Origin of the sequence: Alcanivorax sp. 97CO-5 (assembly GCF_000524665.1) — a bacterium.
Lineage (GTDB): Bacteria > Pseudomonadota > Gammaproteobacteria > Pseudomonadales > Alcanivoracaceae > Alcanivorax > Alcanivorax borkumensis.
Genome location: NZ_KI965877.1, coordinates 230687 through 607501, shown reverse-complemented (window position 1 = coordinate 607501; position 376815 = coordinate 230687). Strand labels below are relative to the sequence as shown.

Below are 376815 nucleotides of genomic sequence, written 5' to 3'. Positions count from 1 at the left end.
GTGTCTAATGAACTGGTGGCGATTCATATAATCGAAGGTGTGAACACCTCCGCTGAGAACGTTGTTATCTGGCAAAACAAAAACGGAGGAAGCAAATTAAAAGATTTTACCTATAGGAATATAATTGGCAGAGGCGGAAGGATGTTCAAGCATTTTGTGGGCAATATTTATCTGCTTGACACCCCTCCAGACCCGACTGAATCTCAGCTAAATATAGACTTTCCAGACGATCTCTTACCAGACTTAGATGAAAATGATTTCAAACAAGATTTAACTTCAGATCAGGTTGCAAAAATAATCAGCTATAAAGAAGAAATGGCCGAACTTCTAGGAGCGGACTCATATGATTCTATTTCTAAGGAAAGCATATTTCAAAGCAGCAGCACCGCCACAATTCTTAAAGTCGCTAGAGAAATATCAAGGGCCCCGGAAGAATGGAAAAATTTGTCCTATCTGAATTCTTTGAATCCAGATGATTGGGATTACTCCCTCTATAGGCTGCTAAGGATGGTTCCGTCTGGGTGGGATGCTAAGTATACAGATATAGTTAATTTTACGAAAACAATCTCGGATGGTTGGGAACTCCCATTTCCTCAGCTTCTGGAAAATTTGAACGACCAAAATATCAGTGTCGACAGTTTTTTTGGTCTAGAGAGGAGTATCACTTATAAGCTTTCAGCTTTGCTAAATGATGTGAATGCTATACTGAAAAAAGTATCAAAAAGTACAACAGTTGATATTTCTCCCTTTATATTCAAAGTCTCACATGCATTTCTTCCCCCTGCAGTCTATCAGTTAGAAGAGTATGGTCTGCCAAGGATGATTTCCAGAAAGGTGCATGATGCTAATGTTATCGACTTTGAAAATATAGATAATGATCTGCACTGCACCATTAATAAGTTTCTAGATATTGGTCTTCAGGAAATCGTAGCTAATGTGCCTGATCTAGATAAGTTCGACATTTTCATTCTGAGCTACTTCTATGATGGAATCACACTCAAAAGGTAGGCTGAGCCAGAAAGCATACAACAAACGCATGTTGTCGGACTGGTTTTCCGCTGCGCTCCAAACCAGCCGCAAATGCGGGCGTTAAATAATCGCAGGAAGAGATTGAAATCGAGTTATTGGGCTATACCTTTTCTGTCAGTGCGTTCCTGCGCCAAACCCTAAAACCGTTCCTTTCCCAGTGGCATCAACAGCACCGCTGCGCCTATCAACGCCACTGCTGCGCCGAGCAACCCGGGCGAAAAACTCCCGCTGCTTTCCAGTAACCATGCCGTGACTACTGGCCCCAGTATCTGCCCGACGCCATAGCAGGCGGTTAATGCGCCCAGGGCGGCGCTGGCGGCGTGGGGGGCCAGTTGGCGGGCGCAGTACATGCTTAGGGCGACCACGGCGGTAAAGGTGCCGCCTACCAGCAGGCCACTGGTGACCAGCCCGGCCAGACCGGGGAGCCAGGCGGGAGCACTCACGCCTACGGCCTGCACTACCAGCGCCATCATCAAGGCATTGCGCTCGCTTGTGTGGCTGGCCAGTTTGCCCCACAGCAGGTTGGCGGGAACGGCAGCCAGGCCCACGGCAAGCCAAGTATAGAAGGCGGCGCTGTCCAGCCCAGGCAGTTGTTGTTTGGCGATTACCGGCAGGTAAGTGGTGCTGGTGATGTAGCCGAACCCGGCGAGAGAATAACTGGCAATAAGGAAGCCCAGAGCTTTGCGGTTTACCGGTACCCGGGTATGGGCATGTTCACTGGCGTGGGGCAGGGCGGGAATCACACGCAGAAACGCCATGAAGACAAGTGCCAGCGCGCCGCAGGAAAACCACATGAAGGGATAACGGCCTTGCAGGAACTCAACCAATGCTACGGTGAGGGCGGCGATGCTGATGCCCAAGCCAATGCCGGCGTAATGGATATTACCTAACCGGGCGCGCAGGTGATTGGGCAAGGCGCCAAGCACCAGGGCAGAGCCGTTGACCATGATGATGGCGCTGGCGATGCCGGCCAAGAAGCGGTTGATTGCCCAAGGAAGAAACGTCTCGCTGAGACCCATCAATAGGCTGCTAACCACACTCACCCACAGCGCGATCCAGAAGGCGCTACGTGCCCGGTGAGAGGGGACGGCCATGGCAAGCATGGCACCCAGCAGGTAACCGCCGTAGTTCACCGCCGCCAGATAGCCGCCACTCACCGCCGTTAGCGCTGTGTCAGCAATCATGCCGGGCAGGGCAGGGGTAAAGAGAAAGCGGCCAATGCCCAGGGCAATGACCAAACTGAGGGCGCCGGCCAGGGCAATGCGCAGGGCGTCGTTGTCGTGTTGGGCCATAAGGGCTCGGTCTAAATTAATGATGGATGGCTGCGGTCATGTGCCGGGCAGCCTAGCAGGTCGGCGCTTGTTGCTCTGCACCTTTCAGATGATGTTCATTATTTCTCTCAGTGATAATGGGCCTTTGGTCGCAAGCGGTGCGCATTTTTTTCACCATGCTGGCGCAAAAGCGGGTTTTGTGGGGGGTGATCGGCTATGCAGCACAACAGTGATGCATTTTGGTGAGAACGAAATGATTCACAATAGTGCTGTTTGTGCAATTTATGGGCGTGGCGATCGTTTCTGTAGACAGCATTAATCGTTAAGTTATTGAAAGTATTGTGTTTTCAAAGTTGGCACAGCAATTGCCTTAGTGGGTACATCACAGCAACAGTGTTGTGACCCAAATACTTCTTCGTGATCAATGGCGATCACGATCAGATTCGAGCAAAGGCGCTCATGGCATCCGGTCAACGATGACAGGATTCTCTGAGCGCTTTTTTTATGCCAGCGCGATAGCAGGCAAATGAGGGAAGACGGATGAAAAAGTTTATTCGCATAGCAATTACTGCACTGACGGTGGGGCTCTCGGCCAACGCCATGGCGGAAGATTCTGTGGGCTGGCCGGAAAAGGCTGATCTGAAGTTTGGCTTCATCAAGCTGACCGACATGGCGCCGCTCGCTGTGGCCTACGAGAAAGGGTTTTTTGAAGAAGAAGGTTTGTTTGTGACCTTAGAGGCCCAGGCCAACTGGAAAGTCCTGCTAGACCGGGTGATTGACGGTCAGCTGGATGGGGCGCACATGCTGGCAGGCCAGCCGCTGGGGGCGACTATTGGCTACGGCACCGAAGCGCACATTGTTACGGCGTTTAGCATGGACTTAAACGGTAATGGCATCACCGTTTCCAATGCGGTGTGGGAGGAAATGAAGAAGAGCATCCCGGTGGAGAATGGCAAACCGGTGCATCCGATCAAGGCGGATGCACTCAAGCCGGTGGTGGAAAAGTACAAAGCTGAGGGCAAGTCTTTCAACATGGGCATGGTGTTCCCGGTATCCACTCACAACTACGAGCTGCGTTACTGGCTGGCCGCCGGTGGCCTCAACCCGGGTTTCTACGCCCCACACAAGGGCGACACCAGTGGCCAGCTGCAGGCTGACGTATTGCTGTCGGTTACCCCGCCACCACAAATGCCGGCCACCTTGGAAGCGGGCACCATTTACGGTTACTGCGTGGGTGAGCCTTGGAATCAGCAAGCTGTATTCAAAGGTATCGGTGTGCCGGTAATTACTGATTACGAAATCTGGAAGAACAACCCGGAAAAAGTGTTCGGTGTGAGCAAGGGCTGGGCTGACAAGTACCCCAACACCCATATCCGTGTAGTGAAAGCGATGATTCGTGCGGCCAAATGGCTGGATGAGAACGACAATGCCAACCGCCCGGAAGCAGTGAAGATCCTGTCTCAGCCTAACTATGTGGGGGCGGATTATGACGTGATCGCCAACTCAATGACCGGGACCTTTGAATATGAGAAAGGCGATAAGCGTGAAGTGCCGGACTTCAATGTGTTCTTCCGCTACAACGCTACCTATCCATTCTACTCCGATGCCATCTGGTACCTGACGCAGATGCGTCGCTGGGGCCAAATCAGCGAATCCAAACCGGATAGCTGGTACATGGATATCGCCAAGCAAGTGTATCGCCCGGACATCTATGCCCAGGCGGCTAAGGCGCTGATTGCTGAAGGCAAGATCTCTGCGGATGAGTTTCCTGACTTCGCCACCGAAGACGGCTTTAAAGCACCGCAAAAAGGCTTTATCGACAACATCACTTACGACGGCCGCAAACCTAATGCGTACCTGAAGAAGTTTCCGATTGGTCTGAAAGAGGGCGACGCGCTTTAACAGCGTGTCTCCTTCAAGGAGAAGCAATCATGGTGACCCTGACTTTCCCAACTTGGATGGAACCCTACCGTGCGCTGGCTACCGGCAAGATGTCCGGTGAGCAGTGGCAGGCGTTGCTGCGCCAGTTGATCTGGCCGGTGATGGGCATTGCCGCCTTTCTGTTGCTCTGGCAGCTGGCGGCCCAACGTATCGACACGTCGTTGGGGCAATTCCCGGGGCCCGCGGATGTTTGGCAGCAGGCAGGGTCTCTGGTGGATGAACATCATGCGTCCCGAGCGAAGGAAGAGGCGTTTCACGAACGCCAGGAAAAATACATTGCTTCGCGTCTGCAGCAGCAGCCGGACTGGGAGCCGGTCCAACGGAATTACACGGGGGCGCCGACCTTCTTTGATCAGATTGGCACCAGCTTGATCACGGTGATGAGTGGCTTCTTGCTGGCATCATTGATTGCGATTCCTCTCGGTATCGTCATTGGTTTGAGCAGCACTGCGTATGCGGCTATGAATCCGCTGATTCAGTTGTTCAAACCGGTGTCACCGTTGGCATGGTTGCCCCTGGTCACCATGGTGGTGAGCGCGTTGTATGTGACCGACGACCCGATGGTGGCTAAGTCGTTCCTGACGTCCATGTTCACAGTGTCTCTATGTTGTCTGTGGCCAACGCTGATGAACACCTCCGTGGGGGTGACGTCTGTGAGCCAGGATCTGACCAACGTCTCTTTGGTGCTGCGGCTGAATGCGCTGAGCCATATACGCAAGATTGTACTGCCTTCTGCACTGCCAATGATGTTCACCGGTTTGCGCCTGAGCTTGGGGATCGCCTGGATGGTGCTGATCGCTGCCGAGATGCTGGCGCAGAATCCGGGGCTGGGGAAATTTGTTTGGGATGAATTTCAGAACGGTAGTTCTCAATCTCTCGGTCGAATTATGGTTGCCGTTATCGTAATTGGTCTGATCGGTTTTCTGCTGGATCGCTTAATGCTCATGCTGCAACGCGCTCTGGTGTGGGACAAATCTTCCGTACAGCGCTAAGCACAGGGAAAACGACATGAAAGCATTACTGGAACTCTCCAACGTTGGTATGAAATTCGATACGCCCAAGGGCCAGTTCGAAGCCCTGAAAGAGGTGAACCTTAAAATTGATTCCGGCGAATTTGTTTCTCTGATTGGTCACTCCGGATGTGGTAAATCCACCGTGCTCAACATTGTCGCGGGCCTGCTACAGGCCACCGATGGCGGTGTCATTCTCGACAACCATGAGGTGACCGAGCCTGGCCCGGAACGGGCCGTAGTATTCCAGAACCATTCGCTGCTGCCCTGGCTCACCTCGTTCGAAAATGTCGAGCTGGCGGTCAAGCAGGTCTTCAAAAAGACCAAGACCAAAGCGGAAATACGCGACTGGGTAGAGCACAACTTGGAACTGGTGCACATGGGGCACGCCCTGCACAAAAAGCCAGACGAAATTTCCGGGGGTATGAAACAGCGGGTGGGTATTGCCCGTGCGTTGGCCATGCAGCCCCAGGTGCTGCTCATGGATGAACCCTTTGGTGCGCTTGATGCACTGACCCGTGCTCACCTGCAGGATTCCCTGATGGAAATCCATGCTCAGCTGGGCACCACGGTGATCATGATTACCCACGATGTGGATGAGGCGGTACTGCTGTCCGATCGTATCGTCATGATGACCAATGGCCCGTCTGCCACCATTGGCGAAATTTTGGAGGTGAACGTACCGCGGCCACGAGATCGCCTGGCACTGGCAGATGACCCGACCTTTGTGCGCTGTCGTCAACAGGTGCTTCAGTTCCTGTACGAAAAGCAGCGCAAGGTGGAGCCAATGCGAAAACGCAATAGCAATAACGCTGAGGCGGCTCGCAAACAGGCTTGAAGTAAACGCATAACGATGGAATGAACCCACCTGCTTTTTTGTGCACGGAAAGCGGGAACAGGGAAGGTGCGCTCTGAATTAACCAAAAAACGATTTTAACTTTGGGAAGGTGTTGAGGAAATGATGATGAAAAATGCTGCCATTGCTGCCGGTGTCCTGCTCTCCGCGCTGGGTGTTACAGGTACCGCTAACGCCGAAGATGATGCCTTTATTACGGCTCTCAAAGGCGGTACTCCGCTGCTGAACATGCGCCTGCGCTACGAAGAAGTCGACATTGACGGTATGGCTGACGAAGGTCAGGCACTCACCCTGCGTACCCGTTTGGGCTACCAGAGTGGCAAATTTTACGGCTTCGACGTAATGGGCGAATTTGAAGATACCCGCATCGTTGGCCAGGTGGATAATTATGCCCCGGAGCAAGGTGGCTATCCGATCATTGCGGATCCGGAAGTGACTGAACTGAACCGCGCTGCCATTCGCTACACTGGTAGCGATGCGTTGGAAGGCCTGGTTGCTACCTATGGCCGTCAACGCATCATTTATGACAATGCGCGCTTTGTGGGCAATGTGGGCTGGCGCCAGGATGAGCAAACCTTCGACGGTGCCAAGCTGGACTATGGTGTCGGTGATCTGACGTTCTCCACGGCGTACCTGACTCAAGTAAATGGCATTACCCCATCGTTTGATGCCAATACCTCCCATTATCTGTTCAACGCTAGCTGGGCCGGCGCGCCAGGTGGGTCCCTAAGCGCCTATGGCTATCTGCTTGAAACAGACAATGTGACGGATTCCGATAACGATACTTTCGGCCTGCGTTATGCCGGTGCTTTTGATCTGGACTCACTCAAATTGTTGCTGACTCTGGAAGGGGCCCAGCAGGAAGTGGACGCCGGTGATACCGAGTACTACTTTGCCGAATTGGGCGCACAAATTGCTGGCGTGACAGTAAAAGTGGCACAGGAAGTGCTTGGTTCTGATGATGGCACCGTAGCGTTCCAGACGCCTCTGGCCACCAAGCATGCCTTTAATGGCTGGTCGGATCAGTTCTTGGCGACACCGGATGATGGTCTGGAAGATACCTTTGTGTCAGTGGGTGGCAAGCTGGCGGGTTTCAAGTTGCTGGCGGTATTCCATGACTTCAAGTCCAACGAAGGCAGCACTGACTACGGTACAGAAACCAATGTGCTGGTAGCGCGCCCAATCGGTAAAAACTACGTAGTAGGACTGAAGTATGCAGACTACAGCGCCGATGACTTCAAGTCTGATACCCGCAAGTACTGGGCCTGGGCAGAACTGAAATTCTGATCCCCGACCTTCCCCGTTAGATCCTCAGAAAAGGAGGTGTCAGGTGGAAGCAAAACGTTATCAGCCCCAACCCCGGGTACCTGATGCCCAGGCCGAACAGCCCGTCATCATTGTTGGCAATGGCCCGGCGGGAATACAGTGCCTGGTGGAGTTGCGCCGCCGTGGTGTGACCACACCAGTGAAGCTGTTCGGTGCAGAGCATTGGGCCCCGTATGATCGCGTTAAGCTTTCCACCTTTCTTTTCGGATCCACCGAGTTTGATGATCTCACCAACTTGCCCCCTGAACTGGATGACTCGGTAGAGCATCTGGTTGGGCGGCCCGTTACCGGGATTAATCCCGGCCGTCGCTGGGTAGAGGACAGACTCGGTCAGCGTCACCACTACAGTAGCCTGGTTCTGGCGCTGGGCAGTGACGCCCATATTCCTTCCATACCGGGCACAACCTTGTCTGGTGTGTTGCGTTTTCGCGATATGGCCGACGCCCAAGCGTTAATCGCCCGTCGCTTGCGAAGTACCCATACCGTTGTCATTGGCGGCGGTCTTCTCGGTATTGAAGCTGCCCACGGATTGTGTCGTTTCGGGACCAACGTCACCTTGATTCAGCATGCCGATCGGTTGATGAATCGCCAGCTTGATAGTGAAGCGGCCAGCATGGTGGCCAATAACCTGCGCGAAGCCGGTGTGGATATACGGCTCAATACCAGTGTCCGGCGTATTAAGGGAACGGAACGTGTGGAGTCAGTGGTGCTTGCGGATGGCAGTGAGCTGCCTTGCGACACGGTGGTCTTCGCAACGGGAATTGCTCCGCGGACAGCACTGGCCCGCAAGGCGGGGCTCAAGGTTGCTAATGGTATTCGTGTCACTGCGAGCATGCAGACCTCAGATCCGCATATTTATGCGGTGGGCGAGTGCGCCCAGTTTGAAGATCGGGTATGCGGCCTAGTGATGCCGGCACTGCAACAGGCCCGGGTCGCTGCGGGATGCCTTGCCGGCAGTGATGACAGTTATACACCGGTGGCTGATAGCACTTGGCTAAAAGTTTTGTCGTTGGAGGTATTCAGTGCCGGGCGCTTTACTGACGAAGAGCGGGGCATGGTGCATCGCAATCTTGTTTACCACGATAGCAATGCTGGCATTTATCGTGCCTTGATGTTGCGCGCCGGGCGGTTGGTGGGCGTGGTTTCCGTGGGCTCTTGGGCGGAACGTCAGAAAGTGCTCAATCGCATCGCCGATGGTCGTCGCATACAGCCTTGGGAAGTATTGCGTTTCCGCTTCACTGGTGAGCTGAATGAAGGGGGCGCCGGGCAAGTGAGCGAATGGCCGGCCGCCACCGTGATCTGTCAGTGCCGGGGGCTGTCCCGTCGCCAACTACAGGATTTCATGGCCGACGGCTGTGACGTGGCCACCCTGAAATCTGTGAGCGGCGCCGGCACGGTATGTGGTGGCTGTGAGCCGCTGCTGGATAGTTTGTGCAGTGGTGGTGCAGCTGCCGCCCGTAAGGTGCCTGGGGCCACCGCGCTAGCCATTATCTCAGCCGTTGCCGCGTTTGTTATGGCGTTGGCCTTCTGGTTGCCGTCACCGGCTCCGGCCAGCTCGGTACAGAATATTTCTCTGTTTGAACAATTTTCCCGCAACGGCTTGTGGCGACAGTGGAGCGGCTATGCCGTGTTGGCCGTTTCTGTGCTGCTGTTGCTGATGTCCTTGAAAAAACGTTTTCCGAAAGTGCCCATGGGGAGTTTTACGGGGTGGCGCATTGCCCATGCAGCACTGGCCTTGCTTGCTTTGTTAACACTGTATTGGCACACCGGTTTTTCATTGGGGGAAAACCTAAACCGCTGGCTGATGTTGAGTTTTATCGGTGCCGCCATGGTTGGCATTACTGCGGCGCTGCTAACCCGTCTGCAGGTTGCCATGAACGGAGTGGGGTGGCTGCGACAAGGCAGCACTTGGCTTCACATTCTGGTGTGCTGGCCGCTGCCGACGCTACTGATCTTTCACATCGTTTCGGCGTACTACTTCTAAAGGGCGGGTGCGGTGATGGGCAGTAAGAAACATCCTTCGGCGTTGTGGGCTATCTGGCTGTTTGGTTCGGTCGGCTTGGCCATTTGGTTGAGTCTTCAATTAGTGGATGAAGACGCAGTAAAGACCGCTTTTATCCCTGGCCCAATGACCCATGGCCATCATCAGATCGAGATGCAATGCAGTGTTTGCCATGGCCCTGGCTTCGACAGCGAAACCGTATTGCAAAATGCCTGTATTGATTGTCATGGGGAGCAATTGGAAGACGCCCAAGATTCTCATCCCAAATCCAAATTTACTGACCCTCGTAATGCCGACCGGCTGGCCAATGTGGATGCCCGGCTTTGCGTGTCCTGCCATGTGGAGCATCGTCCCGAACTTGACGTCGGCTTGGGGGTGACTCTGCCCATGGACATGTGCGGCCACTGTCATGAAGGCATTGCCGAAGATCGGCCGAGTCATGAGGGAATGGGTTTCGATACTTGTGCGAATGCGGGTTGTCATAATTTCCACGATAACCGCGCGTTGTATGAAGACTTTCTGCTTGCCCATTCCGATGAGCCTTGGCTGAAGCCGCCTGCCCGGCAACCGCCCCGTAACCTGCTTGCCAGACAGATGAAAGATGACGCTCTGCTGGCGTTGATGCGCGGCCAGGGCAAAGCGCCTGAAGGCACGCCAACCCCTGAGCACTGGGAGGGGACGGCCCATGCACAAGCGGGCGTCACCTGCACCGCTTGCCATGGTGCTGCCGGTGAGTGGGTCGATTCACCGCAGGTGCTGCAGTGCGCTACCTGCCATAAGCCGGAGTCAGAAGGGTTTCTGCAGGGCCGGCATGGCATGCGCTTGGCCCAAGGGCTGGCGCCGATGACGCCGTCGCAGTCTGTGCTCAACATGCATGTGGAGGCCAGTCATCGCGAGCTGACGTGTATCAGCTGTCACGGCGCCCATGACTTTGATACCCAGCGTGCTGCCGTGGATAGCTGTATTGGCTGCCACAATGACGAGCACAGCAACGAATACCTGCGTTCCCCTCATCATGACCTGTGGAAAAAGGAAAAGCGCGGCGAGTTGCCGCCCGGTAGCGGTGTCACCTGTGCCTCCTGCCACATGCCCCGTGAAGAGCATCGCGACGACATTTTTGTCCAGCACAACCAGAGCCTGACCATGCGCCCGGTGGAAAAGATGGTGCGCCCGGTATGCCTGCAATGCCATAGCTTGGCGTTTTCACTGGATGCCTTAGCCGATCCGCATCTGCTGGAAAACAACTTCAACGGCAAGCCCGAACACCATGTACCGTCCATCGATATGGCGGTGGACCGTGACGAGGCCCGCGACAAAAAAATAGGGCCTTACTGATTTACGCATAACGAAGTTTAAAAACCTGAGGAGGTATTACCCATGCGACACGTCATGAAACGCAAAGCCACCACCCTGATGGCCACGGCCATTTCCGCCCTGATACTCAGTGGCTGTGGAGGTGAACAAGCCGCAACGCCTGTCAGCGGGATTGAACCCAAGGTCTACACCGATTCCCTGTTCGCAGTGATGAACGCAGACCGAACCAACTACACCAAGCTGATCATCGGGCGTCTTGGTCCGGCAGGGGCGGATAGCATCAAACCCCATGAGTACTGGGAAGACCTTGAAAATGGCGCACCACTGCCAGCACAGATGTTTCGCTACGGGGCGGAGTCGGTGAGTGAGATGACCAGTGAATTCAGCTACTCGTTGCAGTCACTGTGGCCGATCAATGGGCAAAACGAACCGAAGACCGGCCTGGAGAAAGAGGGCTTGCAGTACATCGTGGATAACCCTGGTGAAAATTTTTACGGTGAAGAAAAACTGGGTGATGTGACCTACTACACCGCCGTTTATCCAGATGTGGCTGTGGCCGCGCCGTGTGTGGCTTGCCACAACAACCATAAGGATTCTCCGAAAACCGATTTCGAACTGGGCGATGTGATGGGCGGCGTGGTGATTAGGGTGCCGATGTAGGCGCTCTAAAGTTCGATCAACAACGACCCAAGTACGGGCTTAACCGATTATAGCGTCGGATGGGCGGCGCTAAAGGCCATTATCTATATTCAACGGGAGAAACATCATGACTCCGGTACAGATTGCTTTGGTACAGAACAGCTGGGACAAGGTGGATGCTATTTCCGATCAGGCTGCGAGCTTGTTTTACGATCGCCTGTTTACCAATGACCCCGCCCTGAAACCGCTCTTCAAGGGCAACATGGAAGAACAGGGCAAGAAGCTGATGACCATGATTGGTGTGGCAGTGAGAGGCTTGGACAAGCTCGATACCATCGTCCCCGCTGTTCAGAAGCTGGGCGCTCGTCACAAGGATTATGGTGTGAAACCAGCAGACTACGACACGGTGGCACAGGCCTTGCTTTGGACTTTGGGCCAGGGGCTGGGCGATGCGTTCGACAGCGACACAGAAGCCGCCTGGGTTGCCGCCTACACCATTTTGGCCACGACCATGATTGCCGCCGCGGACTATTAAGGCGCCTAGAGGGATAAGGGCCATTTTGGCACCTGGATTTGCACCACAATGGCTCGCTTTTGGGGTGCCTTATTCATGGAAAATAAAATAGACCATAAAACAATGGGTTAGAAAGAGTATGACTGGCACAACCGTTGCAGAACACTTCAATAATTCCATTTGTTCGGATGCGCCAGACATTATGGCTCTGACAATTATGCTGGTAGATGACCAGCCCCCCCGCGCGGCGATCCTCGAGCGGGCCCTCATTGATGAGGGCCACAAGATTCTGTGCCGGCTCACCAGCGCTGCCGGCCTTGCCGAGAAAGTGCGCTCCAGTAACCCGGATGTGGTGATTGTGGACATGGATGCGCCGGACCGCGATACCCTGGAAAGCATGGCGTTGGTGCAGCGTGACATGCCACGCCCCATGGTCATGTTTTGCCATCAGGACGATGAGGATCTGGTGGTTGCCGCATTGCGCGCGGGTGTTAGCGCCTACGTGGCCGGCGAAACAGACCTGACCCGGGTGCGTGGGGTAATGCGTGTGGCGACCGCGCGTTTTCGGGAATATCAGGCGTTACGTGAAGAGCTGGAAGAAACCCGTGAAGCGTTGGCCGAACGCAAAATTATCGAGCGGGCTAAAGGGCTGCTGATGCAGCGTCGTCGGCTTAACGAACAGGATGCCTACAGCACCCTGCGTCGCCAGGCCATGAACAGCGGGCAACCGTTGATTCAGGTGGCCCGATCGGTGCTCGATTATGCCGAAATGCTCAAGGCGCAAGGGTAGAAAGACTAGCGCTTAATGCCCAAAGGATAATGTTGAACAGGAGATAGCATGCGACGAGTGATGCCCTTGATGAAGGCGCGAAGCCTTATGGATATGTCGGATAAGACCGTGAGCCGCGCCCCTATTGTCGACGGCCTTCGGAGTGTGCGTCGCCAGGCGTCTGAGGTCCGGCGCCCTTCGTGCACGGAGCCGCCCCGATGAAAGTGCGTATTGGCTACATGCCGCTCACCGATAGCTTGCCCCTTGCGGTGGCTCAGGAGGGGGGATTCTTTGCCGCCGAAGGGCTGGATGTGGAATTGCAGCCGGAGTGGAGCTGGGCCAGTCTGCGGGACCGTCTGTTGGTGGGGCAACTGGATGCGGCACCCCTGTTGGCGCCCATGCTGTTGTCCACGTCACTGGGGCTGGGGTGCATCAAGAAGCCCCTGGCCACCGCCTTTTCCATGGGCCTTAACGGCAACGGAGTGACTGTATCGCCGATGTTGTTTCAGGGCTTGTGCGCCTTGTCGGAAGGTCCGACACCTAACGATATTGCTGCCGCCATGAACAAGCTGGTGGCGGCTCGGGCTTCCAGCGGTGAATCCCCTCTGGTGTTGGCCGTGGTGTTTCCTTTTTCCTGCCATGCCTATCAGTTGCGTCATTGGTTAAGTGTTGCGGGGTTGGATCCGGATCACGACGTTAAGCTGGTGGTGCTGCCCCCTTCGCAGATGGTGGACCACCTGCGAATGGGCCACATTGATGGCTTTTGTGTTGGCGAACCGTGGAATAGCTTGGCCGCCCTGACGGGTGCCGGGCATTGTATTTTGTCGGGTTATCAAATTTGGGAGAACGCGCCGGAGAAGGTATTGGCGGTCTCCAGGGACTGGGTGTCACGACATCCGGACACTCACCGGGCGGTGCTGCGGGCGCTGTATAAAGCGGCCTGCCATGCGGATGAAAACTTGGTTGAAAGTCTGTCCTTGCTGGCGCATCCGGCGTGGCTGGATGTGCCGGCAGAAATCATCGCTGCGCCGTTCAGCCAACGGTTGCCCGGTGGGCTGACAGGGCAACCGTTCCTGCCACATCATTTCCATGTATTTGCCGGTTTTCACGCTAACTTTCCTTGGCGCTCGGATGCGGCTTTTCTGCTCCAGGAAATGCAGCGTTGGCGGCAATGCTCTCTGGAGGAGGCGAAAACTTTTGCGGCCCAGTGCTATCGCACTGACTTGTTCCGCGATGCCATGAGCGACCTTACCAGCCTGCCGATCATGGACAGCAAACCGGATGAACGCCATGGTGGCCATTGGCAGTTGCCCGGTGAGCCTAAGCCGGTAGAGCTAGGGCCCGATCGGCTGCTGGGCGCCCTTGATCTAAAGGCTTAGCAGGATTGGTGATGACGGTGCGGGGAGGGGCTTGCCTGCACGTGGTTCAAAAGAACCCGTTGCAGGCAAGTTTCGGCATTTCAGGAGCAGGTCAGCGTTAGCCTGAAAGGCGTAATCGGACAGGCCAGCGCTGAACGACAGGAAAGGCTAGCTCGCCTGCCGCAACTGTTTCGCCGCATTGACCATGTTTGCCAAGGCTGCTCGGGTTTCGTCCCACTTGCGGGTTTTCAAGCCGCAGTCCGGGTTTACCCATAACCGTTCTTTAGGCAAGCGTTCGGCCGCTTTTTCCATTAGCTGTACCATCCAGGCCACGTCTGGCTCGTTGGGCGAGTGAATATCGTAAACGCCGGGGCCAATGTCATTGGGGTAGTGGAAATCTCGGAAGGCATCCAGCAGCTCCATGTTGGAGCGGGAGGTTTCGATGGTAATCACATCCGCATCCAGCGCCGCGATGGCTTCGATGATGTCGTTGAATTCCGAGTAACACATGTGGGTGTGAATCTGGGTGTCGTCATCCACGCTGACAGTGGCCAGGCGGAAACAATCCACCGCCCAGTCCAGATATTGCGTCCACTCTTCTTGGCGTAGCGGTAAGCCTTCGCGCAGAGCGGGTTCGTCAATCTGGATAACCTTGATGCCGGCCTTTTCCAGATCCTGTACTTCATCACGTAATGCTAAGGCAATCTGGCGGCAGGTGTCCGCACGGGGCTGGTCATCGCGCACGAACGACCACTGCAAAATGGTGACCGGCCCGGTGAGCATGCCTTTTACCGGCTTGTGGGTAAGAGACTGGGCGTAACGGGCCCACTCCACGGTCATGGCCTGGGGGCGCTGCACATCGCCGAAAATGATGGGGGGTTTTACGCAGCGTGAGCCATAGCTCTGCACCCAACCGAAGCGAGTAAAGGCGAAACCGTCCAGCAGTTCACCGAAGTATTCCACCATGTCATTACGTTCGGCTTCACCATGCACCAGCACATCCAGCTCCACCTCTTCCTGGTAGCGAATGCAGCGAGCAATCTCTTCCTGCATTTGTTGCTGGTATTGCGCATCGTTTAGCTTGCCGGATTTCCAGTCCCGGCGAGCGGTACGGATTTCTCGAGTCTGCGGGAAAGAGCCGATAGTGGTGGTGGGGAAAGCGGGCAACTGCAGGGCGTGTTGCTGCTGCGCAATGCGTTCGGCAAACGGGCTCACCCGGTCGCGGGAGAGCTGGCTGGCATCGGCTAGGCGCTGGGCCACGGCAGGATTATGAATCCGCGAAGATAGACCGCGAGCCTGGAGGGCAGCGCGCTGTGTTTGCAGCCCGCTATTAACGTTGCTGTCGCCACGCAGGGCACCGCCAAGCAGTGCCAGTTCTTCCAGTTTCTGTTTGGCAAAGCTCAGCCAGCTTTTCAGTTCGTTATCGAGGGTGTCTTCCTGCTCCAGATCCACCGGGCAGTGCAACAAAGAACAGGACGGCGCCAGCCAGAGCTGATCCCCCAGTTCATTGTGCAGGGCGGTGATGTTATCCAGAGCCGCGTCTAGATCGGTGCGCCAGATGTTGCGGCCGTTGATTACACCCAACGACAGCACCTTATCACCCAGACGGGGGATCACTTGGCCCAGGTCGTCATTACCACGAACCCGGTCCAGATGCAGGCCGTGCACGGGCAGTTCCAGTGCGGTGAACAGGTTGTTACCGAGCCCGCCAAAGTAGGTGGCCAGTAACAGTTTAGTCTGGCTGGCCGAGGCCAATTGGTCGTATACGCGCAGGTAGGCTCGTTGCCAGCTATCGGGTAAATCCAGAACCAGAATAGGCTCGTCGATTTGCACCCATTGAACGCCTTGGTTTGCGAAGCGTTGCAATATTTCGCGGTAAACCGGAATCAGGTTATCCAGCAACGCGAGCTTGGCATTGTCTTCGGCGCCTTCAAAGCGGTCCCCCTTACTCAGGTACAGATAAGTAAGCGGGCCGGGGATCACCGGCTTGGGGTTGTGGCCCTGCGCTTTGGCCTCTTCGACCTGCTCGAACAGGCTTTCCCGGGCAATACGGAAGGTTTGGTCGGCGGCTAGCTCCGGCACCAGGTAGTGGTAGTTGGTATCAAACCACTTGGTCATTTCGCAGGCCGCTGCCGGGGTGCCGGTGGGCGCACGTCCACGGGCCATACGGAATAAGGTGTCCAGGTTCACTGGGGCATTTGCATCTTGCTCGAAGCGTGATGGCACGACACCCAGCAGAGAGGAGAACTCCAAAATATGATCATACCAAGCGAAATCGCCCACCGGCATCAAGTCTACTCCGGCGTCGGCCTGTAAGGCCCAGTGGCGTTCACGGAGGCTTTTGCCCACGTGTTCCAATTCGCTCTGTTGCAGGTCGCCGGCCCAGTAAGCTTCCTGTGCCTGTTTCAGTTCGCGGCGGGCGCCGATGCGCGGAAAGCCCAAGTTGTGCAGGGTGGTCATGACATTATTCCTTCGCCATTGCTTGCAAGCACACTTCACGCAATACGTTGCTGTGGTGCCTTGCTTGTTTAAGGTCGAGGGTATTGTGGTGGCTATGCTTTATGAGGCAAAATCAAATATCTCACTATGAGTATGAATTTTTCTCAACAATGGAATTTGCTTGCTCCAGGCGTCTCATCGCCTGCAAGCCAGTTTTCACCTCTACAATTAGCTCAAGGAAAGGCATTCATGCTTGAACTCAGACATCTCGCTACGTTGCGTGCCATTGAGGAGGCTGGATCACTGGTGGAGGCGGCAGAGCGGCTGCACGTTACCCAGTCGGCCTTGTCTCATCAGTTGAAAGATCTTGAACATCGATTGGGTGTGGCGCTGTTGGTGAGGCGAACCCGGCCGGTGCGTTTTACCACGGCCGGGTTGCGAGTGCTGGCGCTAGCACGCGATGTGCTCCCCCGGGTGCAGCAAACAGAAAGGGAACTGAAACGCTTGGCCGCCGGCCAGACTGGGCGGCTACATATCGCCATTGAGTGCCACTCCTGTTTTCAGTGGCTAATGCCGGCCCTGGATGCGTTTCGGGAACACTGGCCTGAAGTGGAGTTGGATTTATCGGCGGCGTTCAGTTTTGCACCGTTGCCTGCGCTGGCGCGGGGAGACTTGGATATGGTGGTGAGTTCCGATCCGGTGGAAAACGATGCCGTGCTGTATGTGCCATTGTTCCGCTACGAGCTGGTGCTGGCGGTGTCACGACAATCGCCGCTGGCGGGGAAAAAGTGGATCCTCCCCGACGACATCACCGACCAAACGCTGATTACCTACCCGGTGGATCGTGAGCGACTGGATGTGTTCAGCGCCTTTTTGGGCCCGGCGGGTAAAGAACCCGCAGCCATACGCACGGCTGAGCTGACCCCCATGACAGCGCAATTAGTGGCCGCAGGTCGCGGTGTAGCCGCGTTACCAAACTGGGCACTAACGGAATATACCGAACACGATTTATTGAAAACCGTACGGCTTGGTGAAAAGGGTGTGTGGCGAACGCTTTATGCGGCAGTGCGTGTGGAGGATGAACAGACCCCCTATGTGCAGGAGTTTCTCGGCACCGCCCGGGACCTGTGTTTCAAGACGCTAAGTGGTATTAGAGCGGTGCGCTAAGTTTGCTGATCTATGCGTCAGGCGCTTAGCCCCCGTCGCGATACTGAATTTGTAAGCCTTTGAGGAAATTGCGCAGGATCTGGTCTTTGCACTCCCGGTAGTGCTTGTGGCCGGGTTTGCGAAAGAAGGCACTGAGCTCATGTTTGCTCATGCGGAAGTCGGCCAGTTCTAGTACGGCCAGCACGTCTTCGGCTTGCAATCTTAGGGCGATTTTCAGTTTCATGAAAATCATGTTGTTGGTCAGGCGGCTTTCTGGTTCTGGCTGCTGCCCTGGCTTTTTGCCGCGCAATGCGTTGATCAGGCCGTTGAGAAAAATTGCCAGAGTGCGATCGGTGCACTTTTGGAAGGCCGGGTCCTCATCTTTTTTCAGCCAGTTACTGATTTGTTCCCGGGTGACGGTTTCTCCGGCTTCAGCGAAGACGCCAATCATGCGGCTGTCGTCAAAATCGAAAATGTACCGGGTGCGGCGGAGGACATCGTTGTTGAGCATGCTGGACCTGTGGTGAGGGAAACGGAGGGCGCGACTGCCCTAGTTCAAGCCGTAATGGTACAGGGAACCGCAGGAGGGGACACGGGGGCATTATCGCTTAATCGCTAGGGGGGCGATTTTTCTGCCCGATAATGCCCGCCTTGAGGGTTTTGTTAGGCAGGCAAAGCAGCGCGTGTTGATGGAATCTTGGGGGGGGGCTGCAGGATGCTTAAGAACACAGTGCCTATGCCGCCGTTACCTGCGTCGGCGGTGCCCAGGGGGGCGTTTACCCATGGCCAGATACGGGTTTTCAGGACGGTGATCGTCAGGGGCGATGGGAGACCCCAGTGTCCCACCCGTTTCAACGATGCCTGTGCGCATGATCCTGCCCATGCTATGGGGGGCCTTCTAGCATGGGGTCGCCCCGATACTCACGGGCGACTCATGGGTGGGGCTTGTGCCAAATGTATGGGTTAAGGCTGTTTAATGATTTCCGCGTTCTTGTGCAGAAAAAATCTGCTCAATACGCTCGCTATCATGGCAGAACGTGAGCATGGAATCTTGAAAGGGGTACCGTGCCTCTTCGTCCAAATGATTTAGCCATTGGGCCAATTGTTGCTGGTAGTGAAAGTAGGGGCAGTCTTGCACCTTGCTGGCGTTTATCTCTGCAAACAGCGGTACGGTAATGTTCCGTGGTTGTTCACCGGTGGGGGGGGCGATGGTGCGCGTTTCTGCTACTGCATCGGGGTAGTCCGGGTGGCTGATTTTCCAATGAGTCGAGGCCATGTAGCTGGCGGGCATAGCCATATGAAAACCAATATGGGATTCGCCGGGTAAAGTGAACTCGCCTTTAGCATTACTGATGGCGGTGCGTGGCGTCTGCTCTGGGTCCTCGGGTAAGGTAATCGAGCGGATGGTGGCGCCGCTGATCGGTTCGCCAGTGTTGCCATCAACCACCGTGCCAGTTACCGGTTGTGCGTCCCACATACGTTGAATGGTGGGAATACAGCCGGCCAGCAACAGCATCAAGCTGACGATAATAAGCGGGCACGCGAAGGATTTTTTTAGTGATGACATAGTTACGAGGCCGTCATGATTAAGGAAGAGAGAAAGGCTTCTGTTTGTTCAGGGAAATAGCCACTGGCGAGGCCCAATAGAATGAGCCCCCACAGAACCATGCCTAGCATTATCCAGATGCCGTTGGCTAATGTTAGGCGGTTATTGCGCCGACCTTGCGTATCGTCTTGTGAAAAGTTGATAGTTTTTTGTGCTTTGAACATCACCGCCCAAGTCACGGGTATAAGCGCCAGTGAAACCAAGTCCAGTATCCCAAAGCTATCCATTCTGGCGGCGGCCCGGTCGCATACGGTGCTGATCAGGTTGGCAAGAATATACAGGGTGGCTAAGGCGAAGACCGGTAACGGTTTTGCTTTGCCTTCGTTTTCCTGATTGATGGTTTTCAACAGCGGGCCAAAGAAAAAAACGCTGAACAGGGCTCGCCATACCGGCTGTACATTCTTTCCTCGATGGTTTTTTTGGTATTGCCAGTTTTTGAAATTCCAGTAAAGGCCGTAAATACCCATAGTGGCCCAGAAAAGTAGATTGAACTTCCAGGGGGCGACCACATAGAGCGCGACCCCGGCGGCTTCAGGTTTTGCAGTTAGGATCTCGCTGGCCGGGGCTTGGTATACGTTGGATTCCATTCGCTGTTTCCGGTTTTTTGGCTAACGGTGGCGGTGGTTACGGCCAGCTTTTATAAGGTTTGGTGCTTAATGCGCTGTTGTAATAGCGCGTTTCTCCCGTAACTTCTTCCCCCAGCCAAGCCGGTTTTTCAAAGGACGTTTTTTCACTGGGGAGCTCGATTTCTGCAACGATTAAACCCTCATTATCACCGTGAAACACATCGATTTCCCAGCACAGCTCCCCTTGAGGCAATCGATAGCGGGTCTTGTCGATGACGCCGGCGCCACACAATTCGGCCAGCATCTGCTGGGCGTCAGCCAGTGGAATAGCGTATTCAAACTCACTGCGGGTCGCGCCCACGGTTTTTCCCTTGATGGTCAACCAGGCCGTGTCGCCAGTGGTGCGCACTCGCACGGTGGCGTTCTTGTCGTGGCTTAAATAACCCTGTGTTAATCGCTCTCCTGCGAGGGAGTCGGTGATGCTGAGGTCGCGAACAAGAAACTTGCGTTCAATTTCCAGTGCCATGGTCTAGTCCCAGTTGGTCAAAACTGATGTTGAATCCGAGGGCCTGAAAACCGTTGAGGATCTCGGTGGGGAGGTAAAAAGAAGGATCGTCCATGAAGAAGTATTGCGATACTCCGATGCCAAAGCGGTAGTCCGCAGGCAGGTTATTCAGAGGTACGCTGAGGCGTTGCAGCTTGAGCAGCAGCTTTTCGAAATGATCACGGTGACTAGCGTTCTGGTCTAGTTGGCTGGACACAATCCAGCGGTTCTGACGGTGCTTGGCTTCGGGGTTAGCGTCGCTGAAACTTTCTCCTTTACGCCAGTAATCGTCAGCACTTTGCCCCATTAGTACATCCAACTGGGCCGGATCGTGATCAAAATTGAAAATGGCGAAGTAGACGTGGTGCTCGCTCATTGCTTACTGGGCCGCAGGTCACGGTTACGTTCCAGTTGATCTACGGGGAAGCCTTTAGTCTTGGCCAGCTGTAACAGTGCCTGATACTGGTCATCGCCCAGCTCCGGCTGGCGCGCGAGTATCCACAGATATTTGCGGCTGGGTTCTCCTATCACCACGGTCTGGTAGTCCTTATCCAGAGCAATAATCCAGTAGTTGCCTTCGGTAATGGTGGGGATCAATTTCGATACCCAGTTATCAAAGCGCACTTTCAATTTGGCATTGCCGGTATTGGGGACAACCCGTGCCGTGCCCACGGCTTCACGGCTCTCGTCGCCTTCGCGTTGGCAGCGGTTCACTATTTTAAGGGTGCCGTCGTCATTGGCGCTGTAGGTGGCGGTGGAATCGTAGCAGCCGCGCTGAAACCATTGTGGCAAACGGGCAATTTCATACCAGGTGCCGGTATAACGTTGTAAGTCGACTTGACCCACCGTGGCCAGGGGTTTGTCGCCCCCACAGGCGCAAAGCAGCCCGCTGACGAACAAGATGGCCAGCAGGCGAGTGGTGCGGACAGTGTGAGGCATGAACATCTTTTTCTCCCATGTTAAGGCTTACAGCCTAGATCGGCTTATTAGCGTCGAGCAAGCCCGTTTTGAACTGTCGTGCTATACTGCTGCGCTGTTTTAGGGAGCCCGATTTGAGCCAGCCAGCCACCCATTCTGACGCCGAAACCGCCACCCGCTTGGTGCTTGAGCAGCTCAGCTGCGAGCGCGATGATCGGTTGTTGTTCAGTGGTTTGAGTTTCACCGCATCGGCTGGTGAAATCTGGCAGATTACCGGGGCCAACGGGGCAGGTAAGACCACGCTGTTGCGGATTCTGGTGGGGCTCCATGGCTTCTATGAGGGTGAGCGCCAGTGGTGGCAGCCTCAGTGGCAGCAGCAATTACTGTACTTGGGGCATGAGCCTGGGGTACGTGAAGAGCTAAATCCACTGGAAAATCTGCGTTACGCTTGTGCGTTAAGCCAGCAGGGGGGAGACCCCATGGCGGCGCTGGCTGCCGTGGGGCTGCAAGGTTTTGAGGAGGTGCCGGCGGCACACCTGTCTGCTGGGCAAAAGCGTCGCATTGCCTTGGCGCGTCTGTGGCTAGACCGTAAAGCCGTGTGGGTGCTCGATGAGCCCTATACTGCCATCGATCAAGATGGGGTGGCGGCGCTGGACCAGCAAATCCAGCAGGCGGCTGAAGCGGGCACCTTGGTGATTTATACCTCTCACCACCAGGTCGGCGATGGCGTGCGGCGATTACATCTGGCCCACGGGCAGGCAGAAGTGACGGAAGGGGGGCGGGTATGAGCGTGTTTCGCGCGGCGCTGTCCCGTGAGTTGCTGGTGCTGTGGCGTAGCCCGGCAGAAATCATCAATCCGTTGTTTTTCTTTGTCATGGTGATCAGCCTGTTTCCGTTGGCGATTTCCCCGAAACCGGAATTATTGGCGCTGGTGGCCCCCGGGGTGCTTTGGGTGGCCGCGTTGTTGGCGGTGATGTTATCGCTGGATGGGTTGTTCCGCCGCGACCAGGAAAGTGGTGTGTTGGAGTTGTTGCTCACAGCCCCGGTGATGGCCGTGGTGCCGGTGAGCGCCAAGCTGCTGGCTCATTGGTTACTCACTGGCTTGCCGTTGGTACTGATTTCACCGGTGCTGGCGCATATGCTGCAGCTGCCCAATGGGGTGCTGGCTACGGTGGTGCTGAGTTTATTGTTGGGCACGCCAGCACTGACCATTATTGGTGCTATTGGTGCAGCGCTTACGGTGGGGTTGAATCGGGGCGGTATTCTGTTGGCGGTGCTGGTGCTGCCCTTGTATATCCCGGTACTGATTTTTGGCGCCGGGGCGGTGAGTGCCGCTGTGGATGGCGGTGCAGTGAATGGCATTCTGGCTATTCTCGGGGCCTTGCTGGCGCTGACCATTAGCTTAGGCCCGTTGGCGGTGGCTGCCGGCCTAAAAATCAGCTCAGGGAATTAAGCGCGCCGCTATCCGACGGGAAAGCGGGCGGTATTGAAAGTAGGTGTCTGCATGGTTTGGCAAACAATAAAACGCTGGTATCACATGCTCGGTTCGCCGCGCTATTTCTACAGGTTCAGTTCTGCGCTGCTGCCATGGCTCACGCCCATTGCGTTGCTGGTGTTTACTGTGGGCATTGTCTGGGGGTTAGCGTTTGCCCCCAGTGATTATCAGCAGGGCAACAGCTACCGAATTATTTTTATTCATGTGCCGGCTTCCAGTGGTGCTCTGATGGGGTATGTGGCCATGGGCGTTGCGGGGTTGGTTGCTGTGGTGTGGCGGATGAAAATGGCCGAAGTAATGATGAAAGCCATTGCCCCTTTCGGGGCTGTGTTGGCGGCAATCTCCTTGGCCACCGGTGCACTGTGGGGGAAGCCTACCTGGGGCACCTACTGGCAGTGGGATGCTCGGATGACCTCCATGCTGATTTTACTGTTCATGTATGTGGGCGTGATTGCCCTGCAAAACGTGATCCGCGATCCTCGCCAGGCAGCCCGCGCCGCTGGCTTGCTGGCCATGGTGGGGGTGATCAATGTGGTGATCGTGAAATATTCGGTGGAATGGGTGCAGACCCTGCATCAGGGCTCGACCCTGAAGCTGTTAGGGGAATCCACGATTAACCCGGCCATGAAATATCCGCTGTTAATCAGCATGCTGGGAACTTGGCTGCTATATGCGGTCAATGTAATGGTGCGTGCGCGTACCGAAGTAGTATGGCGAGAGCGGCGCAGCAAGTGGGTGCGCAAGCTGATGAAGGATGGAGGGCAATAGCATGTATTTCGATAGCATTGCCGATTTCATCGCCATGGGAAAACACGGTTTTTATGTTTGGAGCGCCTATGGAATCAGTGCGTTTCTGATGATTGCCAGCATGCTGCTGGCGCTGCGCGGTAAGCGACAAGTGCGTCAAACGCTGGCGCGGCAATGGCGTCTTGAGGACATTGCTAAGCAACAAGCTCAAGACACGGCGCGTCGACAGCAATCCAGTAAGCAAACGCCTGAGGTAAACGATGAATCCGGTACGTAAGCAGCGTCTTTTGGTGGTACTCGCCGTTTTGGTTGGCTTGGGGGTTGCCTGTGCCCTGATGTTTTATGCGCTGCGCCAAAACATCAACCTGTTCTATACCCCTCAGCAAATTGCTGCAGGGGAGGCTCCGCTGGATGCCCAGATGCGCGTGGGCGGTTTAGTGGAACCGGGTACCGTTATCCGTAACCCGGAAACATTGGACGTGACCTTTGTGCTCACTGATGGCAAGGGACGCTTCACCGTGCACTATCAAGGGATACTGCCGGACCTGTTCCGCGAAGGGCAGGGTATTGTTGCCAACGGCACGCTGATCAGCCAGACCCGCTTTGAAGCCGAGGAAGTTCTGGCCAAGCATGATGAAACTTATATGCCACCGGAGGTACAGGATGCGCTGGAAAAAGCGGGTCATCCGGGTGCCCAAAAACCAGAAGGCAAGGCTCAGCCGCAGAGCGGGCCAGCTTACTAGCGGGTAGTCGAGAAGCCGGCTGGCGGCAGCCGGTAAATTTCTCTTGCTCAACGCCTGGTTTCGGCCCTACATTCGCCTTTATCGGACCCCGTTCGGGGGGCCACCGTTCTAGGGCTTTTCATGAGTCAGGCCATCATCCTGGTAGACGACCCCGCTGACTGGGCCGCCTACTATCCTGCCCGTCATCTACTTTCTGCCAAGGACTACCTGCAAGCGCAGCAGCCGGTGTGTACCGACAAAAAGGTGCAGGTGATCAACCTGTGCCGCAGCTATAAGTATTTGAGCCCGGGGTACTACTGTTCGTTGCTGGCGGAAGCCCGTGGTCAGCGAGTATTGCCGTCTGTGCGCACGGTGAATGACTTGAGTCGCAAAGCGCTCTATGGGCTGCACTTTGGTCAGTTCGAGGCCGCGCTGGATAAGGCGATGAAACACAAGGGCGGTAGCAATGATCATTTTAGCCTGCTGTTGTTTTTCGGTCATACCGAACAGGAAGGCCTAATTGACCTGGGCCGGCAGATTTTCGACCAGTTACCGTGCCCGTTGCTAAAGGTGGATTTCCGCCGCCGGGAACACTGGGGTATTGAGGCGCTGAAGCCGCTGACCTTGAAGCAGCTGCAAGGGGCGCAGGAGGATGCGTTTGCCCGTGCTCTTGAGCAGTTTAATGCCCGGGTGTGGCGTAATCCCCGTCGTCGTCGCAGTGATCGCTACGAGCTGGCGATGTTGGTTAACGAGGAAGAGGTTCTGCCGCCCAGCAACAAGATGGCCCTAAAGCGGTTTGTTCGTGCTGGTAGGCAACTGGGTATCAAGGTGGATCTGATCGGCCGTGACGCCTATACGCGTTTGGGTGAATACGATGGCCTGTTTATTCGTGAGACCACCGCACTGGATCATCACACATACCAGTTCGCCCGCAAGGCGGAGCAGGAAGGGATGGTGGTAATGGATGATCCCGGTTCCATCCTGCGTTGTACCAACAAGATTTATCTGGCGGAGTTGATGCAGGCCAACAATGTGCCGGTGCCTCCGACGGCGTTTGTGTTCAGTGACGATGATGCCCAGATTGACTCGCTGATTGCAGAATTGAATCTACCCATGGTGCTGAAAATTCCGGACGGCAGTTTTTCTCGGGGCATTAGTAAAGTCGCGACCCGCGAAGCGTTGACGGAGGCCTTGCGAGGTTACCTTAAGCAATCCTCTGTGGTGTTGGCCCAGGCCTTCATGTACACCGATTACGACTGGCGCATTGGGGTGCTCAATCATCGGCCGTTGTTTGCCTGCCAGTATTTTATGAGCAAGGGCCACTGGCAGATTTATCATCACCAGAGCAGCGGCAAAACCGCGTCGGGTAACAGTCGTACCCTGCCGGTGCAGGAGGTGCCCCCCAAGGTACTAAAAGCCGCCTTGAAGGCCGCTAAGCTTATGGGTAATGGCCTCTATGGGGTGGATTTGAAACAGTCCGGTGAGGAGGTGGTCGTGATTGAAGTCAACGATAACCCCAATATTGATGCCGGGGTGGAAGATGCCTGGCTAGGCGAAGACTTGTATCGGCAAGTGATGCTGGAATTTTTGCGGCGTTTGGAGGCCAAGCGAATCGGTTTGCCAATGTGAAGGGGCTGGTTGCCTGTTGATAAAGCGTAATAATGAGAGCGAGCTAGGCAGGATGGCCTGAATGACGTGGCCTCAAGTGCGCAGCAGCAGAAAGACTCTAAGGCGCTCTGTCCAAGCTCACTGGTGCGCTGCAGTATTCAAAACGTCAGAGGCCGCGTCCACTCTATGGTCGCGGCCTCTGAGCAAGGAGCCGCACGCTTTCGCGCAAGGCTATCCAGTCGCTTTACCCAAGAACTTTTTGGATGAAGCCAGACTCTTTCTCAATGGTTTGGACGAAGGGCGGCAGCGCGTGCATGCGTTTGATATGTGCGGCCAGATTGGGATAAGTGGTGGCATCCAGCTGTTCGCCAGCATGATGAAAGTTCACCATTTGGCTTGCTAGCGCAATGTCAGCCACGGTCATGTTGTCGCCCACTAGAAACTCCCGACCTTCCAGTGTCTTTTCCAGATAGACAAACAGGGGAGGGATAGTCGTGCTTAGCGCATGCTGGACTTTTTCTTCGTCACATTCTTTGCCCAGTAGGGGCATAAGTACGCGATTACGGAATACTGCAAAGGTACAGCGCATGGCAAGATCGTAATCAATAAAGCGTTCTAGCCAGATGACTTGCCCCATTTCCATGGCATCGCTTGGGTAAAGCGCCGGTTCCGGGTGGACTTTTTCCATCCAAGCGCAAATGGCGGCAGAGTCAGCCAGGAATTGACCATCTACTTCCAGTGCAGGGATACGCTTCATGGGGCTAATTTTTTCGTAGCCCTCCGGGGGGGCGTTGGGGTCGATATGAACGGATTCGAATTCGATCCCTTTCAGCGCGAGGGCGACCCGGGTTTTGCGGACGAACGGTGACAGGGCGGCCCCGTACAGCTTGATGGACATGCGTTTCTCCCGATAAATGAATATATTTTGCCAATTTGGTGGAATTGGCATGGTTGTTATAGCGCGCTTAAACAGGCTGCTCAGAGTTCTTTGCACGCTTCAGCCGATAATCTGAAGCGTTTGCTCTTATGACGCCAGCCTGCGGGTACTTTTGTTGATGTAGATGATCACACGTCATAATCCGCAAACACGACCTGATAGCACTCTTTTCACGTTAAAGTAGCAAACTCCGGTGTGGTTTATATAGGTCCAGCGCTAGGCTTCCTACTAGAGCAGCATGATTTTTTTGGGTCAATGGCGGTTAGTGAAAATTTTTTTCTTGACGATTGCCCGGCAGATACCTATTCTACGCGCCGCTTTGACGTACCACGTCAAGCCCGGGTCCCCTTCGTCTAGTGGCCCAGGACACCGCCCTTTCACGGCGGTAACAGGGGTTCGACTCCCCTAGGGGACGCCACTAATTCGCTAGTAGTTAGCTGGCAAGTAGTTAAGCGGGAATAGCTCAGTTGGTAGAGCACGACCTTGCCAAGGTCGGGGTCGCGAGTTCGAATCTCGTTTCCCGCTCCAAATAAAAAAGGGACCCAAACGGGTCCCTTTTTTTATTGGTGCTTGTGGTTGTGTCTTCATCGATTCCTTCTATGTAACCTGCGAGCTTCTTCGCTGACTTGCCCGTGTATTGCGAAATTCATTCTCATGGTTTGCTTTCGCTACGGCGCTCCGTACACTAAGGCTTCACCGAAAGTGAAGAGACTATGGCGCGCCTACACCCGCGATTGCTGGAAGCCCTCAACCTGTTGCCGCAGGACAAACCCGTTCATTTGCTGACGCGCCACTCCGTGCGTGAATTGGCCAAAAACGGTTTTGCGGACTATCGGTTGCCTCTGACGCCGGAAGGCATTGATATGGCGCGCGAATGGGGTGGGCGGTTGGCGCGCCCGGTGGATGCGTTCTTTTCGAGTCCGGTGGGGCGTTGTGTGAACACCGCTAAAGCCATGGCTGAAGGTGCTCGCAAAGCTGGGCTGCTTGAGGCGATTCCCGAGATCACCACAGATACCACTTTGGTGGAGCCGGGCTGCTATGTAGAAGACCTAAATCAGGTTGGCCCTACGTTCTTGAAAATGGGCGCGTTTAAATTCATTAATCGGCACCTGCAGCAACCCTTCGATGGCATGCTGTCGCCGGCAGAGGGACGCGCAAAGCTGGCGCGTTATCTAGGCGAGCGTGAACCGGCGCCCGGCCACCTTAATGTGCACGTGACCCATGACACCATTCTTGCTGTGCTGGTGGCGGAGCTGCACGGGCATCGGCGTATTACCGAAGACGACTGGCCCTGGATGATGGAAGGTCTGTGGCTGTGGTTCAGTGGAGGCCAACTTCACTGGGTGTGGCGTGGTGATCACGGACACCGTGCGTTGGGTAACTGACCACGCTGACAGCCTTTTTCTCCGTTTACCGATTTCTCATGAGGTGTGCCTTGTCCGCACTGACAATTCGCAATTTGACCAAAACCTATGCCAATGGCGTGCAAGCGCTTAAAGGGATTGATCTTGAGGTGAAGAAGGGCGATTTCTTTGCCTTGCTAGGCCCCAATGGCGCTGGTAAATCCACCACTATTGGCGTGATCAGCTCTCTGGTGAATAAGTCCGACGGCGATGTGAGTATTTTTGGCTACTCCCTGGATACTCAGCGCTCTCTGGCCAAGAAGCAGATCGGCGTAGTGCCTCAGGAATTCAATTTCAACCAGTTCGAGAAAGTGTTCGATATTGTGGTGACCCAGGCCGGGTTCTACGGTATTCCTGGCCCGTTGGCCCGGGAGCGGGCAGAAAAGTATTTGCGCCAACTGGGCTTGTGGGACAAGCGCGATAAGCAATCTCGTACTCTTTCGGGGGGCATGAAGCGCCGTTTAATGATTGCCCGTGCCCTGGTTCACGAGCCGGAGTTGTTGATTCTGGACGAACCCACCGCAGGTGTAGACATCGAACTGCGCCGATCTATGTGGGATTTTCTCACTAAGCTGAATGAGCAAGGTAAAACGATCATTCTGACCACGCATTACCTGGAAGAAGCGGAATCCTTGTGTCGGCATATCGCCATTATTGATCATGGTGTCATCGCCGAAAACACCGACATGAAATCTCTATTGGAACAATTGCAGGTAGAAACTTTTATTCTTGATCTGGCTCGGCCCGTTACGCAGGCCCCACAGCTGGACGGTTTTGAAGTGTCGCTGCGTGATGCCAAAACCCTGGAGGTGGCGGTGCCGAAAAGCGAAAGCCTGAATACGCTGTTTGCGGAATTGGCTAGGCAAAACTTTGAAGTAATGAGCATGCGTAATAAGGCGAACCGGTTGGAAGAATTGTTTGTTCGATTGGTTGAGCAGAACCTGCCAGGGGGGAGGGCGTCATGAATGCACGCGAGCAGTGGATTGCATTCCTCACACTGGTAACGAAAGAAATTCGTCGTTTTACCCGTATCTGGCCGCAGACTTTGTTGCCCCCTGCGATCACCATGACCCTATATTTTGTGATTTTTGGCAATCTCATCGGTAGCCGTATTGGTGACATGGGAGGCTTCGATTACATGCAATATATCGTGCCGGGCTTGATCATGATGAGTGTGATCCAGAATAGTTATGGCAATGTAGTGAGCTCGTTCTTTTCCACCAAGTTCCAGCATTCCATTGAGGAAATGTTGGTGTCGCCGATGCCGTCCCATGTGATCCTCAATGGCTATATTGTCGGCGGCATGGTGCGTGGCATGCTGGTAGGGCTAATTGTCAGCGTGTTGAGCCTCTTTTTTACCCATCTTTCCATGCAGCACATGGCTATTACGGTGACGGTGGTGGTGCTCACTGCAGCGTTGTTTGCGCTGGGGGGGTTCATCAATGCGGTTTTTGCCACTAAGTTTGATGATATATCCATTGTCCCCACCTTTATCCTAACGCCTCTGACTTACCTGGGCGGGGTGTTTTATTCCATCGATCTATTGCCCGAGTTTTGGCGTACCGTGAGCCTGGCGAACCCGATCGTGTATATGGTTAATGCTTTTCGTTATGGCGTGTTGGGCGTGAGTGATGTGAATGTGTACGCTTCATTGGCAGCAATTCTGGTGTTCGTGATCGCTTTCTATCTATTCGCACTATGGTTATTGCATCGTGGTACCGGTATTCGGCACTAACCAATTGGCTTGAATCCGGTTATCTTTAACCATTGCCGACGACCCATGGTGGGGGCTACCAAGAGGTTATCATGAGTTATCTTAAAGAAACGCCGCTGGGTCGTTCCAGTGAGTATGTTGATCAATACATGCCTTCGCTGTTGTGTCCGGTGCCGCGCTGGGACGCGCGCGAGGGCCTGGAGCTGGAAAGTGCCACACTGCCTTTTCACGGCTCGGATATTTGGAATGCCTACGAATTGTCCTGGCTCAATGAAAAGGGCAAGCCCATTGTGGCCATGTGCGAGCTGCGTGTTCCGTGCACAACCCCGAACATTGTTGAGTCCAAGTCCTTAAAGCTGTATTTGAATTCGTTTGCCAATACTCGCTTTCAAAGCCGCGATGCGGTGCGTGCTGCTATTGAGAAAGATGTGGCACAAACAGCAGGGGGCAACATTGAGGTATTACTGTTTTCGCTGCAGGAGTCGGCGGGTTTCCCTGTGTGGGAAGATCGCGGCGATTGCGTGGACAATATAGATCTGAATTTCGAGCATTACGAGTACCGGCCTGATTTGCTGTTATGCGATCAGGGCCCCGAACAAACTGGCCAGTTGTATTCTCATTTGTTGCGCAGCCATTGTCCGGTTACCGATCAGCCAGACTGGGCGACAGTGGTCGTTCGTTACACCGGTCGTGCTATCAGCCCGGCCAGCTTTTTGCGCTATGTGGTATCGCTGCGAAATCATCAGGGCTTTCACGAGCAGATTATTGAACAAATGTTTGTCGATCTGATGACGCAATGTTCGCCTCGCCACCTGACCGTTTACGGTCGTTTTACCCGGCGTGGTGGAATTGATATCAATCCGTTCCGCTCAAACAGTGAGCAGCCATTACCGAACCGTCGCACTATTCGCCAGTAAGGGAAAGTAGCGGCGGGTTTGTGGTTTTGCTGTTTACCTTCGTGTCATTGGCGTTATCTTGTTGCCGCCTTCTGTCTAGTATGGCTGGAGGTACGGTTTCTTAACGTTCTAATTCGAGTAAGTTGCCACGCGTTTCAACCTTCACTTTTAACTCAAGGCCCCAAAGGCCAGCCAAACCCAATCCACACCCCCAATAATACCGACCATCCCAGTAGTAATGTCAGGCTGTAGGGCAGCATCAGTGCAATGAGGGTGCCGATGCCCGTCTCTGGCTGATAGCGGCGAGCGAAACCCAGCACCAGCACAAAATAGGGCATCAGTGGAGTGATGATATTGGTACTGGAGTCGCCCACTCGATAGGCCGCCTGGCTGGCCTCGGGAGAAATGCCCAGTAACATCAGCATGGGAATAAAGACCGGCGCAAGGATCGACCACTTGGCCGAGGCGCTGCCGATCATCAGATTGATCAGTGCGGTGAGCACCACAAACAGTAATAACAGAACCACCTTGGGCACGGTCAGTGCACCGAGCCAGGCGGCGCCTTTCACAGCTAATAGCAGGCCCAGCTGGCTGTAGTTAAACCAGGCAACAAATTGCGCGGCGAAGAACATCAATACCAGGTAGCCGGCCATGGACGCCATGGTCACTTCCATGGCAGTGATAACCGCTCCACTGTTGCGAAACTGTCCGCTGACCCTGCCATAAACCGCACCGCAGATGCCGGCAATCAACGCCACGATGACCACCAGACCATGAATAAACGGCGAGCCCAGCACGCTGCCGGTATCCGGGTGGCGCAGTGGTGCATTGTTTGGCAATACCAGTAGCGCTAGCCCTGCCAGTAGCATTGCCAGTGTCAGGCCGGTCCACTTCATGGCGCGGGAATGGATTTGCGGCGCGTCCACTGATGCGTCAGCCACGGTATTGGCGTGGGCCAGCCGGGGTTCGGTGAGCGTGCGAGTGATTAGAGTGACCAGCCCGGTCACCAGAAAGGTGGAGGCGATGATAAACCAGTAGTTGCCGGTGGCCGCCACCGTGCGGTCCGGGTCGATGATGTGTGCCGCTTCTGTCGAGAGCCCTGCGAGCGTGGCGTCCACCGGGCCGACCAGTAAGTTCGCGCTGAAGCCGCCAGAAACTGCGGCAAAGGCGGTGGCGATACCGGCGATGGGGGGGCGGCCGGCCAGCTGAAACACCAGTCCTGCCAGCGGTATCAGCACTACGTAACCGGCGTCCACGGTCAAACTGGAGAGTACCCCGGCAAAGGCAACGGTGAATACCAGAGCGCCGCCGGAAGAGCGTCGTACTAAGCTGGCCAGACTAACGGACAGTAGGCCGGACTGCTCTGCCACGCCTAGGCCTAGCATGGCGACCAGCACCACGCCAAGAGGGGCAAAGCCGGTAAAATTACCCACGAGGGTTGTGAACAGATAACGCAGGCCGTCTGCATCCAGCAAGGAATGGGCGGTAATGGTTTCATCGGTGAGCGGGTGGGTGGCGGTCACATCCAGTGCGCCCAGCACGGCAGTAAGAGGCAGCAGTAGCAAGCAAAACCAGACAAACAACAGCGTGGGGTGGGGCAATCGATTGCCCAGTTGCTCCAGTCGAGCCAGCCAGCCATGGGTGCGGGTCATGGATGTATTTCCTTGAAGTGTATCCTCTACTGTAGCGAGTGGGTCGAATGGCGGGCAAGTAATAGCAGGCCGCAAGTTCGATACCCACGTGCCTCACGTTATATTCGAACCATGGCTTTGGCGTTGATTGGCAGCATTTAAGCTGATTTTGTAGCGGGTTACGGGGAGCAGAGAGGAATAAAAAAAGCCCCACGTTTGCGGGGCTTTTTTATATTTGGCGGTGAGGGAGGGATTCGAACCCTCGATACCTTGCGGTATACACACTTTCCAGGCGTGCTCCTTCGGCCACTCGGACACCTCACCAGATTGTCGTCAAAAGTGCACTGGGCAGCAGTTGAGGGCGCGTAGAGTACCGGAGGGCGCGGCGGGAGGCAAGCATCCCGCCGCCGGTTGTTCACTGTTTGGCTAGCGAGAGTAACAAACAGGCTTGGTCTACGGCCAGCCAGCTCACTAAGGCCACCTGTACCAGGAAGAAACCGAAACGAATTTGCACCAGCCAGTGGTTCACACCTACTAGATGGATAATGCTTTGGGCTACCCGGGCAGCGACCAGCCAAGGCAGTAATGTGGCACTCAAGTCCGTGTTGCCGATCCATAGGGCGGTGGCTACCACCACAATGATGATGCCAAGCAACTCTAGTGTATTGAGGTAGGCCCGGTGTAATCGATTCAGCGGGCAGGCTGGGTTGTAATGATAAGGGGGGAAACCGTCGGCTTTGCTTTTGCCGCTTAGCACGGCAAGGGAGCGGGCGGAAATGAGCAAGATGAGCAAGAACAGTGCCCAGCCCGCATAGGCCAGCAGAAACAGGTGAGTGGTTGTTATTGTACTTTCAGTCATCATTGAGTCCAATCCTCGCAAGATAAAGACCCTGATATTCGCAGACTCGGGCACCATTAGCACTGGTGCCGTGGGCCAAAATGCGCAAAGTTGCCTTTCCCCGGCGTTCAAGGCGCTGTTCGAATTGGCTCCGCGCTTCGTTACTGACCGTGGCGGTGATATGGATGTCGCTGTGCAAGGGAAGCAGATACTCAAGGTCGGTTTTCACCGCCACCACGTCTGCGTTAGCGCCCGCCTGGCGGGCAAGCAATGTAGTAAGTGCCCAGCCGGAGAGTGTAAGCAGAGCTGACTGGCTACCGGCAAAAAAAGTGCCTTTGTCATTATGATTAAGCGCCAGGGGGGCGGTAACGGTGAGTGTCTGCCCGTCGAATGATGTCAGTTGGAAGTCCAGATGCCGGGTGAGGGGAATGGCATCGCGAACCTGTTCTGCTAGTGCTGCCAAGTCCATCATGGCAACTCACGAATAAAATCGGCAGGGCGCTCATCGGGCAAGGATTTGAGGCTGCTCGCCGCGGTACCCAGGTACAGGTAGGCCACCACTTGGTCCTTGGGGGCAAAGCCGAGCTTTTCCTTGGCAAGGTCTGAGTTGGCCAGTGCGCCAGTGCGCCACATAGCGCCGATACCTTGTTCATAGGCTGCCAGCATCATATTTTGAACGGATGCTCCCACCGCTAACACCTGCTCCCAGACGGGAATCTTGTGTCCTTCCGTGACTTCGGCCACGGCCACGATAATAGTGGGCGCGCGTAGGGCCTTGCTGTAGGCGTTATTCTGGGTGCGGCGGTCGGCGTTCGGTTGTTGTTCTAGCAAGTGCGCCACCATGATATCGCCCAGCCGTTCACGTTGGCGGCCCTGCAGCACAATAAAGCGCCAGGGGCGTAGCAGGCCATGGTCCGGAGCGCGAATGGCGGCACGCAGCAGCATGTCGATTTGCTCATCGTTGGGGCCTGGTTCTTGAAGGCGGGGGCTTGAGACACGGGTGGTCAGGGCGGTGAGGGTGTCCATTCAGGGCTCCTGTTATAACCGCGCCATGGTAGCCCGAATTGCAGATGAGTCCCAGTTGTAGAGTGCGGATGCTTCCCGGCAGCAAGGAATCCTCGACCTTTAGTCATCCCAGTCTTTTTTCTTATAAGGTAAACCGCTAAGCTCAGCAGAAATCGCGTGAAACCGATCACATGACCTTCATCACAAAAAAGAAATCTCGCCGTCCTCAGCTGGGGCCTATGGAGCGCGCGCGCCGCCAGGCAAATTATATTCGCCTTTTGGCTTTTCTGGTGGCCGCCATGATCCTTATTGCGGGGCTAAACCTGAACCTGTTTCCTGCGCTATATATGCTGGGGGTGGCGGGGCTGCTGATTTACCCCATGTCCGCCCAGGGCCTACTTTTTTTGTTCGACAAGCAGGATCGACCCACCAAAATGGTTCATCAGCTGCTGATGCAAGCAGATGCTATGGTGATTGGCCTTGTGTGTGCTTTGCTGCATTTCTCTCTGGTGCCCGCCATGGTGCTGTTGATCATTGTTCATGCCAACGCGGTAAGTAGCGGAGGCCTCAAACCCTGGCTGATGAATATCCTGATGACCGGCGTTGGCGCTTTGCTGATGGGCTGGGTTTTGGATTTCAAGGTGCTACCACCGCAACAGACACCGGTTTTGCTGTCGGTTATCTCCATGCTCGGTTTGGGCATTTATGTCGGGGCGTCATCTGCATTTGCTCGCCTGCAGGCTCGCTATTTGCAACAGGCACAGGAGCTGGTGCGCCATCAGCAGAAACAAGCGGTGGATATGTCTCGCAAGCTGGCCAAGTATTTACCGCCCCAGGTGTGGGGTTCCATTTTTTCCGGCAAGCGCGATGCCAAGCTGGGAACCCAGCGTAAGCGGCTCACGGTATTTTTTTCTGATATTAAAGGCTTTAGTGCCATTTCCGAAGAGCTGCCATTAGCGACTCTGACTAAGATGCTCAACACTTACCTGAGCGAAATGACCCGCATTGCACTGCGCCACGGTGGCACTATCGACAAGTTCATCGGTGATGCAGTGATGGTGTTTTTCGGTGACCCGAAAAGTGCCGGAGCCCAGGAAGATGCCTACCGATGTGTATTAATGGCCATCGAGATGCAGGAGCAAATGAAATTATTACGCCAGCGCTGGGCTCACGAAGGTATTGAGCACAAGCTGGAAATCCGTATTGGTATTAACACCGGGTATGCGACGGTGGGCAACTTTGGCACCGATTCTCGTATGGACTACACCATTTTGGGCACTGATGTGAACCTGGCCAGTCGCCTAGAATCGGCTTGCCGTCCAGGTGGCGTGCTGATTTCAGAGGCGACCCAAGAACTGGTGAAGGACCGAATTCAGTGCCGCAACATGGGTGACATCCAAGTAAAAGGATTTAACCGGCCGATTCCGGTGTTTGAAGCTCTGGGAGCCAAACGGGATAGCGGAGCAAAGAACCGTTATGTGTCGGCGCAAACGGCGGGTTTTGGTATGCATATCGACCTGGAGCGCATTCGTAACTTCGACAAGAATACTATCCTGCGCACCCTGGCCCATTGCGCCACAGATCTTAAACAGGACAAGCTAGTGGAAGTGGACTATGAGTCGGAAGGCTTCAGCTTGCATGTGGAAAGCCACACCTTGAAAAAACGGGATCGTGAGAAAGTGATCGAAATGATGGGGCGTGCCGCCAAGAAAGTGCAGACAGAAGTACGAGTGTAATTCGCTACCCGCTCCCTGAGACGCTGCTTTAGGTGGGCAGGCGTCCACCTAAAGCAGCTGACCGAATGTTACTGACCAAGAATGGCGTCAGCGGCTTTTTCGGCAATCATTACAGTGGGGGCATTGGTGTTGCCGCCAATCAGGGTCGGCATGATAGAGGCATCCACTACGCGCAAGCCTTCTAGGCCGTGGACACGCAGCTCGCTATCGACTACCGCCATTTCGTCGCTACCCATCTTGCAGGTACCCACCGGGTGGTAAATGTTGTCACACTTTTGGCGGAGGAAACCGCGAATTTCTTCATCGCTCTGTACCTCTTTGCCCGGGAAGATCTCTTCGCCGCGCCAGTCGGTGAGCGCCTGTTGTGCCATGATCTTGCGAATGGCCTTCACGCCGCGGACCATGCCTTCCATGTCGTCCGGATGCTCCAGAAAACGCGGGTCGATCAGGGCTGGGGAGCGGGGGTTGCCGTCACGCAGGGTGATGTTGCCGCGGCTTTTAGGTCGCAAAATGCAGACATGGCCGGAGTAGCCATAGCCCATGCTGAAGAGCATGTTGAGGCCGTGGTTATCCAGCTTGGCAGCAGTCAGGTGCAGCTGCAGGTCAGGAATGTTTTCTTCAGGACGCGATTTGATGAAGCCACCGGCTTCTGCCACGTTAGAGGTCAGCTGACCAGTGCGGCGATAAAAGAAATTGAAGATCCCTTTTAGCCCGGTGGTCATGAGTGCGCCGGGGGCTAGGCTCAGTGTGTCCTTACGCAGGCTTTTATGGACCACTAGCGCATCGGGGTGGTCCTGCAAGTTTTCGCCAACCCCAGGCAGATCATGAACCAGCGGAATGTTGTGTTCGGCCAGTTCCGCCGCCGGGCCTACCCCGGATAGCTTTAGCACCTGTGGCGAGTTGATGGCGCCCCCGGAGAGAACCACTTCGTTGTCTGCTTTTAGGGTGCGGATCTGACCGTCGTGCTCCACTTCTACGCCGATGGCCCGTTTGCCGTCGAACAAGATGCGATTGACCAGTGCATTGGTCATGATGGTGAGGTTAGGACGATCCATTACCGGGTGCAGGTAGGCTTTGGCAACACCGCAGCGCTCGCCATCCTTCTGGTTCACCTTGTACATGCCCATGCCTTCTTGTACTTCATTGTTGAAGTCGTCGGTGGCAGGGTGCCCGGCTTGCACGCCGGCTTTAACAAAGGCGCGGCTCACCGGGTGGGTGAATCGCAGGTCGGCAATGTTTAACTTGCCACCAGTGCCATGGTAGGTGCTTTCACCCGCTTCATAATGCTCAGAGCGTTTGAAAACAGGCAGGACATCATCGTATCCCCAGCCTTTATTGCCCAGTTCCGCCCAGTGGTCATAGTCCCACTTATGGCCACGGGTATAACACATGGCATTGACGGCGGAAGAGCCGCCCAAGGTTTTCCCTCGCGGAATATAAATCTGGCGGTTATTCAAGGCTTTCTGGGGCACGGTGTAATAGCGCCAGTTCCGTGCGTTGGAGCGCATCATCATGATGATGCCCGCAGGAATCCGAATAAATAGGCTGTTATCGGCGGGGCCGGCTTCAAGGAGGCACACGCGATTATTCGGGTTTTCGGAGAGGCGGTTGGCGAGTACGCAGCCGGCGGAACCGGCGCCAACAATGATGTAATCAAACTGCATGGTATCTGCCTTGTGCTAGTGACACAGTAAACAGAGCATTCTAGGAATTCGGCGTATGAAAACGAGGTTTGTTTGTGACCGGCGAGTCCAATGTATACCACGTTGGATGGCGCTGTTTTTGGCATTAATGCCTGCTTTGGCGGTTTCGGCAGCGCCTCCGGAGTGGCGAGAAGTGGTTTTTGCCGGGCATACGGCGTATCGACAAACCACTGAGTGCTGGCAGGCCCGTGCACAGGGAACGGCCTCAGGGCTGGTGCGGGAGAAAAGCGTCGACCTTGAAAAAACGCCTTGGCTGGTCTGGCAATGGCGGGCTGAGGCTGTGGCCGCCTGGCCGGATACCAACGAGCAGCATAAAGCCGGTGATGATTTTCAGGCACGGGTGTATGTAGTGAAAAAGGGGTGGTTGCCCTGGCAAACCCGGGCGATCAATTATGTTTGGTCGCGGCAATCTGCGCCTGGCGCTCATTGGCCAAACCCATTTGCGCACCAGGCAGAAATGGTGGTGGTGCAGGGGCCAGGCGGTGCCGGAGTGGCACATATGTTTTCACGTAATGTCCAAGCGGACTTCCAGCGTTTCCATGGAATGGCGGTGACATCGGTGGATGCAGTGGCGATCATGACCGATGGCGACAATACTGGGGCCACGGTGACCAGCTGTTACCAGTTGCCGTCCTTTCGCTCCGAGATGCCTTGAATACAAATGCATTAAAGCGGAACGTCAGTTGATCATTGGCCAGGCTTGCGAACACAAACGCTAATCAGGAAACGCTCAATGTGAAAAGAGAGTTGCGGCTAGCGCGCTGCCCTGTTTATTATTTGTTCAGCGGGCTGTCTGTGATTAGGTTGTTGAGGCAAATTAATCAGAGATAATAAAGTAAAGGCGCCGCCACCGTGCTGACATACCCACACCGGCAATGCACGACCTTCCACGGGGTTTCCCGCAATAGCGTTCCTATCTCTTTTGCCTTCTGTTGCAGAATCGTCATCACCTTACGTTTATATCTGATACAGCCACACTCAATTACATTGCTGAGGTTGCCCATGACTGAACGTATTTTGCGCTTGGACAAGGCGGGGGCCCCGGTCGAATGGTTGGACTGGCAGGTCGCCGCCACCCTTTATGCTCGTGGTCTGGTCACTTGGACGCTGGGGGAAGAAATCTACCGGTTGCATGGTGGGACCAGTCGCACTACCGGTGCTCGATCACTCTTATCCCTCCACTCGATTATCGCCTGCGATGGCATTACCCACAGTTATAAGCGCCCGCCTCCACCGTTAACCAATCGGGCTCTTTTCCGTCGCGACAAGCATCTGTGCTTATATTGCGGTAAATCCTTTGCTGAAAATGCGCTTACCCGTGATCACATTGTGCCTACCTCACGTGGTGGTAAGGATCGCTGGTTGAATGTAGTGTCGGCTTGTCGGCGCTGTAATCAGCGTAAGGGTAGCCATCGACTGGACGAAATTGGCATGGAATTACTGGCCCTGCCTTATGTGCCGAATATGGCAGAGTATCTGGCGCTGATTAATAGCCACCGTATACGGGGGGACCAGATGGCCTTTCTACGTAGCCAGTTTGGTAAGGAAAGCCGGTTTTTGTAAGAAAAATGTAAAAAATAAAAAATGCTGATGGGTCCTTATTTACATTGGGGAGGCTCAATTACCATATTTCACTTCGTCTTGACGTGAATTCAGATAGACTAAAATTCTTTTTCAGATTTCTGGTCAGGGGCGTGCCCATTCGTTACGTCATTTTTTTCTTGTGTTGGTGTGTTGCGGCTACTGCCTCGGCAGTAGAGAGTAAGGCTGACGCCAAAACAGCGGCCTTTTATTATGGCCCCGATATTCCATGGGCTTCGCTGGCCGTGTTTGATTTTCCCGTGGTGGAGCCAAATCAGGCTGACACTGTGCCCCAGGCCTACCAGGGTGAACATTTCTATGCCTATGTGAGCTTGGGTGAAGTGCTGGCCCAACGTCATTATTTCTCTGGTTTAGACAAGGCCTGGTTGTTGGGGAAAAACCCGGACTGGGGGTCGTTTATTCTTGACCAGTCTTCCCCGGCGCTACGCAGCTACTTTATTGATGCCGTGATTGAGCCTCTATGGCAAAAGGGCTATCGCGGTTTTTTCCTTGATACCCTGGATAGCTATCAACTGGTCGCGGAAGACGACGCCGCCCGTGAACGTCAACAAAAAGGGTTGGCCGCGCTGATAAACGCTATTGCCGAGCGCCATCCCGAAGCCGGGTTTATTTTCAATCGCGGTTTTGAGCTGATGCCATTGATTGAGGCCCGCGTGGATGCGGTGGCGGCAGAGTCCCTCTACCAGCGTTGGTTGCCAAGCAAAGATCAATTTGCCGTGGTTCCGGAGTCGGACCGGCAATGGCTGCTGGATCAGTTTGAGCAAGTCCGTGAGCGCTATGGTGTTAGCACTATTGCCATTGATTATGCCCCCCCGCGGACCGTGACCAGGCACGTAAAATCGCTAGCGACATTGCCCGCCATAATGTGATTCCTTGGGTGACTAACCCGGCGCTGGATATGTTGGGCGTGGGAGAGCTGGAGGTCATCCCTCGCCAGGTATTGATGGTCACCGGTGGTAGTAAAGAAAGCACTTGGGAATTATCCATGGCGGTGCTCTATGGGTTAATGCCACTACAGTTTCAAGGGCTGGTACCCGATGTGCGGGTAATAGATACACCGATGCCCGCGGGAACGTTGGCGGGCCGTTATGCCGGTATTGTGGTTTGGCTAGAAGACCCGCAAGCCCGCAGCGATGAATTTGAAGACTGGTTGGCTCTACAGAAAGACAACGGCGTTCCCATTCTCATGTTGGGTTTCCCTGCAATTGACCCGAAAGGTTCCCATGCAGAGGACTTTGGATTTATCTCACGGGGCACGCCGATCAGCCCGCCCAGTATTCACTATCAGCACCCGGACATGGGGTTCGAAATTCCGCTACCGGGATTACTGGATGTATCTTCCCCGCTGGACAGTAAAGAGGCCAATCCTTGGCTTGAATTGCGTAGCGACAACCAGACACTGATTCCGGTGGCCACCACCCCGTGGGGCGGCTATGCCTTTCAGCCCTTCCCCATTCGCTCCATGATGCCCGGTATTAAAGAAGGCATGAACCGCTGGATGATCAACCCGCTCACCTTTACCCGTGAAGCGCTGAAGTTGCCGGCCATGCCGATTCCGGATGTAACAACAGAAAATGGACGTCGCTTACTGTTTGCGCATATGGATGGCGATGGCTTCCCCAGCTTGGCGGAAGTGGAGGGCTATCGCAATGAAGCCGACGCCTTGGTTTTATTAGATGAGATTCTTAAGAAATTCGATATTCCAACCACCATTTCGGTGATTGAAGGGGAGGTGTCCAGCGAGGGCCTGTACCCGAAAATGGCGCCGGAATTGCAACGCATTGCCCGCGCCATGTTTGCGCTTCCCCATGTGGAAGCGGCAACCCATACCTATTCACATCCCTTCTTCTGGTACGATGCTCAGGAAAATCCCGGTGAACTCTACGGGCCGGAAGGGCAGCTGAGATTGCCGATTCCTGATTACCGTATGGACCCGGTGCGTGAGGTGGTAGGTTCGGCAAACTATATTGAGCGCGAGCTGTTACCTCCGGGTAAGAAAACACGCATGGTGTTGTGGAGCGGAGATACCATCCCCACTCCGGAAGCGCTAAAAGCGGCCCGTGAAGGTGGCTTGCTGAACATGAATGGCAGCAATACCACCATTACTGAAAGTGCACCGACCTGGACCCTAGTCAAAGGTATTGGTGTGCCCAAAGGCGATGAGTTTCAGGTGTATGCACCTAACCAGAATGAAAATATTTACACCAATGAATGGACCGGTCCTTTTTACGGGTTTGAAAGGGTCATCGAAACCTTCAAGCTGACCGAGACTCCGCATCGTTTTAAGCCGGTGGATATCTACTACCACACCTATATTGCTAGTAAGAATGCGTCGCTGGAATCATTGCGCCGGGTATATCAGTGGGCCAGTGAGCAACCGTATTTTCCGCTCTTTGCATCGCAATACGTGCGTAAAGTGCTCGATTTCAACGATATGGTCATTGCCCGTCGTGGTGATGAATGGCTAATTCAGGGCAGCGGTGAGTTGCGTACTTTGCGCTTACCGGATGAGCTGAGCTTTCCGGCAATATCCGGGAGCGATGGGGTAGCTGGATTCCGGGAGGATAAACCGGGCCGTTATGTTCACCTCAGTGGTGGCCGCGCCCGTTGGCAGGGGCGGGTAGCATCGGATGATGCCATGCCATATCTACAGCAGGCGAACGGGCGGCTGACGGCGTTCTCTCGGAATGGGAAAAGACTGCAATTCTCCCTGAGCGCCATGGCTCCACTGGCGTTCACCTTGGCCAACGTCGAAGGCTGCACCCTGCGTCACCAAGGTAACATTATTAAACCGATTGGCCGTCACGGTCGATTTAATCGCTACAGGAGTGCGGCACGTGAGCTCAACGAGCTACGGTTACAATGTCCGCACTGAGCGGCTGCGGGTCGTTGGTTTACTCGAATTATTTGCCTTCCTGATTCTCATCGCGGTGGTGTGCTGGATGGTCTTCCCACGGGACCTATCCTCGTCGTTGCGCAGCGCTCGTCTGGATGCGGTTACGTTTAGTTATATGCAGGCATGGCTGAAGGCGAAACCCGACGACCACGAGTTACGGCTGCTGATGGCTCGCGAATTGATTCTGCAAGGCGATTTTGTGGAGGCAGATAATCAACTGAGCTATGTGGCACGTGTTAGCAATGGCCGTTATGACAGCCAGATCGCTTGGCTGGAATTACGTCGCGAATTTACCCGCCTGATGGCCATCACACCGGACAACCGTTTTGGAACCATGTTGCAGCATGGCACCCTAGCGCAGTTGCGCAGCATTGACTGGGGTGCGCTGAATAATGAAAAGCGCATGGCGTTTGCAGATATGGCCCTGGCCCTGGGGGACGTAGACCAGGCGGTACAGGCTTTCACTCGATTGGCTGACAATGCGGCTAACCCTAGCCGCTGGCATGTGAGATCAGCCAAAGTGCTGCTGGCCCATGGCCGTTACTCGGAATCGGCGGACGCCTATATTGCCGCTATGGATTCACGAGGCAATTATCAGGTGCGCAAGCGCTATTTTCTGGCTGCGCTGGATGCTCTGCAGGCAGGGAGCCTGCATCGCAAGGCCATGCGCTTGGCCGGCGCCCGTGAACGGTCGTTTTATAATGACAAAGACGTTTTGTACCGGTTAATGACCTTGGCTCAGGCTGGCGGCAATATGGCAGCGGCAGAACATTATGCGGTGTTGCTGTTAAGGCTGGCGGATATCGAGGAGCCCGGATGAAGTTCCGTCTGTTGCTTATGGTTGTTCTTGCTTCGGTATTGGCCGGCGCATGGCCAGCCCATGCGGCGGATCCAGAACCCTATGTGGAACGCTATTACGATCGCAGTTATCGGGTGTTTATGGCGTCGGGCAATTTACCCCGTGCCCGGCAAGTGATTGAAAATGCGCTCTACTGGCGTTCCGACGATGAGCGCTGGTGGCGTCGTTTGGCTGAAGTATCCCGTTGGTTGGACGACCCGGAAACCGCATTGAAGGCCTGGCGTCAGGTGGCGGAGTTGAGTAATGGCCCGCAGGCGTGGAAGCACGTACTGGAGTTAGCGCCACTGACCTATAACAACCGCCTTGCGCTGCAGGCTCACAAGGCGCTATTGAGCGCGTCCCCTTACGATGCGGGCATCATTGCCACCATCGGTCGGCAATACGAGTTGTTGGGTCAGCCTGAAGCAGGGCTGCGCTTCTTCGAACAGTGGCGTCGTAGTTATCCCAGCAAAGCGGTGCTAAGAGAAATGCAACGCCTGGCTCTGAACCAGGGGGAAGATATGCTGGCGGCGGGTTATTCCCGGGAATACATGGATCGTTTTGGTCCTGAGCCGTTGATGGCAGAACAGGCCGCAGATCTGTACTGGCTAAATGGTCAACGCGAAAAAGCGCTGTTAGACCTAAATCGTGATGCTAACCAGTTGCCTTATATACCCGCATTGTCCCGTCGTATTGCGGTGATGGCCGGGGAGTTGGGGGAGTGGGATCTGGCACTGTCCCGTTACCAGGAGCTGGTGGACAATGAAGACGATCAGACAGACGACCTGTATAACTATATAACGCTGTCCCGTTATTACCAGCCGGAGCGGCTAGCATTGCTGATGGGCCGGGCCTGGCGCAAGAACGGTGACCCGCAATTGGCACTTGGCGCATTGTACCAGCTGCAGTCTCGCGGCGATGATGCCGCCATTGATGCCTTTCTTAAGGGGCTGAGCGCGGAACAACGACAACGGCTTGAACAAACCCCGGAATTTTTGCGCTTCTATGCCAACCTGCAATTGCATCGCGGGGATGCAGACGCGGCGCAGCGGTGGCTTAATAAAGCCTTGGTTTTAAATTCCGAGGACAGAGAAACCCGCATTAGCTGGATGTGGCTGCTCATCGCCACAGGCCAAGATACCGCGCTGCAACAGGCTCTGGTGAATTGGGAAGACTCGGCTCGCAGTGACCGCCGCTATTGGAACGTGCTGGCAGCTTCACAAATGGCCTTGGGTAATGCGGAGCAGTCCCTGCGCTATGAAATTGAACTACTGAAAACTGCCCGCGATAACTGGGAGAGGCAGTGGTATTACTCCCAGGCGTTGATTGCTTCTGGGCGAAACGGGCAAGCTTGGCCGGTAATGCGCCGCCTAAAAGAGCAGCTTCCGTTTACGGTCGAACCGCAGCAACAGGCCACCTATAGGGACATGAAGTTGACCCTAAGCCTGTTATTTGATGATGGCGACACCACCCTCAAACTGGCCCAAGCGCAAATAGACGGCATGGAAGACGTGCCCGCCGCTCATGCTGAATGGCTAGCGCAGTGGGCCATTGGTCAGTCGGAACCTGGCTTGGCTCAGAGCTGGTATTTACGTAAAAAAATAGCACAGCAGGGCCCGCTTAAGGCTGGATCAGCGCTGGCCTATGCCTTGGTGCAGGGTGATCTGGATTCGGTAGCCAGAACGCGTGAGAAGTACTTGGGCCAGCTTAGCCTGTCCGAACAGCTGGAAGCCCACGTGCGGTTGGATGAACCGCGCCAGGCCGCTAATACTTTCATGGCCATTCAGGCCGGAGCGCCAGAGTTGGCAGGCAGTAATAATCTGCAGGAAAGCCTGCTGTTGCCTACGGCGCGCTCCTCCCAGTTTCATCTTGAGCAGCGCCGTTTGGGTGCGCTGGATATTCAGGACCTGCAGTTTGTTCAGTACCACCCGATCAGTGACTTCACGCAGTTGTCGGTGGAGGCTCGTCAGCGCAATTTCAGTAGTAATGACGATGAATTATTGCAGATCAGTGATGATGAGCAGCGCTTCTCGGTGGCGTTAGCCTACCAGCGCGAACGGTTCCGCAGTCGCCTGAAATTGGGACAGCGCAATCTGTTGAACAATAGTGAAACCATGGCGGACTTGGAGCTGGGGGTGAACTGGACGCAGTATTGGTCCGGTAGCCTGAATTACCAATGGCGAACGCCGGCGGATGAATCGTCCCTGTTGATTCTCGGTGCGTCACGCACGGGTAGCCAGTGGTTGTTGAATTGGAGGCCATCATCCACCTGGCAAAGCAGTGTGGATTGGGCCAACTATGACTACCATGATCTCAATGAGAGCGATCTGGGCAGTGGCAGTATCATCAATGCTCAAAGCACCTGGCGCCCCTGGTTATCACGCTTTTCCCCCGGCGTACGGGTGAGGCACACCCGTGCGGACTTCACCGCTGGCGGCGACAGCATGGCGCAAGTGCGTGCGCTGCTACCCCCGGGGGCCCAGACCTTGCCGCTACCGCAGGACTACCACGAGTCGGAAATAGTACTGTTGTTGGGCCAGCCTGATGTCCATATTCGTGCGCACCGATTACAGGGTTGGGGAGAAATTGGCTACAGCGAAAACAGTTTGTCTGGGGCGGGTTTTACCGGCCGCTTCGGGCTCGAAGGCCCTTTGATCGGGCGTGATGAATGGAAGATTTACGCGGAGCAACAGCTCAATAGCGGTGGCAGTGATGAAGACAGCTACCGCTTTGGGCTGCAATATAGAATTTATTATTAGGAGTGAATCCAATGAGAGTGAGCATTCCGCTACTGGGTACCTTGCTGCTGGCTGTCGTGCTGGCCGGTTGTACTCATGTTCGCAGCAGTCAGAATGTGGAATTGTCTGGGGAGGGCACATGGCTGGTGTTGCCCTTGGTTAACCGTACCGCGACGCCCCAGGCCGGCTTGCGGGCGGCAGCGATCGTAGAATCGGTGCTGTTTCGCCATGGCGTTAACACGGTGACCCGCTACCCGCAAAGCGATAACCAAGGAGTGTTATTCGAAGGCACATCCGCCGCCAGCCGCAAGAAAATGGATAAGTGGATTCGCTCCCAATCGGCGGATTATGTGGTTAGTGGGGTTGTACACGAATGGCGTTATAAAACTGGTGTGGACGGTGAGCCGGCGGTAGGGGTGATGATTGAAATCCGAGAACTGCCTGAGGGGCGCATTGTTTATAGCGGCACCGGCTCGCGCGCGGGCTGGGCCCGCCAGTCGCTCAGTGAAGTCGGCCAGAAAGTGATCGATAAACTGATCTCGCCGGTGGTGCAGTAATGTTGGAGCACCTCAGCAACGGTAGGCTGGCGGGGCTGTTTATGCCGCAGCCGAGAGTGCTCTGGTCGATGTGCGAAGCGATCATTCTGACCGCCCTGGCGGTTGGTTTGGGCCTCTGGTTACGTTATGACGATCCGTTGACGCTTATCGGAACTTTCCGTTGGGTGCTGCTAGTGCCTATCCTGTTGGCGCTTCGTTACGGCAGCCTGCTCGGTGTGTTTGGCATGCTGTGCTTGGTCAGTAGCTGGTTTATTCTCAGGTTTTTCGGCTTTTACCCCAGTTTGCCCTTTCCTGAATCCACCATGCTCGGTGGCTTCGTTATTATTCTGATCTGCGGCGAGTTTGCCGATATGTGGCGGGTCAAACTGATGCGCGCCGACAGTGCTTCCAGTTATGCGTTGGAGCGCCTGCAGAATCTTACGCAGCGCTATGTGTTGTTGCGTTTGTCCCATGACCGCCTGGAAGAGAATCTACTCGTTAAACCCTACACCGTGCGCGATGCGCTGGCGCGGTTGCGCGAGCTGACCTTAGATGAAAGTGACAGCATTCGGCTGCCTGCAGCGGATGATCTGGTGCATCTTCTGGCAGAGTATTGCCAGCTACAGCGTTGTGCCTTGTACCGCGTTGTTAATGGCCGGATTGATGACGAGCCGGCGGCCCTGTTGGGAGAAAATGGCCCCCTGGACCGAGATAACGAACTCCTTCAGCACGCGCTAGATCATCGGCTATTGGCCCACGTTCAGCAGCAAGGCCACGACAGCAATTACCATGGCCAATATTTGGTGGCTGCGCCTATCATCAACAGCGGTGGAGACCTCATCGGGATGATGGTGATTGAGCGCCTGCCATTCCTCTCGATCAACTATGAAAATCTGCAGTTGCTGTCTGTGCTGCTGAACTTTTATGCGGATATCGTGCACGCCGGCGATGAAGTGGATGAGATGTTGGATCGCTGGCCGACCATGCCCTTCCGTATTGCCAGCGAGCTGGCTGCCTTGGTGCGTTTGCGTGAAGGTGGCCGAGTAGATACTTCCCTGACCCTATTTGTGGCCGATGAAAGCGAGCAGGCCGGGCTAATTCTGGATGCTCTGGCGCGTGGCCTGCGTAGCCTCGACTTGGCATGGTGGATCAGCGATAGGGTACTGATGATCATGATGCCTATGACCGGGGAATCCAGTCTGGAGGGCTATGTTCTGCGTACGGAAAAATGGCTGCAAGAGGAGTACGTCTTCATGAGCCTACGCCAGGCGGGCATACAGTTCTTTTACCGGCACCTGGACCAGCGAGATTCCGAGGTGCAGATCGCCGAGTTGCTGGAGGCAGCCGGTGTCTAGCCTCAAGCTAATTATTTATGCCGTCGCTGCAGAAATCGCATCGCTAATGCTGTTGTTGAGCAAGCAGGCGGATTTATCGATTTTCTTGTTATATCTGTTATCACACGGTTTGGCTTCAGCCTTGTTATCCGTGGTGGCCTGGAGTTTATTGCCTGAACGTTTCAGAACGCCAAAAATCCTTTCCTGGGTGCTGGTTTTTTCCTTTGCGTTCTTTATCCCCGCCATGGGGTTAGTGACGATTTTGGGTGGTGTTGCGCTGGGTATCTGGCTGCCGGCATTGTTTCGGGATCTACCGTTTGGGTTGGTGGATCAGCCGTACTTTACCCCGGTGCAAGTGAATAGCACCGCGGGTTTTCGACAGATCGATCTAAAAAATTTGCTGATCTCATCAAAGGCGCCAAATGCCTTACGCGTGCAAGGCATGTTGGTGCTTAAAGATATGCCTGCCAGGGTAACCGGTAATCTGTTACGCCATTCCCTCGGCGACTCCTTTGAAGATCTGCGATTGTTGGCCTACGGGATTCTTGATCAAAAAGAAAAAGAAATTACCCGTGATATTGAGCGAGCCCTGCATTTACTGGAGCGCTCCAAAGAGTCCCGCCGTTACCGCTTGGCGCGTCGCCTGGCCGAGCTCTACTGGGAGCTCAATTATCAGAATTTGGTACGTGGTGATATTCGTACGTTAACGTTAGAGCGAGCCGGTTATTACGCGGATATGGGGCTGATGGAAAGCCCAGAAGATGCTGGGCTGTGGCTGTTACGCGGGCGTATCCAGCTCAGCCAGGAACAGATAGGCGAAGCGCACCAGTCCATGACATTTGCCCGCCGACTTGGCCTTTCTGCGGCGAAAGTGAATCCCTGGCTTGCCGAAATTGCGTTGCAGCGCCGGCAAATGTCGCTGGTACGTATGTTGATGCTGGAAATCACCGATGACAGCCAGTTTACCCAGCTGAATAAATCCGTTGAATTCTGGAGGGCCTATGAGCCTGCCACGGGCGGATAGCGCCGATATTTGTCTATTACTGGAAGGCACCTTCCCCTACGTGAGTGGTGGTGTGTCCAGCTGGGTAAACCAGATTATTCGTGGTTTTCCCGAGTACACCTTTGCCTGTTGTTTTGTAGGCAGCCGCCCGGAAGACTACGGCGAGATGAAATACGAACTGCCCGACAACGTGGTGCACCTTGAAGTGCACTACCTGCACAATTTTCAGCGGGGGGCGCAAAAACGCTCCCTCAAGGGTAATCGCAAAGCTTATGCCGATTTGCGGCGTTTTCACGACATGGTGAAAGAGGGCGTCCAGACCCGCGAACGCAGCCAATTGTTCAGCCGCATTGTGACTCATCTGGGCGAAGGCGAGGATTATTCCGAAGAGTCGTTCCTGCACAGCCGGGCCAGCTGGGATTATATCGCCGAAGCGTACCGGAACTTTAGCCGTGACCCGTCATTTGTGGATTACTTCTGGACCATCCGCATCATGCACTCGCCCATCTGGGTGCTGAACGACATTGCCGATAATTTAATTCCGGCGAAAATGTACCACACCATTTCGACCGGTTATGCCGGCTTTCTAGGGGCCATGCTAAAGCGCCGCACCAACAAGCCTTTATTGTTGTCCGAGCACGGTATTTACACCAAAGAGCGCAAAATCGATCTATTCCAGAGTGAATGGATCAGCGATAACCGTGGCTTGGTGGAAAAGAATAACTCGGAGATGGCCTATTTTCGCGAGAAATGGGTGAATTTCTTCACCGAGTTAGGGCGTGAGTGTTATCAGGCATCAGACCGGATCGTGGCTCTCTATGAACGAAACCGGGAACGGCAGATGGAAGATGGCGCCCCCCCGGACCGCACACTGAATATCCCTAATGGCATCGACTTGCCACGTATGCAGAAAGTGCGCGCCGCCCGTGGTGAAGCCATTCCCCCGGTGGCTTGCCTGATTGGCCGTGTGGTTCCCATTAAAGATGTGAAAACCTTCCTGCGTGCCATGCGTACCTTGGTCAATGTGATTCCCGAAGCGGAAGGCTGGATTGCCGGGCCGGAAGATGAAGATAAAGATTACGCCAAGGAATGCCGTGGCTTGGTGGCCAGCCTGGGGCTGGAAAAAAATGTGAAGTTTTTGGGCTTTCAGAAAATTGATGAATTGCTCCCTAAGGTGGGGGTGATCGTGCTCAGTTCCATCAGTGAGGCATTACCTTTGGTGCTGCTGGAAGGGTTTGCTGCCGGCGTGCCGGCGGTGTCCACGGATGTGGGGTCTTGCCGCCAGTTGATCGAAGGCCTTGATGAAGATGATCGTGCCTACGGTAAAGCTGGCGAGGTGGTGGGCATTGCCGACCCAGAAGCGCTGGGTAACGCCGTGGCTCAGTTATTGAAAGACAAAGACGCCTGGTTTCAAGCACAGCAGGCGGGTATTCGTCGGGTGGAAAACCTGTATACCCAGGAAATGATGTTTGGCGCTTATCGGGATTTATACCGTTCTTTGCTTGATGATTCAGGCATTGCGGCCTCGGCCAGTAATACGGAGGGCCGCCACTAATGGCAGGCATCGGTTTTGAGCTGCGCCGTCTGTTGCGTAAGGACACCTTGCTCGGGCTCATTCGTGCCTACGCCTATGCCGGAGTGATCAGCTCAGGTCCCTGGGTGTTATCGATCATCGGTATCCTGATTATCGGTATTTTCAGCCTGGGGATCGTGATACCCAATGCGGCGGTGACGCAATTTCAGGTCACGGTCACCTATTTGATTGCGGTCAGTTTGACCCTCACCGGTATTGTCCAGCTGGCGTTCACCCGTTTCTGTGCCGACCGCTCGTTTGAAAAGCGCGAAGACCTGATTCTGCCTAATTTTGGCGGCATCACCTTACTGGTGACGATCTTTGCTGGGCTACTGTCGTTGCCGGTGGCCATGTTCCTGTTTCCGGAGCAAAACATTCTTTTTCGAGTGTTGTTGATCGCCTGTTTTGTAGTGTTGTGCAATATCTGGATCGCCACGGTATTCCTGTCTGGCATGAAGCAGTACAAGGCTATTCTTCTGCTGTACGCACTCGGGTACGGGATTACGGTTGTAGCGGCGCTATTGCTGCTGTTTCTGGGACTGGAAGGGTTGTTGTTGGGCTTTCTGCTTGGGCAAGTCACCTTATTGGCAGGTATGCTGGTGCTGATCGTGCGGGGCTACCCTGCCGAGAGCGTGGTGTCGTTCGCCATGTTCAGTAAAAAATACCTGTACCCCTCCTTGATGCTGGTTGGCTTTTTCTACAACGCCGGTGTGTGGGCCGACAAGGCCATGTTCTGGTTCTACGATGGCACCGGCAGTGATGTGATCGGGCCGCTTCGGGCTTCGTTAATCTACGATATCCCGGTATTCCTGTCGTATCTGTCGCTTATTCCTGGCATGGCAGTGTTTCTGGTGCGCATGGAAACGGACTTTGTGGAGTATTACTCCAACTTCTACGATGCGGTTCGTGAAGGCGGCTCGCTGTCTTATATTGAAGATATGCGCAATCGAATGGTCTTTGTGATTCGCCAGGGGATTTTCCAAATTCTCAAGATTCAGGCTATCTCGGCGCTGGTAATTATGGTTGCCGGTGCGCAGATCTTTCATGCGCTGGGCATTTCGGAATTGTACCTGCCGTTGCTCAAAGTGCAGTTGATTGCTACCGCACTGCAGGTGGTATTCCTCGCCATCATCAACGTGTTCTGCTACCTGGATCAACGCCGCATGCTGGTGCTGCTGACCGGGTTGTTCTTCGTACTTAATGTGATTTTTACTGGAATTAGCCTGTACCTAGGCCCTCAGTTCTTCGGTTTTGGTTTCTTGCTGGCCCTGGCTGTCTGTGTGTTGCTTGGCTTGTGGTTGGTCAGCCGCAAAATGGCAGAGCTGGAATATTCCACCTTCATGCTTAATTGACTGGTGGTGTGTTGGATTACCTCTTCTCTCACGGAGAAAGAACACACTGCCTTTCAGGCTTAACGTGGTTGTTGCCGTCGGCAAGGCCGGGAAGTCGCCGTTACGAGAGTGCCCCAACGAATGGTCCATGTCTGTGGTATCTTTTCCACGTTAATCATGTTGCTAGGGGAAGGGGCTCATGCCACGTCTGGGTTTGTCGGTTTTTCATCTATTGATGTTGTGGGCGGTGCTGTTGGTGGTCGGCTGTGATGAAGCCGGAGACACCACACGCAACGAGGATAATAACGTCGCGGCCGCAGAGGGAAATAACGCAGCGCCCGCCGTCTCGCCACTGGATCAGCGCTGGCAGACCCATCTAGCGAGCCTGCCCACCGGCACCATCAGTGCCCGTGCACCGCTGATCGTGCGCTTTAACCATCCCGTAGCCAGCCCCGATCAGTTAGACAAGCCCCAGTCCGGCGTGGTCCGGCTGTTGCCGGAACGTCCGGTGACGGCGGTGTTTACCGCTGAAGATCGATTGGAAATTCGCCCCTTAGAACCTTTGCCCAGTGGTGAATCGCTGACCCTAGTGCTGTACGCACAGGGGTTGGCAAATGTGGACGACACCTTGAGCCCGGCAGAATTTTCCCTGCAGGTATTGCGCCAGCAACTGAGCTTGAGCGTGGAGTCCCTGTTACCCACCGAAGATGGCCGTGAGATGGTGTTACGCGGCAGCCTTGAGACCCGTGACCTGGCGGACCACGACAAGGTGGAGTCGGTGCTGGCCGCCAGCCAGAACGGTGATGGCTTAACCATTGTCTGGCAACATGACAGCGCCGGGCTTCGCCATGCATTTTCAGTGAGCGGCATTGTTCGTAAGCCGCAAGCCAGCGATGTGTTACTGCGCTGGGATGCGGCGCCCTTGGGGCTGAGCAACAACGGTGAACGCCACTACACCGTACCGGCGCTGAAAAACTTTGCGGTCACCAATGTGCGCGCGGTCAGTTACCCCCAACCCCACATCCAGGTGAATTTCTCTGAAGCACTGAGCGCCACCCAGAACCTGAAAGGCCTGGTTACCCTCAATGACAACAATGCCCGCGTGGAGGTAGACGGTAGCACCTTGCGCATTTACCCGCAGGAAGAGCTTGACGACGATGTGGCGTTGGTTATCGACGCCAGCTTGCGCTCGGCCAGCCAGGGGCGCCTGGCGAAGACGCTGGAAAAGAACCTGACCCTGGTGACCAACAAGCCTGGGGTTCGCTTCGTTGGCGAAGGCACTATTTTGCCCGATGGCAAGCAACTCAGTGTGCCCTTTGAAGCGGTGGGGGTGCGTTCGGTAAAAGTGCAGGCATTCCGGGTATTCGATGACAATATCGGCCGCTATTTGCAGGGCAGTGAACTGAATGAAGCGGACATGGATTCCCGCACTGGCCGCTACCTGTGGCAGAAAACCCTGAGCCTGCCGGGCACTGGCGATGGCTGGCAGCGTTATCAGCTGGACCTCACCGAGCTGATGGCCAAACACCCCAATGGCCTGGTGCATCTAACCCTGGCCATCGATGGCGACGACATCAGCTACCACTGCCCGGACGGTGCCCTGAATAAAAAGACTACCCTGCCCGACAATTACGAAGGCCCCGGGCAAGATGATGGCGGCAATGATCTCTACGAAAACTATTACATCGATGGCGGTTACCTGAGCTGGTACGAAAAAGATAACCCCTGCTCCGACAGCTACTATGAATATAACGACCTGGCCAGCAGCACCCGGGCTTTCTTGGCTTCCAACCTGGGGTTGATTGCCAAGCAAGGCCAGAACGACACCTTGCTGGTGGTGGCCACCGAGCTGGATAGCAATACGCCTGCTGAAGGCGTGGTGCTCAAAGCTTACAACTACCAACTGCAGCAAGTGGGCATGGGGCTCACCGATGCCCAAGGCATGGCCAGCCTCACCCTTGAAGGCAACGCTTATTATCTGGAGGCGGTCAAGGATCGGGATAACGGCTACCTGAAGCTGGCCCGTAACCGGGCCTTGCCCACCAACCAGTTCAACACCGGTGGCCAGCAGGTTCGTGATGGCCTAAAAGGCTTTTTCTACGGTGAAAGAGATGTGTGGCGTCCCGGTGATGCCATCCACCTCACCTTCATTCTGGAAGATCAGGACAACATGATTCCCGAGGGGCACCCGCTGACGCTGGACTGGTTCGACCCCAGAGGGAATAAGGTGAAAAGCTACACCCTGGATACACCCGTGGGTGACTTCTATGCCTTTACCTTACACACGGACGAAGATGCGCCCACCGGTAACTGGCGTGCGGTGGCGCGGCTGGGGGAGCGCTATTTTGATACCCCTATTCGGGTGGAAGCGATTAAGCCTAACCGGCTGAAGATCGAGCTGGATTTGCCCGAAACCCTGTATGCCAACGAGGCCACGGACATTGGCTTGTTTACCCAATGGCTCAATGGCGCCACCGCGGCCAATCTAGAAGCGGACATGCAGGTGCGCGTTAGTGCGCGGACCACCCGCTTCGATGGCTACGATGCTTATCACTTCGACGACCCCACCCGGAAACTGAGCAGCGAACCATTCACTGCCTTCGAGGGCAACGTGGACGGGCAGGGCAACGCTACCGTGCCGCTCACTGTGAATGTAGACCAGACCCCGGGCATGCTGCGTGCCACCCTGACCACCCGTGTGTTTGAAAACAGCGGCGATTACAGCACCCAAATTCGCAGCGTGCCGGTGTACCCGTTCAAGCACTGGGTGGGCATGCGTATTCCGCAAGGCAGTGGTTGGGGCGGTGCGTTGTCCCGCGAAGGCCAGCACGCCATTGATCTGATCAGCCTGAACAGCGATGGCAAAGCAGAGCCTAGTCGGCCCCTGGACATCAGCGTCTACCAGATCGACTGGCGCTGGTGGTGGGATCGTTCAGGCGATGACCTGAGCAACTACATTAGCGACCCCAGCACCCAGCGTGTAGCCCAGGCTCAAATCACCACCGATGGCCAAGGCCGCGCACAATGGAACCTGAACGGGGAAGACTACGACTGGGGCCGCCACCTGATCCGCATCTGTGATCGGCAAAGTGACCATTGCACCGCACAAACAGTCTATCTGGGCTGGAGCTGGGAGCAGGCCAGCGTGAGTCAGGATGCAGCTACACGGCTGTCACTCTCCGCCGATCAGGACCGCTATGCGGTAGGGGATATCGCCCATATTGAACTGCCCGCCGTGGCCAAGGGCCGTCTGCTGGTGAGCCTGGAAACCGGCTCCCGAGTGCTGGACCACTATTGGTTAGAGGCTAACGGCAAAGCACAAACATTGGATATCCCCGTCACCGCCAACATGGCCCCCAATGTGTATGTGCATGTGGTCCTGCTGCAACCGCACAGTGGCCGCAGTAACGACCGGCCCATTCGCCTTTATGGGCTGGTGCCGTTGCTGGTGGATGACCCCAATACGCGCCTCAACCCGCAACTAAGTGCCCCGCAAAAGGTGAAGCCCGAAGAGACCTTCACGGTGGAGGTGAGTGAGCAGCAGGGTAAGCCGATGACCTACACCCTGGCATTGGTGGACGAAGGTTTGCTCGGCCTCACCCATTACCAAACCCCGAATCCCCACGACAGCTTCTACCGCCGTGAAGCCTTGGGGGTGCTCACCTGGGATCTATTCGACATGGTGGTTGGCGCCTACGGTGCAGAGCTGGATCAGCTGCTGGCGCTGGGGGGCTCCGATGGCGCCGATGATGGCCGAGAAAAGCAACGCCGTCGGTTCCCGCCAGTGGTGAAATTCCTTGGCCCTTTCCCGTTAGATAGCCATGAAACCGCGCACCACGATATTACTTTGCCGCCCTATATGGGGCAGGTTCGGGCCATGGTGGTGGCCGGCGATAACGGCGCCTACGGCAAGGCAGAGCAGGATATTACCGTGACCCAGCCGCTCACCGTGCTGAGCACCTTGCCGCGGGTATTAGGCCCGGGAGAAAGTGTTGCGTTGCCGGTAACCGTGTTTGTCACCGACGACAGCCTAAAGAACGTGACCCTGACCGTGGAGGCGGACAACGATCTGTTTGAGGTGGAGCAGGGCGAGGCATCGCTCACCTTCACCGGCCCGTCCGATCAGATTGCCATGCTGAAAATCACCGCCAAACAGCAGGTGGGTATCGGCGATATCACCGTCACCGCGAAAGGGGGCGAGCACAGCACGTCGGAAACCGTGCACTTGCCAGTGCGGGCGGCCAACCCGCCCACCACCCGTGATATCCGCAAGGTGCTGGCGCCCGGTGAACTGTGGGCGCTGGGATCCCAACCTCACGGCATGGCCGGTACTAACAGCAGTACCGTGGTGGTTAGTGCCTTGCCTGCCATGGGGCTAGAGCGTCGTTTGGATTACCTGCTGCGCTACCCCCATGGCTGTATCGAACAAACCACCTCGGCGGTGTTGCCGCAGCTGTACCTGAATCAGTTGCTGCAACTGGATGAGCAACAAGCCCAGGACGTTCAAGATAACGTTGCCGCTGGCATCGAGCGGCTGCAGCGGTTCCAACTGGCCGATGGCGGTTTTAGCTACTGGCCGGGTTTGGCCAATGCCAGTGATTGGGGCACCAGTTATGCGGGCCATTTCTTGCTTGAAGCCAAGCGGCTCGGTTATGCCGTGCCGGCGGCCATGTTAGATAACTGGACCGCTTACCAGATTCGCCGAAGCCAGAGCCTGGGCGATCGCCCCTGGCAGTGGAGCGCGGAAGCTTACCGCCAATACACCCTAGCACTGGCCGGCAAGCCTCAGGTGGGCGTGATGAATCGCCTGCGCGAACGCTTGCAAATGGCCCGGGCGGATTATGCGCGCAGTGCCAGCTACCATAGTGGTCGTTGGCTGCTGGCGGCGGCATACCTGCAAATGGGGCTTAGCGACGTGGCGGCGGAACTCACCGCCACGGCGGCGTCGGGCCTGGAATACGACGGCGCTAGCTACACCTATGGCTCTCAGTTGCGTGACCAGGCTATCCGCCTCACCGTGGCCGATGCCCGTGGCGATAGCGCCAAGGCCTGGACCCTGGCAGAGGACATTGCCAGCCAGCTGGCCAGTGACAATTGGTACAGCACGCAAACCACCGCGTGGTCGCTCATGGCCATGGCCCGTTATGCCGGCAGTCAGAGTGATGAGCAGGGCTACCGGTTTACGATTCGCGAAGGCAAGCAGGCATGGCAGGAGATCGCAGCCACCTCACCGGTGTATCGCCAAACGCTGGCCGATAGCCAGCACGCCCAGGCCTTTACCGTGCGCAATGATAGCCAGCGTAAGCTGTTTGCCACCCTGAGCAATGTGGGAACGCCGCTGCCGGGTAACGAACAGGCCAGCAGTGAAGGGCTCACCCTTAGCACCCGCTTCTTTGCGGATGGCCAAGCGGTGAGCCCGCAAAAGTTGCCTCAAGGGCAGGATTTTGTGGCCGAAGTTACCATTACCAACACCGGTAACCGCACCCTGGAAAATTTGGCTCTCACCCAAATCCTTCCTTCCGGCTGGCAGATTACCAGCAGCCGGCTGGATGGCAGCGATGAGCAGCAGGAGCGTATTACCTACCAGGACCTGCGCGACGACCGGGTGATGCATTATTTCGATCTGAAACCGGGCAGCAAGCACCGCCTCACCGTGCGGGTGGCGCTCAATGCCTCCTTCGCCGGACGCTTCTACCTGCCTGCTTGGAACGTGCAAGCCATGTACGACGGCAGCCGCCAAGCGCGCAGTAAAGGGCAATGGGTTGAGGTAACGCGGGAGTAGACCGGATTACGCTGCCCTGCGATTCCATCGGCTTGCGTTTGTAGGTCGGATTACGCCTTTCAGGCTAATCCGACCTACACGGTGGGGATGTGACTTACGCTGGGTTGCGCCACCCCCTCTCGTGTCGTTCTTTCATTACGTCATGCCTTCAAAAGGGTAAAAACGCGCCACCCTTTCCGCATGAATGCCATTGTTATTCTGCCGGGCGATCTCCACTGCATCTGGACCCTGCCGGAAACGGACCATGACTTCTCAACCCGCTGGCGCTTCATCAAGGGGGGGGTCACAAAACATGGCCAAATCAGCACACCGATCTGGCAAAAGCGTTTCTGGGAACATACCCTTCGAGATGAGTATGATTTGCAAACTCACACCGATGACCTCTACTACAACCCGGTAAAGCATGGTTATGTCCTCCAGCCTGCCGATTGGCCTTACAGCAGCGTTCACCGGGACGTGGCCCGTGGCCGATATCCTGCGAACTGGGGCCGGGAATGGTCACTGCCGGAAGACGTTGGCAACGAATAATGCGCAATGTCGGATTACGCCTGTCAGGCTAATTCGACCTACTTTCCCGCTCGCAGGTCGTGTTAGGCGTAGCCGTAACCCGATACAGGGTTTTGCAACCGGCCCCCACCCGCGATGAAATTTCTGCGCCGTTCAATCCTTACCCTGCTGATTATCGCTGTGCCTATGGTGGTCGCGTTGCAGTTCTGGCCATTGCCCGAGCGGCTAACCCACACTCCGTACGCCACCCTGATGCTGGACCGCAATGATCGCTTGCTCGGGGCGCGTATTGCCGCAGATGAGCAGTGGCGCTTCGTTCCGGTGGAGGTGTTGCCGGACAAATACCGCCGCGCCTTGCTGAGTTACGAAGACAAGCGCTTCTTCGCTCACCCCGGGGTCGATCCGCTGGCGATTGCTCGGGCTGCCTGGCTCAATGCCCGTGCCGGCCGCGTGGTTAGCGGTGGCTCCACGCTGACCATGCAGCTGGCCCGGCTGCTGCGTGATGACCCGCCCAGAACACTGCCAGAGAAGGCCCGCGAGGCGCTGTTGGCGCTGCAGCTGGAATGGCACTTCAGCAAGGATGAGCTGCTAATCCAGTACGCTAGCCGGGCTCCCTTTGGGGGCAATATTGTGGGGTTACGCGCCGCCGCTTGGCGTTACTTTGGCCGGGAACCGGCGGCGTTGAGCTGGGCGGAAGCGGCGTTGTTGGCGGTGCTGCCCAATGCCCCCTCATTGATCCACCCGGGGCGAAACCGGGAACGATTACGGGCCAAGCGCAATGGGTTGCTCAATGACCTGCACGAGAGCGGAGCACTGCCGGCCAGGGACCTGCAACTGGCACTGCTGGAACCTTTGCCCGCTGCCCCCAAGGCGTTGCCCGCTAACGCCAACCACCTGCTGAACTCTCTCACCGCCAGTAGCGAACAACACCTGTTCCGCACCACTTTGGATGCAGACCTGCAGCACCGGGTGCGCGAGCTGGCGCGCCAGCATGGTCGGCGCTTAGCTGGGGAGGGCGTGCATAATGTGGCGGTGGTGGTGATTGATCACATCGAGTTGGCCACCCGCGCCTACGTGGGCAACATGACCCACGGCGATGCCCGCGAATACGGTGCCGCCGTGGATATCGCCAGTGCGCCGCGCTCCACGGGCAGCGTCCTCAAGCCCTTGTTATATGGCCTGATGCTGGACGATGGGTTGTTGCTGCCCGATACGCTGGTGCCGGATTTGCCTACCAATTATGGCGGCTTCAGCCCGGAAAATTTCGACCATGGCTACCGGGGCGCCGTCCCTGCCCATCAGGCGCTCAGTCAGTCCCTGAACATTCCCGCCGTGCGCATGCTGCGCGAATACGGGGTGGGGCGTTTCCATAACCAGCTGCAGCGCATGGGTATGACCACCCTGTTTCGTAACGCTGAAGATTACGGCCTCACCCTGGTGCTGGGTGGAGCAGAGGGGTCGCTTAACGAACTCACGGGTATTTACGCACGGCTGTTTGCTAGCGCCCGGCAGGCACCGGCTTACCCCGTGGCGGTGTTGCAATCCTCCCTTGCCAATCGAGAGCCCGGCAGGGCGGCACCCAGCCCTGTTCTTAGCCCTGGCGCTGCTTGGTTAACCCTGGATGCCCTGCGCCAGGTGGCACGGCCCGGCACCGCCCGGCAATGGCGGTTGTTCAGCTCCAGCCAAGCCATCGCCTGGAAAACCGGTACCAGCTATGGCCTGCGCGATGCCTGGGCCATCGGCAGTAATGGCCGCTACACCGTGGGCGTGTGGGCGGGCAACGGCAACGGTGAGCCGGCTCCTAGTCTGGGCGGCGCGGCCTCCGCAGCGCCGTTGATGTTGGACGTGTTCAGCCTGCTGGGGCCGGCTCGCTGGCCAGAGGCGCCCTTGGCTGATTTGAAAACCGTGCATGTGTGCAGTGACGACGGTTATCTGGCCGGGGGGCGTTGCCCCACGGTGGAGCGGCAGGCGCCGCTGCACAGCCATTTCGAAACCGTCACGCCGTACCATGTGCGGGTGCATCTGGATAGCAATGGCCAACGGGTGCATAGCCAGTGCGAGCCGGTAAGCGCCATGCGTCATCGCGATTGGTTTGTGCTGCCACCCGGTCAGGCCTGGTTCTACCAGCGCCGCCACCCGCACTACCGGCCGTTGCCCAGCTGGCGGGAGGATTGCTTAGCGGGGGCTCGGGCCATGGATAGCGAGCCGCCCATGGCGTTGATCTACCCCCATGCGGGCACCGCCATTTATATTCCGGTGGAGCTGAATGGTCGGCTGGGCCGGGCGGTGTTGCGCGCGGTGCACCAGCGCGCCGATGCCATCCTGTATTGGCACCTGGATGCCACTTACTTAGGGGAAACCCGCCATTTTCACGAATGGGCGCTCATCGCCGAGCCCGGCTGGCATACCCTCACGTTAGTGGATGATCAGGGGTTTCAGTTAAAGCAGCGCTTCAAGGTGTTGGGCAAATAAATCACCTTTATTGCCAGATTACGCTTTTTCAGGCCCTCGGAGCCCTTGGGTACATTCCAGCGATAAAACCCTATATTCACCGCGCCTTTTCTTCGCGAATCTGATAAACAAGAACTCTTCGCGCAACCAACGGGGCTACCGATGACACACCTTCACTACCACACCTGTAATTTATGCGAAGCCATGTGCGGTATCGAGGTAGAGCACAACGGAGATGACATACACGCTATCCGTGGTGACAAGGCTGACCCGTTCAGCCGTGGGCATATCTGCCCTAAGGCCGTGGCGTTGCAAGATTTGCATAACGACCCAGACCGCCTGCGCCACCCGGTGAAGCGCACCGCCGATGGCTGGGTGCCGATTAGCTGGGATGAAGCCCTGGATGAAACCGCCCAGCGGCTCCACGACATTCAGCGCGCTCACGGCAACAATGCGGTATCGCTGTACTTGGGCAACCCCACGGCACACAACCACGGTGCCCTGTTTATGTTGTTGCCGTTTACCTGGGCGCTGAATACCCGCCAGCGCTTCAGCGCCACCTCAACGGACCAGTTGCCCCATCAGCTTGCTACTTACCAGCTGTTTGGCCACCAGGCCCTGTTCCCGATTCCGGATATCGACCGTACCGATTACTTCATGATCCTTGGCGGCAACCCATTGGTTTCCAACGGTTCCATCATGACCGTCCCCGACGTGAAAAATCGCCTCAAAGCGCTGCAAAGCCGCGGGGGCAAACTGGTGGTGGTGGACCCGCGTCGTACCGAAACCGCCCAGCTGGCAAACGAGCATCATTTCGTGCGCCCGGGCACCGATGTGTACCTGCTGCTGGCGCTAGTGCAGGTGCTGTATGCGGAATTATTGGTGGCGCCGGGCCGTATCGATGGCCTGCTTGATGGCAAGCAAACCCTAGGGAAACTGGTGGCGCCCTGGACCCCGGAAAAAGTGGCTGGGGCGGTGGGCATACCCGCCGAGACTATCCGCACGCTGGCTCGCGAGATTGCTAACGCGCCCAGCGCGGCGGTGTACTCCCGCGTGGGGGTAACCACCAGCGCCCACGGCAGCCTCAGCGCCTGGCTGGTCTATGTGATTAACATCCTCACCGGCAATCTGGACCGCCAAGGGGGTGTCATGTTCACCAACCCGGCTTTTGATGTTGTTAGCATGAGTGGCCTGAGTGGCGATACCGGCAGCTTCGACGATTATCGCAGCCGGGTGAACGGCTACCCGGAGTTCGGCGGTGAATTTCCGGTCACGGCCATGGCCGATGAAATGCTGACGCCGGGGCGCGGCCAGATAAAAGCCTTTATTTCCCATGCCGGCAACCCGGTGTTGTCGTGCCCAGATGGCAACAAGCTGGATCGTGCGCTCAGTGGCCTGGATTTCATGGTCAGCATCGATCTTTACATCAATGAAACCACCCGCCATGCGGACATTATTCTGCCGCCCACCGGCCAGCTCGAACACGGCCAGTTCGACCCTATTTTTCAGGCGGTGGCGGTGCGCAATGTGGTGAAATACACGCCACCGTTGGTGCCTCGCCCGGAAGGCATGTTGCACGATTGGGAAATCCTGCTCGGGCTCACCTCACGGTTGAACCGTCTTAACGCCCGCAGTCGCCGCAACCGCTTGAAGTCCGCCGCCACAGATCGTTTTATCCGCACGCTGGGCGACCGGGGCATTATCGATTTGGGCCTGCGCCTGGGGCCCTATGGCAGTGGCGGAAAGGCCCTGGCTGAGCTGAGGGAAAAGGGCTTGCACACCCTGCCTAAAGTGGCTTGGCGTTTGCTGCGTGGCAACAGCGGTGGGCTAACGTTAAAGCGCTTGGAAGCCGCTCCCCATGGCATTGATTTAGGGCCGCTGGTGCCCATGCTGCCACAACGCCTTTACACCTCCAATCAACGGATCAATCTGGTTCCCGCCCTGTATCACCGGGCACTGCAAGGGCTGCCGGTGCCCGATGCTCCGCAAGGCAATCAGCTGCTGATGATTGGCCGCCGTCATCTGCGTAGCAATAATTCCTGGATGCACAACAGCCAACGGTTAATCAAAGGCAAAGGCCGTTTCAACGCCATGTTGCACCCTGTGGATGCAGAACGGTTGGGGGTGCAAGAGGGCGCAGATGTGCTCATTAGCGGCAGTGCCGGCAGCATAACGCTACCGGCCACCCTCAGTGACGACATCATGCCCGGTGTGGTCTGCGTGCCCCATGGTTGGGGCCATGATCGCGCGGGCGTTCAGTTGGGCATTGCCCGGAGTACAGCGGGCAGCAGCATCAACGATGTGCTGGGCACCGAGCAGGTGGAAGCGGTAACGGCCATGGCACAGCTCAATGGCATTCCCGTTACGCTGGCACCAGCATGAGAACACTGACCATAGGGCAGCGGAGGTGGCTACCCCGTTAGCCGGCGCGCGCCAGCAACAAACATCACCACAGCTGGGGTACTTTTTGCAGCTTGTTCAGGCTGTAACCGCGGGCCTTGGCGGTCTCCAGCAAGTGCTGGTAGGTGCTGGCTTCTATCTCCGGGCTGCGGGCCATAATCCACAGGTAATCGCGTTTTTCCCGGCCCACAATGGTGGCCTGGTAATCCGGGCTTACGTACAGCACCCGGAAGTCGGCCTTGAATGGCCAGAGGAACCGCATCCCCCATATCGCCGGGTTTTCTTCGCTCACAAACCCGGTGGGAGTCATGGTCTTCAGCTCACCCTCTGGGCCACCCTTACGGAAGGTAAAGGTGGTGGCAATTTCATTCGGCCCGGCCCGGCGGTACGTTTCCGTGGCGTTATAAGCGCCTTTTTCGGGAAAAGTAGGAATATTGGCAATCACATACCATTTGCCCATAAAACGGTCTAGGTCGAAGGGGGCGGCCACCTCAATGGGGGCGCGGGGCGTGCTTTGGCAGGCGTTGAGCATAATCAGGCTCACTATCAGTAGTATCGGGCGCATAAATGTCTCCATGACAGTGATGATCACGCCCTGAGGTGCAACATCGGGTGAATCCTAGTGATTGTGTAGGTCGACTTAGGTGTAGCCGTAAGCCGACAACCAAGCCCAGAATGATGAAATGTCGGATTACGCCTCTCAGGCTCTCTGTGCCCTTGGGTCAATCGGACCTACACACACCGGTTACCCTTGAAAGTCCTCCGCGCCATCACAACCCCTGTTATTAACCAACCGGAAAAGGAGACCCGCGTGAACGTTCTTATTGCAGGCGCAAACGGAAAAATTGGCCGCCGGCTGATTCCTCATTTGGCCGCCGACAACATCCACGTGACCGCCATGGTCCGCGATGCCGCCCAGGCACAGTCACTCAAAGAGCTGGGAGCCGCCGATGTGGTGGTGGCAGATTTGGAGGGCGACTGCCAGGATGCCCTGAAAGGGCAGCATACTGTCATATTCACCGCCGGTTCCGGCCCTCACAGCGGCCCGGATAAAACCATCGATGTGGACCAGAACGGTGCCATTTCACTGGTGGATCAAGCAAAAGAGCAGGGCGCCAGCCGCTTTATCATGGTCAGCTCCATGCGCGCAGATGACCCTGCCAGCGGCCCGGAAAAAATGCGCCATTACTTCGAAGCCAAAGGCAATGCAGACAATCACCTGCGCAGCAGTGGGCTAGATTATGTCATCGTCCGCCCCGGCAGCCTCACTGAGGAACCGCCGCTGGGGCACATCAGGCTGGAGAAGAAAATAAAGGGTTTCGGGGAAATCTCCCGAGAAGATGTGGCCAAGGTGCTGGCGGAAGTCACCCGAATGGAGATTCGTAACCAAGAGTTCGACGTCATCTCTGGTGATACCCCCATACGCGATGCCCTGCAAAGCCTTTAAGGCGGGCGCTTCATTCCATTGTCGGCTTAGGCTGCTACAGCCCAAAGGCCGTAAGCCGACCCTTCTGCTCTCTTCGCTTTGCCCCCCTTTCCCCTCGCTCTAGCGATAACAGGCTAACGGGCTAACGGGCTAACGGGCTAGTATCTCCTGCTAGATTGTTAGACAAAAAACGTTGCTTTTTCTAGCCGTATCCCTAGCGATCAAGGGGCCTGTGTCATTAATTCGTATTAATTACGTTGGTTTAGTATTGAAGACCATTCGCATTACGGTAAACAAACGGTAAAATGCCGCAGCTTGTCATATGGATGACAAAAAAAAGCATTAATAATTCGCCCCCATGATGTTAAACAGCTGGATAGGATGTCCGTAGTGCCGTTCTCTTTACGATCAACTCGTTGGTATTTTGCGGGCTTTGCCCTTTTGGCTGCAAGCAGCGCCCAGGCTTCTTCTCCATGGGTGTCGGCTGGTGATCTGGCTGCACGCCATCACATTGAGGTGCTGCAATCTCAAGGCTGCCTAGAGGGAGTGACGCTCAGCTGGCCGATCAGCTGGGCCGCCCTAATGAAGGGTTATCGCCTTGCCCGCCATAGCCTCCCGGAAGCGGAAACAGAACGCTGTGAAAACCAGCATGCCGCCTTCCTTGAAAAAGCCCTCCGCCAAGCCAAGCAAAGCACCCGTGGTGCTTCTATTACTTTGGGTGTGGCCAATCAAGAGCCCCTTTACACCAGCTTCGACACCCAAGTGGAAGATGAACAGACCAGCCAAGTGACACTTTATGGCATGGGTGATCGTTGGGCGGGGCGATTGGCCATCGGGTATGTGGATGGCGATCGCGACAATGAATATGTGCGCATGGATGACAGTTACCTAGCCGGTATTGTTGGCAACTGGCAGCTGGGCGTAGGCGCTATCGACCGTTGGTGGGGGCCGGGCTGGCAAAGCTCGTTGGCGCTTTCTAACAATGCCCGCCCGATACCCGGAGTGTGGCTGTCTCGGCAAATGCCGCTGGCTCCGCAAAGCCCTTGGCTCAGCTGGATAGGCCCTTGGGATTTACAGTTTATTGCCGGGCGCCAGGAACAAGACCGGGCTGTGCCCGATGCCCATGTGCTAGGTGCACGCTTTGTCTTCAAGCCGCTGGACTCGCTACAAATCGGCCTCACGCGGCTGGCTCAGTGGGGCGGGGAAGGGCGTCCGCAGAACTTTCAGGCTTTCTGGGACGCGACCATTGGCCGGGATAACGGCGAATCGTCAGGTTTCGATGATGATGACCCCAGTAATCAAATCGGGGGGGTGGATTTTCGTCTGTCGTTGAACCCCGGTGATGTGCCACTGGGGATTTATGGCCAGTTCATTGGCGAAGATGAAGCCGGTGGCCTGCCCTCCAAGCGATCGTCTCTCGCCGGTATCGATATAGTCACCGGCTGGGGAAAAGGCTCCCAGCGTTTCTTTGCTGAAGCCACCGAGACCGTGGCGGGTAGTTGGTTTGGTGATCGACGCCACGATGTTATGTACGAGCACAGCACCTACAAGACCGGTTTCCGCTACCATGGCCGTAACCTGGCCAGTACTTGGGAGGGTGACGCCAAAGTCACCACCCTGGGTGTACAGCAGTTTTTCCGTAACGATGTGACGGTCTCTCTGAGCCTTTCCCGAGCGACCCTGAATGACGGGGGGAGCACCCGCGCAGTGCTGCATATCGATGGGGACGAAATTCTTCAGGCCGCAGACGAACAAGACATCACGCTGGCCGAATTGCGCATCGGCCACCCCCTACTGGGCGGCCGGCTGAACTGGTTGCTTTCTACTACGAATGAAGCCGTAGTCACCTATGAAAAGCGGGAGCGGTTTACCGCTGGCCTTCAGTGGACCCGCGACATCAATTGGTAACAGAGTTTATGCAGGTATTTATGAATCCACTCGGTAAATTTTTGGCTGCTGGCCTGTTGGCATTATTGGCAGGCTGTACAGCAGTGCCGGGTTCCCATATTTCCACTTCGCCGGGCTGGTTTCTCGATGAAGACGAAAGCGCAGAACAGGCAGAGCCCCTGTCGGATGTGGTGCAAGTGCATGCGATCACCACCAACGTATTAAAAGCCGAGCCCCAAGCCAGCACCCAGCCAGCGCCGGTGCTGCTCGACGAACCGCAAGACTATGATTACGTGGTTGGCCTGGGGGATGTGCTGCAAATCACTGTTTGGGATCACCCTGAGTTAACCATTCCGGCGGGCTCCATGCGTAGCCCGTCAGAATCGGGTAACTGGGTGCATAACGATGGCACCATCTTTTATCCCTACGTGGGCAAAATCAAAGTGGTTGGCCTACGGGTTACCGAAATCCGCGATCTCATTGCCAAACGCATTGCCCAATACATTGAAGACCCGCAAGTGGATGTCACCATTGCCGCCTTCCGCAGCCAGCGCGTGTATGTTTCTGGTGAGGTAAAACAGCCCGGCGCTTACCCAGTCACCAACGTGCCCCTGCGCCTGCTAGATGCGGTGAATTCATCCGGTGGGCTCACGGAAATGGCCGACTGGAACAATGTGACCCTTACCCGTAACGGTAAGGAGCACACCCTGTCGCTGAAAGCCGTGTACCAGGAAGGTAATCCCGCCTATAACGTATTGCTGCGCCCCGGCGATGTAGTGCACGTGGCCCGCAACGACGATAACAAGGTGTTTGTGTTAGGCGAAGTAGGTAAGAGCCAGCCCGTGCCCATGACCCGTAACGGCCTCACCCTGGCAGAGGCCCTGTCTGCTTCCGGCGGTTACACCCAAGATACCGCCGACGCCCGTGGCATCTTCGTGATGCGCCGCGCGCCCGAGGGCAGTGAGCATTTAATTGATCTTTACCAGCTTAACGCCAAGGACGCTACAGCCCTGATTTTGGCCGATGGCTTCGAGCTGCAAAGCCGAGACATTGTTTATGTCACCGCCGCGCCGCTGGCCCGTTGGAACCGCGTAATCAAAAATATCCTGCCCACCTTCCAAACCATTTACTACGGGGCTCTGTCGGCAGACAGGGTTAGGGATTTGGACGAGTAATGTTTAACCGTATTCTGGTGGTGTGCGACGGCAATATTTGCCGCAGCCCCACCGTGGCCGCCATGCTCCGCGAGCTAAAGCCGGAAAAGACCGTGTCCTCTGCCGGCCTAGTTGGGCTGGTGGGGGAGGGTATGGACGCCACCGCCCGCGCAGTGGCGCAAGAAAACGGCTTAGAGTGTGGCGCCCATGTGGCCCGCAAGTTGAATAGCGAATTATGCCGCGATAGCGATTTAATCTTGGTCATGGAAAGCCGCCAAAAAGAACGCTTGGGCAGGGCGTTCCCCGAAGCCAGCGGTAAAACCTTCCTACTAACGCATTGGAATGGTGGCCACGACATTCCCGACCCCTTTAAGCGAGGCCGGGATGCCTTCGAAAGGATCTACCCGGCCATGCGTGAGGGCACAAAAGCCTGGGCTGCAAAGCTGTAGAGGCCCCTTTCTATGACACAACTTTCTATGGCCCAAATAAAATGGGTAGGCGCTCTGTTATTGGGTGCGAACATAGTAGACGTCTCCTCCTAAGGGAGGAGCCATGTGCTAACGTAGAAATAATGCAAAGGGTATAAGGCGAAAAGGAAAGTAAGGCCATAGGAGCGGCGATAGGATAGGGGCGACGAACAAGGCCGCAATAGAATAATAGAATCACCTCGCCAAGGCGTGAGTTCGCCGCAGCAAAGCACCTCCCAGAGGCCTCACACCCGGTAACTTGGCGCAAGAACGGAACGAGATTGCATCTTAAAATGAGTAAGAGCGGTGGTTTCACTGCAAAAAACGCCCATCGGCAACCAGACAGGCAGAGCAGAAAAAGACATGCCAAACAACGAAACAAGCACAACACGCCCGCTCCAGTCGTCATCCACTATGTCGGACGAAATTGACCTACAACGCCTGTGGGGCCTACTGGTTGACCACCGTTGGCTAATTATCAGCACGACTTTTATTGCACTGTGCTTTGGTGTGGCCTATGGGCTGTTCGCCACGCCGATTTATAAAGCGGATGCCTTGCTGCAAGTAGAAGATAAACAGGGTGGCGTGCCCGGTTTTTCCGAGCTAAATGAATTGTTCACAGAGGAATCCTCTGCCGATGCGGAAATCCAGATTATTCGCTCCCGGATGGTGCTGGGGCAAATTATTGATCAGCTGCAATTGGATATTCACGTGGCCCCAGACCGGGTACCCTTTTTGGGCGCCCTAGGCGCAGCAGACCCTGCCCCCGCATTCGTACCCCAACCCCTGTTTGCCGGCTACCGAGACAGTGAAACTTCCGTGGCGGTTAAATCTTTTCAAGTACCGGAAAATCTGGAAGGAAAAACGTTTACGCTGATCGAAGAAAACGGCTTGCCCACGCTTTATCTGGATAAGCAAAAAGTGGGCAGTGCCCCGTTGGACACCCCGATCACGAGCAAAGACAAACGGATTAGATTGGAGCTAGGAGAGTGGGAATACGGCGAAGAGCCGCTGAATCTCATACATCAAAGCCGCGCAAGTGCTGTGAGTCAGCTTCGTAGCCGCCTTTCTGTTAGTGAACAAGGAAAGTCCACAGGGATTATTGCCCTGTCCATCACTGGGAAAAATAAGGCTCGTATCCGTGCCATCCTGGATGCCATTAGCGAAACCTATCTACTTCAGAATATTAAGCGGATGTCGGCGGAAGCTGAAAACAGCCTGGACTTCTTAGACGAGCAACTTCCCGAAATTAAAGAAAAGCTCAATGGTGCCGAAGAAAAACTCAATGCCTACCGCCTAAAAAGCGAATCCGTCGACCTTTCTTTGGAAACCGAGTCCGTGCTGGAGCGGCTGGTGGCCATTGAAGGAAAAATCAATGAGCTGAAAATTAAAGAAAGCGAAATTTCAGCCCGCTTTACTCGCGAGCACCCCGCCTACCGCACCCTGGTTCAACAGCGCGCGTCTCTTAACCAGGAAAAAGAGCAACTTAACAGCCAAATTAAAGCCCTTCCAGAAACCCAGCAGGAAGTGCTGCGCCTTATGCGCGACGTGGAAGTGAATCAGGAAATCTACGTAGGCCTGCTTAACAAGGTGCAAGAATTGCGCATTATGAAGGCTGGCACTGTCGGTAGCGTGCGTATTATCGATAAGGCCTTGGTGCAACCGGCACCGGTTAAACCAAAGAAACCATTAATTGCCATTCTAGCGGCCATGCTGGGCGCCATGGGGTCTGTGGGTATTGTCTTGCTGAAAGCCGTTTTCAACCGGGGCATCGAAAGTCCGGAGCAACTGGAAGAGCAAGGCATCTCTGTGTATGCCTCTATTCCTTTGTCCGAACATCAACAGAAAGTAGATCGCATTGCCTCGTTGCAGTATCGGCGCAAACGCAAAAAAAGCAAAGAAGCCATACCGCTATTAACACTCTCGGATCCCAATGATTTGGCGGTAGAAGCGCTGCGCAGCCTGCGCACCAGTTTGCACTTCGCCATGATGGAAGCCAGCAACAAGGTGCTTATGGTGTCCGGTCCCAGTCCTGGGGTCGGCAAGTCGTTCATTTCTGCTAATTTGGCGGCGGTGCTTGCCCAAACCGGCCAGAAAGTACTGGTGGTAGATGCGGATATGCGCAAAGGTCACATGCATCGCTTTTTTGAAAATGACAGTGGCGCAGGGTTGTCAGACTATTTGTCTGGCCAGGTGGAGCAGGAGCACATTGTCTACTCCACGCAAATGGAAAATTTATCCTTTATTCCCCGTGGTCAGTTGCCCCCCAATCCGTCAGAGCTGTTGATGCATGACCGCTTTAAAACCCTAATGGAATCACTGAGCGCCCAGTACGATATCGTGCTTGTGGATACCCCTCCTATCCTTGCGGTAACCGATGCTGCGATCGTTGGTCAGTTAGCGGGCAGCAGCCTGATTGTCACTCGCTTTGGCGTGAATAGTGTTAAAGAAGTCGATATTACGCTGACTCGCTTTGCTCAGAATAATGTTGAAATAAAAGGGGCCATTCTCAATTGCATGGAGCGGCGAGCGTCAACCGAATACGGTTACTATACCTATGAGTACGGCAAGAGTAGTGAATAAAGTAAAGCTCTAAGTTTGGAGACCATGTAGAAGGGGGGGAGGGCCACGAAAATATTGAGGAGGGGGGCTCCTAGAGAACTTTTCTGCTTTGAAGTGATGGAACTGAGCAAACGGTAAAACGACTCGTTCGAAATGCGGACGTGGCGGATAGCCGCAAGGGAAATCGAACAATCAATCATCAGCACATAACGGATTGGAAAACGAAATGGAACTGAATGACATCAAATTGGCCGTAATTGGTTTGGGCTATGTTGGCCTGCCGTTGGCGGTGGAGTTTGGTAAGTACCGCGAAGTCACGGGTTTTGATATTAATCAACCCCGTATTAATGCACTTAATGCGGGGCATGATGTCACTCTTGAAGTTAGCGATGAAGAGCTGGCGAGTGCCACTCAACTGCAGTTCAGCGCAGACCCTGCAAGTCTTAATGATTGTAATGTTTATATCGTCACCGTACCGACCCCCATTGATGAACATAAACGCCCGGATCTTACGCCGCTGATTAAAGCTTCAGAAAGTATCGGCAAGACTTTAAAGAAAGGGGATGTCGTTATTTATGAATCTACGGTGTATCCCGGTGCTACGGAAGAAGACTGTGTTCCTGTCTTAGAGTCCGTTTCTGGGCTTACCTATAATAAAGATTTCTTCGCCGGTTATAGTCCCGAAAGAATTAACCCAGGTGATAAAGAGCACCGTGTGACGACTATCACCAAGGTGACGTCTGGCTCCACACCGGAAATTGCAGAGCTGGTTGATAAGCTTTATGGGTCTATCATTACTGCCGGTACTCACAAGGCGTCCAGCATTAGGGTGGCAGAAGCGGCCAAAGTGATCGAAAACACTCAGCGTGATCTGAATATCTCACTGGTCAACGAGTTGTCTATAATCTTCAACCGTTTAGGAATCGACACGGAAGAAGTGCTGCAGGCGGCGGGGACCAAGTGGAATTTTTTACCGTTTCGTCCAGGTTTAGTGGGAGGCCATTGTATTGGAGTGGATCCTTATTACCTCACCCATAAAGCACAATCGATTGGCTACCACCCTGAAGTTATCCTTGCAGGTCGACGGATCAATGATGCCATGGGCCGCCATGTTGCCAATGAGTTGGTGAAAGCCATGTTACACCGTCGAATACAGGTAAATGGTTCGCGTGTTTTGGTAATGGGGCTAACGTTTAAGGAAAACTGCCCTGATCTGCGTAATACACGGGTCGTGGATGTGGTTAAAGAGCTGCAAGAATACAACATCTCCGTAGATGTGCACGACCCTTGGATCAATCCTGTAGAGTCAGAGAATGAATACGGGATCAGTCCGGTGGCTCAGCCAGAGCAAGGAGCCTACGACGCTATCATTCTGGCGGTGGGTCACAACCAGTTCAAAGCGATGGGGGCAGACGATATCCGAGGTCTTGGTAAATCCGATCACGTTCTCTACGACCTGAAATACACGCTTCCCAAAGACCAAGTCGATCTACGCCTGTAAGAGTTCGCTCTCAAACGAACCGTAACGTAGCGGCCTCGCATTGAGAGGCAGAAACGACAAGTTCGAACAGTTTGTAGGAGCGCCGCTTGGCGCGGAAGTGACATACGAAACATGGAAGAAACATGACTACCCGCTACGAACAAGTGAAAGCTGATCTCAAGTCTAACCCAAAAACCTGGCTTATCACCGGCGTGGCCGGTTTCATCGGTTCCAACTTGCTGGAAACTCTGCTCAAACTAGATCAAACGGTAGTCGGGCTGGACAACTTTGCCACCGGTTACCAACAGAACCTGGATGAAGTCCAGCGTGTAGCATCTGCAGAGCAATGGGGCCGCTTTAGCTTCATCAAAGGAGACATTCGAAATCTGGATGACTGCAAGAAAGCAGTTTCTGGTGTCGACTACGTGCTCCATCAAGCGGCATTGGGCTCAGTGCCGCGCTCCATTGAAGACCCTATCACTACTAATCAGGCTAACATTGATGGTTTCTTGAATATGTTGGTTGCCGCCCGTGACGCTAATGTCGCCAGCTTCACCTATGCTGCATCAAGCTCAACCTACGGCGATCATCCAGATCTTCCCAAAGTGGAGAGTAAAATCGGTAAGCCACTGTCGCCATATGCAATTACTAAATATGTTAATGAGCTTTACGCTGAGGTATTCGCTCGTTCATATAGCTTTCAGACTATCGGTCTTCGTTATTTCAATGTGTTTGGTAAGAGACAAAATCCAAATGGAGCTTACGCAGCAGTAATCCCAAAATGGATTGCGGCGATGATTAAGGGGGAAGTTGTATTTATCAATGGGGACGGGGAAACAAGCCGAGACTTCTGTTTTATAGAAAATGTGATTCAGGTGAATATTCTTGCCGCAACAGCTCAGGAGGATTTTAAAAACAACGTATACAACGTTGCCCTGGGCGACAGAATTACACTCAATGATTTGTATGCTGTTATCAGTGCTGAACTAATTAGTTGTGGAGTTAATTGCGACAATTTTCTAGAGTACAAAGACTTTAGAGTTGGTGATGTTCGACATTCGATGGCAGATATAAGTAAGGCTAAGAGCATGCTGGGTTACGAGCCTGAGTTTATAGTTGTTGAAGGAATCAAGAAAGCAATGCCTTGGTATCTAAATTCGATGGGTGAATTCTGTATAAAGAAGTAGGAAGTAAGTTAAGGAGTTTAGAATGAGGGGTAGCGGTTTTTTAAGAAGAATAAGAATGTAGCATTATTTTTTGTTATATGGATGCTGCTGGCGGAATTTCAATAGGTGTGATGTATTTATTGCCGATTCTATCTCAATTTTGTCGACAAATTATGTCTATAGTGACCCTGTAATCCCTATAAAAAGATCAAGAGGCTATAATAGCGAAACATATGTTTCCAGAAGCGTGTGGGTTTGTGCCGGTTGTAGATTTTAAGCAGGAAGTTTTATTGTCGAAGGTGTTGTGTTGGCTGTCGGGGCTGTTTTAGTCAATGAGGCGATTGCTGATAGTGTTTATGGCGGTGTGCCTGCAAAGAAAATTAAAATTAGATTTTCATGTTAAACATTGGAAAGCAATTATGAAATCAGTTTTTGCGCATGATCATATTTTTATAAATGATGGGGAGTGCTTTTATAGCCGGTCTGGATTCCCTCAGTCAGTATTGCAGAGATATGCAAATGCGTTTGGCGCTGTTGATGTTATTTGCAGGTCTTCTTATCAACGGATTGTTAATGATATTGAGCCAATCCAAGATGAAAGGGTTTCTTTTTTTCCACAAAAAAATATTAGAGAAGTTAAAGGTGTTCGTTATTTCTTTTATGTCAATAAAAAAATGTCGAGGTTGATTGAAGATTCAGATGTGGTCGTTGCTAGACTGCCTAGCACCTTGGGTTTAATGGCTGCTCGTCTTGCTAGAAAGCATAATAAGGTTTGTCTTGTGGAGGTTGTCGGCAATGCATTTGAGGCATCTAAAATGCATGGATCAAAGATGGGTTTTTTTTCTGCGCCTATAGAGCACTACTTAATGGCAAAGACAGTTCTTAATGCATCAACGGTTGTTTATATAACATCAGAGTATTTGCAGAGTGTTTATCCTACAACTGGTGACTCTTATGTTTGTCCTAATGTGAAAATTTCCGCAGCAAGGATGCATGACATTAAGAACCGATTAGAACTTGCAAAATCAAAAAAAAGAAAAACGATAGGTTTGGTCGGGTCTCTGAATGTTGATTATAAAGGTCATGAGGTTGCACTTAGGGTGCTCAAGAAAATTCATCAGCAAGGGTTTGATAATGTCAAAATTGAATTGGTCGGGCCTGGAGATCCTAGTAGATGGAAAGAAATAGCCGAAGGCTTAGGTATTTCATTGAATGTGGTATTTAAGGGCTATATTTCACCAGGAGATAGAATGTACGAATGGCTCGATACAATCGACGTGCTTTTGCAGCCGAGTCTCACTGAAGGGCAAGGTAGGGCTATTATTGAAGCAATGAGTCGCGGGTGTCCTGTAGTCGCTTCAAATGTTGGCGGTATCCCAGAATTACTATCTCCTGAGTGTGTTTTTGATGCAAATGATGTTGATGGCTTCTCTAATGCGTGCTTGCGGTTGTTAAATGACCTTGAATTATGCTCATCAGTGTGTGAGCGAAATTTTTCTGAATCCCGGCGTTTTTTGCCAGAAGTAATAGAGGAAGCCAGGCGTACTGTTTTTGATGACGTCATTAGAAAAGTAGAAGGGAATAAGTTTGAATAACTTGGATTTTCTATCCAGAACCGGATACCGGCTCTTTATACTTCTAACTTCTGCAGTTGCAATTTTTGCTGTTTTTATGAGTGTTGGATTTGGAGATGAAAATTATACACTGCTTCCTCTTATGCCATTAGCTTATTTGGCTTCTGTTTTTATTGTTTCAGCTGTGGCTTGGTGGCGCGGTCCAAGCATTTTTTTAGCGGTCAGTATCGTCGTAATGTTTCTTCGATACGTCGCTTTTCCTTTTCTTGTGGTGGTGAATGGAGGTTATGAAGGTCGGTCTTGGAGTCCGCCACTATCTGAAAGTTACAATACAGCTATTATGCTTATGGTTTATGAGTTGCTGGTGGTTTCAATATTAATTTTTGTGCTAGAAAGAAAGTACTGGAATAAAAAAAGTAGAGCGCTGTTTGTCTCAGAAAAAAAAGTATTGCCTGTGTGGTTTGGTGCTGGCTTAGCTGCAGCTTCAATTTTTTTAGTTGTTTTTTTTCCTCAAGCTCTATTGTTCGTCAATTTTATTTATCCGAAAATTGTTTCGGAAGATTACTCCGTGACATCTTTGGCAATTTTTGTGGCGATGTTGCTAATGACTTCAAAAGTACTTTTGGTTGTTTTTTTTCTGAAGGCTATTAGTATGCGGAAGAATAAATCGAACTTGTATGCATGGTTGGCGCTTTTGGTTTGTTTGGTCAATATTTCAATTTTTTTTGGAACTAATAGAATCGCCGTGATACTTACGGCGGTTGCTACAATGATAATATTCATGAGGCTTTATCCTAGGGTTTCGTTAATAAAAGCAAGCTTGGTTGGGGTCGCCGTCTTTGGGCTTTTTGGTTTAATTACAAGTGAAAGGGAGTATGTGTCAAAATCTGACTCCCATTTGGTTTCAATGGCAGATCAGATACAAGGTTATACTGGAGGCATTTATAATGTTGCGATCGGCGCCGAAGTTTCCGTTCGCTACCCGGAGGCTTCAAAGTTAGAAGTCCTCATATATGATTTTTTGAGGCCGACTATGGGGCTTAATATTTTGGTTTCAGATTGGGATGTGAAGTATTCAAATATATATTTTAATGACAGGATGTGGGTTAATGTCGACCGAAGGTCTCAGATTATTCCTATGATTTCACAAGGGTATTTATTTTTGCCTTTTATTTTTGCGCCATTGCTATCTTGTTTTTTTGTTTTTATTGGTTATTATTTGATGGGTTTTTTGAGTAGTGTTGTTTTTTTAGAGGTTCACTACTTTTTGCTTTTATGTGTTATGCGGATCGGTTTTTTTTGGGGGCAAAATAGTATGAATATGATGAATTATTTGTCTATGAATCTTTTGCTGCCATTAATAATATTATTTTTATATAAGGTTTTGGTTGGGTTGGGGAGACGTGATTATGCATGAAAGACTGGGGTTTTACAGAAGAAAGGCGAAAACCTTTTTTGTTTATGTGGTTTTGTTTCACTTTGTTAAGTTGTTCTGTGATGTTTTGATTCCAAACTTTCATGTAGGAAATCTTGTTCGGGGGAAGCTCCTTGGGCTTTTTTTCAAGTCTGCGGGGCGCCGGTTATCGGTAGCTTCCGGGTGTATTTTTAATGGTGTTTGGAATCTTGAAATCGAGGATGATGTCTATATTGCTCATAATTGTTGGATTAATGCAGTTGGAGGGTTGAAAATTAAAAAGGGGAGTATTTTCTCGCCTAATGTAGTTGTTGCCACTACTGCGCATGGAAGGGAAAATGGGCGTGTTTCTTTGCGCCGATCTAATCTGAGTGCAATACTTATTGGTGAAGGGGTTTGGGTCGCCAGCAATTCTGTTATAACTAAAGGCTCTGTTTTGGGGAAGGGAGCAGTTATTTCAGCTTGTTCAGTCGTAAGGGGGGAGGTTAAGTCAGGGGGATTATACTCTGGCAATCCAGCCTGTTTTGTAAAAAAAGTCATTGACTAACTAGGGCTTCTCACTTGTCCGATTACATTTTCACAGCGTTAAAAAAAATCTCAGTTATATTGCTAGGATTGATTTCCTCTGTTCTTCTAGCCAGGTATTTAGGGCCAGAGTTGAGGGCGGAATACGCAATTGTAGTCAATGCGGCGGCTGTTATTTCTGTGGTTTTAGGGCTAGGTGTTACAGGTTCTTTTCAAAGCTATAGACGGAGCTTAGGGCGATCAGTTTCGGCTGCTCATTTTTCTTTCTCGATCATTTCATGTGTGGCTTTGACCGTTTTACTGTTAATACTTTGGCATTTTATTAAACCTTTTTATGCATTGATTATTGCTGCTTCAATCTCTCAGCTTCTTCGGATGCAATTACAGAGCTATGCGTTAATTGAAGATATAAGAGGGGCGGCGGTTTCGTCTTTTTCTGGCGGAGTGGTTGAAGTTTTATGTGTCTTTTTGTTTTGGCTGTTTTTCCCTGAAAGTGTTTTTTGGGGTGTTTTTGCTCTTTTCTTAAAGAATTTTTTCATTACCATTCTTAGTGGCTATTATATTTATAGTGCTTGTGTTGGAGGGGTGAAAAAAGAGGGTTTTTATACGTTTTTTTTAGAAGGGTCTAGGCTGTTGTTTGAAGGAGGGAAGGTTTCAATTTTTAAGTCTTTCCCTTATTTTTTGCTGACAGTTTTGATTATGATAAATTATAAGGCTGATATATTGATGTTGGCGTACTTCAATGTTGATGCTTTAATTTTGGGTGCTTTTTCGGTCGGTGTTATAATAGCTGAATACCTTTGGGTTTTTTCCGATATCTTTAAGGATGTGCAGATTAGCCGTTCATCGAGGGGGGGGGCTGCTGCTGATTCTGCCTTTTCGAGTAGGGTTGCATTGTTTGTCACTCTGGTCGTCTATATTTTTTATGCCCTATTTGGCCGTTTTTTTGTGGTTTTTTTCTTTGGCGATGAGTTTTCATCTAGTTTTGATTTTTCATTATTGGTTCTGGCCGCTAACTTTTTTATGGTTCCGTGTAAAATTCTGGGTTCCTATTTGATTTCTAGTGGTGGGATCAAGGGTTATTTGTTGGCTATGTTCATTTCTGTTTTCTTAAATGTCACTATTAATGGATGCCTTATACCTGATTATGGGGTTTATGGGGCGGTTATTTCTAGCGTCATTTCTTATTCTTTTGCCGGTTTGTGCGTTGTTTTTGTTTTTTCTTATAGGACGGGAGAGAAGCTTGCGGATGTTTTGTTTTTTAATTTGACAGATTTAAGAAATATTATTTTTCTTTTCCGGTCGAAGCTTATTCGTTAGGTCTAGTTATGTCGTCTATAGTGTTAATTGCCAGCTATCCGGATTCGATTGTTAAGTTTAGAGGGGCTCTGATATCTAATTTTATTAATGCTGGATACCAGGTCCATGTTGCTGTTCCAAAGCTTGATTCAAGCCCGGATATTGCTAAACGCCTGAATGACATTGGTGTTATTGTTCATGATATTCCTCTCCATCGCACGGGATTAAATCCATTCAAAGATTTGTATACGTTGCTGTCGCTGCGGAAACTTATCATGCATATAGAGGCGGATTGTGTGCTCGGTTATACCATAAAACCGGTGATTTACGGTTCTTTGGCAGCTTGGCTGTCCAGTGTAAAGCATCGGTTTGCACTGATTACCGGGTTGGGTTACGCCTTTACAGGGGAGGCGGAAGGGCTTCGCAAGGTACTGCGGACCGTTATTAAGCAGCTTTATCGATTTTCTCTATCTCGCAACAGTTTAGTTTTCTTCCAGAATCCGGATGATGAAGCTCTGTTCAGAGAGTTGGGGATTCTGAGGCCTTCGATTTCTTCTTGTGTGGTAAATGGTTCTGGCGTGGATGTGACAGAGTATGCCGTTTCTCCCTTACCGGAACGCCCTTCTTTTTTGCTTATAGCGCGTTTGCTGGGGGACAAGGGAGTGCGTGAGTATGCCCAGGCAGCAGCCCTGGTGAAAGCTCGCTATCCGGATGTGAGTTTCAGACTAGTGGGCTGGATTGATGACAATCCTGACGCCATTTCACAGAAAGAGCTAGATGAATGGGTAAACCTTGGCACGATTGATTTTCTGGGAAAGCTTTCAGACGTAAGGCCTGCGATTGCGGATAGCAGCGTATATGTTTTGCCTTCCTACCGTGAAGGTACGCCGCGTACCGTACTGGAAGCTATGGCTATGGGGAGGGCTGTAATTACTACTGATGCCCCGGGTTGCCGAGAGACGGTTGTAGATGGCGACAATGGTTTTCTTGTTCCTGTAAAAGATGTGCCTGCATTGGCCGACTCCATGATCAGGCTGATTGAGAATCCTGTTAAGGTTAAAACCATGGGCATTCGCTCGCGGCAGATTGCGGAAGAGAAATATGATGTGCACAAGGTGAACGCGGTCATGCTCAGGAAAATGGGTCTAGGATGAAGCGATTCATGGATGTTGTGGGTGCGTTGGCTGGCTTGCTTTTGTTGGCGCCCGTGATTGTTACGCTAGCTATTCTAGTGCGACTAAAACTGGGTAGCCCGGTGCTGTTCCGTCAGACTCGCCCAGGCATGGTTGGGGTCGCATTTCAGATGGCTAAATTTCGGACCATGACCGATAAACGAGATGAAAGAGGTGAGCTGCTGCCCGACGCTGAGCGTTTAACCGCATTTGGCCAGTTCTTGCGCTCTACCAGTTTGGATGAATTGCCTGAACTGTGGAATGTACTGAAAGGGGATATGAGCCTGGTTGGGCCTCGTCCCTTGTTGATGGAATACTTGCCGTTGTACTCCGAGCGTCAGGCTCGACGCCATGAAGTACGTCCCGGAATTACGGGTTGGGCGCAAGTAAATGGCCGTAATGCGCTCTCCTGGGATGAAAAATTTGAGCTGGATGTGTGGTATGTGGAGAACCGTACTTTGTTGCTGGATATTAAAATTATTTTTTTGACGATTTTACGGGTGATTAAACGGGATGATATAAGTCATGATGGGGAGGCCACTATGACGCGGTTTTACGGAAATGATGATGAGGCCGATAATGTCTAACACTTTAATAGGGGTATATGGTGCGAGTGGTTTCGGTCGTGAAGTGATGCCGTTAGTTGAGCGGCAGTTTAGAGGTGTTTATCCTGATGTGCGTTTTGTCTTCGTTGACGACACCCCGGCTACTGAAATGCTTAACGGCCATTCAGTATTAACCTATGCCGAGTTTCTTGCTAATACAGCAGAGACACGCAAAGTGGTTTTGGCAATAGCTAACAGTGTGATTAGAGAGAAGCTCGTTGCACGCTGTTCAAACGATGGAGTTGGTATACTTTCCGTAATCGCGGACAATGTCGTTATGCTAGATCAGGTTGATGTTGGAGAGGGGGGGATTCTTTGTCATTTTGTGCAGTTGACTTCCAATATCCGGATTGGAAAGCAATTCCACGCGAATATTTCCAGCTATATTGCACATGATTGTGTTATCGGTGACTACGTTACTTTGGCGCCTGGGGTTCGTTGTAATGGCAATGTCCATATTGAGGATCACGCTTATATTGGTACAGGAGCAATTCTTAAGCAGGGCACGCCAGACAAACCGCTCGTTATTGGAGCTGGGGCAGTCGTTGGGATGGGGGCTGTTGTGACGAAAAGCGTGCCGCCGGGTGTCACCGTAATCGGTAATCCCGCGAAGCCTTTGGTTAAAAAATGATTTGTTTGTGCATTTTTCCTTTTATTTTTTCCTTGAAGGTTACTCATGCTTAACGGCCCCTTTTCTCCTTGGCCTTCCTTTACCCAGGAAGAAGCCGATGCAGCGTCTCGTGTACTGCTTTCTAACAAAGTGAATTACTGGACTGGCCAAGAAGGCCGGGAGTTTGAGAAGAGCTTTGCGGCTTTTGCGGGCACGGATTACTCCATTGCTGTGGGCAACGGCACGTTGGCCTTGGATCTGGCCCTTAAAGGTTTGGGCGTTGGCGTTGGTGATGAAGTGGTCGTAACGCCGCGCACGTTCTTGGCGTCGGCGACAGCGGTGATTAACGCTGGGGCGACGCCGGTGTTTGTGGATGTGGACACGAATACCCAGAACATTACTCCTGAGTCGATTGCGGCGGTGATTACGCCTAAAACCCGGGCGGTGATTGCGGTGCATCTCGCCGGCTGGCCCTGTGATATGGATGGCATGATGGCGCTTGCTGACCAGTATGAATTGTTTGTGATTGAAGATTGCGCACAGGCACATGGCGCGACCTATAAAGGCAAGCCGGTGGGTGGTTTAGGTCATGTGGGGTGCTGGTCTTTCTGCCAAGACAAAATCATGTCTACTGGCGGGGAGGGAGGCATGGTCACGGTGAATGACCGTGACTTGTGGTCCAGGATGTGGAGCTTTAAAGACCACGGTAAAAGCTGGGAGGCGGTGTATGAGCGTGAGCATCCGCCTGGGTTTCGCTGGTTGCACGAGTCGGTAGGCACTAACTGGCGATTGACTGAAATGCAGTCCGCCATTGGCCGGATCCAGTTGCAGCGCATGCCGGAGTGGACCGCCGCGCGCCAGGCCAACTGCCGGGCAATCTGGGAAACTGCAGCATCACTGCCTGGTTTGCGGGTGCCTGTGGTGCCGGAAGACATCGGCCATGCTGGTTATAAATGTTATGTGTTTGTGGATGAAGCAGCGTTTAATGAGCCCGTTGCAGTTGTGCGTGACCAGATTATGAATGCCATTGTTGCAAAAGGAGTGCCGTGCTTTTCGGGTTCCTGTTCCGAGGTGTACTTGGAGAAGGCGTTTACCAGCCTTGGTTTGGGACCTGAAGAACGTTTGCCGGTAGCTAAGGCTTTGGGTGAGAGTTCCTTGATGTTTCTGGTGCACCCGACATTAACCGAGGCCGAGATTGATAAGACTTGTGAAGTGTTGCGCAAGGTGATGAGTGACGTGACTTCATAAATGTCGGCTTACTGCCTTGGGCCTCTCTGTGCCCTGGGGTAAACACGACTTACGAATGGATGTGTGTGTTTGTGATTTGTAGGTCGAATTAGCCTGCAAGGCGTAATCCCACAATTGTTGTGACAGGTAAGCGCATCAAGGATGTCGGTTACCTCTAATGCCATATGGTTGTCTGATTCCGTTCTTTGGGCTAATTCGAGCTACCGATGAGGTGAGAGCTTGATTCCCTTTTGCCGGTTCTCAGCGAGCATTGTGCTGTTTTCTTTTCTTGCTTTTCTGTTGGTGTTTCAGCTTGCCTATGCTGTGCTTCCGGTGTTGGCGGTTGCCACGGCGTTGTTGTGTTTGGTGATCTGTCGCAGCAGGGTGGGGGCTCGGCTGGCTGCTGATGATGTGGTTATGTTGTGGGTGCTGGGGCTCTTTTCTCTGGTTTGGCTTGCCGATGTTTGGCGCACTGCTTTGTGGCCTGTGGGTTCAGAAAACGTGGGGGCGTTGCTCCCACTGTGGCCATTGTTGGCGGGCGCGGTGTTGTTGGGCTGGCGCAGCAGTGTACGGCTGGTTGCTCCCGCTTGGTGGTGGGGTGTTGCCATTGGCGCATTGTTGGCCGGGGCTATTGCGGGGTATGAGCACTTTTGGCTTGGGCGCTGGCGCTCGGACAATGGGATGAATGCGATTCCGTTTGGCAACATTGCGCTGTTGCTCGGCACGTTGTGTTTGGTGCCGTTGGTGTTGTTACGGTTCCCGTTGGGGCATCGTTTTTCTACTTTACAGCGGGGGATGCTGGTTATGGGGGCCTTGGCGGGCTTGCTTGCTTCGGTGTTATCCGGCACGCGCGGCGGCTGGGTGGTATTCCCGGCGTTGGCGTTATTGGTAAGCGGGGCGGGTTTGTTGTCTTTACCCCGTGGGCGGGTGCTTGCCCTGGTGGTGATGTTGGTGGTTGCCCTGTTGGCTATGGCGTTGATGCCGCGGGCGCCGGTGTCTGACCGGTTGGGGCAGGGGGTGAATAACCTGCAGGAATATACCCAGGGCGGTACCGGCTCATCTTTGGGGGTGCGATTGGAAATGTGGCGAGCCGGCTGGGCGCTGATTCAGGTAAAGCCGTTGTTAGGCTGGGGTGAAGGGCGGCTGGAAGCTCGCCGTGATCAGTGGGTGGGCGAAGGCCGATTTAACCCCGGCATTAGCCGCTATGATCAATTACATAACGATATTGTGGATACCTTGGCCCGGCGCGGTGTGATTGGGCTGGCGACGTTGCTGGGGCTGTATTTTGTGCCTTTATTGCTGTTCTGGCGCTATTGGCGGCAGGGGATGAAGGTGGGTAGCCGCAAGGTCCAGGCTTTCGCATTGTGCGGTGCTGTGATTGTGGTGGCGTTTGTGGGCTTTGGAATGAGCCAATCCATGCTGCGAGACGCCAGGGGGCTATCTGGGTTTTTGGGCCTGCTGGTGGGCTGCTGGTGTTTGCTGAAGCAAGTAGCGGGCGATGTCGGGTTACAGCCTTCGGTCTCTCTGTGCCCTTGGGTAAACAAGACTTACGGGTCTAATTCGGCTGCCGAGCGCCTGTTTGCAACAGATTGAAAAAGACTCACCGTTGCGGGTAAAGGCCGCTGGGAAGAGGGGTTGTTTTGTCGCTTAAATGTCACGATTTAGGGTTAGTTTGTTTCGGAAATAGTGCTTTTTACCCGTTGGATATCCAGTGAAACGGCTTATAATATTCGTACCGGTTAATTTTGTGGTGCACATCACAAGCTTATGGCTAAGAGGGATCTAGCTGTGTTGGCCGGCCCTTTGGTCGCATGGACTGACCTATTATGAAAAACAAGTACTTCTACACCTCTGTGCACCGGATGGTGTCACTCCCTCGTACTGCGAAAAGAATGGTAATGCTGGGTGCCGATGCAGTCGCCGCACCGCTATTACTCTGGCTTGCCTATGGCTTGCGCCTCAATACCGCCGCCCCGGAAGTGGCTGACTTATGGTTGCTGATTGCTGCGCCGTTGATGGTGCTGCCGGTGCTATATGCGTTCGGTTTTTACCGTTCGGTTGTGCGTTACCTGGGGGCTGAAGTGGCGTGGTCTATCCTGTTTGGAGCGACCCTTTCGGTGGTGCTGCTGGCGGCGACGACTTATATGGTGTCGGGCTCCACCCCGCGTTCGGTGTTTATTATTTTCTGGGCGCTGCTAGTGCTATACCTAGGGGGCAGCCGCTTTATGATGCGCCGTTTCCTTTATAACGTGCTAGGTAAGCATACCTTGCGTGAAGCGGTGGCGGTATTCGGTGCCGGTGGGGCGGGGGCTCAGCTGGTGTCGGGGTTACTGTCTTCCGCCGAACTGCAGCCGCTGATGATTGTAGACGATGCGCCCGGCAAACAGGGGATGCTGCTTTGCGGTGTGCCGGTGGTGGGGCGGCGCGCTTTGGAAAAAGCGGTAGGGCGGGGGGCTATTCGTACGGTGTTACTGGCTCTGCCGTCTGAGAGCCGCGCCACACGGATGGCAGTGGTGCGCTGGCTGGAAACCCTGAATGTGCATGTGCAGACGGTGCCTTCGTTTGCGGATATTGCTAGCGGCAAGGCGCGGCTTGAAGAAGTCAAAGACGTGTCTATCGAAGACTTGCTGGGCCGTGACCCGGTGCCCCCCCGCGCGGATTTACTGTCGCGCTGTATTAGCGGCAAGCATGTTCTGGTGACGGGCGCGGCGGGCTCCATTGGTAGCGAACTTTGTCGCCAGATTCTTAAGTTGAACCCTTCCCGCTTGGTGTTGCTCGATCAAAGTGAATTTGGGCTGTATGCCATTGAGAAAGAATTGTGGGCAATGGCGGACAGCCTTGGTAAAAGCGTTGAAATTGAAGCGGTGCTGGGTTCAGTGGTGAACCGGGGCTTGATGGAGCGGCTTTGCAGTGACCAACGGGTGGATACGGTGTACCACGCGGCAGCGTACAAGCATGTGCCGATTGTGGAGGCTAACCCTACGGCCGGAGTGCGCAATAATATCTTGGGGACGCTGGAGGCCGCACTGGGAGCAGAAGCTGCTCATGTGAAGCACTTTATTCTTGTGTCCACGGATAAGGCGGTTCGCCCAACTAACGTGATGGGGGCCACTAAGCGTTTTGCAGAACTGGTGCTTCAGGCCTTAGCCGCTCGGGGCTCGGACACGGTGTTCTCGATGGTGCGCTTTGGCAACGTGCTCGGCTCGTCTGGTTCAGTGGTGCCCTTGTTCCGTGACCAGATTCGTAAGGGCGGCCCGGTAACGGTGACCCACCCGGATGTGATTCGCTATTTTATGACCATCCCTGAAGCGTCCCAGTTAGTGATTCAGGCGGGTGCCATGGCCCAGGGCGGCGAAGTATTCGTGTTGGATATGGGTGAGCCGGTGCGCATTGTTGACTTGGCTCGCACCATGGTGCACTTGATGGGGATGACGGTGCGTGATGAGAAAATGCCGGAGGGTGATATTGAGATTGCCTTTTCCGGCCTGCGGCCCGGTGAGAAGCTCTATGAAGAGTTATTGATTGGTGAGTGCAGCATCCGCACTGAGCATGAAATGATTATGCAGGCCCATGAGGAAAAACTGAGCTGGGACGAGGTGCATTTTGCCCTGGAGGCGTTCCGTAAGGCGTTAAGCCGTGCCGACCAGGATGCTATGCGGGCTTTACTGCGTAGTTATGTCAATGGGTATCAGCCAGAGGGGGTGGGTGCTGAGTCACCCGAGAGCCTTGCGGTACGTGAATTGCCGGCCTTTACCGGCAAAGCCGTTAGCGTTACTGAATAGTCTTTTTTTGGGGAGGTATGTCGGGCGAACCCGGCTTACCTCGTCATTCTTTGCTTCTATGCCCCTATCCTTTAGCCCTGTTTTATAGGCTAGATTAGCCGCTACGGTACTCCAGCATGATTCTGTAGGCATGCTGGGCTTTTGCTTATTCTATATTCGACTAACCTCCCCCTTTTTATATTCCGTTTGCCCTGTAAAATGCCGGTTTGGCTGTGCGATTTGCTGCGCGGCGTGGGCTTTGTCTGGTTGCTCTAATGACCCTGGAAATACTGATAACACTATTGGTTGTGTTGGCTGTGCTGTGCGCACTGGTGAGTAACCGTGTGCCTGCGGATATGACCATGATGGCGGCGCTGGTGTTGGTGATGGTAAGCGGGATTGTCTCGCCGGGGGAGGCGCTGTCTGGGTTTGCTAACCCGGGGTTGATGACCATTGCGGCACTGTACGTGGTGGCGGCTGCGCTACGGGATACCGGGGCGATTTATTGGGTGGCGCACCGGTTATTAGGGCAGCCAAAATCTGTGCTTTCCAGCCAGTTTAGGCTAATTGCGCCAGCGTCAATTCTGAGTGCTTTTCTCAATAACACCACCGTTGTGGCCATGATGATTCCTGCGGTGCAAGAGTGGGCGCAACGGTTACGGTTATCGGCGTCCAAACTGCTGTTGCCGCTGAGTTACGCGGCGATTCTCGGCGGTACTTGTACCTTAATTGGCACCAGCACCAACCTGGTTGTGGATGGTCTGGTTCAGGAAAAAGGGCTGCCGGCGTTCGGTATTTTCGATGTGGCCTGGGTGGGCATTCCTGTGCTGTTAGGGGGGGCGGCTTTCATGTTGTTAATAAGCCGTTTTTTGCTGCCCAACCGGGCGAGCATGGCATCCCAGTGGGAAGATGCCCGCGAGTACCATGTGGAAATGCTGGTGGCGAAAGGTAGCCCACTGGCGGGCCGCACGATTCAGGATGCGGGGCTGCGCAATCTTACCCACGGCTTTCTAACGGATATTCAGCGTGACGAGCGTTTGTTTACGGCAGTGGGCCCAGAAATGACCTTGCAGGAAGGGGATTTACTGGCTTTTGTTGGGGTGCCGGAGTGCGCTCGGGAATTGCAGCGTATTAATGGCTTGCAGGCTGCCCATGGTGGGGCCCACAAGTTAGGGCTCAACAACCATCAGCGACATTTAGTGGAAGTGGTGTTGAGCCCGGAATTTCCCGGCATTGGCCGTTCGGTGAAGGAAACCGGATTCCGCACCCGTTACCAGGCGGCCATTTTAAGTATTAGCCGAAATGGTAAACGGGTGCCAGGCAAGGTGGGCGAGCAGTGTTTGAAGGTGGGCGATACCCTGCTGCTGGAAACGAGCGAACAGTTTGTGGAGCAGTATCAATACCGGCGCGATTTTATGCTGGTGAGCCCGTTGAAAGATTCTACCCCACCGGATTTTCGCCGAGCGCCGCTGGCGGTGGCCGTGCTGGTGGCTATGGTGTTAGCCAATGTACTGGGGCTGGCTTCTACCCTGGAAGCCGCCATGCTGGCCGCAGGCCTGATGCTGGCGTTACGCTGTGTATCGGTAAACCGTTCGCGGATGAACGTGAGTGTGAACCTGCCGGTGCTGGTCGTCATTGGCGCTTCTTTTGCGCTGGGCAAGGCCATGGAGTCTAGCGGTGCGGCGGCGTGGATTGTGGAGCTGGCTATCCCGGATAGCGGTTTGTCGCCCTTTATGGCGCTAGTGATCGTGTATTTGCTCACTGCGATTTTCACCGAAATGATCACCAACAATGCGGCGGCGGTGCTGGTTTTTCCCATCGCCATTGGCGTGGCCGAGCAGTTGGGGGTGAGCCCTATGCCCTTTATTGTAGCGGTTATGTTTGCTGCTTCCGCCAGCTTTATGACCCCGCTGGGCTACCAAACCAACCTGATGGTTATGGGGCCGGGCGGTTACACTTTCCGCGATTACCTGAAGATAGGTTTTCCCATGAGTGTGGTGGTGGCGGTGATTAGCCTTAGCGTTATTCCGATGGTTTGGCGGTTCTAGCGAGGCTATGCCGAGGAACTATGCCGAGCAGCTTTGAGTTGAAAGTGAGACGTTCAAAGTTGAAAGGAAAAACAAAACAATATTGAGCTCCATGGAGGGAGCCAAGCAGGAGGGGCATGGTTGCTTCGGTTTGAAAATCTGGATGTATGGAAGCGCGGTACTGCGCTTTGTGTGGTGATGTGGCGGTATTTTACCGGGTTTAAGGATTTTGGCTTTCGGGCCATGGAATCGGTTACATCAACGAGGAAAAAGCCGGCCGTTGGCTTTCTGAGCTAGAGCAACACTCAAGGATGCTGGCGGCTATGATCGAGGGCATACAGCATGGCTGAGCCCGGAAGTTGAGGGTTGTCCTTCTCAACTTTTAACGTGAACGTTCAATTGAAGGAATTTTGCATGTCTGAGAAGTCTCCGTACCAGGAAAAAGCGAACGATTCCAAAGCCCACGTGGTTTGGCATGAATCAAATGTGTCCAAGGCCGACCGCGCCAAGGTTAAGGGGCAAAAGCCTAAGTGTATCTGGCTGACCGGGTTGTCTGGCTCTGGCAAATCCACGCTGGCCAATGCGTTGGAAGTGGCGCTGACCGAGAAGGGTAATCACACCTACTTGTTAGACGGTGACAATGTTCGCCATGGCTTGAACAAGAACCTGGGCATGAGCGATGAAGACCGTACCGAGAATATCCGTCGGGTGTCTGAAGTGGCTAAGTTGATGGTAGATGCGGGCTTGATTGTGGTGACGGCGTTTATCAGTCCGTTCCGTGCAGACCGTGATGCGGCCCGTGCATTGTTTGACGACGGTGAGTTTGTGGAAGTGTTTGTGGATGCGCCGCTGGAAGAGTGCGAGAAGCGCGACCCCAAAGGCCTGTACCAGAAAGCGCGCCAGGGCATCATTAAGGAATTTACCGGTATCGACAGCCCTTACGAAGCCCCGAGCAAGCCGGAGCTTGTGGTGAATACCGCTGAAAACGACATTGAAGCCTGTGTTAAGCAGCTGATCGCGGCCATTGTGTAAGGGCTAGCTGATTGCGCAGAGCGGATTAAGCATAGCCGTAATGCGGTATTCTACTGTGATCGGATTTGCCCCGGGCCAAGGAGGGCCTGCCTCGACATTGTGGAGGAGTTCACATGGAACGTTCCAATAACCTGCCTGAAGGCGGTTTTCCTCATCTTTTTCATCATGGTGCCGTGCGTGGTGTAACGGGTTCCGCCCATGAATGGGTGGCTAGCCCAGGCAGTTCTGTGCTCATCGACTGTGGGCTTTTCCAGGGCGGTGATGTTGGTCCAGCTGGGGCTAGCGCAGATGATTTGGCCATCGATTTCGATATTTCCCGGATCCAGGCCGTGGTGCTCACCCATGTGCATATTGATCATGTGGGCCGGCTGCCGTGGTTGTTGGGTGCGGGTTATGTCGGGCCGATTTACTGTAGCGGCCCATCGGCCAAGTTGCTGCCCATTGTGTTGGAAGATGCCTTTCGCTTAGGGGGGAGCCGCAAGCCGGCAGATGTGGAGCGCTTTATGGCGCGGCTGGAGGCGGCGTTAGTGCCTGTGCCGTTTGGCTATTGGCATGCCCTGGAGATGACCGATGGAACGGTGGCGGAGATTCGCTTGGGCAGGGCGGGGCATATCCTGGGCTCGGCCCATGTGTCTTGCCGATTGGCCGGTGAGCACATCACGGTGTTTTCCGGGGATTTAGGGGCCGCTGATGCGCCAATTCTGCCGGCAGCGGAGCCCCCACCGGCTGCGAATGTGTTGGTGATAGAAAGCACCTACGGGGATCGTCTTCATGAAGGGCGGGAGACGCGGCAGCAGCGCTTAGAAGATGCGTTGGTTAAGGCCTTGCGTGACAAGGGGACCTTATTGATTCCTGCGTTCAGTATTGGCCGTACCCAAGAGCTGCTTTATGAGTTGGAGGCGATTATCCACCGCCAACGGGGCGCCGCCATGCATCCGTTTCTGGACTGGGATGAGTTGCCGATAATTCTTGATTCTCCATTGGCGAGCCGGTTTACCCAGGTTTACCGGGAGCTTGAGCCTTACTGGGACGAGGAGGCCCGCGAACGCTTGCGGGCAGACCGCCGGCCGTTGGCGTTTGAGCAGCTACTAACGGTGGACAGCCACGAGGCACACATGAAAATGGTTCGTCACTTGGCTGGCACCGCAAGGCCGGCGGTGGTGATTGCCGCCAGTGGCATGTGTGCCGGTGGCCGCATTGTGAATTACCTAAAAGCGATGCTGGGCGATGCGCGCCACAATGTGCTGTTTGTGGGGTATCAAGCTGCAGGGACGCCAGGCAGGGAGATCCAGCGAAGCGAGCAGGGCAGCAGTGTGAGGCTAGAGGCAGAAACCTACCCCATTCGAGCTGCAGTAGAATCCATTAGCGGTTATTCAGCCCATGGTGATCAGCAGGATTTACTTCGGTTCGCGGCAGGAATAGCGCGGGGGCCTGAAGAAATTCGCGTGGTGCACGGCGATGAAGGCGCTAAACGTGCTCTGGTCGATAAGCTTGATGCACATTTTCGGGCCGTCGGCCAGCCAGTGAACGTTTGGATTCCACTCCAATAGCGGCTTATTGCATCCACGTTTACGGGTTTGTCGGTGCGGAGCTTCCATTCGTTTCCGTGTGAAAAGGATAGGGCCAATGGATTGGCTTCTTATCAACAATGCAACATAGTGCCTTTCAATAAGGCGGTAAGGTAAGCCTTCCACCTTTAGCCTCTTTTGGCTATGTTGGCGGTGCCTTTGTAAACTGCGGATCGTAGAATACCGCTCCGTTTGAGTTTTTGCGCGGCCAGAATATTTAGCTTAAGCGTTATTTTGTTTTGATGGATGGACGATACGGAAGCTTTTCAGCTGTTTGGGATTGAGGAAATTAATGAAAATTGCAGTGGCGGGAATGGGGTATGTCGGGTTATCCAATGCGGTGTTGCTGGCCCAGAATAACACCGTAGTGGCGCTAGATATTGATGCCATAAAGGTAGAGAAAGTTCAAAACGGAATTTCCCCGATTGAGGATGCTGAAATTCAGTCCTTTCTGACAGCGCAATCGCTGGATTTGCACGCGACAACCGATAAAAAGATGGCATTTGAAGGTGCCGATTTTGTAGTAGTGGCGACTCCCACTGACTACGACGTAAAGGCAAATTATTTCAATACGAGTAGTGTCGAGCTGGTAATTAGTGATGTGCTGGCTATTAATCCCCGCGCTACCATAATAATTAAATCGACGGTGCCGGTGGGTTATACGAAGACGCTGAGGGAACGTTTTGGTGTTGAAAATATCATCTTTTCTCCGGAGTTTTTGCGGGAAGGTAAAGCCCTGCATGATAACTTGCACCCCTCTCGAATCATTGTAGGGGCCCAGTGTGAGGCCGCTCGTATTTTTGCTGACTTGCTTGTTCAGGGGGCGGAAACCGTTGCTCCTCCTGTGATATTCACAGATTCAACCGAGGCAGAAGCGATTAAACTTTTTTCCAATACTTATTTGGCTATGCGGGTGGCCTATTTCAATGAGCTGGATAGCTATGCCGCTACCCATAACTTGAATACCCGTCAAATCATTGAGGGGGTTTGCCTTGATCCGCGGATTGGAGGGCATTACAACAATCCTTCTTTTGGTTATGGGGGGTATTGTTTGCCCAAAGATACCAAGCAGTTAGTGGCTAACTACGAGGATGTGCCGAATAACTTGATTAAGGCCATTGTGGATGCCAACCGGACACGTAAAGATTTTATAGCCGAAGATATTTTACGCCGTAACCCCGCCCGTGTGGGTATCTACCGGTTGGTGATGAAAGCTGGGTCGGACAACTTTAGGGCCTCTTCCATCCAAGGTGTTATGAAGCGGCTGAAGGCGAAAGGTATTGAAGTCGTGGTTTACGAGCCGGCACTGGTGGAGGAGGCATTTTTCAATTCGGTGGTGATTCGCGATTTTGAAACGTTTATTCAAACCTGTGATGTGATTGTTTCTAATCGTATGGTGAGTGAACTGGAAGGGGTGGCTGACAAGGTTTACACCCGTGATCTTTTTGGAAGTGATTAATCTTGGAATGCCATGCAGCGTAAAAAGCGGTCTCTTTTATTTCTTATTTTCAGTGTGACAATTTTTATTTTGGGTGCATTACTGCCAGGAGAATTAAGGGAGTCGATTAGTCAGTTGCTTCATTTGGGCAATGTGGATGCGTACGCGCATGTTTTTTTTGGCGCCTTGATTGCCTTGTTGTTGGCATGGCTTGGGGCTCCTTTTTTAATTGTTCTTATGGCCATCATTTCTCTTGGGGCCGTTATTGAAGTGGTACAGATATGGATTCCGGGGCGTTCCGCCACTTGGAGCGATATGGCCGGTAATGTGGCGGGCGCACTTATCGGATTGTTGGTGCTAAGCCTTGGGCGGTGCGTGGTTAAGAGAGGGCATAATGGTTAGAAAAGCAGTGTTACCGGTGGCGGGGTTTGGTTCGCGCATGTTGCCGGCGTCTAAGTCGATTCCGAAGGAAATGTTGCCCGTTGTGGACCGACCGGCTATTGAGTACGTGGTAAAGGAGGCCGTTCGAGCAGGGATCAAAGATATTGTATTGGTATCCCATTCTTCTAAGAGTGCGATTGAAGACTATTTTGATACCCAATTTGAGCTAGAGCATCAGCTTGAAAAGAAAGGCAAAACGGCTTTGCTGGATACGCTGCAGAATATCCTTCCGGCGGATGTAAACATTATTGCTGTGCGCCAACATCAAGCCCTGGGGCTGGGGCATGCGGTTGCCTGTGCCGCCCCGGTGATAGGCAATGAGCCTTTCGCGGTGTTGCTGCCTGATGTGTTGGTGGATTGCCAGGATATAGAAGAGGATCTGGCGGTTATGGTCCGCCGTTACCATGATACGTCTGCCGCCCAAATTATGGTGGAAGAGGTTCCCGCGCAGAGGGTTGATCAATACGGAATCGTGGCTCTGGAGGGGGATGCCCCCAAAGCTGGTGATTCTGCGGCCATGCGCGCCATTGTAGAAAAACCGCCTATTAATGAGGCTCCGTCTCGGTTATCCGTTGTGGGCCGTTATGTTCTCCCCGGTGAAATCATGGCCATTCTTGCCGAGACACAACCCGGGGCAGGTAACGAGATTCAGCTCACCGATGCGATTGCAACATTAATTAAGCAAAGCCCTGTGGAAGCTTATTCCATGCGTGGTCAGACCTTCGATTGCGGTAACAAGGTGGGCTATTTGCGCGCTATATTCCATTATGCTGCGCGACACCCAGATTTGGGCGAGCATGCCAGAGCCATGATGGCCGAAGCTAGCCAGCACTAATGTGGATGTTTTATTGGGCTCTGCAGGTACTTTGCTTGCGGGTGTCTATCGTATGAGGATAACGCGAAGGGTTTGGTGATATGCAGGTGGCTGTTTATGGCGACACGTTATGCGCCCAGGTAACGGCAACGGCGCTTGCTCAGACCGGGCATCAGGTAGCTTGGTACGTATTTGGTATAGAGGAGCATGAGCAGCTAAATCAAGAGCAACCGTTATTTAGCGAGCAAGGGCTGGACCGCTTGTATGTTGAGCAGATCAACGCGGGCCGTTTGGTTCCTTTGTTAAGAGGACAGAACGCGGTTGATCTCTCCCCCTCTGAGGTGGTGTTTCTTGCTTTGTCACCGGGCAACGAAACCTTGGCAGAGGATATTCTCGACGTTGATGTAAAGCCTGGGGGTTGTCGATTGGTGGTGAATCAGACCGTGGGGCCCGTAGGGGTGGCGGAACGATTGCGGCAATACATATTGTCTGCAGGCTATGATGCGGCTCTAGTGGCTTTGCCAGATTTGATTCAGGAGGGGAATGCTTTCCTGACCTTTACTCGTCCTGAGAGTATTTTGCTGGGGTGCTATGAACGCGAAGGCGAGGCCCTGATGCGTGAGCTGCTGCGCCCTTTCAATCGGCGTAAAGATGTTCTTCAGGTGATGAGCCTGCGGGAGGCGGAGTTCGCAAAACTCGCCATCAGCGGCATTTTGGCTACCCGAATCAGTTTTATGAATGACATGGCCGCCTTATCGGAGTCGTTGAACGTTGATATTGATGCGGTACGGGTCGCAATGGGGGCAGACTCTCGTATCGGTGAGGCTTACCTTTACCCTGGCTGTGGATTTGGCGGGCCTGGCTTGAGCAGTAATGTACTGGCTTTGCTGGATGCTCAGCAGCAGAAAGCTGCGGAGCCTGGTCTACTAGAACAGGTGTTGCATACCAATGAGCGGCAAAAAGAAGTTCTGTTTCGCAAGTTTTGGCAGTACTGCAACGGCTGTGTAAAAGGTAAGCGGGTTGCGATCTGGGGGGCGTCCTTTAAGCCGGGCACCGCCCGGGTAGAAAACGCGCCTGCCTTGAAGATTATAGAAGCGTTATGGGCGCAGGGTGTGGACGTGGCTGTGCATGATCCCAAGGCCTTGCCCGATTTAAAACGCTGGGCTGAGAAGCAAAATAGAGAACTGTTGCTGTGTGATACCCCCTACGAGGCCACCTTGGGCGCCGATGCGTTGATGCTGGTCACCGAGTGGAAACCTTATTGGAGCCCAGATTGGCAGCGTTTGAAACAAGAGATGCGGACCGGGCTTATTCTCGATGGTCGTAATATTTATGACCCTGCATTTGTTAAGGCACAGGGACTGGAATATCGTGGAATTGGACGGAGCTAGGCATGGTGCCTGAACAAAATGATCTAACCGAGAGTTCGGTCTGGCTGCAGCTTGAAAGCTTTGCCCGTGAGGAAGGCTCTTTGCATTTGCCTGATTTTTTCGTTCAAGAGCTGGGAAGGTGTGCCCATTTTTGCCTTGAGAGCGATGGCCTCTTGGTAGACTTGAGCAAGCAGAGGGTGTCGTCTCATGCCCGTGATTTATTAGTGAGTTTGGCCGATGAACGGGGCCTTGATCGTTGGCGTGAGGCGTTATTTGCCGGTGCAGAGGTGAATTGCACCGAGAACCGCAGTGCCAAGCACTGGTTGCTCCGTGATCCGTCTGATCAAGCTGCTGAGATCCATGGCCAGCTGGAGATCATGGACTCTATCGTCTCGCGCGTGTTGGAAGGTCAGTGGCGGGGTGTATTGGGCGATGCGATTACGGATGTGGTTAATGTGGGCGTTGGGGGATCTGAATTGGGGCCGTTAATGGCGGCATTCGCGCTGCATTCGACGCCCTTGGCAGAGGGAGAAGTGCGGCCCAGCCTTCATTTCGCATCGTCAATGGATGGCAGCCAGATTTCCCAGGTGCTTCAGGAACTGAACCCGCGCACGACACTGGTGCTGGTGTCGTCTAAATCCTTTACTACTGTGGATACGTTGCACAACGCCAATACGGCACGTAGCTGGATGGCCCGTGCACTGGGGCTTGAAATGGATAACGAAGCGATGCTGCGTTGCCATTTTATTGGTATTTCCGCACAACCGGACAAGATGACCGGGTGGGGGATTCCATCGACTAACCAGTTACAGTTCTGGGATTGGGTGGGCGGGCGTTATTCTTTGTGGTCTGCTATTGGTTTGCCCATTGCGCTTACCGTGGGGATGCATGGGTTTCGTGAGTTGCTGGCGGGTGCCCATGACATGGATCTCCACTTTCGCCAGCGCCCATGGCACGAGAATATCCCGGTTATGCTGGCTTTGGTGGATGTGTGGAATATCAATTTTCTGGATATCCGCGCCCGTGCAGTGCTGCCCTACGATGGCCGCTTAAAATATTTGCCTGCTTATTTAGAACAGTTAGAGATGGAGTCTAACGGGAAGAGTGTGTCGCGTAATGGCGACCCTGTGGATTACCACACCTGTCCGGTGATTTGGGGTGAGGTTGGCCCGAATGCACAGCATGCCTTTTTCCAGTTGTTGCACCAGGGTACTCAGCCGGTGGCGTGCGAGTTTTTGATGACCGCACGGCGCTATACCGAAAGCGCACATTCGGGTGCGGCGGTGGAATTGGAAGGCCAGCATGCTCTGTCTAACGCCAATTGCCTGGCTCAATCGCGTTTGTTGGCGTTTGGCGAGCAGGCTTTGGATTCAACGCTGGCTTTGCCTGCTTACAAGCGTTATCGGGGTAATCAGCCCAGCACCACTCTGGTGCTGGATGAGTTGTCGCCTAGAACCCTTGGCTCCTTGCTGGCCATGTATGAGCATAAGGTGTTTGCCCAAGCGGTGATTTGGGGAATAAATCCTTTTGATCAATGGGGCGTGGAGATGGGTAAGGTGATCGCCACCGATATGTTGGCGGTTCTGGCGGACCCTGATGGCGCCCATGAGGTGGATGATTCCTCACTGTCGTTAGCGCGCCATATCGCGTGCAAGCAAGCGACGCAATAACATTAAACACGAATGCAAATGGACAGAGCCCTCCCTTATCATGCTGTGCCAGCTGGTTGTGTGCTCTGTGCCCTACAAGGATGACATTAATGACTCACCCCATTCCCGCTTCGATTTTTCGTGCTTACGATATTCGCGGTATTTATAACGAAACGCTCACGGATGCATGGGCTTATGAAATTGGTCGGGCGATTGGGTCCGAGGTGCAAGCTCAAGGACAGACGGCCATCGCTATAGGGCGAGACGGGCGCTTGTCTGGTCCTGCTTTGTTGCTGGCCTTGAGTGAGGGTGTTCAGTCCACCGGGTGCGCAGTAGTGAATGTGGGATTGGTACCGACGCCTGTGCTGTATTTTGCAACGCATCATATTGAGGGGCTTAATTCCGGTGTGATGCTGACTGGTAGCCATAACCCGGGCAATTACAATGGTTTTAAAATTGTGATTGACGGTGTGACACTCTCGGGTGAACGCATTCAGGCGTTGCATCGCAGAATTGTAGATCAGCGCTTTGCTGAAGGGCAGGGCGAGTATCGTGAGCAGGATGTGCTGGTGGACTACCAGGCTGCGTTTTTGAGCGCCCATAGCCTAGCGCGACCTATGAAGGTGGTTGTGGATTGTGGCAATGGCATCACTGGTTTACAGGCACCGCAAGTGCTTGAGGCGTTAGGGTGTGAGGTTGTGCCGCTGTTCACTGACGTGGACGGCACCTTCCCGAATCATCACCCGGACCCGGGTGACCTCAACAATTTGCAGGATTTAATTGCTAGCGTAAAAGCAGAAAAGGCCGACCTTGGATTGGCTTTTGATGGTGATGGCGATCGGGTTGGGGTTGTTACACCTGCTGGAGAGGTGGTGTATCCGGATATTCTGCTAATGGCGCTGGCAGAGGATATGGTGAGCAGGCATCCCGGCGCAAAAGTTATTTTTGATGTGAAGTGCACAGGCTCCCTGTTCGACGTGATTAGGGACGCCGGGGGGGAGCCAGAAATGTGGCAAACCGGACACTCCCTTATCAAAGCACGCATGAAAGAAACCGATGCCCTGTTAGCAGGAGAGATGAGTGGGCATATCTTTTTTGCTGAAGATTGGTACGGCTTTGATGATGCCTTGGTGGCTGCTGCCAGGATTCTGGGTATCATCAGCCGAACAGAGGGAGGCGCGGAGGCCCTTTTCGGGCGCTACCCGGTGCTGTGCACGACCCCGGAAATCAATATCAATGTGACGGACGAGAACAAATTCCGTATCGTGGAATATCTGCAGACGAATGCGGAGTTCGGCGAAGGCGAGCGCCGCGTCATTGATGGTATCCGTATGGATTATGCCGATGGTTGGGGCCTGTGTCGGGCCTCCAATACTTCGCCGAAGTTAGTGTTGCGTTTTGAGGCAGATAACGATGAAGCCCTAGGCCGAATTCGTGACTTGTTCGAGGTTAACGTAAGCAAAGCGATGGCCGCGGTGGGTTAATTCTACGATTGGCTTGGCTGTTTAATTTCAACGGGTGGTGGCAGCTCAGGCGATAACCTTGGAACAGGATGATGAATCATGAGCAAAGTATTGGTCACCGGCGGAGCCGGTTATATCGGCTCTCACACGGTGCTGTTGCTGCTTGAAGCTGGGCGCGAGGTTGTCGTGCTTGATAACCTCACCAATAGCAGCGAGGAGAGCCTACGCCGTGTCCAAAGGTTAACTGGGCGTGAGCTGACTTTCATTAAAGGCGACATTCGCGATGCGGATTGCCTAGATCGACTTTTCGCCGACCATGATATCGATTCCGTGATCCATTTTGCTGGCCTGAAGGCGGTGGGTGAATCGGTTGAGCAGCCATTGCAATACTACGATTGCAATGTGGTAGGCACGGTGCGTTTGTTGGAAGCCATGGAGCGGGCAGGGGTGCGAACTCTGGTATTTAGCTCATCGGCAACGGTGTACGGGGACCCGGCCTCTGTGCCCATTAAGGAAAACTTTCCTCTTAGTGCGACCAATCCCTATGGTGCCAGTAAGTTGCACATTGAAGATATGCTCCGTGATCTCTACTCCAGCGATAACCGGTGGCAGGTGGCGTTACTGCGCTATTTTAATCCTGTGGGCGCCCATGAAAGTGGCGAAATAGGTGAGGACCCTAATGGTATTCCCAATAACCTCATGCCGTTTATTGCACAGGTTGCCATTGGCAAGCGAGCACAGCTGAGTGTTTTTGGTGGAGATTATGCGACGCCGGATGGCACTGGAGTGAGGGATTATATCCATGTGATGGATTTAGCCCAGGGACATTTGGCGGCACTGCAGGCTTTAGAGGGCGATCGTGGTCTGCTGACGGTGAATTTGGGAACCGGGCGAGGCTACAGTGTGCTGGAAATGATTGCGGCCTTTTCTAAGGCCAGCGGGCGAGACGTTCCCTACCAGATTGTGGAACGTCGATCGGGAGATGTGGCTACCTGTTACGCGGATCCTGCCCATGCAGAAGAAGTCATCGGGTGGAAGGCTGCCCGCGGCATTGATGATATGTGCTGTGACCACTGGCGTTGGCAGGAAAGTAATCCTGAAGGGTATGGCGAGAGATAGGGAGCTATCGCTGACTGAATGAGTGCTTTCCAAGCTTCTGTTTTACGGTTCTATATAAAGAGAGTGGGTTGGGAACATGCTCAAATCAGTTTTATATAAAAACTTCTTATCTGTAGGTGGGATGCGTCTTGCGGGGATTCCCCTGACATTGGCAACCAGTGTGTTGTTGGCCAGGCTGCTTGGACCAGAGGGATACGGTTACTACTCTTTTGCGATGGCATTGGTTCCTTTGCTTGCGATTCCTGTGTCCAGTGGTTTGCAGCAGTTTGCGACACGGCAAGTAGTTAGCTATCGGTTGGCCGAACAATTTTCTCTGGCAAGGGGACTGGTGTCTCTGGCAGGGATGTGGATATTGCTTTATTCCGTTCTTGTGTTTGTTTTTTTTCTGGTCGCTAGTCAGCTTTTTCCTGAGATCTTTGAAGAAAAAAAATGGGCTATCATGCTCATTGCCATCTTTATTATCCCCTTTATTGGTGGTAACTCAGTGCGATGTGGTATGTCCAAGGCTCTGGGGCAGCCTTTTTGGTCCGAGCTGCCACTAAGACTGATCCAACCCGCTCTGCTTCTTGGGATAGTTGTTCTGCTTTATCTCTGGGGGATTAAGGGTGCAAACTTCGCCATTTATGCTCAGCTAATAAGTTTCTCTTTGGCATTTATCATTGCAGTAATAATCTTTGTACTTGTAGCGCCTGCGGATATGCGGGAGGGCAATAGGACTTATGAAATAGGCTTCTGGGCGCGCTCTCTGATTCCATTTAGCCTTTTATCTGCGGTTACATTGCTCGGAGCGCAAATTTCCATTGTACTTCTAGGGATTCTCGGTGAACCTGAAGCCGTAGCTGGAATGAGGGTGGCTGACCGTGGTGCCGCGCTTGTGCTTCTTCCATTGACCACAGTTAACATGATTGTCGCACCGTATATTGCTCGTTATTTCAAGCAAGGTGACCGAGAAAAACTGCAAGCTACCTTAAGACTGTCTTCCAGGTTGGCACTTTTGTTTGCATTACCTGCGGCGAGTCTGTTTCTCTTTTTTGGTGAGCAGATAGTCGGCCTTGTTTTTGGTCTTGAATATATTGCGTACGCATTTTGGCCACTAGTGATTCTTTCTGCGAGCCAATTGTTCAGTGTTTTTTGTGGTTCGGTTGGCAATGTGTTGGCAATGAGTCATCAGGAAAATAGGGCCGTTACCGGTCATATTCTGGCATTGAGCGTCAATGTGATTCTGTGCTTTTTTTTGATTCCGACGTATGGTGCTGTGGGAGCTGCATTGGCTACTGGAGCAGGATTGATCGTCTGGAATCTGGTGCTGGCTTACTTCGTGATTAAACAGGTAAAGGTAAGCCCCTTTCCTATTTAGTTTTATCCTGAAGGCTGAAGGAATACGCGGAGGTTTTTTGATTATCAAATACAGGGTTGTTCACCGAGTCTCTATAAAAGAGGCGCTGGTCATTTATTCGAGATTTTTTTTTAGGAAGCTTGAAGACCTGTTTGCTAGCCCAGTGATAACTGACAAGAAAGCACTGTTGGTGGCAGGTTGTGGCCATAGTGGCACGACCCTGCTTGCTGCGAAGCTGGGCAATCATCCTAATATTTTTGCAGTGGGAAGAGAAACAGAGTTTCTTCTGCCGGATAAAAATTCGCTTGTTACGGCTTCAAAGTTGTTGTCCGAATGGGTTTATTGCGCAGAATATCTTGGCAAGGAATATGTTCTCGAAAAGACACCGAAGCATATTTATTTTATCGACCGTGCAGGGTTTATTGCGCCTAACCATAAAGTTTTGGTGACAATCAGAAACCCTTTAGACAATGTGGCATCGTTATTCAAACGTTTTGGTGACCTTGATCTGGCCATTGAGAGATGGGTTAACGATAATCACATCGTCGCTGGAATCGCAGGTTCTGGTAATGTCTATGTTGTTCGCTATGAAGACCTGACTGCGGCCCCTGAAGCGACCTTTATTTCCTTGTTTGAATTTATTGGCGACAGTTTTGATCCGTCAATACTGGAGGAAGGAAAAACGGCGTATGACTCTGCCGTGTTAAAGGGGAATATGGTGGTTCGCAGGGATCAGGTTAAGTCCAGAATCCGGGTTAATAATGGGGCTTGGCGAAAAGTTCTTGATGAAGAGCAGGCTCTTTATGTCTGGAGGCGGGTGTCGGTTGTTGCGCAAGCCCTAGGGTATCACGGCCTTGAAGATTGCTACTTTCCGACAGATGATGAGAGTAACGGGTGTTCCTGACACCCGAGATATTTGTATTATCGGGCGTTCGAAGATTGAGCGGGAACAGGAAAGTGGATTCCCAAGAAAAGGGCAAGTTTGGGAAATCGACTTCTTAATACCCCGCGCAAGGCATAATTGGCAAAGTAATAGCTTGCCATGATTGCGTTCAACTGCTCTTCATCTCGGTACAATCGCCAGTTGTACCCTGCCGTATTTCGTTTGTTGGAAGACAAAGAGTCTTGATGAACGCAGTATCGTGTTAGTGCTAAATTAATTCCGTATCCGGATGTCGTTTTCTTGAGAATTTTTAACCACAAGCCGAAGTCTTGGCGTTTGCGAAGCTCGGGCATAAAGACTTTACCTAGCTGCTCGCTGTCATATACAGCGGTCGAGCAACCAATGTAATTGGTTTTTAACAACTGGCGGTAGTGTATGATTGGCGGTACACCTACAGTGTTGATACAGGCGCCTTCTGGGTTTATGCGTGTATAGGCGGTGTACGACAGGGGCCAGCCTTGTTCTTTCATTTGGCTTATCTGAATGCTTAACTTGTCTTTGTGCCACTCATCATCGGCGTCGATGAAAGCGATGTATCGTCCTCTGGCAGAGGCAATGCCTCTGTTTCTCGCAACTGCTGCACCGCTATTTTCTTTTAGCCGTATCAGTTTGATTCTGTTATCACGATCACAAAATGCTTGAGCGTGCTGATCTGTGTCATCAGTAGATTTATCGTCGACTAATAGTAGCTCCCATGACAGAAAGTTCTGGGAGAGTACCGATTCGATAGTCCGGGCCAATGTGTGCCGGGCGTTATAGCATGGTGTGATGATTGAAACTTCAGGAATCATATTTACATCCATATCAGCGCCGTTCCATCGTGCCGTTTGCCAAGAGTCGAACTGTGATTGCCATCTCGGTTAGCCATAATCGGGTTTGAATGAGAAGAGATGAAACTTTCTGGCAGCGATTGATTTTAGGGCTGCTGATGACAAACCAGTATGCCCAAACCGGGGGTATAAAGGTTTTTACGATGAACTTTGCTCGGCGTCTCACTGGGCCTGAACGAACCTGGCCCCCCTTTACCCGCTTGAGCTTGGTGGTGAGTTCCTCCCAGCTATGGCGAGTTGGATGATCCACATTGGCTTCAGGTAAGTATACAAGAGGAATGTTTGCCCGACCTGCACGTTGACAGAACTCTGCATCACCACCTGAAAAGCGTTGGTCGTCAAAGACGCCCACTTTGTCAAATACTGTCCTGGGAATGGATAAATTGGCTGTCACCGCGTAGCCGTGTCGTGTGTAACGTTCCTGAGGTAATCCCATTGCCATGTCGTACACTTCTATCCAGTTAGGTTTCAGATTGTCAAAGCGCAGAACAGTGACTCCACCAGCAATCAGAGTGGGTTTTTTGCAGCCCAGGTGCTGGCGCCAGATGATTTCTAGCCAGTCGGGATTTGGTCGGCAATCGGCGTCAGTGAAGACCAGTAGTTCCCCTTGGGCTTGCTGAAGTGCCAGGTTGCGCGCTGCATAGGAGCCGGGTTGGTGGCACTCAAGCAGGTTTACGAAATCCGGTAGAGTGTCTGCTGCTGGCACAACATCCGAGCCGTTATCAACGATGAAGCATTCCCAGAGACTTTTCGGCAGTGTTTGTCTGGCCAAGGCAGAAAACAGAACCTTAGTGAGTTCCCAGTGCTGGTAGATGGGGATAATGACGGAAATTTTCGGGTTGCTATCGTGCATTATAGTGCCCCAAATCCTGTGGCCATGGTTTTTAATGTCCGCATTACAATCAGAAAGTCGAGTGCAGGGGATAGGTTTTTGATGTAGTAGAAGTCGTGTTCTACCTTCTCTCGTGTACTTTCAGTGTCGCTGGCGTAGCCTTGATTGACTTGGGCCCAGCCGGTGATGCCTGGCCGCACGATGTGTCGATAGCTGTAGTAAGGAACTTCTTCTTCGAATTGCTCTACAAACTCTGGCTGTTCGGGGCGTGGGCCAATCAGGCTCATTTCACCTTTCAGGATGTTCAGAAACTGTGGGAGTTCATCGATGCGCACTTTGCGGATAAATGCCCCCAGGCGGGTAATGCGGTATGCATCCTGGTCGGCAAACTGCGCCGTGCCTTCACCTTCTTCTCTAGGCCGCATTGAGCGGAACTTGTACATTCTGAAAATACGATTCCCCTTTCCGATCCTTTGCTGAACAAAAATAGCAGGGCCGGGGGAGTCGAGCTTGATCAGGAGCGCGACGATCAGGCAAAAAGGGATTAGTAGGGGAGCTACAAGCAGCGTAAGCAGTATATCCAGTGCGCGTTTGCCCGCCAGATAGACCGGTTGTGGCTGAAGATTGGCCAAGTCTATGCTTTGCAAAGTAGAAAGGTTTACTTTGCCATTGATGGTCTCTGCAACCTTGCGGGCGTTGAATACGGGTAGTCCTGCAATATTGCAATGACTCACAAAACGTATCCATTGGTCTTCAAGTTGTTCTTCCATATCGACAATTAGCCCGTCGTACCGGGTTTCCCCCATACTGGGGTTGTCCAGAAGACGGTATTCAAAACTCTTAGAAACCGGAGGAAGAATGTTGTCAATTCTCTCTGTTGGGACGCAGGCTAACTTCAAGTATCGAAAACGGCGGTTGATAAGAACCGAGATGATGCGGATTGTTAGTAGCAGGGAAAGGCCGATGATAAGTGAGGTGCGTGCATAGCCGATTCGGGTAAACAGTACCAAGGTGAACACTAAGCCGACAGCAATCAATACTGTGGCCAGGTTATAGGGGATGGCTCGCCTTCCAACAAATTTAGCGATGTTGCTGCTCAAATAGGCCGTGACTGCGTAGCAAAGCACCAGTAGGGCGAGGGTAATCCCCTGATTAGCGTTTTGAACCCAGGATTGATAGCTAAGAAATTGTGCGCCCAGGGTAATAATGGCCAATGCAATAAGGTGGCCGAATGCTGGATTCAGGAGGATTCGCTCATACCAGCGGTTGTGGCGTGATGGCGTTATGGAGATTGGGTCCTGATGCATGCTCAACTCATTTCGGGTGGGCAGTGTCAAAGCCTGTCTCCGTGTTATCGACAATTCATAGGCGAGGCTGGGAATTCTACCATGCCTGTTGGTATCCACAATTCGGTTAAGGCTTAACGGGGCTTGTGACTGGATGGCGGGCTGAGTAGAGGGCAGCAGCTGGCTGTAGAGGAGGTAACCATTGGGCAAAGAAAAAGGGCTTACCCGATGGATAAGCCCTTTTCTTATTTGGCTCCGCCTGCTGGGCTCGAACCAGCGACCCAATGATTAACAGTCATTTGCTCTACCAACTGAGCTAAGGCGGAATGTCTTGAGGCGCGTATATTAGTGACGCCTCTCGGGGTCGTCAACACCCCGGAGGCGCGTTTGTTGCTTATTTAGCCAATGCTTGCTCAATTCGGCGAATAGCGTCCTTCAGTGTGTCCATGCCAACGGCAAAAGACAGGCGCATGCAGCCAGGTGCGCCGAAGGCGGAACCGGGTACCAAGGCCACTTCGGCGGTTTCCAGTAGCAGGGTAGCCAGATCGGTGTCGGACTCCACGCTATCCATGTTGGCAATGGCGTCGGAGAAGTCCGGGAAGGCATAGAAAGTGCCGTCGCCTTTAGCGCATTTCACGCCGGGCAGGGCATCCAGTGCGTCGGTGAGATAGTCGTGACGCTCTTTAAATGCTTTAACCATCTCGTCTACGCAGCCTTGATCGCCGGCTAACGCCGCTTCCGCTGCAGCCTGGCTGATGGAGGCTGGGTTGGAGGTGGACTGGGACTGCACCTTCTTCATGGCAGCAATCAGCTTCTGCGGGCCTGCTGCGTAACCGATGCGCCAGCCCGTCATGGAGTAGGCTTTAGAGACACCGTTCATGACCACGGTGCGGTCATACAGCTCCGGGGTGGCGTTGACGATGTTTACGAAGGGTTTGCCTGTCCACAGGATATGTTCGTACATATCGTCGGTGGCGACGATGATGTTTGGGTGTTTCTTGAGTACTTCACCCAAGGCGGCGAGCTCTTCCAGGGAATAAGCCATGCCGGAGGGGTTGGATGGGCTGTTGATCACGAACAGGCGGGTTTTCGGCGTGATCGCTGCTTCCAGCTGTTCCGGGGTGATCTTGAAGCGGCTGTTCACGTCCGTTTCGATGATTTTTGGGACACCACCGGCAACCAACACCATGTCCGGGTAGCTCACCCAGTAGGGGGCCGGGATGATGGCTTCGTCGCCGTCATTCAACAGGGCCAATGCCATGTTGAAGAAGCTCTGCTTGCCACCACTGGACACCAGCACCTGGCCGGGCTCGTAGGATAGGCCATTATCGCGCTGGAATTTGTCGATAATGGCATTTTTCAGGCCGGGAGTGCCGTCCACCGGGGTGTACTTGGTTTTGCCGGCGTTGATCGCCTCAATGGCGGCCTGCTTGATATGTTCCGGGGTATCGAAATCCGGCTCACCGGCACCCAGCCCAATAATGTCTTTGCCCTGTGCGCGGAGTTCACCGGCTTTGGCGGTAATGGCAAGGGTGGGAGACGGCTTGATGCGTTGTACGCGGTCGGAAAGGCTGATATCGGACATGCACTCCTCGTTCATCTTGATAGTTGATTGGCCACGTTTTTTTAACGTACCGATCGACACAGAAAGGGGCTGGAACTTTACCGGATTCGGGTGCCAATGTCCCGTATTTCCTGATGGGGTCGCTCTTTGATCGCCATCGTGGTTGAACGATCACTCTTACAGGTGGCTGGGGGAGGTAAGCGTTTTTGTCGGAGCGGTCGTTTGGCTGCGATTGCGTCTCTATTCCCTCTCAAATCCCATTCACTGGAGCCACCGCTCCAGTGGGCAACATGGATCATCACGCATTTGATCTGCTGGCTCTGGTACACTACCCGGTGATTTTGCACGCATGACTTTTGCTGTTTTCCCGTCGTCGGGAGGGCAGTAGCCATCAGGAAGCCCAAATGTCTGAAAGCCTCTTCAAACTCCATTCCGACTACCAGCCCGCCGGTGATCAGCCCACCGCCATTGCGCAGCTGATTGAGGGTATTGATGATGGCCTAGGCCACCAGACGCTGCTGGGGGTGACCGGTTCGGGTAAGACGTTCACCATGGCAAATGTGATTGCGCAAACGGGCCGGCCCACCATCATCATGGCGCCGAACAAGACGCTGGCTGCTCAGTTGTACGGGGAGTTTCGAGAGTTTTTCCCCGAAAACGCGGTGGAGTATTTTGTTTCTTACTACGATTACTATCAGCCGGAAGCCTATGTGCCCAGCTCCGATACGTTTATCGAGAAAGATGCCTCGGTGAATGAGCAGATCGAGCAAATGCGACTGTCTGCCACCAAGGCGATATTGGAACGACCGGACACCATTATCGTGGCCACCGTGTCGGCCATTTACGGGCTGGGTGATCCCGCCAGTTACCACGCCATGGTGCTGCATTTAGTGCGCGGCGATCATATCGATCAGCGTGAGCTGTTGCGACGGTTGGCGGAGCTGCAGTACACCCGTAATGAGATGGATTTTCGCCGCGCCACTTACCGAGTGCGTGGGGATGTGATTGATATCTTCCCGGCGGAAGAGGAAAAGGAAGCGGTTCGTATTGAGCTGTTCGATGATGAGGTGGAATCCATCAGCATCTTTGATCCTCTTACCGGTGAGGTGATTCGTCGTATTAGCCGCACCACCATCTACCCCAAGAGCCATTACGTGACGCCAAGGGAAACCGTGCTCAAGGCGGTGGAGATGATTAAGGAAGAGTTGGCCGAGCGGCTGGCCGAACTTAAGGAGCAGAACAAGCTGGTGGAAGCCCAGCGGTTGGAGCAGCGCACCCGCTTTGACATTGAAATGCTGCAGGAGCTGGGTTATTGCAATGGAGTAGAAAACTACTCCCGGTTGTTTTCTGGTCGTGCCCCCGGCGATGCTCCGCCCACCCTGTTTGATTACCTGCCGGACAATGCGCTGCTGATTGCCGATGAGTCCCACGTCACCATTCCCCAGTTGGGCGCCATGTATAAGGGCGACCGCTCGCGTAAAGAAACCCTGGTAAGTTTCGGGTTCCGGTTGCCCTCTGCCATGGATAACCGGCCACTGAAGTTTGAGGAATGGGAGCTGCTGGCGCCACAAATGGTCTTTGTGTCTGCTACTCCAGGGCCCTATGAGAAGAAATACGCTGGGCAGGTGGTGGAGCAGGTGGTGCGCCCCACCGGCCTGGTGGACCCGAAAATCGAGATCCGTCCGGCGACCACTCAGGTGGATGATCTGCTCGGCGAAGCCAAGGAATGCATTGCCAAAGAGCAGCGGGTGTTGGTGACCACGCTGACCAAGCGCATGGCAGAGGATCTCACTGAATACCTGAATGAGCATGGTATTCGGGTGCGTTATCTGCATTCCGATATTGATACAGTGGAGCGAGTGGAAATTATTCGCGATCTGCGCTTGGGCAAGTTCGATGTGCTGGTGGGGATTAACTTGCTGCGTGAAGGGCTGGACATGCCAGAAGTGGCGCTGGTGGCGATTCTGGATGCGGACAAGGAGGGCTTTCTGCGCTCCGACCGGTCACTGATCCAGACCATCGGCCGGGCTGCCCGGAATGTGGATGGCCGCGCGATTCTCTATGCGGACAAGATGACCGGCTCCATGGAGCGGGCTATCGACGAGACGGATCGTCGTCGCGAGAAGCAGGAGGCCTTCAATGAGGCCAATGGCATCACCCCGCAAGGGCTGAATAAGAAGATTCGTGACATTATGGATGACAGCGGTGGCAGCCGTTTTGATCGCAAGTACAAGGGCGAAAAGAAAGTGGCCGAGTCTCCGTCGGATTATCTGGGTGCCCGCTCACCGGCGCAAGTGGCCAAGGAAATCAAAGCGCTGGAAGCGAAGATGATGGAACATGCCAAGAACCTGGAGTTCGAGGATGCCGCCGCCACCCGTGACAAGATTCACCAGCTCAGAGAGCTGGGTTTTATGCGCTAGAGATACCCGTTGTGGGTAGCCGCCAACCCTTTGTGTATTGACACCTTCACTGTTACACAATCGCCCATCTTCCCACGGTGCGAACCCGAGCCTTGGTCAGCAAAGTCCGCTTATTAAAAGCGGACCCACAGTTTAGGGCTCTACCCGATTGCCCTGCGGGCGATTCTCTTGCTGCGCAAGTTGCGTGCTTTGCAAGGGAGCGCCTACGGCGTTAATGGTTTGCTGTGAGCCGGGCGATGGGGTGCTGGGCGCCAGTTGTTCCACCCAGATTAGGGTCCCCGCGATTACGGCCACAGGCATGATGAACAGGTTCACCAGCGGGATCATGGTTAGGGCCATGACGATGGCGCCGAAGGTGAGCACTAGCCAGCGCTTTTCTTTTAGCCGTTCTAGCATCACCTCAAAGGGCACCTGGCGATTGTCGGCGCCAAAATCGATGTACTGCATGCCCAGTAACCAGCCAGACCACAAAAACCAGATGGCTGATGCCAGTACGTTGACCACCGGAATAAAGTAAATCACTAAGACTACAAACAAAATCAGCACGGCGCGCCATAGCCAATACCAGGTTTTACGCAGTTCCCGTTTGAAAGTACGCAGGATCATGGCGGGGATAGATTCGTCGTTCATGGGATGGCCGGTGATTTGGATATCCACTTTTTCTGCCAGAAAGCCCATGAAGGGCGCGGCAATCAGCTGCACACCGATGGAAAACACGCTGGCGAACAAACCAAGCAATAAAATCCACACCAACACCACTGCGGCATCGATCAGGAAGTGTAGGGCGCCATTGAGGAAACTCCAGAAGCCGGTTAGCACCCAGTCTGCCGTGGCGGCGGTGATCCAGCCTGCAATCCAACTACCGCTGAGCCAGTACAGGCCTCCGAAAACTAAAATGTTGAAGATCAGCGGGATAATTACATAGCGTCGCAGTTCTGGGCTGCGGGCCAGTTTTAAGCTGCGGGTTAGGTAGGTAATGGCATCGGCGATCTGGGACACGACTAATCCTTGGCGGTTAAAAGCAGCTACACGCTACAAGCCCCGCGCTGCAAGGTAAAGACGTGGGCGTTGTGGCTAGCCATGCTTGCAGGTCGGTGGTGGCAGCAGTAGGTGGAGCAAACGGTCTTTGGCGGCTTATTTACTTGCCTACTTGCTTGGGGCGGTGGCGCGGTGAATCGCTCATGCTGTTTATCTGCTTACCTTCTGCGCTGTTTATGTGCCTATGGATAAAATCGGAATACGGAGCGGTAGGCGATGTTTTGCACTTCTTTGCAGTGCGCTGGGGTTGGGATGCGATATAACCCGGTGTGGTGTGGTTATTGTAATCTCAGCGTCTCGGCGGATGAATTCGGGCCGGGTTGTCGCTAGACTTAGCTCTTTCATTATTGGCGCCCCTAGGGCGTTTGCCGTTGCCGGCGTAGAGACAGCAATCGTATGCGACTGAAATCAATAAAACTGGCTGGGTTTAAATCCTTTGTGGACCCTACCACCACCTATTTTCCGGAAAACCTCACCGCGGTGGTGGGGCCTAACGGGTGTGGCAAGTCCAATATTATTGACGCGGTGCGCTGGGTCATGGGGGAATCTTCCGCCAAGCACCTACGTGGTGAGTCCATGGCGGACGTGATTTTTAACGGTTCCAATGCCCGCAAACCCGTAGCCCAGGCGTCTATTGAGTTAATTTTTGATAACTCCGACGCCACCGTCACCGGTGAATACGGCAAATTCAACGAAATCTCCGTGAAACGCCAGGTCACCCGGGATGGCCAGTCCAACTATTTCCTCAACAACACCAAGTGCCGGCGTAAGGATATTGCCGATATTTTTTTAGGCACCGGTCTGGGACCGCGCAGCTACGCCATTATCGAGCAGGGCATGATTTCCCGGTTGATTGAAGCCAAGCCGGAAGAGCTGCGGGTGTATATCGAGGAAGCGGCGGGTATTTCTAAGTACAAGGCTCGCCGCCGCGAGACCGAGAACCGCATTCGCCGCACCCGCGAGAACCTAGAGCGACTGACTGATATCCGCGATGAGCTGGCACGGCAAATCGAACGCCTGAGCCGCCAGGCCAGTGCGGCGGAGAAGTACAAGCAGTATAAAGAGGAAGAGCGACTGAAAGGGGCCCAGCTCAAGGCGTTGCGCTGGAAAGGGCTGGATGTGCAGGTTAAGCAGCTGGACCATGTGATTGGCGAGTTGGACGTATCCATGGAAGCAAAAGTGGCGGAACAGCGCCACGTGGATGCGGAAGTAGAACGTTTGCGCGAGAAGCACCACGAGGTGCAGGAGCGCTTCAACGAAGTGCAGCAGCATTTTTACGCCCTGGGCGCAGAAGTGGCGCGCCTAGAGCAGAGCATCCAGCATCAGCGTGAGCGCAAGCAGCAATTGTACGAAGAGCTGGACCAAGTTCGTGCCAGCTGGAAAGAGGCGGATGCACACCTGCGCATCGACAGCGAGAAAGTGGCTGAGCTAGACGCCATTCTGGCGGAGCGTGAGCCGGAACTGGAAATGGTCTGCGAGCAACAGGAAGCCTCCAGCGAAGCGCTGGCACTGGCTGAAGAGACTATGCAGCGCTGGCAGCAGGCGTGGGAAGAATTTAACGGCAAATCCGGCGAATCCCGCCGTCAGGCGGAGGTGGAGCAGTCCCGCATTCAGCATCTGGATAAATCCCAGGAGCGTTTGCGCGATCGGATTGACCGGCTGAAAAAAGAACAGGAATCCCTGGACGCCGGCCCGCTGGCCCAGGAAATGCGCGAGCTGGAAGAGCAGGTTGAGCAATATCGCGGGCAGTCGGAAGAAAACGAACTGCGCAGCGAATCTCTGCAGGAAGAGATCAACCAGCTTCGCCGGGCTAACGGTGACCGGGGTCGCCAATTGGATGAGGCCCGCGAAAAGCTGCAAAGCCTGAAGGGCCGACGCAGCTCCTTGGAGGCTCTTCAGAAAGCGGCCATGGGGGATGATGGCGCGGTCAGCGATTGGCTCACCCGCCATGAGCTGGATGATGAACCGCGGCTGGCGGACCAGCTGCAAGTGGCCGAGGGCTGGGAAAAGGCGCTGGAAGCGGTGCTCGGCGATAGCATTCAGGCGGTGGCGGTGAGTGGTTTTGAACAGCTCAACGACTGGTTGGACGACCTGTCCCACGGCCGCCTGGCGCTGGTTAGCCCGGGGGCGGTAAAGGCCACAGCCGGTAGTAAGGCGACACTATTGCGCGACCATGTTGAAGGTCAGGCACCGGAAGGCCTGCTGGCAGGGGTCTATGTGGCCGATAATCTGGACGCGGCGCTGACCCTGCGCAGTCAGTTAGAGGCCCATGAATCCGTGGTTACCCGTGACGGTATTTGGCTGGGGCCGGATTGGCTGAAAGTGGCGAAAGAGGAAGACCAAGAAGCCGGTATCCTCGAACGCCGCCGCGAGTTGGAGGCGTTGGTCGGCGAGATTGAGACTCTTCAGGCCACCGTGGATGATCTGAAAGAGCAGCTAGAAAGCACCCGCGAGCAAATTTCCGAGCTGGAAGAAGAGCGCGAAGAGGTGCAGCGACAAGCGAGCCGAATTAACCGAGAGCTGGGTGAAATCAATGCTCAGGTGAGTGCCCGTCAGGTGCGTCTGGAGCAGATTACCATGCGCCGTGAGCGTCTCGGCCGAGAAATGGACGAGACCAACGAGCAGCTGGAGCAGGAACAGGAACAGCTGAAAGAAGCCCGGGCGGTGCTGGCCGAAGCGCTGGACGCCATGGAAACCGATAGCGGTGAGCGCGAAGCGTTGCTCACCCGTCGGGACGAATTGCGTTTGAGCCTGGATGAGTCTCGCCAGAAAGCCCGCCAAGATCGTGACCGGTCCCATCAGCTGGCTATGGAGGTGCAGGGTGCTCGCACCCAAGCGGATTCGCTGCGACAGAATTTGAGTCGCCTGGAAGCTCAGGTGCAGATGATGGCCGAGCGCAAGGCGCTGCTCGAAGAGCAGACCAACGAAGGCGACGAGCCGGGCACCGAATTACAGATGCAGCTGGAAGAAAAGCTGGAAGTGCGCCTGGAAGCCGAGCACAAGCTGGCCGAAGCTCGCCGTGAACTGGAAACCGTGGACCATGAAATGCGTAACCTGGAAGGCCAGCGCGGCCAATTCGAACGCCAGGCCCAGGAAGTGCGCAGCACCATGGAGCAGAAGCGGATGCAGTGGCAGGACCTGAGCACCCGACGGCAAACCGTGGCAGAGCAGCTGGCCGAGCAGAACTTTGACCTGGATACGGTGCTGGAGAACCTGCCGGACGAGGCGGATGAGCAGCAGTGGGCACAGGAAATGGACATGATTGGTCAGCGGATTTCTCGCCTGGGCCAGATTAACCTGGCGGCCATCGACGAATACCAGCAGCAATCCGAGCGCAAGAACTATCTGGACAGTCAGAATGACGACTTGGAAGATGCCTTGGGCACCCTGGAAAATGCCATTCGCAAGATTGATCGCGAGACCCGGGCCCGTTTCAAAGAATATTTCGATCGCATTAACCGTGGCCTGCAGGAGCTATTTCCGAAAGTTTTCGGGGGTGGCCATGCCTATTTGGAACTCACTGGCGATGACCTGCTTGATACCGGTGTTACCATTATGGCGCGGCCCCCGGGTAAGCGAAACAGCACCATTCACCTGCTCTCCGGTGGGGAAAAGGCGCTGACCGCGCTGTCGCTGGTATTCAGTATCTTCCAGCTTAATCCCGCACCGTTTTGTCTGCTTGATGAGGTTGACGCGCCGCTGGATGACGCGAATGTGGGACGTTTCTGTAACCTAGTGTCGGAAATGTCTGCAAAAGTGCAATTTATCTACATCACACATAACAAGATTGCGATGGAGATGGCTGCTACTCTGATGGGTGTCACTATGCATGAGCCAGGGGTTTCCCGTCTGGTATCAGTGGATGTGGAAGAAGCGGCCGAAATGGCGGCAATGTGAGGAGTCGGTGCCGTTGTAATAGCGGTGCTTCAGCACAAGCAAGGAAGAAGAGGCGATGGGCCTGAACTTAGAAACATTGATTGGCATTCTGGTTATTTTGATCCTGCTGATTCTCGTCGACGGTATGCGGCGGATGATTAGAGAGCGGCATGGGCGCCTGCGTATGCGCATTGACCCCCGTTACCGTGACCAACCGGAAGAAGAGGAAGACCGCGGCCATAACCCAGAGCTAATCGGCTCTGCTCGCGTGATCCGTCGTGCTATGGAAGAGGATCAAAAGGAACGCCCACCCATGGTAATGGAGCCGGATGAAGCGGCCGCAGATACCCGTACGGCTGAACAGCAAAGCCTGTTCGAAGCCGAGCAAGGATCGGCGCCTCAACCGGGGGGGGCGCCCGAGCCCCAGCCAGAGGTTGCCCCGGCCCCTAACCCGTCGGCAGTAGAGCGACAGCCAGAATCGACTCCCGAACCTCGTGAGGCGCCTCGCCAAGAGCCACGGATAGAGCCTAAGGCCGCACCGAAAACGCCCCGCGAGCCTCAGCCCGTGCTGGAAGTGATCGTGGTACACCTGATTGCCCACCGTGGTGCGCCTTTTGACGGTGGCGCTTTACTGCGCATGCTGTTGGAAGCGGGGTTGCGTTATGGTCGCATGAATATTTTCCATCGCCATGTAAGTGTGAACGGTGCCGATGATTTGCAATTTTCCATGGCCAATGCGGTTGAGCCCGGCACTTTTGATTTGGATACCATGGAGAGCAAGACGTTTGCCGGGGTGACATTCTTCCTGAAACTGCCGGGGCCTACTGATGCCAGGAGCGCATTGGACAAGATGCTGTCTATTTGCCAACGGCTGGCTTCGGAACTGGATGGTGAACTCAAAGATGAACAGCACAGCGTATTGACCCCGCAGACCATGGAACACCTACGTCAGCGCGTGCAAGAATTCGAACGGCGCCAACGGGTGCCGAGCGTGTAAAAGCAGTTGAACGTTTAACGTTGAAAAGCAAAAGCCAAGCCCTATCTTGGCGCTTTAGGGGGCGTGCAGCGTAGATTGTCGGATCTCAACGGTACTTGTATTTTTGGGTTCTTGCTGCGCCCTTGCTGAAAATCGCTGGCATGGCCTTTCCAATAACGAGGCGACAGCCCGCGTTTCAACGTTAAGCTTTACGCGTTCAACGCACCCCGCCTCTTCAATCACTAAACTCTCACTGCTGCGACCACTGTGACGAATAACAACGATCCTTCCCAGCAAGCACAATCCCTCCGTGATCAGCTTAACGACTGGTCCTACCGTTACTATGTTCAAGATGACCCGGCGGTGCCGGATGCGGAGTACGATCGGGTATTTCGCGCACTGAAAGACCTGGAAGCGCAATACCCTGATCTAGTTACCGCAGATTCGCCCACCCAGCGGGTGGGTGATGTGCCGTTGGATGCGTTTGAGCAGGTGCAGCATGAAGTGCCGATGTTGAGCCTGGACAATGCCTTCGATGATGAGGAGCTACGGGCCTTTGATAAGCGTATTCGTGAACGCTTGGATGTGAGCGAAATCATTGATTACGTGGCCGAGCCCAAGCTCGACGGGTTGGCGGTGTCGTTGCTTTATGAGAACGGTGAGTTGGTGCGGGCGGCCACCCGCGGCGATGGGCAAACCGGTGAGAATATTACCGTGAATGCCAGAACTATTCGCTCGGTGCCTCTTAAACTGCGTGGCAATGATGTGCCTAAGCGGTTGGAAGTGCGCGGTGAAGTGGTCATGCCCCACGCTGGCTTTGAGGAGCTTAATGCTCGCCAGCAAGCGGCTGGGCTAAAGCTTTTTGCTAACCCTCGTAATGCCGCGGCAGGCAGTTTGCGGCAATTGGATTCTCGCATCACTGCCAGCCGCCCGCTGGAATTTTATGCCTACTCCATGGCCCAGCTGGAAGGCTGGGAGCATCCGCCTACCCATTCGGCCATGCTTGATGCATTACGCGACTGGGGTTTACGTGTAAACCCGGAGATTCGCGTTTGTCACGGGGTAGAGGCCTTGCTGCGTTTTTATCAGGGCATCTTGGAAAAACGCGAGCATCTGGATTACGACATTGATGGTGTGGTGTACAAGGTAAACCGCTTCGACTGGCAGGATGACCTGGGCTTTGTTAGCCGGGCGCCGCGCTGGGCCATCGCCCACAAATTTCCCGCCCAGGAAGAGCTCACCGTGCTGAACGGTGTGGATTGGCAGGTAGGCCGTACCGGGGCGCTGACGCCGGTGGCGCGGTTGGAACCGGTGCACGTGGGCGGGGTGATCGTTAGCAATGCCACGCTACACAATATTGATGAAATTCAGCGCTTGGATATTCGCATTGGCGATACCGTGGTGGTGTACCGGGCCGGCGATGTGATTCCCAAGGTGGTGCGGGCACTGCCAGAGCGACGTCCGGCAAATGCACAAGGCATTACTTTGCCGTCGTCGTGCCCGGTGTGTGGTAGTGAAATTCTGCGTGGCCATGATCAAGTGGTGGCGCGCTGTACCGGCGGCTTGATCTGTGGCGCTCAACGGCGTGAAGCCATCAAGCATTTTGCCTCCCGCCGGGCCATGGATATTGATGGGCTGGGTGACAAGCTAGTGGATGCGCTGGTGGATCAGGAGCTGATTACCACTGTGGCCGATCTGTACCGCTTGAAAGCCGAGCAGGTGGCGGGCCTGGAGCGCATGGGGGAGAAATCGGCGGATAATCTTATTGCGGCGCTGGAAGCCTCTAAAACCGTGGGGCTAGGCCGCTTCCTGTTCGCGCTTGGGATCCTACAGATTGGTGAAGAAACCGCCAAGAATCTGGCTGACTGTTTTGGCGATCTGGATAGCATTCGCCATGCTCCGTTGTTGTTGTTGCTGGCGGTGCCGGATGTGGGTCTGGAAGTGGCCAAGGCCATCGGTGCTTTCTTTGCCGAAAGTGATAACGAGGCGGTGATCGACGGTTTGTTGGCGCAGGGGGTGAGCCCACAGGCCAGCGGAGTACCGTCTGCTGCCTTTGTGAACAGCCTGACATTGGCGCAATTGTTAAAGTCCGCCAAGCGATTGGGCATGAATCTTGAAGGGATTGGTGACAAGTCACTGGACATCTTGGGTAGCCATTTCCCCACGGTCGCTGAATTGAGTGCGGCGGCGGCTGAAGGGGCCGGCGCCGAACCCGAGGGCGTACGCTCCGGGGTTATGACACAGCTGGCCAAGGCGTTGGCGGAAAATGACTGGCGAGGCCGGCTGCAGGATGCGGAAAAAAAGGTTGCTGATATGGCTGCCCGTGCCCCCCAGGAAATGGAAAGTCAGCCTTTAGAAGGGCAGACCTGGGTACTGACCGGGACGCTTGAGCAGTTTACCCGGAATCAGGCTAAACAGGCCCTACAGCAGCTGGGCGCCAAAGTGGCTGGGTCGGTGTCTAAAAATACTCGCATGGTGGTGGCAGGTGCATCTGCGGGCTCCAAACTGGCGAAAGCGGAATCGTTGGGCATTGAGGTATGCGATGAAGCTGCGCTACTGTCCCTATTGAACCAGCACGGTATTGATCCGGGAGCGTTATGAAAGTCTGGCTAACCCTGCTTTTGGTAGTACTATTTCTGAGTGGCTGTGCTGCCACACCGACGCATACAGATAATGTCTGTGCGGTGTTTGATCAGCGGGGGGGCTGGTTCAATAACTGGTACAAATACGCCAAGAACACGGAAAAAGAGTACGGGGTGCCGGTGCCCGTGCTGATGGCAACGATCTACAAAGAGTCGGGCTTTAATGCTAGAGCGAAACCGCCGCGCACCAAGCTACTGGGTTTTATCCCCTGGAAACGCCCGTCGTCGGCCTATGGCTATCCTCAGGCGCTGGACGGCACTTGGAATTGGTACAAAGACGCCACCGGTCGCCGTGGCGTAAAGCGCAATGATTTCAAGGATGCGGTGCGATTTGTCGGCTGGTATCACTACCAGAGTTACAAGAAAAATGGCGTGGCCCGTAACGATACCTACAACCTTTATCTGAACTACTACGCCGGCCACGGCGGCTATGCCCGCGGCACCTGGAAAAACAACAAATGGATGAAAGGCGCCGCCCAGCGCACCGCCTCCATGGCGAACCGATATGAGCAACAAATGCAGGGCTGTGGAAGGTAATAGCGACAAGTGATGGGTTTGGAATGCTAGGAAAACTCCCTGCCTTATGACGGGGTTTGATTTGAATGGTGCTTGATTGTTACTTGTCGCGGTAAGCTAGAGTTTGTAGCTGATTTTCCCTGGGGTGTTTTTTGGATAATGAATCCATCGTTTACGGCTGCATTAAGCATTTACCGTTTGGTAATTTGCAGGAGCGTAAGACGAGTTGTTTTCAAAACCGCAAGGCCATTCGGCAATTACCGCAGGCAGACGAATGGCCGTTTCTGTGTCGGGAAATGTTTTGCGTACCCGGAGACGACTTGATGGGCGGCACCTTCCAGACTCAGGTGATTCATTTCGGTATGTCTTACCGTGCGGTGGAGTACGAGTGGGAGCACTGGATCGCTAAATTTGAATCTCTGCTCAAGAATATGTACTGGGTGAATGCGGTGGTGCACTTGGAAACTGAATTGTCCGGGTTTCATACCTTCGTGTGGGATAGTGCCGACGCATACCACGCACCCTCTGATGCGCCTTTACGGGTGCGCTGCGAATGGGCCCGAGAAGGCGTTATTTCCTGAATCTTTGCTTCAACGCTAAGGCCTGCTTGAGTGCCTGCTTGAGTGCCTGATTAGAGCCTTCCGCCTGCGCAAATAATCTTTTTCCATTTGCCATTATTTCCTCTCTTGCTGATTGCATTCTTTTTTCCTTGCTGCATAGTCAAGTGAGAAAATCATAAAAAGGTGAGGATGATGGCTCTCAATTATTCATTGCTTGATGTATTTGCTGGTGCACCATTTCAGGGCACTCAGGTGCCAGTGGTGATGTTGGATTCGGCCAACAGTAGTGATGCCAGTAAAACGGCTATTGCCGGTGAATTTCAGCAAACTGAAACCGTGTTTATCGAGCCGGGAAATGATGCTTCGCCGGTGACGGTGTTTAATAGTAAGGGTAAACAACTATTCGGTGCCCACACCATTCTGGCAGCGTCTTATGTCGCTTATGAAATGGGGCTGACAAAAGATGAAGGGGAATTTGCGTCGTTCCTGCTGAAACAAAATGAGCAGTTGATTGAGAGTTTTATTGATAAGGGCGATAGCTCGCCGGGGGCGATTCAGTTTGCGCGAGTGCTGAATCCGACAATCGACCGCTACACTCCGGAAGTTCCTCGTTTGGCGGCGGCGCTGAACATTGACGAAAAACATATTTCGTTCAGTAAGTACAAGCCGATGGTGGTGAGTGTGGACAAGCCCACGCTGATCGTGCCCTTTACTAAACCGGAACACGTACTGGCGGCGAGCCTTAACCCGGATCGCTGGTCGGATCTGTTCGGTGGTGTTTATACCTCGGAGCTTTTTCTATTCGCTCCGGGAACCATTACCGGGTTTACGGAATTTCATGGTCGGTTGCTAAACCCCTCGCTGCCCCGTGATGCGTTTCCGCCGATTGGTGCGGTGATGCCGGAGTTTATTGCCTACCTGGCAGAACAGGGCGAGACGGCGCCCGGTACCCATACCCTGTCTGTGGATCGGGGTAGCCATGAAACCCGTAAAAGCATTCTCCATGCAGAATTCGATAAGCGCCCGGGCAAAGAGGTGCGCTGCCGCATTGGCGGTAACGTGATCAAGATGGGGACGGGGTCACTGCTGTATTCGTGACCCTGAGCTTATTCGTTACCTGAACGATTTTTCAGGTAGACGATGAACGCCACGGTGGCGATGACAGTAAGAAACAGCACGAAGGCTGTGATCAGTTGGTCGAGGGTCAAATTACTGAGCATGGGGCTTCCTTGGTGTATAGGTGAAAATGTATTTTCAAATTAGCATGGTCGCTAGCGTGTTGCATGGCCAGTGACTGCCAGGCCTCTCCTGCAATGGCAGGAGGCCCGGTGTTTGGTGTTATTCAATCGCGCAGAGTGCGGCGCGGGTCTTGTCCCAGCCTAGGCAGCCATCAGTGATGGACAGGCCATGCTGAAGCGGTTTCCCTTGGCCTTGTTTACCGTCGTGGAGATGGCTTTCCAGCATGATTCCGGCGATGGCGGTTTGTCCTTGAGCTCGTTGTTGCAGCAAATTTTGTAGCACAGCAGGCTGGCGTAACGGGTCTTTACCGCTGTTGGCATGGCTGCAGTCCACGATCAGGCGTGGGTTACAGCCTTTGTTCTTGAGGGCGGCAGTAGCGCGCTGCACGTTGTTGGCATCGTAGTTGGGCCCGTCGTGGCCGCCACGCAACACCAAATGGGTATCCAGATTGCCGGCGGTTTGTAGCAGCGCGCTGTGGCCGTGTTCATCCATGCCTAAGTGGGTGTGAGGATGGATCGCCGCGCCCATGGCATCACAGGCCACGTCAATGCTGCCGTCAGTGCCATTCTTGAAACCCACAGGCAGAGCCAGGCCGCTGACCATTTCCCGGTGGATCTGGGATTCTGTGGTGCGTGCCCCGATGGCGGCCCAACTAAGCAGGTCGCCTAGGTAATCTGCAGCCATGGGGTGCAGCAGCTCGGTGGCAAGCGGCAGGCCTAACCGGGCTAAGTCCAGCAACAGGTGGCGGGACACATTCAGGCCAGTGGCGATATCATTGCTGCCATCTAGATGTGGGTCGTAGAGCATGCCTTTCCAGCCCACAGTGGTGCGGGGCTTTTCCACGTAGGCTCGCATCACAATGAAGACTTTGTCGTCCAGCTGAGCCGCGAGTTCTGCTAGACGGTGCCCGTATTCCAAGGCGGACTTAGGGTCGTGAAGTGAGCATGGCCCGGTGATTACCAGCAGACGTGAATCTTTGCCATTGAGAATATTGCGAATCGTCTGACGGTGCTGCTCAATGTGTGCGGCGAGTGCGGTATTCACCGGCAAGCGCTCACGCAGTACCGCAGGGGAGGGCAGCGGCTGGCTGCGGCGTGGGGTCGCCTGGCGCTCTTGGATTAGGCTAGCGGCGTTTTCGATATGTTGTGTGCTTACCTGTTGCATGGTGTTCCCTTATTGCGGCGGCGCGTTATCGTCGCGCGTGATTCATCGATCGCTGTTCTGTGCTGTGCAGGTTAGGCCAGCGGCTAAATCGGGTTGTCAGATCGTTCGGTTGATAGCGATACATGTTACTGGCCTCTTGGTGCTGTCTGTTGTTTGCGGCTGTATATCAGCCAATAAAAAACCCCGGGCGGGTTACCGGCCGGGGTTGGATGTGTTCGGCAGGCGTCCCTTAGCTAGCGGGCGCGCCTGAGTATCAATCAGGCGCGCGAGCGGCTAAACCAATACCCGTAATATGACGCAGCAGACACCGCCATACCGGCCATCAGGCCAGTCAGGGTGCGTGTGTTGAACTGTGCTGCGTGCATAGTTATGTCTCTTGAATGTGCTTCATTTAAGGCTAAAGAGTAGCGGTAGCTTGAGAGAGGTGCAAGAGGCTAGGCCCATGTTGCACGATAGCCGCTGACTATTTTTTATATGGCATGGTTTGCGGGCCCACAGTAATCGCTGCGCTGTAGTCCCGCCAGGGTTGAGTGGGAGGCGGTTGTCCTCGCCTCCCACTCGGTAATACTGAGTGGCGTTTGATTCAGCCCAGCTTGATGCCCTTGGCTTTGGCGACCATGGTTAGAATTTTGGTTACGTGGTCGCCACCGGTCATTATTTCGCTCGCGTTATCCATATTGCCGATTTGTTCAAAGTGGGCGGCAATACCATCCGCATTGCGCTCTTCGTCATTCAGGTAAACGCCTTCGCTTTCCATTATACGTACCATGGCGTAGCAACCAGCGCCAGCCAGCAGGATGCGATGGGTAGGGGCTTCGTTGCTTGCCAGGAACAGCACCGCCGGGGTGATTTCCTTTGGCTCCAGCATGGCCAGCACTTTAGGCGGCATCAGGTCTTCAGTCATGCGAGTGGCGGCGGTAGGAGCAATGCAGTTTATCTTGATGTTGTACTTTTCACCTTCCAAAGACAGGGTGTTCATCAGCCCGACCACTGCCAGCTTGGCGGAGCTGTAGTTGGCCTGCCCGAAGTTACCATACAGGCCGGAGGCAGAGGAGGTCATGACGATGCGGCCATAGCCCTGTTCGCGCATGATCGGCCAAACGGCCTTGCTGCAGATTTCTGAGCCGGTGAGGTGAACCGCCACGACTTTATCCCAGTCGTCCTGGGTCATCTTGACGAAGCTCTTGTCGCGAAGGATGCCCGCGTTGTTGATGAGCACATCAATGCGACCCCAGGTATCCATCACCTGTTTTACCATGGCTTCGACCTGAGCCATGTCGGAAACGTCTGCACCGTTGGCAATAGCGTCACCACCGGCAGCCTTGATTTCTGCAACCACTTGCTCGGCGGCTTCACTGGAACCACCGCTACCATCGCGAGCGCCCCCGAAATCATTCACTACCACTTTGGCGCCGAGTTTAGCCAGTTCCAACGCGTGGGATTTGCCCAGGCCATTGCCCGCGCCGGTGACGATGGCCACCTGATTATCAAAACGGATTGTCATGGGTTATCTCTCTAAATTTTTTGAGTTGAAAAGTGCAAAATTCAAAGTTGAAACGCAAGTAACGGCATTGTCGAGTGACGGGCTGTCACGCCGTGAAACAGGCACTAATGTGCGGAATGTTTCAGCTTAATAGCGCGTTCTCTTGCGATTTAAACGTTGAACGTTTAAATCGGTACTACCGCCAGGCTTAACCACTGCGCCATCAAGGCAGGCTTTTCCTGACCTTCAATTTCAACTTTGACACCGTGGCGCAGCTGCCATTCTTGGTCGGAGCGCTGCTTCACTTCCATCAAAGTGAAGGATCCTCGAATCTTACTTCCTTCGCGGACCGGGTTCATGAAGCGGACCTTGTCGAAGCCATAGTTGATGCCCATGACTTGCCCCTTGATGGTAGGCAGTACGTCCATAGCCATGGCCGATAGCATTGACAGAGACAGAAAGCCATGGGCAATGGTGGCACCAAAGGGGCTTTCCTTGGCGGCGCGCTCCGGGTCGGTATGGATCCATTGCGGGTCTTCGGTGAGTTCAGCGAAGCCATCGATGCGTTGCTGGTCGACGGTACGCCACTGGGATGTGCCAACGCTTTTGCCAATGTTCGCCTGCAGCTCTTCAAGGGTAGTTTGCTGTTTGCTCATAGTGCTTTCCCGTTGGTGGCCCGGTAAGTAGCAGCCGAGATCCACTCTCCAAAATGTCTTTTAGAAGAAGGAGTATGTGGGTGACCTAATCAGTCGTAAAGGATGAAAGGCGCCATTAAGGGCGAAAAATATGTCATGGCTTGCTGTGTGGCCAATGGTGTATCTCTGACGCTATTTTAAACATTAGAAGCAAGCGGTTTTTTAGGAAGAAATTATTAATAAACAATAGCCTAGGGTGGCCGGTGAGAGCGATTCTGATGGGCTTGCATAACACATACCGCTGAGCAGCGTGACCCGTTAACCGGCAGCTGGCGCGCTGCCTCTCCTAAACAAGCTCATCTCCTCTGGGCTTGGTTACCCCGCCGTTCTGCTCTTCGAGGCTGGCCCCAAAATATTGTGGCACTTTCGATAACAGGACATAGAACTTCAAAATTGCAGCCTCTGTGTCCTGAAGGGGGGGGGCATAATGAATGGTGTTTATTCACAGGGATGAAGAATATCAATTTCACTAACTAATGGCGCTAATCTAATCTGGTTGAATATTATTTTGAGCCGAGGATACACGCATGGCCCAGTTTTACCTTGTCCGCCACGGGCAAGCATCGTTCGGTACCGATAATTACGATCGCCTTTCCGAACTGGGTCACCAGCAAGCTCGCTGGCTGGGTGAGTATTTTGCCGAACGGGATATGGGCTTTGATGCCCTTGTGTGCGGTGATCTGGTACGGCATCGGGAAACGGGAGCCGGTATTTGTGAAGGCCTGGGTGTGGCCTTACCCGAAGACATTCAGTCCGGCCTTAACGAATTCGATTTCCAGTCACTGGTGAATGCCTACCTGGCTCAGCACCCGGACCAGGTGCCTAGCGAAGGTGCTCCGGTGGCGGCCTTTTACAAGGCCTTTTACAAGGCCTTGAAAACGGCCATGAAACACTGGCGAATGGATACGCTGACCGGCGATCTGCCGGAAAGCTGGCAGGGCTTCTCTGACCGGGTTGCTGCCGCCCGCGATCACATCCAGCAGCAGTACAACGATAAGGACCGGTTGCTGATTGTCAGCTCTGGTGGTGCCATGGCCATGTTCATCAAACATATTCTTGGCGCGTCGGATGAGGCCGTAGTGGAGCTGAATCTGCAGATTCGCAACAGTAGTGTGAGCCACGGTTTTTTTAATCAAAAGGTGGTGCGTATGGCTAGTTTTAATAACGTGCCGCATCTAGATCGCCCTGACCGTTTCGACGCGATCACTTACTACTAATTTTCGTGCTTTGTGCTCCAACCTTGTACGCGCTGCATCGCATTTAACGCAGCCACAAGACTGCAGGAGCAAACGGGTAATAGGGAGAGCGTCATGGATTTTCAGTACACAGAAAAAATGCAGACATTGATCACTCAGGTGCGTGATTTTATTAACAACGAAATCCGCCCGGCGGAAAACGTGTATTACGAGCAGCTGGCAAAGAGCCCGTGGGAAACGCCGCCGATCATGGATGAACTGAAAGAAAAGGCCCGAGCTAAAGGGTTATGGAACCTGTTTTTGCCTACAGAGTACGCAGAGTACAGCGCAGGCTTAAGTAACCTGGAGTATGCGCCGCTGGCAGAAGAAATGGGGCGCTGTCGTATTGCATCCGAAGCGTTTAACTGTGCTGCTCCGGATACTGGCAATATGGAGGTGCTGGCAAAATACGGCAACGATGCTCAGAAAGAACAGTGGTTGTTGCCGTTGTTGGAAGGCCGTATTCGTAGTGCCTTCGCCATGACCGAGCCGCAAGTGGCGTCCTCTGACGCGACTAATATCGAAACGCGTATAACGGAAGATGGCGACGATTACATCATCAACGGCCGTAAGTTTTATATCAGCGGCGCCATGCGAAAAACCTGCGAAATTATGATTGTCATGGGCAAGAGCAGCCCGGATAACCCCAACCGCCACCAGCAGCAATCCCAGATTTTGGTGCCTACCAATACCCCCGGGGTCAACATTGTTCGCCCGATGCAGGTATTTGGTTACAACGATGCACCCGAAGGCCATGCCGACGTTATTTTCGACAATGTGCGTGTGCCCAAGGCCAATATAATTCTCGGTGAAGGGCGGGGTTTCGAAATCGCTCAGGGGCGCCTGGGTCCGGGCCGGATTCACCACTGCATGCGTATGATCGGCGCGGCTCAGGAGGCGTTTGAGATGATGTGCAAGCGGGTAAACCAGCGTGAAGTGTTCGGTGCGCCCATGAGCAAGCAGGGCTCGGTGCGCGAAGATATCGCCAAATCTTACTGCGAGATTGAGCAGGCACGGTTGCTGACGCTGAAAGCCGCAGACGCCATGGATCGCTCAGGTAACAAAGACGCGAAGGATTTGATCGCTATGATCAAGGTGGTTGCGCCTAATATGGCGTTAAATGTTATCGACCGGGCGATTCAGATCCACGGTGCCGTGGGCTTGAGCCAGGATACGCCGTTGGTTCACTTCTTTAGCTACGCGCGCACTCTGCGTCTGGCCGATGGCCCGGATCAGGTGCACATGATGCAGTTGGGCCGGAACATGGCTAAACAATTCGCCTGATTTCAGGTGTGGCCCGCAGCGTCAATCGCGTTCTGGGTGTTGCTTTTTGCGCAGCAGAAAAAAGAAGAACAGTAGGAGGGCTCCATGTCCCAGATAGATACACAGAAACTGGCTGAGTATTTTGAGCAGCATATCGAGGGCTTCAAGGGTCCCATTGAAGCGGAGAAATTCGAGGGGGGGCAGTCCAACCCTACCTTCAAGATTACGGCCGCCTCTGGCTCCTATGTGCTGCGCCGTCAGCCGCCGGGCAAACTGCTCAAGTCCGCCCATGCGGTGGATCGCGAATTCCGTGTTATGGCCGCGTTGAAAGACACCGATGTACCGGTGCCCAATGTGCTGCACCTGTGCGAAGACCGTGATGTTATCGGCTCCATGTTCTATGTGATGGAGTTTTGCGAAGGACGCATTCTCTGGGATGCGGCGCTTCCCGAGGCGGGAGAGGGCGATGCCGCAAATGCGGCACGCCGCGAGATGTACTCGCAAATGAACCGGGTGCTGGCGGCCATTCACAGTGTGGACCTGGAGGCCGTAGGCCTGACTGATTACGGTAAGCCGGGCAGTTATTTTGAACGTCAACTCGACCGCTGGACCCAGCAGTACGAAGCGTCCAAATTGCAGGAAATTGCGGCCATGGATTCGCTGATCGCCTGGTTACAGACCCATCAACCAGAGGATGACGGCCAAGTGTCACTGGTGCACGGTGATTACCGCTTGGACAACTTGATGTGGCACCCGCAAAAGCCGCAAGTCATGGCGGTGCTGGATTGGGAGTTATCCACCTTGGGCCATCCACTGGCGGATCTGGCGTATCAGTGTATGGGTATGCGAATGCCTCAACGAGGCGCCAAGATGGCCGGTCTGCAAGGCAAAGACCGTACTGCGTTGGGTATTCCTACTGAAAAAGAATACGTGGCCATGTATTGCGAGCGCCGTGGTATTGCCCATATCGACAATTGGGAATTTTATCTGGCATTCAGTTTTTTCCGCCTTGCGGCCATTTGCCAGGGAGTCGCGAAAAGGGCTCAAGACGGTAATGCCTCCAGCAAGCAGGCCTCTCAAGTAGGTGCTCTGGTCGAGCCACTGGCCTCCATGGCCATGCAAATTATTAATGAAGGGGCATAAAGCCACGGCAAGCTGCAAGCGAAAAGGAAAGCCGGGCGGCAATGTGGCTACTGTGCTTTCGAATAGCCGCAGGCTATGGGGCTTGTGGCTTATGGCCTTTTTTCGGGAGAGAAATAATGAGTACCGATCTTTTTAATCTTGAGGGCAAGGTTGCTCTGGTGACCGGCGCGAGCCGGGGTATTGGCGAAGAAATTGCCCGCCTGTTGGCAGAGCAGGGCGCCCATGTGATTGTGTCCAGCCGTAAGATTGATGGCTGTCAGGTCGTTGCCGATGCCATTAAGGCAGACGGTGGCAGCGCAGAAGCTTTTGCTTGTCATGTGGGCGAGCTGGCGCAAATTGAAGCGGTGTTTTCCCATATCCGTAAGGTGCACGGAAAACTCGATATTTTGGTAAACAATGCCGCGGCTAATCCATTTTTCGGGCATATTCTTGATACCCCGGTGGACGCCTTCGATAAGACCGTGGATGTGAACTTACGTGGTTACTTCTACATGTCCGTGGAAGGGGGCAAGTTGATGCGCGAAAACGGCGGTGGCGCTATCGTCAATACTGCTTCGGTGAATGGTCTGACCCCGGGCGAAGGCCAGGGGGTGTATTCCATTTCTAAAGCTGCCGTGATCAGCATGACCAAGGCGTTTGCCAAAGAGTGTGCGCAATTCAACGTGCGAGTGAATGCGTTGCTGCCGGGGCTGACTAAAACCAAGTTCGCCGGTGCCCTGTTTGCCAACGAAGATATCTATAAACAGGCCCTGAGCCAAATCCCCATGCGTCGTCACGCGGAACCCAAAGAAATGGCCGGCACGGTCCTTTATCTAGTCTCTGATGCTGCCAGCTTCGTGACAGGTGAGTGTGTTGTGGTTGATGGCGGCTTTACGATTTAACACTCACGTTGCTATCAAACCGTTATAGGTCTTCGCTTTTAGGGGGCAAAACGCGGGTAGGGTGCTCCGGTGCTCTCGGTGCGGTGAGGCTAGGTAGATTTTTAGTGTATCTGCCTGTTTTCCGTTTTGCTGCCTTCGTTTGTGCCCAGATAAGGGAAGGCCTACAGCGGCTTTTTGTAAGCAGATGGATGCCCAAGGCGGGTCAAGAGTGTTGTTTTACCGCTTTCGGTGCAGGAGGAAGTAATGGATCCAATTCTCGATTTTACCGGCAAGACGGCGTTGATCACCGGTGCGGCCAGCGGTTTTGGCAAATTACTGGCACAAGAACTGGGTAAGCGCGGTGCCGCGCTGGTATTGGGCGATATCAATATGGATGCCCTTAACCCGTTGGCAGACACACTGGCTGAGCAGGGCGTTAAAGTTGCCGCACTGCGCTGTGACGTGTCCAGTGAGGCGGATTGTAAAGCCATGGTGGATGCGGCGCTGTCTCAGTTCGGTCACCTGGACTTGGCTGTGAACAATGCGGGTATTGCCCACGGTTTTATTCCGTTTACGCAATTGAGCGAAGAAGTGCTGGATCAGCAGATGAACGTGAACGTTAAAGGCGTGATGTTCGGCATGAAGCACCAAATCGATGCCATGAAGGTGGGCGGCGGCAGTATCGTCAACGTGAGTTCCATGGCGGGGTTAGGTGGTGCGCCTAAAATAGGGGCCTACTCGGCGGCCAAGCATGCGGTGATTGGGCTCACACGCACAGCAGCAGTGGAATATGCCAAGCGCAACATTCGCGTGAATGCGATCTGCCCGTTTTATACTCATACACCGATGCTGGATGAAGGTGAGCTAGCAAAAAACAGGGAACAGGTGCATGCCATGCTTGCCTCCGGTTGCCCAATGAAGCGACTGGGACAGCCCTCTGAGATTGTTGCAGCCATGCTCATGCTGCTGTCGCCGGCCAACAGCTATATGAGTGGCCAGGCCCTTGCTGTGGATGGTGGTGTATCCGCGTTTTGATTTGCCGTTTTGGGTTCGGCTTGTGGGCTTGTTTGAAGGTTAACGGGGGGGGGCTTTCGGCGTGTATGCGCCTTCTTTTAGGCTGGTTAGCAAGCTATGCCCCATTTGGGGCATAGTGCAGGCACTTTTGAAGGCATGTTGGTTGCCGTCGATTAAAGTGCAAAAAACGACGGCGCGCCAGCCGGAGTACCCTGAAGGCTATGTAAGCATACAGGGCGCTTTTCAACGGCTCTTTAGTGCGTTTTTTTACCTTTACCTTTGCGCTGGGTTGCCTGGGCATGTTGCTCGGTGAGCAGGCCGTTCGGTCCAAACAGTTTTTCTCGCCATTCCTCCAGTAACGCATCGGTGTCGTGCTGGGAAGGGTGGAAATCTCGTTTAAAGAAATCTAGGTACTGGGGCGTTAATTTGGTGAACAACCCTTTGCGACCGAACAAAAAGGTGAGGCCTTTCCAGTTACTTTTCAGATCAAACAGGCGACCGTCTGAGGCCAACATGCGTGCCTGGAAGGCGGCCATTACGGTGAAGAAAAGGACGGTGGTTGGGATCATAGCACCAGTACGAATGGCGTAGCTGCCGCTGACTTTCTCATAGACATCGTAGGCCACGGTTTTGTGTTCGTTTTCTTCCAGCGCATGCCATAACCACAGTTTTAACGTGGTTTCATCAATGAGTTTTTTCTGATGCTCGTCTTCACGTAGCAGCTGTTCAGCGATGATGGCAGTGTAATGTTCCAGGCACACCGTGGTGGCTAGCTGGAAAATTTTTGGGGTACGTTTTTGCATCAGGCCGATCAGTTTGCCCAGGGATTTGTCCAGCTTGTCCGTGGGGTAGCCGAATTTCATGCCCATATTGTTCCAGGCTTCATGCTCTTTACTGTGCATGGCTTCTTGGCCAATAAATCCGGCCACCTGTGCTTTCAGTGTGCTGTCGGTAATTTCTTTACGGTAATGACGCACGGAATCTACGAAGAAAGCTTCGCCTTTTGGGAACAGGGTGGACATGCTCAACCAGAACGCGCTCAGAAAGGGGTCGTTATCGTAGAAGTACCGAACGGATGTTTTGTCATCAAATTCAAAGTCGAGCCGACGGGGTGGAATATCCACGGTGGCGCCCAACGGCACTTTCTGGGCCTTCGCTTGGCCTGACTCAATGGTGGTGGATGCTGTTGTTGTCATGGTGTACTCCTGTCCCTGGCGGCAGAGTCGCCGCTGAATTCATACTGTTACATTACTCAATGTAATGAATGTTCAGGGTTAGAGTAGGTGAGGTAAATGGCATTTTCGCGCCCGGGTCGGGGCTAGAGGGCCAATCAGCCACGCTGAGCGTGCAATTGGACCCCCTCTGCGAGTGCACAAAACAAGGTTTTTGATTGTCCATTGAGGGCGAAGGCGTTAGCGGGGTAGGAACAGGGATTTGGTTTCCAGAAACTCTTCAAAGCCGAAGCGGCCCCATTCCCGGCCAATCCCGGATTGTTTGTAGCCACCGAAGGCGGCTTGTATATCCGGGCCCGCTCCATTGATATGGACATTGCCAGTGCGCAGGCGAGCGGCGATCTGTCGGGCTTGGGAATCGTCCCCGAACACATAACCGGAAAGGCCGTAGTCGGAATCGTTGGCGATGTCGACGGCGTTCTCGAGAGTGTCGTAGGGAATCATCACCAGCACGGGACCAAAGATTTCCTCTCGGGCAATGGTCATCTGGTTGTTTACTTCACTGAACACGGTGGGGCGGGCGAAGTAGCCTTTGTCGATACCCTCGGGCTTACCGGTGCCGCCGGCTACTAATTTGGCGCCTTCTTGTTGGCCTTTCTCGATCATGGTTTGTACCCGTTGGTACTGACGGCGGTTGGCGATTGGACCCATTACGGTCGCGTCATCGGAGGGATCGCCAACCACTATGGCGTCGCAGACTTGAGCGGCAATCTGTTCGGCTTGCGCTAGTTGATCCTCCGGTACCAGCATCCGTGACGGCGCATTACAGCTCTGCCCTGTGTTGGCCATCATTGCCCGCACCCCGTGGGTGACGGACTGTTCTAGGTCACAGCCTGGCAGCAAGATATTGGCGGACTTACCGCCCAGCTCCAGAGACACGCGTTTAATGGTGCTGGCCGCTTCCCGGCTCACGGATTCCCCCGCTCGGGTGGAGCCGGTAAGGGATACCACATCAATGCGAGGGTCACTGGATAGCAATGGCCCCACGGCGGCACCGTCGCCATAGACCATATTGAAAACCCCGGCGGGGAGATCCGCTTCATCAATAATCTGTGTGAGCAGGTTGGCTGACAGCGGGGCAAATTCACTGGGCTTGAGCACCATGGTGCAGCCTGCGGCCATGGCCGGAGCGACCTTGCACATGATCTGGTTCATGGGCCAGTTCCACGGTGTAATCAAGGCGCACACTCCTGCGGCTTCACGGCGAATTAGCGACTGGCCGACGGCTTCTTCGAAAGGGAACTCCCGCGCTATGGCTAGGGCGGTCTTCAGATGGGCAAGCCCCATAGGGGCCTGCACCTTGCTCGCCAAAGTGATCGGTGCGCCCATTTCCTGGCTAATCGCTTCCGCCATTTGGGGTAGATGAGCCTGGTAAGCTTCCAGTATTTTTTCCATGTACCCCAGCCGCTTTTCCAGCGGCAGGGCGGACCAAGAGGGGAAAGCTTGGTGGGCGGCGGCGATGGCTGCATCAATATCCGCGGCTTGGGCCAATGGCAGGGTGGCAATCTGTTCTTCATTCGCAGGGTTGATAACGGCGTGGGTAGTGGCTTCCTCTGTGGGAGAGACCCAACGGCCGTTAATGTAGAACTGCTGCAACGTGTCCATGGAGAGGTCCTTTTGTTGGTCTTCCATTGAGTATGGAAGGTCAACACTACAATAGTGGCATGTAATTTTAAAAAACGGTGTTGGTTCTTCCCTGCGGAATTTGGGCCTCGCCTGAAAGAGGTGGTGTGGCAAGTGGATAAGATGATGCGAGGCCGCAGCTGAAAATGGGCATGCGGTTGGTGTGCTAGCGTCAGCGAAACAGAAAATGAACATGAGACTAGGAGTGAAGCTCTGCGTGCTGAGAGACTTTCCCGGGGCGATGCCGATGCCTGATTGTATGTGGGCTGCTCTCTGTAGAGGTGGCTTCATGCGGTGTGCTGAGCACGCGGCTGATCCTCGGCGAAGACATCTACGTTGACGTAGGAATAGTTTTTTTGCGCGTTATTGCTCCTAGGTTTGCGCCCCGAGGGGCGCGTTGTCAAAACGGCTAATCATTCAGCGCAATTGCCGCAGCAGCGACGGCCTACGGTGCCGCCATCAGCTTGCGTTGTTGGCCAGATTAGTCACATGGCGGTGTCATCTTCTGGCACAACGGTTGCTTCTGAGCTGCGTTAGCGGCTGGCCACATGGGTGGGCTGTTGCGCATCCCAGCCACCACCCAAGGCGCGGTAAAGCTCGGTTTCGTTGGTCAACTGCTGCAGTTTTAGCGTCACTAGCTGTTGGCGGGCCGAGAGCAGAGTGCGTTGGGCGTCCAACACCGCAAGGTAATCATCTGCGCCTTGTTCGTAGCGTTGCTGTGACAACGTCAGGGACTGCTCAGTGGCGGTGACTAGTGCCTGTTGAGCCTGCTGTTGGCGAGCCAGAGTGTCGCGGGCTTGCAGCGCATTAGCGACTTCCTGAAAGGCGGTTTGTATGGCTTTCTCGTAGCTGGCCACGGCTTGATCTTGACGAACTTCGGCTAGATCCAGATTGGCCCTGTTACGGCCCCCGGAGAAAATGGGTAGGGAAATACTGGGGATGAATGACCAAGCTTTGGAGCCGCTGTCGAACAGGCCGGACAGTTCGCTACTCATGGTGCCATAGGCGCCGGTGAGTTGAATGCTTGGGAAGAAGGCGGCTCGGGCGGCACCAATATTGGCATTGGCGGCCCGCAGCTGATGCTCGGCTTGTTGTACGTCCGGTCGCTGGGTGAGTAGTGCTGAGGGTAGGCCTTGCGGAACTGGTGCGACGAGGGCCAAGGCATCGTTGTCCAAGTTCACCGATTTCAGGGTGGGCAGTGGCCCGCCGACCAGTACGGCTAAGGCGTTATAGTCTTGATCCACCTGGCGTTCAAAGCTGGCCAGATTGGCGCGGGCTTCCTGCAAGGCAATTTGTGCTTGGCGCACATCCAGCTCGGATCCCAAACCGCTCTCGTATCGGCGTTCAATCAATGCCAGAGAGTCCTCCTGTGCGACCACGGTTTCGCGACTGATTGCCAAGTTTTGGCGATCACTAACCAGGGTTAAGTAGCTTTGTGCCACTTGGGCAACCAGCGCCAGTTGGGTGCTGCGCTGGGCTTCTTCGCTGGCCAGATATTTTTCCAGCGACGCATCTTTCAGGCTGCGTACCCGGCCAAACAGATCCAGTTCCCAGGCGGTAACGCCAACTTGCACACCGTATTGATCCGATAATGTGGAATGGCCGGTGCCGGACAGGTCTGAGGGCAGACGCTGACGGGAACCGCTGGCGTCCACGGACAGGTTTGGGTACAGGTCTGCGCGCTGGATTTGGTACTGGGCGCGCAGGGCGGCCACATCGAGTACGGCGATGCGCAGATCTCGGTTGTTATCCAATGCGCTTTGAATCAGCTGTTGCAATTCCGCGCTCTGATAAAGGCTGGACCAGCTGGGCAGGGTTAGCTCGCTGGCACTATTGCCGTTGGCTTCGCCCAGTTGCGCAGGGACGGGAGAGAGTGGTTGTTGATAGCTGGGGGCGAGGGTGCAGCCACCCAGCATCAGCCCGCCCAGAAGGGCGAGCGTCAGTGGGTTACGGGTCATCAGTATTACTCCGCGTGGACTTATTCTTTGCCTTTCTTCTTGCCGTCGAGGGGCACGCCGGATAGTTTGCGCACCGCCACGTAGAACAGCGGAATGAAGAAGATGGCGAGGACGGTGGCGGTGAGCATTCCGCCGAATACCCCGGTACCGATGGCGTTACGAGCACCGGCACCAGCACCAGTACTGATCATCAGTGGGGTTACCCCGAGCATGAAGGCCAGTGAGGTCATCAGGATCGGGCGCAGCCGCATGCGCACGGCTTCTAGGGTGGCCTTGAGCAAGTGCTCGCCTTTTTGCTCCAGCTCCAGCGCGAATTCCGCAATCAGAATGGCGTTTTTCGCCGAGAGGCCGATGGTGGTTAACAGCCCCACCTGGAAGAAGACGTCGTTGTTTAGGTCACGGAAGGTAGCGGCCAGTACCGCACCGAGAATGCCCAGAGGGACCACCAGCATTACCGCGAATGGAATCGACCAGCTTTCATACAGGGCCGCCAGACAGAGGAATACTACTAATAGTGAGATGACATACAGCGCAGGGGCCTGGTCACCAGACTGACGTTCCTGGTAGGACATTCCGGTCCATTCGAAGCCGAACCCGGCGGGCAGCTTAGCGGATAGTTCTTCCATGGCATCCATGGCGTCGCCGGTACTGTAGCCGGGTGCCGCGTTGCCTTGGATGTTCACCGACGACACACCGTTATAGCGTTCTAGCTTGGGAGAACCATACGTCCAGTGGCCCGTGGCAAAGGTGGAGAACGGCACCATTTTCCCTTGGTTATTACGCACAAACCAGTCGTTGACGTTTTCCGGTAGCATGCGGTAGGGGGCATCGGCCTGCACATACACTCGTTTTACCCGGCCCCGGTCGACAAAGTTATTGACGTAGCTGGAGCCCCAGGCGATTTGCAGAGTGCTGTTAATGTCGCTGATGGACAGCCCTAGCGCTTTGGCTTTCTGCTGGTCAATATCGATTTGGTACTGCGGGCTGTCTTCCAAGCCATTGGGGCGTACCCCGGCCAGTCGAGGATCTTGGGCGGCCATGCCGAGCATCTGGTTACGAGCCTGAATCAGCGCTTCGTGCCCTTGACCAGACTGGTCAAGCAGCTGGAAGTCGAACCCGCTGGCGTTGCCCAGTTCAGGAATCGATGGCGGATTCAGTGCAAACATCATCGCTTCGCGAATGGTGGAGAAATAGCCCATGGCGCGGGCAACCACATTGTCGGCGCCGTCCACGGACAGATCCCGTTCTGACCAGTCCTTCAGGTTCACGAACGCCATGCCGGCGTTCTGGCCGCGGCCGGTGAAACTGAAGCCGGCCACCGTGAACAGGCCATCCACAGCGGAGGCCTCTTCATTTAGGTAATAGTCCTCCATTTTTTCCAGCACTTTGACTGTCTGCTCTTGGGTTGAGCCCGCTGGCAGGGTCACTAGGGTGAACAAAATCCCCTGATCTTCTTCCGGCAGGAAGCTGGATGGAAGGCGCATGAAGCTGAAGCCGAGCACACCGACGATCACCACATAGATAAACAGGTAGCGGCCCCGGCGGCCGAGGATTTTTTCCACGCTGCCCTGATAACGACGGCTGCTCTTGTCGAAGGTGCGGTTAAACCAGCCGAAGAAGCCATGATCGGTTTGGTGCTCGCTGTCCTTGGCCTTGAGCATGGTGGCACACAGGGCCGGAGTGAGGATCAAGGCCACCAGCACGGACAGCACCATGGCGGACACAATGGTGATGGAGAACTGGCGGTAAATGGCACCGGTGGAGCCCGGGAAAAAGGCCATGGGAACGAATACGGCTGACAGTACCAAGGCGATGCCCACCAGCGCGCCCGTAATCTGCCCCATGGATTTACGGGTAGCCTCTTTGGGCGGGAGGCCCTCCTCGTGCATCACCCGTTCCACGTTTTCCACCACCACGATGGCGTCATCTACCAGTAGGCCGATGGCCAGCACCATGCCAAACATGGTTAGGGTATTGATGGAAAAGCCGAAGGCGGCCAGCACCGCAAAGGTGCCTAGCAGAACCACGGGCACCGCTAGTGTGGGGATGAGGGTGGCGCGGAAGTTTTGTAAGAACAGATACATGACCAGGAAGACCAAGATGATGGCTTCGAACAGGGTATGTACCACTTCTTCGATGGAGATACTGACGAAGGGCGTGGTGTCGTAGGGAAACACCATTTCCATCTTATCAGGGAAGTAGGGCTGCAGTTCGGCTAGGCGGGCACGCAGTGCTTCTGCGGTGTCCAGGGCGTTGGCGCCGGTGGCTAGGCTGATGGCCAGGCCGGCGGCGGGCTGGCCGTTATAACGGCCCTGCACGTCGTAGTTCTGCGCTGCCAGTTCGACTCGGGCCACGTCTTTAAGGAACACTCGAGAGCCGTCCGGGTTTACTTTCAGCAGGATATTCTCGAATTGATCCACGTCTTCCAGGCGGGTCTGGGCGATGATGGTGGCGTTCAATTGCTGGCCTTCCACGGCCGGTGCGCCGCCCAATTGACCGCTGGCTACCTGGTTATTTTGAACCTCGATTGTCTGGGTAACATCTTGGGGGGTTAAATCAAATTTATTCAGTTTGTTCGGGTCCAGCCAGACGCGCATGGCATAGGGAGAGCCGAACAGCTGGATCTGACCCACGCCGGGCACCCGGCTGACCGGGTCCTGCACATTGGAGGCCACGTAATCGGCTAGGTCAGCACGGGATAGGCTGCCATCTTCGGAGGTAAAGCCCGCCACCATCAGGAAAGAGTCTGAGGATTTGGTGACCTGCATTCCTTGTTGCTGCACTTCCTGGGGCAGCAGGGGGGTCGCCAGCTGTAGCTTGTTCTGTACTTGTACTTGCGCAATGTCCGGGTCGGTGCCGGGGGCGAACGTCAGGTTCACTGCGGCATTACCGAAAGAGTCACTGCTGGAGCTCATGTACAGCAGGTTGTCGATCCCGTTCATTTGTTGCTCGATCACCTGGGTGACCGAATCTTCCACGGTTTTCGCCGAAGCGCCGGGGTAGTTACCGGCAATGGAGACTTGCGGAGGCGCAACGGTGGGGTACTGCTCAATGGGCAGGGTGTAAATGGCCAAGGCACCGGCCATCATCATGATGATGGCAATCACCCAGGCAAAAATTGGACGGTCAATAAAAAATCTGGCCATGGGAATCCCGTTTCTCGTCGTTGCGTATTATTGCGCTGCGCTTTGTGCCTCGCCAGCGTCGCTGGCGGGGGACTGGGGTTGTTCTTGCTGTGCGGGTGCGGGCTCGACGTTGGCTTTTTCTGTGTCCACTGGGGAAACCGGAGCGCCGGGCTGAATCCGTTGCAGGCCGTCCACAATCAGGCGATCACCGTCTTTCAGTCCGTCGGCAATAAGCCACTGGTTGCCGACTGCGCGCTCAGTGCTGACTTTCACTTTTTTTACCTGATTATTGTCGTCGATCAGCATGGCGTAGGCTTGGCCGGTCGGGTCGCGGGTAATGCCTTTTTGGGGAACCAGAATGGCATCCTTGCGTTGACCTTCCGGTAGGCGGCCGCGAACGAACATGCCGGGCAGCAGTTCGCCGTCCGGGTTGGGAAATAGGGCACGCAAGGTGACTGAGCCGGTGCTTTCATCCACGGCGAATTCGGAAAATTGCAGGGCACCGGCTTCCTTATAGTGGGAGCCATCTTCGAGTATTAGGGTAATGCGTGCTTCGTCGTCGCTGACCTGTTGCAGCTCACCGGCCTGCATGGCTTGGCGCAGCTGACGCAGCTCGTTGCTTGACTGGGTCAGGTCTACGTAGATCGGGTCGAGTTGGCGAATGGTGGCCAGGGCGTTTGCCTGATTGGCGGTGACCAAAGCACCGGGGGTGACGCTGGAGCGGCCAATGCGCCCGCTGATTGGCGCTTTAATCGTGGCGTAATCCAGATTGATCTGGGCACTTTGCAGATTGGCACGTGCAGCGGCTACGGCGGCCTTGTTCTCATCCAGCTGGGCCTGAGCTTCGTCGTATTCTTGCTGGCTCACCGCTTTGTAATCCAACAGTTTCTTGAAGCGTTTGGCTCGCAAGTCGTTGGAATTCAGGGTGGCAGTGGCACGGGCCAGCTCCGCTCGGGCGCTAGCCACCGCTGCTTGATAGGTGCGTGAGTCTATTTTGTACAGCGGTTGCCCCGCGCTTACTTCTTGGCCTTCTTCAAAGAGGCGCTTTTCTATCACACCACTGACTTGGGGCCGCACTTCGGCAACCTGGTGTGCAGTGGTTCGCCCGGGCAGTTCCCGGTTCAAGGTGACGGTGGCCGCCTTGACGGTGACAAAGCCGACTTCGGGTGCTTGTTGCTGTTGTTGTTGGCCGGATTGGCCGGCATCGCCGCAGCCACTTAGCTGCAGTGCGAGTACGCCTGCTATCAGGGGGAGAATGAAACCGCTGCGCATAATCACCTCAGTGCTTGGAAACACGCTATAGCACGCCATCAGCTTGTCCATTAAAGACGGCTTGTGGTGCTTGCATGAAAAATGAATCAGGTTCAGTATATACATTCAGTAATGTATGTATAGATCTTTTGGCTAACTTGAACAAAATACTGTCAATTCCATTTGGGAGTCTCCAATGGTTCGGCGCACCAAGGCAGAAGCGATGGAAACCCGTACCCATATCTTGGATGCGGCGGAACAAGTTTTTCATCGCAAGGGCGTGTTGTCTGCCTCATTACATGATATTGCCTGTGAGGCGGGAGTGACGCGCGGAGCGATTTATTGGCACTTCAAAAATAAGCATGATGTCTTTGTGGCCATGGCGGACCGTCGGCGCTTGCCATTTGAGGCCTTAGCCCAGCGGGCAGAGGCGGATGATGAGGCGGATCCAATGGGACGCCTGCGTGAGTTTATGGTGTATTTGTTACAGCAAGTGGCTCAGGATCCGTCCCAGCGCCGGGTTTTCGAGATCATTTTTCAGAAGTGCGAGTTCAGTGATGAGAATCGGGATCTGCTATTGCGCCAGCGCGATGCGTGCAGGGATGCGTCTGACGGACTGGAAACGACTTTCAGGAATGCTATTGCCAAAGGGCAGCTGCCTGCAGGGTTAAACATTGGGCGTGCGGTGACATTGCTGCATAGCCTGCTCAATGGCGTGATCATGTATTGGTTGTTGGATCCGTCAGTTTTTGATCTGGCGGATGCCGCGCCGGATTATGTGGATACTTTCCTGTTCAGCCTGCAGCGTTCCCCCAGCCTTGTGGTTGGTGAAGGTTCTGTGTGAGAACGGCTCGCGCTTATTTTTCATGAACAAACCTCGTTTGAACTTTCGATAACCTGGGCGTATGAAACATACTCGGTGGCGTGCTGTTGTTGCCGCGGGCGTCAGGTGAGGTTCATCAGCGAGTCAGCACTTTGTATTCATCGGCGATGGGTTTGTTTGTCATGCTCGGTTTGCCGGCGTTGTTTGGGCCCCAACAAGAACGCAGCCTGTTAGGAGAATAGAGGCAATGATCCTCAAAAGCGCGGAGGCTAAGCCCCACATTGTGGTGATAGGCGCTGGTGCCATTGGTAGTTTTTATGGCGCGATCCTGAAACGGGCAGGGTGTGCGGTTAGTGTCGTGTTGCGTTCAGATTATGAGACAGTGAAAGCCTCTGGTTTCCGCTTTACTAGCCCGCTGGGTGACCTTTCGTGGACTCCAGATCATGTCTATCAGCCTGGTGAAACCCCGCTGCAAACGCCAGATTATGTGTTGTTGTGCGTCAAGGTGTTGCCGGGTGTAGACCGGGCAGAACTCGTTCGCTCTTGGTTAGGAAATCACACCGCACTGGTGCTGATTGAGAACGGCCTGGATATTGAACGTGAGCTGGCCGATGCCTTCCCCGACAATCCATTGCTAAGTTGTTTGGCATTCATTGCTGTGAGCCGCACCGGGCCGGGTACCGTTAATCACCAGGCCTATGGACAGCTGGTGATGGGGAATTTTCCAAAGGGTTTTGATCAGCACTGCGAACAGTTGGCCAATTTGTTCCGCGAGGGCGGTATCGATGTCAACGGTACTGATGCGGTGGTTGGCGAGCGTTGGCGCAAATGTGTCTGGAACACATCGTTCAATCCGTTGAGCGTGCTGGCCAACGGTGCTGATACGTTGACCATGCTTGATGCTCCAGGTGGCGAAGCGTTGATCCGCCTTTTGATGAAAGAGGTGATAGCGGTGGCTGAGGCTGATGGTTACCCCATGCCCCCCGACATCATCGAGAAGAATATATCGGGGACTCGCGCCATGGGCGCATATAAAAACTCTATGGCGCTGGATTACTTGAATGATAGGCCTATCGAGCTGGAGGCCATTGTTGGCAATATAGTCGCTATCGCTGACCGTCTTGATGTGCCGGTTCCGCATTTGCGCACGGTATTGGTGACATTGCGTATACGGCAGGGGGTAGACAGCGCTCACAGCGAATAACTTAAGAATTAGCAGCAACCTGTGATTACTGTCCGTTCTCAATGTCGGTGAGCTGTTCCTTGCTTAATATGGAAACGCTTTCGGTAATGTCATCAAATAGCACAAATACCTGTTCTTTCTTCAACTGCTCACGGACCTGCTCCACCTTGGTAGCAGTGGCGATCTCGGTATCGCCGTAGTCGGTACCCTCCCGTGTCACGAACTCTTCAATCAGGTTGTGCAGTGTGTCGGGGGGCAGATCTTTCCAAGGAACAATGATTGGCATAAATAGTGTCGGGTTAAGCGGTTTAAATGAGAAAGCGCGAAAGGCGCTTTCTATGTTTGTAAGCTTGCGATTTCAGAGGCTGCTCACCAGCAACTGAATGCTAGTGGCGACGATGACGATCCAGGATGACAGCACTCCAATCTGGCGGGCCTGGTTGATGCTGCTGTGCGGAACCAGCATGCCGTAGGCGTAGGATATACGCCCGGCCAGCAGCACAATGCCGTAGAGGTGTAAGGAGGTATTGCCGGCACCATTGATTTCCAGCAAGGCCATCAATATCAGTGCCAGTGGGATATATTCTATGGTGTTACCGTGGGCGCGAATGGCGCGGTTCACATCTTCGTGGCCACCATCCCCTAAGGATACCTTTTTACCCAAACGGTAACGGACTACGTTGGCGGCTAGGGCGATAATAAGAAAACCGCACAGGGCGGCATACAGGGCGGTGACAGGCACGCTCACTAAATTCATGGTTTCCACTCCGGTTGTTTTTTGCGTTTGCGAACAATAAACCGTGCAGGGTCCAGGGCGTCAACCAATTGTGCGTCTATGGGTAACGATTGCCCGCTTATGAGATCGGCTAACAGGTCAGCACACAGCGGTGTACCGGTAATCCCTCGGCTGCCGTGGGCAAGGTTGAGATACAAGCCTGTGGCTGTACGGTGGGGGTTGTCGGTGGCTACAGGCAAGGGGCCACACAAGGGCAAAAAGTCCACACTCTGGCAACGAAAGGCCACGCGGCGGTGTTTGATCGCAATGGCATTGCCCCCCAAAGCCTGCCAAGCATCTGGAAGATAATATTTTAGCTGTGCAAGGTTTTCGGCATCGTCGGCATCCGTGGGCGCAGGGTGGCTATCGTGCAAATTAAACGTCGCACCGACACAGTGTAGGTCGTCCAACGCGGGTGTTAGATAGCCTCCGTGGCATTGTGCCTGTTGCCACTGGCGGGATGTATCGGTGGCCTGACAATAGCTGACCTGGCCTCGTATCTGCTTGAGGGGAAGCCAGGCCAAACCGCCTAACTGCTGGCTGGCACCGGCAGCACAAACGATCACAGCATTGGCTTCAAGCGGCCCACTGTGAGTTAGCCATACGCTAGCGGGTGCCCCTTCATGGAGTGACGTTACTGCTTCATGGCGCAACACGATGGCGGGGTGGTCGAGAAGATGTTGGCACCAGCGATCTGGGCGCAGATAGCCGCCGCCCACCAGTTCTACGGCATTGGCGGCGTTGGCCGGTCGCAGCAAATCCTTTGGCCAGGCGCCACTGTCCATGGCAGCGGTGAGCTTTTTCCGTTGTTTGTCGTTGACGAAATGCTGAATCACGCCGTTGAGTTGGCCGTCGCGGTGACTGGCAGGAAAGCCGTGGCGGCATAGCCAAGTTAATGCATGGCGGTAGCTCGTTTGGTAGAAACGGTTCTGTGGGGTTAGGTGAGGACTAGGGGTGCTGTATACCACGCCTGCTAAGTTTCCGGACGCGCCATTGGCAATGCCCTGAGGGTCGATCACGGTTACTCGCCAGCCCCGTTCGGCTAGGGCTCGGGCGGTGGTGGCGCCAGCCAGCCCAGCGCCGATGACAATGGCGTGGCCACCCCAGTTAGGCAGGGCGAAATCAATTGCTGTCATAAAGAAGAGGGCCCATTTGTGTGGGCGAGGATCAGGGTTGCCAACACGGGAGCGTTAATGAAGCCGGTATGGTTAGCGAACCTCCCAGTGAGGCGAAATAATAACATGTTGCGTTCAGGGTGCCGTCACGGCCTGTGCTGCCTTGAACTCTGCGAGGGCACGCTTGGCCTGTTGCAGTAACCAGCGTGTTTTTTGCTGGTAGCTGGCATTGCTGATGCGAACGAAGTGGTTATTGATCAGTGTGACCAGTAACGCTTGGTTCTGAATCGGTCGATTGGGTTCTATCCAGCGCATTTGTGATTGCGCGCTCGGGTTTCCTTCTAGGTCGACCAGTTGTTCGCTGATTATGCTAAGAGCATAGGCACTGTTGCTTAACGCTTTGTTCACCCGGCGCTGGCGAAGCTCGCTGTAGTAGCCTGCTACGGCACGATGCGCAGGCATGCTATCCCACCCTGTGGGTAAGCCTGAGAGGGTAAGGGTAAGTTGTTCTTTGCTATTGGGCCCTCGGTAACGCAGGGTGCGTGCGTATTCGGAGCTGATTTCGCCGTCAAGTTGGAGGCCTGCCAGGGTTTTGGGGGCCTGATAGAACGCTAGCTGCGCTTTGTGCGCGGGTAGAGCGCGGGCTTGGTTTTCCGAGCCTGTGGCTTTCAGGGCGGATTTGTCTAACTTTTGTACGTGCAATGGTGCGCTTGAGGTTTCCAGGGCCGTTTTACTGGCACAGCCGGCCAGCGAAATGGCCCAGATAAAGGCGGGCAACAGATAGCAAAATTTTACATTCATAGATCGCAGCATAGGGGAGGTTATTATCTTGTTATCGGGATATCCCGTTGTTGTACGGCCTCGACAGGCAACCCGCAGGCCTTCAGAAGTGCGCTCCTCTCTACCTGGTCCAACTGGGGGGGGACCAGCCTGAAAGCCTTAGTGTGCAAGGCGTTATTCACAGGTGTCCTAAGCATTTATACCCTTATAGGCCATGCAGGGGGTTTTTCAGGCCCTCCCACGTGGCAAACTACGAGCATAACCTTTTTCAGGGCAGGCCGATGGAAAAGCCATCACATACTGCGTCACAAGATGGGGCGCAATCAGTTCCGAGGCTGCCGGTTGTGGGTCTGCGAACCAGTGCGGCCATGTTACTGCTGTTTGCGTTGATCACGTTGCCATTTGCTATCGCTTCGGCGCTTTTGCTTCAGCATCGCCTAGGGCTGCTGGATACCTACGATACCATGCGTGCAGATGTGGGCTTGTTTGACCTGGGGCTGGAGGCCGTGCCGCCTCTTAATGATATGCGAGATCTGGCCTCGGCGGCTATTTATACCCAGGAACCGGGGATCGTCTCGCGCTTCGAGCTTAGCCGTTCCCGCGCGGGCAGTCGGTTGCAGGCCTTTCTCCACGGCGTACGGCAACGCGATACTGCTGGGCTACGTGATCAGGCCCGCTTACTCAGTGAGGCTTGGAGCGACTTGACGGTGAAAACCGGCATTCCTATGGAAGATGTGGTTGGCCCTTTTGATAACGTGAACCAAATTACCCAGCGGCTAAGCACGGTTTTGTCCACGGTGTTGTTTGTGTCGGACTTATCGATAGGTGAGGGCTTGGAACCCAACGAAGTGCTGTCGCTTCCCTTGGGTTCATTCATGCAGGTGCAGGAAGATATCGGCTTGATTAGGTCGTTGTCATTATATGTGAGCCTACGGGGCGGCTACCTGGGCGACAATGATGTCCGCCGGCTGGAAAATGCCTGGCAGCGGCTGCAACATCAGGTGACTATCATCGACAGTGAGATCAAGGCACTGGCGGCACGTACCGGAGCCATCGAGCTGCAGCAACAATGGGGGTTAGTGCGGGGAAGTTTATTGTCGTTTTTGACGTGGTCTGAACAGGAACTGATTTTGGCCACACAGATCGAGGTGTCTTGGACGGATGCCTATGATCGTAGCCGCAGTGTCATGAAATCAGTGGATGGCTTATCCGCCATGTTGATTTCCTTGGCTGACCAGCTATTGGGTAATGCTCGCAATGAGAAAGCGCGGGCCACAGTTTGGATGATGCTGGGCATCGTATTGCTTTATATGGTGGTGTTGAGCTTGGCTCTATGGGTGTATTGGTCTAATTCTAGAGCAATCAATGCCCGTGCTGAAAGCCAAGCTAAGAGTTTGTTTCTCGCCCGTATGAGCCATGAAATTAGAACGCCGTTGAATGGCGTTATTGGGTTGGCCGAGTTGTTACGTGAGACCGACCCATCACCTCGCCAGCAGGAGTACATCAGCTTAATAGACAGCGCTGGCCGTACCTTAACCGCGTTGATTAACGATGTGCTGGATTTCGCCAAGATTGAAGCAGGCAAGCTGGAGTTGGTGGAAGAGCACTTTGACCTACCGGTGTTGCTGGCTGAGTGTGTGCAAATGTTCAATCTGCCGGCCAGTGACAACGGCACGCTAGTGATTCTGGATGTGGATCCGCAGACGCCATCGGACGTAGTGGGTGACGCTATTCGTTTGCGCCAGATCTTGATCAATTTGGTTGGCAATGCGGTGAAATTCACCCGTAATGGGCGGGTCGTATTGTCTTTAGTATGCCGTCGGCAGTATGGCGAGGCGCCGCTATATACTTTCTCGGTGGCTGACACGGGCATTGGGCTCAGTCAGGTGGAACAGGCCCAATTGTTCCAACGTTTCACACAGGCATCAGCCAATACAGCACAGCGTTATGGGGGTACGGGATTGGGGTTGTCTATCAGCCGTGAGTTAGTCGAGCTGATGGGGGGAGAGATCCATGTGCACAGCGCACCAGGGCAGGGTTCGCGGTTCAGCTTCAGTGTCCAGATGGCCAGCGATCAAGAAACGGTCCCGATGATGGCTGAACTGCCGCCTGCCAGCTGGCTCTGGGATGTGCAGGGGAGCCTGGCTGATTGGTTGATTGATGATCCGCGTTTTCAGACCGTGAAGATGATCAAGACTGTTGGGCAGCTCGCTGAGCCTAACGCAGAGGCGGACAGTGGTATCTTGCTGATCAATGGTTTGCCTGATCAGGCGTTGTTCGGGGAAGCATTACAGATGACACGCTTGAACTCGGCTGACATCAACATTCTACTGTTGATCGGTATGCGCTGCTCCCCTCCGCAGTGGCTGCCAGGCGATGTCCTGGTGCTGCGCCGATCGGTGATCACAGTCTCTGATCTTCAGCAATTATTGGGAAGCCATGTGCCGGGTGTGATTCCAATTATCACTGAACCAGCGGCGGTGGAATCTGTCTCCAATTTGCGTGTCCTTATCGTTGAAGATAACCCGGTAAACCAGATGGTGGCAAAGGGGTATCTGCAACGGCTTGGGGTTGTGCACATTATTGTCGCTGAAGATGGTCAACAAGGGCTTGATGCTTTTGGTGTGCAGAGCGGTAATCTGGATTTGGTGCTGATGGATTTGGATATGCCGGTGATGGATGGCTTTGCCTGTGCTAGACACATTCGTGATCTGGAGGCAGAGCGCGGCTGGAACCCTTGCCAGATACTAGCACTGAGCGCCCATGCGATTAGCGAACACTCTGGGCGAATGTCTCGGTCGGGTATGGATGGACAATTGATTAAGCCTCTTTCTCTGGCGGCCATGAAGCAAGCTTTGTTCAAGTACTTGGGGGTTACGGCATAAGGTATATTAACGTGTCCTGTACTGCCGTGGGTAGCAAGGGCTCTGCAAGTAAGACCACCATAAATATTACCAATAGTGCGCTTTCGACGCGCCATGCTTGATGGTTCTGTATCGCGTGGAGCACGCAGCCATAGGCGGCCAACATGATTCCACCAAAAAAGCTGGCCATGCTGATCAGCTGCCACTCAATGCTATTAAAGGTTAGCCCGAGCCCACAAAGGGTGAGACCGATGGCGCTGGTGGTAAGAAAAGAAAATGATTCGTGATGGCGGAATATGAGCATATTCAACACTCGCAAGATGGTTCCGGTGGTTTCCAATTAGCAGGCAAGCATCATGCTTAAGCCCATTCGTTTAATGATTTTTAATCCAGTTATTGTTTATTGGTTTTGTGTGAATATTGCCACCCTATAGGTTTTTTTTCATCATTAAATTCATTGTGTTAACTGCGTTTTAAACTGGCGAGTATGCTCTTTAATTCTTCTGCTCGGGCCTAAAGGCTTGTATCTAGATTGTTGCGAACCTCTTGTTGTGAAAGCAGGGGCAATGGGCTTGGGCAGGCGAAGAACCTATTATGTAATGTTTAGCATTTGTGCTGTTTGTTTACATGGTGTTCTCGGCGGGTCGTTGCTTTGCCTCTCTTGCCAGGATAGCCCGACGGTAGGGGCGTAATGTGCCCGTTAGCCTGGACGAATAAGCGTTTCTTCCGGGCTCAGCTCCTCGCTATAATCGGCGCCGCAGATGCATACAGGGGCCTTTATGTCTGATCAACAAGATCGTATTTACGCCACGTCACACTCGCAGGTGGGGCGTTTTTCCTTCGACGACACAGTGGTGCGGGTTTTTCCGGACATGATTCGCCGCTCGGTGCCGGGCTATCCGACTATTATCGACATGATTGGGGTGCTGGCGGCCCGGTACGCGCAGCCGGATACTTGCCTGTATGACCTGGGGTGTTCCCTAGGGGCCGCCGCCACTGCCATGGCGACCCTGACCGGGGACACCGGTAATCCTATTGTTGCGGTGGATAATTCCCGGGCCATGATTGAGCAGGCCGAGAACTTGCTCTCTCAAGCTGGTCAGGCACATCGGGTGACACTGCAAGAAGGCGATGTGGCAGAGATGGCGTTCAATTCTTGTTCCATGGCGGTGCTCAATTTTACCTTGCAGTTCATCGCCCTGGAAAAACGTGATGCCCTGATTCGACGCCTGGCCGATGCCACGGTGCCTGGTGGCATCCTGGTGCTATCGGAGAAAATCCGTTTCGCCAATGACGCTGAGAATGCCTTGCAGACCGAATTGCACCATGCGTTCAAACGCAATAATGGCTATTCCGATCTGGAAATCAGCCAGAAGCGTAATGCGCTGGAAAATGTACTGATTCCGGAAACCCTGGCGGCCCACGAGACGCGACTGAAAAAAGCGGGCTACCGCCAGATTCATGTCTGGTTCCGCTGTTTTAACTTTGTTTCATTACTGGCTGTGCGTTAATGCTTACTGATTACCTGCAGGCCTGCGAACGTGGGCTTGAGCCCCTGTTTTCTCCGCAAATTTTGTCTGCCGTTATGGCGCTGTCGCGTCAGCGCCTGGTCGAGCGTCCCCACGGTGACCTACCACGCTGGATGGCGGCACTGGATGCTCTACCGGCTGGGCCGACGAACTGCGCACTGGATCAGAACACGCTGACCATTGGACGAGCGGGTGAGCAGAATGAAGAGGCTGTGAAACTCGCATTGCAGGGGTTGATCCCGTGGCGCAAAGGACCATTTGAATTTTTTGGCGTTCCGGTGGAAACCGAGTGGCGTTCGGACTGGAAGTGGCAACGGGTAGCACCGCATTTGTCATCGTTGCAGGGGCGACGGATTCTCGACGTGGGCTGCGGTAGTGGTTATCACTGCTGGCGTATGGCAGCTGCTGGGGCTAGTTGCGTGGTGGGGATCGACCCGACCATTCTGTTCTTGGTGCAATATCTGGCGGTACGTCGTTTTGCGCCGGATTTACCTGTGTGGTTCCTGCCTCTGCGTATGGAAGAGCTGCCAGCAGAAGGCGGGCAGTTTGATACGGTGTTTTCCATGGGGGTGTTGTACCATCGGCGCTCGCCTCTGGATCACCTATTGGAGTTAAAGGGGGCGCTGTGCGCTGGTGGCGAGCTGGTATTGGAAACCCTAGTGGTGGAAGGGGATGAATGTACGGTGTTAATGCCGCAAGATCGCTATGCGATGATGCGCAATGTGTTTTTCTTGCCGTCGGTGGCTATGCTCTCGCGCTGGTTGGAACGATGCGGCTTTGTGGATGTGCGCTGTGTGGACGAAAGCAACACTTCGGTGCAAGAGCAACGGTCTACCGACTGGATGCGTTTCCAGTCGCTTCCTGATTTTTTAGATCCCGAGGATCATAGCCTTACCCGTGAAGGTTACCCGGCACCACGCCGTGCGGTGTTGGTTGCACGCAAGCCATAAGGTTTGGGCTCCTAGCGAGTATGAGCGTTAGCGTGTCGAATAAGTCTGCTTGGGGAGCCTGTGTCAAAGAAGCGTGATTGAGCGTCTTGTGTGGGGCCTGTTCAGTATCCGTCTACGTTATTTTTGGCCGGACTGTTTTGTGCCTGCGGTGACAGAATTCGCTGGCCGCGTCCCGTCGGTTGGCGCAGTAGTTTCAGTGTATCGTTGACCCGACGTCTCTGTATCTGCCCCGCTGTCCTCATGTGAGCGATCTGTACATTCAACGTGATGCGAAATCCGTTAAGTGTGGATTCATGGCGAGTGAGTCAATCCGGTAACGGCCCGGCTGAGATGTTGATGTTAGCACTGGATAATGCGAGAGCCTCGTTAATTTCTGCGAGCAGAGGTTTCAGTCGTTGCTGGCCTCCACTTCTATTTCTGCTGCAAAGATTCTAGCGGGTTCACGGTTGTCCGGTATCGGGTCATACTCTTATACAGCGCTACTTAACAATAATGCCGGCCCCCTTATACACGTGGTTGCTTTAGGCCGGGGCCTGAATCGGGACCACGCAGAGGAAGAAATCATGTCAGTTACATGGATTGTCGCGTCGGCACTACTCAGTTCTTTTTGTACTCTGCTGGTTGTCGGTGTATGGGCGAATTTTTATTTTCAGCCCCGTTTACGTGACAGCTTGCAACGGGAGCTGGATGAGCAGGTGGAAAAAGCGGCGCAGGTTCTTTCGGATCGAGTGGAAGACGGGGTTCGACGAGGGTTGGCGGAAGGCGTGCGTAATTTGCCGTCTAAAGAGTTACTGGAAGGCGCTAGTCGTAACTTGGCACGTAGCAGTGCGGAAATGGTGGGTGAGCGCCTGGGGAATATTTTCGGACGCAAGGACAAACCCTGACCCGTACTTGGTTCGCTATGCCTATGTTTTATAATGTCCGGCTTTTAAGGGAGCCGTTTAGGAAGTAACCGGACCACCAAGCAGGCAATGCCAAGGCTAAGCATGGCCAGTGACAGGAAATCTTGTTGTAAGGCGTGCCAAGTGGTTTCCCACAAGCTGGACGCTTTCATTAGCGACAACAGAATCAGCAGCATGCCGGTGAGAGTAAAGAACTGATCCAGTTTGCGCGCCCGTTGCAACTCGCCGCGCAGCTGACGCAGTTCTTCAAGGATGTCTTCCTGCAGTAACTGTTGTTGGGCTTGTTGTTCGGCCAGCTGACCGACCTGTTGGGGTAGGGTGGCTAATTGCTCAAGCCAGACTGGGTCTTCCCGGCGTAATAGGGCAAGCAGCTCCTTGAGCCTTACATGGTCGTCCAGCCAGTTGCGGATCAGCGGCCAGAGACTGAATTGATTTATTAGTTCAGCGAGCAGGGCAATGTGCTGCTCACTGCCGATTACACGCAATGATTCGTGGTCTTCCAGTGGGCCGCTGCTAAACAACCAGTGAATCATGGCCCCCAGCGGTGCGCGCACACGAATGTCCACATTGCCTTCGTAGTCGGTCAGCAGTTCCACGCCATCTTCATAGATCAGCACATACAGGACTGACCGGGGGCGTTCGGCACGGACTCGCACCACGGTTCCATGGAGGGCGGCGAGATGGTCTCGACCGTGCTGTGTACCTGTGAGCACCTGATTAAGGGCACTTTCTAGGCCTCCCAGCACAATAAGTTGGGGGAAACTACCGGTTTCAGGCATGGTGGCAGCGTTATCCTGTCTTTATGTTGACCCGGAGTGATCGTTCCGGTCTCTTATTGTTGCCAAAAATTACGCGATGCCGCTTATATTTGGCATGACTGCTCCCTATACTATGCATTTTCATAATTAAACAACATTGGCTTTTTTGACTTGGATGGGTGTACGCGGGACCTGTTCGCCTTAGCACTGTCGAGTTACAGTGCACCAGCCCTTGAAGGGGAGTTGTTTTTCAATGCTGGAATCTTTGCTTGCGTACCCGGATTTCTGGAAGTACGTCAGTATTCCGTTCATCGCTGGAGCCGTCGGTTGGACAACCAACTGGATGGCTGTGCAGATGACTTTCTATCCCCTGGAATTTCTGGGTATCCGTCCTTTTTTCGGCTGGCAGGGCATTATCCCCTCCAAGGTGGAAAAAATGGCCGGCATTGTGGTGGATAAGGCGCTATCCAAGCTGGGCAGCTTGGATGAATTTTTCCGCGAAATGGAACCGGAAAAAATCGCTGACCACCTCACTCGTACTATCCAGCTCCGTATCGAAGAGTACACCGACGAGGTGATGACCGAACGCAATGCCGTTCTGTGGGAAAACTTGCCTTTGCTGGTGCGCAAGCGGGTTTATAGTCGTGCTCGGCGCGCCATTCCTGCCGTTATGGATAATGTGGTCGACGACATCAGCCGTAATCTTGATAACCTGGTTGACATGAAACATATGGTTATCACCCAGATGAGCGAAGACAAGCAGCTCATGGTGCAGATGTTCCGCGAAGTGGGGGATCCCGAATTCCGCTTTGTTACTAACTCCGGTCTGTATTTCGGTTTTCTATTTGGCTTAATCCAGGTGCCTGTATTTATCTTTTTCCCAGAAAACTGGGTGTTGCCACTGTTCGGCTTCATTGTGGGTATTGCGACAAACTGGCTGGCCCTGAACCTGATTTTCCGCCCACTGAACCCGATCAAGGTCGGGCCATTCCGGATTCAGGGTTTATTCTTAAAGCGTCAGAAAGATGTGGCTGAGTCCTTTGCTCGTCTCTCCACGGCCAAAGTGATTACCTTGCACAACATTATGTACCAGGTGGTGAATGGGCCGCGGGGTGATCGCACCAAAGCGTTAATTAAACGTCATCTCAAACCGCTGCTTAATGGTGGGGTGGTGCGAACCGCCGCCCAGCTTACGGTAGGGCCAGAGGGTTACGCTGACTTGAAAAAAGCGGTGGAAGAGAAGGCCGTGGACTTGGCGGTGGAGCCTTTTGAGGACCAGGGATTCAACAAAGAGCGGGGTCAGATTGTCGAGCGGCTGATGTCTGAGCGTATGCAGGCATTGAGTTCCGATGAGTTTCAGGATTTGCTGCGACCGGCTTTTCAGGAAGACGAGTGGATTCTGATTGTGGTCGGCGGCTTTCTTGGCGCCATGGCTGGCCTTTTCCAGCTTGTGTTTATATTTGGGATTAGTTGAATGCAGGTGCTGCAGATAGATATAGCCACCTTGGGGTGGTTGTTGTTTGCGGCAGCAGCAGGCTCTTCACTGCTAACTCTAATTCTACTGGGTCTCATCGGCCACTTTTGGCTAGGTCCACGGATTGAGCGCAAAGTAGATCGTCGCCTGGATGAGGGCGCGTCACAGCTTGAAGACCGGCTTCGTCGGCGTTTCATGGACATGCTAACGGGCGGGTCACGGGACATGCTTCGCGAAAGAGCCAAAAGCCTAGCGCGGGGTGTTGGTTTGATCAGCGGGCGACAGCAGGGCGTCATAGACAAGGATGATGTGGATAAATAGTATCGTTGGTTCGAATTTTGGGCACCCGGTATTGCAAGCGTTGTCTTGGATCACTTTTGATTTATTGTTCTACAATTTGTCGATATCAGGCGCCTCTACCCCTCTATAATTCGCCCCACGCGTTGATAATGTTTGTGTGTTGTTTTCCCGCTGCATTCGCTCGTGGAATTGCCTTCGGGAGTTTGGGCTATGTCCGACCAAGAACAGAACCAGAACGAAAAAGACGGGCGTCAAAACCCGCTGAAAGCCCTGAGCGGGGCTTCAAAAGACATTCGTAAATACACTCATCAGATCTGGCTAGCCGGTCTGGGCGCTTTTGCTCGCGCTGAGGAAGAGGGCAGCGGTTTTTTTGATGCCTTGGTGGAAGCTGGCCGGGAAGTGGAGCGGCATACCAAGGATAAAACCGAATCCCGGGTGGAAGAGATTAAAGAACGGGTTCGCCATCATACCGGCGAGACGATGGAAAAAATGGAAAAAGCCTTTGATGACCGTTTTAACAAGGCTTTATCCCGTCTAGGCCTGCCGAACAAGCGGGAGATCGAACAGCTTGAAAAACGGGTGCAGGAATTGACTCAGGCACTAGATGACGCCGAAGAGCAACCCGAAAAGCCTGCCGCGAAACGCCCGACTCGGAGGAAAGTTAAAGGAACCTCTGAAAACCTTTAAGCTATTCAAACTCTATTGTAGCGCACACCGCTAACCCCTTAGTGGTGTCTTTTGACGGGTGCCCGCCTTGGGTACCCGTTTTTTTTGTTTCGAGGAACCCGCAGGCCTCTGTGCTTAAGGGATTGGCACTGATCATTTTGGTCATTGAGGACGATGCAGCAAGCATGAAATAGTATTTTAAATACTGCTTTATTGTGGGGCGCAATGCTTCCTCTGGCCCTTTTATTATTTGACAACAATCACTCGCTTGCCGCTGAAGTCGTTGCTGGCCATATGCTTGTGGGCCTCGATGGCGTTTTCGAAGGAAAACGTTTCCAGTGGCAGCGGTCGCAATTGGCCGTTGGCGAACAAAGGCGCCAACCGGTCATTGAAAACCTGCGCCAGCTGAATTCGCTTCTCCAGTGGCTGACTGCGCATAGTCATGCTTTTCAGTGTCTGGCGTTTCATCAGCAGTGCGCCCAAGTTCAGCTCAGTGTTCAAGCCGCCCAATACACCGATACTCACCAAGCTGCCTTCTGCGCGCAGGCCGCCGAGCAGATCGTTCCAATCTGGGCCGACCATATCCAGAATTACAGCTACGCCTTCCCCGTCAGTAATGGTGTTGAGCTGTGCGGTAAAGGTGCCGTTTTCGCGGACCTGAGCCACAAGCCCCAGGTCGTTGGCGGCAGCAAGTTTGTTTGGCTCGCGGCTAGCCCCGATGGGGCGGGCGCCAAGCGTGATGGCCAGCTGTGTAGCCGCGAGGCCGACGCCGGCGGTGGCCGGGCGTATAAGGCACCACTGGCCCGGCTGCAAGCCGCCTTCCAGAAACAATGCCCTGTAGGCGGTGAGAAAGGCTTCGGGCAAAGTGGCAGCGTGAATAAAAGTAATGCCTTGAGGAATCGTCAGTGTTTCGCGTTCATGGCTAATCACTTGCTCCGCATAGGCGCAGCCTGGCACCAGGCCCATTACCGCATCGCCGACTTTTCGTTTTTGAACTCGTTTTCCAATGGCACTGACGACCCCTGCATATTCCAGCCCAGGAATGCGGCTGCTGGTTCCGGGTGGGGCCGGATAGCGGCCTTGAACCTGCAGCAGATCGGCCCGATTCACTCCGATGGCTTTGACCTGTACCTGGACTTCCTCCGGTCCGGGCTGCGGTGCCTCAAGGCTATGCAGTTGCAATTGCTTCTCTTCAATACACCAAGCGCGCATGATCGTGCTCCTATCAATGATGGCTTATCGCCAAAGTCACAGGGTTTACAAAGAAAACGGTTTGTCGCCAGGCCTGTCGTTGTGCTCACAGACCAGTGGCACGGCAAAAGGTACTGGTTTTTTCTGTGTATCGAATGATCCCCCCCTGTTCGCCAAAACAAAAGGTCCCTTATGTCACTAGATTATCCCTTTACTGAGCTGCCGTTGGCGGGTCAACGCTTCAAGGTTGCCGAAGGTGTTTTCTGGCTGCGTTTTCCGTTGCCGTTTGCTCTTGACCATATCAATCTTTGGTTGCTTGAAGACACCCATGGCTGGGTCATCTTGGATACCGGTCTTGGGGTGCGGCGCAGTCGCGAAATTTGGCAGCAGTTGCTGGCTGAACAGCTCGACGGCAAACCCGTAACTCGGGTTATTGTTACCCATTACCACCCTGACCATCTTGGCATGGCCGGTTGGCTTGAGCAGCATTGTGGGGTGCCGGTGACGATGAGTCATGGTGAGTGGCAGCTGGCTGACAGTATTTGTACTGCCTCTGATGCTCAAACTATTGAGCGTTTCAAAGCGTTTCTTGCCAGCCATGGACTATTGGGTGACGACCTGAACAAAGTGGCGGGTAAAGGTAATGGCTTTCGCCGCGTGGTTATGCCGCTGCCTAAATCCCCGGACTTTATCGGCGAGGGCGATTTGCTGCTTATTAATGGTGAGCCTTGGCAGGTGTATATTGGCCGTGGCCATTCGCCGGAGCATCTGTGCCTGTATCGCGAGAAAGACCACGTGTTACTCAGTGGCGACCAGGTGCTGCCGACTATTTCCAGTAACTTAATGGTACGTCCCACGGAGCCTGAGGCTAATCCGGTGATGGCATTTGTCGATAGCCTGACAGTGATACGCGATGCGCTTCCTAAAGACACCCTAGTGTTGCCCGCCCACGGGCTGCCATTTCGCGGGTTGCATGCGCGCATTAATGCGTTAGTGGATCATCATTCGCAGCAGCTGGAGCAGGTGCTGGTTGCCTGTGGGCAGCAGCCCCATAATGCTCACGATATGCTGCCGGTAATGTTTAAGCGCGAATTGGATGTGCAGCAAATGATGTTTGCAATGGGGGAAAGCATTGCGCATCTCAACTGCCTGCTGGAGCAAGGCAAAGTGCAGCGCGAAGAGCGTAACGGTATTTGGTATTTCGCAGCCTGATTAGGAGGAGGAGCTTAAAGCGACACACTACAAAGCGCGGGCGAGCCACGGATAAACAGCTAGGCGGTGTCTGTGTTACCGGTTTGATTGAAATACGTAGATATGTGCAGCTCAGCTGGTTACGCCGTTTTCATCGCCTCGTGGTTTGTAGTTTTAAGCTTGTAGCTGCTTTCACGCCCATTGCGCCATTATCGCAATTCCGCAACGTTAGCATTGGCATTGCCAACACAAAGAAGAGCCCATTCCGGATACCCTAAAAATAACGGTGGTGTAGTCACGCGAGGTTGTAGCGATGGCAGGCACACGATATTGGTTAGCCTTTGTCAGCGATTATCATTTGTATCGCACTCTGGCTACTGCTTACTTTGCTCTGAAATTTAAAAATAGAATTCTACGTAGCGATCGGAAGACGGTAACCTTTACGCTACAACACGCTAAGGATATTGACTGGCTGAAAGCACTTTTTCCGCCCCCCACCTTATTTCGTAATGCTTTGTGTGATTGAACAGAATGAAATGGGTGAGAGAGGCCTTTCTACCAACATATCGGGTCTCTTTGCCGCTTGAGCGTGTAACTCCTGGGAGGATGTAATGCTTGATGCCTATATCTACGATGGTCTGCGTACCCCTTTTGGTCGCCATGGCGGCGTTCTGGCATCGGTACGCCCGGATGACCTCTTGGCCGGAGTGATTCGCGAACTGGTACAGCGAAATGGCTTTGCGGCTTCTCTGTATGAAGATGTTGTCATTGGTAATACTAATCAGGCGGGGGAAGATGCCCGTAATGTGGCTCGTCATGCCGGGTTATTAGCTGGGTTGCCGCAGTCCGTGGCGGGGATCACCGTGAATAGGTTATGTGGCAGCGGCCTCGCCGCAACATTGGATGCGGCACGTATGGTGACGGTGGGCGAGGGCGAGTTGATCATTGCCGGTGGTACGGAATCGATGAGCCGTGCCCCTTATGTAATGGCCAAAGCAGAAAAAGCGTTTAGCCGGGAGATGACAGTTTTCGATAGCACTATCGGCGCCCGCTTCCCTAACCCGAAAGTGCTCAAGCAGTTTGGTGCCGATACTATGCCGCAGACGGCACAGAATGTAGCGCACGACCTGGGTATTAGCCGTGAAGATGCGGATGCTTTTGCTATACAGTCTCAACAACGCTATGAGGTCGCCCGTGAGCAAGGGTTTTATCAGCAGGAAGTGTTACCGGTTACGGTGCCCCAGGGGGGCAAGGCGACACCACTGCGTGTGGCTGACGACGAACATCCCCGCCCCGGAACCTGCGTTGATAAGTTGCGACAACTGCCTGCTATTGTCGATGGTGGCATTATTACTGCGGGTAATGCGTCTGGGATAAATGACGGGGCGGCGGCAGTGATTGTGGGTTCGCGTAGGGCTGGTGTGGCGGCGGGTATTGCTCCCCGTGCTCGAGTTCTGTCTGGTGCGGTTGCCGGAGTGGCGCCTCGCGTTATGGGCCTAGGCCCGGTGGATGCGTGCAACAAGGCATTGGCCCGGGCGGGCCTGGCGTTAGCTCAGATGGATGTGATTGAAATTAATGAGGCGTTTGCCGCCCAAGTGCTGGGCTGCTGTAAGCAGTTGGGCTTGGCTGGGGATGATGAGCGCCTGAACCCAAATGGTGGCGCTATTGCTGTCGGCCATCCGTTAGGTGCGTCCGGTGCGCGTTTGGTCTTGACTGCCATGCGTCAGTTGGAGCGAACCCGCGGTCGTTATGCACTTCTTAGTTTGTGCATTGGCGTAGGTCAGGGCGTTGCCATGGTGCTGGAGAGGGTAGATTCATGAGTGTTTTTGTATGGAATGATGCGCTATTGCTGGAAACTCAGCTCAGCGACGATGAGCGGATGATCCGTGATGCAGCGCAGGATTACTGCCAAAGTAAACTGATGACCAGGGTGCTTGAGGCGAACCGGCACGAGATTTTTCATCGCGAGATCATGACAGAAATGGGGGCACTGGGGTTTCTTGGATCCACCATTCCTGAGCAATATGGTGGCGCGGGAGTGAACCACGTTAGCTACGGCTTGGTGGCTCGGGAAGTAGAGCGGGTGGATTCCGGGTATCGCTCCGCCATGAGTGTGCAGTCGTCCCTGGTGATGTTTCCCATTTATACCTTTGGCAGTGAAGCGGTGCGCAACAAGTACCTGCCAAAGTTGGCCAGTGGCGAATGGGTGGGGTGTTTTGGTCTTACCGAGCCAGACCACGGCTCTGACCCGGGTTCCATGAGCACTCGCGCTAAAAAAGTGGATGGTGGTTACCTGTTAAATGGTTCCAAAACGTGGATTACTAATTCGCCAATAGCCGATGTGGCGGTGGTGTGGGCGAACCTAGACGGTAAGATCAACGGCTTTGTGGTAGAGCGGGGCTTTGACGGGTTTAGCGCGCCGAAGATTGAAGGCAAGTTCTCTCTACGGGCATCGATCACTGGTCAGATCATGCTGGATGACTGCTTTGTACCGGAACAAAACCGATTGGACGTGGAGGGCTTAAAGGGGCCCTTCAGTTGCCTGAACAAAGCGCGCTACGGGATCAGCTGGGGAGCCATGGGTGCGGCTGAATTCTGTTGGCAGGCGGCTCGTCAGTACACTTTGGACCGCAAACAATTTGGCCGCCCGCTGGCGGCTACCCAGCTGATTCAGAAAAAGCTGGCGGACATGCAGACTGAGATTACCTTAGGTTTGCAAGGGGCGCTGCAATTAGGGCGCTTGATAGATGCGGGAAACTGGGCGCCGGAAATGGTCTCGTTGATGAAGCGCAATAACTGTGGCAAGGCCATTGATATTGCTCGTCAGGCTCGAGATATGCATGGCGGCAATGGCATTAGTGACGAGTATCATGTGATTCGCCACGTAATGAATCTGGAAGCGGTGAATACCTATGAAGGTACCCACGATGTCCATGCCCTGATCTTGGGCCGGGCCCAGACCGGGCTGCAAGCATTCGGCTGATGAGTACCTAGTGTTTAGCCCTGGTTATTCTGGTGTTTTGTCAGAATAGCCGGGGGTTTCCCCTCCTTGCGTTTTCTTCCCCGTTTCACCTCCTTGGTGTTATGTGCGTGTCTGTATCAGGGTGTCACTCTTGGTAACGTGAGAATGCCCCAATGTTGTACACAGATTTGTTGTCAATGCTCTTTTTCTGAACGAAAAAGTGACAATCTCGTTAAAATCTCTTGGTAAATAGTATAACTATATGATTTCTTTAAAGAAAAAATATAGATCAAAAAATGAACACATCGTCTCGGGGCATGATTTATAGGCGATTATGCTCGCTTTTCTACTGTCTATGCACAGGGTTATCCACAAGATCTGTGGACAATATCTTCGCGTTTTTTGCTGACGTAATTTTTGAATCCATAAAACCAGTGGGTCATGAGGGGATTGCGATCTCTCTGGCGCTTTTACACAAGCTGATCGTGACTAAGGGGTTTGTTCATTAGGTCAAAGGTGAGTTGTGTGCAGGAGAAAATATAATAATAAGTTATTGAATAATCAGTGCTTTATGATTCGTTTAAAAATGAACCATTGTGCGCTAAGCGCCTAATTACGGGCGATGCAGATACTTGTGGTCAAGTTGTTCACATATTTATCCACAGCTTTTGTGGAGTAATCCCAGCAAAGAAAAAACGGCGATGGTCTTGACCTTTTTCAAGGTATCCATATCCATATGTCCTTGATGAAAAACCACACAAGTCGCTGTAGCTACCGTAAATGCTGGCTTTCGAAGCGTTATCCGAGGCTCGTTAACAGTGTTATCCACAGATGCCGTGGATAGAAAAGGCCATGTGGGTAACGTGAACGTGTTTGGATAAATGAAGGGAGTAAAGAAAAGGAGTAAAGGAAACTAAGGCGGGCGTGGCACGGTGGCATAAATCGTTAGGTGATGGTCTTGTAGCGATGGAGAGCGCCTGTGGACTTACGTTACAACCCCCGCTATGTCTGGCCTATGTTGGCGGTGTCGAGAACAATGTCTATTGCGGCATTGCGCTAATGGGTTAAGCCACCACTAGCGCTGTAATGGAGCACAAAAAAGGCGCCTTTCGGCGCCTTTTTTGCTTTCCTAGATCATCTGGATCGCTTAGAAGCGGTACTTGCCACCGTCGATGCCGTCCTGCGTGGCCTCGTCCAGTTGCTGGTAGCAGCTCTCTCCAGGCAGCAGGGCATAAACCGCATTGTTCTGCTGCTTCAGGTCGTACTTCTGTTCCTTGAGTTTGTTTTTCTGGTGCTTGAAGGTGCCAGTGGTTTCCATGGCTTCTTCATTGATGCGCAGGAAAACGGGGATGGCATAAGCGGGTAATTCGCGCTTGAGATACTCACACAGGCCTTTGAAGTCAAAGTCTTTGTGGTTACCGGTTAGGCGAATCTGGGCCATGCCCGCACGGCCATTGGTGTTAGGAATTTCTACACCGTAGACCACGGATTCCTGGATACCATCGTAGCCATCGAGAATCTGTTCCACTTCGGTGGTGGATACGTTCTCGCCTTTCCAGCGGAAGGTGTCCCCCAGCCTATCCACGAACTGAGCGTGGCGGAAGCCGATGTCGCGCATCATATCGCCGGTGTTGAACCACGCATCACCCTTAGTGAACACATCCCGGTAGATAGATTTCTCAGTTTTTTCTGGGTCGGTGTAACCATCGAAAGGAGTCTTGTCGGTGATTTCACCGAGCATTAGACCCGCTTCGCCTTTGCCGACTTTAGTCATGTGCCCTTTGCTATCGCGCACCGGTTCGTCACGTTCTTTGTCGTATTTGACAATGGCGTAGCTCACAGGGGAGAAACCAACGGTGTTGTCAAAGTTGAATATGTTGGTGAACGCTACGTTGCCCTCAGATGACGCATACAACTCTGCCACCCGCTCAATGCCGAAACGATCCTTGAAGTCTTTCCAGATGCTCGGACGCAGACCATTACCTACAATGGTGTGGATCTTGTTGTCTTTGTCGGTGGGTTTTTCTGGCTGTTCATGCAGATAGCGGCACAGCTCACCCACGTAACCGAAAGCGGTACAGTTGTGGCGTCGAATATCGTCCCAGAAACCGCTGGCGGAGAATTTACGTGCAAGGACAACGGCGCCAGCCGGAGCGATGACCGAGGACCAGCAGATCACCATACCGGTGGCATGATAAAACGGCAGGGTAGTGTAGATACGATCATTTTTGGTCAGGTGCAAGGCAGAGAAACCGAAAGCACCATAGGCTTTTTCCCAGCGGCCGTGGTTGAAGACAACCGCTTTGGGTAGGCCGGTAGTGCCGGAGGTGTAGATGTAGAACAACGGGTCACGCAAGAAGGTTTGCTTAGTGGACGCGGGGTTCTCGCTGGAACAATCACGGCTTTCGCTGGCCAGATTCTTGTAGCCGCTCGGTACGTCACCGGGGTTATCTAAGGTGTTCTGATCTGCGAAGCAGAAGAAGTTGTCTTTAAGGTCCAGATCACCGCGAACTTCTTCCACGGCATCAACCAGTTCTTCACCAATAATGGCAGCTTTGGGCTTCACCAAGTTGAAACTATGGATCAGCACTTTACCCCGTTGGGAAGTGTTGATAAGGGCCGCACAGACGCCGAGTTTAGCGCAGGCGACAACGGTGGCAAGCAGCTCGGGGCGATTTTCTATATTGACCGCAATGGTATCGCCTTTTTTCAGGCCGATAGAGGCCAGGTAGTCTGCCAGCCGGTTAGCCCAGGCGTTAAACTGCTTATAGGTAAGTTCTGTGTCTTCGTAGATCACGGCAGCACCATTAGGGTTCATGCTGGTGGCGCGCTCAATGGCAACGCCCAGCCCCAATGGTTTGCTGGTATCGGTGATTTTCGTCAGCTTTGAGCCCTTGATCAGGCCGGGAAGATGAGTGATCACCTCTGGGATCTTGGACAGAAGCTTGGGCAACGTGATGATGTCGGCGTTGCTCATAGGATCTCCATTGTCTGTTCTTGGAAGGCCCCGAAAAGCCGGGAACCCAGTGTTGGCAAGCGGGCGCTTACCTTAACCGTAGCATTAGAGCAGGGCAAGCGCCCTGCATGCTGGTAATGCTCGGGTAATGAGTTGGGTGTTATGGCACAACTTGCCCCAGTGTAAATTATTGGATCACGATGCAGTGTCCTTTTCCGTCGGCAAATTGTTACTAAACTAACCGACATCTGGCGTGACCGTAACCAACAACTGCTGGCGTTTTACTTGATTGCCGACGCTCAGATCCAGTGTTTCAATAGTGCCGTCACAGTCTGCCTTTAGGCTGTGTTCCATCTTCATTGCTTCCATGATCACTAACACTTGGCCTTTGCTCACGGTATCGCCGGGCTTGACGCTAATGTCGATAATGGCGCCATCCATGGGAGCACGGATCAGGCCAGAGCCCGCTTGTTCGCTGCTGTCGGCGGCGGTGTGGGTATCATCACTGAAACAGGCCGTGCGGCCCTGACTTTGCAGCCAATATTGATTGCCATCTTGCAGCACGCTGGCGGTCACTTCTACGCCGTTCACGGCTATCCGATCACCCGTTAGCGGTGTCAGGGTAAGAATGTCAGGCTCGGTACTAAACGTAACGTGGACTTGTTCACCTTCATAGCGAATATAGAGTGTTTGCTTATGCTCTCCGCTGCGAAGTACGACGGGTTGAGCGCCCAGCGTACTGGAGTGCCAACCGCGCAAGTCGTCACTGGGTGTTTCACTACGGCAGTGGTGCAGTGCGGCCAGTGCCCATAGGGTTTTGTCAGGGGCGCTGCCGGCCAGGCTGCTATCGTCGGCAAAGTCTTCGCCGATGAACGCGGTGGTGGCATCGCCACGGGCAAAAACGGGATGAGCAAGGATGGCCGCCAGGAATTCGCGGTTATCGTTTACGCCCATCAAGGTGGTGTCTTGCACGGCACGAATAAGACGGCGGCGGGCGTCTTCGCGGCTGTCACCCACGGCAATAATCTTGGCCAACATAGGGTCATAATGGCTGCCGATTTCGGTGCCTTCCATTAGACCGTGGTCAACACGAATACCGTCACCGCTGGCGGGCTGCCAGCGTAGAATCGGCCCCGTTTGTGGCATGTAATTTTGCGCTGGATCTTCGGCGTAGAGGCGGACTTCCATTGCATGCCCGGTCAGTTGTACCTGATCTTGAGTCAGCGGCAGGGCCTCGCCTCGGGCGACCTTGATCTGCCACGCTACAAGATCCAGCCCAGTGACCAGCTCGGTGACCGGGTGTTCTACCTGCAGGCGGGTATTCATTTCCAAGAAGAAAAAATCCCCTTGCGGAGCAAGCAGAAACTCCACAGTGCCGGCACCAACATACTGGCAAGCTTTGGCGGCCTGAACTGCGGCCTCGCCCATACGCTGACGCAGGGATTCGTCTACCGCAGGGGAGGGCGCTTCTTCTACCACTTTCTGGTGGCGACGTTGCACGGAGCAATCACGCTCTCCTAGGTGGATTACGTTGCCATGACGATCACCGAATACCTGGATTTCCACATGACGAGGCTGCAACACCGCCCGCTCCAGAATCAGTTCGTCACTGCCGAAGGCGCTTTTGGCTTCTTGGCGGGCACTTTTCAGCTGCGCGCTGATGTCGCTCGCATCGGTGACCACGCGCATGCCACGACCACCGCCGCCGGCACTGGCTTTGATCATGAGTGGTAGGCCGATGCGCTCGGCTTCCTGTTGCAGTCTTTCGTCACTTTGTTCTTCTCCCTGATAGCCGGGAATACAGGGAACCCCTGCTTCCTGCATGGCAATCTTGGAGAGTCGTTTGGAACCCATTAATTGGATGGCCGCTTCATCGGGCCCGATAAAGGTAATGCCTGCGTCTTTGCAGGCTTTGGAAAAGGCGGCGTTTTCGGAGAGGAAGCCGTAACCGGGGTGTACTGCATCGGCCCCTGTTTGCTTACAGGCAGCCAATAAGGCATCCATATTCAGATAGGAGCTACTAGCCAAGGCCGGGCCAATGCAAACGGCTTCGTCGGCCAAGGCCGTGTGTCGGGCGCCTGCATCTGCTTCAGAATAGACTGCCACGGTGCGATACCCGAGCGATTGGGCGGTGGCTATCACCCGGCAAGCAATCTCGCCGCGGTTGGCAATCAGAATTTTTTCAAAGCTCATGGGAGTTCCTTACCGGTATTGGGGCTTGGTGGTTATGATGCTTTCCACCACAGCGTTCACAGAGAAACACAACCTGATCCCGTTGCGGCCAAGATGGACACGCTTTGGGGATGCCGAAGCCTTGTTATCGGCCCACGGCTCGCTATGAACACGTTGTGCCTCCTGTGGTAAATCAAATGTTCATTGATTCCAGGTTGCTGGGCGTTTCTGTACGAACGCCATGGTGCCTTCGCGGCCTTCTTCACTGTTGACGGCAGCGGCGAAGTCGGTGGCGGCCTGGTCTAGTAGGGTGTTCATAGGAATATGGCCCACGTTCAGGACCAGTTCCTTAGTCACCCTATTGGCGTGTGGTGCACAGCGGCGAACGGCCGTGAGGGTGTTCTCCAGTGCTGCGGTCAACGCCTCGCTGTCGGCTGCCACTTCATGGACGATGCCGAGTCGCAGTGCTTCGTCGCCTTTGAAACGCACTCCAGTCAACGCCAAACGGCGCGCTTGGGTCAGGCCTATACGTTCCACCACAAAGGGGGCAATCTGGGCAGGGATTACCCCCAGCCCGGTCTCAGGCAGGCCAAAGGTGGCGTTCGCACTGGCAAGGGCAACGTCTGAAATGCACGCTAAGCCGAAGCCACCACCCAGTACGGCGCCTTCAAGTACTGTGATCACTACCTGCGGTTGACGGTTAGCCAGGGTAATCATTTCACCGAAGCGGCGGTTTAATGTCTGAAAAGCGTTGTTGTCACCGCTGGCGGCTTGCTGGCGCGCGCCCGCCATATCTTTGATATCTCCACCGGCACAGAAGTGGCCGCCAGTGCCGCGCAGAACAATGGCGCGAATGTTGGTGTCGTTGGCCACGCTCTCAAACACCGCCATGAGTTCATTCACCATGGTCAGGCTCATGGCGTTACGGCTGTCGGGACGATTCAGCGTGATATGCAGAACCGGGCCGTCCTGGTTTGTTAGCAAGGTTTCAGTGCTGGGTAGGCTCATGCTTGACCTCGTTTTTTTGTAGAAGCGCGCCAAACGACGGGATGGCCCGATACGTTCGCAATCACGCCGCTAGCGACGCTCCTACGGATCAGAGTGGTGCTGTCCGGCTGTTACTTCTTTTTGCCGGGCAGGATATCCATGGTCTTGCAGATAATGCCGAGCATGATTTCGTCGGCGCCGCCGCCGATGGAACCCAAGCGGCCATCACGGAAAAGCTGGCCTGCGGGGTTTTCCCACATGAAGCCATTACCGCCCCAATATTGCAGGCAGCTGTCGGCCACTTCACGGCTTAGACGGCCCACTTTCAGTTTTGCCATGGACGCAAGTTGTAATACATCCTTGCCGTTCACATACATTTCGCAGGCGCGATAGGTAAGGGCACGCAGAGATTCGACCTCGCTTTGCAGTTCGGCAAGGCGGAAATGCACGCTCTGGTTATCAATCAGCGGCATGCCGAAAATCTTACGATCCTTGGCGTAGGCGATGGTTTCATCGATCACGTGTTCCATGCCCTTAAGGCTGTTGGCTGCGGCAAACAAGCGCTCTTCTTGGAACTGCATCATTTGCATCATGAAGCCCATGCCTTCCTGGCCAATCAGGTTGCGTTGCGGGACGCGCACGTTATCGAAAAATACCTGGGCCGTTTCCGAGCAACGCATGCCCAGCTTGTTCAGCGGTTTGTCCACGGTAATGCCGCCTGCGTCTTTTGGCACCACGATCAAAGACTTGTTGACGTGGGGTTTGCCGTCGGAGGTGTTGGCGAGCAGGCAGAAGAAATCCGCGCTGGGCGAATTGGTGATCCACATTTTGGTGCCGTTGATCACATAGTCGTCACCGTCTTTAACCGCAGTGGTTTTTACCGCGGCCACATCGGAACCAGCGTGGGGTTCGGAGACGGCAATGGAGGCCACCATGTCACCGGCGATGGCGGGTGCCAGATAGTTACGACGTAGCTCATCAGAACCAAAGCGGGCGATGGCAGGGGTGGCCATGTCGGTTTGCACGCCGACTGCAAGCGGGACACCGCCGCAATGAACGCGACCCATTTCTTCGCTCATTACCATGCCGTAGGAGTAGTCCAGTCCCATGCCGCCAAATTCTTCCGGTTTGGTCACCCCGAGCAACCCCAGGTCGCCCATTTTTTTGAAGACTTCATGAATGGGGAAACGACCCGCATCTTCCCATTCGCGAACATGGGGGTTGAGTTCTTTGTCGACAAAATTGCGGACGGTACGGCGAAGTTCTTCGTGCTCTTGAGTGAATTGCATGGGAAGCTCCCTGTTGTGTTCGTTATGTTTATCGTTTGAGTTTAACGTTCAACGTTGAAACGCCAATGTGCCATGTCGATTGGCTGCTTAACTGGAGCCGCGCCGCACACTTTGTGTGCGGAAAAGGTGGGCCTCTGCATTCCTGTAGCCCCTCGGTCGCGGCTCTGGACCTTCAACTGTTTTTAAAGTCTTGCCACACCGAATGAATTCGGGTGGAGCTGGCGCTGTTCGGCGTCGTCGCAGATGTCCAGTGCATAAGCTACTACCCGGCGAGTGTCGCGTGGGTCGATAATACCGTCGTCCCAGAGGCGTGCGGTGCCGTATAGGGCAGTGGACTGGCTGTCGAGTTTCTGGGCGGTGCTTTGTTGCAGCATGTCGAGAACTTTCGGGTCGGGCTCAATGCCGTTGGCCCGTTGTTTGCCCTCGGCCACGATGCGCAACACCATGCCGGCTTGTTGGCCGCCCATTACCGCCACTTTGGAATTGGGCCAAGCAAAGATGAAGCGTGGGTCTAGCCCGCGGCCACACATGGCGTAGTTGCCGGCGCCGTAGGAGCCGCCCACCACCACAGAAATTTTTGGTACTCGGGCATTAGCCACAGCTTGCAGCATTTTCGAACCGTTTTTTATGACCCCGTTCTGTTCTGCATCGGTACCAACCATGAAGCCTGTGGTGTTGTGAAGAAACAGTAAGGGCCGGCGAGTTTGGTCGCAAAGTTGGATAAACTGGGCGGCCTTGGCTGCGCCACGGGGCGTAATGGGGCCATTGTTGCCGATAATGCCCACGGGTTTGCCTTCGATGGTGCTCCAACCGCAGACGGTGGCGCTGTCCCATTCGTTTTTGAAATCTAAAAACTGGGATCCATCAACGATGCGGGCGATGATTTCGCGCACGTCGTAGGGTTTCTTGGCATCGCAAGGGACCACACCGAGCAGTTCTTCGGGTGGGAATTTCGGCTCTTCATGTTCGGGAGCGTCCGCGGCCGCTCGGCGCCAGCCCAGTAGTTTCACCAGATCACGAGCCTGGCTAATACCGTCTGCATCGGATTGCGCTAGGTACTCGGCGGTGCCGGCAGTACCCGCATGCATTTCTGCGCCACCCAGTTCTTCGTCGGTGGCAATCTCTCCGGTAGCGGCTTTCAGTAGTGGCGGGCCGGCTAGGAACATCTTGGCGCGTTCGCGAACCACTACCACGTAATCAGACAAGCCTGGTTGGTAGGCGCCACCGGCGGTAGCGTTACCATGAACCACGGTGATTTGGGGGATACCCGCGGCGGACAAGCGTGCTTGGTTGGCAAAGGTGCGGGCGCCATCCACGAATACTTCTGCGGCATAATTCAAGTTCGCACCACCGGATTCCACCAAGCTTACCACCGGTAGTTTATTCTCCAGGGCGATGCGTTGCAGACGCAGGGTTTTGTGCAAACCAGAGGGAGAAATGGTGCCGCCCTTGATGGCCGAGTTAGATGCCGTGACCAAACACCGCACACCGGATACATAGCCGATGCCGGCAATAGTGCCGCCGCCTGCTTCGGTGCCGTCTTTGTCATCGTGCATTTGGTAGCCGGCCAGGTTCATAAGGCTCAAAAACGGAGAGCCGGCGTCCAGCAGCCTGGAAATACGCTCGTGAGGAAGCAGTTGGCCGCGTTTTTCAAATTTTGCCCGTTTGCTTTCCGCGGTATCGACTACGGCCTGTTCGATGGCGCGGAACTCTTCTATCGCCGCAAGCAGAGCCTCACGGTTTTGGCGGTATTCTTCGCTGTTGGGGTCAATTGCGCTGTCGAGAGTGGCCATTAGAGATCCTTGAAAACGTCCGGGGTGGTGGCGCGGTGGAAACCATCGAACGGTTTGCTTTTGTCGTGGGCAGGCAGTGGGAAGATCGCCACGTTGCCCTGGCTGGCAGCGCCATCAATACGTAGGGTGTCGCCACTGATGAAGGCAGCTGCGTCGCTGAGCAAAAAGCAAATCGCGCCGGAAACTTCCGCTTCATTGCCCATGCGTTGAAGGGGTACGGCGGCGCGTAAGGTCTTAAGCGTTGCCTTGAAGCCTTCAGGGTAGGTGTCCATGCCACTGGACATGATCCAGCCAGGAGCGACTGCATTGACGCGCACACCGCAGCTACCCCATTCATAGGCGGATGTTTGGGTGAAGTTAACCATGCCGGCGCGGGCGGCGCCGGAGTGCCCCATGCCCGGCATGCCGCCCCACATGTCGGCGACGATATTAACGATGGCACCACCGTTTTTATTCATGCCCTGAAGAAACACTTCCCGGGCCATCAGAAAGCCGCCAGTGAGGTTGGTGCGCACCACGGCTTCCCAGCCTTTTTGGCTGATCATAGCCAGAGGTGAAGGGAATTGGCCCCCGGCGTTGTTGACCAGACCGTGGACCACGTCTACGGCTTTGTAGACCTCGGCCACGGTGGCTTTGACTGCCTCTTCATCACGGATATCGCAAGAAAACCCCAGCGCTTGTCCGCCGTCTTCGGCAATTTCCGCCGCCACCGCATCGAGTTTTTCCTGCTTGCGACCGATCAGCACGACTCGAGCGCCGAGTGCGGCCAGTTCATGGGCGGTACAGCGGCCAATGCCGGAGCCGCCGCCGGTAACAATGATGTTTTGGCCGGCGAACAGGTTTTCTCTAAAAACAGAACGGTATGACATTATCTAATCCTTGAAATCCTAAAGGCGCTAACCTGCATTGGCTGCAGGCAGCGCGCTACAATCAAAATTACTTGCTCACTGCGTCGGCGATGGTCTGGCTGACGGGGATAGGCATATCCAGTAACTGTTGGGCAAATGCTTTACCTTGCGGATCAATACGCAGCGACGCGATACCTCCCCCGCCCAAGGCATTTTTCAACAGGAAGTTGAAGGCATTCATGCCGGGCATGGACCAGCGATGAACGCTGCCTGTGTCCGGGTCAAGTACGTGTTGCATGTAATGACCGACCGCCTGTTCGCTGAGGGCGGCGTTCAGGTAGGGCAGGTATTCCGCTTTGCGGGCAATCACTCCGATATTGGCGTGATTGCCCTTGTCGCCGCTACGGGCCCAAGCTAATTTGATCAACGGCACGGTGATGTCGCCGCTAGCGGTACCATAATCGCTATCCTTTGGTAGAGCGCTGGCGTCAAAGATCTGGCCTGTGGGAATGTCCACGGGGTGGGATTTGCCATCCAGATCAATGCTTGCGGTGACCGCATTCTTATCCACCAAAGTGGAGAACAGACGGATGCGGGGGAATGGTTTTGGGCGACCACCGACTAGGCCGGATAGACCAGGAGCCATGCCAGTGGCTGCTTGGGCTATTTCCCGGGCAAACAGGCCAAGGGCTTTCTTGTCATCGTGCAGAGCGGCAATTTTTACCACCACTTCACGGGTGTCGGCACGCCGGGCGTTGGCACCATAGGTCGTTTCACTGCCAAGTATTTCCACATTGGTGTCGCGGAACGGGGCCATACCTTGTTTTTCAAACAGGCCGGCCACTTTCTTAAGAATGGCATCGGCGACGACCTGGCCTTTTTCTGGAGCATCAATGCCGCCCATTAAAAATGAGGCCGTAATGCGGTTGCCATCGGGGTAGGTGGCGGACACTTTGTAGCTGTCGGTGGGCGGGCGGCCCAAGGCGCCAGAGACGCTAACCCGGTGTTCGCCGACCTGCTCCAGTTTTACTTGGGTAAAATCGCAGACCACGTCGGGCAGTAAATAGGCGCGAGGGTCGCCAATTTCGTAAACAATTTGTTCGCCGACGGTGGCGCAGGTGACAAGCCCTCCGGTGTCCGCAGGCTTGGTAATCACAAAGTGCCCATCCTCATGGCACTCGGCCACCGGAAAGCCCATGTTGTGGAAGTCAGGGACTTCACGCCAGTCGGTGAAATTGCCACCGGTACATTGCGCGCCACACTCAATCACGTGGCCGGCAAGGGAGCCCTGGGCCAGTTTGTCGTAATCCTCGGTGGACCAGTTGAACTCGTGCATCAGCGGCCCCAGTACGACGGCGGAGTCGGCAATGCGCCCGGTGAGTACAATGTCGGCACCGGCGTCAAGCGCCGCCTTGATGGGCAGAGCGCCCAGGTAGGCGTTCATGGTGACTGTCATGGGGGGCAGGGGAGCACCACTATCCAGTTCGGTGACAGCCGCAAAATCGTTGCGGCGGCTGTTTAGGTCGTCTCCTTCTACTAGGGCGATTTTCATTTCCACGCCAGCAGCAGCAAAGGCTTTTTCCAAGGCATCCCGACAGGCGCGCGGGTTTACTCCGCCAGCATTGCTGACAACCTTGATGTTTTTTGCCTTGATGTCTTTTGCTAGGGGGGTCATCACGTTAGTGACAAAGTCATGGGCATAGCCGGCATTGGGATCTTTCATCCGTGCCCCGGCCATGATCGACAGAGTAACCTCAGCGAGATAATCGAACACCAAATAATCCAACTCGGTTTGGTGGACGAGCTGGAAAGCAGCACTGTTGGTATCGCCCCAGAATCCGGCGGCACAGCCGATGCGAACAGGCTTTGTCATGGTGGCTCCATTTGCGTGTGAATTCATGGTCTCGTAAGCTACCAAGCAAGCGCTTGGTTTGTAAAGGACGAGAACAGCAGTTGGAAGTGAAAAGTTGAATCATGGTCTGGGTTGGCTGCCAGGCATTGACTTCATGCGCCGCGATTCACTCTCTGAGGATGGGAGCGTGTCTGCCTGATTTCAGGGCTGCGTTTTTTAATGTTTCACGTTCTCCTGCTCCTGCCTTGCTGCCCCCCGCGCGTAAGCGGGATAATGTGTGCGTTAATGATAGGGGTAAGCAATGGCTGGCTTAATGGCAATTCATGGAATTGATGATTCTCCTCGTGGGCGGTTGCTCAGCGCGGCGGCGCATCTGTTTCGGGATAAGGGGTTCGACCGTACCACTGTCCGCGATATTGCGGCATCAGTTGGGATCCAGAGCGGCTCTATTTTTCATCACTTTAAAACCAAAGAGGATATCCTCTATGCCGTGATGGAAGAGGTAATCCACTTCAATACTGAGCGTTTGCGTCAGGCGGTGGTCGCCCACAGCACGGGGCAGGAGCAATTGCGAGCGCTGATCCGAGCGGAGTTACAGTCCATTGTGGGCGATACTGCCGAGGCAATGACGGTGATGGTCACCGAGTGGCGCTGCCTGAGTGAGGATAAGCAAGCCAGGGCACTAAAGTTGCGCGGTATCTACGAGCAACTGTGGCTGGATGTGCTAACACGCCTACATAAAGAGGGGGTTTTTACCACTGATCCCTTCATTATGCGGCGTTTGCTGACAGGGATGACCGGTTGGGCGCCAAATTGGTTTGACCGCGAGGGGCCGCTGAGTCTGGATGATTTGGCCGATATTATACTTGCCCGTGTGATTGGTGAGGCGGAGAGATGATTGGTAACGCGATAGCCTGGGGGAAAACAGGTTACTCCATTATTGAGGAGGGGGAGTTGAACCGACAGACTTGGGCGCTGGATGTGCATCACTACTTACTTGCCAAGCCCAATGGACAGTTACTGCCGGGTCAGTTCAGCCTGGCAGAGGCTAAAGCCAAGATTGAGGCACTAGAAGCTGGGTGACAGCGTCCAGCTCCAATCTTCAAGCTACTAAGCTGTGTTGTGGTTTGTGGCGCGAAGTTTGATATTTGATGCTAATCCCTCTCATTTTGCCCAAGTTTTAGACATATCGACCATTTTCTAGGCAAACGATCAATTTTCTGAAAAAAGCCGTTGACACTCTCGGCCCAATCCATAGAATGGCGCCCACTTCGCAGCGCGAACAAGGGTGATTAGCTCAGCTGGGAGAGCATCTGCCTTACAAGCAGAGGGTCGGCGGTTCGATCCCGTCATCACCCACCATATTTTGTAAGTGAAAGAATTCCGTAAGGGATAAGTGGAGCGGTAGTTCAGTTGGTTAGAATACCGGCCTGTCACGCCGGGGGTCGCGGGTTCGAGTCCCGTCCGCTCCGCCACTATTCAGCAAGAAAGGCTCTCCTTATGGAGGGCCTTTTTTGTGTCTGCTAGTTTCGTGACATCGGGTTCTGGGGCCTGATGTAATACTGTCGCTTTTACCTTTGAGTAAGCGTCCCTCCCTTCGTGATTCTTTACATCCAGATTTTTCCTGCCTGGCGTTTTCTTTCATGAACTTGTCACTTTTCTTCTGTCTAATCATTTGGACAACAAATGAAATGGTAAGGAAGAAAAGGCAATGGATGATTATTTGGAAGAACGCATAGAACAAAGGCTGTTAATGGAAAGCTTGGAAGAGTGCCTTGAAGATGATGGCTGGGTGGACGACGGTGAGGAGCTGTAATCCTCGACCGTTTGTCTATGTATAATGCCGTTCGTGCTCTTTGATTCTTACTTGTTACTGCTTCGTACTCACTTCCCCGCCGCTTATCCCTGTAATGCTTTGTTTTATCCTTTCAGCTTCTTGTGTCTGGAGGAGGTTCCTGCCTTTTCTGTCGCAAAGTTATCCTGATACGCTTCTGTTTGGGTTCGTTGCCGCAAGCTATTGTTGTGGCCGTAAAAGGTCTTCAGGCTTGATGGGGAAGCCTGGCGTTGACGCTTTTTTTTAACTGCCATTCAGGTCACACTCTTTTGATAGTGCCTGACTATAATTGACTGCAGTGTGACGGCGGGTGTCAGATTGTGAATGACGCACCTTGGTCGGTGTGCTTGTGCCAACCAACAATAAATAACTTCATAAGAAGGACAGACAGCATGGCAGCATCCTCTGTTACCTCGGAAGCAATTCTGTTTTTTGACCACCGGGGTATTTCCAAAAGCATGCTCTACGCCGATTTTGAAGCCATTCTCGATGGCATGGTGGGGATGCCGGAATTTGCAGATAAAGAGGTGCGATGCGCTTATTGTTTGGTCAACGGTCAGTTACGGGTTCGCTCTGTAGTGTTATTTACCATCGATTTTGATGAGGATGGCATGGCCGATACCACCTGGAATGTGCCGTTACGGCATTTGGCGGAGCATGCGGGTCAAGGGCCCGACATGGGGGCTGGACCGATTCGTCTTGCCTGCCGTAGCCAATGCCCGGTGGCCTGGCACCAGGATCAAATGTGGGACCCTGGCATGAAGCCCGGCGCCAACGATTTTATTGCTATCCGTGACTCCATCCGAGAGCGTGGCCCGAAAATGGGCCTGGTAATGGATGATGAAATGGAGGCTGTGCCTATTGTGATTGGGGCGTCTGCACCGACGGTCGGCCTGGAGAGAAAGGATGTCGAGAAGAAGGCGGATCAAGAACGGGTAAGGCTGGCTCGCATTATCAAGGAGCTGCGCCTGCGGGTGCAAACCCTGGAAAACACCCAGTCAGAAGACGCGGCTAAGGTGCGCTATGCGGCCCAGCAAAAAGAAGAAATTCTTATTGCTCAGTTGGAAAAGGTAATGGGGCAGTTCAAGGCAATCAAATCGCAGAATGGAGCATTGCGAGAGCAGAATGATTCCTTGAAGGGGCAATTATTATCCCTCAACCAAAGTTTGGAAGAGCAGAACCGGCGCAGTGAGCATCAGGGTAGTGAGATGGAGGTGCTGACTGAGCAGTACAAGCTGGCGTTGGAGCAGCGCCTGGAAGAGGAGCGGGCGAAGATGTCAGAGCAGCTACACTCGCTGGAAATGGATGTGCTGACCCGTGATGATCTTATCGGCCAGCTTCGCGAGGAAATTTCTGAGCAGAAACGCAACAAGCTGAAAGACGCCAACAGCGGAGCACAGAAGACGCTGGAGAAGCTTGAAGAGCTGGGGTTGAGTTTTATTGCGTTTCATCCTGGTGCCGGGCATATCTCCATTGCAGCCGATCAGGTGGCCAGTTACATGGAGAATCCCACTGCCTTTGCGGCGCGCAAATGCCTAGTCACCGAGGATCATTATCGTGCTTGGCTATCCCATTATGAAAGCCCGACCTGCCAGGTGCCTATAGGCGCGGAGGGGGCTCCCTGTGGTAAGCGAGTGATTCGTGTGGAAGTTCCCAATCAGTTCAAGCCGGGGGTGTCTGATTGCAACGCTAACCGCTGCCAGAACTGCCGCAATGATTCCGCCATCGATAACGTACTGCGATTCCGCTAAGTCGGCAATTGTGAACTGGTTCCGCCAGGTGCTTGATTGGTAAGCTTTTTGCAGCGTATTTCTCCGATGAGGGTTTCGGCCCGCGCCACGCTTGTATTCACCATAGCAACAACAAGAACATCGGGAGCCACTGTTATGACACGGCAATCCATCGATAAAAGCCTGTTACAGACGTTTGTGCCAGTTAATGCTCTGTCTGGAGATCAGCTTGACTGGCTGCTTGACCAGCAGGAAGTGTGTCGCTATGTGTCAGGTGATGTCCTTTTTTCGCTGGGAGACCAAGACAACACCACCATCTATCTGCTTAGTGGCAAGGTTGAGCTGAGCGATGAAACCGGTGATCGGCGGACAGTAAGCGCTGGGGATACGGCCTCTTGGCACCCACTGGAGCATGTCCAGCCTCGCCGCAGCACCGCCAGAGCGGTAGGCGATGTGAGTGTGGTGCGATTCGACAGTTTCCGACTCGATACCATCCTCTCTTGGGATCAATCTGCGGGCTACGTAATTCTAGACATTAATGCTAACTCTGCGTATCAGAACGACAGGGAATGGATGATACGCCTGCTCAAGTCCAAGCTTTTTCATCGAGTGCCGCCCAGTAACATCTTGGGGATTTTCAGCCGACTTAAAGCGAATCGTCACAAAGAAGGTGAGCGGATTATTCGACAGGGAGAGGCTGCTGATTGCTGCTATATCCTCAAAGAAGGCGTGTGTGAGGTGTCTATTAACATAGGGGAGGGCGAGCCGACTTCGGTGGCCATGCTGGAAGAGGGTGAGTGGTTTGGTGAAGAAGCATTGCTATCTGGCAAGCCCCGTAATGCCACGGTATCTATGGCAACGGATGGTGTCTTGATGAGGTTGGACCGACAAGATTTTGATGCCCTGCTCCGCGAGCCGATCATCAAGACCATGCCGGGTGATCAGGTGCTGTCTTCGGCAGAAAAGGGCGCTTGGTGGCTGGATGTGCGTACTAGCGACGAATTCGATCAGGAGCATTTGGTAGGAGCGACCAATATGCCGCTTAACGTATTGCGTCTCAAGTCTCGCCTACTGGACCCAGGCAAGACCTATATCGCTTACTGTGATACAGGTCGACGTAGCGCCACCGCCGCTTTTCTGTTAAAAAACGCCGGCCTGGATGTGATCGTGTTGGATGGCGGTCTGAATGCCAATGCTGTTACCCTGAACGAGTACCTGACTCAGGGGTAGTGCTTGCCGGTTGGTGAGGCTGCCCAGTCCGGCTTCCGCAACAACCTAAGCAGCACTACCTGAATGAGATCCCTTGTGGCGCAAGAGAAATTTCGCAACATCGGTTTGATCGCACGGTCTGAAAGTGAGCAGGCGCTCTACTCATTACGCCAGCTCATTCATTTTCTGCATGGCCGTGATTGCACCGTTATCCTCGATAAACACATTATTGGTCATCTTCCGGAAATGGGATTGCAGGCTGCTAGTGCCTCACAAATGGGGGAAGCCTGCGATCTGGTGATTGTGGTGGGAGGGGACGGTAGTCTGCTAGGTGCTGCGCGTACCCTGGCTCGCTATAAAGTGCCGGTATTGGGCGTGAATCGGGGCCATCTGGGCTTTCTCACCGATATCCTTCCTTCTGAAATTGAATCCCGGGTCGGCCAGGTGCTGGATGGTGAATACAGTACCGAAAAACGGTTCTTGTTGGATCTGGAAGTGCGCCGGGGTAGGACCGTGGTCGGCGAGGGGAGCGCTCTCAACGATATCGTGCTGCTATCCGGTGACAGTGTACACATGATCGATTTTGAGTTGATGATCGACGGACACTTTGTCTACGGGCAGCGCTCCGACGGGCTGATTGTTTCTACGCCCACCGGTTCCACCGCCTATGCGTTGTCCGGTGGTGGGCCAATCATGCACCCTAAGCTGGATGCCATGGTCTTGGTTCCCCTAAACCCCCACACCCTGACCAGTCGCCCCTTGGTGGTAGCTGGGGATAGTGAAATCAAAATTCACATCACCACAGAAAAAGTGCGGCCGTTGGTCAGTTGCGATGGCACAGAGGGGATTCGCTTGCAGGTTGACGATGTCATTGCGATTCGCAAAAAACCTCACCGCTTACATTTGATTCATCCCCCGGGGCACGATTTCTATCAGGCTTGTCGGTCTAAATTGGGCTGGAGTTCCCGGCCCGGTGACAACAATTAGGCCGAGTAATACTGTATAGGCCGTGGGCCGCCCAAATCTATGTAGCGTGTCGCGTACCGTGACCTTTTGAAGAGTTAAACCATGAGTTACCAGAGTTTTGACGACCTGATTGCGAGTATGGATCAGAACATTTGCGATAACATGCGTCGCGCTATTGAAACGGGTAAGTGGGCCGATGGTCGCGTTTTATCCCGCGAGCAAAAAGAGCTTTGTCTTCAGGCTGTTATTGCTTGGGAAACCCAGAATTTACCTGAAGAGCAACGTAGCGGTTATATGGAGCAGGCCTGTAAAAGCGGGGAGGAAAAAACCGAGGATCAGCCGGTAACTCTGCGTGGCCCGGATACTCTGCAGTAAACATATTATAATGAGATAAATCGTTTTGACCGGCGAGTCGTCCCTGAAAAAATGCCTGCGGGCGTTTCCCTCCGTTATTCTCCTCAATATCGCATTGGTGGAGAAATAGAATTGATGTAATGTTCCTATGCACCCTCTTTTCACTGGGGGTAGCGTAGGCAGAAATAATGCATCTAATTATGTGCCTTCTGTTATTTGTAGTAAGCACCACCGCCGCCCTCCATTGTTGATGTGAGCAACGGCAGGAATTAAATAATAAAAAGAGGTTTGGGAGAGAAGATGCATACTTACAAGAAGGTACTGCCGGTGGCTATGGTTATGGCGCTGGCCGCCTGCGGCGGCGGGAGTGAAACCGTACCGGATCAGAGTCAAGGCGCCAGTTTTGACACTCATGCTCGTTTTAATCCTGTCACATTTGATTTGCCGCTGAATACCGATCTGGTTTTTGCAGCAGCAGCAATGTCGGATGGTACGTCGGATATCGGTGCTCCTACGAACCCTGTGGAAGTGGGGATCAATGCACTGGATGGATTCTCGACGAATGCACCGTTTGATATCTATTTCGCTGGTGGTGAGCTAGATGAAGCTTCCATCAAGGTGTGTCAGCAATCTATGTTGGCTACTGGTGAATGTGCACAATCCAACGTATTCGTGTTGGCACTGAACACGGAGGAAGGCGGGGACCCACTTGATCCAGATGATGTGAATCAAGATGCGCCTTTCCTGTTCCCTCTGGCTGAAGTGTCGGCCTCAGTGATATCCCTCGATGGTGAACAGAATAATGTATTGAGAATTACGCCGTACAAACCGCTCCTTGCCGCTACCAAGTATCTGGTTTTTGTTACCACCGGCTTGCAAGACACGGATGGCAATTCTGTTAGTGCATCACAAGCTTACAATGTGTTGGGTGAGTCTGAGCCGCCGGTTACAGGAACTTTGTTGTCTGTGCGTAACGCTATTCAGGGCTGGGAAGCGTTGGCTGCGGGCTTTATCGGTGTGGCGTCCGGGGGGGGGATTCCCGCGGAGGTGGCGAAAGCGTCGGTGGTGGTTTCTTATACGTTTACTACTACCGATCCGATTACCCCTTTGCTGGCGAATGCAGCTCCAAAGGCGGCGATTGTGCAGGCTCAACAGAAAAGCTTTGGCGTGGATCCCAATTTAGCCGTGCAGAATCTTGGCGCCATTCTTATGGAGGGCGTGGATTTGAATTCGCCTGAGCCCCGTGCTGTTTCTGTGTCAGCATCGGGTATTGATGTAAGTGATCTGACAAATGGGGCTCTGGAGGCCGGTGTGGTGTCGTTGTACACCGGGTTAATGGATATTCCCTATTATTTGCGCACCCCCGAGACAACGATTTCCGGCAATTATAAGCTGGATAGCTGGCAACCAGATCAGGCGCTTGGCGCCGCATTGTTGGCAAAAATAAAAGCAAGCCTTCCTGTAGAAGCAGCATCGCAGCTACCAGCTCAACTGCCTCTGCCTGATGCGGATGGCTCTACTTTCAACGTAACTTATCGGTACCCCTTTGTTGAGCAGGTTAGCCTTGAATCTGTTCCTTTACAGCTAACACTCCCTGATGGGGCTTATGAAGTTCAGCCTGGTGTTACCTGCGGCATGGCTAAACCAGATGGTTTGCCTGTGGTTATGTATGTGCATGGGATTGGCAGCGACCGCACTTCTGTTGTTTCGCTCGCACATAGCCTTGCTAAAGCCTGTGTGGCAACAGTGGCGATTGATTTACCTTTGCATGGGGCTCGCGCTTTTGAAGAAGGCAATGCCGCATTCAATTTCATTAACTTAGGTGTGTTGACCAATACTCGTGACAACCTGCGCCAAAGTGTCATGGACCTGCTGAACCTCAACGCCAGTCTTTCTAATATCAGCGTAGCGCTTGAAAATGAAGGGATGGTTGGGCTTGATACCCGTGATGTGAAGGTGGTGGGCGTTTCTTTGGGTGGTATTGTGGGGGCGACTTACGCAACTGTTAACCAGCTGGCAGTGGCTGTGGATGGCCAGTTGGCCGCACAGGCCGCTACCCCGTCATTTGCGAGCAAGCTCAATCCATTGAGCGGTTTGGTGATATCTGCTGCTGGAGGGCAAGTGACTCAGTTGTTGATCAATTCGGAAAGTTTGGGGCCGTCTATTGAGAATGGTTTGGCAGCAGAAGGCGTTGAGTCGGGTAGCTCTGATTTCGAGAATTTTTTGTATGTAACGCAAAGCACAGTTGATTCCGGTGACCCGGTGAATTTTGCTGAAATTCTAGCTGGTGCAGCATCATGTGATCCTGTAAAGGCTCAGGCGGGTGATTACGCAAGTATCCTAACCTGTGGCAGCTTGACCATTCCTGTTTTGGTTCAGCAAATTGTCGGTGGCGGTGATGTCTCCGCTTACGGAGACAACGCTGAATACTTGGCCGATCAAGTGGTGCCGAACAGCGCTGACGGAGCCCCCTTGGCAGGGACTACGCCTTTGGCTCGTTTGTTAAACGCTCAGCCAGTAGCTGCTGGAAGCGGGCCTGCTGATGTTACGGATGTGAGTGCCGCTAATGCGTTGGTTAATCTGACCGTGGGTGAGCATGCTTCTTTGTTGACGCCAGGGGACCCAGCGACGGCTGGAGGTGTCATTGCGTTGACCGAGTTACAGACCGAAACAGTGAGCTTTGTTGTGGCTCCGAATCAGACCGCAGTGGGTATCACTGAAGTTGATTTGCTTGGCAATGGTTTGGTTTTGGCTCCGACTGCGCCTTATGTGCAGATGCCGACGCGATAGTGAGCTGATCTACAGCACAACAAATGGCATCATCAACAACACCCCGCAAGCCGGGGTGTTGTTGTTTTCGTGGATATGATGTTTGAGCGGTGCTAGGCCGGATTGGCATGGCCGCCAGACTAACCTTTTTGAGGAGTAGGGTTATGGAAAGTGCAGAAATGGTGAAATTCACCCATTTGGCGGACTATCAGCCCCCAGCCTATCTAGTCGATAGAGTGGCTCTGGATGTGGATATTCGGGATGGGGTGACCACTGTGACCAGCAGTCTATCGCTGCGCCGTAATCCGGCTGCTGCTGATTCCACGACAATGACCTTCAATGGCGAAGGGCTCACCTTACGCACTTTGGCGCTGGATGATGTGGTGCTCAATAGTGCTCGCTATCAGTATGAAGATAACCTGCTGACCGTGCGGGGCTTGCCAGATACCTGCACGTTAACGTCCGTGGTGGATATTGATCCAGAAAACAATACCGCCCTGGAAGGGTTATACCAGTCCAATGGCATGGTCTGCACCCAGTGTGAGGCGGAAGGCTTTCGGCGTATTACCTTTTTCCCGGACCGCCCTGACGTATTGGCCCGCTTTACGACCACGGTACGTGCTGACAAGGCCCGCTATCCGCTGTTGCTGTCTAACGGTAATCCGGTGGCTTCGGGCGATGAAAAGAGTCATGGAGAAGAGGGCGCTCGTCACTGGGTGACTTGGGAAGACCCTTTTCCGAAACCATGCTATCTGTTCGCTTTGGTGGCGGGAGATCTAGCCTGCCTGGAGGATACGTTTGTCACTGTATCGGGCCGTAAGGTGGCGTTACGCCTCTATGCTGAGCATCGTGATCTGGACAAGCTGGACCATGCCATGGCGTCGTTGAAAAATGCCATGCGCTGGGACGAACAAACCTACGGTCGCGAATACGATCTGGATATCTACATGATTGTGGCGGTAAGCCACTTCAATATGGGGGCCATGGAAAATAAGGGCCTTAATATCTTTAACACCTCCTGTGTGCTGGCGCATCCCGCTACGACCACCGACGCCGGGTTCCAACGGGTGGAATCTGTAGTGGCCCATGAGTACTTTCATAACTGGTCTGGAAACCGGGTGACCTGCCGTGACTGGTTTCAATTGAGTCTTAAGGAAGGTTTCACGGTATTTCGTGACCAGGAATTCTCGGCGGACATGCATTCCGCCGCAGTGAAACGCGTTGAAGATGTGGATTTCCTGGTCAACCATCAATTCCCGGAAGACCAAGGCCCCATGGCCCATGCTGTTCGCCCTGAGAAATACCAGAAAATTGACAATTTCTACACCCTAACCATTTATGAAAAAGGCGCAGAAATTGTTCGTATGCAGTATCACCTGCTGGGGGCAGAGAATTTCCGCAAGGCCACGGATCATTATTTCGAGACCAATGATGGCAAGGCGGTAACTTGCGATGATTTCGTGGCCAGCATGGAAGCCGTTTCCGGCTACGATTTGAGCCAGTTTAAACGTTGGTACAGCCAGGCCGGCACGCCGATACTGACGGTTACTGATGAATACCGGGACGGGCAGTATCACCTTAGGTTCCGTCAGCATACGCCCGCCACTCCCGGACAGGAGCAGAAACAGCCCTTGGTTATCCCTATTCGTCTGGCGTTGCTTGATGAGCAGGGCGCTCCCTGTGCGTTGGATGCTGGAGGCAACGGTGCGGCTGAGGGGGAGCAGGTGGTTATCATGGACCAGGCTGAGCAAACCGTGTCGTTTAATGTGCCTGCTGGGGTGACACCTTCTCTGCTGCGTGGGTTCTCAGCGCCAGTGGTGCTCGATTATGACTACTCCGTTGATCAATTGGCGCGACTGTTGGCCTACGACAGTGACGGCTATTGCCGTTGGAATGCCGCCCAGCGCCTGTACTTTGCGGCACTGGATCGGTTAGTGACCGAAACCGATGAGGCGGATGCAGAAGCCGCAGCGCTGGTGCCGGTGCTGGAGCAAGTGATTGCCCGTAGTGATGAAGATCCGGCCCAAGCGGCATTGCTGCTTTCATTACCTGGCGAGGTAGCGTTGGGAGACCGGCATAAGCCGCTGAACCCCGCCTCCATTCATCGCGCGCACAGTGCCATGAAGAAAGCGTTAGGAAAGGCGTTGCAGTCGCACTGGTTGTCTCTGTCCGAGAACCTGCTGGCTACGGAACTGAGTATGGATGGTCGGGCGATGGGGCGGCGGCAGTTACGTAATCTGGCGTTGGATTTTTTAGCAGCAGGAGAGCACCCGGAAGCAGGTCGGATAGCCGTGGAGTTATTTGAGCTGCCACTGTGTATGAGTGAAGAGCTTGGCGCATTGCGAGCGCTGGTACACCATGGTTTGCCCGGTGCCGATCAGGCACTGATGCAATTCGCGGATCGCTGGCAGGATGAGGCGTTGGTTATGGATCAGTGGTTTGCTGTCCAGGCATCCGTGCCGGGGGCTCACACCGTCGATCAGGTAAACCGCCTGCTTGAACACCCTGCTTTTGACTGGAAGACACCGAATCGAGTGCGAGCGCTAGTGGGCACGTTCACGAACGCAAATCCGTCGGCATTTCATGCGGAAAATGGGCAAGGGTATCAACTATTTTCGGCTGCCTTGTCTCGCTTGGACGCCATCAACCCGCAGGTTGCGGCCCGTTTGGCCAATGGGGCTTCTCGTTTGCCTGTATTGGAACCGGGCCGGAAGGCTTTATTGGCGGAGCACCTTGCGGGTGTGCAAAATACAGCGTCCGATAACGTGGCGGAGGTGCTTGGGCGGATCCTGTCATCCTGATCTTCTATGGGAGTATAGAAAGAAAAAGGACGATGACTGGTTAGTCGTCAATAATAGAGCACACAGGGGATTTATTTTTTTTTCTGGTGTGTAAGAATTATGTATTAGCCTGGGCGGCAGGTCGGGAAGAATAATGAGACCTGTCGCAAATGGGAGCGACTGTTGACCGGGTAAGAACAATAAAGCCATGCGCATGGCAATTCGGAGAACTACATGAATAATAATCACCTGTGTAGAAGCAGGCTGGCGATGGCTGTTGCCAGTATCACCGCCCTTACCGGGCTTTCCCTCCCCGCTTCAGCGGTTCAACTAGATTTCGAGAACCCGGACTGGTCGGGCCGGCTGGATACAACCTTGTCTGTGGGTGCCCTGTTTCGAACCGAGAGCCAGGATTCTATGTTGGCGGCCACCGGTGACGTGGTCGATATGGCTACGAAAGGTTATGGGTCCCAAATCAATAAGAACGATGCCAACAACAATTACGATACCGGTTTGGCGTCGTTGGTGTACAAAATTACCCCAGAGCTGGATCTGAGCTGGAAGGGGAAATATGGCATGTTTCTCCGCGGCACCGCATTTTATGATCAGGTGATCATGGGCGGTGGGCATGATGGTGGGCAGTTGATTAAGGCTGCTGGCTACCCTGGCGCCATGGGTTTTACCCGTTACGCCACGTATTCTGATTACGCGAATAATGGCACCGGTGATGATTTCAGCGGTGACGCTGAACGATACGCCGGCCAGCGTGCTCGTCTTTTAGATGCGTATGTGTGGGGGAACGTCGATATGTTCGAGCGCCCATTGAATGTTCGCCTTGGGCAGCAGGTGATCAACTGGGGTGAAGCCTTGTTTATGCAGAATGGGGTGAATACGGCGAACTACTTTGATTTGAATGCCTTGCGCCTGCCGGGCTCCGAAATCAAGGAAGCCTTGCTGCCGCTGGATAGCGTCTACTTCTCTTATGGCCTGACCTTTAATGCAACCGTGGAAGCTTTTTACCAGTTTGAATGGAAAAACTCTGAGGATGCGCCCTCGGGTACTTACTTCTCTACCCATGATGGCTTCCCAGGTAAAGGGGCAGACAATGTCATCGTCGATGGTCGAGTTGTTGCGCTGAGCGCTGTTCAGGCGGGTGCAATTCCTTCGCCGGGGCTCCTTGAGCCTGGTTTTGCGAATTATACCGCGTCTAATTACGGTTCTGATTATCAGTATGAAGCGACTCAGGTAACAGTAAATCGAATTCGCGATAAAGAGGCTAGCGATAGTGGTCAGTTTGGTTTGGCGTACCGTTACTTCGCAGAAGGGCTAAACGGTACTGAGTTTGCGCTTTATTATACGCGAACCCATGCTCGTACCCCCGTCGTTGGTTCTAGCCTGAATAACCTCGAAAACGGCAAGGGTGGTGGCGTTACAGAAATGGCTAGAACCATTGATACCGCTGAGTATCAGATGGCCTATGTAGAAGACCAAGACATGTTCGGCGCAAGTTTTAATACCAGTGTCGGTAATATGTCACTTGCTGGGGAGCTGGCGTATAGGCCTAAACGTGCCATTATTAACGAAGGGGGTGATAACCTGATATCTGCTCTTGCTGGTGTTGCGGGTCAATCCGCTTTGCAGGGTCAGGATGTGGCTATCGGTGATTTGACAGGGCATTGTGTTCGCGCGGAAATGGGGGGCTCCTGCTTGTCTGCGGACACGTTAGTACAAGATGGCCATCTCTACTATTTCTACGATGAGGTAGAAAGTTACAACGGTTCTTTAGTCAGTATCTTCAATTTCGGCCCGACGTTTGGCGCTGATGGCCTGATTGCATTGCTGGAATTGGGCGTCGAACACATTGAAGGGCTTGAAAATCCTGACCTGGAATACAACTCTACGGCGGCAATTCTAGATTCTGAAGCGCAAATTCTCAGCCCTGATGACCCGAACAGGTATTACATGGACCCCACCTCCTGGGGCTACCGTGCGGTGCTGAAAGCGGATTACAGCAATGTCTTTGCTGGTGTTTCCATGAGCCCGAGTGTGCGTTTTGCTCATGATGTAAATGGTAACTCTCCGATTGGCGGCAACTTTATGGAAGACCGTAAGGCTGCGACACTGGGGGTGAGTTTTCTGTACTTGAATAACCTAGAAGTGGCCATGTCTGCTACCACGTTCTGGGGCGCCAAATACTCCAACAAACTGGCCGACCGGAACAACGCGTCCGTTTCTGTTAAGTACTCTTTCTAATATGTTCCAGGTCGGAGTGCCGGCCTGTTGTTAACGGAGAGCAATCATGTTGAAGAAACTGACCGCAATGGGCGGTGCTTTGGCTCTGTCCTTGAGTGTGACGGCCAATGTGCACGCTGGCGTATCTAGCCAAGAGGCGGCGAAATTGGGTAAATCGCTGACGCCTTTCGGTGCACAGGTCAAAGGTAACGGCAAAACCATTTCAACCGGGCTGGGCATTCCGGATTACACCGGCGGCATCCAACGCAAAGATATTCCCAAGACCTATACCCGTCCGGGCCAACATCACCCAGATCCGTACACCGCTGACAAAATTGCTTTCACGATCACCGCTCAGAACGTGTCCCAGTATGCGGACAAAGTGCCTGACGGCGTGCAGGCGATGCTGAAGACTTACCCGGATACGTTTAAAATGAACGTCTATCCGAGCCGCCGCTCCACCTCAGCGCCACAATGGGTATACGACAACACTAAGAATAATGCCATTAAGGCCAAGCTGGGTGAAACCGGCGTGGATAATGCTTTCGGTGGCATTCCGTTCCCGATTCTCAGTGGTACTAATGAGCAAAAAGCCAAGCAGGCTGTCTGGAACCATATTTTGCGCTGGCGCGGTTTGTACGTGGTTCGCCGTGCTTCGGAAGTAGCGGTGCAGCGTAGCGGTGCTTACTCGCTGATTACCTCTCAGCAGGAAGTGTACTTCCGTTACTATGACCCGAAGTACAATTTTGAAAGCCTGGACAATATCATTTTCTATTACCTGTCCTTTACTAAGGCCCCGGCCCGTCTGGCCGGTGGTGCCGTACTGGTACACGAAATGCTGGACCAGAAACAAATGCCGCGCCAAGCCTGGGGGTATAACGCAGGTCAGCGTCGTGTTCGTCGTGCGCCTAACCTAGCATACGATACTCCGATTGCTGCAGCGGATGGCCTGCGTACTGCCGATGACACCGATATGTATAACGGTGCACCTGACAAGTACAACTGGACGCTAGTCAGCGATAAACCGGTGGAAATGTTCATCCCGTATAACAACTACAAACTGGATGATCCGAATGTGAAATATGAGACCCTACTGCAAAAGGGGCATGTGAATTCGGATTACCAGCGTTGGGAGTTGCATCGCGTTTGGGTGGTGGAAGCCAACCTGAAAGAGGGTGAGCGGCATATCTACGCCAAACGCCGTTTCTACATTGATGCGGACTCCTGGCAGATCGCCGCCATCGACCAGTACGACCGTCGTGGTGAGTTGTGGCGGGTCAGCTTAGCCTATATTAAGAATTACTACGAAGTACCAAGCCAGTGGACCGCACTGGATACGTTCCACGATCTGCGCGCCCAGCGTTACCACGTGCAGTTCTTGGATAACGAGGAGTCCTCTATCCTGGATTATAGTCAGCCAGTACCCGGCGACCGTTATTTCCACCCAGCAGCGCTACGCCGACGCGGTCGTTAATTATAAAAAAATGCCGGTTTAATGAAGCCGGAAAGCCAAGGCGACCGGAGTGCTTATGGCACCCGGTTGGTTTTGCTTGGCCGTGAAGCAGGGCCTTTGGGAAGAGCAAAAAAGAATGAAAAAAACAGTGTTAATGGCCTTGTCAGCCGTGCTGTCTGCACCTTCGCAGGCAGATTTCGTTTCCAATAATGGGCCTCTGGTTACGGCAAACAGCTATTTGGATATCGCCTATGCGGATAACCGGATCGTTGCTGTGGGGGACCGAGGCAAAATTCTGTATTCCGATGATCAAGGTGATCATTGGACGCAGGCGATCACACCGTCTGAAGTGCTGCTCACCTCCGTTTGTTTTGCCGATGCTCGCCACGGTTGGGCTGTTGGCCATGATGCGTTGGTATTAGCCAGCAGTGATGGCGGAGAATCCTGGACCGTTCAGTACAGTGATCCTTTGGGGGGCGACGGCGATGTAGGGCTCGCGGAAGAAAAACGGGACGATTACTCCATGGATGATCTCTATGGTGATCCCTACAGCGATAATGCTTACGGGGATGACGGTGGTGATCTTTATGATGGTAGCGATAGAGTCATGGCACCAGTGGATACATCTGGTGCGCCGTTGCTGGATGTGTTTTGCGACAGCCGTGAGAGTGCAGTCGCCGTAGGGGGCTATGGTTATTTCCTGAAAACCAGCGATGGCGGAGCAACCTGGGATAAAGCCCTGGACAGCTTGGACAATCGTGAGGGTTGGCACCTGTACGATTATACCGCCGTGAAAGGGGGCAATGACCGTTACGTTGTAGGCGAAAAAGGTCTCATGTTCCATTCCGCCGACAAAGGCATCCGTTGGAAAAAGCTAGATAGCCCCTATGGCGGCACCCTGTTCGGTGTAACCCCGATTTCTGATAACAACGTCCTGACATATGGCTTGCAGGGCAATGTGTGGTTGACGGCTAATCGGGGGCGCAGCTGGGTGAAAATTCCCTCAAAGCTGACCCGTGGTATCAACGATGGCACCGTACTGGCGGATGGCACGGTGGTGCTGGTCACAAATGCTGGCGGCATCCTTACCAGTCGCGATGGTGGTCAATCCTTTTCCCTACGGTACCTGCCGGGCCGCCGTTCAATCTCCGCTGTTCTTCCCCGTGATGCGGGCGGCATTCTTGTCGCCGGGCAGGGTGGGCTGCGTGTGATCGAAGACGTTAAATAAGGGGCACAGCATGTCTGGTCGCATTTCAAGAAGTATTGCCAGTGGGCTGTTTGCTTTTCGGCCCCTAATTCTCCTGGCTTTTATTGCAGCCACAGTGCTGTTGGGTTTCCAAGCCAGTAAGATCGAACTGAACACCGATATTCGCAAGTTGATCCCGCTGGATCATCCGTATATCCAGAATTACCTGGAGCATCAGAACGACTTGAGCCTGGGCAATGATGTCCGGGTAATTGTTGCTGAAACCCAGAGTGAAGACATTTTCAACGACGATTACGTTAAAGCGTTGAAAGAAATCACCGATGAAGTGTTCGCATTGGAGGGGGTGGATCCCAGCAAGATCCGTTCATTGTGGACCAGCAATGTGCGCTGGAATGAAGTTACGGAGCAAGGCTTTCAAGGCGGTGAGGTGATTCCCGCCGGTTACGATGGCTCCCAGGACTCACTGGAGCAGTTGCGCACCAATGTTTTGCGCTCCGGTCAAGTAGGCCGTCTGGTCGCTGATAATTTCCAGTCTAGTGTTGTGCATGCTTATTTGCTGGATGCTCTGGGGGAGGATGGGGTTGATATTCCGGCTCTCTCTACCCGTCTTGAAGAGATTCGCAGTCAGTATCAAGAGAAATACCCTAACGTCCGCATTCACATTGTCGGGTTGGCCAAAAAAGCCGGTGATGTGATGGCCGCGGCGGAAGAAGTGGCCATGTTCTTCTTCTTCACCCTGGCGCTAATTGCGCTACTGCTGCTAATTGATACTCGCTGCCTGCGCAGTGCCCTGACCGTTACTGTTTGTTCCTTTGTGGCGGTAATCTGGCAGCTCGGGATTGTGAGTAGTCTGGGTTTTACCATCGATCCGTACTCCATGCTGGTGCCGTTCCTCGTCTTTGCCATTGCGGTTTCTCATGGTGTCCAGATTGTGAATACCCTGGCTAACTACGCAGCGCAAGGGCTCAGTTCCCTGGAAGCCGCCCGTTCCACTTTCCGGGCATTGTGTGTGCCGGGCATGGTGGCATTGGTGTCGGATGCCATTGGTTTCCTCACGCTCTACATGATTGATGTGGGTGTGATTCGTGAGCTGGCCATGGCGGCCAGTATCGGCGTGGCCGTGATTATTATTTCCAACTTGGTGATCGTGCCGTTGGTGCTGTCCTACCTGGGCGTAAGTGATGCGTCCATTCGAAAGATTCAGGCAGGAGAGAAGAAAGATCACCCGTTGGCTGGCCTGTTTGCCCGCTTCACGCGTACGCCTTTGGCTGCTCTGTCCATTGCCGTGGCCGTGGCCGGTTACGGAGTGGGTATCTATATGAGCCAAGACCTGAAAATCGGTGACTTGGACAAGGGGGCCCCCGAGCTGTGGCCGGACCCATGTGAAGATATGGAATGTCCGCGTGGCTATGAGCCCAAGCCTCGTTACCGCTATAACCACGATGTGAACTTCCTGGTATCGAATTATTCAGTGAGCGCCGACGTTTTGGTGGTTATGGGCAAGACACCAGTGGAATCCTGCAACACCTACCAAGCTATGCAGACGGTGGATGATCTAGCGTGGAACCTGCGTAATGTAGAAGGGGTGCAGGATGTGGCCACGATTGCGTCTGCTACGAAACAGATATCCACCAACATGAATGAAGGCTCCATGAAGTGGGCGACCATTTCTCGAGACCAGTATGCGTTGAATAACGTGATGAGCTTCATGCCTGATCGCTTATACAACTTGGACTGTTCGCTGACGCCGATTTTCGTGTTCCTCGATGACCACAAGGCGGAAACCCTAGAACGTGTTACCCGTGCGGTGGCTGATTTTTCCCAGATCCGTAACAACCCGGATGTGTTGGAGTTGAAGCTGGCTTCCGGCAACGCAGGTGTGGAGGCTGCCACAAACCAGACCATTGCCGCTAGCCAGTACCCCATGTTGGCGCTGGTGTATGCGGTGGTGTCTGTGTTGATTCTGATTGCTTTCCGCTCTTTTCGGGCGGTGATTTGTATCATCGTGCCGCTTGGGTTGACCTCGATTCTTTGCCAGGCGTTGATGGCGTATCTAGGGATAGGTGTGAAAGTGGCGACGCTTCCGGTGATTGCTCTAGGTGTGGGTATCGGTGTGGATTACGGTATTTATATCTACAGCAAGTTATCCGAGTACCTGAAGCGGGGTATGAATTTGGAGGAGGCCTACAAGCAAACGTTGAAAACTACTGGTAAAGCGGTGGCCTTTACTGGGATCACTTTGGCGGTGGGGGTGATTTTCTGGGGGTTTAGTTCCATTAAATTCCAGGCGGACATGGGCATCTTGCTGACCTTTATGTTCCTGTGGAACATGATTGGCGCTCTGTGGCTTCTGCCTGCTCTGGCTCGTTTCCTGCTCAAGCCTGATTCAGTCCGCGTGAACCTTCGTAGTTAACCAGCGCGCTGATTCGTTGGTTGTGTTTAGCCCGGCTCTGCCGGGTTTTTTTATGCCGTTTTGCGGCTGCTAGAGCGCCCGTAGCATGTCTCCTGTTCAACAATTGAGACTGTGGACGTAGGCTGGGTGCTCAATTGGTTCACTGTTCTTCCTACTGTTCGACACAAAACATCGAAGTCCCCGATGCCCTTGGCTATAATGCCGGCGATTACTACCGATCGGGCTCTTTCATGCTGTACTCCTTGGCACGACCTTTATTGTTCTCTCTATCAGAAGAGCATTCCCATGAGTTGACTCTGGCGCTGCTGCGCAAGCGTGCAGGCAAGCTATGGCCCGGTACGGTACCGGCGGTGCCTAAGACAGTAATGGGGATCGAATTCCCTAATCCAGTGGGCTTAGCGGCTGGCCTGGACAAAAATGGTGACTGCATCGATGGCTTGGCGGATCTGGGGTTTGGCTTTATTGAAGTCGGTACTGTAACGCCGCGGCCGCAATCGGGTAACCCACAGCCTCGTTTGTTCCGGCTGCCGGAGGCCCAAGCGCTGATTAACCGCATGGGGTTCAACAATCTGGGTGTAGATTACCTAGTGGCTGCAGTCAAACGCAGCCGCTACAAGGGCGTATTAGGCATCAATATCGGCAAGAACAAGGACACCCCGGTTGAAGATGCCGTGCAGGACTACCTGATTTGCCAGCAGAAAGTGCATGCCTATGCCAGCTATCTGGTGGTGAATGTCTCCTCTCCGAACACGCCCGGACTGCGAACCTTGCAACATGGCGCGGCACTGGATGAGTTGTTGGACACGCTGCGAGAAGCCCAGACACGCTTGGATCAAGAGCAGCGTCGTCGAGTGCCTCTGGTCATCAAAATTGCCCCGGACAACAGTGAAGAAGAGCTGCAGAGCATGGCTGAAGCCTTCTTACAGCATGGAATCGATGGGGTTTGTGTTGGTAACACCACACTTTCCCGTGATGGTGTGCAGAACCTGAAAAATGGTGGGGAGCAAGGTGGCCTCAGTGGTACACCGCTAACCCCCATCGCCAACCGGGCGCTGGCAGTTATGCGCAATACGCTCAATGGCCGCATTCCGATTATCGGTGTAGGCGGCATTAATAGCGCGGGCGATGCGTTGGAAAAGCAGCGCCAAGGTGCTGACTTGGTACAGATTTACAGCGGTCTGATTTATCAGGGGCCCGGTTTAATCGGCGATATTGCTCGCGCCTGGCCGAAGAGCATCTGAGTTTGAGTTGATATTAAAAAGGGCCCGGGTGGGGCCCTGCGGGCCGGCGCTGAATGCGCCGGTGTTGTGAAAATGGAAGGAACTAACCGATATTTTTTAGATTCTGAATGCTGGCAACCCCGAGCATACCGTGAGCAAAGTCAGTGCGACCTTCGCGCCATCCTCCCATCCAGTTGGTGCGAGCCTGGAGAGTGCCAAACGGGCAGTCTTCGCGAGATTTTCCATCCAGGCCGGCGTTATATCCCCGGTTGTAAGCGCGGTCGTCTTTATTACGTTTTTGTCGCTTCATAAACGCTTTCCCTTTCACCGATAGCGGAATCGAAATATGACCCCCGGCTGAGACTGTAGCCAAGTATGGGGCCGACACATTCAGTATGGGAAACCGGTAAAGTAGTGTCGAATACCATGTAGCAATATGGCCACTGCTGTTTAAGCATATGGCGTATAAAGGACAGTTTGATGACAGTTTATGTAATGCATTGAAAAATAATGGTTTATTTTTTGTTTTGCACATAAATTAGTCATTTTAGAGGATTGGATAATGGAATTTGTGGCCACCTGCATGCCAGGTCTGGCAGATCTGCTCAGCGACGAACTAGGCTCACTGGGCATATCCGTAACAGAAACCGGGCGTGCGCATGTCAGTTTCTCCGGGGGCGTGGCGGATGCTCTGAAGGTGTGCCTCTGGTCCCGTTTGTCCGAGCGGGTGCTGCTGCATCTGGCCACGTTGGGTGTGACACCGGATATTGCACCGGAAAAGTTGGCGGCTAGCCAGGATTGGCTATCTTTGGTGGGGAACAATGCACCGGTACATCTGCATATTGAGCACGGCGCTGAAGTGCGTGGTGATAATCGGATCAGTGCCAAACGGTTTATTCATGCATTACCGGAGCAGTTTGCCATCTCCCGTGAGCCGAAAGGCAGTTGCTGTATTCGTGCCCGGCTGGATTTGAATGAGGCACATCTGTGGTTGGATCTGGCCGGCGAGCCTTTGCATCGCCGTGGATATCGCCTCGCAGGCGGTCGTGCGCCGCTACGCGAAACCTTGGCTGCAGCCATGTTATGGGCTGTAGGGTGGGGCAAGGAAGGTCGCCATTCCGCGCTGATCGATCCGTTTTGCGGTAGTGGTACCCTGGTGATTGAAGCGGCGCTGATAGCAGCAGGCCGCGCCGCAGGTGCCCAGCGTCAGCACTATGGCTTTCAGCAGTGGCGTGGTTGTCGGCGCCAGTTGTGGTTGGATGCCCAGAAGGAAGCAGGTGAGAGTGGTAAGCGCCCAGTGCCAGCCGTATCGCTGAAAGGGTTTGATTCTGAAGCGAGCACATTGCAATTGGCTTTGCAGAACGCAGAGCGCGCCGGAGTGCGTAACGCAATTCATTTTGAGCGCCGGGAACTGGGTGCTCTGCGGCGTCGAGATTTTGTTGATAACGGTATTGTGGTGGGTAACCCGCCTTGGGGTGAGCGCCTGGAGGAAAAACCACAAGCGGGCTGGCTACATTATGCGCTGGGTCGTATTTTGTCGGTTCGAGCGCCGGGCTACCAGGCATTGTTGCTGGGTGCGGATGCGGAAGTCATGGACCGCTCTGGGATGAATTTGGAACAGCAATGGCGCCTGAAAAATGGCCCGTTCAATAACTTTATCCGTCTTTATTCGCCCCGTAAGCAGACGCCAGCCAATGTGGTGAAAGTGGCTGATGATAGTGCGTTCAACGTACCCGAGGGCGCCCAACCCTTATTAAATCGGCTGCGCAAAAATGGCAAACACCTGCGCCGTTGGCTGGAGCGGGAGGACATTCAGTGCTACCGGCTGTATGACCGCGATTTGCCAGAATTCAATGTGGCCGTGGATATCTATGCGGATCAGGTGTTGGTGCAGGAGTTCAAGGCACCTAAAACCATTGATCCGGAAAAAGCGAAAGAGCGCCGTGATTGGGCGGTGACAGCGGTGAGAGCGGCCTTAGGTGTTCACCGTGAGCAGGTGCACCTGCGCACCCGTGAAAAGCAGAAGGGGAATCAGCAATATCAAAAGCTGGATGCTCAGGGACAATACCGGGTTGTGCGTGAAGGGCAATCGCAGTTGTTGATTAATTTGCAGGATTACTTGGATACCGGGCTATTTCTCGATCACCGGCCCACGCGTTTGCGTATCGCTGAAGAGGCCAGTGGTAAGCGCTTCCTTAACCTGTTTGCGTACACGGGGTCTGCCACGGTGCATGCTGCTGTGGGTGGCGCAAAGCGCACCGTTACGGTGGATTCCTCCAAGCGGTATCTGGATTGGGCAGCCTGCAACCTGGCCGCTAACGGTTTCTCCACCGATCAGCATGAATTGGCTCGGGCCGACACCATGCGTTGGCTGGATGAGTGTAAGGAGCAGTTTGATCTGGTGTTCTGCGATCCGCCCACTTTTTCCAATAATAAGTCACGGAGTGACTTTGTGGTGGAAGAGCATCACGGTGATTTGATTCGCAAGATTATGCGCTGCTTGGAACCGGGTGGGGTGCTGTATTTCTCCTGTAATTACCGTCGCTTCCAAATGGATGAAAGCATCAGCAAGTGGTACGCGGTAGAGGATATCTCACGTTGGAGTATCCCGGAGGATTTCCGCCGCAATGAAAAAATCCATTATTGCTATGCCATTCGTCATGTGGAGGATGCATGACGGTGCTGTTGTATACCACCTTGGGGTGCCACCTTTGTGATCAGGCCAGGGAGCTGGTGGCCATGGTCAGGCCGGATCTGGAAATTACGCTGGTAGATATCGCTGAAGATGACACCTTGATCGAACAGTATGGTGAGCGAATCCCGGTATTGATGCGCGAAGGGCAGGAGCTGGCTTGGCCGTTTGGCTTGCTCGACGTACAGCAGTTTCTTTGCTGATGTTTTGATGTCGGGTTACGCCTTTCTGGCTAGCTCGACAAACATCCTGCGCATTGCCCTGATGCGTTTTTTCCGGTCAGCGAAACAGCGTTAACGCATTTTGATACGTCATGGCGGCGACTTGTTGCGTCTCCTGCCCGCGTAATTGTGCGACACGTTGGCCAATCCAAGGCAGTAGCGCAGGCTCGTTACGGCGCTTTTTCGGGGGCGCTTGCGGCAGGTCCCGGGGGAGTAGATAGGGCGCGTCTGTTTCCAAAAGCAGGCGGTTATCCGAAATGTTAGGCAGCAGCTCTGCCAGCGGTTTGCCACGTCGTTCGTCGCAGACCCAACCGGTAATGCCGATGTGGCAATCCAGATCCAGATAGGCGAACAGAGCCTCACGGGAACCGGTAAAGCAATGCACAACGGCGCCAGGCAGAGCATCGCGGAAGGATTTCAGGATAGGGAGAAAGCGTTCATGGGCATCACGCTCGTGAAGAAAAACCGGCAATTTGTATTCCGCCGCCAGGGCTAACTGAGCCTCGAAGGCCCGCTCCTGCTCTGGGCGCGGAGAAAAATCCCGATTGAAATCTAAGCCCATTTCGCCGGCAGCTTTTATCTGTTCATGGGCGAGTAGATCTCGTAGCTCTGCTTCTAGCGCAGCAGAGTAAAAACGAGCGCTGTGAGGGTGCAGGCCGGCGGTGGCGAAAAGCCCTGAGTGCTCGTCGGCGAGGGCAATGGCCGCGCGGGAATCGTCGATAGTGGTGCCGGTAATTAGCTGCCAAGTAACTCCGGCGCAAGCCGCACGCTCAATCACGGCCTCCCGGTCGTCATGAAATTGTCGATCGGTGAGGTTAACGCCGATATCGGCCCATTGTTCAGGCGCGATTTTCTGCGTTTCCGAAGGGGGGGTGTTGTGAAGTGCGGTCATCGGTTTCCTGCTCAAATAGCTGCTCGCGCAGGGATTCTACCCGACGACGGTTGGCACCTAAATCCCAATAACCGGCCCGTGATGCGGAACGGACCTCCACCATGCCATTCTCGCGAACATAGAAAGTGACATCATCTACAAAACGCAGGATCCGACTGGTGAAGCGGGCTTGAATACGCGACTGGCCGACAACATCGTAGTCCACACGGGGAAGACTGCCCAGCAGTGTTTCCAGCTTTTTCAGGCTGCTTTCCCGGTCGGCGGCGACCTGTAACGGGTCAACGCGCTTGTCACTCTGTGTAGCCAGGCTGGATACACAGTTGGGTGAGTCCGGGCAGGGTGCCAGAAGATGGGTTTCAGCCATGGCAAATGCACTCCATACAATCAGGCAAAGGCCTGTACCGGCACGGATACAGGCTTTAAAAAGAGTTTGGGTCACGAATTAGCCCCACAAAAATGCCTTCAATAATAAGTTGATCAGCGGGCACTTTGATCGGTTCATAGGCTTCGTTAGCCGGGAGTAGTGTGGCGCTGGATTTATTCAACTTTAAGGTCTTTACCGTGACTTCTTCGTCAATGCGCGCGACAACGATTTCACCGGAACGGGCCACATTGGATTTGCGCACGGCAATTAGGTCGCCATCGAAAATGCCCGCATCCACCATGCTGTCGCCTTGCACCTTTAATAGATAGGTGGGGCGCTGTTTAAACAGGCCTTGGGGTACTGGCACGGTTCGTTCCACGTTCTCGATGGCTTCAATGGGGATCCCCGCAGCCACTTTACCGACGACGGGCAGTTCCTCTTCACCCCAGTAGGCATGATCAAGTAGTTGGATTCCGCGAGAGCGATCACTGTGAAGTTTGATATAGCCTTTGCGCTCTAAGGCACGGAGATGGTCTGAGGCCGCATTCTTGGATTGGAATCCCATAATGTCGGCAATCTCTGCACGGGTAGGGGCCATGCCGTTGTCCTTAAGACATTCACGGATGCAGTCGAGGACTTGTTGCTGCCGGTCGGTAAGTTTGCTGCTCATAACCTTCTCCCTGTTTCCTGCAGAGTGTGGCGCTTAGCCGTGGCCTCTAGGGGGGGGGGCTAGTTGGGCGCCTTTCGGTGCGTGTAGGCCTATGTATTGGTCACTTGCCTGAGCGTGTAAGTAATGGCTGACAGGAAGTGCTATATTCAGGATGCTAGCATGTTTACTGACAATAAGAACAGTGTTATTTGGTCAGCATTGGGAGAAGAGTTCACCCCTCTTTTTTCCTTGCCGTTGCTCTGTTGTGGAGGTCGCTCTAGCATGTGTGTAGTTGATTACAATGCCATCAGACCAGTGGGGGTAGTGGATGGAGCAGGCCAATAATAATGATTTCGGCCAGCAACGGCGTCGCCAGCTGTTAGCGGGCGTGCCGTTTTTTAATGAAATTAATCGTGATGATCAGAACGAATTTTCCCGGCTTGAACAGACCACCCGTCTTTGGGTTGCCGCTTCGGGAGAAAGCGTAATTCGAGCCGGTGAGGTGGATTCCACTCTGTACTTTTTGTTGAGGGGGCAGCTGGAAGTGTTATCGGAGAATCCCCAGGGTGCGCCGTTGTATTATGTATCACCGGGTGAGGTGTTTGGCTCCTTGTCTATGCTGCTGGGGACTCCGCGTAGTGCGACTATTAAGGTGACAGATAATGCCCGCGAAGCGGTATTGGCAAGCTTGGATTTCAATGATTTTAATGATGATGGCAGTGCCTATTCGCTGGCAACCCGGCTGGCTTTTTTCCATATGATTGTGCATCACATTCGCTGGACTTTGGAGGTGAAGCGAATGCAGGCACCGACCCATGAACTGGTTCAGTCTATGCGCAAGTTGCCAGTGTTTTATGGCGAGAAAAACAGTCCGCAAGAGCTGGCTGCATTGAAAGCGCAGGCGCAAGGGCTGGCAGAATTGCTGTGTCGCTGGAACGAGGAAGGCCAGGCCAGCACCGGGGCTCTGCAGCTGACCTGAGGGGCTCTGCTTCGGGGAATACGCGCTGCGCTATTTCCCCGTTGCTAGTGCTGGTCTACCTTAACGGCCAGCACGTCGCAGTGCGCACCGGGGACCAGGCCTCTGGCCGTGGAGCCTAGCAGCAGTGCTAGGCCGCTTCGCGTATGACTGCCCACCACGATTAAATCCGCGCCTATCTTGTCTGCCTTGTCGAGAATGGTTTTTTCGATAGATCCCATATCCACGTAAACGTTGGCTTCCGGCACGTGGTATTGGCCGGCGTATTTATCTGCCATTTCTTGGGCTTGTTTCATCAGCCCGCTTTGCAGGTCGGTTACATCCATGGGTACATCCGCGCCGTAGGCCAGAGCCAGCGGTTCTATCACATGGATTAAATGCAGTTCGCCGTCATTGCCCGACAGTACGCCAGCCGCGCGGGACAGTACCTGGGGTGATTCATCGCTGCCATCGATGGCAACCAGTATTCTGCGATAGGGACTCAGCACGGTTCTCTCCCTGAAAAATGAGGTTCATTGCAGTATAGCGTGCTTGTGCGGCGTTGCTAGCAGGCTGTTTTACAGATGAGGGTTGCCCTGACAGGGTGGCTTGTACTACTACTAAAAAAGGAGCAAGGGGGCAGTTCCTGCTTGACCCGCCTATACCGGCGCTGTCTAAATAGCGCCCATCACACGCCTTAGACCGGATGTTGAGTACCTGAGAATGGGAAAATCGTTAGTAATTGTGGAGTCGCCTGCCAAGGCAAAAACCATTAACCGCTACCTGGGCGACGACTTCATCGTGAAGTCCAGCGTCGGCCACGTGCGCGACCTGCCGGTCAGTGGTGGCTCCAAAAAAAGCACCCCTCAAGAGCGGGCCAAGGAGGCAGCCTACACGCGCTCCTTGCCCAAGGAAGAGCGGGATGCCTATAAAAAGAAGAAGGCCAAGAAGCAGCTGATCAATCGTATGGGGATCGATCCGGAAAATGGCTGGGCCGCCCACTATGAAGTGCTCCCCGGTAAGGACAAGGTGGTTGATGAGCTCAAGCGCCTGGCTGCGAAAGCAGACCGCATCTATCTGGCAACGGATTTGGACCGCGAAGGGGAGGCTATTGCCTGGCACCTGCGGGAAGTTATCGGTGGCGATGAAGAGCGCTTCGACCGGGTGGTGTTCAACGAAATTACCAAGAAAGCCATTCAGGCGGCTTTCGAAGAACCCGGCAAGCTGGACTTGCACCGGGTAGAAGCCCAGCAGGCTCGTCGCTTCCTGGATCGGGTGGTGGGCTTCATGATTTCCCCGCTGCTGTGGGAAAAGATCGCCCGCGGATTGTCTGCCGGTCGGGTTCAGTCCGTAGCGGTGGAGTTGGTAGTGGAGCGTGAGCGTGAAATCCGCGCTTTTATCCCGGAAGAATTCTGGGAGCTTTACAGCGATACCCACAGCGGCGATGGTGAAGCCCTGCGTTTGCAGGTGGCAAAGCACAACGGTTTGGCGTTCCGCCCTAACAACGGCGACGATGCCGCGGCGCACAAGCAAGCTCTGGAAAATGCCGGCCGCCTGACCATCAGTCAGCGCGAGCAACGGCCGACCCGTTCCAAGCCTTCCGCGCCGTTTATTACCTCTACCCTACAGCAGGCGGCCAGTACGCGGCTGGGCTTCGGGGTGAAAAAGACCATGATGATGGCGCAACGGCTTTACGAAGCCGGCCACATTACCTACATGCGTACCGACTCCACCAACCTGAGTTCCGATGCGGTGGCAGCCTGCCGGGAATGGATCGGCGAAAAGCTGGGGGATAAGTATCTTCCCGACGAGCCGTTGTCTTACAGTAGCAAGGAAGGGGCCCAAGAAGCGCACGAAGCGATTCGTCCTTCTGATGTACGGCGTACCTCCGATTCCCTGAAAGATATGGAACGCGATGCGCAACGCCTTTATGAATTGATTCGCCGTCAGTTTATTGCCTGCCAGATGCCCCCGGCGGAATACCTCAGCTCCACGCTGACGGCCATCGGCAATGGCTATGAGCTGAAAGCGAAAGGGCGCATCATGAAGTTCGATGGTTGGACTCGCATTCAGCCGCCGGCCTCGCGCAAGGGTCAAGAAGACACCTTGCTGCCGGACGTGAAAGAAGGCGATGTGCTGGCCATCGATAATGTGGACGCCAACCAGCATTTCACCAAACCGCCGGCGCGCTTTACCGAAGCAAGCCTGGTTAAGGAACTGGAAAAGCGAGGCATTGGTCGCCCGTCTACCTACGCGGCGATTATCTCCACCATTCAGGACCGTGGCTACGTGCGTCAGGATAACCGCCGTTTCTATGCGGAAAAGATGGGCGACATCGTCACTGACCGTCTGGTAGAGAGCTTCTCCAACCTGATGGACTATGGCTTTACCGCCAGCATGGAAGAAACCTTGGATGAGGTTGCCGAAGGGCGGCGTAATTGGCAGGACGTGCTCAACGAGTTCTACAAAGACTTTGTGAGCAAACTGGATGCAGCCCAAGGTGAAGGCACTGGCAAGCAGGCAGTGGGCGGCATGCGCGCCAACCTGCCTACCGACACCGATATCGAGTGCCCTAGCTGTGGCCGCCCGATGCAGATTCGTACCGGCTCCACCGGAGTGTTCCTGGGCTGTTCTGGTTATGCTTTGCCGCCGAAAGAGCGCTGCACCGCGACACTAAACCTGTTGCCTGGTGAAGAAGCGGAAGCGGTGAAAACGGATGATGATGAAGAAGCGGAAACCAATGAATTGCGTAGTAAGAAGCGTTGTCAGAAATGTGGCACCGCAATGGAAAACTACCTGATCGACGAAAAGCGCAAATTGCATATTTGCGGTAATAACCCGGACTGCGACGGTTATGTGATCGAGAAGGGTGAGTTCCGTATCAAGGGTTATGATGGCCCGGTGCTGGAATGTGAGAAGTGCGGCAATGATATGCAGTTGCGCACAGGGCGTTTTGGCAAGTTCTTCAAATGCACCAATGATGAGTGTGGCAATACCCGCAAGCTGCTTAAGAGCGGCGAGCCGGCACCGCCACGAGCCGACCCGATTCCTATGCCGCACCTGCAATGCCAGAAGGTGGATGATCATTATCTGTTGCGTGACGGTGCCTCTGGCCTGTTTCTGGCCGCCAGCAAGTTCCCCAAAAATCGGGAAACGCGGCCGCCACTAATCGAAGAAATTCAGAGTGTGGCCGAGCAGCTGGATCCCAAACATGCCTATTTGGCCCAAGCGCCTGCTACGGACCCGGACGGCAATAAAGGCGTGCTGCGCTATAGCCGCAAGGCCAAAGAGCAGTATGTGATGAGCGAGATCGACGGTAAGGCTACCGGCTGGATGGCGTTCTATCGTGATGGCAAATGGGTCGAGGAACAGGCCAAGAAAAAAGCCCCCGCGAAAAAGAAAGCCGCGGCCAAGAAAAAGGCCACGAAGAAAAAAGCCGCGGCCAAGAAGTAACATGCATGCTATAGCCTGTGGCCGCTGTTTTCGTATCTTGAATGATGAAGGGTCACGCGCAGCAAAGAGAGGATGAACGCGGGTACGGCTAGCCAATTCATTGGGTGTGCTCCGCGCCTTGTAGCTCAAAGCTTGTAGTGGGTAGCTGTTTTAAGAGTGTTTTTTATGTCCAGAATGGTTCGAGATAATACCGTTAGTGGTTTGCGCGAGCGGCTCTACTTTGCCCGCGCGCTGTTGCAGCAACTGACTCACGATCAGGCCGATGCCACCCCAACCGTGCGGCTGGCATTGCGTGGGGCGGTGGTCTTTCACCTTTATTCCGTGCTGGTGGGCTTGGCGCGGCAATCTGGAAAGACCTTTCAGGTTGCCCATACCGATACCTTGTTCAGCCTTGCTGCATTGGAGCAGGCTTTTCGGGACGCGGGAGTGGAGGCGCCGGAAATCGCTATTTTGGCTCGTGCCCGTGCCGATCGGGGTGATCTGATTGCCTGGCTGGATGGTGAAATGCAAACCGCACTGGGCGCGGCTGGTTTGGCCCGTCGTCCGACACCGCCCAATGAAAGCGATGCGCTTAACTTGATGGCAGAAGACCGTTATGCCCCTCTGGCCGACGGTGACCTGCAACGCCTTGCTGACAGCGTTACCCGCGTGGGAGAGCTGGTAGAGCACTGCATGGGGTATCTGGAAGAGTGGTGAAGGTCAGTCGATAGTTGATCGTAGGCAGTTGAGCGCTAGGTGCATCGATGATGTTTCTGGTGGCAAACGCAAGAGGCCGCTCCCAGAGAAGGGGGCGGCCTCTTGCGTTTGGGCTCATGGAAATCTCAGCGGGCCACTATCAACAGTCAATTATTTTTTGGCCTCTTTGAGCATCGCCGTTTTGGTTTAAATCGCTATCATGGTAAACACGCTGTTGCTTGCTTTGCCGGCATCGCCCCAGACATGTGTACCGTGAGGAACTCCATGAACGTTCGTTTACTGCCTGCCGTTTTGTTTATCAGCTTGGCTGCGCCCACTGTGCTGGCCCAGAGCCCGGAAGAAAAAGGGCTGCAAATCGCCCAGGAGGCGGATAGCCGTGGCGAGGGTTTCGGGGACTTCCAGGCGGACATGAAAATGGTGCTGATCAGTAAGAGCGGCCAGACCTCTGAGCGGGAGCTGCGAGTGAAAACGCTGGAAGGCACCGGCGAGGGGGAGGGCGACAAGAGCTTGACCATTTTCGATACCCCCCGTGATGTACGTGGTACGGCCATGCTCACGTTCAGCTACAAAACCCGCGACGACGACCAGTGGCTGTATCTGCCCGCCCTCCGCCGGGTAAAGACCATCGCCTCGCGGAATAAATCCGGGCCTTTCATGGGCAGTGAGTTTAGTTTTGAAGACATGCGCGGCCAGGAAGTGGAGAAATACACCTACGAATACCTGCGCGATGAGCCCTGCGGCGAGCTGACCTGTTTTGTGGTAGCTCGTTACCCGCAAGATGAAGACTCCGGTTATATCCGTCAGGTTTCCTGGATCGATCAGCAGGAATACCGTACCTGGAAAGTAGATTATTACGATCGCAAGGAAAGCCTGCTCAAGACACTGAAAGCCAGTGATTTTTCCCAGTACCAGGACAAGTATTGGCAGCCTGGGAAGATGTCCATGGTCAACCACCAAACTGGAAAATTCACCGACCTATTCTGGAGTAACTACCGCTACGGTACCGGGCTGGACGGTGCGGATTTCAACAAAAATAGCTTGAAACGCGCACGTTGATCTCGCGCGTTAGTACTATGAAAATCGGGTTGGTTACGGCTTCGCTGTTGACGATGCCATTGGCTTCCTTTGCGTGGGAATTTCGCGGTGAAGTGGGGTTGGAAGGGCGTTACTTTACCCAGGATTCGCCTTACCCTCAGTCGGATTATTCGACCAACGGTTCCGTGTATCTAAAGCCGGAAATCCTCCATGAATGGAACAACCGTGATGACCTGCTCACGTTTATTCCCTATGCCCGAGTGGATGAAAACGATACGGAGCGGACCCATTGGGATATTCGCGAACTGTCTTGGATTCATGTGGGCAACGGCTGGGAATCGCGTGTGGGTATTCGCAAGGTGTTTTGGGGCGTAACTGAAGGCCGGCATTTGGTGGACGTTATCAACCAGACCGATCTGGTGGACCAGGTGGACGGCGAGGAAAAGCTCGGCCAACCCATGATTAACCTGTCCACTGTTCGCAACTGGGGGATTGTCGATGTGTTCATTCTACCAGGCTTTCGTGAGCGCACTTATGCGGGCGAAGACGGTCGACCGCGTACACCCTTGCCGATATCCAACAATGCCTACTACGAATCCTCAAAGGAAAATCAGCGGTTCGATTTTGCCATTCGCTACCAGCAGTACTTCGACAATGGGCTTGAGCTGGCGCTGTCGCATTTTTCCGGCACCAGTCGGGAGCCGTTGCTGGTGCCTGATGCTCTCACCATGGCGGAGTTGTCAGCACTGATTGCCACCGGGCAGTTGCCGGCGGGCAGTAATCCGCAATTGACTCCGTTGTATAACGTTATTGATCAGACAGGGCTGGAGCTTCAATACCTGAACAGCGGTTGGCTGTGGAAACTGGAAGCGATAAGTCGATCCGGTCAGGGCGAGCGTTTCAGTGCCGTGGATGGCGGTTTTGAATATACCCAAGTGGGTTTGTTTGATACGGCGGCAGATCTAGGCTGGATCGTGGAATATATGTGGGAAGACCGAGCCGATAGTTTGGCTTCGCCCATGGCAAGTGATGTGTTGTTCGGAACCCGGTTTACGTTCAACAACGTGGCCTCCACTGAAATTCTTGCCGGGGTTATCTATGATACGCAAGAGCAAGAAAAAGCGTTTAGCGTGGAATCCAGCCGTCGTATTGGCAACAACCTGAAGGTAACTCTGGAAGCCCGTTTTTATACCGATGCTGGGAAGCCACAAAGTGCCACGCAACTGTACCGGGATGCGCTGCGTAACGTGAATAGCAATCCGGGTCTGTCACCGATCAGCCGCTCAGACTTTATCCAAGCGGAGCTGGTGTATTATTTTTAGCAGGATGCTCGGCGCCGAGAATGTGGCGATAACATCGGCGTTTCCAGAGGTGGTAAACGTTGAGCCTTAGGTTGGGCCTAGGGCTTTCTTTCTTGACCCTCCTGTCAGGCAAACGTATGTTTGAAACGTATGTTTCGAACACACAGGGCAGGGTATGGCACAGGCGGGAACAGTAGACCGGATTCTTGATGCTGCAGAGGTATTGTTCGCCCAAAAGGGCTTTGCAGAAACCAGTTTGCGTGCCATTACTAGTAAAGCCGGAGTGAATCTTGCTGCGGTGAATTACCATTTTGGTTCAAAAGAAGCCTTGATTCAGGCGGTGTTTGAACGATTTCTGAAGCCATTTAGCCGGGCTTTGGATGCCAAACTCGACGAAATGGAAACCTCTGGTATTCTTGATACTCCTGAATATGTGCTGGGTATCGTGTTCCGCTTGGCGTTGGGTACTCACCCTGATGACCCTCAACGGGCGGCGATTTTCTTCCGTCTTTCCGGGCAGGCTTACAGTCAGCCGCAGGTTCACCTGCGCGAATATCTTCACAAACACTACGGCGCCGTTTTTGCCCGTTTGCAGCGACATTTGCATCAGGCCGTGCCGGGTGTGTCGCCCATGGAGCTATTCTGGCGGGTGCAGTTCAGTCTCGGCGCGGTGATTTTTACCCTGTCTGGTATGCAATCGCTGCAGAGTATTAGCAAGGCCGACTTCAATGTGGATGCCAGTGCCGCAGATATCACTCGCCGTCTCTTGTCGTTTTTGGTGGGGGGCATTAAGGCAGATGTGCCGGATCTGTTAAGCGTTGACACTAAGGGCTCTCAATAAAGACCCGTTGTGGTGCCCATGCTGATAACCTTGATCATCGGGTCCCGCTAGCGCGCACGTTGCAACTTTCAATGCCCAGCCTGAAACTATTCCCATGAAATTGATGATCAATTTGTCTGAGCAGTGGTTGGCACTGCGCGGCGAGCACGTTACTGAACGGTTTGCCATATCCAGTGCCGCTAATGGTGCCGGTGAAGCTATGGGCAGTGGTGCTACGCCGCGTGGTGTCCATGTGGTACGGGCGCGTTTTGGTGCGGGCCTACCGCCCGGAGCGGTACTATTGGGGCGTAAGTTTTCCGGTGAAGTGTTTGATGCCGAGCTGGGAGCCCGATTCCCCGAACGTGATTGGGTGCTCAGTCGAATTCTCTGGCTTGGGGGGATGGAACCAGGTAGGAATCTTGGCGGTGACGTGGATAGTTTTCGGCGCTTTATTTATATTCATGGCACACCGGACTATGAGCCCATGGGAACACCCGCTTCCCATGGCTGTATCCGGATGCGAAATGATGCGGTGATTCGTCTGTTTGACCAAGTGTCGGTTGGCACCCGGGTGACAATCACCGATTAATGTCCTCTGTCTATAAGGTTGCCATGTCTGCATCCGCGTCCCCGCTATTAATGCTTGATCTGGAAGGTCTTGAGGTCAGTGCCTCGGAAAAAGACATGCTGGCACACCCCGGTGCCGGTGGTTTGATTCTGTTTGCCCGCAATTATGTGGATCGCCAACAATTGGCGGAATTGGTGCAGCAGGTTCGTGCTGTGCGCCCGGAGATGCTGATTGCCGTGGACCAGGAAGGCGGGCGCGTACAGCGCTTTCGCGACGGCTTTGTGCGTTTGCCGCCTATGGCGGCCCTGGGGCAGCGTTATGATCAGGCACCGGCCCAAGCCGTGGGGGAAGCGACCTTGCTAGGGGAGCTGATGGCCTCGGAGCTAACCGAACTGGATATCGATATCAGCTTTGCGCCGGTGTTGGATCTGGATTATGGCAACAGCTCGGTGATCGGTGATCGCAGCTTCCATGGCGCTGCCGATGCCATGATTGCTCTGGCTGGCGCCTTTATCGACGGCATGAGCGCCGCTGGCATGGCGGCCACGGGCAAGCACTTCCCCGGCCATGGCCATGTGGGCGCGGATTCTCATCTGGAATTACCAATAGATCCACGCCCTCTGTCTGAATTGGAGGCGGCGGACATGCGCCCTTTCATGGCTTTGGCGCCAAAACTGGACGGCATCATGCCGGCCCATGTGATCTATAGCGCCGTGGAACAACAGACCGCCGGTTTCTCCCGTTATTGGTTGCAGACGCAGCTGCGTGAGCGACTGGGCTTCCGTGGTGTGATTTTCTCTGATGATCTGTCCATGGCTGGAGCCCACGGTGTGGGCGGATACCCCCAGCGCGCGCAAGCAGCGTTGGAGGCGGGCTGCGACATGGTATTGGCTTGCAATTGCCGCGAAGGGGCGGAGCAAGTTCTGGATTTTCTGGGCACACAGAACTTTTCAGGGCAGGTACCGGCGGCAGGGCTGCGTGCTCGCCCGCGCCTGCCTATGGACGCACAGCGCAGGGCGGTGGCCGCTGATTTGGCTGCAGCATTACGTGAACACTGAATTGAACCGTAAACGCGAAGGACAATATTAATGAACTGGGATTGGAATCAACTGCTGCAGTGGCCAACGGTCGAGACGCCAATGGATATCTGGCTGACTCAGCTGTTTATCATTGTGCTGTGCACTGTCTCCATCAATTTTATTTTGATGCGCAGCATCGACGTGGCTGAGCGGTTAATTGGAAAAACTGAAACCCTGTGGGATGACGCCTTGCTGGAAGCCGTGCGAATTCCCGTGCGTTTGGTGTTCTGGGTCATTGGCTTGTCCGTGTCCATGGAGCTGTTGCAGGCGGTTTCACACGAAGACAACGTGCTGTTTGAAATGGTGCCACAGGCTCGTCGCATTGCCTTTATTATCATTATTGCCATGTTCCTGAGCCGGTTTATTTCCTATACCGAAAAGAACCTGATTGATCCGGGCCGCATGCGTAAACCCATGGATCAATCCACGGCAGCGGCGGTTGCCAAGTTGTTGCGGGTGTCGGTCATTATTACCTCCCTGCTGATTATTTTGCAGACGTTGGGCTATAGCATTTCCGGTGTGCTGGCCTTTGGCGGTATTGGCGGCATGGCGGTAGCCTTTGCTGCCAAGGATCTATTGGCCAACTTCTTCGGCGGCATGATGGTCTACCTGGATAAACCATTCCGGGTGGGGGATTGGGTGCGTTCACCGGATCGTTCCATCGAAGGTAGCGTGGAGGATATCGGTTGGCGCCTAACGCGCATCCGCACCTTTGATCAACGCCCGCTGTATATTCCCAATGCCATGTTTACCTCCATCGTGCTGGAAAACCCGTCGCGGATGTACAACCGCCGAATCAATGAAAAAATCGGCATCCGTTATGATGATTGGCAGAAAATGCCCGCCATTGTGGCGGACGTTCGCACCATGCTGGTTGAACATGAAGATCTGGAAACGGATAAGCGCACGTTGATCGTGAACTTCGATAGCTATGGAGCCTCTCACCTGGAGTTCTTTATTTATACGTTCACTAAAACCACGCAGTGGGTTCAGTATCATGAGATCAAACAAGATGTGCTGATGAAAATCATGAATATTGTCCATCAACACGGTGCCGAATTTGCGTTCCCCACACGCACGTTGCACCTGGTTGGCCAGAACGATGATGCCCCGGCAACGGGTTTGGAAGACAGCAACGCGGAGGAGCTCCAGCATGTCCAGCGCTGAAGAACTGCAAAAGGAATTAATGACAGTTCGGCGTAACGCCATCGAACTGCATTCCTCTGATCAGGTACAGGAAGCCATCGGTAAACTGGCCTTTGAAGTCACCGAAGCCTGCTCCGGCAAGGTGCCAGTATTCGTGACCATTATGAACGGTGGGATGATCTTCGCGGCGGAACTGGTCAAGCGATTGGATTTTCCGCTGGAAATGGATTATCTCCACGCCAGCCGTTATTTGGGCGCCACCACTGGTGGTGAAGTGGAGTGGATTGTGACGCCCAGCGCCACTCTGCAAGGCCGCCATGTGGTGATTGTGGACGACATCCTCGATGTTGGCTCCACCTTGTTGTCGATTATCGAAGCGTGTAAGTCCCAAGGCGCAGCCTCTGTGAAGACCTGTGTATTGGTAGACAAGAAACACGATCGAAAAGCACGACCTGGTTTGAAAGCTGATTTCACCGCTCTCGAAGCGGATGACTATTACCTCTTTGGTATGGGTATGGATTACAAGGGCTTCTGGCGCAATGCTCCGGGTATTTATGCGGTCAAAGAGAGTGATCTCTAATGTTGGCGTTTATTGGTGGTACAGGCCTGACGCGTATGGACAACCTGCGCATCATCGACTCGCACACACCTGAGACCCGCTTTGGGGCTGCTTCTGCGCCGGTGGTAGAAGGGGCACTGAATGGGCAGAGAGTCTTGTTTTTAGCCCGTCATGGCGACCCCCATCTGCTGTTACCCCACCAGGTGAATTACCGGGCGAATCTGGCGGCGTTGAAAGCGGCGGGGGCTACTGCCATTGTTGCGACCAATGCGGTGGGGGGCATTACTGCCCAGGCGCCCACTGGCGCGCTGGTGTTACCCGATCAGATTATCGATTACACCTACGGTCGCGAGATGACCCTGTTCGACAATCTTAGCGAACCGTTGGTGCATGTGGATTTCAGTTGGCCGTTTGATGTTACTTTACGCAATGCTCTGAAAGCGCGACTTGGCGCGGCTGATCTGCACTGGAACGATGGGGGATGTTACGGTGCGACCCAAGGCCCACGGCTGGAAACGGCGGCGGAAATTGACCGCTTGGAGCGTGATGGTTGCGATATCGTCGGCATGACCGGTATGCCGGAAGCGGTTCTGGCTCGGGAGCTAGAGCTGCCTTACGCCATGCTGTCTCTGGTAGTGAATCCGGCGGCCGGCAAGTCCAGCCATGAAATTACCATGGCGGAAATTGACGCGGTGATACACGATGGCATGGCCAATGTACGACAGGTGCTAGCGGACTTCGCGGCGCATTACATACCCTAATAACCCTGATGTGCGCGGCTCAGTTGAGCCGCGTACTGGCATAAGGAGCATGCATCGGTGACGTTACTGATTATCTTCGCCACCATCTCCATTGGCTTTTCCTTTGTGTGCTCCGTGCTGGAAGCTGCGTTGCTGTCTATTACTCCAAGCTTTATTGCTGGCCTGCGTGACACTCGCCCAGCGCTGTATAAAAGTCTGCGCGCCTTTAAGGATGATATCGACAAACCGCTGTCGGCGATTCTCACCCTGAACACGGTGGCGCATACGGTGGGTGCCACGGGGGTAGGTGCCCAGGTGGCGGTGGTGTTCGGGGAAGCGTGGCTGGGGGCTGCGTCCGGCATCATGACGCTGGCAATCTTGATCTTTTCCGAAATTATCCCGAAAACCATTGGCGCTAAATACTGGCGCTCGTTGGCACCGGCTCTACCGCCTACACTCAAGGTCATCATGGTGTCGTTACTTCCCTTCGTTTGGTTATCGAAATTGATTACCAACCGAATCGGTGGCAACGAACACGATGTGGATGTGCGTGCAGAAATTCGCGCACTGGCAGACATGGGTGAGGATCAGGGGGCACTGGATGATGACGAACATCGAGTGATCCATAATATTCTGCGTTTGCACGATATTCCTGTGGGCGCCATCATGACGCCGCGTACGGTATGCCGCACGGTGTCTCCGACCATGACAGTGGGTGAATTTCGCGAACGTGAGAAAGGGCAGCCCTTCTCTCGTTACCCAGTGATGAGTGACAGCGGTGAAGCGAAAGGGTATATCCATAAGTCCGATTTGCTCGACAGCGACATGGAAAAGACCATGCAAACGTTGGCTCGGCAAGTGTCCATGGTGCATACCACGCTGAGTATCCAAGAGTTGTTCAGTGTGATGTTGACGCAACGTCAGCATATGGCTGTGGTTTATGATGAGCACGGCACTTGGGTGGGTCTGATCACCCTGGAAGATATTTTAGAAAGCATCTTGGGCCGTGAAATTATGGATGAAACTGATAACGTGGCCGACTTGCGTTTGTATGCGCGCCAGCGTTGGAACCGGCGGCTGAAAAAGCAGGATAAACCGCAGTAAGCCATTGTGCGCCATGCGCAAAGAACGGAGAGATCAATATGACCCGCATCTACCAAGACAATAGCGAAACCATCGGCAACACTCCTTTGGTAAAGATCAATCGTATCAGCCAGGGTAATATTCTCGCCAAGATCGAATCCCGTAACCCGGCTGGTAGCGTTAAGTGCCGCATCGGGGCATCCATGGTTCAGGATGCGGAAAAGAGCGGTAAGCTCAAGCCGGGCATGACCCTGGTTGAACCAACCAGTGGTAATACCGGTATTGCGCTGGCCTATGTGGCGGCCGCCCGAGGGTATGACCTGGTGCTCACCATGCCGGATTCCATGAGCTTAGAGCGTCGCAAGATCCTCAAGGCGCTGGGCGCCAAACTGGTACTTACCCCGGGCCCTAAAGGCATGCCTGGTGCCATCGCCAAGGCCGAAGAGCTGGTGCAGGAAAGCCCGGATACCCACTTGATGCTGCAACAGTTCGACAACCCGGCGAACCCGGCTATTCATGAAAAAACCACCGGCCCGGAAATCTGGGAAGATACTGGTGGGGATATTGATGTACTGGTATGTGGGGTGGGCACCGGCGGTACCATCACCGGAGTCGCCCGCTATCTTAAGAATACTCAGGGTAAAGCCATCACCGCTGTTGCCGTGGAGCCAGATTCTTCCACGATGATCTCTGCTGCTTTAAAAGGCGAAGAGCCGACCCACGGGCCCCATAAAATTCAGGGAATCGGCGCAGGTTTCGTGCCCCAGAACTTAGATATCTCGGTTGTGGACCGGGCGGAGCAGGTCAGCAACGAAGACGCCATGGCGTGGGCGCACAAGCTAATGCAGGAAGAAGGTATTCTGGCGGGTATTTCCTGTGGCGCTGCCATGTGCGTGGCAGATCGCCTTAGCCAGCAGCCCGAATTTGCCGGCAAGACCATTGTGGTGGTGCTGCCAGATTCCGGCGAACGTTACCTCAGTTCACCTCTGTTTGCGGATACCTTCACCGCACAAGAGCTTGGGCAGTAGCGGCAAAGCGAGCCTTGGGAGAATGTGAGATTGCGCCGGATTCGTTGTAACCGGCCATGCTCTGGCGGTTGAAGGTTGAAGGTTGAAGGTTGAAGGCGCCGCCGCTCTCAAGGCCACCAGTAAGAATGACGGTACTATCGCTGAGAGCGCTGTTATTCGCTGCCAGCCGCTCTGTTCTTATATTCTGATTGATCACAGATTAGGGTGAAAAGTACCTGTTGCGCTTAATGAATCGCATGGCCGCCGCCTGCTTAGGAAGCGGCCCAGATGGAACCTGGAAGATATCCCCGTTATCCTTGCCGGTCGGATTTACGCTGGTGGTCTCATGTCAGGCATAACAGGGGCAGGTAAAAAAGCAGCAACTGAGGTCGATGTAGTGGTTATCGGTGCCGGCGCAGCCGGGCTGATGTGCGCTGCTACGGCAGCGTATCAGGGCCATCGAGTACTGGTGCTGGACCATGCCAATAAAGCGGGCAAGAAAATTCTCATGTCCGGTGGCGGACGGTGTAATTTCACTAACCTGAATACCGCGCCGGAGCATTTCATCTCCGCGAATCCCCATTTCTGTAAATCCGCTCTCAAACGCTACAGTCCCTGGCATTTTGTGGAATTAATTGAGCGCCATGGCATAGAGCACGTGGAAAAAGCCCCTGGGCAGCTTTTCTGCGCTGAATCAGCAAAGGAAATCCTCGGGGTGCTGCTCACCGAGTGTGAGTGGGCGGGAGCCGAGATCCGCCTCAATACCGCTATCCGGCAAGTCAGGCAGACGGCCAGAGGCTTTGGTCTGACCACCAGTGCCGGTGTCATCCAGTGTGCGAAGTTGGTGGTGGCCTGCGGTGGTTTGTCGATTCCAACGATGGGGGCTAGTGGCTTTGGTTATCAACTGGCGGAGCAATTTGGACTCTCTGTCTTACCCACCCGTGCTGGCTTGGTGCCGTTCACTTTACAGCCCGAGGACAAGGCCTGGCTGACACAGTTGTCGGGCATCAGCACCGAGGTCGTGGCGCGGGCTGCCGAGGCCGCTTTTGCCGAGCCCATGCTGATCACCCACCGGGGGCTGTCTGGGCCCGCTATGTTGCAGGTATCCAGTTTCTGGACACCGGGTCAGCCAGTGACCGTGGATTGGTTGCCCCAGCTAGACGATCCGTTTGCGCTATTGATTGAAGAGCGTCGGGCGCATCCTAACCGTGGGCTGGAGCGCTGGTTACGGCAGTACTTTTCACAGCGGTTGGCGGCGGCACTAGTGGATCAGTTTGGTTGGCAGGGTATTCTGCAGCAGTTCAGCAATGAGCGCTTGGCCACGGTGGCAGGAACGCTTAAAGGCTGGGCATTCAAACCCTCTGGCACTGAAGGTTACCGCACCGCAGAAGTGACTTTGGGCGGGGTGGATACGGATGCCATTTCGTCCAAAAATTTTGCTGTCAAAGAGGTGCCCGGTTTGCATTTCATTGGCGAAGTGCTGGATGTAACCGGGCAACTGGGAGGATTTAATTTCCAGTGGGCTTGGGCTTGTGGCTGGTGCACAGGGATGGCTTTGTAAGCGGTAAACTGGGGTTGTTGATCTCCGTAGGTGTTTGGCTGGAGGCCTCAGGTAATGTCGGAAAACTTTGCCTTGAAGTCCTCTGGCATAGGCATTACACCGTGGGTGACGTGATCAAAAAATACGAAGCCCTGTTTGGCCAATACCACTAGCTGCCCGCTGGGTTGCTTGGTGACTCGGAAAATCAGATCGGCACCATACTTGTTGAAATCCATTAGCCCTACCTCGAATTGCAGATCGTCTCGGGCAAAGCTTTCCGCTAGATAGTTGGCCACCAAGTCGGTGACCACAATGCGCTCCTGGCTGTAATCAATGTCACAGAAAAACCGGTAGCGGGCTTCGGAGAGCAAGGAAATCATCTGATCATTACCCACGTGTTTACCGGTGTTCAGGTCGGTCATGCGCACGTTGATGGTATGGGTGTAAAGGAACTGTTCGGGTAACTCGAGCTGGACGCGCGCCATGGGAGATTCTCTGGGGTAGGGGACGCTATTTTAGCAATGGCCAGAGGTTGTTGTGAAATATCTTTTGGATAAAGGGGGGAGTGACAATTGGCTCAACATGAGCGTGCTTTAGAGCTGCGTGGGGAAAACAATGGTAGTCACAATTGACATTAAGGAGCGACCATGACCCGGTCCCGCTGGCGCCCGGCGCACATTCCCGATCTGTTTGGTAAAACGATTGTTGTCACCGGGGCTAATAGCGGCATTGGCCTGGAAGCGGTGAAGCTGTTTGTTGCTAATGGCGCAGAAGTGATTATGGCATGTCGCAACACAGCGAAAGCTGAAGCGGCTGCTGAGCAGGTTAAGATATTGACGCCGCAAGCTAGCTTAACAGTGTTGCCGCTAGATTTGGCTGATCTTGAGTCGGTTAAAACGTTTGTTGCTACGCTCAAACAGCGTATTAATAAACTGGATGTGTTGCTCAATAATGCGGGAGTGATGGCGCCACCTTTGCAGCGCACCAAGGAGGGGTTCGAGATGCAATTCGGCACTAACCATCTTGGCCATTTTGCATTGACTGGGCCGTTATTGAGTCTGCTTGAAGCGGCGCCGGCTCCACGCATCGTTCAGATCTCCAGCTTGGCTCACCGCGGTGGAAAAATATTGTGGGGAAATCTGAACGCAGAGAAGCGGTATTCACGCTGGTCTTTTTATTGTCAAAGCAAGTTGGCTAACCTGATCTTCGCTAAAGACTTGCATCGGCGTTTACAAAAATGCGGATCTTCCATTCAGGTGATGGCGGCGCACCCAGGCTACTCTGCAACCCATCTTCAGGACACGGTGCCCGGTGGTGGCGTGTTTAACTGGTTGTTGGCTCAGCCCGCCGAGATGGGATGCTTGCCTGGGGTGATGGCAGCCACCAGTGATAATGTGACGTCTGGGGGATATTACGGCCCGGATGGAAAAGTTTTCGAGTTGCGAGGTTATCCTGCTCCGGCTTTCGCGCGTAAAATCACCGATAACGTAGGGCTGGCAGAAAAGCTATGGGATGAGTCCGAGCGCCTCACAGGGGTCCGCTACCTTAGCGCTTAGGTGAGAGCAGTATTAGCTTAAACGGCGAGTATGCCATTGGTGAGCGTTGCTGATCAGGCTTGGGTAATTCGGATCAACATGCCGAACAAACCGTGATCGAAATAATAGATTTGGTGGCCAGTAAGGCGGCGTTTTTCATCTATTTTCACGTACAGGCGTTCTCCATTACTTTCTGTGTTAAACCAGACTTGGGGCTTAACATGAAGATAGCGAGATTCACTGAATTGTAAGGTGCCTTCCAGTTCCGGCACGTTTGCGCCCTCGTTGATCAGCATCTGATCGCCCCGGATATATATGGGTAAAGTATCGGTCTCACTACCGATGGGCTGCTGCCATGCCGCATGATAAAGCTCACGATATTTGCCGCTACTTTCCATTCGCTCGAGCATGTAACGAAGCACTTCATCGTCCTGGGGGAGTGGCAGCCAAGCGCCACGGGCAATCGCATCCGGGTCAGCGAGTTCATTAGATTCAGGCTGACCTATGGTGATGGCCTGAGAAGCATAGCGAGGTTGTAAGCCGGCGGCCCAGCGCTCTTCGTTGCTGGTGTTGTTATGGGCAAACACCAAGACTTCTACTTGATACCATCTTTGTGCCATGGCGCTGTTGCCCAATAAGATAAGAGCAACAAACAATAATGCGCGATGCATCGAGAACTCCTTGTGCAGCTTGTCGATCAGGCTTTCACCATAGTGCGGACTATACTTTATACCTTACGCCTTCCCGTTTGCTCACGGGGCATTGGTTGATCGGTACGGTTTTTGTGATAAAGGAGCGGTCAGTCTTGCACTGTGGCCACTGGAGGCATACCACTTCCGTGGTCGGCCTCCAGTGCTTGGCCTCAAAAGGATATAGCTGGTATTCAAGCCGGAGCGTCGGGCTTAATGCTTTGAGCTGCCAGACGTTTAAGCAGTTCCTGTACTACTTTAATGCGTTCTTCAGGTGTCTCGCTGTCTTCCACAAAACGCAGGGCGTTGGCACCTTCCAGCTTGAAACGGTTGGGGCCGGACTGGACCAGTTTGACGATGGTGAGCGGGTCCACAGGGGTGCGTTCGCCAAACTCTAACTTGCCGCCGGTGGCGTGGGCGTCCAAGCGGATAATGCCCAGTCGATCGGCCTGCTGACGTAGTTCTGTGACAGCAAACAGATTTTTTACCGGTTCGGGCAGCAGGCCGAAGCGGTCGATCATTTCCACTTTCAGCTCTTTCAGGCCGGCACGGGTTTTACACCCAGCGATGCGCTTGTAGAGGGTCAGCCTGCCGAACACATCGGGCAGATAATCTTCGGGAATCAGTGCGGGAATGCGCAGGTTCAGTTCCGGGCCACCGCTTAGGGGCTTTTCCACATCCGGCTGTTCGCCGCGCTTCAATGCATCCACCGCTTGTTCCAGCATTTCCATATAGAGACTGAAACCGATGGTCTCGATATTGCCATGTTGTTCTTCGCCGAGCAGCTCGCCGGCGCCGCGAATTTCCATGTCCTGGCTGGCGAGCATGAAGCCGGCCCCCAGGTCGGTGGCCTGCTCAATGGCTTCTAGTCGTTTGATCGCATCCTTGGTCATCACCTTGGGACTGGGGGTGATCAGGTAGGCGTAGGCTTGGTGATGGCTGCGGCCCACGCGGCCGCGCAGCTGATGAAGCTGGGCCAATCCAAGCTTGTCGGCCCGGTCGATGATGATGGTATTGGCGCTGGGCACATCGATACCCGTTTCGATGATAGTGGTGCTCACTAGCACATTGAAGCGGCGGTGGTAAAAGTCACTCATCACCGCTTCCAGTTCCCGCTCGCGCATTTGCCCGTGGGCAATGCCGACGCGGGCATCGGGCACCAGTTTGCGGATGTCCGCTGCGGTTTTCTCCATGGTGTCGATGTCGTTGTGCAGGTAATACACTTGGCCGCCGCGCAATAATTCACGCAGTAAGGCTTCCTTGATGACGGTATCGTTGTGCTGCTGTACGAAGGTTTTCACCGACAGGCGTTTCTGCGGCGGGGTAGCGATGATAGAGATATCTCGCATGCCGCTCATGGCCATATTCAGGGTTCGCGGAATTGGCGTGGCGGTGAGGGTGAGGATGTCGCACTCGGCCCGCATTTGCTTGAGGCGCTCCTTGTGGCGTACCCCGAAGCGGTGCTCTTCATCGACAATAATCAGCCCCAGATTATCGAACGATACGGTTTCTTGCAGGAGCTGATGGGTGCCCACCAGAATATCCACCTTGCCTTCCTTAAGCCGCTGTAACACCTGGGTCTTTTCCTTGGCGCTGCGAAAACGGGACAGTACTTCGATATTTACCGGCCAGTCGGCAAAGCGATCGGTGAATGACTCGTAGTGCTGTTGGGCAAGCAGGGTGGTGGGCACCAGCACCGCCACCTGGGTCTGGTTTTCCACCGCCACGAAGGCGGCGCGCATGGCAACTTCGGTTTTGCCGAAACCCACGTCACCACACACCAGCCGATCCATGGGCTGGCTCGATTGCATGTCGGCAACCACTGAGGCAATAGCCGCCTGTTGGTCCGGGGTTTCCTCGAAGGGAAAGCTAGCGCTGAAACGGTCATAGTCGTTCAGGTCCAGTTCGAACTGGCGGCCTTCTCTGGCCTCGCGCCGAGCGTAGGTGTTGAGCAGCTCGGCAGCTACATCGTGGATTTTTTCGGCCGCTTTCTGGCGAGCCTTCGTCCATTGTTCAGTGCCTAAACGATTCAAGGGAGCGGTGTCACCGCCACCGTACCGGCTAATCAGATGCAACGAGGAAACCGGTACATAGAGTTTGTCGCCGCCGGCGTATTCCAGCAGCAGAAATTCGTGTTGCTGGCGATGCACTTCCATATGAGTGAGGCCCAAGTAACGCCCCACGCCGTGCTCCAGATGCACCACCGGGGAGCCCACGGTCATTTCGCCTAAGGAGCGGAACGCTTGCTCGGCGGCGCCGTCGTCGCTGCTGGATTTACGGCGCCTGCGCTGCAGTACCCGCTCGCCATACAGGTCATTTTCGGTGACCACGAGTAAGGCGTGTTCCGGAGCGTAGAAGCCCGCATCCAGCTCCCCTTGGGTCAGGTTCCAGCGTGCCGAGTTGGCAATGAAGTCGGGCCAGTTGTCTTTCATGGCCGGCTGGATCTGAATCTTCTGCATCAACTCCAGCAGGGCCTCCCTGCGCCCGGCGGTTTCCGCACAAATCAGGATATGGGTATCAGGATGGGCGTCGGAAAAGGTATGCAGCAAAGCCAATGGATTGTTGGCACGCACATCGGCGGTGAGCGAAGGCATAGGCGCCACGTCAAAGTGGATGGCCTGGTCTGCGCCGCTTGAATCATTATGAATCTGGCGCGCTCTTGGATGTTGCTTTAGTGCGGCGTTGAGCTCGTCAGGGCGCAGGAACAATTGCCAGGGAGCTAGAATCGGGCGGTGAATATCGTGGCGCCGGGATTCATGGCGCTGCTCCACATCTTGCCAGAAGTGCTTGATGGCGCTCTGTGTGTCGGCCAGTTCCACCAGCCGTACATCGTCGGGCAGGTAATCGAATAAGGTGGCCATCTCCTCATAGAACAGGGGTAGATAATATTCCAGGCCCGGCGCCGCTAGGCCGTCGGTCACGTCCTGATAAAGGGGCACGTGACGGGTATCCACGTCGAAAGTATCGCGGAAGCGGCTACGGAAGCGGGCAATACCTTCGGCACTGAGGGGAAACTCTGCGGCGGGCAGCAGGGTGATATTGTCCACTTTGCCGGTGGAGCGCTGGCTTTCCGCTTCGAACAGGCGCAGGGATTCGATTTCATCGTCGAACAGTTCGATGCGGAACGGTTGCTCGGCGCCCATGGGAAAAATGTCCATGATAGCCCCGCGCACGGCAAACTCGCCGTGCTCGTACACGTTGTCTCGCTGCCGGTAGCCACTGGCGACTAGCCGGCTGCGGGTAGCTTCCATGTCGAAACGATCACCCACCTTGAGCAGGAAACTGTTGCCGGTGATATGTATCGGCGGCGCCAATCGCTGCATTAGCGTATTTACCGGCACCACCAGAATGCCCTTATGGGTAGTGGGCAGCTGGTGAAGAACCTGAATACGGTCGCTGATAATGTCCTGATGCGGGCTGAATAGATCGTAGGGCAGGGTTTCCCAGTCTGGAAACAGCATCACTGGGGTGTTGCTGCCGGTCAGGTAGAAGCTTAGTGAGTCGGTGAGCTGCTGGGCACGGCTGCTATTGGGCGTTAGCACCACCAATAAATGGTCTTGGTTACGCGCCAGCTCGGCCAGCACTGCGGCCATGCTGCCGGCATTGAGCCCGGCCCAGTCCTTATAGTGCTCTCGCCCATTGGGAAAGAGATTGCTGTCGGGGAGTAGCTTCATTCAGACCCGTTCCTGCGCATTCGGTGGGCGCGTATTGTAGCCAAGGGGGACGGTGCCGTCAGCGCCGTCTGCACTGCGTAGCATTTTTTGGGGAGCAGGCATGATCACATGACAACCATGGAAAAATTGTGAAGGACAGGCGTTTGCGTTGAAAAATGGCAATAATTTGACACTGGTGGAAGCAAATATGCCGGTCTCTCCCAAGGGCGGGGAAAGCCTTTTTCTTCTGTTTCTCCGGCCACTCGCAACGCAAGCAGGGCGAGGTTGCCCTACACAATAAGGCGCCGGGTGAGTCGTTTGCTTTTTGGGTTCCGTTGGCGTCGCTGGTGGTCAGTGATGGTACTCACCATTTCGAGGTGGCCTTTAATTGTTGGGTCGTTAGCGCAGAAGTAAATAGAGAGCGTTGTTTTCCTATTCCATAAAGCCACCGGGCCGGGTTGTTGGTTTTCACATAGAGTGAAAGCGACTTGCTAGGCTGTGAGCTCTTGCGAGAAATGATGTGCATGTTATTGCTCATTGGGCGTGTTCTGTTGGTTATTGCCTGCCCACTTTTCTGGATGTCGTCAATCTCAACATTCTTTCGAGTTGCAGGTAGGATGGCGACCATTGGTTTTATTGCGCAGAGGGTTGAGTATGAAGGCATCGGTTCAGGAACTGATGAATCTGTTCGATTTGGAGCAGCTGGAGAATAATTTGTTTCGGGGACAAAGCGAGGCCAATGGGCAGCGCAGTGTGTTTGGTGGCTTGGTGGCTGGGCAGGCGTTGTTGGCCGCCTCGCGGACGGTGGATGATGCACGTCCTGTGCACTCCTTGCATGCGTATTTTTTGCGCCCCGGCGATTTTAACGTGCCGATCGTCTATTACGTTGACCGGATACGTGATGGCAAGAGTTTCACCACGCGCCGAGTGGACGCGATCCAGCATGGTCGGCCGATCTTCTCTCTGGCGGCGTCTTACCAAGTGGCGGAGGAGGGGGTTTCCCATCAGTCAGTTATGCCCGACGTGCCGGGGCCTGAGGGCCTAGAGAATGATGAGGGCATTCGTATGAAGCTGGTGGATCGCTTGCCTGAACAGTTTCGAAAGGATTTTCTGACTGACCGGCCGGTGGAGTTTCGGCCGGTGACGCCGAAAGATTCCATCTCCTCTGAACCCCAGGACCCTGTCCGCGAGGTTTGGTTCAGGGTGGTAGATCGGGTGGATGCTAACCCGATGACCCAGCGAGCGTTATTAGCCTATTGTTCCGACTTTGGCCTAATGGGCACCGCCATGCTGCCTCACGGAATGAATTTCTGGCAGCCTAATGTGCAGTGCGCGAGCATTGATCATGCCATGTGGTTCCATAATGATTTTCGCATTGATGAGTGGCTGCTGTATCGAAGTGATAGCCCCTTCTCGGGTGGTTCTCGCGGCCTGAATTTTGGTTCTATTTATCGCCAAGATGGCACCTTGGTGGCGTCGGTGGCTCAAGAAGGATTGATGCGCCTGCATCCCTCAGACAGCCCGACGGAATGACACAACTGATTGACCTGTTGGAAGACGTTCGTGCCTGCCGGCTGTGTGAGTCGCATCTGCCGCTGGGGCCGCGGCCGGTGGTGCAGGCTGGGCAGGGCGCGCGGTTACTGATTGTGGGGCAGGCGCCGGGGACTCGCGTTCATGAGACCGGGATTCCCTGGAACGATCCGTCCGGCGATCGTCTGCGAGACTGGCTACAGGTTGGCCGTGAAACCTTCTATGACGAGAGTCAGATTGCGATCATTCCTATGGGGCTATGCTATCCGGGCCGGGGCAAGGGCGGGGACCTGCCGCCGCGACCGGAATGTGCGCCCCAGTGGCATGGCCCTTTGCTGGCGGAGTTGCCAAATCTGCGGCTGACATTGTTGGTAGGACGGTATGCCCAGCGCTTTTATCTGGCTAAGCCTGGAAAAACACTCACAGACACAGTGCGGCATTTTGCCCGGGCGTTGGATCAGGGTTTTTTTCCGCTCCCTCATCCCAGCCCCCGCAATCGCCTGTGGTTGCAGCAACGGCCCTGGTTCGAGGAGGAGGTGGTGCCGGTGCTAAGGAAACAGGTTGCTTCCGCCTTGCAGAAGGCCGCAGACGGATGATACTCCTGTAGTAATGGGTGTTTATCTTTGTCTGCGCCGGATAGCGGGCTTTGGCGAGCTATCTTCCCCTAATCCGGGTAGATAATGTGGCCTTTTGGCGCTATTATGCGCGCCCCGTACTCCACCACCGCAGGTAGGACGGCAAGCATGGCAATGATGCCGCTTTTCGTCGCCTGAACCCAAACTGAGAGGGCCATCTCCGTGAGCAAACTGGAAGACCATTTCGGACGCTGGAAGAACCGCGAAGAAATTGCAGAAGCCATGATTCCTATGATCGGGCGCCTGCATCGTGAAAAGAACGTTACCACGACCGTGTACAGCCGTTCCCTGGTCAACAAGTCTGTTATCCAGATTCTGAAGAGCCATCGTTTCGTTAAGCAGGTTGAAGATTCTGAACTGTCTGTGGTCGATACTTTCCCGATCCTTCAGGAAGTGGCTAAGTCGGATCTCGGCCCTTGCCGGATCGATATCGGTAAATTGGCGGTGGAGTACAAAAAAGACAATCGTGGCCTCTCTATCGAAGATTATGTGCGAGAAGAGCTGTCTGAAGCGGTGAGCAGCAAAGTCGACATGCCCGAGCGTACCGATGTGGTGCTGTACGGGTTCGGCCGTATCGGTCGTATTCTGGCACGTCTGTTGATCGAGAAAGCCGGCTCCGGCGATGGCCTGCGTCTGAAAGCCATTGTGGTGCGTGAATCAGGTAAGGGTGATTTGCAAAAGCGCGCTAGCCTGATGCGTCGTGATTCTGTGCACGGCCCGTTTGCGGGCACTATCGCCGTGGACGAGGAAGAAAATGCCATCATCGCCAACGGTAACTTCATTAAGGTGATTTACTCCAGCGACCCGGCGTCTATCGATTACACCGATTACGGCATTAATAATGCTGTGGTGATTGATAACACCGGTAAATGGCGTGACGAGGAAGGTCTGTCTCAGCATTTGCAATGCAAGGGTGTGTCCCGCGTGATGTTGACTGCGCCAGGCAAGGGCAACATGAAGAACATCGTTCACGGCGTGAACAATGATTTGATTGAAGACAGCGACAAGATTATTTCCGCAGCAAGCTGCACCACCAATGCCATCGTTCCGCCGCTGAAGGCGCTGGAAGATAAGTTCGGCATCGAGTTCGGCCATGTGGAAACGGTACACTCCTACACCAATGACCAGAACCTGTTGGATAACTTCCACAAGGGGCCTCGTCGTGGGCGTTCGGCGCCACTGAACATGGTGTTGACTGAGACCGGTGCGGCGACGGCTGCCACCAAAGTATTGCCGAGCCTTAATGGCAAGCTGACCGGAAACTCCATCCGCGTTCCCACCCCGAACGTGTCTATGGCGATCCTGAACTTGACTCTGGGCAAAGAAACTACCTTGGAAGAGCTCAACGATTACTTGCGTTGGGTGAGCTTGCATTCTCCTCTGCAGCGCCAGGTGGATTTCGTAAGCAGCCCGGATGCAGTGTCTACGGATTTCGTTGGCTCACGTCACGCCTCCGTGATTGACGCAGAAGCGACTATTGTTAATGGTCGTCACTGTGTGCTGTATGTGTGGTATGACAATGAGTTCGGTTATAGCTGTCAGGTGTTGCGTATCCTGCAGCAGATTTCTGGGGTGGAATTCCCGGTGTATCCGAAGGACTGAACCCGGAACAGAGAAGCCCGCCCCGCGGGCTTTTTTCGGTGCATTTTCCGTTTTCTTGTTGCCCTATAAAAGGGGCTATACGACAAAAGGCGGAGGCGGCGGTGCTGGCGAACAGGTAGGCGCGACCTTATAATGTGCCCGCCGGGTTTTTGTCGGTATCCATTGCACATTCCGGAATTTGCGAACGTTTCCTGTAAAACCTGGTTTACCCGGGCCCTCAGGTAGCGTGCCTCGACTTCAGCAACATGCAACGTGGGCGAGAAACTATGATTAAAATCAGGAAGGGCCTTGATCTGCCCATCGCTGGTGCACCGCGCCAGGCGATTGAGGAAGGTCACCAGGTTCGTTCTGTTGCCGTGCTCGGCGGTGACTATGTGGGCATGAAACCCACTATGGAAGTCCGCGAGGGAGACGTGGTCAAAAAAGGCCAGCTGATCTTCACGGATAAGAAAACCGAGGGTGTGAAATATACATCTCCTGCTGCCGGTAAAGTGATTGCCATTAACCGTGGCCACAAACGAGTGCTTCAATCTGTGGTGATTGAAGTGGCAGACCAGGAAGACGAAGTCACCTTCGCCTCTTACAGTGCTGACCAACTGAGATCTCTGGATCGCGATGCGGTGCAGCAGCAGTTGGTGGACTCCGGTGAGTGGACGCTGTTGCGCACTCGCCCATTCGGCAAGGTGCCGGCACCGGGTAGTACACCCAATTCTGTTTTCGTCTCTATCCTTGACACCAACCCTCTGGCACTAGATCCGGCTTTGGTGATCAAGGAAAATGAGCAGGCTTTTCGCCATGGTTTGACTGTACTGAGCCGTCTGACCGACGGCCCGGTATGGGTGTGTCGCGGTCCTAATACTGATCTGCCCAGCTTTGCGGGCGGGCAGGTTCGTGAAGAAGCGTTTTCTGGTAAGCATCCGGCAGGCAATGTGGGTACCCACATTCACTATCTAGACCCTGTTGGCCTGAACAAGACAGTTTGGTCGGTGGGTTATCAGGATGTGATTGCTATCGGCAAGCTGTTCACCGAAGGCAAGATTAGTTCCGCCCGTGTGGTTGCCTTGACAGGCCCGCAGGCGAAAACTCCACGGGCCTTACGTACTCGTGTGGGCGCCAGCGTGGACGATTTTGCCCAGGGTGAACTAAAAGAAGGCGATAACCGCCTGATCTCCGGCTCTGTACTGAACGGTCACAACGCCCGAGGTCCTGTGGCTTGGTTAAGCCGGACAACAAACCAGCTAACGGCTTTGCGTGAAGGCCATGAACGGGAGCTGTTGGGTTACATTTCGCCCGGCGCCAACCGTTTCTCGCTGATGAATATCTATCTGTCCAAGCTGATGCCGGGCAAACGCTTCAATTTTACCACTACTACCAATGGCTCCGAACGTGCCATGGTGCCAGTGGGGGCCTATGAAGAAGTGATGCCGCTGGATATTTTGCCGACGCAGTTGCTGCGTGCATTGATTGTTGGTGATACCGACAGCGCCACGGCCCTTGGTGCCTTGGAGTTGCTGGAAGAAGACCTTTCTCTGTGTACCTTCGTGTGCCCAGGCAAATACGAATACGGTCCGATTCTGCGCGACAACCTGACCACGATTGAGGCGGAGGGCTGAGCATGGGTATGAGAAAGTTTCTAGATGACAAAGTGTCCCCTCATTTTCATGAGGGTGGTAAGTTCGAGAAGTATTACACCTTCTACGAAATGTTCGACACCATGCTCTACACCCCGGATTCGGTAACCCGTTCCGCGGCTCACGTGCGTGATGGTCTTGATCTGAAACGGATCATGATGACGGTGTGGTTCTGCACTTTTCCGGCGATCCTGTTTGGTCTGTGGAACACCGGTTACCAAGCTAATTTGCAGATCGCAGAGTTAGGCGCTAGTCCGCTCGCCGGCTGGCGTAGTGATTTGGTGGCAGCGCTGACCGGGTTCGATCCGGCCAGTATTTGGGCCAATGTTCTGCATGGTGCGGTTTACTACATCCCGATTCTGCTCACCGTGTACATCGGTGGTTTTATCTGGGAAGGACTGTTCGCGTGGAAGCGCGGCCATGAGGTTAACGAAGGCTTCTTCGTTACGGGTATTCTGTTTACCTTGATCCTGCCACCTTCCATTCCTTTGTGGCAGGTGTTCCTGGGTATTTCCTTCGGTGTAGTCATCGGTAAGGAAGTGTTCGGGGGAACGGGCAAGAACTTCCTTAACCCGGCGTTGGTTGGCCGTGCGTTCCTTTACTTTGCCTACCCGGCGCAGATGTCCGGTGATGCAGTGTGGACCGCCGTGGATAACTTCTCCGGTGCCACGTCCTTGTCTCTGGCTGCCTCGGGTAGCTTGAACTACGCGGTAGGCCTTACTGGCAACGCATTGACTGAAGGTGCGGCGGCCGCTACCGCTAGCCTGAGTTGGATGAACACTTTCCTTGGTAACATCCAGGGCAGTATTGGTGAGACTTCCACGCTGGCTATTCTTATCGGTGGCGCAGCTTTGTTGATGACCAAGATTGCTTCTTGGCGCATTGTTTTGGGTGTGTTCTTGGGCATGCTTGGTATGTCTTCCCTGTTCAATGTGATCGGTTCTGAGACTAATGCCATGTTCGGCATGCCATGGTACTGGCACCTGAGTGTGGGTGGCTTCGCCTTCGGTATGATCTTCATGGCAACCGACCCGGTGTCGGCCTCCATGACCAACACGGGCAAATACATCTTTGGTGCCCTGATTGGTGTGATGACCGTCCTGATTCGGGTGATCAACCCGGCTTTCCCAGAAGGCATCATGTTGGCGATCCTGTTCGGCAACTTGTGTGCACCGCTGATTGATTACTTTGTGACCCAGGCGAATATTCGTCGCCGCCTGCGTCGGACAGGGGGAGAAGTCTAATGGCTGGAAACAACGAAAGCGTTGGTAAAACGCTGCTGGTCGCCTTCCTGGTATGTGTGGTTTGTGGTGTGGTTGTGGCCACAGCAGCGGTGAGCTTGCGTCCGGTTCAGGCTGAGAATCAGCTTCTCGATAAACGGATGAATATTCTTCAAGCCGCTGGGTTGTACCAAGAAGGTACCGACGTAGAAGAGGTTTTCAAGACTATTGAGCGTAAGTTTGTTGATATCGATACCGGCAAATATGTTGAGATGCCAGAGTCTTACGATCAACGTAAAGCGGCTAAGGATCCCGAGCAATCTATTCGCCTGACTGGCGATGAAGACCTTGCGGACATCAAGAGCCAGGCAAAAGTGGCCGAAGTGTACCTGGCCAAAGACGATAGCGGCGCGCTAAGCCGTATCATCTTGCCCGTTCATGGCTACGGCCTTTGGTCTACTCTGTACGGTTTCCTGGCGCTTGAGCCGGATGCCAATACAGTGGCCGGGCTCGGTTTCTACGAGCACGGCGAAACTCCAGGGCTGGGGGGTGAAGTGGATAACCCTAAGTGGAAGGCTCTGTGGGAAGGCAAGAAGTTATACGGTGACCAGGGGGAAGTGGAAATCCAGGTGATTAAAGGCACAGTGGATGGCAGCACCCCGAATGCGGAATACAAAGTTGATGGCCTGGCCGGCGCAACCCTGACCAGCAAGGGTGTAAGTAACTTGCTGCGTTTTTGGGTAGGCGAAAACGGTTTTGGTCCTTACCTTGAGCGTATGCAAGAGGGTGAAACGGCGGTGGCTGATGGTGCCGCGACACCTGAGCAACCGGAAGGAGAGGCGTAATGGCGGAGAAAACCAAGGACATCTTGTTAGGTCCGATTTTCGACAATAACCCCATCGCTCTGCAGATCCTGGGTATCTGTTCCGCGTTGGCGGTGACCAGTAACCTGAGCACCACGGTGACGATGTGTATCGCATTGACTGCGGTAACAGCGTTCTCGAACTTCTTTGTAAGCTCGATTCGCAACAGCATTCCTTCCAGCATTCGAATCATCGTACAGATGACCATCATTGCATCGCTGGTAATTGTGGTTGATCAGTTTCTGAAAGCCTATGCCTACAGTATTTCCAAGCAACTGTCGGTGTTCGTGGGGCTCATTATTACCAACTGTATCGTGATGGGGCGCGCGGAAGCCTTTGCTATGAAGAATCCGCCGATCCCGTCTTTCCTCGATGGCGTAGGGAACGGTCTAGGTTATTCGGCAATTCTGTTGGGGCTGGGTTTTACCCGCGAATTACTGGGTGCGGGTAGTTTGTTTGGTCACCAGATTCTGCCCAAGGTATCCGAAGGCGGCTGGTACATGACCAATGGCATGATGCTGTTACCACCCAGCGCGTTCTTCCTTATTGGTCTGTTTATTTGGGCTATTCGTGCCTGGAAGCCGGAGCAAGTGGAAGAAGATACCTTCAAAATGAAGCCCAACACCCGTGTCAGCGACGCGTTTTAACGGAGACGAGGAATGTTTGAACATTATCTGAGCCTGTTCGTCCGCGCCGTCTTTGTTGAGAACATGGCGTTGGCCTTCTTTCTGGGCATGTGTACCTTTATCGCGATTTCCAAAAAGATCCAGACTGCCATCGGCCTGGGGATTGCGGTGGTTGTGGTTCTGGCGATTACTGTTCCGGTGAATAACCTGATTCTTCATAATCTGCTTGAAGAAGGTGCTTTGTCTTGGACTGGCAGCGAACAGCTCGCAAGTCTGGATCTGCGTTTTCTCGGGCTTCTCAGCTATATTGGCGTGATTGCAGCGATCGTACAGATTCTGGAGATGACTCTGGATAAATACGTGCCGAGCTTGTACAACGCGCTGGGTATTTTCCTGCCGCTAATTACAGTGAACTGCGCCATCATGGGGGCTTCTCTATTCATGGTGGAACGCGATTACACCTTCGGTGAGTCTGTTGTGTATGGCGTGGGTGCCGGCGTGGGTTGGGCTCTTGCCATCACTCTGTTGGCCGGTATTCGTGAAAAGCTGAAGTACAGTGACGTACCCGATGGCCTAAAAGGTCTAGGCATCACCTTCATTACTGTTGGTTTGATGTCACTGGGCTTTATGTCTTTTTCCGGTGTGCAGCTGTAAGCGAGGGGTTGAATCATGAGTTTTGAGATTATTCTCGGTGTTGTCATGTTCACCGCCATCGTGCTCGCGTTGGTGGCAATCATTCTGGTTGCCCGCTCGCGGCTGGTCAGCACGGGTAATGTGAGCATTGTCATTAACGATGATCCAGATAAATCCATTGAAGCTCCAGCTGGCGGTAAGCTGTTGGGGACATTGGCAGATCAGGGTATTTTTCTATCTTCTGCCTGTGGCGGTGGTGGTACTTGCGCGCAGTGTCGGTGTCAGGTGCTGGATGGTGGTGGCGATATTCTTCCCACTGAAGAAGGTCATTTCACCAAAGGTCAGATTCGCGATGGCTGGCGCTTAAGTTGTCAGGTCAACGTGAAGCAAGACATGGAAATCCAGGTGCCAGAAGAATTCTTCGGCGTTAAGAAGTGGGAGTGTGAGGTTGTTTCCAATAACAATGTTGCCACTTTCATCAAAGAGCTGACGCTGAAGTTGCCTGAAGGCGAAAATGTGGATTTCCGTGCCGGAGGTTATGTACAGCTGGAAGCGCCGCCTTTCGATGTGAAGTTTTCTGACTTCGATATCGATGAGGAATACCGGGGTGACTGGGAACGGTTCAACTTTTTCGATTTGAACACCAAAAATAACGAAGAAGTGATCCGTGCTTATTCCATGGCCAACTACCCGGAAGAGAAGGGCATCCTTAAATTCAATATCCGTATTGCGACGCCGCCTCCTGGCTCCAAGGATATTCAACCCGGCATTATGAGCTCATACGTGTTCAGCCTGAAGCCGGGTGACAAGATCACTGTATTTGGTCCATTCGGCGAGTTCTTCGCTAAGAAAACCGACGCAGAAATGGTGTTCATCGGCGGTGGTGCGGGTATGGCCCCCATGCGTAGCCATATCTTCGATCAGCTCAAGCGATTGCACTCCAAGCGCAAAATGAGCTTCTGGTATGGTGCCCGCAGTGTTCGCGAATGTTTCTACAATGAGGAATATGACAAGCTGGCTGAAGAGAATGACAACTTCGACTGGTACCTAGCTCTGTCAGATCCGCAACCTGAAGACAATTGGGATGGCCTCACCGGCTTTATCCACAACGTGCTGTACGAGCAGTATCTTAAGGACCATCCGGCCCCTGAGGACTGCGAGTACTACATGTGTGGTCCGCCGATGATGAATGCGTCTGTCATCAAAATGTTGGAAGATTTGGGCGTCGAGCCGGAAAACATTCTGTTGGATGACTTTGGCGGATGATTCCAAAGGCCGGCCTTCGGGCCGGCGTTTTGTTAGCTACAAGCTACAGTGGAACCTATGTTTTAGGTTTTATCGTTTGTGATCGCGCCTTGCCGTTGATCGCGAGCGAAGCTTTACAGAACATGGGCTCCTTTTCTGTGTTCCAGCTTGATCCTTGTTCCTCTGCTTTATACCTTCGGACCTAAGCAATGCTCCGCATCCTCTCTGTACTGGCTTTCTCTCTGCTTCTGCTTTTTGGTGGCTGTGATGACAGCAAGAATCGCCTTTCTGTGCTCAGTGGCCCGACTATGGGTACCACTTGGAGTGTGAAATATACAGGGACACCGAGTGATGGCGGAGTACAAGCATTAAAGGCGGATATTGTAGCGGCGTTGGAGCAAGTAAATGCGCAGATGAGCACTTACCGTCCTGACTCCAATATTAGCCGTTTTAATCATGCTGAGCCCGGTGCCCTGATGGTGTTGCCATCTGATCTGGTGAAGGTTTTGCATGCCGCTTTTTTGCTTTCGGAGCAGACTGATGGGGCCTACGACGTGACTGTGGGTCCATTGGTTAATTTGTGGGGCTTTGGGCCTGATCCGGAGCGCTTTGAGCCTCCGAAACACTCTGAAGTGGAGGCCGCGCTAACACGAGTTGGTTGGCAAAAGCTTATGCTCAGCGAGCAGCAGTTACTTCAGCCTGGCGGCGTGTATGTGGATCTGTCCTCTATTGCGAAGGGGTATGCGGTGGATAAAGTGGCGGATTTACTGGACCGTTATGGCTTGAGCAACTATTTAGTAGAAGTGGGGGGGGAATTACGGGGCAAAGGCAGCAAGCCCTATAAGCAGCCTTGGCGAGTTGCCGTTGAGCGGCCGATTGCTGGCGTTCGTGAGGTTGAGCAGGTGGTAGACTTGAAGGACATGGCGGTGGCTACCAGTGGTGATTACCGTAACTTCTTCGAGTCGCAAGGACGATTATTCTCCCATACGATTGATCCACGTACGGGCTATCCGGTGCAGCACAAGCTTGCTTCGGTGTCTGTTTTGCACAAAAGTGCAATGATTGCGGATGGGCTGGCCACGGCAATGACGGTGCTGGGGCCGGATGAAGGAATGGCTTTTGCCAAAGACCATGAACTGGCCGTATTTTTTATTGTCAGAACTGAGAAGGGAGTAAAAGAGTTATCGACTCCCGCGTTTGATGCAATTGTGGAGGGTAAGTGACATGTTCATGACTATTGTGGCGGCAGTAATTTTTATTGGCCTGCTTTTCGCCGGCATGGCTGTGGGCGTGATTCTCTCCAACAAGCCGGTAAAGGGATCCTGTGGTGGCCTGGCGGCGCTGGGCATGAAGCAGGACTGTGAAATTTGCGGCGGTAATGATGACGAATGCGAAGAGAACGCTCGCAAGGTTAACAACGAAAAAGCGGCGGCACTGGGTAAGAACGTGATGAAGATCTAATTCCAAGCCCGCCCACAAAAGAACCCGCTCCATGCGGGTTTTTTTATGTCTGACTATCTGCCGTAGGCGCGCCGCGAGCGCGGCGATTACGGCAAGGTATTCTTCAGAGGCGGTTCAATACCACTGCCGTACGCAACTTTGCCTGACCGTACTGTCGCATTTGTTCAAATTTATGGCGTGTAATGGGGACATGTTGGCAATCCATGGGCACCTGGTCTTCACCGGGATCCGGGTCGTGGATGTAGAAGCATTCCTCATCGCTGCCACTAATAGCGACCCAGTGAGGCGCCTTGCGCCGGTCTAGTCGCCAAGTACTGATGAGCACTAGCACGATACTGCCGACACTAATGGCATTATCCAGATCGGTGGCGCTGAAATCGCCGTAGCAGACCGGGACCCTGTGCCGCGAACACTCACTGACAAAGTGGTCGTGTAAGGTGGTAATCACGGATTTTTTGTCGCGGTCACGCACCGAATCCAGAAATAACGGGCCGGCCTGGTTACACCATACGCGGGCGCTGAGCCCACGCTGTCGAGCGGCCAGTGCGAGGCCGAGCGGATGACAGCCACCATGGCCTGCGGTCATGTAGATGGTGGTGGCTTCACGCCATAGCAATAGCTCTTCGGTGACCGTGGGCGCCTGTTTTTTCAGGGCAGCTAAGGCCATCAGTAAGCAGGCGGGCCCGCAAGTGAAAGGCGTGGTTTGCTGAACCCAAGGTAACTGCAAACGCCCTGTTTGAGTCGAGGCAGCGTGCGCTTGGCTTGATAGGTCGGGTAAGTCAGCTAAATAGTGCAACCGCTTTTGGTAACGCAGGGCGTCTTCGTGATCCTCGTAATAGTCTACCGTCTGGGCAAACAGGCGGTAGCCCAAGCGTTCGTACAGGGCGATGGCCACGGTGTTGTCTTTGCGGACTTCCAGGCGAAGAAACAGGCGGTGTTGCTGATGTGCATAGCCTTCGGCGGCACCCAGTAACTGTTCTCCGAGTTTTTTGCCACGCTGCTGCGGATCCACCGCTATGGAGTAAAGGCGGGCAAGGCGCGTGCCGGGTTGCAGCAACACTAGCGCATAGCCAACCAATTGCTGATGTTCGTTCTGGGCAACGATAAGGCCAGCGTGCTGCCGCTTGAGCCATTGACGAAAACTGCGTCGAGTAAGGCGGTCGGAGGAAAAGCAGCGCTGCTCCAGTGCCGTGAGGGCATCTAGATCGTCGGGAAGAGCGGGGCGAAGGGAGAAAACGCACATAATCCTGTGTCCTTGAAGGTGTTCAGAATAAGGTAGCCGGTATTGCCTTGCCAGCATTATTGATGCGGCGAGTAGTGGTGGCGTGGCGGTTAGCGCGGCATACTGAAAACAACAAACAGGGAGGGTATCAATGCACAAACAGGATCCGGTCAGAGGATTGATATTGTCGGGCGGCGGTGCACGTGGCGCTTACCAGGTAGGCGTCCTAGCGGCGATAGCGGAAATGATTCCCCGTGGCGCGCCGAACCCCTTTCCGATTATCTGTGGCACCTCGGCGGGGGCGATCAATGCAACGGCTTTAGCGGCGAATGCGGGTAACTATCGGGCGGCGGTCCGAGGCTTGGAGAGAGTCTGGTCCAATATTACCGCCGAACAGGTGTATCGCACGGACCTCTATGCCTGCATCCGTGGCGTGTTGCGTTGGTTTTTTTCTGGTGTGGCGACGGGCAAAACTCCGGAGCGAAGTTCGTTGCTTGATAATACGCCGTTACAACGCTTGCTATCGCTAGTGATTAATTTTCGCCGTATTCAGGAGAGCTTGGATCAGGGGCATTTGCGGGCACTGGCCATTACTGCTTCGGCCTATGCAAGCGGTGAATCAGTGAGCTTTTATCAGGGCACCGATGAGCTTGCCGAATGGGCTCGCGCTCGCCGTAAGGGTAAGCGTTCGCAAATTGGGGTAGAGCATTTGTTGGGATCGGCGGCCATTCCTATCCTGTTTCCTGCGACTAAGGTGGACAAGGCTTATTATGGTGATGGAGCGCTGCGTCAGCTTGCTCCATTAAGCCCCGCGCTGCATTTGGGCGCTACGCGGCTACTGGTAATTGGTGTGTCTGGTAATGTGAGTGCAGGGCATCTACGTCAGCTAAGCGGGTACCCTTCAATGGCCCAGGTGCTGGGGCACGTGCTTAATAGTGTGTTTGTCGACACGCTGGAAGGGGATGTTGAGCGGCTTGAGCGCATTAATCACACACTGTCGGCCCTGGGAGAGCGGGCGCGCAGGAAAAAAGATATCAAGCTGCGAGAAGTGGATGTGCTAAAGATTTATCCCTCTCGGCCCATTGATGAAATCGCGGCGGAGCATATTCGGGAATTACCTCGATCCTTGCGGTTTTTTCTGCGCAGTTCCGGAGCGACTCGCTCTCCTGGTGCCAGTGCTATGAGCTATTTGTTATTTGAGCCTGGGTTCACCAATGCATTGATTGAAATGGGGCGTAAAGATGCGACGGCCCGTAAAGATGAGATCATGGCGTTCCTAAATGATCAGCCACTAATGGAGACGGCTTCCGAGGCCCCGTAACGCTGTTTGCGGCGGAAGTGGCTGACAAAGCTGGTGGGGAAGTCGGTGATGATGCTGTTTACCTTTAGTTTTGCCAGCCGCTCGGCTTCTGTCAGGTCGTTCACCGTCCACACAGAGACCTTTAATCCGCGACGTTTGGCGCGGCGCATCAGTGCAGGGCCAACGAGAGAGTAATGTGCAATGAGCCAGCTACAACCCAACCCTTGTGCTCTTCGGGTCGGTTGCAGGTAGCGGTGCTGACACACATAGCCGCGTTCAATATCCGGGGCCATGGTGCCGATCATGCGCAGAAACCCAGTGTGACTTGAGGTGATCACCACTCGTGTTTGCAGTTGTTGGTCGTGGATCATATGCGTCAGATGATGGGCTAGCTGGTGCAGAACAATCCGGTTTGCCCCTTTAACTTCGAACTGGAAGCGTATAGCTGGGCCACATAGGTCGATCACTTCTTGAAGTGAGGGAATCCCGGTGGGGCTGTGCCAGCCTGGTGTATTTCGGCGAGCATCCATGACGCCGAGCTGGGCACTGGTGTACTGACGAACATTGCCGCGAAGCCCGGTGGTTCGGATTACGTCGCTATCGTGCAATACGATCAACTGGCCATCGGAGGATAGCCGTACATCCAATTCCATTTCTGTTACGCCCGCCTCTAAAGCGACCTGGAAGCTGGCGAGGGTATTCTCAGGCGCTTCGCCGCGGGCGCCACGGTGGCCCACCAAGGCTGGGTAGATTGAAGAGGCAGTTAGGTCGGTCATTGGCAGTGTCATAGTGCTATTCTTTGCGAGAAAGATGACAGCGCTGTGACCGAGACACAAGAGATACTGCTGTCATTTTTATGTCTTGGAGCTGTTTTATTGTTTCAACGTTTCTCGCCGCCGAGCTTCACCATGTTAAAGCTGTTGAAACGTTATAGCCGATTATTCCTGGTCAGTTGGGCTCCACGTTATCAAGGGCAATGGCACGGCTTCTCGTTGCAACGACTGCTGGTGATGCTGGTTTTTTGGCCATCTTTTTTGCTGGTGCAGGCGATTAATGGTATCGGGCTGGGGTTGGATTACCTGCTATTTCCGGGGTTTCGCCGGGTGTCGGTGCGCGAGCCATTATTTGTGATTGGCGTGCCGCGAAGCGGTACCACTTTCCTGCATCGTCTGCTGGCCATGGATTCGCGTTTCACGACGACCGCCCTATGGGAGCTACTGTTCGCCCCCTCGATTACCCAGCGCTATTTCTGGACGGGTATGGCGCGCTTGGATAAGTGGCTAGGCCGGCCGGGGGCTAGACTAGTCTGTTGGTTGGAACGGCGTCTGTTGAGTGGGTTGGATGGTGTGCACAAGACAGGGTTGCTCGATCCGGAAGAGGATTATCTGGGGTTGATCCCCGTATGGGGCTGCTTTCTGCTGGTCCTTGTGGTTCCCGTTCCTTCCCTGTGGCAACTGACGTTTCTGGACCGCGATGGCAGTGCGGATGAGAAACAGCGATTGATGCAATCCTACCGCCGCTTTGTGCAGCGTCACCTTTACTTTCACGGACAGGGGAAAACCCTGTTATCGAAGAATCCCTCGTTTACCCCGTGGATGGAAACCTTGGCAGAGGCCTTTCCGGATGCCCGTTTTATTGGCTGCCTACGTAGCCCCACGGCGGCGGTGCCATCGCAGGTGAATTCGATCCTGATCGGTGCGCGCCTGTTTGATGGCCGCGACACTACCGCTTACTGGCGGGAAGGGTTTCTAGCAATGCTGGAATACTACTATCTGCATTTGATAGAAGTGGCCGAACAAATGCCGCAACAGCGCCGGGCGTTATCGGTGATGGAGACCCTGGTGCGCGCTCCCAGCGATACCGTGCTGGGTTTTTACCGTCGTTTTGGCTGGCAAGCAGACGCGCATTTCTGTGAGCAGCTGCAGGAGCAAGACCGCAAAGCCAAACAGTACCGTAGTGGCCACCACTACTCACTGGACGCCTTGGGCGTCAGTGATGACGAATTGCTGCAGAGGTTTGGTTGGGTTTATGAGCGCTTTGGTTTTATCAAACCCGATGGTTAACGCCGCCTCTATGGAAAGTGATCTCCACACCGAAAAGGGGTAGGCGTGTTAGCGTCGCCTGACGCCCGCACAGGTTGTATGTAGTGTGCAGCCTGTTGGTTTTTTGTCATACCTTGTCGTACTTTCCGCGTTGTGGGTGGCCTTGCTGTCACATTCTCGACATGAGCAGTCCGGATACTGCCGTGCATGGATACCAAAGAGCTACGCATACTGTTTGTGGTGGATGCAATCAAAGGGCGGAATGGCGTCGGTGCTTACTTCCAAGACCTGGTGTCGCATCTAAAAAATCAAGTGGCGCAAGTGGAGTTGGTGCAGCCTTGCATGCACAATCCCCATCCTTGCCAAGGGGCGTCTGTTCCGATTCCGGGTGATCCCACTCAGCGTCTGTTTTTTCCCAAGGTGCGAGAACTCAGTGCCTTGGTCTGGGAAATGAAACCCGATGTGATCGTCATTCCGGGCCCCGGTATTTTCTCCATGATCGGGTACTGGATTGCCAAGAAATGGGGGATCCCGGTGTGCGTAACTTTCCAGACAGATTACAACCGTCTGGTGGAGCTGTATTGGGGTAAGCGGTTGGCGCGTCTGGCTGGGGGCTTTCTCAATTGGGTGAATCGGACGCTGTTTCAGGGTAGCGAAACCGCCGCCACTATTTGCGAATCGATGATCGCCCAGGCCCGTGCAGCGGGAGCGCGTAATCCTCAATTGGTCGGCACGCCGTTGGCCCAAGAGTTCGTGAATACGCCAGTGGTCGAGTTAGATAATACGGTTCAGCGGGTTTGTTATGTGGGCCGGCTGGCGGCGGAAAAAAATATTGAATCCTTTCTCGTGCTGGCATCCCAGCGCCCGGATCTGCAATTTGAAATCGCTGGAGACGGCCCCCTGCGTAACAAGGTAGAAAACGCCTGCCGTGAACAGAATAATCTGCATTTCCATGGTTGGTGCACCCGTGAACAAGTGGTCAGTATGCTGGATCGCTGCCAAGTACTGGTGCTACCTTCATCGGTGGAAGCCTTTGGCACGGTCGCGCTGGAAGCCATGGCACGTGAGCGGCTGGTGATTACTACGCCGGCTTGCGGCATCAACGAATGGCCGGCATTGGTTAGTGGCTTGTGGGTGATGAAGGTGGGGGAGAGCCTGTTCGATACTGTTGAGCGATTGCAGTCGCTAAGCCCGGTGACTCGTGCATTCAAAGCCCGTCAGGCACGCCAGGCGGCACTAGCCATGAACGACGATGCGATTATCCAGTGGACGGCGGTACTGGCCCACTGTGCTTCGTTGGCACCAGCTTCGAGCTGGGCGTTGCCTTCCCCTACCTTGGCATTACTGCGCCGTTTGAGTAGCAGTTATCTACGTAATGCGCTCTGACTCATTAGCTGCGCTGGTCTCGATTCATGACGTGATGCCCGAGACGCGGACGCAGGTAACGGCCATGCTGGCGCGGTTACGCTTGCCTTGTGAAGCGGTAACCTTGTTAGTGGTGCCGGGTAAAGATTGGCAGGAGGGTGATCTTGATTGGTTGCGAAGCCTGCAGAACGCGGGGCATCCACTAGCCGGGCATGGCTGGTCCCATCGTTGTCAGCCCCCCGTGACGCTTTATCACCGCTTGCACAGTGCGCTGTTGTCACGGGATGTGGCGGAGCATCTGTCGTTTTCCGGCGATGGCATTCAACGGTTAGTGTGGGATTGTTATCGCTGGTTTATCCGTAACGGGCTGAGCCCCTCACCCCTCTATGTGCCACCGGCTTGGGCGTTGGGTGCGCTCTCTCCGGCGCAGCTTTCCCTGTTGCCATTTCGGTATGTGGAAACCCTTTTCGGTCTCCATGATGCTCAAGAGCAAACGTTTACCCGGCTACCTTTAGTGGGCTTTGAGGCCGATACTGCTTTTCGGGCCTGGGTGTTGGGCTTTTCTAATGCGGTGAATATTAGCCGGGCTCGGCGCGTGGGGGTGCCGGTGCGTATCGGGTTACACCCGCACGATTTTGAGTTGCGCCTAGGCAACAGAATTTCACCGTTACTGAAATCCTTATCGCAGGCATTACCGTATCCGCAGTTAGGAATGGAGCCCGGATTTATAGAGGATAGATCGGCACGTTAGGTACGTTACCCGGTCACGGTTTCGCCCACGCTGGCGTGAGAATGGCCGTTTGCGGTTAACGTCAGTCTCGAAAACGCTTGCCCAGGTCATCATAAGCATCCACACGCCGGTCACGCAGATAAGGCCAGATGCGGCGGACGGATTCGCTGCGCTGCAAGTCTACATCGGCGAGCAGTACCTGCTCGTTATTGCTGTTGGCTTGGGCGAGGAATTCGCCCTGTGGCCCACAGATAAAGCTATTTCCCCAGAACTGAATGCCACTCTCGTCCGCCGGACTTTGTTCAAAACCACAGCGGTTGGCCACCAATACGGGTAGGCCGTTGGCGATGCCATGGGCCCGCTGAATCGTGATCCAAGCGTCTAGCTGGCGTTGTTGCTCGTCTTGTTCATCCGTGCGATCCCAACCGATGGCGGTGGGGTAGAGCAGCAGGTCGGCACCGGCCAGGGCCATCAGGCGAGCCGCTTCTGGATACCATTGATCCCAACATACCAGCAATCCTAGTTTGCCCACGCTGGTGTCGATGGGGGTGAAACCGCTGCGGCCGTCGTTGCAGTTGGCATCGCCGGGGGTAAAGTAGAATTTTTCGTAGAAGCCCGGGTCATCAGGGATGTGCATTTTGCGGTAGATGCCCGCCAAGCTGCCATCTTTTTCCAGAACGACTGCAGTGTTGTGATACAGGCCGGGGGCGCGCTTTTCGAACAGGCTGCCGACAATAACAATGCCAAGCTCTTTGGCCAGTTCGCCAAGGGTCTCTGTGCTGGGGCCGGGAATGGTTTCTGCCAGATCAAACACGCTGGTGTCTTCGGTTTGGCAGAAATACAGGCTGCGGTGCAGCTCCTGCAATAGCACCAGTTCCGCGCCCTGAGCGGCGGCATCGCGGACCAGTGACAGGGAGTGGTCCAGGTTGGCTTGCAGGTCGGCGGTGTTGGTCTGTTGAATAACGGCAACACGCATGGGCGTTTTCCTCTGTGCGGTGGTGGCGTGCGTCATGCTGACAGGGCGCCTTGCGGTAACTGCATGGTGACACAGTGCAGGCTGCCGTGCTGTTCGATCAATACCCGGCAGTTGATGGCTTCCACGCACCGTGAGCCAGCAACGGATTGTAGAGCACTGAGAGCTTGTTGATCCGTATCGCAGCCATAGACTGGCAGCAAGATTTTTTCGTTGGTGATAAGGAAGTTGGCATAGGTGGCCGGCAGCCTTTCACCTTCGCGGCAATATTGGGCAGAGGGCAGTGCCAGCGGCACCAGGGTTAAATCATGTTGATCCGCTAGCCGTTGCAGCTCCAGCTCCATGGCAGCGAGGGTCGGGTAGTGGCTGTCAGTGGGGTCCTGACATTGCACATAGGCCAGCGTTTTCTCGTCCACAAAACGGCCCAGGGTATCCACGTGGGCGTCGGTATCGTCACCGTCCAGTTCGCCATGATCCAGCCACCAGATATCGCTGACGCCCAGCTGCTCTTTCAACTGTGCCGTGAGTTCCGCTTCTGAAAGATCCGGGTTGCGATTGGGGTTACGCAGGCAGTGGCGGGTGGTCAGTAGGTTGCCCTTGCCGTCGGTATCGAGGGCGCCGCCTTCGAGCACTAGAGCGTGGCTTCGTAGGGGGAGTTGCCAGGGCAATTGTGCGTTGAGTGCATTGTCCTTGTCGGCGGCGAACTTGCCGCCCCAGCCCGTAAAGGTGTAATCCAGCAGCAGGGTTTTGCCGTCTTCATGGATGGCGATGGGGCCAAAATCCCGGGCCCAGGTATCGTTGTAATCTGCGATCACCAATTGTAGGCGTTGCGGGTCGATGCCCCGGGCCGCGACTTGCGCGTGAATATGCGCATGGGTTTGCGCGTTACGACACACCATCAATACATGCTCGTGGTCGAGTAGAGCAGCGAGGATATTCAGGTAACAGGTTTCGGCATCGGCCAAGTGATCGGCCCAATCGGTTTGGGCGTCGGGCCAGGCGAGTAACACCCCCCATTGGGGGTGCCATTCAGGAAGAAGTTGGCGCATAGCGAAGAGGGTCCGCAGGGTTGGCTATGCGCGCGAGTGTGCTACTGGCGTGCGCCCCAGTCAATATAGAAACCACCGCCATCGGCGGCGTCATTGACGTCCTGAGCGGCTTGCTCCGCCTGGTCGGTTTGCTTTGTTGCTTCCTGTTGGGCCTGAGCCTGGGCCGCCCCCACGTTTTTGCTGGCTTCGTCTACAGTGTTCTGGGCCTTGCCCTGAGTGTCTTCAGCGGCCTGGTCGGCCGACTCTCTGGCTTGATTAGCGGACTGTCGTGCCTCTTGTTTCATGCTATCGGCTTGCTTTTTTGCCGCCTGCTTTTGTGTGTCTTCACCGGCGATGATGATGCGACCGGTTACCGGGTCGAAGCGAAACTCGCCTTCAGTGTTTGGTGTCGTCGGTGTTTCGGGGTTAGGGCCGGTTTGAGCCGGACTTTCTGCTGGCTTGGTGGTTTCTGGTGTGGAGGGAGCTGTAGGAGCTTCTGGCGCTGCGGGGGGAGCCGTAGTGGGTTCGAACGCATTGTCGGCCGGTGTGCTGGGTTGTGTGGCCGCTTTTTCTTGAATAGAGGGCAGGGCATCGACTTGTTGGCCAGAGACTGGGTCTGTTGCCGTATTCGCCGGGCGATTAACCACGGTGTGCAGAGTGGTATTGTTTTCGAAGTAAACAGTAAATCCGTCGTAATCCCAGCGGGTGATGGCCGGGCTGCCCACTGGCCCTTTACTTTGGTTGGGGGCACTAAATTGAGCTCGAACCTGAGATTGGGACATGCCACGCTGGGGAACATCGGCTGCCAGTGAGACAGTGGATATGACCAGCGCTGCTGAAGCCAGCATCGGTATTATTCTTATCTTCATTTCTTCCCCCAGAAATATTTTATTTTCTTTCAGTATTAGAAAGTTAGGTAGGCTTATTCAACCATTTTGCTAGCTGGTGAACGCTGACACCGATCACAAAGCGGCGTGCCGAGGCGTTTGTGCCGGTGGGCGTAGTATTTGCCTCGGGTTTCGGGTTAAATGCGCTGCATGTTTCGACCACTATCTTTCTATGTGGGGCTGCGCTATACCGGCGCCCGTGCCCGCAACAGTTTTATTTCGGTGATTACACTGATTTCGGCACTAGGCCTGATGTTGGGCGTAGCGGTGCTGATAACGGTGCTTTCAGTCATGAATGGCTTTGATCGTGAGTTGCAGACCCGCATTTTGGGCATGGTGACGCATCTGTCTGTGCATGGCCGCGAGCCAGTACAGGATTGGCAGGCGTTGGCCAACCGGTTGGATCACCACGACCAGATTGAAGCGGTCGCGCCGTTTGTGCAGCTTGAAGGCATGCTAACTCACCGTGGCAATGTGGCCGGAGCGTTAATTAACGGGATTGACCCGGAGGCCGAGCGAAAGGTGTCCATCGTTGGTGACTTTATGCACCAAGGCGAGCTGGATAGCTTAGAGTCAGGTGAATTCGATGTGGTACTGGGCTATGGCTTGGCACGGCGGTTGGATGCGCAGTTGGGGGACAAGATAACCCTGGTGCTGCCGGAGGCCACCATTTCACCCGCAGGGGTGATGCCCCGATTTAAGCGCTTTACCGTTACCGGTATTTTCCGGGTGCGGGCGGAAGTGGATTCCCTGTATGCCTATGTGAATGTGGCGGATGCGGCCAAGCTGGCCCGTCAGGCGGGCACGGTGCAGGGCGTGCGGTTGAAACTGAATGATCTGTTCAGTGCATCGAATCTGGGTTGGACGCTACAGCAGGAACTGGGGCCGAATTATTACACTAGTGACTGGACGAGAAGCCACGGTAACCTTTTCCAAGCCATCAAGATGGAAAAAACCATGATGACGCTATTGCTTAGTTTTATTGTGGCGGTGGCGGCCTTCAACATCATATCCAGCCAGGTCATGTTGGTGACCGAGAAACGCGGCAATATTGCGGTATTGCGTACGTTGGGAGCCTCACCGGGCACCATCATGCGTATTTTCATGGTGCAAGGTACCTTGATTGGTGTGGCCGGGACGTTGTTAGGTACGGTGCTGGGTGTGTTGCTGGCCACCAATGTGAGCAATATTGCTGAGTGGGTGGAAAAAACCTTTAACACTCGTTTATTTGATGCCTATTTTGTGAATTATCTGCCGTCCGAGCTGCAGTGGTCTGATGTGGGCACTATTGTAAGTATCGCATTGTTTATCAGCTTTTCGGCCACCCTTTATCCTTCCTGGCGTGCCAGCCGGGTGCAACCGGCAGAGGCGTTGCGCTATGAATAATTCAACGCCTGTTCTGCAAGCAAAGAAGCTGGTCAAGGCTTATGAAGAGGGTGACAACGAGCTGGAAGTATTGCGCGGTGTGGAGTTGACCGTAAATAAAGGCGACATCCTGGCGATTATTGGTGCCTCCGGTTCTGGCAAATCCACCTTGTTGAATCTATTGGGTGGGCTTGATCATGCGACCCGAGGTTCTGTGGCCATTGCGGGTACCTCAGTGGCCTCGTTGAACGACCGGGAAACCGGTCGACTACGTAACCGCTACTTGGGATTCGTCTACCAGTTTCACCATCTTCTGCCTGAGTTTACCGCGCTGGAAAATGTGGCTATGCCATTATTGATCCGTGGAGACAAGCCGTCGGATTGTCAGGCTCGTTCCGCCGAGATTCTTGAGCGGGTGGGGCTGGGCCCCCGTCTCAAACACAAGCCTTCGGCGTTAAGCGGTGGTGAGCGTCAGCGGGTGGCCATTGCTCGTGCACTGGTGACAGAGCCTGCGCTGGTAATGGCAGATGAGCCCACCGGTAACCTGGATGAGCGAACGGCAGCGCAGGTGCAAGCCCTGATGATCGAATTAAATGAAAAACTGGGCACGGCGTTCATGATCGTGACCCACGACAGGGAGTTTGCCGCCCGCTGCCCGCAACAATACGAGCTACACGATGGGTTACTGCGGCGGCTCTGAACCGCCGCGAGGCTCGTTGGTTTCGTTTTTTTTCTCTTCTTTGGCTTCTAATCGCGCGTCACGGCGCTGAGCCCGTGCGCGCCGGTGCGCGCGTAGATTCCAACTTCGAATTACAGCTAGCCGCCAGCTGACTTTTACTGCCATGTACGCTAATCCGCCAAACCCGAATGCGCATAGCATTGAACCTACCCATAATGGGATGAGCTGTTCCACAAACCAGGCGACGGTGATGCCTTCACCGCTGTGGGGCGGCATTCCCAGCAGCCAGGCGCCAATGCGGTAGGTGAAATAGAAAATCGGCACATAAGTCACTGGATTGGAAATCCATACCAGCATAATCGAAAGCGGCAGGTTGCAGTGGAAGCGCACCGCCAACAGGGCGGCCAACCCCATTTGCAGGGGGATAGGTAACAGGCCGGAGAAGATACCGATAAAGGCTGCGCCGGCCAGTGAACGACGGTTAATGTGCCAAAGGTTTGGGTCCGATAGCACTTCCCCGAGAAAACTCAACGACTTGGTTTGTCGAATACGTTCGGGTGTTGGCAGGTATTTGCGGAATATCCGTTTTGGCATTAACTCGCATCTACTGGCTGGATCGGGAGCACATGTGTAGCCCCGGTGCTTTCATGACAGCGGTATCTGGCTGCCGATGAAGGCACTCTACCAGTTTGGTACTATGCCCGGTACGTTCGAGCCTGACATCGCCGGGAAAAAGTGGGATTAAGAAGATATGGGTGATCTCTTCTTGTTCCCGCGGGCGCTATTATGCCCGCATCATTAAAGAAGGCATACTCCCACAAAGGCGAGGAAAGGAATTGTTGTTCCTATAGCAGCGCTGATTTCGCCGTTTACATGGGGTTGTGATAGATAAAACCGCGGAGCAAGGATGCGAATGTGGTTAACGACCGCCGCTATCGTGGCGGGTTGCTGGCTGGGTGTATTGTGGCCACTACTGGTGTTAGCGGTTGTTGCAGCGGCTGGGATGTGGCGCTGTCGGGCCCTGTGGCTTGTGTGGTTAATAATTGGTTACGGTTTTGGCGTTTGGCAGCTGAATATAGGATTGATAAAGCGTCTGCCCGCTGATCAGGATCGGGCCGTAGTTAGCCTGCAGGGCGAAGTAGTGGATGTCCCGGTGACTCATCGTGAGTTTCGTTTTGGTCGCTGGCAATGGCGCCAGCAAATACTTTTTTTGGTGTGGGGAAGCGAGGAGTGGCCTGGAAAGCACCAAGTCGTGCTTAATAGCTATGCGCCGCCTGTGCTGCTGAGTGCGGGCGATCGGGTGAGGCTAACGGCGGAACTGAAGGTGCCGCGTGGCCTGTACAACCGCTTCGGTCCTGATCGCAGCCGTTCTGACCTCTCCGCGGGGATAGATGCCCGCGGTACCCTTAAGCAGATATCAGTGGAGGGGAATAACCGCGGTATTGCTGCCTGGCGTGAGCAGTTGTCTTACCGTGTGGAGGAGCGGGTCAGTGGTTCGCCCCTAGGCCAAGCAGTACTTCCTGCTCTGATCGTTGGCAATCGCTCCGGGCTGGAGGCTTCGCTGTGGCAAGCCTTCCAGGTAACGGGAGGCGCCCATCTATTGGCTATTTCCGGCCTGCATATCGCTATTGTGGCCGGCTGGTTCTGGTGGTTGGGCCGGGTGGTGTTTGCCCCGGTTCTTCAGGCGTTGATGCCGGTATTGCGGCGATACTCTCAGCAGCATCTGGCTTGGGTGCCAGCTCTATTAGCGGCAACGGGGTATGCCGCATTGGCGGGATTTAGCCTTCCTACGGTGCGGGCATTGGTCATGCTGATAGTGGTGGCGTTGGCGCAGTGGTGGCGAGTGCCGATTTCGCTGGGGCGAGCATTGGCGTTGGCCTTGCTGGTGGTACTCATGATCATGCCGTTGGCGGCGCTGTCAGAAAGCCTGTGGTTATCCTTCGGGGCGGTGGCATTTATTGCCATGTTAACCCGCAGTCATGGTTCTTGGCGGTTAATCATACTGCTGCCTGTGGTAATGACGATGGCCAGCGCTGGGTTGTTTCATCAATGGACACCCAGCGCACCGCTGGCCAATCTTATATTGGTTCCCTTATACACTGTGTTGGTCATCCCGGCAGCCTTGCTCGGGGCGTTGCTGGACCAAACTTGGTTGCTGCAAGCGGCTGCGACAGGCGTGGAATTGTCTGTGTGGGTGATGACTTGGTTGGCGAACCAGGGGATACCGTCATGGCTCATGCTTCCTTCTACAGTGTCGGGCATTGTGTTGATGTTTGGCTTGATGCTTCTGCTGATGCCATTTGTTCCTTTTCCCAGACGATTGTTGCCGTTCTGTCTATTACCCTGGCTGACACAGCAACCAGAGCCTCTGGCGTCGGGGGAGTGGTCGCTGACCGCTTTCGATGTGGGGCAGGGGCTAGCGGTGGCAATACGAACCCGCGAGCATTTGCTGATCTATGACGCTGGGCCGTCCTGGCCGGGTGGCAGTGTTGCGGCACAGAGCATATCACCGTGGCTGTCTGTCACGGGGCAGAAGGTGGATCGCATGCTGATTAGTCATGGTGACAATGATCATGCTGGTGGCTTGCTAGACTTGCCGTCTGCGGTTGCCTTATTCAGTGGTGAGCCGCATCGAGTACCCGGTAGCCATTTTTGTCGGGCGGGGGATCGTTGGTCGTGGGATGGCGTCTCGTTCACGGTACTGTGGCCCCGAGAAACGGGTCTAAAGAGTAATGCGGCCAGTTGTGTATTGCATGTCGATGGCCCCTTTGGGTCCGTGTTGCTGCCCGGCGATATTGGCGTTCAGCAGGAATATCATTTGCTTGGAACGTTGCCTTCGGTGGACCTGCTGGTGTTGGGGCACCATGGAAGTCAGTCCAGTACTAGCGCCGCGCTACTGCGGCAGTTACAGCCGCGCTTTGCTATCGTCAGTGCGGGTTACCGGAACCGGTTTAATCATCCTCATCCAGCGGTGTTGGGTCGGCTGGATAGCGCTGGCATCACCGTTCTGCGTACCGACAGAGATGGCATGATTGTGTTTCGGCAGGGGGGCGCAGATAATGGCCGGCTTATAACAAAATGGCGGCAAGCGTATGCCCGGCCTTGGCATGGGCCGGCCGTTTGGCGTCTCTGGTAATGTGATTTGTGCGAATGGGGAGAAGTTAAGGTGCAGGATCTTGTGCAGTCCGGAGGCTGGATGATGCTTCCGATCTTGATCTGTTCGGTGGTGGCGTTGGCTATTGTGGTAGAGCGCTTCTGGACCTTGCGGCCCAGTAAATTGGCACCGGCGGACACCGTGCCCCAAGTGCAGGCGTTGCTCAAGCGCGGTCTGCTCAACGAGAGCAACCTGGTAAAATTGCGTGACAGCTCACCGCTAGGGCGTATTCTGGCCACTGGCTTGGCCAATGCCCGACATGGTCGCGAAATCATGAAAGAAAGTATTCAGGAAAGTGCCACGGGAGTGGTGCATGAACTGGAAAAATTTCTCAGCACGCTGGGGTCTATTGCGGCCATTACCCCATTGCTAGGGTTGCTTGGTACCGTGGTCGGGATGATCGATGTGTTTGCGGCCATCATGATCCACGGTACCGGTGATGCGGCACAGTTGGCTGGCGGTATTTCTCAAGCATTGTTGACCACTGCTGCGGGCTTGGTTGTAGCGATTCCGGCCATTTTCTTTCATCGCTTCTTTGTACGTCGGGTGGAAGAAATCACTGTTGAGTTGGAGCAAAGCGCTGTTCACGTGGTGGATCTGGTGCACGGTGATCGTGAGGCAGAACCGGGGGACAAGGCGTGAAATTTCCCCGGCCCAGCCAGGAGGAAATTAGCGTTAACCTAACACCTTTGATTGATGTGGTGTTTTTGCTGCTAATTTTTTTCATGGTATCGACGACGTTCGATGATAAAACGCAACTGTCGATTACCCTGCCGGAAGCGGACGGGGTTCCCTTAGCGCAGATAAATGATCAGGTTGAAGTGACCATTACCTCCACCGGCGATTACTTGGTGAACGGTGAGAGGCTTACTGCCAGTGACAGCAATAGCCTACGCACTGCATTGTTACGGCTAGGCCAGGATAAAGTGAACTACCCCTTACAAATTTACGCGGATGCCAATGTGGCCTATCAAGCGGTCGTGCGTGTTTATGACGTGGCCGGGCAACTGGGTTTTGTTAAGCTATCGCTCACCACTCGCGAATCTCCTAACGAGGCACAATGAGTCAACCTATTCCCCCTGAGGACGTGTGGCCAACCTACAAGCGGCTACTGAGTTATGTTCGTCCTTACTGGTTTATGCTGGTTATCAGCGTTATTGGCTATGCGTTATATGCCGGCGCGCAAGCCGGGGCTGCCCAGCTGGCAGGGTATCTTGGGGATACCATTGTTAACCCAACGGATGCGCGGGTCTTGATCGTCTCTATTGCTCCTTTAGTGCTGGTGCTCTTCCAAGGGCTTGGCCAGTTCATGGGCAGTTATTCCATGAACTGGGTAGCTCAACAAATCGTCTACGTATTGCGCAATGATGTGTTCGAGCATGTTCTGAAACTTCCCCAGTCGGAATACCATCGCAACGCTTCCGGGCGCATCATGTCGAAGATTATCTTCGATGCCCAGCAGGTCACCAGTGCCGGTACGGATGCAATCATCGTGATTATTCGCGAAGGTCTGACGGTGATAGGGCTGTTCAGTTTTCTGCTATGGCAGAACTGGAAGCTGACGTTAATTCTGGTGACAGTGGTTCCTCTGATTGCACTGGTGATGAATATCACCAGTAAACGGTTCAGGAAAATTAGCCGTCGTATTCAGTCTTCCATGGCTAACATTACTCACTTTTTGGGTGAGGCCATTGAAGGCAGTGGCGAGGTGAAAATTTTTGGTGGCCAGGCTCAGGAGGCAGACCGTTTTCATAACGTAAGTCGTAGCTTTGCCAAACAGAACGTGAAACTCAACGCTAGCAAGATCGCAAGCACGGTGATCGTGCAATTGTTTGTGGCGGTGGGCATTGGCTTCATTACTTATTTGTATATTCACCTGATGGGTGAAGATCTTACGGTGGGGGGCTTTCTGTCTTATATCACCGCTGCCGGCATGATCCAAAAACCGCTCAAGCAGCTCACGGATGTGAATGTGAAGGTTCAGCGCGGTGTCACCGGTGCTGCCAGTCTGTTTGAGCTGCTTGATACTGAGCAGGAAACGGATACGGGTACCTATACTGTAGCGACCAAGGTTGACGGCAATATCGACTTTGAAGGGGTGAGCTTTGGTTATGATCCGGCCTCACCGGTGGTGCGTCAGCTCAACTTTTCGATCAAGGCCGGGGAAACTGTGGCGCTGGTGGGGCGCTCCGGAGCAGGTAAAAGTACCATTAGCGCGATGCTGCCGCGCTTTTTTGATCCAGACCAAGGCCGTATTTTACTTGATGGTATTCCCTTGCAGGAGTATCAGCTGAGCGAGTTGAGAAACCAGATTGCGATGGTGAGTCAGCGAGTTGTTCTGTTTAACGACAGCGTGCGTAACAATATTGCCTACGGTGAGCTACGCAGCTCAGACGATGCGTCCATCATAAAAGCGGCAAAGGACGCCCATGCCTGGTCCTTTATTGAGCAGCTTGAACATGGCTTGGATACCTTGTTGGGCCAAGACGGTGTGCAATTGTCCGGTGGTCAGCGTCAGCGCATTGCGATTGCGCGGGCGTTGCTCAAGGATGCCCCGGTTTTGATTCTTGACGAAGCGACCAGTGCACTGGACTCTGAGTCCGAACACCATATCCAGCAGGCGCTGGAGCAGGTGATGCAAGGCCGCACTACCTTGGTCATTGCCCATCGCCTGTCTACCATTGAAAAAGCGGACCGCATTATGGTGCTTGATCAAGGCCAGTTGATTGAGCAGGGTTCCCACCAGCAATTACTGGAAAAAAACGGGCTGTATACGCAAATGTACCGGATGAACTTTTCCGAGGAGTAATCGGGCGACATGGGGTCACTGAGCGAATGGGTTCAACAGGGTTGGTATAAGGGCAGTCCCTGGCTGGTTCCACTACGGCCTTTGTCGGCACTGGTGTCGTTTGAAGCTAGGCGCCGGCTACAACGGTTCAGAAAACAGCGACCGCGTCCTCCTGTGCCGGTATTGGTGGTGGGTAATATCACTGTGGGGGGGACAGGCAAAACCCCGTTGGTAATCGCTCTGGTAGAGGCTGCCCGCTCCAGGGGATTAAAGGTAGCAGTCGTATCGCGCGGGTTTGCGGGTAAAACTAACCATTACCCTCAGCATGTAACCGCTAGCAGCGATGCCTTGGATATGGGCGATGAACCTGTGTTGATTGCTCGCCGTACGGGCGTTCCGGTGGTGCTGGATCCTGATCGTCGTAATGCCCTGGATGTGGCTATCCGTGAATACGCCCCGGATTTGGTGATCAGCGATGATGGCTTGCAGCATTATGCCCTGCCGCGCAGCGCCGAAGTGGTGGTCGTGGATGCTCAACGCGGTCTGGGTAATGGGCGTTGTTTGCCGGAGGGGCCATTAAGAGAGCCTGCCACCAGGCTCAAGGAAGTGGATTTCGTTATCAGCACTGGCGGTGGCTGGGCCGGGGCTTATCCGATGATTATGCGCCCTTCAGGGGTCACCTGTCTGGCCGATAACCGTACCCTGACGCCTGATGATTTTCTGCGTCTTCATCCCCAGGTTCATGCGGTCGCCGGTATCGGTAATCCCAAGCGGTTTTTTAACCTGCTCAGTATTCTCGGTCTAAGTGCCACGCCTCACGTTTTCCCTGATCATCATGCCTACCAGCCGGCGGATCTGGCATTTACTGATGGGTTGCCGGTTTTGATGACGGAAAAGGATGCGGTGAAGTGCGCACCTTTCGCCGAGCCCCACTGGTGGTTTGTTCCGGTCACTGCGAGTTTGCCGGAAGGCTTGCTGGACCAGATGCTCGACCGAGCGCTAGGAAAAGAATAGCGACAAGCTTCATGCTGCAATGGGCCTTAGCTTTTGTTTTTAATTTGAAGTACGCAGTCCGTGCTCAATCCTTGGGCGAGACCCACGAAGCTTAAGAAACGATAGGCCTTTGCGAGTGTTGTGGCTTAATGCTTGGAGCTTGTGATAATGACGAGGTTTCAATGAGCTTTTACGTAGTTGTGCCGGCACGGTATGCGTCTACCCGTTTGCCGGGCAAGCCGTTGGCGGATATTGCCGGGAAAACCATGGTGGAGCGGGTGGCGCAGCGCTGCCAGCAAAGTGATGCTGATCAGATTTATGTGGCTACCGACGATCGTCGTATTGCCGATGTGCTGGGTGACACCGTGCCCGTGGTTATGACGCGGGAGGATCATCCTTCTGGGACAGATCGTCTTCAAGAGGTGGCTACAAAACTTGCCTTGGCCGACGACGACATTATCGTCAATGTACAGGGTGACGAGCCGTTAATCCCCCCTGCGGTGATCAATCAAGTGGCGGCAAACCTGGCGGCGAACCCGGACTGCCAGATGGCGACCCTGTGTGAAGCCATCGAAAATTCTGATCACCTATTTAATCCTAATGTGGTGAAAGCCGTCTTCGATAATAGGGGCAAGGCATTATATTTTTCCCGAGCGCCGGTGCCTTGGCACCGTGATGCCTTTGCCGATGGCCAACAAGATTTGTCGGGTGGGCAGTGGTGGAGGCATATCGGCATTTATGCATATCGGGTAGCTTTTTTGCATCAGTATGTGCAATGGCAGCCGGCGACACTGGAGAAGCTGGAGTCTTTGGAGCAGCTCCGCGCTATGGCCAATGGGGTAGCGATTCATGTGGAGCCTGCCTGTGAAGTGGTTCCTGGCGGTGTGGATACACAGACGGATCTTGAACGTTTGCGAGCCCAGCTGGGAGGCCAATAATGAGCGTGTCTGTGTTATTTGTTTGTCTCGGGAATATTTGCCGTTCGCCTACCGCTGAAGTGGTTTTTCGGACGCGAGTGAAGGCAGCTGGGCTTGAGGACCGTATTCACATAGATAGCGTTGGAACCGGTGATTGGCATATCGGTAAGGCGCCGGACCCGCGTACTCAAGAGGCGGCTTTGCGGCGAGGATATTCAATGGCGGCTTTGCGAGCACGGCAGGTCAGTCCTGCGGACTTTGCCAACTTTGATTGGGTGTTGGCCATGGATAACGCCAACCTGGCGGATCTTGAGGTTATGCGCCCGGCATCGTACCAAGGAACTCTCGCGCGGTTTTTGGATTTTGCAGACCACACTGGGGTGCAGGAAGTACCCGATCCTTATTATGGCGGCGAAGACGGTTTCGACACGGTGTTGGACTTGATTGAAGAGGGTGCCGATGGATTGTTGCGCCGTGTGCGGGAGCAGCTGTGAGCGAGTCGGTACCACCAACCCACACTTTCACACAGATCGATGATGCGGATTTGACGGGGCTGAACACCCTAGGCCTGCCGGCCCGGGCTCAACGTTTAGCTCGTCCGACTACTTTGGATGCGTTGTCTCAGGTCTTGGCAGAGCGAAATCCGGCTGAGCCGCTTTTTGTGATCGGCGAAGGCAGTAATTTGGTGATTTGCTCTGATCTGCCGGGCTTGACGTTAAGCTTAGCAATCGATGGCATGTCCCTGGTTAAGCAAGATAATACGCATGTGTGGGTCGCTGCGGGCGCGGGTGTGCATTGGGATGATTTGGTGGCCTGGACCGTGGAGCAGGGTTGGCAGGGGTTGGAAAACTTATCTCTGATTCCCGGCACGGTAGGGGCTGCGCCTTTTCAGAATATTGGCGCCTATGGTGTAGAGCTGTCACAGTTGCTTGAGCAGGTGACGGTGATGGATGTGGTTACCGCTCAAGTAACGCACTTTGCTGGCAATGAATGTGAATTTGCTTATCGCGATAGCCGTTTCAAAAGCCGAGACCGTGGCCGTTATATCATTACCGGCATTGAGCTGCGTCTGAATAAAATGCCGCAGTGTAATGTGAGTTACGGGCCGCTTAAGGCCCGCTTTGGGCACTTGTCGCAAGCAGATATTCTCCCCGCCGCGGTTCGCGAGCATGTGATTGCGGTGCGCCAGAGTAAGTTGCCGGCTCCTGATGTGTTGGCTAACGCAGGGAGTTTTTTTAAAAACCCGGTGGTAACAAAAGAGCGGGGGGATGCGTTAAAGAGGCGCTTTGCGGATTTGGTGGCGTATACGCAACCGGATGGTGTGAAGCTGGCAGCAGGATGGTTAATCGAGCAGGTCGGCTGGAAGGGAAAACGGTTGGGACCAGTTGGTATGCATAGCGAGCAAGCGCTGGTGTTGGTCAATCACGGTAATGCTACCAGTGCGGATGTCATTGCGTTGGCAGAGGCTGTGTGTGCTGATGTGCAGGAGAAATTTGGTGTTGCGCTAGAACAGGAGCCCGTGTTGTTGCCATAGAGGCATGGCGGTGGTTAATTCCAGCATATTATAGCTGGAGCAAAGAATGGACCCACAAAAAAGCCCGCTATAAAGCGGGCTTTTTTGTGGGTGGGATTTCCTCAGTCGTCTGAAGGAGATTCCGTTTGTTGCGCCTTGGCAGCGGCTTCCTGAGCAGCGAGCTGCTCACGGCGGCGTTGGCGCGGGTCGTTGCTGGCTCGGCCCTGTTCCGCGGCGGCCGGCTTAGCTTCTGCTTTGACGGCTTTCACTTCGGTGGCACGGCTGGGTAGCTCATTGCTGGCCGGTGTCGGTTTGGGCTTTTCTTCTACCTTGGGCGCCGGAGCGGAAGGGGTAGGTTTGTAGCCTGGAGAGCGCGGGTCATTGCTGGCACGGCTTGGTGCTGCCGGCTCGGCGGTGACCGGTTTTTCCTCTGACTTATTTTCTTCAGCTGGCTTGGCCGGAGCTGGAGTTTGGGTCGGTGCGGCTGTTGCCGGTTGAGCGGCTACTGGAGCGGCGTTGGTGGTTGCCGCTTGCTGTGGCGCAGAGGGCGCCGGCTTGTCGTCAGTGCTGGCCGCTTTGGGGGTATCAGCTTTGGGCTGCTGAGGCGTGCTGTCGGCGGTCGGGGTCGGTTGTTCCTGCGCCGGAGCAGCGGTGGTGGTGTCGCTGGCTGTGGGCTGAGCGCTGGCGGGTTTGTCGTCCTCGACTTTTGGTGCGGCGGTGGTTTGCGCAACCGGGGCTTTGGTGACGGGCGGTTGTTCAGCAGCAGGTTGCTGTACCTTGGCCGGAGCAACGGTTTGTTCCTGCTTCGGTTCAGCTGCGGCTTGCGGTTGGTTGGTAACGGGTGATTGCTCGTTGAGCGGTGCCGTCTTGTCTGTCGCTGCCTTTTTGGGGGTATCGTCGCGCTTCGCTTGTGCGGAAGGTTCCTGCGCCGGTACCAGCTTGGTCGCCGGGTGACCTTCGTCATCCACTGGTGCCGGCTGTTCGTTGCGTGGCGGCTTAGGGGCCGCAGTGCGCTGAGCTTTGGCCGGTTGAGCTACGCCACCATCGCTGTTGTTAGCTTTGTTGGGGCGCTGTCGCTCGCGCAAGGGACGGTTGTCCTTGGCATCGGTGCGGCGGGGGGCTTTCGGGCCCTTGTCGCTGCTTTTGCCGTCGGCACCATCAGCGGCGTTATCCTGTTTACGGGTGCGCGGCTTGGCTCCTTCGCTTACCTTGCTATCAGGCTTGTTGTCGTTACGGTTACCGTTTCGGTTGTCATTGCGACCTTCGCCACGGCTGTCGTTGTTGCGATTGTTACGACGGTTGTCATTGCGACCACGGCGCTCGTTACGGTTGCCGTCATCCTTGGTATCGGCTCGGCCATCGTTGCGGTTGTCGGCAGCGCGATTGTCCGCTTGACGGTTATCATTCTTGCGACCGCTATCTTTGTCGTTTTGACGCTTGTTGCGGGTGTTGCGATTGTCGTTATCACCGGCTTTGCCGCCATCACGCTTGTTGCGGTTATCGTTCTTAGCGCGGTTATCGTTGTTATTACTGTCGTTGCGGTTGTTGCCGCCACGGCCACGATTGTTTTGTTGCTGGCGAGGCTTGTTGTCGCTTTTGCGTTGGGGGGCGTCTTTCTTCGCCTTGGCTGGTTTGGGTTCGGCGGTGAACACTTGAGCCAACCAAGAGAATAGGCGGGCAAGCAATCCCAGATTTTGCACTTGCGCAGTCGGGGCCGCGACGACCGGTTTGGGCGGCGGCGGGGCAGTATCCGGTGCCATTAGTCTGACGGCCGGCTCTTGGGTTTTAATTTCAGTGTCTTGAGCGGAAGCAATATCTGCATCCTTGGTGCCTTCCAGCAGATCCATCTCATGGCTCAGCTGGGTGGACGTTTGGTCATCTCGGATGCGTTCCACTTCAAAGTGGGGCGTGTCCAGGTTCTGGTTGGGGATAATGACTACCCGCACTTTGTGGTTCTTCTCAATGGCGCGTAGCGGATCACGCTTTTCATTGAGTAGGTAGGTGGCCACGGCTACTGGTACTTGGGCTTGGATTTCGCCGGTGCGCTCTTTCATCACTTCTTCTTCGATAAGACGAAGGATGCTCAGCGCCAGGGACTTCACATCACGGATGTGGCCTTGGCCATCACAACGCGGACAAACGATACTGGACGTTTCACCCAGGCTCGGGCGCAGGCGCTGACGGGACAGCTCCAATAAACCAAACCGGGAGATGCGGCCTAACTGGATGCGGGCACGGTCTGCTTCCAGGGCATCGCGCATGCGATTTTCCACGTCGCGCTGGTTGCGTGCCGGGCCCATGTCGATGAAATCCACCACGATCAGGCCGCCGATATCACGCAGGCGCAGCTGGCGGGCAATTTCTTCCGCCGCTTCCAGGTTGGTCTGCAGAGCGGTCTCTTCGATGTCTGCGCCTTTGGTGGCGCGTGAGGAGTTGATGTCGATGGACACCAAGGCCTCTGTCGGGTCGATCACGATTGAGCCACCGGAGGGTAACTTCACTTCCCGCTCAAAGGCGGTTTCGATTTGAGACTCAATCTGGAAACGGGAGAACAGTGGGGTTTCGTCGTCGTACAGTTTGATTTTGTGCTGGAAGTCCTGCATTACCTGCTGAACGAAACCTTGGGCTTCATCATAAACTTTCTTGGAATCGATCAGGACTTCGCCGATATCTTTGCGCAAGTAGTCACGAATGGCGCGGATGATAACGTTGGATTCCTGATAGATCAGGAAAGGTGCCTTGCGATCCTGTGAGGCATCGTCGATGGAGGTCCACAGTTTCAGTAGGTAGTTCAGGTCCCACTGTAATTCCTCAGCACTGCGGCCCAGCCCAGCGGTGCGCACGATAACCCCCATTTCGTCGGGGATGTTCAGGGCGCCTAGGGCTTCTTTCAGCTGAGCCCGCTCTTCCCCTTCGATACGGCGGGAAATGCCGCCGGCGCGAGGATTATTGGGCATTAGCACCAAATAGCGACCCGCCAAGCTAATAAAGGTGGTGAGGGCGGCGCCTTTGTTGCCGCGCTCTTCTTTGGCCACCTGGACAATAACTTCTTGGCCTTCCTTGATGACTTCCTTGATGTTAATGCGGCCCTGGATGTCCTTGGGGTCTTTTTGGAAGTACTGGCGGGAAATTTCTTTGAGGGGAAGAAAGCCATGGCGCTCTGCGCCAAAATCCACAAAGGCGGCTTCCAGGGACGGTTCTACCCGGGTGATCTTGCCTTTATAAATGTTGGCTTTTTTTTGTTCCCGCGTGCGGTGTTCGATATCCAGGTCATACAGACGTTGTCCGTCGACCAGTGCCACCCGTACTTCTTCAGGGTGAGTGGCGTTAATAAGCATACGTTTCATGGTGTTACCACAAGTTTGTGGTGGCATGAGGCAGGGCCGGGTATAACCGGTAGCAGACCAAGGGGAGTGCTGTGGCAGGCATGTCACGGGTAGGGCGGGCGCACGCTGAGCGTGTGGATCGCTTTCCTTGGTGATCGTATTGCCTGAGTTAGCGGCTCTCCGAGTTGTGTGCAATGTTTAGTGCGTAATCATGCTGGCAGTTGGCCAGTCTGTAATGCTTCACGCGATTGCCGTGGTTATCATCACACAGCAATGTGTAAACTCTTGTCTGTCTGTTTTCCAGGTCGTTTGACCAGCGCTGCAGGCCACCATCGTTAATGTTCAGGGCCCGTTTTCGGGCGCTGTAAATGGGTCTTCTGCAGCGTAAGCCCAGTTCCGTATAGGGTATTTCCCGTGTGGAAGGTGGGCCTGACGCTTTTTCTGTGACCGTGTGGCGGGCTCTGTCTTCATCGGCTGTAGCCGGAGAGGGCCGAACGGCGAATGTTCGCTGCGCGTCACCGTTGCCTATTTCAGGTCGACGCTTGACTATAGCAATAAAAGGCCAGTGGGATCAATCAGATAGATTGCTGGTATCGCTTGGTCAGATGCAGACATTTCCTCCGATCGCGCTTAGAATCGCGCCATGTCAGAAGATACCCCCGCAGCGAACAGGGTGACGTTTGTCACCATTGATGAAGGCCGGCACGGTCAGCGCCTGGATAATTTCTTGTTTACTCACCTTAAAGGTGTGCCCAAGTCTCGAGTTTACCGGATTATCCGGTCCGGAGAGGTGCGGGTTAACAAGGGGCGAGCCAAGCAGACCACCCGACTGTGTACTGGCGATGTGGTGCGTGTCCCGCCCATTCGCACCAGTGACTCCACCGCGCCTGCGGCGGTGAGTGAGGGCTTGGCTGAGCGTCTGCGCCGGGCCTGTGTCTATGAAGATGATCAGTTATTTGTTTTTAATAAACCTGCGGGCTTAGCGGTGCATGGAGGCAGTGGCGTCAGCCTGGGCTTGATTGAAGCGTTACGGGTGATGTTCCCGCAAGAGCGGGAGCTGGAGCTGGTGCACCGACTGGATCGCGATACCAGTGGTTTGATCATGGTGGCCCGTCGGCGCTCGTTTCTGCGTAAACTGCAGCGCTTGATGCAGGGCGGCCAGATTGAAAAACGTTACTGGCTTCTCTGCCAAGGGTTTAAGGGTAAGGAGCGCACGCTGGATGCGCCCTTATTGAAAATGATGAATGGCAATGAGCGTATCGTCAGAGTATCGCGTGAGGGCAAACCCTCTGTGACGCATTTTCGCCTCCTTGAGCGGTTTGCTCAGGCGCAGCTGGTGGAGGCTACCCTGGAAACCGGCCGCACCCACCAAATTAGAGTGCATAGTCAGTTTGGGGGCTTTGCACTGCTGGGTGATAGCAAGTACGGCATCGCTAAAGGGGAGGCGTTGTTGGCTGAAATTGGCCGCCGCCGGCTCTGCTTACATGCCCGAACTCTGGTTTTTGTGCACCCGAATACGGGTAAAAGGCTGACGGTTACCGCGCCGCTGGATGATGACTACGAGGCCATTTTGACTGCCCTGAGGAGCAAACCATGAGTGTTGTTCGCCCCTACGACCTGGTGATTTTTGATTGGGACGGCACAGTGATGGATTCCACGGGGCGCATTGTGAGCTGCATGCAGCTGGCAGCGGTGGACATGGCGTTGCCGTCATTGGCTGATTCGGTAGTTTGCAGCATTATTGGGCTAGGGTTGCCGGAAGCCATCGCTACACTCTATCCGCAGCTGGATGATGCTGGCATTGTTGCCATGCGTGATCGTTATGCGTTTCATTTTATTGCCGCCGAGCAGACACCCAGTGCCCTTTATCCGGCTGCTGAGCAGGTTTTGATTCACCTGCGTGAGCAGGGTCTTAAGCTGGCAGTGGCAACCGGAAAGAGTCGCAAGGGGTTGCAGAGGGTGTGGGGCAATACCGGCCTAGAACGTTATTTTGATGCTTCCAGATGCGCCGACGAAAGCCATTCTAAGCCGCACCCAGCCATGGTGCTGGAACTGCTGGAGGCGATGGCAGTGCCTGCTGAGCGGGCCGTGGTGGTGGGTGACACCACCTATGATCTGGAGATGGCCCGTGCTGCTAGGGTAGACCGCATAGGGGTGAGTTATGGTGCGCATCCAGTTGAGCAGTTGCTCCCATGCGAGCCCTTGGCGGTGATCGATCGTTTGGACCATTTGTTGCCGCTAGTGGGGTTGGCAGCGTCTGAATTTGTAATGGAGAGCGTATGACTATGAATAATCAGCCATCTTCTCAGCCCCCTCAGAATGAGCGGGAATGGAAGCTGATAGAGAAATTACTGGGCCAGGCCCAAGATGAGCAGCGTAAATCCCGTCGTTGGGGTATTTTCTTCAAGGTCCTGACCTTTGTGTATCTGTTTACCTTGTTGGTGATAGTGATTCCGGGCAAAACCGGTTCTGCTGTGACCATGGCGGAAGCCCATGTGGGGATCGTAGATGTGAACGGCGTGATTGCGCCGGATCAGGAGGCGAGTGCGGACTTGATCGTCACCGGCTTAACGAGAGCCTTTGAAGCGGAAAACACCACCGCCGTTCTATTGAAAATCAACAGCCCAGGTGGCTCACCAGTACAATCTAATCAGGTGTACAACGCCATCAAGCGGCTGCGGGCTGAATACCCGGAAAAGAAACTGTATGCGGCGATTACCGATGTGGGTGCCTCTGGGGCGTACTTTATTGCCTCCGCTGCAGATGAAATCTATGCGGACCCGGCCAGCATTGTAGGCTCCATTGGCGTGATCATGGCTGGCTTTGGGCTGGAGCAGGCGGCCGACAAACTGGGCGTGGAGCGCCGTGTGTTTACCGCTGGCGAAAACAAGGATTTGATGGATCCGTTTTCACCGGTGAAGCCAGCCCATCGCAAACACGTACAAACCATGCTGGATGATATTCATCAGCAGTTTATTGCGGCGGTGAAGAAGGGGCGCGGCAATAGGTTGAAAGTTGATGGGCATCCAGAATTGTTTTCCGGCTTGTTCTGGACTGGCGAGCGGGCTATGGATTTGGGTCTGATTGATGGACTAATGAGCCCGGGGCAGGTGGTTCGCGAAGTGGTAGGCGAGGAGGAGATGCTCAACTACAGTGCCAGCCGCTCTCCTATGGAAGAGTTTATTCGCCGTTTTGGGGTTTCCATTGGCGAAGGCGTGGCTACGCAGCTGGGGTTGAGTGCATCGCCGGTGATTCGTTAATCATAATGGCGAGAAACGAGAAGAGACGCGTTCCGAAACCCCAAGGGCGTTCGGTTCCCGCCTCTTCCCTTTATAGAATAGAGGCAGCTGGTTATAGGGGCAGCTGGACGCCTTCTGCAGCCAGAAATTCGGTTAATATAATTAAAGGCAGGCCTACCAGTGTATTCGGGTCGCGTCCTTCCAAGGCTTTGAACAGCACAATGCCGAGGCCCTCGGATTTGAAGCTGCCAGCACAATTCAGGGGCTGTTCGATGTCCACGTAGCGTTCAATCTGCGCTGGTTTCAAGGTGCGGAACTGCACATGGAAAGGGTCACAGACCACTTGGCTACGGCCAGTGGCGGTATTGAGCAGGCACAAACCCGTCAGGAAACTGACCCGCTTGCCGCTGGCGGCGCTGAGTTGACGAATAGCGGTGTCGCGGTCGCCGGGTTTGCCCAGTACTTGATTGCCAATAACGGCAACCTGGTCGGAGCCGATAATTAGCGTGTTCGGGTGTTGGTCTGCGAGGGCCAGCGCTTTTTCCCGGGCCAGGCGCATTACCAAGGCGGTAGGGCTTTCATCCTCATGCCGGGATTCGTCGATATCCGGGCTCTGGTGGATAAAATCCAGTTTCAGCTTGTCTAATAGTTGGCGCCGAAACGGCGATGAAGAGGCGAGTAACAGGGTAGGTGTCTGGTCAGTCATAGGGGTCTCCGCGCTTTGCGGGGGCAAGTGTAAGGATTATTTTTTCATGACGCACGAAAAACCCTGTTGACTCAGGTGTTTAGTGCCTCACATTAACTTTGACAGCGGGGCCTCGCGGCCCTAGAATTGCGCGCTTATGTTTTCAGGGCAACTGCCACAGTTCCTCGATCCTCGCAAATATGCGGATCAAGGTCGCATCGTTGAAGGCCAGCTTACCGTTGGAGACCTGCCACGCCTGCAGGAATACCGCGATAGCTTGGACCAGCCAGTAGCAATATCGCTGGCGTTCGATCGTGATGATGAGGGGCATCGGCGTATCGAGGGCGAGGTTAGCACCGTATTGGTGCTGCCATGTCAGCGCTGCCTGGAGCCAGTGAGTTATTCTATTACTGCCCATATCGATGTGGCGTTGGTTTGGAATGAGGATCAGGCCAAGGCATTGCCGGGGCGACTGGATCCTTGGTTGGTTGGCGAAGAACGCATGGTTCTTACCGATCTAATCGAAGAGGAGCTGTTGCTGGCTATGCCACTGGTGGCTCTGCATGACTCTTGCCCGACAGCTTTACCGCAGGACAGCGGTAAACCTGAGAAACACGAAAACGCGGATAATCCTTTTGCCGTGCTGGCCAAATTAAAAGGTCAAGGCAAGTAAATTCAGGCTGAATAAACGCCCGAGGAGCTCGAAATGGCTGTTCAAAAGAACCGTAAAACCCGTTCAAAGCGTGGCATGCGCCGCTCTCACGATGCGCTGCCTGCCGCTGCGCTGACTGAAGATAGCAACACTGGTGAAGTGCACCGTCGTCACCACATTTCTCCGGATGGCATGTACCGTGGCCGCCAGGTGATCAGTCAGGGTGATTCTGACGACGAATAAGTTGTATGAAAATGGGAGCTGCGGCTCCCGTTTTTCTGTGCCGGTCTGGCCTTGCGCTGCCCTTATTGTGCAGTAACAGCCCAGTTTCAGTGGCGCACTGAAATCCTCCTTCGGGAGGATTTTTTGTAAGTGGATTTGTGATTGAAGGCGGAGAATATGTTACCGCCGAACGTTTTTTGTCAGAATGCCTCCAAATTTGAATATAAGGAAGCAGCCCATGACGGTTGTGACGCTAGCAGTGGATGCCATGGGGGGCGATCACGGCTTGTCCGTAACAGTGCCCGCCGTGGCAGCCATGCTGTCTCGCCATGAGCACATGCACATTATCTTGGTTGGCCAACTTGAACCGTTAACTAGCGCCTTGTCTCAGGCTAATATCGCTGATCACCCGCGTATTACTGTTCAGCCAGCCACGGAAGTGGTGGCAATGGATGATCCCGTCGCCGTTGCTCTGCGGCAAAAGAAGGACTCGTCCATGCGTGTGGCCATCAATATGGTCAAGGAAGGGCGTGCCCAGGCAGCGGTCAGCGCCGGCAATACTGGTGCCTTGATGGCGGTGAGCCGTTTTGTGTTGAAAACCCTTCCCGGGGTAGATCGCCCCGCCATTTGTACGGCTATTCCCACGGCCAATGGCCATTGTCACATGCTCGACTTAGGCGCCAATGTGGATTCAGAGCCCGCGCACTTGCTGCAGTTTGCCTTGATGGGGCAGGCGGTGGTGCGTGCTGTTGATGGGGTGGAGCATCCTCGTGTGGCGTTACTGAATATTGGTGAAGAAGACATCAAGGGTAACGAACAGATTAAGGAGGCGGCAGGGCTGTTGCGTGAAGCCCAAGGTCTCAACTATGTGGGCTTCGTGGAAGGTAATGGCATCTTTTCAGGCGAGGCCGATGTGGTGGTGTGTGATGGTTTTGTTGGTAATGTCTCGCTAAAAACCATGGAAGGTGTAGCCAAAATGATTGGCAACATGTTGCGCCAAGAAATCAAACAGTCCTGGCTGCGCAAACTATGCGGCTTGTTTGCGTTGCCGGTGTTGATTGGGCTCAAAAAGCGCATGGACCCGGATCACTATAATGGCGCCAGCCTTGTTGGCCTGCGTGGCGTGGTGGTGAAGAGCCACGGTGGTACCAGCAAGGAAGGTTTTGCCTGTGCGCTGGAAGTGGCTCAGCTGGAGGCGCGCCGTAACGTACCGTCCTTGATTAGTGATGCACTGGGTCAGCCCGGCACTCACTAAATTATGCGTCGGGGCTGGCTGGCCCCGAATGTCTATTCATACTTTGTTTCAGGCCTGACCGGACAGCGAAAGCGAAAGCCGGCATACTGCGGCCTGCCTATTTTCAAGGGGATGTTGCATGTCCAAGACAGCCTTTATTTTTCCTGGCCAAGGGTCTCAGGGCCTGGGGATGCTCAGTGAGTTCGCCGAACGTCCGGCGGTGAAGCAAACCTTTCAGGAAGCCTCTGGTGCGCTGGATCAGGACCTCTGGGCGTTAGCCCAAGAAGGGCCAAAAGAAGCGCTCAATCAGACAGAAATCACTCAGCCTTTACTGCTGACCGCAGGCGTTGCCCTGTGGCGTTTGTGGGAACAGAGCGGTGGCCCACGGCCGAATGTGTTGGCAGGGCATAGCCTGGGTGAGTACACGGCGCTGAGTTGCGCCGGAGTCATTAATCTGGGTGATGCCGTGCGGCTGGTGCGTACTCGTGGCCAGTTGATGCAGCAGGCCGTTGGCCAGGGTGAAGGCAGCATGGCTGCCATTCTCGGGTTGGATGATGATCAGGTTCGCAGCGCTTGTGAGCAGGCAGCTCAGGGCGGCGTTGTTGAGGCTGTCAATTTTAATGCGCCAGGACAGGTGGTTATTGCCGGTTCAGCGGATGCGGTTGAGCGGGCTATTGCAGCCTGTAAAGAGGCTGGTGCGAAACGTGCCATGGCGCTTCCGGTCAGTGTGCCGTCCCATTGTGCGTTGATGAAACCTGCCGCTGCACAGCTTGCCGATACCTTGAGTGATACCCGTTTTCACGCGGCGGAAATGCCGGTGATCAATAATGTGGATGTGGCCATGGAAACGGATCCGGAGAAAATTCGTGATGCGTTGATTCGCCAACTTTATTCACCGGTGCGCTGGGTGGAAACCATTCAGGCACTGCAAGAGCAGGGTGTTGGTCATCTTTATGAGTGTGGCCCGGGCAAGGTTTTGTGTGGTTTGGTGAAACGCATTGACCGGGAATTGGCCGCTCGTCCGCTGGAAACAGAGGCAGCTTTCACGGCTGCTCTGCAAGGAGAATAAGCATGTCAGACAAGAAAGTGGCACTGGTAACCGGCGCTAGCCGGGGCATCGGCCGGGCGATTGCCGAACAACTGATTGCGAATGGTTTTTTTGTGGTTGGCACGGCTACTACTGACAAAGGGGCTGCCGCCATTGGCGATGCGTTGGGCGAAAACGGTGCCGGCAAGAGGCTTGATGTGGCAGACAAGACGTCGGTGGACGCCACCCTCAAGAGCATCAACGAAGAGTTTGGTGCTCCTTTGGTGTTGGTGAATAACGCGGGTATTACCCGCGATAACATCATGCTTCGGATGAAGGAAGATGAATGGGATGATGTGATCAATACTAATCTCAATTCCCTTTATCGTGTTAGCAAGGCATGCTTGAAAGGCATGACGAAAGCGCGTTGGGGCCGGATTATCAATATCAGCTCGGTGGTCGGCACCATGGGTAACGCAGGGCAAGCCAATTACGCGGCCGCTAAAGGCGGCGTAGAAGGTTTCTCAAGGGCATTGGCCCGCGAGCTTGGCTCACGTAACATTACGGTGAACTCTGTTGCTCCGGGCTTTATTCAAACGGACATGACAGAGGCGCTGCCAGAAGCCCAGAAAGAGGCCCTACTGCAGGGAATTCCCTTGGGGCGCTTGGGGCAGCCGGCGGAGATTGCCAGTGCGGTTGCTTGGCTGGCCAGTGAGGGCGGTGGTTATGTCACGGGAACCACTTTGCACGTCAATGGGGGCATGTTTACCGGGTAGCTCAAAAAGTGGGCACCCGAGGGTTTCTGGGAAGGCTGTCTAATTGACTGTTTTTGCAGAAGAAAATATTTGGAAAAACTTCAAGGAAAGGCATCGGTCTAGTCGGCTTGCAACCGCAAACAGCGTTCACCTAGAATAGCCGCTGACAGGTGCTAGCACACCATTAATCAGGAGAGTAATACGATCATGAGCAGCATCGAAGAACGCGTAAACAAAATCATCGTTGAGCAACTGGGTGTTAAGCCGGAAGACGTAAAATCAGAAGCGTCCTTCGTTGAAGATCTGGGTGCAGACTCCCTGGATACCGTTGAGCTAGTGATGGCCCTGGAAGAAGAATTTGAAACCGAAATTCCGGATGAAGAAGCTGAGAAAATCAGCACCGTCCAGTCCGCTGTGGATTATATTAAAGCACACAGCTGATTTCGGTTGATCGAATAACAAAAAAGCCGCAGGTTCAATGAGCTTGCGGCTTTTTTGTGGCCAGAATATTTGCCGTAACAAGTGACGTTTTCTTACATTACGGCAGCCAGTTAATGGGCCGGTTGTAGTAGTCTTGTTGCATTAAGGCCTTTAAATGGCGCCAAAAAACATGGATTTGGGAGGTATTGGGTGACGTCACGTCGAGTCGTTATTACAGGGTTGGGAATGCTCACGCCGCTTGGAGTCGATGTGGCTTCTACTTGGGAAGGCATCAAGGCGGGTAAAAGTGGCATTCGCAATATCGAGCACTTTGATACGGAGCGCTTTGCTACCCGTTTTGCTGGCCTGGTGCCTGACTTTGATATTTCCGAATACTTGTCCCCCAAAGATGCCCGCAAGATGGACATTTTTGTTCAGTACGGTTTGGTGGCGGCTATTCAGGCTGTGCGTGATGCGGGCTTGGACATGGAAAAGGAAGACGCCGAACGCGTTGGTGCCGCTATTGGCTCGGGCATTGGAGGCCTCACCTATATCGAAGAAAACCATCGTAAACTGCTCGATTCCGGTCCGCGTAAGCTGTCGCCCTTCTTTGTGCCCGGCACCATTATTAATATGATCGCAGGTAATCTGGCGATCATGTACGGGATGAAAGGGCCGAACTTTGCCACGGTAACAGCGTGCACCACAGGCACCCACAATATAGGGTTTGCCGCCCAGCAGATTATTCTGGGGCAGGCGGATGTGATGGTTGCTGGCGGGGCAGAGAAAGGATCTTCACCATTGGGAGTAGGTGGTTTTGCCGCTGCACGTGCATTATCTACTCGTAACGATGACCCACAAGCAGCTAGTCGCCCCTGGGACAAGGATCGCGATGGCTTTGTGCTGGCTGATGGCGCTGGTGCGGTTGTGCTAGAAGAGTACGAGCACGCCAAGGCCCGTGGTGCCACCATCTATGCGGAGCTGGTAGGTTTTGGCATGAGTGATGATGCATACCACATCACTTCTCCGGCAGCGGGCGGCGACGGAGCCATGCGTGCCATGCGCAACGCCCTGCGCAATGCCGGGGTTGAGCCGGATCAGGTGGATTACATCAATGCCCACGGCACCTCCACGCAAATGGGTGATGTGGCCGAAGCGATGGCGGTGAAAACCCTGTTTGGTGATCATGCCTACAAATTGGCGGTGAGCTCCACCAAGTCCATGGTCGGGCATTTGCTGGGTGCGGCGGGGGCCGTGGAAGCGATTTTCTCCATTTTGGCCATGCGTGATTCGGTGGCTCCGCCTACCATCAATCTGGATAACCCGGATGAAGGGTGTGACCTGAACTTCGTGGCAAATCAGGCTCAGGAACGCACCATCAACTACGCGCTGTCCAATTCCTTTGGTTTTGGTGGTACTAACGGCACCTTGCTGTTCAAGAAGGTGTAATGCCACTAGACCCCCGTGATCGCGGCCTCGCTTACGGAGATGGTGTGTTTGAAACCGTGCGAGTGACCGCCTCCGGCAAGTCGCCATTGTGGGCTCGCCATCGCGCCCGCTTGTATGGCGGGCTACAAACGCTGGGCATCGCACAACCCTCCGAGTCTACATTGCAGGCAGCACTGGATGCTGGCGTTGCGGCGCTAGGTGGCGAGCCGGGGGTAGTCAAACTCACGGTTACCCGTGGCGTGGGAGGCAGGGGCTATTTGCCACCGCAATCGGCGCAGCCTACGGTTCTGTGGCAGACGAGCACTTTGCCAGAGTGGTCTGAGCGACAACGCCGTGAAGGGTTAGCGCTGGGATTGTGCCAGACTCCTTTGTACCCTGATCCGTTGGCGGGCTACAAACACCTTAACCGCCTTGCACAGGTAATGGCCCGCCGTGAAGTGGCACAGCAAGGGTGGGACGAAGGATTGCTACTCAGCACCCGTCGTCAGCCCTTGGAGGCTACGTCCATGAATCTCTTTGCCCGCTTCGCCGATCACTGGTGGATGCCTGATTTGGCTGCAGCGGGTGCCGGTGTGGAGGGCGTTATGCAAGGCCACTTGCGTGATACGCTGCGCCATGGCGGTGAAAAAGTGGTCTGCGATCTGCGGCCACTGTCACAGCTGCGTACTGCCGAAGGCCTGTTTTTGTGTAACAGTGTTGTCGGCGTGCTCGCGGTGCGTAAACTGGCGCAATGGCATTGGCCGGTGTTGGCATCGGTCCGGGAACTGCAACAGTCGACAGAAACCTTTTTGGCCGGCTCACTGAAGGGCTAATAACCCCACTATGCGTAAAAAAATCCGTATTTTTGGACTGTTGGTTGTCCTACTGATAGTCGCTGTTCCTGTGGCGGGGGCCTGGGTCAGTAGTTATCTACATCGCCCGTTACCGATTTCTGAAACATTTACCGTGGAGGTGACTAAAGGGGCGGGGCTGAGCCGTGTGCTCTACAACCTCAAACGTGACGGTATTCTGGGTGAGGGGGTTGACGCCCGGTGCCGTCGAGTGGGTGCGCGAATTTATTCTGCTTTCACCGGCATGGATGGGCGCATGCACATGGGCGAGTATCAACTCAAACCCGGTGATTCGTTATTGTCGTTGTTGGAAAAAATGGATCGGGGCGATGTACTGCAACGTAGTCTGACGTTAGTCGAAGGCTGGAATTTCCGAGAATTGCGAGCCCGGTTGGCTGCCCTGGAAACCCTGGAACATCGACTGAAAGGGCTGACTGACGAACAAGTCATGGCGAAACTCGGTCGCCCTGATTTACATCCAGAAGGCTGGTTTGCACCGGAAACCTATTTTTATACCCGTGGCACATCAGACCTGACTATCCTGGCCAGGGCACTGGAGCGGCAGGAGCGTATTCTGGACGCCGCTTGGCAGCAACGGGCCAAGGATTTGCCTTTGCAAACACCATATGAAGCGCTGATTATGGCGTCCATCGTTGAACGGGAAACCGGTGTCCCAGAAGAACGATCTGAAATTGCAGGCGTTTTTACCAACCGTTTGAATAAGGGTATGCGCTTGCAAACTGACCCCACCGTGATTTACGGCATGGGTGAAGCCTATAACGGAAATATTCGCCGCTCGGACCTGCGTCGTGCGACACCTTACAATACCTATGTGATTGATGGCCTGCCGCCCACCCCTATTGCCATGCCCGGTCATGAAGCGATTTTGGCGGCAGTAAAGCCGGCGACAACCGAGTCGCTGTATTTTGTCGCTCGCGGTGATGGCAGCCACTATTTTTCCAAGACCCTGGCGGAACATCGAAGAGCGGTGCGCGAATATCAATTACGACGCCGGGAAGGATACCGGTCTTCGCCGGGAGGAGGGCAATGAGTGGTCGCTTTATTACCCTAGAAGGCGGAGAGGGTGCAGGTAAGAGTAGCAACCTCGTTTGGTTGGCAGAGGCGCTTCGGGCCGAGGGTAAGACGGTGATGGTAAGCCGAGAGCCCGGAGGCACAGCCCTGGCTGAATCGATTCGCGAAGTGCTGCTGGCACCCAGTAACGAAGTCATGGCTGACGATACCGAATTACTGCTGGTCTTTGCTGCACGGGCGCAGCATTTGGAGCAGAAGATTCGTCCGGCACTAGCGCGCGGCGAATGGGTCTTGTGTGATCGATTTGTGGATGCCACCTGGGCTTACCAGGGAGCAGGGCGGGGACTAGATAGCGCCGCCATTGCTGCACTGGAGGCCCTCGTTATTCGAGATACCCGTCCAGACATGACTATACTGTTCGATGTGCCGGTGGAGGTGGGCATGGCGCGCGCGGGCAAGCGTGCCGCACTGGACCGCATTGAACAGGAGGATCGAGCTTTTTTTGATCGCATCCGCCAGTGTTACCTGGCTCGGGCAGCCCAGGAGCCCAATCGGTTTCGCACGGTAGACGCTAGCCAGCCGCTGGAATCAGTACAGCAACAACTAGCCCGGATTGTTGAGGAGATGCAGGCATGGCCGTAACCGGTGCAAAAGTTCAGGTCCCTTGCCCTTGGCACAGCGATGCTATGGCGCAGCTGCTTGATCAACACGCCCGGGGGCGGCTGCCCCATGCCCTGTTGCTAAGCGGTCCGAAAGGCATTGGTAAATTGCGGCTGGCGGAGTCTTTGGCGCAAACTTTATTATGTGAAAAACCCTCCGCTGGCTTGCCCTGTGGTCATTGCCAAGGTTGCCAGCTCAGCACGGTAGGCACCCATCCAGATTTGTATCGACTTAGCCCGGAAGAAAAAAGCAAAACCATCAAGATTGACCAGGTGCGCAAGTTGGTAGCATTTGCCACCCGTACTGCGCAATACAGTGGTTATCGTGTGGCGATTATTTCCCCCGCTGAAGCCCTTAACCGCAACGCCCAGAATGCGTTGCTGAAAACCCTCGAAGAGCCTGGAACACAAACCCTATTGTTGCTGGTTAGCGACCAACCAACCCTGCTGTTGCCAACCATTCGTAGCCGTTGTCAGCAACGTATCTTGCCCTTACCGGTAAAGGAACATGCGTTACAGTGGCTGCAGTCGCAAGTGGGAGAAAGCGCGGCCTCGTTACTGGATGCCGCTCAGGGGGCGCCTTTGCGGGCACTGGCTCTTGAGCAAGCGGAGTGGTTCGCCGATCGGACCCGTTTGCTGGATACCCTAGTCAGGGTGGCAGAAGGGCGCCAATCGGTAGCGCAGGCCTCCCCGGTGCTGGCCAAGCATGACCCCACGGAAATGGCTAGTGTGATTTACGGATGGCTATCGCGGAGTTTGAATCAACGTTTTTCTGGTCAGCAGAGCGCCGATGCCTTGCTGGCGCCGCTGCTAGAGCGCCTTAATAAGGCTGTGCCTCCGGCTCGTCTGTTACGGGCCGCCCAGCGTGTGCTGGAAGGTCGCCGCGCCTTGTTGTCTGGAGCCAACCCCAATAAGGAGCTGCTCTACGAGCAGTGGTTGTTGGTGTTGGTGGGCGTTGACGCTGCGGCGGCGGCGCACTAACCTTGATTATAGATTAATAATAATTTCGTAAGGGGTTGGTTCATGAAGATGCCGGTAGGTCGCAATGGCATTCTGTCGCTTTCCATCAAAGATAAAGCGGTGCTGTATTCGGCTTACATGCCGTTCATTACCAACGGCGGTTTGTTTATTCCCACTGAAAAGCAATACACGTTAGGGGAAGAGATCTTCCTGCTACTGAACATTATGGATGAAGCCGATAAGATTCCAGTGGCTGGCAAGGTCGTGTGGATCACCCCCAAAGGGGCTCAAGGGAACCGTAGTGCGGGGATCGGTGTGCAATTCTCCGATCAGGACGATACCGCCCGCGTTACCATCGAGAATCATCTGGCCGGTTCACTGGAATCGGATCGTCCTACGTATACCATGTGAGAGGCTGACTCGTATTGCGCTGCGTGCAACAACGCAAGCGTGTTGGGTTCTGGCTGTCAAATAAGAAGGCCGCCTCTTTTTTAGGACGCGGCCTTCTGTATTTCAGATGCGATCATTTTAGCCGGTGCTGTGTGTGCCGCGTGGTGTGTGCTGGGCGCTCCCTACGCTACAATGCCTGCGTTTTTAACGTTGGAGCTTGTTGTGATTGCTACCTCTTTTGTGGATTCCCATTGTCATTTAGATCGTCTGAATCTTGACGCCCATGATGGCGACTTCGCGGCGATGATGGCGGCCACCGCGCAGGCTAGGATCAGCCACATGCTGTGCATCGGTGTGGATCTAGAAACCTTTCCGCAAGTGCAGGCGCTGGCTGAACAATATGACAATGTTTTTGCCAGCGTCGGGGTGCATCCACTTTACAAGGAATCCCGTGAGCCCGTTGTAGAGGAGCTGATTGAGCGTGGGGCCCACCCCAAGGTTGTCGCTATTGGCGAAACCGGGCTGGATTACTTCTATGCAAAGGAAGAGCGAGAGTGGCAGCAGCGCTATTTTATTGCCCATATTCAGGCTGCTCGTGAAACCGGCCTGCCTTTGGTTGTGCACACGCGCGGCGCCAAGGAGGATACCTTGGCGCTGTTGCGCGAGCACGGTAGGGGGGAAGTTCGCGGCGTGCTCCACTGCTTCACTGAAGACCTGGACATGGCCCGACAGGCCATAGAGCTGGGTTTCTACATTTCCATTTCTGGGATTGTCACGTTTCGCAATGCGCAGGCCCTGCGGGAGACCGTGAGGCAGTTACCTCTGGAGCGTTTATTGATCGAAACCGATTCCCCCTGGCTCGCTCCAGTTCCTTTTCGTGGCAAGCCCAATGAGCCGCGCTATGTGGTTCAGGTGGCTGAATGTGTGGCAGCACTGCAGGGGATCAGTGTGGATGCTCTGGCGGCGGCCACCACGAATAACTTCTTTTCTCTGTTCAACAAGGCACAAGCATGAACCTGTATGCAATGCTGGCGCTGGCAGCGCTAGGTGGTGGTGTAGTGGCAGCGTTGCTTGTGGCGTTGCTGGAGCGGCGCCGAGCGGCTGCGCGTGAAGCCGTATTGCTGGCCGAGAAAAATGCTCTGAGCGAGCCGCTGGCCCAGGTACCGCTGCTCAAGCAGCAGCTACAAGAACAGCAACAACGGCAGCAGCACACGGACGCACAGCTACAGCAGTTGGGAGCCGATAAGGCCCGGCTGGAAGAACGGCTGGCTGGGCAGCAGGAAAAGTTGGCCTTCTCCGAGCAAAGCCGAAATCAGCTGAAGCAGGAGTTTGAGAACCTGTCCGGGAAAGTACTGGAGCAGCGCGGCAAGCAATTACAGGAGCAACACCAGCAGGGCCTTGATGGCATGCTCAAACCGTTCCGTGAGCAGCTGGCGGATTTTCGCCGTCGGGTGGATCAAATTCACAGCGACGAAACCCGTGCTCAGGCATCCCTGATCGAACAGTTGGGCCATTTGAAAAGCCTTAATCAGCAGATGCATGAAGATGCGCGCAATCTCACCGACGCCTTAAAAGGCCAGTCCAAGACCCAGGGTAATTGGGGTGAGATGATTTTGGAGCGAGTGCTAGAGTCTTCCGGCCTGACCCGGGGCCGTGAATACGAAACCCAGGTTACGTTGAAGGATGAGAGCGGCCAGCGACGGCTGCCGGATGCTATTGTGCACCTGCCGGAAAATAAGGATGTGGTGATCGACGCGAAAGTATCGTTGGTGGCCTATGAGCGGCTTTCTTCTGCCTCTACGGCGGAGGAGCGCGAACAGGCATTACGCGACCATCTGGCCTCCCTACGCAGTCATATTAAAGGCTTAGATGCGAAGGATTACAGCGGTCTGGAAGGTATTCGGAGCCTGGATTTTGTGCTGCTTTTTATTCCCATTGAGGGAGCGTTCATGGTGGCCATGGAGCAAGATCATCGCCTTTATTCTGACGCCTTTTCTCGCAACATAGTATTGGTTAGTCCAACTACGTTATTGGTAACGTTGCGCACGATCCAGAATATTTGGCGTTATGAGTACCAAAACGAGAATGCGTTAGATATCGCTGATCGTGCCGGGAAAATTTGTGATCAGGTGTCGCTGATTGGCGATTCCATGGATGATCTCGGTGACAAAATCGGTAAGGCACAATCTGCGTGGGATACCACTTTTAAGCGTCTCAGTAGTGGCCGTGGCAACCTATATCGCCAGGCGCAACAACTCAAAGAGCTGGGGGCAAAAGCGCGTAGAGCGTTACCCGCCCCCGCTGATGAACAGCAAGGGGAATCATAAGAAAAAAGGCTCATCAGTCCGTCAGAATGCACGGAAAGTACGATATTTCTGCTCAATATAAAAGGTATTGCACATAAAATAAGTGCATTTCAATTATTTTATGTCTGATAGGGTGTGTCGCTTAAGACGACAAAATATAGGGTAAAGTGACGACTTTGATAATCAAAAATAATAGTTATCTAGTGCCATAGTGCTGGTTTAATAATATTAGAACTACGTCACAGGTAATGAAAACGCCTTAGTTAGTATGAGTCTTGTAACTCAATCTAACTAAAGGTGGTTCTATGTGTCGTTTGATGTTCGCCCTACTATTGGTAATGGGTTTGGCACAAGCGGTATCGGCGCTTGACGCTCAACCTCGTATTATCGGGGGACAGGATGTAGTAACAGTCCGGCCGTGGATGGCCGAAGTGGAAGTTAGCCTATCTGGAAACTCCGCCTATGCTGCCACGCTGTGTGGTGGAACGTTGGTTGCTCCGGGCTGGGTGTTGACGGCCGCACACTGTGTGGTAACTCCCAGCGGCACCACCTTGCAACCCAGTCAATTGTTTGTGGCGCTGGGAAGCCTAGATCGAACAGAGGCAAACCCTCCTGAGCGTTTGTCTGTTTCAGCGGTGCGAGTCCATCCGAACTATCGTGCGGTTACCTTTCACAATGATTTGGCATTGCTACGGTTGTCTTCTGACAGTCAGGCCACCCCGCTTAATTTGGCTAAACCCCAGACGGTTTCTGCGCTGGCACGCGGAAGTCATGACGAAGCGCTGCAGATAACGGGTTGGGGTTCCACCTCTCCCAGCGGCAATGGCCTTTCCAACTCCCTGCGTGAAGCTAGTGTGGATTATGTGCCAAACAGTACTTGCGCCAACCAGTGGGGGAACCTAACCGGTAATCAAATCTGCGCGGGTGAAATGAATCCCTTGAATGTCGCACAGGACACCTGTCGTGGGGATAGTGGTGGACCGCTAGTTTATGGTGAGCTTGGGCAACAATGGCTGGTTGGGATTACTAGCTACGGCCACGAACGGTGCGCCACCGCCGGCATTCCAGCGGTATATACCCGAGTGGATCGCTACTTGGATTGGCTTGAGCAAACCACTTTGGGAAGTCTTGTTGACCTTGAGCTCACCGGTGAAGCCGTTGACACCTACACTAATCCGGGTGCATCTACCACGCTGCATACTCGCATCGCTAACACCAGCCAGCAAACACGAGCCGGTAATGTGGGCCTGCGAATTGCACACAAAAATGGACTGACAGTGCGTGTCCCTGGGCTGACCTGTGTCGCTAATATCGGCTATACCGACTGTCTCGGTAATACTGATCTGGCTTTGGGGCAAGAAAGTGCCACTTACAGTATTACCCTCAGCGCCAGTAATCGCTGGTCAGACGACATCCGTATTGATCCGATTAGTAGTACTTCTCATGACTACTTCTCTAGCTTGGGCGAAAACCTGAAATTGGTTTTCAGCGATGAGCCGGATGTGGTGCTTAGCCTGACCACTCAGCGTGGCAGTGATGACCTGGTGCGTGTTAATGCCCAGGTGACCAATGTGGCGACTCACCAAACAGCCGCGCGGGTGCGTGTGAGTTTTGCTCTTCCCTCCGGGTGGAGTACGGCGCAATTGCCGGAGAATTGTTTCGGCACGAACTCGGTGCAATGTGCTCTAGGTGATATGGCTCCTGGCGAAAAGGCCTCTCAGCAATTACTACTAGAAGGTCAGGGTAACGAGAACCTGTGGGTGCGGGTGTGGACCGATAATGGCGACTATCCGGCGAACGATAACACCGCTAGTACTCAACCGGCGCAGGCGCGTAAAGCGTCCAGCGGTGGAAGTGCCGGAGGAAGTGCTGGTGGCAGTGGTGGTGGTGGCGGGAGTCTGTCCTGGTGGTTACTGGCGCTGTTAACCGTGGTTTCCGTTCGTCGGCTCCACTAGTGTCAGGTGGCGTTGGCGCTCTGGCGCCAGCGCGCCCTGATTGCCTTTCCAAGGAAGAGCATCAATCCCTTTGGGGATAGCATTTATCTGGAAAGGCGCCTTGATAATCTCAAAATAGGGGGAGTGGTCGAAGTCTGCAGCGGTAATGGCGCGAGGTTGCAGCCTGAGCAAGCGGGCAGTGGGCTCGCTTTCCTTTACCAACGGCATTACCGGGAACTGCACAAAGCTGAAAGCATCTGCCACCACGGTACCGCTGAGGGCTTTGACCAGTTCACCGGCCCAGCGGCGGAACAGCCTGGCACGCCAACGCAGGGGCAGCAAGCGCCAAGGCAGCAGAGCCATCATGGCTAGCGCCCCCCAGGATTGGGTGCTGCCGACGCCAATACGGCTGATGGCGTAGCGCAGGACATCCTGAGCTTCATTGTCGCTCAGGCCCTGAGCCCGGCATACGCGAATATGGCGGCCTTCTAGTGATGACAAGGGTTCCACGATCAGCCCTCTTTCTAGGCGGGCGTCAATGACCAATTGGGTATCCGGTTCGCAGGGAGTGTAATCCGCTAACAGCGCACGCAGGGAAGGGTCCGCCACATCGTGCAGCCGCCCAATGTAGAGCACTGCGCGAGCATAGCGACTATCGCCAATCACCTTGAAAGTTCGGTCTACGGTGCTATGACCGGCAACAAGTAGCACATCACAAGACCTCAGTACCGTGCGCAGGCTTCCCAAATCAGCACTGGGCTGGCCACTGAACTGTTCATCACGCTGCAAGCGGCGGCAGATCCATTGATAAAAGGCCAGCTGTCGGTTCATGTGTGAGGCTCCGGTATCCATAACGAGGCACGTACGAGTTTCAGGAGCTTACAGCAGGTCCAGAGCTTGGTCGATGACCGAATTGGTCGTGTAGAAGTGTGGTGATAAGCGAACGCCGCCACCCCGCTCAGCACAAACGACTCCGCCATTTTTCAGGCGTTGAAAGGTCTCGTTGGGGGCTTCGTGTGGCAAGCGGAAGGTCACAATGCCAGCCCGGCGTTCCCTGGCAGTGGGGCTGAGCAATGTGGCCCCTTTACTATGTAATCCATCAATCAGTCGCTGTACCCGTTGCTGCAGCGCGTTAGCTACCACATCCATCCCGGTGTCTTGAAGTAACGAAAGGGAGGCATTCAGGGCATGGGCGCCAAGCATGTTTGGGCTGCCGCATTCAAAGCGTTTGGCGGTGATGGCGGGTTGCCAGTCCTTGCGGGTGTAATTGCCCGGATCAGTCACCATATGCCAGCCGTGCTGGCGCAGGGTCAGTTGGTCCTGGACTGCCTGGCGACAGTAGAATAGGGCGAGCCCTTCCGGGCCAAGCATCCACTTGTGGCCATCGGCTACCACGAAATCGGCTTGTACCCGCTCTGCAGAAAACGGCAATGCGCCGAGTATCTGGATGGCGTCCACACAGAATAATGTCCCTTGTGCTCGGCAGGCGGCGCCGATGGGGGCCATGTCCATCAGCAGGCCTGAGCCATACTGGACCGCCGACAGTGACACCAGGCGGGTACGCGGCCCCATGGCGTCAATGACATTCTGTTCCGGGTTGTCGCCCTCCAGATTCACTTCAATCACGTCTACGCCTTGGTTGGCTAGGGCCTGCCAGGGAATGCGGTTGGACGGAAATTCTTGATCGCTGATGATGATTTGGTCACCGGTGTGCCATTCAAGACCTTGGGCGATAACAGATAGCCCCTCGGAAGTGTTCTTCAGCAGGCCGATTTCGTCGATATGGACGCCTCCCACTAGCCAGGCCAAACGCTCACGCAACTGCTGCTCTACTTTTAGCCAGAGTGGATAATCCCGGGCGCCAATGTGTACGTTCTGCCGTGCAAACTCGCTCACCGCCGCTTGAGTGCGCAGAGGCCAGGGCGCTACAGCCGCGTGGTTCAAGTAGAGCAAGCCGTCCTGCTGGGGGAATTGTGTTGCAATGTCCAGTGGAGAGCGGTCTGTATGGGCCATGTTGCCTCCATGTGTTGGGGGAAGGTGGGTAGGGGAGCGGTGATGTACACCATGACGCTATGCTAACCGGCGTTGGGTTTCCATGAACAGCATAGCCACCTTGTGTTTTGAGAGGTTGCAGTGGGCTTAGCGGATAGGCGCGCAAAAGGGAATACGTTAGAATTGCGACTGTTCAGTCCGCTACGGAGGTGGACGCAAGGAGAAAAAGATGGGTGATCTGGAAAAAGCCACGCGTAAAGCACAGGAATTTCGTCAGCGAGAACGTGAAATTCTCGATGCCGCTCTGGCCCTTTTTCTGGAAGAAGGCGAAGACCGAGTAACCGTGGAAATGATTGCGGACCGGGTAGGTATCGGCAAAGGAACCATCTACAAGCATTTTGAAACCAAGAACGAAATTTACCTGTTGCTGATGCTGCGCTACGAAGAAGACTTGGCAGGGGTCTTTCAAAAGATTTCCGATGTCGATAATAAGGAAACGTTAGCCCGGGAGTATTTTCGTTTCCGGATATCTGATCCTAAGCGATACCAGTTGTTTGATCGGTTGGAAAACAAGGTGATCAAGGACCACGCGCTGCCGGAGTTGGTGGAGAAACTACACAGCATCCGCAAAGCCAACTTTGCTCGGCTCACCGAGATTGTGAAGGCGAGAATGGAAGAAGGGTCGCTGGAAGAGGTGCCGGCCATCTATCACATTTGCTCTGCTTGGGCGCTGGCCCATGGTGCGGCGGCATTGATGGAATCACCGTTTTATCAAAAACTGATTGATGACAAGGATGATTTTCTCGACTTCCTTATTGAAATTGGTATTCGTATGGGGAACAAAGGGCAGCGAGGTCCGCGATGAAACAAGCCGAGGCGCTGCTTACGTTACTGGAAAAAGCGGCCGATGATGAAACCGGCCTGCCGCCGGTGCATCAATGGAACCCGGAACGTCATGCGGACATCGACATGCGTATCGCCCGGGACGGCACTTGGTTTTATCAAGATTCACCCATTGAGCGGCCCAGAATGGTGGCGCTTTTTTCAACTATTCTGTTGCGCGAAAAAGACGATTATTTTCTGATTACCCCGGTGGAAAAGTTACGTATTCAGGTCGATGATGCGCCGTTTGTTGCGACGCAAGTGCAGCAAGTAGAAGAAGGTGGCACCACAAAATTAGTGTTTACCACCAATGTGGGCAGCCATGTGGTTGCCGGAGACGACCATCCCCTCTGGGTTAACACCGATAGCGAGACCGGTGAGCCTTCCCCTTACCTGTGTGTGCGTGACAATCTGACGGCATTGATTGGGCGTTCAGCGTTTTATCAGTTGGTCGATTGGGCCGAGCAACAGGGCGATATCCTGCAAGTACGCAGCAACGGTAAAACGTTCGCTCTGGGTAGCTTGGCAGATTAACCGCTGACCTCTCGTGTAAACATTATCGGGTGAGCCCCGTAGCCAAATCTGATTACACCCCACTCTTGACTGATCAGCGTAGTGTTACGCTGATCAGCAACAGCACAGCCAGTACGATTACGGCGCCTTTCCACATTCTTAATTGCTGGGTGTTAGTGTCTGCCACAGGTTTATTGCTACGAACGGGGCGGCGCAGAGCATCGCGAAATTCTGCTGCATCGGTAAAGCGGAGCTTAGGCTGCCGTTGTAGCGCAAGTTCTAGCACGTTGTTGATCCATAGCGGGATAAACGCGTTATGGCTTTGCAATGGAGGAAGGGGCAGGTGTGAGGCTTTTTCATAGCGACCTTGCCAAGGCAGGGTGCCCGTCAGCATTTCATGAATGATCACCGCGATGGAGAATAGATCGCTTTGCTCGCTTGGAGCTTCGCCTTCTGCCAGTTCTGGCGCGCTGTAATGCAGGGTGCCTAAAGGAATACTGGCGGCAGTTTGTTCCATTCCACGACAATGGCAGCTACCAAAGTCCACAATGCGCACCAATCCAGTAGTGTCTACCATAATGTTATCTGGCTTCAGGTCACCATGAATCACATCGGCACGGTGTAGGGCACGCACCCCGTTGAGCAGTTGATCTGCTAAATATAGTTTTTCTTCAACCGGTGCGTCCGGGTGTTCCCTGAGCCACTGTTGCAGTGTCACACCGTCGATAAATTCCAGGTGTTGGTAAAGGCAGGACGTATTTTCGGGTAGCGGCAAGGCGTGTAATAAATGCGGGTTGCGTAGCCGGTTACCCACCCAGCCTTCCATGACGAAGCGTTCCAGTGCATCACGATCATCTTCCAGATTGATCGATGGCGTTTTCAGTACCGAGGCGTTGCCTTTCTTATCTTCCACCAGATAAAGGTGGCTGCGTACGCTGGCGTAAAGCTCACGCTTTACTGTAAAGCCGTCAATTTTAATGCCGGGGGAAAGCGGAGGGGGGAGTGGCAGGCTACCACGTTGTTTCAGCGCTTCATCGGCGCTGGCGTCCGGTAGCCCGTCAACATGTATTACCTGACAGCTTACGTTATCGTCGCTGCCGTTAGCCAACGCAGCTTGCACCAACGTTTTGGCAGCAAGTTCTGGTTGGTTGGTTTCGCGCAAAATGTTTTGCATCCGTGAACGGGCCAAGAAACCGTGTAAACCATCGCTGGACAAGAGATAAATATCGCCCACCTGTAAATCTACACTGCTGTAGTCCACGTCCAGACGAGTATCTCCTCCCATGGCGCGGGTGAGCACTTGCCGGTTTGCGCCGATTCGGCGGCTGTGATCGCGAGTCAGGCATTCTAGCCTGTTGTGACGCATGCGCCATACGCGGGAATCGCCAACCTGAAAAATGTGCGCGGTGCGCGAGCGTAAAATCAGCAAAGAAAGTGTACAGAGATGGCTGTCGCCAGCCAGTGTCTGGCGACATAACCAACGGTTCAGGGCTTCCAGTACACGTTGCGCAGAGCGCGGTACGCTCCATAACGATGGAGTGGCGTAGTAATCATTGATAAAACCCAGCACGCAGGACTCTGCTGCCTCTCGAGCGGCACCGGCACTGGATAGGCCGTCTGCCAGGGCTGCGACAATGCCTTTGGTGCGCAGCAGTGACCCTTCCGGTACCTGCATAGCCAAGGCATCTTGGTTGTGCAGCTTGGGGCCGCTGTCACTGAATTGCCCGATCCGTACGCGGGGGTGCAACTCGGGTTCGACCATGGTGTCGGCGTTGCCAGCGGGGCCGGTGGACACTTCCATTCTTGTGCTCCTATACCGATAGCGTGTTGTGAGCGGTGGTCCGAGCAAACAGGAGTTCCCGCGTGCCCGGACTCAAAGGGTGTCATCAACTCACTTTGATGAGCTGCACTTCGCCTTTTTCATCAATTTCTGCAATGTGACCTTTGGGTTCATCTAGGAATTGTACGGCGGCCAAGGCAACGGCGGCACTGGCGGCAATGACCAGAAAGAAAGTAGACGGTTCCACGAAGGTCAGCACGGTAAGGAAAATCACCGCACCCGCATTGCCATAGGCGCCTACCATGCCGGCAATTTGGCCGGTGAGGCGACGTTTAATTAACGGTACGGTGGCGAAGACCGCGCCTTCGCCAGCTTGAACGAAGAAGGAACAGCACATGGTGGCAATAACGGCTAGGGCGATGGGCCAGGTGCCGGAGATCTGGCTCATCAGGCCATAACCTACCATCAACCCGCACAACAGGATGGCCAAAGACTTTTTGCGGCCGAATTTGTCCGATACCCAGCCGCCGCCGGGCCGTGCAACCAGATTCATGAACGCATAACCGGATGCCAGCAGGCCAGCGGTAACCGCAGACAAGCTGAACGTATCACTGAAGAAAAGCGGCAGCATGGAAACCACCGCTAGTTCAGAGCCAAATGTCACCATGTAAGACAGGTCGAGAATGGCCACTTGTTTGAAACTGTAGCGATCGTGCTCGGCAACGCCTTCTTTCAAGTGGTCGCGATTCACGCGCCAGGCTTGGCCTAACTGCACAATCGCAAGGCTGATAATCAACGCCGCCAGTAGAATTTGGGTAGTCCCCCCGAACAGATCAAGATTGGTTGGCCCAAGGCGCCAGACAATAACCAGCAGGGCAATATAAAGTGGCAGGCTCATCAAGAGATAAAAGAACAGATCTTTTCGCGTGCTGACTTCAAGAGCGCTGGCTTTCTTGGGTTTGAAGTAGGAGGAGCCAGCGGGAGTATTGCGGGCGAACCACAGGAAAAAGATACCGTATAGCATTGCTACCGCACCGGTGCTGGCAACGGCCCAGCGCCAGCCGTTTTCGCCCCCAAAAAGCATGGCGATGGTTGGTAAAGTAATCGCTGCTGCTGCAGAACCAAAGTTACCCCAGCCGCCATAAACGCCTTCTGCTAGGCCGACTTCCCGGGCAGGAAACCATTCACTAATCAGGCGAATGCCGACCACAAAGCCAGCGCCAACAAAGCCCATAAGCAAACGTGTAACGGCCAGTTGTTCAAAGGTAGTGGATAGGGCGAATGCCCAGCAGGGGAAGGCCGCCAGTATCAGCAGCAGACCAAACACCCGGCGTGGCCCGAAGCGATCGACCAGGGAGCCAATAACCACCCGGGCCGGGATGGTCAATGCCACGTTAAGGATCAACAATGCTTTGACCTGTTCCGCGCTCAAGTCGAAAGCCTCGCGAAGGTGCCCCATTAATGGGGCGTGGGAAAACCACACCACAAAGGTAATAAAGAAGGCAACCCAGCTTAGGTGCAGTAACCGTATACGAGGCTGGGACAGGTTCAATAGATTCAGGTTTTGAGCGCTCATGAAATCTCCATGCATGGGCGATTAACGATAAGAGAGCCTGAGCAACTCCTGTGCCATGTGCTTAAGTTCATGTTTTTAATAGAGTATTTCTTGGTAGAGAGAGGCGATTAGAAAATATGTGCGCAAAAGGGGAGCGTTTTTGGGTCAATACGGTGCACAAGAAAGTGCCTTTTTCTCGTGCACCGGCGCATTAAAAGAAAGCAGGGCTTTTGTTATTACTTGATAAAAAAGGAAATAACCTTATTTATTTCAATGGGTTAGTTAGTTGGCATAAGGCTTGCTGTAGTGGTGGTGTCAGTTACGCACCGCGAGGGTGAGCCTTATGGCAAAGCAACAACTTCTTCTGATCGGCCACGGGATGGTCGGACAACGTTATCTAGAGTCTCTGGTAGCCCTGGGTGGCCGAGAGCACTTTGATATTACGGTACTGTGTGCCGAGCCGCTGCCGGCCTATGACCGAGTAGGGCTGACCAGTTATTTTTCCGGCAAGACCGCCGACGACCTGTCGCTAGTGCCGGAAGGGTTTTTCGAAGAGCACGGCATCACGCTGAAACTTAACACCAAGGTCAACGCGATTGATCGCGCGGGCAAAACGGTCACCACCAATACGGGTGAAACCCTGCCTTACGACAAGGTCGTGCTGGCCACCGGCTCCTATCCTTTCATCCCGCCGATTCCCGGCAACGACCGCGACAACTGCTTTGTGTACCGCACCATTGATGACCTGGATGCCATGATTGCTGCCAGCAAGAACGGCAAGGTGGGCGCCGTGGTCGGTGGAGGGTTGCTGGGTTTAGAAGCGGCTAAGGCGCTTCATGACTTGGGGCTTGAAACGCATGTGGTGGAATTCGCTCCCCGGCTGATGGCGGTGCAAGTGGATGATTTTGGCGGCGGCTTGCTGAAAGACAAGATTCAGGAGCTGGGTGTCACCGTGCACACTAGCACCGGTACACAAGATATTGTCGACGGTGAAACCTGCACTCATCGAATGAACTTCGGTGACGACAAGTATTTGGAAACCGATGTCATTGTTTTCTCCGCCGGGATCCGTCCTCAGGACGAATTGGGCAGGGCTTGTGAGCTGGCCATCGGCGAGCGCGGCGGCATTGTGGTCAATAACCAATGTGTCACTTCCGACGAGCATATTTATGCGATCGGTGAAGTGGCGCTATGGGAAGGGCGCATTTTCGGGCTGGTGGCGCCGGGTTACCAGATGGCAGAAGTGGCCGCAGAACATCTGATAGGAAAAGCAGAAAAGCAGTTTGCCGGTGCGGACATGAGCACCAAGCTGAAGCTGATGGGCGTGGATGTGGCATCCATCGGAGATGCTCACGGCAGCACGCCGGGCTGCCGCAGTACCGTGTTTATGGATCAAACCGCGGGTATCTACAAAAAAGCGGTGATCAGCGCGTGTGGCAAGAAACTGTTGGGTGCGGTGTTGGTGGGTGATGCTGCCGATTACGGTAACTTGTTGCAACTTTGCCTGAATGAAATGGACTTGCCCGGTGATCCGGCGGCCCTGGTGGCACCGGTGTCGGACGGCGCGCCTCTGCTGGGCGCCGATGCATTGCCCGATTCGGCGCAGATTTGTTCCTGTAATAACGTCTCCAAGGGCGACCTGTGTGCGGCCATCGACGATGGCGCCCAGACCGTGGGTGACTTGAAAGCTTGCACCAAGGCATCGGCTACCTGTGGGGGTTGCTCCGCGCTGGTGAAACAGGTGCTGGATAGTGAGCTGGAAAAACGCGGTGTGGAAGTGAACAACCATCTCTGCGAACACTTTCCGTATTCCCGTCAAGAAATCTATCACCTGGTACGCGTCGGCCAGATCACCACTTTTGATGCCTTTCTGGAAGCCCATGGTAGCGGCGATGGTTGTGACATCTGTAAACCGACCGTGGCCAACGTGCTGGCTTCCTGCTGGAACGACTGGGTGCTCAACAAACCCCATGCTGGCCTGCAGGACACCAATGATTACTTCCTTGGCAACATGCAGCGCGACGGCACGTATTCCATTGTGCCCCGGGTGGCCGGCGGTGAAATCACGCCGGACAAACTGATTGTGCTGGGCGAGGTGGCCAAGCAATACGATCTCTATACCAAGATTACGGGTGGCCAGCGGGTGGACTTGTTCGGTGCCCGTGTGGAGCAGCTGCCGGAAATCTGGAAGATTTTGGTCGATGCCGGTTTTGAAACTGGGCACGCCTACGGTAAATCCCTGCGCACGGTGAAGTCCTGTGTGGGCTCTACCTGGTGTCGTTATGGGGTGAAAGATTCCGTGGGCACCGCTATTCAAGTGGAGGACCGCTACAAAGGCCTGCGTAGCCCGCACAAGATCAAAATGGCGGTGAGTGGCTGTACCCGCGAATGTGCAGAAGCTCAGAGCAAAGACGTGGGCGTAATTGCCACGGAGAAAGGCTGGAACCTGTATGTGTGCGGTAACGGGGGTATGCGCCCGCGCCATGCGGATCTGTTTGCCTCCGATCTCACCGATGAACAGCTGATTAAAACCATTGATCGTTTCTTGATGTTCTACATCAAAACAGCGGATCGTTTGCAGCGCACCAGTGTCTGGCTGGAAAACTTAGAAGGCGGGTTGGATTACCTGAAAGACGTGATCCTCAACGATTCCTTGGGCATGGGCGATGAGCTTGAAGCACAGATGCAACACGTGATCGAGACATACCAGTGTGAGTGGAAGTCCACCATCGAAAATCCCGAAGCGGTGAAACGTTTCAATCACTTTATCAATGATACCGCTGAAGCGGATGACAACCTGACCTACGTGCGTGAACGTGGCCAGCGACGTCCCGCCTACGAGCATGAACGTATCGAGCTGGTTGAGGAGGCGTAAGCCATGAACAATGCAGTAGCGGTTGAATGGAAAACAATCTGCAGCGTCGACGATGTGTTGCCCGGCACCGGAGTGGGAGTACGCCTGGCCACGGGGCAGGCGGCACTCTTTCGTACTAGGGACGGAAAGTTCTATGCGCTAGACAACATGGACCCGTTTAGCCATGCCAACGTGATTAGCCGGGGCCTGCTGGGCTCGCTGGGTGACAAACGGGTGGTTGCCTCACCCCTCTATAAGCAGCACTTCGATTTGGAAACCGGGCAGTGCATCGAAGACGACAGCGTCAAGCTTAAGGTCTATCCGGTGCGCGTGGTCGGTGATGTGATTGAGCTGGCCACCTCGGCCTGAAGCGAATCGAGAGGGTGATGCAGTAATGAAACGACTGGTTGTAGTGGGTAACGGTATGGCGGCTTGCCGCTTACTGGAAGAGCTGACCCGCCTGGCACCGGATCTGTATCAGATCACGGTGGTGGGGGATGAGCCCTTTGCCGGCTATAACCGGGTCATGTTGTCCCCCCTGTTGGGTGGTAGCACGGATGAAAATACTATTACCACGCATCCTCACCAGTGGTATCGGGAGCGGAGTATTCGCCTGATCACCGGCACCCCCGTCGTGGCCATTCACCGCGGCCGCCGCCAGGTGGAAACCGCCGCCGGGCACGTGCTCGATTATGACCGGCTATTGCTGGCCACAGGGGCGGGGCCACGCCAGTTACCGGTGGACGGCGTTGGTTTGAAAGGCGTTGTCAGTTTTCGTGATCTGTATGACGTTCGACGCTTGTTATCGCTTTCGGCGGCACGGGTGGTGGTGGTCGGCGGCGGTTTTTTAGGGCTGGAAGCGGCAGACGCTTTGGTGAAGCAGGGGCACGACGTCACCTTGGTACACAGCCGCGGGCACCTGCTCAACCAGCAGCTGGATGAGGCGGCTGGCCATCGCCTGCAGAAGGACCTGGAAGCCCGCGGGATCAAGTTCGTGATGCACGCGCGTACCCAGTCAATTGAAGGTTGTTCTGTTCAAAAAAAAGAGGATAAAAAAGGCTCAAGCAGCTACAGCTCCGACCGTGTGGCCGCAGTGCATCTGGCGGATGGCCAGCGTTTGCCGGCGGATTATGTGGTCCAGGCGGTGGGCATTGTGCCGCGGGCAGAGCTGGCCGCTCAGGCTGGCCTGACCGTAAATCAGGGAGTGCGAGTTGACGATACCCTGCAGACCTTTGATCCGGCCATCTACGCTATTGGTGAGTGTGTGGAGCACCGTGAACGTACCTTTGGCTTGGTTGCTCCGCTGTATGAACAGGCCTCGGTCTGCGCTAGCCACTTGGCGGAAATGGGTCATCGTCGTTATCTCTACGCCGACTCTGCCACCCGGCTGAAAATTTCCGGTATCGACCTGGTGTCCTGCGGGGATTTTCTCGGCGAGAAAAGGAATGAAATCGAACAGGGTGAGACACTGCAATTGAGCTTGCCTGACAGTTATCGCCGCTTGCAAATTCGCGATAACCGTGTGGTCGGCATGGTTCTGTATGGCGATGTGTCTGACGCCCCGTTTTTCGAAACGTTATGGCGTGATAGCACTGATATTAGCGCCCTGCGCGAAACCCTGTTGCTGGGTGAGGCGTTCTGCAAGCGCCCCGGTGACAAGGGTGATAATGCAGAGGGAGTGGCGGCGTGAAGGCGGAAGTGGCAGCCGGCAATGTCGGAGAAAACCGTGCAGGAAAACATATGGCAAAAAACACCGAACGGCCCATTTGTACCACCTGCCCGTATTGTGGTGTGGGTTGTGGTATCAGCACCGATGGCACGTCCCTGAAAGGCGATACCTTGCACCCGGCCAATGCCGGTAGGCTTTGTGTCAAAGGTTCTTCTGTGCTGGAAACCTTGGGAGACCAGGATCGTCTGCTCAATCCAGAAGTGGAGGGCGATGTGGTGTCCTGGGATCAGGCACTGGATGAGGTCGCTGGGCGGTTCCGGCGTATTGTGGACGAACACGGCCCCGATGCGGTGGCCTTTTATGTGTCCGGCCAGCTGTTGACCGAAGATTATTACGTGGCCAACAAGCTGATGAAGGGCTACATCGGCAGCGCCAATATCGATACCAATTCCCGGCTGTGCATGAGCAGTGCGGTGGTTGCCCACAAGCGCGCTTTCGGTGAAGACGTGGTGCCCGGTTGCTACGAGGACCTGGAGCTGGCGGACCTGGTCATCCTGACCGGTTCCAATACGGCATGGGCGCACCCTATTGTGTACCAGCGCATTGCTGCGGCGAAACAGGCGCGCCCGGAAATGAAAGTGGTGGTGATCGACCCCCGCCGCACGGCCACCTGTGACTTGGCTGATCTGCACCTGGCCATTCGTCCCGGGCAGGACGTGCCCTTATTCAATGGTTTGCTCACCTGGCTCGACGATAACAATGCATTGGATCAAGGGTACATTGACGCCCATACCGAAGGGTTTGAGTCCACACTGGATACAGCCCGCAGCCAGGGCAATGACTGGGCATCGTTGGCCACGCACATGGGCGTGAGCAAGGTGGATCTGACCACCTTCTATCACTGGTTTGCTGCCTGCGACCGCACCGTAACCGTCTTTTCTCAGGGCGTGAATCAGGCCCGCAACGGCTCGGATCAGGGCAATGCCATCATCAATGCGCATCTGGCCACTGGCCGGGTTGGCAAGCCTGGCGCCAGCCCCTTTTCCATCACCGGCCAGCCCAACGCCATGGGCGGCCGGGAAGTGGGAGGCCTCGCGAATCAGTTGGCGGTGCATCTGGATATCGATAACCCAGCACACCACGCGGCGGTGGCCGATTTCTGGCAGGCGCCGGCATTGGCCAAAGAGAATGGCCTCACCGCAGTGGATCTTTTTCAGGCGGTGGCCAGCGGTAAAGTGAAAGCAGTATGGATTATGGCTACCAACCCGGTGGATTCCTTGCCGGAAGCGGATAAAGTACGCCAAGCCCTAATGGCCTGCGACACCGTGGTGGTGTCCGATTGCGTGGCCAGCGGTGACACCCTGGCCTGTGCGGATATTCGTTTGCCCGCGCTGGGCTGGGGTGAGAAATCCGGCATGGTCACCAACTCTGAGCGGTGCATGTCGCGCCAGCGCCCGTTTGTTACTGCTCCCGGCCAGGCCCGCGCAGACTGGTGGATTATTACCCAAGTTGCCCAGCGCATGGGGTTTGCCGATGCCTTTCCCTACCAGCATGAGCACGAAATTTTTGCCGAGTTCTCGGCGCTTACCGCACTGGCGGGCCAATTTGGCAAACGGCTGGATCTGACCGCCGCTGCGGACCTGACCGCCGACCAATATGCTCAGTGGCAACCACAGCAGTGGCCACTCAATAGTGGCCCTCGATGCTATGGCGATGGCCGCTTTTCTACTGCCAGTGAGCGCGCCCGTTTCATTGCCTGCGAGAATCCGCCGGTGCGCGTCATTGGCGATGCCTTCCCGATTATCCTCAATAGCGGGCGGATCCGAGACCAGTGGCACACCATGACGCGCACCGGCCGTGCCGGGCGTTTGTTTGCCCACCTTAGCGAGCCCTTTGCGGCCTTGCATCCCAAGGATATTGAGCGTTACCGACTGCAGGAGGGGGGCTTTGTACGCCTGACCAGCCGTGTCGGTGATGCCCTCGTGCGGGTGACCCGCGACACCGGGCAGCGGCCGGGTACCGCGTTCATGCCCATGCACTGGACCGATCAATTTTCTCGCCGCGCTCGGGTGGATGCCCTCGTGCCGGCACGTTTAGATCCGCATTCCGGCCAGCCAGCGTTCAAGCATACGCCGGTTAATGTCAGCGACTGGCAACCCCGTTGGCATGGCTGGTTGTTCACGGCGGCGTCTCCACCCGCTGTGGAGTACTGGGCCCGCGTTCCTGTAGATGCATTTTTGCAGGCGGGCCAAGTACAGCGTTATCGGCTGGCCGGCGATGCGGACCTAACCGAACAACAGCTCCACGACTGGTTGCCCCAGGCCGCGCAGTGGCTGGCGCTCAACGATCCTGCCACGGGCCATTACCGGCGTGCCGCGCTGGACAAGGATGGCCGTTTACTGGCCTGGCTGGCGATTGGCGAAACCCTGCCGCTGTGCGATGTGGATTGGTTGGCCGACTGTTTTACGCAGGGCGCCGATATTCAACACATGACCATTCTCGCTGGGCAACCTGCCGATGCTGGCCCAGACCTGGGGCCGGTTATCTGTAGCTGTTTTCAGGTCCGCCAGAAGACCATTGAGGGCGCTGTGGAGGAGGGTGCCGACTGTGTGGAGGCCATTGGTCAATGCTGCCAGGCAGGCACCAATTGTGGCTCCTGCATTCCGGAACTGCGCGGCCTATTGGAAACGTGTACCACATGAGGGTTATTTGGCTGCCTGCGCGAGTGAGGTTGTAACGTAGGCGTTTATTTCGCATCTTAATATCTGATTCGAAATAGGAATGATGATGAAAAGCCTCAAATCTTTGTTTATCTCCGGGTTTATTGCCTTGGCGGTGTGTACCTCCAGCATAGCGTTTTGGCAGTTATTTACCGGTGGCGGCTGGCCCTGGGCGGTGTTGTTGTTCACCTGTGTACCCTCGGTGTTGTTCTTCAGTTATCTGTTTCTGTTCAAGCCTGCCCGCACCAGTGCGAACCTGCCAGGCGTCTTCTGGCCGACCTTGCTTGGCTCACTCGCGGTGATCAGCCTGGCGCTGGCTGGGCAAGCCAGTATGGTGATGGTCAGCCTGGCTATTATTAACTTGCTTGGTGTGCACGCCTATATTCGTTGGTACAGCCGTTACGGTGTGCGACAAGCGAATGTGGTGATAGGTGAGCCCCTGCCTGACGTTACCTTTAGCGATCTGAATGCTAAGCCGGTAACGGTGGCGAGCTATGCGGGGCAGCCGTTGGTGATGTTGTTCTTCCGGGGTAATTGGTGCCCGCTTTGTATGGCGCAGATTCGTGAAGTGGCTGAACAATACCAGTCGTTGCAGTCCCAGGGGGTTCGGGTGGCGTTGATTAGCCCGCAGTCTCACAGCCAATCTGGGGATTTAGCCAAGCAGTTTGATGTGGATTTTGAGTACCTTCGCGATGACGATAATCGTGCGGCGCGCGCCTTGGGTATTATTGATGCAGGGGGCACTCCCGCTGGCCTGGAAGCGTTGGGTTATGACAGCGATACGGTGATGCCCACGGTGTTAATCGTCGATGGACAAGGGCGCCTAGTGTATCAACACTTAACCGATAATTACCGAATACGCCCGGAACCGGCGTTGTTTGTTCAAGTGTTAAAAGAGAAAGGGCTGATTGACGGCTAACAGCAGGGGCCAGCTTCTAGCTACGAGCTAGAAGCTGGCAATCTGCCGCTGTCTTTAATCATCCGGCCCTTTCAGGGAAAGCTTGGGCAGTTCTTCGCCGCATTGCTGACAGAAGCGGGCGTCGGGGTCGTGGGAATGCCGGTAGCAGTTGGGGCATTCACGTTCATAACGCATGCTCACCCGAGCAGCAGAAATCTCTGCGGTGACGATCCCGGTGGGCACCGCAATAATCGCATAACCGGTAATCATGGCCAGTGAGGCAATCATTTTGCCAAAGCCGGTCTGCGGTGAAATATCTCCGTAGCCCACCGTGGTAATAGTCACGATAGCCCAGTAAATGCTTTGAGGGATGCTGGTAAAGCCGTGCTCCGGGCCTTCCACCACATACATCAGGCTGCCAAAAATAATAATCACCACAAACACGGAGAACATAAACACAGCGATTTTGCGCCGAGTGCGGATCAAGGCGATGCCCAGCTGGTTCGCCTCGCCCATAAACTTGGCCAGCTTCATTACCCGGAACACACGCAGTACTCGCAGAGCACGGATAGTGAGCAAGTAATTGGAGCCAGGAACCAGCAAACTAAGGTAGGTAGGGATAATCGATAACAGGTCTACGATGCCGAAAAAGCTACGGGCATAGCGCAATGGCCGCTCGCTAACCCATAACCGAACGCTGTATTCAATGGTAAACAGGATAGTGAAAAACCATTCTGCGGCGTACAGTGCTTCGCCGTATTGTTCGTGCAGGCTGGCCACACTGTCGAGCATGACCGCGACCACACTGCCCAGAATCGCCACAATCAATAGAATATCGAATAGCTGCCCGGCGGGAGTGTCGGTGCCGAAGATAATGTGCTGCCAGCGTTGCCGCAGGTTTTCCATACGTGGGTTGTGTCCTTAAGCATGAATGAACAAAGCCGGGCATATTGTGGCTTGTTCAGGCAGTGATGACTACTTAAGCCAAAATCCCTCACAGAGCCTTACTTTACCTCACCCGTTACTCAACATCGCCGGGGGGCTTTAGTCATGGCCAGGGTGTTTCCAGCAGCGCGAGCGTAACCGGCCAGACAAAAAAATAGAGCCTCAAATGAGGCTCTATTTGTGGCGGCCCAAACGTACAGGACAGCAGCCCTTAAGGCGTATTTATATACTGCGGGGCGTTATTTCTGCCGTTTGGGCAGCGCGTCGCGCAGTTTGTCGGCCATGCTGCGGATGGCTTCTTCGGTGGTGTCCCAGGCAATACAACCATCGGTGATGGACACACCGTATTCCAAATCATCCAGGTTCGGCGGGATCTTTTGGTTGCCGAATTTCAGGTGCGATTCCACCATCAAACCGAGAATGGATTCATTCCCTTCCAGAATCTGGTTGGCAATGTTTTCCATCACTAGCGGTTGCAGGCCCGGGTCCTTGTTGGAGTTGGCGTGGGAGCAATCCACCATGATGTTGGTAGACACACCGGCTTTCTCCAATGCCTGCTCGGCCAACGCAACGGACACGGAATCGTAGTTCGGCTTGCCACCACCACCGCGTAACACAACATGCCCGTACTGGTTACCTTTAGTGGTGGTTAGCGCCACGCGGCCTTCCGGGTCGATGCCCAAGAAGCGGTGGGGATGTTGCACACTGAGCATGGCATTCACTGCCACATCCAGGCTGCCATCAGTGCCGTTCTTGAAGCCCACAGGGCTGGACAGGCCGGAAGACATTTCCCGGTGTGTCTGGCTTTCGGTGGTGCGCGCGCCAATGGCGTTCCAGGCGATTAGGTCCTGCAGGTATTGCGGGGTGGTCGGGTCCAGCGCTTCGGTGGCGGCGGGCAAGCCAAGTTCCGCCACATCCAGCAGTAGCTTACGGGCGATATGCAGGCCCTCTTCCACCTTGAAGGAATCGTTCATGTAAGGGTCGTTGATCAAGCCCTTCCAGCCCACGGTAGTACGCGGTTTTTCAAAATAAACACGCAGCACCAAGTAGATAGTATCGCTCACCTCGTCGGCCAGTTTTTTCAGCCGGGTGGCGTACTCCATGGCGGCGTCCGTATCGTGGATCGAGCAGGGGCCGATCACCACAAACAGGCGGTGGTCCTTGCGGTCCAGAATATTGCGGATAGTCTCGCGGCCGCTGATGACGGTTTGGCGGGCGTTATCGCTGAGGGGCAGTTTTTCCTTCAGCGCGTTGGGCGTAATCAATACGTCCTGCGAGGCGATATTAAGGTCGTCTACCTGCTTGTCGGTCATGATGTGCTTTGCTACCTGTAGTTGCTGGAGGCCCCGTGCCCTATTTTTGCGCGGCGGGCTCTGGCTGACACTCCTTTTGTAGAGGTTCAGCAGTCTAGCGGAATCAGGCGGCTATAGAAATATCAAGGGCCCTGTCTGCGCCATAGGGTGGGGCAATCATACCTAGGGCGGGGAGCCATGCTGGCGGTCTTTCGTGATGCAAGTATGACGAACGGGATTATACCCCGGCGATCAGTTCTTCCACATACCTCGGCACCAGTTCAGTAGCCAGCCCACGCCTATGTTCGGCAAAAGCGGTGAGCTGCTGGGAGGGCTCCAAATTCAATTCCACCGTGTGCGCCCCGTGCCGGTTGGCTTCTTCCACGAAGCCGGCGGCGGGGTAGACATTGCCACTGGTGCCGATGCTGATAAAACGATCGCATTGAGACAGGGCGCGGTAGATCGCTTCCATTTGCAGGGGCATTTCACCGAACCAGACCACATGGGGGCGCAGGCAGCCCTTCGCCCCGCACAACGGGCAGGGCAGGGCCACCGTTAGGTCATGGTCCAGATCGACCAGGCCGCCGCTGGTTTGGCAGCGCCCTTTGAGTAGCTCGCCGTGCATATGGATTAGGTTACGGTTGCCGGCGCGCTCGTGGAGGTTGTCGATATTCTGGGTAACCAACAACACCTTGCCCGCCGGCAAAGCTTTCTCTAACGTGGCCAGCGCCTGGTGGGCTGCATTGGGCCTGATTGCCCCTGTGAGTAATTGCCGGCGCCGCTGGTTGTAAAAGTTTTGCACCAGCAGGGGGTTACGCAAGAACGCCTCGGGGGTGGCGACATCTTCTACCCGGTGGTTTTCCCACAGGCCGTCTGCTGCTCGGAAGGTCTTGATACCCGATTCCGCCGAGATTCCGGCGCCAGTAAGTATTACAATGTTTTCAGCCATTTAAGTACCCTGTATCCGTTACACCCCTATTCTTGGAAGCCTCTATGGACACCATTATCGATCAACAGGAAAACCTTAGCCTGCCCCCGCGCGGCAACGTGACCCTGCTGCATTTTCATCAGGGCATGGTGTTGTTGGTGGGCGAGGACGCCGTTGGCCTGTATCGCGATCGGGTCGCCATCGACGACCCTCTAGCCAATGGTGTCATTGGCTACGAAACCATTCCAGCGCCATTGCAGCCGCAATGGAGCGAAGAATGTGGTTTTGTTCAAGAGCATCAATCCGGGTTTGTTGGCTTGAATGAAGGCGGGGTTCTCTTTATTCGCCCGGATGGCGTGGCCCTCTATCCCAGTGGCATGCATGCGTTGCAGAATCAACAAATGTGCTGGCTGATTTCCTTTCCGCCGCTTAATGCTTAACCGCGCATCACGATAAAGCAAACCCACCGTAGACTAGCCTGCTGAAACGGGGATGCGGTGGTGAAGGCAGTAGCGTTTTTTCGCGTTGCGCCGTGGTGCGTGAAGCGTCAACACAAGGAGTTATTCATGGCAGAAGAAACCACTCGGCTGCGTTTGCGAACGCTGACGCACGAGGATTATCCCGCGTTGGCGCGTCTGATGAATCAGGTGTATCACGATATTGGTGGCGCCTGGCCAGAAGACACCATCAAAACCCTGATCCGCATTTTTCAAGACGGGCAGCTGGTGATTGAAGACAACGGCGAACTGGTGGCCACGGCACTGACTATCAAAGTTAAATACGACCGGTTCTCCAACCCGCATCGCTACGAAGACCTGATTACCGACGACAAAGTGCGCTCCCACGACAACAAGGGCGATGCGCTTTACGGCCTAGATGTATTTGTAGACAAGGAATACCGCGGCTATCGCCTGGGCCGCCGCTTGTACGAAGCTCGCAAAGAATTGTGCCGGGAAGAGAATCTACGTGCGATTTTGGCGGGTGGTCGCCTGCCGGGGTATACCAACTACGCTGACCAGATGCCGGTGACCGAATACATCGAGCAGGTAGAAGCCCGCGCCATCTACGATCCTATCTTGTCATTTCAGCTTTCCAACGGCTTCGACGTGAAACGTCTTATGAAGGCGTATCTGCCGGAAGATGAAGATTCTCACGGCTATGCCACGCTGTTGGAATGGGACAACATTCTCTACGAACCGGAAGACGACGACGCCGAATGGCCACGCCGCACCGTGGTTCGTGTGGGCGTGGTGCAGCGTCGTATGCGTGCTGCCCGCGACGTGCAAGACCTGCTTAATCAGGTGGAGTTTTTTATTGATGCGCTATCCGATTACCGCGCCGACTTTGCCGTGCTGCCGGAATTCTTTAGCGCGCCGCTCATGGGGCTACGGCCAGAATTGAACTCCGTGGAAGCGGTGCGCTTCCTCGCCAGCTTCACCGAAGAAGTACGCGATGCCTTGGCGGATATGGCCGTGAGCTACAACATCAACATCATTGGCGGCTCCATGCCGGTGATTGAAGATGACAAGGTCTACAATGTGGCCTACTTGATGCGTCGCGATGGCTCGGTGGAATCCCAGTACAAGATTCACATTACCCCCCACGAACGCCGTGACTGGGTGATCCAGGGCGGTGACAAATTGCAGGTGTTCGATACCGACGCAGGTAGGGTGGGTATCCTGATTTGTTACGACGTGGAATTCCCTGAGCTGGGCCGGATTCTCGCCGACGAGAAAATGGACATCTTGTTCGTGCCGTTCTGGACCGACACCAAAAACGGCTACCTGCGCGTACGTCACTGTGCCCAGGCCCGCGCCATCGAAAACGAATGCTACGTGGCCATTTCCGGCTCGGTGGGCAACCTGCCCCGGGTGGATGCGGTGGATATCCAGTACGCACAATCGTCGGTATTTTCCCCCAGCGATTTCTACTTTCCCCACGACGCCATCATCAGTGAATCGGTCCCTAATACCGAAATGCTGATGTTTGCCGATGTGGACCTGGAAAAACTGAAATTGCTGCACCGGGAAGGCTCGGTGACCAACCTGCGCGATCGTCGGGATGATCTTTATAGCTTGGATTGGAAAAAGAAAGACTAAACCCTCAGGGCAGGGCCGCCCGGCCCTGCCTGTACTTCCCGGTCAGAAGTATGCTGTAGGAACGTAGCGTAGCGAACTAACGCACGTAGTGCGGCCCGAAGGGTGAGCGAAGCGAATACGGCGCTTGAGCCGCGAACAACCTCCCCCCCAAAAAAAAATCGTACTCACGTCAGACAGCTTTGCTCAAACAAGTAAGAAAGCCTGATCTTCTGTGCCTACTATGAAATGAAGCCTTCCCCCTATTATAGCCGCCAGGAAAGGGCGTCGTTGTAGCCTGTTGAGATTTCTGTTTTTATCGATAGATATACAGATTTGATAAATGGGAAATAGAGCCGGCGCCTTCAGTTAATATTCGATTGGGCTTTCTAATACCTGTTAAACGTTTAGGATAATCATGGAAGTATCTAGCTCTGTAGTAACTGGCGCAATGAGGGTGGGAGTTCAAATTGTTAGCTCTCACAAGACTCCTATATTGGAGGTGTACCACCAAGTCAGAAATCGGTTTGGGCCAGAAATCGAGTATGAAATACCAAAAGGAGTTTCTGGCGAAGAGACGAGCAAACAAAAGACAAGGTTTCAGGACATATTCATAGAATTTACACTAGTGAACATTGGCGGTTCTAGAGCAGAGAATATAAAGCTTAGCCTAGAGGGTGATTTGAGGCGTAATTCACCAAGAGAGGACTTTGGGGAATTATTTGATGTGGTTATTCCTCAAATGGCACCTGGGCAAAGTCGTTTTCTTTTTCAATTTGATAGTCATGATTTAAATGAATATCCAGAAGGTGGCGGTAAGCCAATTGGTTTGAAAAATGGTTTCTTTACGATTGTCATGGAATATGACTCTGGGAAAGGTGCTCTCAATTGGATCATGTCATTACTATCAAAAATAAGAGGGAAACGAAGGTTCCGAGAAGAGTACACATTTTTCCCTACGTTGGTTACAGGTGATCTTCCTCCAGCAGAATATGCTCCATGAAACGTTTAATTGGGTAATAAAGGCGCCGGAATAGTTCCCTCGCTTTAGAAAGAAAAAGAAATAAATAATAAGAGATATAAGGGACGCGTATCAATGAGATAATCCCTTACACTGAGCGAAGCAGATAGCTTATGTTGTACCGATTATTTGGTCAGCAACAACCGGGGGCACGCACATCTTTCTAGTGGTAGCGCGGTCTAGCCAGGATAGGAAATATCAACCATGTTGATTATTGCTCGGAGATATCTCAGATAGCCTATGTAGGAAACGTGAGGCTTCACATCTTGAATCTGCCTGTTCGAATCAGGATGCTAGTGCTGAATAAGCAAAGGAGGGCGAGATGGCGACCTATCCCATCGACGGCGCTTGCCAGTGTGGTGAGGTGACCTACCAGTTATTGGCCGAACCCCAGAAGGTGCTGGCCTGTCACTGCAAGGCGTGCCAGAAACTGTCCACCAGTGCGTTCAGCTTAACGGCTGTTGTTCGTGCCCAGGACATCGTGTTTCATGGCGAAATGCGTGAATGGTTGCGTACCGCAGACAGTGGTAATACTAGTGCGGCAATGTTCTGTCCTACCTGTGGTAATCGTATATATCACGTCAACCCGGATGAACCGGACAGCATTAAATTAAAGCCCGCCAATCTGGCTGATACCAGTATTCTTGAGCCTCAGGCGCATATCTGGATTAGCGAGAAACAGGACTGGTTCAAGATTCCGGAAGGGGCGAAAACCTTCGATCGACAGCCGTAAGCGTGCTGGTTTAACAGACGATGGCCATAGGGCCGTATTTTTCGTTTAAAAAGGTGCCGGATGATTAACGCTTGGATGGTCAGGGCTGTCGCCATTCTGGACGTTTTTCTGGGCGTGATGGTTGGGGCTGCCGACATTTGGCTGCCCGTGTCTGGCCCGTCTTCCGAACTCAGAGTGCCTGCTGCGTTGTGTATTGTTCTTGGAGTGATTGTCTTTGCTCTGGATCGATATGAGTGGACGCGGCCAGCGGCTGTGATGGCCGTTATGTTCCAGATTGCCGGGGTGGTCGCCGCGCTGGCATATATCAGCCTCGGTTAAAACATCGCGCTGGTTGTCACGGGCTCCTTGCCTGTGTAATCCCCCCATTTTTAACTGCCTGCATGAGTAGGGGTTAGCACGCTTGTGGTAGTCGGGCCGCTATGGGTATGCGGTCTGATATTTGGGTGACGTATGTGTTTATTCCCACCGGGGGGCTCTTTCCTCTCGGGGGCGCGCTGAAGTCGAGGGTGCCGGTCTCGTTTCATTTTTTAAAGTAAACAAAGTTTTCTTCTTTGTATCCTCTTTCTTGCTCAATTTGACCCATATCAATATACGGTGACATTGTTCAATGTAACCGTTGAGGGTGTCACCTTTGTGGCCTTAGCATCCGATTAATTCGATCTGCTTAAGGGGCAAGATGATGACAATTCAGGTTGATCCGGTACGCCGGAATCTCAAATTCGGGCTGCCCGCCGGCAAGGCATTGAGCTGGAACCCCGGCGGGCTGCATGTTTCACAGTTCTATAACACCCTGTCGATTTTCTTTCCGGCGGGGGAGCGCTTCTTTATTCAGAGTGTGCGCAACTACGCTAAGGAAATCACTGATCCGAAACTGAAGGAGCAGATCTCGGCTTTTATCGGCCAGGAAGGCTTCCACACCCGCGAGCATGAGGAATACAACGACGCATTGCAGGCGGAAGGGATGCCTGTTGAGGCTCTGGATGCGCTGGTGGTGCGGTTGCTGGAGCTGGTGAAGAAGGCGCCGCGCTCGGTGCAGTTGGCGGCCACGGTGGCGCTGGAACACCTTACCGCAGTGCTGGGTGACATGGTGCTTCGTAACCCCGAATTGCTGGAAGGAGTGGACCCACATTATTCGGCGATCTGGCGTTGGCATGCCATTGAGGAAACCGAACATAAAGCGGTCTGTTTCGATGCCTTCGAGCAAATGCTGGGCAGAGGCATCAAAGCCTATGGGTTACGTGCTGGAGCGTTCTTGTTGGTTAATGCGCTGTTCTGGAGTCTCTACGTGCCCTTCTACACGATAATGGTGGCGAAGGGGGGCGGCCTGCTGAACCTGAACGGCTGGAGGAAGGTGGTCAACCTGACGTTGGGTCGGCCGGGGGTGCTGCGACGCTCTATACCGGATTGGCTGGATTTCTTCCGCCCAGGCTTTCACCCCTGGATGCATGATAACCGAGAATTTTTAAACCAGACCGAGGCGCTGATTGAGGAAGTCGCCGCCTTTCGCGTCAACCGGCTGAAAGCCGCCTGAGGAGGGCAGTGACATGACTAGTAAAGCCAAGATTCCCGCCAAGACGGTGTCGGTGGATGTGGCCATTGTAGGGGCTGGCTTCGGCGGGCTGTGCATGGCGATCAAGCTGCGCGAAGCGGGCAATGAGGATTTCGTTATTTTGGAGAAGGCTGCGCAGGTGGGCGGTGCTTGGTATTTCAATCGCTATCCGGGGGCCGCCTGCGATGTGCAGTCGCACTTGTATTCCTTTTCCTTCGCCGCCAAGGCGGATTGGACCAAGCGTTATGCGCCTCGGGACGAAATTGAGAACTACATTCTCGATACTGTGGAGCAGTATCAGCTACGGCCCTTTATCCAGTTTAACCAGGAAGTTAACGAAGCCCATTTTGATGAAACCACTGGCCGCTGGACGGTGCGCACCGCCGCGGGCATGACCATTGATTGTCGCCACTTTGTGCTCGCCTCCGGTCCGTTACATGTGCCGAATGTGCCGAACATCAAGGGACTCAAGCGTTTCAAAGGCAAGGTGATGCATTCAGCCGAATGGGATCATGGTTATGACTTGGTGGGCAAGAAGGTGGTGTCCATCGGTACGGGTGGCAGCGCCATTCAGTATTGCCCGGAAATTGCCCCCAAGGTGAAGAAGCTATCGGTGTTCCAGCGTAGCGCGGCGTGGGTTATTCCCCGTGATGAACGCGGTTACTGGGGTATTCAACGGCGGTTGTTCAAGCGCTTCCCGACCCTGCGCAAACTGCACCGGGCGCGCCTTTACTGGGGCAATGAGTCTCGGGTGGCGCCAGCCTCCAGCCCTAAAGCCGCACGGCTGCTGGGTGCCCTGTGTAAACAGTTCATCCGCCTGCAAGTGAAAGACAAGAGGCTGGCGAAGGCACTGACACCTGATTACACCTTCGGCTGCAAGCGGGTACTGATTTCCAACAAGTGGTTCCCCATGTTCAACCGTGACAATGTGGAGCTGGTTACTGCCGGTATCCGCGAGGTGAAAGCCAACAGTGTGGTGACGGAAGATGGGGTAGAGCATGACGCGGATTGTATTATTCTCGGCACAGGGTTTGTGGTGGATCCACGTATCTACATGAAAGACTTTCCGGTGACCGGTTTGCCGGGCCATGATCTGAATAAGGACTGGGCCGAATCTGCTGAAGCGCATTATGGTATTACCGTCAGTGGTTACCCGAACCTGTATATGCTGGTGGGGCCAAACACGGGCTTGGGCCATAATTCCATTCTGTTCATGATTGAGTGCCAGGTGAGATACGCCTTGCAATGCATGGCGCTGCTGCGAGAGGAGGGCGCGGATTATTTGGATGTGAAGCCCAAAGCCCAACAAGCTTTTAATGCCAACGTGCAGCGCCGCCTGCAAGGCACCACCTGGACCTCCGGTTGTACCAGCTGGTATCAACAGGACGATGGTAAGAATTTCGCTCTGTGGCCGGGCTCCACGTTGCGCTACTGGCTGGAAACGCGCAACGTGCAGTCCACGGATTATGAGTTTGTGTGCGCGAATGCCGAAGCCGAAGCGGAGGTAGAAGTAGAGGCCTGAGGGAGGCTTGCGTTAATGTGTGAACGAGGGGCAGCAACCTAAGCTGCCCCTTTTTTGTGGATGGCTTTTGGGCATTGAGTGTGCGCTGCGATAAAAGTACAGCGCAGTCGCTAGGCGCCCGCTCAGGTCTCCCAGACGGCAAGACGGCGGATAGGCAACTCGCTGGCCGTCGATAACGGCAGCGCGGTGCACGCTTTGAGAATCGGTTTTTTATTTAGCTACCGGATCATCGGGCGTTATCAGTGTGACGCTGAGAGTGGCCGTAACAGCGCAGAGGACAGCGTGAGAAAAGTGTAAGAGTGATGCTTGATTGAGCTTGCCAGCCATGGGTATGTCGCTTCCGGCTACGGGAAATCTGTGTGCTCGGTTATCATGTGTTGATGACTTCTCGACACCATCGCCTAGACCGTTTTCTCAGCGCCCGACTGCAAATGAGCCGAAGCAATCTGCGGCTGTTGCTGGCTGCCGGGCGCGTGCGGGTAAACGGGCAGGTGGAGCGGGATCGGCAGCGGCGAATTGGCCTTTTTGATGCGGTGGTGTGCGATGGTGAAATTCTGCAGGCGAACCGGCCGCGTTATTTGATGATTAACAAGCCTGCGGGGGTCGTCAGCGCTACCCGAGATGAGCACCACCCCACGGTGCTGGAGCTGCTGCCAAGGGGCCAGCGTGAAGGGCTGCATCTGGCCGGGCGGTTGGATTTTAATTCCACAGGGTTGGTGTTGCTGACCAATGATGGTGCCTGGTCGCGTCGCTTGAGCTTGCCGGAAACGGGCCTCTGGAAACATTACCGGGTGAGTGTTGATAAACCGTTGAGCGATGAAGATGTAGTGTCATTTTCGCAACGTATGTGGTTCGACTTCGAGCAAATTTACACCCAGCCGGCCAGGCTAACGATTCGTTCTTCTTTTGAAGCGGATGTATGGCTTCACGAAGGCAAGTATCACCAGATTAAGCGAATGTTTGGGCGTACTGGGAAGAAGGTAACGGCGCTGCACCGTTTGGCCGTAGGCCGCATTCAGTTGGACGCTTACCTGGCACCGGGGGAAAGCCGGGAGCTGACCCAGGCAGAGCAGCAAACGGCTTTAGATCCAGAGCCAGTGGAGTAAAGTGCGGTTGTCTTTGGCTTGAGCCGTGAGTGTGTTTCGCCTGCATTGTCTTGAGGTTGTGTCAGGGCAGGAGGTTGCTGTTAGCGTCGCCGCGCGCGGAAAGCTGCGCGGACGTGGCCAGCCAGTACTTGGGTGGCGGACCCTTCTTCGCCGCGGTACAGCATGGCGATTTGGTAGTCGCCTAGTGCGGGTAAGGCGTATTCGTCACCTAGTTGCTGCAACGGTGGCTGGGTCAGGCTGAGAGGAAAGGGGCCAATGGCCAAATCAGCCTGCATGGCAGCCTCCTGGCCGGCACAGTGCTCGCTGATATAGGCAATGCGGTAGCGGTGTTGGCTGTGGTCCAGCGCCTCCAGTGCTATCTTGCGCCACGGACAACCCTGGCTGGCCAGCGCCAGGGGCAAAGGACTCTGAGTGACCGCGATGCCGCCTTGTGCTCCGGCCCATACCAGAGGTTCGTTATGCACCACCTCCCCTCGGGCTGGCCGCCCTTGTTTACCCGTCGTTACCATAATCAAATCCAGCTTTCCGGCATCGAATTGTTGCAGCATGTCGGCACTGCGGCCAACCAGCACATTGACTTGAACGGCGGGGTGAGAACGAGAAAATTGTGTCAGCACCTGAGGCAAGATGCGGGTACCAATATCATCGGGTGTGCCTAGCCGCACGGTGCCTTCCAGCTCCGGGGCAGTGAAGTGGCTAATGGCTTCCTGGTTCAGTTTCAACAGACGTCGGGCATAGCCAAGCATGGCTTCGCCCTCTGCCGTTAGGCTGACCCGCCGCGCTTCGCGTAGGAACAGCCGCTGCCCCACCTGTTCCTCCAGCCGCTTGATCTGCATGCTTAAGGCGGAGGGGGTGCGAAAGACCTCGCTGGCGGCTTGTGTGAAGCTTTCGGTTTCGGCAATGGCCACGAAGCTGCGCAGGATTTCCGTATCCAGTAAGGGTTGGAGGGGGGCAGGGGACGGCATGGCTGACCTTTCAGAAATTTTGAACAGTGGATGCAGTTCTTTTCGATTTACTGATCATAAACCCGATTGCATCATGGGGGCCAATCACAGCCTAGCCACGCCATATTGTCATCGGACAGGGAGGAGACCATGAAGCATAACGAAGCCCAGAGGCTTGCAGCCCCGGTAAGGACTCAATCGCGCAAGCCAGACTTGCACATGCCTGCTATGCCACCGTTGGCAATGATGGATGCGCTGGATTACCGCATCCGCTTGGCGTGGTATCGCCTGCGCAAGAACCGCGCGCAGCACCGTGCTCAGATTATTCAGCGGTTACAACGTCCTCTAGCCTGAAACCTGAATGAAGGTGGCTGCTGCGGCCATAACAAAAAAGGCGCCTGAAAAGGCGCCTTTTTTGTTTGCGACACGGAAACCGTGTGAGCCCAACTTACATGTTCGGGTAGTTGGGGCCGCCGGTACCTTCAGGTGCCACCCAGTTGATGTTCTGGGTGGGGTCCTTGATGTCACAGGTCTTACAATGAACACAGTTCTGGGCGTTGATTTGGAAACGTTTGTCGCCGGTGTTCTCGTCTTCCACCACTTCGTATACACCAGCCGGGCAGTAGCGCTGAGCCGGCTCGTCCCACTTAGGAAGGTTAACTTCCAGCGGCACGCTCGGATCTTTTAGCGTTAGGTGACAGGGCTGATCCTCTTCGTGGTTAGTGTTGGACAGGAATACGCTGTCCAGTTTGGCGAAGGTGATTTTGCCGTCCGGCTTCGGGTAGTCGATCTTCTTGCTTTGATCCGCCGGCTTCAGGGTGGCGTGATCCGGGGTGGTATCGCGCATGGTGAAGGGCAGTTTGCCGTTGAACAAGTTGATGTCCACAAAGGCAAAGGCGGAACCGATCAGGTTGCCGAACTTGTGCTGGGCCGGGCCGAAGTTACGCTGGGCGTGCAGTTCTTCGTAAACCCAGCTTTTCTCGAAGGCGTCTTTGTATTCGGTCAGCTCGTCGCTGCCACGGCCACCTTTAAGTGCTTCAGCCAGAATTTCAGCGGCAATCATGCCGGATTTCATGGCAGTGTGAGTGCCCTTGATCTTGGCAAAGTTCAGGGTGCCGGCATTACAGCCTACCAGCAGACCACCGGGGAAGGTCATCTTGGGTAGAGACTGCAGGCCACCTTTGGAGATAGCACGGGCGCCGTAAGAAACACGCTTGCCGCCTTCCAGATGCTTTTTGATTTCCGGGTTGGTTTTCCAGCGCTGCATTTCGTCGAACGGCGAGACGTGCGGGTTGGAGTAGGCCAAGTCGGTGATCAGGCCCAGGGCAACCTGGTTGTTCTCGATGTGATACAGGAACGCACCACCCGGGGAACCGGATTCGGTGAGCGGCCAGCCAGCGGTGTGAACTACCAGGCCTTCTTGATGTTTGGCCGGATCGATATCCCACAGCTCTTTGATACCGATGCCGTAGTGCTGCGGATCGGTTCCTTCGCGCAGGTTGAATTTTTCCTGCAGCTGCTTACCCAGGTGACCACGGCAGCCTTCCGAGAATATGGTGTACTTGGCGTGCAGCTCCATGCCAGGGGTGTAGCTGGGCTTGTGCTCGCCATCATGGCCGATACCGGAATCGCCGGTGGCAATACCTTTTACAGAGCCATCTTCGTTGTATAGCACTTCGCTAGCGGCGAAGCCTGGGAATACTTCGATGCCAAGGCCTTCGGCCTGGTCACCCAGCCAGCGGCACAGATTACCCAGGGAAATAATGTAGTTCCCTTCGTTGTGCATGGTTTTGGGAACGAACATGTTGGGTACTTTCTGTGCTTTTTCCGGGCCGGTGAGAAAGAAGATTTCATCACCGGTGACCTTGGTGTTCACCGGCGCACCCAGTTCCTGCCAGTTGGGGAACAGTTCATTCAAGGCGCGTGGCTCAAGCACGGCACCGGAAAGAATGTGGGCACCGACTTCAGAGCCTTTCTCTACAACAACAACACTGATTTCCTGACCGGTTTCCTGGGCAATTTGCCCCAGACGGCAGGCGGTTGCCAGACCGGAAGGACCGGCGCCAACGATGACTACGTCGACTTCCATAGATTCGCGTTCCACAGCCTGTCTCCTCACTATCAATTGCGTGTTTGGCCCGCAAGCCACTGAGAAAGATGTTCTGACATTTGCGGTAACAGAAAATCTTTCTCAATGGCCGGCCGAGACCTATCTTAGGGTGGCGCGGAGTATATAGAGATAGAAGAAACCACACCACTACTGGGGTTGACCCTGCGGACCTTAACTTGTGTCAACTTTTGAACCGGCGCAGGGCACTTTCAAACAAGTGTTTAGATTATCTCTTGCTAGATGGTTGATTTACAAGAAAATCACCGACTGGCAGGTCACGAAAAGCCGACAATGTATGTGGTCTATTTGCAGCAAAATCATCTGCTTACGGATTTTTGGGCTATTGACCTGTTGTGGGCGAGCGTTCAAGATAGCGGCTCTTTCGCGGGGGTGGACCCGGCAACGGCGTCATGTCGCCTCCTTCTACAAGTCACCCAATGGAACATTCCGAGGATCCTATGAAGGTTCTTGTACCCATCAAGCGAGTCGTTGATTACAACGTCAAGGTTCGCGTGAAGGCCGACAACTCTGGCGTTGATCTCGCCAATGTTAAAATGGCCATGAATCCCTTTTGTGAAATCGCTGTAGAAGAAGCAGTGCGTCTGAAAGAAAAGGGTGTGGTTACCGAAATTGTTGCCGTTACCGTCGGTCCTAAGGCCGCTCAGGAACAGCTGCGTACTGCCATGGCTCTGGGCGCCGACCGCTCCATCTTGGTCGAAACCGATGAAGAGGTTCAACCTCTGGGCATTGCTAAGGCACTGAAAGCCATCGTTGATGAAGAGAAGCCCGAGCTGGTTATTCTTGGCAAGCAGGCTATCGATGGCGACAACAACCAGACCGGCCAGATGCTGGCTGCGTTGGCTGGCATGCCGCAGGGCACCTTCGCTTCTGAAGTGGATGTGGCTGACGGTAAAGTGAAGGTTACCCGTGAAGTCGACGGTGGCCTGCAGACTGTTGAGCTGAGCCTGCCGGCAGTGGTTACCACTGACCTGCGTTTGAACGAGCCGCGTTACGCGTCTCTGCCGAATATCATGAAAGCTAAGAAAAAGCCGCTGGACACCAAGACAGCCGCTGATCTGGGCGTTGACCTGACTCCGCGTGTGACCACTGAAAAAGTGGAAGCTCCGGCTGAGCGTCAGGCTGGCATTATCGTTGGCTCCGTTGACGAGCTGGTCGAGAAACTGAAGAACGAAGCGAAGGTGATCTGATGAGTGTATTAGTTTACGCCGAACACGATAACGCCGCGCTCAACAAGGTCACCCTGAGTGTGGTTGCTGCTGCTAAAGAAATTGGCGGCGACATCACTGTGCTGGTAGCTGGTAAAGGCTGTGGCCCTGTTGCTGAGGAAGCCGCTAAAATTGATGGCGTTTCCAAAGTGCTGTGCGCAGACAACGATGCCTACGAGCATCAGCTGGCTGAAAACATTGGCGATCTGGTTGCTGAAGTTGCTGGCGATTACAGCCACATCTTGGCTGCTGCCACTACCACCGGTAAGAACTTCGCGCCTCGCGCGGCGGCTTTGCTGGACGTGGCTCAGATCTCTGAGATTTCCGACGTGATCGATGCGGATACTTTCAAGCGTCCGATCTACGCGGGTAACGCCATTGCGACCGTTAAATGTGGCGATGCCAAGAAAGTGATCACCGTGCGTGGTACTTCTTTCGATGGCGTTGCAGCAGAAGGCGGTTCTGCTTCTGTTGAGAACATCGACGTTGCTAAAGAGGCTGGCATTTCTTCCTTCGTGGGTGAAGAGCTGGCCAAGTCTGATCGTCCTGAGCTGACCTCTGCCGAGATCGTAATCTCCGGTGGTCGTGGCATGGGTAACGGCGAAAACTTCGAAATTCTGTACAAGCTGGCTGATAAGCTGGGCGCTGGCGTGGGTGCATCCCGTGCCGCCGTTGACGCAGGTTTCGTTCCTAACGACATGCAGGTCGGTCAGACCGGTAAAATCGTTGCGCCGAACCTGTACGTTGCTGTGGGCATCTCCGGTGCCATCCAGCATTTGGCCGGTATGAAAGACTCTAAGGTCATCGTTGCTATTAACAAGGACGAAGAAGCCCCCATCTTCCAGGTGGCGGACTACGGCCTAGTGGCTGACCTGTTCGAAGCAGTACCGGAGCTGGACGGCAAGCTGTAAAGCGCGCCTTCCGCACCAAAAAAACCCGGCCTTGTGCCGGGTTTTTTGTTTTTGACGTTGGGCAAAATACAATCGTGGCTATTGGATCCAAAAGTGTGAACAACGGTTATTGGTTATTTCAGATTCAATATTGTTGCTCGTTATAAATAACAGTATGAATGTGGGCGGAACACCCACACACCGTAAGGCGGTTTCGCGTTTTTGAATCTTGAACTCATTCTTCTGGGCAGGTTGAAAGCTACAAGAGCAAAGCAATGCAAATTTTCAATGGAAAAACGGCACTGGTCACCGGTGCCTCCAGCGGCATTGGTCAGGAGCTCTCTCGTCAGCTTGCGGCGATGGGATGTAACCTGATTTTGGTGGCTCGCCGTACTGAGCGGTTGGAAGCGCTTGCGGCTGAATTATGCAGGGTGTCTGTTTGCGTAATTACGTCAGATTTGGCCGACCCTTTGGTGCCACAGCAGCTGTTTGATGAGGTGGCCCGCCGTGGTCTGAAGGTGGATATTCTGATTAATAATGCGGGCTATGGGTATCAGAAAAACCTGTTGGAGTTATCGCTGGAACAAACACTCGGCATGCTAGAGGTGAACGACCGCGCTTTGCTGGCTCTCACCCGGTTATTTGCTGAGCCCATGGCGGAGAGGGGTGAGGGATGGATTTTGAATATCAGTTCTGTCTCTGCTTGGTTTCCGATTCCTGGTATGGCGACTTATGCTGCCAGTAAGGCGTTTGTGCAAACACTGGGCCGTGCTTTACACGAAGAATTGAAGCCTTGCGGGATTGTCGTCACTACCTTGAGTCCAGGTGGTACCCGCACCGAATTTTCCAGCAAGGCCCGTGGGGAAATGGATCCGTCGCTGCAGAGAACCATGATGGCAGTGAGCCCGGTGGCTCGTGCCGGTTTGGTAGGCCTTGCCAAAGGGAAGGCGGTGGTGATCCCCGGCTGGCTTTACCGTTTAATGACGTTCATAACACGTTGCCTGCCTGAACGTTGGGCGGTTCGACTTGCTGGCAGTGTGATGGGGCGTCATCGCTAGGTTTAGGCATTGTTTGTCCCGTTTTTTGTTGCGTCGCTAATCGCGACAACAACCGTTCTGCCGCGACAATTCGCCGCATTAGACCCTCCTTATGAACCACTATACTCGCGACCTACTGTTATTTCGGGGAAGGTCATGAGAAAGCCGTTTTTATTATTATTTTGCCTTACGGCACCCGCTTGGGCTAACCAGCTGGATCCCGTGCTCGTGAATGACCAGCCAGAGCACAATACGCTTTCTGTCTCTCCTGAAGTTCGCCGTAGTGAGTTGTTTGTAGAAAGCCGTTCAGTGGGGGTGCTGGATGTGGAGAGCATTGAAGATGGCCATGTGGCTAATCAGGAAGACCTTTTCAAGCGGACCCCTGGTGTTTGGGTTGCTAATCAGAATGGCGGCGATGATGTGTTTCTGTCTATCCGGGGCTCAGGGCTGTCCACGACCAGTTTTGGCCGGGGTATCGTTAGCTATCAGGATGGGGTGCCCCTATCACGGCTGGATAATGGCACGACCAACCAGTTAATCGATCCGTTGTCTTACCGTTATGTGGAAGTGTACCGGGGCGCCAGTGCACTGACGCTTGGCGCATCGGCTCTGGGTGGTGCTATTAACTATGTCAGTGAGACAGGCCGCACCGCACCGGGTATTCGGTTGCGTACCGAATTGGGTGATTACGGCTGGCGGGCCAACCGCATTACCCTCGGGGGCAAGAAAGGCAATATGGATGGTTACCTGTCCTTGAGTCAGTCTGATTACCGGGGTTACCGCGATCACTCCAGCCAGTATAACAAACGTGCCTCTGGTAACTTCGGTGTGCTTTTCGATAACGGTATCGAAAACCGGACCTATTTTTCTTCGGATGACGCTCAGCTGGAGTTGCCTGGCAGTATCCGCCGAGACCGCCTTGAAGACGATAGTCAGGAGGCTGGGGCATTTAATAAATCGTTCGATACGGATCGAAACTGGCGCGCAATCCGTTTGGCCAACCGTACTCTGATTCCTCTGGCGGGGGATCAACAACTTGTGGCCAGTGTCTTTTATAACCGGACTAACCTTGATCATTTGCCGACCCCTTTTGTGGGGATTATTGATAACAGCAGTGAGTCTATTGGTGGCGCAGTGGATTATCGAAAGCACTGGAGCAAAGGGCATACCTTGCTGGCGGGGCTGCGATATTCCTATGGCCATGACGATAACACTCGCTTCCAACATGCACAGAACGGTAAGCAAAAGGGAAATCAGTTCCTCGATGATGTGTTTCGTGTGAAACAGGTGGAGGCTTATGCTGAACAGCAATGGCAAGTCAGCGATCGCTGGCGGGTAGCGCTGGGGGCGCAATGGGTCGAGTCCGAACGTAGTTTGGATGATCTGCAAGCCAGCGTGCCGCCATTGTGCAGTAACTGCCCATTCTTTCCGCAGCCTTCCGGTGAGGCTGTGGACGACAGTTATACGGTGGATATGGGGGGCTTTTCCCCGAAGCTGGGCTTAAGCTTTACCCCGTTAGCAGGGCAAACCCTGTTCGTTCAGGTAGCACAGAGTATCGGTATGCCCTCCGGCTCAGAGCTAGGGGCACAGCCTGTGCCCGGATTACGCTTGGAGCAGCAGGAAGCCACCACCATCGAGCTTGGTTGGCGTGGCGTGGGTGATGTGCTGGACTGGGATATGGTGCTTTACCACGCCAATGTTGAAGATGAGCTGCTTAATATTGAAGTAAACGATGTGACAGCATTGTTCAATTCCCCCACTGATACAATTCACCAAGGGCTCGAAGCGGGTATCACTTGGCGCCTTCCCGGCAAAGAAAATGTGGCGCTGCAGACGGTCTACAATTGGTCCGATTTCACCTTTGATGACGATCCGATTTACGGAGACAATCAACTACCCGGCATTCCTGAGCACACTATTTTTACCGCCTTGCAGTGGCGCCCTTCTGCCCAGGTTTTGGTTGAGCCGAATCTGCGTTATGTCAGTGGTTATCCGCTCACCTATACCAACAGCGGTGGCCGCTATTGGGAAACCGCGGGCTATTCGGTTTGGGGGTTGCGCTTGAGTCGTGAGTTCAACAACGGTCTGAAAGTATATTTCGATGGCCGCAATCTGGGCGATAAAGTGTATGCCAGCACCGGCAGTATCAGCACGGCACCGGCGTTAGCCTCTCCGTTTAATCCCAACCCAGTGGCCAGCGTTACCCCCGGTATTGGCCGCTCACTTTATGTCGGCGCGGAGTATCGTCTGTGATGCGTTTTCTGATGACTTGGCATCGCCGCGCAGCCTGGTTAGTCGCGGTGCCATTGATGTTATGGTTACTGAGCGGGCTGTTACATCCCTTGATGGCGTGGGTGTTGAAGCCGCCTATGGAGGGCCACCAAATTGTTAGGCCTTTGCTGCCTAGCGCGGCTGAGGTCAGGCCGGTTGATGTTTTGCTGCAGGAGAAGGACATTGATGCGGTCACGAATGTTCAGCTGCAACAAATCGACGGAGGTTGGCAATACCGGGTAGTGGAGGCGGGACATACTCAACCGCGTTACTTTCATGCCGATAGCAGTGAAGAAATCGCCCATGGAGATCGTTTGCACGCCATCTGGCTGGCCAGAATGCTGGTGGATGATCCTGATGCGGGCATTCTTTCTGCCATACCGTTAGAGCAGTTCAGCAATGAATACCGTGAAGTTAACCGTCTGTTGCCCGTTTGGCGGGTGGCACTAGAGCGTGAGGACGGATTAACACTGTACTTGGATACGGAGCAGCAGCGGCTAGCCAGTGCGGCTACCTGGGGTCGGCGACAAGCGCTCAAGGCATTTTCTTGGTTCCATAGCTGGCACTGGTTGCCGCACGCCGCGCGTACTCCCGTGGTGCTGCTGTTTTCCGTTCCCTTGCTATTGATGTCACTGGGGGGGCTGATACTGCTCGTTCGGCGCTGGCGCCATTTAAACAAGGGCAATGGCGTGCGTCGTTGGCATCGCTGGTTGACTCTGGTCGGTGGGCTCTCTTTGTTTGGCTTTGCCAGCAGTGGTGTACATGTGGCGATTGATAAATTGAATCCGCCGCAATGGATAGATTTTCGGGATGACACGCTAATAGCAGTATCTTCATTGGCGACGAATCCGCTGATGCTAATGGATCGTGCAGTGGCGGTACGGCCGGTGCAAGTGGGTGACGACGTGTTGTGGCAATTCCAACAACAGGGTGAGAACGGCGTGACGGCACTGCAGTATGTTAATGCCGTGAAGGGCGAGAAGGTGACCGGTGCCGATGAAGCCTATGCGAAGAAACTGGTAGAGCGCTTTGTGGGTGAGTCCGTTGAGGTCCGAGACACAGAGCTACTTACGAAATTTCGTTTTGATTATCCTAGTGTCTACAAGCGTTTACCGGTGCGCAAGTTGTCGTTGGTGAATCAGCCGCAGCTGGCCATGCTGGTGGAAACTCGCAGTGGCCATATGGCTAACGAAGTCACTCCTTCTTCCATTCTACGTGCACTGCATTTCATCAATTTACATAAGTACCATTTCGTGGGCCGCCTAGGCCTATCCCCCCCGCAGCGAGATGCCGTAATGGTGGTTCTGGTGTTGCTGATCCTTGCCGCACTGGTGTCCGGTATGCTGCTAGCTTGGAGGAGATTGGGCAAAGGTTAAGCGCGTTGGCTGGCGACCAGCTTATCGCTATTGCAGCACGTTTAACCTGTGCCAGTGTGGCCACCCAGTCCCTGGGCCGTTTCTTCGGCCCGGGAGCAATTTCGCGCTACTTTTGAGTAGCGCGACACCTCTTGTGCCTCTTGGGCAAAGCTACTCTGCCGAAGGGGGTGGCTATCGACAATGCGGGAGTGTTCGCTATGCAGCACGCTCACGCTACCGGTGCTGAGTCAGATCCCGTTCCGTTGTTACTGTTTGCGTGATCACCATTGTGTGTCTTGCACGCTCGCTGATATCTCCCTGTCATGGCGTTGATGTAGTGTGGTTCCTTGAATTTTCGGTTCAACTCGCCGTTTCCTGTACCGCGGCAGGGATTATCTTGTTCCTAGCAATTTTGATGGAGCAGGGCAGGGCGTTGCCTCCTAGCCACAGCCAGGCCTTAAGCGAGTTCGAAGGGGTATAGAGCCCGCATCAATCACTTCGCCACCAGCCTGGTAATGGTGATGATGGTGGCCAGAATAGTGCATTAAAGCCATGTGTTTTTTTGCTTTGCACTTTATTGGCCCTTGGTAAGCCTCTGTGGTGATTTTTTACAGGCTAATGGGGGCATGTTTTGGCACAGGACTTGCTGCTTTATGCATTAGCAATACAAAAAGGACGATGCTTTTAGCGTGCTTCATTAACAGGGACGATGCCATGCGTTCATTACAGTTGCCGGCAGTGCCCGGTTTCGATGAGATGATAGCGCCGGGCGGTGAGGTGCGACCTCACTACACGAGCTACCATGATTGGTTGCTCCGACAGGACCGAAGCTTACTGCTACGTAAGCGCAAGGAAGCAGAGCTGCAGTTTCATCGTGTTGGGATTACGTTCAATGTTTACGGCGAGGAGAGCGGCACCGAACGACTTATCCCGTTTGATACCCTGCCGCGTGTCTTACCTGCCAGTGAGTGGAGTTTGTTGGAACGCGGTGCTATTCAGCGTGTTCAGGCACTGAATCTATTCCTGCATGATATTTACCACGACCAGAATATTATTCGCGACGGGCGTATTCCCGCAGAGCAGATTTTTGGTAATGCCCAATATCAGCCCTGTATGCAGGATGTTGACCTCCCCAATCAGGTCTATTCGCAAATCAGCGGGGTCGATCTTATTCGGGATGGTGAAGGATCTTGGTTTGTATTGGAGGACAACCTACGTACCCCTTCGGGGGTAAGCTACATGATTGAAAACCGGCGCATGATGATGCGCCTTTTTCCTGAATTGTTCGCCGGGCAGAGCGTGGCGCCAGTTGAGCACTACCCAGCATTGTTGCTGGAGACATTGCAGCAAAGCGCCACTCACAGCCATCCCTGCGTTGTGTTACTTACCCCGGGGCAGTTTAACAGTGCTTATTTTGAGCATGCCTTTTTGGCCCAGCAGATGGGTATCGAATTGGTAGAAGGCGCTGATCTGTTTGTAAAGAATGGTTATGTCTATATGCGGACTACCGCGGGCCCGCAGAAGGTGGACGTGATTTATCGGCGTATCGATGATGCGTTTCTTGATCCACTCGCGTTCCGTTCGGATTCCATGCTCGGCGTTCCCGGATTGATCTCGGTTTACCGTCAGGGGAACGTGGTGCTGGCCAATGCGGTGGGTACCGGAGTGGGCGATGACAAATCTATCTATCCCTATGTGCCGGATATGATTCGATTCTATCTTGATGAGGAACCGATTCTCTCCAATGTCCCTACTTGGCAATGCCGAAAACAGGACGATCTGAAGGTAGTGTTGGAAAAATTACCGGAACTGGTTGTTAAAGAGGTTCATGGCGCCGGTGGTTACGGGATGTTGGTGGGGCCAGCAGCCAGTCAAACAGAAATTGAATCGTTTCGAGCGCGGCTGTTAGCGGATCCCGATAATTACATTGCACAACCCACTTTGTCATTGTCTACATGCCCGGTGTTTGTTGACGAAGGTATTGCCCCTCGACACATTGACCTGCGACCTTTTGTGCTCAGCAGTAACGAACCCCGAGTCGTACCCGGTGGGCTGACACGGGTTGCGCTTAAGCCCGGTTCCTTGGTTGTTAATTCCTCACAGGGTGGTGGTACCAAGGATACTTGGGTTTTGGAGAGCGGGGAGGACAGCACATGCTGAGTCGTACGGCATCCGACCTATACTGGCTATCACGTGACGTCGAACGGGCAGAAAATACCGCCCGGGTGCTGGACGTGGTGTGGAATCTGTCACTGATTCGTTACGCGGTCGATACCCAGCAGGAAATTACGGCGCCATTGTCCATTACCGGTACCTGGGATGACTATAGCGCCCGTTATGGCAAGGTAACCACGAATAATGTGCTGTACTTTTTTACCCTTGACCCTGACAGCCCAGCCAGCATTTATTCCTGTCTTCGCCAGGCCCGAGCCAGTGCTCATGCGGTGCGAGGAAAAATCACTTCAGAAATGTGGGAAAGCGTTAACGGTACTTGGCTAGAGCTCAAGGAAATCAGTCAAACCGGGCTGCAGAATTATGGCGAAACCGCTTTCTTTGAGTGGGTGAAAAATCGATCACACCTGTTCCGTGGGGCTACCTATGGCACCCTGATGAGAAGCGATACTTTTCGTTTTTTACGCTTGGGGACCTTTATTGAAAGGGCGGATAACACCGCTCGTATTCTCGATGTTAAACACCGGGAAGAAGAATCGGAGAGTGACTCCACGGTGGATTATTACCGTTGGCATGCCTTGCTACGTTCATTGGGAGGGTACGAAGCTTTTCGCGAAATGTTTAGTGAAACTATTAATGCCGAGCGCGTTGCCGAGTTGTTGATTCTCAGGCCGGAAGTTCCCCGGTCGTTGTTATCGTGTCTGCAAATGTTGTGTGAGCTTCTGCCTGCCATTGAAGGAGAGGCGGGACTTGAGGCTAAACGCTTAGCTGCTGTGCAACTTGCTCGTCTTCAATATGGCGACATGGGGCATATTCTTGAGATTGGACTGCATAACTACCTGACTGATTTCTTGCGCCGGATTAATGAACTGGCTGACACCATTCAGAGTGAATACCTGGAGCTGGTATGGAATTAACAATACGACATAGCACGGAATATCGTTATTCGGAACGGGTTAAGCACAGTACCCAGTACCTGCGGCTGACCCCCAGACCTTCGCTACGACAAAAAGTGCTGAACTGGACAATGGACTTGCCTGAACATGCGGAGAAAGTATCCGATGGGTATAACAATATCCTCCACGTGCTTACTCTGGATAGGCCCCACCAGGCTATTAATCTGACGGTACATGGACAGGTTGAGATTACGGATGAGGATAGCGAAGATGCCGATCAGCGCCTTTCTCCGCTGGTCTTTACACGTAATACCTCGTTGACAAAGGCGGATGATTGTCTGGAAGAGCTAGCTCACCGATATGATGGCATGTCAGCGGAGCGCCATTTGGAAAATCTGAGCGAAGCAATACTTAGTGGCATGCCTTTTACACCAGGGGCAACACACGTAGGAAGCCGTGCCAGTGACGCCTGGAGCTTGCAGAAAGGGGTGTGCCAGGATCATACCCACGTATTTTTGGCGTGTTGCCGTGCACTGGGAATGCCTGCGCGTTACGTTAGCGGTTATCTGTATAGTCGCGATTCAGAGCATGTGGCTAGCCATGCATGGGCTGAAGTTTGGCATGATGACAGTTGGCATACCTTCGATGTTACCAATCAAACCTGTTTGCCGCGCCAGCATTTGAAACTGGCGGTGGGCATGGATTACCTAGATGCTTGTCCTGTTCGTGGCGTCCGCTTCGGGGGTGGGGTAGAGTCGCTCGAAGCTGTGGCATGGGTTAGCGAGACCGTGCCTTCACAATCTCAGTGATGACACGGAGTAGCTCGGCATGACGTATTGTGTGGCCATGGGACTGGAGCAGGGGTTGGTCTTTGCGGCTGATTCACGAACCAATGCCGGAGTAGATCAGATCGCTACCTACCGTAAACTTCACAAGTTTGAAGTAGCAGGCGAGCGCGCTGTTGTGATACTCAGCGCGGGCAATCTGGCAACGACCCAGAGTGTGATCAGCCTGCTTAATATGCGTTTGGGTAGTGATCGGCCTAATCTTCATGGCGTGTCTTCCATGTATGATGTTGCCAGCGTGGTGGGCAGCACGTGCCGGGAAGTGATTATGCGTGATTCCGGGCAAAGCCAAAGCAGCGTAAATTTTGGCAGCAGTTTCATTGTTGGAGGCCAAATACAAGGCGAAGCTCCACGCCTTTTTCTTGTTTATCCGGAAGGCAATTTTATTGAGAGCACTCGGGATACTCCCTATTTCCAGATTGGTGAAACCAAGTATGGCAAGCCAATCTTGGACCGTGTGGTGGACTATTCGCTTTCGCTAAAAGATGCAGCAAAATGTGCACTTATTAGCTTGGATTCTACTATCCGTTCTAACTTATCGGTGGGCTTACCCCTTGATGTGTTGCTCTACCAGAAAGACAGCCTCAGCCTGAATAATCACCACAATGTTACGGAGAACGATGCGAATTTTCGCGCCCTGGGTGAGGCATGGTCGCAAGGACTACGGGAAGCTTTTTCTTGTTTGCCCGATGTGCAGTGGTAAGTCATCGGATTGAGCCTACAAACCGTTTTCCAGAGGCACCCCGAATATAGTTACACGTCTGCAGCAAGAAAGCGTTGGGCTACACTTCAGAAGAGGGTTGGCTGAGATTACTGGCTAAACCTGATCCTAGTATGGCGAGGGGGAGTCCTGCTGTGGGGGACTGGCGTGGTCAAAAAGCGAAATAGAGATGGCCGCACCCTGGTTTGGGTGCGGCTTCTTAGTATTAATACGCGCATTTATTGCAGATGTTGCATGTTGGATGAGCGGTGTTGCCTATCACTTATCCACATTATCGTAAAACATGTAGCGCGCTGTTTCGTATTGGCCTCGGGCAAGATCAAATAGTTGCTTAAAGGCTTCAGGATGTTGCGCGGCTTCGTCATGGCTGGGGGTGTCACTATGCAGATCATGCAAGGTGGCATTGCTGCCATCAGCATTTATCCGGACTAGAAAATCTTTTGTCACCATGCCGTAGATTGGACTGGGGCCTTCCCTCAGCACCACAAAATTGGCGCGATCGCCTTCGGGAGCAGGAATTTGGAAGTCCCGACCAAGGGTGGTGTTTGGATATTGCAGCCCTAGCATACCGGCTATGGTGGGGAGCACGTCCACTAGGCCTACCGATTCCTTGATGACCCTGGGTTTAAGATACTTGGGGGCATACAGGATGTGTGGCACATGGTTGCTTTCTAATTCCAGCTGATCCATGGCCGGCATGTGTGGCAAGGTGGTGATTCGATTACTGTGATCGCCGAAGAATACGAAGATGGTGTTGTCGAAGTAATCGCTTTCTTTGGCCCATTGCATGTATTTACCCACGTTGTAATCCAGCAGGCGTACTGCGTTGAACTGGGCTGCGCTTCGGAAGCCAAATTTGGCTAGCTCTTCATCGGATAGGTCCGTGCGGGCTTGGAAGTCACCGTTATTCTCAGGAATGGTGAAAGGCCGGTGGTTGCCTGCGGTTTGGATAAAGGCAAAGAAAGGTTGATCTTCCGGTAGCTCAGCGAGAATTTGGTTAGATTCCCGGAATAGGTTCAGGTCGGAAATGCCCCAGACGTCCACGTCCGGGGATTGCCAGTCACCTTCTTCATGCAGTTCGAGTCCGTCGATGGTTTGCTGTACGAAGCCATCCAGATTTGCCCAGCCGGCATTCCCGCCAATGAAATAGAATTTTCGGTATCCCTCAAATGCGTTCAGCACTGTGCGTTGGTGACTGGTCAGAGGGTTGCGACTGGCGCTTTCAATTGGAGCCACATCTGGGATACCGGTAAACGTGGCCCATATCGTTTTGGCGGTGCCAGTTACTGGGACATAGAAATGCTCGAAACGCCAGCCATCGTGGCCCAGTTGATCTAGGTTCGGGGTGCTCTCAACGGGTAAACCGTAGCTGCTTACACGGCTGGCGCCCAGTGACTCAAGCATGATGAAGACCACATTAGGGGGGCGGTCATAATCAAGCTTGTGACTCTGTACATCCATCATGCGCGTAAAATTCAAATCCTGACGTTGATGTTCGGGGATGCCAAGGTGATCGGCAATCAGGGGGTAATACTCGGTAACTTTATCCTCATCAAAGGGGGAAACAGGAATGACCAGCGTGTCGCGAAAGTAGAGAACAGGATTGAGACCCAAGGCGCCGATAGCCCGGTCTCCGGAGACAAAGGCTTCACTCCAGCGAAGCGGAATCGGGTTGAGAATGTTGATGTTGCTGACTCGACCAAGAATGGCAAAGAAGAAAAGAGTGAAGCAAACCAAAAACCCGGCAGTGGCCTGTAGCCAAGAAATTTTTGTGGCGGGTCGTTGCAGTAACTTGTGTTCGGCTATTCTGGCAAGCCAATAACAAACCGCCACGCCGGCAATTAAGCCCAAGGTGATCCAGATTACCGGATAACTTTCCCAGACCATCAAGGTGGAGTCTCGAGTGTCTTGCAAGAAACGCAGGGCAGTCACGTTGAGCCGTTCGCCTAAATAGGCATAGTGGCCAAAATCAAGAACATAGGTGAGACCGAGCAGGACCAAAACAATGATTAGGTAGCTATGGGCAAGAAACCGCATCAGGCCGCTGTTTAGTATGTTAAACCGTGGCAGGTAGGCCAAGGCGGCTAACGGCAGCATTATCAGCAGGGCGAGTCGCAAGTCAAAACGCAGTCCAATGCCCAAGGCGCTAAGCACGGCTTCAGAGTCTGCGGTTGTTGAGGATGGAATTTCTGAAAAGCCAAAATAAAAGACGACACGTAGTACAACCATCAACGAGAAAAAGAGAGCGGTGATGGCCAGCAGATACTGCAGACGTCGGGATTTCAACCAGGTCATGTCATTGTCTCCATACTGGCGAAACTAAAAAAGGGGCGCCTATGCTACCGGCAAGGAGGAACAAGCGCATGGGAAAACACATTTTTTGGCTGTTTTATGTGCATTGTTGCTGGTTATGGCGCCGTTAATCCTCTTTGAGCCGGCATAATGACTTTTACTGGCTTCGCAGGAATGGTAAATAAAGCACCGCAAATTCAAAACACGCAGAAGTGAGAGACCATGACATTCGATGAGATTCTAGCCACGATTGATGGCCAGGGTAACGCCACGTTTCCAGAAGGGTGGGGGCAGGGCCGGACCTTATTTGGTGGCCTGGTGGGGGCGGTGCTGTTTGAACATTTAGAAAAAACCGTGGCTCGCGGGAGGTTTCTACGCAGTTTTTCTCTCTCTTTTGTCGCCCCTGCGGTGCCGGGTCCGGTGGCACTAGACGAGACTGTGTTTCGGGAAGGCAAATCCGTTATGCAGGCCATGGTCTCCGCCCGTCAAGGAGGGCAGGTGGTAGCGGTTATGTTGGCCAGCTTTGGGGCCAGTCGCCAATCCAGTGTAGTGGTAGAAGGGCCATCGGCCCCAGTGATGAAATCTCCAGAGCAGAGTATTTCGGTACCGTTTATCAAAGGATTGACGCCGGATTTTTTTTCCCATTTTAATATCCATTACGCAGAAGGCATGCCGCCGTTCAGTGGCAGTTCTGAGCCCGATTACGGTGGTTACATGGGGTTTACTGTGCCGCCGGAAACCATGAGCACCGCAGCGCTGATTGCATTGGTGGATACCTGGGCGCCTTCAGTTTTACCTCTGCTCAAAGGGCCAGCACCCGCCAGTTCCTTGACCTGGACCATGGAGCTCTTGGATGACCCTAGTGTCCACTCGCCGGAGACTTTATGGCAATATCGGGTAAACACGGACCAATGCAGTGATGGCTATGGTCAAAGTCAGGCGGTGGTTTGGGATGCTGCGGGTAAGGCTGTGGCGTTGAGTCGACAAACCTTTACGGTATTTGCATGAAATCGGAACTGGTGCCACTCACGGCGCGGACTTTAGGTAAGCAAGTGCCTCGTCGTGGGCACTGGCTGTTGGCGGCGCTAGGGCGGCTGATTTTGACTGTTATGGGGTGGCGTATTGTTGGTGATTTGCCCGATACGCCTCGGGCAGTTTTGGCGGTGGCGCCACACACGTCGAACATAGACGGGGTCATTGGTATCAGTGCTATTCAGTCTTTGCGCTTGGATGTGCGCTTCATGGGTAAGCACACGTTGTTTAAAGGTCGTCTTGGGCGGTTCATGTACTGGCTGGGCGGCATCCCTGTGAATCGAGAAAGTGCCAGGGATGTGGTGGACCAGACGACGTCGGTGATGGGGGAAACACCATTTTGGCTTGGGCTAACGCCGGAGGGGACGCGTAAAGGCGCCAAGCGTTGGAAAACCGGGTTTTACCGTATTGCTGAGCAAATGCAGGTGCCGATTGTCGTGTTAGGTTTCTGTTACCGGCGCCGGCAGGTCCGGATTGTAGATTGCTTTCTGCCGACGGGCGATATTGATGCTGATATGGCGCGAATGACCGCGTCGTTGGCGGATATTGTTCCGCGCAAACCTGCGCAGTTATCCGCCCCGCTGAAAGCGGAAAAAGCTGCTCGCGGCATTGATTGATTCAGACGTTGGCAGTTTTGCCGGACTGATCAAGGAGATGCTGGCGGTGCTGGGCGGATTGTAGCGAAAAGGATAGGGGGTGATGTAGTTCGCTGATGAGTGTTTGCTGTTCCTGATCGAAACCTTCGAAGTTGGCAATTTCTATGATGCCCAGAGGGTGGTCTCCTTGGATCAGTGGCCAGAGTAGCACAGCTCCTGGAGGACTTTTCCCCTGCCCGGTTTCCAAATCCAGATAATGTTTTGGAACCTGATGTTGTTGTATGAGCAAACGTTGATTCAGAGCGGCGCCGAGTAGCCCTTCATCGGCGGGTACTACCTCTCTGGCCTGCGCTTCGCCACTTAAGGCCCAGCTGGCTTTGCGAATAAGCTGATTACCTTCAAGCATGTAGGCTGCGCCAATTTTCGCACCTACGTGCTGTACTAAATAGCTCAGCACCCGTTCGAGTAATTGCGAGGGAGTCAGATTACCGGCGATTTGCCCCATAAAGAGATTGAGCTGCTGCTGTCGGTTGGCGTCTTTCTCTGCCTGTGCGCGCCAGCGATTCAGTTGTGCAGATTCGTGTGCTAGCAACAAATTGTTGGCGAAGTTACGCCGGGCGCTGATGTCGAGAATATAACCGTTCACTGTGCAAATCATCAGTGGAATGGAGAAGGATAGCATTATTAACAGAAGATGAATGTTGAGCGCTGTAATCATGCTAATCGCGAGGGCAAACACCGCAGCGATGATGGCGGTAATTAAGGTTTGCCGTGGTGGCAAGCGTAGAATAGAGAACGCGATAATAAGTAGGTAGATGCTTTCAAAGGATGAAACTTGCCCTGGGAAGCTACTATTGAAGCGAATGCCCCCCAGAATGGTGCCTGAGAGTGACAACCACAAAGCCAGATACATGACGCTAATGGCGTGTGGGCGCAACCAGTCTAAACGGGTGCAGCACCAGAGGCCTACCAAAGCCACGGCAATGGGGTACACACCATAATTGCGCCAGGCTGCCATTTCCGGTGTTTTTACTATTAGGATAACGGGCACTACCACGAGCAGGTAAAGGCCAAGCATCAGATAGATTGAGCGATTGATCAGATCCAGTGTGCGGTCATGAGAGTGTTGCTTATAGCGCTGCTCTAGGTCGCGATCAAACTGAACCATAAAGGTATTGAGTGCATCGCGAAGAATGCTTTCCTGTTGTGGGTCGATGGTCTGGTCGGTCTGGAATTGCTCTGCGTCGTTCATGACGTAACCTGATTATTCTTTGTTATGTTTTTGTTGCTCGCGCTTATGTTGATTCCGATACGATCACAGCGCACTATTTCCACTGGAATCAAGGCGCATACTATGGGTTTTTAATCGCTCCCTAGTGCTACCTTATACAACAATGCCCACATCTGACAGGAAACATCATGACCGATACTGCCCGATTTGAACAAGCCCAGAAAGATGTTAAAACCCTTGATAGCAAACCGTCCAATAATGACTTGCTGTTTCTTTATGCCCATTTCAAGCAGGGCAGCACGGGCGATGTGTCTGGCAAGCGCCCAGGAATGATGGATATGGTGGGACGTGCCAAGTATGACGCTTGGGCCAAGTTGAAAGGGTTGAGTGCGGACGAAGCCAAAGGCAAATATATCGACAAGGTGGACGCTTTGTTGAAAAGCCATAAAAGCTGATTGCTTACCGTGGTGAGTGCGTCATGCACTCACCATCCGCTATTTCTTAGCCTGTATTGCTTTTAGGGTTTATTTTTTCGTAACCCGTTGCCACATCCCGCTGCCAAGTATTTGTCCACGTTTTTACCCCGCTAACGGGTCTTTTCAGGGTATTGTGCTTCTAGCGTCGGACGTTGGCGCATAGAGGTTGAGCACGCTAGGTGTATCCGCCCGCCCGTTAGGGGCATTTCGGTGCGATCAGTGATTTCAGTAAAGTCCGTACCCTCCGCCAACGGTTGACCAGCAAGGAGATAAAAATTAAAGCGCACCCCGCCAGCTGGATCCAGGTCATGTGTTCGCCGAACCAGGCCGCCGCAATTAATGCTGTCCACATGGGTTCCAGCACCATAATCACTACACCGTGACTGTTTAGGGAAAGGCTTTGTGCATAGGTCTGAACCAGAAAACGCAGCGCTGTGCCAATGCTGGCACTGAGCACAATCCACATCACCAGAGTGGGGGTCATCGACGTAAACACCGGAACCCAGGGTTCACTGAAGGCTGACAGCGTACCGGTCACCAGAGCCACCACGGCCAACACGACGGTAGTCAGTGCCATGGCCGGTATACGTGGGTGTTCGATACTCTCACCGCTGGCTGATTGGATGGCGATAGTATTGGCCGCGCGAGTATTGAGGTTGAAGTACAGTGCAAAGATGGTCGCGGCGGCCACAAAACAGAGCTGGCCCACATCTAGATGCAACCCTTGCTCAAGTGATAGTAGGGCCAAGCCTCCGGCAGCCACAGGCAAGGCCAGCCAAGTGCTGGTGGGCACCGTTTCGGCAAAGACAATACGGGCAATCACTGGCACCAGCACCACTCCCAAGCTGGTCAGGAAAGCGCCTTCGCCCACGTGATCACCCACCGCTAGGCCGACAATCCAGAAACTCATCGCGGTGCCGAATACCAGCCCCACGCGCGCGCTGCGTATCAGCTGCTGGCGCGACAGCCGGCGCAGCTGGCGATGGGCTATGCAGCCTAGCAGCACAGAGGCTAGCAGAAAGCGCAGTGACATGAACAACAAGGGAGGCATGGCCAGTACGGCTTCTTTGGAGAACATCCAGCTGATGGCAGCCAGAAGGGTGACCACTAGAAGCAGCAGGTCGGCTTTATGAGCTTGGCGGATAGTCACTGAGCAGAGTTCGCAGTTGAGACAGACCGGCGATGGTAGCACAGGCGTGTTGGCGGGTAATGGCTGGTGAAATGTCGCTTTGATGGTCAGAGTAGGTGGCGTCGCACAACACAAATGACCGATTGTACGAGGACAATGGATGTTTGCAGCCTGGAAAAACTGGCGTGATGCCCGACGCGTTAAGAAAATGGGCTATACCCGCGAGGAGTGGGAGGCCGCTGTGGCGGACTGGCCATTAATGGTTCGATTTGAGGGGCAAGAGCGGCAGGCATTGTTTGATCTGTCGCTGCGTTTTCTGGCCCGCAAAAGCATTGCGTCTGGCGGCGGCTTTGCCTATACCGATGCCATGTGCCTGAAAGTGGCCACCATGGCTTGCGTGCCGATTCTGTACCTAGGGTTGGACTGGTATGACGGTTGGTACACGGTGATTTTGTATGAGGATGCGTTCATTCCTAATCGCCCTCATTTCAGTGAGGATGGCGTTGTTCATACTCGAGGTCCGGTGTTGGCTGGAGAGGCTTGGCACCAGGGGCCGGTTATTCTCTCTTGGGACGCGATTGAGGAGGCTTGTGCCCCGAGCAATCAAGCCAGTAATGTGGTGATTCACGAGATGTCCCACAAACTGGATATGCGCCGCAATGGTGCCAACGGCAGGCCGCCACTGCATACCGGGATGAACCCGAAGCAATGGCATGAAACCTTTACCGCATGCTGGGAAGAGCTGCTGAGCGATTATCAGCACCACCGGCACATGCCGGTGGATGTCTATGCGTTGACCGGCCCGGGTGAATTTTTTGCGGTGTGTAGCGAGGCGTTTTTTGAAGGGCCGGATCAGCTTTACAAGGACTGGCCGGCGCTGTACCGCTTGTTGGCCCAGTTCTATCGGCAGGGAGAGCGATAATGAAGTTTATATTCGAAGTGAGGGTGAAGCCTGGCTTTAGCGTGGATGAGTATGCTAAGGGTTGGGTGGAGGCCAGTGAAATTATTCAGCAAAGTGCTGGGGCAAAAGGGACTTACCTGCACCGCAAAATTGGCTACTCTGATACGGTGCTGGCCATCGCTCATTGGGAGAGCAAGGCACACCGTGATGCTAAAGACGATAGCCGTAGCGCAAAGGTAAAAGCGATTTTGGAAAAGCACGCCAAGGTGGTTGAGGTCAGCGTAATCGGCGAGTACGACGAGCCGCAGTGGCAGGTGTTGCCGCCGAGAAAGGTTTAGCGGTTTCGTCGAAAGTAAACAGGGCAGGGAGACGCGAGTAGCGAGCACCCCTGTGCAGTAGTAGTAGCCTACAACAGGGGCGGTTGCTTTAGGAATCAGCCTTCCGGCAGGGTGATATTCAACTCTAGAATTTCACACCCGGATTCCCGGTCTACCTGGACGTTCACGGCGTCTTGGTCCACAGGAACATATTTGCGGACCACCTGAAGCAGCTCTTCTTGAAGCTGCGGCAGATAATCTGGGCCACCGCGTGTGGAGCGTTCGCGGGCCACAATGATCTGCAAGCGCTCTTTCGCCACTGATGCCGTGTTCTGCTTTTTGGGAAGCAAATAACTAAAGATGCTCATCCGTTAGCCTCCAAACAGACGGCCGAATAGACCTTTCTTATTCGTGGTGATAAAGCGATGCGGTAATTGCTCGCCGAGGAAACGGGCCACGGCGTCGCTATACGCTTTTCCTGCATCGGAATCCGTGTCCAGAATTACCGGGCTACCAGCGTTACTGGCATTGAGTACGGCCTGGGATTCCGGCACTACGCCGAGTAACTCGATGGCAAGGATTTCCTGCACGTCTTCCACCGAGAGCATCTGCCCGTTTTCCACCCGTTCCGGGGAGTAGCGGGTCAGCAACAGGCGGGCAGGGATATCCCCATCACCCTGTTCGGCGTGGCGAGTCTTGCTGGCAAGGATGCCGATGATGCGGTCGGAGTCCCGCACGCTGGAGACTTCCGGGTTGGTGACGACGACGGCTTCGTCGGCGAAATAGGCGGCCATAAGGGCGCCTTTTTCGATGCCGGCGGGGCTGTCGCAGATGATGTAATCCATCTGCATGTCGTCACGCAGGGCGTTTAGTACGCTTTCCACACCTTCGATGGTAAGGGCGTCCTTGTCGCGAGTCTGAGAGGCCGGGAGGATGAACAGGTTGTCCACCTTCTTGTCCTTGATCAGTGCTTGCTTGATGTTGGCATCGCCACTAATCACGTTGACCAGATCATAGACCACACGGCGTTCGCACCCCATGATCAGGTCCAGATTGCGCAGGCCTACATCGAAATCAATCACAGTGGTTTTAAAACCGCGCAGGGCAAGGCCTGTGGCCAGCGCTGCACTGGTGGTGGTTTTGCCGACGCCACCCTTGCCGGATGTCACGACCACGATCTTCGTCACGCTCTTCTCCTTACCTTCATGTTTCATACACGCTAGTTCAGCGCGGTAAAATGCATCGCATCGCCCTGCATGCATAGATGCACAGGCTTGTTACGGTATGACTCGGGCAGGTCTTCGGCTACCCGGTAATGGCCGGCAATGGATACCAGTTCGGCATTCAGTTGCTGGCAAAAAATACGCGCGCTGGTGTTGCCGCGAACACCGGCCAGGGCGCGGCCACGCAAGTTACTGTAAACGTGGATGTTGCCGTCGGCCATGATTTCGGCACCAGTGCTAACCGGGGCCAGCACAATCAGATCGCCACGGCTGTAAACCTGCTGACCGGAGCGTACCGGCTGGTCGATCACCATGGTTTCAACGTGTTGTGCTGCGGGCGTGGCTTCGGGAGCGTCCTCGTTGCTGGCCGGTGCAGGTTCAGTGCGTCGGGGTATATCACGGCCGCCTGCTAGGCTTAGGGTGCCTAGGCCTAGCATCGATGCGGTATCTGCATCTATATGTTCACTGCGGGCCAGAGCCACCAGGTTGACTCCCAAGCTACGCAGGGTGTCTACGGCCGCCATCAGAGCCACAGGGTCGTTGTCCAGCTCAGGGCTGACATCAATCACCACAGGGGCATCCTGCAGCCACTGGGCGGCATCCTCCAGACGTTGGCTCACCTGCTGGTGAAGCACGTTGGTATCCAGGTTTTTCAGCTGGAGGACCGTCATCATTAGCATGCGGCCCTTGAATTCGATTGCGGTTTTTTCTTCGACGACTGCTGTCATTACTGACCTGTTGTCCGAGGGGCAAAGGGAGGCGAAATAGTGCTCCGGGCCCGGTGGGGCGTAATTTGGGCAAGACTAGACGAAAGCGACCATGCGTAAAAGCACTAAAAGGCTGATCTGAATGTTAAATCTGTTTGAAAACGAGCGTGAGGGGGATTAACTGCTGGAAAAAGCGGCATTTTGGCGAAGAATGCGAGTGTTGCGATTTTGTGAAAATGAGCACTGGTTAATGTTTGTGTGGGCACGAGCGCACGGCTTTCCCTTTCAAGATAGCGCTCTTTAACTCGGTATGATGGGGAGAAGGAGAGGGGCACAGTGGTTTTGGCCACTGCGCCCCTTAGGGGGGTTATATCATTGGTCGTTCGGCGTGTACTTGCACCTCCTTCAGATCCTTGTCAAAGGCGTCGGTGAGCAGGCAATCGTAACGCATGGCGTCGTACTCATTGATGGCCTCCACCTGGCTCTCATTGATGATGCCTTTGCGCGCCGCATCCTGAAGCTTTTCCAGTACGGTCTTGCCTTCCAGCTGACCTTTGCCCTCTGCTTTTAGATACGCTAGGAATCCAGGCTCCACTTCCAGTAGTTTGTTGAAGGTGGCTTCTACGCGGCCAATGGAATCTTCCGGGTCCTGGGAGATATAGGCCGGCTCTGCCAAGGCATCGCGTACTGAGCTGGGTTCCATGATCATTTGCCCAAGAGCGCGGATTTGGTCATCGCTTGGGGCTTGAGCCTTGCAGGGTCGGCCCAGCGGGAAGAGCAGACGCTTAAGCACACGGCCGATACCGAAAAAACCAAAGTTGCTGGTGAAGGCCTCTAGAGAATCGTGGGCTCGACTGAAAGCCAAGCGCAGGGCGTAATGCGCGTGGGCATCGTTTGCCTCGTCGCGGGGCAGAGTGGCGTGATACTTGAGAATCGCGCAGGCGATCAGCAGCTGGCTGTGTACATCCCCCAGGCGAGCAGACAGCAGTTCGCGCCGCTTGAGGTCGCCGCCGAGCAGGGCAAGGGCCATGTCCGAGGTGCTGGCCAGCACTGCACTGTAACGGTTGATCAGGCGATACCAGGGAGCACTGAAGGCATCAGCATTGCCCGGAGCGTCGGACAGGTAGGGGCTGGCTAATGCTTGGGCAATGGCACTGCTGATATTACCCAGAGTATGACTTGCGTGTGAGAAGAACAGAGCATCAAAATCCTGCAGCCCCTGCTTTTTATCTTCCGCCTGAATGGCTTGCAGTTCATCGTAAAGGAACGGGTGACAACGCATGGCCCCTTGGCCAAAGATCATCAACGAGCGGGTGAGAATATTGGCGCCTTCCACGGTAATGGCAATAGGCGTGGACTGATAAGGCAGGGCCAAGAAGTTCCTTGGACCGAGTTGAATGCCACGCCCGCCAGCGATATCCATGCCGTGGTTGATCAGCTCGCGCATCATTTCGGTGGCATGGTACTTGGCCATGGCCGTAACCACAGACGGAGCGCCGTCTTCCAGTGAGCGAGTTACCAGATGACGGTAAGCTTCCAGGGTATAGGCCAGTGCCGCCACATTTGCAGAGGCTTCCTGCACCCCTTCGAATTCACCTACGGCCGTATTGAACTGGCGCCGGATGCGCCCAAAGGCGCCGGTCATGCGGTAGCCCATTTCGCCACTGGCCGTGGCCAGTGCAGGCAGAGAGACGCCGCGGCCAGCACCAAGACACTCAATCAGCATGCGCCAGCCTTTACCGGCCATATCCGGCCCCCCGATGATGGCATCCAAGGGTACGAACACATCTTTGCCGTTGATGGGGCCGTTCATGAACGGTGAGCCGGGGTAGTGCCGGCGACCGATTTCCACCCCTTTGGTATCGGCGGGAATCAGCGCACAGGTAATGCCTAAGTCCTCGGTATCACCGAGCAGCTTTTCCGGGTCATACAGTTTGAAAGCCAAGCCGACGACTGTAGCTACGGGGGCCAGGGTGATCCAGCGTTTGGCGAAGTTCAGGCGCATGCCCAGCACTTCCTTACCGTCAATCTTGCCTTTGCAGATGACCCCGGTATCGGGGATGGCCCCTGCATCGGAGCCGGCTTCTGGCCCAGTGAGCCCAAAGCAGGGGATCTCATCGCCCTTGGCGAGACCGGGCAGCCAGCGGTCTTTTTGTTCCTGGGTGCCGTATTCGGCTAGCAGTTCACCGGGGCCAAGAGAGTTGGGCACCATGGCGGTGACGGCGGCAGTAAGCGAGCGGGTTGCGATTTTGCTCATGATGCGACTTTGCGCATAGGGTGAAAAAGCTTTGCCGCCATACTCGGTAGGAATAATCAGGCTGAAGAAACCCTTGTGCTTAAGGAAATCCCAGACTTCCTCAGGCAGGTCGCGCAGTTCGTGGAAAATTTGCCACTCATCTAGCATGTCACACAGTTCAACCACTTCATTGTCGATGAACGACTGCTCTTCTTCGGTGAGGGAAGTGAACTGGATATGGGCAAATTTTTCCCAGTCTGGCCGGCCGGAGAATAGGTCGGCCTCGAACCAGGTGGTGCCCGCTTCAATGGCTTCCCGTTCGGTATCGCCAATGGCAGGCATAACCTTGGCCAACGCGTTGTAGACTGGTTTAGTAATAAATTTTTGTCGCAGGTCCACGTGGTTAAGCACGGTGACGCCAGCAGCGAGCAGAATGAGGGAAAGGGGGTGGAACAGCCAAGATGCGAGGAAGCCGCAGAGCAGCCACACGATAACGAAAACGGCACTGCCAATGCCTCGGCTGATTTGCTGATAGAAGAGGGTCATCAGCGTGGCAATTAACAACACAATAGCCAAGAGGCTAAGCATGGTGATCTCCTTTGCCTGGGGTGAATGCCTTCCAACATGCGGCTATCGTCCATGGCGAAGGTATGAAACCGTTACCATGAACTGCAAACCACACATCTAATTTCAGTCTAACGCGCTAACGCCTCAGGTTGCACAGGGTTTAACCAGATTTAATCTGGACGATAGCTTACACTTGGTACCACTTTGAATGCGTTTTCAGGAGCATAGCGTTGCAGCCAAACAGCCCTATCATTGAAGCTACCGAGCAGAATATTCAGCAAATCCTTGAACAGTCCCAGCAGATTCCGGTGATCGTGGGTTTCTGGGCGAGTTGGAGCGAACCCTGTCAGCAGATGGCGCCAATCCTAGAGCGCCTAGTCAACGAATATCAGGGCAAGGTGATTCTGGCCAATGTGAATGCCGATGAGCAGCAAATGTTGGCCAGTCAGTTTGGTGTGCGCAGCCTGCCCAGTCTCAAACTGGTGTTTCAAGGAAAGTTGGTCAGCGAGTTGGATGGAGCCCAGACCGAAGGCGCGATACGCCAGTGGTTGGCTCCTGTGGTGGACCCCGAAGCCGCACAGCAGCAACAGGAAGAAGGGTTTATCGAGCAGGTGCGTATGGCCATTGAAGCCGGCCACACCGAGCAAGCAGAAGGGGCATTGCGCCAGACGCTGGAGCAGAGCCCAGACAAGCATGCCATTCGCGCCTTGTTGGTAGAACTGCTGTTGGGTGAAGGCCGTCTGGATGATGCCCAGTCGGTGCTGGCACAAGTGACAGAAGATGCGGAGCCTCTACGGCCGTTCCGGGCGCGCTTTGCATTGTTGGATAAATTGGAAGGTGCAGGGCAAAGCTTGGCGGATTTGTCTGCCCGTATTGCCGACAAGCCGACTGCCGAGGATCTTTATGCCTACGGGCTGCAGGCCGCTGCCGCTGGCCAGTTCAAGCAGGGGCTTGAGGCGCTGCTGCAGCTGCTCTGCAACCACAGTGATTTCCGCGATGGAGTGGCGCGTAATGCGTTGCTAGAAGTGTTCGAATGCCTCCCTAAAGGCGATCCACTGGCCAGCGAATATCGCCGTAAGATGTTTAACTACCTCTACTAATCTATCTGCTTACTGCGGGTAACGGGATCTCCGTTGCCCGTCTTGCCTACTTTTTGTGCCGGATTGCCGCTCAGAATGGCCCTTTGTCCTTTTATTGTGCATGCCGGGCATCCCTTCCGTTCTATGGCTCTTTATTCGTTAACTCAATGCTGAGTGTGTGCGCCGGTGGTGCGCATGGCTGAGTTAATGTTCATTTGTGGTGCGAGATAAGTTTGGTTAGTCGCTAACCACTTGAAATGGTGCGCACTATTATGTGGCATGATTATTGAATGCTCCTTGCCGGTGCAAATTTCCGGCGCGTGTTGTGTTGGTGCATGAGGACAAGGAGAGAGGCAATGAAAATGCTGACAGCGGTGGTTAAGCCGTTTAAGGCCGACCAGGTACGTGATGCCCTGGCCCAGGTGGGGGTACAGGGAATGACGATTACCGAGGTAAAGGGGTTTGGCCGTCAAAAAGGGCACACTGAACTGTATCGGGGGGCGGAATACGTGGTGGATTTTGTTCCCAAGGTGGAGTTGGAGTTGGCGGTCAGTGATGAGCAGCTGGACCAGGCCATCGACGTCATTATGAAGGCCGCGGGGACGGGCAAGATTGGTGACGGTAAAATTTTTGTGACGGATCTTGAGCAGGTTATCCGTATCCGTACCGGAGAAATTGGCAGCGAAGCCATTTAAGGGGCCCATAATGAAAAAATTGATTGCTGTATTGTTGATGCTGCCCTCGTTGGCTCTGGCCGATGGCCTGGATACCGGTGACAGCGCCTGGATTCTCACTGCCACCGCGTTGGTGTTATTTATGACGCTGCCGGGTTTGAGCCTGTTCTACGGTGGGCTGGTACGCAGCAAGAATATCCTCTCGGTGTTGATGCAGTGTTTTGCTATTACCTGCGCTGTGTCGCTAGTGTGGTTGGTCTGTGGTTATTCTCTCGCTTTTTCCGATGGGGGCAGCATGAATGCCTGGATTGGTGGCTTGGACCATGTTTTCTTTTCTGGAATCAACCGCGATACCTTGGAAGGCACCTTACCGAAAAGTTTGCATGGGTTGTTTCAGATGACCTTTGCGATCATCACCCCGGCGCTGATCGTCGGTGCCTTTGCCGAGCGTATGCGCTTCGGTCCCATGCTGGCGTTTTCTATTCTCTGGTTGTTGGGTGTGTATATTCCTGTTTGTCATTGGGTTTGGGGCGGCGGCTGGTTAGCCGATCTGGGGCTGTATGATTTTGCCGGAGGCACCGTGGTGCATATCACCGCCGGTGTGGCGGCGTTGGTGGCAGCGGTGGTGCTCGGTAACCGTAAAGGCTTCCCCACCCAAGGCATGATGCCGCACAACATGACCATGACGGTAACCGGTGCCGGCATGTTGTGGGTGGGCTGGTTCGGCTTTAACGGTGGCTCTGCGTTAGCCGCCAATGGTGATGCAGCCATGGCGATGCTGGTAACGCACATTTCTGCCGCCGCCGGTTCACTGGCCTGGATGACCATGGAATGGAAAAAATTCGGTAAGCCGTCTGCTCTGGGCATTGCCACGGGCATGGTTGCAGGGTTGGGAACCATTACCCCGGCGTCGGGCTTTGTTAGTCCGGCCGCTGCGCTGGTGATTGGTCTATCGGCTGGCGTGATCTGTTTTTACATGGTGATCTTTGTTAAGCACAAGCTGAAAATCGATGACTCCCTTGATGTTTTCCCTGTCCACGGTATTGGCGGCATCCTTGGCACTTTGTTGGCAGGGGTGTTTGCCTCTACGGAGTTGGGTCTGTTCTCCGGCTACGGGTTTGCCAAACCGGAATACACCATGCTGGATCAGCTGGGTGTGCAGGCGTTGGGTGTGGTGGCAACCTTTGTGTACACCGCCTTGGTGACGTGGGGCTTGCTCAAGCTGGTAGGCTTGTTTGCACCGTTACGGGTCACCGCCGAGGAAGAGACCCAGGGCCTGGATATTGCGTTGCATGAAGAGCGCGGTTATGACCTTTGATTACAGCACTGAAATCCGATTATCAAGCAACCGATAAGCTCGGAATTTTGCCAGGCTTTTTTGGCCTGTAAGGACTCATCTGCGGCTATTGCCACCCTCTGAGCCTTTCTATAAGGTACGGGTAAGTTTCGAACGCTCGTTTGAATTGGCTCGCAGCAACAAAGACTGTGCCAGCCCTGTGAGAGGGGGCGTCGAAGTTACATCGATAGGTTTAAGGAGAAACGAAAATGAGCCTCGAATTTTTGTCTGACGAATGGTTTGCAAAAGTAAAAGAGATCCGTGAAGGCGCGGGTAACCTTGAAACGCCAGCAGCGTTGGCTGACTTGGTGATCAACATCAGCGTTAATGCTGATGGTGACGATAAAAAGCTGGCTTTGGTTGGCGGCATGATTGAAGAAGGTCATCACGCTGACGCTCCGACTACCATGATTCTGCCGGCCGACTTGGCCAAGCGCATCTTCATCGAAGGTGACCAGTCTGCAGGCATGCAAGGCTTTATGAGCGGCCAGATTCGCGTTGAAGGCGACATGAGTAAACTGATGGCTTTGCAAACCGCACAGCCTTCTGCTGATCAGCTTGCCATGATGAAGCAGATCCAGGACGTGACTGCCTAATATTGGCAATCCGATCTGAAAAATGCCCGCCTTGTGCGGGCATTTTTTTGAAAACGCACAATGTCCCATGCTCGGGGCATTGTGCGCGTTAGCTATTCATATATCCGTTTCTCAATGTCATTCAGGTTCTGCAATGGCGTGCTTATGGTCACCGGGTGTACAGGAACCTGGTCTAGCCAGCCGTGCGCACTGCGCTTGCCTGCATCCAGATAATCACCCAGCGCTCCCTGCCAATGTTCGGCATATAAGGCCAAGCATAGCGGTTGTCGACGTAGTGTGTCGTGGACAACGCAGATATGCTCAGATGACGCCGAGGCCAGTAAACCCTCGATCATTTCAGCGGCTGGTTTTAGTAAGTCACAGGGCAGGCACAGGCACAGACCATGACTTGCGGCTAGTGCTGTTTCTAGTCCGGCCAGCGGACCGCAAAAACCTTCGCGTAGATCCGCAACGACTTCATCACCCCAAGCGTGGTAGCGGTCAATATTGCGGTTGGCGCTAATCACAATGCGGCTGGGACGAGGAAGGAGATTATCGAGCAGATGAGCGACCAGCGGCTTGCCGTCCAGTTCCACCAGTCCTTTGTCGGCACCGCCCATGCGTTGGCCCTGTCCGCCGGCCAGAATGATTAAGGTATAGTCGACCATATTGCCTTCTCGTCGTGCTCTCGCGTTGGGTTCTAGGGGCGAATCGGCTATGCTCTGCGCGCGCGTTGGGCGATGTTAACAGCTTGTATTTTGCCCGCCCCGAGTGCAGACACGTTTCAGGGAAATTATGTGACTACCGCCCGTAATCATCTTACCGATTTAGTGCGCTTTGCGCCGCTTCTGCCTGGGTATCAGCCCCGTGAACCGCAACTAGAAATGGCGGATGCGGTGGAAGACGTGATTGGCAGTGGTGCCACGCTGTTAGTAGAAGCGGAAACGGGCACCGGTAAAACGCTAGCTTACCTAGTGCCTGCACTGCTATCGGAAGGCCCGACGTTGGTGTCCACTGGCACCAAAAGCTTGCAGGATCAGCTGTTCTTTAAAGACCTGCCCATGGTCAAGAAGGCGCTGAACTTGCCGCGTAAAGTGGCGCTGCTAAAAGGGCGCGCTAACTACCTATGTCCGTATCGATTGGAGCTGCATCAAGAAGACGCCCGTTTTCTCACCCGTGAGACCGTCGGGCAGATGCAGATTGTGTCGCACTGGGCAGCGCGCACTCGCACTGGTGATATCGCTGAGCTGCAACAGATTCCGGAAGATGCGCCAGTATGGCCCTGGGTAACCAGCACCGCGGACAATTGCCTGGGAACGGAATGCCCCCGCTATAACGAATGCCCGTTGATGAAGGCGCGTAAAGAGGCTCAAGAAGCAGACTTAGTGGTGGTTAACCACCACCTGTTTTTCGCCGATGCAGCGTTACGCGGCAATGGTGCTGCCTCGGAGTTGCTGCCCACCGCCAATACGGTGATTTTCGATGAAGCCCATCAGCTACCCGAAATCGCGGCGGCGTTTTTCGCCGACACATTGAGCACCAGACAGATTCAGGAATTGGGCCGCGATAGCCTGTCTGAAGCGGGCCATACCGCCGCGGATCTGGCGGAGCTAAATCGCCTAGTGGCCGCCGTAGATAAAAGCAGCATGGATTTGCGTTTAAGTCTGGGGGACGGCGAGCGCCGTGAGCCCTGGACGGAAGTGGCAGAGAATAAGGCGGTGATTGAGGCCGGAGAGGCACTGTTGCAGGCTTTGCAGGAGCTGGACGCATTTCTCGGACCTCTGGCCAAGGCGAGCCGGGGGATGGATGCCTGCTCTCGGCGCGCCAGTGAACAGGTGGATTGCCTGGCCGCCTACTTGAAAGGCGGGCAGCCGAATCGAGTGTACTGGTTTGAAACCTTCAAACGCTCTGTGGTCTTGCACAGCACGCCGTTGTCCGTGGCGGCCCAGCTGCGAGCCCAGCGTGAGCGCAACCCGTGTAGCTGGATTCTCACCTCAGCCACGCTGTCGGTGGGCGGACGCTTTGAACATATCCAGCACCGTTTGGGGCTGGATTCTGCCCGTACCCTTAGGTTGGAGAGCCCTTTCGATTTTAAGCGCCAGGCCGTGTTCTATGCCCCGGAAGGGCTGCCGGCGCCGAATGATAGCGAGTACACGGCGCAACTCACCGCGGCCATGGTACCGGTCATTAATGCAGCCAGGGGCCGCACTTTTTTCCTGTTTACGAGTCACAGAGCGTTACGTGAAGCTGCGGCTATCCTTCGCCAGAAGCTTGATTACCCTTTGTTGGTGCAGGGTGAGGCCGGGCGGCGTGAATTGCTTGATGCGTTTAGGGAAAAGGGCAATGCCGTGTTGTTGGGAACCAGCAGCTTCTGGGAAGGCATTGATGTACGTGGTGAAGCGCTCAGTTGTGTGATTATCGATAAACTGCCATTTGGTTCACCCGGTGATCCGGTGGCGGCGGCGCGCATCGAGCATATTAACCGCAATGGCGGTAATGCATTTCGTGATTACCAGCTTCCCCAAGCGGTGCTGGCCCTGCGCCAGGGAGCCGGGCGGCTGATTCGTGACCCGAAAGATACCGGGTTGCTGGTAGTTGCAGACCCGCGTTTGCTGACGCGTAGTTATGGCAAGTTGTTTGTTAACAGCCTGCCCAACATGACCCGTACCCGTAAGTTAGATGTGGTTCAGCGGTTTTTTGATTATCTGGCCGCTCAGGGCCAGGAAGCGGGAAAAATGGAATCATGACGCGACTACTTGCATTAGAAACCGCAGGAGAAACCTGCTCGGTGGCGCTGTTGGATAATGGCAGTGTAATCGAACGCTTTGAGCAAGCGCCTCGTCAGCAGACCGAGCGGGTATTGCCCATGGTTGAGGGGGTGCTGGCGGAGGCGGGTTTCCGGCTTACCGATCTTGATGGCATTGCTTTCGGGCATGGTCCGGGTGCATTCACCGGTGTGCGGGTTGCGGCTGCTGTAACCCAGGGTTTGGCCTTCGCGGCGGATCTACCGGTGGTAGGGGTTTCCACTTTAGCGGCTTGTGCGCTGAGCGCGCAGGCACTGAAGGTGAATCCGCATGTTATTGCTTGTTTTGATGCGCGCATGGGCGAGCTTTACCTCGGCGCCTATGAGTGTGAGCCGGGCTCGGCTAATGCCGTGCTTTGTGATGGGCTGTTCAAGCCTGATGCTTTGCCAGAACTGCCGTGCGCTGAATGGATGATCGTTGGTTCCGGGTTGGTGTATCAAGACGCGCTGCGGGCGGCCTATGGCGCAAGCTTCTGCGTTGCTGACGCTCACCCCCGTGCGCAAGCTGTTGCGCAGCTGGCATTACCTGCATTCGAACGCGGAGAGGGCGTGAGTGCAGAACAGGCACAGCCTGTCTATCTGCGAGATCAAGTGATTCAGGGAGCAGTACGATGATCAACTGGGATCTTCCCAATGTGCATGAACTGACAGTGACCGTGCCTGCCGAAGCCATCGATGTGATGGGCCATGTGAACAACACTGAATATCTGCGTTTTATGGAGCAGATTGCCTGGCACCACACCACCGAGCTGGGGCTGGGCTGGGATCTGTATCAGAGGCTTAACCGGGGCATGGTAGCGCGCCATACCGAAGTGGATTATCTGGCGCCGGCTTTCGAGGGTGAGAACCTTAGGATCGGTACCTGGATTGTACAAAACGATGGCCGTATCAGCATTACGCGTCGTTACCAAATTGTGCGTGAATCCGACAGCCTAACATTACTGCGCGGGCGTACTCGGTGGGTGTGTGTGGCACTGGATTCCGGCAAACCACGGCGTATGCCTGTAGAATTTCTACAGGGCTATAAAGTGACGGCGGACGAATAGGGCACCGCCGTTTTCTAAATCGGGTCTGCGTAACCTCAAGCTGGTGCCGAGGCACGTTGTTTCAACGCACGTTTGGTTTCTAGCGTTACAATCAATAAGGACTTTCCATGGATTGGTTCCAAGCCTTGGTTCTTGCTCTGATACAGGGGCTTACTGAGTTTCTTCCTATTTCCAGTTCCGCTCACCTGATTCTGCCGTCCCAAATCCTCGGGTGGCCAGATCAGGGATTGGCGTTCGATGTGGCTGTGCATTTGGGGACCTTGCTGGCAGTGATGATGTATTACCGCCGTGATTTGATTGCCATGGTGGGGGGGGCCGGCCTAGCCGTTCAGCAGCGCCGGATGAATGATGACCTGAAGTTGGGTTTGTTGGTGGCGTTGGCCACCATTCCAGCGGTGGTGTTTGGTTTCCTCGGTGATGACTTTATTGAGCGTGAACTACGCTCAGCGTTGGTAATTGCTATCACCACGCTGGTATTCGGCGCGTTGCTATGGGCGTCTGATGCTTTTGGTAAACGGGAGTTTTCGTTGGCTAGGTTAGGCGTTGCAGGTGCCATTTTTATTGGCCTGGCTCAGGCATTGGCATTGATTCCCGGCACTTCGCGCAGTGGTATCACCATTACTGCGGCATTGGCGCTGGGCTATCGTCGTGAGGATGCGGCTCGTTTCTCCTTTTTGTTATCGATTCCGGTGATCCTTGGGGCCGGGCTGCTTAAAACCAAAGATTTGATCGAGCAACAAGTGGTGGTGGACTGGGGGATGATGGCGCTGGGCGTTATCGTTAGTGCGGTAACCGCTTACCTGACCATTGTATTCTTCATTCGCTTGTTGGAGCGCGTTGGCATGCTGCCGTTTGTGGTCTATCGGTTGATACTCGGTGTGGCCCTGTTGTTCTGGTTGGCATGAGGCAGAGTGAGTGGTTGGACACTGTGCTTGGGTTATTACCCGGTTGCCCGAAAGGTCTTCCGGGTTTCTGGGTTGAAAATGAAGCCCAGGCCAGTGGGCAGGCGCTTGAGCTGGTGCTTGGCTGGCATGATGATTGCCTGGGCCTGTGGCGTCCCGGTGGCAAGCAAACGCCGCTGACGGTCAGTTTCTGTGACGGCAAGCAGGGGTACCGACTCACCCCCGAGCGGGTGCGCCATGAGCGTCTGATTAAGGCGCTGGGCAAGCCCAAAGACGATCGGATCCGGGTGCTTGACGCCACGGCGGGGCTTGGCAGGGATGCGGCCCTGATGGCACAGGCAGGGTTTCAGGTGATGCTGGCAGAACGTTCGCCGATTCTTCACGCGATGCTTGCTGATGGTCTGCAAAGGGCTCCTGCCAGCCTTGTTGCGAACATGCAGTTGCTGGCGTGCGCAGACAGCAAAATTGCTGAGCCATCTGCTCTCCACGCGGTGTACCTAGATCCCATGTTTCCCGCTCGGGAAAAAAGTGCGGCGGTTAAAAAAGACCTGCAGTGGTTGCAGCGGCTTTGTCCTTACCCGGATGAAGTAGAGGAACAGCAATTACTGGATTGGGCGCGTGCCCTTGGCGCTTCTCGGGTGGTTGTCAAACGCCCGGTAAAGGCGGGTTTTTTAGCTGGCGTAACACCGTCTTTTAGTCAAAAGGGCAAGGCGGTACGTTTTGATATTTATACCTGCCCCTGAGCACAACCCTACAGGTAATGACGGTCGATTCTTTTGGGAAGACACCGGCCACCCACAAGAGATGGCCGGAGATGTTTAATTTGCTTCAGATGACGCAGTAAGCAGGTTGCCCAGATTGCTAACCCGTGTGACACGCTGGATAGCGTCACTGATATCCGGGCTGAGAATGCGACTGGCTTCGTCATCAAGGGCCTGCAGTTTTTCATCAAACTCCAATGCGCCACTGCCTCCCGGTGTCACCAAACCCGTGGAATAAAGCTGGGCAATAAAGTTCTTTAACACCACTTTGTCGAAAAATTCCGGGGAATTAAACTCATAAAGCAGAGATAGCCGCTGTGCGGTTTGGTGTGCCAATTTGCCTAGTTGATCGGCGGTGAGCATTCCGGAGCCGTATTGCACCAGCAGTCGAATGGTTAGGTAGTAACGCTCCAGCGACGGCATCACTGTCTGGCCAAGGTGATCGAGCATGTCAGATTCATGAGTGTGAATCGCCGCCCCGTGCAAACAATCATTCTCACGGGTAATTAGTTGCTCTTGCTGTAGGACGGTGACGATATTATTGACGGCGGCTTCCAGCTCTTCATCGTTTTGCCAGTGCAAAAAGTACTCGTTACGCAGGAAGGGGTAGAGCAGACGAACCATGCTTTGCAGTACGTCGATGCTGACCGAGCGAGCATTCATTACCAAAGAGCAGATTAGCCCGGGGAGAATGAAAAGGTGCAGGCTGTTGTTGCGTACGTAGGCCATCTGCAGAGCAGTTTTTTCATCGGTGGTCACCACGTCACCCAGTTTGTGTTCGATCCGGTCCAGGAAGTCATGCTCAAGGCCATACTGGATAATGGCATCGGCGTCGTCAGTGGCGAGCGCGGCGCAATCACTGTAGGGCGCCTGTTTAAGCAGAGAGATGTAGAGGTTGAGTTGTTGGCGAAGTTGAGCCACATCCATGGTGTGCTTGGGTGATGCAAGTAACGCTAGGCTGAGCAAGTTAACCGGATTGGCCACTGCGGCTGCGTTGATGGATTCCACCACTTCTTGGCCCAGCTCTGCGACTGCATGTTTAAACCAGGCTGGGTTTTCCCCGGGGGCGATCGTTTCATTGCGCCATTTTGGATTGTGCCCGTCCAGATAGTCCACCAGCTTAATAGGCTCCCCAAAATTCAGGTGCACCTGGCCAAAGTGGCTACGCAGTACAGACAGTGACTTCATCAAGCCGCCCACCGATTCTTTTTGCTTTTTTTTGCCGTGCAGTTCGCCGATATAGGAGCCAGCTTCAATCACTTTTTCGTAGCCCACATAGACAGGCACAAAGGCAATCGGCTTGCGCGAATCGCGCAGGAAGCTGCGTACGGTCATGGCCAGCATGCCGGTGCGGGGCTTAAGCATGCGACCACTGCGGCTGCGACCTCCTTCTACAAAATATTCAATGGAAAAGCCGCGTGTGGTAATCGTGTGCAAGTATTCGCTGAATACGGCGGCGTATAGTGGGTTGCCACGGAAGCTGCGACGCATGAAGAAAGCGCCACCACGGCGCAGGACCGTTCCCACGATCGGCAGGTTCAGGTTAATACCCGCGGCAATATGCGGTGGAACCAAGCCGTTACGGAACATCACAAAGGACAGCAGTAGGTAATCTATGTGGCTACGGTGGCAGGGCACATAGATAACTTCGTGATCGCCGGCGACCTTGGTCAGGTTGTCCATATTGTAGAGGCGAATGCCTCCGTATAGGCGGTTCCATAACCAGTTTAAAAACAACTCAAGGGTTCGGATCACGGTGTGAGAATAGTCTGCTGCAATTTCCATGGCATAAGCGCGGGCCTTGGCTTCCAGCTTTTCTTCACTGAGGTCTTGCCGTTTCGCTTCAGCGCTAATGACTTCACGTACCGAGATGGAATCCACCACAGTGTTAGTCAGGGTACGCCTGTGCGACAGATCTGGCCCGATGGCGGCTTCCTGTTGGCGGCGGAAATGGACCCGCAGGATGCGTGATGCTTTGCGAACGGCTTGATCGTCAGTCTGGCACTGGTCGACTAGGGTGCGCAGTGATAGGGGCCGACTAAACTGAACGTAGAGCTGCCGTCCCTGAGTAATGATGATGAAGAATTTCTTGATGAAACCGGCGGGCGACCAGTTATCGGAGAACAGGATGCGCCACATTGAGTTCTCTTTTTCCGGCCGACGGCCCCAGAACACAGATACCGGCACCAGCTGAACATCCGCGTCGGGGTTAGCGCGCAGGACTGCGACCAGTTTTTCCAGACGGGGTGGTGAGACTGCGCGCCGCTGACGGCGGTTACCTATTTGCCGACGGTACAGCTGGAAATAGCTATGGTGAAGGTGCGTCTTGCCCAGCGTTAACCCTCGCAAGGCAGAGGAAAGCCCTAGTTGTCGGGCACTTTGGTCTGCCACGGCGGCATCCGCGGCCGAGCGGTCACTGAGCACATACACCACCGGTGTGTTGGCGGCGAGTTGGAGTTCCTTGGGGTCTGAAGGAAGTGCATTAGCGCGGGTGCACAAGCGTAAAAATATACGTATCAGGAAGAAACCTAGTCGGTCCAGGCCAAGCCAAGGTGTCATAGTCGGTTACAATTAACGAATGGGAGCTAAGTGTATCGAAAGCCCAGAGTCCGGAACACTAGCGGATATTTCAATTTGTTTCAGAAATGCTGCGCTTGGTATGCTGAAGGCTGACTCCTTCACGTTGAAGAGGTTCGCCATGATTAGACCTGCTATTATTGTGGGAATTCTTCCTGTTCATGGATAGCGCAAAGGAGCTTCCGGTGTCGACACCTCAATCCGGTATTTTTGACCGCAGTTATGCCCACCATCTGTTCTTCGAATTCAGCCTTGGTAGTGGCTTTGAGCTGGAGGCATTACGCGCCGCTCTGCGAGAGATTGTTGTACTGAAAAGTGAGAAAACCCCGGTTTTGTTGGCTTTCGGACCAGATCTTTGGGCCTGTTTTGATTCCCGTTTCAGCTTCTCCGCGTTTTCCCTAGAGGGACATATCCCGGCCACCCAGGGGGATTTATGGGTGTGGGTTCAGGCTAAAGAGTCTGGCGATCTATTCGATACTGCCATGCAGGTGCGCAAGGCGGTGGGTGATTTACTTGCAACTCAGCTTGAGTTGACGGCCTTTGTGTACCACGACATGCGAGACCTAACAGGGTTCGTGGATGGCATTGGTAACCCCACCGGCGAAAAGGCAGAAAAGGCTGCTTTTATTGCTGAACCTCACCCCGGTGCGGGGGGGAGCTGGGTGCTGACCCAGAAATGGATTCACGACTTGGACAAGTTTAACCAGTTACCGGTTAGTGAGCAGGAGAATGTGTTTGGCCGGACCAAAGAAGATGCTGTGGAGTTTGATGATGAGCGCATGCCCACGGATGCCCACGTTGGACGCGTGGATGTGGACCGTGACGGTGTAGCGCAAAAAATGTGGCGTCGCTCGGTTCCCTATGGCGACAGTGGCCAGCATGGTCTGTATTTTTTGGCATTTTGTTGCGAGTTGGACCGTTACGACTTTTTGCTACGCCGTATGTATGGCATTGCTGATGATTCAGTGAAAGATCGTCTACTGGACTTTACCCGTCCGGTGATGGGGTCCTGGTGGTATGCGCCGTCACAAGATTGGCTGGAGGCGCTCTGATCCAGCGATAGCTTGGGAAGTATTCTGTTGAAGAGCCACTAAGGGAGCCGCTAAGAGTGGCATTGTAGATGTATTATCAGCCTTCCACGCTGGTTCGCTCCCTAGGCTAAGGGAATAAGATAAAGAGCGGCACATTGGGGGCGCACGCCGAGTGCGCAAAGCGCTGTTCTAAGGCGTGTCTAAGGGCAATGGCCGTGAGCCTACCCCGCCGTTCCTGCCGCGTGAAAATAGGGCGCGGAGATGTTAGTCCTTTTCGCTCTGTGTGGTGTCTTTATTACCAGCATCAAGCCAGATAAACAGGGCGAAACATCCCGCGAAGATTAGAATGCCTGCAATCACAGCGATGCCTGCTAAAACCACGGTATCCATATACATAGAAAATCCTCCCTTAACCTGTCTGGCTAGCGTGACAGATTCAGAGAGGATCAATGTGATGCAGATCAATAGGCCCGCTTGCGCGGGCCCCTCCGCGACAGTTTAGTCGCCGGTTTTCCAGCCAGTGAACATTTTCTTCACCAAGAAGGGGGTAAGCTTGAGCGAAGCGCTCAGCCACTGGCCGACCCCGGAAGGGAAGACGAAGAGCAAGGCATTCTTGATACCGTTATAGGTGGCCTGATCAAACGGGTACCAGAAGATATTGCGTTTGGACGGCAAAATATCCCAGTTCACTACTTTCGCCTGGGTCATTTCTTCCAAACCTTCCGGACCGTGGGTACGGCCAATGCCCGATTCTTTCCAGCCGCCCCAGGGGGTTTCAGACAAGCCGTGGCTGTAGAGGTGATCATTGAGGGTGGTAACACCCGTCTGCAGCTGTGCGGCGATGGCACGGCCACGTTTGTTATCTTTAGTCCAGACTGAAGAGGTCAGGGCCAGATTTGAATCATTGGCTTTGCGAATGGCCTCTTCTTCATTGGCTACACGCTGCACGGCGATTAAGGGGCCGAAGGTTTCATCACACATGGTGAGCATGTCATCGGTGACCTGGGTGAGCAGAGTGGCAGGGAAGAAGAAGCCGTTTTCCACATTACCCACAGGGCGGGACTGGGCTTCAATGCGAGCGCCTTTGGCCAGTGCGTCTTCCACATGCTGCTGAACCGTACGCAGTTGGCCTGCGGTAGTTAGGCTGCCGATATCCACATCAAAACCGTTGCAACCAATGCCGTGGCGCAGCTGACGGGTTTTCTTGGCCAGCAGATCCACGAACTGATCGTATACGGCATCCACCACATAAACACGCTCCACCCCGCCACAGCTTTGCCCTGCATTTTGGTAGCCGCCCCATGCGGCACCGTTGGTGGCTCTCTCCAGATCTGCATCTTCGAGCACCAGCATCGGATCGTTACCGCCTAGCTCCAGTGAGACGGGAGTCAGCGTTTTAGCTGCTTGAGCCATCAACGTTTTGCCTGCGGCGACCGAGCCGGTAAAGAACAGCTTATCGATGCCATTATCGAAAAAGCCGGTAGCGACCTTTGAACCAGAGCCGACAATGTGCTGAAACAGGCCTTCAGGAAGTTCGCCAGCGGCGACGATTTGCTCAATGGCCCGGCCTACTGCAGGGGTGGCTGCAGCCACTTTTAGCATAATGCCGTTACCGGCCATCAAGGCCATGACGATTTCGCCAAAAGGAATCGATAGGGGGTAGTTCCAAGGGCTGATAATACCTACTACGCCTAACGGTACCCGTAACATATGGGTGCGTTTGTTAAAGAATAAGATGCTGCCTACAGGGCGGTTACGCTCTTTCAGGTAATGCTCAGCATTTTTTGCATACCATTTGCAGGCCAGTGCACAGGGTAATACTTCCGTCGCCAAGGCATCAGTGAGTGTTTTGCCGTTGCTTTCGCTGATGGTACGGGCCAGATCATCGGCGCGGTCGACAATGTAGCTGCGCATCATCTGAATATGGCGAGCCCTTTCCTTAAAAGACTTGGTCGCCCAAATAGCTTGCGCTTGCCGGGCTTTGTCCAGCATTTGTGGCAACGCATCCAGATTGGTTTCGCTCAACTCTGCAACGGCAGTGCCGGTGGCGGGGTTGGTGTCGACCACTACGTTGGCAGTCAATTTCTCTTGTACGGTCATGTGAAGGGGGCTCCATCATGGCGGGTCGCCAGGGCGGCCCGCAGGCGATTAGTGATACAGGGAAGAAGGCCAGAGAAACACAGAGTAGACACGCTGGCTAGAGCTTCTCGACAGTAATTTTAGGCCTTTAAGCGACGGGCTTCTAGCGGCTTGCCGTGCTATTGGCTGAGATATCGTCTGGCTCTACGGTGCGAGCCATGCGTGAGGCCATGCGTTCGAAGGTAAGAGCGATGCGCTCCACCGCGCCAGCAACCAACTCCTGATTTCGCTGTTCCAAATTACCGGCCTGGGCCATGGCGATTTTTAGGCGTTCAGAGTTGTCGCGAAAACGGCTATCGCAATGCCCTTGGGCGCAGGCCTGGTAGGCATCAGCTAGGGATTGCTGCCATTGGGCCGCGCAGGCCAGCAAGGCGGCGGGCGCCTGGGTGTGAATGCGTCCTTGCACCCATAGCGAGACTTGGCCCAAGTTAAGGCCTGTCAGCCCTAGGTCAGTAAAGTGACGTCGTTCTTCGGGCAGTGCCTTGTCGCAGATGGTGAGCCAACGAAGGCGGTCCGCCATACGGGCATTGAAGCCTTCCTCTTTAATACGGTGATGGCCGATTAACGTTAGGTCAGCAGCGGTTTCGCGAATGAGTCGTCGGCGCAGGCTTGCCCCGCTGGGTGGAGTAATTAGCCGAAACATCATGAAGGCAATGACGATGCCGCCGGTGATTGCCAAGCCGTTACTGGCCACCCGGGCCACATCGAAATCCATGGCGTTACCCGGTTGCACCAGAATAATGTAAGGGGTGCAGAACCCCAATCCGTAGGCCAGGGTGGTGGGGTTACTAATGGCCAGTAGTGCTACGAACAGGGGGGCGCCAAGAATAAGGATTAGTAGCGGAAAATCGCCGTTGCTGAGGGCTAGGAGGGGCAAGGTAAAGAATAGGGCAACCGGTGTGGCCAGTACCGAGGTGGTCGCGGCCCGACGTAACACCCGGTCCGGTTCTGGCAGGCGGGCAAAAAGGATGGTGAAGATCACCGGCATGATCATCAGCATGATGGCCATGGGGCTGGCAGTGCCGATCCAGAGGCCGGCGGCAATCATGAATACCAAGGCACTGCGGATACCCACGGCGGCGGCAATTTGTACATCCCGGTAGGGCTTAAGGGCCTGCGGGCGCAGTTGCATTTCTTTGCTGAAATGCAGTGCCCGGTTGGCTTCCAGGGCAAGAATAATGTCGGCGGTCAGGTTTAGGGCTACCTGGAAAAAACGCCGCTGAAGCGGGGGGGCGTCGTCGCTTTGCTCGCTACGAGCGTTTCGCAATTGCTGGCGCAGGTGTTGCACTTCCTCCATGGCGGCTTCGGCGGAATCGGTTTCGCGCATCCGCTTGAAGGAAAGCCGCAGTGAATCGAGCATGTCCTGCAGAGCCGGTGTGAGGAGCTCACTGTGGTTGCGCATCAGGCGACCAATAACGCGTATGCGTGCAATCAGTGACAGCGTCTTGTGACAGATGACGGTGGCGGCCCGTGCGCGGCCCGGGCCCTGAGCACCTTCATACATGACGGCGCTGCTGTCATCACTGAGTGGGAAAATGCGCTGTAGTAGGGTATCTACTTGTGTATGTCGTTGGGTGTGGGTGCCTGTCGGGTTTAGTTCCAGTTCCAGGTAGGCCAGGGTCTGGTTGAGCGCGCCTCTGGCATGTTTTTGCAGCAAGTGACTAACACGGGCTGGCCACAGTAGATTGCTCACTAGGGTCGCACAGACTGCGCCAACAATGATTTCGCTAATCCGGGCATTGGCCACATGAAAAATGCTTACGCTAGAGGTGCTGGTCGGGTTGGCGATGGAAATCACCACAATCAGGGTGGCGGTGATCCCCGCCATGGCAAAACCATAAATAAAATTGGCTTGCCGTACCCAGGCTGAGGCGGCTGCATTGAGGCCGATCCACAGAGTCAGCGCCAATAGTGCAATAAAGGGGTAAGGCAGTAGGGTGGCGAGAATCAGCAGGCCCATGGCCCCGCCCACCAAGGTACCGCCAATCTGGCACAGCCCTTTTTCAATCACTAGCCCGGTTTCCGGGCGGACCTGCAAGAATACCGCAGAAATAAGTGCCCAGTAGGGGCGCTCAAGTTGCATGAGCATGGCCAGATAAAGGGCCAGCCCCATGGCAATAATACCCTTAAGCGCAAAAAGCACGGAGTGGCGCTGCGGTGTCAGGATGACGGCAAGACGAGGAGGCAAGGTCATCACGAAAACGTCACTCTGGCTCTTCGTCATACAGACGCACAGTGGCGGTCATGCCGGCGGCGAGCAGGATATCTTTGGGCACGGATGCCAGTTTGATGTGCACCGGGATACGTTGCGCCAGCCGCACCCAGTTAAAGGTTTGTTGTACTTGGGGGAGTAGTTGGCGGTCGGTTTGGGTGTTGGCGTTGGCGATGGCTTGGCCCACGCTGGTCACTTTCCCCTGCAGGGCACGGGAACCATTCATGAGAATCACTGAGGCGTCCTGGCCCACGTGGACCAACGGTAATTTGGTTTCTTCAAAATAGCCGGTGACATAGAAACTGTCAGCTTTAACCAGGGAGAGCACCGGGCTGCCTTGGTTGACAAAATTGCCTTGTTGAAGCGACAGGTTAACGATGGTGCCGTCGGCGGGGGCATGAATGCGGGTGCGTTCGAGATTGATGCTAGCGCTGTCCAGTTCGGCTTGGGCCAGTGCCACGTTAGCTTTGGCGAGCTCTGCCTGTATGCGTGCGCTTTCTAACGCCTCTTTGCTAATGCTGTTGTTATTACTGCGATGCAAATCCTTGCGACGTTGATAATGATGTTGCGCGAGCTGCAGGGCTTTTTGCTGATAAAGCAGCTGGGCTCGAGCTTTGGCAAGTGCGGCCTGGTAGCGGGTGTCGTCGATACGAAACAATGGGTCGCCTCGACTCACTCTCTGGTTATCTTCAATATTGAGTTCGCGCACCCAGCCAGACACATCAGGGGAGAGTGTGATGATCTCTGCACGTACTTTGCCGTCTCGGGTCCAGGGTGCATAGAGGTAGTAATTCCACACCCAGTGCCCGGCGATCAGGGCCAGAATGACCAGAACCACGGTAAGTAGCATTCGAAGTGTTTGTTGCATGAAGGACCTTATCTCAGTCAGCTCAATAGTCGCAGGGAAAGGGCAACGAAACAGACAAAAAGGGAAAGGTAGAACCAAGCGCCTTTCCAGACCTGGCGGTGCCAGCCTAGTTGTCGAAGTAACAAGTAGGACATGAAGGTAAGAGCCAGTGACAGCAGCACCAGCAATACCATAGGGCTGAACAGCATGCCGCCCACTGGGATTTCATGCAGCCACATGGTGCCTCCCGATCCGTGATAGCGTTTTTATAGTAGGAGCAGTTTGCCTGAATTTGTAGCCTGATGCTGCGCCTGCGTGATAGAGCCGGATTAATGTCAGCCGGCTCTATCACGCAGGTCGCGCATCATTATGGGGCAGGTTTTAGCCAGTGGTCATCAAGTGTTGGAGCAAACGCTGATAGATCTGCGTTAGGGTGTCCAGTTCGCTGATGCTTGTGTGTTCGTCCACCTTGTGAATGGTGGCGTTGGTGGGGCCTAGCTCCACCACCTGGGTGCCGGTGGGGGCGATAAAACGACCATCGCTGGTGCCGCCGGCGGTGGACAGTTCAGTGTCCAACTCGGTGACATCGCGAATCGCACCAACGGCGGCGTCCACCAGAGCTCCTCGATCTGTCAGGAACGGTTGGCCGGAAAGGGTCCATTGCAGATCATAGTCCAGGCCGTGCTTGTCGAGAATTGCTTCGACCCGTTCGCGAAGAATGGCATCGGTGAGTTCGGTGGAAAAACGAAAATTAAAAATGATCTCGCAGGTGCCTGGAATTACATTGGTGGCGCCGGTGCCGCCGTTAATGTTGGAAATTTGAAAACTGGTAGCGGGAAAGAAATCGTTCCCTTGATCCCATTCGGTAGCAGACAATTCTGCAAGCGCTGGCGCCACATCGTGAATCGGGTTGCGGGCCAGATGTGGATAGGCCACGTGCCCTTGAATGCCTTTTACGGTGAGCTTTGCGCCCAGCGAACCACGGCGACCGTTTTTGATCACATCCCCTACGGTGTTGGTGGAAGATGGTTCGCCTACCAGGCAATAATCAATATGCTCTTGGCGAGCTTGCAAGTGTTCTACCACCTTGACGGTGCCGTTAACGGAGGGGCCTTCTTCATCAGCGGTGATTAGGAAAGCCAGGCTACCGTTATGGTCCGGATGAGCGGCGATAAAGTCTTCCATGGCCACTATCATGGCGGCGATGGAACCTTTCATATCGGCAGCCCCTCGTCCATACAGTAAGTCACCTTCTTCGGTGGGTGTGAACGGATCGTATTTCCACGCCGTCACGTCGCCGGTGGGCACCACATCGGTATGACCGGCAAAGGCAAATACAGGCCCTTGGGTTCCGCGACGGGCCCACAGGTTGCGCACTTCCTCGAACCACAGGGTTTCACATTTAAAGCCCAGCACTTCCAGTTTTTCAATTATCCAGGCCTGACAGCCTTGATCCTCCGGTGTCACGGACGCGCGGCGGATGAGTTCTTTAGTGTAGTCGAGGGTACGAGACATGAGATCAGCTCCAAGCCTAAAGCTGCAAGCGACAGACTAGCAAACAGGGGAGAAAGCCTATGTGTAGTTTGAAGCTTGCAGCTGGTCGCTTTTTTAGTTGTGCTTATGCAGCTCTTCGTTCAGGGCGATGGCGCTTTTGTTGGTGAGACATTGCACGGCACCGTTGGTGGTGTTGCGGCGAAACAGCAGGTCGGACTGGCCAGCCAAATCACGTGCTTTGACTGTGTTAACGATCTCGCCCTTGTCGTCCAGCAGTTGCACCTTGGAGCCGGAGGTGATGTACAAGCCTGCTTCAATGGTACAACGATCACCCAAGGGGATGCCGGTACCCGCATTGGCGCCCAGCAGACAGCCTTCGCCTAAAGAGATGATGATGTTGCCACCGCCAGACAGGGTGCCCATGGTGGAGGCGCCACCGCCGATGTCGGAGCCTTTACCTACAAAGACGCCAGCGGAGATGCGGCCTTCGATCATGCCGGGGCCTTCAGTACCCGCGTTAAAGTTAATGAAGCCTTCGTGCATGATGGTGGTGCCTTCGCCCACATAGGCGCCCAAGCGAACCCGGGAGGTATCGGCGATACGGACACCGGCAGGCACCACGTAATCGGTCATTTTCGGGAACTTGTCCACGCTATTTACTTCCAGCACTTTGCCGTTTAGGCGGGCCAAAAGTTGACGCTCAGGGAGTTCTTCCAGATCCACGGCCCCTTCGTTGGTCCAGGCCACGTTGGGTAGTAGCGGGAATATGCCGGACAAGTTAACACCATGGGGTTTTGCTAATCGGTGTGAGATCAAGTGAAGCTTGAGGTAGGCTTCTGGAGTGGTCGCTGGCTCGGCGTCCGTTTCCAATACAGTGAGTACCACCGGGCGATCGGATTCTTGAAATGCCACTGCATAGCTGGCTTCATGTTCAAAGCCGGCTTCACGCCATTCGCGGGCAATGTGCTGAACTTGGCGATGGGTGAGTTCCAGAGCCGCGTTACCGCCCTGGTAGTCTAGTTCTTCACGGATTACGTCAATCAGCTTGTTGTCCGGGTTAAGGCTCGGGTCGGGATAAAAAACTTCAAGCCAGTTGTCTTTACGGTTTTTGGTACCGCAGCCCAGTGCGATGGCGAAATAGTTACTCATTGTTGTCTCCTGACGTCGAGCTGGCTGCCAAATGCATGATGCCGAAAGTCGCTGTTGAGCATCAAGCGTTAGGCAGCCGGCATTATTTCAATATGTCTGTCCACTCGTCGGCGTTGAAACCGGCTGTGATAATGGTGTTGCTTTGAAGAATAGGGCGCTTGATTATGGATGGGTTATCCATCGCCACGGTGATGGCTTTTTCCGTAGTCATGGATTCCTTGGTTGCCGTGTCCAGTTTGCGCCAGGTAGTGCCGCGTTTATTGATGACTATTTCCCAACTCAGGGCTTCCAGCCATTGGCGCAGTCGTTGCTCGGGCACGCCTTCTTTCTTGTAGTCGTGAAAGTGGTAGCTGATGCCGTTATTGTCTAGCCATGTCATGGCTTTTTTCATGGTATCGCAGTTCTTGATACCGAAGATGGTCAGTTCCATGTTCAATCCTTGCTCTAGCAACAAGCGCCAAGCTTCAATGCGAGATACATTGCTGTGAATTTCAGCATTGTCGCCGCGACCTACGGAATTCTTTGTGCGCGGGTAATGCGTAGCAGATCATTCAGCCTTACTCGTGTTTAGCTCGAAGCGAGTGACTTGGCGCTCACAACGTATCGAGCAGTGCCTTGATGCGTTTGGCGCCTTCAATACACTCTTCCAGCGGTGCTACCAGCGCCATGCGAATCCGGTTCTGCCCTGGGTTGTTGCCATCAATAGTGCGTGATAAATAGCGACCGGGAAGCACGGTGACGTTGTATTCAGCCTGCAAGCGTTGGGCGAACTCTTCGTCACTGATGGGCGTTTGAGGCCATAAATAGAATCCGGCTTCCGGGGCGGATACCTTAAGGGGGTCGCCAAGAATGTCCAGTACTGCATCAAACTTTTCCCGGTACAGAGCACGGTTGATTTCTACATGTTCCTCATCGTTCCAGGCGGCAATGCTGGCTAGCTGATGCTGAATGGGCATGGCACAGCCGTGGTAGGTGCGGTAACGCAGAAACTGCTTAAGCACTTCGTTGTCACCAGCGACAAAGCCTGAGCGTAGGCCTGGCAGATTTGACCGTTTCGATAGGGAATGAAAGACCACGCAGCGGCGATAATCATGGCGACCCAGTTCTGCACAAGCTTCCAGTAGTCCAACCGGAGGCGTATCCCGATAGATTTCGGAGTAGCACTCGTCTGACGCAATGACAAAATCGTATTTATCTGCCAGCTGTATCAGGGCTTTGAGTTGGGCTTTACTGAGTGTGGCTCCGGTGGGATTGCCCGGGGTGCAGATGAACAGCAGCTGGGTACGCATCCAGGTGTCTTCACTGACAGCATCGAAATTGGGCTGCAAGCCTGTGGCATCTGTGCACGGCAGGTACATGGGTTCTCCACCGGCGAGAAGCGTAGCCCCTTCGTAGATTTGATAAAAAGGGTTGGGCATCAGCACCAACGGCTGGCGTTGGCGATCGACTACGGCTTGAGTGAAAGAAAAGAGCGCTTCACGGGTGCCGTTGACAGGCAATACCTGGCTACTGGGGGTAATACTTTGTAGGTGGAAACGGCGTTTCAGCCATTCGCCGATAGCTTCACTTAATTGCGGTAAGCCAGCGGTGGTCGGGTAGTTGGATAACCGCGCGGTGCTATCTCTTAGTACCTGTTGCACGAAATCCGGTGACGGGTGTTTGGGTTCCCCGATAGATAAAGCAATGGGTGACTTATCTGATGCGGGCAAGTCGCTGAATAAGGCTTTGAGTTTTTCAAACGGATAGGGGTGCAACCGTTCCAGGTCTGGATTCATAGGGTCAGGTGTTCCCGTTGTTCTTAGCGTCGAGTTCTTGTTTGAGGGTCTGTTGCAGTTCCTGACAGAGTGTCGGGTCGGAGACCGGTTCACCATCAAGATCGGTAATGAAGAAGACGTCTTCGGCGCGTTCGCCCAAGGTGGCAATGCGGGCATTTTGTACCAGGATCTCAAAGCGCATGAAGATGCGCCCGATGTGAGCTAGCAGCCCGGGGCGGTCTAAAGTCTGGATGTCCACGGCGGTACGATCATTGACGATGTCGTTGCTGATCACTACTTGGGTGGGTACATCAAAGTGCTTATTGCGCCGGGGCATGCGGCGGCTAACGGTGGACGCATAACGATCCGGGTACTTCAATGTTTCGGTGAGCGTTTTGCGGATCTGTTCGATGCGTGCCCAGTCCTCGCCAATGGGGGTACCCTGTTCATCCAACACGATATAGGTATCTAAGCTGAAGCCATCCACGCTGGTAATAATGCGCGCGTCCATAATGGTTAGGCCTAGGCTATCTATGGCGTTCACGGTGGCGCTGAACAGGTTGCGGGTGTCCGGAGTGTAAATGAAGATCTGTGATCCCCCAGCCAGTACACTTTGACTGGATTCACGGATCAATACCAACGGATCTTCTGGGTCTTCTCGGTCCAGCAAGGCCTCGGTATGCCAGGCAATATCCCGTGGGGTTTCACGCAGGAAGTATTCGTCACCGATGTTGGCCCATAACGTTTCGATCTCGGGGCCATCGTGATCTCGGTCCGTGAGAAGTCGAAGGGCGGCGTCGCGGGTTTCGTCAATCCAGTCTTGTTTTTCCACCGGGTTATTCAGGCCGCGACGCAGAGCGCGCTTAGTTTCGGTATATAGCTGGCGCAGCAGCGAGGCACGCCATGAGTTCCAGAGCGTGGGGTTGGTGGCGTTAATATCGGCTACGGTAAGCACATAGAGGTAATCTAGGTGAACCAAGTCACCCACCTTTCGGGCGAAATCGTAGACTACGTCGGGATCCGATATATCTTTGCGCTGGGCGGTCACACTCATGGTCAGGTGATTACGCACCAGCCATGCTACGAGCTTGCCGTCCCATGCGGTCAGGCCGTGGCGCTGACAGAAGGCGATGGCGTCATCCGCGCCGAGTTCGGAATGGTCGCCACCACGCCCTTTGGCAATATCATGGTAGAGGCCAGAAGCGTACAACAGTTCTGGTTTGGGTAAACGATAAAACACTTCGCTGGCCAAGGGGAACTCTTCGCGCAGGTCTTCGTAGCGCAACCGACGCATGTTTTTGATCACCAGCAGGGTGTGGGCATCCACTGTGTAAATATGGAAAAGATCGTACTGCATCATGCCGATGATGTTGCCGAATTCCGGCAGGTATTTGCCCAAAATTCCGTAGCGCTTCATGCGCCGCAGTTGTGAGAACAGGGCATGGGGGCTGCGCAGCAGTTGCATAAACAGGTTGGTGTTAGTCGGGTCGTTGCGGAAGGCATCGTTGATCTGGCGGCGGTGGTAGATTAACGCACGTACTGTGGACGCACGAATACCCTTCAGATCCGGGTTTTGGGCCATTAGAACAAATGCTTCCAGCAAGGCGCTGGGGTGTTGCTCAAAGACATCCGAGTTGCTGATTTCCAGATAATCGTTACGTACTTGGAATCGGCGGTTGAGTGGCCGAACTTGCTCTTGAGTATCACTGCGCAGAATCACTTCGTCAAAAAGCTGTAGTAGCATTTCGTTGAGAACGGATAAAGCCAAAGCGACCCGGTAGAAGTCTTTCATGAAATGTTCCACCGCCAGGTTGGCGCTGGAATTTTCGTGACCCAGCCGGTCAGCAAGCTGACGCTGGTGATCGAACAGCAGACGGTTTTCATTGCGCTCGGTTTGTACATGAAGTTGCCAGCGCACTTCCCAAAGGTAGTCCAGGCACTTGCGCAGCACCCCGTACTCTTCAGGGGTAAGGAAACCGTTGCTAACCAAGGCCTCAAGGCTGTCGGTGTTGAAGTGCCGCTTGGCGACCCAGGCAATCATTTGCACGTCACGTAGACCACCGGGGGCGTTTTTCAGATCCGGTTCAAGGTTGTACTCGGTGTCATTAAAACGCTTGTGGCGAGTGGTTTGCTCCTGCCATTTTGCGGCAAAGAAGGCAGCAGAATCCCACATATGTTCTGGGCCGGTACGGTCTTCAAGTTGCTCACGCAGGATATCGTTGCCGGCGAGGGTGCGTGCTTCCATGATGTTGGTGGCAACGGTGATGTCATCTCGGGCAAGGTCCACGCATTCGTCCAAGGTGCGAACTGCATGGCCGATTTCCAGGCCCATATCCCACAGAAATGCCACAAAACGTTCAAGGCTGTCGCGCAGAGCTTGTTCCGGCGCATTGGATAGCAGCACCAGTAGGTCCACATCAGAGCAGGGGTGTAGTTCCCCCCTGCCATAGCCACCTACTGCAACCAGCGCCACGTCGTCACGGTTGGCCAGGCCAAACAGGGACCAGGCGGCGATCATCACCTGATCCACCATGCCTGCTCGGGCCTGTACCAGCTCGGTGATATCGGTGGTCTCGAAGGCTTGGTTCAGCCGTTCCTGGCCCTGGGCCAGGAACTGGCGGGCGTATTGCCCCGGCTGGGCGCTTTCCTGCAAGGCATCAAGCAGGGCGTCTTGGGATATTGCGGGTAGCAGTGACACTTAATAGAGATCCGTTTCTTCGCTGCGAGCGGTGAGCACTTCGTAGCCATCGGCGGTGACCGCGATGGTGTGCTCCCATTGCGCGGAAAGCTTGCGGTCTTTGGTGACCACGGTCCAGGCGTCTGGCAGCAGTTTATTGGCGGCTTTGCCGGCGTTGATCATGGGTTCGATGGTGAACACCATGCCTTCTTGCAATTCAAGACCCGTGCCAGGCTTGCCGTAGTGAACCACCTGGGGCTCTTCATGGAAACCTTCACCAATGCCGTGACCACAGTACTCTCGCACCACGGAGAAACGTTCGCCTTCGGCCATTTTCTGGATCCGGTGACCGATGTCGCCCAGCCGTACGCCCGGCTTGACCATACGAATGCCCGCCATCATGCATTCCCGGGTGGTTTCCACCAGTCGGCGGGCAAGTACGGAGGGCTCACCCACATAAAACATCTTGGAGGTGTCACCATGCCAGCCATCTTTAATGACAGTGACATCAATGTTCACTATATCCCCGGTTTTAAGAGCTTTGCGATCACTGGGAATGCCGTGACAGACCACGTGATTCACGGATGTGCAGACGGACTTAGGGAATGGCATGCGGCCGGGCGCGCCACCGTAGCCTAGGCAGGCGGGAATAGCCTGTTGCTTGTTGACGATATGGTCGTGGCAGAGGCGGTCCAATTCCTCGGTGGTGATCCCCGGTTTAACGTGCTCTGCGATCATTTCCAAGACTTCAGCGGCTAGCTTGCCCGCTTCGCGCATTTTGCTGATTTGTTCGGGGGTTTTTATGACGACATTCATGAGGTTTTGGAAAACTCCTGCTGTTTCAGTGAGTTGGGCGGGGCTTGGGCAAGATGATTTAGGCCGGGCACACACCTTTGCATTGCCTGTGAGGGGCGGCTGTGGTATAAAGCGCGCGCTTTCCCGCTCTGCGTCGGCCAATAGGCGACGGTGTTGCATTGTAACCGCCGATGAGTGGGGAAGGAAATCACACATGCCCCGTCACATAGCCCTGGGTGCCTTCTGGTCTGTAAGTTAGGCCGATTTGGTTGGGTTTATGCGGGGGCGTGGAGGCCTAACCCAAAGTGGAGTACTAACAATGTCTAGCGTAACTATGCGCGATATGCTCAAAGCGGGCGTGCACTTCGGTCACCAAACCCGTTACTGGAACCCGAAGATGAATACTTACATCTTCGGCGCTCGTAACAAGATCCACATCATTAACCTGGAGCAAACTCTGCCCCTGTTCAATGACGCCATGGCGTTCCTGAACAAGCTGGCTGCCAGCAACAACAAGATTTTGTTTGTTGGTACCAAGCGTGCGGCGCAGAAAGCGGTGAGCGAAGAAGCTCAGCGTTGCGGCATGCCCTATGTGGATCACCGTTGGTTGGGCGGCATGCTCACCAACTGGAAAACTATTCGTCAGTCCATTAAGCGTTATCGTGAGCTGGAAGCCCAGTTCCAGGATGGCACTTTTGACAAACTGACTAAGAAAGAAGCCCTGATGCGTAAGCGCGAGATGGATAAGCTCGAGCGTTCCATCGGTGGTATCAAGGATATGGGCGGCCTGCCTGACGCACTTTTCGTGATTGACGTTGATCATGAAGACATCGCATTGCAGGAAGCTCGCAAGCTGGGTATCCCAGTTGTTGCAGTGGTTGATACCAACTCCAACCCGGATGGCGTGGATTACGTTATTCCTGGTAACGACGACGCAATCCGCGCCATTCAGCTGTATGTGAAAGCAGCAGCTGACGTGATTCTGGAAGGCAAGCAGTATGCCCAGAATCAGACCGGCGGCGAGAGCGAATTCGTCGAGGTAGCAGATGAAGCCGCAGGCGAAAAAGCCGAAGGTTAATCTATGGTAGGCGGGCCTCGGGCTCGCCTGCTTTACCGAAACATACCTAATTTTAAGAGGATAATCATGGCTGCTGTAACTGCTGCAATGGTTAAAGAGCTTCGCGAGCGTACTGGTCTTGGCATGATGGAATGCAAGAAGGCGCTGGTAGAGGCAGATGGCGACATCGAAAAAGCCATCGACGATATGCGTAAATCCGGCCAGGCCAAAGCGGCGAAGAAAGCAGGCCGCACCGCCGCCGAAGGCGGTGTTGTAGTTGCTACCAACGACGCGAACACCGTAGCCGTTATGGTAGAGATCAACTCTGAAACTGATTTCGTTGCCCGTGACGACAACTTCCTGGGTTTTTGCGACAAGGTAGCGGCTGCTGCTTTGAGCGCTGGTGAAACTGACGTTGCTAAAATTGGTGAGTTGAAGCTGGAAGACGGCTCCACTGTTGAAGAAGCACGCCAAGCGCTGGTTCAGAAAATCGGTGAAAACATCCAGATCCGTCGTGCTGCCAAGCTAGAAGCGGAAGGCGCTATTGGCGCTTACGTTCACGGTGGCCGTATCGGCGTTCTGATCGCCCTGAAAGGTGGCGATGCCGAGTTGGGTAAAGATGTAGCTATGCATGTGGCTGCCGTTAACCCGATGGTTGTTAGTGGCGATCAGGTTCCTGCTGATGTGCTGGAAAAAGAGAAAGAAATCATCCGTGCTCAGCCCGATATGGAAGGCAAGCCTGCTGAGATCGTTGAAAAAATGCTCGGCGGCCGTATCAACAAGTTCCTGAAGGAAGTGAGCTTGTTGGATCAACCGTTCGTGAAAGATCCGAACACCACTGTTGGTGCGCTGGTTAAAGCGGCTGGCGCCGAGGTTGCCTCTTTTGAGCGACTGGTTGTGGGTGAAGGTATCGAAAAAGAAGAAGTCGATTTCGCTGCTGAAGTAGAAGCTGCGGCCAAGGGCTAAGGCTGATTGGCGGAACTCGATGTGTAAAGGCGCCTTGCTGGTTTGATCAGCAGGGCGTTTTTTTCGCCTGTTAAACGGTGAAAATAGAAAAGCACTTGCAACCATCGTGCGGGGCGGTACTGTGCTATGCAGCATAGGCTCGTGCGTTTGAATGAAGTGGAAGGCCGGTTTGAGCCGGTGTAAGTGATGAGGATGGCAGGTTTTCATGGGTGGCGGTTTCGTATGAGTGGTGGAGAGAAAGAGATGCCGACGAACAAGGAGCGCTCACCGCGCTATAACCGAATCCTGCTCAAGCTGAGCGGGGAAGCACTGGCGGGTGAAGAGGGCTTTGGCATTGATCCGAAGGTTCTGGATGCGATTTCCTTGGAAATTGGTCAGTTGGTTGGGATTGGTGTTCAGGTTGGGCTGGTCGTTGGTGGTGGTAATCTGTTTCGGGGTGCGGCTCTGCAAAGCGCAGGCTTGGACCGGGTAGCCGGCGACCATATGGGTATGCTGGCAACAGTGATGAATGGCCTGGCTCTGCGTGATGCGCTGGAACGTTCTAATATCCGTACGCGTCTCATGTCTGCGATCCCCATGAGTGGGGTGGTTGAGCACTATGATCATCGCAATGCTAATCGTCACCTAAAAAACGGAGAGGTGGTGATTTTTTGCGCAGGAACAGGCAACCCGTTCTTTACTACAGACTCTGCCGCGTGTCTGCGTGGAATCGAGATCAGTGCTGATGTAGTGCTAAAGGCCACCAAGGTGGATGGCGTTTATAATGACGATCCGGTGAAGAACCCGGATGCGGTTAAATATGACGCGTTGACCTATGATGAAGTGTTGGAAAAAAAGCTGGGCGTGATGGATCTGACGGCTATTTGTTTGTGCCGGGATCATTCCATGCCACTGCGTGTCTTTGATATGAACAAGAAGGGTGCCTTGCTTAATCTGATGCTGGGCGGTAAGGAAGGCACTCTGGTAGAGGCCGCACAATAAGTGCAGCTGATACGCTGAATAGAAGCGAGGAAAAACGGTGATTGACGATATTCGCAGTGATGCGCAAAGCCGCATGAAAAAGAGTCTTGAAGCGCTGGATACAGCCATGAAACGGGTGCGTACAGGTCGTGCCCATCCTAGCTTGCTGGACAATATTACCATTGAGTACTACGGTGCCGAGACGCCCCTGAATCAGATGGGGAATATCTCGGTGGAAGAAGGGAGAACGCTGACTATTTCGCCGTTTGATAAGTCCCTGATTCCACAAATTGAGCGTGCCATTTTAATGTCTGATCTGGGCCTTAATCCGTCCACCTCGGGCACTCTTATTCGTTTGCCATTGCCGCCGTTGACTGAGGAAACCCGCCGTGACCTAGTCAAGGTGGTGCGTGCGGAAGCGGAGCAGGCACGTGTGTCCATTCGTAATATTCGTCGTGATGCTAATAGCGATTTGAAAGAATTGCTTAAGGAAAAAGAAATTTCCGAAGACGAGCAGCGCCGTGGGGAAGAGCAAATTCAGCAGCTCACCGACAAAATGGTGGCGGAAGTGGAAGGTGTTCTGAAAGAGAAAGAAGAAGAATTGATGACCGTTTGATCGCTTCGCGCGAGCGGTGATCGAAAGACATCTCGGGCTGCAGGTCAGCCCGTTTCTATTCTTGGCGGATGCAGTATGGCCGACAATCAGCCTCATTCCAGTGCCCCAGATATCGATTCCTATCAAGGTGTTGTGCCCCGTCATGTAGCCATCATCATGGACGGCAATAACCGCTGGGCACGCAAGCATGGTGTTCCGGGTGAGGAGGGGCATCGAGCGGGAGAAGCTACGGTTCAGGCGATTATTCGTCAGGCAGCGCAGCGCGGTCTCGAGGCACTAACACTGTTTGCTTTTAGCTCGGAAAACTGGCGTCGACCGCAGGCGGAAGTGGACCACCTGATGGCGCTGTTCTTGAAGGCGCTGGCTGGCCGTGTTGAAGAGCTTCACAGTCACGAGGTTCGTATTCGCTTTATTGGCGATCGCGGTGCGTTTTCGCAAGGTCTTCAGGATGGCATGACACAAGCGGAAGTCCTGACCGGCAATAACACCAGGATGACGGTGGTTATTGCTGTGAATTACGGCGGGCAGTGGGACATTGCCCATGCGGCCCGCCAGTTGGCTGCAAAAGTGGCAGAAGGTGAGATGGAGGTAGACCAGATAGATGCCGGGGCGATGGCACCCTATCTGTCCATGGCCGACCTGCCACCCCCGGATTTGCTCATTCGCACCGGTGGCGACCAAAGAATAAGTAACTTTTTGTTATGGCAATTGGCCTACAGCGAGCTGTTTTTTTCGCCGTTGCTATGGCCTGATTTTGATGCTGATGCCTTTGATGCAGCGCTACAGGATTATGCTGGTCGCCAACGGCGTTTTGGTCGTTCTGGTGAAGAAGTGGCCAGCTTGAATGGAGAACAATAATGCTAAAACTGCGCGTGATTACCGCGCTGGTGCTGTTGCCGATTGTGTTGGGCGCAGTATTTGGATTAGACCGTCAGATGTTTGCCATTGTGGCTGGCGTTTTTTTTGTTCTGGCGGGCTGGGAGTGGTCAGCCATGATGGGCAACGTCAGCATGGCGATGCGTCTTGTATGGGTTGCAATATTGACCTTGGTAATGGTGGCCGCTGAATATTTTCAGCCAGCATGGTTACTCAATGCAATTCCGGTTTGGTGGTTGCTGGCGCTGGTGCTGGTGCTGGGGTATCCCGGTAATGCTCGTGTTTGGTACCGACCGATGCTTATGGCGTTGGTTGGCTTGCTGCTGCTGGTGCCCTCATGGGGGGCCATTGTACAGTTGCAAAGTAACGGGGCCCTTGGGTTAGTTGGGCCCTGGGCTTTAATGTTCATCCTATTATGGGTGTGGGCGGCGGACACAGGGGCCTATTTTGCTGGCCGAGCGTTTGGAAAACATAAACTGGCACCGCTGGTAAGCCCAGGCAAGACCATTGAAGGTTTGCTGGGCGGGGTTGCTCTGGCCCTGGCGGTGGTGGCGGGTGTCTACGCTGCTGGCCTGCTGGAGGCACAATTGTGGTCTTTGATGCTGGTTGCCCTATTTACGGTATTGGCCTCTGCACTAGGTGATCTGTTTGAAAGCATGGTCAAGCGTGAGCGTGGTTTCAAAGATAGCGGCACCATTCTTCCAGGTCATGGCGGCATGCTCGACCGCATTGACAGTGTCACTGCAGCCATGCCAATTGCTTTGGCTGGGTTTAACTGGTTCGCCCTGCCTGGAGGGAGTTTGTGACACCCTCTGAGAAACCTTCCATTTCGGCCGTTGCTACTGGCAGACAGCGTCTCACCTTGCTGGGCGCCACGGGAAGTATTGGGCAACAAACTCTGGATGTGCTGGTTCGCCACCCGGAGCGTTATGAGGTTTTTGCGGTTACCGCTGGCACGCAATGGCAGGCTATGGCACGGCTTTGCGAAACGGTGCAGCCTCGCTATGCAGCCATGGCTGATGCCACCTCGGCAACGTCCCTTCGGAACCATCTTGCTGGCCTTGGGTCACAAGTAGAGGTTTTATCAGGCCCAGAGGCCTTGGCTGAGCTGGCGGCTCATCCGGATGTTGATACCGTGGTGGCGGGTATTGTGGGTGCCGCGGGTGTGCGTCCCACTTTGGCGGCTGTGGAGGCAGGGAAGCGAGTACTGCTGGCCAACAAAGAAGCTCTGGTGGTCACCGGTTCCCTGTTTATGGATGCAGTGAAGCGCTATGGTGCAACATTGTTGCCACTGGATTCCGAACACAACGCGATTTTCCAGTGCCTGCCCACGGAAGGGGTAAATGCAGGAGTTGAACGTTTATTGTTGACGGCATCGGGTGGCCCGTTCCGCGAGTTCAGCGCTGAGCAGCTGAAAGCGGTTACGCCGGAGCAGGCAATAAAACACCCCAACTGGGATATGGGCCCCAAGATTTCGGTGGACTCCGCCACGCTGATGAATAAGGGGCTGGAGTTTATTGAGGCTTGCTGGCTGTTTGATGTTCCCCCTGCCATGGTGGATGTGGTGGTGCATCCACAGAGTGTGATCCACTCTATGGTCGCTTACCGGGATGGCTCGGTATTGGCCCAGATGGGGACACCTGATATGCGTACTCCCATTGCCTGTGGCTTGTCTTGGCCCGAGCGAGTGGAGTCCGGTGCCCAGCGGTTGGACTTTTCAACGCTGATCGGGCTGAATTTTGAATTGCCGGATCTTGAGAGGTTTCCATGCTTGGGCTTGGCCCGTGATGCCATGGCCGCAGGTGGAACGGCCACGGCGGTGTTAAACGCAGCGAATGAAGAAGCGGTTGCGGCTTTTCTTGACGGCCGGCTCGATTTTATGGGCATTGCGGATGTGGTAGCGCGAACTCTTGATAAACAGGATGCGCCAGCCTGCTGTGATGTGGATGCGGTTATGGAAATTGACCGCCAGGCGCGACAGCTTGCCTGTCACTGGATTAAGGAGCGTGGATGCTGACGTTATTGGCATTCGTCGTCACCATCGTGATCATTGTGGCCTTCCACGAGTGGGGCCACTTTCTTGCCATGCGCGCTTTCGGTGTTCGTGTTCTGACCTTTTCTGTGGGATTTGGCCCGAAAATTCTGCGTTTCACCGATCAAAAAGGCACTGAGTGGGTGATCAGCGCGATTCCTCTTGGCGGCTATGTGAAGCCGCTGGATGTGCGCGAAGATGAAACGGCACAGGGAGCGCCTGGCGAGTTTTCTAGTAAACCCGCTTGGCAGCGGGTGATTACCTACGCTGCCGGGCCGGTGTTTAACTTTATTCTCGCCATATTTATTTACTGGGTGTTGATGTTTGGCTATGGCCAGCGCGGGTTGGAGGCTGTTGTCGGCCCAGTAACCCCAGATTCCGTGGCCGAGCAGGCGGGTTTTTTACCCGGTGATCGCATCGTGGCGGTGGGTGACACTGAACTTGAAGGCTGGCGGGCGTTTTATAACGAATTGATTTTGCATTTGGGTGAGCCGGATACCTTGTCGATCACGGTGCAGCAAGTGGGTGGCGGGTCCGCGATCCGTGAGCTGGATACTTCGCCATGGTCTGCGGATCTGGACATGCCGCCGCTGGAGGCCTTGGGGCTGAACCAGGCGGTGGTGATTGGCGATGTTCAGGCCGACAGCCCGGCGCAGCAGGCGGGGCTGACTGGCGGCGATCAGGTGTTGACGTTGAATGGTGAGCCCGTTTTCAGCTGGCACCAGTGGCAGGAAAGTATCATGGCAGCACCAGGAGAACCCCTGACGGTGGAGCTGCTGAGAGGAACCCGTAAGGAGACGCTTCAAATTGTCCCGGCCACGCTGACCGAAAATGGTGAGACCTTTGGCCGCATTGGTGTCGGCCTGGGCGGTGTTTATCAACAAGAGTTCGGTGTGTTCAGTGCCGTCGGGGCTGCCGGTGGGCGTTTTGTCGAGCAGGTCCAAGTGGTGGGCGCCAGCTTGGTAAAGCTGATTACCGGTAAACTCTCTCTGGATAATTTGGGTGGGCCTATTACCATCGCCCAAGTGGCCGGTGAAAGTGCCTCTATGGGCCTAGCCAGTTTCTTGGCTTTGCTGGCTTACCTCAGTATTACGCTGGGGGTAATTAACCTTCTTCCTGTACCAATGCTTGATGGCGGCTGGATTTTCTTTGGAATCATTGAAATGATTCGCGGTCGCAGTTTACCGGAGCGGTTCTTGATGGCCGCACAAGGTGCTGGGCTGACGCTCGTGGTCAGCTTCATGTTATTGGCCATTTACAACGACTTGGTGAAGCAGTTTTCATGAAATTTGGGGACATTCTAAGCCGCCTCCTGAAAGGCTCGCTAGTGGTTTTTTGCCTGTTGGCAGCTCCACTGCTAAATGGGGACACACAACTACCGTTCAAGGTTCATGACATACGGGTGGAAGGCCTCCAGCGCTTGCCCGTGGAACGGGTCTATGCTTCGTTGCCGATTCAGGCTGGCGACACTGTGACTCGTGATCAGGTTGTTGACGCGGTGCAACGTCTGTTTGCCTCTGGCAATTTTGAAGATGTACAACTGGGTCGCGATGGTGATGATCTGGTGGTAATTGTTGCCGAACGCCCGAGTATTGCGCGTATCGAACTATCCGGTAACAAATCCATTGACGAAGAGAATCTGCGCAAGGGATTGACCGAAGCCGGTTTGGCGGAAGGTGAAGTGTTCCAGCGCTCTACCCTGGAGGCCATTGCCGGCGAACTGGAACGCCAGTATGTCAGTCAGGGCCGTTACGGCGCGGATATCAAGACCGAGTTTGTGGCGTTGCCCCGTAACCGTGTAGCTTTGAAGATCGAAATTTACGAAGGCAAAGCTGCACGTATTCGTAATATCAACATCGTGGGCAACGAGTTGTTTGATGATGAGGTATTGCTTGACAGTTTCGAGCTGCACTCCTCGGGATTCTGGTCTTTCATCAAGGGCGATGACAAATACTCCCGGGAAAAGTTGGGCGGCGATTTAGAGCGTCTGCGTTCCTATTATCTAGACCGTGGTTACATTAATTTCTCCATTGAATCGACACAGGTGTCGGTGACACCTGATCGCCGTAGTGTTTTCATTACCGTCAACGTGGCGGAAGGTGAGCAATACACGGTCAACGAGGTGAAGTTGGCTGGCGACTTAGTGGTGAATGAAAACCAGCTGAAGCCGCTATTAATCGTCAAGAAAGGGCAGGTGTTCAGTCAACAGTTAGTGACCTATACCAACGATTTAATCAAGCGCCGCTTGGGTAATGAAGGCTACACGTTTGCTGAGGTGAATGGCCGAGAGCACAATGCCAATGACAAAGACCACACGGTAGATGTGACGTTTTACGTGGACCCAGGCCGTAAAGTTTATGTCCGCCGCATCAATTTCAGTGGTAATACCAAAACTTCCGATGAAGTGTTACGCCGTGAGTTGCGTCAGTTCGAACAGGCGCCGGCGAACACCTCTCTGGTGGACTTATCCCGCCAACGTTTGCAGCGTTTGGGCTATTTCAGCGTAGTTGAAACTGATACTCCGCGGGTGCCTAATTCCGATGACCTGGTTGATGTGAATTACAGCGTACAAGAGCAGCCTTCGGGTTCTATTGGCGCCAATGTGGGCTTCTCCGATGCCTCTGGGTTTATCTTCGGCGCCAACGTAACCCAAAATAACTGGCGCGGCAGCGGTAACCGGGTGTCATTTGCGTTGAGTCGTTCCGATATTCGCGATTCGTACAGTTTTTCCCATTACAACCCGTACTATACGTTGGATGGGGTAAGCCGTGGTTTTAGCATGTTTTACTCAAAGATTGACTTTGATGAAACCTCAGTGGCTTCTTATGCGGCAGACCGTTTGGGCTGGTCGGTGACATTCGGTTATCCGATATCGGAGTATTCACGCTTGAACTTTGGCGCTACCTACGAGAAAACGAATATTAGCACCGGCGATTATGTCGCCGTGGATATTGATCGATTCCTGATGGAGAAAGGCGACGAGTTCAACGAATATAAAGCCAACGTGTCCTTGCAAACTAGCACCCTGAACCGAGGTATTCTTCCTGATCGCGGCTGGTCTAGTAGCATTGGTGTTGAGGTGGCGGCTCCGGTTTCCGATTATAGTTTTTACAAGGTTAATTGGAACGGGCAGAAATATTTTCCCATTACCCAGCGGTGGACCCTGCGCACTCGTGCCGACTTGGCCTACGGTGATGGCTATGGTGACGACATTGCGTTGCCGTTCTTCGAGAACTACTATTCCGGCGGTATTGGTTCGGTGCGGGGTTATGAGTCTCGGTCCCTGGGACCTCGTTCCGAGGCGTTGAGTTATTATAAAAGTGGCACCACGGACCCTAATCCGGATCCGATTGGCGGCAACTTTCTTACCGAAGCCAGCATGGAGTTGATTTTCCCGACGCCCTTCGCAGGGGAGTCGCGAAGCGTGAGGACCTTCCTGTTCGTGGATGCTGGGACCGTATATGAAACCGAGCGGGCCGATATTTTTGAAGATTTTGAATCGCAGGATATCCGGAGTTCCGTCGGTCTCGGATTGACGTGGTTGACGGCTATTGGCCCGCTTAGCTTCAACTTGGCGAAAGCGCTGGATGACCAGCCTGGCGATGACACGGAAGTATTCCAATTTTCTTTGGGTCAGACTTTTTAGGAGTTTAATAATGGTGAAAAAAACACTGGTAGCATTGGCACTGTTTTTGCCCTCACTGGCTATGGCTGAGGCTTCTGTTGGGGTTCTTGACCCGATTGCTGCGTTACAATCGTCAAATAATGTGAAGACGAGAATGTCCTCACTGGAGAATGAGCTGTCTGGGGACGAGCAAAAGCTCAATCGCTTGCAAAACGATGTGGGGAAGCTGCAACAAAAACTGCAAAAAGAAGCCATGACCATGTCCGCGGATGAACAAGATACGCTGAAGACTCAGGGTCAGCAGAAAATGCTCGAAATTCAAAGCCTGCAACGCAAACTGCAAAAGCGTGCTAGCGAAGCACAACGCGAAATTCTGTCAGAAATGCAGCCTAAGCTTAAAAAGGCCATAGAGTCTGTGGCTAAACGTGAAAAGCTGGATGTAGTGCTCAATGCCCAAGCTGTGATGTACACCAAGCCGGATCTAGATATTACTGAAGCGGTGGGCAAGCAACTGAACAGTATGAAATAATGTTGACTCTCGGTGAGTTAGCAAAAAAACTGGATGCGGAGTTGATCGGTGAGGCCAGCCATGTTGTGGACGGTTTGGGAACAATCCAGTCCGCAGGGCCAAGCCAACTGACTTTTCTTGCCAACCCCCGTTATCGGTCATTCTTGGAACAGACTAATGCGGGTGCGGTGCTAATTCCTGAGTCCCAGCGGGAATTTTGTCCGGTGCCGGCATTGATTGTTAAAGACCCATACTTGTCTTTTGCCAAAGCCAGTGCGTTTTTTGAAGTGGCACCGCAAGTGCAGCCGGGTGTGCATCCTGCTGCGGTTGTGGATGCGACGGCACAGATTCACACCTCTGCGTCCATTGGCCCGAATGCGGTGGTGGAAGCGGGTGTGATAGTGGGAGAGGGCGCCGTAATCATGGCCAACAGCGTGGTTGGTGCCGGCTCTCATATCGGTGATCAGTGTCGAATTTGGCCAAATGTTACAATTTACCATGGTGTGACACTGGGTCCACGCACTACTATACACGCCAATTGCGTAATCGGTGGTGATGGTTTTGGCTTCGCCTTCAATGGCGCCGGTTGGACCAAACTTCATCAAGTCGGTGGCGTTACCATCGGTGCAGATGTGGAAATCGGTGCTGGCACGACAGTTGATCGTGGTGCCATTGAAGATACCATCATTGGTGACGGTGTGATTCTGGATAATCAGATCCAGGTGGCCCATAACGTTGTCATCGGTGATCACACGGCTATCGCTGGGAAAGCGGGTATTGCGGGCTCAGCCAAAATAGGTTCTTTCTGCCTGATAGGTGGGGCCGCTGGTATAGCTGGCCACATCGAAGTATGTGACAAGGTGCAAATTCTGGCCATGTCCTTGGTCTCCAGCTCTATCAAAGAACCGGGTACATACGGTTCTGCTCTGCCTGTGGATAGCCAATCTCGCTATCGCAGGAATGTGGCGCGTTTCCGAAATCTGGATGATTTGGCCCGCCGTGTACGCAAGCTCGAGCGTTTAAGCGACTAATTTCCGCATGTTGCGGTACTTGCCTGTTTGGAACACATGATGATGGACATTAAAGAGGTCAGGGAATATCTGCCCCATCGTTACCCCTTTCTGTTAATTGACCGGGTGCTAAATATTGAGCCCGGAAAACGTATCGAAGCGTTAAAAAACGTGACGATCAACGAGCCATTTTTTAATGGCCATTTTCCTGAAGAGCCTATCATGCCCGGTGTGTTGATCATCGAAGCCATGGCGCAGGCTGCAGGTATTTTGGGGTTCGTGACGGAGAATAAAAAGCCCTCCGATGGTTATATCTATCTACTTGTGGGTACCGACAAGGCACGCTTTAAGCGCCAGGTAGTGCCGGGAGATACTCTGCATTTGTTCGCCGAGTATGTGGTGATTAAACGTAATATTATAAAATTCACCTGTGAAGCGCAGGTAGACGGTAAAACTGTGGCCAGTGCAGAAATGCTCGTGGCTGAACAGAAAGTCTAGTCCATACCGTACGCCAGCGCGGAGCTGGCGTATACTTGCTTGCCTTCACCACCAAAATAAAAGTGACTAGTCCATGATTCATCCGACCGCCCTTATTGATCCGGCCGCGGAGCTTGCAGATGATGTGCGGGTGGGCCCGTATTCCGTGATTGGCCCCAATGTGGAAATTGGAGCGGGCACCGTGGTGGCCTCTCATGTGGTCATCAACGGCCCCACAACTATTGGTCGTAACAACCATATTTTTCAGTTCGCGTCCGTGGGCGAAGACTGCCAAGATAAAAAATATAAGGGAGAGCCAACCCGGCTGGAAATCGGAGACGATAACGTTATTCGTGAATCGGTCACCATTCACCGGGGTACCATTCAGGATAACTCTCTGACTAAAATCGGTGACCGTAATCTCTTGATGGCTTATGTGCACGTGGCCCATGATTGTATCATTGGCGATGACTGTATCTTTGCCAATAATGCGTCTGTAGCGGGCCACGCCCATGTCGGCAATGGTGTGATTCTGGGCGGCATGACAGGGGTGCACCAGTTCTGCAAGATTGGTTCTTACGCGATGACGTCGGGCTGTTCTCTCGTGCTCAAAGATATTCCTGCCTATGTGATGGTATCTGGTAATCCTGCCGGCGCCCGCAGCATGAACTTTGAGGGTATGCGTCGTCGTGGTTGGTCTAAAGATGTGGTTAGCAGCTTGCGCAAGGCTTACAAGCTGGTCTACCGCCAGGGGCTGACATTGGAGCAGGCGTTGCTGGAATTAGAGTCCATGGAGCCGTCGGATGCGCTACAGATTTTTATCGATTCTCTAAAGTCTTCCGAGCGCGGCATCACGCGCTGATATGACACAGCGTAAGGATGCTCCGCTTGTCGCGCTGATTGCCGGGGAAGCTTCCGGGGATATTTTAGGGGCAGGCCTCATGCAGGCCCTTGAAAATCGTTATCCTGGCGCTCGTTTTATTGGTGTGGGTGGCGAGGAGATGGCACAGGCTGGTTTGACTAGCCTGTTCCCCATGGAAAAATTGTCGGTGATGGGAATCACCGAGGTGCTATCACACCTTCCTGAATTATTACGTCTGCGCAAATCTCTGGTCCGCTTTCTGCTTGAGCAGCGGCCGGACGTGGTCGTTGGTATCGACTCTCCAGATTTCACCCTGCCAATTGCGCGTCGTCTTCATGATCGAGGCTTGAAAACCGTTCATTATGTGAGTCCCTCCGTGTGGGCTTGGCGCCAGGGTCGCATTAAAGGCATAAAGAAAAGTATTGATCTGATGCTAACGCTTTTGCCGTTCGAAGCGCGTTTCTATGAGGAGCATGACGTGCCGGTGGCTTTTGTCGGTCACCCGTTGGCCGATCGTATCCCGCTGGAAACGGATGTGGCTGGGGCCCGCAAGGCTCTGGCGCTGGACCGCGATGCTCGTATTTTGGCAGTACTACCAGGAAGCCGAGGAGGTGAAGTGGGGCAATTGATGCCCGCTTTCCTGGACGCTATGGTGGCGCTGAATCACCAGGATCCCACGCTGCAGTATGTGATTCCGGCTGCTAACGCGGCCCGCCGTGAACAAATACAGACGTTGCTGAATACGCAGCCTAATTTGCCCGTGTCATTGATCGATGGACAGAGCCGGACGGTGATGGCGGCGGCGGATGTGGTGCTAATGGCTTCAGGTACAGCCACGCTGGAAGGCTTGTTGCTGAACAAACCGATGGTGGTAGGCTATCGGGTTGGGGCAGTGACTTACGCCATTGTTAGTCGTCTGATAAAAAGTGAATTTTTTTCCTTGCCCAATTTATTGTGTCGGCAGGAAATGGTCCCTGAGCTGCTTCAGAGCCAGCTGACCACGGAAGCGATTGTTGCTGCTGTGCGCCGTTGGTTTGATCAGCCTGAGCAGGCCCAGGCACTAAAAATACAGTTTCAGAGCGTGCATCAACAACTTCGTGGCGGTGCCAGTGAGAAGGCGGCGGCGGCCGTTGCTCGTTTGTTGGAGGCTTGATGGCAGATACGCAACCCTGCGACCCGTTTGCTGAGTATGGCCTAGCTGATCCGTTTATTCCTTCTGATTTTTTTTGGCAGCCGGGCATGCTGGTGGCGGGTGTCGACGAAGTGGGTCGAGGCCCGTTAGTGGGTGCGGTAGTCACCGCGGCAGTGATATTGGACCCAAAGTACCCGATCGTCGGCTTGGCTGATTCCAAAAAAATCAGTGAAAAGAAACGTCTGGCGCTGGAGTCTGAGATTAAGTCTCACGCGCTTGGCTGGGCGTTGGGGCGAGCAGAGTCGGATGAAATTGACCAACTGAACATTCTGCATGCCACCATGCTGGCCATGCAGCGGGCAGTGGCAGCGCTGCCTGTGGAGGCGCATGCTGTACTGATTGATGGTAATCGAGTACCGGCGTTGCAGTGTCCGGCGCAGGCGGTAGTAAAAGGGGATGGGCGTGTACCGGCTATCTCTGCTGCCTCAATTCTTGCCAAAGTGGCGCGGGACCGCGAAATGTATGCCTTGCATGCCCGTTATCCCCAATACGGCTTCGACCGCCATAAAGGCTACCCAACTGCGGTGCATATGGCGGCCCTAGAACAGCATGGCGCCTTGGCCGAGCATCGTCGCTCCTTTGGCCCGGTGGCTGCTGCAATTGCACAAGGGAACCTGTTTTGACTGATCCCCGTTTTGTCCACCTGCGCCTTCATACCGATTATTCACTGGTTGATGGAATCGTTCGGGTTAAGGAACTGACCAAGACCTGCGTAAATGAGCAGATTCCTGCGGTGGCAGTCACCGATGATTCGAATTTGTTTGCCCTGATCAAGTTCTATCAGAATGCCATGAATGCGGGTATCAAACCGTTGATGGGGGCGGATCTCTGGGTGCAGGGCACGCACATAGACGAACCCGCCTATCTGTCGTTTCTGGTGCTTAATGAGGTGGGTTATCAGAACCTGACTTTACTGATTAGTCGTGCTTGGCAGACTAATCAGGATCGCGGGCGCGCTTTGGTGAAACCTGAGTGGCTGGCAGAACTGAATGAAGGCCTGATCGTGCTGTCAGCGGCGAGCCAAGGGGAAGTAGGGCAGTTATTGCTAGCAGGCAAACACGAACAGGCGCAACAGTATGCTCGTTGGCTTGTGTCAACGTACGGTGATCGTTTCTATCTGGAAGTGCAGCGAACCTCTCGACCGGGTGATGAGGATTGTTTGCATGCCAGCGTTGCCTTGGCCGAACAACTTGGCTTGCCAGTGGTAGCCACCAACGATGTTCGCTTTCTTCGTCGCGAAGACTTTGAAGCCCATGAATCTCGAGTCTGCATCCATGACGGTAATACTCTGGATGATCCGCGACGGCCAAAAAAATATTCCGAAGAGCAGTACCTGAAATCTGCCGATGAAATGGCGCAGCTGTTTTCTGATTTGCCCGAAGCGCTTGAGAACACGGTGGAAATTGCTCGCCGCTGCACGCTTGATATTCGTTTAGGAGAAAACTTCCTGCCGGACTTCCCGATTCCGGAGGGCATGACCATTGAGCAATATTTCGAGAAAGTGTCTCACGATGGTCTTGAGGAACGTCTTAAGGTCTTGCTCGATAGCGATGACCCTGAGTATGCATTAAAGCGCAAAGACTACGATGACCGGCTTCGATTTGAGTTGGATATCATCAACCAAATGGGATTTCCCGGTTACTTCCTAATCGTTGCCGATTTTATCCAGTGGGCTAAGGATAACGAGGTGCCGGTGGGACCGGGGCGGGGTTCAGGTGCAGGCTCACTGGTTGCCTATGCTTTAAAAATTACCGATTTGGATCCCATTGGTTACGACCTCCTGTTCGAACGGTTCCTGAACCCCGAACGGGTATCCATGCCTGACTTTGACGTCGACTTCTGCATGGAGAAGCGCGACCGTGTAATCAACTATGTGGCGGATAAGTACGGCCGTGATGCAGTGAGCCAAATCATCACATTCGGTACCATGGCTGCCAAGGCCGTAGTGCGCGATGTGGCGCGGGTGCAAGGTAAGCCCTATGGGCTAGCGGATCGACTTTCCAAGATGATTCCCGGGGTGCCTGGGATGACCTTGAGCAAGGCGTTGGAGCAGGAAGAAACTTTGCGCGAGTTTCTGGAAAGCGATGAAAATTCCGACAAAGAAGCCGCCAATGAAATCATGGAAATGGCTTTCAAGCTGGAAGGCTTGACCCGTAACGTGGGTAAGCATGCAGGGGGGGTAGTGATCGCCCCGGGCAAGCTCACTGACTTTGCGCCGCTGTACTGTGAAGAAGATGGCACCAACCTGGTGACGCAGTACGATAAAGATGACGTGGAATCCGCGGGCCTTGTGAAATTTGACTTTCTCGGCCTGAAAACCCTGACCATCATTGACTGGGCCGTCAAAGCGGCCAATGTGAAGCGTGCTCGCGAAGGGCTGGACGATCTTGTTATCGATCATATCCCGCTAGATGACAGCCCCAGTTTTGACCTATTGAAGCGGGGCGATACCACCGCGGTATTCCAGCTGGAAAGTCAGGGCATGAAGGAGCTAATTAAAAAACTCAAGCCTGACGTTTTTGAAGACATTATCGCATTGGTGGCTCTGTATCGTCCTGGGCCGCTGGAATCTGGCATGGTGGATAATTTCGTCAACCGTAAGCACGGTCGCGAACCTTTGGCCTATCCGGACCCTCAGTACCAACACGAGTGGCTGGAGCCTATCTTAAAACCTTCCTACGGGGTCATCCTGTATCAGGAACAGGTGATGCAGATTGCCCAGGAGCTGGCCGGTTATACACTGGGTGGCGCGGACATGTTGCGCCGGGCTATGGGTAAGAAGAAGCCTGAAGAGATGGAAAAGCAGCGGGCGATCTTTGAAGAAGGGGCAAAAGGAAAGGGGGTAGACGCGGGCCTGGCCATGAAAATCTTTGATTTGGTGGAGAAATTCGCAGGCTACGGTTTCAACAAATCCCACTCTGCAGCTTACGCCTTGGTCGCGTATCAAACCGCCTGGCTAAAGGTCCATTATCCTGCGGAGTTTATGGCGGCCACCATTTCTGCCGATATGCAGAACACCGACAAGGTGGTGACGTTCATTGATGAATGTAAAACCATGGGTTTGCAGGTACTGCCACCGGATGTGAATTCCTGTGGTTACCGCTTTACGGTGAACCCGGAAGGCGACATCGTTTATGGTTTGGGCGCCATCAAGGGGCTGGGTGAAGGGCCCATTGAAGCTATCGTCACTGCACGGGCCGAGGGTGGTGAATTCAAGGATTTGTTTGATTTTTGCCGCCGTATTGACCTGAAAAAAATCAATCGCCGTTCTCTGGAGGCCATGGTGCGCGCTGGTGTGCTGGATAAGCTGGGTCTAAACAGCAGCTTCCATGATAGGGCGCAATTGCTGGCCACCTTGCCGGATGCGATTGCGGCGGCCGACCAGGATGCCCGCAACGAAGCCGCGGGTATTATGGATATGTTCGGGGCGATGGATGACAGTCCGGCCACTGCCGTGGAATGGAAGCCGGCTCGTTCCTGGAATGACGAGACCCGCCTCAACGGTGAGCGAGATACTCTCGGCTTGTTTTTAACTGGGCACCCCATTGATCAGTATGAAAAAGAAGTTCAGCAGTTCGTTACTGCCCGGATTAACGCCCTGCAGCCCACAGCCAAGGGGGAGGCGGCCACTGTGGCTGGATTGGTCGTGGCACTGCGTATTACCCGTAGTAAACGCAGTGGTGAACGAATGGCATTTATCACCCTGGATGACAAAACCGGACGGGTGGAAGTGTCTGTATTCGGTAAGACCTTCGCTGAGTACGGCGAGTTGGTGCAGAAAGATACTTTGCTGATCTTTAAGGGCGGGGTGCGCAATGATGAGTACACCGGCAGCTTTAACCTAGTAGCCGATGAAATCATGGATATGCGCCAAGCCCGGGAAGCATTTGCTCGTCGTCTGCGAGTGGCGGTTCCCATAGAGGAAGGCTTACCCGAGCAGCTTCAGCAAATGCTGTCGCCGTATCAGGGGGGCAATACGCCAGTATTGCTGGATCTGGATCACAGCATCGCCGCCGCGAGCTTTTGGCTGGGTGACGAATGGAAGATTAGCCCTCACGAATCGCTTGTGGAAGAGCTGCGAATCCGCTTTGGAGAAGACGCAGTACGGATGGAGTACTAAGGCGACAAAACGCGCGGCACCAGAGAAAAAGGGGTGTGACTGGCGGGTGGCGTGATTCAGTGGCCTTCAACAGCCACGCTCGGAGCGGTCAGGCCCATGGTTTATCTTGCTGTGCTTCCGGATTGCCGCTTGGAGCGTACCCACGCCTCTATATTGAAACAGTTTGCAACCTAGCCATGTCGGCCATGTCTCGACCTTGTCATCGGGTTGCGGCTACACTTGTTGCTCTCTTTATATGGGCAGGTTGCGTTTGGCGCTCCAGCGTGACGTTTCTGCCATATTAACGCCATAGAGAGGCCATTCTGGCCCGGGCGCATGCTGATAACATCTTGGACAGGCAAAGAATATGAATCCCAATTTCCTCGAATTTGAACAACCGATTGCCGACCTGGAAGCGAAAATCGAGGAACTGCGTTTGGTGGGCAGTGGCAGTGATATAAACATTTCCGAGGAAGTGGCCAAGTTGCAGGAAAAGAGCATCACGCTTACCGAGAGCATTTTCCGAGGGCTAAGCTCCTGGCAAATTTCCCAACTTTCCCGTCATCCTAAACGCCCCTATATGTTGGATTACATCAAGCGGATCTTTACCGACTTTGATGAATTGCATGGTGACCGTGCCTTTTCTGATGATCCTGCGATTATTGGGGGCATGACCCGATTGAACGGGCAGCCAGTGATGGTGATTGGCCATCAAAAAGGCCGCGAAGTGAAAGAAAAGGTTCGTCGCAATTTCGGCATGCCGAAACCGGAAGGTTACCGTAAGGCGCTGCGATTGATGGAAATGGCTGAACGGTTCAAGTTGCCGGTGCTGACGTTCATTGATACGCCTGGGGCGTTTCCGGGGATTGATGCAGAAGAGCGCGGTCAGTCCGAAGCCATTGCCCGTAATTTGCGTGTAATGTCCCAGCTCAAAACCCCCATTATCGCCACTGTTATTGGTGAAGGGGGGTCCGGTGGAGCGCTGGCGATTGGTGTGTGTGACCATTTACAGATGCTGGAATTTTCTACCTATTCGGTTATTTCTCCAGAAGGGTGCGCCTCCATTCTTTGGCGCAGTGCGGATAAAGCCCCTGAAGCTGCGCAAGCCATGGGCCTAACTGCCGGGCGATTACATGAGCTCGGCATCGTTGACCAAGTGATCAAGGAGCCTCTGGGAGGCGCTCACCGGGATTATGACCAAGCTGCCGATGCGATTCGCAAGGCATTGGCAACACAATTGGAATCGCTTGGTTCCATGGAGACTGACGCCCTCATTAACCGCCGTTACGAACGTTTGATGAGTTACGGCAACGTGGTTAGCGACCCCGCCGACGAATAGTCATGTCTGATGCTGCTAGGTTCAGCCAGCGCTTGGCTGAACAGGCCCCAGACGGGCCACTGTTGCTTGCCTTAAGCGGTGGCCTTGATTCCTCTCTATTGCTCCACCTGCTTGTCCAAGCAGGTTTAGCCCCGCGCCTTTGCGCTGTCCATATCGATCATCAACTGCAGGCGGATAGTCGCGCTTGGTCGCGTTTCTGTGGGGCCTTGGCGGATAAGTATGGTATTGCGCTGACGATTGAACCGGTCACCGTGAGCATGGCTGAAGGGCTGGAAGCGGGTGCTCGGGACGCCCGCTACCAAGTGCTATTGCCACTGGCTCGAGCCAAAGGCGCGACGCTGGTGCTGGCACACCATCGCAATGATCAAGCGGAAACGGTGTTGTTCCGGTTGCTACGGGGAGCGGGGGTACAGGGGCTGTCAGCCATGGGTCAGCACAGCCAGCAACAGGGTGTAACGCTCTGGCGACCGTTACTTGGCCTGGGTCGGCATGTTCTTGAAAAATGGGGGGCCGAGTTATCGCTTAATTGGTTGGAAGACCCCAGTAACCAGGACCAAAGCCTGCGACGTAATTATCTTCGCCATACTATCCTTCCGGCACTGCGCGAGCGTTGGCCCGGTGCTGACGCCACGCTTGCCCGGGCCGCAGAGCACATGGCTGAGGCCAATCAATTGCTGACAGAAGTCGCGGTCCAGGATGCCGCAAGCATAGGCGTATCCGGGGCTGTTCTGCCGCTGCACCGCCTGGCGGAGTTATCCTTGGCGCGCCAACGTAATGTACTGCGGTGGTGGCTGCAGAAAAACCGGGCCTCCGCCCCCAGCGCTGCCGTTCTTGAACAGATTCGAGTGTTGCATCTGGCAGCAGAGGATAGCCAAGCCCGAGTCGAGTGGGGCGGATATGCGGTTCGCGTGTATCAGGGAGCTCTACACTTTGCTCGTCGTGAAGCCTTCCAGCCCTGGCAAGGTGACATACTCTGGCCTGAAGGCGAGGCACCGCCGGACTTGCCCCGTTGGCGTTGGACACAGCACGCTGTGGAAGGCGCAGTATGGGTGCTGCGACCTGCTGGGGATATTCAACTCCGCTCATTCACCGGTGCCCTGACTCTGCGGCGCAATGGCTTGCGCCAGAAAATCAAAGAGCTCTGGCGTGCGGCAGGCGTGCCGCCTTGGCAACGCCGGCAGTGGCCGCTACTTTGCCGAGATGGCGAGGTGGTGAGTGTGCCGCTGGTGGGGCTGGCCGATGACGAAGCGCTCGAGCGCGCTGAGCGCTGGTATTTATTACCGGCTGGTTCTGCGTCTGACTAATAATCCTGTCGGGTTGCCTGTGTGGCACCGGCTCATTGTCCGTTCTGTCTCACAGGGAAATACGACAGGTAGCCTCGTTTCCTGCTGGCGGTTCAGACAAACTTATTCGCTATTCGGCTCAGGGTTCTATTGCAAAAAACGCCTCTCAGCATAAAGGAAGCACCATGCTGACCCTTCAGCAACACGTGCAGCAGACATTCAAGCTTCAGGGTTTTCGCCCCGGCCAGGAGAGGGTCATTAATGCCTTGCTGGCCGGGCGATCCGCGCTAGCAGTCTTTCCCACCGGTGGTGGTAAGAGCCTGTGCTACCAATTACCTGCGTTGATGCTGGACGGAGTCACGTTGGTGGTGTCTCCACTGATTGCATTGATGAAAGACCAGGTCGACCAACTGCACCGCTTAGGTATTGCGGCGGCGCGGTTGGATTCCAGCGTGGATGCCGAGCAGCTGCAGTCCATCTATCGAGGCTTGGAAGACGGCAGTATAAAGTTGCTTTACGTGGCACCGGAACGCCTGGCCAATGAGCGCTTTCTAGCCCGGCTGAAACGGCTATCGATCAGCATGATGGCCGTGGATGAAGCCCATTGTGTGTCTGAATGGGGGCATAACTTTCGCCCGGATTATTTGAAGTTGGCGCAGTTGGCGAAAGAGCTGGAGGTTGGGCGGGTGCTGGCGTTAACGGCTACCGCTACGCCTCAAGTGGCGCAGCAGATCTGTGACAGCTTTGCCATTGCCCCTGCCGACCATGTGCAAACCGGGTTTTTCCGTCCCAATTTGGCGTTGAGTGTCCGCCCCTACAATGTGGAAGAGCGAGGTCGGGCACTGCTGGAAGCGTTACAGGCTCGTCCCTCGGAGCCGGCGATTGTCTATGTCACTCTGCAGAAAACGGCAACGCAGGTGGCGGCTTTGCTGAGCGAGCAGGGGTTGAATGCACAGGCTTACCATGCGGGATTGAAAGGTGAGGAGCGGCATCGCGTTCAGGAAGCGTTCATGTCGGGGCAGGTAAATATCGTGGTGGCCACCATTGCTTTCGGGATGGGTATCGACAAGGCGGATATTCGGGGTATCTATCACTACAACCTGCCCAAGTCCCTGGAAAACTATATGCAGGAAATTGGCCGGGCAGGGCGAGACGGCGAGCCTTCACAATGTGTGCTGCTGGCCAGTTCGGACGACCTGACCGTGCTGGAAAATTTCAGTTACGGCGATACCCCAGACAGTGAAGCGCTAGCCGGGCTCATTGGCTGGCTGGTGAATCAACCGGCGCAGTTCGACCTTGCGGTGCATGAATTGTCTGGGCAGTTTGATGTCCGCCCTCTGGTTATTAATACCCTGCTGACCTATCTGGAGTTGGACGGGATTATTCGTTCGACAGCGCCGTTCTATACGGAGTACAAGCTGGCATTTCAGATATCTCAAGCTGAGGTGTTGGCTCAGTTCGACCATGAGCGAGCGGATTTTTTGCGGCAGGTCTTTGCTGCGGGTAAAGAGGGGCGCATCTGGCTCACTCTGAAACCGATTGCCGTGGCGGACCAATTGCAGGTCGATCGGGTGCGAATTCTCAAGGCGATTGGCTATCTTGAGCAGCAGGGCATGGTTGAGGTGCGTGTGGCTGGGGTGCGCCAGGGCTACCGGATGGTCAATCGTCCAGCTGATCCGCAGGCGTTGACGGCACAGATCGCAGAGCAGTTTCGTGTTCGTGAGCAGCGCGACATCCAGCGGCTGCAGCAAGTATGTAATTGGGCGCAAAGTAGCGATTGTTACCAGCGGGGCTTAGTGGGTTATTTCGGTGAGCAGTTGCCTCAAGCCTGCGGCCAGTGCAGTGCCTGTAAAGGCGAACACCAGCGGTTTCCTGAGCGTCATCGGACTGCTCCTGATTCGGCAGTAATCCTGGCGGTTATAGCGCAAAGGCACGGGGCTCTGGCGACCCCTCGCCAACTGGCCCGTTTTCTCTGTGGCATTAGTAGCCCCCGCGCCAGTCGGGCTCGACTGGCGCGGCACCGGTCGTTCGGATCACAGATGGAGGTGCCCTTCGCCGAGGTATTGGCCGCGTGTCGGGCGATGCTAGAGCCGTAATGGGGGGCAGGGGGCAGCCTTTGACTTTACCGTGGGAGCGGTGCAGTGATCGTTGCTGTAACGCAATGCCGGCGTCAGGCGGGTGCCATTCACTATTTCCGCTCCCAAGAGCGATTCCGATTGAGCACAGGGGCGGCTTCTGTTAACATTTCCTCCCGTCCTGATGTAGCGCAAGCTCCTGAATTTTCAGGTGTTCAATCGTCTCTTGCGTCGCCGGCCAACCCGATTCATGAAAACTCCTTGCCCGTCTGTAACGTGCAGGGTGTTTTTTTTATGGGGGTCGGTACACTTTGACGATGGTGCTATTAACCCACTAGCGATCTGGTGAGTGCATGTCTCGTTTCATCTTTGTCACCGGCGGTGTGGTGTCGTCTCTGGGGAAGGGGATTACCTCTGCGTCCCTGGCCACCCTGTTGGAAGCCCGCGGTCTCAACGTGACCCTGATTAAAATGGATCCTTATATTAATGTGGATCCCGGTACCATGAGCCCTTACCAGCATGGTGAGGTATTTGTGACTGAAGATGGCGCCGAAACCGATCTGGATTTGGGTCATTACGAGCGTTTTATTCGCACTCGCTTGAACCGCCGCAACAGCTTTACGACTGGTCGTGTGTATCAGCACGTGCTGGATAAAGAGCGTCGAGGTGAATACCTCGGTGCCACCGTGCAAGTCATTCCCCATATCACCGATGAGATCAAACTTAAGATTCGCGAAGGCGCCGGTGATGCGGATGTGGCTATCGTAGAAATTGGTGGTACCGCGGGCGATATTGAATCTCTGCCTTTCCTGGAAGCAGCCCGTCAGATGCGTGTTGAATTGGGCTCTAGCCAGTCCTTACTGGTGCATCTGACCTTGGTGCCTTATATCGCCACCGCCGGCGAGATCAAGACTAAGCCGACCCAGCACTCCGTGAAAGAGCTACGCTCCATCGGCCTGCAACCGGATATTCTGGTGTGCCGTGCGGATGACCCGATTCCGCAGAGTGCCCGTGAAAAAATTGCCTTGTTTACCAATGTGGAAGCGCGGGCGGTGATTTCCTCACCGGACTGCAAGACCATTTATCAGGTGCCGCGGGGTATGCACGAGCAGGGCCTGGATGCCATCGTGGTGGAAAAATTCGGCCTGGACCTGCCGGAACCGGATCTCGGTGAATGGGACCGTGTGGTGGAAGCTCAGTTGAACCCGGAGCACGAAGTCACTGTCGGCATGGTCGGCAAGTACATTGAACTGGTTGATGCATACAAATCGCTCAATGAAGCGTTGATCCATGCAGGTATCAGCAACCGTGCCAAGGTCAATATCCTTTATCTGGATGCAGAAGATATCGAGCGCGACGGCACCGGTGTGCTGGAAAGTCTCGACGCGATTCTGGTGCCCGGTGGTTTCGGCGACCGGGGTACGGAAGGCAAGATTGCCGCGATCCGTTATGCTCGTGAGAATAAGGTGCCCTATCTGGGTATTTGTCTTGGTATGCAATTGGCGGTGATTGAATATGCTCGCCATGTGGCGGGGATTGAAAAAGCGCATTCATCTGAGCTTAACCCAAACACCCCGGACCCGGTGGTGGGCCTGATTACCGAATGGATCACCGAAGACGGGCAGAAGGAACTGCGTTCGGCGGATTCTGACCTGGGTGGTACCATGCGTTTGGGTGGTCAGGAGTGTGTACTTGAAGCTGATAGCCGTGCTGCTGAGTGTTATGGCAGCACGCATATCGTAGAGCGTCATCGCCACCGTTATGAGGTGAATAACAACTACTTGCCGCAGTTGGAAGCGGCAGGTTTGAAAATTGTTGGCCGTTCCGCGGATGGTGAGCTTGTGGAAGTGATTGAAGTGGGCGACCACCCGTGGTTTGTGGCTTGTCAGTTCCACCCTGAGTTCACTTCCACCCCTCGTGACGGTCACGGTTTGTTCAAAGGTTATGTGGCCGCCGCCCTGGCGGAACAAAAGGCCCACAAGGAGACGTGACCCGTGAGTAGCCAGAAGACCATTCATCTAAATGGGCTGGAATTCGCCAATGACAAGCCCATGGCCTTGTTTGGTGGCATGAATGTGTTGGAATCCCGGGACCTGGCCATGCAGGTGGCCGAGGCGTATGCCGAGGCGACCAGCAAGCTGAACATGCCTTGGGTATTCAAGGCCAGTTTCGACAAGGCCAACCGGTCTTCGCTTAGTTCCTACCGTGGGCCGGGGATGGAAGAAGGGCTGAAAATCTTCGAGGAAGTAAAGAAGACGTTTAACTGCCCGTTGATCACCGACGTGCACGAGCCTGGCCAAGCAGGGCCGGTGGCAGAAGTGGTCGATATTATTCAGTTGCCGGCCTTCTTGGCACGGCAGACGGATCTGGTGGTGGCTATGGCAAAGACCGGCGCCATCATCAACATCAAGAAACCCCAGTTCCTAGCACCTCACGAAATGTCGCATATCTTGCACAAGTGTGAGGATGCCGGAAACGATCAGCTGATTCTTTGCGAGCGTGGGTCTAGCTTTGGGTACAACAACCTAGTGGTGGACATGCTCGGCTTTGGCATCATGAAGCAGTTTAACTATCCGGTCTTTTTCGATGTGACTCATGCCTTGCAGAAGCCGGGAGGTAGGGCCGACAGTGCTGATGGTCGCCGCGCCCAAGTCGCTGAATTGGGCCGCGCTGGCATCAGTCAGGGCATCGCCGGGCTGTTCCTTGAAGCCCACCCGGACCCGGATAACGCGAAATGCGATGGCCCCTGCGCCCTGCGACTGGATCGCCTAGAGCCATTCCTCGCACAGATGCAAACCCTGGATAATACCGTAAAGGCACTGCCTGCCTTCGAAAATAACTGATTTGAGTTTGGAGATTTACCGACATGTCCAAGATCGTTGACATCAAGGCCCGCGAAATTCTGGATTCCCGTGGCAACCCGACCATCGAAGCTGATGTGATTCTCGAGTCCGGCGCTAGTGGCAGTGCCTGTGCACCCAGTGGTGCCTCTACCGGTTCGCGCGAAGCGCTGGAACTGCGTGACGGTGACAAGTCCCGCTATCTGGGCAAGGGCGTCACCAAGGCGGTAGGCAATGTGAACTCTGCTATTCGTGAGCTGCTGGTGGGCATGGAGGTGTCCGATCAAAAGGCGCTGGACCAGGCCATGCTGGATGCCGATGGTACCGGGAACAAGGGTAACCTGGGCGCCAATGCCATCCTGGCGGTGTCTTTGGCTGCGGCTAAGGCGGCGGCAGTGGATCAGGGCAAGCCTCTCTACGAGTACATCTCTGACCTGCAAGACGATGACAACGAATACTCCCTGCCAGTACCCATGATGAACATCATCAATGGTGGTGAGCATGCCGATAACAATGTGGACATTCAGGAATTCATGATCCAGCCGGTGGGCGCGCCCACTGTGGCCGAAGCGATCCGATACGGTGCAGAAATCTTTCACGCCCTGAAAGGGGTGCTTAAGAAGCGTGGCCTGAATACCGCGGTAGGCGATGAAGGCGGTTTTGCGCCTAATTTGCCGAGTAACGAAGCGGCGCTGGAAGCGATTATGGAAGCCATCGAAATCGCGGGCTATAAGGCCGGTGATGACGTGACTCTGGCGCTTGACTGTGCAGCCAGCGAATTCTACAAGGATGGCAAGTATGTGTTGGCGGGCGAAGACCGCAGCATGAATTCTGAAGAGTTTGCCGATTATCTGGCTGAGCTGTGCGATCGCTATCCGATCATTTCCATTGAAGATGGCATGGACGAGTCTGACTGGGATGGCTGGAAAATTCTCACTGAAAAGCTGGGCAAAAAAGTTCAGTTGGTCGGTGATGATTTGTTCGTGACCAACACCCGTATTCTGCAGCGTGGCATTGACGAGAAAGTGGCTAACTCCATTCTTATCAAATTCAACCAGATCGGTTCTCTTACCGAAACCTTGGATGCCATCAAGATGGCCAAGGATGCCGGCTACACTGCGGTCATTTCTCATCGCAGTGGTGAAACTGCGGATACCACCATTGCGGACTTGGCTGTGGCTACGGCTGCAGGGCAGATCAAGACAGGCTCCTTGTGCCGTTCTGATCGAGTGGCCAAGTACAACCGTTTGATTCGCATTGAACAAGAGCTGGGGCGTGCTGCGTACCATGGCCGTAAAGAGTTCAAGCTGCTCGGCTAAGTGATGCCAGCGTCCAAGGGCAAATCCAGCGCCAGCAATCACCAAGGCAATGCCACAGGGCTGACACGACAACTGTCTCCTGGTAGGCAAATTGTGTTGGCGTTGCTGGCGCTGTTGTTTTTGGGGCTACAAGCACGCCTCTGGTTTGGTGAGGGCAGCTTGCGGCATGTGGCCATGTTGAAAAAAGATGTGGCTGTGCTCAAGCAAAGCAATGCCAAGTTGGCAGAGCGGAATCAACTCATGGCCGCTGACGTAAACGATCTGAAGCGGGGTACGGAAGCGGTGGAAGAAATTGCGCGCAAAGATCTGGGGATGGTTCGCACGGGCGAAACCTTTTTCCTGATCCTAGAACAACCTCGGGGCGCTGAGTGAATCCTGCTATCGCCGGGCCTTTATACGCCGTTGTTCCCGCCGCAGGGGTGGGTAGCAGAATGGGAGCCGGCATTCCCAAGCAGTACCTTTCCCTGACAGGCCAAACCTTGGCAGAACATACTCTCAATCGATTGTTGTCTTTTGCACCGATACACAAAGTGGTGGTGGCCGTGTCGGGTGATGATCCCTGGTGGCCGACGCTCTCCGTATCCCGTCATCCTCGTATCCAGACCGTTAATGGTGGCGACACCCGCGCCGCCTCGGTGCGTAATGGCGTCGCTGCGGTGATAGAGGAAGGCGGAGAGGATGCCTGGGTGTTGGTGCACGATATGGCTCGCCCGCTGGTTCGCCTCTCCGACATTCAGTTGTTGCTGGATCAAGCTGGGGATCGAGGCGCGATACTTGCCTTGCCGGTGGTCGATACCATCAAGCAGGCGGATGCGAGTCAGTACATCAAAAGCACCCTGGATCGTGAGTGTATTTGGCGGGCGCTAACGCCCCAGCTGTTTCCGGCGCGCGGGTTACTGGGGGCGCTTCAAGGTGACCTTGACGGGATTACTGATGAAGCCTCTGCCATGGAGAAAAATGGCTGGCAGCCGGCACTGGTGGCTGGCCATAGTGACAATATCAAGGTCACTGTCCCGGACGATTTGCCACTGGCTCGCTTTTATCTTAGCCGGCAACGGGGAGATGACAATGATGAAGGAGGACAGTGGTGAGCGTGCGTATCGGTCAGGGTTTTGATGTTCATGCCTTTGATGAAGGTGACCATGTGATGTTAGGTGGTGTCGCCATCCCCCACAGCCATGGGTTGAAAGCCCATTCTGATGGTGATGTGGCTTTGCATGCACTCTCTGACGCCTTACTTGGTGCGCTAGCGTTGGGCGATATCGGGCACCACTTCCCGGATACTGACCCGCAATGGCGAGGGGCCGATTCAGGCCAGCTGTTAACGGCTATTTATTCTTCCATTCTTGATGCCGGGTGGCGATTGGGCAACGCGGACCTAACGGTAATTTGTCAGGCGCCAAAACTGGCACCACACATTCTCGCCATGCGCGAACGGATTGCGGCGCTGTTGCAATGCGAACAAGGACAGGTTTCTGTGAAAGCGACCACCACGGAAAAACTGGGCTTCATCGGCCGCAAGGAAGGTATCGCGGTGCAGGCCGTAGTACTGCTGGAGAGTCAGTGAATTACCCTATGGAAACAACCGAAACCGGTTTGCCCAGAGCCCACGGTGGGCCGGTTTGCCAGGGCATATTGAAAGCTCGGCCAGAGGACTTTCAGGTTGCGGAGCATATGCACGTGACCCCGGAAGGCCAGGGCGAACATCTTTGGCTGGAAATCGAAAAAACCGGCTGGAATACCGAAGACGTGGCCATGTTGCTGGCTAAACAGGCTCGGGTCCATCGCCTTTCGGTGGGCTATAGCGGGCTAAAAGACAAACATGCTGTGACCCGGCAATGGTTTAGCCTGCACCTGCCGGGCAAAGACGACCCGGACTTTCATTGGCCCGATGGGCTTACCGTTCTGCAATCCGGCCGTCATCGCCGCAAGCTCAATCGTGGCACTCACCGTGCCAACGATTTCCGCCTTCGCGTCACCCGCTTCGTGGGTGATCGGGATGCATTGGAGCAGCAGCTACAGATGATTATCGCGCAAGGGGTGCCGAACTACTTCGGTGAGCAACGTTTTGGCCGAGGATCAGGGAACCTGGTGCGCGGCACAGAATGGTTGCTGGGCGGTGAGGCGCCGCGTAAGAAGGCCTTGCGGGGTATGTGGCTGTCCGCGGTGCGCAGCAATCTGTTTAATCTGATCCTCGCCGAAAGGGTGCGCCAAGGTTGTTGGAATACCGTGCTGGGCGGCGACATTTTGCAGCCGCAAGGCAGCCGGGGCTTGTTCCTGGCCGATGACGACCCGGCCGCGATGGAGCGTGTGGCCAATGGCGAGGTACACCCTACGGCCCCTTTGCCGGGCGTGCCGGGCATGGCATCATCTGGCCCCTGTAATCAGCTTGAACAGCAAATACTGGCGCCCCATGCTCCTGTCATAGAGGGGCTGCGGCAGATCAAGGTAGAAGAAGCCCGCCGCGCCACCCGGTTGCCGGTACGGGACTTGCAGTGGGTCTGGCATACGGATCCAGAACGGGAAGGGGAAGACTGCTTGGAGCTGGCGTTTACGCTGCCCACAGGCGCTTTTGCCACGACAGTAATGGCAGAGCTTGTCAGTTCACCGGCTGACTGACTCGCATTGAGGCAAACGAACACAGATGGATATCCAACTCAGCGGCATCGGTATGACCTCTGCACGGACCCGGGATAGGTTAGTGCAGCGGCTGCGTGATGCCGGTATCCAGGACGAGCGCGTACTGGACGCTATTCGTAATACACCTCGACATTTGTTTATCGAAGAAGCGCTGGCTCACCAGGCCTATGACGATACCGCCTTGCCTATCGGCCATGGTCAGACCATCTCCCAGCCCTGGGTAGTG

The 376815-nt window shown here is 54.4% G+C and carries 318 protein-coding genes, 6 tRNA genes and 1 pseudogene (1 of these 325 running past the window's edge); 235 read left to right on the top strand and 90 right to left on the bottom strand.

Going from position 1 to position 376815, the window contains the following annotated elements:
• A pseudogene (locus Y017_RS15290) lies at window positions 1-1008 on the top strand (hypothetical protein); the annotation flags it as partial.
• 158 nt (window positions 1009-1166) lie between these two features.
• Here Y017_RS15290 and Y017_RS02675 read toward each other — a convergent pair.
• The gene (locus Y017_RS02675) at window positions 1167-2321 is read right to left on the bottom strand and encodes a YbfB/YjiJ family MFS transporter (RefSeq protein ID WP_035458651.1); all 1155 of its coding nucleotides are present in this window, start codon (window positions 2319-2321) and stop codon (window positions 1167-1169) included.
• 519 nt (window positions 2322-2840) lie between these two features.
• On the opposite strand from Y017_RS02675, the gene Y017_RS02665 reads away from it, so the two are divergent.
• From Y017_RS02665 to Y017_RS02620, 10 genes are all read left to right on the top strand, one after another.
• Complete coding sequence (locus Y017_RS02665; protein ID WP_011588135.1) at window positions 2841-4202, top strand: CmpA/NrtA family ABC transporter substrate-binding protein; 1362 nt, start codon at window positions 2841-2843, stop codon at window positions 4200-4202.
• 29 nt (window positions 4203-4231) lie between these two features.
• Window positions 4232-5233, top strand: a complete 1002-nt coding sequence (locus Y017_RS02660) for an ABC transporter permease (RefSeq protein WP_035458648.1) — start codon at window positions 4232-4234, stop codon at window positions 5231-5233.
• A 16-nt stretch (window positions 5234-5249) separates the two neighbouring features.
• Window positions 5250-6089, top strand: coding sequence for an ABC transporter ATP-binding protein (locus Y017_RS02655; RefSeq protein ID WP_035458646.1), 840 nt, complete (start codon window positions 5250-5252; stop codon window positions 6087-6089).
• A 120-nt stretch (window positions 6090-6209) separates the two neighbouring features.
• A complete protein-coding gene (locus Y017_RS02650) occupies window positions 6210-7394 on the top strand; it encodes an alginate export family protein (RefSeq protein WP_011588138.1) in 1185 nt (394 codons plus the stop codon).
• A gap of 43 nt (window positions 7395-7437) precedes the next feature.
• A complete protein-coding gene (locus tag Y017_RS14850; protein ID WP_051428683.1) occupies window positions 7438-9417 on the top strand; it encodes an FAD-dependent oxidoreductase in 1980 nt (659 codons plus the stop codon).
• A 15-nt stretch (window positions 9418-9432) separates the two neighbouring features.
• On the top strand, window positions 9433-10770 hold the full coding sequence (locus tag Y017_RS02640; RefSeq protein WP_035458644.1) for a cytochrome c3 family protein: 1338 nt from the start codon (window positions 9433-9435) through the stop codon (window positions 10768-10770).
• 42 nt (window positions 10771-10812) lie between these two features.
• Window positions 10813-11409, top strand: a complete 597-nt coding sequence (locus Y017_RS02635) for a DUF3365 domain-containing protein (RefSeq protein WP_011588141.1) — start codon at window positions 10813-10815, stop codon at window positions 11407-11409.
• Between the two features lie 106 nt (window positions 11410-11515).
• The gene (locus Y017_RS02630) at window positions 11516-11923 is read left to right on the top strand and encodes a globin family protein (RefSeq protein ID WP_011588142.1); all 408 of its coding nucleotides are present in this window, start codon (window positions 11516-11518) and stop codon (window positions 11921-11923) included.
• A gap of 118 nt (window positions 11924-12041) precedes the next feature.
• A complete protein-coding gene (locus Y017_RS02625) occupies window positions 12042-12692 on the top strand; it encodes an ANTAR domain-containing response regulator (RefSeq protein WP_011588143.1) in 651 nt (216 codons plus the stop codon).
• Between the two features lie 197 nt (window positions 12693-12889).
• A complete protein-coding gene (locus Y017_RS02620; protein WP_046961743.1) occupies window positions 12890-14050 on the top strand; it encodes a CmpA/NrtA family ABC transporter substrate-binding protein in 1161 nt (386 codons plus the stop codon).
• Between the two features lie 147 nt (window positions 14051-14197).
• On the opposite strand, the gene metE is transcribed toward Y017_RS02620, so the two are convergent.
• Complete coding sequence (metE, locus tag Y017_RS02615) at window positions 14198-16489, bottom strand: 5-methyltetrahydropteroyltriglutamate--homocysteine S-methyltransferase (RefSeq protein ID WP_035458639.1); 2292 nt, start codon at window positions 16487-16489, stop codon at window positions 14198-14200.
• A 228-nt stretch (window positions 16490-16717) separates the two neighbouring features.
• On the opposite strand from metE, the gene Y017_RS02610 reads away from it, so the two are divergent.
• Window positions 16718-17635: a LysR family transcriptional regulator gene (locus tag Y017_RS02610; RefSeq protein ID WP_035458637.1), complete on the top strand. Its 918-nt coding sequence runs from the start codon at window positions 16718-16720 to the stop codon at window positions 17633-17635.
• 25 nt (window positions 17636-17660) lie between these two features.
• Here the strand turns inward: Y017_RS02610 and Y017_RS02605 are convergent, their stop codons facing one another.
• The 6 genes from Y017_RS02605 to Y017_RS02580 form a co-directional block, all read right to left on the bottom strand.
• The gene (locus tag Y017_RS02605) at window positions 17661-18125 is read right to left on the bottom strand and encodes a DUF1456 family protein (RefSeq protein ID WP_035458635.1); all 465 of its coding nucleotides are present in this window, start codon (window positions 18123-18125) and stop codon (window positions 17661-17663) included.
• 462 nt (window positions 18126-18587) lie between these two features.
• Window positions 18588-19181 carry a carboxypeptidase-like regulatory domain-containing protein gene (locus Y017_RS02600; protein ID WP_035458633.1) on the bottom strand — a complete coding sequence of 198 codons (594 nt, stop codon included), beginning with the start codon at window positions 19179-19181 and terminating at the stop codon, window positions 18588-18590.
• 2 nt (window positions 19182-19183) lie between these two features.
• Window positions 19184-19807 (bottom strand): hypothetical protein, encoded by a 624-nt coding sequence (locus tag Y017_RS02595; RefSeq protein ID WP_011588150.1) that lies wholly within the window; start codon window positions 19805-19807, stop codon window positions 19184-19186.
• Between the two features lie 37 nt (window positions 19808-19844).
• A complete protein-coding gene (locus Y017_RS02590) occupies window positions 19845-20312 on the bottom strand; it encodes a CYTH domain-containing protein (RefSeq protein WP_011588151.1) in 468 nt (155 codons plus the stop codon).
• Window positions 20296-20706: a DUF4279 domain-containing protein gene (locus Y017_RS02585; protein ID WP_035458631.1), complete on the bottom strand. Its 411-nt coding sequence runs from the start codon at window positions 20704-20706 to the stop codon at window positions 20296-20298. The genes Y017_RS02590 and Y017_RS02585 overlap by 17 nt, the downstream gene beginning before the upstream one ends.
• Window positions 20703-21275 (bottom strand): lipocalin family protein, encoded by a 573-nt coding sequence (locus Y017_RS02580; protein WP_035458629.1) that lies wholly within the window; start codon window positions 21273-21275, stop codon window positions 20703-20705. The genes Y017_RS02585 and Y017_RS02580 overlap by 4 nt, the downstream gene beginning before the upstream one ends.
• Before the next feature lie 107 nt (window positions 21276-21382).
• Between Y017_RS02580 and ccmA the strand changes: the two genes are divergently transcribed.
• From ccmA to Y017_RS02550, 6 genes are all read left to right on the top strand, one after another.
• Window positions 21383-22036 carry a cytochrome c biogenesis heme-transporting ATPase CcmA gene (gene ccmA, locus Y017_RS02575; RefSeq protein ID WP_081737559.1) on the top strand — a complete coding sequence of 218 codons (654 nt, stop codon included), beginning with the start codon at window positions 21383-21385 and terminating at the stop codon, window positions 22034-22036.
• Window positions 22033-22701 carry a heme exporter protein CcmB gene (gene ccmB, locus Y017_RS02570; RefSeq protein ID WP_011588155.1) on the top strand — a complete coding sequence of 223 codons (669 nt, stop codon included), beginning with the start codon at window positions 22033-22035 and terminating at the stop codon, window positions 22699-22701. The genes ccmA and ccmB overlap by 4 nt, the downstream gene beginning before the upstream one ends.
• A gap of 51 nt (window positions 22702-22752) precedes the next feature.
• Window positions 22753-23511 (top strand): heme ABC transporter permease CcmC, encoded by a 759-nt coding sequence (gene ccmC / locus Y017_RS02565; RefSeq protein WP_011588156.1) that lies wholly within the window; start codon window positions 22753-22755, stop codon window positions 23509-23511.
• A gap of 1 nt (window position 23512) precedes the next feature.
• Window positions 23513-23767 (top strand): heme exporter protein CcmD, encoded by a 255-nt coding sequence (gene ccmD / locus Y017_RS02560; RefSeq protein ID WP_035458628.1) that lies wholly within the window; start codon window positions 23513-23515, stop codon window positions 23765-23767.
• A complete protein-coding gene (gene ccmE / locus Y017_RS02555; protein ID WP_011588158.1) occupies window positions 23751-24233 on the top strand; it encodes a cytochrome c maturation protein CcmE in 483 nt (160 codons plus the stop codon). The genes ccmD and ccmE overlap by 17 nt, the downstream gene beginning before the upstream one ends.
• Before the next feature lie 120 nt (window positions 24234-24353).
• A complete protein-coding gene (locus tag Y017_RS02550; RefSeq protein ID WP_011588159.1) occupies window positions 24354-25841 on the top strand; it encodes a RimK family alpha-L-glutamate ligase in 1488 nt (495 codons plus the stop codon).
• A gap of 223 nt (window positions 25842-26064) precedes the next feature.
• On the opposite strand, the gene Y017_RS02545 is transcribed toward Y017_RS02550, so the two are convergent.
• Window positions 26065-26718, bottom strand: coding sequence for a glutathione S-transferase family protein (locus Y017_RS02545; RefSeq protein ID WP_035458626.1), 654 nt, complete (start codon window positions 26716-26718; stop codon window positions 26065-26067).
• Window positions 26719-27099: 381 nt separating this feature from the next.
• Here Y017_RS02545 and Y017_RS02540 point away from each other — a divergent pair.
• From Y017_RS02540 to queF, 6 genes are all read left to right on the top strand, one after another.
• Window positions 27100-27175, top strand: a tRNA-Glu gene (locus tag Y017_RS02540).
• 34 nt (window positions 27176-27209) lie between these two features.
• Window positions 27210-27285 (top strand) — tRNA-Gly (locus Y017_RS02535).
• 185 nt (window positions 27286-27470) lie between these two features.
• Window positions 27471-28142: a histidine phosphatase family protein gene (locus tag Y017_RS02530; RefSeq protein WP_011588161.1), complete on the top strand. Its 672-nt coding sequence runs from the start codon at window positions 27471-27473 to the stop codon at window positions 28140-28142.
• 38 nt (window positions 28143-28180) lie between these two features.
• On the top strand, window positions 28181-29125 hold the full coding sequence (locus tag Y017_RS02525) for an ABC transporter ATP-binding protein (RefSeq protein ID WP_011588162.1): 945 nt from the start codon (window positions 28181-28183) through the stop codon (window positions 29123-29125).
• Complete coding sequence (locus Y017_RS02520; RefSeq protein ID WP_011588163.1) at window positions 29122-29895, top strand: ABC transporter permease; 774 nt, start codon at window positions 29122-29124, stop codon at window positions 29893-29895. The genes Y017_RS02525 and Y017_RS02520 overlap by 4 nt, the downstream gene beginning before the upstream one ends.
• Before the next feature lie 71 nt (window positions 29896-29966).
• Complete coding sequence (gene queF, locus Y017_RS02515) at window positions 29967-30791, top strand: NADPH-dependent 7-cyano-7-deazaguanine reductase QueF (protein WP_011588164.1); 825 nt, start codon at window positions 29967-29969, stop codon at window positions 30789-30791.
• Between the two features lie 152 nt (window positions 30792-30943).
• On the opposite strand, the gene Y017_RS02510 is transcribed toward queF, so the two are convergent.
• The 5 genes from Y017_RS02510 to Y017_RS02490 all read right to left on the bottom strand — a co-directional run bounded on the left by Y017_RS02510 (window position 30944) and on the right by Y017_RS02490 (window position 34265).
• Complete coding sequence (locus Y017_RS02510) at window positions 30944-32422, bottom strand: AbgT family transporter (protein WP_035458623.1); 1479 nt, start codon at window positions 32420-32422, stop codon at window positions 30944-30946.
• 215 nt (window positions 32423-32637) lie between these two features.
• Window positions 32638-32725, bottom strand: a tRNA-Ser gene (locus Y017_RS02505).
• 91 nt (window positions 32726-32816) lie between these two features.
• Window positions 32817-33263, bottom strand: coding sequence for an MAPEG family protein (locus Y017_RS02500; RefSeq protein ID WP_035458621.1), 447 nt, complete (start codon window positions 33261-33263; stop codon window positions 32817-32819).
• Window positions 33253-33711, bottom strand: a complete 459-nt coding sequence (locus tag Y017_RS02495; protein ID WP_035458620.1) for a YiiD C-terminal domain-containing protein — start codon at window positions 33709-33711, stop codon at window positions 33253-33255. Before Y017_RS02495 ends, Y017_RS02500 begins: the two co-directional genes overlap by 11 nt.
• Window positions 33708-34265, bottom strand: a complete 558-nt coding sequence (locus Y017_RS02490; protein ID WP_011588168.1) for a nitroreductase — start codon at window positions 34263-34265, stop codon at window positions 33708-33710. The genes Y017_RS02495 and Y017_RS02490 overlap by 4 nt, the downstream gene beginning before the upstream one ends.
• A gap of 170 nt (window positions 34266-34435) precedes the next feature.
• Between Y017_RS02490 and Y017_RS02485 the strand changes: the two genes are divergently transcribed.
• A complete protein-coding gene (locus tag Y017_RS02485; RefSeq protein ID WP_035458617.1) occupies window positions 34436-35980 on the top strand; it encodes an adenylate/guanylate cyclase domain-containing protein in 1545 nt (514 codons plus the stop codon).
• Between the two features lie 68 nt (window positions 35981-36048).
• On the opposite strand, the gene Y017_RS02480 is transcribed toward Y017_RS02485, so the two are convergent.
• The gene (locus tag Y017_RS02480) at window positions 36049-37644 is read right to left on the bottom strand and encodes a GMC family oxidoreductase (protein WP_011588170.1); all 1596 of its coding nucleotides are present in this window, start codon (window positions 37642-37644) and stop codon (window positions 36049-36051) included.
• 106 nt (window positions 37645-37750) lie between these two features.
• Here Y017_RS02480 and Y017_RS02475 point away from each other — a divergent pair, with 106 nt between their 5' ends.
• The 15 genes from Y017_RS02475 to Y017_RS02410 all read left to right on the top strand — a co-directional run bounded on the left by Y017_RS02475 (window position 37751) and on the right by Y017_RS02410 (window position 62656).
• The gene (locus tag Y017_RS02475) at window positions 37751-38338 is read left to right on the top strand and encodes a DUF3047 domain-containing protein (RefSeq protein WP_231483339.1); all 588 of its coding nucleotides are present in this window, start codon (window positions 37751-37753) and stop codon (window positions 38336-38338) included.
• A 347-nt stretch (window positions 38339-38685) separates the two neighbouring features.
• A complete protein-coding gene (locus Y017_RS02470; protein ID WP_035458615.1) occupies window positions 38686-39246 on the top strand; it encodes an HNH endonuclease in 561 nt (186 codons plus the stop codon).
• Between the two features lie 131 nt (window positions 39247-39377).
• Window positions 39378-40154: an endo alpha-1,4 polygalactosaminidase gene (locus Y017_RS15375; protein WP_231483337.1), complete on the top strand. Its 777-nt coding sequence runs from the start codon at window positions 39378-39380 to the stop codon at window positions 40152-40154.
• An 8-nt stretch (window positions 40155-40162) separates the two neighbouring features.
• A complete protein-coding gene (locus Y017_RS02465) occupies window positions 40163-42160 on the top strand; it encodes a hypothetical protein (RefSeq protein ID WP_231483336.1) in 1998 nt (665 codons plus the stop codon).
• Complete coding sequence (locus tag Y017_RS02460) at window positions 42123-43001, top strand: hypothetical protein (RefSeq protein ID WP_035458613.1); 879 nt, start codon at window positions 42123-42125, stop codon at window positions 42999-43001. The genes Y017_RS02465 and Y017_RS02460 overlap by 38 nt, the downstream gene beginning before the upstream one ends.
• The gene (locus tag Y017_RS02455; RefSeq protein ID WP_035458610.1) at window positions 42998-45778 is read left to right on the top strand and encodes a tetratricopeptide repeat protein; all 2781 of its coding nucleotides are present in this window, start codon (window positions 42998-43000) and stop codon (window positions 45776-45778) included. The genes Y017_RS02460 and Y017_RS02455 overlap by 4 nt, the downstream gene beginning before the upstream one ends.
• Window positions 45779-45789: 11 nt before the next feature.
• On the top strand, window positions 45790-46314 hold the full coding sequence (locus tag Y017_RS02450) for a hypothetical protein (RefSeq protein WP_011588176.1): 525 nt from the start codon (window positions 45790-45792) through the stop codon (window positions 46312-46314).
• Window positions 46314-47648, top strand: a complete 1335-nt coding sequence (locus tag Y017_RS02445) for a PelD GGDEF domain-containing protein (protein WP_035458607.1) — start codon at window positions 46314-46316, stop codon at window positions 47646-47648. Before Y017_RS02450 ends, Y017_RS02445 begins: the two co-directional genes overlap by 1 nt.
• Window positions 47641-48651 carry a hypothetical protein gene (locus Y017_RS02440; protein ID WP_011588178.1) on the top strand — a complete coding sequence of 337 codons (1011 nt, stop codon included), beginning with the start codon at window positions 47641-47643 and terminating at the stop codon, window positions 48649-48651. Before Y017_RS02445 ends, Y017_RS02440 begins: the two co-directional genes overlap by 8 nt.
• Window positions 48629-50185, top strand: coding sequence for a GT4 family glycosyltransferase PelF (gene pelF, locus Y017_RS02435; protein WP_035458604.1), 1557 nt, complete (start codon window positions 48629-48631; stop codon window positions 50183-50185). Before Y017_RS02440 ends, pelF begins: the two co-directional genes overlap by 23 nt.
• Window positions 50185-51555 (top strand): exopolysaccharide Pel transporter PelG, encoded by a 1371-nt coding sequence (gene pelG, locus Y017_RS02430; RefSeq protein ID WP_035458601.1) that lies wholly within the window; start codon window positions 50185-50187, stop codon window positions 51553-51555. Before pelF ends, pelG begins: the two co-directional genes overlap by 1 nt.
• 178 nt (window positions 51556-51733) lie before the next feature.
• Entirely contained in the window at window positions 51734-57316 is a 5583-nt protein-coding gene (locus Y017_RS02425; protein WP_035458598.1) for an alpha-2-macroglobulin, read from the top strand.
• Window positions 57317-57496: 180 nt separating this feature from the next.
• Window positions 57497-57844 carry a transposase gene (locus Y017_RS02420; protein ID WP_081737558.1) on the top strand — a complete coding sequence of 116 codons (348 nt, stop codon included), beginning with the start codon at window positions 57497-57499 and terminating at the stop codon, window positions 57842-57844.
• Window positions 57845-57958: 114 nt separating this feature from the next.
• Complete coding sequence (gene pbpC / locus Y017_RS02415; protein WP_035458593.1) at window positions 57959-60295, top strand: penicillin-binding protein 1C; 2337 nt, start codon at window positions 57959-57961, stop codon at window positions 60293-60295.
• Window positions 60296-60436: 141 nt separating this feature from the next.
• Entirely contained in the window at window positions 60437-62656 is a 2220-nt protein-coding gene (locus Y017_RS02410; protein WP_035458590.1) for a molybdopterin-dependent oxidoreductase, read from the top strand.
• 64 nt (window positions 62657-62720) lie between these two features.
• Here the strand turns inward: Y017_RS02410 and Y017_RS02405 are convergent, their stop codons facing one another.
• On the bottom strand, window positions 62721-63239 hold the full coding sequence (locus Y017_RS02405; RefSeq protein ID WP_011588186.1) for a lipocalin family protein: 519 nt from the start codon (window positions 63237-63239) through the stop codon (window positions 62721-62723).
• Window positions 63240-63485: 246 nt separating this feature from the next.
• Here Y017_RS02405 and Y017_RS02400 point away from each other — a divergent pair, with 246 nt between their 5' ends.
• From Y017_RS02400 to Y017_RS02255, 29 genes are all read left to right on the top strand, one after another.
• Window positions 63486-64121: an SDR family oxidoreductase gene (locus tag Y017_RS02400; RefSeq protein WP_035458588.1), complete on the top strand. Its 636-nt coding sequence runs from the start codon at window positions 63486-63488 to the stop codon at window positions 64119-64121.
• A gap of 360 nt (window positions 64122-64481) precedes the next feature.
• On the top strand, window positions 64482-66008 hold the full coding sequence (locus tag Y017_RS02395) for a capsule assembly Wzi family protein (RefSeq protein ID WP_035458585.1): 1527 nt from the start codon (window positions 64482-64484) through the stop codon (window positions 66006-66008).
• A 20-nt stretch (window positions 66009-66028) separates the two neighbouring features.
• Complete coding sequence (locus Y017_RS02390; protein WP_081737557.1) at window positions 66029-67162, top strand: polysaccharide export protein; 1134 nt, start codon at window positions 66029-66031, stop codon at window positions 67160-67162.
• Window positions 67162-67590: a low molecular weight protein-tyrosine-phosphatase gene (locus Y017_RS02385; RefSeq protein ID WP_035458579.1), complete on the top strand. Its 429-nt coding sequence runs from the start codon at window positions 67162-67164 to the stop codon at window positions 67588-67590. The genes Y017_RS02390 and Y017_RS02385 overlap by 1 nt, the downstream gene beginning before the upstream one ends.
• A 381-nt stretch (window positions 67591-67971) precedes the next feature.
• A complete protein-coding gene (locus Y017_RS02380) occupies window positions 67972-70191 on the top strand; it encodes a polysaccharide biosynthesis tyrosine autokinase (RefSeq protein WP_035458772.1) in 2220 nt (739 codons plus the stop codon).
• A 205-nt stretch (window positions 70192-70396) separates the two neighbouring features.
• Entirely contained in the window at window positions 70397-71671 is a 1275-nt protein-coding gene (tviB, locus tag Y017_RS02375; RefSeq protein WP_035458577.1) for a Vi polysaccharide biosynthesis UDP-N-acetylglucosamine C-6 dehydrogenase TviB, read from the top strand.
• Window positions 71672-71793: 122 nt separating this feature from the next.
• Entirely contained in the window at window positions 71794-72837 is a 1044-nt protein-coding gene (locus Y017_RS02370; RefSeq protein WP_035458575.1) for an NAD-dependent epimerase/dehydratase family protein, read from the top strand.
• Between the two features lie 398 nt (window positions 72838-73235).
• Window positions 73236-74411 carry a glycosyltransferase gene (locus tag Y017_RS02360; protein ID WP_157825231.1) on the top strand — a complete coding sequence of 392 codons (1176 nt, stop codon included), beginning with the start codon at window positions 73236-73238 and terminating at the stop codon, window positions 74409-74411.
• Window positions 74404-75807 (top strand): hypothetical protein, encoded by a 1404-nt coding sequence (locus tag Y017_RS02355; protein ID WP_155849236.1) that lies wholly within the window; start codon window positions 74404-74406, stop codon window positions 75805-75807. Before Y017_RS02360 ends, Y017_RS02355 begins: the two co-directional genes overlap by 8 nt.
• Window positions 75800-76351 (top strand): acyltransferase, encoded by a 552-nt coding sequence (locus Y017_RS02350; protein ID WP_035458566.1) that lies wholly within the window; start codon window positions 75800-75802, stop codon window positions 76349-76351. Before Y017_RS02355 ends, Y017_RS02350 begins: the two co-directional genes overlap by 8 nt.
• Window positions 76352-76365: 14 nt before the next feature.
• Window positions 76366-77649, top strand: a complete 1284-nt coding sequence (locus tag Y017_RS02345) for a polysaccharide biosynthesis C-terminal domain-containing protein (RefSeq protein WP_155849235.1) — start codon at window positions 76366-76368, stop codon at window positions 77647-77649.
• Window positions 77650-77657: 8 nt separating this feature from the next.
• Entirely contained in the window at window positions 77658-78782 is a 1125-nt protein-coding gene (locus Y017_RS02340) for a glycosyltransferase family 4 protein (RefSeq protein ID WP_035458564.1), read from the top strand.
• Between the two features lie 8 nt (window positions 78783-78790).
• Complete coding sequence (locus Y017_RS02335) at window positions 78791-79387, top strand: sugar transferase (protein WP_304412606.1); 597 nt, start codon at window positions 78791-78793, stop codon at window positions 79385-79387.
• The gene (locus Y017_RS02330; RefSeq protein ID WP_035458771.1) at window positions 79380-80036 is read left to right on the top strand and encodes a NeuD/PglB/VioB family sugar acetyltransferase; all 657 of its coding nucleotides are present in this window, start codon (window positions 79380-79382) and stop codon (window positions 80034-80036) included. Before Y017_RS02335 ends, Y017_RS02330 begins: the two co-directional genes overlap by 8 nt.
• 45 nt (window positions 80037-80081) lie before the next feature.
• On the top strand, window positions 80082-81263 hold the full coding sequence (locus tag Y017_RS02325; protein WP_035458562.1) for a DegT/DnrJ/EryC1/StrS aminotransferase family protein: 1182 nt from the start codon (window positions 80082-80084) through the stop codon (window positions 81261-81263).
• Between the two features lie 252 nt (window positions 81264-81515).
• Window positions 81516-82835, top strand: coding sequence for an O-antigen ligase (locus Y017_RS02320; RefSeq protein ID WP_155849234.1), 1320 nt, complete (start codon window positions 81516-81518; stop codon window positions 82833-82835).
• A 233-nt stretch (window positions 82836-83068) separates the two neighbouring features.
• A complete protein-coding gene (locus tag Y017_RS02315; protein WP_231483335.1) occupies window positions 83069-85024 on the top strand; it encodes a nucleoside-diphosphate sugar epimerase/dehydratase in 1956 nt (651 codons plus the stop codon).
• 254 nt (window positions 85025-85278) lie between these two features.
• The gene (locus Y017_RS02310) at window positions 85279-87051 is read left to right on the top strand and encodes an SLC13 family permease (protein ID WP_035458560.1); all 1773 of its coding nucleotides are present in this window, start codon (window positions 85279-85281) and stop codon (window positions 87049-87051) included.
• A 393-nt stretch (window positions 87052-87444) separates the two neighbouring features.
• On the top strand, window positions 87445-88062 hold the full coding sequence (gene cysC / locus Y017_RS02305) for an adenylyl-sulfate kinase (RefSeq protein ID WP_011588214.1): 618 nt from the start codon (window positions 87445-87447) through the stop codon (window positions 88060-88062).
• 113 nt (window positions 88063-88175) lie between these two features.
• Window positions 88176-89612: an MBL fold metallo-hydrolase gene (locus Y017_RS02300; protein WP_197017534.1), complete on the top strand. Its 1437-nt coding sequence runs from the start codon at window positions 88176-88178 to the stop codon at window positions 89610-89612.
• A 310-nt stretch (window positions 89613-89922) separates the two neighbouring features.
• Window positions 89923-91089, top strand: a complete 1167-nt coding sequence (locus Y017_RS02295) for a nucleotide sugar dehydrogenase (RefSeq protein WP_035458559.1) — start codon at window positions 89923-89925, stop codon at window positions 91087-91089.
• 12 nt (window positions 91090-91101) lie between these two features.
• A complete protein-coding gene (locus tag Y017_RS02290; protein WP_011588217.1) occupies window positions 91102-91470 on the top strand; it encodes a VanZ family protein in 369 nt (122 codons plus the stop codon).
• A complete protein-coding gene (gene galU / locus Y017_RS02285) occupies window positions 91463-92344 on the top strand; it encodes a UTP--glucose-1-phosphate uridylyltransferase GalU (RefSeq protein WP_035458558.1) in 882 nt (293 codons plus the stop codon). Before Y017_RS02290 ends, galU begins: the two co-directional genes overlap by 8 nt.
• 80 nt (window positions 92345-92424) lie before the next feature.
• Window positions 92425-93714 carry a nucleotide sugar dehydrogenase gene (locus tag Y017_RS02280; protein ID WP_035458557.1) on the top strand — a complete coding sequence of 430 codons (1290 nt, stop codon included), beginning with the start codon at window positions 92425-92427 and terminating at the stop codon, window positions 93712-93714.
• Between the two features lie 2 nt (window positions 93715-93716).
• Window positions 93717-95363, top strand: coding sequence for a glucose-6-phosphate isomerase (gene pgi / locus Y017_RS02275; protein ID WP_035458556.1), 1647 nt, complete (start codon window positions 93717-93719; stop codon window positions 95361-95363).
• Between the two features lie 80 nt (window positions 95364-95443).
• On the top strand, window positions 95444-96826 hold the full coding sequence (locus tag Y017_RS02270) for a phosphomannomutase/phosphoglucomutase (RefSeq protein ID WP_051428680.1): 1383 nt from the start codon (window positions 95444-95446) through the stop codon (window positions 96824-96826).
• Window positions 96827-96904: 78 nt separating this feature from the next.
• A complete protein-coding gene (gene galE, locus Y017_RS02265; protein WP_035458552.1) occupies window positions 96905-97924 on the top strand; it encodes a UDP-glucose 4-epimerase GalE in 1020 nt (339 codons plus the stop codon).
• Window positions 97925-98000: 76 nt separating this feature from the next.
• The gene (locus tag Y017_RS02260) at window positions 98001-99281 is read left to right on the top strand and encodes an oligosaccharide flippase family protein (RefSeq protein ID WP_011588223.1); all 1281 of its coding nucleotides are present in this window, start codon (window positions 98001-98003) and stop codon (window positions 99279-99281) included.
• Window positions 99282-99318: 37 nt separating this feature from the next.
• On the top strand, window positions 99319-100164 hold the full coding sequence (locus Y017_RS02255) for a sulfotransferase (protein WP_035458551.1): 846 nt from the start codon (window positions 99319-99321) through the stop codon (window positions 100162-100164).
• 17 nt (window positions 100165-100181) lie between these two features.
• Here the strand turns inward: Y017_RS02255 and Y017_RS02250 are convergent, their stop codons facing one another.
• From Y017_RS02250 to Y017_RS02230, 5 genes are all read right to left on the bottom strand, one after another.
• Window positions 100182-100994: a glycosyltransferase family 2 protein gene (locus tag Y017_RS02250; RefSeq protein WP_231483334.1), complete on the bottom strand. Its 813-nt coding sequence runs from the start codon at window positions 100992-100994 to the stop codon at window positions 100182-100184.
• A gap of 13 nt (window positions 100995-101007) precedes the next feature.
• Window positions 101008-101886 (bottom strand): glycosyltransferase family 2 protein, encoded by an 879-nt coding sequence (locus tag Y017_RS02245; RefSeq protein ID WP_011588226.1) that lies wholly within the window; start codon window positions 101884-101886, stop codon window positions 101008-101010.
• The gene (locus Y017_RS02240) at window positions 101886-103172 is read right to left on the bottom strand and encodes an exopolysaccharide biosynthesis polyprenyl glycosylphosphotransferase (protein WP_035458549.1); all 1287 of its coding nucleotides are present in this window, start codon (window positions 103170-103172) and stop codon (window positions 101886-101888) included. Before Y017_RS02240 ends, Y017_RS02245 begins: the two co-directional genes overlap by 1 nt.
• 229 nt (window positions 103173-103401) lie before the next feature.
• Window positions 103402-103477: transfer RNA gene (locus Y017_RS02235), tRNA-Asn, on the bottom strand.
• A gap of 68 nt (window positions 103478-103545) precedes the next feature.
• Window positions 103546-104736 carry a pyridoxal phosphate-dependent aminotransferase gene (locus Y017_RS02230; RefSeq protein ID WP_035458548.1) on the bottom strand — a complete coding sequence of 397 codons (1191 nt, stop codon included), beginning with the start codon at window positions 104734-104736 and terminating at the stop codon, window positions 103546-103548.
• A gap of 383 nt (window positions 104737-105119) precedes the next feature.
• Between Y017_RS02230 and uvrB the strand changes: the two genes are divergently transcribed.
• Window positions 105120-107135: an excinuclease ABC subunit UvrB gene (gene uvrB, locus Y017_RS02225; RefSeq protein WP_011588229.1), complete on the top strand. Its 2016-nt coding sequence runs from the start codon at window positions 105120-105122 to the stop codon at window positions 107133-107135.
• Between the two features lie 132 nt (window positions 107136-107267).
• Here the strand turns inward: uvrB and cysZ are convergent, their stop codons facing one another.
• On the bottom strand, window positions 107268-108134 hold the full coding sequence (gene cysZ, locus Y017_RS02220) for a sulfate transporter CysZ (protein WP_011588230.1): 867 nt from the start codon (window positions 108132-108134) through the stop codon (window positions 107268-107270).
• Window positions 108135-108569: 435 nt separating this feature from the next.
• Between cysZ and smc the strand changes: the two genes are divergently transcribed.
• The 5 genes from smc to Y017_RS02195 all read left to right on the top strand — a co-directional run bounded on the left by smc (window position 108570) and on the right by Y017_RS02195 (window position 116764).
• Window positions 108570-112070, top strand: coding sequence for a chromosome segregation protein SMC (smc, locus tag Y017_RS02215; protein WP_035458547.1), 3501 nt, complete (start codon window positions 108570-108572; stop codon window positions 112068-112070).
• A 55-nt stretch (window positions 112071-112125) separates the two neighbouring features.
• Window positions 112126-113046 (top strand): cell division protein ZipA, encoded by a 921-nt coding sequence (gene zipA, locus Y017_RS02210; protein WP_011588232.1) that lies wholly within the window; start codon window positions 112126-112128, stop codon window positions 113044-113046.
• 246 nt (window positions 113047-113292) lie between these two features.
• The gene (ligA, locus tag Y017_RS02205) at window positions 113293-115626 is read left to right on the top strand and encodes an NAD-dependent DNA ligase LigA (RefSeq protein WP_035458546.1); all 2334 of its coding nucleotides are present in this window, start codon (window positions 113293-113295) and stop codon (window positions 115624-115626) included.
• A complete protein-coding gene (locus Y017_RS02200) occupies window positions 115623-116204 on the top strand; it encodes a transglycosylase SLT domain-containing protein (protein ID WP_011588234.1) in 582 nt (193 codons plus the stop codon). Before ligA ends, Y017_RS02200 begins: the two co-directional genes overlap by 4 nt.
• Before the next feature lie 131 nt (window positions 116205-116335).
• A complete protein-coding gene (locus Y017_RS02195) occupies window positions 116336-116764 on the top strand; it encodes a hypothetical protein (RefSeq protein WP_035458545.1) in 429 nt (142 codons plus the stop codon).
• Here Y017_RS02195 and Y017_RS15510 read toward each other — a convergent pair.
• Window positions 116754-116882, bottom strand: a complete 129-nt coding sequence (locus Y017_RS15510) for a hypothetical protein (RefSeq protein WP_255346554.1) — start codon at window positions 116880-116882, stop codon at window positions 116754-116756. The genes Y017_RS02195 and Y017_RS15510 overlap by 11 nt on opposite strands.
• 53 nt (window positions 116883-116935) lie before the next feature.
• Here Y017_RS15510 and Y017_RS02190 point away from each other — a divergent pair, with 53 nt between their 5' ends.
• The gene (locus Y017_RS02190; RefSeq protein WP_231483333.1) at window positions 116936-117841 is read left to right on the top strand and encodes a PhzF family phenazine biosynthesis protein; all 906 of its coding nucleotides are present in this window, start codon (window positions 116936-116938) and stop codon (window positions 117839-117841) included.
• Window positions 117842-118081: 240 nt separating this feature from the next.
• Here the strand turns inward: Y017_RS02190 and Y017_RS02185 are convergent, their stop codons facing one another.
• The 3 genes from Y017_RS02185 to Y017_RS02175 all read right to left on the bottom strand — a co-directional run bounded on the left by Y017_RS02185 (window position 118082) and on the right by Y017_RS02175 (window position 121285).
• Complete coding sequence (locus Y017_RS02185; RefSeq protein ID WP_011588237.1) at window positions 118082-119146, bottom strand: 3-deoxy-7-phosphoheptulonate synthase; 1065 nt, start codon at window positions 119144-119146, stop codon at window positions 118082-118084.
• Window positions 119147-119729: 583 nt separating this feature from the next.
• Window positions 119730-120650 (bottom strand): SDR family oxidoreductase, encoded by a 921-nt coding sequence (locus Y017_RS02180; RefSeq protein ID WP_011588238.1) that lies wholly within the window; start codon window positions 120648-120650, stop codon window positions 119730-119732.
• 164 nt (window positions 120651-120814) lie between these two features.
• A complete protein-coding gene (locus tag Y017_RS02175; RefSeq protein WP_035458544.1) occupies window positions 120815-121285 on the bottom strand; it encodes a MaoC family dehydratase in 471 nt (156 codons plus the stop codon).
• A 566-nt stretch (window positions 121286-121851) separates the two neighbouring features.
• On the opposite strand from Y017_RS02175, the gene Y017_RS02170 reads away from it, so the two are divergent.
• The 5 genes from Y017_RS02170 (at window position 121852) to Y017_RS02150 (ending at window position 126860) form a co-directional block, all read left to right on the top strand.
• Complete coding sequence (locus tag Y017_RS02170; protein ID WP_035458543.1) at window positions 121852-122541, top strand: histidine phosphatase family protein; 690 nt, start codon at window positions 121852-121854, stop codon at window positions 122539-122541.
• Window positions 122542-122634: 93 nt separating this feature from the next.
• Window positions 122635-123843: an acyl-CoA dehydrogenase family protein gene (locus Y017_RS02165; RefSeq protein WP_011588241.1), complete on the top strand. Its 1209-nt coding sequence runs from the start codon at window positions 122635-122637 to the stop codon at window positions 123841-123843.
• 84 nt (window positions 123844-123927) lie between these two features.
• Window positions 123928-124965 (top strand): phosphotransferase family protein, encoded by a 1038-nt coding sequence (locus Y017_RS02160; RefSeq protein ID WP_035458542.1) that lies wholly within the window; start codon window positions 123928-123930, stop codon window positions 124963-124965.
• 116 nt (window positions 124966-125081) lie between these two features.
• The gene (locus tag Y017_RS02155) at window positions 125082-125846 is read left to right on the top strand and encodes an SDR family oxidoreductase (protein ID WP_035458540.1); all 765 of its coding nucleotides are present in this window, start codon (window positions 125082-125084) and stop codon (window positions 125844-125846) included.
• A gap of 243 nt (window positions 125847-126089) precedes the next feature.
• Entirely contained in the window at window positions 126090-126860 is a 771-nt protein-coding gene (locus tag Y017_RS02150) for an SDR family NAD(P)-dependent oxidoreductase (RefSeq protein ID WP_011588244.1), read from the top strand.
• Between the two features lie 233 nt (window positions 126861-127093).
• Here the strand turns inward: Y017_RS02150 and Y017_RS02145 are convergent, their stop codons facing one another.
• From Y017_RS02145 to Y017_RS02125, 5 genes are all read right to left on the bottom strand, one after another.
• Window positions 127094-128035: a metal-dependent hydrolase gene (locus Y017_RS02145; RefSeq protein ID WP_011588245.1), complete on the bottom strand. Its 942-nt coding sequence runs from the start codon at window positions 128033-128035 to the stop codon at window positions 127094-127096.
• 216 nt (window positions 128036-128251) lie between these two features.
• Window positions 128252-129676: an aldehyde dehydrogenase family protein gene (locus Y017_RS02140; protein ID WP_035458538.1), complete on the bottom strand. Its 1425-nt coding sequence runs from the start codon at window positions 129674-129676 to the stop codon at window positions 128252-128254.
• A gap of 551 nt (window positions 129677-130227) precedes the next feature.
• Window positions 130228-131652 (bottom strand): efflux transporter outer membrane subunit, encoded by a 1425-nt coding sequence (locus Y017_RS02135; RefSeq protein WP_011588247.1) that lies wholly within the window; start codon window positions 131650-131652, stop codon window positions 130228-130230.
• 20 nt (window positions 131653-131672) lie between these two features.
• The gene (locus Y017_RS02130; protein ID WP_011588248.1) at window positions 131673-134798 is read right to left on the bottom strand and encodes an efflux RND transporter permease subunit; all 3126 of its coding nucleotides are present in this window, start codon (window positions 134796-134798) and stop codon (window positions 131673-131675) included.
• A 27-nt stretch (window positions 134799-134825) separates the two neighbouring features.
• On the bottom strand, window positions 134826-136088 hold the full coding sequence (locus tag Y017_RS02125) for an efflux RND transporter periplasmic adaptor subunit (RefSeq protein WP_231483332.1): 1263 nt from the start codon (window positions 136086-136088) through the stop codon (window positions 134826-134828).
• Between the two features lie 136 nt (window positions 136089-136224).
• Here Y017_RS02125 and Y017_RS02120 point away from each other — a divergent pair, with 136 nt between their 5' ends.
• The gene (locus Y017_RS02120; protein ID WP_011588250.1) at window positions 136225-136872 is read left to right on the top strand and encodes a TetR family transcriptional regulator; all 648 of its coding nucleotides are present in this window, start codon (window positions 136225-136227) and stop codon (window positions 136870-136872) included.
• Window positions 136873-137098: 226 nt separating this feature from the next.
• Complete coding sequence (locus tag Y017_RS02115) at window positions 137099-138055, top strand: ketopantoate reductase family protein (protein WP_035458535.1); 957 nt, start codon at window positions 137099-137101, stop codon at window positions 138053-138055.
• A gap of 25 nt (window positions 138056-138080) precedes the next feature.
• Here the strand turns inward: Y017_RS02115 and Y017_RS02110 are convergent, their stop codons facing one another.
• From Y017_RS02110 to Y017_RS02095, 4 genes are all read right to left on the bottom strand, one after another.
• Window positions 138081-138320 carry a YheU family protein gene (locus tag Y017_RS02110; protein ID WP_011588252.1) on the bottom strand — a complete coding sequence of 80 codons (240 nt, stop codon included), beginning with the start codon at window positions 138318-138320 and terminating at the stop codon, window positions 138081-138083.
• Between the two features lie 72 nt (window positions 138321-138392).
• The gene (locus tag Y017_RS02105; protein WP_035458533.1) at window positions 138393-138791 is read right to left on the bottom strand and encodes an MAPEG family protein; all 399 of its coding nucleotides are present in this window, start codon (window positions 138789-138791) and stop codon (window positions 138393-138395) included.
• Window positions 138788-139945, bottom strand: a complete 1158-nt coding sequence (gene mnmC / locus Y017_RS02100) for an FAD-dependent 5-carboxymethylaminomethyl-2-thiouridine(34) oxidoreductase MnmC (protein WP_011588254.1) — start codon at window positions 139943-139945, stop codon at window positions 138788-138790. Before mnmC ends, Y017_RS02105 begins: the two co-directional genes overlap by 4 nt.
• Window positions 139946-140059: 114 nt before the next feature.
• The gene (locus Y017_RS02095) at window positions 140060-140725 is read right to left on the bottom strand and encodes a hypothetical protein (RefSeq protein ID WP_011588255.1); all 666 of its coding nucleotides are present in this window, start codon (window positions 140723-140725) and stop codon (window positions 140060-140062) included.
• 323 nt (window positions 140726-141048) lie between these two features.
• On the opposite strand from Y017_RS02095, the gene Y017_RS02090 reads away from it, so the two are divergent.
• The 4 genes from Y017_RS02090 to Y017_RS02070 all read left to right on the top strand — a co-directional run bounded on the left by Y017_RS02090 (window position 141049) and on the right by Y017_RS02070 (window position 146931).
• The gene (locus Y017_RS02090; RefSeq protein WP_231483330.1) at window positions 141049-143589 is read left to right on the top strand and encodes an ATP-binding protein; all 2541 of its coding nucleotides are present in this window, start codon (window positions 141049-141051) and stop codon (window positions 143587-143589) included.
• A gap of 758 nt (window positions 143590-144347) precedes the next feature.
• A complete protein-coding gene (gene cmoA / locus Y017_RS02080) occupies window positions 144348-145079 on the top strand; it encodes a carboxy-S-adenosyl-L-methionine synthase CmoA (protein ID WP_035458527.1) in 732 nt (243 codons plus the stop codon).
• The gene (gene cmoB, locus Y017_RS02075) at window positions 145079-146047 is read left to right on the top strand and encodes a tRNA 5-methoxyuridine(34)/uridine 5-oxyacetic acid(34) synthase CmoB (RefSeq protein WP_011588258.1); all 969 of its coding nucleotides are present in this window, start codon (window positions 145079-145081) and stop codon (window positions 146045-146047) included. Before cmoA ends, cmoB begins: the two co-directional genes overlap by 1 nt.
• 563 nt (window positions 146048-146610) lie before the next feature.
• Window positions 146611-146931 carry a hypothetical protein gene (locus tag Y017_RS02070; protein ID WP_011588259.1) on the top strand — a complete coding sequence of 107 codons (321 nt, stop codon included), beginning with the start codon at window positions 146611-146613 and terminating at the stop codon, window positions 146929-146931.
• A gap of 44 nt (window positions 146932-146975) precedes the next feature.
• On the opposite strand, the gene Y017_RS02065 is transcribed toward Y017_RS02070, so the two are convergent.
• Complete coding sequence (locus Y017_RS02065) at window positions 146976-147728, bottom strand: hypothetical protein (RefSeq protein WP_035458525.1); 753 nt, start codon at window positions 147726-147728, stop codon at window positions 146976-146978.
• Window positions 147729-147960: 232 nt separating this feature from the next.
• Here Y017_RS02065 and Y017_RS02060 point away from each other — a divergent pair, with 232 nt between their 5' ends.
• The 3 genes from Y017_RS02060 to Y017_RS02050 all read left to right on the top strand — a co-directional run bounded on the left by Y017_RS02060 (window position 147961) and on the right by Y017_RS02050 (window position 150168).
• Window positions 147961-149181 (top strand): DUF445 domain-containing protein, encoded by a 1221-nt coding sequence (locus tag Y017_RS02060; protein WP_081737553.1) that lies wholly within the window; start codon window positions 147961-147963, stop codon window positions 149179-149181.
• Window positions 149182-149502, top strand: a complete 321-nt coding sequence (locus Y017_RS02055; protein ID WP_035458523.1) for a hypothetical protein — start codon at window positions 149182-149184, stop codon at window positions 149500-149502. It abuts the gene before it with no gap.
• A 189-nt stretch (window positions 149503-149691) separates the two neighbouring features.
• On the top strand, window positions 149692-150168 hold the full coding sequence (locus Y017_RS02050; protein WP_035458520.1) for a phasin family protein: 477 nt from the start codon (window positions 149692-149694) through the stop codon (window positions 150166-150168).
• A gap of 225 nt (window positions 150169-150393) precedes the next feature.
• Here Y017_RS02050 and Y017_RS02045 read toward each other — a convergent pair whose 3' ends face one another.
• Window positions 150394-151359 carry an NAD(P)H-quinone oxidoreductase gene (locus Y017_RS02045; protein WP_035458517.1) on the bottom strand — a complete coding sequence of 322 codons (966 nt, stop codon included), beginning with the start codon at window positions 151357-151359 and terminating at the stop codon, window positions 150394-150396.
• Window positions 151360-151530: 171 nt separating this feature from the next.
• Between Y017_RS02045 and Y017_RS02040 the strand changes: the two genes are divergently transcribed.
• The 3 genes from Y017_RS02040 (at window position 151531) to Y017_RS02030 (ending at window position 155512) form a co-directional block, all read left to right on the top strand.
• Window positions 151531-152550: an MBL fold metallo-hydrolase gene (locus tag Y017_RS02040; RefSeq protein ID WP_011588265.1), complete on the top strand. Its 1020-nt coding sequence runs from the start codon at window positions 151531-151533 to the stop codon at window positions 152548-152550.
• A gap of 590 nt (window positions 152551-153140) precedes the next feature.
• A complete protein-coding gene (locus Y017_RS02035) occupies window positions 153141-154349 on the top strand; it encodes a 3-oxoadipyl-CoA thiolase (protein ID WP_011588267.1) in 1209 nt (402 codons plus the stop codon).
• Window positions 154346-155512, top strand: coding sequence for an acyl-CoA dehydrogenase (locus Y017_RS02030; RefSeq protein WP_035458513.1), 1167 nt, complete (start codon window positions 154346-154348; stop codon window positions 155510-155512). The genes Y017_RS02035 and Y017_RS02030 overlap by 4 nt, the downstream gene beginning before the upstream one ends.
• A 1126-nt stretch (window positions 155513-156638) precedes the next feature.
• Here Y017_RS02030 and Y017_RS02025 read toward each other — a convergent pair.
• From Y017_RS02025 to Y017_RS01995, 7 genes are all read right to left on the bottom strand, one after another.
• On the bottom strand, window positions 156639-158468 hold the full coding sequence (locus tag Y017_RS02025; RefSeq protein ID WP_011588269.1) for a long-chain-acyl-CoA synthetase: 1830 nt from the start codon (window positions 158466-158468) through the stop codon (window positions 156639-156641).
• Window positions 158469-158684: 216 nt separating this feature from the next.
• Entirely contained in the window at window positions 158685-160640 is a 1956-nt protein-coding gene (locus Y017_RS02020) for an acetyl/propionyl/methylcrotonyl-CoA carboxylase subunit alpha (protein ID WP_035458510.1), read from the bottom strand.
• Between the two features lie 180 nt (window positions 160641-160820).
• On the bottom strand, window positions 160821-161627 hold the full coding sequence (locus Y017_RS02015; protein WP_035458507.1) for an enoyl-CoA hydratase/isomerase family protein: 807 nt from the start codon (window positions 161625-161627) through the stop codon (window positions 160821-160823).
• A 110-nt stretch (window positions 161628-161737) separates the two neighbouring features.
• Window positions 161738-162895 (bottom strand): acyl-CoA dehydrogenase family protein, encoded by a 1158-nt coding sequence (locus Y017_RS02010; RefSeq protein ID WP_011588272.1) that lies wholly within the window; start codon window positions 162893-162895, stop codon window positions 161738-161740.
• Between the two features lie 182 nt (window positions 162896-163077).
• Complete coding sequence (locus Y017_RS02005) at window positions 163078-164688, bottom strand: acyl-CoA carboxylase subunit beta (protein WP_035458504.1); 1611 nt, start codon at window positions 164686-164688, stop codon at window positions 163078-163080.
• Entirely contained in the window at window positions 164688-165557 is an 870-nt protein-coding gene (locus Y017_RS02000) for an SDR family oxidoreductase (RefSeq protein ID WP_011588274.1), read from the bottom strand. Before Y017_RS02000 ends, Y017_RS02005 begins: the two co-directional genes overlap by 1 nt.
• A 67-nt stretch (window positions 165558-165624) precedes the next feature.
• Window positions 165625-167409: an acyclic terpene utilization AtuA family protein gene (locus tag Y017_RS01995; protein WP_011588275.1), complete on the bottom strand. Its 1785-nt coding sequence runs from the start codon at window positions 167407-167409 to the stop codon at window positions 165625-165627.
• 280 nt (window positions 167410-167689) lie between these two features.
• Between Y017_RS01995 and Y017_RS01990 the strand changes: the two genes are divergently transcribed.
• The 4 genes from Y017_RS01990 to Y017_RS01975 all read left to right on the top strand — a co-directional run bounded on the left by Y017_RS01990 (window position 167690) and on the right by Y017_RS01975 (window position 168863).
• The gene (locus Y017_RS01990; protein WP_011588276.1) at window positions 167690-168286 is read left to right on the top strand and encodes a TetR/AcrR family transcriptional regulator; all 597 of its coding nucleotides are present in this window, start codon (window positions 167690-167692) and stop codon (window positions 168284-168286) included.
• Window positions 168283-168471: a hypothetical protein gene (locus Y017_RS01985; protein ID WP_035458501.1), complete on the top strand. Its 189-nt coding sequence runs from the start codon at window positions 168283-168285 to the stop codon at window positions 168469-168471. The genes Y017_RS01990 and Y017_RS01985 overlap by 4 nt, the downstream gene beginning before the upstream one ends.
• 203 nt (window positions 168472-168674) lie before the next feature.
• Window positions 168675-168750, top strand: a tRNA-Val gene (locus Y017_RS01980).
• A 36-nt stretch (window positions 168751-168786) separates the two neighbouring features.
• Window positions 168787-168863: transfer RNA gene (locus Y017_RS01975), tRNA-Asp, on the top strand.
• 445 nt (window positions 168864-169308) lie between these two features.
• Here the strand turns inward: Y017_RS01975 and Y017_RS15370 are convergent.
• A complete protein-coding gene (locus Y017_RS15370; protein WP_158319816.1) occupies window positions 169309-169476 on the bottom strand; it encodes a hypothetical protein in 168 nt (55 codons plus the stop codon).
• Between the two features lie 138 nt (window positions 169477-169614).
• On the opposite strand from Y017_RS15370, the gene Y017_RS01970 reads away from it, so the two are divergent.
• From Y017_RS01970 to Y017_RS01920, 11 genes are all read left to right on the top strand, one after another.
• Entirely contained in the window at window positions 169615-170973 is a 1359-nt protein-coding gene (locus tag Y017_RS01970) for a hypothetical protein (RefSeq protein ID WP_035458499.1), read from the top strand.
• A gap of 135 nt (window positions 170974-171108) precedes the next feature.
• The gene (locus Y017_RS01965; protein WP_011588278.1) at window positions 171109-172182 is read left to right on the top strand and encodes a cyclic nucleotide-binding domain-containing protein; all 1074 of its coding nucleotides are present in this window, start codon (window positions 171109-171111) and stop codon (window positions 172180-172182) included.
• Between the two features lie 63 nt (window positions 172183-172245).
• A complete protein-coding gene (locus Y017_RS01960) occupies window positions 172246-173148 on the top strand; it encodes an NAD(+) kinase (protein WP_011588279.1) in 903 nt (300 codons plus the stop codon).
• Between the two features lie 81 nt (window positions 173149-173229).
• Window positions 173230-173502 (top strand): YeaC family protein, encoded by a 273-nt coding sequence (locus tag Y017_RS01955; RefSeq protein WP_011588280.1) that lies wholly within the window; start codon window positions 173230-173232, stop codon window positions 173500-173502.
• Between the two features lie 279 nt (window positions 173503-173781).
• Window positions 173782-176271 carry a hypothetical protein gene (locus tag Y017_RS01950; protein ID WP_051428679.1) on the top strand — a complete coding sequence of 830 codons (2490 nt, stop codon included), beginning with the start codon at window positions 173782-173784 and terminating at the stop codon, window positions 176269-176271.
• 143 nt (window positions 176272-176414) lie between these two features.
• On the top strand, window positions 176415-179051 hold the full coding sequence (pepN, locus tag Y017_RS01945; RefSeq protein WP_081737552.1) for an aminopeptidase N: 2637 nt from the start codon (window positions 176415-176417) through the stop codon (window positions 179049-179051).
• Window positions 179052-179264: 213 nt separating this feature from the next.
• Window positions 179265-181283, top strand: a complete 2019-nt coding sequence (locus tag Y017_RS01940) for a DUF1302 domain-containing protein (RefSeq protein ID WP_035458497.1) — start codon at window positions 179265-179267, stop codon at window positions 181281-181283.
• Window positions 181284-181329: 46 nt separating this feature from the next.
• On the top strand, window positions 181330-182736 hold the full coding sequence (locus tag Y017_RS01935) for a DUF1329 domain-containing protein (RefSeq protein WP_011588284.1): 1407 nt from the start codon (window positions 181330-181332) through the stop codon (window positions 182734-182736).
• Window positions 182737-182851: 115 nt separating this feature from the next.
• The gene (locus Y017_RS01930) at window positions 182852-183943 is read left to right on the top strand and encodes a YCF48-related protein (protein WP_035458753.1); all 1092 of its coding nucleotides are present in this window, start codon (window positions 182852-182854) and stop codon (window positions 183941-183943) included.
• 10 nt (window positions 183944-183953) lie between these two features.
• On the top strand, window positions 183954-186335 hold the full coding sequence (locus Y017_RS01925; RefSeq protein ID WP_011588286.1) for an RND family transporter: 2382 nt from the start codon (window positions 183954-183956) through the stop codon (window positions 186333-186335).
• A 230-nt stretch (window positions 186336-186565) separates the two neighbouring features.
• Window positions 186566-187576, top strand: a complete 1011-nt coding sequence (locus Y017_RS01920; protein ID WP_035458494.1) for a quinone-dependent dihydroorotate dehydrogenase — start codon at window positions 186566-186568, stop codon at window positions 187574-187576.
• 82 nt (window positions 187577-187658) lie between these two features.
• Here the strand turns inward: Y017_RS01920 and rmf are convergent, their stop codons facing one another.
• Window positions 187659-187865: a ribosome modulation factor gene (rmf, locus tag Y017_RS01915; protein WP_035458491.1), complete on the bottom strand. Its 207-nt coding sequence runs from the start codon at window positions 187863-187865 to the stop codon at window positions 187659-187661.
• 252 nt (window positions 187866-188117) lie between these two features.
• Between rmf and rlmKL the strand changes: the two genes are divergently transcribed.
• A complete protein-coding gene (rlmKL, locus tag Y017_RS01910; protein ID WP_035458489.1) occupies window positions 188118-190232 on the top strand; it encodes a bifunctional 23S rRNA (guanine(2069)-N(7))-methyltransferase RlmK/23S rRNA (guanine(2445)-N(2))-methyltransferase RlmL in 2115 nt (704 codons plus the stop codon).
• Complete coding sequence (locus tag Y017_RS01905; RefSeq protein WP_035458486.1) at window positions 190229-190450, top strand: glutaredoxin family protein; 222 nt, start codon at window positions 190229-190231, stop codon at window positions 190448-190450. The genes rlmKL and Y017_RS01905 overlap by 4 nt, the downstream gene beginning before the upstream one ends.
• Window positions 190451-190526: 76 nt before the next feature.
• On the opposite strand, the gene Y017_RS01900 is transcribed toward Y017_RS01905, so the two are convergent.
• Genes Y017_RS01900 through lexA form a run of 3 tightly spaced genes read right to left on the bottom strand, consistent with a single transcriptional unit; the run spans window position 190527 to window position 192394 of the window.
• Entirely contained in the window at window positions 190527-191360 is an 834-nt protein-coding gene (locus Y017_RS01900) for a TatD family hydrolase (RefSeq protein ID WP_231483329.1), read from the bottom strand.
• A complete protein-coding gene (locus tag Y017_RS01895) occupies window positions 191308-191724 on the bottom strand; it encodes a DUF1499 domain-containing protein (RefSeq protein WP_035458484.1) in 417 nt (138 codons plus the stop codon). Before Y017_RS01895 ends, Y017_RS01900 begins: the two co-directional genes overlap by 53 nt.
• A 55-nt stretch (window positions 191725-191779) precedes the next feature.
• Window positions 191780-192394, bottom strand: coding sequence for a transcriptional repressor LexA (gene lexA / locus Y017_RS01890; protein ID WP_011588293.1), 615 nt, complete (start codon window positions 192392-192394; stop codon window positions 191780-191782).
• 307 nt (window positions 192395-192701) lie between these two features.
• On the opposite strand from lexA, the gene Y017_RS01885 reads away from it, so the two are divergent.
• Window positions 192702-193352 (top strand): cyclic nucleotide-binding domain-containing protein, encoded by a 651-nt coding sequence (locus Y017_RS01885; protein ID WP_011588294.1) that lies wholly within the window; start codon window positions 192702-192704, stop codon window positions 193350-193352.
• A gap of 44 nt (window positions 193353-193396) precedes the next feature.
• Here Y017_RS01885 and Y017_RS01880 read toward each other — a convergent pair whose 3' ends face one another.
• Entirely contained in the window at window positions 193397-193837 is a 441-nt protein-coding gene (locus tag Y017_RS01880) for a universal stress protein (RefSeq protein WP_011588295.1), read from the bottom strand.
• Between the two features lie 214 nt (window positions 193838-194051).
• On the opposite strand from Y017_RS01880, the gene topA reads away from it, so the two are divergent.
• From topA to Y017_RS01815, 13 genes are all read left to right on the top strand, one after another.
• Complete coding sequence (gene topA, locus Y017_RS01875) at window positions 194052-196781, top strand: type I DNA topoisomerase (protein ID WP_035458482.1); 2730 nt, start codon at window positions 194052-194054, stop codon at window positions 196779-196781.
• Between the two features lie 165 nt (window positions 196782-196946).
• On the top strand, window positions 196947-197477 hold the full coding sequence (locus Y017_RS01870) for a hypothetical protein (protein WP_035458480.1): 531 nt from the start codon (window positions 196947-196949) through the stop codon (window positions 197475-197477).
• A gap of 264 nt (window positions 197478-197741) precedes the next feature.
• Window positions 197742-198533, top strand: a complete 792-nt coding sequence (locus Y017_RS01865; RefSeq protein ID WP_035458745.1) for an outer membrane lipoprotein-sorting protein — start codon at window positions 197742-197744, stop codon at window positions 198531-198533.
• Window positions 198534-198550: 17 nt separating this feature from the next.
• On the top strand, window positions 198551-199834 hold the full coding sequence (locus tag Y017_RS01860) for a hypothetical protein (protein WP_035458478.1): 1284 nt from the start codon (window positions 198551-198553) through the stop codon (window positions 199832-199834).
• Window positions 199835-199988: 154 nt separating this feature from the next.
• A complete protein-coding gene (locus tag Y017_RS01855; RefSeq protein ID WP_011588300.1) occupies window positions 199989-200654 on the top strand; it encodes a TetR/AcrR family transcriptional regulator in 666 nt (221 codons plus the stop codon).
• 94 nt (window positions 200655-200748) lie between these two features.
• Window positions 200749-201222 carry a L,D-transpeptidase gene (locus Y017_RS01850; protein ID WP_035458476.1) on the top strand — a complete coding sequence of 158 codons (474 nt, stop codon included), beginning with the start codon at window positions 200749-200751 and terminating at the stop codon, window positions 201220-201222.
• On the top strand, window positions 201222-202259 hold the full coding sequence (nagZ, locus tag Y017_RS01845) for a beta-N-acetylhexosaminidase (protein WP_051428678.1): 1038 nt from the start codon (window positions 201222-201224) through the stop codon (window positions 202257-202259). The genes Y017_RS01850 and nagZ overlap by 1 nt, the downstream gene beginning before the upstream one ends.
• Before the next feature lie 30 nt (window positions 202260-202289).
• A complete protein-coding gene (locus Y017_RS01840) occupies window positions 202290-203447 on the top strand; it encodes a mechanosensitive ion channel family protein (RefSeq protein WP_035458474.1) in 1158 nt (385 codons plus the stop codon).
• The gene (locus Y017_RS01835) at window positions 203434-204006 is read left to right on the top strand and encodes a hypoxanthine-guanine phosphoribosyltransferase (RefSeq protein WP_011588304.1); all 573 of its coding nucleotides are present in this window, start codon (window positions 203434-203436) and stop codon (window positions 204004-204006) included. Before Y017_RS01840 ends, Y017_RS01835 begins: the two co-directional genes overlap by 14 nt.
• Complete coding sequence (locus Y017_RS01830; RefSeq protein ID WP_011588305.1) at window positions 204006-204746, top strand: S-methyl-5'-thioinosine phosphorylase; 741 nt, start codon at window positions 204006-204008, stop codon at window positions 204744-204746. The genes Y017_RS01835 and Y017_RS01830 overlap by 1 nt, the downstream gene beginning before the upstream one ends.
• 57 nt (window positions 204747-204803) lie before the next feature.
• Window positions 204804-205829 carry a CNNM domain-containing protein gene (locus tag Y017_RS01825; protein ID WP_035458472.1) on the top strand — a complete coding sequence of 342 codons (1026 nt, stop codon included), beginning with the start codon at window positions 204804-204806 and terminating at the stop codon, window positions 205827-205829.
• A 38-nt stretch (window positions 205830-205867) separates the two neighbouring features.
• Entirely contained in the window at window positions 205868-206836 is a 969-nt protein-coding gene (cysK, locus tag Y017_RS01820) for a cysteine synthase A (protein WP_035458470.1), read from the top strand.
• 325 nt (window positions 206837-207161) lie between these two features.
• Entirely contained in the window at window positions 207162-208376 is a 1215-nt protein-coding gene (locus Y017_RS01815; protein ID WP_035458468.1) for an NAD(P)/FAD-dependent oxidoreductase, read from the top strand.
• Between the two features lie 47 nt (window positions 208377-208423).
• Here the strand turns inward: Y017_RS01815 and Y017_RS01810 are convergent, their stop codons facing one another.
• Window positions 208424-208840, bottom strand: a complete 417-nt coding sequence (locus Y017_RS01810; protein ID WP_035458467.1) for a thioesterase family protein — start codon at window positions 208838-208840, stop codon at window positions 208424-208426.
• Between the two features lie 162 nt (window positions 208841-209002).
• Here Y017_RS01810 and Y017_RS01805 point away from each other — a divergent pair, with 162 nt between their 5' ends.
• Entirely contained in the window at window positions 209003-209911 is a 909-nt protein-coding gene (locus tag Y017_RS01805) for an oxidoreductase (protein WP_011588310.1), read from the top strand.
• Window positions 209912-209964: 53 nt separating this feature from the next.
• On the opposite strand, the gene Y017_RS01800 is transcribed toward Y017_RS01805, so the two are convergent.
• Window positions 209965-210561 carry a peptidoglycan binding protein CsiV gene (locus tag Y017_RS01800; RefSeq protein ID WP_035458465.1) on the bottom strand — a complete coding sequence of 199 codons (597 nt, stop codon included), beginning with the start codon at window positions 210559-210561 and terminating at the stop codon, window positions 209965-209967.
• 212 nt (window positions 210562-210773) lie between these two features.
• The gene (mfd, locus tag Y017_RS01795; protein ID WP_035458463.1) at window positions 210774-214253 is read right to left on the bottom strand and encodes a transcription-repair coupling factor; all 3480 of its coding nucleotides are present in this window, start codon (window positions 214251-214253) and stop codon (window positions 210774-210776) included.
• Between the two features lie 633 nt (window positions 214254-214886).
• Between mfd and Y017_RS01790 the strand changes: the two genes are divergently transcribed.
• The 11 genes from Y017_RS01790 (at window position 214887) to nqrM (ending at window position 225678) form a co-directional block, all read left to right on the top strand.
• Complete coding sequence (locus Y017_RS01790) at window positions 214887-215765, top strand: acyl-CoA thioesterase II (RefSeq protein ID WP_011588313.1); 879 nt, start codon at window positions 214887-214889, stop codon at window positions 215763-215765.
• Entirely contained in the window at window positions 215762-216358 is a 597-nt protein-coding gene (locus tag Y017_RS01785) for a uracil-DNA glycosylase family protein (RefSeq protein ID WP_035458461.1), read from the top strand. Before Y017_RS01790 ends, Y017_RS01785 begins: the two co-directional genes overlap by 4 nt.
• Before the next feature lie 201 nt (window positions 216359-216559).
• Window positions 216560-217999: a glyceraldehyde-3-phosphate dehydrogenase gene (locus Y017_RS01780; protein ID WP_011588315.1), complete on the top strand. Its 1440-nt coding sequence runs from the start codon at window positions 216560-216562 to the stop codon at window positions 217997-217999.
• Window positions 218000-218265: 266 nt separating this feature from the next.
• Window positions 218266-219612 carry a Na(+)-translocating NADH-quinone reductase subunit A gene (locus Y017_RS01775; protein ID WP_035458459.1) on the top strand — a complete coding sequence of 449 codons (1347 nt, stop codon included), beginning with the start codon at window positions 218266-218268 and terminating at the stop codon, window positions 219610-219612.
• 2 nt (window positions 219613-219614) lie between these two features.
• Window positions 219615-220874 (top strand): NADH:ubiquinone reductase (Na(+)-transporting) subunit B, encoded by a 1260-nt coding sequence (locus Y017_RS01770; RefSeq protein WP_011588317.1) that lies wholly within the window; start codon window positions 219615-219617, stop codon window positions 220872-220874.
• Complete coding sequence (locus Y017_RS01765; protein ID WP_011588318.1) at window positions 220874-221695, top strand: Na(+)-translocating NADH-quinone reductase subunit C; 822 nt, start codon at window positions 220874-220876, stop codon at window positions 221693-221695. The genes Y017_RS01770 and Y017_RS01765 overlap by 1 nt, the downstream gene beginning before the upstream one ends.
• Window positions 221695-222360, top strand: coding sequence for an NADH:ubiquinone reductase (Na(+)-transporting) subunit D (locus Y017_RS01760; protein WP_011588319.1), 666 nt, complete (start codon window positions 221695-221697; stop codon window positions 222358-222360). The genes Y017_RS01765 and Y017_RS01760 overlap by 1 nt, the downstream gene beginning before the upstream one ends.
• A 12-nt stretch (window positions 222361-222372) precedes the next feature.
• Entirely contained in the window at window positions 222373-222993 is a 621-nt protein-coding gene (nqrE, locus tag Y017_RS01755) for an NADH:ubiquinone reductase (Na(+)-transporting) subunit E (protein WP_011588320.1), read from the top strand.
• A gap of 15 nt (window positions 222994-223008) precedes the next feature.
• Window positions 223009-224238, top strand: a complete 1230-nt coding sequence (gene nqrF, locus Y017_RS01750; RefSeq protein ID WP_035458457.1) for an NADH:ubiquinone reductase (Na(+)-transporting) subunit F — start codon at window positions 223009-223011, stop codon at window positions 224236-224238.
• A 188-nt stretch (window positions 224239-224426) separates the two neighbouring features.
• Window positions 224427-225440, top strand: a complete 1014-nt coding sequence (locus Y017_RS01745; protein ID WP_011588322.1) for an FAD:protein FMN transferase — start codon at window positions 224427-224429, stop codon at window positions 225438-225440.
• A gap of 1 nt (window position 225441) precedes the next feature.
• Window positions 225442-225678 carry a (Na+)-NQR maturation NqrM gene (gene nqrM / locus Y017_RS01740; protein ID WP_035458455.1) on the top strand — a complete coding sequence of 79 codons (237 nt, stop codon included), beginning with the start codon at window positions 225442-225444 and terminating at the stop codon, window positions 225676-225678.
• Between the two features lie 103 nt (window positions 225679-225781).
• On the opposite strand, the gene Y017_RS01735 is transcribed toward nqrM, so the two are convergent.
• Window positions 225782-226921, bottom strand: a complete 1140-nt coding sequence (locus tag Y017_RS01735) for a GNAT family N-acetyltransferase/peptidase C39 family protein (RefSeq protein WP_035458453.1) — start codon at window positions 226919-226921, stop codon at window positions 225782-225784.
• Window positions 226922-227051: 130 nt separating this feature from the next.
• Between Y017_RS01735 and Y017_RS01730 the strand changes: the two genes are divergently transcribed.
• On the top strand, window positions 227052-228221 hold the full coding sequence (locus tag Y017_RS01730) for a patatin-like phospholipase family protein (RefSeq protein WP_011588325.1): 1170 nt from the start codon (window positions 227052-227054) through the stop codon (window positions 228219-228221).
• Here the strand turns inward: Y017_RS01730 and Y017_RS01725 are convergent.
• Window positions 228185-228988 carry a glycerophosphodiester phosphodiesterase gene (locus tag Y017_RS01725; protein ID WP_046961826.1) on the bottom strand — a complete coding sequence of 268 codons (804 nt, stop codon included), beginning with the start codon at window positions 228986-228988 and terminating at the stop codon, window positions 228185-228187. The genes Y017_RS01730 and Y017_RS01725 overlap by 37 nt on opposite strands.
• A gap of 120 nt (window positions 228989-229108) precedes the next feature.
• Here Y017_RS01725 and Y017_RS01720 point away from each other — a divergent pair, with 120 nt between their 5' ends.
• The 3 genes from Y017_RS01720 to Y017_RS01710 all read left to right on the top strand — a co-directional run bounded on the left by Y017_RS01720 (window position 229109) and on the right by Y017_RS01710 (window position 232358).
• Window positions 229109-230263: a sulfotransferase gene (locus tag Y017_RS01720; RefSeq protein ID WP_011588327.1), complete on the top strand. Its 1155-nt coding sequence runs from the start codon at window positions 229109-229111 to the stop codon at window positions 230261-230263.
• A 186-nt stretch (window positions 230264-230449) separates the two neighbouring features.
• The gene (locus tag Y017_RS01715) at window positions 230450-231628 is read left to right on the top strand and encodes a glycosyltransferase (RefSeq protein ID WP_011588328.1); all 1179 of its coding nucleotides are present in this window, start codon (window positions 230450-230452) and stop codon (window positions 231626-231628) included.
• Window positions 231618-232358, top strand: coding sequence for a polysaccharide deacetylase family protein (locus Y017_RS01710; RefSeq protein WP_051428677.1), 741 nt, complete (start codon window positions 231618-231620; stop codon window positions 232356-232358). Before Y017_RS01715 ends, Y017_RS01710 begins: the two co-directional genes overlap by 11 nt.
• Window positions 232359-232419: 61 nt before the next feature.
• Here the strand turns inward: Y017_RS01710 and Y017_RS01705 are convergent, their stop codons facing one another.
• Genes Y017_RS01705 through Y017_RS14845 form a run of 3 tightly spaced genes read right to left on the bottom strand, consistent with a single transcriptional unit; the run spans window position 232420 to window position 235207 of the window.
• Window positions 232420-233313 (bottom strand): carbon-nitrogen hydrolase, encoded by an 894-nt coding sequence (locus Y017_RS01705; RefSeq protein WP_035458737.1) that lies wholly within the window; start codon window positions 233311-233313, stop codon window positions 232420-232422.
• Window positions 233314-233345: 32 nt separating this feature from the next.
• A complete protein-coding gene (locus tag Y017_RS01700; RefSeq protein WP_035458451.1) occupies window positions 233346-234359 on the bottom strand; it encodes an agmatine deiminase family protein in 1014 nt (337 codons plus the stop codon).
• A 41-nt stretch (window positions 234360-234400) separates the two neighbouring features.
• Window positions 234401-235207 carry a hypothetical protein gene (locus tag Y017_RS14845; RefSeq protein WP_051428676.1) on the bottom strand — a complete coding sequence of 269 codons (807 nt, stop codon included), beginning with the start codon at window positions 235205-235207 and terminating at the stop codon, window positions 234401-234403.
• 168 nt (window positions 235208-235375) lie between these two features.
• Here Y017_RS14845 and Y017_RS01690 point away from each other — a divergent pair, with 168 nt between their 5' ends.
• Together Y017_RS01690 and lolD are read left to right on the top strand one after the other, a co-directional pair.
• Window positions 235376-236611: a lipoprotein-releasing ABC transporter permease subunit gene (locus Y017_RS01690; RefSeq protein ID WP_035458449.1), complete on the top strand. Its 1236-nt coding sequence runs from the start codon at window positions 235376-235378 to the stop codon at window positions 236609-236611.
• A complete protein-coding gene (gene lolD, locus Y017_RS01685) occupies window positions 236604-237290 on the top strand; it encodes a lipoprotein-releasing ABC transporter ATP-binding protein LolD (protein ID WP_035458447.1) in 687 nt (228 codons plus the stop codon). The genes Y017_RS01690 and lolD overlap by 8 nt, the downstream gene beginning before the upstream one ends.
• Here lolD and Y017_RS01680 read toward each other — a convergent pair.
• Window positions 237273-237863, bottom strand: a complete 591-nt coding sequence (locus Y017_RS01680; protein WP_011588335.1) for a DUF2062 domain-containing protein — start codon at window positions 237861-237863, stop codon at window positions 237273-237275. The two genes, lolD and Y017_RS01680, sit on opposite strands and share 18 nt — an antisense overlap.
• A gap of 319 nt (window positions 237864-238182) precedes the next feature.
• Here Y017_RS01680 and Y017_RS01675 point away from each other — a divergent pair, with 319 nt between their 5' ends.
• The 8 genes from Y017_RS01675 (at window position 238183) to murB (ending at window position 246655) form a co-directional block, all read left to right on the top strand.
• Window positions 238183-240405 carry a DNA internalization-related competence protein ComEC/Rec2 gene (locus tag Y017_RS01675; RefSeq protein WP_231483328.1) on the top strand — a complete coding sequence of 741 codons (2223 nt, stop codon included), beginning with the start codon at window positions 238183-238185 and terminating at the stop codon, window positions 240403-240405.
• Window positions 240406-240435: 30 nt separating this feature from the next.
• Entirely contained in the window at window positions 240436-241065 is a 630-nt protein-coding gene (locus Y017_RS01670) for a MotA/TolQ/ExbB proton channel family protein (protein ID WP_011588337.1), read from the top strand.
• Window positions 241062-241487, top strand: a complete 426-nt coding sequence (locus tag Y017_RS01665; protein ID WP_011588338.1) for a biopolymer transporter ExbD — start codon at window positions 241062-241064, stop codon at window positions 241485-241487. Before Y017_RS01670 ends, Y017_RS01665 begins: the two co-directional genes overlap by 4 nt.
• Entirely contained in the window at window positions 241484-243232 is a 1749-nt protein-coding gene (gene msbA / locus Y017_RS01660) for a lipid A export permease/ATP-binding protein MsbA (RefSeq protein ID WP_035458442.1), read from the top strand. The genes Y017_RS01665 and msbA overlap by 4 nt, the downstream gene beginning before the upstream one ends.
• A gap of 9 nt (window positions 243233-243241) precedes the next feature.
• Window positions 243242-244225, top strand: coding sequence for a tetraacyldisaccharide 4'-kinase (gene lpxK, locus Y017_RS01655; RefSeq protein WP_011588340.1), 984 nt, complete (start codon window positions 243242-243244; stop codon window positions 244223-244225).
• Window positions 244226-244386: 161 nt separating this feature from the next.
• Window positions 244387-245142, top strand: a complete 756-nt coding sequence (kdsB, locus tag Y017_RS01650; protein WP_035458440.1) for a 3-deoxy-manno-octulosonate cytidylyltransferase — start codon at window positions 244387-244389, stop codon at window positions 245140-245142.
• A complete protein-coding gene (locus tag Y017_RS01645) occupies window positions 245142-245615 on the top strand; it encodes a low molecular weight protein-tyrosine-phosphatase (RefSeq protein WP_011588342.1) in 474 nt (157 codons plus the stop codon). The genes kdsB and Y017_RS01645 overlap by 1 nt, the downstream gene beginning before the upstream one ends.
• Window positions 245612-246655 (top strand): UDP-N-acetylmuramate dehydrogenase, encoded by a 1044-nt coding sequence (murB, locus tag Y017_RS01640; RefSeq protein WP_051428675.1) that lies wholly within the window; start codon window positions 245612-245614, stop codon window positions 246653-246655. The genes Y017_RS01645 and murB overlap by 4 nt, the downstream gene beginning before the upstream one ends.
• A 101-nt stretch (window positions 246656-246756) precedes the next feature.
• On the opposite strand, the gene rne is transcribed toward murB, so the two are convergent.
• Entirely contained in the window at window positions 246757-249981 is a 3225-nt protein-coding gene (gene rne, locus Y017_RS01635; RefSeq protein ID WP_035458438.1) for a ribonuclease E, read from the bottom strand.
• Window positions 249982-250603: 622 nt separating this feature from the next.
• Between rne and Y017_RS01630 the strand changes: the two genes are divergently transcribed.
• From Y017_RS01630 to sppA, 3 genes are read left to right on the top strand one after another with little or no spacing between them, the layout of a single operon-like run.
• Window positions 250604-251557 (top strand): RluA family pseudouridine synthase, encoded by a 954-nt coding sequence (locus Y017_RS01630; RefSeq protein ID WP_011588345.1) that lies wholly within the window; start codon window positions 250604-250606, stop codon window positions 251555-251557.
• The gene (locus Y017_RS01625; RefSeq protein ID WP_011588346.1) at window positions 251554-252243 is read left to right on the top strand and encodes an HAD-IA family hydrolase; all 690 of its coding nucleotides are present in this window, start codon (window positions 251554-251556) and stop codon (window positions 252241-252243) included. The genes Y017_RS01630 and Y017_RS01625 overlap by 4 nt, the downstream gene beginning before the upstream one ends.
• Complete coding sequence (gene sppA, locus Y017_RS01620; protein WP_035458436.1) at window positions 252240-253220, top strand: signal peptide peptidase SppA; 981 nt, start codon at window positions 252240-252242, stop codon at window positions 253218-253220. Before Y017_RS01625 ends, sppA begins: the two co-directional genes overlap by 4 nt.
• Window positions 253221-253311: 91 nt before the next feature.
• On the opposite strand, the gene Y017_RS01615 is transcribed toward sppA, so the two are convergent.
• On the bottom strand, window positions 253312-253905 hold the full coding sequence (locus Y017_RS01615; protein ID WP_011588348.1) for a nucleoside triphosphate pyrophosphatase: 594 nt from the start codon (window positions 253903-253905) through the stop codon (window positions 253312-253314).
• 136 nt (window positions 253906-254041) lie between these two features.
• Here Y017_RS01615 and Y017_RS01610 point away from each other — a divergent pair, with 136 nt between their 5' ends.
• From Y017_RS01610 to Y017_RS01540, 15 genes are all read left to right on the top strand, one after another.
• Window positions 254042-254557: a DUF177 domain-containing protein gene (locus tag Y017_RS01610; RefSeq protein WP_011588349.1), complete on the top strand. Its 516-nt coding sequence runs from the start codon at window positions 254042-254044 to the stop codon at window positions 254555-254557.
• Between the two features lie 33 nt (window positions 254558-254590).
• Window positions 254591-254779, top strand: a complete 189-nt coding sequence (rpmF, locus tag Y017_RS01605; protein WP_011588350.1) for a 50S ribosomal protein L32 — start codon at window positions 254591-254593, stop codon at window positions 254777-254779.
• A 217-nt stretch (window positions 254780-254996) separates the two neighbouring features.
• Entirely contained in the window at window positions 254997-256013 is a 1017-nt protein-coding gene (gene plsX, locus Y017_RS01600; RefSeq protein ID WP_035458434.1) for a phosphate acyltransferase PlsX, read from the top strand.
• A gap of 118 nt (window positions 256014-256131) precedes the next feature.
• Window positions 256132-257061: an ACP S-malonyltransferase gene (gene fabD / locus Y017_RS01595; RefSeq protein ID WP_011588352.1), complete on the top strand. Its 930-nt coding sequence runs from the start codon at window positions 256132-256134 to the stop codon at window positions 257059-257061.
• Window positions 257062-257063: 2 nt separating this feature from the next.
• Window positions 257064-257795, top strand: a complete 732-nt coding sequence (gene fabG, locus Y017_RS01590) for a 3-oxoacyl-ACP reductase FabG (protein ID WP_011588353.1) — start codon at window positions 257064-257066, stop codon at window positions 257793-257795.
• Between the two features lie 186 nt (window positions 257796-257981).
• Window positions 257982-258215, top strand: coding sequence for an acyl carrier protein (gene acpP / locus Y017_RS01585; RefSeq protein WP_007149764.1), 234 nt, complete (start codon window positions 257982-257984; stop codon window positions 258213-258215).
• 189 nt (window positions 258216-258404) lie between these two features.
• The gene (gene fabF, locus Y017_RS01580) at window positions 258405-259643 is read left to right on the top strand and encodes a beta-ketoacyl-ACP synthase II (RefSeq protein WP_035458431.1); all 1239 of its coding nucleotides are present in this window, start codon (window positions 258405-258407) and stop codon (window positions 259641-259643) included.
• A complete protein-coding gene (gene pabC / locus Y017_RS01575) occupies window positions 259643-260455 on the top strand; it encodes an aminodeoxychorismate lyase (protein WP_011588355.1) in 813 nt (270 codons plus the stop codon). Before fabF ends, pabC begins: the two co-directional genes overlap by 1 nt.
• Before the next feature lie 10 nt (window positions 260456-260465).
• Window positions 260466-261524, top strand: coding sequence for an endolytic transglycosylase MltG (gene mltG, locus Y017_RS01570; protein WP_011588356.1), 1059 nt, complete (start codon window positions 260466-260468; stop codon window positions 261522-261524).
• The gene (tmk, locus tag Y017_RS01565; protein ID WP_035458429.1) at window positions 261521-262147 is read left to right on the top strand and encodes a dTMP kinase; all 627 of its coding nucleotides are present in this window, start codon (window positions 261521-261523) and stop codon (window positions 262145-262147) included. Before mltG ends, tmk begins: the two co-directional genes overlap by 4 nt.
• On the top strand, window positions 262138-263145 hold the full coding sequence (locus Y017_RS01560; protein WP_035458427.1) for a DNA polymerase III subunit delta': 1008 nt from the start codon (window positions 262138-262140) through the stop codon (window positions 263143-263145). The genes tmk and Y017_RS01560 overlap by 10 nt, the downstream gene beginning before the upstream one ends.
• A 42-nt stretch (window positions 263146-263187) precedes the next feature.
• The gene (locus tag Y017_RS01555; protein ID WP_011588359.1) at window positions 263188-263535 is read left to right on the top strand and encodes a PilZ domain-containing protein; all 348 of its coding nucleotides are present in this window, start codon (window positions 263188-263190) and stop codon (window positions 263533-263535) included.
• A 171-nt stretch (window positions 263536-263706) separates the two neighbouring features.
• Complete coding sequence (locus tag Y017_RS01550; RefSeq protein ID WP_011588360.1) at window positions 263707-264528, top strand: TatD family hydrolase; 822 nt, start codon at window positions 263707-263709, stop codon at window positions 264526-264528.
• On the top strand, window positions 264525-265841 hold the full coding sequence (locus Y017_RS01545) for a DNA recombination protein RmuC (RefSeq protein WP_035458423.1): 1317 nt from the start codon (window positions 264525-264527) through the stop codon (window positions 265839-265841). The genes Y017_RS01550 and Y017_RS01545 overlap by 4 nt, the downstream gene beginning before the upstream one ends.
• Before the next feature lie 284 nt (window positions 265842-266125).
• Window positions 266126-267775 (top strand): serine protease, encoded by a 1650-nt coding sequence (locus Y017_RS01540; RefSeq protein ID WP_035458420.1) that lies wholly within the window; start codon window positions 266126-266128, stop codon window positions 267773-267775.
• Here the strand turns inward: Y017_RS01540 and Y017_RS01535 are convergent.
• Both Y017_RS01535 and Y017_RS01530 read right to left on the bottom strand, forming a co-directional pair.
• Entirely contained in the window at window positions 267743-268585 is an 843-nt protein-coding gene (locus Y017_RS01535) for a hypothetical protein (RefSeq protein WP_035458417.1), read from the bottom strand. The genes Y017_RS01540 and Y017_RS01535 overlap by 33 nt on opposite strands.
• A gap of 48 nt (window positions 268586-268633) precedes the next feature.
• Window positions 268634-269767: an aminotransferase class V-fold PLP-dependent enzyme gene (locus Y017_RS01530; RefSeq protein WP_011588364.1), complete on the bottom strand. Its 1134-nt coding sequence runs from the start codon at window positions 269765-269767 to the stop codon at window positions 268634-268636.
• A gap of 208 nt (window positions 269768-269975) precedes the next feature.
• On the opposite strand from Y017_RS01530, the gene Y017_RS01525 reads away from it, so the two are divergent.
• Window positions 269976-270611: a TetR/AcrR family transcriptional regulator gene (locus Y017_RS01525; protein ID WP_011588365.1), complete on the top strand. Its 636-nt coding sequence runs from the start codon at window positions 269976-269978 to the stop codon at window positions 270609-270611.
• Window positions 270608-271162 carry a DUF1285 domain-containing protein gene (locus Y017_RS01520; protein WP_035458413.1) on the top strand — a complete coding sequence of 185 codons (555 nt, stop codon included), beginning with the start codon at window positions 270608-270610 and terminating at the stop codon, window positions 271160-271162. The genes Y017_RS01525 and Y017_RS01520 overlap by 4 nt, the downstream gene beginning before the upstream one ends.
• Before the next feature lie 73 nt (window positions 271163-271235).
• Here Y017_RS01520 and Y017_RS01515 read toward each other — a convergent pair whose 3' ends face one another.
• On the bottom strand, window positions 271236-272942 hold the full coding sequence (locus tag Y017_RS01515) for a bifunctional protein-serine/threonine kinase/phosphatase (RefSeq protein ID WP_011588367.1): 1707 nt from the start codon (window positions 272940-272942) through the stop codon (window positions 271236-271238).
• Window positions 272943-273027: 85 nt separating this feature from the next.
• On the bottom strand, window positions 273028-274497 hold the full coding sequence (locus Y017_RS01510; protein ID WP_035458410.1) for a NarK family nitrate/nitrite MFS transporter: 1470 nt from the start codon (window positions 274495-274497) through the stop codon (window positions 273028-273030).
• A gap of 322 nt (window positions 274498-274819) precedes the next feature.
• Here Y017_RS01510 and nirB point away from each other — a divergent pair, with 322 nt between their 5' ends.
• The 5 genes from nirB to Y017_RS01485 all read left to right on the top strand — a co-directional run bounded on the left by nirB (window position 274820) and on the right by Y017_RS01485 (window position 282638).
• A complete protein-coding gene (gene nirB / locus Y017_RS01505) occupies window positions 274820-277351 on the top strand; it encodes a nitrite reductase large subunit NirB (protein ID WP_011588369.1) in 2532 nt (843 codons plus the stop codon).
• Between the two features lie 3 nt (window positions 277352-277354).
• Window positions 277355-277699: a nitrite reductase small subunit NirD gene (gene nirD / locus Y017_RS01500; protein WP_011588370.1), complete on the top strand. Its 345-nt coding sequence runs from the start codon at window positions 277355-277357 to the stop codon at window positions 277697-277699.
• A 25-nt stretch (window positions 277700-277724) separates the two neighbouring features.
• Window positions 277725-279020 (top strand): NAD(P)/FAD-dependent oxidoreductase, encoded by a 1296-nt coding sequence (locus Y017_RS01495; protein WP_011588371.1) that lies wholly within the window; start codon window positions 277725-277727, stop codon window positions 279018-279020.
• Window positions 279021-279070: 50 nt separating this feature from the next.
• Window positions 279071-281701 carry a nitrate reductase gene (locus tag Y017_RS01490; RefSeq protein WP_035458719.1) on the top strand — a complete coding sequence of 877 codons (2631 nt, stop codon included), beginning with the start codon at window positions 279071-279073 and terminating at the stop codon, window positions 281699-281701.
• Between the two features lie 85 nt (window positions 281702-281786).
• Window positions 281787-282638, top strand: a complete 852-nt coding sequence (locus Y017_RS01485) for a peroxiredoxin (protein WP_035458408.1) — start codon at window positions 281787-281789, stop codon at window positions 282636-282638.
• Window positions 282639-282692: 54 nt separating this feature from the next.
• Here Y017_RS01485 and Y017_RS01480 read toward each other — a convergent pair whose 3' ends face one another.
• The 3 genes from Y017_RS01480 to cobB form a co-directional block, all read right to left on the bottom strand.
• Window positions 282693-283523, bottom strand: a complete 831-nt coding sequence (locus tag Y017_RS01480; protein ID WP_011588374.1) for an ion transporter — start codon at window positions 283521-283523, stop codon at window positions 282693-282695.
• 278 nt (window positions 283524-283801) lie between these two features.
• Window positions 283802-284875 carry a 3-deoxy-7-phosphoheptulonate synthase gene (locus Y017_RS01475; protein WP_011588375.1) on the bottom strand — a complete coding sequence of 358 codons (1074 nt, stop codon included), beginning with the start codon at window positions 284873-284875 and terminating at the stop codon, window positions 283802-283804.
• A 217-nt stretch (window positions 284876-285092) separates the two neighbouring features.
• Window positions 285093-285803, bottom strand: coding sequence for a Sir2 family NAD+-dependent deacetylase (gene cobB / locus Y017_RS01470; protein WP_035458405.1), 711 nt, complete (start codon window positions 285801-285803; stop codon window positions 285093-285095).
• Between the two features lie 44 nt (window positions 285804-285847).
• Between cobB and Y017_RS01465 the strand changes: the two genes are divergently transcribed.
• The 8 genes from Y017_RS01465 to Y017_RS01430 all read left to right on the top strand — a co-directional run bounded on the left by Y017_RS01465 (window position 285848) and on the right by Y017_RS01430 (window position 293788).
• Window positions 285848-286222: a hypothetical protein gene (locus Y017_RS01465; protein ID WP_011588377.1), complete on the top strand. Its 375-nt coding sequence runs from the start codon at window positions 285848-285850 to the stop codon at window positions 286220-286222.
• A 126-nt stretch (window positions 286223-286348) separates the two neighbouring features.
• The gene (locus Y017_RS01460) at window positions 286349-287881 is read left to right on the top strand and encodes a bifunctional GNAT family N-acetyltransferase/carbon-nitrogen hydrolase family protein (RefSeq protein ID WP_011588378.1); all 1533 of its coding nucleotides are present in this window, start codon (window positions 286349-286351) and stop codon (window positions 287879-287881) included.
• Window positions 287882-288275: 394 nt separating this feature from the next.
• On the top strand, window positions 288276-288860 hold the full coding sequence (locus tag Y017_RS01455) for a hypothetical protein (RefSeq protein WP_155849233.1): 585 nt from the start codon (window positions 288276-288278) through the stop codon (window positions 288858-288860).
• Between the two features lie 340 nt (window positions 288861-289200).
• Window positions 289201-289611 carry a GFA family protein gene (locus tag Y017_RS01450; RefSeq protein WP_035458400.1) on the top strand — a complete coding sequence of 137 codons (411 nt, stop codon included), beginning with the start codon at window positions 289201-289203 and terminating at the stop codon, window positions 289609-289611.
• 60 nt (window positions 289612-289671) lie between these two features.
• Window positions 289672-289929, top strand: a complete 258-nt coding sequence (locus Y017_RS01445) for a hypothetical protein (RefSeq protein WP_035458397.1) — start codon at window positions 289672-289674, stop codon at window positions 289927-289929.
• A gap of 358 nt (window positions 289930-290287) precedes the next feature.
• Window positions 290288-291142, top strand: coding sequence for a metal-dependent hydrolase (locus Y017_RS01440; RefSeq protein WP_011588379.1), 855 nt, complete (start codon window positions 290288-290290; stop codon window positions 291140-291142).
• A gap of 13 nt (window positions 291143-291155) precedes the next feature.
• Entirely contained in the window at window positions 291156-292682 is a 1527-nt protein-coding gene (locus tag Y017_RS01435) for an NAD(P)/FAD-dependent oxidoreductase (RefSeq protein ID WP_051428672.1), read from the top strand.
• 359 nt (window positions 292683-293041) lie between these two features.
• Window positions 293042-293788, top strand: a complete 747-nt coding sequence (locus tag Y017_RS01430) for a pseudouridine synthase (RefSeq protein ID WP_011588381.1) — start codon at window positions 293042-293044, stop codon at window positions 293786-293788.
• An 80-nt stretch (window positions 293789-293868) separates the two neighbouring features.
• Here Y017_RS01430 and Y017_RS01425 read toward each other — a convergent pair whose 3' ends face one another.
• Window positions 293869-294753, bottom strand: a complete 885-nt coding sequence (locus Y017_RS01425; RefSeq protein ID WP_011588382.1) for a LysR family transcriptional regulator — start codon at window positions 294751-294753, stop codon at window positions 293869-293871.
• A 129-nt stretch (window positions 294754-294882) separates the two neighbouring features.
• Between Y017_RS01425 and Y017_RS01420 the strand changes: the two genes are divergently transcribed.
• Window positions 294883-295086: a hypothetical protein gene (locus tag Y017_RS01420; protein WP_035458391.1), complete on the top strand. Its 204-nt coding sequence runs from the start codon at window positions 294883-294885 to the stop codon at window positions 295084-295086.
• Window positions 295087-295180: 94 nt separating this feature from the next.
• Here the strand turns inward: Y017_RS01420 and Y017_RS01415 are convergent, their stop codons facing one another.
• Window positions 295181-296836 (bottom strand): electron transfer flavoprotein-ubiquinone oxidoreductase, encoded by a 1656-nt coding sequence (locus Y017_RS01415; RefSeq protein WP_011588383.1) that lies wholly within the window; start codon window positions 296834-296836, stop codon window positions 295181-295183.
• Between the two features lie 464 nt (window positions 296837-297300).
• On the opposite strand from Y017_RS01415, the gene Y017_RS01410 reads away from it, so the two are divergent.
• The 9 genes from Y017_RS01410 (at window position 297301) to Y017_RS01370 (ending at window position 308237) form a co-directional block, all read left to right on the top strand.
• Window positions 297301-298050 (top strand): electron transfer flavoprotein subunit beta/FixA family protein, encoded by a 750-nt coding sequence (locus tag Y017_RS01410; protein WP_011588384.1) that lies wholly within the window; start codon window positions 297301-297303, stop codon window positions 298048-298050.
• Window positions 298050-298979, top strand: coding sequence for an electron transfer flavoprotein subunit alpha/FixB family protein (locus Y017_RS01405; RefSeq protein ID WP_035458389.1), 930 nt, complete (start codon window positions 298050-298052; stop codon window positions 298977-298979). Before Y017_RS01410 ends, Y017_RS01405 begins: the two co-directional genes overlap by 1 nt.
• A 254-nt stretch (window positions 298980-299233) precedes the next feature.
• On the top strand, window positions 299234-300016 hold the full coding sequence (locus tag Y017_RS01400) for an SDR family oxidoreductase (RefSeq protein ID WP_011588386.1): 783 nt from the start codon (window positions 299234-299236) through the stop codon (window positions 300014-300016).
• A gap of 207 nt (window positions 300017-300223) precedes the next feature.
• On the top strand, window positions 300224-302248 hold the full coding sequence (locus Y017_RS01395; protein ID WP_231483327.1) for a TonB-dependent receptor domain-containing protein: 2025 nt from the start codon (window positions 300224-300226) through the stop codon (window positions 302246-302248).
• Window positions 302245-303642 (top strand): hypothetical protein, encoded by a 1398-nt coding sequence (locus Y017_RS01390; RefSeq protein WP_144412628.1) that lies wholly within the window; start codon window positions 302245-302247, stop codon window positions 303640-303642. Before Y017_RS01395 ends, Y017_RS01390 begins: the two co-directional genes overlap by 4 nt.
• A gap of 693 nt (window positions 303643-304335) precedes the next feature.
• Window positions 304336-305781 carry a circularly permuted type 2 ATP-grasp protein gene (locus Y017_RS01385; protein WP_035458388.1) on the top strand — a complete coding sequence of 482 codons (1446 nt, stop codon included), beginning with the start codon at window positions 304336-304338 and terminating at the stop codon, window positions 305779-305781.
• Window positions 305775-306710 carry an alpha-E domain-containing protein gene (locus Y017_RS01380; RefSeq protein WP_011588390.1) on the top strand — a complete coding sequence of 312 codons (936 nt, stop codon included), beginning with the start codon at window positions 305775-305777 and terminating at the stop codon, window positions 306708-306710. The genes Y017_RS01385 and Y017_RS01380 overlap by 7 nt, the downstream gene beginning before the upstream one ends.
• Window positions 306701-307498 (top strand): transglutaminase family protein, encoded by a 798-nt coding sequence (locus Y017_RS01375; protein WP_011588391.1) that lies wholly within the window; start codon window positions 306701-306703, stop codon window positions 307496-307498. The genes Y017_RS01380 and Y017_RS01375 overlap by 10 nt, the downstream gene beginning before the upstream one ends.
• A gap of 19 nt (window positions 307499-307517) precedes the next feature.
• Window positions 307518-308237 (top strand): proteasome-type protease, encoded by a 720-nt coding sequence (locus tag Y017_RS01370; RefSeq protein WP_011588392.1) that lies wholly within the window; start codon window positions 307518-307520, stop codon window positions 308235-308237.
• A 276-nt stretch (window positions 308238-308513) separates the two neighbouring features.
• Here Y017_RS01370 and Y017_RS01365 read toward each other — a convergent pair whose 3' ends face one another.
• Window positions 308514-310550, bottom strand: coding sequence for an LTA synthase family protein (locus Y017_RS01365; RefSeq protein WP_035458382.1), 2037 nt, complete (start codon window positions 310548-310550; stop codon window positions 308514-308516).
• A 219-nt stretch (window positions 310551-310769) separates the two neighbouring features.
• Between Y017_RS01365 and Y017_RS01360 the strand changes: the two genes are divergently transcribed.
• Window positions 310770-311555 (top strand): acyl-CoA thioesterase II, encoded by a 786-nt coding sequence (locus Y017_RS01360; RefSeq protein WP_011588394.1) that lies wholly within the window; start codon window positions 310770-310772, stop codon window positions 311553-311555.
• On the top strand, window positions 311552-312196 hold the full coding sequence (locus Y017_RS01355) for a 1-acyl-sn-glycerol-3-phosphate acyltransferase (protein ID WP_011588395.1): 645 nt from the start codon (window positions 311552-311554) through the stop codon (window positions 312194-312196). The genes Y017_RS01360 and Y017_RS01355 overlap by 4 nt, the downstream gene beginning before the upstream one ends.
• A gap of 1 nt (window position 312197) precedes the next feature.
• Here Y017_RS01355 and Y017_RS01350 read toward each other — a convergent pair whose 3' ends face one another.
• Window positions 312198-313427: a GAF domain-containing protein gene (locus Y017_RS01350; RefSeq protein WP_035458380.1), complete on the bottom strand. Its 1230-nt coding sequence runs from the start codon at window positions 313425-313427 to the stop codon at window positions 312198-312200.
• A 167-nt stretch (window positions 313428-313594) separates the two neighbouring features.
• Here Y017_RS01350 and Y017_RS01345 point away from each other — a divergent pair, with 167 nt between their 5' ends.
• On the top strand, window positions 313595-313861 hold the full coding sequence (locus Y017_RS01345; protein WP_011588397.1) for an acyl-CoA-binding protein: 267 nt from the start codon (window positions 313595-313597) through the stop codon (window positions 313859-313861).
• A 217-nt stretch (window positions 313862-314078) separates the two neighbouring features.
• Here the strand turns inward: Y017_RS01345 and Y017_RS01340 are convergent, their stop codons facing one another.
• The gene (locus tag Y017_RS01340) at window positions 314079-315032 is read right to left on the bottom strand and encodes a DMT family transporter (RefSeq protein WP_051428671.1); all 954 of its coding nucleotides are present in this window, start codon (window positions 315030-315032) and stop codon (window positions 314079-314081) included.
• 139 nt (window positions 315033-315171) lie between these two features.
• Between Y017_RS01340 and Y017_RS01335 the strand changes: the two genes are divergently transcribed.
• Together Y017_RS01335 and Y017_RS01330 are read left to right on the top strand one after the other, a co-directional pair.
• Window positions 315172-315933, top strand: coding sequence for a zinc-dependent peptidase (locus Y017_RS01335; protein ID WP_035458379.1), 762 nt, complete (start codon window positions 315172-315174; stop codon window positions 315931-315933).
• Window positions 315933-316250, top strand: coding sequence for an antibiotic biosynthesis monooxygenase (locus tag Y017_RS01330; RefSeq protein WP_035458378.1), 318 nt, complete (start codon window positions 315933-315935; stop codon window positions 316248-316250). The genes Y017_RS01335 and Y017_RS01330 overlap by 1 nt, the downstream gene beginning before the upstream one ends.
• A gap of 95 nt (window positions 316251-316345) precedes the next feature.
• Here Y017_RS01330 and minE read toward each other — a convergent pair whose 3' ends face one another.
• The 4 genes from minE to Y017_RS01310 all read right to left on the bottom strand — a co-directional run bounded on the left by minE (window position 316346) and on the right by Y017_RS01310 (window position 320983).
• Window positions 316346-316597 (bottom strand): cell division topological specificity factor MinE, encoded by a 252-nt coding sequence (gene minE / locus Y017_RS01325; RefSeq protein WP_011588401.1) that lies wholly within the window; start codon window positions 316595-316597, stop codon window positions 316346-316348.
• A 3-nt stretch (window positions 316598-316600) separates the two neighbouring features.
• Window positions 316601-317416 (bottom strand): septum site-determining protein MinD, encoded by an 816-nt coding sequence (gene minD / locus Y017_RS01320; protein WP_035458377.1) that lies wholly within the window; start codon window positions 317414-317416, stop codon window positions 316601-316603.
• 32 nt (window positions 317417-317448) lie between these two features.
• Window positions 317449-318180, bottom strand: coding sequence for a septum site-determining protein MinC (gene minC, locus Y017_RS01315; protein WP_011588403.1), 732 nt, complete (start codon window positions 318178-318180; stop codon window positions 317449-317451).
• A gap of 346 nt (window positions 318181-318526) precedes the next feature.
• A complete protein-coding gene (locus Y017_RS01310) occupies window positions 318527-320983 on the bottom strand; it encodes an acyl-CoA dehydrogenase (protein WP_035458376.1) in 2457 nt (818 codons plus the stop codon).
• Between the two features lie 209 nt (window positions 320984-321192).
• Here Y017_RS01310 and Y017_RS01305 point away from each other — a divergent pair, with 209 nt between their 5' ends.
• The 4 genes from Y017_RS01305 to Y017_RS01290 all read left to right on the top strand — a co-directional run bounded on the left by Y017_RS01305 (window position 321193) and on the right by Y017_RS01290 (window position 324647).
• The gene (locus tag Y017_RS01305) at window positions 321193-322062 is read left to right on the top strand and encodes a tetratricopeptide repeat protein (RefSeq protein ID WP_011588405.1); all 870 of its coding nucleotides are present in this window, start codon (window positions 321193-321195) and stop codon (window positions 322060-322062) included.
• Between the two features lie 335 nt (window positions 322063-322397).
• The gene (locus Y017_RS01300; RefSeq protein WP_035458375.1) at window positions 322398-322736 is read left to right on the top strand and encodes a P-II family nitrogen regulator; all 339 of its coding nucleotides are present in this window, start codon (window positions 322398-322400) and stop codon (window positions 322734-322736) included.
• Window positions 322737-322746: 10 nt separating this feature from the next.
• The gene (locus tag Y017_RS01295; protein WP_011588407.1) at window positions 322747-324033 is read left to right on the top strand and encodes an ammonium transporter; all 1287 of its coding nucleotides are present in this window, start codon (window positions 322747-322749) and stop codon (window positions 324031-324033) included.
• A 227-nt stretch (window positions 324034-324260) separates the two neighbouring features.
• A complete protein-coding gene (locus tag Y017_RS01290; RefSeq protein WP_011588408.1) occupies window positions 324261-324647 on the top strand; it encodes a hypothetical protein in 387 nt (128 codons plus the stop codon).
• Window positions 324648-324739: 92 nt separating this feature from the next.
• On the opposite strand, the gene Y017_RS01285 is transcribed toward Y017_RS01290, so the two are convergent.
• Complete coding sequence (locus Y017_RS01285; RefSeq protein WP_011588409.1) at window positions 324740-325294, bottom strand: NTP transferase domain-containing protein; 555 nt, start codon at window positions 325292-325294, stop codon at window positions 324740-324742.
• Window positions 325295-325423: 129 nt separating this feature from the next.
• On the opposite strand from Y017_RS01285, the gene Y017_RS01280 reads away from it, so the two are divergent.
• The 5 genes from Y017_RS01280 to Y017_RS01260 all read left to right on the top strand — a co-directional run bounded on the left by Y017_RS01280 (window position 325424) and on the right by Y017_RS01260 (window position 330120).
• On the top strand, window positions 325424-327373 hold the full coding sequence (locus tag Y017_RS01280) for an ATP-dependent DNA helicase (RefSeq protein ID WP_050731503.1): 1950 nt from the start codon (window positions 325424-325426) through the stop codon (window positions 327371-327373).
• Window positions 327370-328044 (top strand): tRNA (adenosine(37)-N6)-threonylcarbamoyltransferase complex dimerization subunit type 1 TsaB, encoded by a 675-nt coding sequence (tsaB, locus tag Y017_RS01275; RefSeq protein WP_035458374.1) that lies wholly within the window; start codon window positions 327370-327372, stop codon window positions 328042-328044. Before Y017_RS01280 ends, tsaB begins: the two co-directional genes overlap by 4 nt.
• Complete coding sequence (locus tag Y017_RS01270; RefSeq protein ID WP_011588412.1) at window positions 328041-328475, top strand: thioesterase family protein; 435 nt, start codon at window positions 328041-328043, stop codon at window positions 328473-328475. Before tsaB ends, Y017_RS01270 begins: the two co-directional genes overlap by 4 nt.
• Before the next feature lie 107 nt (window positions 328476-328582).
• The gene (locus tag Y017_RS01265) at window positions 328583-329380 is read left to right on the top strand and encodes an undecaprenyl-diphosphate phosphatase (RefSeq protein ID WP_011588413.1); all 798 of its coding nucleotides are present in this window, start codon (window positions 328583-328585) and stop codon (window positions 329378-329380) included.
• A gap of 23 nt (window positions 329381-329403) precedes the next feature.
• Window positions 329404-330120 carry a class I SAM-dependent methyltransferase gene (locus Y017_RS01260; RefSeq protein WP_231483347.1) on the top strand — a complete coding sequence of 239 codons (717 nt, stop codon included), beginning with the start codon at window positions 329404-329406 and terminating at the stop codon, window positions 330118-330120.
• Between the two features lie 75 nt (window positions 330121-330195).
• Here the strand turns inward: Y017_RS01260 and plsB are convergent, their stop codons facing one another.
• The gene (plsB, locus tag Y017_RS01255; RefSeq protein ID WP_035458366.1) at window positions 330196-332697 is read right to left on the bottom strand and encodes a glycerol-3-phosphate 1-O-acyltransferase PlsB; all 2502 of its coding nucleotides are present in this window, start codon (window positions 332695-332697) and stop codon (window positions 330196-330198) included.
• Between the two features lie 203 nt (window positions 332698-332900).
• Between plsB and Y017_RS01250 the strand changes: the two genes are divergently transcribed.
• Window positions 332901-333767, top strand: a complete 867-nt coding sequence (locus Y017_RS01250) for a Dyp-type peroxidase (RefSeq protein WP_035458365.1) — start codon at window positions 332901-332903, stop codon at window positions 333765-333767.
• Between the two features lie 243 nt (window positions 333768-334010).
• Here the strand turns inward: Y017_RS01250 and ccoM are convergent, their stop codons facing one another.
• From ccoM to map, 11 genes are all read right to left on the bottom strand, one after another.
• Window positions 334011-334142: a cytochrome c oxidase subunit CcoM gene (gene ccoM, locus Y017_RS15505; protein ID WP_255346552.1), complete on the bottom strand. Its 132-nt coding sequence runs from the start codon at window positions 334140-334142 to the stop codon at window positions 334011-334013.
• A gap of 102 nt (window positions 334143-334244) precedes the next feature.
• Window positions 334245-335846, bottom strand: coding sequence for an aldehyde dehydrogenase family protein (locus Y017_RS01245; RefSeq protein ID WP_035458363.1), 1602 nt, complete (start codon window positions 335844-335846; stop codon window positions 334245-334247).
• Between the two features lie 142 nt (window positions 335847-335988).
• Entirely contained in the window at window positions 335989-338109 is a 2121-nt protein-coding gene (locus Y017_RS01240; RefSeq protein ID WP_011588418.1) for an FUSC family protein, read from the bottom strand.
• The gene (locus Y017_RS01235; protein WP_011588419.1) at window positions 338090-338965 is read right to left on the bottom strand and encodes an HlyD family secretion protein; all 876 of its coding nucleotides are present in this window, start codon (window positions 338963-338965) and stop codon (window positions 338090-338092) included. The genes Y017_RS01240 and Y017_RS01235 overlap by 20 nt, the downstream gene beginning before the upstream one ends.
• A 17-nt stretch (window positions 338966-338982) precedes the next feature.
• Window positions 338983-339183: a DUF1656 domain-containing protein gene (locus tag Y017_RS01230; RefSeq protein WP_035458361.1), complete on the bottom strand. Its 201-nt coding sequence runs from the start codon at window positions 339181-339183 to the stop codon at window positions 338983-338985.
• Between the two features lie 142 nt (window positions 339184-339325).
• A complete protein-coding gene (gene dapE / locus Y017_RS01225) occupies window positions 339326-340459 on the bottom strand; it encodes a succinyl-diaminopimelate desuccinylase (RefSeq protein ID WP_011588420.1) in 1134 nt (377 codons plus the stop codon).
• A 93-nt stretch (window positions 340460-340552) separates the two neighbouring features.
• Complete coding sequence (dapD, locus tag Y017_RS01220; RefSeq protein ID WP_011588421.1) at window positions 340553-341587, bottom strand: 2,3,4,5-tetrahydropyridine-2,6-dicarboxylate N-succinyltransferase; 1035 nt, start codon at window positions 341585-341587, stop codon at window positions 340553-340555.
• Between the two features lie 82 nt (window positions 341588-341669).
• On the bottom strand, window positions 341670-342017 hold the full coding sequence (locus Y017_RS01215) for an ArsC family reductase (RefSeq protein ID WP_051428669.1): 348 nt from the start codon (window positions 342015-342017) through the stop codon (window positions 341670-341672).
• Window positions 342018-342180: 163 nt separating this feature from the next.
• The gene (dapC, locus tag Y017_RS01210; RefSeq protein ID WP_035458357.1) at window positions 342181-343362 is read right to left on the bottom strand and encodes a succinyldiaminopimelate transaminase; all 1182 of its coding nucleotides are present in this window, start codon (window positions 343360-343362) and stop codon (window positions 342181-342183) included.
• A 4-nt stretch (window positions 343363-343366) separates the two neighbouring features.
• Window positions 343367-346039: a [protein-PII] uridylyltransferase gene (locus tag Y017_RS01205; RefSeq protein WP_035458356.1), complete on the bottom strand. Its 2673-nt coding sequence runs from the start codon at window positions 346037-346039 to the stop codon at window positions 343367-343369.
• Window positions 346040-346942 (bottom strand): type I methionyl aminopeptidase, encoded by a 903-nt coding sequence (gene map, locus Y017_RS01200; RefSeq protein WP_369751960.1) that lies wholly within the window; start codon window positions 346940-346942, stop codon window positions 346040-346042.
• 190 nt (window positions 346943-347132) lie between these two features.
• Between map and rpsB the strand changes: the two genes are divergently transcribed.
• From rpsB to Y017_RS01065, 27 genes are all read left to right on the top strand, one after another.
• Window positions 347133-347891, top strand: coding sequence for a 30S ribosomal protein S2 (gene rpsB, locus Y017_RS01195; RefSeq protein ID WP_011588426.1), 759 nt, complete (start codon window positions 347133-347135; stop codon window positions 347889-347891).
• A gap of 66 nt (window positions 347892-347957) precedes the next feature.
• A complete protein-coding gene (tsf, locus tag Y017_RS01190) occupies window positions 347958-348836 on the top strand; it encodes a translation elongation factor Ts (protein WP_035458349.1) in 879 nt (292 codons plus the stop codon).
• A gap of 243 nt (window positions 348837-349079) precedes the next feature.
• Entirely contained in the window at window positions 349080-349817 is a 738-nt protein-coding gene (gene pyrH / locus Y017_RS01185; protein ID WP_035458348.1) for a UMP kinase, read from the top strand.
• 37 nt (window positions 349818-349854) lie between these two features.
• Window positions 349855-350412 (top strand): ribosome recycling factor, encoded by a 558-nt coding sequence (frr, locus tag Y017_RS01180; protein ID WP_011588429.1) that lies wholly within the window; start codon window positions 349855-349857, stop codon window positions 350410-350412.
• A gap of 75 nt (window positions 350413-350487) precedes the next feature.
• A complete protein-coding gene (gene uppS / locus Y017_RS01175; RefSeq protein ID WP_011588430.1) occupies window positions 350488-351270 on the top strand; it encodes a polyprenyl diphosphate synthase in 783 nt (260 codons plus the stop codon).
• On the top strand, window positions 351270-352094 hold the full coding sequence (locus tag Y017_RS01170; RefSeq protein WP_035458346.1) for a phosphatidate cytidylyltransferase: 825 nt from the start codon (window positions 351270-351272) through the stop codon (window positions 352092-352094). The genes uppS and Y017_RS01170 overlap by 1 nt, the downstream gene beginning before the upstream one ends.
• Window positions 352091-353305 carry a 1-deoxy-D-xylulose-5-phosphate reductoisomerase gene (ispC, locus tag Y017_RS01165; RefSeq protein WP_011588432.1) on the top strand — a complete coding sequence of 405 codons (1215 nt, stop codon included), beginning with the start codon at window positions 352091-352093 and terminating at the stop codon, window positions 353303-353305. The genes Y017_RS01170 and ispC overlap by 4 nt, the downstream gene beginning before the upstream one ends.
• Window positions 353299-354606, top strand: a complete 1308-nt coding sequence (gene rseP / locus Y017_RS01160) for an RIP metalloprotease RseP (RefSeq protein ID WP_035458341.1) — start codon at window positions 353299-353301, stop codon at window positions 354604-354606. Before ispC ends, rseP begins: the two co-directional genes overlap by 7 nt.
• Window positions 354603-356966, top strand: a complete 2364-nt coding sequence (gene bamA, locus Y017_RS01155) for an outer membrane protein assembly factor BamA (RefSeq protein WP_035458340.1) — start codon at window positions 354603-354605, stop codon at window positions 356964-356966. The genes rseP and bamA overlap by 4 nt, the downstream gene beginning before the upstream one ends.
• A gap of 10 nt (window positions 356967-356976) precedes the next feature.
• The gene (locus Y017_RS01150) at window positions 356977-357474 is read left to right on the top strand and encodes an OmpH family outer membrane protein (RefSeq protein WP_011588435.1); all 498 of its coding nucleotides are present in this window, start codon (window positions 356977-356979) and stop codon (window positions 357472-357474) included.
• Window positions 357474-358484, top strand: coding sequence for a UDP-3-O-(3-hydroxymyristoyl)glucosamine N-acyltransferase (gene lpxD, locus Y017_RS01145; protein WP_035458336.1), 1011 nt, complete (start codon window positions 357474-357476; stop codon window positions 358482-358484). The genes Y017_RS01150 and lpxD overlap by 1 nt, the downstream gene beginning before the upstream one ends.
• Window positions 358485-358520: 36 nt before the next feature.
• Window positions 358521-358961 (top strand): 3-hydroxyacyl-ACP dehydratase FabZ, encoded by a 441-nt coding sequence (gene fabZ, locus Y017_RS01140; RefSeq protein ID WP_231483326.1) that lies wholly within the window; start codon window positions 358521-358523, stop codon window positions 358959-358961.
• A gap of 73 nt (window positions 358962-359034) precedes the next feature.
• Window positions 359035-359802 carry an acyl-ACP--UDP-N-acetylglucosamine O-acyltransferase gene (lpxA, locus tag Y017_RS01135; RefSeq protein ID WP_011588438.1) on the top strand — a complete coding sequence of 256 codons (768 nt, stop codon included), beginning with the start codon at window positions 359035-359037 and terminating at the stop codon, window positions 359800-359802.
• Between the two features lies 1 nt (window position 359803).
• Window positions 359804-360955 carry a lipid-A-disaccharide synthase gene (gene lpxB / locus Y017_RS01130; RefSeq protein WP_011588439.1) on the top strand — a complete coding sequence of 384 codons (1152 nt, stop codon included), beginning with the start codon at window positions 359804-359806 and terminating at the stop codon, window positions 360953-360955.
• Complete coding sequence (rnhB, locus tag Y017_RS01125) at window positions 360955-361617, top strand: ribonuclease HII (protein ID WP_011588440.1); 663 nt, start codon at window positions 360955-360957, stop codon at window positions 361615-361617. The genes lpxB and rnhB overlap by 1 nt, the downstream gene beginning before the upstream one ends.
• Window positions 361614-365114, top strand: a complete 3501-nt coding sequence (dnaE, locus tag Y017_RS01120) for a DNA polymerase III subunit alpha (RefSeq protein ID WP_011588441.1) — start codon at window positions 361614-361616, stop codon at window positions 365112-365114. Before rnhB ends, dnaE begins: the two co-directional genes overlap by 4 nt.
• Before the next feature lie 346 nt (window positions 365115-365460).
• The gene (locus tag Y017_RS01115) at window positions 365461-366432 is read left to right on the top strand and encodes an acetyl-CoA carboxylase carboxyltransferase subunit alpha (RefSeq protein ID WP_035458332.1); all 972 of its coding nucleotides are present in this window, start codon (window positions 365461-365463) and stop codon (window positions 366430-366432) included.
• A 2-nt stretch (window positions 366433-366434) separates the two neighbouring features.
• Window positions 366435-367736 carry a tRNA lysidine(34) synthetase TilS gene (gene tilS / locus Y017_RS01110; RefSeq protein WP_035458330.1) on the top strand — a complete coding sequence of 434 codons (1302 nt, stop codon included), beginning with the start codon at window positions 366435-366437 and terminating at the stop codon, window positions 367734-367736.
• 164 nt (window positions 367737-367900) lie between these two features.
• Window positions 367901-369811: an ATP-dependent DNA helicase RecQ gene (locus Y017_RS01105; RefSeq protein ID WP_035458329.1), complete on the top strand. Its 1911-nt coding sequence runs from the start codon at window positions 367901-367903 to the stop codon at window positions 369809-369811.
• Between the two features lie 332 nt (window positions 369812-370143).
• Window positions 370144-371781 (top strand): CTP synthase, encoded by a 1638-nt coding sequence (locus Y017_RS01100; RefSeq protein ID WP_011588445.1) that lies wholly within the window; start codon window positions 370144-370146, stop codon window positions 371779-371781.
• A gap of 3 nt (window positions 371782-371784) precedes the next feature.
• Window positions 371785-372633, top strand: a complete 849-nt coding sequence (kdsA, locus tag Y017_RS01095; RefSeq protein WP_035458328.1) for a 3-deoxy-8-phosphooctulonate synthase — start codon at window positions 371785-371787, stop codon at window positions 372631-372633.
• 23 nt (window positions 372634-372656) lie between these two features.
• The gene (gene eno, locus Y017_RS01090) at window positions 372657-373949 is read left to right on the top strand and encodes a phosphopyruvate hydratase (RefSeq protein ID WP_035458326.1); all 1293 of its coding nucleotides are present in this window, start codon (window positions 372657-372659) and stop codon (window positions 373947-373949) included.
• Window positions 373950-373952: 3 nt separating this feature from the next.
• Complete coding sequence (locus Y017_RS01085) at window positions 373953-374321, top strand: septum formation initiator family protein (RefSeq protein ID WP_050731505.1); 369 nt, start codon at window positions 373953-373955, stop codon at window positions 374319-374321.
• Window positions 374318-375040, top strand: a complete 723-nt coding sequence (ispD, locus tag Y017_RS01080; protein WP_101234982.1) for a 2-C-methyl-D-erythritol 4-phosphate cytidylyltransferase — start codon at window positions 374318-374320, stop codon at window positions 375038-375040. The genes Y017_RS01085 and ispD overlap by 4 nt, the downstream gene beginning before the upstream one ends.
• On the top strand, window positions 375034-375516 hold the full coding sequence (ispF, locus tag Y017_RS01075) for a 2-C-methyl-D-erythritol 2,4-cyclodiphosphate synthase (RefSeq protein WP_035458324.1): 483 nt from the start codon (window positions 375034-375036) through the stop codon (window positions 375514-375516). Before ispD ends, ispF begins: the two co-directional genes overlap by 7 nt.
• Window positions 375517-375524: 8 nt before the next feature.
• Window positions 375525-376568, top strand: a complete 1044-nt coding sequence (gene truD, locus Y017_RS01070; protein WP_035458697.1) for a tRNA pseudouridine(13) synthase TruD — start codon at window positions 375525-375527, stop codon at window positions 376566-376568.
• Window positions 376569-376593: 25 nt separating this feature from the next.
• A protein-coding gene (locus Y017_RS01065; protein ID WP_011588452.1) for a protein-L-isoaspartate(D-aspartate) O-methyltransferase crosses the window boundary here: on the top strand, window positions 376594-376815 show its 5' end (the start). Its footprint extends 441 nt past the window's final position; the window shows 222 of its 663 coding nt (coding positions 1-222); its start codon is at window positions 376594-376596; its stop codon lies off the right edge, out of view.

Coding starts and splice junctions, on each gene's coding strand:
- Y017_RS02675 (WP_035458651.1), bottom strand. CDS start 2,321: ATGGCCCAACACGACAACGACGCCCTGCGCATTGCCCTGGCCGGCGCC.
- Y017_RS02665 (WP_011588135.1), top strand. CDS start 2,841: ATGAAAAAGTTTATTCGCATAGCAATTACTGCACTGACGGTGGGGCTC.
- Y017_RS02660 (WP_035458648.1), top strand. CDS start 4,232: ATGGTGACCCTGACTTTCCCAACTTGGATGGAACCCTACCGTGCGCTG.
- Y017_RS02655 (WP_035458646.1), top strand. CDS start 5,250: ATGAAAGCATTACTGGAACTCTCCAACGTTGGTATGAAATTCGATACG.
- Y017_RS02650 (WP_011588138.1), top strand. CDS start 6,210: ATGATGATGAAAAATGCTGCCATTGCTGCCGGTGTCCTGCTCTCCGCG.
- Y017_RS02640 (WP_035458644.1), top strand. CDS start 9,433: ATGGGCAGTAAGAAACATCCTTCGGCGTTGTGGGCTATCTGGCTGTTT.
- Y017_RS02635 (WP_011588141.1), top strand. CDS start 10,813: ATGCGACACGTCATGAAACGCAAAGCCACCACCCTGATGGCCACGGCC.
- Y017_RS02630 (WP_011588142.1), top strand. CDS start 11,516: ATGACTCCGGTACAGATTGCTTTGGTACAGAACAGCTGGGACAAGGTG.
- Y017_RS02625 (WP_011588143.1), top strand. CDS start 12,042: ATGACTGGCACAACCGTTGCAGAACACTTCAATAATTCCATTTGTTCG.
- Y017_RS02620 (WP_046961743.1), top strand. CDS start 12,890: ATGAAAGTGCGTATTGGCTACATGCCGCTCACCGATAGCTTGCCCCTT.
- metE (WP_035458639.1), bottom strand. CDS start 16,489: ATGACCACCCTGCACAACTTGGGCTTTCCGCGCATCGGCGCCCGCCGC.
- Y017_RS02610 (WP_035458637.1), top strand. CDS start 16,718: ATGCTTGAACTCAGACATCTCGCTACGTTGCGTGCCATTGAGGAGGCT.
- Y017_RS02605 (WP_035458635.1), bottom strand. CDS start 18,125: ATGCTCAACAACGATGTCCTCCGCCGCACCCGGTACATTTTCGATTTT.
- Y017_RS02600 (WP_035458633.1), bottom strand. CDS start 19,181: ATGTCATCACTAAAAAAATCCTTCGCGTGCCCGCTTATTATCGTCAGC.
- Y017_RS02595 (WP_011588150.1), bottom strand. CDS start 19,807: ATGGAATCCAACGTATACCAAGCCCCGGCCAGCGAGATCCTAACTGCA.
- Y017_RS02590 (WP_011588151.1), bottom strand. CDS start 20,312: ATGGCACTGGAAATTGAACGCAAGTTTCTTGTTCGCGACCTCAGCATC.
- Y017_RS02585 (WP_035458631.1), bottom strand. CDS start 20,706: ATGAGCGAGCACCACGTCTACTTCGCCATTTTCAATTTTGATCACGAT.
- Y017_RS02580 (WP_035458629.1), bottom strand. CDS start 21,275: ATGTTCATGCCTCACACTGTCCGCACCACTCGCCTGCTGGCCATCTTG.
- ccmB (WP_011588155.1), top strand. CDS start 22,033: ATGAGCGTGTTTCGCGCGGCGCTGTCCCGTGAGTTGCTGGTGCTGTGG.
- ccmC (WP_011588156.1), top strand. CDS start 22,753: ATGGTTTGGCAAACAATAAAACGCTGGTATCACATGCTCGGTTCGCCG.
- ccmD (WP_035458628.1), top strand. CDS start 23,513: ATGTATTTCGATAGCATTGCCGATTTCATCGCCATGGGAAAACACGGT.
- ccmE (WP_011588158.1), top strand. CDS start 23,751: ATGAATCCGGTACGTAAGCAGCGTCTTTTGGTGGTACTCGCCGTTTTG.
- Y017_RS02550 (WP_011588159.1), top strand. CDS start 24,354: ATGAGTCAGGCCATCATCCTGGTAGACGACCCCGCTGACTGGGCCGCC.
- Y017_RS02545 (WP_035458626.1), bottom strand. CDS start 26,718: ATGTCCATCAAGCTGTACGGGGCCGCCCTGTCACCGTTCGTCCGCAAA.
- Y017_RS02530 (WP_011588161.1), top strand. CDS start 27,471: ATGGCGCGCCTACACCCGCGATTGCTGGAAGCCCTCAACCTGTTGCCG.
- Y017_RS02525 (WP_011588162.1), top strand. CDS start 28,181: ATGAGGTGTGCCTTGTCCGCACTGACAATTCGCAATTTGACCAAAACC.
- Y017_RS02520 (WP_011588163.1), top strand. CDS start 29,122: ATGAATGCACGCGAGCAGTGGATTGCATTCCTCACACTGGTAACGAAA.
- queF (WP_011588164.1), top strand. CDS start 29,967: ATGAGTTATCTTAAAGAAACGCCGCTGGGTCGTTCCAGTGAGTATGTT.
- Y017_RS02510 (WP_035458623.1), bottom strand. CDS start 32,422: ATGACCCGCACCCATGGCTGGCTGGCTCGACTGGAGCAACTGGGCAAT.
- Y017_RS02500 (WP_035458621.1), bottom strand. CDS start 33,263: ATGATGACTGAAAGTACAATAACAACCACTCACCTGTTTCTGCTGGCC.
- Y017_RS02495 (WP_035458620.1), bottom strand. CDS start 33,711: ATGATGGACTTGGCAGCACTAGCAGAACAGGTTCGCGATGCCATTCCC.
- Y017_RS02490 (WP_011588168.1), bottom strand. CDS start 34,265: ATGGACACCCTCACCGCCCTGACCACCCGTGTCTCAAGCCCCCGCCTT.
- Y017_RS02485 (WP_035458617.1), top strand. CDS start 34,436: ATGACCTTCATCACAAAAAAGAAATCTCGCCGTCCTCAGCTGGGGCCT.
- Y017_RS02480 (WP_011588170.1), bottom strand. CDS start 37,644: ATGCAGTTTGATTACATCATTGTTGGCGCCGGTTCCGCCGGCTGCGTA.
- Y017_RS02475 (WP_231483339.1), top strand. CDS start 37,751: ATGGCGCTGTTTTTGGCATTAATGCCTGCTTTGGCGGTTTCGGCAGCG.
- Y017_RS02470 (WP_035458615.1), top strand. CDS start 38,686: ATGACTGAACGTATTTTGCGCTTGGACAAGGCGGGGGCCCCGGTCGAA.
- Y017_RS02455 (WP_035458610.1), top strand. CDS start 42,998: ATGAAGTTCCGTCTGTTGCTTATGGTTGTTCTTGCTTCGGTATTGGCC.
- Y017_RS02450 (WP_011588176.1), top strand. CDS start 45,790: ATGAGAGTGAGCATTCCGCTACTGGGTACCTTGCTGCTGGCTGTCGTG.
- Y017_RS02445 (WP_035458607.1), top strand. CDS start 46,314: ATGTTGGAGCACCTCAGCAACGGTAGGCTGGCGGGGCTGTTTATGCCG.
- pelF (WP_035458604.1), top strand. CDS start 48,629: ATGAGCCTGCCACGGGCGGATAGCGCCGATATTTGTCTATTACTGGAA.
- pelG (WP_035458601.1), top strand. CDS start 50,185: ATGGCAGGCATCGGTTTTGAGCTGCGCCGTCTGTTGCGTAAGGACACC.
- Y017_RS02425 (WP_035458598.1), top strand. CDS start 51,734: ATGCCACGTCTGGGTTTGTCGGTTTTTCATCTATTGATGTTGTGGGCG.
- Y017_RS02420 (WP_081737558.1), top strand. CDS start 57,497: ATGAATGCCATTGTTATTCTGCCGGGCGATCTCCACTGCATCTGGACC.
- pbpC (WP_035458593.1), top strand. CDS start 57,959: ATGAAATTTCTGCGCCGTTCAATCCTTACCCTGCTGATTATCGCTGTG.
- Y017_RS02410 (WP_035458590.1), top strand. CDS start 60,437: ATGACACACCTTCACTACCACACCTGTAATTTATGCGAAGCCATGTGC.
- Y017_RS02405 (WP_011588186.1), bottom strand. CDS start 63,239: ATGCGCCCGATACTACTGATAGTGAGCCTGATTATGCTCAACGCCTGC.
- Y017_RS02395 (WP_035458585.1), top strand. CDS start 64,482: ATGTCCGTAGTGCCGTTCTCTTTACGATCAACTCGTTGGTATTTTGCG.
- Y017_RS02390 (WP_081737557.1), top strand. CDS start 66,029: ATGAATCCACTCGGTAAATTTTTGGCTGCTGGCCTGTTGGCATTATTG.
- Y017_RS02385 (WP_035458579.1), top strand. CDS start 67,162: ATGTTTAACCGTATTCTGGTGGTGTGCGACGGCAATATTTGCCGCAGC.
- Y017_RS02380 (WP_035458772.1), top strand. CDS start 67,972: ATGCCAAACAACGAAACAAGCACAACACGCCCGCTCCAGTCGTCATCC.
- tviB (WP_035458577.1), top strand. CDS start 70,397: ATGGAACTGAATGACATCAAATTGGCCGTAATTGGTTTGGGCTATGTT.
- Y017_RS02370 (WP_035458575.1), top strand. CDS start 71,794: ATGACTACCCGCTACGAACAAGTGAAAGCTGATCTCAAGTCTAACCCA.
- Y017_RS02360 (WP_157825231.1), top strand. CDS start 73,236: ATGAAATCAGTTTTTGCGCATGATCATATTTTTATAAATGATGGGGAG.
- Y017_RS02350 (WP_035458566.1), top strand. CDS start 75,800: ATGCATGAAAGACTGGGGTTTTACAGAAGAAAGGCGAAAACCTTTTTT.
- Y017_RS02340 (WP_035458564.1), top strand. CDS start 77,658: ATGTCGTCTATAGTGTTAATTGCCAGCTATCCGGATTCGATTGTTAAG.
- Y017_RS02335 (WP_304412606.1), top strand. CDS start 78,791: ATGGATGTTGTGGGTGCGTTGGCTGGCTTGCTTTTGTTGGCGCCCGTG.
- Y017_RS02330 (WP_035458771.1), top strand. CDS start 79,380: ATGTCTAACACTTTAATAGGGGTATATGGTGCGAGTGGTTTCGGTCGT.
- Y017_RS02325 (WP_035458562.1), top strand. CDS start 80,082: ATGCTTAACGGCCCCTTTTCTCCTTGGCCTTCCTTTACCCAGGAAGAA.
- Y017_RS02315 (WP_231483335.1), top strand. CDS start 83,069: ATGAAAAACAAGTACTTCTACACCTCTGTGCACCGGATGGTGTCACTC.
- Y017_RS02310 (WP_035458560.1), top strand. CDS start 85,279: ATGACCCTGGAAATACTGATAACACTATTGGTTGTGTTGGCTGTGCTG.
- cysC (WP_011588214.1), top strand. CDS start 87,445: ATGTCTGAGAAGTCTCCGTACCAGGAAAAAGCGAACGATTCCAAAGCC.
- Y017_RS02300 (WP_197017534.1), top strand. CDS start 88,176: ATGGAACGTTCCAATAACCTGCCTGAAGGCGGTTTTCCTCATCTTTTT.
- Y017_RS02295 (WP_035458559.1), top strand. CDS start 89,923: ATGAAAATTGCAGTGGCGGGAATGGGGTATGTCGGGTTATCCAATGCG.
- Y017_RS02290 (WP_011588217.1), top strand. CDS start 91,102: ATGCAGCGTAAAAAGCGGTCTCTTTTATTTCTTATTTTCAGTGTGACA.
- galU (WP_035458558.1), top strand. CDS start 91,463: ATGGTTAGAAAAGCAGTGTTACCGGTGGCGGGGTTTGGTTCGCGCATG.
- Y017_RS02280 (WP_035458557.1), top strand. CDS start 92,425: ATGCAGGTGGCTGTTTATGGCGACACGTTATGCGCCCAGGTAACGGCA.
- pgi (WP_035458556.1), top strand. CDS start 93,717: ATGGTGCCTGAACAAAATGATCTAACCGAGAGTTCGGTCTGGCTGCAG.
- Y017_RS02270 (WP_051428680.1), top strand. CDS start 95,444: ATGACATTAATGACTCACCCCATTCCCGCTTCGATTTTTCGTGCTTAC.
- galE (WP_035458552.1), top strand. CDS start 96,905: ATGAGCAAAGTATTGGTCACCGGCGGAGCCGGTTATATCGGCTCTCAC.
- Y017_RS02260 (WP_011588223.1), top strand. CDS start 98,001: ATGCTCAAATCAGTTTTATATAAAAACTTCTTATCTGTAGGTGGGATG.
- Y017_RS02250 (WP_231483334.1), bottom strand. CDS start 100,994: ATGATTCCTGAAGTTTCAATCATCACACCATGCTATAACGCCCGGCAC.
- Y017_RS02245 (WP_011588226.1), bottom strand. CDS start 101,886: ATGCACGATAGCAACCCGAAAATTTCCGTCATTATCCCCATCTACCAG.
- Y017_RS02240 (WP_035458549.1), bottom strand. CDS start 103,172: ATGCATCAGGACCCAATCTCCATAACGCCATCACGCCACAACCGCTGG.
- Y017_RS02230 (WP_035458548.1), bottom strand. CDS start 104,736: ATGTCCGATATCAGCCTTTCCGACCGCGTACAACGCATCAAGCCGTCT.
- uvrB (WP_011588229.1), top strand. CDS start 105,120: ATGTCTGAAAGCCTCTTCAAACTCCATTCCGACTACCAGCCCGCCGGT.
- smc (WP_035458547.1), top strand. CDS start 108,570: ATGCGACTGAAATCAATAAAACTGGCTGGGTTTAAATCCTTTGTGGAC.
- zipA (WP_011588232.1), top strand. CDS start 112,126: ATGGGCCTGAACTTAGAAACATTGATTGGCATTCTGGTTATTTTGATC.
- Y017_RS02200 (WP_011588234.1), top strand. CDS start 115,623: ATGAAAGTCTGGCTAACCCTGCTTTTGGTAGTACTATTTCTGAGTGGC.
- Y017_RS15510 (WP_255346554.1), bottom strand. CDS start 116,882: ATGCAATCAGCAAGAGAGGAAATAATGGCAAATGGAAAAAGATTATTT.
- Y017_RS02190 (WP_231483333.1), top strand. CDS start 116,936: ATGGCTCTCAATTATTCATTGCTTGATGTATTTGCTGGTGCACCATTT.
- Y017_RS02185 (WP_011588237.1), bottom strand. CDS start 119,146: ATGCAACAGGTAAGCACACAACATATCGAAAACGCCGCTAGCCTAATC.
- Y017_RS02180 (WP_011588238.1), bottom strand. CDS start 120,650: ATGACAATCCGTTTTGATAATCAGGTGGCCATCGTCACCGGCGCGGGC.
- Y017_RS02175 (WP_035458544.1), bottom strand. CDS start 121,285: ATGAGCAAACAGCAAACTACCCTTGAAGAGCTGCAGGCGAACATTGGC.
- Y017_RS02170 (WP_035458543.1), top strand. CDS start 121,852: ATGGCCCAGTTTTACCTTGTCCGCCACGGGCAAGCATCGTTCGGTACC.
- Y017_RS02165 (WP_011588241.1), top strand. CDS start 122,635: ATGGATTTTCAGTACACAGAAAAAATGCAGACATTGATCACTCAGGTG.
- Y017_RS02160 (WP_035458542.1), top strand. CDS start 123,928: ATGTCCCAGATAGATACACAGAAACTGGCTGAGTATTTTGAGCAGCAT.
- Y017_RS02155 (WP_035458540.1), top strand. CDS start 125,082: ATGAGTACCGATCTTTTTAATCTTGAGGGCAAGGTTGCTCTGGTGACC.
- Y017_RS02150 (WP_011588244.1), top strand. CDS start 126,090: ATGGATCCAATTCTCGATTTTACCGGCAAGACGGCGTTGATCACCGGT.
- Y017_RS02145 (WP_011588245.1), bottom strand. CDS start 128,035: ATGACAACAACAGCATCCACCACCATTGAGTCAGGCCAAGCGAAGGCC.
- Y017_RS02140 (WP_035458538.1), bottom strand. CDS start 129,676: ATGGACACGTTGCAGCAGTTCTACATTAACGGCCGTTGGGTCTCTCCC.
- Y017_RS02135 (WP_011588247.1), bottom strand. CDS start 131,652: ATGACCCGTAACCCACTGACGCTCGCCCTTCTGGGCGGGCTGATGCTG.
- Y017_RS02130 (WP_011588248.1), bottom strand. CDS start 134,798: ATGGCCAGATTTTTTATTGACCGTCCAATTTTTGCCTGGGTGATTGCC.
- Y017_RS02125 (WP_231483332.1), bottom strand. CDS start 136,088: ATGGCGTGCTATAGCGTGTTTCCAAGCACTGAGGTGATTATGCGCAGC.
- Y017_RS02120 (WP_011588250.1), top strand. CDS start 136,225: ATGGTTCGGCGCACCAAGGCAGAAGCGATGGAAACCCGTACCCATATC.
- Y017_RS02115 (WP_035458535.1), top strand. CDS start 137,099: ATGATCCTCAAAAGCGCGGAGGCTAAGCCCCACATTGTGGTGATAGGC.
- Y017_RS02110 (WP_011588252.1), bottom strand. CDS start 138,320: ATGCCAATCATTGTTCCTTGGAAAGATCTGCCCCCCGACACACTGCAC.
- Y017_RS02105 (WP_035458533.1), bottom strand. CDS start 138,791: ATGAATTTAGTGAGCGTGCCTGTCACCGCCCTGTATGCCGCCCTGTGC.
- mnmC (WP_011588254.1), bottom strand. CDS start 139,945: ATGACAGCAATTGATTTCGCCCTGCCTAACTGGGGTGGCCACGCCATT.
- Y017_RS02095 (WP_011588255.1), bottom strand. CDS start 140,725: ATGAATGTAAAATTTTGCTATCTGTTGCCCGCCTTTATCTGGGCCATT.
- cmoA (WP_035458527.1), top strand. CDS start 144,348: ATGTCTGATCAACAAGATCGTATTTACGCCACGTCACACTCGCAGGTG.
- cmoB (WP_011588258.1), top strand. CDS start 145,079: ATGCTTACTGATTACCTGCAGGCCTGCGAACGTGGGCTTGAGCCCCTG.
- Y017_RS02070 (WP_011588259.1), top strand. CDS start 146,611: ATGTCAGTTACATGGATTGTCGCGTCGGCACTACTCAGTTCTTTTTGT.
- Y017_RS02065 (WP_035458525.1), bottom strand. CDS start 147,728: ATGCCTGAAACCGGTAGTTTCCCCCAACTTATTGTGCTGGGAGGCCTA.
- Y017_RS02060 (WP_081737553.1), top strand. CDS start 147,961: ATGCTGGAATCTTTGCTTGCGTACCCGGATTTCTGGAAGTACGTCAGT.
- Y017_RS02055 (WP_035458523.1), top strand. CDS start 149,182: ATGCAGGTGCTGCAGATAGATATAGCCACCTTGGGGTGGTTGTTGTTT.
- Y017_RS02050 (WP_035458520.1), top strand. CDS start 149,692: ATGTCCGACCAAGAACAGAACCAGAACGAAAAAGACGGGCGTCAAAAC.
- Y017_RS02045 (WP_035458517.1), bottom strand. CDS start 151,359: ATGCGCGCTTGGTGTATTGAAGAGAAGCAATTGCAACTGCATAGCCTT.
- Y017_RS02040 (WP_011588265.1), top strand. CDS start 151,531: ATGTCACTAGATTATCCCTTTACTGAGCTGCCGTTGGCGGGTCAACGC.
- Y017_RS02035 (WP_011588267.1), top strand. CDS start 153,141: ATGCTTGATGCCTATATCTACGATGGTCTGCGTACCCCTTTTGGTCGC.
- Y017_RS02030 (WP_035458513.1), top strand. CDS start 154,346: ATGAGTGTTTTTGTATGGAATGATGCGCTATTGCTGGAAACTCAGCTC.
- Y017_RS02025 (WP_011588269.1), bottom strand. CDS start 158,468: ATGAGCAACGCCGACATCATCACGTTGCCCAAGCTTCTGTCCAAGATC.
- Y017_RS02020 (WP_035458510.1), bottom strand. CDS start 160,640: ATGAGCTTTGAAAAAATTCTGATTGCCAACCGCGGCGAGATTGCTTGC.
- Y017_RS02015 (WP_035458507.1), bottom strand. CDS start 161,627: ATGAGCCTACCCAGCACTGAAACCTTGCTAACAAACCAGGACGGCCCG.
- Y017_RS02010 (WP_011588272.1), bottom strand. CDS start 162,895: ATGCAATTCACTCAAGAGCACGAAGAACTTCGCCGTACCGTCCGCAAT.
- Y017_RS02005 (WP_035458504.1), bottom strand. CDS start 164,688: ATGGCCACTCTCGACAGCGCAATTGACCCCAACAGCGAAGAATACCGC.
- Y017_RS02000 (WP_011588274.1), bottom strand. CDS start 165,557: ATGTCATACCGTTCTGTTTTTAGAGAAAACCTGTTCGCCGGCCAAAAC.
- Y017_RS01995 (WP_011588275.1), bottom strand. CDS start 167,409: ATGACAAAGCCTGTTCGCATCGGCTGTGCCGCCGGATTCTGGGGCGAT.
- Y017_RS01990 (WP_011588276.1), top strand. CDS start 167,690: ATGGCTGGCTTAATGGCAATTCATGGAATTGATGATTCTCCTCGTGGG.
- Y017_RS01985 (WP_035458501.1), top strand. CDS start 168,283: ATGATTGGTAACGCGATAGCCTGGGGGAAAACAGGTTACTCCATTATT.
- Y017_RS15370 (WP_158319816.1), bottom strand. CDS start 169,476: ATGGCAGTTAAAAAAAAGCGTCAACGCCAGGCTTCCCCATCAAGCCTG.
- Y017_RS01970 (WP_035458499.1), top strand. CDS start 169,615: ATGGCAGCATCCTCTGTTACCTCGGAAGCAATTCTGTTTTTTGACCAC.
- Y017_RS01965 (WP_011588278.1), top strand. CDS start 171,109: ATGACACGGCAATCCATCGATAAAAGCCTGTTACAGACGTTTGTGCCA.
- Y017_RS01960 (WP_011588279.1), top strand. CDS start 172,246: ATGAGATCCCTTGTGGCGCAAGAGAAATTTCGCAACATCGGTTTGATC.
- Y017_RS01955 (WP_011588280.1), top strand. CDS start 173,230: ATGAGTTACCAGAGTTTTGACGACCTGATTGCGAGTATGGATCAGAAC.
- Y017_RS01950 (WP_051428679.1), top strand. CDS start 173,782: ATGCATACTTACAAGAAGGTACTGCCGGTGGCTATGGTTATGGCGCTG.
- pepN (WP_081737552.1), top strand. CDS start 176,415: ATGGAAAGTGCAGAAATGGTGAAATTCACCCATTTGGCGGACTATCAG.
- Y017_RS01940 (WP_035458497.1), top strand. CDS start 179,265: ATGAATAATAATCACCTGTGTAGAAGCAGGCTGGCGATGGCTGTTGCC.
- Y017_RS01935 (WP_011588284.1), top strand. CDS start 181,330: ATGTTGAAGAAACTGACCGCAATGGGCGGTGCTTTGGCTCTGTCCTTG.
- Y017_RS01930 (WP_035458753.1), top strand. CDS start 182,852: ATGAAAAAAACAGTGTTAATGGCCTTGTCAGCCGTGCTGTCTGCACCT.
- Y017_RS01925 (WP_011588286.1), top strand. CDS start 183,954: ATGTCTGGTCGCATTTCAAGAAGTATTGCCAGTGGGCTGTTTGCTTTT.
- Y017_RS01920 (WP_035458494.1), top strand. CDS start 186,566: ATGCTGTACTCCTTGGCACGACCTTTATTGTTCTCTCTATCAGAAGAG.
- rmf (WP_035458491.1), bottom strand. CDS start 187,865: ATGAAGCGACAAAAACGTAATAAAGACGACCGCGCTTACAACCGGGGA.
- rlmKL (WP_035458489.1), top strand. CDS start 188,118: ATGGAATTTGTGGCCACCTGCATGCCAGGTCTGGCAGATCTGCTCAGC.
- Y017_RS01905 (WP_035458486.1), top strand. CDS start 190,229: ATGACGGTGCTGTTGTATACCACCTTGGGGTGCCACCTTTGTGATCAG.
- Y017_RS01900 (WP_231483329.1), bottom strand. CDS start 191,360: ATGACCGCACTTCACAACACCCCCCCTTCGGAAACGCAGAAAATCGCG.
- Y017_RS01895 (WP_035458484.1), bottom strand. CDS start 191,724: ATGGCTGAAACCCATCTTCTGGCACCCTGCCCGGACTCACCCAACTGT.
- lexA (WP_011588293.1), bottom strand. CDS start 192,394: ATGAGCAGCAAACTTACCGACCGGCAGCAACAAGTCCTCGACTGCATC.
- Y017_RS01885 (WP_011588294.1), top strand. CDS start 192,702: ATGGAGCAGGCCAATAATAATGATTTCGGCCAGCAACGGCGTCGCCAG.
- topA (WP_035458482.1), top strand. CDS start 194,052: ATGGGAAAATCGTTAGTAATTGTGGAGTCGCCTGCCAAGGCAAAAACC.
- Y017_RS01870 (WP_035458480.1), top strand. CDS start 196,947: ATGTCCAGAATGGTTCGAGATAATACCGTTAGTGGTTTGCGCGAGCGG.
- Y017_RS01865 (WP_035458745.1), top strand. CDS start 197,742: ATGAACGTTCGTTTACTGCCTGCCGTTTTGTTTATCAGCTTGGCTGCG.
- Y017_RS01860 (WP_035458478.1), top strand. CDS start 198,551: ATGAAAATCGGGTTGGTTACGGCTTCGCTGTTGACGATGCCATTGGCT.
- Y017_RS01855 (WP_011588300.1), top strand. CDS start 199,989: ATGGCACAGGCGGGAACAGTAGACCGGATTCTTGATGCTGCAGAGGTA.
- Y017_RS01850 (WP_035458476.1), top strand. CDS start 200,749: ATGAAATTGATGATCAATTTGTCTGAGCAGTGGTTGGCACTGCGCGGC.
- nagZ (WP_051428678.1), top strand. CDS start 201,222: ATGTCCTCTGTCTATAAGGTTGCCATGTCTGCATCCGCGTCCCCGCTA.
- Y017_RS01840 (WP_035458474.1), top strand. CDS start 202,290: ATGAACTGGGATTGGAATCAACTGCTGCAGTGGCCAACGGTCGAGACG.
- Y017_RS01835 (WP_011588304.1), top strand. CDS start 203,434: ATGTCCAGCGCTGAAGAACTGCAAAAGGAATTAATGACAGTTCGGCGT.
- Y017_RS01830 (WP_011588305.1), top strand. CDS start 204,006: ATGTTGGCGTTTATTGGTGGTACAGGCCTGACGCGTATGGACAACCTG.
- cysK (WP_035458470.1), top strand. CDS start 205,868: ATGACCCGCATCTACCAAGACAATAGCGAAACCATCGGCAACACTCCT.
- Y017_RS01815 (WP_035458468.1), top strand. CDS start 207,162: ATGTCAGGCATAACAGGGGCAGGTAAAAAAGCAGCAACTGAGGTCGAT.
- Y017_RS01810 (WP_035458467.1), bottom strand. CDS start 208,840: ATGGCGCGCGTCCAGCTCGAGTTACCCGAACAGTTCCTTTACACCCAT.
- Y017_RS01805 (WP_011588310.1), top strand. CDS start 209,003: ATGACCCGGTCCCGCTGGCGCCCGGCGCACATTCCCGATCTGTTTGGT.
- Y017_RS01800 (WP_035458465.1), bottom strand. CDS start 210,561: ATGCATCGCGCATTATTGTTTGTTGCTCTTATCTTATTGGGCAACAGC.
- mfd (WP_035458463.1), bottom strand. CDS start 214,253: ATGAAGCTACTCCCCGACAGCAATCTCTTTCCCAATGGGCGAGAGCAC.
- Y017_RS01790 (WP_011588313.1), top strand. CDS start 214,887: ATGAAGGCATCGGTTCAGGAACTGATGAATCTGTTCGATTTGGAGCAG.
- Y017_RS01785 (WP_035458461.1), top strand. CDS start 215,762: ATGACACAACTGATTGACCTGTTGGAAGACGTTCGTGCCTGCCGGCTG.
- Y017_RS01775 (WP_035458459.1), top strand. CDS start 218,266: ATGATTAAAATCAGGAAGGGCCTTGATCTGCCCATCGCTGGTGCACCG.
- Y017_RS01770 (WP_011588317.1), top strand. CDS start 219,615: ATGGGTATGAGAAAGTTTCTAGATGACAAAGTGTCCCCTCATTTTCAT.
- Y017_RS01765 (WP_011588318.1), top strand. CDS start 220,874: ATGGCTGGAAACAACGAAAGCGTTGGTAAAACGCTGCTGGTCGCCTTC.
- Y017_RS01760 (WP_011588319.1), top strand. CDS start 221,695: ATGGCGGAGAAAACCAAGGACATCTTGTTAGGTCCGATTTTCGACAAT.
- nqrE (WP_011588320.1), top strand. CDS start 222,373: ATGTTTGAACATTATCTGAGCCTGTTCGTCCGCGCCGTCTTTGTTGAG.
- nqrF (WP_035458457.1), top strand. CDS start 223,009: ATGAGTTTTGAGATTATTCTCGGTGTTGTCATGTTCACCGCCATCGTG.
- Y017_RS01745 (WP_011588322.1), top strand. CDS start 224,427: ATGCTCCGCATCCTCTCTGTACTGGCTTTCTCTCTGCTTCTGCTTTTT.
- nqrM (WP_035458455.1), top strand. CDS start 225,442: ATGTTCATGACTATTGTGGCGGCAGTAATTTTTATTGGCCTGCTTTTC.
- Y017_RS01735 (WP_035458453.1), bottom strand. CDS start 226,921: ATGTGCGTTTTCTCCCTTCGCCCCGCTCTTCCCGACGATCTAGATGCC.
- Y017_RS01730 (WP_011588325.1), top strand. CDS start 227,052: ATGCACAAACAGGATCCGGTCAGAGGATTGATATTGTCGGGCGGCGGT.
- Y017_RS01725 (WP_046961826.1), bottom strand. CDS start 228,988: ATGACACTGCCAATGACCGACCTAACTGCCTCTTCAATCTACCCAGCC.
- Y017_RS01720 (WP_011588327.1), top strand. CDS start 229,109: ATGTTAAAGCTGTTGAAACGTTATAGCCGATTATTCCTGGTCAGTTGG.
- Y017_RS01715 (WP_011588328.1), top strand. CDS start 230,450: ATGGATACCAAAGAGCTACGCATACTGTTTGTGGTGGATGCAATCAAA.
- Y017_RS01710 (WP_051428677.1), top strand. CDS start 231,618: ATGCGCTCTGACTCATTAGCTGCGCTGGTCTCGATTCATGACGTGATG.
- Y017_RS01705 (WP_035458737.1), bottom strand. CDS start 233,313: ATGCGTGTTGCCGTTATTCAACAGACCAACACCGCCGACCTGCAAGCC.
- Y017_RS01700 (WP_035458451.1), bottom strand. CDS start 234,359: ATGCGCCAACTTCTTCCTGAATGGCACCCCCAATGGGGGGTGTTACTC.
- Y017_RS14845 (WP_051428676.1), bottom strand. CDS start 235,207: ATGAAGATAAGAATAATACCGATGCTGGCTTCAGCAGCGCTGGTCATA.
- Y017_RS01690 (WP_035458449.1), top strand. CDS start 235,376: ATGTTTCGACCACTATCTTTCTATGTGGGGCTGCGCTATACCGGCGCC.
- lolD (WP_035458447.1), top strand. CDS start 236,604: ATGAATAATTCAACGCCTGTTCTGCAAGCAAAGAAGCTGGTCAAGGCT.
- Y017_RS01680 (WP_011588335.1), bottom strand. CDS start 237,863: ATGCCAAAACGGATATTCCGCAAATACCTGCCAACACCCGAACGTATT.
- Y017_RS01675 (WP_231483328.1), top strand. CDS start 238,183: ATGTGGTTAACGACCGCCGCTATCGTGGCGGGTTGCTGGCTGGGTGTA.
- msbA (WP_035458442.1), top strand. CDS start 241,484: ATGAGTCAACCTATTCCCCCTGAGGACGTGTGGCCAACCTACAAGCGG.
- lpxK (WP_011588340.1), top strand. CDS start 243,242: ATGGGGTCACTGAGCGAATGGGTTCAACAGGGTTGGTATAAGGGCAGT.
- kdsB (WP_035458440.1), top strand. CDS start 244,387: ATGAGCTTTTACGTAGTTGTGCCGGCACGGTATGCGTCTACCCGTTTG.
- Y017_RS01645 (WP_011588342.1), top strand. CDS start 245,142: ATGAGCGTGTCTGTGTTATTTGTTTGTCTCGGGAATATTTGCCGTTCG.
- rne (WP_035458438.1), bottom strand. CDS start 249,981: ATGAAACGTATGCTTATTAACGCCACTCACCCTGAAGAAGTACGGGTG.
- Y017_RS01630 (WP_011588345.1), top strand. CDS start 250,604: ATGTCAGAAGATACCCCCGCAGCGAACAGGGTGACGTTTGTCACCATT.
- Y017_RS01625 (WP_011588346.1), top strand. CDS start 251,554: ATGAGTGTTGTTCGCCCCTACGACCTGGTGATTTTTGATTGGGACGGC.
- sppA (WP_035458436.1), top strand. CDS start 252,240: ATGACTATGAATAATCAGCCATCTTCTCAGCCCCCTCAGAATGAGCGG.
- Y017_RS01615 (WP_011588348.1), bottom strand. CDS start 253,905: ATGACTGACCAGACACCTACCCTGTTACTCGCCTCTTCATCGCCGTTT.
- Y017_RS01610 (WP_011588349.1), top strand. CDS start 254,042: ATGTTTTCAGGGCAACTGCCACAGTTCCTCGATCCTCGCAAATATGCG.
- rpmF (WP_011588350.1), top strand. CDS start 254,591: ATGGCTGTTCAAAAGAACCGTAAAACCCGTTCAAAGCGTGGCATGCGC.
- plsX (WP_035458434.1), top strand. CDS start 254,997: ATGACGGTTGTGACGCTAGCAGTGGATGCCATGGGGGGCGATCACGGC.
- fabD (WP_011588352.1), top strand. CDS start 256,132: ATGTCCAAGACAGCCTTTATTTTTCCTGGCCAAGGGTCTCAGGGCCTG.
- fabG (WP_011588353.1), top strand. CDS start 257,064: ATGTCAGACAAGAAAGTGGCACTGGTAACCGGCGCTAGCCGGGGCATC.
- acpP (WP_007149764.1), top strand. CDS start 257,982: ATGAGCAGCATCGAAGAACGCGTAAACAAAATCATCGTTGAGCAACTG.
- pabC (WP_011588355.1), top strand. CDS start 259,643: ATGCCACTAGACCCCCGTGATCGCGGCCTCGCTTACGGAGATGGTGTG.
- mltG (WP_011588356.1), top strand. CDS start 260,466: ATGCGTAAAAAAATCCGTATTTTTGGACTGTTGGTTGTCCTACTGATA.
- tmk (WP_035458429.1), top strand. CDS start 261,521: ATGAGTGGTCGCTTTATTACCCTAGAAGGCGGAGAGGGTGCAGGTAAG.
- Y017_RS01560 (WP_035458427.1), top strand. CDS start 262,138: ATGGCCGTAACCGGTGCAAAAGTTCAGGTCCCTTGCCCTTGGCACAGC.
- Y017_RS01555 (WP_011588359.1), top strand. CDS start 263,188: ATGAAGATGCCGGTAGGTCGCAATGGCATTCTGTCGCTTTCCATCAAA.
- Y017_RS01550 (WP_011588360.1), top strand. CDS start 263,707: ATGCCTGCGTTTTTAACGTTGGAGCTTGTTGTGATTGCTACCTCTTTT.
- Y017_RS01545 (WP_035458423.1), top strand. CDS start 264,525: ATGAACCTGTATGCAATGCTGGCGCTGGCAGCGCTAGGTGGTGGTGTA.
- Y017_RS01540 (WP_035458420.1), top strand. CDS start 266,126: ATGTGTCGTTTGATGTTCGCCCTACTATTGGTAATGGGTTTGGCACAA.
- Y017_RS01535 (WP_035458417.1), bottom strand. CDS start 268,585: ATGAACCGACAGCTGGCCTTTTATCAATGGATCTGCCGCCGCTTGCAG.
- Y017_RS01530 (WP_011588364.1), bottom strand. CDS start 269,767: ATGGCCCATACAGACCGCTCTCCACTGGACATTGCAACACAATTCCCC.
- Y017_RS01525 (WP_011588365.1), top strand. CDS start 269,976: ATGGGTGATCTGGAAAAAGCCACGCGTAAAGCACAGGAATTTCGTCAG.
- Y017_RS01520 (WP_035458413.1), top strand. CDS start 270,608: ATGAAACAAGCCGAGGCGCTGCTTACGTTACTGGAAAAAGCGGCCGAT.
- Y017_RS01515 (WP_011588367.1), bottom strand. CDS start 272,942: ATGGAAGTGTCCACCGGCCCCGCTGGCAACGCCGACACCATGGTCGAA.
- Y017_RS01510 (WP_035458410.1), bottom strand. CDS start 274,497: ATGAGCGCTCAAAACCTGAATCTATTGAACCTGTCCCAGCCTCGTATA.
- nirB (WP_011588369.1), top strand. CDS start 274,820: ATGGCAAAGCAACAACTTCTTCTGATCGGCCACGGGATGGTCGGACAA.
- nirD (WP_011588370.1), top strand. CDS start 277,355: ATGAACAATGCAGTAGCGGTTGAATGGAAAACAATCTGCAGCGTCGAC.
- Y017_RS01495 (WP_011588371.1), top strand. CDS start 277,725: ATGAAACGACTGGTTGTAGTGGGTAACGGTATGGCGGCTTGCCGCTTA.
- Y017_RS01490 (WP_035458719.1), top strand. CDS start 279,071: ATGGCAAAAAACACCGAACGGCCCATTTGTACCACCTGCCCGTATTGT.
- Y017_RS01485 (WP_035458408.1), top strand. CDS start 281,787: ATGAAAAGCCTCAAATCTTTGTTTATCTCCGGGTTTATTGCCTTGGCG.
- Y017_RS01480 (WP_011588374.1), bottom strand. CDS start 283,523: ATGGAAAACCTGCGGCAACGCTGGCAGCACATTATCTTCGGCACCGAC.
- Y017_RS01475 (WP_011588375.1), bottom strand. CDS start 284,875: ATGACCGACAAGCAGGTAGACGACCTTAATATCGCCTCGCAGGACGTA.
- cobB (WP_035458405.1), bottom strand. CDS start 285,803: ATGGCTGAAAACATTGTAATACTTACTGGCGCCGGAATCTCGGCGGAA.
- Y017_RS01465 (WP_011588377.1), top strand. CDS start 285,848: ATGGACACCATTATCGATCAACAGGAAAACCTTAGCCTGCCCCCGCGC.
- Y017_RS01460 (WP_011588378.1), top strand. CDS start 286,349: ATGGCAGAAGAAACCACTCGGCTGCGTTTGCGAACGCTGACGCACGAG.
- Y017_RS01455 (WP_155849233.1), top strand. CDS start 288,276: ATGGAAGTATCTAGCTCTGTAGTAACTGGCGCAATGAGGGTGGGAGTT.
- Y017_RS01450 (WP_035458400.1), top strand. CDS start 289,201: ATGGCGACCTATCCCATCGACGGCGCTTGCCAGTGTGGTGAGGTGACC.
- Y017_RS01445 (WP_035458397.1), top strand. CDS start 289,672: ATGATTAACGCTTGGATGGTCAGGGCTGTCGCCATTCTGGACGTTTTT.
- Y017_RS01440 (WP_011588379.1), top strand. CDS start 290,288: ATGATGACAATTCAGGTTGATCCGGTACGCCGGAATCTCAAATTCGGG.
- Y017_RS01435 (WP_051428672.1), top strand. CDS start 291,156: ATGACTAGTAAAGCCAAGATTCCCGCCAAGACGGTGTCGGTGGATGTG.
- Y017_RS01425 (WP_011588382.1), bottom strand. CDS start 294,753: ATGCCGTCCCCTGCCCCCCTCCAACCCTTACTGGATACGGAAATCCTG.
- Y017_RS01420 (WP_035458391.1), top strand. CDS start 294,883: ATGAAGCATAACGAAGCCCAGAGGCTTGCAGCCCCGGTAAGGACTCAA.
- Y017_RS01410 (WP_011588384.1), top strand. CDS start 297,301: ATGAAGGTTCTTGTACCCATCAAGCGAGTCGTTGATTACAACGTCAAG.
- Y017_RS01405 (WP_035458389.1), top strand. CDS start 298,050: ATGAGTGTATTAGTTTACGCCGAACACGATAACGCCGCGCTCAACAAG.
- Y017_RS01400 (WP_011588386.1), top strand. CDS start 299,234: ATGCAAATTTTCAATGGAAAAACGGCACTGGTCACCGGTGCCTCCAGC.
- Y017_RS01385 (WP_035458388.1), top strand. CDS start 304,336: ATGCGTTCATTACAGTTGCCGGCAGTGCCCGGTTTCGATGAGATGATA.
- Y017_RS01380 (WP_011588390.1), top strand. CDS start 305,775: ATGCTGAGTCGTACGGCATCCGACCTATACTGGCTATCACGTGACGTC.
- Y017_RS01375 (WP_011588391.1), top strand. CDS start 306,701: ATGGAATTAACAATACGACATAGCACGGAATATCGTTATTCGGAACGG.
- Y017_RS01370 (WP_011588392.1), top strand. CDS start 307,518: ATGACGTATTGTGTGGCCATGGGACTGGAGCAGGGGTTGGTCTTTGCG.
- Y017_RS01365 (WP_035458382.1), bottom strand. CDS start 310,550: ATGACCTGGTTGAAATCCCGACGTCTGCAGTATCTGCTGGCCATCACC.
- Y017_RS01360 (WP_011588394.1), top strand. CDS start 310,770: ATGACATTCGATGAGATTCTAGCCACGATTGATGGCCAGGGTAACGCC.
- Y017_RS01355 (WP_011588395.1), top strand. CDS start 311,552: ATGAAATCGGAACTGGTGCCACTCACGGCGCGGACTTTAGGTAAGCAA.
- Y017_RS01350 (WP_035458380.1), bottom strand. CDS start 313,427: ATGAACGACGCAGAGCAATTCCAGACCGACCAGACCATCGACCCACAA.
- Y017_RS01345 (WP_011588397.1), top strand. CDS start 313,595: ATGACCGATACTGCCCGATTTGAACAAGCCCAGAAAGATGTTAAAACC.
- Y017_RS01335 (WP_035458379.1), top strand. CDS start 315,172: ATGTTTGCAGCCTGGAAAAACTGGCGTGATGCCCGACGCGTTAAGAAA.
- Y017_RS01330 (WP_035458378.1), top strand. CDS start 315,933: ATGAAGTTTATATTCGAAGTGAGGGTGAAGCCTGGCTTTAGCGTGGAT.
- minE (WP_011588401.1), bottom strand. CDS start 316,597: ATGAGCATCTTTAGTTATTTGCTTCCCAAAAAGCAGAACACGGCATCA.
- minC (WP_011588403.1), bottom strand. CDS start 318,180: ATGACAGCAGTCGTCGAAGAAAAAACCGCAATCGAATTCAAGGGCCGC.
- Y017_RS01310 (WP_035458376.1), bottom strand. CDS start 320,983: ATGCTTAGCCTCTTGGCTATTGTGTTGTTAATTGCCACGCTGATGACC.
- Y017_RS01300 (WP_035458375.1), top strand. CDS start 322,398: ATGAAAATGCTGACAGCGGTGGTTAAGCCGTTTAAGGCCGACCAGGTA.
- Y017_RS01295 (WP_011588407.1), top strand. CDS start 322,747: ATGAAAAAATTGATTGCTGTATTGTTGATGCTGCCCTCGTTGGCTCTG.
- Y017_RS01290 (WP_011588408.1), top strand. CDS start 324,261: ATGAGCCTCGAATTTTTGTCTGACGAATGGTTTGCAAAAGTAAAAGAG.
- Y017_RS01285 (WP_011588409.1), bottom strand. CDS start 325,294: ATGGTCGACTATACCTTAATCATTCTGGCCGGCGGACAGGGCCAACGC.
- tsaB (WP_035458374.1), top strand. CDS start 327,370: ATGACGCGACTACTTGCATTAGAAACCGCAGGAGAAACCTGCTCGGTG.
- Y017_RS01270 (WP_011588412.1), top strand. CDS start 328,041: ATGATCAACTGGGATCTTCCCAATGTGCATGAACTGACAGTGACCGTG.
- Y017_RS01265 (WP_011588413.1), top strand. CDS start 328,583: ATGGATTGGTTCCAAGCCTTGGTTCTTGCTCTGATACAGGGGCTTACT.
- plsB (WP_035458366.1), bottom strand. CDS start 332,697: ATGACACCTTGGCTTGGCCTGGACCGACTAGGTTTCTTCCTGATACGT.
- ccoM (WP_255346552.1), bottom strand. CDS start 334,142: ATGTATATGGATACCGTGGTTTTAGCAGGCATCGCTGTGATTGCAGGC.
- Y017_RS01245 (WP_035458363.1), bottom strand. CDS start 335,846: ATGACCGTACAAGAGAAATTGACTGCCAACGTAGTGGTCGACACCAAC.
- Y017_RS01240 (WP_011588418.1), bottom strand. CDS start 338,109: ATGACGAAGAGCCAGAGTGACGTTTTCGTGATGACCTTGCCTCCTCGT.
- Y017_RS01235 (WP_011588419.1), bottom strand. CDS start 338,965: ATGCAACAAACACTTCGAATGCTACTTACCGTGGTTCTGGTCATTCTG.
- Y017_RS01230 (WP_035458361.1), bottom strand. CDS start 339,183: ATGTGGCTGCATGAAATCCCAGTGGGCGGCATGCTGTTCAGCCCTATG.
- dapE (WP_011588420.1), bottom strand. CDS start 340,459: ATGTCTCGTACCCTCGACTACACTAAAGAACTCATCCGCCGCGCGTCC.
- dapD (WP_011588421.1), bottom strand. CDS start 341,587: ATGAGTAACTATTTCGCCATCGCACTGGGCTGCGGTACCAAAAACCGT.
- Y017_RS01215 (WP_051428669.1), bottom strand. CDS start 342,017: ATGGAACTGACCATCTTCGGTATCAAGAACTGCGATACCATGAAAAAA.
- dapC (WP_035458357.1), bottom strand. CDS start 343,362: ATGAATCCAGACCTGGAACGGTTGCACCCCTATCCGTTTGAAAAACTC.
- rpsB (WP_011588426.1), top strand. CDS start 347,133: ATGTCTAGCGTAACTATGCGCGATATGCTCAAAGCGGGCGTGCACTTC.
- tsf (WP_035458349.1), top strand. CDS start 347,958: ATGGCTGCTGTAACTGCTGCAATGGTTAAAGAGCTTCGCGAGCGTACT.
- pyrH (WP_035458348.1), top strand. CDS start 349,080: ATGCCGACGAACAAGGAGCGCTCACCGCGCTATAACCGAATCCTGCTC.
- uppS (WP_011588430.1), top strand. CDS start 350,488: ATGGCCGACAATCAGCCTCATTCCAGTGCCCCAGATATCGATTCCTAT.
- Y017_RS01170 (WP_035458346.1), top strand. CDS start 351,270: ATGCTAAAACTGCGCGTGATTACCGCGCTGGTGCTGTTGCCGATTGTG.
- rseP (WP_035458341.1), top strand. CDS start 353,299: ATGCTGACGTTATTGGCATTCGTCGTCACCATCGTGATCATTGTGGCC.
- bamA (WP_035458340.1), top strand. CDS start 354,603: ATGAAATTTGGGGACATTCTAAGCCGCCTCCTGAAAGGCTCGCTAGTG.
- Y017_RS01150 (WP_011588435.1), top strand. CDS start 356,977: ATGGTGAAAAAAACACTGGTAGCATTGGCACTGTTTTTGCCCTCACTG.
- lpxD (WP_035458336.1), top strand. CDS start 357,474: ATGTTGACTCTCGGTGAGTTAGCAAAAAAACTGGATGCGGAGTTGATC.
- fabZ (WP_231483326.1), top strand. CDS start 358,521: ATGATGATGGACATTAAAGAGGTCAGGGAATATCTGCCCCATCGTTAC.
- lpxA (WP_011588438.1), top strand. CDS start 359,035: ATGATTCATCCGACCGCCCTTATTGATCCGGCCGCGGAGCTTGCAGAT.
- lpxB (WP_011588439.1), top strand. CDS start 359,804: ATGACACAGCGTAAGGATGCTCCGCTTGTCGCGCTGATTGCCGGGGAA.
- rnhB (WP_011588440.1), top strand. CDS start 360,955: ATGGCAGATACGCAACCCTGCGACCCGTTTGCTGAGTATGGCCTAGCT.
- Y017_RS01115 (WP_035458332.1), top strand. CDS start 365,461: ATGAATCCCAATTTCCTCGAATTTGAACAACCGATTGCCGACCTGGAA.
- tilS (WP_035458330.1), top strand. CDS start 366,435: ATGTCTGATGCTGCTAGGTTCAGCCAGCGCTTGGCTGAACAGGCCCCA.
- Y017_RS01105 (WP_035458329.1), top strand. CDS start 367,901: ATGCTGACCCTTCAGCAACACGTGCAGCAGACATTCAAGCTTCAGGGT.
- Y017_RS01100 (WP_011588445.1), top strand. CDS start 370,144: ATGTCTCGTTTCATCTTTGTCACCGGCGGTGTGGTGTCGTCTCTGGGG.
- eno (WP_035458326.1), top strand. CDS start 372,657: ATGTCCAAGATCGTTGACATCAAGGCCCGCGAAATTCTGGATTCCCGT.
- Y017_RS01085 (WP_050731505.1), top strand. CDS start 373,953: ATGCCAGCGTCCAAGGGCAAATCCAGCGCCAGCAATCACCAAGGCAAT.
- truD (WP_035458697.1), top strand. CDS start 375,525: ATGGAAACAACCGAAACCGGTTTGCCCAGAGCCCACGGTGGGCCGGTT.